369 protein-coding genes, 1 tRNA gene, 22 pseudogenes, 1 riboswitch and 1 other annotated feature (1 of these 394 cut by a window edge) are annotated in these 461373 nt (G+C 66.3%); of the genes and pseudogenes, 244 read left to right on the top strand and 148 right to left on the bottom strand.

Annotation, left to right across the window (positions count from 1 at the left end):
• Window positions 1-3, top strand: the end of a protein-coding gene (locus FZ025_RS20405; protein WP_046979609.1) for a rhomboid family intramembrane serine protease. The gene continues 654 nt to the left of window position 1, outside the view; the window shows 3 of its 657 coding nt (coding positions 655-657); its start codon lies off the left edge, out of view; the stop codon is at window positions 1-3.
• A 61-nt stretch (window positions 4-64) separates the two neighbouring features.
• Here FZ025_RS20405 and FZ025_RS20400 read toward each other — a convergent pair whose 3' ends face one another.
• Window positions 65-217, bottom strand: a complete 153-nt coding sequence (locus FZ025_RS20400; RefSeq protein WP_158185612.1) for a hypothetical protein — start codon at window positions 215-217, stop codon at window positions 65-67.
• 17 nt (window positions 218-234) lie between these two features.
• Window positions 235-489 carry a hypothetical protein gene (locus tag FZ025_RS20395; protein ID WP_146093574.1) on the bottom strand — a complete coding sequence of 85 codons (255 nt, stop codon included), beginning with the start codon at window positions 487-489 and terminating at the stop codon, window positions 235-237.
• On the opposite strand from FZ025_RS20395, the gene FZ025_RS20390 reads away from it, so the two are divergent.
• From FZ025_RS20390 to FZ025_RS20310, 17 genes are all read left to right on the top strand, one after another.
• Entirely contained in the window at window positions 488-4216 is a 3729-nt protein-coding gene (locus FZ025_RS20390) for an IPT/TIG domain-containing protein (protein WP_104558709.1), read from the top strand. The two genes, FZ025_RS20395 and FZ025_RS20390, sit on opposite strands and share 2 nt — an antisense overlap.
• A 184-nt stretch (window positions 4217-4400) precedes the next feature.
• Window positions 4401-5945, top strand: coding sequence for a hypothetical protein (locus tag FZ025_RS20385; RefSeq protein ID WP_104558710.1), 1545 nt, complete (start codon window positions 4401-4403; stop codon window positions 5943-5945).
• Between the two features lie 112 nt (window positions 5946-6057).
• The gene (locus tag FZ025_RS20380) at window positions 6058-12483 is read left to right on the top strand and encodes a carboxypeptidase regulatory-like domain-containing protein (RefSeq protein WP_146093575.1); all 6426 of its coding nucleotides are present in this window, start codon (window positions 6058-6060) and stop codon (window positions 12481-12483) included.
• Window positions 12480-17081 carry an RHS repeat-associated core domain-containing protein gene (locus FZ025_RS20375; protein ID WP_104558712.1) on the top strand — a complete coding sequence of 1534 codons (4602 nt, stop codon included), beginning with the start codon at window positions 12480-12482 and terminating at the stop codon, window positions 17079-17081. The genes FZ025_RS20380 and FZ025_RS20375 overlap by 4 nt, the downstream gene beginning before the upstream one ends.
• Before the next feature lie 189 nt (window positions 17082-17270).
• Complete coding sequence (locus tag FZ025_RS20370) at window positions 17271-17576, top strand: hypothetical protein (protein WP_146093577.1); 306 nt, start codon at window positions 17271-17273, stop codon at window positions 17574-17576.
• A gap of 280 nt (window positions 17577-17856) precedes the next feature.
• A complete protein-coding gene (locus FZ025_RS20365; protein WP_158185611.1) occupies window positions 17857-21669 on the top strand; it encodes a fibronectin type III domain-containing protein in 3813 nt (1270 codons plus the stop codon).
• Complete coding sequence (gspG, locus tag FZ025_RS20360) at window positions 21669-22103, top strand: type II secretion system major pseudopilin GspG (RefSeq protein ID WP_046981112.1); 435 nt, start codon at window positions 21669-21671, stop codon at window positions 22101-22103. Before FZ025_RS20365 ends, gspG begins: the two co-directional genes overlap by 1 nt.
• Window positions 22012-23286 (top strand): type II secretion system F family protein, encoded by a 1275-nt coding sequence (locus FZ025_RS20355; RefSeq protein WP_158185610.1) that lies wholly within the window; start codon window positions 22012-22014, stop codon window positions 23284-23286. The genes gspG and FZ025_RS20355 overlap by 92 nt, the downstream gene beginning before the upstream one ends.
• Before the next feature lie 34 nt (window positions 23287-23320).
• Window positions 23321-25048, top strand: a complete 1728-nt coding sequence (locus FZ025_RS20350) for a GspE/PulE family protein (RefSeq protein ID WP_104558715.1) — start codon at window positions 23321-23323, stop codon at window positions 25046-25048.
• A 4-nt stretch (window positions 25049-25052) separates the two neighbouring features.
• Window positions 25053-25730, top strand: a complete 678-nt coding sequence (locus FZ025_RS20345) for a hypothetical protein (RefSeq protein WP_146093584.1) — start codon at window positions 25053-25055, stop codon at window positions 25728-25730.
• Complete coding sequence (locus tag FZ025_RS20340; RefSeq protein WP_046981115.1) at window positions 25727-26233, top strand: hypothetical protein; 507 nt, start codon at window positions 25727-25729, stop codon at window positions 26231-26233. Before FZ025_RS20345 ends, FZ025_RS20340 begins: the two co-directional genes overlap by 4 nt.
• Window positions 26224-26763 carry a hypothetical protein gene (locus FZ025_RS20335; RefSeq protein WP_146093586.1) on the top strand — a complete coding sequence of 180 codons (540 nt, stop codon included), beginning with the start codon at window positions 26224-26226 and terminating at the stop codon, window positions 26761-26763. The genes FZ025_RS20340 and FZ025_RS20335 overlap by 10 nt, the downstream gene beginning before the upstream one ends.
• The gene (locus tag FZ025_RS20330) at window positions 26760-27254 is read left to right on the top strand and encodes a hypothetical protein (RefSeq protein WP_046981117.1); all 495 of its coding nucleotides are present in this window, start codon (window positions 26760-26762) and stop codon (window positions 27252-27254) included. The genes FZ025_RS20335 and FZ025_RS20330 overlap by 4 nt, the downstream gene beginning before the upstream one ends.
• 13 nt (window positions 27255-27267) lie before the next feature.
• Window positions 27268-29562, top strand: coding sequence for a secretin N-terminal domain-containing protein (locus FZ025_RS20325; protein ID WP_158185609.1), 2295 nt, complete (start codon window positions 27268-27270; stop codon window positions 29560-29562).
• Window positions 29559-30044 (top strand): type II secretion system protein, encoded by a 486-nt coding sequence (locus FZ025_RS20320; protein WP_046981708.1) that lies wholly within the window; start codon window positions 29559-29561, stop codon window positions 30042-30044. The genes FZ025_RS20325 and FZ025_RS20320 overlap by 4 nt, the downstream gene beginning before the upstream one ends.
• Before the next feature lie 13 nt (window positions 30045-30057).
• The gene (locus FZ025_RS20315; RefSeq protein ID WP_244292419.1) at window positions 30058-30423 is read left to right on the top strand and encodes a type II secretion system protein; all 366 of its coding nucleotides are present in this window, start codon (window positions 30058-30060) and stop codon (window positions 30421-30423) included.
• Window positions 30420-30935, top strand: a complete 516-nt coding sequence (locus FZ025_RS20310; RefSeq protein WP_046981710.1) for a type II secretion system protein — start codon at window positions 30420-30422, stop codon at window positions 30933-30935. Before FZ025_RS20315 ends, FZ025_RS20310 begins: the two co-directional genes overlap by 4 nt.
• 5 nt (window positions 30936-30940) lie before the next feature.
• On the opposite strand, the gene FZ025_RS20305 is transcribed toward FZ025_RS20310, so the two are convergent.
• Complete coding sequence (locus FZ025_RS20305) at window positions 30941-31711, bottom strand: rhodanese-like domain-containing protein (RefSeq protein ID WP_046981711.1); 771 nt, start codon at window positions 31709-31711, stop codon at window positions 30941-30943.
• 360 nt (window positions 31712-32071) lie between these two features.
• On the opposite strand from FZ025_RS20305, the gene FZ025_RS20300 reads away from it, so the two are divergent.
• From FZ025_RS20300 to FZ025_RS20280, 5 genes are all read left to right on the top strand, one after another.
• Window positions 32072-32491: a GIY-YIG nuclease family protein gene (locus tag FZ025_RS20300; protein ID WP_146093587.1), complete on the top strand. Its 420-nt coding sequence runs from the start codon at window positions 32072-32074 to the stop codon at window positions 32489-32491.
• Between the two features lie 333 nt (window positions 32492-32824).
• On the top strand, window positions 32825-34957 hold the full coding sequence (locus FZ025_RS20295) for a type I secretion system permease/ATPase (RefSeq protein ID WP_208803838.1): 2133 nt from the start codon (window positions 32825-32827) through the stop codon (window positions 34955-34957).
• On the top strand, window positions 34954-36378 hold the full coding sequence (locus tag FZ025_RS20290; protein ID WP_046978430.1) for an HlyD family type I secretion periplasmic adaptor subunit: 1425 nt from the start codon (window positions 34954-34956) through the stop codon (window positions 36376-36378). The genes FZ025_RS20295 and FZ025_RS20290 overlap by 4 nt, the downstream gene beginning before the upstream one ends.
• Before the next feature lie 168 nt (window positions 36379-36546).
• A complete protein-coding gene (locus FZ025_RS20285) occupies window positions 36547-37050 on the top strand; it encodes a hypothetical protein (protein WP_146093643.1) in 504 nt (167 codons plus the stop codon).
• Between the two features lie 12 nt (window positions 37051-37062).
• Entirely contained in the window at window positions 37063-44661 is a 7599-nt protein-coding gene (locus tag FZ025_RS20280) for a calcium-binding protein (protein WP_244292418.1), read from the top strand.
• Here FZ025_RS20280 and FZ025_RS20275 read toward each other — a convergent pair.
• Entirely contained in the window at window positions 44544-45560 is a 1017-nt protein-coding gene (locus tag FZ025_RS20275) for an IS30 family transposase (protein WP_158185607.1), read from the bottom strand. The two genes, FZ025_RS20280 and FZ025_RS20275, sit on opposite strands and share 118 nt — an antisense overlap.
• Window positions 45561-46297: 737 nt before the next feature.
• Between FZ025_RS20275 and FZ025_RS20270 the strand changes: the two genes are divergently transcribed.
• On the top strand, window positions 46298-47671 hold the full coding sequence (locus FZ025_RS20270) for an FRG domain-containing protein (RefSeq protein WP_046979351.1): 1374 nt from the start codon (window positions 46298-46300) through the stop codon (window positions 47669-47671).
• Between the two features lie 332 nt (window positions 47672-48003).
• On the opposite strand, the gene FZ025_RS20265 is transcribed toward FZ025_RS20270, so the two are convergent.
• The 3 genes from FZ025_RS20265 to FZ025_RS20255 all read right to left on the bottom strand — a co-directional run bounded on the left by FZ025_RS20265 (window position 48004) and on the right by FZ025_RS20255 (window position 53150).
• The gene (locus tag FZ025_RS20265) at window positions 48004-49938 is read right to left on the bottom strand and encodes a UvrD-helicase domain-containing protein (protein ID WP_046979350.1); all 1935 of its coding nucleotides are present in this window, start codon (window positions 49936-49938) and stop codon (window positions 48004-48006) included.
• Entirely contained in the window at window positions 49935-51974 is a 2040-nt protein-coding gene (locus FZ025_RS20260) for an ATP-dependent nuclease (RefSeq protein WP_046979349.1), read from the bottom strand. The genes FZ025_RS20265 and FZ025_RS20260 overlap by 4 nt, the downstream gene beginning before the upstream one ends.
• Before the next feature lie 87 nt (window positions 51975-52061).
• Entirely contained in the window at window positions 52062-53150 is a 1089-nt protein-coding gene (locus tag FZ025_RS20255) for a site-specific integrase (RefSeq protein WP_046979348.1), read from the bottom strand.
• Between the two features lie 103 nt (window positions 53151-53253).
• On the opposite strand from FZ025_RS20255, the gene FZ025_RS20250 reads away from it, so the two are divergent.
• The 7 genes from FZ025_RS20250 to FZ025_RS20225 all read left to right on the top strand — a co-directional run bounded on the left by FZ025_RS20250 (window position 53254) and on the right by FZ025_RS20225 (window position 57571).
• Window positions 53254-54201 carry a DNA-binding protein gene (locus FZ025_RS20250; protein ID WP_046979347.1) on the top strand — a complete coding sequence of 316 codons (948 nt, stop codon included), beginning with the start codon at window positions 53254-53256 and terminating at the stop codon, window positions 54199-54201.
• Window positions 54198-54395, top strand: a complete 198-nt coding sequence (locus tag FZ025_RS20245) for a hypothetical protein (protein ID WP_146093633.1) — start codon at window positions 54198-54200, stop codon at window positions 54393-54395. The genes FZ025_RS20250 and FZ025_RS20245 overlap by 4 nt, the downstream gene beginning before the upstream one ends.
• Before the next feature lie 401 nt (window positions 54396-54796).
• Window positions 54797-55066 carry a CopG family ribbon-helix-helix protein gene (locus FZ025_RS20240; protein WP_146093632.1) on the top strand — a complete coding sequence of 90 codons (270 nt, stop codon included), beginning with the start codon at window positions 54797-54799 and terminating at the stop codon, window positions 55064-55066.
• A gap of 587 nt (window positions 55067-55653) precedes the next feature.
• Window positions 55654-56217: a transglutaminase family protein gene (locus tag FZ025_RS20235; protein ID WP_244292417.1), complete on the top strand. Its 564-nt coding sequence runs from the start codon at window positions 55654-55656 to the stop codon at window positions 56215-56217.
• Between the two features lie 25 nt (window positions 56218-56242).
• Window positions 56243-56485, top strand: a complete 243-nt coding sequence (locus FZ025_RS22600; protein WP_244292416.1) for a hypothetical protein — start codon at window positions 56243-56245, stop codon at window positions 56483-56485.
• A complete protein-coding gene (locus tag FZ025_RS20230) occupies window positions 56485-57174 on the top strand; it encodes an RHS repeat-associated core domain-containing protein (protein WP_146093631.1) in 690 nt (229 codons plus the stop codon). Before FZ025_RS22600 ends, FZ025_RS20230 begins: the two co-directional genes overlap by 1 nt.
• Window positions 57155-57571 (top strand): hypothetical protein, encoded by a 417-nt coding sequence (locus FZ025_RS20225; protein ID WP_146093630.1) that lies wholly within the window; start codon window positions 57155-57157, stop codon window positions 57569-57571. Before FZ025_RS20230 ends, FZ025_RS20225 begins: the two co-directional genes overlap by 20 nt.
• Before the next feature lie 176 nt (window positions 57572-57747).
• Here the strand turns inward: FZ025_RS20225 and FZ025_RS22755 are convergent, their stop codons facing one another.
• The 6 genes from FZ025_RS22755 to FZ025_RS20195 all read right to left on the bottom strand — a co-directional run bounded on the left by FZ025_RS22755 (window position 57748) and on the right by FZ025_RS20195 (window position 73040).
• The gene (locus tag FZ025_RS22755; RefSeq protein ID WP_158185606.1) at window positions 57748-67455 is read right to left on the bottom strand and encodes a calcium-binding protein; all 9708 of its coding nucleotides are present in this window, start codon (window positions 67453-67455) and stop codon (window positions 57748-57750) included.
• A gap of 469 nt (window positions 67456-67924) precedes the next feature.
• The gene (locus tag FZ025_RS20215; RefSeq protein ID WP_146093629.1) at window positions 67925-68266 is read right to left on the bottom strand and encodes a hypothetical protein; all 342 of its coding nucleotides are present in this window, start codon (window positions 68264-68266) and stop codon (window positions 67925-67927) included.
• A 2-nt stretch (window positions 68267-68268) separates the two neighbouring features.
• Complete coding sequence (locus FZ025_RS20210; protein ID WP_146093628.1) at window positions 68269-68793, bottom strand: hypothetical protein; 525 nt, start codon at window positions 68791-68793, stop codon at window positions 68269-68271.
• 199 nt (window positions 68794-68992) lie between these two features.
• Window positions 68993-69490 carry a hypothetical protein gene (locus FZ025_RS20205; RefSeq protein ID WP_146093627.1) on the bottom strand — a complete coding sequence of 166 codons (498 nt, stop codon included), beginning with the start codon at window positions 69488-69490 and terminating at the stop codon, window positions 68993-68995.
• On the bottom strand, window positions 69487-70905 hold the full coding sequence (locus tag FZ025_RS20200) for an HlyD family type I secretion periplasmic adaptor subunit (protein WP_158185605.1): 1419 nt from the start codon (window positions 70903-70905) through the stop codon (window positions 69487-69489). Before FZ025_RS20200 ends, FZ025_RS20205 begins: the two co-directional genes overlap by 4 nt.
• Window positions 70902-73040, bottom strand: coding sequence for a type I secretion system permease/ATPase (locus FZ025_RS20195; protein WP_208803837.1), 2139 nt, complete (start codon window positions 73038-73040; stop codon window positions 70902-70904). Before FZ025_RS20195 ends, FZ025_RS20200 begins: the two co-directional genes overlap by 4 nt.
• Before the next feature lie 807 nt (window positions 73041-73847).
• Here FZ025_RS20195 and FZ025_RS20190 point away from each other — a divergent pair.
• From FZ025_RS20190 to FZ025_RS20170, 5 genes are all read left to right on the top strand, one after another.
• Window positions 73848-73997, top strand: a complete 150-nt coding sequence (locus tag FZ025_RS20190; protein WP_158185603.1) for a hypothetical protein — start codon at window positions 73848-73850, stop codon at window positions 73995-73997.
• Between the two features lie 117 nt (window positions 73998-74114).
• A tRNA-Ile gene (locus tag FZ025_RS20185) sits at window positions 74115-74207 on the top strand.
• A 91-nt stretch (window positions 74208-74298) separates the two neighbouring features.
• On the top strand, window positions 74299-74496 hold the full coding sequence (locus FZ025_RS20180) for a hypothetical protein (protein ID WP_046981271.1): 198 nt from the start codon (window positions 74299-74301) through the stop codon (window positions 74494-74496).
• 115 nt (window positions 74497-74611) lie between these two features.
• Window positions 74612-74938, top strand: coding sequence for a hypothetical protein (locus tag FZ025_RS20175; RefSeq protein ID WP_046981270.1), 327 nt, complete (start codon window positions 74612-74614; stop codon window positions 74936-74938).
• A 10-nt stretch (window positions 74939-74948) separates the two neighbouring features.
• Window positions 74949-75245, top strand: coding sequence for a 3'-5' exoribonuclease (locus FZ025_RS20170; protein ID WP_146093665.1), 297 nt, complete (start codon window positions 74949-74951; stop codon window positions 75243-75245).
• Between the two features lie 13 nt (window positions 75246-75258).
• On the opposite strand, the gene FZ025_RS20165 is transcribed toward FZ025_RS20170, so the two are convergent.
• Window positions 75259-76361, bottom strand: a protein-coding gene (locus FZ025_RS20165; protein WP_104559073.1) for an IS3 family transposase whose coding sequence is annotated in 2 segments (ribosomal slippage) — window positions 75259-76103 and window positions 76103-76361 — 1104 coding nt in all. Because the reading frame shifts where the segments join, the coding sequence is not laid out codon by codon here.
• A gap of 264 nt (window positions 76362-76625) precedes the next feature.
• On the opposite strand from FZ025_RS20165, the gene FZ025_RS20160 reads away from it, so the two are divergent.
• The 5 genes from FZ025_RS20160 (at window position 76626) to FZ025_RS20140 (ending at window position 82992) form a co-directional block, all read left to right on the top strand.
• The gene (locus FZ025_RS20160; RefSeq protein WP_046981574.1) at window positions 76626-77192 is read left to right on the top strand and encodes a 3'-5' exoribonuclease; all 567 of its coding nucleotides are present in this window, start codon (window positions 76626-76628) and stop codon (window positions 77190-77192) included.
• 839 nt (window positions 77193-78031) lie between these two features.
• The gene (locus FZ025_RS20155) at window positions 78032-78784 is read left to right on the top strand and encodes a hypothetical protein (RefSeq protein WP_046981573.1); all 753 of its coding nucleotides are present in this window, start codon (window positions 78032-78034) and stop codon (window positions 78782-78784) included.
• On the top strand, window positions 78781-80640 hold the full coding sequence (locus tag FZ025_RS20150; protein ID WP_053057398.1) for a hypothetical protein: 1860 nt from the start codon (window positions 78781-78783) through the stop codon (window positions 80638-80640). The genes FZ025_RS20155 and FZ025_RS20150 overlap by 4 nt, the downstream gene beginning before the upstream one ends.
• A 13-nt stretch (window positions 80641-80653) precedes the next feature.
• Entirely contained in the window at window positions 80654-81640 is a 987-nt protein-coding gene (locus FZ025_RS20145) for an ATP-binding protein (RefSeq protein ID WP_046981572.1), read from the top strand.
• Entirely contained in the window at window positions 81637-82992 is a 1356-nt protein-coding gene (locus tag FZ025_RS20140; RefSeq protein WP_146093650.1) for a hypothetical protein, read from the top strand. The genes FZ025_RS20145 and FZ025_RS20140 overlap by 4 nt, the downstream gene beginning before the upstream one ends.
• 248 nt (window positions 82993-83240) lie before the next feature.
• Here the strand turns inward: FZ025_RS20140 and relB are convergent, their stop codons facing one another.
• Together relB and FZ025_RS21925 are read right to left on the bottom strand one after the other, a co-directional pair.
• A complete protein-coding gene (relB, locus tag FZ025_RS20135) occupies window positions 83241-83456 on the bottom strand; it encodes a type II toxin-antitoxin system RelB family antitoxin (RefSeq protein WP_046979013.1) in 216 nt (71 codons plus the stop codon).
• Between the two features lie 14 nt (window positions 83457-83470).
• Window positions 83471-83674, bottom strand: a complete 204-nt coding sequence (locus tag FZ025_RS21925; RefSeq protein ID WP_167523861.1) for a hypothetical protein — start codon at window positions 83672-83674, stop codon at window positions 83471-83473.
• Between the two features lie 133 nt (window positions 83675-83807).
• Between FZ025_RS21925 and FZ025_RS20130 the strand changes: the two genes are divergently transcribed.
• Complete coding sequence (locus FZ025_RS20130) at window positions 83808-84377, top strand: protein kinase family protein (RefSeq protein WP_244292415.1); 570 nt, start codon at window positions 83808-83810, stop codon at window positions 84375-84377.
• Here the strand turns inward: FZ025_RS20130 and FZ025_RS20125 are convergent.
• Window positions 84341-84973 carry a DUF6988 family protein gene (locus FZ025_RS20125; protein WP_046979011.1) on the bottom strand — a complete coding sequence of 211 codons (633 nt, stop codon included), beginning with the start codon at window positions 84971-84973 and terminating at the stop codon, window positions 84341-84343. The genes FZ025_RS20130 and FZ025_RS20125 overlap by 37 nt on opposite strands.
• 232 nt (window positions 84974-85205) lie before the next feature.
• Window positions 85206-85496 (bottom strand): LA2681 family HEPN domain-containing protein, encoded by a 291-nt coding sequence (locus FZ025_RS22965; RefSeq protein WP_158185622.1) that lies wholly within the window; start codon window positions 85494-85496, stop codon window positions 85206-85208.
• On the opposite strand from FZ025_RS22965, the pseudogene FZ025_RS20115 reads away from it, so the two are divergent.
• Window positions 85487-86191, top strand: a pseudogene (locus FZ025_RS20115) (IS30 family transposase); the annotation flags it as partial. The gene FZ025_RS22965 and the pseudogene FZ025_RS20115 sit on opposite strands and share 10 nt — an antisense overlap.
• Before the next feature lie 253 nt (window positions 86192-86444).
• Here the strand turns inward: FZ025_RS20115 and FZ025_RS20110 are convergent.
• Window positions 86445-86846, bottom strand: coding sequence for an Arm DNA-binding domain-containing protein (locus tag FZ025_RS20110; protein ID WP_046980310.1), 402 nt, complete (start codon window positions 86844-86846; stop codon window positions 86445-86447).
• A 165-nt stretch (window positions 86847-87011) separates the two neighbouring features.
• The gene (locus tag FZ025_RS20105; protein ID WP_208803709.1) at window positions 87012-87794 is read right to left on the bottom strand and encodes a restriction endonuclease; all 783 of its coding nucleotides are present in this window, start codon (window positions 87792-87794) and stop codon (window positions 87012-87014) included.
• A 7-nt stretch (window positions 87795-87801) separates the two neighbouring features.
• On the opposite strand from FZ025_RS20105, the gene FZ025_RS20100 reads away from it, so the two are divergent.
• From FZ025_RS20100 to radC, 5 genes are all read left to right on the top strand, one after another.
• Entirely contained in the window at window positions 87802-88605 is an 804-nt protein-coding gene (locus FZ025_RS20100) for a tyrosine-type recombinase/integrase (protein ID WP_425478449.1), read from the top strand.
• Window positions 88606-88744: 139 nt separating this feature from the next.
• Complete coding sequence (locus FZ025_RS20095; RefSeq protein WP_046980301.1) at window positions 88745-89128, top strand: type II toxin-antitoxin system RelE/ParE family toxin; 384 nt, start codon at window positions 88745-88747, stop codon at window positions 89126-89128.
• Window positions 89112-89414, top strand: a complete 303-nt coding sequence (locus tag FZ025_RS20090; RefSeq protein WP_046980302.1) for a helix-turn-helix domain-containing protein — start codon at window positions 89112-89114, stop codon at window positions 89412-89414. The genes FZ025_RS20095 and FZ025_RS20090 overlap by 17 nt, the downstream gene beginning before the upstream one ends.
• A 492-nt stretch (window positions 89415-89906) precedes the next feature.
• Entirely contained in the window at window positions 89907-90815 is a 909-nt protein-coding gene (locus FZ025_RS20085; RefSeq protein WP_046980303.1) for a proline dehydrogenase family protein, read from the top strand.
• Window positions 90816-91235: 420 nt separating this feature from the next.
• A complete protein-coding gene (gene radC / locus FZ025_RS20080) occupies window positions 91236-91745 on the top strand; it encodes a RadC family protein (RefSeq protein ID WP_046980304.1) in 510 nt (169 codons plus the stop codon).
• A 41-nt stretch (window positions 91746-91786) separates the two neighbouring features.
• Here radC and FZ025_RS20075 read toward each other — a convergent pair whose 3' ends face one another.
• Window positions 91787-92710, bottom strand: coding sequence for a LysR family transcriptional regulator (locus FZ025_RS20075; protein WP_046980305.1), 924 nt, complete (start codon window positions 92708-92710; stop codon window positions 91787-91789).
• A 66-nt stretch (window positions 92711-92776) separates the two neighbouring features.
• On the opposite strand from FZ025_RS20075, the gene FZ025_RS20070 reads away from it, so the two are divergent.
• Complete coding sequence (locus FZ025_RS20070) at window positions 92777-93394, top strand: LysE family translocator (protein WP_046980306.1); 618 nt, start codon at window positions 92777-92779, stop codon at window positions 93392-93394.
• A gap of 93 nt (window positions 93395-93487) precedes the next feature.
• On the opposite strand, the gene FZ025_RS20065 is transcribed toward FZ025_RS20070, so the two are convergent.
• Window positions 93488-94135, bottom strand: a complete 648-nt coding sequence (locus FZ025_RS20065; RefSeq protein WP_046980307.1) for a LysE family translocator — start codon at window positions 94133-94135, stop codon at window positions 93488-93490.
• A gap of 88 nt (window positions 94136-94223) precedes the next feature.
• Window positions 94224-95084 carry an AraC family transcriptional regulator gene (locus FZ025_RS20060; RefSeq protein WP_244292414.1) on the bottom strand — a complete coding sequence of 287 codons (861 nt, stop codon included), beginning with the start codon at window positions 95082-95084 and terminating at the stop codon, window positions 94224-94226.
• A 604-nt stretch (window positions 95085-95688) separates the two neighbouring features.
• Between FZ025_RS20060 and FZ025_RS20055 the strand changes: the two genes are divergently transcribed.
• The 3 genes from FZ025_RS20055 to FZ025_RS22805 all read left to right on the top strand — a co-directional run bounded on the left by FZ025_RS20055 (window position 95689) and on the right by FZ025_RS22805 (window position 99137).
• Complete coding sequence (locus FZ025_RS20055) at window positions 95689-96516, top strand: DUF932 domain-containing protein (RefSeq protein ID WP_046980308.1); 828 nt, start codon at window positions 95689-95691, stop codon at window positions 96514-96516.
• 80 nt (window positions 96517-96596) lie between these two features.
• Window positions 96597-98666 carry a ParB/RepB/Spo0J family partition protein gene (locus FZ025_RS20050; RefSeq protein WP_046980309.1) on the top strand — a complete coding sequence of 690 codons (2070 nt, stop codon included), beginning with the start codon at window positions 96597-96599 and terminating at the stop codon, window positions 98664-98666.
• A gap of 60 nt (window positions 98667-98726) precedes the next feature.
• Window positions 98727-99137 (top strand): hypothetical protein, encoded by a 411-nt coding sequence (locus FZ025_RS22805; RefSeq protein WP_343126188.1) that lies wholly within the window; start codon window positions 98727-98729, stop codon window positions 99135-99137.
• 274 nt (window positions 99138-99411) lie between these two features.
• Here FZ025_RS22805 and FZ025_RS20045 read toward each other — a convergent pair whose 3' ends face one another.
• Entirely contained in the window at window positions 99412-100623 is a 1212-nt protein-coding gene (locus tag FZ025_RS20045) for an MFS transporter (RefSeq protein ID WP_104559012.1), read from the bottom strand.
• A gap of 51 nt (window positions 100624-100674) precedes the next feature.
• Window positions 100675-101232, bottom strand: a complete 558-nt coding sequence (locus tag FZ025_RS20040; RefSeq protein WP_104559011.1) for a TetR/AcrR family transcriptional regulator — start codon at window positions 101230-101232, stop codon at window positions 100675-100677.
• A 612-nt stretch (window positions 101233-101844) separates the two neighbouring features.
• Here FZ025_RS20040 and FZ025_RS20035 point away from each other — a divergent pair.
• Window positions 101845-102081, top strand: a pseudogene (locus tag FZ025_RS20035) (DUF736 domain-containing protein); the annotation flags it as partial.
• Window positions 102082-102129: 48 nt separating this feature from the next.
• Here FZ025_RS20035 and FZ025_RS22570 read toward each other — a convergent pair.
• On the bottom strand, window positions 102130-102363 hold the full coding sequence (locus tag FZ025_RS22570; protein WP_244292413.1) for a helix-turn-helix domain-containing protein: 234 nt from the start codon (window positions 102361-102363) through the stop codon (window positions 102130-102132).
• Here FZ025_RS22570 and parA point away from each other — a divergent pair.
• The 6 genes from parA to FZ025_RS20000 all read left to right on the top strand — a co-directional run bounded on the left by parA (window position 102344) and on the right by FZ025_RS20000 (window position 109770).
• On the top strand, window positions 102344-102982 hold the full coding sequence (parA, locus tag FZ025_RS20025; protein WP_104559014.1) for a ParA family partition ATPase: 639 nt from the start codon (window positions 102344-102346) through the stop codon (window positions 102980-102982). The two genes, FZ025_RS22570 and parA, sit on opposite strands and share 20 nt — an antisense overlap.
• On the top strand, window positions 102979-103248 hold the full coding sequence (locus FZ025_RS20020) for a chromosome partitioning protein ParB (protein WP_104559015.1): 270 nt from the start codon (window positions 102979-102981) through the stop codon (window positions 103246-103248). The genes parA and FZ025_RS20020 overlap by 4 nt, the downstream gene beginning before the upstream one ends.
• The gene (locus tag FZ025_RS20015) at window positions 103245-103802 is read left to right on the top strand and encodes a DUF2840 domain-containing protein (protein WP_104559010.1); all 558 of its coding nucleotides are present in this window, start codon (window positions 103245-103247) and stop codon (window positions 103800-103802) included. Before FZ025_RS20020 ends, FZ025_RS20015 begins: the two co-directional genes overlap by 4 nt.
• Window positions 103799-104386 carry a S26 family signal peptidase gene (locus tag FZ025_RS20010; RefSeq protein ID WP_104559009.1) on the top strand — a complete coding sequence of 196 codons (588 nt, stop codon included), beginning with the start codon at window positions 103799-103801 and terminating at the stop codon, window positions 104384-104386. Before FZ025_RS20015 ends, FZ025_RS20010 begins: the two co-directional genes overlap by 4 nt.
• Window positions 104387-104834: 448 nt before the next feature.
• Window positions 104835-106829, top strand: coding sequence for a relaxase/mobilization nuclease and DUF3363 domain-containing protein (locus FZ025_RS20005; protein WP_104559007.1), 1995 nt, complete (start codon window positions 104835-104837; stop codon window positions 106827-106829).
• Between the two features lie 103 nt (window positions 106830-106932).
• Window positions 106933-109770, top strand: coding sequence for an AAA domain-containing protein (locus tag FZ025_RS20000; RefSeq protein ID WP_244292412.1), 2838 nt, complete (start codon window positions 106933-106935; stop codon window positions 109768-109770).
• Here FZ025_RS20000 and FZ025_RS19995 read toward each other — a convergent pair whose 3' ends face one another.
• Window positions 109771-110595 carry a LysR family transcriptional regulator gene (locus FZ025_RS19995; protein ID WP_244292553.1) on the bottom strand — a complete coding sequence of 275 codons (825 nt, stop codon included), beginning with the start codon at window positions 110593-110595 and terminating at the stop codon, window positions 109771-109773.
• A gap of 109 nt (window positions 110596-110704) precedes the next feature.
• Between FZ025_RS19995 and FZ025_RS19990 the strand changes: the two genes are divergently transcribed.
• The 3 genes from FZ025_RS19990 to FZ025_RS22960 all read left to right on the top strand — a co-directional run bounded on the left by FZ025_RS19990 (window position 110705) and on the right by FZ025_RS22960 (window position 113318).
• Window positions 110705-111721 (top strand): IS30 family transposase, encoded by a 1017-nt coding sequence (locus FZ025_RS19990; RefSeq protein ID WP_158185520.1) that lies wholly within the window; start codon window positions 110705-110707, stop codon window positions 111719-111721.
• A gap of 156 nt (window positions 111722-111877) precedes the next feature.
• Entirely contained in the window at window positions 111878-113083 is a 1206-nt protein-coding gene (locus FZ025_RS19985; protein ID WP_208803707.1) for an MFS transporter, read from the top strand.
• A 55-nt stretch (window positions 113084-113138) separates the two neighbouring features.
• Window positions 113139-113318, top strand: coding sequence for an SMP-30/gluconolactonase/LRE family protein (locus tag FZ025_RS22960; RefSeq protein ID WP_425509715.1), 180 nt, complete (start codon window positions 113139-113141; stop codon window positions 113316-113318).
• A 73-nt stretch (window positions 113319-113391) separates the two neighbouring features.
• Here FZ025_RS22960 and FZ025_RS19975 read toward each other — a convergent pair whose 3' ends face one another.
• Window positions 113392-114117, bottom strand: coding sequence for an ArsR/SmtB family transcription factor (locus tag FZ025_RS19975; protein WP_208803705.1), 726 nt, complete (start codon window positions 114115-114117; stop codon window positions 113392-113394).
• A 117-nt stretch (window positions 114118-114234) separates the two neighbouring features.
• Here FZ025_RS19975 and FZ025_RS19970 point away from each other — a divergent pair, with 117 nt between their 5' ends.
• Together FZ025_RS19970 and FZ025_RS19965 are read left to right on the top strand one after the other, a co-directional pair.
• Window positions 114235-114666 carry a nuclear transport factor 2 family protein gene (locus FZ025_RS19970; protein WP_244292411.1) on the top strand — a complete coding sequence of 144 codons (432 nt, stop codon included), beginning with the start codon at window positions 114235-114237 and terminating at the stop codon, window positions 114664-114666.
• Window positions 114663-116021, top strand: a complete 1359-nt coding sequence (locus FZ025_RS19965; protein ID WP_208803704.1) for an MFS transporter — start codon at window positions 114663-114665, stop codon at window positions 116019-116021. Before FZ025_RS19970 ends, FZ025_RS19965 begins: the two co-directional genes overlap by 4 nt.
• A gap of 120 nt (window positions 116022-116141) precedes the next feature.
• Here the strand turns inward: FZ025_RS19965 and FZ025_RS19960 are convergent, their stop codons facing one another.
• The gene (locus tag FZ025_RS19960) at window positions 116142-116783 is read right to left on the bottom strand and encodes a TetR/AcrR family transcriptional regulator (RefSeq protein WP_046980430.1); all 642 of its coding nucleotides are present in this window, start codon (window positions 116781-116783) and stop codon (window positions 116142-116144) included.
• A 116-nt stretch (window positions 116784-116899) separates the two neighbouring features.
• Between FZ025_RS19960 and FZ025_RS19955 the strand changes: the two genes are divergently transcribed.
• Complete coding sequence (locus FZ025_RS19955; protein ID WP_341873196.1) at window positions 116900-118426, top strand: MFS transporter; 1527 nt, start codon at window positions 116900-116902, stop codon at window positions 118424-118426.
• A gap of 27 nt (window positions 118427-118453) precedes the next feature.
• Window positions 118454-118614: pseudogene (locus tag FZ025_RS19950) on the top strand (LysR family transcriptional regulator); the annotation flags it as partial.
• Window positions 118615-118756: 142 nt separating this feature from the next.
• On the opposite strand, the gene FZ025_RS19945 reads toward FZ025_RS19950, so the two are convergent.
• The gene (locus tag FZ025_RS19945) at window positions 118757-119695 is read right to left on the bottom strand and encodes a helix-turn-helix transcriptional regulator (RefSeq protein ID WP_046980429.1); all 939 of its coding nucleotides are present in this window, start codon (window positions 119693-119695) and stop codon (window positions 118757-118759) included.
• A 499-nt stretch (window positions 119696-120194) separates the two neighbouring features.
• Between FZ025_RS19945 and FZ025_RS19940 the strand changes: the two genes are divergently transcribed.
• The 3 genes from FZ025_RS19940 to FZ025_RS19930 are packed head-to-tail and all read left to right on the top strand — an operon-like array spanning window position 120195 to window position 122934.
• Window positions 120195-120668 carry a hypothetical protein gene (locus tag FZ025_RS19940; protein WP_146093617.1) on the top strand — a complete coding sequence of 158 codons (474 nt, stop codon included), beginning with the start codon at window positions 120195-120197 and terminating at the stop codon, window positions 120666-120668.
• The gene (locus FZ025_RS19935) at window positions 120668-121714 is read left to right on the top strand and encodes an MDR family NADP-dependent oxidoreductase (RefSeq protein ID WP_046980428.1); all 1047 of its coding nucleotides are present in this window, start codon (window positions 120668-120670) and stop codon (window positions 121712-121714) included. Before FZ025_RS19940 ends, FZ025_RS19935 begins: the two co-directional genes overlap by 1 nt.
• A complete protein-coding gene (locus tag FZ025_RS19930) occupies window positions 121711-122934 on the top strand; it encodes an MFS transporter (protein WP_046980427.1) in 1224 nt (407 codons plus the stop codon). The genes FZ025_RS19935 and FZ025_RS19930 overlap by 4 nt, the downstream gene beginning before the upstream one ends.
• A gap of 216 nt (window positions 122935-123150) precedes the next feature.
• Here FZ025_RS19930 and FZ025_RS19925 read toward each other — a convergent pair whose 3' ends face one another.
• Window positions 123151-124221 carry a LysR family transcriptional regulator gene (locus FZ025_RS19925; RefSeq protein WP_244292410.1) on the bottom strand — a complete coding sequence of 357 codons (1071 nt, stop codon included), beginning with the start codon at window positions 124219-124221 and terminating at the stop codon, window positions 123151-123153.
• Here FZ025_RS19925 and FZ025_RS19920 point away from each other — a divergent pair.
• Both FZ025_RS19920 and FZ025_RS19915 read left to right on the top strand, forming a co-directional pair.
• Complete coding sequence (locus tag FZ025_RS19920; protein ID WP_104558943.1) at window positions 124205-125239, top strand: zinc-dependent alcohol dehydrogenase family protein; 1035 nt, start codon at window positions 124205-124207, stop codon at window positions 125237-125239. The two genes, FZ025_RS19925 and FZ025_RS19920, sit on opposite strands and share 17 nt — an antisense overlap.
• Before the next feature lie 198 nt (window positions 125240-125437).
• Window positions 125438-125902, top strand: coding sequence for an AAA family ATPase (locus FZ025_RS19915; RefSeq protein ID WP_104558962.1), 465 nt, complete (start codon window positions 125438-125440; stop codon window positions 125900-125902).
• Between the two features lie 159 nt (window positions 125903-126061).
• On the opposite strand, the gene FZ025_RS19910 is transcribed toward FZ025_RS19915, so the two are convergent.
• Window positions 126062-126493: a nuclear transport factor 2 family protein gene (locus FZ025_RS19910; protein WP_104558944.1), complete on the bottom strand. Its 432-nt coding sequence runs from the start codon at window positions 126491-126493 to the stop codon at window positions 126062-126064.
• 144 nt (window positions 126494-126637) lie between these two features.
• On the opposite strand from FZ025_RS19910, the pseudogene FZ025_RS19905 reads away from it, so the two are divergent.
• Window positions 126638-126811, top strand: a pseudogene (locus FZ025_RS19905) (IS1595 family transposase); the annotation flags it as partial.
• A gap of 52 nt (window positions 126812-126863) precedes the next feature.
• Here the strand turns inward: FZ025_RS19905 and FZ025_RS19900 are convergent.
• The 4 genes from FZ025_RS19900 to FZ025_RS19885 form a co-directional block, all read right to left on the bottom strand.
• The gene (locus FZ025_RS19900; RefSeq protein WP_208803703.1) at window positions 126864-128057 is read right to left on the bottom strand and encodes an MFS transporter; all 1194 of its coding nucleotides are present in this window, start codon (window positions 128055-128057) and stop codon (window positions 126864-126866) included.
• Between the two features lie 209 nt (window positions 128058-128266).
• Window positions 128267-129766: a TonB-dependent siderophore receptor gene (locus FZ025_RS19895; protein ID WP_158185602.1), complete on the bottom strand. Its 1500-nt coding sequence runs from the start codon at window positions 129764-129766 to the stop codon at window positions 128267-128269.
• On the bottom strand, window positions 129756-130259 hold the full coding sequence (locus tag FZ025_RS19890) for a TonB-dependent receptor plug domain-containing protein (protein WP_158185601.1): 504 nt from the start codon (window positions 130257-130259) through the stop codon (window positions 129756-129758). Before FZ025_RS19890 ends, FZ025_RS19895 begins: the two co-directional genes overlap by 11 nt.
• A gap of 35 nt (window positions 130260-130294) precedes the next feature.
• Window positions 130295-130828 carry an ester cyclase gene (locus tag FZ025_RS19885; protein WP_104558948.1) on the bottom strand — a complete coding sequence of 178 codons (534 nt, stop codon included), beginning with the start codon at window positions 130826-130828 and terminating at the stop codon, window positions 130295-130297.
• A 238-nt stretch (window positions 130829-131066) separates the two neighbouring features.
• On the opposite strand from FZ025_RS19885, the gene FZ025_RS19880 reads away from it, so the two are divergent.
• The 7 genes and pseudogenes from FZ025_RS19880 to FZ025_RS22750 form a co-directional block, all read left to right on the top strand.
• Window positions 131067-131999, top strand: coding sequence for a LysR family transcriptional regulator (locus tag FZ025_RS19880; RefSeq protein ID WP_104558949.1), 933 nt, complete (start codon window positions 131067-131069; stop codon window positions 131997-131999).
• 215 nt (window positions 132000-132214) lie between these two features.
• The gene (locus FZ025_RS19875; protein WP_208803701.1) at window positions 132215-134251 is read left to right on the top strand and encodes an FUSC family protein; all 2037 of its coding nucleotides are present in this window, start codon (window positions 132215-132217) and stop codon (window positions 134249-134251) included.
• Window positions 134241-134435: a DUF1656 domain-containing protein gene (locus FZ025_RS19870; protein ID WP_104558950.1), complete on the top strand. Its 195-nt coding sequence runs from the start codon at window positions 134241-134243 to the stop codon at window positions 134433-134435. Before FZ025_RS19875 ends, FZ025_RS19870 begins: the two co-directional genes overlap by 11 nt.
• Window positions 134436-134445: 10 nt before the next feature.
• Window positions 134446-135282: an HlyD family secretion protein gene (locus tag FZ025_RS19865; protein ID WP_208803700.1), complete on the top strand. Its 837-nt coding sequence runs from the start codon at window positions 134446-134448 to the stop codon at window positions 135280-135282.
• Between the two features lie 40 nt (window positions 135283-135322).
• The gene (locus FZ025_RS19860) at window positions 135323-136291 is read left to right on the top strand and encodes a TolC family protein (RefSeq protein WP_244292409.1); all 969 of its coding nucleotides are present in this window, start codon (window positions 135323-135325) and stop codon (window positions 136289-136291) included.
• A gap of 34 nt (window positions 136292-136325) precedes the next feature.
• Complete coding sequence (locus FZ025_RS19855) at window positions 136326-136730, top strand: hypothetical protein (RefSeq protein WP_046981984.1); 405 nt, start codon at window positions 136326-136328, stop codon at window positions 136728-136730.
• A gap of 30 nt (window positions 136731-136760) precedes the next feature.
• Window positions 136761-136985: pseudogene (locus FZ025_RS22750) on the top strand (LysR family transcriptional regulator); the annotation flags it as partial.
• Here the strand turns inward: FZ025_RS22750 and FZ025_RS19845 are convergent.
• The gene (locus tag FZ025_RS19845; protein WP_046978376.1) at window positions 136979-137782 is read right to left on the bottom strand and encodes a helix-turn-helix transcriptional regulator; all 804 of its coding nucleotides are present in this window, start codon (window positions 137780-137782) and stop codon (window positions 136979-136981) included. The pseudogene FZ025_RS22750 and the gene FZ025_RS19845 overlap by 7 nt on opposite strands.
• Window positions 137783-137880: 98 nt before the next feature.
• Between FZ025_RS19845 and FZ025_RS19840 the strand changes: the two genes are divergently transcribed.
• The 17 genes and pseudogenes from FZ025_RS19840 to FZ025_RS19765 all read left to right on the top strand — a co-directional run bounded on the left by FZ025_RS19840 (window position 137881) and on the right by FZ025_RS19765 (window position 153117).
• Window positions 137881-138966, top strand: a complete 1086-nt coding sequence (locus FZ025_RS19840; RefSeq protein ID WP_208803698.1) for an MFS transporter — start codon at window positions 137881-137883, stop codon at window positions 138964-138966.
• Window positions 138867-139334, top strand: a complete 468-nt coding sequence (locus FZ025_RS22055) for an MFS transporter (RefSeq protein WP_208803696.1) — start codon at window positions 138867-138869, stop codon at window positions 139332-139334. Before FZ025_RS19840 ends, FZ025_RS22055 begins: the two co-directional genes overlap by 100 nt.
• 15 nt (window positions 139335-139349) lie before the next feature.
• Window positions 139350-140290 (top strand): annotated as a pseudogene (locus FZ025_RS19835) (LysR family transcriptional regulator).
• Entirely contained in the window at window positions 140287-140553 is a 267-nt protein-coding gene (locus FZ025_RS19830) for an EexN family lipoprotein (RefSeq protein ID WP_386269205.1), read from the top strand. Before FZ025_RS19835 ends, FZ025_RS19830 begins: the two are co-directional and overlap by 4 nt.
• A gap of 235 nt (window positions 140554-140788) precedes the next feature.
• Window positions 140789-142785 (top strand): annotated as a pseudogene (locus FZ025_RS19825) (conjugal transfer protein TraG).
• Window positions 142782-143246: a ribbon-helix-helix protein, CopG family gene (locus FZ025_RS19820; protein WP_104558954.1), complete on the top strand. Its 465-nt coding sequence runs from the start codon at window positions 142782-142784 to the stop codon at window positions 143244-143246. Before FZ025_RS19825 ends, FZ025_RS19820 begins: the two are co-directional and overlap by 4 nt.
• Window positions 143247-143314: 68 nt before the next feature.
• Window positions 143315-144313 (top strand): P-type conjugative transfer ATPase TrbB, encoded by a 999-nt coding sequence (gene trbB, locus FZ025_RS19815; protein WP_425478444.1) that lies wholly within the window; start codon window positions 143315-143317, stop codon window positions 144311-144313.
• Complete coding sequence (locus tag FZ025_RS19810; protein WP_046982101.1) at window positions 144310-144687, top strand: TrbC/VirB2 family type IV secretion system protein; 378 nt, start codon at window positions 144310-144312, stop codon at window positions 144685-144687. Before trbB ends, FZ025_RS19810 begins: the two co-directional genes overlap by 4 nt.
• On the top strand, window positions 144684-144953 hold the full coding sequence (locus FZ025_RS19805; RefSeq protein ID WP_023081460.1) for a VirB3 family type IV secretion system protein: 270 nt from the start codon (window positions 144684-144686) through the stop codon (window positions 144951-144953). Before FZ025_RS19810 ends, FZ025_RS19805 begins: the two co-directional genes overlap by 4 nt.
• A gap of 10 nt (window positions 144954-144963) precedes the next feature.
• Complete coding sequence (gene trbE, locus FZ025_RS19800) at window positions 144964-147414, top strand: conjugal transfer protein TrbE (RefSeq protein WP_046982102.1); 2451 nt, start codon at window positions 144964-144966, stop codon at window positions 147412-147414.
• Window positions 147411-148148, top strand: a complete 738-nt coding sequence (gene trbJ, locus FZ025_RS19795) for a P-type conjugative transfer protein TrbJ (RefSeq protein WP_104558956.1) — start codon at window positions 147411-147413, stop codon at window positions 148146-148148. The genes trbE and trbJ overlap by 4 nt, the downstream gene beginning before the upstream one ends.
• Before the next feature lie 11 nt (window positions 148149-148159).
• The gene (locus FZ025_RS19790) at window positions 148160-148462 is read left to right on the top strand and encodes a hypothetical protein (RefSeq protein WP_104558957.1); all 303 of its coding nucleotides are present in this window, start codon (window positions 148160-148162) and stop codon (window positions 148460-148462) included.
• On the top strand, window positions 148459-149841 hold the full coding sequence (gene trbL, locus FZ025_RS19785; RefSeq protein ID WP_046982105.1) for a P-type conjugative transfer protein TrbL: 1383 nt from the start codon (window positions 148459-148461) through the stop codon (window positions 149839-149841). Before FZ025_RS19790 ends, trbL begins: the two co-directional genes overlap by 4 nt.
• A gap of 24 nt (window positions 149842-149865) precedes the next feature.
• Entirely contained in the window at window positions 149866-150570 is a 705-nt protein-coding gene (gene trbF / locus FZ025_RS19780; protein ID WP_046982106.1) for a conjugal transfer protein TrbF, read from the top strand.
• Window positions 150567-151559, top strand: coding sequence for a P-type conjugative transfer protein TrbG (gene trbG / locus FZ025_RS19775; RefSeq protein WP_104558958.1), 993 nt, complete (start codon window positions 150567-150569; stop codon window positions 151557-151559). Before trbF ends, trbG begins: the two co-directional genes overlap by 4 nt.
• A gap of 2 nt (window positions 151560-151561) precedes the next feature.
• Window positions 151562-152845: a TraB/TrbI/VirB10 family type IV secretion system protein gene (locus FZ025_RS19770; RefSeq protein ID WP_046981073.1), complete on the top strand. Its 1284-nt coding sequence runs from the start codon at window positions 151562-151564 to the stop codon at window positions 152843-152845.
• Window positions 152842-153117: a DUF2274 domain-containing protein gene (locus tag FZ025_RS19765; protein WP_046981072.1), complete on the top strand. Its 276-nt coding sequence runs from the start codon at window positions 152842-152844 to the stop codon at window positions 153115-153117. Before FZ025_RS19770 ends, FZ025_RS19765 begins: the two co-directional genes overlap by 4 nt.
• Here FZ025_RS19765 and FZ025_RS19760 read toward each other — a convergent pair.
• Window positions 153092-153991, bottom strand: a complete 900-nt coding sequence (locus FZ025_RS19760) for a LysR substrate-binding domain-containing protein (protein WP_046981071.1) — start codon at window positions 153989-153991, stop codon at window positions 153092-153094. The genes FZ025_RS19765 and FZ025_RS19760 overlap by 26 nt on opposite strands.
• 103 nt (window positions 153992-154094) lie before the next feature.
• Between FZ025_RS19760 and FZ025_RS19755 the strand changes: the two genes are divergently transcribed.
• Window positions 154095-154985, top strand: a complete 891-nt coding sequence (locus FZ025_RS19755; RefSeq protein ID WP_046981070.1) for an alpha/beta fold hydrolase — start codon at window positions 154095-154097, stop codon at window positions 154983-154985.
• A gap of 245 nt (window positions 154986-155230) precedes the next feature.
• Here the strand turns inward: FZ025_RS19755 and FZ025_RS19750 are convergent.
• A protein-coding gene (locus FZ025_RS19750) for an IS3 family transposase (protein WP_208803672.1) occupies window positions 155231-156372 on the bottom strand; the annotation gives its coding sequence in 2 pieces (ribosomal slippage) (window positions 155231-156102 and window positions 156102-156372; 1143 coding nt in all).
• A 206-nt stretch (window positions 156373-156578) separates the two neighbouring features.
• Here FZ025_RS19750 and FZ025_RS19745 point away from each other — a divergent pair.
• Window positions 156579-157148: a hypothetical protein gene (locus tag FZ025_RS19745; RefSeq protein WP_053057148.1), complete on the top strand. Its 570-nt coding sequence runs from the start codon at window positions 156579-156581 to the stop codon at window positions 157146-157148.
• 315 nt (window positions 157149-157463) lie between these two features.
• On the opposite strand, the gene FZ025_RS19740 is transcribed toward FZ025_RS19745, so the two are convergent.
• The 10 genes and pseudogenes from FZ025_RS19740 to FZ025_RS22555 all read right to left on the bottom strand — a co-directional run.
• Window positions 157464-158639, bottom strand: coding sequence for a DUF3322 domain-containing protein (locus FZ025_RS19740; protein ID WP_046977967.1), 1176 nt, complete (start codon window positions 158637-158639; stop codon window positions 157464-157466).
• Window positions 158636-162040, bottom strand: coding sequence for an ATP-binding protein (locus FZ025_RS19735; RefSeq protein WP_104558993.1), 3405 nt, complete (start codon window positions 162038-162040; stop codon window positions 158636-158638). The genes FZ025_RS19740 and FZ025_RS19735 overlap by 4 nt, the downstream gene beginning before the upstream one ends.
• Complete coding sequence (locus FZ025_RS19730) at window positions 162027-162671, bottom strand: DUF4194 domain-containing protein (RefSeq protein ID WP_046977966.1); 645 nt, start codon at window positions 162669-162671, stop codon at window positions 162027-162029. The genes FZ025_RS19735 and FZ025_RS19730 overlap by 14 nt, the downstream gene beginning before the upstream one ends.
• The gene (locus tag FZ025_RS19725; protein ID WP_046977965.1) at window positions 162668-164128 is read right to left on the bottom strand and encodes a DUF3375 domain-containing protein; all 1461 of its coding nucleotides are present in this window, start codon (window positions 164126-164128) and stop codon (window positions 162668-162670) included. The genes FZ025_RS19730 and FZ025_RS19725 overlap by 4 nt, the downstream gene beginning before the upstream one ends.
• A gap of 155 nt (window positions 164129-164283) precedes the next feature.
• Window positions 164284-173280, bottom strand: a complete 8997-nt coding sequence (locus tag FZ025_RS19720) for a calcium-binding protein (RefSeq protein WP_146093620.1) — start codon at window positions 173278-173280, stop codon at window positions 164284-164286.
• Window positions 173281-173310: 30 nt separating this feature from the next.
• Entirely contained in the window at window positions 173311-173961 is a 651-nt protein-coding gene (locus FZ025_RS19715) for a hypothetical protein (RefSeq protein WP_146093621.1), read from the bottom strand.
• Window positions 173962-174053: 92 nt separating this feature from the next.
• Entirely contained in the window at window positions 174054-177644 is a 3591-nt protein-coding gene (locus FZ025_RS22745; protein WP_104558995.1) for a type I secretion system permease/ATPase, read from the bottom strand.
• A gap of 265 nt (window positions 177645-177909) precedes the next feature.
• A pseudogene (locus tag FZ025_RS19705) lies at window positions 177910-180490 on the bottom strand (Tn3 family transposase).
• Window positions 180491-180727: 237 nt separating this feature from the next.
• A pseudogene (locus FZ025_RS19700) lies at window positions 180728-181737 on the bottom strand (YopJ family acetyltransferase).
• A 179-nt stretch (window positions 181738-181916) separates the two neighbouring features.
• A pseudogene (locus FZ025_RS22555) lies at window positions 181917-182649 on the bottom strand (DNA-binding protein); the annotation flags it as partial.
• Between the two features lie 29 nt (window positions 182650-182678).
• Here FZ025_RS22555 and FZ025_RS19685 point away from each other — a divergent pair.
• Window positions 182679-183629: pseudogene (locus tag FZ025_RS19685) on the top strand (site-specific integrase); the annotation flags it as partial.
• A gap of 27 nt (window positions 183630-183656) precedes the next feature.
• Window positions 183657-184958 (top strand): annotated as a pseudogene (locus tag FZ025_RS19680) (DUF4158 domain-containing protein); the annotation flags it as partial.
• Window positions 184959-185552: 594 nt separating this feature from the next.
• On the opposite strand, the gene FZ025_RS19675 reads toward FZ025_RS19680, so the two are convergent.
• Window positions 185553-186152, bottom strand: coding sequence for a hypothetical protein (locus FZ025_RS19675; protein WP_046981741.1), 600 nt, complete (start codon window positions 186150-186152; stop codon window positions 185553-185555).
• A gap of 153 nt (window positions 186153-186305) precedes the next feature.
• Window positions 186306-187619 carry an HlyD family type I secretion periplasmic adaptor subunit gene (locus FZ025_RS19670; RefSeq protein ID WP_158185600.1) on the bottom strand — a complete coding sequence of 438 codons (1314 nt, stop codon included), beginning with the start codon at window positions 187617-187619 and terminating at the stop codon, window positions 186306-186308.
• Window positions 187620-187881: 262 nt separating this feature from the next.
• Here FZ025_RS19670 and xopAH point away from each other — a divergent pair, with 262 nt between their 5' ends.
• Window positions 187882-188952 carry a XopAH/AvrB family type III secretion system effector gene (xopAH, locus tag FZ025_RS19665; protein WP_244292408.1) on the top strand — a complete coding sequence of 357 codons (1071 nt, stop codon included), beginning with the start codon at window positions 187882-187884 and terminating at the stop codon, window positions 188950-188952.
• A gap of 654 nt (window positions 188953-189606) precedes the next feature.
• Window positions 189607-191265 (top strand): annotated as a pseudogene (locus FZ025_RS19660) (Tn3 family transposase); the annotation flags it as partial.
• A gap of 44 nt (window positions 191266-191309) precedes the next feature.
• Here the strand turns inward: FZ025_RS19660 and tnpA are convergent.
• The 4 genes and pseudogenes from tnpA to FZ025_RS19640 form a co-directional block, all read right to left on the bottom strand.
• Window positions 191310-191522: pseudogene (gene tnpA / locus FZ025_RS19655) on the bottom strand (IS200/IS605 family transposase); the annotation flags it as partial.
• A gap of 156 nt (window positions 191523-191678) precedes the next feature.
• Entirely contained in the window at window positions 191679-192386 is a 708-nt protein-coding gene (locus FZ025_RS19650; RefSeq protein ID WP_046980680.1) for a TraX family protein, read from the bottom strand.
• Window positions 192387-192613: 227 nt separating this feature from the next.
• On the bottom strand, window positions 192614-194326 hold the full coding sequence (locus FZ025_RS19645; RefSeq protein WP_046980679.1) for an ATP-binding cassette domain-containing protein: 1713 nt from the start codon (window positions 194324-194326) through the stop codon (window positions 192614-192616).
• Between the two features lie 156 nt (window positions 194327-194482).
• Entirely contained in the window at window positions 194483-195541 is a 1059-nt protein-coding gene (locus FZ025_RS19640) for a phosphoenolpyruvate carboxykinase (ATP) (RefSeq protein ID WP_104558587.1), read from the bottom strand.
• 224 nt (window positions 195542-195765) lie between these two features.
• Between FZ025_RS19640 and FZ025_RS19635 the strand changes: the two genes are divergently transcribed.
• Together FZ025_RS19635 and FZ025_RS19630 are read left to right on the top strand one after the other, a co-directional pair.
• Window positions 195766-197262 (top strand): B12-binding domain-containing radical SAM protein, encoded by a 1497-nt coding sequence (locus tag FZ025_RS19635; RefSeq protein WP_046980678.1) that lies wholly within the window; start codon window positions 195766-195768, stop codon window positions 197260-197262.
• Complete coding sequence (locus FZ025_RS19630; RefSeq protein ID WP_104558556.1) at window positions 197259-198548, top strand: nucleotidyltransferase family protein; 1290 nt, start codon at window positions 197259-197261, stop codon at window positions 198546-198548. The genes FZ025_RS19635 and FZ025_RS19630 overlap by 4 nt, the downstream gene beginning before the upstream one ends.
• A gap of 81 nt (window positions 198549-198629) precedes the next feature.
• On the opposite strand, the gene FZ025_RS19625 is transcribed toward FZ025_RS19630, so the two are convergent.
• The 15 genes from FZ025_RS19625 to FZ025_RS19555 all read right to left on the bottom strand — a co-directional run bounded on the left by FZ025_RS19625 (window position 198630) and on the right by FZ025_RS19555 (window position 213651).
• Window positions 198630-199736, bottom strand: coding sequence for a glycosyltransferase family 4 protein (locus tag FZ025_RS19625; RefSeq protein ID WP_104558557.1), 1107 nt, complete (start codon window positions 199734-199736; stop codon window positions 198630-198632).
• Window positions 199733-200857, bottom strand: a complete 1125-nt coding sequence (locus tag FZ025_RS19620; RefSeq protein ID WP_046981569.1) for a glycosyltransferase family 4 protein — start codon at window positions 200855-200857, stop codon at window positions 199733-199735. The genes FZ025_RS19625 and FZ025_RS19620 overlap by 4 nt, the downstream gene beginning before the upstream one ends.
• 26 nt (window positions 200858-200883) lie before the next feature.
• Window positions 200884-202395: a B12-binding domain-containing radical SAM protein gene (locus FZ025_RS19615; protein ID WP_046981564.1), complete on the bottom strand. Its 1512-nt coding sequence runs from the start codon at window positions 202393-202395 to the stop codon at window positions 200884-200886.
• Window positions 202396-202418: 23 nt separating this feature from the next.
• Window positions 202419-203117, bottom strand: coding sequence for a class I SAM-dependent methyltransferase (locus FZ025_RS19610; RefSeq protein WP_046981565.1), 699 nt, complete (start codon window positions 203115-203117; stop codon window positions 202419-202421).
• Window positions 203114-204343: an amidohydrolase family protein gene (locus FZ025_RS19605; RefSeq protein WP_104558558.1), complete on the bottom strand. Its 1230-nt coding sequence runs from the start codon at window positions 204341-204343 to the stop codon at window positions 203114-203116. The genes FZ025_RS19610 and FZ025_RS19605 overlap by 4 nt, the downstream gene beginning before the upstream one ends.
• Window positions 204344-204346: 3 nt before the next feature.
• The gene (locus FZ025_RS19600) at window positions 204347-205195 is read right to left on the bottom strand and encodes a class I SAM-dependent methyltransferase (RefSeq protein ID WP_046981570.1); all 849 of its coding nucleotides are present in this window, start codon (window positions 205193-205195) and stop codon (window positions 204347-204349) included.
• Between the two features lie 145 nt (window positions 205196-205340).
• On the bottom strand, window positions 205341-206198 hold the full coding sequence (locus FZ025_RS19595) for a Wzz/FepE/Etk N-terminal domain-containing protein (RefSeq protein ID WP_046981567.1): 858 nt from the start codon (window positions 206196-206198) through the stop codon (window positions 205341-205343).
• On the bottom strand, window positions 206195-207376 hold the full coding sequence (locus FZ025_RS19590) for a hypothetical protein (protein WP_104558559.1): 1182 nt from the start codon (window positions 207374-207376) through the stop codon (window positions 206195-206197). The genes FZ025_RS19595 and FZ025_RS19590 overlap by 4 nt, the downstream gene beginning before the upstream one ends.
• Window positions 207373-208314, bottom strand: coding sequence for a glycosyltransferase family 2 protein (locus tag FZ025_RS19585; RefSeq protein WP_046977783.1), 942 nt, complete (start codon window positions 208312-208314; stop codon window positions 207373-207375). Before FZ025_RS19585 ends, FZ025_RS19590 begins: the two co-directional genes overlap by 4 nt.
• A complete protein-coding gene (locus FZ025_RS19580) occupies window positions 208314-209567 on the bottom strand; it encodes an O-antigen translocase (protein ID WP_046977784.1) in 1254 nt (417 codons plus the stop codon). The genes FZ025_RS19585 and FZ025_RS19580 overlap by 1 nt, the downstream gene beginning before the upstream one ends.
• On the bottom strand, window positions 209564-210679 hold the full coding sequence (locus tag FZ025_RS19575) for a DegT/DnrJ/EryC1/StrS family aminotransferase (RefSeq protein ID WP_046977785.1): 1116 nt from the start codon (window positions 210677-210679) through the stop codon (window positions 209564-209566). Before FZ025_RS19575 ends, FZ025_RS19580 begins: the two co-directional genes overlap by 4 nt.
• Window positions 210676-211611, bottom strand: coding sequence for a GNAT family N-acetyltransferase (locus tag FZ025_RS19570; protein WP_046977786.1), 936 nt, complete (start codon window positions 211609-211611; stop codon window positions 210676-210678). The genes FZ025_RS19575 and FZ025_RS19570 overlap by 4 nt, the downstream gene beginning before the upstream one ends.
• Window positions 211598-212557 (bottom strand): glycoside hydrolase family protein, encoded by a 960-nt coding sequence (locus FZ025_RS19565; protein WP_046977787.1) that lies wholly within the window; start codon window positions 212555-212557, stop codon window positions 211598-211600. Before FZ025_RS19565 ends, FZ025_RS19570 begins: the two co-directional genes overlap by 14 nt.
• Before the next feature lie 7 nt (window positions 212558-212564).
• Window positions 212565-213230: an acetyltransferase gene (locus tag FZ025_RS19560; protein ID WP_046977788.1), complete on the bottom strand. Its 666-nt coding sequence runs from the start codon at window positions 213228-213230 to the stop codon at window positions 212565-212567.
• Window positions 213231-213234: 4 nt separating this feature from the next.
• The gene (locus FZ025_RS19555) at window positions 213235-213651 is read right to left on the bottom strand and encodes a sugar 3,4-ketoisomerase (RefSeq protein WP_046977789.1); all 417 of its coding nucleotides are present in this window, start codon (window positions 213649-213651) and stop codon (window positions 213235-213237) included.
• A gap of 348 nt (window positions 213652-213999) precedes the next feature.
• Here FZ025_RS19555 and FZ025_RS19550 point away from each other — a divergent pair, with 348 nt between their 5' ends.
• From FZ025_RS19550 to FZ025_RS19470, 17 genes are all read left to right on the top strand, one after another.
• The gene (locus tag FZ025_RS19550) at window positions 214000-214509 is read left to right on the top strand and encodes a cytochrome b (protein ID WP_046977801.1); all 510 of its coding nucleotides are present in this window, start codon (window positions 214000-214002) and stop codon (window positions 214507-214509) included.
• A 59-nt stretch (window positions 214510-214568) separates the two neighbouring features.
• Window positions 214569-215930, top strand: coding sequence for a cytochrome C (locus FZ025_RS19545; RefSeq protein ID WP_104558560.1), 1362 nt, complete (start codon window positions 214569-214571; stop codon window positions 215928-215930).
• 29 nt (window positions 215931-215959) lie between these two features.
• On the top strand, window positions 215960-216358 hold the full coding sequence (locus FZ025_RS19540; RefSeq protein ID WP_046977791.1) for a c-type cytochrome: 399 nt from the start codon (window positions 215960-215962) through the stop codon (window positions 216356-216358).
• A 280-nt stretch (window positions 216359-216638) separates the two neighbouring features.
• A complete protein-coding gene (locus tag FZ025_RS19535) occupies window positions 216639-217400 on the top strand; it encodes a TorF family putative porin (RefSeq protein ID WP_244292407.1) in 762 nt (253 codons plus the stop codon).
• 64 nt (window positions 217401-217464) lie between these two features.
• Entirely contained in the window at window positions 217465-218049 is a 585-nt protein-coding gene (locus FZ025_RS19530) for an RNA polymerase sigma factor (protein ID WP_046977792.1), read from the top strand.
• Entirely contained in the window at window positions 218046-218690 is a 645-nt protein-coding gene (locus FZ025_RS19525) for a hypothetical protein (protein ID WP_046977793.1), read from the top strand. Before FZ025_RS19530 ends, FZ025_RS19525 begins: the two co-directional genes overlap by 4 nt.
• Entirely contained in the window at window positions 218687-220018 is a 1332-nt protein-coding gene (locus FZ025_RS19520; RefSeq protein WP_046977794.1) for a S8 family serine peptidase, read from the top strand. The genes FZ025_RS19525 and FZ025_RS19520 overlap by 4 nt, the downstream gene beginning before the upstream one ends.
• 11 nt (window positions 220019-220029) lie before the next feature.
• Complete coding sequence (locus tag FZ025_RS19515; RefSeq protein WP_046977795.1) at window positions 220030-220830, top strand: heme ABC transporter permease; 801 nt, start codon at window positions 220030-220032, stop codon at window positions 220828-220830.
• Entirely contained in the window at window positions 220827-221042 is a 216-nt protein-coding gene (ccmD, locus tag FZ025_RS19510; RefSeq protein WP_046977796.1) for a heme exporter protein CcmD, read from the top strand. Before FZ025_RS19515 ends, ccmD begins: the two co-directional genes overlap by 4 nt.
• Window positions 221026-221502, top strand: coding sequence for a cytochrome c maturation protein CcmE (gene ccmE / locus FZ025_RS19505; RefSeq protein ID WP_046977797.1), 477 nt, complete (start codon window positions 221026-221028; stop codon window positions 221500-221502). Before ccmD ends, ccmE begins: the two co-directional genes overlap by 17 nt.
• A 58-nt stretch (window positions 221503-221560) precedes the next feature.
• Window positions 221561-223543, top strand: coding sequence for a heme lyase CcmF/NrfE family subunit (locus tag FZ025_RS19500; RefSeq protein ID WP_046977803.1), 1983 nt, complete (start codon window positions 221561-221563; stop codon window positions 223541-223543).
• Complete coding sequence (locus tag FZ025_RS19495) at window positions 223540-224082, top strand: DsbE family thiol:disulfide interchange protein (RefSeq protein WP_046977798.1); 543 nt, start codon at window positions 223540-223542, stop codon at window positions 224080-224082. Before FZ025_RS19500 ends, FZ025_RS19495 begins: the two co-directional genes overlap by 4 nt.
• A complete protein-coding gene (locus FZ025_RS19490) occupies window positions 224079-224570 on the top strand; it encodes a cytochrome c-type biogenesis protein (RefSeq protein WP_046977799.1) in 492 nt (163 codons plus the stop codon). Before FZ025_RS19495 ends, FZ025_RS19490 begins: the two co-directional genes overlap by 4 nt.
• A complete protein-coding gene (locus FZ025_RS19485) occupies window positions 224564-225235 on the top strand; it encodes a tetratricopeptide repeat protein (RefSeq protein WP_104558561.1) in 672 nt (223 codons plus the stop codon). The genes FZ025_RS19490 and FZ025_RS19485 overlap by 7 nt, the downstream gene beginning before the upstream one ends.
• Window positions 225236-225491: 256 nt before the next feature.
• Window positions 225492-225839, top strand: coding sequence for a DUF3649 domain-containing protein (locus FZ025_RS19480; RefSeq protein WP_104558562.1), 348 nt, complete (start codon window positions 225492-225494; stop codon window positions 225837-225839).
• Complete coding sequence (locus tag FZ025_RS19475; protein WP_046981988.1) at window positions 225836-227458, top strand: PepSY-associated TM helix domain-containing protein; 1623 nt, start codon at window positions 225836-225838, stop codon at window positions 227456-227458. Before FZ025_RS19480 ends, FZ025_RS19475 begins: the two co-directional genes overlap by 4 nt.
• The gene (locus FZ025_RS19470) at window positions 227455-227787 is read left to right on the top strand and encodes a DUF3325 domain-containing protein (protein WP_104558563.1); all 333 of its coding nucleotides are present in this window, start codon (window positions 227455-227457) and stop codon (window positions 227785-227787) included. Before FZ025_RS19475 ends, FZ025_RS19470 begins: the two co-directional genes overlap by 4 nt.
• Before the next feature lie 27 nt (window positions 227788-227814).
• Here FZ025_RS19470 and crcB read toward each other — a convergent pair whose 3' ends face one another.
• Both crcB and FZ025_RS19460 read right to left on the bottom strand, forming a co-directional pair.
• Window positions 227815-228234, bottom strand: a complete 420-nt coding sequence (gene crcB, locus FZ025_RS19465; protein WP_104558564.1) for a fluoride efflux transporter CrcB — start codon at window positions 228232-228234, stop codon at window positions 227815-227817.
• Window positions 228235-228345: 111 nt separating this feature from the next.
• A riboswitch (Fluoride riboswitch) is annotated at window positions 228346-228416 on the bottom strand.
• Between the two features lies 1 nt (window position 228417).
• Complete coding sequence (locus tag FZ025_RS19460) at window positions 228418-229728, bottom strand: replication-associated recombination protein A (RefSeq protein WP_244292549.1); 1311 nt, start codon at window positions 229726-229728, stop codon at window positions 228418-228420.
• A gap of 350 nt (window positions 229729-230078) precedes the next feature.
• Here FZ025_RS19460 and xopZ point away from each other — a divergent pair, with 350 nt between their 5' ends.
• The gene (gene xopZ, locus FZ025_RS19450) at window positions 230079-234224 is read left to right on the top strand and encodes a XopZ family type III secretion system effector (RefSeq protein WP_208803694.1); all 4146 of its coding nucleotides are present in this window, start codon (window positions 230079-230081) and stop codon (window positions 234222-234224) included.
• A gap of 73 nt (window positions 234225-234297) precedes the next feature.
• Here the strand turns inward: xopZ and lolA are convergent, their stop codons facing one another.
• From lolA to FZ025_RS19435, 3 genes are all read right to left on the bottom strand, one after another.
• On the bottom strand, window positions 234298-234924 hold the full coding sequence (lolA, locus tag FZ025_RS19445; RefSeq protein ID WP_046980194.1) for an outer membrane lipoprotein periplasmic chaperone LolA: 627 nt from the start codon (window positions 234922-234924) through the stop codon (window positions 234298-234300).
• 73 nt (window positions 234925-234997) lie between these two features.
• Window positions 234998-236890, bottom strand: coding sequence for a DUF3857 domain-containing transglutaminase family protein (locus tag FZ025_RS19440; RefSeq protein WP_208803693.1), 1893 nt, complete (start codon window positions 236888-236890; stop codon window positions 234998-235000).
• Window positions 236891-237042: 152 nt separating this feature from the next.
• Window positions 237043-239415: a DNA translocase FtsK gene (locus FZ025_RS19435; protein WP_104558565.1), complete on the bottom strand. Its 2373-nt coding sequence runs from the start codon at window positions 239413-239415 to the stop codon at window positions 237043-237045.
• A 305-nt stretch (window positions 239416-239720) separates the two neighbouring features.
• Here FZ025_RS19435 and trxB point away from each other — a divergent pair, with 305 nt between their 5' ends.
• The 4 genes from trxB to infA all read left to right on the top strand — a co-directional run bounded on the left by trxB (window position 239721) and on the right by infA (window position 242995).
• Window positions 239721-240689, top strand: a complete 969-nt coding sequence (gene trxB, locus FZ025_RS19430) for a thioredoxin-disulfide reductase (RefSeq protein WP_046979853.1) — start codon at window positions 239721-239723, stop codon at window positions 240687-240689.
• 105 nt (window positions 240690-240794) lie between these two features.
• Complete coding sequence (locus FZ025_RS19425; protein WP_046979854.1) at window positions 240795-241916, top strand: GNAT family N-acetyltransferase; 1122 nt, start codon at window positions 240795-240797, stop codon at window positions 241914-241916.
• Window positions 241917-241944: 28 nt separating this feature from the next.
• On the top strand, window positions 241945-242682 hold the full coding sequence (gene aat, locus FZ025_RS19420; protein ID WP_046979855.1) for a leucyl/phenylalanyl-tRNA--protein transferase: 738 nt from the start codon (window positions 241945-241947) through the stop codon (window positions 242680-242682).
• Between the two features lie 94 nt (window positions 242683-242776).
• Window positions 242777-242995, top strand: coding sequence for a translation initiation factor IF-1 (gene infA, locus FZ025_RS19415; RefSeq protein WP_004425677.1), 219 nt, complete (start codon window positions 242777-242779; stop codon window positions 242993-242995).
• Window positions 242996-243124: 129 nt separating this feature from the next.
• Here the strand turns inward: infA and clpA are convergent, their stop codons facing one another.
• Window positions 243125-245407 carry an ATP-dependent Clp protease ATP-binding subunit ClpA gene (gene clpA, locus FZ025_RS19410; RefSeq protein WP_046979856.1) on the bottom strand — a complete coding sequence of 761 codons (2283 nt, stop codon included), beginning with the start codon at window positions 245405-245407 and terminating at the stop codon, window positions 243125-243127.
• A 124-nt stretch (window positions 245408-245531) separates the two neighbouring features.
• Window positions 245532-245852 carry an ATP-dependent Clp protease adapter ClpS gene (gene clpS, locus FZ025_RS19405; protein ID WP_046979857.1) on the bottom strand — a complete coding sequence of 107 codons (321 nt, stop codon included), beginning with the start codon at window positions 245850-245852 and terminating at the stop codon, window positions 245532-245534.
• A gap of 76 nt (window positions 245853-245928) precedes the next feature.
• Here clpS and FZ025_RS19400 point away from each other — a divergent pair, with 76 nt between their 5' ends.
• The 6 genes from FZ025_RS19400 to FZ025_RS19375 all read left to right on the top strand — a co-directional run bounded on the left by FZ025_RS19400 (window position 245929) and on the right by FZ025_RS19375 (window position 250471).
• Window positions 245929-246432, top strand: a complete 504-nt coding sequence (locus FZ025_RS19400) for a hypothetical protein (RefSeq protein ID WP_046979858.1) — start codon at window positions 245929-245931, stop codon at window positions 246430-246432.
• Window positions 246432-246890 carry an NUDIX hydrolase gene (locus FZ025_RS19395; protein ID WP_046979859.1) on the top strand — a complete coding sequence of 153 codons (459 nt, stop codon included), beginning with the start codon at window positions 246432-246434 and terminating at the stop codon, window positions 246888-246890. The genes FZ025_RS19400 and FZ025_RS19395 overlap by 1 nt, the downstream gene beginning before the upstream one ends.
• Window positions 246887-248077: a tRNA 2-thiouridine(34) synthase MnmA gene (mnmA, locus tag FZ025_RS19390; protein ID WP_046979860.1), complete on the top strand. Its 1191-nt coding sequence runs from the start codon at window positions 246887-246889 to the stop codon at window positions 248075-248077. Before FZ025_RS19395 ends, mnmA begins: the two co-directional genes overlap by 4 nt.
• Window positions 248074-248688, top strand: coding sequence for a high frequency lysogenization protein HflD (hflD, locus tag FZ025_RS19385; RefSeq protein ID WP_046979861.1), 615 nt, complete (start codon window positions 248074-248076; stop codon window positions 248686-248688). The genes mnmA and hflD overlap by 4 nt, the downstream gene beginning before the upstream one ends.
• 130 nt (window positions 248689-248818) lie before the next feature.
• Complete coding sequence (locus FZ025_RS19380) at window positions 248819-250009, top strand: methyl-accepting chemotaxis protein (RefSeq protein WP_046979862.1); 1191 nt, start codon at window positions 248819-248821, stop codon at window positions 250007-250009.
• 126 nt (window positions 250010-250135) lie between these two features.
• Complete coding sequence (locus FZ025_RS19375; RefSeq protein ID WP_046979863.1) at window positions 250136-250471, top strand: hypothetical protein; 336 nt, start codon at window positions 250136-250138, stop codon at window positions 250469-250471.
• Between the two features lie 189 nt (window positions 250472-250660).
• Here the strand turns inward: FZ025_RS19375 and FZ025_RS19370 are convergent, their stop codons facing one another.
• The 3 genes from FZ025_RS19370 to FZ025_RS19360 all read right to left on the bottom strand — a co-directional run bounded on the left by FZ025_RS19370 (window position 250661) and on the right by FZ025_RS19360 (window position 257142).
• Complete coding sequence (locus FZ025_RS19370) at window positions 250661-251980, bottom strand: ABC transporter ATP-binding protein (RefSeq protein ID WP_046979864.1); 1320 nt, start codon at window positions 251978-251980, stop codon at window positions 250661-250663.
• Window positions 251981-252001: 21 nt separating this feature from the next.
• Window positions 252002-253756, bottom strand: a complete 1755-nt coding sequence (locus tag FZ025_RS19365) for an ABC transporter permease (protein WP_046979865.1) — start codon at window positions 253754-253756, stop codon at window positions 252002-252004.
• Between the two features lie 596 nt (window positions 253757-254352).
• Window positions 254353-257142: a sensor domain-containing protein gene (locus FZ025_RS19360; protein WP_104558566.1), complete on the bottom strand. Its 2790-nt coding sequence runs from the start codon at window positions 257140-257142 to the stop codon at window positions 254353-254355.
• 174 nt (window positions 257143-257316) lie between these two features.
• On the opposite strand from FZ025_RS19360, the gene FZ025_RS19355 reads away from it, so the two are divergent.
• Entirely contained in the window at window positions 257317-259416 is a 2100-nt protein-coding gene (locus FZ025_RS19355; protein ID WP_244292405.1) for a PAS domain-containing sensor histidine kinase, read from the top strand.
• 4 nt (window positions 259417-259420) lie between these two features.
• Window positions 259421-261145: an EAL domain-containing protein gene (locus FZ025_RS19350; protein WP_046979867.1), complete on the top strand. Its 1725-nt coding sequence runs from the start codon at window positions 259421-259423 to the stop codon at window positions 261143-261145.
• A gap of 164 nt (window positions 261146-261309) precedes the next feature.
• Here the strand turns inward: FZ025_RS19350 and FZ025_RS19345 are convergent, their stop codons facing one another.
• From FZ025_RS19345 to flgA, 4 genes are all read right to left on the bottom strand, one after another.
• Window positions 261310-262539, bottom strand: coding sequence for an ATP-binding protein (locus FZ025_RS19345; protein ID WP_046979868.1), 1230 nt, complete (start codon window positions 262537-262539; stop codon window positions 261310-261312).
• A 125-nt stretch (window positions 262540-262664) separates the two neighbouring features.
• A complete protein-coding gene (locus FZ025_RS19340) occupies window positions 262665-263009 on the bottom strand; it encodes a flagella protein (RefSeq protein WP_046979869.1) in 345 nt (114 codons plus the stop codon).
• Window positions 263006-263323 (bottom strand): flagellar biosynthesis anti-sigma factor FlgM, encoded by a 318-nt coding sequence (gene flgM, locus FZ025_RS19335; protein ID WP_046979870.1) that lies wholly within the window; start codon window positions 263321-263323, stop codon window positions 263006-263008. The genes FZ025_RS19340 and flgM overlap by 4 nt, the downstream gene beginning before the upstream one ends.
• 66 nt (window positions 263324-263389) lie before the next feature.
• Window positions 263390-264034 carry a flagellar basal body P-ring formation chaperone FlgA gene (gene flgA / locus FZ025_RS19330; protein WP_046979871.1) on the bottom strand — a complete coding sequence of 215 codons (645 nt, stop codon included), beginning with the start codon at window positions 264032-264034 and terminating at the stop codon, window positions 263390-263392.
• 115 nt (window positions 264035-264149) lie between these two features.
• Between flgA and FZ025_RS19325 the strand changes: the two genes are divergently transcribed.
• The 75 genes and pseudogenes from FZ025_RS19325 (at window position 264150) to FZ025_RS18955 (ending at window position 347859) form a co-directional block, all read left to right on the top strand.
• Window positions 264150-265094: a chemotaxis protein gene (locus tag FZ025_RS19325; RefSeq protein WP_046979883.1), complete on the top strand. Its 945-nt coding sequence runs from the start codon at window positions 264150-264152 to the stop codon at window positions 265092-265094.
• A 152-nt stretch (window positions 265095-265246) separates the two neighbouring features.
• Window positions 265247-265648, top strand: a complete 402-nt coding sequence (gene flgB, locus FZ025_RS19320) for a flagellar basal body rod protein FlgB (protein ID WP_046979872.1) — start codon at window positions 265247-265249, stop codon at window positions 265646-265648.
• A gap of 2 nt (window positions 265649-265650) precedes the next feature.
• Window positions 265651-266058 carry a flagellar basal body rod protein FlgC gene (gene flgC / locus FZ025_RS19315; RefSeq protein WP_046979873.1) on the top strand — a complete coding sequence of 136 codons (408 nt, stop codon included), beginning with the start codon at window positions 265651-265653 and terminating at the stop codon, window positions 266056-266058.
• Window positions 266059-266096: 38 nt separating this feature from the next.
• Window positions 266097-266771 (top strand): flagellar hook capping FlgD N-terminal domain-containing protein, encoded by a 675-nt coding sequence (locus tag FZ025_RS19310; protein ID WP_046979874.1) that lies wholly within the window; start codon window positions 266097-266099, stop codon window positions 266769-266771.
• A gap of 25 nt (window positions 266772-266796) precedes the next feature.
• Window positions 266797-268020 (top strand): flagellar hook protein FlgE, encoded by a 1224-nt coding sequence (gene flgE / locus FZ025_RS19305; RefSeq protein WP_046979875.1) that lies wholly within the window; start codon window positions 266797-266799, stop codon window positions 268018-268020.
• A 106-nt stretch (window positions 268021-268126) separates the two neighbouring features.
• Window positions 268127-268882 (top strand): flagellar basal body rod protein FlgF, encoded by a 756-nt coding sequence (locus FZ025_RS19300; protein ID WP_046979876.1) that lies wholly within the window; start codon window positions 268127-268129, stop codon window positions 268880-268882.
• 117 nt (window positions 268883-268999) lie between these two features.
• Entirely contained in the window at window positions 269000-269785 is a 786-nt protein-coding gene (flgG, locus tag FZ025_RS19295; protein ID WP_046979877.1) for a flagellar basal-body rod protein FlgG, read from the top strand.
• 26 nt (window positions 269786-269811) lie between these two features.
• Window positions 269812-270513, top strand: coding sequence for a flagellar basal body L-ring protein FlgH (gene flgH / locus FZ025_RS19290; RefSeq protein ID WP_046979878.1), 702 nt, complete (start codon window positions 269812-269814; stop codon window positions 270511-270513).
• 8 nt (window positions 270514-270521) lie between these two features.
• Window positions 270522-271640 (top strand): flagellar basal body P-ring protein FlgI, encoded by a 1119-nt coding sequence (locus tag FZ025_RS19285; protein WP_046979879.1) that lies wholly within the window; start codon window positions 270522-270524, stop codon window positions 271638-271640.
• 1 nt (window position 271641) lies between these two features.
• Complete coding sequence (gene flgJ, locus FZ025_RS19280) at window positions 271642-272862, top strand: flagellar assembly peptidoglycan hydrolase FlgJ (protein WP_046979880.1); 1221 nt, start codon at window positions 271642-271644, stop codon at window positions 272860-272862.
• 11 nt (window positions 272863-272873) lie between these two features.
• Complete coding sequence (gene flgK, locus FZ025_RS19275) at window positions 272874-274748, top strand: flagellar hook-associated protein FlgK (protein WP_046979881.1); 1875 nt, start codon at window positions 272874-272876, stop codon at window positions 274746-274748.
• The gene (flgL, locus tag FZ025_RS19270) at window positions 274745-275953 is read left to right on the top strand and encodes a flagellar hook-associated protein FlgL (protein WP_104558568.1); all 1209 of its coding nucleotides are present in this window, start codon (window positions 274745-274747) and stop codon (window positions 275951-275953) included. The genes flgK and flgL overlap by 4 nt, the downstream gene beginning before the upstream one ends.
• A 333-nt stretch (window positions 275954-276286) precedes the next feature.
• Window positions 276287-277471, top strand: a complete 1185-nt coding sequence (locus FZ025_RS19265; protein ID WP_046981771.1) for a flagellin — start codon at window positions 276287-276289, stop codon at window positions 277469-277471.
• Window positions 277472-277671: 200 nt separating this feature from the next.
• Window positions 277672-279003 carry a flagellar filament capping protein FliD gene (fliD, locus tag FZ025_RS19260; RefSeq protein ID WP_046981772.1) on the top strand — a complete coding sequence of 444 codons (1332 nt, stop codon included), beginning with the start codon at window positions 277672-277674 and terminating at the stop codon, window positions 279001-279003.
• 169 nt (window positions 279004-279172) lie between these two features.
• On the top strand, window positions 279173-279592 hold the full coding sequence (gene fliS, locus FZ025_RS19255; protein ID WP_046981773.1) for a flagellar export chaperone FliS: 420 nt from the start codon (window positions 279173-279175) through the stop codon (window positions 279590-279592).
• Window positions 279589-279891, top strand: a complete 303-nt coding sequence (locus FZ025_RS19250; protein WP_046981774.1) for a hypothetical protein — start codon at window positions 279589-279591, stop codon at window positions 279889-279891. The genes fliS and FZ025_RS19250 overlap by 4 nt, the downstream gene beginning before the upstream one ends.
• On the top strand, window positions 279888-280466 hold the full coding sequence (locus tag FZ025_RS19245) for a PilZ domain-containing protein (RefSeq protein ID WP_046981775.1): 579 nt from the start codon (window positions 279888-279890) through the stop codon (window positions 280464-280466). Before FZ025_RS19250 ends, FZ025_RS19245 begins: the two co-directional genes overlap by 4 nt.
• Before the next feature lie 93 nt (window positions 280467-280559).
• Window positions 280560-281192 carry a response regulator gene (locus tag FZ025_RS19240; protein WP_046981776.1) on the top strand — a complete coding sequence of 211 codons (633 nt, stop codon included), beginning with the start codon at window positions 280560-280562 and terminating at the stop codon, window positions 281190-281192.
• A 272-nt stretch (window positions 281193-281464) separates the two neighbouring features.
• On the top strand, window positions 281465-282862 hold the full coding sequence (gene rpoN / locus FZ025_RS19235; RefSeq protein WP_046981777.1) for an RNA polymerase factor sigma-54: 1398 nt from the start codon (window positions 281465-281467) through the stop codon (window positions 282860-282862).
• Between the two features lie 13 nt (window positions 282863-282875).
• On the top strand, window positions 282876-283259 hold the full coding sequence (locus tag FZ025_RS19230) for a response regulator (protein WP_010341669.1): 384 nt from the start codon (window positions 282876-282878) through the stop codon (window positions 283257-283259).
• Window positions 283256-284746, top strand: coding sequence for a sigma-54 dependent transcriptional regulator (locus FZ025_RS19225; protein WP_046981778.1), 1491 nt, complete (start codon window positions 283256-283258; stop codon window positions 284744-284746). The genes FZ025_RS19230 and FZ025_RS19225 overlap by 4 nt, the downstream gene beginning before the upstream one ends.
• Window positions 284747-285052: 306 nt before the next feature.
• Complete coding sequence (locus FZ025_RS19220) at window positions 285053-286234, top strand: DegT/DnrJ/EryC1/StrS family aminotransferase (RefSeq protein ID WP_046981779.1); 1182 nt, start codon at window positions 285053-285055, stop codon at window positions 286232-286234.
• Window positions 286231-286455, top strand: a complete 225-nt coding sequence (locus FZ025_RS19215) for an acyl carrier protein (RefSeq protein ID WP_046981780.1) — start codon at window positions 286231-286233, stop codon at window positions 286453-286455. Before FZ025_RS19220 ends, FZ025_RS19215 begins: the two co-directional genes overlap by 4 nt.
• A gap of 1 nt (window position 286456) precedes the next feature.
• Window positions 286457-287497, top strand: a complete 1041-nt coding sequence (locus tag FZ025_RS19210) for a ketoacyl-ACP synthase III (protein ID WP_046981781.1) — start codon at window positions 286457-286459, stop codon at window positions 287495-287497.
• 2 nt (window positions 287498-287499) lie between these two features.
• Window positions 287500-288255: an SDR family NAD(P)-dependent oxidoreductase gene (locus FZ025_RS19205; protein WP_046981782.1), complete on the top strand. Its 756-nt coding sequence runs from the start codon at window positions 287500-287502 to the stop codon at window positions 288253-288255.
• Window positions 288252-289031, top strand: coding sequence for an SDR family NAD(P)-dependent oxidoreductase (locus FZ025_RS19200; RefSeq protein WP_046981783.1), 780 nt, complete (start codon window positions 288252-288254; stop codon window positions 289029-289031). Before FZ025_RS19205 ends, FZ025_RS19200 begins: the two co-directional genes overlap by 4 nt.
• Complete coding sequence (locus FZ025_RS19195; RefSeq protein WP_104558570.1) at window positions 289028-289675, top strand: acetyltransferase; 648 nt, start codon at window positions 289028-289030, stop codon at window positions 289673-289675. Before FZ025_RS19200 ends, FZ025_RS19195 begins: the two co-directional genes overlap by 4 nt.
• A gap of 13 nt (window positions 289676-289688) precedes the next feature.
• Window positions 289689-290828, top strand: coding sequence for an aromatic ring-hydroxylating oxygenase subunit alpha (locus tag FZ025_RS19190; RefSeq protein ID WP_104558571.1), 1140 nt, complete (start codon window positions 289689-289691; stop codon window positions 290826-290828).
• Window positions 290825-291454, top strand: coding sequence for an LbetaH domain-containing protein (locus FZ025_RS19185; protein ID WP_046981200.1), 630 nt, complete (start codon window positions 290825-290827; stop codon window positions 291452-291454). Before FZ025_RS19190 ends, FZ025_RS19185 begins: the two co-directional genes overlap by 4 nt.
• Window positions 291451-292572 carry an FkbM family methyltransferase gene (locus FZ025_RS19180; RefSeq protein WP_046981199.1) on the top strand — a complete coding sequence of 374 codons (1122 nt, stop codon included), beginning with the start codon at window positions 291451-291453 and terminating at the stop codon, window positions 292570-292572. Before FZ025_RS19185 ends, FZ025_RS19180 begins: the two co-directional genes overlap by 4 nt.
• Before the next feature lie 270 nt (window positions 292573-292842).
• Window positions 292843-296364, top strand: coding sequence for a glycosyltransferase (locus FZ025_RS19175; RefSeq protein ID WP_046981198.1), 3522 nt, complete (start codon window positions 292843-292845; stop codon window positions 296362-296364).
• 348 nt (window positions 296365-296712) lie between these two features.
• A complete protein-coding gene (gene fliE, locus FZ025_RS19170) occupies window positions 296713-297075 on the top strand; it encodes a flagellar hook-basal body complex protein FliE (RefSeq protein WP_046981197.1) in 363 nt (120 codons plus the stop codon).
• Window positions 297076-297086: 11 nt separating this feature from the next.
• Window positions 297087-298799, top strand: a complete 1713-nt coding sequence (fliF, locus tag FZ025_RS19165; RefSeq protein WP_046981196.1) for a flagellar basal-body MS-ring/collar protein FliF — start codon at window positions 297087-297089, stop codon at window positions 298797-298799.
• 10 nt (window positions 298800-298809) lie between these two features.
• On the top strand, window positions 298810-299799 hold the full coding sequence (gene fliG / locus FZ025_RS19160; protein WP_046981195.1) for a flagellar motor switch protein FliG: 990 nt from the start codon (window positions 298810-298812) through the stop codon (window positions 299797-299799).
• A complete protein-coding gene (locus FZ025_RS19155) occupies window positions 299796-300416 on the top strand; it encodes a FliH/SctL family protein (protein WP_046981194.1) in 621 nt (206 codons plus the stop codon). The genes fliG and FZ025_RS19155 overlap by 4 nt, the downstream gene beginning before the upstream one ends.
• A complete protein-coding gene (locus tag FZ025_RS19150; RefSeq protein WP_046981193.1) occupies window positions 300413-301789 on the top strand; it encodes a FliI/YscN family ATPase in 1377 nt (458 codons plus the stop codon). The genes FZ025_RS19155 and FZ025_RS19150 overlap by 4 nt, the downstream gene beginning before the upstream one ends.
• A 3-nt stretch (window positions 301790-301792) precedes the next feature.
• A complete protein-coding gene (gene fliJ, locus FZ025_RS19145) occupies window positions 301793-302260 on the top strand; it encodes a flagellar export protein FliJ (protein WP_046981192.1) in 468 nt (155 codons plus the stop codon).
• On the top strand, window positions 302257-303582 hold the full coding sequence (locus FZ025_RS19140; protein WP_104558572.1) for a flagellar hook-length control protein FliK: 1326 nt from the start codon (window positions 302257-302259) through the stop codon (window positions 303580-303582). The genes fliJ and FZ025_RS19140 overlap by 4 nt, the downstream gene beginning before the upstream one ends.
• Before the next feature lie 226 nt (window positions 303583-303808).
• Window positions 303809-304345: a flagellar basal body-associated FliL family protein gene (locus FZ025_RS19135; protein WP_046979385.1), complete on the top strand. Its 537-nt coding sequence runs from the start codon at window positions 303809-303811 to the stop codon at window positions 304343-304345.
• Window positions 304346-304357: 12 nt separating this feature from the next.
• Entirely contained in the window at window positions 304358-305365 is a 1008-nt protein-coding gene (gene fliM / locus FZ025_RS19130; RefSeq protein WP_104558573.1) for a flagellar motor switch protein FliM, read from the top strand.
• Window positions 305362-305700, top strand: a complete 339-nt coding sequence (gene fliN, locus FZ025_RS19125) for a flagellar motor switch protein FliN (RefSeq protein ID WP_046979387.1) — start codon at window positions 305362-305364, stop codon at window positions 305698-305700. The genes fliM and fliN overlap by 4 nt, the downstream gene beginning before the upstream one ends.
• On the top strand, window positions 305697-306113 hold the full coding sequence (gene fliO / locus FZ025_RS19120; protein WP_046979388.1) for a flagellar biosynthetic protein FliO: 417 nt from the start codon (window positions 305697-305699) through the stop codon (window positions 306111-306113). Before fliN ends, fliO begins: the two co-directional genes overlap by 4 nt.
• 2 nt (window positions 306114-306115) lie before the next feature.
• The gene (gene fliP, locus FZ025_RS19115; RefSeq protein ID WP_046979389.1) at window positions 306116-306928 is read left to right on the top strand and encodes a flagellar type III secretion system pore protein FliP; all 813 of its coding nucleotides are present in this window, start codon (window positions 306116-306118) and stop codon (window positions 306926-306928) included.
• A gap of 4 nt (window positions 306929-306932) precedes the next feature.
• Entirely contained in the window at window positions 306933-307202 is a 270-nt protein-coding gene (locus tag FZ025_RS19110; RefSeq protein ID WP_046979390.1) for a flagellar biosynthetic protein FliQ, read from the top strand.
• A gap of 16 nt (window positions 307203-307218) precedes the next feature.
• The gene (gene fliR, locus FZ025_RS19105; protein WP_046979391.1) at window positions 307219-308010 is read left to right on the top strand and encodes a flagellar biosynthetic protein FliR; all 792 of its coding nucleotides are present in this window, start codon (window positions 307219-307221) and stop codon (window positions 308008-308010) included.
• A gap of 183 nt (window positions 308011-308193) precedes the next feature.
• Window positions 308194-309324, top strand: a complete 1131-nt coding sequence (gene flhB / locus FZ025_RS19100) for a flagellar biosynthesis protein FlhB (protein ID WP_046979392.1) — start codon at window positions 308194-308196, stop codon at window positions 309322-309324.
• Window positions 309321-311405: a flagellar biosynthesis protein FlhA gene (flhA, locus tag FZ025_RS19095; RefSeq protein ID WP_046979393.1), complete on the top strand. Its 2085-nt coding sequence runs from the start codon at window positions 309321-309323 to the stop codon at window positions 311403-311405. Before flhB ends, flhA begins: the two co-directional genes overlap by 4 nt.
• A 170-nt stretch (window positions 311406-311575) precedes the next feature.
• Window positions 311576-313228: a flagellar biosynthesis GTPase FlhF gene (gene flhF / locus FZ025_RS19090; RefSeq protein ID WP_104558574.1), complete on the top strand. Its 1653-nt coding sequence runs from the start codon at window positions 311576-311578 to the stop codon at window positions 313226-313228.
• On the top strand, window positions 313215-314099 hold the full coding sequence (locus tag FZ025_RS19085; RefSeq protein ID WP_046981702.1) for a MinD/ParA family ATP-binding protein: 885 nt from the start codon (window positions 313215-313217) through the stop codon (window positions 314097-314099). Before flhF ends, FZ025_RS19085 begins: the two co-directional genes overlap by 14 nt.
• Window positions 314096-314845: an RNA polymerase sigma factor FliA gene (locus FZ025_RS19080; RefSeq protein ID WP_046981701.1), complete on the top strand. Its 750-nt coding sequence runs from the start codon at window positions 314096-314098 to the stop codon at window positions 314843-314845. The genes FZ025_RS19085 and FZ025_RS19080 overlap by 4 nt, the downstream gene beginning before the upstream one ends.
• 18 nt (window positions 314846-314863) lie before the next feature.
• A complete protein-coding gene (cheY, locus tag FZ025_RS19075) occupies window positions 314864-315256 on the top strand; it encodes a chemotaxis response regulator CheY (RefSeq protein WP_046981700.1) in 393 nt (130 codons plus the stop codon).
• Window positions 315256-315864 carry a protein phosphatase CheZ gene (locus FZ025_RS19070; protein ID WP_104558575.1) on the top strand — a complete coding sequence of 203 codons (609 nt, stop codon included), beginning with the start codon at window positions 315256-315258 and terminating at the stop codon, window positions 315862-315864. Before cheY ends, FZ025_RS19070 begins: the two co-directional genes overlap by 1 nt.
• Before the next feature lie 4 nt (window positions 315865-315868).
• On the top strand, window positions 315869-317599 hold the full coding sequence (locus FZ025_RS19065; protein WP_104558576.1) for a chemotaxis protein CheA: 1731 nt from the start codon (window positions 315869-315871) through the stop codon (window positions 317597-317599).
• 169 nt (window positions 317600-317768) lie between these two features.
• Complete coding sequence (locus FZ025_RS19060) at window positions 317769-318509, top strand: flagellar motor protein (RefSeq protein WP_104558577.1); 741 nt, start codon at window positions 317769-317771, stop codon at window positions 318507-318509.
• A 10-nt stretch (window positions 318510-318519) separates the two neighbouring features.
• Entirely contained in the window at window positions 318520-319524 is a 1005-nt protein-coding gene (gene motD, locus FZ025_RS19055; protein WP_046981548.1) for a flagellar motor protein MotD, read from the top strand.
• Entirely contained in the window at window positions 319524-320306 is a 783-nt protein-coding gene (locus tag FZ025_RS19050) for a ParA family protein (RefSeq protein ID WP_046981549.1), read from the top strand. The genes motD and FZ025_RS19050 overlap by 1 nt, the downstream gene beginning before the upstream one ends.
• Window positions 320303-321445, top strand: a complete 1143-nt coding sequence (locus tag FZ025_RS19045; RefSeq protein WP_104558578.1) for a chemotaxis protein CheW — start codon at window positions 320303-320305, stop codon at window positions 321443-321445. The genes FZ025_RS19050 and FZ025_RS19045 overlap by 4 nt, the downstream gene beginning before the upstream one ends.
• Window positions 321446-321741: 296 nt before the next feature.
• Window positions 321742-322050, top strand: a complete 309-nt coding sequence (locus FZ025_RS19040) for an STAS domain-containing protein (RefSeq protein WP_046978373.1) — start codon at window positions 321742-321744, stop codon at window positions 322048-322050.
• The gene (locus tag FZ025_RS19035) at window positions 322047-322412 is read left to right on the top strand and encodes a response regulator (protein WP_003470902.1); all 366 of its coding nucleotides are present in this window, start codon (window positions 322047-322049) and stop codon (window positions 322410-322412) included. Before FZ025_RS19040 ends, FZ025_RS19035 begins: the two co-directional genes overlap by 4 nt.
• Before the next feature lie 33 nt (window positions 322413-322445).
• Window positions 322446-324446, top strand: coding sequence for a chemotaxis protein CheA (locus tag FZ025_RS19030; RefSeq protein ID WP_104558579.1), 2001 nt, complete (start codon window positions 322446-322448; stop codon window positions 324444-324446).
• 355 nt (window positions 324447-324801) lie between these two features.
• Window positions 324802-327066 carry a methyl-accepting chemotaxis protein gene (locus FZ025_RS19025; protein ID WP_104558580.1) on the top strand — a complete coding sequence of 755 codons (2265 nt, stop codon included), beginning with the start codon at window positions 324802-324804 and terminating at the stop codon, window positions 327064-327066.
• A gap of 338 nt (window positions 327067-327404) precedes the next feature.
• Window positions 327405-327575 (top strand): annotated as a pseudogene (locus FZ025_RS19020) (transporter); the annotation flags it as partial.
• A gap of 426 nt (window positions 327576-328001) precedes the next feature.
• Window positions 328002-330137 (top strand): annotated as a pseudogene (locus FZ025_RS19015) (methyl-accepting chemotaxis protein); the annotation flags it as partial.
• 149 nt (window positions 330138-330286) lie between these two features.
• Window positions 330287-330772 (top strand): hypothetical protein, encoded by a 486-nt coding sequence (locus tag FZ025_RS19010; protein ID WP_244292404.1) that lies wholly within the window; start codon window positions 330287-330289, stop codon window positions 330770-330772.
• 12 nt (window positions 330773-330784) lie between these two features.
• A complete protein-coding gene (locus FZ025_RS19005; RefSeq protein WP_104558581.1) occupies window positions 330785-332992 on the top strand; it encodes a methyl-accepting chemotaxis protein in 2208 nt (735 codons plus the stop codon).
• A 69-nt stretch (window positions 332993-333061) separates the two neighbouring features.
• Complete coding sequence (locus tag FZ025_RS19000) at window positions 333062-333844, top strand: flagellar brake protein (protein ID WP_046980954.1); 783 nt, start codon at window positions 333062-333064, stop codon at window positions 333842-333844.
• Window positions 333845-333965: 121 nt separating this feature from the next.
• Window positions 333966-334457 carry a chemotaxis protein CheW gene (locus FZ025_RS18995; RefSeq protein WP_046980953.1) on the top strand — a complete coding sequence of 164 codons (492 nt, stop codon included), beginning with the start codon at window positions 333966-333968 and terminating at the stop codon, window positions 334455-334457.
• 181 nt (window positions 334458-334638) lie between these two features.
• The gene (locus tag FZ025_RS18990; RefSeq protein WP_046980952.1) at window positions 334639-335019 is read left to right on the top strand and encodes a hypothetical protein; all 381 of its coding nucleotides are present in this window, start codon (window positions 334639-334641) and stop codon (window positions 335017-335019) included.
• Between the two features lie 102 nt (window positions 335020-335121).
• Entirely contained in the window at window positions 335122-337497 is a 2376-nt protein-coding gene (locus FZ025_RS18985; RefSeq protein ID WP_046980951.1) for a methyl-accepting chemotaxis protein, read from the top strand.
• 192 nt (window positions 337498-337689) lie between these two features.
• Complete coding sequence (locus FZ025_RS18980; RefSeq protein ID WP_104558582.1) at window positions 337690-339945, top strand: methyl-accepting chemotaxis protein; 2256 nt, start codon at window positions 337690-337692, stop codon at window positions 339943-339945.
• A gap of 172 nt (window positions 339946-340117) precedes the next feature.
• Complete coding sequence (locus tag FZ025_RS18975) at window positions 340118-342379, top strand: methyl-accepting chemotaxis protein (RefSeq protein WP_104558583.1); 2262 nt, start codon at window positions 340118-340120, stop codon at window positions 342377-342379.
• A gap of 94 nt (window positions 342380-342473) precedes the next feature.
• Window positions 342474-343340, top strand: a complete 867-nt coding sequence (locus tag FZ025_RS18970; protein ID WP_046978142.1) for a CheR family methyltransferase — start codon at window positions 342474-342476, stop codon at window positions 343338-343340.
• Window positions 343337-343939 carry a chemoreceptor glutamine deamidase CheD gene (cheD, locus tag FZ025_RS18965; protein WP_046978141.1) on the top strand — a complete coding sequence of 201 codons (603 nt, stop codon included), beginning with the start codon at window positions 343337-343339 and terminating at the stop codon, window positions 343937-343939. Before FZ025_RS18970 ends, cheD begins: the two co-directional genes overlap by 4 nt.
• On the top strand, window positions 343936-345009 hold the full coding sequence (locus FZ025_RS18960) for a protein-glutamate methylesterase/protein-glutamine glutaminase (RefSeq protein ID WP_046978140.1): 1074 nt from the start codon (window positions 343936-343938) through the stop codon (window positions 345007-345009). Before cheD ends, FZ025_RS18960 begins: the two co-directional genes overlap by 4 nt.
• 201 nt (window positions 345010-345210) lie before the next feature.
• Window positions 345211-347859: a sensor domain-containing protein gene (locus FZ025_RS18955; protein WP_104558584.1), complete on the top strand. Its 2649-nt coding sequence runs from the start codon at window positions 345211-345213 to the stop codon at window positions 347857-347859.
• 155 nt (window positions 347860-348014) lie between these two features.
• Here the strand turns inward: FZ025_RS18955 and acnB are convergent, their stop codons facing one another.
• Genes acnB through FZ025_RS18940 form a run of 3 tightly spaced genes read right to left on the bottom strand, consistent with a single transcriptional unit; the run spans window position 348015 to window position 351320 of the window.
• Window positions 348015-350606 (bottom strand): bifunctional aconitate hydratase 2/2-methylisocitrate dehydratase, encoded by a 2592-nt coding sequence (gene acnB, locus FZ025_RS18950; RefSeq protein ID WP_046978139.1) that lies wholly within the window; start codon window positions 350604-350606, stop codon window positions 348015-348017.
• Between the two features lie 52 nt (window positions 350607-350658).
• Window positions 350659-351066 carry a type II toxin-antitoxin system VapC family toxin gene (locus tag FZ025_RS18945; RefSeq protein WP_046978138.1) on the bottom strand — a complete coding sequence of 136 codons (408 nt, stop codon included), beginning with the start codon at window positions 351064-351066 and terminating at the stop codon, window positions 350659-350661.
• The gene (locus FZ025_RS18940; RefSeq protein WP_046978137.1) at window positions 351063-351320 is read right to left on the bottom strand and encodes an AbrB/MazE/SpoVT family DNA-binding domain-containing protein; all 258 of its coding nucleotides are present in this window, start codon (window positions 351318-351320) and stop codon (window positions 351063-351065) included. The genes FZ025_RS18945 and FZ025_RS18940 overlap by 4 nt, the downstream gene beginning before the upstream one ends.
• Before the next feature lie 148 nt (window positions 351321-351468).
• On the opposite strand from FZ025_RS18940, the gene acnA reads away from it, so the two are divergent.
• Entirely contained in the window at window positions 351469-354237 is a 2769-nt protein-coding gene (gene acnA / locus FZ025_RS18935; RefSeq protein WP_104558585.1) for an aconitate hydratase AcnA, read from the top strand.
• Window positions 354238-354429: 192 nt separating this feature from the next.
• Here acnA and FZ025_RS18930 read toward each other — a convergent pair whose 3' ends face one another.
• Complete coding sequence (locus FZ025_RS18930; RefSeq protein WP_046979560.1) at window positions 354430-354831, bottom strand: hypothetical protein; 402 nt, start codon at window positions 354829-354831, stop codon at window positions 354430-354432.
• Between the two features lie 144 nt (window positions 354832-354975).
• Here FZ025_RS18930 and rpfB point away from each other — a divergent pair, with 144 nt between their 5' ends.
• From rpfB to FZ025_RS18915, 3 genes and pseudogenes are all read left to right on the top strand, one after another.
• Window positions 354976-356661, top strand: a complete 1686-nt coding sequence (gene rpfB, locus FZ025_RS18925) for a fatty acyl-CoA ligase RpfB (RefSeq protein ID WP_046979559.1) — start codon at window positions 354976-354978, stop codon at window positions 356659-356661.
• A gap of 65 nt (window positions 356662-356726) precedes the next feature.
• Window positions 356727-357481 (top strand): annotated as a pseudogene (locus tag FZ025_RS18920) (IS5 family transposase).
• Between the two features lie 261 nt (window positions 357482-357742).
• Complete coding sequence (locus FZ025_RS18915) at window positions 357743-358618, top strand: crotonase/enoyl-CoA hydratase family protein (RefSeq protein WP_046980810.1); 876 nt, start codon at window positions 357743-357745, stop codon at window positions 358616-358618.
• Window positions 358619-358668: 50 nt separating this feature from the next.
• Here FZ025_RS18915 and FZ025_RS18910 read toward each other — a convergent pair whose 3' ends face one another.
• The 18 genes and pseudogenes from FZ025_RS18910 to FZ025_RS18825 all read right to left on the bottom strand — a co-directional run bounded on the left by FZ025_RS18910 (window position 358669) and on the right by FZ025_RS18825 (window position 381954).
• Window positions 358669-360828 carry an ATP-binding protein gene (locus FZ025_RS18910; protein ID WP_046980811.1) on the bottom strand — a complete coding sequence of 720 codons (2160 nt, stop codon included), beginning with the start codon at window positions 360826-360828 and terminating at the stop codon, window positions 358669-358671.
• Window positions 360825-361967, bottom strand: coding sequence for a cyclic di-GMP phosphodiesterase response regulator RpfG (rpfG, locus tag FZ025_RS18905; RefSeq protein ID WP_046980812.1), 1143 nt, complete (start codon window positions 361965-361967; stop codon window positions 360825-360827). The genes FZ025_RS18910 and rpfG overlap by 4 nt, the downstream gene beginning before the upstream one ends.
• Before the next feature lie 154 nt (window positions 361968-362121).
• A complete protein-coding gene (lysS, locus tag FZ025_RS18900; protein WP_104558971.1) occupies window positions 362122-363639 on the bottom strand; it encodes a lysine--tRNA ligase in 1518 nt (505 codons plus the stop codon).
• Window positions 363640-363735: 96 nt separating this feature from the next.
• Window positions 363736-364861, bottom strand: a protein-coding gene (gene prfB / locus FZ025_RS18895) for a peptide chain release factor 2 (RefSeq protein ID WP_104558972.1) whose coding sequence is annotated in 2 segments (ribosomal slippage) — window positions 363736-364785 and window positions 364787-364861 — 1125 coding nt in all. Because the reading frame shifts where the segments join, the coding sequence is not laid out codon by codon here.
• Window positions 364862-364963: 102 nt separating this feature from the next.
• Entirely contained in the window at window positions 364964-365860 is an 897-nt protein-coding gene (locus FZ025_RS18890) for a LytTR family DNA-binding domain-containing protein (RefSeq protein ID WP_046980438.1), read from the bottom strand.
• A 51-nt stretch (window positions 365861-365911) separates the two neighbouring features.
• Window positions 365912-368836, bottom strand: coding sequence for a VIT domain-containing protein (locus tag FZ025_RS18885; RefSeq protein ID WP_104558973.1), 2925 nt, complete (start codon window positions 368834-368836; stop codon window positions 365912-365914).
• Between the two features lie 451 nt (window positions 368837-369287).
• Window positions 369288-371018 (bottom strand): single-stranded-DNA-specific exonuclease RecJ, encoded by a 1731-nt coding sequence (gene recJ / locus FZ025_RS18880; protein ID WP_046980442.1) that lies wholly within the window; start codon window positions 371016-371018, stop codon window positions 369288-369290.
• Window positions 371015-371935 (bottom strand): phosphoglycerate mutase, encoded by a 921-nt coding sequence (locus FZ025_RS18875; RefSeq protein WP_046980439.1) that lies wholly within the window; start codon window positions 371933-371935, stop codon window positions 371015-371017. The genes recJ and FZ025_RS18875 overlap by 4 nt, the downstream gene beginning before the upstream one ends.
• A gap of 4 nt (window positions 371936-371939) precedes the next feature.
• Window positions 371940-372404, bottom strand: coding sequence for a transcription elongation factor GreA (greA, locus tag FZ025_RS18870; RefSeq protein ID WP_170874001.1), 465 nt, complete (start codon window positions 372402-372404; stop codon window positions 371940-371942).
• 8 nt (window positions 372405-372412) lie between these two features.
• On the bottom strand, window positions 372413-375655 hold the full coding sequence (gene carB / locus FZ025_RS18865; protein ID WP_104558975.1) for a carbamoyl-phosphate synthase large subunit: 3243 nt from the start codon (window positions 375653-375655) through the stop codon (window positions 372413-372415).
• Window positions 375656-375663: 8 nt separating this feature from the next.
• Window positions 375664-376107 (bottom strand): DUF6973 domain-containing protein, encoded by a 444-nt coding sequence (locus tag FZ025_RS18860; RefSeq protein ID WP_104558976.1) that lies wholly within the window; start codon window positions 376105-376107, stop codon window positions 375664-375666.
• The gene (gene carA, locus FZ025_RS18855) at window positions 376107-377231 is read right to left on the bottom strand and encodes a glutamine-hydrolyzing carbamoyl-phosphate synthase small subunit (RefSeq protein ID WP_104558977.1); all 1125 of its coding nucleotides are present in this window, start codon (window positions 377229-377231) and stop codon (window positions 376107-376109) included. Before carA ends, FZ025_RS18860 begins: the two co-directional genes overlap by 1 nt.
• Before the next feature lie 161 nt (window positions 377232-377392).
• Window positions 377393-378109: a 4-hydroxy-tetrahydrodipicolinate reductase gene (dapB, locus tag FZ025_RS18850; protein ID WP_104558983.1), complete on the bottom strand. Its 717-nt coding sequence runs from the start codon at window positions 378107-378109 to the stop codon at window positions 377393-377395.
• 355 nt (window positions 378110-378464) lie between these two features.
• Window positions 378465-378932, bottom strand: a pseudogene (locus tag FZ025_RS18845) (aminotransferase class I/II-fold pyridoxal phosphate-dependent enzyme); the annotation flags it as partial.
• A 56-nt stretch (window positions 378933-378988) separates the two neighbouring features.
• On the bottom strand, window positions 378989-379489 hold the full coding sequence (locus FZ025_RS22545) for a nuclear transport factor 2 family protein (protein ID WP_146093619.1): 501 nt from the start codon (window positions 379487-379489) through the stop codon (window positions 378989-378991).
• Window positions 379490-379599: 110 nt separating this feature from the next.
• A complete protein-coding gene (locus FZ025_RS18835; RefSeq protein WP_104558979.1) occupies window positions 379600-379845 on the bottom strand; it encodes a DUF6587 family protein in 246 nt (81 codons plus the stop codon).
• Between the two features lies 1 nt (window position 379846).
• Window positions 379847-381706, bottom strand: coding sequence for a ferrous iron transporter B (gene feoB / locus FZ025_RS18830; RefSeq protein WP_104558980.1), 1860 nt, complete (start codon window positions 381704-381706; stop codon window positions 379847-379849).
• Window positions 381703-381954, bottom strand: a complete 252-nt coding sequence (locus tag FZ025_RS18825; RefSeq protein ID WP_104558981.1) for a FeoA family protein — start codon at window positions 381952-381954, stop codon at window positions 381703-381705. Before FZ025_RS18825 ends, feoB begins: the two co-directional genes overlap by 4 nt.
• A 124-nt stretch (window positions 381955-382078) precedes the next feature.
• On the opposite strand from FZ025_RS18825, the gene FZ025_RS18820 reads away from it, so the two are divergent.
• The 5 genes from FZ025_RS18820 to FZ025_RS18800 all read left to right on the top strand — a co-directional run bounded on the left by FZ025_RS18820 (window position 382079) and on the right by FZ025_RS18800 (window position 385862).
• Window positions 382079-382867: an enoyl-CoA hydratase-related protein gene (locus tag FZ025_RS18820; protein ID WP_046979379.1), complete on the top strand. Its 789-nt coding sequence runs from the start codon at window positions 382079-382081 to the stop codon at window positions 382865-382867.
• 154 nt (window positions 382868-383021) lie between these two features.
• The gene (locus FZ025_RS18815) at window positions 383022-383915 is read left to right on the top strand and encodes a hydroxymethylglutaryl-CoA lyase (protein ID WP_046979378.1); all 894 of its coding nucleotides are present in this window, start codon (window positions 383022-383024) and stop codon (window positions 383913-383915) included.
• Between the two features lie 142 nt (window positions 383916-384057).
• Complete coding sequence (locus FZ025_RS18810) at window positions 384058-384828, top strand: SDR family oxidoreductase (protein ID WP_046979377.1); 771 nt, start codon at window positions 384058-384060, stop codon at window positions 384826-384828.
• 115 nt (window positions 384829-384943) lie between these two features.
• Window positions 384944-385510 (top strand): elongation factor P-like protein YeiP, encoded by a 567-nt coding sequence (gene yeiP, locus FZ025_RS18805; protein ID WP_046979376.1) that lies wholly within the window; start codon window positions 384944-384946, stop codon window positions 385508-385510.
• Window positions 385511-385514: 4 nt separating this feature from the next.
• Complete coding sequence (locus FZ025_RS18800; RefSeq protein WP_046979375.1) at window positions 385515-385862, top strand: hypothetical protein; 348 nt, start codon at window positions 385515-385517, stop codon at window positions 385860-385862.
• Between the two features lie 397 nt (window positions 385863-386259).
• Here the strand turns inward: FZ025_RS18800 and FZ025_RS18795 are convergent, their stop codons facing one another.
• The 3 genes from FZ025_RS18795 to FZ025_RS18785 form a co-directional block, all read right to left on the bottom strand.
• The gene (locus FZ025_RS18795; protein WP_104558982.1) at window positions 386260-388227 is read right to left on the bottom strand and encodes an Lnb N-terminal periplasmic domain-containing protein; all 1968 of its coding nucleotides are present in this window, start codon (window positions 388225-388227) and stop codon (window positions 386260-386262) included.
• On the bottom strand, window positions 388227-388544 hold the full coding sequence (locus FZ025_RS18790; protein WP_046980614.1) for a DUF2388 domain-containing protein: 318 nt from the start codon (window positions 388542-388544) through the stop codon (window positions 388227-388229). Before FZ025_RS18790 ends, FZ025_RS18795 begins: the two co-directional genes overlap by 1 nt.
• Window positions 388545-388673: 129 nt before the next feature.
• Complete coding sequence (locus tag FZ025_RS18785) at window positions 388674-390062, bottom strand: FAD-binding oxidoreductase (RefSeq protein WP_046980615.1); 1389 nt, start codon at window positions 390060-390062, stop codon at window positions 388674-388676.
• 288 nt (window positions 390063-390350) lie between these two features.
• Here FZ025_RS18785 and serA point away from each other — a divergent pair, with 288 nt between their 5' ends.
• Window positions 390351-391592, top strand: coding sequence for a phosphoglycerate dehydrogenase (gene serA / locus FZ025_RS18780; protein ID WP_046980616.1), 1242 nt, complete (start codon window positions 390351-390353; stop codon window positions 391590-391592).
• Between the two features lie 116 nt (window positions 391593-391708).
• Here the strand turns inward: serA and FZ025_RS18775 are convergent, their stop codons facing one another.
• Window positions 391709-392572 carry a LysR family transcriptional regulator gene (locus tag FZ025_RS18775; protein WP_046980617.1) on the bottom strand — a complete coding sequence of 288 codons (864 nt, stop codon included), beginning with the start codon at window positions 392570-392572 and terminating at the stop codon, window positions 391709-391711.
• Between the two features lie 215 nt (window positions 392573-392787).
• On the opposite strand from FZ025_RS18775, the gene FZ025_RS18770 reads away from it, so the two are divergent.
• The 7 genes from FZ025_RS18770 (at window position 392788) to FZ025_RS18735 (ending at window position 398807) form a co-directional block, all read left to right on the top strand.
• Window positions 392788-394563, top strand: a complete 1776-nt coding sequence (locus FZ025_RS18770; RefSeq protein WP_208803691.1) for an amidohydrolase — start codon at window positions 392788-392790, stop codon at window positions 394561-394563.
• Window positions 394564-394693: 130 nt separating this feature from the next.
• Window positions 394694-395734 (top strand): Atu2307/SP_0267 family LLM class monooxygenase, encoded by a 1041-nt coding sequence (locus tag FZ025_RS18765; protein WP_046980619.1) that lies wholly within the window; start codon window positions 394694-394696, stop codon window positions 395732-395734.
• Window positions 395735-395766: 32 nt separating this feature from the next.
• Complete coding sequence (locus FZ025_RS18760) at window positions 395767-396633, top strand: SDR family NAD(P)-dependent oxidoreductase (RefSeq protein ID WP_046980620.1); 867 nt, start codon at window positions 395767-395769, stop codon at window positions 396631-396633.
• Window positions 396634-396664: 31 nt separating this feature from the next.
• Window positions 396665-397312, top strand: coding sequence for a hydrolase (locus FZ025_RS18755; protein ID WP_046980621.1), 648 nt, complete (start codon window positions 396665-396667; stop codon window positions 397310-397312).
• 95 nt (window positions 397313-397407) lie between these two features.
• The gene (locus FZ025_RS18750; protein WP_046980622.1) at window positions 397408-398238 is read left to right on the top strand and encodes an alpha/beta fold hydrolase; all 831 of its coding nucleotides are present in this window, start codon (window positions 397408-397410) and stop codon (window positions 398236-398238) included.
• A 105-nt stretch (window positions 398239-398343) separates the two neighbouring features.
• Complete coding sequence (locus FZ025_RS18740) at window positions 398344-398541, top strand: hypothetical protein (RefSeq protein ID WP_046980623.1); 198 nt, start codon at window positions 398344-398346, stop codon at window positions 398539-398541.
• A gap of 29 nt (window positions 398542-398570) precedes the next feature.
• Window positions 398571-398807: a hypothetical protein gene (locus tag FZ025_RS18735; protein ID WP_208803690.1), complete on the top strand. Its 237-nt coding sequence runs from the start codon at window positions 398571-398573 to the stop codon at window positions 398805-398807.
• Here the strand turns inward: FZ025_RS18735 and FZ025_RS18730 are convergent.
• Together FZ025_RS18730 and FZ025_RS18725 are read right to left on the bottom strand one after the other, a co-directional pair.
• Window positions 398774-399145 (bottom strand): LysR substrate-binding domain-containing protein, encoded by a 372-nt coding sequence (locus FZ025_RS18730; RefSeq protein ID WP_053057325.1) that lies wholly within the window; start codon window positions 399143-399145, stop codon window positions 398774-398776. The genes FZ025_RS18735 and FZ025_RS18730 overlap by 34 nt on opposite strands.
• A gap of 5 nt (window positions 399146-399150) precedes the next feature.
• A pseudogene (locus FZ025_RS18725) lies at window positions 399151-399366 on the bottom strand (transposase); the annotation flags it as partial.
• A 220-nt stretch (window positions 399367-399586) separates the two neighbouring features.
• On the opposite strand from FZ025_RS18725, the gene FZ025_RS22540 reads away from it, so the two are divergent.
• Window positions 399587-400240, top strand: a complete 654-nt coding sequence (locus tag FZ025_RS22540) for a transglutaminase family protein (protein WP_146093653.1) — start codon at window positions 399587-399589, stop codon at window positions 400238-400240.
• Here the strand turns inward: FZ025_RS22540 and FZ025_RS18715 are convergent.
• Window positions 400209-401210, bottom strand: a pseudogene (locus FZ025_RS18715) (tyrosine-type recombinase/integrase); the annotation flags it as partial. The gene FZ025_RS22540 and the pseudogene FZ025_RS18715 overlap by 32 nt on opposite strands.
• Before the next feature lie 135 nt (window positions 401211-401345).
• On the opposite strand from FZ025_RS18715, the gene FZ025_RS18710 reads away from it, so the two are divergent.
• The gene (locus FZ025_RS18710) at window positions 401346-401630 is read left to right on the top strand and encodes a hypothetical protein (protein ID WP_146093652.1); all 285 of its coding nucleotides are present in this window, start codon (window positions 401346-401348) and stop codon (window positions 401628-401630) included.
• 27 nt (window positions 401631-401657) lie between these two features.
• On the opposite strand, the gene FZ025_RS18705 is transcribed toward FZ025_RS18710, so the two are convergent.
• The 10 genes and pseudogenes from FZ025_RS18705 to folD all read right to left on the bottom strand — a co-directional run bounded on the left by FZ025_RS18705 (window position 401658) and on the right by folD (window position 414829).
• The gene (locus tag FZ025_RS18705; RefSeq protein WP_046981810.1) at window positions 401658-402536 is read right to left on the bottom strand and encodes a HEPN domain-containing protein; all 879 of its coding nucleotides are present in this window, start codon (window positions 402534-402536) and stop codon (window positions 401658-401660) included.
• The gene (locus tag FZ025_RS18700; protein ID WP_146093651.1) at window positions 402517-406959 is read right to left on the bottom strand and encodes an NACHT domain-containing protein; all 4443 of its coding nucleotides are present in this window, start codon (window positions 406957-406959) and stop codon (window positions 402517-402519) included. The genes FZ025_RS18705 and FZ025_RS18700 overlap by 20 nt, the downstream gene beginning before the upstream one ends.
• Window positions 406956-407123 (bottom strand): hypothetical protein, encoded by a 168-nt coding sequence (locus tag FZ025_RS18695; protein WP_158185597.1) that lies wholly within the window; start codon window positions 407121-407123, stop codon window positions 406956-406958. The genes FZ025_RS18700 and FZ025_RS18695 overlap by 4 nt, the downstream gene beginning before the upstream one ends.
• A gap of 26 nt (window positions 407124-407149) precedes the next feature.
• Window positions 407150-407563: a holo-ACP synthase gene (gene acpS / locus FZ025_RS18690; RefSeq protein WP_046981811.1), complete on the bottom strand. Its 414-nt coding sequence runs from the start codon at window positions 407561-407563 to the stop codon at window positions 407150-407152.
• 65 nt (window positions 407564-407628) lie between these two features.
• Window positions 407629-408877: pseudogene (locus tag FZ025_RS18685) on the bottom strand (IS3 family transposase).
• Window positions 408483-408599, bottom strand: a sequence feature (AL1L pseudoknot). (Overlaps the previous pseudogene by 117 nt.)
• Before the next feature lie 112 nt (window positions 408878-408989).
• Window positions 408990-409364 (bottom strand): annotated as a pseudogene (locus tag FZ025_RS22535) (ParB/RepB/Spo0J family partition protein); the annotation flags it as partial.
• A gap of 177 nt (window positions 409365-409541) precedes the next feature.
• Window positions 409542-410474: a tyrosine-type recombinase/integrase gene (locus FZ025_RS18675; RefSeq protein ID WP_208803689.1), complete on the bottom strand. Its 933-nt coding sequence runs from the start codon at window positions 410472-410474 to the stop codon at window positions 409542-409544.
• A gap of 235 nt (window positions 410475-410709) precedes the next feature.
• On the bottom strand, window positions 410710-412275 hold the full coding sequence (gene guaA, locus FZ025_RS18670) for a glutamine-hydrolyzing GMP synthase (RefSeq protein WP_046980892.1): 1566 nt from the start codon (window positions 412273-412275) through the stop codon (window positions 410710-410712).
• A gap of 101 nt (window positions 412276-412376) precedes the next feature.
• Window positions 412377-413834, bottom strand: coding sequence for an IMP dehydrogenase (guaB, locus tag FZ025_RS18665; RefSeq protein ID WP_046980893.1), 1458 nt, complete (start codon window positions 413832-413834; stop codon window positions 412377-412379).
• A 104-nt stretch (window positions 413835-413938) separates the two neighbouring features.
• Window positions 413939-414829: a bifunctional methylenetetrahydrofolate dehydrogenase/methenyltetrahydrofolate cyclohydrolase FolD gene (gene folD, locus FZ025_RS18660; RefSeq protein WP_046980894.1), complete on the bottom strand. Its 891-nt coding sequence runs from the start codon at window positions 414827-414829 to the stop codon at window positions 413939-413941.
• 51 nt (window positions 414830-414880) lie between these two features.
• Here folD and FZ025_RS18655 point away from each other — a divergent pair, with 51 nt between their 5' ends.
• Window positions 414881-415177, top strand: coding sequence for a DUF1244 domain-containing protein (locus FZ025_RS18655; protein ID WP_046980895.1), 297 nt, complete (start codon window positions 414881-414883; stop codon window positions 415175-415177).
• A 9-nt stretch (window positions 415178-415186) separates the two neighbouring features.
• A complete protein-coding gene (locus FZ025_RS18650; RefSeq protein ID WP_046980896.1) occupies window positions 415187-415960 on the top strand; it encodes an alpha/beta hydrolase in 774 nt (257 codons plus the stop codon).
• 137 nt (window positions 415961-416097) lie between these two features.
• Here the strand turns inward: FZ025_RS18650 and FZ025_RS18645 are convergent, their stop codons facing one another.
• The 11 genes from FZ025_RS18645 to ndk all read right to left on the bottom strand — a co-directional run bounded on the left by FZ025_RS18645 (window position 416098) and on the right by ndk (window position 428086).
• Entirely contained in the window at window positions 416098-417945 is a 1848-nt protein-coding gene (locus FZ025_RS18645) for a monovalent cation:proton antiporter-2 (CPA2) family protein (protein ID WP_104558697.1), read from the bottom strand.
• A 314-nt stretch (window positions 417946-418259) separates the two neighbouring features.
• Window positions 418260-419399: a molybdopterin-synthase adenylyltransferase MoeB gene (gene moeB / locus FZ025_RS18640; RefSeq protein WP_104558696.1), complete on the bottom strand. Its 1140-nt coding sequence runs from the start codon at window positions 419397-419399 to the stop codon at window positions 418260-418262.
• A 62-nt stretch (window positions 419400-419461) separates the two neighbouring features.
• Window positions 419462-420679: a molybdopterin molybdotransferase MoeA gene (locus FZ025_RS18635; RefSeq protein ID WP_104558695.1), complete on the bottom strand. Its 1218-nt coding sequence runs from the start codon at window positions 420677-420679 to the stop codon at window positions 419462-419464.
• Entirely contained in the window at window positions 420676-421281 is a 606-nt protein-coding gene (gene mobA, locus FZ025_RS18630) for a molybdenum cofactor guanylyltransferase (RefSeq protein ID WP_104558694.1), read from the bottom strand. Before mobA ends, FZ025_RS18635 begins: the two co-directional genes overlap by 4 nt.
• Window positions 421282-421288: 7 nt before the next feature.
• Window positions 421289-422686 (bottom strand): ribosome biogenesis GTPase Der, encoded by a 1398-nt coding sequence (gene der / locus FZ025_RS18625; protein ID WP_046980372.1) that lies wholly within the window; start codon window positions 422684-422686, stop codon window positions 421289-421291.
• A gap of 15 nt (window positions 422687-422701) precedes the next feature.
• The gene (bamB, locus tag FZ025_RS18620) at window positions 422702-424060 is read right to left on the bottom strand and encodes an outer membrane protein assembly factor BamB (RefSeq protein ID WP_104558699.1); all 1359 of its coding nucleotides are present in this window, start codon (window positions 424058-424060) and stop codon (window positions 422702-422704) included.
• Window positions 424057-424695 carry a YfgM family protein gene (locus FZ025_RS18615; protein WP_046978904.1) on the bottom strand — a complete coding sequence of 213 codons (639 nt, stop codon included), beginning with the start codon at window positions 424693-424695 and terminating at the stop codon, window positions 424057-424059. The genes bamB and FZ025_RS18615 overlap by 4 nt, the downstream gene beginning before the upstream one ends.
• A 64-nt stretch (window positions 424696-424759) precedes the next feature.
• A complete protein-coding gene (locus tag FZ025_RS18610; RefSeq protein ID WP_046978905.1) occupies window positions 424760-425644 on the bottom strand; it encodes a helix-turn-helix domain-containing protein in 885 nt (294 codons plus the stop codon).
• Window positions 425641-426459 (bottom strand): tetratricopeptide repeat protein, encoded by an 819-nt coding sequence (locus FZ025_RS18605; RefSeq protein WP_046978906.1) that lies wholly within the window; start codon window positions 426457-426459, stop codon window positions 425641-425643. Before FZ025_RS18605 ends, FZ025_RS18610 begins: the two co-directional genes overlap by 4 nt.
• Entirely contained in the window at window positions 426446-427651 is a 1206-nt protein-coding gene (gene rlmN / locus FZ025_RS18600) for a dual-specificity RNA methyltransferase RlmN (RefSeq protein ID WP_386269116.1), read from the bottom strand. Before rlmN ends, FZ025_RS18605 begins: the two co-directional genes overlap by 14 nt.
• Window positions 427652-427660: 9 nt before the next feature.
• The gene (gene ndk, locus FZ025_RS18595) at window positions 427661-428086 is read right to left on the bottom strand and encodes a nucleoside-diphosphate kinase (RefSeq protein ID WP_046978908.1); all 426 of its coding nucleotides are present in this window, start codon (window positions 428084-428086) and stop codon (window positions 427661-427663) included.
• Window positions 428087-428308: 222 nt separating this feature from the next.
• Between ndk and FZ025_RS18590 the strand changes: the two genes are divergently transcribed.
• From FZ025_RS18590 to FZ025_RS18580, 3 genes are all read left to right on the top strand, one after another.
• The gene (locus FZ025_RS18590) at window positions 428309-428941 is read left to right on the top strand and encodes a TetR/AcrR family transcriptional regulator (protein WP_046978909.1); all 633 of its coding nucleotides are present in this window, start codon (window positions 428309-428311) and stop codon (window positions 428939-428941) included.
• A gap of 74 nt (window positions 428942-429015) precedes the next feature.
• Complete coding sequence (locus FZ025_RS18585) at window positions 429016-431436, top strand: 3-hydroxyacyl-CoA dehydrogenase/enoyl-CoA hydratase family protein (protein ID WP_046978910.1); 2421 nt, start codon at window positions 429016-429018, stop codon at window positions 431434-431436.
• Window positions 431437-431590: 154 nt separating this feature from the next.
• Complete coding sequence (locus FZ025_RS18580) at window positions 431591-432796, top strand: acetyl-CoA C-acyltransferase (RefSeq protein ID WP_046978911.1); 1206 nt, start codon at window positions 431591-431593, stop codon at window positions 432794-432796.
• Window positions 432797-432921: 125 nt separating this feature from the next.
• Here FZ025_RS18580 and galU read toward each other — a convergent pair whose 3' ends face one another.
• The 8 genes from galU to cmk form a co-directional block, all read right to left on the bottom strand.
• A complete protein-coding gene (gene galU / locus FZ025_RS18575; protein WP_046978912.1) occupies window positions 432922-433818 on the bottom strand; it encodes a UTP--glucose-1-phosphate uridylyltransferase GalU in 897 nt (298 codons plus the stop codon).
• Window positions 433818-435728: a polysaccharide biosynthesis protein gene (locus FZ025_RS18570; protein ID WP_046978913.1), complete on the bottom strand. Its 1911-nt coding sequence runs from the start codon at window positions 435726-435728 to the stop codon at window positions 433818-433820. The genes galU and FZ025_RS18570 overlap by 1 nt, the downstream gene beginning before the upstream one ends.
• 17 nt (window positions 435729-435745) lie before the next feature.
• Window positions 435746-436717, bottom strand: coding sequence for an MraY family glycosyltransferase (locus tag FZ025_RS18565; RefSeq protein ID WP_046978914.1), 972 nt, complete (start codon window positions 436715-436717; stop codon window positions 435746-435748).
• Window positions 436718-437899, bottom strand: coding sequence for a lipopolysaccharide assembly protein LapB (gene lapB / locus FZ025_RS18560; RefSeq protein WP_046978915.1), 1182 nt, complete (start codon window positions 437897-437899; stop codon window positions 436718-436720).
• 6 nt (window positions 437900-437905) lie between these two features.
• Window positions 437906-438202 (bottom strand): LapA family protein, encoded by a 297-nt coding sequence (locus FZ025_RS18555; RefSeq protein ID WP_046978916.1) that lies wholly within the window; start codon window positions 438200-438202, stop codon window positions 437906-437908.
• Between the two features lie 91 nt (window positions 438203-438293).
• Window positions 438294-438599, bottom strand: coding sequence for an integration host factor subunit beta (locus FZ025_RS18550; RefSeq protein WP_003468670.1), 306 nt, complete (start codon window positions 438597-438599; stop codon window positions 438294-438296).
• 79 nt (window positions 438600-438678) lie between these two features.
• Window positions 438679-440358, bottom strand: coding sequence for a 30S ribosomal protein S1 (gene rpsA / locus FZ025_RS18545; RefSeq protein ID WP_104558693.1), 1680 nt, complete (start codon window positions 440356-440358; stop codon window positions 438679-438681).
• A gap of 240 nt (window positions 440359-440598) precedes the next feature.
• Entirely contained in the window at window positions 440599-441267 is a 669-nt protein-coding gene (gene cmk / locus FZ025_RS18540) for a (d)CMP kinase (protein WP_046981011.1), read from the bottom strand.
• 172 nt (window positions 441268-441439) lie between these two features.
• Between cmk and ykgO the strand changes: the two genes are divergently transcribed.
• The 5 genes from ykgO to FZ025_RS18515 all read left to right on the top strand — a co-directional run bounded on the left by ykgO (window position 441440) and on the right by FZ025_RS18515 (window position 445824).
• Window positions 441440-441565, top strand: coding sequence for a type B 50S ribosomal protein L36 (ykgO, locus tag FZ025_RS18535; RefSeq protein WP_005913193.1), 126 nt, complete (start codon window positions 441440-441442; stop codon window positions 441563-441565).
• Window positions 441566-441693: 128 nt separating this feature from the next.
• Window positions 441694-442023 (top strand): hypothetical protein, encoded by a 330-nt coding sequence (locus FZ025_RS18530; protein WP_046981012.1) that lies wholly within the window; start codon window positions 441694-441696, stop codon window positions 442021-442023.
• A 188-nt stretch (window positions 442024-442211) separates the two neighbouring features.
• On the top strand, window positions 442212-443249 hold the full coding sequence (locus tag FZ025_RS18525; RefSeq protein ID WP_046981013.1) for an agmatine deiminase family protein: 1038 nt from the start codon (window positions 442212-442214) through the stop codon (window positions 443247-443249).
• Window positions 443250-443563: 314 nt separating this feature from the next.
• Window positions 443564-444466: a carbon-nitrogen hydrolase gene (locus tag FZ025_RS18520; protein WP_046981018.1), complete on the top strand. Its 903-nt coding sequence runs from the start codon at window positions 443564-443566 to the stop codon at window positions 444464-444466.
• A 62-nt stretch (window positions 444467-444528) separates the two neighbouring features.
• The gene (locus tag FZ025_RS18515; protein WP_046981014.1) at window positions 444529-445824 is read left to right on the top strand and encodes a TraB/GumN family protein; all 1296 of its coding nucleotides are present in this window, start codon (window positions 444529-444531) and stop codon (window positions 445822-445824) included.
• Between the two features lie 130 nt (window positions 445825-445954).
• Here FZ025_RS18515 and FZ025_RS18510 read toward each other — a convergent pair whose 3' ends face one another.
• Genes FZ025_RS18510 through FZ025_RS18500 form a run of 3 tightly spaced genes read right to left on the bottom strand, consistent with a single transcriptional unit; the run spans window position 445955 to window position 453674 of the window.
• Window positions 445955-449041 (bottom strand): efflux RND transporter permease subunit, encoded by a 3087-nt coding sequence (locus FZ025_RS18510; protein WP_046981015.1) that lies wholly within the window; start codon window positions 449039-449041, stop codon window positions 445955-445957.
• Window positions 449038-452550, bottom strand: a complete 3513-nt coding sequence (locus FZ025_RS18505; RefSeq protein ID WP_167523890.1) for an efflux RND transporter permease subunit — start codon at window positions 452548-452550, stop codon at window positions 449038-449040. The genes FZ025_RS18510 and FZ025_RS18505 overlap by 4 nt, the downstream gene beginning before the upstream one ends.
• Window positions 452550-453674, bottom strand: coding sequence for an efflux RND transporter periplasmic adaptor subunit (locus FZ025_RS18500; RefSeq protein WP_104558692.1), 1125 nt, complete (start codon window positions 453672-453674; stop codon window positions 452550-452552). The genes FZ025_RS18505 and FZ025_RS18500 overlap by 1 nt, the downstream gene beginning before the upstream one ends.
• Window positions 453675-453892: 218 nt before the next feature.
• On the opposite strand from FZ025_RS18500, the gene FZ025_RS18495 reads away from it, so the two are divergent.
• Both FZ025_RS18495 and FZ025_RS18490 read left to right on the top strand, forming a co-directional pair.
• Window positions 453893-454270, top strand: a complete 378-nt coding sequence (locus FZ025_RS18495) for a c-type cytochrome (protein WP_158185596.1) — start codon at window positions 453893-453895, stop codon at window positions 454268-454270.
• A gap of 7 nt (window positions 454271-454277) precedes the next feature.
• Window positions 454278-454739 (top strand): c-type cytochrome, encoded by a 462-nt coding sequence (locus FZ025_RS18490; RefSeq protein ID WP_104558690.1) that lies wholly within the window; start codon window positions 454278-454280, stop codon window positions 454737-454739.
• Window positions 454740-454862: 123 nt separating this feature from the next.
• On the opposite strand, the gene FZ025_RS18485 is transcribed toward FZ025_RS18490, so the two are convergent.
• Complete coding sequence (locus FZ025_RS18485) at window positions 454863-456542, bottom strand: transmembrane repetitive protein (RefSeq protein ID WP_104558689.1); 1680 nt, start codon at window positions 456540-456542, stop codon at window positions 454863-454865.
• A 16-nt stretch (window positions 456543-456558) separates the two neighbouring features.
• Window positions 456559-457155 (bottom strand): NfuA family Fe-S biogenesis protein, encoded by a 597-nt coding sequence (locus FZ025_RS18480; RefSeq protein WP_003468698.1) that lies wholly within the window; start codon window positions 457153-457155, stop codon window positions 456559-456561.
• 91 nt (window positions 457156-457246) lie between these two features.
• Here FZ025_RS18480 and FZ025_RS18475 point away from each other — a divergent pair, with 91 nt between their 5' ends.
• The 4 genes from FZ025_RS18475 (at window position 457247) to FZ025_RS18460 (ending at window position 460233) form a co-directional block, all read left to right on the top strand.
• Entirely contained in the window at window positions 457247-457588 is a 342-nt protein-coding gene (locus FZ025_RS18475) for a 4a-hydroxytetrahydrobiopterin dehydratase (RefSeq protein ID WP_046979477.1), read from the top strand.
• A gap of 5 nt (window positions 457589-457593) precedes the next feature.
• The gene (locus FZ025_RS18470; RefSeq protein WP_244292402.1) at window positions 457594-458037 is read left to right on the top strand and encodes an energy transducer TonB; all 444 of its coding nucleotides are present in this window, start codon (window positions 457594-457596) and stop codon (window positions 458035-458037) included.
• A gap of 77 nt (window positions 458038-458114) precedes the next feature.
• The gene (locus tag FZ025_RS22955) at window positions 458115-458321 is read left to right on the top strand and encodes a hypothetical protein (RefSeq protein ID WP_046979476.1); all 207 of its coding nucleotides are present in this window, start codon (window positions 458115-458117) and stop codon (window positions 458319-458321) included.
• A 130-nt stretch (window positions 458322-458451) separates the two neighbouring features.
• Window positions 458452-460233, top strand: coding sequence for a DUF3300 domain-containing protein (locus tag FZ025_RS18460; RefSeq protein WP_104558688.1), 1782 nt, complete (start codon window positions 458452-458454; stop codon window positions 460231-460233).
• A gap of 49 nt (window positions 460234-460282) precedes the next feature.
• Here FZ025_RS18460 and FZ025_RS18455 read toward each other — a convergent pair whose 3' ends face one another.
• Window positions 460283-461275 carry an RluA family pseudouridine synthase gene (locus FZ025_RS18455; RefSeq protein WP_046978831.1) on the bottom strand — a complete coding sequence of 331 codons (993 nt, stop codon included), beginning with the start codon at window positions 461273-461275 and terminating at the stop codon, window positions 460283-460285.
• Window positions 461276-461373: the final 98 nt, after the last annotated feature.

Raw genomic sequence — 461373 nt, 5'->3', positions numbered from 1 at the left:
TGAGGATTGGCGGGGGAGGACGGTCGCGGCCGGCTTCACCCACGCCATCGCGAGAGCCGCGCGCTCAGCGCGGGCGGATCAGCCGATCGTGTCGCACCTGGCGGATCGGCGTGGCGGGGAAGTTGTCGCTGGCGTATTGGCTGCCGCGGTCGGAATGGAACAACCCGCCGGCAGCGACCGGCGAGGTCGACCATGCGTTGGTCGTCGGCAGTTGCACTGCAGCAATTTTTTTGTTTATCCTGTAGGCAGGATTCGCCGCGGCGACGTGGCGATACGGAAGTAAAACGGAATTTGCCAGGGGGCAATGGGATGGATTTTCAGGGGAAGGGCGCGCAACGCGTCTTGGCTGGTCATGGCGTTTGCCTGACGCAGCGGATTGAATCGGATCAGCAGTATCTGCCGCACCTGTACCAGGCCGGGTTGTGCGGGCGCGTAGTTGCGCGCATCGCCATATCCAGCCGCTAAGCGCAAGCTCTCCAAGCCTGACATGTTGCTCTCTCACGAGCCGGCAGGGTGTGCCTGCGCATCCGAAGCGAAAACCAACGCCTTCGCGAGCATTGCCGCGAATCTCGCTTCGCGTGCGCGGCATTGGGGCAGGGCCTGCCTATCCCTTTTGCTGTTTGCCTGCCTGTCCGGCATCCATGCACAAGCGTTCGCTGACACAGCCGTAACCGGTGCCCTAAAGTCCGATGCGCATTGGACACGCGATGCGGGTCCGTATGTGGTGTCCGGCCATCTGCTGCTGCAGGAAGGCGCCTTGCTGACCATCGACGCCGGTACCGAGGTCTTCATGCAGGCGGGGGCGCGCGTAAGCATCGAGCGCGGCGGCATTCACGCCAATGGCACGCTGGACGCGCCGATCCGGGTGCGCTCGGCCAAGAGCCGGAATGGCGCCGCCGCCGCGCCCGGCGACTACGGTCCCTGGACCTTCACCGCCGGCACCAGTGCCGACACCAGGCTGGACCATGTGCGTTTCGAGCATGGCCAAGGTCTGGCCGTGCTGGGTGCTGCGCCGGTTTTCAACTACGTGGAGGTTCGTTCTGCACAGGGTGCAGCGATCAGCATCGACCTGGCGGCCTCTCCGAGTGGCGTCGGCAACCATGCCGAAGGCAATACGTTGAACGCAATCGCGGTGCCGGCGGGCGACATCGTCGACAACGTCAGCTGGGGGCTGCGCGGGATTCCATACTTGGTGCAGTCCGGCACTGTGTCTGTTGGGCGCTCACCTGCGATCGCAACGGTGACGCCCAGGACCGTGGAGCGCGGGCAGACCGTTTCGCTGTCGGTCGACGGTACGCGCCTGGAAGGCCTGAGCATGGTCGGCACCGACAACAGCGGTGTCGTGTTGACCCCGATCGGCACCTCCAGCTCTACCCGCGCGAGCCTGCAGGCCAAGGTCGCAGCGGATGCTCGGCTTGGCGCCGCAACGTTGCGCATGACGGTGGATGCCGGCGAGCTGACGCTTCCTGCGGCCTTCGACGTGGCGCAGCCGACGCCTGTGGTCACGGCCGTTGCTCCGGACAAGGTGTTTGCCGGCAGCGGTGTCAGCGAACTCACCGTGACCGGCCGGAATTTCGTCGCGGAGTCGGAAGTATTGGTCAACGCCGCCAGCATTCCGACCCGTCAGGTCAGTGCGACGGAGCTGAAGGCCGAGCTGCCGCAGCAGGATCAAGCGGGTACGCTCAAGCTGCAGGTCCGCATTCCCGACGGTGTTGTGCACGGCCAATACCTGACGTCCAATGCCGTGAACCTGACGGTCGAGCAGCCTGTGCCACCGTCAATCAGCTTCGAACCGACGCCTATCGCAGTACCGCCGGACAACAAGCCCCACCAGGTTACTTTGCGCCTGTCGCGTGCCGACAATCGCGACCACACCCTCAACCTGAGCATTTCCGATCCGCTCAAGGCGACCGTCAGCCCGTCCTCGCTCACCATTGCCGCCGGCCAGACCGTTGCGCGCTTGACGGTCACGCCGCTGGCGCAGGGCTCGGTGGCGCTGCGCACGCAATCGTCCACGCTGGGCGACGCCTCGGTGCCGATGTTCATCACCCAGGATTTCAGCGGCATCAATACCAGCCATGCGCTGCCGGTAGGCGTGTTCGTCGAGGGCGATCCTGTGGCGGGCGAACGCTACGAGGGCGTCGTCCACGGTGTAGTCGGCGTCGGTGTCGGCAGTGTGCTGACCGGCCTGTCTCCGTCCGGCTGGGCCGCCGGCGCAACGCAGCGGGTCGGCGTGTCGGGGGTGGCAATTGCGGCGGGCGTGCAGATCACCGTCGTGCCGGAAACCGGCATCTCGGTCTCTGCCGCCCAGGTCGCCGCCGATGGTCGCCTCGCCGAGGTAGACGTGCAGATCGCGACTGATGTGGCGGCCGGACCACGGCGTTTGGTCGTGCGCGATGCCAGCGGTTCGCTGCTGACCTTCGCCGACGCGGCGCAGGCCGCAGTCTACGTCGGTGCAGGGCTGCCGCAGATCGACTCGATCACGCCCATGGTGGTGCTGCGCGACTCGACGACGTCCGCCACCGTGCGCGGCCGCAATCTACAGAACGTGCGGCTGGAACTGTCGCCGGCCGACGGGCTTGTGCTCGATGCGATGCCGGTGATCAGCGCCGACGGCACCGAGTTGACTGCTGGCGTACACGTGGCTGCCAATGCCGCGCTCGGTGATCGAGTCCTGCGTGCGAGCAATGCAGTGGGCACGAGTTCGCCGGCCGCCAGCAGCGCGAACACGCTCAGAATCGTATCGGGCTTCGAGGCGACCTATCGTTGGGAGGCGCCGTTGGTCGGTGTGACGGTGGGCGAGCCCGAACCTGTGATTCAGGAGATCACGCCGGTGCCGACGCAATCGGTAGGCGTGGTCGTCGGTGCCAGCATCACCGCGGTCAGCCCGCGCGCGGCCATTGTCGGACACGCTGTGAGTGTGACGGTGCGTGGCCAGGGCCTGCAGGCGGTGACGTCGGTGGCGATGGTGCCGGCCGACGGTCTGACGCTCGGGGCGCTTTCCGTCAACACCGAGGGTACCGAACTCGTCTTCGACGTGGAGGTCGCGGCGGATGCAGCGGCCAACCTGCGTCGCTTGGTGCTGGGCACCGCCACCGGTCCGATGACGTTCGCCGATGTCAACGACGGGGCATTCCGTGTGAGCAAGCCGGTCCCTGAAGTCGACTCGGTCAGCCCTTACCTGCTGCTACGCGGCGGTGCGGCGCAGACGGTCATCGTGCGCGGTCGCTACCTGGACAATGCATCGGACGTGCGCGTGTCGCCAGCCGACGGCGTAACGGTGATCCGTCCGTTGACTGCGAATGCCGATGGCACCGAATTGACCCTGTCGTTGCAGGCGACTGCCAGCGCCGCCACCGGCCTGCGCACGCTGCTGGTGACCACGCCAGCGGGCGACTCCGTCGGCGCGGCCAGCGCGCACAATACCGTCCGCGTGGTCGCCGAGCTCGGTGGCAACGTCCCGGATCTGCCAGCGCCGTTGGTTGGCGTCTTGGTGGGCGAAGCAGAAAGCGTCGCTTACGAGGGGGCACTGGTTGCACCACTGGTCGGCGTGAGCGTGGAGGAGCCGCCGCCGCCGGTGGAAACCGTGGAGACGCAGGCAGGCGGTGAGGCGGTGGGCGTGCTGGTAGGCGCAATGGCGTCGGGACAATCCGTGGATGGTTGGTTGCAGGGCGCCAGCGGGACCTTGCAGGTGTCCGGCGTCAATCTGCAGGGCGTGCAGTCTGTGCAAGCCACGCCGGCGAATGGATTGCTGTTCGATACACCAAGCATCAATGCCGATGGCAGCGAGTTAAGCGTGGGCATCACCGTCGCCCAGGACGCGACGCTGGGCGCGCGACGGCTGCGCCTGGTGACCGCCGACGGACAGGTGGTATGGATGCCACCGCTGGCTGCGGCCTTCGGCATCGGTCATCTACCCAGCATCGATTCGATCACCCCGATCGTGCTCAACGCAGGCGACACGGTCGAGATGACGGTGCGCGGCAAGGATCTTTTGTCCGTCACTGGCGTCAAGTTGACACCGGCGGCAGGTATCCGGCTGCTGGGCGCTCCTGCCTGGTCGCAGGACGCGTCGAGCGAAATTCTCAAGTTCAGCTTGATGCTCGACTCCGATGCGGCAACCGGTAGCCGGGTTCTGCAGTTGGTCGTGCCGGGCGGCAGCAGCTCGGCAACGCCTTCGCCAGTCAACACCTTCAACGTGGTGCCAGCGCAATGAGACAGGCCAATGGGTCCTCACACGGAAAAGGCGAGGCGCGCGGCGATCGATCTACCGCCGCGCGCACCACGGGACCACCGTGGCAAGCCCGATACGGCGCCACTCTCGGCTATGCGGAACGATCCGCACTGCGACCGAACGACAACAGCACAGTGAACGTGCACATCCGCTCAGGGAATCCCATATGAACCATCATTTCCGCCATGTCCCGCGCCCGGTCCTGGTCGCCGCGCTGCTGGCCCTGTTGCCCGTTGCGAGCGCGCAGGCATTCAACAGCGGCAGCACCGGCGCCGACGGTGTGCTCAACCCCACCGTGAACACCGAGGTCGAGTTGCCGGCATCGGGCATCCTCAACTACACGACGGTCAACATCCCGGCCGGCGTTACGGTGAAGTTCAAGCGCAATACGACCAACACGCCCGTCTACCTGCTGGCGAGCAGCGACGTAACGATTGCGGGCACCATCGACGTGACCGGCCAGGACGCCAAGGCGACCGGCACCTATGGTGACGGCGCGCAAGGCGACGACGGCATTCCGGGTGAAGCCGGCCCTGGTGGTTGGGCAGGGGGCCGCGGGGGCCGCGACGATGCGCAGCAACGTGCGGCGATCATTCGAGGTGGGTCTGGCTTGGGGCCGGGTGGCGGGCCGGGCGGTGTGGAGGGTGCCGATGGCTGCACTGCGGCCACTGGCTATTGGAAGTATGTTGGCATGGGCGGCGCTTATGCCAGCAATGCTGTAAAGACCTACGGACGCAATTGCTACAATCCAGGCGTTCCGTTTACCACCGGCTACGGCTCGGCTTTGTTGCAGCCGCTGGTTGGCGGCTCTGGGGGTGGTGGTGGCCGCGGCGGTACGAACTATCCGGGCAGTGGTGGCGGCGCCGGCGGCGGGGCGATCCTTATCGCTGCTTCGGGTACGCTGCGCATCACCGGCAAGATTGATGCACAAGGCGGTGATGGCGGCGGTCTGCTCGGTACCGGTGCCGGCGGGCAGGGTGCTGGCGGCTCGGGCGGTGCCATTCGTCTGGTCGCCAGTACTGTCACCGGCAACGGCGCGCTCTCGGCTGCGGGCGGCTGCATCAATTACAACAATGCTCGCCGACAGCGCTGTGGTTCCACTGGTTACAGCGATGAGTTCGGTGGCTCCGAAGGCCGCATTCGTGTCGAAGGCGAGTCGATCACCTTCACCGGGACATCGACGCCGGCCTACGTGCGCGGCGATGTCGGCCCGGTGTTCATCGCCAACTCGCCGTCGCTGCGCATCTCCTCGGTTGCCGGGAAAGCGGTGCCTGCCGCACCGACCGGTATCAACGACGTCACGCTGCCTGCGACCACGACCGAGGCGGTCGTGGTGCAGTTCGAGAGCATCAATGTGCCGGTCGGCAATACCATCAAGCTGCGCCTGGTACCGGCTTACGGCGCCACGAGCGAAGTGGTCACCCCAGCCATCGCGGGCAGCACCGCCGCAGGCACCACTGAAGTCTCGGTGACCCTGCCGCAAGGTCCCAGCACGCTGCAGGCGACCACCACCTATACCGTCGTCGTCGCGTCGTTGGGGGACGAGGCGCTGGGTGAGCGCCTGAAACGGCTGGCCGATAACCAGACCGTGGAAACGGTCGAAGTGACCGTTGCCCTGGAAGGCGGCGCACGCGCCAAGCTGCTGACCCGCAGTGGGCAGGCGTTCGATCTTCCCTACGAAGCCTTGAGCGCGATCGGCTTCCGCAGCTGATCGCCCGCGGATCAGGACTTAGCCACGACGCAGCCATGGACGTGCGTTCACGATGAGCCAGCACCGACTCCCTCTTGATCTTCGGCCCAAGTCCCGTCGCGCACGACAGTGCGTGACGGCAACGCTCGCGCTCGTGCTGGCGTTGGCGCCGTCGTGGATCGGTGCGGCCGAGTTGACCATCGCCGAGGGTGTGGTCGTGAAGTTCGGCCAGGGCGCGCAGTTGGATGTGCGCGACAAACTGGCCGCCGGCCACGGCGTGGCGCTGACCAGCGATCGCGATGACAGTCTTGGAGGGGCGCTCACCGAGATCGGTGGGACGCCAGCGGCTGGCCAGTGGCAGGGCTTGCGCCTTGAAAAGTCCAGTGCCGCCTATGGCGCGGCAGCCATCGATGATCTGCTGGTGCGTTACGCAGGCGGCGGCGACCAAGGCGCCTCGGTGGTATTGCGTGGCGTGGCGCCGCGCTTGAGCGGCTTGCGCGTCGAAGACGGCATGGTTGGCCTGCGCCTGCAGCAAGCGGCGTCGCCGACCATCAGCGCGTCCAGCTTTCTACGCAACCAGACCGGCCTAGAGGCAGTCGATGGCAGCCAGCCGGTGATCGGTGGCAGCCAGTTCGTGGGCAACGCGCAGGCCGCGGTACTGAACCGTACGCCGGCTAGTGCGATCAATGCCAAGGGCAACTGGTGGGGCCATGCGAGCGGCCCGAAGGATCCGGCCGCCAATCCGGGAGGACAGGGCGATAGCGTGTCCGCCGGCGTGGACTACGCCAACTTCCTGGCTGCAGCGCCGCTGCTGTCGCCGAGCGTAAGGCTTACGTCGCCCGCAGCGTACTTCGAGAGCCATCGTATCGCCCTTGCGCTGTCGTGCATCAATGCCGTCGAGTACAGGCTGGCCGAGAGCGAGGCGTTCGCTAACGTTGCGTTCAAGCCGCTCAGCAGCGGCCGTGGCGATGTCGAATTGGATCTCTCCGCCGGCGATGGCCGCAAGGCGGTCTATGCGCAGTTCCGCGATGCGCGCGGCTTGGTGGTCACGGCGACCCTGGCCGGCGGCGCGCTCGTAGACAGCGAAGCCCCGCGCGTGGCGATCACCAACCCGGCCGACGGCAGCCTGATCCGCGATCCGATCACGATCGAGGCCGAGGCCAGCGACCAGGCGGGTGTGAAGCAAGTGCAGTTCTTCCAGGGTGCCGAGTTGCTCGCTACACGCACTGCCGCACCGTATCGCCACGACTGGCAGACGGACGCAGTCGCGGACGGACAGTACGCGCTGAAGGCGGTCGCCACCGATATCGCCGGCCGCGTCAGCAGCCATAGCGTCAATGTCGCGGTATCGCATACCGCGCCGGTGCCGGATACCGAGGGGCCGGTACTCACCGAACTCACGGTCGATGGTGTCGCCCTGGCTGATGGTTTCCGCCTCAATGCATCCTCGACGCTTGCCCTCCGCGCCAGCGACCGCAGCGCGATCTCGCGCATCGAGATCCTGCTCGATGGCACGGTGGCCGCCAATGCCACCGGCAACGGTAGCTATAGCGCCGCGCTCAACCTGTCAGCCCTCGCCGCCGGCACCCACGTGTTGGCCGTGCGCGCTTTCGACTCGCTCGGCAACCAGAGCCAGCAGCAGTACACCATCGAGCTGGTGCATCCGGCGCCGTCGGCGCCAACGATCCAGCAGCCGACCGACGGCAGCGTGACGCGGCAGACCACCGTGACCGTCAGCGGCCAAGCGCTCGCAGGTAGCGATGTGCTGGTCCGCGTCGATGATGTCGAAGCCGCCCAGACCGCCGCTGGGACCGACGGCCGCTTCAGCGCCACCGTCACCCTGGCTTCCGGTAGCCATCGCCTGAGCGCCGTTGCGCGCAATACGTACGGCACCAGTGCGCCGTCGGCCACCGTCACCGTGCAGGTCGACACCAGCGTACCGAGTGCGCCATCCGGCCTGGTCGCCAATCTGGTGAATGGCAAGGTGCGGCTGCAGTGGCTGGCGTCCACCGACCCGAAGACCACGGGGCACGATGTGTACCGCGCCAGCGCCGACTTCGAGGACATCAGCCAGGCGCAGCGCGTCGCACGGCTGGGCAATACGGCCTCGCAGTACGAGGACAGCCCGCAGCAGGACGGCCGTCTCATCTACCGCGTGGTGGCGATCAATGCCGCCGGCGTCTCAAGCCTGCCCAGTAGCCCGGCCAGCGTCATGGTCGATCGCGGCGCGCCGTATGCGGTCGCCATTCAGTACCAGTCCAGAGGAGGCGCTTACGACTCGTCTCGCAAGCTGTTCGGTCGTGGCACCGTCGATGTCGTGGTGCAGGTCAGCGAGCCCTTGCAGGGCACGCCCTACCTGAGTCTCGTGCCGGAGGGTGGGTTGCCGATCCCGATCGACCTGGTGAAGCAGGACGACACTCACTACACAGGCAGCTTCGCCTTGACCGCCAGCGCTGGCGCCGGCACTGCCAACGTGTTGTTCTCTGCGCGCGATGCTGCGGGCAATCGCGGCGACCAAGTGCAGTCCGGGGCCACGCTCGCCATCGATACCCGCTCGCCCGTGGTCAGCGCGATCACCCTGGATCCGGTCGCGCCGATCGACGCTGGACACCAGCGCCAGGTCAGCGTGCGCTTCGCTTTCGACGAGGATCTCGCCGATGGCACGGCACCGACGGCTCAGTACCGCCTGTCCAGCACCGGTCGCAATGCGGTGCCGTTGACACTGCAGCGGCAGTCGGCGCGGCAGTGGATGGCCAGCTTCGAGCTGCCGGCGGATGCCGGCGCCAGTGCGGCCGAGACACTGAGTTTCGAGGTCGTCGCCGCCGACGCGCTTGGCAACAGTGGCTCGCAGATCGACGCGCTGAACCGTTTCCAGATCTACCAGGGTGAGCTGCCAGCACTGGATGTGCCGGTGGGGCTGCGGGCCACCGCTCAGTCCGGCGGCAAGGTGACCTTGGAATGGCAAGCGGTCGATGGCGCCACCACCTACCAGGTGTATCGCCAGGCTCCGGGCGAGAGCGAGCGCACCGCGCTGGCGCGCAGCACGACCACCGGGTACCTCGACAGCACGCCGCGCGATGGCCGTTATCGCTATGCGGTGGCGTCGGTGCGCTTGCATAACGGCAGCGAGGCGGCCAGCGCGCAGTCGGCGGTGGCCGAGGCGGACAGCAGCCGAACCGCGCCGGGCGCACCGCAAAACCTGCAGCTCAGCCTGACCAGCCAGGGCGTACTCGCCACGTGGCAACCACCTATCGGGACCGCGCCGGCGGCCTACCGTCTGTACCGTGCGGCGACGTCCAGCATCGCCAGCGTGGACGGCCTGACCCCGATCAAGCAAGGCATCCATCAGACCCAGGCGGTCGATGCGGCGCCTTCGCAATCGGAGCACGCCTATGTGGTGACTGCCGTGGACGCGGCGGGCAACGAGTCGGCGATCTCCAACTCGGCCTATCTCAACTTCAGCCTATTGCCGGTGCGTACCCTGGAAGCGACCCAGCACGGCGACGCGCTGCCGCTGCTGCGCTGGACTGCCGCCGGCAGCGGCGCGGTGGGCTACTACGTGTACGTCGGTGAGGGCGATGCGCGCCTGAAGCTGACGTCTACGCCGATCCAGGCGCTGCAGTGGACCGATAGCGGCTTCACCAGCGGCTCGCGTTACTACACCGTCGAAGCCGTGGACGAAAACGGGCAACGCCAGGCGCGTAGCCTGCGCCTGCCCAAGCTCACCACCCAGGTGGTGAGCGGCCTGCCACTCAAGCGCAATGTCATGAACCGTCTGGGCTTGCAGGTCAGCAACCTGTCGTCCGAGGCATTGGCCTCGGCGCAAGTGATCGTCGCCGTCGGCACGCGCCGCTTCGTGTCCGAGCGCTTCGTATTGGCGGGCAATGCAACGCAGGTCGTGCCTGTCATCGTCGGCGGTTACCCCGACATCCCGGCCAGCGCAACGCTGAGCCTGGACGTGGAGGACATCCCACACGAAGGCGAGTTGGTGCGCGTGGGGACCGATCGCCAGGTCAACGCGGTGGACAGCACGCTCGTGGTCGGCCTGGAGACCGAGCGTTTTGTACGTGGGGCCACCGGCAAGGTACGCCTGACCGTGGAGAACACCTCCGACGTGCAGATCGAATTGCTGACCGCCCGCAACAACGGCCGCTCGGCTTCCAGCGAATTGCGCCTGAAGTTGCTCGACAACGATGGCAACCTGCTGGCGAGCAACGCCTACCAACAGGCCACCGGTGTCGGTGTGATCACCCTGGCCAATGGCGACACGGTGGCGCGCATCGCGCCCGGGCAGCGCTATGTGTCCGATGCGTTCGAGATGGCCGTGCCCAGCGCCAGCCCCGACCAGGTGAAGCTACGCCTGGACGTCGACGCGTTGCGCTACAACAGCGGCGAAGAAAACGAAGTGCGCATTCCCGGCATGGGCAGTGAGCGCTCGCTGGTGCTGGCCAACACGCCTTACTACGGCGAAATAGCGGCGGTGACGCCGGCGGTCTCCTTTGGCCAACAGGACCTGAGCGTGACCGGCCGGGCGCTGGACCGCGATAGCGGGCAACCCGTGCCGAACGCGCCGCTGCGCATTGCCATCAATCAGGAGGGCTTTGAGCGCCTGGCCGACGTCACCAGCGATCCACAGGGTGCCTTCCGCTATGTGTTCAAGCCGACCGTGACCGACTCGGGCACCTACCAGGTTGGCGCGATTCACCCCGACATGACCGACCGCCCGCAGCAGGCGCAGTTCACCATCAATCGCGTCAATGTCAGCCCGGCGAGCTTCAAGGTCAGCGTCCCGCGCAACTATGCCTATCGCATGGAGTTCCGGGCCGCGACCGGTCTGGGCGCGCAAGCCAGCAACGTGCGCATCGCCTATCTGCCGCAATACCAGTCCAGCGGTGTACCGGTGGCGGGCATTCGTGTCGAGCCAGGCGCGCCGCTGCAGATCGCCTCGCGGCAAAACCTGGCGCTGACCGCGTCGATCTCCGGCGACAACAGTGCACCTGCGAGTGGCCGGGTGTTCCTGGCCGTGCTCGCCGACGGCGCCAGCGAGCCGCTGGCCTTGATCCCCGTTGATTTCACCCTGACCGAGGCGGTGCCAGCGCTGTTCGCCACGCCGAATTATGTCGAGACCGGCCTGGCCCAAGGCCAGGGCACGATCGAGCGGCTTGAGCTGGAGAACAAGGGCTTCGTGGCCATGACGGGGGTGACCCTCGCACTGGTCAATCCGGATGGTTCTCCCGCACCTAGTTGGGTATCGCTGGTATCCGGACAGTCGCTGGGCACGCTGGAGATCGGCCAGAAGCAAAGCGTGGACCTCAACATCGCACCGACCACAGCGGTGGCCGAAGGCGTCCACGAGTTCCGGGTGCGCGTGGCCGGCAGCAACCTGCCGCAGCAGGACGTCAACGTCTTCGTGTCGGTGACCCAATCCGGCCAGGGCAGCGTGCTGTTGAAGGCCGCGGATATCTACACGGCCACCCGAGACAAGCAGGGCAACCTGATCCCGGGTCTGGCAGGTGCGCGCATCAAGCTGCAGAACGAGGCAGTCATCAGCCAGACCTACGAGATGGCTACCGACGCATTCGGTGAGGCGTTCTTCCAGAACCTGCCAGCCGGCAGCTACCGCTATAGGGCCAGCGCACCCAACCACCAGGAGGCCGCCGGCCGCTTCGTGATCAAGCCGGGCCTGACAGTCAACCAGCCGGTGTTTCTTGAGTACACCCTGATTACGGTCGAATGGGACGTGCGCGAAATTTCCATTGAGGATCGCTACGAGATCACCCTCAATGCGACCTTCGAGACCGACGTGCCAGCGCCAGTGGTGGTAATCCAGCCAACCAGCATCAACCTGCCGAAGATGATGGCAGGCGAGGTGTTCCAGGGCGAGCTGGTCGTCACCAACTACGGCTTGGTCCGTGCCGATGACGTGGTCGCTCATCTGCCCGGGGACGACGACCACTTCAAGTTCGAGTTCCTCGCCCAGCCTCCCGTCTCGCTGGAAGCCAAGCAGCGCGTGCGCCTGCCGTACCGGGTGATTGCCCTGCGCAGCTACGGGGGCAGCGCGGAGGCTGCAGCTTCGGCCTCCATCAGTGCGGTGGCAGCCGACGGAGCAGCGGCCACTAGTGGAAGTGAAGTGACTTCCGGCAACGGCGGAACAAGCCAGAGTGCCGGCTCCACCGGGGTAGGCACGGCATCCGCCGCGGCGGCGACTGCCAGCGCGGCAGGCACGGCGACGACCTCCAGCACCAGCGGCACGTCGGGTTGCTACACCTATAGCAACCAATACCGAATGACCTGCAAGTACACCTGCGCCAACGGCACGGAAAGCACCTCGTGCGGCTCAGGCGCCAACTGGTTCTACGTGGAGAGCTCCAGCTGCCCGGTCGGCGGGAGCCCGATCGGCGGCGGTGGCGGTGGTGGCGTAGGCGGAGGAGGCTGGGGCGGTTCGGGCGGACCTGACTATACCGGTTTGCCTGGCGTTCCCATCTGCGCAAAGGGCAGTGGAGATTGCTATGAACCGGGTAACAAGCAGTCTGGCGGCGGCAAGGAGGGTGGGCGATGAGCGGCACTGGATTGCGCGGAATGATCTTTGGCAACCGGAGCGCATCTTCGCTCCTCGTGACATTTCTGGTGCTTGTCGGATTACTGTTGGCACCCGGCGTCGGCCACGCCCAGGCAACGTATTCACTGGGAAGCAGCGGCACCATGGGATTGGGCAGTCCGAATGGCGAGTTCACGGTCGCCCAGGACGACTTGGTCGTGAAGGTGCCGAGTGGATACGCCCGCATCAACCGCGACTATGACGGGCAGCAGTGGGTGTTCAACCGGCAGTGGTCCGGCCTGGGCGACCCCTCCTTCTACCGTTCGAGCTATGCCTCGATCGGCGCGTTCTATTCGTGCACGATCGTCGATGGGATCAGCAGTTGCGACAGTACTGCAGTGGCGGGCCAGTCCGTGGCCTCGCTCCAGCCGATCGTCCAAGGCGTCAGGGTACTGAACGACCCCGGCTTCGGCCGCGACGCCGATGGTCATCCACGATTGCAAAGCAGCATCGAGTCCGTCGCCCGCAAAGGCGTAGGATTCAACCGCAGTACGGATGGCAGTTCCTATGTCAGCAGCAAGTACCCGCGCTTCTTGGTGCGGCCGCAGCAGGTACCGATGCTGCCAGCCAGTGCCGGCCCGGATGCACATCCGGTCAGCGGAAAGCCGGGACAGGGAGGAGTAGCGACCACGCTGGTCGAGGGCTATCGCTGGACCGACCGCAGTGGAGAGTGGATCGAGTACGATCAGTACGGCCGGATCACCAGTTACGGCGACCGCAATGACGTTCGCGTGTGGTTCCAATACGGCAGCCACGGCCAGATCGAGCGGATGCTGGACGACAACGGCCGCACGGTGTTCACGCTCCTGTACAAGGATGGCGGCCAGTTCATCACAGAGGCGCGCGACCACACCGGCACAAGCCTGCGCCGGGTGCAGTATCACTACACCGACAACGGGTACATGGACCGCGTCGTCGATGCGCGCGGTGGCGAGACCCGGTTCGAATACGGCAGATCGACGGGGGCGATGCCGCCGGGGGGCGGCGGCCTGCCGTCGTCGGATAATCCGGTCTACTCGATCACCAAGGTGACCGATGCCGAAGGCCGCGTGCTCAAGGTCGAGTATGGCCCCACCGAGCGGATCTCAAGTATCACGGCGCCGGATGCCGGCAAGACCGAGATCGAGTACGGTTACGACAAACTGAAGAAAGAATTCAGCACCACGATCAAGTACCCGCGAACCAATTCCGGTCAGAAGATCGAGACAAGCCACTACGACGCCGAAGGACGAATGGTCTATCGGGACGTCAACGGCAAGGTCCTGCTGAGCGCACAAGGCGGGGCCCGCACCATGGCCTACACCGACGCGCGTGGCGCCACGGTCACGGTCAATCGCGACAATTTCGACCAGGTCACCAGCAAGACGAACTCGGATGGCAGCACCGTCCGCTACACCTATGGCAGCGGATCGCTGGACCTGAAAGAGGCCGTGGACGAGGCAGGCGTGAGCAGCCTGATGAGCTACGACAGCCGCGGCAATCTCACCAAGCTCCAGGCTGCAGCAGGCAAGCCGGAAGAACAGGTGACCGAGTACACGGTCAATGCACGGGGTGAACCGCAGACCATCGTCCGCAAAGGCGGGGCGAAACCCAATGGAGGTGCCGATCCTGACGTGGAAATCGGATTGACCTACGATGCCAGCGGCAACGTCACAGAGCTGGTCGATGGCGAAGGAAAGGTCTGGAAGTACGTGTACGACCCACTGGGGAACCTTGCCAGTGCGCTTGATCCCCTGAACCACGAAACGCTTTATACCTACGATGCACATGGCAACCGTCTTACCGCGACCGACTCAAACGGTCTGGTAACCCGCTTTTCCTATGACGCGACGGATCGTCTTTTGACCGCCACCGATCCGCGTGGTCAGGTCTACCGCATGACCTATGACGCGGCGGGGCGCCCCACTGGCATAATTGACCCCACTGGCGCCACCTCTACCCGGGATTACGACGCAGCGGGACGCCCGGTGCGTACCGTCGACCCGGTGAACCAGCAGGTTCAGTTCGTCTACGACGCGATGGATCGCCTCAGCCAGGTCATCGATGGCAATGGCGATGCCACCAGCGCCATGTATACCGACGTTGATGGCACCGACCACGGTTCCGATCTGGTCAGCAAGGTGCAATATCCCACCTTTCAGCAACTGCTGCGCTATAACAGCAGGCAGGGCGTGACACAGATGGCGGAGGTGGTGGATGGCACGACCCGGAGCACTCAGCTAGGCTACGATCCACGAGGTCTGACTACGTCCAGTATCGACGCTTATGGCAAAAGCCAGTCGACGCAGTACGACGCGCTGGGTAGGCTAACCACCGGTACCGATGAGTTGGGCCACTCGATAGCATTGTCCTACGATCACCGTGGCAACCTGATCCAGGCGACCGATGAGCTGGGTCATGCGACACGCCTGGAGTACGACCGCCGCGACAAGCTGGTCAAGGAAACCAATGCGGTCGGCGAATCCACGACCTACACCTATGACGACGCGGGCCGGCTGCAGGGCATCCAGCGGCCCAATGGCACGCGGCTGGCTTTTCAGTTCGACGCCGGCGGACGCCTGACCGAGCGTCGTTCATACCGGGCAGACGGTAGCCTGGAATTGACCGACAGCTTCACTTGGGATGGAGGCAATCGCCTGACCGGCTGGAGCACGGGGACGGCAAGCAGTACGTCCACATACGATGAAGCCAACCGATTGCTCAACGAGACGGTTACCGTCGATGGGGTGGCGTTGACTCGCAGCTACGCGTATTACGCCAATGGCCAGGTCAAGACCTATACCGGGCCGGATGGCGTGGCGCTGGCGTATGCCTATGATGGCAACGGTGCACTGGCCAGCGTGGATATCCCCGGCGAAGGTTCCATGAGTGTCGTGGAGCGGACGTGGAGCGAAGCGCGCAAAGTGATACTGCCTGGGGGGACGGTGCAGCAGATCGACCGCAACGGGCTACTGGATCCTACCCGGCTGCAGGTCAAACGCCCCAATCAGACCATGGCGTTCGACCAGGAAAGCCGGTACGGCCTGCGCGGGGAAGTTCTCAGTCGCACCACTCAGGGGCTGGACGTCGACTACACCTACGACGATGCCTTGCGCCTGATCAAGGCCGATCCCTCCAGCGGTGCGACCGAGACCTTCAGCCTGGATGCCGCGGGAAACCGGGTGAGCGACAACGTGGTGACCAGTTCTTGGCAATACGACGAAGCCAACCGCTTGCTCCGGCGTGGCACGGTCACCTATCAATACGACGCGGCTGGAAACCTGATCCTCAAGACCGATACCGCAGTGGCTGAGCCGAGGCGGACGACGCACTACGCGTACGACGCCTATAACCGACTGATCGAAGTACGCGATGGTGCCGACCAGGCAGTCGCGCGCTATGCTTATGACCCCTTCGGGTATCGTCTGAGCAAGGAGGTCACCGCTGCAGGAGCCGCGAATACCGGTGCGAGCCAGGGCAAGCGCCTGTTCCTGCAAGGGGAAGAGGGCCTGTTGGCCGAAGTCGATGCTGCTGGAACGGTGATCCAGAGCTATGGCTGGGATCCCGAGGGTACCTACAGCACCTCGCCGCTGTTCCTACACAATGGTCAAGGCTATTTCTACTACCACAACGACCCGCTGGGCCAGCCGCGGATGCTGACGAACAAGGATGGCGCGGTGGTTTGGGAAGCGAGCCGGGTCAGCGCCTTCGGCTCGGTGTCGGTGGCTCCTGGGTATACGGTGGAGCAGCCGTGGCGGCTGCCGGGGCAATATTACGATGCCGAAACCGGCCTGCACTACAACCTGCATCGGTACTACGACGCAGAAGGCGGCAGGTATGTCACGGCTGATCCAGCCGGATTGACAGGAGGGCTGAATGCCTATGTCTATGGTGAAGCGCGTCCTACCGCATTGATTGATCCATATGGCCTGTGGACCGAGCGTCCCGATACGGGGAATTGGCTCGCCGACCATACATTCGGATACATCTATCAACTGACGGATGGCGCGGATGTACCAGGTTGGCTGGCGAATGGCGGTGCAGGATTTGGTGATGCGGTTACTACGATTCCATTCACTGATATCAGCCTTACAAGAAAATTCAGAGAGTGGCAGGACATTGGATCTATTAACTACTGCTCGGATGCTTACAGGAACGGGGGATACCTGGGCGATGCAGCCACACTCGCAGCTGGCGGGCTGGGAGGAGCTAAAGCCCTCCCTAAACTTGCCAAGAGACTTTCAAATTCAACAAAGGGTAACATTGGTGAGTGGCTATCTTATTTCAACAATAGATTGAAGGGCAGTACATTGGTTGATGAGCAAGTGAAACTTACTGGATTTAAAACTGTATTTGATAGCGTCTGGAGGGATTTTCGTGGAGCCACCTACTATGTGGAGTCTAAATTCGGTAAATCGGGCTTAACGAAACCGCAGAGGGAGGCGCAAAAAATACTTGGTGAAAAGTATCGGGTTGAACGATGGGATTACCCATTTATTGAGAAGGTTGGCGGTGGAGCTGGTGCAGCGGGAGGGGCAGCAGCCGCAGCAGCACGCGATGATGCATGCGGCTGTAATTAATGGCGAGAATGGTGATAAATAATGTCTAGTCGAGCGCAGGTTGTAGACCACTTAGGGAAGGAGCTATGTCCGTTTTTTTTGAATATTGGATGGTCGCATGAGCCCTTGTCAGTGCGCCAAAATGGAGTTGCAGTAGCGCATTCTTTCCCATTTGGAAATTTTGTGCGAAAAATGCAAGAGGGACGCCACTTGCTTGAAGTCCAGTTGCACAAGACGGCGCCAAGGTTTGTATTGAATTTCGGGGTTGTTCCTGATGCCGGCATTGATCTCCCTTGGGGCAGATTTTCCAAGGAGGAGGCGACTGTGGCGTCACTTCCTGAAGCCGTTCGCATGTATCGAAATGCATCGATGAAGAGGTGGTTTGGTCCGGGGGTATTTAGAGGAAACATGGATCATGAAATTAAACTGGTGAAGATTTTGTATCCGCAGGTGGAGAGGTGGTTCGAAGTTAGGGAGAAAGGAAGGAATCTAGTTGATTTCTCCTTCGTTGCGTAAATTTAAAGATGATTTATTTTCCATGGATGTTGTGGTAGCGGCTCATGTTAATTAAATTTCTGTAAAGTATTTGGATGCAAGTAATTTTGGAAATTTGGTCTACGTGAACGGCAAGGCCAAGGCGAATCCCAGGCCGGAAGAAGTCGAAGCGGAATATCTGGTGGCAGGACGGGGATAGGACGAGCAGCAAACTGGCATGAATTTTTGGGGCAAGTGACGCGATACAGGGGTATAGGGAATGGTCAGGGGAATGGAAAAATACGCCAAGGCTGGCATCGCAGTGCTTTGCCTTTTCATCGGCTTCGTTGCGCCATCACTGGCGCAGGAGTCGGTGTGCGCGCGGGTCAAGATCGAGATCAAGCAGGAGCTGACCCTCGAGCGCCAGGCCTTCGATGCGGAGATGCGCATCACCAACTCGCTGCCGGCCACCGCGCTGACGCAGGTGGAGGTGCAGGTACGCGTCACCGACGAGAACGGAACGCCGGCCACGGTCACCACCGATCCCAACGACCTGACCGCGCAGTTCTTCATCCGTCAGACCCACGACGACACCGCCGGTGACGGCCAGGTCAAGGCGAACTCGACCGCCGTGCTCAACTGGTTGTTGATTCCGGCGCCGGGATCGGCCGGCAACACGCCGGCCGGCAAGCGCTATCTGGTCGGCGCCACGCTGCGCTACATGTACGGTAACGAGTTGCAGGAGATGCAACTCAATCCCGATGCCATCACCGTCAAGCCGATGCCGTCGCTGGCGCTGGACTATTTTCTTACTCGCGACGTCGTCGCCGATGATCCGATGACCACCGAGATCGAGGCGCCGGAGCCGTACACGCTTGGCGTGCGTGTCAAGAACTCCGGCCTGGCCGAGGCCAAAGCACTGAAGATCGACTCGGCGCAGCCGAAAATCGTCGAGAACAACCAGGGACTGGCGGTCAATTTCATGCTGCTTGGCAGCTACGTGCAAGACGCACCGGTAGCCAACACGCTGCTGATCGACTTCGGCGACATCGCGCCCAGCAGTGCCAAGATGGGCCGTTGGCTGATGGAGAGCAATCTCGCTGGAAAATTCGTCGAATTCAATGCGACCTTTACCCATTCTGATGAACTTGGCGGTGCGCTGACCTCGCTGCTGGAATCAACCAATGCGCACTTGCTGGTGCGCGACGTGCGCGTGGACCTGCCCGGACGCGACCTGGTGCGCGACTTCCTGGCGGTAGAGGGCACCAGTCAGTACAAGCTGTATGAATCCAGTGGCGTGGACAGCGCGGTGACCGATCGCTCCGCCGAGGCGCAGTTGACTGCCACCTCCGCCGGTTACCAGTTGGCTTTGCCTGCCACGCAAGGCTTCTTCTACATACGCAAGCCCGATCCCCATCAGGGGCAGATGGCGTTGGGCACGGTGATGCGTGCCGATGCCAAGTCGATGGCGGCCGAGAACGTGTGGTTGTCCAAGACCAAGAACGCTGACACCAAGGCCTGGGAATATTGGTTCAACGTGTTCGATGCCAATTCGCCGGGAGGCTATCAAGTCGCCTTCCAGCCGATCACAGCGGTACCGGCGCCGCCGGTCCTGCAGTTCATCCCGGATCGTGTGGTCAAGGAAGGCGAGCAGGTGTCGTTCCTGGTCGAGGCCTCCAGCCCGATGGGCCGCAAGGTGTCCATCAGCGCCAGCCCGCTACCGGACGGAGCCGCGCTGCAGGATCAGGGCGATGGCACCGCTGTCTTCGACTGGACCCCGGCAGTGGGCCAGGCCGGAAGTTATGTCATCGCGTACAAGGCTTCTGACGGCAGCCTGGCCAGTACGCGCTCGGCCAAGATCCGGGTCGATTCCAAGGTGGCGCCGGAAGGTCCGGCAACGCCTCGCATCGTCGCGCCGCTGGCAAGTGCTCAGGTGCGGAGCCAGCGTCCTTGGCTGCAGGTGCAGACCGGGGAAGACAGCGGCGATCCGACCGCTTCGGTCACCTTCGAGATCTACGCCGACGCGGCGATGACCCGGATGTTGGCGCAGGGCTCGGCGACGCGCAACGCCACTGCCGGCCAGGCAACGCAGTGGCAGCCGCCGGCCGATCTGGATGACAACACCCGCTACTACTGGCGCGCGCGTGCCGTCGGTGGCGGCCTGAACAGCGCCTGGGTCAGCGCAGCGTTCTTCGTCAACCTGTTCAATGACGCGCCTGGCGGCTTCAACCTGCGTTCGCCGGCGTCTGGTGCGACGGTGGCCACGCAGATTCCGCTGTTGTCGGCAAGCAATGCGGTGGATGTGGATGGCGACGCGGTGCGCTATGCGTATGAGGTCTACAAAGACAGCGCGTTGAGCCAGCTGCACGAAAGCGTGGCGGACCTGCCTGCGGGCGAGCAGGGGTACACCGAGTGGCAGATGTCGGTACCGCTGGACAATGGCGCCAGCTACTACTGGCGCGCCGTGGCGACCGATGCGCACGGTGCCCGCACCGTCACGCCTGCGCGGCTATTCAAGGTGGACACCGCTGCGCCGGTGCCGGACGCGCCGACCATTGCGTCGCCGCTGTCAGGGGCGTACGTCAACACCGCCGGAAAGGCGACGCTGCAGGTTCGCAACGGTGCCGCGCCCGCCGATGCGGTGGTGAGCTACGTGTTCGAAATCGACGCCGTGGCGACCTTCAACTCTTCTGCCAAGCAGATCTCGCCGTCGCTGGCGGCCGGCGCCGGTGGCCAGACCAGTTGGACGGCGACCAATCTGGTCGAGAACACGCGCTACTACTGGCGCGCGCAGGCGGCGATCAGCCAGGTGTCCAGCCAATGGGTACAGGGTCAGTTCGTGCTGGATGCACAGAACGATGCGCCATCGGTACCGGTGCTCGAGCATCCGGGCGACGGCGCCTGGATCACCAGTGCCTATCCGACTTTCTCCGTCTATCCGTCGCAGGATCCGGAAGAGGAAGCCATCAGCTACGCGTTCGAGCTGTACAGCGATGGGGCATTGACAGCGCGGGTGGCCGCAGGTGCCGGCGCAGGCCGCACTTGGCAGCCCAGCGGTGCCTTGGAGGACGCGCGCCAGTATTTCTGGCGTGCGCGGGCGCAGGACGCGCGTGGCGCGGCCAGCAACTGGAGTGCCGCGGCGGGGTTCACCGTCAACACCGGCCACTACACCGCGCCGACCATTGCGGTCACTGGCCCGGCCACACTGATCGATGCCAGTGCCCGCCAGGCCACCATCGAGTGGACGGGCGCCAGTCCCAACGGCGCGCCGCGCGTTGCTCTGTACTACGACAGCACGGGCCAAGGTTATGCCGGAACTCGCATCGTGGAAGGCCTGGTCCAAGACAGTGGTACGCACGGCGGCCGTTATGTGTGGAACATGACAGGGCTGGCCGCAGGGCCGTACTCCGTGTATGCGGTGATCTACGACGACCGCGGCTCGTCGCAGGCCTATGCGCCGGGCATGCTGGTCATTCCCGCCGAGCCGCGTCTGGGCCAGGTGATCATCAAGCCGGTAAGCGATGGCCGGGTGCTGGAGAACAAGAACGCGGCGGTCGCCGAGGTGGCGTTGTCGCGCGCGCCCACCAGCCCGGTGACGGTGTCGCTGTCCTCCGGCAACGTCGCGCAAGGCACGGTGTCGCCGCACGAGTTTGTGTTCACTCCCGACGATTGGCGGTCGGGCCGTCGCGCCTGGCTGGCGGCAGTGCGCGACCGGATCGCTGACGGCGACCAGCCGGTCGACGTGACCATCGGCAATGCCAGCAGCCTGGATCCCCAGTTCATGGGAAGTACCGGCGGTGTGGTCAGGGCCGTTGCGGTGGACGATGGCGAGCACACGGACACCTCCGGACTGTCGGTGTCGGCCTACCAGCTCACGGGCAAAAGCTACGACGCGTCGACCAAGCGCTGGACCTATCGCTACCGCGTGACCATGAGCAATCGTGGGCCGAAGGTGAATACGGTCATTGCCAAGATCGTCTCGGCACCGGATTTCAAGCTCGTCGCCTACAACTTGAGTTTCGGGGCGATCGACCGCGACGAATCGGTGCTGAGCGAGGAAGAGATCGTATTGACCTCGGCCACCGACCTGGGCGAGCAGACACCGCAATTGACTTGGACACTGAAGGCTTACTGATGAAGACTCTCGTTCTGCCCGCGCGCCGCGGCGTGCATGGCTTCACCCTGATGGAACTGCTTGTGGTGGTGGTGATCATCGGCTTGCTGGTGGCGTTGGTGGCGCCGCGCTATTTCCAGCAGATCGGCAAGTCCGAGCGCACCGCGGCGGCAAACCAGATCGATGCCTTGCGCAAGGCAACCGATTCGTACCGCATGGACATGGGGCGCTTCCCACGGGCGGAGGAAGGCCTGGCCGCACTCGTGCAGCGACCGGAAGGCGATGCGCGCTGGAACGGCCCATATATGCAGAAGGCGGTGCCGCTGGATCCATGGGGCAATGCCTATCTCTACCGGATTCCCGGTGCCGGCACCGACTACGACATCGTCTCGCTGGGCAAGGACGGCCGCGCGGGCGGCGAGGGCGAGGACGCGGACATCGGAGCGGGGGGCTGAAACGGTGAAACACCGTGTACAGGTCGCGCTCGGCGCGCAGTCGCGCTGGCTGGAGGTCGAGGCCGACAGCATCGAGGCCGCACATGCGCAGGCTGCCCGGAGCGGCGTGCGCGTGCTGCGCGTGGTGCCGGTGGGCCAGGCCGCAGCACCGGAACGCGTGCGTTTCTCGCCCGGGATTTTCCTGGAGGAGGCGGTGACCCTGCTGCGCGCTGGCCTGAATATCGTCGAGGTGATCGAGACCTTGCACCGCAAGGAGGCCGATCCCGGCTTCCGCGAGGTGCTCGCGCGGATACTGACCAAACTGCGTCAGGGCGCGAGTTTCTCCGTGGCGATGGCCGCAGAGTCCAGCCTGTTCCCGCCGGTGCTGGTCGCCGGTGTGGCGGCGAGCGAGACTGCAGGTGGCCTGGCGGAGACGCTTGAGCGCTATCTGGAATACGACGTGCGCATCGGCCAGATCCGCCGCAAGGTCACAGCCAGCGCAATCTATCCATTGCTGCTGCTGGTCGTCGGTGGCGGCGTGATCCTGTTCCTGATCGGCTATGTGGTGCCGAAGTTCGCCACGATCCTGAACGATTCCGCGCGTCCGGTCGGCATGGGCACGCGTGTGTTGCTGTGGTGCGGGACGACGCTGCAGACCCATCCCTGGATCGTCGCCACGCTGTTGGCCGGTGCGGCCGCTGGCGTGGCCTGGCTGGTGACCCAGCGCAGCGGCCGGGAACTGTTGCTGCGCGCGGTTGCGCGCATCCCCGTGCTCGCCGGCATCCTGCTCAACCTGGGGCTGTCGCGCTTCTACCGCACGCTTGCGCTGCTGTTGCACAGCGGCATTCCGCTGGTACCGGCATTGGAGATGGTACGCGGCGTGCTTGGGCCGGTGCAGGCCGACGAGGTCGGGCAGGCCTTGTCACGGTTGCGGAGCGGGCAGATGTTCAGCGAGTCGCTGGCTGGCACCAGCATGGTGCCGCCGATCGCCGAGAGCCTGTTGCGCGTTGGCGAGCGCAGCGGCGCCCTGGCCGGCATGAGCGACAAGCTGGCCAGCTTCCTGGATCTGGAACTGGACCGTCGGGTGGAGACGTTCTCCCGACTGTTCGAGCCGTTGTTGATGACCGGGATCGGTCTGGTCATCGGCGCGATCGTGGTGTTGATGTATGCACCGATCTTCGACCTGGTAGGCAGCGTGGGCTGAGGAGATGGCGGTGGCAGTCGAAGGAGAAGTGGCAATGGGGATGGATGTGGGACAGGAAGGGGAGGTTGTCGCGCTGGCGCCGGTCGCACCACGCCTGGCTCCCGAAGAGATCCGGCAGGCGCGCTTGCAGGCGTTGGCTGGCGAGGCATCGTCGTGGCTGGAACAGTTGCAGGTGCAGCGTGGGCTGGACGACGCAACGTTCCTGCAGGCGCTGTCCGCGCAGTCCGGACTGGAGGCGATGCGCGGCCAGGCGTTATTCGCCGCCATTCCCGACTTCGACGTATTGAGCTACGTCGAATGCAGCAGGCGCCAATGCGTCCCGGTGCGAGCGGGCGTCGACGGAACGTTGACGCTGGTTCTCGCCGATCCGTATTCGGAGGAGATCGCGCAGTGGGCGCGTGTGCAGCTGAGCGACGCCTACGAGGCAAGGCTGGCGCACGTAAGCGACATCCAGGCGCTGCTGGCGGGGGCCGAGCAGGCGGTGCGCGCCACCGAGCAGCAACTCGGCGAGCAGCTCGAGGACACAGACGGCAGCGAAGGTGAAATCGTCTCGCTGGAGGCGATCGAGGCCGACTCCAGCCCAGTGATCCGCACGGTCAGTTCCATTCTCTACGATGCGCTCAAGCAGCGCGCCTCGGACATCCACCTCAAGTCCAACCCGGGTGGGATGAGCGTGAAGTTCCGCCTCGACGGCGTGCTGGTCGGCGTGTCCGAGATCCGCGGCGGCGACATGGCGCAGCGCCTGATCTCGCGCATCAAGGTCATGTCGATGCTCGACATCGCCGAGCGCCGCGTGCCGCAGGACGGCCGCTTTCGCGTCCGCAGCAAGGCCGGCCAGGTCGACTTCCGTGTGTCGATCATGCCCAGCATCCATGGCGAAGACGCGGTACTGCGACTGCTCGACCGCAGTTCGCTGACGGGCGGCCAGGAGAAGGTTCTGCGCTTGACCGACCTCTCGTTGGAAACCACGGCGATGACCACGCTGCGGCGACTGGTGGCCCAGCCCTACGGCATGATCCTGGTCACCGGACCCACCGGCTCGGGCAAGACCACCACGCTGTACGCGGCGCTGCAGGAAATCAACCACGGCCACGAGAACATCATCACCATCGAGGACCCGGTGGAATACCAGCTCGCCGGCGTGCTGCAGATCCCGGTCAACGAAAAGAAGGGCCTGAGCTTCGCCCGCGGCCTGCGCTCGATCCTGCGCCACGACCCGGACAAGATCATGGTCGGCGAGGTGCGCGACGAGGAGACGGCGCAGATCTCGGTGCAGGCCGCGCTGACGGGCCACCTCGTCCTCACGACCATCCACGCCAACAGCATCTTCGACGTGGTCGGGCGGTTGCTGCACATGGGCGTGGATGCCTACAGCCTGTCTTCTGCAGTGGTCGGCATCTGGGCGCAACGCCTGTTGCGCCTGAATTGCCCGCAATGCGTGCGTCCCTACCAGCCCGACGCCGACCAGCTCGCCGTGTCCAACCTGAGTGCCGACGACCTGCACGGCCATGTGCTGCAGGCGGGTGCAGGTTGCTCGCACTGCCGCGGTAGCGGCTACAAGGGCCGTCAGGTCGTGGCCGAGTACATGACCATGAACGATCGCCTGCGCGATTTGGTGGCGACCAAGGCGCCAGTCAGCGCTTTACGCCAGGAAGCGGCGCGGCAGGGCAGCCAGAACCTGCGCGAAGCCGCCGTGGCGCTGTTCCTGGCCGGCCGCACCACGCTGGCCGAAGTCAACCGCGTGACCTTTGCCGATGCCTGATCCGATGAAACAGCCCACTCTCTATCTCGACGCCATGCAATGGCAGGCGACCGATGCGCAAGGCCATTGGCTGGCGGGGCGCCGTGGCGAATCTGTCGAACTTCCCCTGGATCAACCAGCGGTCTGGCTGGAAACCCTGGGACAGCGCCGGCGCTCCATCAGGGGGGTCCTGTCGGCCGCCTGTGTGCCCGGCCTCAGCCTGCCCTGGAGCGCCAGTGTGCCCCTGGCCAGCGATGTCCGACGCCGTGTGCGCGAGGCCTGGCTGGCGCGGGGCGTGACGGCGAGCAGCCACGACATCCGCATCCACTGGCCGGACTACGGCATGCCGCTGGTGTCGCTTGCGTATCCGACCGCGTTGTTGCGCGGCTTGGCCGCGCAACTGGCACCGCACCGCCTGGGCAGTGTCGAGTGCGGCGTGTTCGCCGCAGCCGATCGCCACCTGGCCGGTTCGCGGGCTGCACGCGAGTTGCTGCTGGTCGCAGAGCGCGACGGCTATTCCGCACTGCATATCCAGGCGGGGCAATTGATCGGTGCCGAGCGTCTGCCGCCAGACGGCCTGGGCCTGGATGCGCTGCCGGTCTGGCTCAAGCGCAAAGCGATGGAATATCCAGGCAACGGCGACATACAGTGGCTGGCAGGCGACACGCCGGATGCTCCGAGCATGCGCGAGGTCCTGGCATGAAGACCGCGGGACTGCATGACCTGGCATGGCGGTCGCGCCCGCGCTGGCGCGCATGGGCGCTGCTGGCGGCCTGCGCGCTGGCGGCTGGGGGCGTGCTGGGCTGGGCGCAGCATCGGGTCGATCAGCGGCTGCAGTTGCTGGTCGATCGTCGTCCGGCGCCGGCATCGGCTCCCTCCATGCCGACTGCGGCAGCCGATCCATTGGCCGGCATCGACAAGGCCGGCCTGGAGCGCGTCGAGGGCGAGTTGCGCATGCTCAATCGCGATTGGCCAGGCCTGCTGGCGGCAATCGTGCCGCAGGATCGGCACACCCGCTTGTTGTCGCTGGACGTCAACCCGGCCAGTGGCAACGTGATCGTCACCGGCCGAGCTCCCGGCCATGCCGCAGTCAGCACCTACGTTATGGAACTGAACAACAGCAGCCTGATCCAGGAAGTGCGCCTGCTGCGCATTGAAGGCCTGGGTGGCGGCACGGTGTTCGAGGTCAGCGCGCAATGGCGATAGACGTTTCTTCGCTGGTGTGGCGCATGCAGCGCCCATTCCTGCGCCACGGCAGGCTGGCGTGGGCCACGCTCGCGATCGGGTTGCTTGTCGCCGCGCAGAGCGTGCAATTGGGCGCGTCGGCGCTGCGCCTGTCGCGCCGGGCCGCGGAACCGGCGGTGGTGGCCGCCGTGCAGCGCATGCCGCCTCCGGCGGTGGCCACGTTGCCGCTGCCGCGTTACCCGCAGCGATTCGAGTTGACGCGTGAGGCGATCGCCGCGGCTGCCGGAGACGCCGCGACGCCACTGAAGATCAGCTTCGGCTACCAGGCGCTTCCCGAGGCGCGGCTGGTGCGGCAGACCGCGACCTTTGCCACGCAGTCGCGCTGGAGCGAACTTGGACCGTTGCTGGATCGGCTGCAGGACGTGCATCGCGCCGCCTACATCGCGCGCCTGCGCCTGTCGCGCGAACAGGCGGACCAACCCGAGATCGAGGCCGAAGTGCAACTGGCGATCGCCTATCTCGATGCGCCCGCGGCATCGGAGGCGCCATGAAGTTCTCCAAGCGCCACCGCCTTTACGCCGCGGCGATCGGTGGCTTGCTGCTGGCGCTATGGCTGCGCCCGGCACCGGAGGCGCCGGCGACCGTACTCGCTGCGGCACCCCATGCAGCGCATCGCTCATCGTCGTTCACGCAGGCAGTCGGCATCGCGGCCCTATCCGCCGTCGCCGGTCGCGAAGGCCGCATGCCGGCAGGTTTGTTCGCGGTCGACGCGCCACCACCACCACAGACGCATCCCGTCGAACTGCCGCCGGTCGGCCCACCGCCGGTGCCGGAACTGCGTCTGCTCGGCTGGGTGTTGTCCGACAAGGTGCCCTGGGTCTCGGTGACCGTCGGCAACGCGGGGTATGCCTTGCAGCCCGGCGAACAGGCCGAATCGCTGTATCGCTATGACGGGGTGCAGGAAGGCACCGCGCTGTTCACCTACCTCCCCGACGGCACTCGCCGCCAGTATCCGGTCAGTGATGTCCAGATTTCAGAATAGGAATGCCTTTCGAATGTCCTGTGCAATTTCCCGGTTCGTGTGTCGTCCCCTGGTGCTGTGCCTGGCGCTGGGCATGCTTGCCGGCTGCGCCTCGCAACGGCAGTACCGGTCAGGCGACCAGGCCTTCGAGGAGGGGCAGTACGTCGAGGCTTTGGCGTATTACCGTGCTGCGTCCAGTGCCGCACCGGACAATATCCGCTACCGCCAGCAATACCTGCGCAGGCGGGGCGAGGCGATGGTCGCACTGACCGCGCAAGCCGATGGATACCTGGCCGCCGGCGATTTGGCCAAGGCCGAAAGCGCCTACCAGCAGGCCTTGCAGATCGATCCAAACAATACCTATCTGCGCGACCGCCAGCGCGCCTTGAACATGCGTCGGCAGCACGATACGCAGGTGTCGCGTATCGACGAACTGATCGCCGCCGGCAAGCTCGCCGAGGCCGAGCGGCTGGTTGCGCTGGTGCTGGCCGAGGACCCGCGCAACGCCCGTGCGCTCAACTCGCGCGAGCGCATCGATGCGGCGAACTTCCAGCACAAGGTCGACGACGGCATCGAAGGCCGCTTCCGCAAGCCGGTGACGCTGGAGTTCAAGGACGTGCCGGCGAAGGTGATCTTCGAGGTGCTGGCGAAAGCATCGGGTATGAACTTCGTCTACGACCCGGAAGTGCGGCCGGACCTGAAGGCATCGGTCAGCCTGCGCGACACGCCGCTGGACGAGGCGATCCGCATGATCTGCCTCTCCACCCAACTGGAGACACGCGTACTGAACGCCAACTCCATCCTGATCTACCCGAGTACCCCGCAGAAGATCAGCGACTACCGACCGCTGAGCATCCGCAGCTTCTTCCTCTCCAATGGCAACGCCAAGACGGTAGCCGAAAGCCTGAAGGCCATCCTCAAGACCGAGAGCATCGTCGTTGACGAGAAGCTCAACATGCTGATCATCCGCGACAGCGCCGAGGCCATCGCATTGGCGGAGAAGCTGGTGGCCCTGCACGACATCGGCGATCCGGAGGTGATGCTCGACGTGGAGATCCTGGAGGTGAAGCGCACCGCCGTGGTCGACGCCGGCCTCAACCTGCCCAAGGAGATCGGGGTCTCGATCAAGGGTGCCGATCAATCGGCGGACTGGACGAACGTCGACCAGTTGCGAGCCCTGAACTCCGGCAGCGTGCTGGCCAACATCCCCAACGGCGGGCTGAAGATCGGCGAGGACCGCTCGAACGCGAAGCTTCTTGCCAACCCGAAGATTCGCGTGCAGAGCCGGCAGAAGGCCAAAGTACTCATTGGCGACAAGGTGCCTGTCATCACCTCGACCTCGACCTCCACCGGCTTCGTATCCGAAACTGTCAACTACGTCGATGTCGGCCTCAAGCTTGAGGTTGAGCCGAGCGTCTACGCCTCGGACGACGTGGCCATCAAGATCAACCTGGAAGTCAGCAATCTGGTGCGCGAGATCATCAGCCAGTCCGGCACGCTGTCTTACCAGATCGGTACCCGCAACGCCGAGACCACACTGCGTCTGCGCGACGGCGAGACGCAGATCCTGGCAGGCCTCATCAACAAGGAAGATCGCAAGACCGCCAGCGGACTGCCATGGCTGTCGCGTTTTCCGGTCCTGGATCGGTTGTTCGGCAATACGAAGTCCGACAAGCAGGACACCGAGATCGTACTATCGATCACTCCCCATCTGATCCGCGGGATCGGCCCGTCGGCGATTGGCCAGCTACAGTTCGAAAGCGGCACGGCGACCCGTCTGGGCGGCATGGCGGACATGCGCACCAGTGAGCCTGCTCCCAAAACGAGCGATGAAAAGAGCGGCGTTGCGCCACCGCCGCCGGTGATTGCGCCAGTAGTCACGCCAGTTCCCGATACGGCCCCAGCGCAGCCGGAACCGGTCGCCGAAGCGAGTGCGGCGATGGGCTGGCAAGTTCCTGCCGAGGTGAGGACGGGCGAACAGTTCACGGCGGTGCTCAACCTGTCGTCCAGCCAGCCCATCGATCAGGTGCCGTTGCTGCTGGGCTTCGATCCGCAAGTGCTGCAGGTGGTCAGCGTGGAGGAGGGCGGCTTCATGAACCAGGGGGGCGGACAGAGCAGCCTGTCCAAGGAGGTCAACCTCAGCGACGGCCGCATCGTGGCGACGCTGGTCCGGCAGGGCAGCGCCATCGCCGGTCAGGGCGCGCTGCTGCGGGTGAACTTCAAGGCGATGGCGCCGGCCGCCCGTACCGAGTTGCAGATCCTGTCGGCCCAGGTGCATCCGGCACATGCGCAGGTGCGTGCCGCCAACGCGGCGATGAGCGTGAAATGATGCGTGCGTATCGCCCCGCGCGTGGTTTCAGCTTCATCGAGCTGATCGCCAGCCTGGCGATCATGGGCGTACTGCTGCTGGCAGCCGTGCCAGTGGCGCAGACGGCGATGAAGCGCCGTCAGGAACTGGAACTGCGCCAGGCGCTGGCCGAGATCCGCGCTGGTATCGATCGCTACAAGCGGGCCGCCGATGCCGGACGCGTGACATTGGAGAGCGGTGCCTCTGGATATCCGCCAGATCTGCAAGTCCTGGTGGATGGCGTGGAGGACATCGCCAGCCCCAGCCGGGCCAAACTGTATTTCCTTCGGCGTATTCCTGCCGATCCCTTCTATCCTGGCAATGCCGACGATCCTGCCCAGACTTGGGGTTTGCGCAGCTACGCCAGCCCGCCGGACGACCCGCAGGAGGGCGAGGACGTCTTCGATATCCACAGCCTCTCCGCGGAGCGCGGCTTGAATGAGGTGCCTTATGCGCAGTGGTGAGCGACCAGCGCGCATGCGCGGCTTCAGCCTGATCGAACTCATCGTCGTCGTGGCGATCATTGCCGTACTGCTGGTGATCGCCTTGCCGCGATACGAGGCCTCGCTTGATCGTGCCCGCGACGTCGCCCTGCAGACCAGCCTGAAGACGATGCGCGAGAGCATCGATCGCTTCCGCGAAGACAAGGATCGCTATCCGCACTCGCTGCAGGAACTGGTCGACCAGCACTACCTGCGCAGCGTGCCGGTGGATCCGGTCACCGGCCTGGCCACGACCTGGCAGTTGGAAGAGGCGCAAGCGCAGCGCAGTTCCGGCATTGCCGGCGTGCGCAGCGGGGCGGAGGGCACGGCACAGGATGGTCGGCCCTATTCGGATCTATGAAACCGCGCGTCCACGGCTACGCCTATCTCTACCTGTTGTTCGCGATCGCGTTGCTCGCGATCGCGGTGACCGGCATCGCATCGCTGGATCTGCTGGCGCGCCGGCAGGCCGAAGAACGCGAACTATTGCGCATCGGGCACGAGTTGCGCACGGCCCTGTTTGCGTATCGGCAAGCTCATCCATCGCGGCAGTTTCCGCTGGAACTGAAGGACCTGCTCGAAGACCGCCGTGGAGGCGCCTTGCGCCGTCATCTGCGTCGACGCTATGTGGATCCGGTGACGCGTCAGGCCGAATGGGGCGTGATCCGCCAGGCCGGACAGATCATCGGGGTGCGTTCGCTGTCGGAACGCATGCCTATGAAGATCGCCAACTTCGAACCGGAGGACGCCGGATTCGAGGGCGCACAGACCTATGCCGAATGGAGGTTCCTCGCCATCGAGCCTGTAGCTGCTCCGACGGTTCCCACTCAGAACGCCGCTGGCTCGCCGTCGGCGCTTACAACGCAACCGTAGCGCGATCACAGTGCGCTGCAGGTCGGACTGTCGCCGGGCCCCATCTCCCGCTTGCGATCCTGCGCCAGCAAGTTCTGCAGCAGTGATTGCAGCTGCTCGGGCCCGCCGATCCAGTACAGCGTGGTGGGACCTCCACGCCGTTGCGCCAACCGTGCCGAGACCTCGGCGGTATTCGTCGCCAATACCAATTCCTGGGTTGCTGTACGGGCTGGCCGCGCCGGTAGGTCGGCCAGAATACGCTTGAAGCCTGGCGCCAACGCGACTACGGGCGACTGGCCGGCCAGTAGCGCAGAAGAAACCTCGACGTCGTCCAGCCGGCTGGCATCCATTGCACGCGCATCGCGATGGAATTGCGTCCACGCCGCGATGCCGCCCTCCAGCACGCGAACATTGTTTAGCCCGAAGCGTTGCAGGCGCCCGCAAAGGAGGGCGCCATCCTGGGACAATCGGCCGCCATCGTAGACGACCATGCGCGTGGGACGCCGGTTAAGCAACTGCGTGAGCTGCTGGTTGGTTGCGCCAGTGATATGGAAAGCGGCAAAGTCCTGCCGGGAACGTAGATCGACGAGCGGCAAACCAGGCTTCAACTGGGCAGGGGAGATCAAGCACGTCTGCGCCTGCGCGCCAACCGTCACTGCACTGCTGGTACCACCAGATTCCCGTGGCTTGTGGCAGGTCGGCGCCTCGCGTTGGGCGGGCTGAGGCACCTGCGCGTGCGCTATCGGCGTGGCCAGCCATAGCGAGACAACCAGCATCAGCGAAATCACACGTTTCATGTCTAGGTTCAGCCAGGAAATTTCATATCAATAATAGCCTGGCATTGATGAGATCACCTCATTGAGGACAGCAGTTGACCGCCTCATGCTTGCACGGGAACGCCCCCAGCCCCGTTGGGTAAGCAGCGCAGCGCGCTACGCATGCTGCTCTGCCATGTCGATGCTGCAGATCTGGATGCAATCGCCCCGAAGATGGCCTGCTGAGCAAGCAGGCGCTGCGCACCAGCAGCATTGGTTCAAGCCTGCCTTCGGCTAGATTCTACTGCGGCTAGAACGGTTGAGAAACATGCCGGAAAACAGCGCCAGCAGGTCCAAGGACGACATATCGTATGATCTGGTTACATTGAAACGGACTTCAACATGAAAGACCTTCTTACTTCAACGATCAGATCTTCGCCGATTACCATCTACGTGCTAGCGCTGGAGAACGGTTGCTACTACGTCGGACAATCATGCAAGTTTATCGAGCGAATTGCTGCTCACTTCCAAGGAAAGGGATCATCGTGGACAAAGCGAAATCCACCCATTGCTGTGCTATGCGCCAAGACTGTTAGAACGTGCGACTGGAAGGTGGCTGAAAGATTTGAGAACAGGCTCACTCTTTTCATGATGTCTAAGCACGGTTGGAAGAACGTGCGCGGCGGCTTCTGGTCCAACGTTTGCGAGCGATCGACTAGTGGCGGGCTAATGCATCACCGCAAGGCGCATATTCTCCATCAACCGTTGAATCAGGAAGCGTTATCGAGGGCAGGCTGGCCCAAGCAAACAGGCGCCGATTAGGGGGCGTTATCGGGAGTAGAGAGGACTGCTCGGATAGGAGGCTGGCGTGGTCGCATAGCCTCAATTAAGGCGACCGCTAAAGCGGTGACACCATCGGTTGAAAGAGTCAGGAAGTGGAAGGGGGATCCCGCGATCGAGTCGACGGTGCGTCTCACGCCATTGCCATTTATTGCATCGATTGACATGAATATGGTTTGCGTGATCTGATCTTTCTGGGATACAGGTCCGCTTTGGCCGCAGCAAGAGCCAGAACGAATGGGGATGACGCTTCAAGGATTGGGGGAGTCCGTCATGGCCGAAGGAAGGCCGAGTCTTGCTGTTGTCGAGCTGCCGATGGAGGGGGAGGCAGCGCCCTTGCCTGAAGACCTTGGCTTGGCCGGATTGGGGCTGTTGGCACAGTTCCACGGCATCGCCGCCGATGCCGGGCAGCTGGCGCACCAGCATGGCCGAGCAGGCGAGCCGTTCGACGAGAGCACGTTGCTTCTGGCTGCCAAGCAACTCGGCCTGAAGGCCAAGTTTTCGGACATCGCTGCCGATCGCCTGGACAAGGTGGCGTTGCCGGCCCTGGCCTGGCAGCCAGATGGCGAGCATTTCATCGTCGCCAAGCTTGGGGATCAGAAGGTGTTGATCCAGAACCTGAGGCTACGCCGGCCGCAGGTGCTCACGCGCGAACAGTTCGATCAGCACTATGCGGGCCGGCTGCTGTCGGTGGCTTCCCGGGCTTCGGTGCTGGGCGAGCTGGCCAGGTTCGATTTCCGCTGGTTTGTCCCGGCAGTGGTGAAGTACCGGCGCATCCTGCTGGAAATCTTCGTCGTCTCGCTGTTCATCCAGCTGTTCGCGCTGGTCACACCGCTGTTCTTCCAGGTCGTGATGGACAAGGTGCTGGTCCACCACGGCATGACCACGCTGGAGGTCATCGCGGCCGGCTTGCTGGTCATCGCCGTGTTCGACGTGACCCTCAACGGCCTGCGCACCTATGTGTTCTCGCATACCACCAGCAAGATCGACGTGGAACTGGGCGCGCGGTTGTTCCGGCACATCCTCAACCTGCCGCTGGCCTATTTCGAGTCGCGCCGGGTCGGCCAGACCATCGCCCGCGTGCGCGAGTTGGAGAACATTCGCAGCTTCCTGACCGGGCAGGCGCTGACCTCCGTGCTGGACCTGCTGTTTACCGGGGTGTTCCTGGCGGTGATGTTCTACTACAGCGCTTGGCTCACCCTGATCGTGGTGCTGTCCCTGCCGGTCTACGCGCTGTGGTCGGCCGCCATCACCCCGGTGCTGCGCAAGCGGCTGGACGAGAAGTTCGCCCGCGGCGCGGAGAACCAGTCGTTCCTGGTCGAGACGGTCAGCGGCATCGGCACGGTCAAGGCCACCGCAGTGGATCCGCGCATGGCACGGACCTGGGACACCCAACTGGCCGGTTACGTCGGCGCCGGGTTCCGGGTCACGCGGCTGGCCAACATCGGCCAGCAGGGCGTGCAACTGGTGCAGAAGCTGGTCGGGGTCGGCGTCCTCTTCTTCGGGGCCAAGCTGGTCATCGACGGCAAGCTCTCGGTCGGCCAGCTGATCGCGTTCAACATGCTCTCCGGACAGGTGTCCGCGCCGATCGTGCGCCTGGCCCAGCTGTGGCAGGATTTCCAGCAGGTCGGGATCTCGGTCGAGCGGCTGGGCGACATTCTCAATACCCGCACGGAAGTGCCCGGCAGCCGCATGGTGCTGCCGCCGATCCAGGGCAGGGTGACGTTCGACCAACTCACGTTCCGCTATCGCCCCGACACAGCTGACGTGCTGTCAGGCATCGACCTTGATATCGCGCCGGGCGAGGTCATCGGCATCGTCGGCCGCTCCGGTTCGGGCAAGAGCACCCTGACCAAGCTGGTGCAGCGACTGTATGTGCCGCAGGGTGGGCGGGTACTGGTCGATGGCCACGACCTGGCCTTGGCCGACCCGGCGTGGCTGCGCCGGCAACTGGGCGTGGTGCTACAGGAGAACTTCCTGTTCAACCACAGCATCCGCGAGAACATCGCGCTCGGCGACCCCGGCATGCCGCTGGAGCGGGTGATCCAGGCCGCGCAGCTGGCCGGCGCCCACGAGTTCATCCTGCAACTGCCCGAAGGCTACGACACCAAGGTCGGCGACAACGGCGCCGGCCTGTCCGGCGGACAGCACCAGCGCATCGCCATCGCAAGGGCATTGGTGACCAAGCCGCGCATCCTGATCTTCGACGAAGCCACCAGCGCGCTGGACTATGAGTCGGAGCATGCGGTGATGCAGAACATGCGCGAGATCTGCAAGGGCCGCACCGTGCTGATCATTGCTCATCGCCTGTCCACGGTGCGCATGGCGAACCGGATCGTCGTCGTCGACAAGGGGCGGATTGTCGAGACCGGTAAGCATGAGGAATTGGTCGACCGTCCGGGCGGGCAGTACGCCCACCTGTACAAGCTGCAGCAGGGAATCGCATGAAGCACCTTTGGGAAGCAGCGAAGGAGTTCCTGGGTCGCTACCGGCAGGCGTTCGGTGCGGCATGGAAGATCCGCCAGCAGCTGGACCCACCCAAACGAACCGAAGACGAACTGGCATTCCTGCCCGCCCAACTGGAACTGATCGAAAGCCCGGTCTCGCCGACGGCGCGATGGACGGCCCGGATCATCATGGCCCTGTTCGTGGTGGCCCTGCTATGGGCGGTCATCGGCAAGCTGGACATCGTCGCTGTCGCCCCGGGCAAGACCGTGGTCGGCAGCCGCACCAAGGTGATCCAGCCAGCCGAAACCGCAGTGGTCCGCCAGATCCTGGTGCGGGACGGCCAAGTGGTGAAGCAAGGCGACCTGCTGGTGGAACTGGATGCCACCGCCACGGGGGCTGAGTATCAACAGGCCGATGAGTCCCTGATTAGCGGAAAACTGGCAGAGCTACGTTATGGCGCCATGGTGCAGGCGCTGGAATCCAGTGTGCTGTCACAGACACCTCCAGTGTCGCCTGGTCTGACGGAGGACCAGGTAAAAGCGACATGGCAGTTGACCAGCAGCGAGTTCGCAAGTTTCCAGGCCCAGCAGCAACGGCTGGAGACCACGATCGAGCAACAGCAGGCCCAGGCGCAGACTGTACTCAGTCAGATCGATCCGCTGCAACGCAGCCTGGACATCGCCCGCGAAAGAGTGGCGGACATGGAACGTCTGCTTGGCAGCCAGTACGTCAGCAAGCACGAATATTTGGCGCGCAAACAGGAGATGGTCGAAATGGAACGCCTGCTGGCAGTCCAACGCGCCAGCGTGGTCGAGTCTCAATCGGCCATCGCTGGGGCAAGAGAGGAGTTGCGGGTGCTGGTCGCGGACACACGGCAAAAGACTTATGACGGATTACGGCAGGCGCGGGAGCAGATCGGGCAGTACGCTCCGCAGGTAGTGAAGACGGAGCAGCGCAACCAGCTGATGCAACTCCGCGCGCCGGTCGACGGCACGGTGCAACAACTGGCCATCCATACGGTTGGCGGCGTGGTCACGCCGGCGCAGGAGTTGATGCTGGTGGTACCCAGTGAAGAATTGCTGGAAGTCGAAGCCACCGTTCTCAACAAGGATATCGGCTTCGTGCGGCCGGGGCAGCTGGCGACGGTGAAGGTGGAGAGCTTCCCCTACACCCGCTACGGCTACTTGACCGGCATCGTCGAAACGGTGTCGCACGACGCGGCCCAGGACGAAAACATGGGCTTGATCTTCCCGGCGCGGGTGAAGCTGAGCCAGGCACACCTGGTGATTGACGGCGTGCGCGTGGCGCTGACGCCGGGCATGAGCCTGAGCGTGGAGATCAAGACCGGCAAGCGGCGCGTGATCGACTACCTACTCAGCCCGTTGCAACAGCACGGTGCGGAAGCCCTTAGAGAACGATGATATGGAATGGGTCGCACCCGGCACAAACAATCTCGCACTGATGCCCATCCGCAATCTGCACGCATCACGTATTCGTCAATTATCTCATCCTGATGATTGTGTGCTTGCTTCCGAGGAAGATGGAAGGTGCCCTTCAACGCCGAATCAAAAAGCGAACGGTAGGCTTATATGAGAAAGACTGCACCGCATGGATGTAGCGCACGTCGATCCATCATCGCCGCAGCGCTGGGCGTAGGGATTGCTGCAAATGCTTGCACTGGAGGCGAAGGGAATATGTTCCGGCATCCGATACCTGGAAACGGTCAGCTTGAAGGGGAGTTGAGAATCCATCAAAAGGATACTTATTCCATCGCCATCGAGGCGATTATCGCCCCATCCATTCCAAACGCGAGGCAACACGCATGGAATTACCTTGAGACACCAAATGCCTCGGTGCCTCTGCATATTGAGATTTCCATTCATAAGGACGATGGAACTCTGGTTTTCAGCGGGGACGCTGTGGATCCAAAGCTGAGTTCTTGGAATGCCAAGAAGCTGTACCTCGAAGTCGCACGCGTTCAGCTCATGTCAGGTCACTATCGAGTCCGTTCGACCCAAACCGGAAAGGACTTAAGTCAGCAGCCTAGCTTCAAATCCAACCTCGTCATCACGCCGGCTTACGAAGGAAAATAGGGGGATTTGCCAATGCCAACCGTCACCGTACACATCGCCAATGGTGGTGCACCGCTCGCCAATGGAGACCAATCCGCCGCCGGCCACATGTGGTATGAAATTAGCGATGGGATAACAACCGAAAGTTATGGCTTCGCTCCAGATAATGGTATGCCTTATGGACAGGGTTCAGTTCATACTGACGATACGGCTAACTATCAGGAAGTGGCGCATTATCAGTCCTTTGAGATTTCGCAAAGCCAGTTTGAGGCCCTCCAGAGCTTCGGGCAGGATCCGACCTCCTATGGATTCTCGGAATACTACCAGTGGAACAGTAACAGCTGCATCGACTTCACTTGGAAAGCATTGGAGCAAGCTGGACTCAATCCATCGGGCTTCGAAGGGCATATTTTCCCCAAAGACAACATCCACGACGTCGAACGGATCAAGCCACCTAAGCGCCCCGGGAGCTGGTATGACCAGTTCCTCGAGGACCTCCGCGATCGGTATGACGGGGTCCAGGACCGTACCTATCGCATCGTCCGCTACGATCCGCTCGCGCTGGACCTCGATGGCGATGGGTTGATCTCGACCATCGCGGAAAACAACTATGCCGGTGCGCTGTTTGACCACGATGGCGACGGCATCCGCACTGCGACAGGGTGGGTGGGCTCGAGCGACGGTCTGCTGGTACGTGATCTGGACGGAGATGGCCTGATCACCAGCGGTTCCGAACTGTTCGGAGACCGGACACAGCGCAGCGATGGAAGTCTTGCCGAACATGGATTTGCAGCACTTGCGGATCTGGATGAGGACAGCGATGGCGTGGTAGACGCCTCGGACAGCGGGTTTGGCACGTTGCGGGTCTGGCAGGATCTAGACGGCGACGGAATCACTGACGCGGGTGAACTTAGGACACTGGCCGAACTCGGCATCGTTAACATAGCGACGGGCTTCACCACGCCGAGCAATGGCGAGGTCTCCGGCGGAAGCTTGATGGGGACTGGAACATTTTCAAGAGTGGCCGAGGGCGGCGTGATCGTGCAGGGAGTCGTTGGTGATTTCAACTTCGACCACGACGGGACTCGCTCGGACTACCTGGACGACGTTGAGGTGCCGGCTGATTTCGCCGACCTGCCTGACATGGAGGGGGTTGGCCTTCTGCGCGATCTTCGCCAAGCAGCCACGTTGTCCGAGTCGCTGGAGACCTCGTTGCGGGCACTCGGTTCGGCCGGGACGCGCGCAGCCCAACTCGCGCTGATAGATGACGTGCTCCTTGAATGGGCCAAGACCAGCCCGGCGTGGCAGGACCTACCCATCCTGCTCCATTCGGGTGGCGGTGTAGAGGATCCCTCATCCGAAAATATTGTCCGCTTGCGTCCCGGCGAAGTGATTATGTGGCCGGATCCTGTCGAACTCGATGCCGCCGACAAGCTCGTTATCCGCACGGTTGAAGCGATCCTGGGTCTTTCCTCAACGCAGGATATCTGGTGGGGCGATCAAAACTTGGCTCAGTACCGCGATATCCATGCGCGGATTCTCGATGCCATGTACGCCGAATTGGTGGTCCAGACGCGCCTGGAGCCGTACCTGGAGACGGTTTCGCTCCAGTGGTCAACAACCGAGCAGCGCGTGATCTGGGATTTCTCGCAGATCGATGCGCTGCTGACGCAGCGCTACGCGACCGATCCGCTCAATGCGACGATCGATCTGGCGGAGCTGTTGAAGTACCAGGGGCAGGAATTGGCGGCGATGGGCTATCGCAGCGGATTCGACCTGCTGCAGTCGTGGGCTTCCGCCGGAGCTGCGGATCCCTCCTTGATCAGCGCGCTGCAGGAAATCGGCGTCATCCTCACGTCCTCAACATCAGGTTACGAAAGCGCAGCGGGAGGTGCAGGGAACGACATCCTTCTCGGCACGAATCAGACGGATGGCGATACGCTGCGTGGCGGCGACGGCGAAGACTTGGTACATGCGGGTGCCGGCAACGATTCGATATACGGCGATGCCGGTAACGACACAATCCTGGCCGGCGCCGGCGATGACTACGTTGCCGGTGGTGCTGGCAACGACCTGGTGCTTGGCGAGGATGGACGCGACTCGCTGCGGGGCGACGCCGGCGACGACATCCTGGATGGCGGCGCCGGCAACGACGCGATCTACGGCGGCGAGGGGAACGACCGAATCTACGGCGGACGCGGCGACGACTTCCTCTCCGGCGATGCCGGCAACGACCTGTATGTGTTTCGGCGTGGTGACGGTCACGATATCATCAGTAACTACGATACTACGGCGGGCCGGCAGGACACGCTCCTGTTGGAAGACCTGCTACCCGGCGCCATCAAGATTTGGCGTAGCGGCAACTACCTTTGCATCTCGATCGTGGGGACTGACGACCGCATCGACATCCAGGAATTCTTCAGGGATGACGGCACGAGCGCATACCGTGTTGACAGGATCCAGTTCGCGGATGGCACGATCTGGGACGTGGAAGAGATCAAGACCCGGGTCCTGTCTGCGACAGAAGGCGACGACGACCTGTATGGATACGAGACCGATGACGTCATTTCCGGTGGCGATCATAGCGACTGGCTGTCCGGGCGCGGCGGCAACGATACGTTGTCGGGCGGAGACGGGAATGACAGTCTCCAGGGCGACGATGGCGACGACGTGCTCCACGGCGACGCCGGCAACGACAGCCTTGTGGGCGGTACCGGTGCGGACCAGCTCTTCGGCGGGATAGATAACGATCGACTCGATGGTGGGGAAGGTAACGACCAACTCACAGGCGGGGCCGGTGACGATCAGCTCGATGGCGGCAGGGGCAACGACGTCTATCTCTTCGCCAGCGGATTCGGAAGCGACGTCATCTCCAACTTCGACAGCGCCGCGAACCGGCTGGACATCGTGGAGTTTTCCGCCGATATCGACGTATCGCAGGTTACCGTACGTCGCGATGGCAACGACCTGTTGCTGACGGTCGCCGGTACCGATCAGCTGCGTGTGGTTTCCTACTTCGTCGACGATGGTAGCGGAGCCTACCGCATCGACGAATTCCGCTTCGCTTCCGGCACGGTCTGGCAGGTGGGCGATGTGCTCGCGATGGCGCAGGTCGGCACTGATGGCGATGATGTTCTGCGCGGATACGCCGGTAACGACGTGATCTCGGGAGGTATGGGCGACGACGACATTCATGGCGCAGCGGGCGACGACGTCCTCAACGGCGGCGCGGGAATGGACCTGATCGACGGCGGCGCCGGCGATGACGAGGTTCATGGGGGCGACGGCAGCGACACGCTTTTCGGCGGCGATGGCGCAGATCTTGTCACCGGCGGCGCGGACATGGACGCGTTGTCCGGTGGCGACGGCAACGATCGTCTGGAGGGTGGTGGTGACCGCGATTGGCTCCATGGTGGTGCAGGCGACGACGAACTGTTCGGTGGAGAGGGTGATGACGAACTGATTGGCGCAGCGGGCGCAGATCACCTGACAGGTGGCCAGGGCGACGATCGTCTCGAAGGTGGTGAAGGCGACGATCACTACTACTTCAATCGCGGGGACGGGCGCGACGACATCCGCGACGCGCAAGGACTCACAACGATCCAACTTGCCGACCTGACGTTGGCAGAGATGGTATTCCGCCGCAATGGCACGAGCCTAAGCATTCGCTTTGGAACTAGTGCTGACGACGAACTTGTCCTGGATGACTTCTTCGATCCCCAGTCCGGCTTGGCCCTCCTCGGCTTGCGATTGGTTGCTGACGGTGGCGCGCCCTGGGATCTGTCGATGTTGGATCTGGACGCAGAAGTCATGAGGGGCACGTCCGTCGCCGACGTGATTTACGGCAACTCCCTCGGCAACGTGATCGACGGTCTTGATGGCGCGGATACAATCTACGCGGAGGGGGGCGATGACACTCTCCACGGCGGGCTGGGCGATGACGCGCTGCACGGACAGGATGGGGCTGACCAGCTGTTCGGCGACGAGGGCAATGATCTTCTGTCCGGTGGTGCAGGCAACGACAGCTTGACCGGCGGCGGCGGGCACGATCATCTGGACGGCGGCGCAGGCGCCGACTACATGGCGGGCGGTACCGGCGACGATCTCTATGACGTTGACGGTGCGGACGATGTCGTCGTGGAGGCCACTGGGGCCGGGGTCGACACGATCCGCAGCCAGGTGAGCTACGCACTGCCCGAGCATGTCGAGACGCTGGAGTTGGTCGGCAGCGCCGACATAGATGCCACCGGCAACGATCAGGCCAATGAACTGCGAGGGAACTCGGGCGACAACATCCTCGACGGGCGCGACGGAGATGACCTGCTGCTTGGCGGCCAGGGTAGCGACACACTGTGGGGTGGACAGGGCAACGACCATCTTGACGGCGGTGCGGGTGTGGATCGGATGAATGGCGGCGCTGGAGACGATCTCTACTTCGTGGACGATTCCGCGGACGTCATTTCCGAGTTGGCCGGCCAAGGCGTGGATACCGTTCACGCCACCAGCGATTACGCTCTGTCGGCAAACGTGGAACAACTGGTCCTGGTCGAAGGCAGCGGTGCCTACGAAGGCTCCGGCAATACGCTGGACAACGCACTGACCGGCAACAGCAATGACAACCGTCTGGATGGCGGAGCCGGGGCCGACACCCTCGCCGGTGGCTTGGGCAATGACACCTACGTGGTCGATCAGGTTGGGGATGTCGTCGTTGAGGATGCAGATGAAGGCGTCGATACGGTCGAATCCAGCATCGGCTATACGCTGGGCGCGACCCTGGAGAACCTGACCCTGCTGGGCGATGCCGACCTCGACGCGACCGGCAACGATGGCGACAACGTGATCCACGGCAACGCCGGCAACAACCAGATCGTCGGTGGTGCCGGCGCCGATACCCTGTACGGCGGCACGGGCGACGACTTCTACGTGGCCGTGTCCGCCTCCGACAGCGTGCACGAGTACGCGGGCGAGGGCATCGATACCGTCGAGCGTGTGTTCGAGACCAACCTGGTCCTGGAAAGCAACGTCGAGAACCTGATCCTGGGCGCCGGCATCACCACCGGTAACGGCAATGGGCTGGACAACACGATCACCGGCAACGCCGGCGACAATAGCCTGGGCGGTTGGGATGGCGACGATACGTTGCACGGGCGGGAGGGCGACGACAACCTGTTCGGCGTGAACGGCAACGACACACTGTACGGTGGCGCGGGCAACGACTACCTCGACGGCGGCACCGGGGTGGACTATCTCGAAGGCGGGGCCGGCAACGACGTCTACATCACCGACGACAGCGACGATGTCGTGGTCGAAGCGGCGGGCGAAGGCACGGACCAAGTCCAGACCACGGCCTCCTACGCCCTGTCGGCGAACATCGAGAACCTGTTCCTGACCGGCAGTGCGGCCATCAATGGCACCGGCAACGACTTGGACAACTACATTGCCGGCAATGGTGCCGCCAACGTGATCGATGGCGCCGGTGGCGATGACACGATCGTGGCCGGTGATGGCGACGATACCCTGATCGGTGGCACGGGCGACGACAAGTATGTCTTCGACGCCAGTTCTGGAAGCGACGTCATTGACAACAGCGACGGCGGCTTCGACGGGGTGTTCTTCACCAACGGCATCACCCGCGAACGCCTGTCGTTCGACCGCGACGGCGACGACCTGCTGATCTTCGTCGACGCTGTATCAACGCCCTCGGTGCGGGTGCTGAACCACTTCCTCGGTGGCGATGCCGCGATCGACTACGTGCAGCCGGACGGTGGCTACTACCTGACCACGGCCGAGATCAACCAGATCGTGGCAGGGAGCAGCACCGGCGGCGAGTATGACCAGGTCATCGAAGGCACCGCCGCCAGCGAGCAACTGGTGGGCAGTTCGGGCAAGGACCTGATCAAGGGCCTGGCCGGCAACGACCAATTGTTCGGCATGGGCGGAAACGACACTCTGCAGGGCGGCGACGGCGACGACTACCTGTCCGGCGGCAATGGCAGCGGCTCCGCTTCGGGCGACGACCGCCTGGAAGGCGGCGCCGGTGCGGACACACTGGTAGGCGAGGAGGGGGTCAACACTCTGATCGGTGGCGCCGGCGACGACAACTACGTCTACGGCGGCGGCCAGGACACGATCGACAACACCGGCGGTGGTACCGATGGCGTGTTCTTCAACAACGGGATCACTGCCAGTGATCTGACCTTCTACCAGGATGCCGATGATCTGGTCATTACCGTGGCCGGCAACGCCAGCGGGTTCGTGCGCGTGACCGGACACTTCCTCGGTGGCGATCTGGCGCTTGACTTTGTCCAGCCCGCCAGCGGAAGCATGTTGAACACGGCTGCGATCAATGCCCTGGCCCAGTCAGGCTATCCGGGTGGTGGGGAGACAGGCGTGGGCGATCCCGATCCGGGTGATGGTGATCCTGGCACTGGTGGCAACGAAGGTAACGACGCGGACTACTCGAATGTCGTCACCGGCACGGCGAGCGGCGAGCAGTTGCTGGGGAGTTCGGGGCGGGATCTGATCCATGGCCTGGGCGGCGATGACACCGTGTTCGGATTTGGTGGTGACGACAAGCTCGATGGCGGCGACGGCAACGACTACTTGTCCGGCGGAAACGGCAGCTTCAGCGGCTCGGGCAACGACATCCTGATGGGTGGGGCGGGCGATGACCAACTGGTCGGCGAGGATGGTGACGATGTGCTGTTCGGCGGTGCGGGCAACGATACGTACTTCTATGCCGAAGGCTCGGGTGCAGACACGGTCGACAACACGGGGGGGGGTACCGATTGGCTGTACTTCTCCGATGTCGACAGCAGCCGCCTGAGCTACCACCAGGACGGCGACGATCTGGTGGTGCTGGTCGATGGCGATATGTCACAAGGCTTCCGAGTGCTCAACCACTTCCTGGGAGGCGAGGCGTCCATTGCTTATGTCCAGCCATCGAGTGGAAATGCACTGTCGGCGGCACAGATCGCCAATCAGCTGACCCCGTTGCCCAGCAGTCTCGTTGGCAGTGCATCGCTGGTGCAGACGTTGAGTGCGTCAGTGCAGCAGATCGAAACAAGCGAAACGTCGTCGGAGTCGATTACCGATACGGGCACGGACGCGCAACTCGCCACGGTCTCGCCCAAGGTTGCTCTGTTGGTGCAGGACCAGGTGCTTGAAACATCGATGGGCGGCAAGGCAGACGTGGCAACGCCACCAGCGCAGAAGGCACGCAAGTTGCCAGCGAAGTTCCTGGGCGAGTCCGCAGATGCTTGGGATGAAATTGATCTATGGAGCCAAGAGTATGGTTGGCGAGTGCCGCTGAGTCGTTCCGTACTGGAGGATCGCGCGGACCTGATGCGTCAAGAAAGCATCGGCCTGAGTGGTACGGCCCTACAGGACCAGGTGCACTCCCCTGATCTGGATCAGTTGATCTCGGCGATGGCTGGATTCCGTGGAGTCGAGGTTGAGGCGACGGCCCTTATGGTGCATGAACGTCATCAGAGTCTGCAGCTGACAGGGCGGTCTCAAGAATCAAGTGCAACACGTGATTTGAAGGCGAGGATTTCCTTCTCCATGGCCGCTGCCGGCGTGGCCCAGCCTAATGTCTGGCGAGGACGCCCATTCATCAGCTTGGCGACGTGATTGAGGTACTCCTGGCTCGCTTGCGACAAGTCCACGCCCTTGGGCAGGAACTGGCGCAGCAGGCCATTGGTGTTCTCGTTGCTGCCCCGCTGCCACGGCGCATACGGATCGGCGAACCACACGTCGATGTTCAACCCTCGCATCAGCTCCTCGTAACAGGTCAGTTCCGTTCCGCGGTCGTAGGTCAGGCTCTCGCGCAGGAAGGCCGGCAGCTTCTTCATCTGGCGAGTGAAGCCTTCCAGCGCGGCGTCCGCGGTGCAGCCATCCATCCTGCACAGCACCACGAAGCGTGTCTTGCGCTCGACCAGCGTGCCCACGCAGGACCGGTTGAACGCGCCCTTGATCAGGTCGCCCTCCCAATGCCCCGGCAGCAGGCGCTGTTCCACCGCTTCGGGCCGATGCACGATGCGCAGCTCCTCCGGTACCCAGGTGCGCGCCGCTGCTGTGGTGCGCCTGCGGCCTCGCGTGGGCTTGCTCTGGCGCAATGCATCGACCAGGGCCTGCTTCAGGCCGCCGCGCGGATGCGCGTAGATGGCCGCGTAGATCGTCTCGTGACTGACCCGCTGGCTGGCGTCGTCTGGATGCATGTCCCGCAGTGTGGCCGCGATCTGCTGCGGCGACCAGCGATCGAACACAAGACGGTCGTGGACGAACTCGAACAGCACCGCGCCCGCGATCAGCTTGCGTGCTCGTACGCTGCGCGATCGCCGCGATCGATACACCAGGGCTGCCGCATGCGCCGAGTACACGCCGCTGTCCAGACGCCGGATCTCGCGGCTCAGCGTCGATGCGCTACGCCCCAGGCGGCGACCGATCCCACGAAGACTCGTTCCCCGATCGCGTTCGACCTGAAGCACCGCGCGTTCCTCACTACTCAGATGACTGTACTGTCTTCCCATCGCAACACCCTACGCTCTGTGAGGTGTTGCACTTGGAAGTTGAGTCTGCCCAGCATCGGCCATCTGATCCAGTTGCATGGTGGACAGAGCCCCTGCCCGATGACGGGCAGGGGCTTTCTATTTCGGCCCCACCTTCTGCAAGCCGCGCGTCAGATCATTGCGTAAGATGTAGCGGGGGCACGTACTTTATCTCGCCGGTAGCGGCCAAGGACTCCAGCACTGCGGGCGCTGGTCTCCACGCCATTTCGAACACGTCAATGACCATGTCTTCGCAGGTGTGCCCCTCGAGCAAGTGTGGCCGGGGTGGGTGCAGCGGTAGTCCAAAGTTTTGGAAGCAGTCGCTACGTCAATGCCCACCATCTTCTCGCGCGACAGCGAGCTCCCCCTACTGACCCGTGCCACTAATTGCCGATTCGGAAGATTTATCGAGGGTACGGAAAATTGAGGTCCGCGACGAAGATACATTGCAAACTATTCCCGCGAGCCTACGCGCCCACGCGCAGCACTTAGGCTTGCGCTAAACGAGTCCGTCAGCCAACTCTCTGAGGGGACTGGTTTAATGCAAGCAATTCGTACGCGGAGGCAGCGGTCATCTCGTTGGACGAACTGAACTGTCCGTTTCCGACGCATAGCGAAGCTTGTTCAGTAACGCTACCGGATGCCGGAATTGCAACTGTAAGCTACTAACGAAGCCGGGGACTACCGAGCCGCCGAACTACCGAGGAAAAAAGGACCGTATGGATAAGTGGCGCTGCGAGACAAGCAAAGAGCTTGAGATGACTATAGGTCGGTATGGGCCGGGCGTTCTCTATAGGGGGCAAAACCAGCACTACGCTGGCACAGACGGTCAGCCTTCGTTATCGACTTCGTTCCAGCGTCAGGGCTGCGTGCCCGATCTGATGATTAAATGGACCTATTACGCAAAGAGGGCTCTGCAACATCTAGTGCGCGGTTGGAAGGAAACCGACGATGCAGCCACAAACCAAGCGATCCTTCAGCACTATGGATTTCGCTCATTCTTCCTTGACGCTTCTGGCAATCCGCACGTTGCCGCTTGGTTCGCAAGCAATAGGTTCGAGTCGAAAATCGCGGTGAACATGGTTGAAGACTGTTTCGAAGACCCTGTGTGGCTGCGCACACTCAATGCTAGGTTTGTACCCGCGGAAGACGTAGGGCATCTCTACCTGATAAGCCAAAAGGCGCTCCGTCAATGCGGAATTCAGGCAGTCCACTTATCAGAAATAGCCACCAATGAGGGAGCCCCGCGATATGTTCGACAGGACACCTACATGGTTGGCCCCTTAATTCAGAGTGGCCTGCATGTTGATTGCGTACTTGCTCATATAACTGCGCCAGCTGAAGTATTGCGCGAATTCGCGGGGGAGTGCAACGCTGAATGGTTATTCCCTGAGCCATCGGATGACCCAGTGTATGCTGAGCTGCTCGCGATGCCTTGGGAGAAGATGCTACATGTTCCGGATGATGGCCTCGAAGCATTTAGGCGATCGCTAGAGCTTCCAGAGTATTCGTACCATCTCCAGAAGCACATGCCGCCTAGAAGTGCCATGTATCGCCCGTTTTGGACGAGAGATCTTCCGCCTCCTTCAAATTGTCAAACCTCGGCCCATATACAGATGGCCCAAGTCCTCTGTGGCAGTACCCTATACCACGGAGTCAGCGCGCCTCGCTTCATCCTTTCGGAGCTAAATAAGCTGCTTAAAAGCTACGACGAGATATCCATCGAGCTTGATGGCCTGGTTTATCACGGGATGGGCACTCATTACGGGAAGGGCGTGGGAATCGTAAATATGCCTGGAGACATTGTCTGCGTTTTTGAATATGGCGTTGATCATCCCGGACTACGCATCATGGAGATCGGGCGCTTCTACGGATTGCACTATCGGATCAACGCCGAGGGGAGCTGGGAGCGGGTTTTGCACGAGGAAGACTGTGCGTGCGGCTCCGATCACACGGAAAATTTCAGGTTACTTGGCAGAGTGGATCTTGCATTGAAGGATGGGTGGATAAAATGCGTCGAACCCGGCCTTTACGTGCAAAAAGATGTTGATCCAACCTCTGATCCGAGAGCTACTTGGGGCGAGCCCTACTAACAAGTTCGCGCGAATGTCGACGAATAGGGATCAGAACTGGTTATCACGGGCAGGGCGACCGCCTTCTCCCGACCTACAACAGCCGGAGGGGTCCACTGCGATCTCTTTTCACGACGACGACATGGCCAGCGTTGCCCACGTCCGTGCAAACCTTCTCGCCAGCAATCAGAGTGAGTTTGTTTTTGTCGCTCATCTTGATCCTGGGCGGCGACATCAATCAGCGCGGCTCGCGCGGGCGGACGCTTTGGCAGTTTACTTGGCACGGCGTCGTGGCGCGTAGCTCGATTGCAAGCACTCTTGCCAGATTCACTGTGCTGTAGATGATCGCATCATCAGCCCAAGCTCTCGACCCGCCACCCGTTGCCGATGAGAATTTTTTGGTCTTCCGTGTTGAGGCGCTCACTGTTGATCGCGAGGCATAGAAAACGCGTGGGTCGGGAAAACCCGACGTAGGCATAACGCATCTGGGCGGGGAGGGTCTTGAGCGGCTTGCCCTTGACCGTCTTGCGCCCGGTCTGACGCGCGATGGCTTCGACAACATCGAATCGCTTTGAGTAGCGTCCGATTGACTCAAGATAGAGCGTTGCGAGCTGCGTCTCGCCCTTGGTGTTGCCCACGGTATCGACGGTGACATTGACAAAGCGCCCGTTCGCTTCGACGGCACCGGTCCGCAGCTGGCTCTTTGAGACTGGTGCCTCATCATCACCCGTTGGATCGGCAAACACAGGCAGAACCGCGAAGGCCTCGAGCGTGATTCCCGACATCAGAGGAGCGAGCGCCTGGTAGAGCCGTCGAATGGTCTCGATACGCGTGATGTCGGTGGACCCCGAGTCTTTGTCCATTACCACATCCCGCATGGCACGTCGCAGGGGACGGAGGTCGAGGTCCTGTTCCCTCAGGGCGCGGAAAAGACGCCAGGGCTCGCGGACGTCGTCTGCTATGGGTGCTTTGGCTTCGCGCAGCGCAAGAAGCACAATGCGCCGCATGCGTTCGGAGCGGTCACCAAGTTCGACCTGCAGACGCCCCATGCCTGCGTCTTCGGCCAGAAGGCGCCAGGCGTTTGTCCCCTTGGGCGCCGCCGTCTTCGGGTTTATGGCGAGCGGCGGCCAGAAGTCCCCGACGTGACGTCCGGGCATCTCTTTCGACTCGCCGCTCCGGCGCGCGCATATGGCACGGATGTGCCCCCCGTTTGCGATGGTCTCGTCGTCAAAGGCATCAAGAACCAGCTCACCGAAATGGGGAATGACACGCTCCAGGGTTTGCTCTGTGTAGACCAGCAATGTCGGAGGCGCGGCCACATCCGGCCCCTTTCCTACCACCGGCGAGCCTTTCTCTCGGACGCTCGAGACAATGGCGGCGATGGTCGGGCCAAAGCGCCGGCTCGTGCTCATGGGCAGCTGGGGGTCTTCCGGAAACGGAGCCCCGTCTTCATCCTCATCTTCGTCGTCGCTGAAGAAGATGCGCTGGTTGATATCACCAAAGCGCTGAACAACGGCACCCCTGTCGAACGCCTTGGTCAGCAAAGCGGTCTGACTGGGTGAGGTGTCTTGCATCTCGTCAATCATCACCAACGGAAAGCGTCTCGCAAGAAGCGATGCGAGCCTTGGCGTGACAGCGAGGGCGCGCTCGGCGAACGCAAACATGTCGATGTGGCGAAAGATGCCTTCGATTGCGAGGTCTCTCTTGACCTTGCGAAGATGCTTCCCTGATGCACTGCCGGATGAGGGAAAGTTCTTGCCGGAGACAATCTCAAGGTCGGCCCCGGAAAAGCGCATCTGCCCGATGAGTTCGTTGTTGCCGGATTGATAATCCGCCCAAGCCCTTGTCGTCCCGTTCGCGCGGGCGCGGCTCCGTGCCCGCTTGGCAAACACCTCATCATCGATGACATCGACAGTGCCGCCGTCGCTGCGCAGCCGGGGCAGGGCGAGGAAGTGGTTCACAAAGCCATGGATGGTGCCAATGAAGTGCGGGTAGGCGAGCAGGCGGACGCCTTCGGACGTGCCCGCAAGGCGATGACGAATTTCGTTCGCTGCCGTGTTGGTGTGGCTGATGACACAGATGCCCTGTCGGTCTGAAGCCCACTTGCGGCTGAGCAGGTAAAGCTTGGCTGCGAGAATCGTCGTCTTGCCGCTGCCGGGCGCGGCCTGGACGTCGACCTTGCCGTTGGCCAGAAGCACCGTCCGGCACTCGGGATCGGTGAAGTCGAGTTTTGGAAACGCAACGGTGAGGCATTCGAGGTCCTCTTCTGCAATCAGCGGAATGGTCATGCAGCGCTCCCAGGCATGAGGTGGCCGATGGCGCGCTGCAGATAAGGCGGGAGGGACTTGAGCAAGGCATCGCCCTCTCCGTATCGGCCGCTCTCAAGAAGTGCTGCAGCGTACTGGGCTGCGACCGCTTTCGAGCCCTGTTTCTTGTACAGAGGTTTGTAGATTTCGCTCGCCAGTGCTGCCGGTGCGAGGCATTGTGACTTGAGCTTCTCCCAGGCTGTCTTGCGGGCCGCCTTGACCGCGTCGACGTTTTCGGCCGGAAGAAATCCTTCGTGTTTCTTGGCGGCCACCGCAAGGCCAATGGCCATGTGCATCAGTTCGCTGCAACCCGAATACGCGAGGTCATACTCCAGCGTCCAGTGTTCGGACACACACACGATGGTTTTGCCGCCAGCGGCACGGTTTTCCTTGGTCTCGCGACGGGCTTTGAGATCGTCTTGCGTGTAGTCGGAAAAAAAACGCTTCTTCGGCTTTTTCTTCTTTTTCCCGTTCTCGTCCACGCGCCCAGCGTCGCTGTCGTTCGCCTCGCAGTCTTCGCCGTCTTCGCCGTCTTCGTCGGGCGCTTCGTTGCCGCCAACGCCCGCATTCCCGGTGCCTTTTACCGGAACATAGCCCTTGGCTTCGTTTGGCACGACATCGAAGTCGGTGATGCAGGCAACCGGAACTGGGACTTCGATATCGTCCTTTCGCTGGAGGATGCGGGCGTAGTGGTACAGCCCCACGTCGCCTACGTTGACGACGGACACGCCATGCTTGGCGAGGTCAAAGCCACATGCCTTGGCAAGGGCGGGCAGCAGCAACGCTTCGCCGGGACCCTCCACGATGGCCACACCACGCGCAAAGAAGAGGTTGGCGCGGGTTGATTCGAGAAAGCGGCGAAGATAAGCGTAGTCGGATGGCTCGAGCCTCGTGCTTGCCTCGTCCAGCCGGAACGTTCGGCCCTTGACCACCAGGGTCATGGCCTGGACCGGCGCGCCAGCTACAAGTGAGGGACTGTGGGTGGTCATCACCACCTGCAAGGCGCTGTTCGCATCACTCGCTGTGTCCGACAGGAGCGCCATCACGCGGTCCTGGAGCTGGGGATGGAGGTGCGCCTCTGGCTCTTCGATAAGAAGAAGGGCGAGCTCTTCGCTGCCTTTGAGCAACACCAGTTCGGTCGCCATGAACAGCACGTTGTTGTAGCCGAGTCCACGCGGACAACGCGCGTCAGCGTCGACGCCGTCGGCGGGCTCGAGTGTCAGCTCGAACCGCTCAAGGATAGGATTGAGGGCAAGTTCGGTGGCAAGCCGGATGCGGGCGGCGAGGGTGTCGCCGGCAAACGCGAACTTGTCGAGATAGTGCGTGTTGATGCTTTCCTCGACCGCCCTGATGACCTCGTGCTTGCCCATGTGGTGCTGGGCGTGGGCCATGAGTCCCACCAGGGTCGTCGGCAATTCTCCGGTTTTTCCCCTGTCAAAGTCATTGTGCTTCTGGTCCTGCGTGTCGGGGTGCGCCGCGAGGATTTGGGACAGGCGTGAAGCGCGCCCCGGGCGCAACTCGTTTTCCGCATCACGCAATGGACGAAGGTAGGTGGTCCGCACCATCTCCCGGGCAGCCGCACCGAGCTCCGGGCCGGTACCGTCTGCGCCGCAGCGCACCTCGGTTTCGATGCGCGCGCGACGCTTTGGCGGATTGCCGGCTACCCATCTGGCGTGGAGGGTCAGGTACAGCGTGCTCGTGCCGTCCTCCTCATAGGTCAGCCATTCGAGGAGGGCTGACTCCTGGCCCTCATCCAGCCCCTTGAGGGTTGCCGAAATCGCCAGTTCGGTGGCGCGCGAGACACCGGAAACATGGAAGTCCTGTTCTTGCAGTCGGGTCGCTTCGAAGCTCGTGGTCCAGAGCACATGGCGGATGGCGTCAACAATGGCGCTCTTCCCGGCGTCGTTTTCGCCCACCAGGATGTTGAGTGTGGGTCTGAGTGTCCAGTCGAGTTTCGGCGCAGTCTTGCCGTCACCGAAGATGCGAAAATTGACGGCTTTGATTGAGTGCAGGTGCACAGCTTGCCCCTTTAGTGTGCGGATGCGCCGAGGATAGCGTGGCTGTCGGAGCGTGCGTCAACTGTGTCCCAACCTCTGCCTGATCTTCTAGAGATCCTCCAAAAGACGCGCAGCAGGATTATGCGCGGCGCTACCGGTTTGGAAGTAGCCCACGACACTCGACACCGCCCTGTGCTCGGTCATCTGCATGATTGCCGGCAGCGGCACGCCCTGGCGGCTGGCTTCGGTCACGAACCCTGACCGCAGGCTGTGGCTACCGAAGTCGCCTTCCAACCCTGCCAACCGAGCGCGACGCTGGACGATTTCTGCGACCGCGGCCGGGGAGAGGGCAGGGCCGACGCGTGTCTTCCACAGCCGTCGAAAAATTGCCCCATCAGTAATCCTTCCCGCCTCCAACCACTCCTCGAGCGCCAACGCGGCGCGGTCGAGGACTGGCTTGTCTGGCGTTGAGGAGGCGGTAACGCCAGCCTGCTGCGTCTTGCTGTGCTCCAGGCGATAGATGTAGCCCTTGTCTCCGATACGGCGCAGGTCGCGCATATCGGCGGCAGCGACCTCGCTGCGCCGGCGCCCGCCGCTGGAGAAAGCAAAGCAGAGCAGGGCGCGGTCCCGGATACCTTCAAGGGTGTCGTCGCAGGTCGCCAGCATGGCCTCCAGCTCGTGCAAAGTGATCGCGGTCTTCTTGCGGGGACGCTCGCCGCGCTTGACCGCGGCCCGGCCGGCGCGGGAGAGAACAGTGCGCACGGCAGGCTGTTCGCAGGGATTGGGAAGGTGTTTGAGACGGTGCGCCGTCGAAAGGACAGCAACGCGGTGGCGTACGGTGGACAGAGTCCAGGCGCCGGGCTTGGCCTTCAGTCCGGAGGCGACCAGGACCTGGTCCACAACCGGCGGCAGCTCCCAGGTCAGTTCGCCCTCGGCTGATCGCCGAACCACATGATCGACCACGAACTGCAGAACCGTGGCTTCAGGAACCGGCAGCGCCATTTCAATCCCGTAGCGCGCTGCATGCCAGCCGGCCCAGTAGCGCAGGGCACTGGTGTAGCTGCGAGTAGTGTTCTTGGCCGCCGCTTCGGCCAGCAGTTCGCGCACTGCGTCCGCCGCTTGTTGGGCCAGCTGTTCGGGCAGAACGAGGCTGAATACGGTTTGCGCGGAGATCGGAAGTGCGGAATTATCATTCATAGTATGTAATGTATGCTATGACTTGTACACTATATCCACGATAATCATCACTTATCGCGAGTACGGAATCAACAGAGTAGGGCGCCGCAGTAGGAGGTCTTCCATGGCTAGAGGCATTACCGAATCAGACGTTCACGCCGCTGCTGATGCGCTGGTGGCCGGCGGCGAACGGCCGACCGTCGAGCGCGTCCGTGCACACATGGGAACAGGCTCGCCCAACACCGTGGTGCGCTTGCTTGAGACCTGGTGGCAAGGACTGGGCGACCGGCTGGATGCTGATCGAAGTGCACGCTTGGCCGTGGCGGATGTCCCAGTAGAGGTGGCTGAGCTCACTGGGAAGTGGTGGATGTTGGCCCTTAGCCAAGCACGGACGTTAGTGACCAAGGAGCTTTCGGGCGAGCATGCCGCCCTCGTTGAGGCACGTCAGTTGCTCGATCAAGACCGCGAGGCGTCGGCCGCGGAGACCGCTACGATCCGGGCGAAAATCGATGCTTCGAGAGCAGCGGAGCAACTCGCTTTGGCCCGTTCCAAGGAGCTTGAGCGCTTGGTAGAGCAACTTCAGCGCCAAATTATCGAGGTCACCAGTCAACGGGATGCGGCCACGGACCGGGTTAACGTGCTTGATAAGGCTCGCGAGAGTCAGTCCAGGGTGATGGAAATCCAGGTTGAAGCGGCTCGCTCCGAGCGAGACCGCATGGCAGAACACGTTCGGGCAACTGAAGATCGAGCGCACGCAGAGATTGATCGCGCCAGACAGGAAGCAAAGGATCTGCAGGCTCAAATTACCAGCCTGACGAAGCAGCGAAGTGCGTTCGAGCAGAGTCAAGCCGAAAAGCATGAGAAGGCGCTCAACGACCTAGCTGATGCCAGGCGGGCACTTGCCACTCATCAGGCAAGAGCGGATGCGTTAGAGAATCAGCTGACCAAGGCGATGGACCTGCCGGATGCACTCAAGCGCGCCTTGGAACAATCCTTCGCCAGGCCCGCGAAGCGATCACGTGCGACTCGAACACCTCAAAAAGCCAAAGCGGCACAGGAGGCTGGCGAATGACCCGTGATGTAGGGCCCGCCAAGTCAGAAATGAATCCTGTGGATCACTGGCGCGAAGTCGAGCGTGCCGCCCGCGACGAACTTCGCCGCCGGGCCGATGCGGCCTTTGAAGAGATTGTTGCAATCTTGAAGCAGCATGCGAATAGCCTGGATGTCGCACAGAAGGCCCGGATTCGGTCTTTGCTCAAGCGTTGAGGTTCACCAGCGCTATTTCCACGGACGATAGTGCGATTCCCCAACGACAAGCACCCTTAACTGCGGTAAACGAGCATTGGAAGTGCGTTGTTGAACCATCCACGAGTGCGCTGCCCAACAGGCGGAAGCTGCCGAGCTAGCGAGAAAGAAAGCTTTGGAGGCTCTCCAGGAGACCGCTTTGCAACGGGCACGAGCAGAGGTGGAGGCCCAACTGGCCAGACTTTAGGACCTCCCGTCGGCCTTGAAAACTGCTTTGCAAGAGCACAGTATGAAAACTGGCAAGCCGGCACGTCCTCGTCGCCGCGCTGGCCGGGACCGGAGCTAGCACCAAGGCATGAACCATATGTGCGAGCGCGACTGAGAAGCCGTCTTGGCGGAGAGCTTCAGCGAACACTTCAATCATGCGCATACATGCCATTACCGCGAACATCCCTGATGAACTCTATCGACGGCTGGGCGAAACCATCCAAATGGAGCCCGGAGCCTCGATTTCGGGGGTCATCGAACAGGCACTTGAGGGATATCTGGCTCAGCGCGCATGGCGCCATCAGCGAACCCTGACCGCCCTGGAACAAGCGGCAGGCGGCTGCCTGCTAGACGACCAGGAAATGGATCGGTGGATGACGGCCAACTTCGGATCAGATCCGGGCAAAGCGGAGCCTGGTGCATAGGTTCGCCTCCGATCTGCGTGAAGTTGGGGAAACTGGGGATACCAAAGTGCGTACGTTGCAGACTGGGGTATCTTCAGTGCGGGCACTGAGGAGGGTTAGCGCTGGTGCTGAGGACAGAAGGATACGGTCAACACATGCCGGGCGTGGGCCTCGGCGCAGGGATTCGGGCAGGGTTGGCCGGCATTCCAGCACGGTGGCCGCCGGTCGATGTTGTAGCTGTCGCTCATGCTGTGAGTTCCGTTTCGCAAGGGGAGCGCCTGGGCAAGCAAGACTTGATCCACAGCCAGATCCAGCGCGCCCGGACCCGTAGCGCATTTCGCATAATGTATATTATGTTAAACGCACTGCGGTACTAAAGGAGGGTCGGCAGGGATTCGCACAAAAAACAGCCGAAAATTGACTAACACGCTGATAATTAAGTGGTTTACCCCGGTTATCCTTGGTGCCCACACCCACATGGCCTGTCGGCCGGGAAGCAGATCGCGAGCGTCTCGCAGGGCATAACGGCGTGTCATTGCAGGGCGGTGGGAAGCAGGCAACATCCCCCGGCACCGTCCGCAGATCCCTGCTAGCATTCATACGACCATATGGTCGACCCCAAGGTTGACATGCCAGGAACGCTTCGCCAACTCGATCAATGGGAAGCCAAAGTGCGGGCCCGCATTCCTCCGGACGCCTCCAACAAGGTGAAGGTCGATCTCCTGATATCGACCCTCTATAAGCCGGGGCCTTGGAACGACTACCGGTCGTTTGGCTACGACTTCACAGATCCGTTTGGCAAAGATCTTCACAATTCGCTGCTGTCCACCTACCTGGAAAGGCGCAAGGGGCAATGCATGGTTATGCCGATAGCCATTGTCCTGCTCGGGCAAAAGCTCGGGCTGCCAATGACATTGACGACAGCCCCCTACCACCTGATCGCAAAATATGGTGATGAGGAACAAGGCGCGTGGACAAATTTGGATGCCACCAGCGGTCTCTTCCATCCTGATAGTGGCTATGAGCAAGCCTTGAAGATTTCGCCAGAGGCGATCAGGAGCGAAACCTTCCAGAGAGTCCGTGGCGGTGTTTGCCACTGCGATGTTGGCGCCTTACTACCTGCAAAGGAACCAGCCTATTCGGGCGATCCAGGTCATCGATTTGGTTCTTGAGGCCAATCCCAAAGATGTGTTTGCGATGACGCTCAAAGCCAACGCCTACATCATGCTGGTAGACCAGCGTTTCAGAAGAAAATATTCCGTGGCCGCACAAATTCCGCCGGCCGAGCAAGCGGAATTCCTGGCCTATAACCGTCAAATCGTTGAGTGGCGATCGAAGGCCGAAGCGCTTGGATGGCGGGAATGGACGAAGGCAGATTGGGACAACTACCTGGAACGCTTCGCACAACAGAAATCGGTTAGCCAACAAGGGGGCAAGTGATGCGTATGCAATTTGCAAAAACCAGCACGGGACTGGCGCTATGGTTGATGTTTGTTTTCGCTGCACACGCCTCCAATGATCCGGTTGGGGCCAATCCGAATACCGGGGCGAACTTCAACCGTTATTCCTACGCCAACAACAATCCCTATCGCTACACGGATCCTGATGGCCGGGAAATCCGAGCTGTTAATCCTGGGGAACAAGTCCGCATCGAAAGGATGGTTAACTCGGTGGTTGTAGGCGTCTACAAATTCGACAAGAGTGGCTCGCTGCAGCAAGTTCAAAGCACAGGCGATACATCACGCTTTTCGCAGCATTACTCTGATCGTCTCAATCAAGCGATCTCTAGTGACAAGACGATCAACGTCCAGATCGCCGATACCTATAAGAATGCGGTTACCGGCGAGAATATTCAGGTACAGGGCGGTTTAACCCAGGCACTTGGGAACGGCCTTTCGGATCAGAACGTTGTAGTCACAGGTCAGAGCTATACTGGGGACATGCAGACTTCGACCGGTGCACCTTTGACGCAGACGCCAAGTACCATCCTCATGCACGAGATGGTGGGCCATGCCATTCCCGGTGCAGTTGGCTCTGAAACGGGCAATGCTGTCAGCAACGAGAACAATGTAAGGATTCAGCTCCCCGATGCTGACCTGAGGATGCGGGATGAAAGTCACATTGAATAGTTGGCTGCCGGTCCTTCTGCTGTCTTTGCTTGCATCAGTTGGCAATGCTTGTGCGGTGGAAAGGACCCGTTCCTCCATGGAGCAACGGGTCCAAAGCGCCGAATTGGTGGTCGTAACCGACGACATTGAGTTGCTGCCGCATACGAGTCAGGAGTTCGACAAGTTCTTCCGGGTCAAGGCCCGGGTGGCAAGCGTTCTAAAAGGGCAGGCGGCAATCGGTGATCGCATTGAAATGGTGGTGGACAACACCATCGCGGAACGCCGGAATGACTGCTGTGTGCCGGGCAATGTCTATGTCTTGTTTCTGCGCGAACAAGGCGGAAAGTACCATTTCGTCGGCAGCCAGCCGGGGGCGATCCTAGTTGAACTTCAAGGGCGCAAAGTCCCCGCGCCATAGCCAAATCAGAGGGGGCGGAGATAAAGTCCTCTGCTGGCCACCTCGTCAGAGAGCACTAACGAAGCCATGTGAGCACAGACTCCCCAAGGCTTGCGAATTTCACTGCACGGGCCAGGAGAAATCAGTACACGCAAGCCGGAGGAGGAGCTCTCCCCTCCGGCTCCCATGACCTCAACTCACACTTGCACTGCGAACGCCGGGTTCTGCCTGAATTCGTAAGGATGCTGCGCCATGATCATCGCCTCCTGCGACTGGAAACCGGCCATTGCGTGGATCAGGCCATCCAACTCCAGGGCGGCGGCGGAGTGGCTTACCGGCAGTTGGTCGTCGATGGCGAACTGAGGCCCATCCAATTCCCAATAACGGGTGATCCCCCCATGACGATCCATCAGCCTGTGCGTCCTCCACGAATCGACGTGATCAGGCCTTGAAATTGGCCCGCCGACGAAGGACGCAGGAAGCTCGACGTCATCATCGATGTTTGCGCCTCTCGTTGGTTCCCCCACGTCGCTGGCCGGATTCCGTTCGCCTAGCGTGGTAGCTTCGGGCACCGCCATCTTGGACACGACCTGGAACGCCGCCTGCGGCAGGCCTTCGTCCAGCGCGACGGAATCGGTCGATGCCACCGGCAAGGATGTAAGGCCAACACTGCTGATGGAACTCGTTTCCACGGCCAGGAATGCCGCTGCACTGCTGCCCTGCGGCAGTGCCGTCAACAACGCCGGAATGTTCGAGGCCGGGATCGCATTGCCATTGCTCGGCTGGACATAGCTGATCGCATGTTCGCCGCCCAGGAAGTGGTCCAGCACGCGAATCTGCTGTCCCGCATCGCCGTCAACGCGGACGATCAGGTCATCACCATCCTGATGGAAGCTCAGGCGCGTGCTACTGACATCAGTGAAGTAGAGCCAGTCGGTGCCGCCACCGGTGTTATCCACCGTGTCGCTGCCCGAGCCGGACGCGTAGTAGTAGAAGTCGTCTCCTGCCCCGCCGATCAGCATGTCGTTGCCGTCCTCGCCGACCAGCGTGTCATTTCCCGCTCCGCCGATCAGGATGTCGTTGCCCGACCCGCTGAAGGAACCGTTACCGCCGGAGATGTAGTCGTCGCCGTCGCCACCGTCCAGCTTGTCGTCGCCACCGAAACCGAACAGTTCGTCCGCACCGCCCAGGCCTCGGATCAGATCGCGGCCGGAACTGCCGAGCAGTTGCTCGCCATTCGCCGTGCCGGTGACGACATTTGGGTAATCCGCATCGTTTCCTTCGTTGCCGCCGCCAGGATTGCCGGTACCGGGGTCGCCCTCGCCCGGATCGGGATCGCCGCCGCCGGGCTCTCCACTGCCCGGATAGCCCGTCTGGACCAAAGCATTGATCGCCGCCGTGTTCAGCATGTTGTCGCTGGCCGGCTGGACGAAGTCCAGCGCCAGGTCGCCGCCGAGGAAGTGGCCGGTGACACGCACGAAGCCGCTGGCATTGCCGGCCACGGCGATGACCAGGTCGTCGCCATCGCGATAGAACGCCAGGTCGCTGGCGGCGATTCCATTGTTGAAGAACACGCCATCGGTACCGCCACCGGTATTGTCGATCGTGTCCTGGTCGCCGCCGTAGACGTAGTTGTCGTTGCCGGCGCCACCGATCAGGGTGTTGACGCCATCCTCGCCCACCAGCGTGTCCGCACCGGCCCCGCCTTCCAGGCGATCATCGCCCGAACCGGAGCCGCTGCCATTGCCGCCAGACAGGTAGTCGTCGCCCTCGCCCCCCTGCAGGGTGTCGTCGCCGCTCATGCCGAACAGTTGGTCGTCGCCCGCCAGGCCCTTGATCAGGTCCTTGCCCGAACTGCCCACCAGTTGCTCGCCGGCCGCGGTGCCTTCGATGACCTGGTCATACTCGCCGCCGGTGCTGCCTCCTGCCACGATCTGGTTGATCTCAGCAGTAGTGAGGTAATAGCCGCCATCCGGCTGCACGTAGTCGATCGCCGCATCGCCACCGAGGAAATGGTTCAGCACGCGAACCGATGGCACCACACTGGCATCGACAAAGATCAGCAGGTCATCGCCGTCGCGGCTGAAGGACAGTCGCTCACGGGTAATGCCATTGGTGAAGAAGATGCCGTCGAAGCCGCCATCGGCATTGTCGACGACATCGCTGCCCGAACTGGCGTCGAAGACGTATTTGTCGTCCCCAGCGCCACCGACCAGGGTATCGTCACCACCGCCACCGACGATCGTGTCGTTGCCGCCACCGCCGTGGATCGTGTTGGCGGCCCCATTGCCGGCGATGTAGTTGTCCCAGTCGTTGCCGGCACCATTGATCGCAGCGCTGCCGGTCAGGAACAGGTCCTCGATGTTCGCCGACAGCGCGTACGACGCCGAGGCCTGGACCTGGTCCGTTCCCTCGCCCACAGCTTCGACCACGACGTCGTCGCTGTGGTCGAGGATGTAGTTGTCGTTGCCCACACCGCCTTCCATGTAGTCGATGCCAGCGCCCCCGTCGAGATAATCGTCGCCGGTACCGCCATACAGCGCATCGGTCCCGTTTCCACCGAACAGCGCATCGTCTCCATCCAGCCCATGCAACACATCGTCCCCGTCCAGGCCAGCGAGGGTATTGTCGCCGGCGTTGCCGGTGATCGTGTTGTCCAGGCCATTGCCGTTGCCGGTGGTGATCCCCGCACCCAGGATCAGGTTCTCGACATTGTTCTCCAGGACCAGGTTGGTCTCGAACACGCGCTCGACGGTGTCGGTGCCCTCGTCGGCGTACTCGTACACGCGGTCGGAGGCCGACACCGCCACGTAGTCGTCGTCACCGGCGCCACCGTACAGCGTATCGGCGCCGGCGCCGCCCTCGATGCGGTTGTTGCCGGCATTGCCGCGGATCATGTTGTCGTCGGTGTTGCCGGTGGCATCCAGGTTGGCCGTACCCAGCAGGGTCAGGTTCTCCAGCGTCGCGCCCAGCGTGTAGCTGATGCTCGATTCCACCGTATCGGTGCCTTCGCTGGCGTTCTCGACCACGACGTCGTCCACGTTGTTGGCTACGTAGGTGTCGTTGCCCAGGCCGCCGATCAGGGTGTCGGCACCGGCGCCGCCGTCCAGGCGGTTGTCGTTGCCGTTGCCGGTCAGCACGTTGTCCAGCGCATTGCCGATGCCCTCGTAGGCACTGCTGCCCTGCACCAGGGTCAGGTGCTCGACGTTCGCCGACAGGGCATAGCTGTAGGCCGTCGACTGCACCACGTCGATGCCCTCGTCCGCCAGTTCGACGATGACGTCGCCGGACTCGTCCACCTGGTAGAGGTCGTCCCCGGCGCCACCCATCAGTTGGTCGACGCCCGCGCCACCGTCCAGCACGTCGTTGCCGACACCGCCGAGCAGCACGTCGGCACCACTGCCGCCGTGTAGCTGATCGTTGCCGGTGCCGCCGTCCAACGTGTCGTCGCCATCGTTGCCGAAGAGCACGTCGTCGCCCGCCAGTCCCTGCAGGCGGTTGTTGCCGCTGTTGCCGGTGAGCGTGTTGTCCAGCGCGTTGCCGGTGCCGTCGATGTCGGCGGTTCCGGTCAGTTCGACACGCTCGACGTTCTCGGGCAGCACATAGCTGATGCTGGTCCTGACCAGATCGTTACCTGCCTCGGCGGCCTCGGTCACGACATCGCCCACATCGTCGACCACGTAGGTGTCGTCACCGCTACCACCGGCCAACTGGTCGGCCCCCGTACCGCCATCGAGCAGGTCGTTACCCTCTCCGCCCGTCAGCACGTCGCCGCCGGCCTGGCCGTACAGCGCGTCATTGCCTGCGCCGCCGTCCAGAGTGTCCGCACCGGCACCGCCGCGGAGCGTATCGTTACCGGCCAGGCCTTCGATCGCGTTGTCCAGCGTGTTGCCATCGATCACGTCGTCCAGCGACGTGCCCAGCAGGGCCGCCGCATCCACCGCGGCGGCATCCAGCGACCAAGGAGTTCCATCGCCGGTGTCAATGACCACGCCACGCAGGGCCAGCTGGGTGCTTGTATCGAAGAAGTTGACCAACCGGATCTGGTCGGTCGAAGACCCGATGAAACGCAGTACCAGTGCCGTACCGTCACGGCGCAAGTAGACCTGCCCAAGCGGCAGACCCGACAGGTGAATCGTGCTCAGGCCCTGGGTGTCGTTGATCGTGTCCTGCCCATCGCCAGCGGCGAAGTGGTAATGGTCGTCGCCCTCGCCGCCTTCCACCTGATCGTTGCCCAATCCGCCGGTCAGGTGGTCATTGCCGGCCCCGCCGCGCAAAATGTCGTTGTCGATACCGCCATCGAGCACATCGTCGTCGGCATCGCCGTTGAGTGTGTCGGTGCCGACACCGCCCGTTACCGTGTCGTCATCGTTCCCGCCATAGAGGGTGTCGTTGCCATCCTGACCATGTAGGGTGTCGTTGCCGGCATTGCCGTACAGGATGTCGTCGCCGGCGCCTCCGGAGATGGCGTCGTCACTGGCGTAGCCCTGGAGCGTGTCCGCCCCCGTGGTCGGCAGCAGCACCAGCGCCTTGACCGCCTCCACGTCCCAGGCCGTCTCGTCGGCGAAACGGATCAGGTCGAGTTGGTAATTCCCGGCCGCATCGCCGATGAAGTAGTTGGAGACGGTCACCCGATCGTCGCTGCCGGCGAAGGTCAGCACCAGATCGTTGTTGGACCGCCGTGCGGTCACCTCCGCCGACAGGATGCCCTCGCCCAGCTGCAGCACGTCGACACGCCCGGCACTGGTGTCGTAGTTGGTGATAACGTCCTGGCCATCGCCTGCGTTGAAGAGATAGGTATCCGAACCGGCGCCGCCATTGAGGCTGTCGTTGCCCAGACCACCTTGGAGGACGTCGTCGCCCGCATCGCCATTGAGCGAATCGTTCCCTTCGCCACCTACCAGCGTATCGTGCCCGGCCCCGCCATAAAGTACATCGCTGCCGGACTCGCCCTGCAGCACGTCATCGCCCGAATTGCCATAGATCGTGTCATTGCCATCGCCACCGGCAAGGACATCGTCCGATGCATAGCCCTGCAAGATATCGTTGCCGCTGGTCGGCACCAGTACCAAGGCCTTGACTGTCGCCACATCCCACACCGTCTCGTCGGCGAAGCGGATCTGGTCGAGCTGGTAGTTCCCGGCGGCATCGCCGGCGAAGTAGTTGGAGACGATCACCCGATCGTCGCTGCCGGCGAAGGCCAGCACCAGATCGTTGTTGGACCGCCGTGCGGTCACGTCCGTCGACAGGATGCCCTCACCCAGCTGCAGCACGTCGACACGCCCGGTACTGGTGTCGTAATTGCTGATGACGTCCTGGCCATCGCCCGCGTTGAAGAGATAGGTATCCGAACCGGCACCGCCGTTGAGGCTGTCGTTGCCAAGCCCACCCTGGAGGACGTCGTCACCCGCATCGCCATTGAGCGAATCGTTCCCTTCGCCGCCCACCAGCGTATCGTGCCCGGCTCCTCCGTAAAGTACATCGTTGCCGGACTCGCCCTGCAGCAGGTCGTCGCCCGCATTGCCATAGATTGTGTCGTTGCCATTGCCGCCAGCAATGGTGTCGTTTGATGCATAGCCCTGCAGCGTATCGTCCCCACTAGTCGGCGCCAGCACGAGCGCCTTGACAGCATTAACGTCCCAGACCGTACCCAGCGAGCCGGCGAACCGGATCTCATCGAGCTGGTAAGCGCCCGCCGCATCTCCGTTGAAGTAGTTGGAAATCGTCACCCGATCATCGGTGCCGTTGATCGCCAGCACCAGGTTGTCATTGACGCGGCGAACGGTGACATCGGCCGGGACGACATTCTGTCCGAACAACAGCACATCGGTTCGGCCGTTGCTGGTGTCGTAGTTGTTGATCGTGTCCTGACCATCCCCCAAGTCAAACAGGTAGGTGTCGGAACCGGCGCCGCCATCGAGTGTATCGTTGCCCGAATCGCCCGCCAGGACGTCATTGCCGCCGTAGCCGTAAAGGGTGTCGTTTCCACCCGCGCCGGTCAGGTTGTCGTTTGTGGCGTAGCCGTAGAGCGTATCGGCACCTTCCGTCGGCACTTGGACCAGGGCCTTGACCGTCTCGATGTTCCAGACCGTCTCGTCCGCAAATCGGATCTCATCAAGCCGGTAGTAACCGGCCGCATCCTGATCGAAGTAGTTGGAGACCGTGATTCGGTCATCGGTTCCGTTGATGGTCAGCACCAGATGCGCGCCGCTGCGACGGATAGTGACGTCACTTGCCGCAATGCCGGCACCAAACTCGATCGCGTCAACACGATTAGCGGACGTATCGTAGTTGTTGATGATGTCCTGGCCATCACCAGGGTTGACCACATACACATCCGAACCGGCTCCGCCCGTCAACAGATCGTTGCCGGCCCCGCCAACGAGACGATCATTCCCCCCGTACCCATACAGCGTATCGGCCCCATCCAATCCCGAAAGATTGTCGTCCGTCTCATAGCCGTAGAGCGCATCGTCGCCTGCGGTAGGCACTTGGACCAGATCTTTGACCGTCTGGACATCCCAGGTCGTACCGTTCGCGAACCGAATTTCATCCAGGCGGTAGTGCCCAGCAGCGTCCGATTCGAAATAGTTGGTCACCGTGATCTTGTCGGTGCTGCCGGCGAACGTCAGGATCAGGTTGTTACCCGAGCGACGTGCCGTCACGTCCGCGGGGGCAATGCCTTCGCCTAACTCGAGCGCGTCAACTCTTCCGCTGCTGTTATCGTAGTTGTCGATGGTGTCCTGGCCATCCCCGGCATTGAACCGATAGATGTCCGAGCCGGCTCCGCCCGACAGGAAGTCGTTGCCCGCCCCACCTTCCAACACATCGTTGCCGCCATACCCATAGATCGCGTCGTCACCTGCCAGGCCCGACAGATTGTCATTGCTCGCATAGCCATAGAGGTTGTCGTTGTCCTCGGTGGGGATCTGGACCAACGACTTGACGGTTGCGACATTCCAGGCCGATCCATCGGCGAACCGGATCTCGTCCAGGCGATAGTACCCGGCAGCGTCCGATTCGAAATAGTTGGTGATGGTGATCCTGTCAGTGCTGCCGGCGAAACTCAGCACCAGGTTCGTACCTGAGCGCCGGGCCGTCACGTCCGCGGGGGCAATGCCCTCGCCCAGCTGCAGCACATCGAACCGACCTGCGCTGTTGTCGTAGTTGTCGATGGTGTCCTGGCCATCGCCGGCATTGAAGAGATAGGTGTCGGACCCAGTGCCCCCGGACAAGCTGTCGTTGCCGAGACCACCCTCCAGAACATCGTCGTCACCGTAGCCGTAAATCGCGTCATTGCCCACGAGCCCCGTCAGCGTGTCGCTGCCGGCGTACCCATACAGGTTGTCGTTGCCTTCCGTTGGGATCTGCACCAGCGGCTTGAGGACGTCGACCGTCCAGATCGTGCCGTCCGCGAAGCGGATCTGATCCAGCTGGTACCCGCCCGCGCCATCGGCCGTAAAGTAGTTGTTGACCGTGATCCGATCGGTCGTTCCATTGATGGACAGGATCAGGTTGTTGTTGAGGCGCGTCGCGGTCAAGCCATCCGGGGTGATACCTTCACCCAACACAAGAACGTCGAATCTGCCTGCACTGACGTCGTAGTTGTTGATCGTATCTTGACCATCGCCCAGTTCGTAGATGTAGATGTCCGAACCGTCGCCACCAGTCAGGTTGTCGTTACCCACTCCACCGATAAGGCGATCGTCGCCCGCTCCGCCGTTGAGCGTATCGTTCCCGGACCCTCCAAGAAGAATATCCCGCCCGTTATCGCCAGCGAGCGTATCGTTGCCGGCATTGCCCACCAGCAGATCACCGCCAGCACCGCCGCGCAGGGTATTGCCGTTCCCGTCGCCCCACAGCACATCATTCCCGCTGGTGCCGGTCAGGCTTCCTGTTGCCAGGTCAATCCCCGCGAACGACAGTGCGTCCAGTCCCTCGGGAGTTGTCGTGGCATCCGCGACCCAGGTCGCAAGGAACTCGGCACCATTCCAGCCTGCCGAAGTGAGGAACGTTCCTGCGTAGCGATAGAGATCGACCAGATCCTGGAAAGCCTCGCCCAGGTTGCTCTGCCGCTTGTCGCTCAGCATGGAATTAAGCCCCGTGAGGTCGAATAGCAGTTGGCCATCCACCAACTGCATATTCAGACTGCCCATATAGGCATCTAGCCGAGTGTCCAGCACCAGTCTTGCGTAGATGGATTCCTTAAGCTCAGCATAGGCTTCCAGCAACGTACTGATCTGCTCCGGCTGGAGCACGATACTCATTACCTGTTCCGTGCTGCTGTCCGCGTGGGTTATTGTCTTCCAGACGTAGGTGTTGCCGCCGGTCGATACACGGTCGTTCTGGAAACTGACCAGACTGGAGCCGTTGAACTGCTCCAGGATGGCGATGATGGGGGCCAGTTCGGCGTGCTGCTGCTGTTTCCATGCTTCGACTGCCGCTTCGCCTTGGGCGGTCACGGATGCAGGCACCGCGCCATGGTAGTAGATGGTGCGCGTCACCGTACCCGTGGTCTCCAGAACCTCCTCGCTGCTCTGCATGGTAGAGGTGCCTGCCCACAGCGAGACGATCGTATCGAGTTCGTCCCGCATGGAGTTGCGCGAAATCCCAGGCCCCAATGCCTGAACTGCTGATAGGAGATTCGTCGACAAGCTTGCCGCTTCCGCCAGATCACGGACAGCGCCACTTCCCTTGAGTCCGGGAAGCCGCCCGGCCTCGTCTGTCACCGTCACAGGGTCCAGCGACCCGGTGAAATCGCTGAAGAAATGGTTCATTGCCAGCAGGAGATCGCCTGCCAAACCAGTGGTGCCATCTGTGCGGGTGAACGTTCCCCGATTGTCGACCACATTGCCATTACCAAGGTCGAGGTCTGCCGTCGTTGCTGGGGTCAGATTGATGGAAGCGATACCCAACTGGTCCAAAGTAAACAACTCTCCCGCCTGGGAGATGCCGTCCTGGTTCAGGTCGCGCCATACACGGACGTTGTCGAATTCGGCATCCTCGGCGTCGAACACGCCGTCTTCATTACTGTCAAGATCTGCTAGTGCGGCAAAACCTGAGGTAGCCTTGCTGCCATCAGACAAGGCAGTATCGGCACCGAATAACTCGCCACCGTTGTCTATCAATCCGTTGCCATTGCGATCTAATACCAGCAGACCGTCGTCAGAGGCAATCCAGCCGGTGCCGCTCCTGACACCGTCACCGTCATGATCGAAGAGAATAGTTCCCGTCGCAGCAACGGTCTCGATGCCGTCCCCATCCAGATCCAGCACGAGCGGATCCCTGCGCGCAATGAATTTTTTGGCGTCATTAAAGAAGTCCTTGATCGATTCCCACGTATCCTCCACCAATTCCTTACTGGTCGCGATATACTCTTTGACCTTATCGATTACGTCCTTATAAGGCTGCGGCAAGAGATCGTACATATCCTGCCAAGTTACCTCACTTGTTGGGTCACCCGGCGAACTCTTGAACAAATCGTATATGTAGTCAAAAACCCCTTGGCCATACGGACTTCCGTTCCAGTCCATGCCCTGCGGCATCGAAACACCTGCCGCTTGGAACCCATCCCTGACCCAGGTCGTACAGTTCTCGCCGGTCCCAAGAGGAATCGTTCCGGCAGTAACTTCATAACTTGGAGGATTCAAAGTCGTACTTTGAATATGCGTCATGAAATCATTGTACTGTTGCTGTGTTAGCTCCACTTGATAGGTAGCAGCAGTGTATTCATGCCCCTGAGTTACATAGACAGCTCCTGGACCGAACGTCTGACCTGATGTGGCCGGAGCGAATCCATATTCGGTGGTTGTCCCATCAGGATTACTTATGAATATGAATGTGTGCGGAATCTTGTCCGCACCGCCAAGATCAACGCGGACTTCCACTGTCGCATAGTTGCTCATTTGTTTATCCTCAATGTTTGGTCTGGGTCAGCTGATTGATTTCCATTTACCAATTCGCTCTTTTGGTTCGAGTAAAAGCTCAGGACTATGGGGACACCTCCAGTGATGGAAGTTCCCGACATGGATACAAACTTCAGAACTTCAGAACGAGCTGTTCGATCTGTCACTCCATACATGTTCAGGTTTACCTGATTTCCGTGCTCACCAAGGAGGACAAATTTTTCTTTGCAGTCCTGCGAGCCATTGCATTTTCCTTCCCGTTGCAACTCTGCGTGTATGGCGACGGATAGTTTGTCTCCTTGATCTCGGAATTTCTCTCCGCAAGATGAGAGAAGAGCTATGCAGGCAAGTCCCCCCAAGATGCGTAGAAACTTAGCGGCCGGGTCTGTGTAACATTTAATTTTATTATTCATTTCAATGTATATGTCTACTTAGGTGGTCTATTCTGTTCTAACAATCAGACACAAACTTATAGAAATAGAAGCTGCACTTTCACAAGAGGCATCATCGCTCCCGCATTGTCTGCAATGGAGCTATAATGATCCGCCAAGTTCTGAAATGTCTGAGAGAACGAAAGATCAGGGTTCGCAGCGAATCTTTGAGCGTTAAGTTCAGCGTAATACGAGTTTGCACGAATTCCTGATTCAAGACCTGCTATCTCTGCCTCAAATGGCGCTCTTCCAGCAGCTATCGCGGCGTCATAGGAATTGTGATAAGCCTCAGAGAATCCATTGACAAAGTTGTTTGCTGCATCTGCCAGAGTACCTACCCATTGTTGAATCTGACTCGGCGTGAGAGCTTCGTTAGTCATGTTCAAATATCCTTGGTTGATTGAATCCATATGTTTGGCAGGCAAACAAGAAGAGCCCATGCCATAATTGCGGCGACATAGACAAAAAATGCTCCCCCAATGAATAGCCCAAGTGCACTGCCTGAGAATGCTCGATAGGCCGCCAATGATTGACCCACTGCACTATCACCAAGTATCAGCAACAATACCGGGGCCAATGCCAACAGCGGGCAAAACACAAAGGAAAAGATTGTTAATATAATTCGCGACACAATTGTATGCTTCGGATATTTATACCCTGAGAGCCTGCGGAATATAACAACGCAAATAATTGGAAGCGCAAGCACATACATTTCAAAAATGTATATCCAAGCCCGCGCAACCCCATGATCTCTGAACCCAAATAAATTATCATCCATTACATATCTTGCAATGAGATCCGAGGTCAGAACCCCCATTGCACTCAGATAAAGTGAGAGCTTGAATGCACCAGAAACTGATCTCCATTTCTCATTCAGCTCATACTGATTACCATTCAAATGGCGCATACAGGCCTCCAGACCAGAGTAAGACGTTCAGCAGTTTATCTGTTGGCTCGCCATTAGCTGCCCCCTAATTTAATATATGTTGTTACCCATATCGATAAACACACAATACAGCCATAAGACAAGAGCGCCAGCAACATCTGGGTAAAAGCAAAGACCGCGGGACTTTTGGATATAAATATTCCAGCTCCACTCATGATGGCTAGATCGACAGGACCATACAGCATAGATCATCACCCTTGCTCTCGTCACTCGACCCTTGGTTATCCCAGTAATGGGTCAACCCACTCAGATCACTGGGCAGAAGTGTCAACCTATTAGAACCATTCATTCTTCGAATATAGTCATCACTCGAACACAAGGTCACTTCTGGGCTTATTAATATTGAGATCTTGTTGCCGTGGCCAAGCCGTTCAAATTCCGCCTTGGTCGACTTCCCATACGGCCTTATTCCTGGAATCACCCCGGTGATCGATATGGCGCCCGCCTCCGTGAACTCTTTTTTGGGATGCGGCCACCTGTTTCTTCTCTTCAGGGAATCAACATAGTGGTAGCCGAGCGGCACTTCGTACTTCTTGCCCGCAAGCACGTACCTAACCGGCTCATCCAGATCAACTTCCTTCATGGGCGCGCAGCCAACCGACAGCGACAGCATCGCCGCGAGCGGAATTCCTATACAGGCAGCACCCATCCCACTCATCGTTCCCTCAGCGCCTCGCCGCCATGCTGCTTCAGCGGACTCAACAGGTAATCGATCACCCGGCGCTTCCCGGTCTTGATCTCCGCGCTCAGCGTCATGCCGGCGCTCATGCTCACCACCACACCATCGATTGCCAGCGTGCTGCCGTCCAGGCGGATCCGCGCGGGGAACACCAGGCCCTGGTTCTCGTCCTGCGCCGCGTCGTGCGAGACGCTGACGACCTTGCCGGTCAGATAGCCGTAGCGGGTGTATGGGAAGCTCTCGATTTTCACCGTGACCGGCTGGCCCGGCCGCACGAAGCCGATGTCCTTGTTGAGCACGGTCGCCTCGACCTCCAGCGCTTCCTGCGGCACCACCGCCAGCAACTGCTGCGCCGGAGTGACCACGCCGCCCACTGTATGCACAGCCAGCTGCTGCACAGTGCCATCCACCGGTGCACGCAGGGTCATCAACCGGTCCCGCTGGCCAGCCTTGGCCAGCTCGGGAGTGCCTTGCGCAATCTTTTGCTCGGCTTCGCGAAGTTGGTCCAGGGTCTGCTGGCGAAAGTCGGCGACCAGCACGCGCAGCTCTTCCTCGGCAGCGCTCAATGCCGAGCCGATTTCCTGCAGGCGGTTGCGCTGGGTCGCCAGGTCGCGCTCGGCGGCGAGGCGCTCCTGCTCGCGCACCAAGTACTCATGCCGCCCCACATACTTGCCTTCGACCAAGCGTCCATAGTCATCAGCGCGCATCTTGGAGATACGCGCCGACTCGGCCAGCGGCTCGATCACGTCGCGCGTAGTCCGCAGTTCCGCCCGACGCTGGGCGATTGCGGCCAGAAGATTGTGGCGCTTGGCCTGGAGCGCATCGAAATGACTGGTAGCCAAGGCCTGCTCGGCGACGAAGCGCTCGGCCGGCACATCCGGCGCTGGAGGCAGGCGTGGCGTCACTCCACGATCGATGGCTGTGGCCAGTGAGCTCAGGCGCAGCGCGGCCAGCCGCGCCTCGGTCAGCGCCTCGCCGGCCTGGGCGAGCTCGGCACCGGTGGTCGTGGCATCCAGCTCGATCAACGACTCACCCGACTTCACCTGTTGGCCGTCGCGCACCAGAATGCGGCGCACGACGGCGGTCTCGGCGGGCTGGATGACCTTGGTGCGTGAGTCGACCACCATCTTGCCAGGCGCCACCGCCACGATGTCCAGCTTGCCAAACACTGCCCACAGCAGGGCCACGCAGAACAAGGCGATGATGATCCGGATCGTCCAGCGCGCCGTCGGCGAGGTGGGCGATTCGACCAGTTCCAGCTGCGCCGGCAAGAACGCCAGTTCGTCTTCGGTGCGTTGGGGCGGATCCAGCTGGTCGCGGATGTTCCAGGCTGCGACGAAGGCCTGCCGGTAGCGGCCGCCGAACTCCTTGACGGCTTCGATAAGGTGCTTCATGCCATCCCCTGCTGCAGCGCGTACAGGTGGGCGTACTGGCCACTGGGTCCGTCCACCAGCTCGGCATGGGTGCCGGATTCGACGATGCGCCCCTTCTCGACCACGACGATGCGGTTGGCCATGCGTACCGTGGACAGGCGATGGGCGATGATCAGGACCGTACGGCCCTTGCAGATCTCGCGCATGTTCTGCATCACTGCGTACTCGGACTCATAGTCCAGCGCGCTGGTAGCTTCATCGAAGATCAGGATGCGCGGGTTGGTCACCAATGCCCTCGCGATGGCGATGCGCTGGCGCTGCCCGCCGGACAGGCCAGTGCCGTTGTCGCCGACCTGGGTGTCGTAGCCCTCGGGCAATTGCAGGATGAACTCATGCGCGCCAGCCAGTTGCGCCGCCTGGATGACCCGCTCCAGCGGCATGCCGGGATCGCTAAGCGCAATGTTTTCGCGGATGCTGCGATTGAAGAGGAAATTTTCCTGCAGCACCACGCCCAGTTGCCGGCGCAACCAGGCTGGATCGGCCAGCGTCAGGTCGTGGCCGTCGATCAGCACCCGGCCGCGCTCGGGCACGTACAGCCGCTGCACCAGCTTGGTCAGGGTGCTCTTGCCCGAACCGGAACGGCCGACGATGCCGATCACCTCGCCCTGGGCGATATCCAGGTCGATGCTGGCAAGGACTTCGGCCGCATCGGGGCGATAGCGGAACGTGACCTTCTCGAACGTCACGCGGCCCCGGATGTCCGGCAGGGCCATACGGCTGCCGGGCACCTCGGTACGGGTATTGAGGATGTCGCCCAGCCGCTCGACCGAGATCCCGACCTGCTGGAAGTCCTGCCACAACTGGGCCAAGCGCACAATCGGCGCGGCCACCTGCCCGGACAGCATGTTGAATGCAATTAACTGGCCAACCGAAAGCTTGCCGTCGATGACCAGCTTGGCTCCGAAGAACAGGACGCCGACGCCAACCAGCTTCTGCACCAATTGCACGCTTTGCTGGCCGATGTTGGCCAGGCGGGTGACGCGGAAGCTGGCGCCGACATAGCCGGCCAACTGGTTGTCCCAGGTGCGGGCCATGCGTGGATCGACCGCGGTGGCCTTGACCGTGCCGATGCCGCTGACGGTCTCGACCAGGAAGGATTGGTTTTCCGCGCCGCGAGCGAACTTGTCGTCCAGGCGCTTGCGCAGGATCGGGGTGATGCCAGCCGAGATCAGCGCATAGACCGGCAGCGACAGCATCACGATCAGGGTCAGCCAGCCGCTGTAGTAGAACATCACCGCCAGGAACACCCCGGTGAACAGCAGATCCAGCACCGAGGTCAACGCCTGCCCGGTCAGGAACGTGCGGATGTTCTCCAGTTCGCGCACGCGGGCAATGGTCTCGCCGACCCGGCGCGATTCAAAGTAGGCCAGCGGCAGGTTGAGGATGTGCCGGAACAGCCGCGCGCCCAGTTCCACGTCGATCTTGCTGGTGGTATGCGAGAACACATAGGTGCGCAGGCCGTTGAGGGTCACGTCGAACACGGCGATGGCCAGCAAGCCGGCCGCGATGACCTCCAGCGTGGTCATGCCGTGGTGGACCAGCACCTTGTCCATGACGACCTGGAAGAACAGCGGTGTGACCAGCGCGAACAGCTGGATGAACAGCGAGACGACGAAGACTTCCAGCAGGATGCGCCGGTACTTCACCACTGCCGGGACAAACCAGCGGAAATCGAACCTGGCCAGCTCGCCCAGCACCGAAGCCCGGGAAGCGACCAACAGCAGCCAGCCCGCATAGTGCTGATCGAACTGATCGCGCGTGAGCACCTGCGGCCGGCGTAGCCTCAGGTCCTGGATCAACACCTTCTGATCCCCAAGCTTGGCGACGATGAAATGCTCGCCATCTGGCTGCCAGGCCAGGGCCGGCAATGCCACCTTGTCCAGGCGATCGGCAGCGATATCCGAAAACTTGGCCTTCAGGCCGAGTTGCTTGGCAGCCAGAAGCAACGTGCTCTCGTCGAACGGCTCGCCTGCTCGGCCATGCTGGTGCGCCAGCTGCCCGGCATCGGCGGCGATGCCGTGGAACTGTGCCAACAGCCCCAATCCGGCCAAGCCAAGGTCTTCGTCTTCAGGCAAGGGCGCTGCCTCCCCCTCCATCGGCAGCTCGACAACAGCAAGACTCGGCCTTCCTTCGGCCATGACGGACTCCCCCAATCCTTGAAGCGTCATCCCCATTCGTTCTGGCTCTTGCTGCGGCCAAAGCGGACCTGTATCCCAGAAAGATCAGATCACGCAAACCATATTCATGTCAATCGATGCAATAAATGGCAATGGCGTGAGACGCACCGTCGACTCGATCGCGGGATCCCCCTTCCACTTCCTGACTCTTTCAACCGATGGTGTCACCGCTTTAGCGGTCGCCTTAATTGAGGCTATGCGACCACGCCAGCCTCCTATCCGAGCAGTCCTCTCTACTCCCGATAACGCCGCCTAATCACGAGCAACATGCGCAATCACCTCTACCGCGCCGCAGCACGGCCGTGGCTTTGAGTATCTGGTTGAGCTCAACAGGGTTGCATGGGAACCCCATCTTCCGCCGGCTCTCCCCGCGGGGGAGCAAGCTTTAAGGGGGATTGGGGCGTGCCCAACTATGTCAACAAGCGTGGCTGCCAGCGCTTGCTGTTAGCTTGTTGAGCCATGTCATGGCCATGACCCCGAGCATCGAAGCGTTGGTACGGTCATGGGCTATTTCCAAGCCGGGAACCTACTGACCAGTCCCGCCTCTACCTTGGAGGCTGCCTGAGGCCCCAAAAATTGGGGCCGTCGTGTAAGGACTAGCGCCCGGATCTCAGCAGACGCCAGGAGCGTGCGGACAAAGCGTCAAAGTCGACCCCTGAGTTGCGTCAGGTCAGGGCCGAAATGGGCCTAGCCGCCAAAGCCCACCATCAGGCAGTGCATGCCCTCATGCGCGACATCCTGTCTGACGACTTCCCCCGTGACCTGCGAATCGCCGATCTGCGCAGCGCCTTGCGCATCGTCAGAACCGAACGTGTTCCGCTGCCCAAGGCCGCCCTGCTAAGCGCCGGGACGCTGCGCTTCTTCGTGACCCGCTGAGAGTACAACGCCCCATAAAATGGGGCTTACGGCCGAATGGATCGTGCTATGGTGAAATCATGACCTTCCTGCGTCTGCCCCGCTTCCGAATACCGGCGTGATCGCCTGATCGATCACGCCCCTGTAGCTCAATGGGTAGAGCAGCGGATTTATATCCCGTCAGCGCCAGATAAGCGGCAAGTGCCGGTTCGAGCCCGGCCAGGGGCACCATGCCTCGCGTGAGTAGGACTCGCCATAGAAACCGCATCGCCTCCCCAGAGACATTGACTACGGACTGATCATCGCGATCTATGGCCGTGAGATGGCCGCCGACCAAGTGTCGCCTGAGATCCTTGATCTCCTGCAGATCGTTGCTCCAGATGGCGTCATCGCGCTGTCTGATATCCCGACAGGCCATCGCGAGGCGTTTTGGCTCTTTTCGGCCACGATCATTTGCTTTCCTCACAACGGCCGCAACTCTACCGCCGGTGATGACTGGCATGGGCCGAGGAAGGATTGACGCCGGACGACGTGCCTCACGAAACCAAGGGCACCTGGTACCGCAATCGTGTGCTGCGTCGATCTACGTAGCCGAACGCTGTTCACGGTCTTTCACCCTTAAGGGGAGTCTATCCATGACAGATCCAAATTCGCCTTTGCGGTTTGAGCTTGAAATCGGGCCGATCCCGGAAGAGGTTATCGACATGCGCCTGAAGCTGCAGGAGACCAGCTTACATCTGCGCTGGCATGCCGAGAAGCAAATGGTGCCCGGGGCCGATCATCTTCGTCTCCGGAGCGACCAGTTGGCGCGCGTTTCCATGGGCCACACGCACGTCATGAAAGCCGCCGAGACGCTCATCATTGATGGCGCTACACAAGAAGGTTTTGAGATCCTGAAAGGCGCAGTAACCCGTGCCAAGAGGCTGGAGCAATTTCTCGCTGAACGAGACCGCTGGTGGTAGCGAAAGGCTCGTGAGATTTTTCCTCGACACCGAGTGGGCCGACCTTACTGGCTCCGAACTGGTGAGCATTGCACTTATCAGCGAGGACGGCGCGCATCGCTTCTATGCCGAGCGCGATCCGCTGCCGGCGACGCCCACTGACTTTGTACGGCACATGATCTACCCGCTTCTGCAGGGCGATCCGGCCTCGATGTCCGAGATGGCCATGACTACCGGCCTGCATACCTTCTTGGGGGCCGCTACAGCGCCCCTCGTGCTGGCCGACCATCAGAATGACTTCAGGCTACTCGACGTCCCCCCGCCCTGAGTAGCAGCCAGGTTTAGAGTCCGGGGGTAATGCTATCGGTGTTGGCAAGATGTTGGGCATAGGCAGCCGGTGTCATGCCGCCGATTGCGTTCTTGGGTCGGTCCTCGTTGTATTCGCGTCGCCAGCGTTCGATCTCGGTGCGCGCGTGCAGCAACGTCGGGAACCAGTGCTCGTTGAGGCATTCGTCGCGTAGCCGGCCGTTGAACGATTCAACGTAGGCGTTCTGGTTCGGCTTGCCGGGCTGGATGAGCCGTAGCTGCACACCATGGGCATGCGCCCAGGCGACCATCGCCCTGCCGCAAAACTCCTTGCCGTTGTCAGTGCGGATCACCTTCGGCAAACCGCGACTGTGTGCCAACCGATCCAGCACGCGCGTCACGCCGTGCCCGGAGATCGCGCGCTCCACGTCGATGGCGACCGCTTCGTGGGTTGCGTCGTCCACGATCACCAGGCACTTGAGCACTCGAGCTTCGGCGGTGCGGTCGAACACGAAGTCCATCGACCACACCTGGTTAGCCTGCGATGGCCGCAGCAGCGGTTGACGCTCGCCCACCGGTACCTTCTTGCGCTTGCGGCGGCGCACTTGCAGCTGCTGCTCGCGGTACAACCGCTCCACCCGCTTGTAGTTCACGATGCGTCCTTCCTGTCGCAGTTTGAGATAGATCATCCCCACGCCATAACGGCGATGGCGATGCGCCAACGCAAGAATGCGCGCGCGCAGCTCAACGTTGCGGTCTTCGCGCGGGCAGTAGCGCAGCGCACTGGCGCTCATGCCGATCGCTGCCAAGGCGCGGCGCTCGCTGGCACCGCACCCGATCCACTCGCGCACCAGCGCACGACGCGCCGGTGCGCTCACCACTTTTTTCGCAGCGCATCCTTGATCAGGTCGTTCTCGAACACCTGCTCGGCCAGCAACTTCTTCAGCCGCGCGTTCTCGGCCTCCAGGTCCTTGAGCCGTTTGGCATCGGGCACGCTCATCCCGCCGAACTTGCTGCGCCATAGGTAGTACGAGGCCTCACTAAAGCCATGGCGCCGGCATAGGTCCTTGATCGCCACGCCCGCTTCGGCCTCACGCAGGAAGCCAATGATCTGTTCTTCGGAAAAACGCTTCTTCACGTCCAATCTCCTTGGGGTAGGGAATTGGACTCCAAACTGGGGCGCTACTCAAAGTTGGGGGGACGTCGTACTCACCCGGGCTACATCAGGGATTTCCTGCCCAGCCTGGACACCAATCCATGTGACGATCAGTGATGTGCTCGACCACCGAGAGCTGTATTTCCGACGGAACCCTGAAGCGCGAGCTCGCCGGCATCATGCGATGGTCGACGCTCAGGCTTTACGCTGGGCCTATTTGTACGTGGTTGAGGGGGTGGATTCTCAATGACTATACGATTCTTCCTTGACACCGAATGGGCTGATGTTCTGGGTGCTGACCTGGTGAGCATCGGCCTGATCAGCGAAGACGGCGTCCGCCGGTTTTATGCCGAGCGAGATCCGCTGCCGGCGGTGGCGACCGACTTTGTGCGCGCGACCGTCTACCCGCTCCTGCAGGGCGGATCAGCCTCGATGTCTGACATGGCCATGACGACGGGCTTGCGCGCCTTCCTGGGCGCTGATACGGCGCCTTTTGTACTGGCCGACTATCACCATGACCTGGCGCTGCTGCGCTACGTTCTGGCCGGCTTTGATTTGCCGGATGACCAAGCGCAGGCCTGCGGGCCGACCCCTCAGCCCGTCATGACAGTGATGCTAAAGAAAGGACTAACCGGGCAGCTGGTCGAGGACTGGTTTCAAGCACATCCAGAGCAAAGCGCCCGCCGGCACCACGCGTTGGTCGATGCTCAAGCGCTACGCATGGCCTGGCTGGTGGCAACCCGCCGCCTCGAGCCACCGGAGTGGGCGACTTCAGTCCAGCGACTCGGACTTCATAAGAATGAATACCCGTAGGCTACGATCCCATAACATCGAATGTAGCCCCCAAAAAAAAATGGAATTTAGGGCGCCATGGTAAAAAATATAATTTAATACAAATTGAGTGACGTACCGGCAGTGTGCGCTTAAATAACGTAGCCGCTCAAAATGATGATCTGTCCGCGCCAAATTTAGGCCCTGACTCAAGCCATGTGCATCACATCACGTCATGTCACATCACGTGATGTGGTTTTTACCGCGCATGAAATGCAAAGAAAAGTGTGGCATAACGACGCAAGCTCGCTAGCGTTTAAAGTTGCGGCCAGTTATTCGATGCTCTCAAAAAGCAGCGCCGCTTGAGTGGCATCAGCTAGTGACCTCGTTCCTCAAAATCGCGAGGGTGGATAAGGCCAATCCACCTTTGAATTTGGCCCATGGCTCCCGACCAGCAGTCCCTCCTAGGAAATCTTAAAACGGCCAGACATCGGAAAAGAACACGCCCGGCTGCAACCGGGCGCGGGGTCTTGCATCGAGATCACACTCGGACATTACCCAATTTTCGCAGACCTGTACACCCCTTTCTTAACGAAAGAACGGGTGCGCTGAAGAACTGCCTGGAGATCGTAATGTCTAAGAAAAAGATTACCAAGCTCGTGAGATACGTCGTCTATTCAATGTCGATCACAGCCACGAATGCGCCCAGTGGAGACGTTGTGCACCGAGTTAAGGCTCAACACGATCGAACGTCGCCAAAGCCAGAGCGGCCAGCCTTAGCCTTATACGATGGATATGCGTTGCTTAGCGAGCAAGAGCGGCGAATAGCCAGCCTATTTGTATATGTCGAAGCATTTAGCTGATCCGGCCCAGGAGGCTGCATGTCTTGGATCCCCGAGAACGGGGCGGCACGGGCCGCCCCGCAAATGAGTGCTGCGCCTGTCGATCTGGCCACGCCCTTACACAACGCATACCAGCGTCACTTCACCGCGAGAGAGTTGACCGGCCCCGAGCGCAAGCGCCTGGATGTCTTTAGCTTTCGCAGCTGTAAGGAGAATCGGCAAGTCGATGTCATAGGCCCATTCCAGTTGGGATTTCGTCTTCAATTGGAGTTCGATCCCACGATTACCGCCATCACGGAACGGCCGCGCTGCCTGGAAGTTGGCGGAAAGCAGGTCGAGCTTTCGTTTTGGTGGCGGCATCGCACAGGGCGTGAGCACTATGCGCTGCTGGTGCCCGACGGCGACACACTGCCCGGCTCAGATGGACGTCGACGACCGCGACAAGTCGAGCGTCTGCGTCTGGCCGCCCAGGATGCGGGCGTCGACCTGCGCCTGGTGACGGAAGAAGAGGTTCGCAACCTCGAGCATCGCACTGAGCTCGCCTTTCAGTTGCTGGCCTGGGTGCAATCCGCACCGTGGCTCAAGGCTGACCTGGTGCTGCGTCATGAAGTGGCTACCACGGTGGGTCGCTACGCCCGCTGCAGGATTGATCAGCTTGAGCAAGAGCTTGCTGTCTTCCCCCGTACTCACCTCTATGTCGTGGTGGCCGAACTGATCTATCTCGGCATATTAGGGACCGATGCCACGCGACGACTAACTAGGCGCTCGCTGATCTGGAGTGTGGTCCGATGAGCGTGAAGCTGACCCAAGTCGATGTGGAGGCGATTCTCGCCTGTCCTAAGCCCCAAGAAGCTGCTTTTAGTAAAGAGGACTGGACCGAAGTAGATAACCGCATACGCGCACTGGATAGCATCCTGGCGGGCGCCACAATGTTGTCGGTGGCCAAGAACCACTGCATTGATCGCAAGACGCTCAAGCGAATGGTGGAGAACGCGGTGCAACGCTCGATTCAGGAAGAGCGCATCGGATACGCCGTATGTATCCCGCAAAAACGCTTCGCCCCCCGCGCTCCGCTGGTAGCGGTGATGCCGCAGAAGGCGCACGCCTTCGCTTTTGAGATGGTGCTGCTAGCTATACCGGAGCTGGACCGCATGGTCAAAGCGTACAGAGGCGCTCTGCCAACGAGGCAACGTCGTAGTCCCGCCTTCGACCGCCTGTACAACGCAATGGCCAAAATCCTCCGTGAAAAGGGATACGCTGAAGCGTATCCGCTGAACACCGTCGATAGTGGACGTAGGGCGTTGCAGGTGTTCCTGCAGCGTTTGCGCAAAACGACCGAGGCCGAGCAAGCCGCCGAGCAACCGGAGTTGCCCAGCATTACTCGCATTGAGCACTTGTTCCCCCTGCAGCCTTTTGACCGAATCGAGTTTGACGAGCACCTCATTGACATCGACAGCTGGGTTGCCCTGCCTTTGGCCGATGGGACCTACCGCTTGGAAAGGGTCAGGCAACTGTGGATTCTGGTCATCGTAGATGTGGGCAGTGGCGCCATCCTGGCGTGGTCGCTGGTTGTCGGACGTAAGTACCACCGGCTAGACGTGCTGGAATTGTTTGCCAAGGCCCTACGACCTTGGTCGCCCCGAGACCTGGTGGTTCCAGATATGCGCTACTCGCCGCGTGCATGGATGCCTTCGTGTTATCTGGAAGACGGCTTGGTGCCTCGAAGTCTGATGGCTGCGCTGGATAACGACAGTAGCCATTTGGCGAAGATGACCTTGGACAACCTCGTCGATTACCACCTGGGAATCCTGCATTTCGGGCGGTCCGGCATGGGCCAGGGGCGCGCCTATATCGAGGCAACCTTTAGAATCCTGGAGAACGAGCTCCTGCGCTACATCGCCGGCGGCTTCATGCCTGAGACCTCTCAGGGTGCGCGCTATGCAACTTCCACGCTTCAAGGTGATCGCTACCCGATCATCGTGGAGTTCATGGAAGACTTAATCGACACCTACTTCACTGCTCACAACGTCACCAGCCGCAGCACACGCGAACCGCGTTCACCAAAGGATCTGATCGATGGCTATCTGGCTTCCGGCGCCCTGCTGTGGCGCTGTCCAGATAGCGAAGAGCATGCCCGCCGACTGACGGTCAAGCGCATGACGGTGACCATCAAAGGCTCCAAGCAGAGCAAGGTGCCTCCCTTGGTCTATCAGGACTACGCCCGCTACCGTTCACCCGTGGTGAATGGTCAATGGGGACTGATCGGTAACACCTACGCGGCCACGTACGAAGATCCTAATGATATCCGCGGGCTGACGCTGTGGGACGACGACGGCAAACGCGTCATGACGTTGCACGCCATGACGCCCTACAGCCAGGTTCCCCATTCGTTGGCTACGCGCATCCGGGCCGCGGTCTGGAATCGAAATCCTGAGGCACGGGCAGACGGCGACATTGAGCATCCCGACAACATCTTGGCGTACCACGCTGCAGTTCGTTTGGCCGCAGCCAGGATGAAGGGTTGGGCCTCGGGCTTGATCATCAGCGGGGAAGTGCCGTGTGTTCCGATCGCTCGACCGGCCGTCCGAGATGCACCCGCGCCTTTGGCCGGGATTCGACCGCCCCCCGGGCAGTTCCAGCTGCGTTGAGTCGAGGATCGCCATGACTTTAGAACTCCACCCGCTCAAGCGGAAGCGACGTCCTTCAATTATCACCCGCCCTAATGAGCGTCTAACGATGGATGTAGGCACGACCTTAATGTATGGCCGCCCCAGCATGCGTGTCAAAGGCGCAGGCCGCGCCGGTAAAACCACCTCAGTTAACACGTTACAGCGATTGCATACCTGGCGTCCTTACAACATCGGGTTCCTGCGGATGATCGCTGGCAATCCCGATCGACATACCGAGACCAATCTGCTGCGTGAGATGTCGCTCGGAATTGGGCTGCAAGGCTCGCGAAACGCAAATGCCCAGGATTCATTGGCGCGCATCATCCGGGCCGTCGAGGAAGAAGCTGGTCGGGCCAATGCCGATCTGGTGATCTTCATTGTGGACTCTGCTGAACTGCTCACGCTTGATGACTACGAGCATCTTGCCAAGGTGCAGAATCATTTCGATGACGACTTGCGCCTGTTCTTTCTGTTCGTATGTCAGGACGATAACAAAACCGCCGGGGTCGACGCCCTGGAGATTTTGGCCCCGCCACACATCTATGGTCGCTTCTTTGTAGATCGCCATGACTTCACTGGCTTGCTCTGGGAGGTGCCCGAGCTCGAACGCCATGAACAAAGTGCTTGTGATGTTGCGCTGGCGTTTCGCGAATATGACGAAGGGCTTCGGTGGCCCGAAGTCGACTCGCCATCAGCCACCGAAACCTTCGCGCCTACTGCCTACAGCAGGGGCTGGCGCCTTGAGCATGAAGTGGATGCCATCCGCCAAGAGATAAAACTGCTGTGTACGAGCGCGGAATTGGCTGTGCCACAGGATTGGCTCATGGCGTCATTCGAGGTATTCGTCTACCACGTGCTCGTGCACGTGGCGGGCAATCGGCCAGACTTCGAAAAATTAACGAAGGAAGATATTAACGAAGCGCTGAGGGCCTCGGCTTTCGTCTCCTTTGAGCGTGCGCGCCAGAAGGTCCGCAAATGAGCCAGGTCGCGAAGCTCGGCTTGCGTCTGGTGGGAGACCGTTTTGGCCTAGTGCCCGCGCAGTCCGCTTTCGGCTGCCTCGTTCGGCTGGCGCGTCTGAATCAACTCGGATCATCGGATTACCGGAGCTTCTTCGCGCTCTACGTGCGCAGACAGGATGACTTGCATCATGCCCTGGTTACCTCACAACGCCGCCGTCAGGCCATGGCGGAGGCGTTGAAGATTGAGTTGCCGACGGCATGGGATCCCGCGGTCTGGAAGCCTTATCGGGAGCATCAGGTGACTGGCGCGGCCACCACGCCGTTTCGGTATTGCCTAGCCTGCATTCGGGTGGGCTATCACTGCCATGTGCATCAGTTGCCTTGGATAACCCACTGCCCTTGGCATGGGGTCCTTCTGAGAACAAACTGCTCAAAGTGTGGTGGCTCCCTGGCCATGACTACCGGGGCCGGCCGGAAGCTCCTCACTTGTGGCTGCGGCGCGGACTTACTCAACGAATCGGCGGCCGCCCGTCTTAATTGCCCCATGCCTGGGGCTGATCAATACATCGATGACTACCTTACGTGGGCTCAGACTCAGCGAAACTGTCAGGTATTGGTGGGCGCGCCACCCTTGGCACCTGATTTCGAAGCGCTGGGCCGCCTGATAGAGCTACCCGTCAAGCTGCGCTGGCCGAGCATGGTACGCCTGCCGGAACAAGCGTCGAGCCGGGCCTACCGGCGCGGACTAAGCTCTGACCAGATGGATCCACAGGAGGATGCCCGGCGGCTGATGGGTTTGAGGGACTCCATCCCCCGGATGCTGCACCTGCCGGAATTCCTGGTCCCCACTTGCAAAGCGGTCGTACGAGAGATCGCGCTGACCCTACCCCAAGGGAGCCTCAGCCCCAGGGAACAAGCCCTGTTCTTAGGGAGCCCATCTCAACCTTTCGGTCCGCCATCTGGCCGCGAAGGGTCAGCGGTATTGCGTTCCTTGCCGCCCTTGCCGATTGGCAGCCAGAGATTCCTCAACCTTCAGTCCGTGCATCCCGTATGCGCCAGGTTCCTCGTGCATCTAGAGGACTGCTTCTTCATGGCCCATGAGGAGTTGCCGTCCAATCTTCATCCGCTCGCCCACGGGCTGCTTCGTCGCGTTCAGTGCGACGTCTTGGGGCGACACTATTCGGAGGGCTTACGGGCGATCTTGGCCCGATATGTCCCTGAGCTGTACAGCGGTTGCAAGAAAAGGCTCCGGTTGAGCGCTCCATTGGCATTGGTGAGGTTTGATGCCGTTCCCGTAGTCCGCATGGCTTTCGCGCCCATGAGTGCCTATGAGGACGCTAACGACTTGTCAGCGGCGGCGGGCTCGAGATAGGACCTAAGGCGTGTGGAATTTGGCCAAACTCGGCTGCGCCGGGTTGGATTGTGCGGAGACTTGAGTGCGGCGCGTGGACACTGGGGCGATCAGAGTGCATTGCTTTGAAAACTGGGGAGATGAGAGTGCGGAGGGATAAGCGGCCACAAAGGGCAACTGCGCTCCCTGGCCCATATCAATCAAGCACTTGCCGATGCGCAACTACGGTGTGTGCAACAAGCGCTGACGCCCTGGTAGTACACCCTTATTCAATCAGGCAGATCAGCCAGGTAGTCCGTCCGCTTCTGTCGCTTCGCGGCGGCTTCGATCGCAGCGTGTGCGTGCGCCATCACTTGGTCGTGCGAAATCGTCGGCCGCGTGTCGGCCACGGCGCGCTCGATCTTCGCCCTGAACCACCGGTCGTAGTTCTCGGCGGCTTCGGTGGACTCAAATTCGGAAACACGAGGATCGAGCTTGATCGGCATGGTGTACCCAGACCTTAGTAGAAGTCACTGCGGCTTTGTTGGTAGCTCTCGAAGGCGTGCTCGATCTCAGTATCAGTGGGATCTTGGTAGATTGAGCCAGTGGGCTTTTGCAATCGTTGAGCGACACGGTACCACCCCCGAAAATCTTCAAAGAAAAAGACGAAGCCCGACTTGGCAACAATGTCCTCCGGAGAAAACAGGGGTTCGATTGAAAGCATGCGTTGGGATCTAGACGCCCTACGCAAGCACGTTGAACAAATGTTTGGCCAAGGGCAGCGACGGATCGCGGCCAACTGCATCCGATCCGTGATCGATCGACGCTCTTTCAGTCGCCTCCACTACCACGAAGCCATGCGCACCATCGCTTCCAAGATCGACGGCAGGCCTGACTACGAGGTCATGGCTGCCATGCTTGGAGCCTACGACAAGGACACTGGTTCCTTCGAGGATGCCAGGTTCACAGCCTACGCCAACATCATGGCCTGCGTGCACAACATGAGAGCGGTCTCAGACAACTTGGTGCACCTGGTCTACTTCGCCACTGGCATGAACCTGGACAAAGCCACCCGTGTTGAAGAAAGGCGAATTAGCTGGAATAAGATCAAAGACAAGTTGGGAGCGCAGGAGGTCCGCAACGATCTTGATGCCCTGCACAGCCATGCGGATTTCAAGTATCTGGTCGCGCTGGACAACCACTGCAAGCATCGCGGGATCGTCGATATCGGCTTTTCCGTCAGCGCTGTCGAGGATACTTATGGAATGCGGATCAATGCCTTCTCCTATGAAGGCGCCGAGTACCCTCAACGATGGGTCAGGCCTCTTCTCGCTTTGGAATACCACCGCCAGGAAACTCAGATCATGCTCACTGGTAACCACCTGAACGACTACGTCGCAGGTCTTTGCCACCCGAACATGTCATAGACCTGGCCATGCAGCTCATTGGCCTTGACTTGATCCTTCGCCAAGGCAATGACGCCTTGAAGTGCTAGGTAGCCGTGGACGTCGGCAATCCTCAACCCATCGGCCACTACCTCAGGCGGATAGCTAGGCCTTACCTCTCCATCCTTGAAGCGCCACTGCATATGGAGGATGCCGCCATGCGTGAAGCCATGCAGATTGCGCCGCATCTGCTCTGTGTCTTTCACCATGGACGATTCAAAGAACTGGATCTTGTCCAGGTCTCGCTGCATGCCATCCAGGTTGCGTGTAAATCGGTGTTCCAAGATGAGATCTAGGTGTTTGTCCTTTGCACAGTGGTGCAGCCATGCACCCCATGTCCAGGCTTCGACACATGGCCGCAGCAGCGCCAGAGCTGAGCCCCACATGTCCTCTTCGACAAGCTCGATGATGGCTCCATGGTGATCCATGGCCAGTTGGTAGGAGCTGGCGGACATGATGATGCGAGGCGTGTGATCAGCTTTCACGCTATTGGAGCTGTTGTAAAGCCAAGCATCGATGCGCTTGGAGCGGGCCAGCTGCTCGACAAGGCCCTCGACGAGTGAGTCGGAATCCTTCATCTAGGAATAGATCTCCCCCACTCGTCAACGTCGCCCCGCTGCGCCTGGATATGCTGGCCCAGTTCCGGGAACGCCTCCATGATTAGGCGATCATAATCGAGAAAAGAGGAATGCGCTTCGCAAGGCCTGCCTGCCCTATCGCAAGCCATTAAGGTCCAAGTGAGGAATGGCAGAACGTCCGGAATTGCTTGAGAATGGCGATTCATGACTACGAGGCTCGATACCTCTACGATCATCGCTTCCACTCATCTCGCCAGACGTCAAGCGGCATCGGCGCGCTTAACCCGCTGCGGCCTTTGGAGCGCCTGCGCTCCTCCTGATGCATAGCCAATGAGAGGTAGATCAGTGCCGATCTAGCTAACTGCAGCAGTCGCAATGTTTTCTGTTCCAAATCGGATCGTGTAATACCATAGGCCAGCGTATCTCGAAATCGGCCGTCAACATCAGATACGGGAAGAAGTAATTCGTGGACTTTTACGTACTTGTGCTCTAGGTGATTGCGAAGCTCCGCACATGCATCCAGACGACGCCAGCCAGCGGGTCAGTCACGAGACGATCTACGCGGCCATCTACGCGCATCCGCGCGGCGGCCTGAAGCAGGCCCTGGTCGATGCATTGCGCCAGAGCAAGCCCACGCGAGGCCGCAGGCGCACCACAGCAGCGGCGCGCACCTGGGTACCGGAGGAGCTGCGCATCGTGCATCGGCCCGAAGCGGTGGAACAGCGCCTGCTGCCGGGGCATTGGGAGGGCGACCTGATCAAGGGCGCGTTCAACCGGTCCTGCGTGGGCACGCTGGTCGAGCGCAAGACACGCTTCGTGGTGCTGTGCAGGATGGATGGCTGCACCGCGGACGCCGCGCTGGAAGGCTTCACTCGCCAGATGAAGAAGCTGCCGGCCTTCCTGCGCGAGAGCCTGACCTACGACCGCGGAACGGAACTGACCTGTTACGAGGAGCTGATGCGACGGTTGAACATCGACGTGTGGTTCGCCGATCCGTATGCGCCGTGGCAGCGGGGCAGCAACGAGAACACCAATGGCCTGCTGCGCCAGTTCCTGCCCAAGGGCGTGGACTTGTCGCAAGCGAGCCAGGAGTACCTCAATCACGTCGCCAAGCTGATGAATGGGCGTCCTCGCCAGACATTAGGCTGGGCCATGCCGGCAGCGGCCATGGAGAAGGAAATCCTCGCCTTCAAATCACGTGTTGCACTTGATTCTTGAGACCGCCCTGACATCTAGCCCCCCTGAAACGTCACCGCGCCTTGCTTGTCAGGAAAGCACTGGACAACCACCTTGCTTCCAATCCTATCCTGATCAGGCTGTCTATGTTTGCGACGCCTGTTGGCGCGCTTTCCACTGGTAGGTGTGCCCGTAGAGGTCCCGGCCCGCCGGCTCGGTAACCTTGGCCAACCAAGATACACTGCAACCAGTGTCTCGAGAGTGTCCGCTTGATGAGCGAGCCGGAGTGGAAGCGTTACCAGCAAGCCACGGCCGAGCACTTCTGGTAGCCGATCTGCGTGCTGGGCTTGTTGCGCTGCTTGGAGTGATCCTCCATGAACTTCTTGCACAATTCCGCGACCGTAGGGGCAGATCGGGCCGCTGCCTTGTCGGCGGCCGGGTCGCCGCCTCGGCGCACTTGGGCCAGCCATTCCTGCGCCAGCGAACGGGCCTGTTCAACGGTCAATTCCCCGTATAGGCCCAAGGCAGGCTTGCGGCGTTCCCCGGCGTTCGTCCGGTACTGGAGCATGAACACCTTGCGGCCCGCTGGTGTAATCTTGCACAAGAAGCCAGGCACCAGGGTATCCCTGAGTTCGACGGCCTGCGCCTGGGGTTGTGCCGTATCGACTGCGGACTTGGTGAGCTTGATTTTCGCCATGATGACTCCTCGGAAAGACCCGATTCCCAAGAGCCTCATAGGGGCCACCAGCAGGGAAGTCAGGTCAGGTTTCGGAAAGCACCGGCATATGTTGAACTCGCCTAAGTTATTGATAAACCTGCTGTATCGGGCTTCGGCGTAGTCCAGCAAAGTTCGGTGCTGGAGTCATGGTGAAATGAAAAATTGGCTGGTCTTGTTGCTGGCGAAGTAGACCGTCTTCTGGTCTGGCGAGACTGCCATCTCGCCTTCGCCCCCACCGGGCACCGGGATGCGCTTGATGATCGCTTGGGTAGCGAGATCAATAACAACCACGACCTCGGAGAACACCTGGCCAAGGAAGAGGCGGCCGTCCGCGAGTACCAAGTTGCCGGGTGGATGCGTTCGAATCACGCGGGTGCCGTCACGCGGCGAAAACGCCTCGTACTTGTCGAGCTCAAAGGTACGCGTAATGACTTTTCTCGCCGGGTCGACCAATGAAATGCTGACGTCTCGCCAGTTGGCCGTGATTAGAGTGTCTTCAACCAGGAGCAGTTCGTGCGGCGAGTGCTGTGGAAACCGGTAGAGCGGAATTGGATCGGAGGCGCTGACCAGCGCCAGCGGGGCCTCGGACGTGGCCGCCAACGCAGTGCGCTCGAACTCTTGCAAGGAGGTCACCAAGGTGATGTTCGTACCGCGGGCAGCATCCTGCGCCCCGGACTGGAAGCCCATTTCGCTAACGATGATGCCGCGGTCCGCGCCAACGTCCTCGAGGATGCTCTTGAGGGCGAGCACCTTTTCCTTGGTCACTCGTGACTTCCATAACTTGCACTCGATGATCCATGTGCAAAGGATGCCTGCGCGGAGAAAGGTGGCGTGGACGTCGACCGCGTGAGTCGCCCGCAGGCCCGCAACCGGCAGATCCTCTTGCGCGTTGCAACCCAGCCGACGGAATACGATCGACAACAACATCATCCCGATGCTGGGCCGCATGAAGGTTCAGGACGTGAAGCGCCCGGACGTGGCGACGATGATGAAGAAGATGGCCCACAAGCCGGCCGACGCGAACCGCACGTTCAGCGTGATGCGCAAGATGTTCAACTTGGCCGAAGTGTGGGGCTACCGGCCCGACGGCACCAACCCGTGTCGCCACGTCCCGATGTATCCCAATGGCAAGGCCACCCACCTCATCAGCGACGAGGAAATGGGCAAGCTGTTCCGGTATCTCGACTATCTGGAAACCGACGGGCTGGGTCTGGATCATGCCGTCCTGCCACTGGCGATCCGGTTGCAATTCGAGTTCGCCGGTCGGCGCTCCGAGATTGTCACGCTCCAATGGGATTGGGTTGATCTGGAGAACCGGCGCGTGGTGTGGCCCGATAGCAAGACCGGCGGCATGTCCAAGCCATTGAGCGAGGAAGCCTATCGGCTGCTGTCCACCGCGCCCCGCCAAGACGGATGCCCGTATGTGTTCCCATCACCGAACCATCCGGGGCAGCACATGACCACAGGCGAGTATTACGGCGGCTGGACGCGCATCCTCAAGCGCGCCGACGTGTCCCACGTTGGCACGCACGGTATCCGCCACCGCTCGGCGACCGACATTGCCAACTCGGGCATCCCGGTCAAGGTCGGCATGGCGCTGACGGCGCACAAGACCGTGGCGATGTTCATGCGCTACGTCCACACCGAGGACAAGCCGGTGCGCGAAGCGGCTGAACTGGTGGCAAACCGGCGCAAGACGATCACAGGCGTATCTCGCGCTGCGGAGGCTGCGGCGTGACCGGCAATCATGCTCCCGCCTTGCCAGCCCCGATTGTCGTGTCGCTGTCACGACAATCGGGTGAGCCGCCCCTCGCTGGGCGGCCTCACCACGTCATCTTGAAAAGTGTACCCACTACGGGTATAGTTTGGAGGTCAATATGACGCGCATCCTCAAGCGCAAGGACTTTGCGCGGTGGCAGTCGGACGAGAAGCTGCCCGATGCCGCCTTGTGCAAAGCGGTTCTGGAGATGGAAAGCGGTCTGGTCGACGCGGACTTGGGCGGCTCCCTCTACAAGAAGCGGGTGGCCCGCCCCGGCAGCGGCAAGAGCGGTGGCTACCGCACACTGCTGTCGGCCAAGATTAGTAGCCGTTATGTGTTCCTGCATGGGTTCCCCAAGAGCGACAAGGCAAACATCACGCAGGACGAGAAGAAGGCGCTGCAATTCGCCGGCAAGGTGTTCCTGGAACTGTCCGCCGAAGCCTTGGCGAAGGCATTGCAGTCAGGTGTTCTAGTGGAGGTGCATTGTGAGCAAGATCATTGAATCGCTGCGCGGCGACCTGGCCGCACTCGTTGAGGCTGGCGCGATCGGCAAGGTGACGATGCGCGAGTTCGACGCCATCTGCCCGCCGCCGGTGCGGGAGTTCGGCGCGTCCGACATCAAGCGCCTGCGCGAAGCCTTGAAGTTCAGCCAGCCGGTGTTCGCGCTGCACCTGCATACCTCGGCGTCCACCGTGCGCAAGTGGGAGCAAGGTGAAACCCATCCCACCGGCCCGGCACTCAAGCTGCTCAACGTCATCGCCGACAAGGGTTTGCAGGCCATCATCTGATGCCTGCATGGACGGCGACGAGACCGTCCAGATTCTCGTATCACTGATACGACAATTCGGCGTAGCTATTCCCCCATCACCAGCATCCGTGTGTCCCGGCGTTCCGCCGTCGGGTTCGCGGGCTGCGCCCCTGCTTATGCAAGATGAAAACAAAGGCTATCCAGTCGGCTCTGAGTAAAGCCCTGTACCATGAGCTTGTGAGACCCGAACCCACCGAGTTCTGTTGCTAGGCGGAGTGCGATTAGGGATACCTTGCAAAAACCATATTTCAGCAAGTACCCAGAGAAGAACGCATGCACCGCGCTGCCTGGCCTCCATTGATGAACTGAACGTGCGCAGCGAGAGCTGCCGCTACGCCCTTGGCGCACGCGGTGGCAACGCTGCCCTTGCTGGCCCCACATGCGCGGGCCGGCTGCTTTGCTTCGCCCGTCGATCTCCGATGATTGGTCTCGGAGGGGTGGAAGCTGCCTGTTCTTCATCTTGGATACCCATATGCATCTTCTCAATACGCTGGTGGCGCGCGCCATCCCTTTGATTCCTCGCGCACTGATCCAGAAAATCTCCCGTCGCTACATTGCAGGCGATACCCTCGCCGAAGCCCTCGCTCGCGTGCAGCAGCTCAACGCGCAAGGCTTCTGCGTGACGCTCGATGTTTTGGGCGAGACGGTCTCGACCCTGCAGCAAGCCAAGGCCACAGCCGACGACTACATCGAAGTGCTGGACGCAATTCAGGATCACGGATTGCAAGCCAACATTTCGATCAAGCCTTCCGCGCTCGGCTTGTTGCTCGATGCGCAGCAGTGTGAACAACTCGCGCAAGGGATTCTTGATCGCGCGGATCTCCACCAGAATTCCATTTGCATGGACATGGAGGATGTCAGTTGCACGCAAAAGGAAATCGAGCTGTTCGCGCGCTTGAAAGCGCGCAAGGGCAACATCGGCCTGGCGTTGCAGGCGTACTTGCAGCGGACTTACCTGGACATTGAGCCACTGGTGCGTGAAGCCAGCCCTTTGCGTATTTGCAAGGGCATCTATGTAGAAGATCTGTCGCACCTCGTGCCCGATGCCTGGAGCAACCGCCGCGCCATCAACGAGCACTTCCTGAAACACGTTGGGCGCTGCTTCGATACGGGCAGCTTCGTTGGCATTGCCACACACGACGCCGCACTGATCGAGAACATCGTTGAGTTAGTCCGCCGCGATGGCATCGACCGAACCAAGTTTGAATTCCAGATGCTGTTGGGTGTGTGCGAGCCACTGCGCGACAAATTGCTGGGGATGGGGTTCAACGTGCGTATCTACGTGCCATTTGGCAAGGACTGGTACGGTTACAGCACGCGCAGACTGAAGGAGAATCCCGGCATTGCTGGACACATAGCGAAAGCCCTGATCGGCTTCTGACGCTTGGCGGGGCGCACTGCCGTTGCGCTTGAGGCGTCGGCGATACGGTGGTGCGCCAGCAGGCGCTTGTTCTCTATTCCCGTCAACGTAAAGAGGGCGTGTCGGCACCCTGTGCCGTCAGGCTCTCGGGCCTTGCCCCGTACCTCGTGCCGAGTCACTGCCATTCGGCTTCGATCCTTCACGCACTCCGGCCCTTGTGGGCCTGCGCGCTGCGCTTGCCCAAAGGCGGGTGTGTGCAGTGGATGGGGCGTAGGCGGTCTTGCTGTTCCCTTCACCGTACCACGGCGTTCTCGCCGTCAAAGGCGGCGCGTGCCGTGCGCGCTTGCGTCCTGGCGGCCGTCTTCGACCTTGTGACTGCTTGCGCTGCGCCGTGCCGGACACGGTTCCGGGCAATTCCGCCCGAGCAACCGGAGCACGATCATGTCGCAACTATCCTTTTCCTCGTTCGATTCCTCCCTCATGGTGCGCGATGCCCAGGGGCGCTACCTGCCGGCGTCGGCCGACGACATTCTGGAAGCCGCACGCCAGGTCATCGACCAGAAGATGCAGCGCGGTACTGAATTCACTTCGCCGGTAGCGGTCAAGGACTATCTGGGCACCAAGCTGGCCGGCTTCGAGCATGAGGTCTTCGCCGTGCTGTTCATGGACACGCGCCATCGGCTGATCGAGTACCGGGAGATGTTCCGCGGCACGATCGACGGCGCATCGGTGTATCCGCGCGAAGTGGTCAAGGAAGCCCTGCGGCTCAATGCGGCAGTGGTAATCGTCAGTCACAACCATCCGAGCGGGAACCCGGAGCCGAGCGCGGCTGACCGGGCGTTGACCGGACGGCTCAAGCAGGCGCTGGAGCTGGTGGACGTGCGCGTGCTCGATCACGTCATCGTCGCTGGCGGCGACACCACATCGTTTGCCGAGCGTGGCCTGCTTTGAGCGAAGGGGCTTCGGCCCCTTTTTGCTGCGCTCGATTTCGGCTATGCCATTGTCCGTAGCCATGCCAGCAAATCGGCCTGCGGGCTATCCGGCCGCAAGGGCTGTGGCGACAACAGGCAGTAGCGCGAGCCGTCCTCCACGAAACCCAGCGGCGCGGCCAGCACGCCGCTGTCCAGATCGTCGCGCACCAGATGCCACGGGCCGACCGCCACGCCCAGGCCAGCCACGGCCGCCTGCAAGCTGAAATAGAAGTGGTCGAAGGTCTGCCCCTTCGCATTGGGTGCGGGCTGGCCTGCGGCCGTTGCCCATTCCGGCCACGCGCCCGGCCGCGTGCGCGTGTGCAGGCGCGGTGCGCCAGCTTTGAGCGCGGCGCCGGCCTTCTTCGTGGTGAACCAGGCCGCCGCCTTGTCGGGGCGGCAAACCGGGCCGACCTGTTCCGCGAACAAGGGTTCGGCGTGGTAGCCCTCGGGCCAGGGGAAATCGTCGCGGCGGATGGCCAGGTCGATGCCGCTGGCGAAGGAGAACGGCCCACCACCGGCGACCAGGTGAACGTCGATCCCCGGATGCCGGGCCTGGAAGTCCGGCCAGCGCGGGATCAGCCAGCGCATCAGCAGCGTCGGCTCGCACGACAGCACCCAGCGCCGCCCCTGGCGGGCGCTGGCGCGCAACTCGCCGACGGCTTGCCGCATCAGATCCAACCCATTGCCCACGGCCCGCGCCAGCGTGCGGCCGGCATCGGTCAGGAACACGCGCCGGCTGCGCCGCTCGAACAGCGCCAAGCCCAGTTCGTCTTCGAGCAGGCGCACGGCGCGGCTGACCGCGCCGTGGGTCAGGTGCAGCTCCTCGGCGGCCCGGCTGAAATTCTCCAACCGGGCTGCCGCCTCGAAGCAGCGCAGGGCCAGCAGCGAAGGCAGGCGTGAATCGCTCGATGGTGATTCCAGCTCACCATTCCTGTCAGAAAACATCGTTATTCACCGGGGGATGGTGTCGGTAGTATCTCGCTAATTCGTTGTTTTTCGACAGGATACGCCATGACCGAACTGATAGCTGTCATCACAATCACCTTGCTGGCCGTCATCAGCCCTGGGCCGGACTTTGCGATGGTCACGCGCAACAGCCTGATGCTCTCGCGCCGTGCCGGCGTGCTGACGGCCTTGGGCATCGGCCTGGGCGTGCTGGTGCATGTCACCTACACACTCGTGGGCGTGGGCTTGCTGATCCAGCAGTCGCTATGGCTGTTCAACGCCATCAAATTGATCGGTGCCGTCTATCTGGTCTATCTCGGGGTAAAGATGCTGCGGGCCAAGCCCAACGGCGCGCTGGCCGGCAGCGCCGTCGCGCCGCTGTCGGATGCGGCGGCCTTGCGTACTGGCTTCCTGACCAATGCGCTGAACCCCAAGACCACGGTGTTCATCGTCAGCCTGTTCATGCAGGTGGTGCGGCCTGAAACGCCACTGGCTGTGCAGATCGGCTATGGCGCTTTCATCTCGGTTGCGCATATGGCCTGGTTCGGCCTCGTGGCGCTGTGCTTCTCGGCCGGAGCCGTGCGCGACCGGCTGCTGGCCGTGCGCCACTGGATCGACCGCGCCTTCGGCGGGCTGCTGGTCGGCTTCGGTGTCTTGCTGGCGGTGGCGCGCGGAGCGCGCTGACCGCACAGGCATCGCGCCGCCTTGCGACGTCTCGCCCCTGGGGGGGGGGGCGCTGCCTCGGAAATCCGAGACAGCGTTTCGGAAATCCATTCCCTATCGCGTGCTTCCCAGGAGGACGAGGACAGCCACCGCCAGCAGAATCAGCATGGTACCGGAAATGCGCTCCAGCCACGGCAGTGCCTGCGAGAAGCGCCGCAGGATGGCCTGATTGCCGATCATGACCGCGACCAGCAGATCCCACAGCAGCACGACGCTGAACATCCAGGTGCCGTAGATCGCCTTCCAGCCCGTGCTGGCGTGTGGCCCGGTCAACATCGCGGCCAGACTGGCGTAGAACAGCGCATTCTTGGGGTTGAGGATGCCCGACAGGAAGCCCATGCCGGCGGCGCGGCGCCACGCGCCGAAGCGAAGGCTGGATCGTGCGACGTGCCTGTCCGTGGCCGACACATTTGCCAGGTCGCTGGTGCCGGCATGGCGAATGAACAGCACGCCGAGATAGAGCAAGTAGATGCAGCCAGCCAGTTGAAGGATCACGAACCAGGCGCTGCCTGGCTTCAGGGCAGCAGTGCCGGCAAAGGCGGCCACGATGAACACGCCGTTGGCGACGGCGATTCCCAGGCAGGCGCCGCTGGCGACCCGCCAGCCGGCGGACAGCGACGTACGGGCGACCAGGAAGAAGTCGGGGCCGGGAGAAAGCAGCGCCAGGAAATGCGCTGCGGCAATCATCAGGAACGGCTGCATTCAGGACACACTCGTAGTTTTTCTACGCAGTGTGCCGGCCGCAGCGCCTTCCGTATTGAAGGAAATTGCAGCCGCGTCGCCTCCGGCGTCAGGCGCGGAAGCGGCCGGGCGTCACACCGGCATGCGCCTTGAATACCCGCTGGAAATGAGCCTGATCGACGAAGCCGAGATGCTGGGCCACGTCTGCAAGGCTGTCACCACTGCGTATCCAATCCCTGGCGAGATTGACGCGCTGGTTGAGTTGCCAGGCGTGCGGCGTCATGCCGGTGACGGTGCGGAACGCCCGGATCACCTGATAGCGGCTCATGCCTGCCAGGTCTGCTAACTTGTCCAATGTGGTACTGGCGGTGGGCGAAGCACACAGATAGTCCAGGGCGGGCCGAATCCGCTCCGCCAGGTTCGATGGCGCGGCCGGCTCTTTGATGGAGAGCCCCCGTTCGGTGTCGTAGTCCCCGACAAACTCGATCAGCGCGGCTTCCTTCTCGATCAGGTCGCCTTCCTTGAACAGCAGCACGTTGAGTCGGCAGAAGTGCGCATAGACCGCCGGGTCGGTCACGATGCGCACCGGCTCGTCGTCCATCGCGTCGGTTCGGGCGTACTCCCGCCGAACAGCCTGGAGCCACGCGGCGTCCAGGTGCAGCATCTGGTAGCTCCAGGCGGTATTGGGTGCCGGGTTGCACGCATGGACACGCGCTGCGGGTACGAAGACGAGCGTGCCAGGGGACAGGAGAACCGGGCCATTGGCGGCGCCGGTGAAAACGCTGGTGCCGCCATCGACGGCACCAATGGAAAAGGTCGGGTGATGGTGGGGCTTGTAGCAGGCCCGGCTCTGGCAGGCGCGGCGGCTCTCGACGAAAGGCAGGGCCGGATCGCGCCAGAATGCCTGGGTATCGCTGCGCTGGCCTGCACAGTTCGGACGGCTAGTCATCGTTTCGAGATCGGCGTCCATACAGCCCCCGCAAATTGTTGTTCTGAAAGGTGCGGTGTCTCGGAAACAGACCCCCCTGGGTCACTGGCAATTTTAGCTTCCGGGCCTGGAACAAGCATCCATTAGCGTCCCCGGCCAAGAAACATGGCCGGTCGCGCTGTCGTGCGTGGCATCGAGCCTCGCTACGCGAGTCTCGCCCCTGACGGGCTTCCATCGTTCCCTCGCTCCGCTCGGCTGACGCCTCCGGCCCGGATTCCTCGATCCGGGCCTGCGCGCTTCGCTTGCGTGCGGTCGGCACAAAGGGATGGCCGTTGCCTGTCCAGCCGTCTTCCCTGAACTCATCACCTTCTTCGCGACTGTAGCCCGCGGCCATGTGCCGTCAAGGCGCGCAGGGCCGTGTCCTCGGCTGCGCCTGCGGGCCGCACCAACCCTGCGCTTGTCTCCTTGACAGCTCCCGTCCGCGCGCTCCTGACCGTCGCGGGCGATGAACTCAGGAAAGACGGTGGCAACAGGGCCAACCGGGTTCCTCGTGCCGACCGCACCGAACAGCCGAAAGGCTGGGCTCCGAATCTAGGAATCCGGTGTGCGGTTTGAACAGCAAACCCTTTTTGTCAGGAGAAAGACCATGCAACTCGCATCCCGATTCGCTTCCCGTTCGCCATCGCTGCGCAGCGACTACCCGCTGTCCGATGACCAGATTCACCGCGTGGCCCCGTCCATCTTCGCGGACGCGCCGCATGAGAGCCGTTCGCAGCGGTACGCCTACATCCCCACTGCCGCCGTACTGGCCGAGCTTCGCAAGGAAGGTTTTCAGCCCTTCATGGCGTGCCAAACCCGCGTGCGCGATGAATGCAAGCGCGAGCACACCAAACACATGTTGCGCCTGCGCCATGCCAGCCAGATCAACGGCGCGGAAGCCAATGAAATTGTGCTGCTGAACTCGCATGACGGCACCAGCAGCTATCAGATGTTGGCCGGGATGTTCCGGTTCGTTTGCAGCAATGGCCTTGTGTGCGGCGACACCGTGGCCGATGTGCGCGTGCCGCATAAAGGCGACGTGGCCGGTTCCGTCATCGAAGGCGCTTACGAAGTCTTGAGCGGCTTCGACCGGGTGAAGGAATCCCGCGATGCCATGCGTGCCATTACCTTGGACGATGGCGAATCCGAAGTGTTCGCCCGCGCCGCGCTGTCCCTCAAGTACGACGACCCGAACAAGCCCGCACCCGTCACGGAAACGCAAATCCTGATGCCACGCCGGTTCGATGACCGCCGCCCGGACTTGTGGAGCGTGTTCAACCGCACGCAGGAGAACCTGACTCAAGGCGGCCTGCGCGGGCGCAGCGCCAACGGACGCCGCCAGCAAACCCGCCCGGTGCAGGGCATCGACCAAAACATCCGACTGAATCGCGCGCTCTGGCTGCTGGCCGATGGCATGCGCCAGTTGAAAGCCTGAATCCCCATGCGGCAGGGGTAGGCAGCAACCCTTGTCGCTTTCTTCGCTGCTGCATCCCTGAACCGATAGGAGTTATCACCATGAACGCCAATACCCAAGTTTCCCAAATCGAAACCCGCGCGATCCAAGCCCCTGCGCTAAAGGCCGCCGACCCGACCAAGAACCTGATTCTGGTTCCGCTGTCGCGACTGGTGTCGCGTCCCACTGGCCGCAACGTGCGCAAGACCCCGCGCATGTCGATTCCCGAACTCGCCGCCAGCATCCAGGGTGTCGGCTTGCTGCAAAACCTCATCGTGATTGCCGCCGCCGATGGCGAGCATTACGAAGTCGCCGCCGGTGGCCGTCGCCTTGCGGCCCTCAAGCTGCTGGCGAAGAAGCACCGTATCAGCAAGGAATGGGACGTGCCTTGCCTGTTGGTGGCCGATGGCACCGCCCGCACGGCCAGCCTCACCGAGAACGTGCAGCGCGAAGCCATGCACCCCGCCGACCAGTTCGAGGCATTCGCTGCGCTGGTGACCGAAGGTAGGCCCATCGAGGACATAGCCGCCGATTTCAGCGTGTCCCCGTTGGTGGTGCAGCGCCGCTTGAAACTCGCCAACGTGTCGCCGCGCCTGCTGGCCGACTATCGCGCCGAGGTCGTGAGCCTTGACCAGTTGATGGCCCTTGCCATCACCGACGACCACGCCGCGCAGGAAGGCGCGTTCTACGATGCGCCCACATGGCAGCGCAGCCCACACAACTTGCGCGACCGCCTGACCGAACGCGAAATCGATGCCTACCGGCATCCGCTGGTGCGCTTCGTCGGGCTGGACACCTACGACGCCGCAGGCGGCGGCATCCGCCGCGACCTGTTCGCGGAAGGCGATGCGGGCGTGTATCTGACCGATGCCGCGCTGCTGGAACGGCTGGCGCAAGACAAGCTGGCAGGCATCGCCGCCGAGGTGAAGGCCGAGGGATGGGCATGGGTGGATGCCACGCCGAGCGTGACCCATGCCGACCTGCACGCCTTTCAACGCGCCCCGAGGGAACGCCGCGAACCGAACAAGCGTGAAGCCGCACGCATCGAGAAGCTGCAAACCAAGCTGCACGAACTGGCCGAGGCCGTGGAGGCCGCGCTGGACGCCGACGACGAGGAAAAGGCCGATGCCTTGCAGGAGGACGGCGAACGCCTGGGCGAGCAGTTGCAGGCGCTGGAAGATGGCTTGCAGGACTACGCCGGGAGCGTGAAGGCCGCAGCCGGTGCCATCGTCACCCTTGACCACAGCGGCGAAGCCGTGATTCATCGCGGCCTGCTGCGCGAAGCGGAAGCCAAGGCGCTGCGCACGCTGGAACGCTTGCGGCAGGGTTTCGGCAGCGAAGGCGAAGCCGGGAACGACGACGAAGGCGAGGACGCCGCGCAGCCCAAGGCCGCGAGCCTGTCCGACCGGCTCGCGCAGAGATTGAGCGCCCACCGCACCGCCGCGCTGCAAATCGAAGTCGCCCGGCATCCACAGGTGGCGCTGGCCGCGCTGGTGCATGGCATGGTGCAGACCGTCTTGCAGCAAAGCCACGACGGGCACGACCTGCCACTGGGCGTGAGCCTGAAAGTGCAAGACCGGCTGGATGGCATGGCCCCGGACGTGTCGGAATCGCCCACCGCCGTAGCGCTGCGCGAACCGCAACAGGTCGCAGGCGAAGCCTTGCCGGAGGACAGCGCCGAACTGTTCGCCGTGTTGCTGGCGAAGTCGCAAGATGAACTGGTGCGGTTGCTGTCCGTGTGCGTGGCTTCCACGGTTGACGTGGTCACGCCCCGCGCCACGACGCACCAACCGGGCGCGGAACTGGCGCAGGCCGTGGGACTGGACATGGCGGCATGGTGGAAGCCGACCGCCGAGGGCTATTTCCGCCACATCGCCAAGCCGATGATTCTGGAAGCTGTGGGCGAGTTCGCGCCGTCGCACGTCACCCGGCTGGCGAAATTGAAGAAAGGCGACATTGCCAGCGAAGCCGAACGGCTGGCCGATGGCACCGGCCGGATGCCTGCCGTCTTCCAGGCCGACGCTCCGCAGCAGGACGCGCAGGACGTGGCGGCGGATGAAGAAGCCGAAGCGCCAGAGGACGCCGCCGCCGTGGCGGATGAGCAGCCGCAGGCCGAGGCATTGGCCGCGTGACCCTGCACCGCAGATAGCGCCCTGGTTCCGGCCGGGGCGCTTCGTTTCGAGGATTCCACCATGATCCATAACACCACGCATGGCGGCGACCTATGCCCCGACACGGTGCGCGCCCGCCGCTGGCATGGCGATGGCGACGTGCTCGGCTACCGTCCGCTTCGCGGCTGGACGGCCCGCGCCTTGCCCGCATGCCGTGCGGTGGATCATCGAGACGAAGGAATACCCCCAATTCGCGCCAGCCCCAGACCGTTCCGCCTGGGACTGGTGGTCAAAAATCCGGGCGCGGCGGTGGCCGCGCCCGGTGTCAAAGCCCAAAGCAAGATCACCCCGTTGCCGCCTTCGATCAGGCGGCAACGGGGTGACTTGAAAAACCATCAAAGCAATCGCGTGCCGGGCGGCACCGATTGGTCAGGCACGCACAACGCGACTTCTCCCTGCTCATTGTGGAAACCCGTAACCACTCGGACATGATCGGCCCGATCTGCTTGGGCGGAAAATTGGCCACCGCCACGACCAACTTGCCCTGCAAGGAATCGGGCGTGTAGAGCCGGGTGATCTGCGCGCTCGATTTCCTCTGTCAACCTCCGGCCCGAAATCCACCAGCAGCTTGTAGGCCGGCTTGCGTGCTTCGGGGAACGGTTCGGCCTGGATGATGGGGCCCACACGCAACTCTGCTTTCATTTTCATGAAGTCGTTCCATTCAATCGTCGCCATCGAACTACTGTCGCGTTGTGGTTCGCCTGGATCATTCCGAGCGTTCTTCCGTCATCCAATACACCAAGGCCGCCACGGGCAGCGCAATACCGAAGGCAGATGCCCATGCCCAGCCGCCGCTCGCATAGGCCCAGGCGCCTAGCGCCGAGCCGAGCGCGCCGCCCAGGAAGAACGTGGTCATGTACAGGCCGTTGAGCCGGGCGCGCACTTCCGCACCCAGCGCGAAAATGGCGCGCTGCCCCAGGGTCATGTTGGCCGCCACCCCGAAGTCCAGCACGATGGCCGCCAGCACCAGCCAGCCAAGCGACCATGACGAGCCGGGCGCGCCAAGATGGGTCAACAGGAAGCCCGATGCCACCGCCAGCATGGCCGCTGCCGTGGCCGGACGGCTCCAGCCCCGGTCCGCCACGCGGCCCGCGATAGGCGCGGCGATGGCGCCCGCCACACCGGCGAGCGCGAACAAGGCGATGCCGCCTTGCGAGAGGCCATAGGTAGGCCCGGCCAGCAGCAGCGGCGTGGTCGTCCAGAACAGGCTGAAAGCGCCGAACAAGGCGGCATGGTAAAGCGCACGGCGACGCAGTACCGGCGTCGTGCGCGCCAAGCCGGCCATCGACGCCAGCAGTTCGCCGTAGCGCAGATTTCCGGCGGGTGCACGCTGCGGCAGCTTCCAGCTCAACACACCGGCCAGCAATACCATCCCCACGGCGGACGCGAAGAACACCAGATGCCAGGAGGCAAGCTGGGTGATGAAGCTCGATACCGGGCGGGCCAGCATGATGCCCAGCATCAAGCCGCTCATCACGTTGCCCACCACGCGACCGCGAACAGCGACCGGAGCCATGTGCGCGGCATAGGGCACCAGCACTTGCACTGCGACGGTTCCTATGCCGATGCCCAGCGCCGACAGCAGGAATGGCAGTGGCTGTGTGGACAACCCTGCGCCTAGCAGCGACAGCGCGGCAATCAGCAGCAATGTCAGCGTCAGCTTCCGGTTCTCGATCAAGTCGCCCAGCGGCACGATCAGCAGCAGACCCAGGCCGTAGCCGATTTGTGTCAGCGTAACGATCAACCCCGTCGCCTTGGCGGACAGGCCAAGCGCCGAACCGATGGGCCCCGCCAGCGGCTGCGCATAGTAGATGTTGGCGGCGATCAGGCCGCAGGCCACGGCCAGCAGCGAAGTCAGCCAAGGGGATATGGCTGATGTTTCCGCCGTGGCGGTCGTTGAAGAAGCAGGTGTTGTCATAAAAACTCTCAAATAAAGGGAATGTTTATTTCCTAAATCGGCAAAAAAATATCAATCCAGTAACTTCAACGCGGCATCGGCCACGGCCTGCATGTCCTTCTTGCTCCGGCCCGCCTTGCCGATGACGCGCATACCTTGCAGCACGCAGAGCATCAGCCGGGCCGTCGCCTGGCTGTCGAGCGTCGTGGGGATCGAACCATCGTCTTGCCCTTGCCGTATCAGTTTGCCCAGCATGGTTTCGCTTCTTCCCAGCGAGCCGGTGACGCGCCGCGCGATCTCCTCATCGAAGGTCGCCAGTTCGCTTGCGCCACTGACCACCAAGCACCCCAACTGTCCTTGTGCGCCGCAGGACGAGGCGGCGAAGAAATCGAGGGCATTGCGCAACCGCTCGCGGCCATCGCGGCCGCGCTGGATCGCCTCGCTCAACTGCGCATCACGCATTGCCTTGTAGTGGTCGAACGCAGCAAGGAACACCGCGCGTTTGTCCTTGAACGCCTTGTAGATGCTGCCCGACGCCAAGCCCATCGCCGAGGTCAGGTCGGCAACGGAGGTCGCGTGATATCCACGTTCACAGAACACCCGAACGGCCTTGTCCAGAGCTTCATCCATGTCGAACTCGCGTGGTCGGCCCCGGGTGCGGGCAGCGGTGTTGGATGACGGATGAGGTGTAGGCATGATGCAGTACGCCAATATTAGGGAATGAATAATTCCTAATTTAACATGAAGAAGCTTACTGTCAATGGTGATTGGTGCGTGTCGGCACCGTGTGCCGCCGCAATGGCCGGGGCGTGGGACTGCTACGCCGTGGCTTGCTGCGACAGGTTGCACGAAAGCGTGCCGTCCTCGACGCTGGCGGTTCAGCGCAACCACGTCACGAAGGACGGTTCACGGACACGCCGCCCGGCCGCGCTATGGAGCTACCACACCACGCCTCAAGCCCGCCGTCCAAGGCTGCGGCAGGGGCGCTTCCGCTCGGTCATTGGGGCATTGACCTGGCCCGCGTCAGGGCGCAAGCCGGTGCAGCCGTCATGCGGGGATGCCGAGTCGGCCATCTCTCCTTGGCGGGACGGACGGCCCCTGCGTCCTTGTCTCGTTGTGAATCCTGGCGTTGGCGCGGCTGCGCCTTGGGCTTCATGGCCGCAACCTTCCAACGAAAACAATTCCCCCTGCGCTGCGCGCATTCCTCGCGGGACAAATTCTTTTCGTTTCCAGGTTCTCCACGTCAAGCTGGTTCCCAACGACAAGGGCGACACCGAGAACGCCCCTGACTTCCGCATTCAGGCGGCTGGACACGACTTCGGCGCGGGATGGCGGAAAGTCAGCGAAGCCGGACGCCCCTATGTGTCCGTGTCCCTCGACGATCCTTCGTTCCCGGCGACGGTCTATGCCCGCCTGATCGAAGGCGAGGACGGCACGCACGACCTGATCTGGTCACGCAACAAGCCCAAGTCGGCCTGACGGTCGCAGCGCCCCGCCCGTTGCGGTGGGGCGATTTCATTCCAGCGGCTATGCCTCGGCAGCTTGAAGTCGGCTTTCCGCCTCGGCCATCAATACCGCGGTACTGCATTCCAGCGCACCGGCGATCTTGAAGATCACCGCCAGGGTCGGTGCATGTTCGCCGCGCTCGATCTTGCCCTGCCGAAAGGCAAAAACAGCCCCAAAACCAACCCCGTTCGGCAAGGCAAAGCCACGATGGCACTCCAGTTTGGAGGGCCGCGCCATGATCGTCGCGTTGCTCAACCAGAAAGGCGGCGTCGGCAAGACCACGCTCGCCACGCACATCGCCGGCGAACTGGCGATGCGCGGTCTGCACGTGATCCTGCTGGCTGCCGACCCGCAGGGTTCCTCGCTGGACTGGACGCAGCGCAGAAGCCAGCAAGGCTTGCCCCGGCTGTTCAGTGCCGTGGGCCTGGCCCGCGAAACGCTGCATCAGGAAGCGCCGGAGCTGGCCCGCCGCGCCGATCACATCATCATCGACGGCCCGCCGCGCATCGCCGCCTTGGCGCGTTCCGCGCTGCTGGCGGCCGAGCGCGTGCTGATTCCCGTGCAGCCCAGCCCCTACGACGTGTGGGCCAGCGCCGAGATGGTGGCGCTCATTCGTGAGGCGCAGGTGTTCCGGCCTGCACTGCGCGCGGCCTTCGTCATCAACCGCCGCGTCAGCACCACGGTGATCGGCCGGGAGGCGCGGCAGTCGCTGGCCGAACAGCCGCTGCCGGCACTGCGCTCGGAAGTGCATCAGCGCATCGTGTTCGCCGACAGCGTGGCCGCTGGCCGGCTCGCACGCGAGACAGCGCCCGACAGCGCCGCCGCACGCGAGATCGCCGCACTGGTGGACGAACTGCTGCGGTGGCCGACATGACCGCGAAGCCACTACGCAGCAAGCGCGTCGGCATCGGCGCACGTCCGCCCGCGAATCCGCACGCCGAGGCGTGGATTCGCCAGGGCGATGCCGATGCGCTCAACAAGGGCGACCTCTACACCGCACGCCTGACCCTCGACGTGACGCCCGCGCTGCGCGCACGCATCAAGATCGCCGCCTTCGGCCAGGGCGTGACCGTGGCCGAACTGCTGCGCGGGCTGCTGGAGCGGGAGTTTCCCGAGACCCGCACGGAGAACACGCCATGAACGCATCCGCTGCACCCGCCGCGAACACGGCCACGGCTGCCGCATCGCCTCCAACTGCGCCGTCGCTCGCGGTACTCGCCGGCCAGGCCGGCAACGTGCCACTGACCCGCGTATCGCTGGCCTACATCGAACCGCGCTTCAAGCTCTACCTGCGCTTCGGCGAACCGGCGCGCACGCTCCAGCTCGACCGCTGGCGGCGCTGCGCGGTGTTCCTGCCGCGTGCAATGTTCTGCCGCATCCGCTGGCAGGCCAACGACTACGGCACGATCCGCTGGCAGCTCATGGTGATGCAGGCTGGCACGCCACTGGATGCCTTGCAGCGTATCCCCGGCGTGCGGCCCGGTGCGCGCCTGCTGCTGCACGCCGAGGGCGACGCCAGCGTGCGCACCGGGCTGGAACGCATCGACGCCATCGAGGCGCTGGGCATCGCCCCGTCTGCCGTCTCGCCTGCGTACTGGCGCACGCTGGGCAACCGTCTCGCGGCGCGCCTGCCGCTGCCCGAATACACCGCCGAGCGGCACGCCGCCTGGCTTGCTGGGAAGGCGCTGCCATGATGACCGTTTCCACTTCGTCCGCCTCGTCGCGTCCTCGCTCGCGCCTGCGCGCTCGCATCGTGCTGGTGGGCCTGACCGCCTGCGGCCTCGCTGCGCTGGCCTGGGCGGCTTTCGTGTCGCCGCTGCCGCGCCTGACGTACAACCCATCCGACAGCGTGGCGGTCGGCTGGTATCGCATCGAACCGTTCAGCCATCGGTCCGCCTCGCAGCCACGTCCGTTGTCCGTGGGCAGCATCGTGCTCGCCCCACTGCCGACCGAAGCTGCCACATTCGCTGCGCAGCGCGGCTACCTGCCGACGCGTGTTCCGCTGCTCAAGCGAGTGGGCGCCGTGTCACCGCAGGAGGTGTGCATCGCTGGCGGTGTCGTTCGCATCGACGGCGTGCCTGCGGCCACCGTGCTGCCAGCCGACCGGCTGGGCGGCCCTCTGCCATCCTGGCAGCGGTGCCGCCGCCTCGAATCTGGCGAACTGTTCCTGTTGAGCATGACCAACCCGGCGTCGTTCGACAGCCGCTACTTCGGACCGATTGCTGCATCCACCGTAATCGGTGTTGCGCATCCGGTCTGGCTGGAAACACGCCCATGATGGGCGCCGATTCGCTGCACGATCTCGTGCATCTCATCGTGCCATCGGGTATGGCGTTCCGCTGGTCATCACCATGTCGTCGCGCGTGCAGTGCGTGCGCATTCGCGCCGCACTTCGCGCAACATCCGGCACCGCCATCCCACGTGCAGGCGCCTTGCCTCGAACGCGCCCGGCCTACGGCCGTGGACGCGTTCGCCGGCGGGCTGGCTGTGGGCAGCGCAGCACCGCCGGGACGCCAAGGCCCGGAGCGACAGCGAAGGGCAAAGGCGGAAGGCAAGACAAAAGGACGCGGCACCTGGCCGCCCGCAAAGCCTGTCTGCACATGGGGGTGGCGCAGCACGCAGCGGCTTTGCCACCGTGCCGCGTGGGGCGCGAGGCACGCGCCAATGCAGGCATGTCCACGTGCTTCGCACGCCCGGACACGCCATAGCTTGCAGGGAGCGCGGCCATGACAGACCACCGCGACGACGACTTTCGCCTGCGCCCCAGTGCCCCGAAGAACCGGGGCAAGGGTCAGGGCCAGAGCTTCGTTTCCAAGGTGCTCAAGCAGGCTGGCAAGGCCAGCGGCGGCAAGTCTTCGATGCGCTATTCCGCAGCCGGCGGCAGCGGCACACGCGCCGGCCAGCGTCCCGGCTCGCGGCTTGGGCGCGGCCACACGGCGGCGCGGTTCGCGGGTGCGAAGCTGACGCCCCTGTCGCGGCGCGTGACCATCAAGACGCTGCTGGTCAACCAACGCAACGCCAGCCCGCAGTCGCTAGCGAAACATCTGCGCTACATCGAGCGCGACGGCGCGGGCCGCGACGGCGAGCCAGGGCAGGCCTACGGGCCGCAGACCGACGAAGCCGACCTCGATGCCTTCAAGGAACGCTGCGCCGATGACCGGCACCATTTCCGCTTCATCGTTTCCCCGGAGGACGGGGCCGAACTGGATGACCTGCGCACCTACACCCGGCACTTGATGGGCCGCATGGAAGCCGACCTGGGCACGCGGCTGGATTGGGTGGCGGTCGATCACTGGAACACCGACAACCCGCACACCCACCTGATCGTGCGCGGAAGCGACGACATGGGCAAAGACCTCATCATCGCGGGCGACTACATCGCCCACGGCTTCCGGCATCGGGCCGCCGAACTGGCGGCCGAATGGCTGGGACCGCGTACCGAACTGGAGATCCAGCAAACCTTGCAGCGCGAGGTGGAGCGAGAGCGGTGGACGAGCCTCGACCGCACGCTGCAACGCGAGGCCAGCGACGACGGCCGGGTGCAGATCGAGCGCTTCAACGAACCCCGGCTGCAACGCCAGCGCCTGCTGCTGATCGGTCGCCTGCAGCGCTTGCAACGCCTGGGCTTGGCCGACGAGACGCAGCCCGGCACCTGGGCCGTCCATGCGGATGCCGAGAAGACCTTGCGCGCCCTGGGCGAGCGTGGCGACATTATTCGCACCATGCAGCGGGCCATGCGCGGCCAGCAGCGCGAGTTGGCGGTGTTCGAGCCGGGCGACGATGGCCGCAGCATCGTCGGCCGAGTGGTCGCCAAGGGATTGGCCGACGAGCTGCGCGATCGCGGCTATCTGGTCATCGACGGCGTGGATGGCAAGGCCCACTACGTTGCGCTGAACGCCCGCGACGACCCGGCGAACTATCCCGCAGGCTCGGTGGTGGAGGTACGCGGTTCCGCCGAGGTACGGGCGGCCGACAAGAACATCGCCTCGCTGGCGAGCGATGGCCTGTACCGCACCGATCATCACTTGGCGATCGAGCAAGACCGGGCCAAGGCCGGACGCGACCCGCAGGAGGTTGTCGCCGCCCACGTCCGCCGGCTGGAAGCCCTGCGCCGGGCTGGCATCGTGGAGCGCATGGCCGAGGGGCTATGGAAGGTGCCGGACGACCTGACCGAGCATGGCCGCCAGTACGACGCACAACGGCTGGGCGGTGTGGCGGTAGAGCTGAAATCCCATCTGCCCATCGAGCGGCAGGCCCGCGTGATCGGCGCCACCTGGCTGGATCAGCAGTTGATCGGTGGGGGCAAGGGACTGGGCGAGCTGGGCTTCGGCAGTGAGGTCAAGGACGCGCTGCAACAGCGAGCCGAATTCTTGACCGAACAAGGGCTGGCCGAGAAGCACGGCCAGCGTGTGATCCTCGCCCGCAACCTGCTGGGCACGCTGCGCAACCGGGAACTGACGCAGGCGGCGAAGGACATTGCCGTCGAAACCGGCCTGGAGCATCGCCCCGTGACCGACGGGCAGCGCGTGGCTGGCATTTACCGGCACTCGGTCATGCTCGCCAGCGGGCGCTACGCCGTGCTCGATGACGGCATAGGATTCAGCTTGGTGCCGTGGCGGCCAGTCATCGAACAACGGCTAGGGCAGCAGATGGCCGCAACGGTACGCGGCGGCGCTGTGTCCTGGGAGATCGGGCGGCAGCGCGGGCTTGCCATCGGATAGTCGTCGTGCCGAGCTTCAAGCCAGATGCTGCATCTCCCGCACGGGCCAAAGTTGAACAGCACTCCGTCTTCAAGTAATAGCCAAAGAACCGGCAGATGGACAGATGCATGAGCCGGCTATCGGCCCTGCACGCAATGATGGCAAGATGATCCCTATTGGAGGAATAACGGCATTCGATATTCGGCATGAGCGCGAAGACGAATGCCGTGCGCATACGAATAAGGGATATATGGTTTCGATTCAGATGGGGGACGAGGACAGAACCGCGCAGATCAGCGACTGGGCGATTTACTGGAGCGACAAGTACGAAGCTCTGCAACTGACGTGCTATTTCCCCTCCAAGAAAAGCTATACGCGTCCACTCAGCGACTGCCGTGTTTCCCCCACCCGCGAACTGGACGAGAGTCTGTTGACCAAGCCCGGCAGCATGATCGTCACGCCCATCGCCAAGGCGACGATCTACGCCGAGCGGTATGCCGTCGTGCATTATCCGGGCGGCGGCAAACCCTACGTCTTCAAGATGGACGGTATCGGCTTTGCCGCGCCGACGGCGATGAAAGAGGCGCCAGTCTTCCACTATTTCACGGCCGTGGCCAATGCCCGGCAGGAGCGTGCGGAGTCGAAGACCGACCGCGACATCACCGCCAATGTGGTGCGCCAGCTAGCAAGGCTGCCCGCCAGTGCCGACACCGCCTTGCAGGCCTACTGCACGGGGCGCAACGGCGCGCTGGCGCCGGGCCAGGGGCTGATCTATCCGTTCGGGCTGAACGAGAGCCAGCTTATAGCGGTGGAGCAAGCGTTCCGTGCGCAGGTCAGCGTGATCGAGGGGCCGCCAGGGACCGGCAAGACCCAGACCATCCTCAACATCCTTGCCAATATCCTGCTGCGCGGGCAGACGGTGGCGGTGCTGTCCAACAACAATGCGGCGGTAGAAAACGTCTACGAGAAGCTGGAGAAATGCGGCCTGGGCCACCTGATCGCCAAACTCGGCAACCAGCACAACCGCCAGGACTTCTTCACTGACCTGCCGACTTGGCCATCGAGCGAGCCCGAGCCCGCACCAACTCTGGACGAGATTCAAGCCTTGCTGGCCCGCTTGAAGCAGCACTTGCACCATCACAATCGGGCGGCGCAACTGCAGGTCGAACTCGACGAGCTGATCGTCGAGCGGCGCTACCTGCAGCGGTGGCAGGCAGACAGCGGCGTGCAGGCCGCCGCTTCGCTGGACAAGTACGGACTGTCGCCGCGCAAGACCGCAGACCTGATGGCCTACCTAGCCCATCTGGGCGAGCAGCGCATCAGTCTCAAAGACCGCATCGAGCTGCTGTTCAACTTCAGGATTTTCCGTGCCAAGCCATTCGCCGAGGGCGAGGCGCGGTTGACCGCGTTCCATGACTTGCAGATGCACTACTACGACAAGGCACTTCGGGGCAAGGAAGCGGAGTTGCAAGCGTGCCGCGAATCTCTCACGCGTGGAAATTTCACGGCCTTGCTGGATGAATTGAAGACCGCATCGATGCACCATCTGAAGCAGCACCTGCAAGGGCTACCTCGGCCATCGGACAGCTTCGATGCCAAGACGTACCAACAACAGTTCGACGCCTTCGTGAATCGCTTCCCGATCCTAGGCAGCGGCACGCACTCCATCGTCAATTCGATCGCGCCGGGGGCGATCCTCGACTACGTGATCATCGACGAGGCCTCGTTGCAGGACATCGTGCCGGGCATTCTGGCGCTGGGCTGCGCGAAGAACCTGATCGTCGTCGGCGACAACCGCCAGCTGGCGCACATTCCTGTCGTGCTGGGCCTGCAGGCGCCCGCCGAGGCCTACGATTGCGAGCGCTACAGCCTGCTGGATTCGTGCATCGGCGTGTTCAAGGAGGCGCTGCCCAGGACCCTGCTGAAAGAGCATTACCGCTGCCATCCCAGGATCATCCAGTTCTGCAACCAGCAGTTCTACGACAACGCGCTGGTGCCCATGACCGAGGACAAGGGTGAAGCGCCGCTGCGCCTGGTGGTGACCGCCAAGGGCAACCACACCCGCCAGAACACCAACTTGCGGGAGCTGGACTCCCTGCTCAAGCTGCTTGACGACGAGGGCGAACCGGTCGGGCTGGACGGCGACGGGCGCGGGTTCATCGCGCCGTTTCGGGCACAAGTCAACCTTTCCAGCAGGCGCCTGCCGGCGGATTTCGTCAAGGACACCGTGCACAAGTTCCAGGGCCGGGAGTGCGACGAGATCGTCTTCTCCACCGTGCTGGACAAGAAACGCTACAGCCAGGAGCGCAAACGCCTGGATTTCGTCGATGACCCGCGCATGATCAACGTGGCGGTGTCGCGGGCCAAGCACCGCTTCACCTTGGTGACGGGCGACGAGGTGTTCACCGGCAACAACGGTCACATCGCGGCCTTGATGCGCTACGTCACCTATTACGCGCAGGACGAGCAGATCGTGCGTGCGCCCGTGGTGTCGGCCTTCGACCTGCTGTACCGCGAGTATGACCAGTCCCTGGCGCGCTTGAACGCCCGCTTGCAGTCTGAGGATTCACGCTACAGATCCGAGCAGATCGCGGCGCAACTGCTGCGCGAGGCGCTGTCCGATCCATCGTGCCAGGCGTTGATGTGTCACGACCAGGTCAAGCTGGATCAGGTCGCATCACCGAGCAACCCGGCTTTGACGCAACGCGAGCGGGCCTTCATGGCGCGTGCCAGTTGCGATTTCGTGATCTATTTCAAGGTCGGCAAGACCCCGCTGGGGGTGATCGAAGTCGATGGTGGCTCCCACGACCGTCCCGATCAGGCGGCGCGAGACGCGTTGAAGAACAGTATCTTGACGAAAAGCGACATTCTCATCCTGCGTCTGCGCACCATCGAGAGTCGCATCGAAGAGAGAATCGCCGAGTTCGTTGCCCAGTGGACTAGCCCAGCGCTCGGAACGTGATCAGGCGAGATCCTGCGCGACTCGTTCGGCCAGAAAATCGAGCAGTACCCTAACCCGGGCTGGCACATGACGGCCGGGGCCGACGAACACCGCATGGATTTCTTCCACGGCGCCGCAGTCGTGCTTTTCCAGCAATGGCGCCAGCCGGCCAGCAGCAAGATCGGCTCTAACGTGGTAACGCGCCAGCCGCGCCACGCCGACCCCGGCCAGCGCCATCTGGCGCATGCTCTCGCCATCGCCCAAGCGCAGGTCGCCCGATGGTGCGATGGCGATGCGCGTGCCGTCACCGCCGATGAAGGGCCATGCATCGACATGCCGGGCGTAGTTGAAGCCCAGGCGCCGATGTTGGTGCAGATCTTCAGGCCGCTCGGGCGTGCCGGCGCGCCGCAGGTAGTCTGGCGAGGCGACCACCACCAGGCCGCTGGCGCCAAGCCGGCGCTGGGTCAGGCGTGAATCGGGCAGCGGCCCGGTGCGGATCGCCACATCGCTGCGATCGTCCAGCAAATCGACCACGATATCGCTCAGCGTCACGTCCAGTTGAACGTCCGGGAAGCGTTCCAGGAACTCCGACAAGTGCGGCAGCAGGTAGTGGACGCCGAAGGCCACATGGCTGTTGATCCGCACGCGCCCGCGCGGCGATCCCACCTGTGCGGCCTCGTGCTCGGCGCAGTCGATGTCGATGTCGTCGAGGATGCGCAGGCCGCGTTCATGGAAGGCGCTGCCTTCGGGCGTGAGTTGCAGCTTGCGCGTGGTGCGATGCAGCAGCTTCGTTCCCAGACGCGTTTCCAACCGATGGATGAGCTTGCTGACGGCCGAGGCCGTCATGCCCAGCGATTTGGCGGCTGCGGTGAAGCTTTCGGCGGCGACCACCGCGATGAACACTTGGCAGACTCAACTTCCAAGTGCAACACCTCACAGAGCGTAGGGTGTTGCGATGGGAAGACAGTACAGTCATCTGAGTAGTGAGGAACGCGCGGTGCTTCAGGTCGAACGCGATCGGGGAACGAGTCTTCGTGGGATCGGTCGCCGCCTGGGGCGTAGCGCATCGACGCTGAGCCGCGAGATCCGGCGTCTGGACAGCGGCGTGTACTCGGCGCATGCGGCAGCCCTGGTGTATCGATCGCGGCGATCGCGCAGCGTACGAGCACGCAGGCTGATCGCGGGCGCGGTGCTGTTCGAGTTCGTCCACGACCGTCTTGTGTTCGATCGCTGGTCGCCGCAGCAGATCGCGGCCACACTGCGGGACATGCATCCAGACGACGCCAGCCAGCGGGTCAGTCACGAGACGATCTACGCGGCCATCTACGCGCATCCGCGCGGCGGCCTGAAGCAGGCCCTGGTCGATGCATTGCGCCAGAGCAAGCCCACGCGAGGCCGCAGGCGCACCACAGCAGCGGCGCGCACCTGGGTACCGGAGGAGCTGCGCATCGTGCATCGGCCCGAAGCGGTGGAACAGCGCCTGCTGCCGGGGCATTGGGAGGGCGACCTGATCAAGGGCGCGTTCAACCGGTCCTGCGTGGGCACGCTGGTCGAGCGCAAGACACGCTTCGTGGTGCTGTGCAGGATGGATGGCTGCACCGCGGACGCCGCGCTGGAAGGCTTCACTCGCCAGATGAAGAAGCTGCCGGCCTTCCTGCGCGAGAGCCTGACCTACGACCGCGGAACGGAACTGACCTGTTACGAGGAGCTGATGCGAGGGTTGAACATCGACGTGTGGTTCGCCGATCCGTATGCGCCGTGGCAGCGGGGCAGCAACGAGAACACCAATGGCCTGCTGCGCCAGTTCCTGCCCAAGGGCGTGGACTTGTCGCAAGCGAGCCAGGAGTACCTCAATCACGTCGCCAAGCTGATGAATGGGCGTCCTCGCCAGACATTAGGCTGGGCCACGCCGGCAGCGGCCATGGAGAAGGAAATCCTCGCCTTCAAATCACGTGTTGCACTTGATTCTTGAGACCGCCCTTCCATCTCGAAGGCGCGGTTGATGTTTTGGCGCGACATTCAATGAATCCATTTCAATGGTGAATTGAACGGAAGCATCTATTTCATCATAACTACTCCCTCTACGCTTCGGAACGCTCGATCCATTCATCTATTTCCGGAGTTCTTGATGGCTGTTTCCACCCGGCGCGGCACCTTGCCCGCCTTGCTGTCCTTGATGGTCGGTGGTTTTGCCATCGGCACCACCGAATACGCGAGCGTCGGCGTGCTGCCGCAGATTGCCGCTGATTTCGGCGTCAACCTGGCGCGCGCCGGGCTGGTCGTCAGCGGTTACGCGCTGGGCGTCAGCTTCGGATCGCCGATCCTCGCGGCGCTGACGGGACGCCTATCGCGCAAAACGCTGATGCTCGCGGTCATGGTGTTGTTCGTCATCGCCAATGCCGCCGCCGCGTTGACCACGAGCTATGAGTTCCTCATCGCCGCACGTGTCGTCTCCGCCCTGCCGCACGGCATCTTCTTCGGCGTTGGTGCTGCGATCGCCGCAAGTTTCGTTTCGGAAGACCGGCGGGCCTCGGCGGTGGCGATCGTGTTCGGCGGCCTGACCATCGCGGTCGCGGCCGGTGTGCCGATTGCGACCGTCATCGGTCAGCGTCTGGGCTGGCCGATGGCCTACTGGTTCGTCGCGGCCACCGGTCTGGTGTCGCTGCTGGCGATGGCGGCGACTTTGCCGCGCAAGATCGACATCGCGCCGGCCGGCAGCCTCATCGAACAGGTCGAGGTGCTGGGCAGCGGGCGGTTGCTGATCGCGTTCGGCATGAACTTCTGTGCCTGGGGCGGCACCTTCGTCGCCTTCGCCTATCTGCCCAGCATCCTGGCCGACATCACCGGCTTCGGTCCGAACGGCGTGGCGTGGATGCTGGCCCTTTATGGTGTCTCGGTGATCGTCGGCAATTTCCTTGGCGGGCGCGTCTCCGACAAGAAGCTTGTGCCGGCGCTGGCGCTGATGCTCGGCGCGCAGGCGGCGGTGCTGCTGATCTTCACCTTCACCGCGTCGTCCATGCTCGGTTCGATCCTGACGCTCGGCGTGCTCGGCGCGCTCATGTTCTGCAACGTGCCGGGGCTGGCGCTGTACGTCGTGCAGCTTGCCCAGCGCCATCGGCCCGGCAACGTGGACATCGCCTCAACCATCAATGTGTCGGCCGCCAATGCCGGCATCGCGCTGGGCGCCTTCATCGGCGGCCTGGTGGCGGATTCCCGGTTGGGGCTGGGCGCCACGCCGTGGGTCGGCGCGATCATGGTCGGTGTGGGCCTGCTACTGACCTTGTGGAGCGGCTGGCTCGACCGGAGGGATCCATCAGTTGGAGCTGCGTTCTAGGCCGGGATGCCTGCTGCGCTACGACCGAGACGGGCGCTTGAGCGCTCGCCTCGCCATGCCCGTACCCCGTCCCACCAGTTGCTGCTTCGGCGGGGATGATTTGGATACGTTGTTCATCACCACTGCACGATTTGCCATGACGCCCGCGGAACTAGATGCCTACCCGGACGCTGGGGATCTGTATGCCATTCGCCCCGACGTCGCTGGTATTCCACGTCACTTATTTAAAGAGTAAATGCCGTGTCGCTAAATCAAGATCGTGCCGAATCGGATTGAATATGTGTGCTGTTGGACCAAGAGACGGCGTATCACGACCGAACATGCGTTACCGAACCCGCATCAATGTCGAGTTGTTTCTTTAGTTCAGCCCAGCCCTTCGGCGTGACGCGAACGCCACGCGACGTCGATGAGCGCCGCAGCCATCCCTTGGAACACATCAGGCGCATGAATTGCACCCCCAATGGACCGGCCAGATGATGTTCGCGTTCGGTCCAGTCCAGACATTGTCGGGCCAGGCCGCGCCGGTTCGGTTTGAGCTCGGCGAGCTCCAGACCCATAGCGCTAAACCACGTGACGCCAGCCGGCATCACGCTGAACTGTTTGTCCGCAGCCTCGATGATAAAACCATGCGCTTGCAGGCCATGCGTAATGGCAACACCAAGCCGGCCCGCTAGATGGTCATAACAGCAACGTGCAAATTGAAGGTCTCGCGACGCTTGGCTCACAGGAGTTCGATGCACAGTTTCCACCGGGCTGATCGACGCGAGAGTTTCGAGCGCGAGTGCAACATGCGCGTCTGCCAGCCGGTAGTAACGGTGCCGCCCTTGGGTTTCGAGCGCAAGTAACCCCCCAGCCAAGAGCTTGCTCAAATGGGAGCTTGCCGTCTGCGCGGTAACGCCAGCAATACGAGCCAGTTCGCCGGCAGGCAGCGCACACCCCCCAACCAGGCTCATCAGCATGGCCGCGCGTGCCGCATCGGAAATCAGGAACGCGGTGGAAGCGATTTTCGGTTGAGGTCCCATAACATTGATCATCCATTGGATGACTCCACGATATCACCGCTCCCGACTTCATGCTTCGACTCGTGTCGAATCATCGGGCATCACATCCAAGCTAGGCTCCGTTCTTTCTGGTCAAGCCGGGAGCCGATGATGCCCAAGAACACCGATGCCGAAATTCGCCACATCCATGAACAGTGGCACGAAACAATTCGTGGCCGCGATCTCGATGGCCTGATGGCGCTCTATGCCGACGATGCCACTCTGGAAACCCCGTTGATCCTCGCAACCTTGAAAGACAGAACGGAGGGCATCCTGAAGGGCAAGGCCGAAATCAGGCTGTTCTTCGAGGCCGGATTCCGCAAACTCCAACACGATCTGGGCCGTTGGTATCGAACGGGGACGTTCTTCTCCGATGGTAGACAGCTGACCTGGGAGTATCCGCGCGACACGCCGCAGGGAGATCAGGTCGATCTTGTCGAAGTGATGGATATCGCGAACGGGCTCATTGCGCATCACCGGGTTTATTGGGGATGGGTCGGCTTCAAGGTGCTCATTGCCGCATTGAACAAGCCGGTCCCGTGAACGTGGTCGATCGTGCAAGCAACGGAGTCATACAGCGCCGGATTCTGGCGGCGGCAAGCGTCAGCTATATCGTGGTTCTACTGGACACGTCGATCGTCAACGTTGCGCTGGAGCGCCTCTCGGTCTCGCTGGGCACCCAGGTCGAGGGTCTGCAGTGGGTGCTAAACGCGTACACCCTGGCATTCGCCAGCCTCTTGTTGACCGGCGGGACGCTGGGCGACCGATGGGGCGCGCGGAATGTCTATCTGATCGGCCTTGCGCTGTTCACCCTTGCCTCGGTGGGCTGCGGCTTGGCGACCGATCTGCCGAGTCTGGTTATTGCGCGCGTCTTTCAAGGGGCCGGGGCGGCAATGCTGGTGCCGTGCTCGCTCAAACTGATCAATCATGCTTACCCGGATCCAGAGCAACGGACGCGCGCCATCGGTATTTGGGTCGGCGGCGGCGGCATTGCCATGGCGGCTGGTCCTTTGGTCGGCGGCGTGTTGATTCATCTATTCGACTGGCGAAGCATCTTCTTTGTGAATGTGCCCGTCGGGCTGCTCGGCATAGGGATGACTTGGCGCATCGCGCGCGACGAGAGGCCGGCGCAAAGCCGCCGCTTTGATCCCGCAGGTCAAGCGGCGGCCATCGTTGCGCTGGGCGGGCTCGTCAGTGTGCTGATCGAAGGACGAACGCTGGGCTGGAGTTCGCCTCGGATCATCGCGGGCATCGCCGTCACTCTGGTGGCGTGGGTAACGTTTATCGTGGTGGAGGCTCGACACACGCAACCGATGCTGCCGTTGTCTTTGTTCAAAGACGGCACCTTCACCAGATCGACTTGCGTTTCCATGGCATCCGCTTTCGTGTTCTACGGCTTGTTTTTCGTCACCAGTCTGTACTACCAACACGCCAGAGGCTATTCGCCGCTGTCGGTCGGGCTCGCGTTCCTGCCGATGACAGCGATGGTGGCGGTGGGGAGCTTCGTTGCCAATCGGGTGGTCAGGAGATGCGGCACGCGCTGGTCGATGTGTGCGGCCTTCAGTTTCTATGCCATCGGCGCGTTGGGCATGCTGCCGGCCGGCGCGACCTCGCCATACTGGTGGGCTGTCGTTCCGATGCTGGCCGTCGGGCTGGCCTCCGGCTTCATCTCGCCGGCGGCGACTGCACCGGCCATGGGCACCGTCGAGAAGGATCGCGCAGGCGTGGCCGCTGCGGTACTCAATTCGGCACGCCAGACAGGTGCCGCGCTGGGGGTCGCCATCTTCGGCACGCTGATCGCCGAGATGCGTACGTTCGAGGCCGGCATGCATGTCGTGTTGTGCGTATCCGTCGGCGTATCGATCCTTGCCGCTATGGCGTGGTTCACCTCGCCGTAGACGCTGAGTGAATCTGGGTCTGCCAGCCACGAAACATGACGGAGGCGGCGCATCAACAATGCAGTGCCATCAAGCAGGCCATGAACGTCGTCGTGCCCCAGCTCACTGCGTGCAATCAGATCACGTAGCGGGCTTCTGAGGAAGCGTCAGCATCCGCAAACAGGCTTCGGAAACGCGCCGCGCGAAGGGCGCGCAGTCTTTCGTCTTTGCGGCGATGACGTCATCTGTCGCCCCATGAACACCGGAATAAATCAGCAGCGCCACGATGCGTGGCTCTTCGGGTGCCCAGATACCAGCCGACCTACCTCCTTCGATAATCTCCAACAACTGGTCCAGGATGGCATTCTTGGCTTGGTTGGAACGGTCGTGATGGTGGTGGTTGGTATACACAATATCGTGCGTGCGGTAGGTCTTGACGTAAGTCTCGACATTGGCATGAATCCACGCCAGAAGCCGCCCAGTCCAGTCGTCTGAGGCACAGCCTTCCATCGCTTCTTCTAAACTGGCAAGAAACTGCTCGGTGTATCGCTTGCCCAGCGCGTCGAGCATGTCGCTCTTGGACGAGAAGTAGTGATAGAAGGTGCCCTTGGCAACCTGCGCTGCCTCGACGATTTCGCTGATTGTCGTCGCGTCCACGCCTTGCGCGAGGAACAGCTTTTCCGCGGCGGCCATCAACTCGTCAAGCCGGACTTCCGCAGGTTTCGTCCGGGGGCGAGCAGGCATTTTCGCGGGCAATTCCACTCTGGAAGATCGCACTTTCATCGTGTCATTTCCTGGACTTTGGCAACTTTTGTCAGTTTAAAGGACTGTTCGCCCACACAGGCCGTCAACCCCTTCTATCCATTGACCAGCGGTCGGTCAATGGATAGATTGGGGACATGGACCTCGATGACCCTTCTCTCCAGCGTACTGTCATGCAGCTCGGCCGTCGCCGCGCTGCACTGGCGGCAGCGTACCTGGGCACGTTCCTCGCCACGCTCGACATCAGCATCGTCAACGTCGCGCTGCCAACCCTGCAGACGGCACTGCATACGGACATCGCAGGCCTTCAATGGGTCGTCAGCGCATATGCAATCTGCCTCTCAGCGTTCATGCTTTCAGCCGGTCCCGTGGGAGACCGATACGGGCACAAGCGTGCGTGGATGGTGGGGGTCGTTCTGTTTACCGCTGGCTCCGCGCTATGCGCCATGGCCCACTCCCTGGACGTGCTGCTTGCAGGTCGGGCAGTACAAGGCGTAGCGGGCGCATTACTGATCCCAGGAGCGCTCCCCATCCTTACCCACGCATTCCCCGATCCCAAGGAGCGCGCCCAGGTGATCGGCGGTTGGTCGGCATTCAGCGCCTTGGCGCTGATTCTTGGTCCGTTGCTCGGTGGCGTGCTGCTTCACGTCGCGGGATGGCAGGCGATTTTTCTCATCAATCTTCCCCTGGGCCTTGCTGCCGTCGGACTTGGCTTGTGGGGAATCACGGAACGCAGGCATCCGGACCATGCTGCGTTGGACCCCGTTGGGCAAATACTCAGCGTAGTTTGCCTGGGCGCACTGACCTATGGGCTGATTGCTGCCGGCGAACATGGGTTCAATGCAGTCGCAACCTGGGTTGCCTTGACGCTGTCGCTGATCGCCTTGGTTGTTTTTGCGATTGTCGAGAGGCGCGTACGGCGACCGCTGTTGCCACTTGCTCTCTTCCGGGAGCGCGCTTTCGTGATCGCGAACTTCGCGTCATTCATGCTCGGTTTTTCGTACTACAGCAGCCTGTTTTTCTTCTCGATCTTTCTGCAGCAAATCCAGGGCTGGTCCCCCATGGAGACCGGGTGGCGAATGATGCCGCAGTTCGTCCTCACAGGCTGCATGTCCATCATGTTTGGGCGTTTGAGCGCTGCTTTTCCAATCCGGCGATTGATGGTCGCTGGTTACGGCCTGATCGCGCTTTCGATGTCGACCATGGTCGTCTTCACCGCGCAAACGTCATATTGGATCGTCGGATTGCTCTTCGGCTTGCTGGGAATTGGCGCCGGACTGGCCGTTCCCGCCACGGGCATGGTCGTTATGAATGCCGCTCCGGCTGAACGCTCGGGGACCGCTTCCGCGACGATGAATGCCTTGCGACAAACCGGAATGACCATCGGCATCGCCTTTCTTGGAACGCTCATGAGCAACCGAGCGATTCACGTACTCTCGGATGCGGCGCGTGACCAGGGCCTCACCGACGCGATACCCATTGCACGCCAGGCCGTTACTCACCATGTGCTCCCCAGCGCCCTCCCCCAGTTGTCGAAGCTCTACCTAACTGCAATGGAAAGCGGTTTCCATGCAGCAATGCTATTCGCCGGGCTGGGTTGCGCCATAGCCATGATTCTTCTGCTCACCGTTCGGTCAACGCTGGATATCGTTTTGGAAAAATAGCCATGCGATGTTGAACGGATGGGATGAATGGACCTTCGACACCTGCGTTGCTTCTTGGCCGTAGCCGAAGAACTCCATTTCGCCCGTGCCGCCGAACGACTGCTCGTCGACCAGTCCCCCTGTCGCGCACGATCAAGGAGTTGGAAAAAGATCTGGATGCACCTTTGTTATCTAGCACGTCATCCTCGCCCGGAACCTGCTGGGCACGCTACGCAATCAGGGGGTCGCATAGGCCGCCAATGATCGAGCAACGGATAGGGCACCGGTTTGCTGCAGTGGTACGTAGTAGCGGGGTGTCATGGGAGTTTGGGCGGCAACGAAGGGCATTGCTCAACTAGTTGACTTGGTTACGGATTTCGGTGTCCTGCCGTAGTACCGCTCGAAGGCCGCGCTGAAGCTCGACAGGTGCTGGTAGCCGACCTTGTAGGCCACCGTGGACACGTACAAGCCGGTCTCCAGTAGTTCCCAGGCCTTTTGCATGCGGATGTCGGTCAGCATGCGATGCGGGCTGGTGCCGAACAGTTCGCGGAAGCCTTGCTTGAGCTTGAATTCGTTGGTGCCGACCCTGGTGCAGAGGTAGGCGATGGTCAGCGGGTGGTCGTACTGGCTCATCATGATGTCACGCGCGGCCAACATCTTGTCCTGGTCGCTCGCGCGCACCTTGTCCATCACGGCCCGTTGCTTGGCGAACGGACGGGTCTGTTCGGACAGCAGGCCCAGCGCGACGATCTGCAGGTCCAGCAGGCTGCCGTCGTGCCGACGGAGATGGTCGAATGAGTCGGTCAGCCGCTGGGTGAGGCCGCCGAACTTCCCGAAAAACAGCGACTGAACGGATTGCTCATTGTTCACGCCATCGAGCACACCTTCCAGTCCATACCGATGCAGCAAAGGCTCCTCGGCGATCAGTCGCAATTGCCGAACCACTTGATCGGCGGGGACACGTCGCTTGCCCTGAGTGCCCGCGAACGCGGCAATGGTGCTGTACCCGGAAATGAAGTCGAAACGCCTTCCGTCCGCCCCGATCGTGCTTGCGCATCCTTCGAGCGCAAGGGTGATGGTCAGAGCGCGGCCACTCCGATCCGATGCCCGAGTCTCCAGCAGATCATGTCGAGAATCGTATTGGGCGTAGCTCAGCGTCAAGCCGTCGTCGAACTTCAGCTGATCGATGAAGCAGTTCCCCACGTCCTCGGTAAGCGTTGAACGCCACCACGGAGACCGGTCGAGGGGCCTGGGTGGAGAAATGTCATCCGCCGTCAAACGGTAATTCATGGTGGCTCCTTCGGTTCGGTTCGCCGTTGCTCGGTCTCGCGCCCACCAGAACTCCAAACAAGGAATCCAGCTTGACTAAACATTTAATGATACTTATTTGCATCTAAAAAGTACAGTGACTGAGGAATAAATCGACCACGCCTTCGCCCCTGGATATCTGAATGAAACACCAACATTCCGCGTTGCAACACGCAATTTTTTATCGGCCTATCGTCTCTTTGTTCCGAGTCGGCATTCGCGGGCGAGACACCGTCAGACGCATCGGCGATACAGCTTCCTGTAGTGACCGTAACCGCCGAGAAGGTCGATCACGGTGCAATTTCCGATGCGCAAACTTGGTTTTCAAAACGTTGCAGCCGCTATGAATCCGGAAAGCCAAACAGCGAATCCATTTTGACTAAGCATTTCAAAATATCCATTTGCGCTTGAGTCTAAGATTATTTCCAGAGCGATTCACTGCCCGCCCTTCAAGCCTCGCGCAACTCACTATTTCTCCGGCATGGCCTTTAAAAACATGATGCACAACGACCTTTCCTGCTCGCCTCTCGTTTTATCAATCTCCAGCGGCAATCCCAGTTTGGACGATTTGCACCGCCACGCTGCCGCGTGGAACGAATGGCTGAATCGTGGCGAACGCTTCGCTGCTTTCCGGATATTCAAGGACGAGGGCGCTTATGTACATCCACCTGGTGGCGCCAGGGAACGAAAGGAATGGTTCAGCGCCAATGGTGAGCGCTTCAAAAGGCATGTGATCGGAATGGCCACGGTAGCGCCTGCGGCTGTGGTGAACAGGACCAACAAGATGAGCGCCGAGCGACTGTACGGCGTGCCGACGCAATCCTTCATCGACACAGCAGATGCCGTCGATTGGCTGTTGGCTCATCTGCGCGAAACATTCGCCGAACTGAATGAAACAGCCATCAAATTGCGCGCGCCAGACCTGGCTTCGCGCGCTATTGCGGAGGTCCACTGATGACGAACGACAAATATAAATCCCGGGAAGTCAGACTGCTCGGGTACCGATCAGGCGCGTTGAAGGCCGAGCACTTTGAGATCGTCGAGACCGTTGTGCCAACCCCTGGTCCCGGACAAGTGGTGGTGCGCAACCGATGGTTTCGCGTTTCCATTTCAACCAGGTTGATGGCCGAAGCCGGCGCCGAGTCGGTCAAGGGCATTCCGTTTCCGCCGCTACTGCCTGGCGACACGCTTGCCGATGGTGCGATTGGCGAAGTGGTCCAGACAGCGCCCGGTTGCGACCTGGCCGTCGGTAGCTTGGTGCTGCATCCGCTCGGTTGGCGCGAATACGCGCTTGTGAGGACCGAGCAATGCAAGCCGATCCATGGATCGAGCGTTGACCCTGTGGTCTGGCTCGGACATGGCTGGACTGCCTATGCCGCATTGGTCGGTGCGATTCAGGTGCGCTCGGGCGATACGGTATTTGTCACCAGCGGTGCAGGCGCCATCGGATCTATGGCTGGACAGATCGCGCGTTTGTTGGGGGCAACACGGATCATCGGTAGCACCAGCGGTGCGGAGAAGGCGCGCTGGATGCGGGACGCGTTGGGTTATGACGCGGTCATCACCCGAGACGGCGGGCCGATCCGTGCGCAACTGGCCGAAGCGGCCCCCGAGGGCATCGACGTCATCGTGGACATGGTCGGCGGTGATCAACTGGCATCAGCGCTGGAAATCACCCGCCATGAGGCACGGTGCGTATTGCTGGGCGCGGTATCGGCGGAGTTAAACCCGCATAGCGCCACCTTGAAAGCGCCGGTCGAACTGGACACTTTTCAACTCATTTTGCGTGGCGTAACGATGCGCGGCTTCAGCGCGGACGAACAGGCACCAGAGTTGTTCGACGCGTGGATAAACGAATTCGCCGCGTGGCAGGAATCAGGCCGCATCCACCTACCCCACACCACCCACAAGGGCCTGGATGCAGCGCCACTCGCCCTGGAGCAAGCCTGTGCCGGTCGCCTCAGAGGCGTCGTGCTGGTCGAACTGCCGGAGGCATCATGAACAATCGGAGCGCAGCATCTGACGGCGCGCGCGCTCAAGGCGTCCTGTCAGCGCGAGCCGACCCGCTGCCATGGCTGCTGTGGATCGGCTTCATCCTGGTGTCGGTGAACCTACGCCTGATTTTCGCCACGGTCGGGCCATTGCTCAAGGACCTGGAACTCGGCTTCACGCCAACGCTGTTGGTGACGACCCTGCCTTTGGTGTTTCTGGGCATCTTCTCCATTCCCGGCGTCAGGTTGCGGCAGCGGTTCGGTGAGGAGCGGGCGCTGTTTGCCGCGTTGGCGGTACTGGTCGTGGGATGTGGCATCCGCTGGTTCGGTCAGGCGGGACTGATTCTGGGAACCGTCCTCGGAAGTGCAGGAATCGCCGTGATGAACGTCATCATGCCGGCGTTGGCCCGCAAACGCTTCGGGCCGCAGCGCATGGGCATGGTCATGGGCATCTATGCGCTGATGCTGGGCGTCGGCGCCGTGCTCGGCGCCAGCGTTTCGTTCCCCTTGTTCCACCTGATGGGCTCGGACAAAGCATCGGCCTTCCAGTCACTCGGCCTGTGGGCACTTCCCGCTTTGCTGGCCCTGGTGTTCTGGCTGCCGCAACTGCGCTACGCGCCCGACATGGGCGGGGTGGCTCGCGGGAATGACCCGCCGCCGATCAACGTGTACCGCAACGGCACGGCCTGGTCGATCACCCTATTTTTTGGACTGCAGGTGCTCAACCTGTATGTATTCCTGCCGTGGATGCCCACGATCCTCACGGATCGCGGGACCACATCTGCCACTGCGGCACTGGTCTTCTCGACCTCGCAGATGAGCCTGATGGTTGCGAGTTTCGTGACGCCGCTGATGGCGCACCGCACCAATGACCAGCGGCCTCATATCGCCATGACGGTGCTGCTGTGTCTGGCTGGGACATTGGGGCTGATGTATGCGCCCATTGAAACGGCGATGCTATGGGCGTTGCTGCTGGGGTTCGGGCAAGGAGCTGGGTTATCGCTCGGTACGTTCTTGTTCGTCGCCAAAAGTGCCAGCATTGACACGGCCACACGTATTTCGGCGATGGCTCAAACCGTTGGTTATCTGATCGCGGCGATTGGTCCATTGCTGGTCGGTGCGATTCATCAGCGGACAGGCGAATGGAATATACCCATCCAAGTCGTTGCAGGCATTCTGGTGGTCCAGTTGGTTGTGTCGCTGCCTGCTGGTCGAAGCATCAAAGTGTAGGTGGCTGGCGGGATGGAGTTGCGCCATCTTCGATCCGAGCCGACCTGGTGCGCCCCACTGAGGGGCGCTATCCCGGCGCGTCATTCCCTGCTGGCTCATGCGCGCATTCCCTTGGGCGAGGTGTTGCGCTATCCGCTGGTGATGGGCGACCCGCAGGTCCGCGAGGGCTACAGCCATCTGAGCAAATCGCGATGGGACAGACTCCCTGTTGTCGATTCAGGCCAGGTCCCTGTCCCAAGGCGCCACGGGCGTGAATGCCCGAATAAGCTCATCGACTGTCGCCCTGATCTTGGGGGCCAGATCACGTGTGGCGGGCCAAAGCGCATGGATCGGAGAACCCTCAACCCCTTGGGGTGCCAGAGCCGTTTGCAGCGCGCTGTCCCTCAATTGATCTGCCACCAGCCAAGTAGGGAACTGCGCAAGGCCCAAGCCATCGAGCACCGCGGCGCGCAACGCGTCCCCGTCGCTGATGGTGTGGCGCCCCCTGATCTTGACGTCCACGGAGCGCCCCTCGCTGTCCAGCAGCTTCCACGGGAACACGTGGCCGCCTTGTCCAAAGGTGATGCAGTCGTGATTGGCAAGATCGTCGATGGATGTTGGAACGCCATGCTCCACGAAGTAGGCTGGCGAGCCGCAGGTGACGGTTCTTTGGTGCCCCAGGTAGCGCGCCGACAGCGAGGCGCTGTTGCCGGGATCTCCCAACCGCACCACCAGATCGATGTTCTCTTCCAGCAGATCCACCGCACGGTCCGCAAACGCCACGTCCAGCGTGAGCTTCGGGTGCTGCCGGGCGAGGTTGCACAGCACGGGCATGACCCATTGCCTTCCGAAGGTCACCGGCAGGCTGATGCGCAGGGTTCCCGACACCTCTCTGCGGCGCGAGGCGGCGCGCGATTCGGCCTCGTCCAACTCGGCAAGCACGCGCAGGCAGCTTTGATGGAAATCCGCCCCTTCCGCCGTCAGCGCGAGCCGACGTGTGGTCCGGTCGAGCAGGCGCACGCCCAAGCGTTGCTCCAGGGTCGCGACACTCTTGCCAACCGCTGACTTGGAAAGGCCAATCCTCGTGGCCGCCGCCGTAAAGCTGCCTGCTTCCACCGCCTGCACGAACACGGTGATGCCTTGCAGGCGCGATGCCCTGTAGGTCGTCATGCCGGCCCCTATTGAGGAATTAAAGTGGCCAGTGTATGCGTAGTTATGCGCAACCTTCCCGTATTTATCGTCAATAGACTGGGCGTTCTGATTTTTTGCGAAGCGCGAAGGAGTCCCGAACATGACGATCGAATCCATGAAGGTCTGGCAACTGCCGACCTTCGGGCTGAAAAACCTGGAACTGGCGCAGCGGCCTGTGCCGCGCCCTGGCCCCAACGAAGTGCTGGTCAAAGTCGGGGCGGTGTCGCTGAACTACCGCGACAAACTGGTCATCAACGGTGAGCTGTTGCCGGAACTACCACCGATGCCCTTCGTCCCGGTTTCCGACATGGCCGGGGAAGTGGTCGAACGCGGGTCGCAGGTCAGTCGCTTCAAGGTGGGCGACCGTGTCATGGGGAATTTCTGGACGCAATGGCTCGATGGCGAGCCGCCGCGGGCGATGCTCAGGCACGGCTTGTCGCTGGGCGGTCCGCTGCCGGGCATGCTGGCCGAGTACGTCGCGCTTGCCGAGGAAGTGGCGGTGGCGGCGCCGTCGTCCTTGTCGGATGCAGAAGCCTCCACGTTGCCCGTCGCAGCTCTGACGGCCTGGTTCGCGCTGGTGGAAGCGGGAGCCCTTCGGCGAGGGCAAACGGTGCTGGTCCAGGGCACGGGCGGCGTATCCTTGTTCGGCCTGCAGTTCGCGCAAGCGCTGGGCGCGCGCGTGATCGTGACCTCACGTAGCGAGGACAAGTTGGCCCGTGCAAAAACGCTTGGTGCCTGGGCCGGCATCAACACCACCCAGGTTCCTGCTTGGGCGCAAGCGGTGATCGAACTGACCGATGGCGATGGCGTCGATCAGGTGCTGGAACTGGTGGGCGGCGACAACCTACGCCAATCCGTCGAAGCGCTGGCGGGTTCGGGGCACATCCTGCAGATCGGCTTCATGGACGATACCGAGATCCGCATGCCGGCCATTCCGCTGATGCTCCGGCGCGCGACCTTGCGAGGCGTGTCCGTGGGACACCGGCGTGCATTCGAGGAGATGAATCAGGCCATCGACCGGCACGGCATCAAGCCGATGATCGACCAGGTGTTTTCGTTCGCCGAAGCCCATGCAGCGTTTGCGCGCCTGGAACAAGGTCCTTTTGGGAAGCTGGTCATCAAGGTTGGGGCGTAGAGCCCGCCTTTATCGAGGAAGAAGGCGGCGCGCGCGACCTGATCTGGTCGCACGGCGCGCGGCGCGCGGCAAGCCGGCGCTTTGGCCTGTTCGCAGATCTGGGCGCAATGAGGCGATCATGGGCTGATTAATCGGCCCTTGGGGCCGGTGATCGCCCATGGCTCGCCGATGGAAGGACAATCAGCCAAGTTGACCCTCATGCTTATCAATCCGGACCTCTTTCTCGAAACCTCGACAGGTCGCGTCATCACGCCTGCACGCAATGCCTGGGCTTGGCATCAGTGCTTTACGCTACTTTCGCAGGCACTGGCAGATGCAGGCTCAAGCAGCACGCTGCATGTCCTTGTCGGCGCTCAAGGGTCAGGGAAAAGTACGTGGGCTCGCTCATGCATTCGCGAGGACCCAAACGCAGTCTTTTTCGACGCCATCCTCGTGAAGCGCTCCGAGCGCGCGCCCATTCTTGCCGAAGCCCATAGACAGGGCGTCCAAGCAGTGGCGGTTTGGTTCCACACGCCGCTGGCAATTTGCTTGCAGCGCAACGCTTCCCGGTCGCCGGATGAGTTCGCCAACGAGCAAGGTTTGCGAAATGTCTTCGCGGCCGTCGAGCCAACCATCGAGCAGGAAGGTTTCGCCAGCATCCTGCATGTCGGTCGTCCTGCCTGATCCGGCGGATTTCGCCGGGCTTGTGCCGGCTGCGGCAGCCATATGCCCATGGGGTTGCGTGACAGCACGGCTCTCGTCAAGGCATGTACGCCTGGCGCATACGCTCCAACGCCCGGGATGCAGGTCACCCGGTGGGTTTTGCTTCAGACGTTCCCGAAATCAACGGTCACCTTCGCCGAAATCGGCCGCCGCAATCCCGTCGCCGGGTTCGTAGGGGGCGGTAGGCGTTCCTTGGTGGAAGCTCATCTGCCAGCCCAGGGACGAGTGTTCCCAGACCGACGAGCGCCGGGCAAATCCGTCAAGGTTTCCGTCCGGCAATCGACGCGCTGAGCGGTAAGTGAGCAAAACGACACATTCACCGAGGCGTCTCAGCTCGAAGCGATCCGCGACAACGACTGCATGTTGCGCCTCTGCAGGCAACCGCAACATGATGTCTACCTTCGTATAAAACGCCCCCGAAAGGCCAAACTCTCGGAAGTCGTCATGTAAGAGAGCATCGAGCCTTCCGGCGTCGCTACGCGCCGCTGGCTTGTGCAGTTCAACCTCAAGGGACTGCAGCACTTGAAGAAGTGATGTGTCAGCGGTTTGCATACTGGTACCGGGCGGGCACAGCGCACGTCATGATTGGCAACTATAGCGAGCCGCAGGTGGCCATTCGGTTGAGTGAGTCCGTAACGTGCCAAGCGGACCCCTGATTAGCCCTGACCTTCAGCCAGCAGTCGCAGGATCTGCGCTTATCCCGCCATCGCGCAAGGCAACTACGCAAGACGTTATCTGGCCGAGGCGGCCTACCGTTTCAATCGCCGATTCTGCCTGCGCGAGATGCTGCCACGACTCGCCACGGCGATGATGCGATGCAAACCCTGTCCAGAGCCGGTTCTGCGTGCGGCGAGCAATTTCCACAGCTGAGAGTCAGGGCTAATCAGGAGCGGACCGGCTTTCAGTCGATCTGGAATCCAACTTATTCAATAGCTGGATCGAGTCTATCGACTGTATCGGGCGCTGGCCATAACGCGACGCCGACGAGCAGCAGCGCCACAAGCAAATACGGTACACCCGTACCAAACCCATAAAGCAATGTGCCCACCAGCGGTCCGAGCACGATGCCCAGCCCCTGGGCTGCGCCCACGGAACCTGCTGCTGCACCTTGTTCGTGGCTTTGCACAGCATTCGCCGCCAGCGCTGCAAATGCGGGGAAGACAAAGCCCATGCCTGCCGCTGCAACGAAGAAGCAGATCGCCAACAGCACAGGCGTTCCAATCATTGCCGTAGCACCAAATCCGACGGCGGATACGACGGCACCCGTGCGGATCAATCGCAGTGGTGACCAGTCGAGCTTGCGCACCACCAACTGTGAAGCAATCAGGCCGACGCCCACGCTGGTCAGTGCGATGCCCGCCGCACGGGCGGCCGCGCCAGAGGCCAATTGCAACCGGTCGATCGCAAAAAATCCCACGGTGATCTGCGCGACCGCCACACAGAACATGGCGATGAATCCCACGACCATCGGGCGACGCAAGCGCTTATCCCCCAAACCCAAGGCAGTGGTCTGTGTCGGCGCATGGTGCTCCTGCCGAGGGAGCGCTTTCCAGAGTACCAGCCAAGCGATGGCAGGGAGTATTGCCATCGCGTAGAGCGGGAGGCTCAGGCCGTACTGCGCCAATGCGGCAGCCAGGGCGGGGCCCAACACCATGCCTACGGCATTGGCTGCGCCCAGCGAGGCCATGGCAGCCGCTCGCTCGCCTGCGGGGACAAAGTCCGCCACGAGCGCTTGCCCCGTTGAGGGAATGGCCGCGTAGAACGCGCCGATGGCACCGCGCGTCACCAGCAGACCCACGAACACCAGCGTGGCAGCAGGCAGGACTTGCATCGACGCCACCAACACCGCACACATCATCCAATACGACAGAGCAAAGCCGCCCACGCCGATCAATAAGACCGTACGGCGGCCACGCCGGTCGCTTGCCGCGCCCCAGGGCCGCGAAAGCAACATCCACAGAACCCCGCCGACGGTCACCGCAGCGCCCGCTTGCCATGCGGCCAGATGCAACTGCCGCGCGATGGGCCCCACGATAGCGACGAAGGCCATCATGGTCATGGTGCACGCCATGTTGGCGACGAGCAGCGGCTTGAGTGTGAAGGCCCCAGAGGGCATCGGCTCATCCCCGGGGTTGGGTGCAATTGAATGGTCCATACGACCCCTATATGATAATGATCATCACTTATATTAAGCTATTTGTACCAAGCATGCCATCTCAAAGTGATGACATCTCGCAAGAGCAGCACAACAGCCCGTCATCACCCGTAACGACGCTAGGCATGGACTCTGCAGGCCGCACATCACAAGCTCGCCAGTAGGTCGTGTCACTGCAACTTGTAGTTGAATGCCACCATGACGCTTCTCGGCTCGCCGTACAGACGAGCTGTCGTCCTTGGAATCTGACTACTCATGCGACTGCCATCTCCATTGGAGGCCGTGAAGTGAGATACGCCTGCGTATAAATTCCATCCGCTCGCTAATTCGCCTTGCAAGTCAAAATCAACCCCCTTCGACTTGGTTCCACTGGCTGCGTAGTAGGCTTGTGTCCCATCGGGCAGAAGGTGTCCGGCATCAATTTGCGCGACGTTGTCGAGTTTTGCTTCGAACAGTGCGATCGACGCGTTGAGCTTGCCGTTCAGATATTCGCCTTTGATACCCACTTCGGTGTTTTTTCCCGATGTTGGCGCGAGCACGTCGCCATTCTTGTCGCGCGACGTCTGCGGGTTGAATATTTCCGTATAGCTGGCGTAAGCAGAGTATGTGTCGTTGATGTCATACACCAGTCCGACGTAAGGGATGAACTTTGCCGTTTTCTTGTAATGGAACGCCTTCGCCCCCGTCTCTTGATCCACCTCGTAGTTGCTGAATCGGCCACCCACGATCAACTTGATAGGATCGGCCAGAGAGAACCGTGCAGCACTGTAGACCCCGCTTTGTTTGACGCGCGTTTGGGTCAAGGCATACCGGGCGGAGTCGAAATCAGGTTCAGGATAACTTCCGCTCCAGTTATAGAAATTTCCAATGGGCGTGTGTGGGAAGAGGAAGCCGGTTTCACGATCGTCCGATGTATGTTTCGAGGTCATCGCTCCAACAACCAACTCGTGCTGTCGACCAAAGAGCTGGAACGGACCGGATGCCATGACATCGGCGCTGTCTTGCCGTGTATCGAGAATCCCGCGGGTGGTGACCGGAATCAACCCTTGTCCCGTCACCTGATTTGGATACCCCAGCCCAGACAGGAATCTGGAGTCAGCGTTTGCCCGCTTCTGACTCAACTCGGTTCGCAGTTTCCAGCCGTTATCGAATCTCTGCTCCAGATCGACAAAGGCGGTCTTCACCGTACTGTCCCAGGTACTCCAGTCTGCCGCCAGGTTGGTCGAACGCGGCCAATGGGCGGGCGAGCCATTGCTGTAGAAAAGCGGCTGACCACCCCAGGGCATCCCGTTGGGATCGGCGTGTGAATATTGATAGCCGATGGAAAGTGTTGTGCTGGAAGTAAGGTCAGTGTCGATGATGCCGTAAAGCGATTGGCGCTTGATCTTGTAATGGTCCAGGAAGGAACGCGAATCCTGGTCAACGGCCACGATGCGACCACGAATACGTCCGTCACCCGTCAGCGGTGTAGAGACATCAAAAACACCACGGTAGTTGTCCCAGGAACCCGCGCTCACGGATGCCGAGGCAGAAAAGTCCTGCGTGGGCCGCTTACGGATCAGGTTGATCGATGCAGACGGATTCCCCGCGCCGCTGAGTAATCCAGTTGCACCACGAACAATTTCAACACGGTCATAGAACGCAGAGTCTTGAATGCCCTCACCGGGCACGAAGGTATTGGGCAGAGCAGATGTGGGGATACCAGTCGTACTGGAAGTTCGTGATCTCGAATCCACGAGCGTAGAACGACACCCGGCCTCCGTCGCCGTCCAAAGAATAGGACGAGATGCCTGTGCTGTTGCGCAGCACGTCCGTGATGGAGTTCATCTGTTGGTCGTCCATGCGCTGCCGGGTGACGACGCTCACCGCTTGGGGCGTATCGCGCAGGGACATCGGCAGTCCGGTAGCGGCCGTGGTTTGATCGGTGGTGTAGGAATGGGTGCCTTCGGTGGTGGGGGTTACGGCAGTCCCGGTGACCGTAACCACCGGCAGCATGATCGAAGGCGTGCCTGTGGTGCCCTGCTCATCGGCGCGCTGTTGCGCCAGTGCCGGCATCGGTGCTGACAACGCCATCGCCAATGCTGCGGCGAGCGGGGAATAGCGGAGTGGATGAGACGTGGCCGAATACCTGGCGCGGCCGCGGCGGATCAAAGAGTCAGTCATGCACATGTCCTTGCAAGTAAGTGATCGGAACGCGGTCAGGGCGCCAACTGTTTTTGCATGGACAGTCCGTTGTAGTAGTCCGCGAGATAAACGATGCGGCCGTGTTCGACGCGAGCGAAGCTGGCACCCCGCAATCGCACCGGCCGCGTAAGCGATGGATGAGCGGTTTCGGCCAGGAGGCGGGCATTGCCGGTCACCTCCCACTCGAAGGCAACGCCGTCATCCGTGATGACGGGTTCGCCCACGATCTGCCAGCGCAGGTCGGGCATCAGGCGAAGCAAGCGGTCCTGCAGTCCCGCAATAACGTCGGGGCCTTGGCTCTCCATTCCGACGCTGGTGTTGAAATACGTGACGCTGGGCGCGAGTACCCGGTTGGCTGCCGCGACATCGTGGGCGTTCCAGGCGGCGAGGTAGCGCTGTACTACTTGCCATGCGTGCGCTGTTGCGGCATCGGAGTCCGCGTAGGCCAGGGGGGCAGCAGATAGCAGCGCAACCAGCCCTAACGCAGCGCTACAAGCACGCAACATCCGCCAGCGGCGTGCGCGGACTCGTACGGTCTGTTGATTCATCAGGACTCCCCTTAAGCGTGTGGAAGGGAGGCATGCCACACAGTCGTTGCCGGGGCTGAATCCTCACTGCCACATGCCCTCAAATAAAAACGAGACTTATTATCAAATTGATCGCAGATATGGGTAAATGCCGTCATCTGCACCTCATGGATGCATCGAACGCAATGGTGAATGGCTTCTATCCAACGCACGGGTATCAAGCTAGGATTCCATTTCATGCATGGATAAGAGGCGCGCAATGGATCACCCTGACCTGAACCTGCTGTTCGCGCTGGACGTTCTGCTGGAAGAAGGCAGCGTGGTCGGCGCTGCCAAGCGGATGAATCTGAGCCCGCCTGCGATGAGCCGTACGCTGAGCCGTATCCGTGACACGCTGGGCGATCCGGTGTTCGTGCAGGCCGGACGCAAGCTCGTTCCGACCCCGCGGGCACTGGCCTTGCGCGAACAGGTGCGGATGGCAGTCGAACAGGCAACACAGGTGCTGACGCCCAGCGCCGAAGTCGATCTCAAGACGCTGGAGCGCCGCTTCAATGTGCGTGCCAACGACGTTTTCGCGGGCATGCACTCCGGCCGCCTGCTGGAAGCGATGGCCACCGAGATGCCGCGCGCCATGCTGCGCTTCTCGCCTGAAGATGACGACGTGGACGACGAGGCGCTGCGTAGCGGCCGCATCGATCTGTTCATCAGCGCTTCGCGCAAGCTCGGACCAGAAATCCGCGTGCAGCCGTTGTTCACGACCACCTTTGTCGGTGTTGCCCGTGAGCGCCATCCGATCTTCGAGGGCGACATGACGCCGGAGCGACTCTCGCGCTGGGGGCACATCGGTGTATCTCGCCGTGGCAAGTCCGTCGGCCCCATCGACACCGCACTGGAAGCACAGGGCCTGCGTCGGCATGTCGCGCTGGTCGTCTCCACACCCTATGCGGCCTTGTTCGCCTTGCAAGATTCCGATCTGCTGTTGCCGCTGCCGGAACACCTCGCGCGCGGTGCGCTGGCTGCCGGGCTACGCATCCGTCTGTTCGACCTGCCGGTGCCTTTGGAAACCGTGCTGCTGACCCAGGCGTGGCATCCGCGCTTCCAGAGTGACGCCTCACACCAGTGGCTACGGCGCACGATCAGGCGGCTATGCAATCACGGTGAAGCTGCAAACGCCAAACATGCAGGGGCATAGTTTTCCTTGCGCCTTCAACCAGTGCGTCGCACGCAATCGTCGATTCGAATGATGTCACTTTTCTGAATGCATGGCCCGACCTACAGTGATGCGAAACATCACCTCGCAAAGGGTCCAACGTGCGTTCCGCGACCGTACCACCAGCACCTTCGAATGCCTCTGATGGGGCCGCTAGGTTGCGTGACAGGCTGGGCCGCGTACTAGCGCGACTGGACTTGAGCACGCCGCGCGCCACCTATGTGATGCGCTCGATCCTGGCCGCCTGGCTGGCGTTGGTCGTGGCCTACCTGCTGGAACTGGAGACACCGTATTCGGCCGCCTCCACCGTGCTGCTGGTCATCCACCCGATCCAGGGGGCAATCATCGGCAAGGGCACCTGGCGGGTACTCGGTACGCTGCTCGGCATGGGCGTAGCCATCGTGCTGATGAGCGCGTTCGCACAGATGCCTTGGTTATTTTTGTTGGGCTTTGGCCTCTGGCTCGGACTGTGCGTTGCCGGCATGACGCTGCTGCGCCACTTCCGAGCCTCCGGGGCCGTGGTGGCGGGCTACACCGTGGGCCTGGCAACATTCGGCGCACTTCAACATCCGCAAATGACCTTCGACCATGTGATCGGCCGCGGTTCAACCGTGATGGTCGGCGTGGTGTGCCTGGGATTGGTGTCGGCTTTGTTCAGCACCCGCGGGGTGCGCGGCAGGCTCGACGCCTTGCTCAGCAAGCTGGCTGCGGCCACGGCGGACGTTCTGGCAACCCAGCATGAGGCCCTTGGCGGTGATTCATCCGCCGCATCATCTACGCGAGTCACCCCGGCGCGACGCGGCCTCATCGCCGAAATCTATGGGGTGGACGACCTGCTGGCGCTTGGCAAGGCGGAATCAACCGACCTGGCGCAACGGGCGGTAGCCGTGCGACATGCGATGGCGTCGCTCTTTGCCGCACTGGTGGGCGGTATGCCTCCGCTGCCGCCCACCAGCGCCAGCGCGCAAGCGCTACGCACCTTGCAGCCGACGCTGGAGCAGGCATGGCGCGAGTCGCGTGAAGCCCTTGTACGCGGGCCAGGCGGCATCGAACAGGCAATACAGGCGATGCGCCAGGCGCGTGAACGTCTGGTTACGGCCCTCCATGTAACAGTGTTGGATGCGCTGTCTGAGCAGGCATCGCTGCTTATCACTGGCGACCGGCTGATCGAGCAGATCGACGACTACCTGGCCGCGCTGGACGGTATTGCCGCATTGCATGGCCCACGTCCACGCGCCACACCTCCTGCAGTGCAGTTTTACCGCGATACGACTGCCGCAATACAGAACGGACTGCGCGCCATGTTGACCTTGGTGCTGGCCGGTGCGTTCTGGATCGTGACCGGCTGGCCGCATGGCGACATGATGCTGCTGGTGCTGGCGCCGTACTGCGCGCTGCTGGCCACCGCAGGCAATCCTGCTGCCGGCGCGGTCGAGTTCGTCAAGGGGACGATGGTCGCCGTGCCTATGGCATTTTTCTGTGCCTTCGGCGTGCTGCCGCATATTGAGGGCCTGCCGCTGCTGTTGGTCGTGCTGGGTCTGTTCTGGCTGCCCGGTATCTACGCGACCAGCATCCCGCAACACGGGTTGGCGGGCTTGGCCTACCTGGTCGGATTCAACACGCTGACCGCTGCAGCCAATCCGATGCACAGCGATTTCAGCCTGTTCCTGAACTGGTCGGTGGCCTGGGTACTGGCGACGTTTTTTACGCTGTTGGGCTTTCGCCTGCTGCTGCCGCGCGATCTTGCGCGGGACATTGCTCGCCTGCGCCGTCGCATCCGTGACGAGGCGCTGGCCGTATTGCAAGGCAAACGCGTAGATCGCCGCCACTGGCAATGGCGGCAACACCATCGCATGGCGCAACTCGGCGCCTTGCTCAAATCGCAACCCACCGTCATGGATCACGCCATGGGTGACGCATTGGCCAGCTTGCACCTGGGGCGCGAGCTGCTGCGTTTGCGGCACTGGCTACGGTATGCACCTCCCACGTCTGCGCTGAAGCGGTCCGTGGCCATCGCGCTGCAACGCATGGCGTACCGCGCGAGCGATCCGCTGATGGCCGCGCGTCATGCGCGCCACGCCGCGCGCACGATGAACCGTGTGCATGCCGACGACCTTGCCGGGGCGGCGGACCGGCAACGTCTGGCCGCCGCCCTGATCGATATCGCCGAGTTGTTCGAAGGCCATACCGGCTATTTCTCCACGCTACCGAATAGGCGTTCCCATGCTCAGTGAAGTCGCTGTGGCAGGCATCTACCTGCCGCCTTTTTTTGTCTATGCATGCATCGCCGTACCACTGTTCCTGGGGCTGCGCTTCCTGCTGGCGCGCAGCGGCCTGTTGCGCTGGGTCTGGCATCCCGCGCTGTTCGAGTTTGCCATTTCACTCTGCCTGGTTTCGGGACTGATCCTCTATGTTTAACGCTGCTTCCTTGTTGAAACCGGCCGCGAAGGCGACCTTGACCGTGCTGGCGGTCGTCGCTGCGGCAATGCTCGTGACTGCGCTCTGGCGCGCCTATGTGCTTGCCCCCTGGACGCGCGACGGCCGGGTGAGTGCGCAGGTCGTGCGTGTTGCCCCCGAAGTCTCGGGCACCGTGATCGAGGTGACCGTTACCGATGACCAGTATGTGAAGCGCGGCGACGTGCTGTATCGCGTCGACCCCCAGCGTTTCCAGTTCGCTGTGGCACAGGCCGAGGCACAGTTGGCAGCGGCGAGCGCGGCACTGGGCCAGAAGACTGAAGATGCCAGGCGCCGCCGGGGAATGGATGACCTGGTGCCGAGCGAAGACATTCAGCGGGCAAACCAGTCTGTCGCCATCGCGCTGGCCGAACAGCGCCGCGCGCGAGTCGCGCTGGACGTGGCGCGATGGGACCTTGAGCGCACGACCCTCCATGCGCCCGTGGATGGCTACGTCACGCACCTGCGCTTGCGCCAGGGCGACTATGCGGTGACCGGCCGGCCCAACATCGCACTGCTGGATGCGCACAGCTTCTGGATCACCGGCTACTTCGAAGAAACCAAGCTGCACGGCATCCACCCCGGTGCGTCGGCGCAGGTTCGGCTGATGGGCTTCGATGCGCCGGTCCGTGGACATGTTGCCAGCATCGGGCGGGGCATCACCGATACCAACGAGCAGTCCGATGCGCAGGGCCTGCCGAGTGTGGAACCGAGTTTCAGTTGGGTGCGCCTGGCTCAGCGTATCCCGGTGCGGATCGAGATCGACCAGGTTCCCGCCAGCATCGTCTTGATCGGCAGACGCCGGCATTGATGCGCTGGCCGCCGACCGTCGTGCCTTGCAGGTGAGTTTGTTGGCTGAACTCGCTGCCGACTACGCCGAACTGCGTACGGCACAAGCGCGCCTGTCCATCGCCCGCGACAACATCGGCACGTTGCGTACAGGCGAACAACTGGCCGAGCGGGCACAGCAACGCGGCCTGGGCACGTCGGCGGAAGTCGCGCAGGCGCGCGCCGAGCGCGAAGTTGCGCAAGCGCAGCCTCCTCTGTTGGAAGCTGACATTGCGCGCCTGAGCCATGCCATCGGCGTGCTGGCTGGGGGCTTTCCAGGCGACTGGCGCGCCACGCTCGCCGAGCCTTCGCCGACCCTGCCCGTGGCGCCGGCGCTGCCGCTGGCACTGCCCTCGGAGGTGATCCGCCAGCGCCCCGACCTGCAAGCGGATGAACGGCGCTTGGCCGCTGCCACCGCGCAGATCGGCGCTGCAGAAGCTGCACGCTTCCCGCGTTTCAGCATTCCCTTGAGCTTCGGTACCACCGCCAGCCTGCTGCACGACCTGTTCTCCGGCGCGAGCCTGGCATGGTCCGCTGGTGTGCAGGCAAGCCAGACCCTCTATGACGGCGGCCGCGCGCGAGCCGGCGTCACGGCCGCGCAGGCAGGCGCCGAGGCGGTGCGATTGGCCTATGAGCGCGACGTGCGACTGGCCCTGCGCGACGTGGAGGACGCCTTGACCGCGCTGAACAGCGAGCGTCAGCGGCAGAGGTCCCTGGCCGCTGCGGTCGATGACAGCCAGCAGGCACTCGATCGCACGACCCGCCTCTATCGCAAAGGTCTGAGCGGCTACCTGCCGGTGCTTACCGCCCAGCGCGTCGCCAACCAGGCCCGCGACGCGCTGGCGCTCAGCCAGTGGGGCGAAGTGCGCGGTGCCATCGCGCTCTACAAGTCGCTGGGCGCTGGCTGGCAGGACGAGTCCATCGCCCAGAATGCAGTCAGCGCTGGCCCGCCCGAGCAGAGCCCAGCGTCCGAAACAGCCGCTGGCTTATGAGCACAGCCCCAATTTTCTCTCAAGGAGTATCAGCATGAGCCTCGATCCCAGCACGTTCACCATTCACGACATCCGTGAGTTTCCGTTCATCGTTTTCAACCAGGCAGCCGCACAGCCCGGTTACGCGAAACAGTGGGAGGCCGAGATGGTTGCTCTCCTGGGCAATGGCCAGCCCTTCGTGGTGGTGTACGACCAACTCCGCACCGATGAAACCCACGAGGACCGCAAGCACCGTGGCATATGGCTCAAACATAACAAGGAGCCGTTGGGCCGAGTCTGCAAGGCACTCATCAGTATCGAGCCGGACGAGGAACGGCGAGCCCAGGTCAAGGCCATGTCCGAGATTGCCGTCAAAGCCTTCGGCATCCCGCACGAAGTCGCCGCCACACGGGAAGACGCCTTGCGCATTGCGCGTCGGCTGACAGGCGATGACACCTGAAAAGATCACTGGCGTGCAGGAGGCCTTGCCATGGAACTGCGCCACCTGCGATGCCTTCTTGCCGTGGCCGAAAAACTTCACTTTGCGCGTGCCACCGAACGGTTGCATACCGACCAGTCACCTCTGTCGCGCACGATCCAGGAGGAAGATCTGTGTGCGGCCTTGTTCGCGCGTGCCACGCGTAGCACCCGACTGATCCGGGCCGGTGCGCTGTTGCTCGAACATGTGCCACGCGTGTTAGGCCTCGATCAAGCTTCCTGCGTCGTTTGATCCTGTGCGCTGGCATACACCACCAGCCGCAGGTGCCGGTCTTCGTCAACCGTCAGCGAGGTGTGTTCGAACGGCTCGGCGTGGCCGTCGATCATCAGCTTGCGCACGCCGTTGCAGGGCGCCTGAACGTCGTGCTTGCGCCACCATGTCTTGAACTGCGGCGACACCCGTTCCAGCTCGTCCACCAGTTCGTGAATGTCGGCTTCCTGCGTGGCGCGGGCAAAGTCGCGGCGGAAGCTCGACAGCATCAGCGGGGCTTGTTCTTCCCAGGCGTCCACGCGCTCATGCAGCAGCGGGTCGGTGAACAACAGCCACAGCAGGTTGCGCCGCTCGGGCGCGTGCTTGCCGAACCCGAACAGCGCATCGGCCGGCGCATTGAAGCCCAGCACGTCCCAGCGCAGATTGAGCACGAAGGCCGGATGCGGCAGGTCGTGCATCAGGCGCCGCACCAGCGGCGGCAGCACGCACCAGGTCTTGCCCGGCTCGGCGGGCGGGCGTTCGTGGGCCAGCAGGAACAGGTGGCGGCGCTCGGCGGCGTCCAGTTTCAGCACGCGTGCCAGGTTGTCCAGAAAGGCGGCCGACACGCCGATGTCGCGTCCCTGTTCCAGCCAGGTGTACCAGGTCAGGCCGACGCCGGCGAGCGCGGCGACTTCCTCGCGCCGCAGTCCCGGTGTGCTCCGCCGTCCACCGCTGGGCAAGCCCACGTCGGCGGGCGTCAACCGTTCGCGGCGTGCCAGCAGGAAGTCCGCCAGATCGGAGCGGGTTCGTTCCAGGGTGCGCATCGCTTATCCCGTTGTTTCAAGTAATAGCATAAACAGTTTAATTGTAATTGCTTAACAAGGATTTGAGAATCATCGCGTCGTTACCCTGGAGACGCAAGATGACCTCGAATTCCTGCCTTGCGACGCCGCCGTTGCGCGCCGTCAGCGACCCGCCCTGGCTCGGCTTGTCCGTGCTGCTGTTGGCCGGTTTCGTCACGATCTTCGACCTGTTCGTGGTCAATGTCGCCATCCCCAGCATGCAGGCCGGGCTGGGCGCCAGCTTCGCGCAGATCGGCTTCATCGTGGCCGGCTACGAGTTGGCCTTCGGCGTGCTGCTGATCACCGGCGGACGGCTGGGCGACCTGTTCGGGCGCCGCAGGCTGTTCGTCGTCGGCATGGCGGGCTTCACGCTGGCCTCGGCCTTGTGCGGGCTGGCGCCCAGCGCCGGCTTCCTGATCGGTGCGCGGGTGTTGCAAGGGTTGGCGGCGGCCTTGCTGTTCCCGCAGGTCTATGCCTCCATCCGTGTCAACTTCGGCGGCGACGACAGCCGCCGCGCCTTCGGCCTGCTGGGGATGACGCTAGGCCTGGCCGCCATTGCCGGGCAAGTGCTGGGCGGATGGCTGGTGCATGCCGACCTGTTCGGGCTGGGCTGGCGCAGCATCTTTCTCATCAACGTGCCCATTGGCCTGTTCGCCGTCGTGGCAGCACGTTACATCCCCGAATCCCGCGCACCGCAGCGCCCGGCCCTGGACTGGACGGGCGTGGCGCTGGTCAGCGCCGGGCTGGCGCTGCTGCTGGTGCCGTTGATCGAGGGGCCGGGCCAAGGCTGGCCGGCCTGGAGCTTCTGGTCGCTGGGCGTGGCGGTGGTGCTGCTGGCGCTGTTCCATCGGCAGCAGGAGCAGCGGCGCATGGCGGGCGAATTGCCGCTGGTGGACATGCGCCTGCTGGCGCAGCGACGTTTCGCGCTGGGCGCGTTGCTGGTGCTGCTGGTCTATTCCACGTCCAGTTCGTTTTTCCTGTGCTTTGCCTTGCTGGTGCAGACCGGGCTGGGGCTTGACCCCTTCGTGGCGGGCAGCATCTTCGCGCCGTGCAGTGTGTGGGCTTCGTGCTGGTATCGCTGGCCGCGCCGCGGCTGGTGGCGCGCTGGGGTACGCGCGCCATCATCGCCGGTGCGCTGGTCTATGCGGTTTCCATCGGGCTGTTGATCGCGCAGGTGCGGATGGCAGGCGCGGAGCTGGTGCCCATGCGGTTGATTCCCGCCCTGGTTGTGGTCGGCGCGGGCCAGGGCTTGATCATGACGCCACTGCTGAATCTGGTGCTGGGCTTTGTCGATCAAGCGCAGGCGGGCATGGCCTCGGGCGTGATTTCGACCGTGCAGCAGGTTGGCGCGGCGCTGGGGGTGGCCGCGGTCGGCATCCTGTTCGGCGCCGCACTTGCGGGCAATGACGCGGCGGCGCAAGCGGACCAATACGCCTCGGCCTTCGTGGCGGGGATGCTCTACAACCTGGGTGCGGCCCTGCTGGTCTGCGTGCTGTTGCTGATGCTGGCAAAAGCGCAGCGGTCGGCAGGCTAACAAGGAACGGGCGTGATGGAATTCCGGCATCTACGTTGTTTCCTCGCCGTTGCTGAAGAACTGCACTTCGCTCGTGCGGCGGAGAAGCTACACATTGAGCAATCGCCGCGTCGCGCGCCATCAAGGAACTGGAAGAAGAACTGGGCGTGGTGCTGTTCGCACGAACGACCCGAAGCACGCGCCTGACCCGTGCGGGCAAGCTGTTCTTTGAGCATGTGCCGCGTGTCTTCTCGGCCTTGCAACAGGCCCGCGACAGCGTGAAGGCGGCGGCCAACGGCTTCCACAGTCAATTGCGCATTGCCCTGTCCGATGGCATCACGCCGTCGCGGCTGCCGGCCTTGTTGGCACTGTGTCGGCAGGAAGAACCCGAGGTTGAAATCCGCTTCTTCGAGGTGCCGCTGTCGCAACAGATCAAAGGGCTGCACGGCGACCTGTACGACGTGGGCTTTGCCCGCGCCGATGAGGTCGGCGATGGCCTCATTGCCGAGCCGGTATGGAGCGACCCGCTGATGGTGGCCGTGCCGGCACGGCATCCCCTGCTGGTCCACAAGCGCATTCCGTTGGAAGAACTGCTGCGCTATCCCCTGGTGCTGTGCGATCCGCAGGCGTGCGAGGGCCATGCCCGGCAGGTGGATCGTGTGCTGCGCCGTGTGGACATGGAGCCGCTGGTGGCCGAACGGGTAGCGTCCTGCGACCTGATGATGGCGCTGGTCTCCGCAGGCTTCGCCCTGGGATTGACAGGCGAGGCGCACATCACGGCCAGCCGAGAGCAAGGCGTTGTCGCACGCCCTTTGGCCGGCCGGCAACCACTGCTGACGACCTACCTGCTGCGCCCAGGAGGCGAGCCTTCGGAAACGCTGGCTCGTTTCATCGACCGTGTGCAGGCCATCGAATCACCCGAAGGCAGCAGGCCCACGCCGGGCCTTGATGCCGACTCCCTGGAGGAACCCGCATGATAAAGAACTCCATTCCGCTCCTGCTGGCCGTGGCACTGACCGCCTGCGGCCAATCGGAAACGCCCAAGCAGGCCGATGTGCCGACGGTAGAAGAACTGGCCACCGACCCGGCACGGTTGAAGGAACTGCGCCAACAGTGCAAGACCGATCGCGCAAGGCTTGGCGACATGCTGTGCAACCGAGTCGCCGAGGCTACGCGCAAGCGGTTCTACGGCGATGGCAAGACCCCATACACACCGCCGAAGGAGCCGCCCAAGTTCTGATCGCGGTCGATTCAACAACATATTCCGTTTTCTCGCCATACACGCCGCAATGCGCCTGCGCTTGCGGCGTTTTTCTTTGGCTCGACGCTGCGCGAATTCTTCCTTTTTTCTAGACCTTTCTCCCGATAACGGTCTTTGACCGGCACCGACCCAGCACCGATTCTCGCGTCATGCGGCACGTCCTTGTGCCGCGTGTGAACGAGGAATCAGCGCAGAGGAAATCGGAGGCCAGTCAATGCAAGCTCAGGGCGTGTTGTTCGGGCAGATCGCGGTTGTTTTCAGCATCGTGATCGCCGGTGTGTGGAGTGCAACGCAATGGACAGCCGCCGCACTGGCCTACCAGCTACGCCTTGGTTCGCCCTTGTTCGATTTCTTCGGCACGCCGGTCTATCCCCCTGGCGGTTGTTCGAGTGGTGGTTCTTCTTCGATGCCTATGCGCCGCATGTCTTCGGCACGGGCGGCGCGATTGCCGGCGGCAGCGGCCTGGTCGCCGCGGTGGTCGCCATCGCCATGTCGGTATGGCGATCGCGGCAGGCCAAGCGGTTCACGACCTACGGTTCCGCGCGTTGGGCCGATGCCCGCGACATCCGCAAGGCCGGGCTGACCCATCCGGCCGGTGTCTTTCTTGGCTTGCATGAAAGCCAGTACCTGCGGCACGAAGGCCCGGAACACGTCCTGACCTTTGCGCCGACGCGCTCGGGCAAAGGCGTCGGCCTGGTGGTGCCCACACTGTTGTCCTGGGCCGCGTCCGTCGTCGTCCACGACATCAAGGGCGAGAACTGGCAGATCACCGCCGGCTGGCGTTCGCGCTTCTCGCATTGCCTGCTGTTCAACCCGACCGATGCAAAGTCGGCTGCCTACAACCCACTGTTGGAAGTCCGGCGCGGCGCGCATGAAGTGCGCGACGTGCAGAACATTGCCGACATCCTGGTCGATCCAGAAGGCGCGCTGGAGCGCCGCAACCATTGGGAGAAGACCAGCCATGCGCTGCTGGTCGGCGCCATCCTGCATGTGCTCTATGCGGGCGAAGACAAGACCTTGCGCGGCGTCGCCAACTTCCTCAGCGATCCTGCGTGCCCATTCGAGCTGACGCTGCATCGGATGATGACGACGAAGCACCTGGGCGATGCACCGCACCCGGTTGTCGCGTCCGCCGCGCGTGAAGTGCTCAACAAGTCGGACAACGAGCGGTCGGGCGTGCTCTCCACCGCGATGAGCTTCCTGGGCTTGTACCGCGACCCCACTGTGGCCGAGGTGACGTCGCGCTGCGACTGGCGTATCGCCGACCTGATCGCGTCCGCATCACCTGTGTCGCTGTATCTGGTGGTGCCGCCTTCGGACATCAGCCGCACCAAGCCTCTCATCCGGCTGATCTTGAACCAGATCGGGCGACGGCTCACCGAATCGCTCGACGGCAGCGATGGCATCGAGCGCCGCCACAAGCTGCTGCTGATGCTCGATGAGTTCCCGGCGCTGGGCCGGCTCGACTTCTTTGAGACGGCGCTCGCCTTCATGGCCGGCTACGGCATCCGCAGTTTCCTCATCGCGCAGTCGCTCAACCAGATCGACAAAGCCTACGGCCAGAACCATTCGATTCTGGACAACTGCCATGTCCGGGTGACGTTCGCCACCAACGACGAACGCACCGCCAAGCGCATTTCGGAAACGCTGGGCACCGCCACCGAACTGCGCGCGCAGCGCAATTACGCCGGCCACCGCCTGGCCCCCTGGCTGGGCCATCTCATGGTGTCGCGCCAGGAGATGGCGCGCCCGCTGCTGACGCCAGGCGAAGTGATGCAGCTTCCGCCCGACGAGGCGGTGGTGATGGTCTCCGGCCACCCGCCCATCAAGGCACGCAAGCTGCGCTACTACGAAGACGAGAACTTCACGCGGCGCGTGCTGCCGCCGCCCACGCTGGCGGCAGGCCGCTATGCCGACGCACCGGCCGCCCGCCCCGATGACTGGAGTGGCTTGGCGATTCCTACCGTGCCCGCCGCGCCAGCCACGGCATCCGCCGATGACCTTGGCGACGGCGATGACGGCGGCCCGCGCCAGCAACCCGAACTATCCGAAGCCGTCGCCTATAGCCCTGAACCGGAATACCCGGCCAGCGACCTGACGCTGCTCGATGACGACGACTTGCCGCTTCCCCTCCCAAGCCAGCTCGACCCGGCCATGCAGCGCACGGCCCGGCTGGCTTCCCTCGACCCCAACGACGGAATCGACTTATGAGCCAATATCGCCTCAACCTATTCATCCAGCAGGAGCATGCCAAGCGCCTCGATGAACTGGCCGCCAAGAAAGACGTGTCCAAGTCATCCATCGTTGCGGCGGCGCTGGCGTCCTGGCTGTCGCCGGACGCTGGCGACCAGCGCGAAGCCGCCATTGCCAAGCGGCTGGATCGCCTGTCGCGGCAGGCCGAACGGCTGGAGCGTGACCAGAACATCCAGATCGAAACGCTGGCGTTGTTTGTCCGCTATTTCCTGACCGTCAGCACGCCCATTCCCGAGGCGCACCAGGAAGCCGCCCGCGCCCAGGGGAAAGCACGCTTCGAGCAGTTCGTCGAACAGCTCGGCCGCCACCTGCTGCGCGGCCGCAGCCTCGTACGCGACGTGGTGGAAGAACTGCACCCGGACACCGCACGAATGGATGATGCGGCGGCACTGGCTGAAGCCCAGGAGCGTGCCTCATGAGCGCCGTTCCGCAGATGCCGCCCGAACCGCGTTCGTCGGCCGCGACTTCGCTCGATCGCCGCATCCAGATGCTGCGCACCGCTATGGGGCCGCTGATTGCCTCGGCACTGGAAGATCCAGATGTGGTTGAAATCATGCTCAACCCCGACCGCACCCTCTGGGTGGATCGGCTGTCGTCGGGCCGCGCGCCGCTGGGCGTGGAACTGCCCGAGGCCGATGGTGAACGCATCATCCGCCTGGTCGCCGCGCACGTCGGCGCGGAAGTGCATCGCGGCCAGCCGCTGCTGTCGGCCGAGTTGCCCGAATCTGGCGAACGCTTCGAGGGCATCTTGCCGCCGGCCGCGCCTGGACCGGCATTCGCGCTGCGCAAGCGTGCCGTGGGCGTGATTCCGTTGGATCGGTACGTCGCCGACGCAGTGCTGACGGCAGAGCAGGCCGAGTTCCTGCGCCGCGCCGTGCGCGAGCGGCAGAACGTCCTGATCGCCGGCGCCACCAGCAGTGGCAAGACCACGCTGGCGAATGCACTGCTGGCCGAGATCGCCGCCAGCGGCGACCGCGTGCTGGTGCTCGAAGACACCATCGAGCTGCAATGCGCAGCGCGTGACCATGTACCGCTGCGCACCCGCGCCGGCGTCGTGACCATGACCGAGCTGGTGCGCGCCACGATGCGCCTGCGTCCCGACCGCGTGATTGTCGGCGAGGTGCGCGGCGGCGAAGCCCTGGACTTGGTGAAGGTGTGGGGCACCGGCCATCCCGGCGGCATCGCCACGATCCACGCCGGCTCCGCGCTGGGCGCGCTGCTGCGGCTGGAGCAACTGATTCTCGAAGTCGCTGTGAACCCACCGCGTGCGCTGATCGCCGATGCAGTCAACGTCGTGATCCATATCGCCGGCCGTGGCCGCAAGCGCCATGTCGAGAGCATTGTCCGCGTCGTCGGTTTCGACGGTGCGGGCTATCGCCTGGCGGATGCGCTGGAAACACCGTTTCCCGAGCTGCCGCCAGTTCCTTTTGCAGCCGATGGCGCTGCGCTTTTCCCGTCCCCTGACCAACCTGGAGAACTGCCATGACGCACGTCCATGCTTTCCGCTTTTCCGTAAATCCTCTTTTCAACTTCGCACGGCTGCGCAGCCTGGCCCGCCCTGCGGGGCAAGGGCTGCTGCTGGCCGCGCTGCTGCTGTTCCTGGCCGGCACGGCCCAGGCCGCCGGTTCTTCGATGCCGTGGGAAGGGCCGCTGCAATCCATTCTGGAGTCGATCCAGGGGCCGGTTGCACGCATCGTCGCGGTCATCATCATCATTGCCACGGGCCTGGCCTTGGCCTTCGGCGACACGTCGGGCGGCTTTCGCAAGCTGATCCAGATCGTGTTCGGGTTGAGCATCGCGTTCGCCGCGTCCTCGTTCTTCCTGTCGTTCTTCAGCTTCTCCGGCGGGGCCGTCGTATGAGTACCGCGACCGATCTCCCAGGCTTTGAAGTGCCGCTGCATCGCTCGTTGACCGAGCCGATCCTGCTGGGCGGCGCGCCGCGCACCGTGGCGATCGCCAACGGCACGCTGGCCGCCGCCGTCGGGCTGGGCCTGCAACTGTGGATTCCCGGCGTGGTGCTCTGGATCGTCGGCCACTCGCTGGCGGTCTGGGGCGCGCGCGTCGATCCGCAGTTCATGCAGGTCTTCGCGCGGCACATCAAGCACAAGCCGCTGCTGGACGTGTGAGGGGGATGCCATGCTGAACCTTGCCGAATACCGCCAGCGGCCCGCGCTGCTAGCCGACTGGCTGCCCTGGGCCGGGCTGATCGCGCCGGGCGTGGTGCTGAACAAGGATGGCTCGTTCCAGCGCACGGCGCGCTTTCGTGGGCCGGACTTGGACAGCGCCACGCAAGGCGAGCTGATCGCCGCATCAGCGCGGCTCAACAACGCGCTGCGCCGGCTGGGTTCTGGCTGGGCCTTGTTCATCGAGGCAGAGCGCCAATCCGCCGCCGACTATCCGCATTCCGACTTCCCCGAACCGTTGTCCTGGCTCGTCGATGAAGAACGCCGTGCCGCGTTCGAGGAATCGGGCCATCACTTCGAGAGCGCCTATCACCTGACGGTGGCTTTCCTACCGCCGGAGGAATCCCGCGCCCGCGCCGCGAAACTGCTCTACGAGAACGCGCCCGGCGACGGCGTGGACTGGCGCGGCCGGCTCGATGCCTTCGTGGCGGAAACCGATCGCGTGTTCGACCTGCTCGATGGCGTGATGCCGGAAATCGCCTGGCTCGATGACGCCGAGACGCTGACCTACCTGCACGCCTCGGTTTCGACGCGGCGCTACCGCGTGGGCGTACCCGAAGTGCCGTTCCACATCGACGCGCTGCTGGCCGACTCCGCGCTGGTCGGCGGCCTTGCGCCGACGCTGGGCGACCAGCACCTGCGCGTGGTGTCGGTGCGGGGCTTTCCGACTTCCACCTGGCCGGGCCTGCTGGACGACCTCAACCGCCTGGGCTTCGCCTACCGCTGGAGCACGCGCTTTCTCTGCCTGGACAAAGCCGAAGCGGAAAAGGAACTCGCCCGCCTGCGCCGCCAGTGGTTCGCCAAGCGCAAGAACGTCATCGCGCTGCTGCGAGAGACGATCTTCCAGCAGGAAAGCCCGCTGGTCGATACCGACGCCAACAACAAGGCAGCGGACGCGGACGCTGCCATGCAGGAACTGGGCGGCGATCAAGTCGCCTTCGGCCACTTCACTGCCTCGGTGACGGTGCTCGATGCCGACCCGGCCGCGGCCGACGAGAAGCTGCGCATGGTGGAGCGCGTCATCCAGGGCCGGGGCTTCATGACCATTCCCGAAACCCTCAACGCCGTGGATGCGTGGCTGTCCTCGATCCCCGGCAACGCTTACGCCAACGTGCGCCAGCCCATCGTCTCGACGCTGAACCTGGCGCACATGATGCCCCTGTCCGCCGTATGGACCGGGCCGGAGAAGAACGACCACCTGGACGGGCCGCCGCTGATCGTCACCCGCACCGATGGCGCCACGCCGTTCCGGCTGGTGACGCACATCGGCGACGTAGGGCATACGCTGGTCGCCGGCCCGACCGGCATGGGCAAGTCGGTCTTGCTCGCCATCCTGGCGATGCAGTTCCGCCGCTACTTCGGCTCGCAGATCTTCGCCTTCGACATGGGCCGCTCCATGCGCGCCACCGTCCTCGGCCTGGGCGGCGAGCACTACGACCTGGGTGCCGATGGTGGTATTGCCTTCCAGCCGCTCGCGCGTATCGACCGGGAAAGCTATCGCGCCTGGGCGGCGGAATGGGTGGAAGGCCGGCTGCTGCATGAAGGCGTGGCCGTCGGCCCCGACGAGAAGGCGGTCATCTGGTCGGCGCTGGGCAGTTTGGCCGGTGCTCCGGTCGAGCAGCGCACGTTGACCGGGTTCTCGGTACTGCTGCAATCGAACGCGCTACGGCAGGCACTCGCACCCTATGTGCTCGGTGGCGTGCACGGCAAGCTGCTGGACGCGGACACCGATCGTCTCGGCTTCGGTGACGTGCAGGGCTTCGAGATGGAAGAACTGATGCACAGCCCCGCCGCCGTGCAAGCGGTGCTGCGCTATCTGTTCGCCCGCTTCGATGAGCGTTTCGACGGCGCACCCACGCTGCTGATTCTGGATGAGGCGTGGCTGTTCCTCGATGAGCCGTCTTTCGCGGCACGCATCCGCCAGTGGCTCAAGACGCTGCGCAAGAAAAACGTGTCCGTGATCTTTGCCACGCAATCGCTGGCCGACATCAAGGATTCGACCATCGCGCCAGCCATCATCGAGAGCTGCGCCAGTCGGATTTTCCTGCCGAACCCACAGGCCACCGAGCCGCAGATTCGCACGATCTACGAGGGCTTCGGCCTCAACAGCCGGCAAATCGAAATCGTCGCCACCGCGCAGCCCAAGCGCGACTACTACTACCAATCGCGCCTCGGCAATCGCCTGTTCGACCTTGATCTGGGGCCGGCCGCGCTCGCGTTCGCGGGCGCTTCCACTCCACAAGATCAGCGCGACATTGACCGCGTACTGACGCAGGCCGGCGCTCCCGGCTTCGCCGGCGCGTGGTTGCGCCATCGCGGCCTCGATTGGGCCGCCGACCTGCTGCCGTCCTCGCCGGCGGCGGCTTCTTTCCTCGCTTCTCAACCGCTGGAGGTTTCGCTATGAAGACCCGTGTGCTTTCCGTATCCCTGGCCGCCGTGCTGTCCGTGTCGCTGCTGGCCGTGCAGCCCGCATCGGCGATTACGTTCATCGACCCCGCCAACCTTGTGCAGAACACGCTGACCGCCATCCGCACGATGGAGCAGATCAACAACCAGATCAATCAACTGCAAAACGAGGCGCAGATGTTGATCAACCAGGCCCGCAATCTGACGAGCCTCGATTTCAACATCGTCAACCGCCTGCGCTCCACGCTCGCCACCACCGAACGCCTGATCGCCGAGGCGCAGGGACTGGCCTACGACGTGCAGAGCATGGATGCCACGTTCGCCCGTCTGTACCCGGAGCAGTACGCCGCGACCATCAGCGGCGACCGCATGGCGCAAGACGCCCGCGAACGCTGGAAGAACACGCTCGATGGTTTGCATACCGCGATGCGGATGCAGGCGCAGGTGTCGCAGAACCTGGCCCAGGACGAAAGCGCACTGGCCGATCTGGTCAGCCAGAGCCAATCGGCCACCGGCGCTTTGCAGGCGCAGCAGGCGACCAACCAGCTTCTTGCCTTGCAGGCCAAGCAGTCCATCCAGTCCCAGCAGCTCCAGATCACCCAAGACCGCGCCGCGTCGCTGGAAATGGCGCGACAGGCGGCGGCCACCGAGCGTGCCCGCGAAGTGCGGCGGCGCTTCCTCGGCAGCGGCACGCCGTACACGCCGCAGTCCATCAATTTCTACAACAACTGACGGAGGCGGCCATGCGATGCGCTTCTGTCTTGTCGGTTTTGCTGCTGGCCCTGCTGCTGACCGCTTGCGGCCAGCAGTCGGCCGAAAGCCTGGCCGATGCCTTGGCCGCAGATCCCGTGCGGCTCAAGGCGTTGCGCGCGCAGTGCGCGGCCGACCGGCAGGCCGTGGGCGAAGACGACTGCCGCGCTGCCGCCGACGCCTTCCGGCGGCGCTTCTTCTCCGGCCAGGCCGGGCCGGACGAATACCGGACGCTGGCCGAGCTGCCGCCGATTCCGGCGAGTTTCGATGAACCCATTGGAAGGGACACGCCATGAACGACGTGACCATCATCGACCGCTTCCTCGATACGTTCTCGCGCTACATCGACTCCGGGTTCGGCTTGCTGCAAGGCGAAGTGGCGTTCCTGACAGCCACGCTGATCGTCATCGACATGACCATCGCTGGCCTGTATTGGGCCATGAGCCACGCCACCGGCCAGGGCGAGGACGTGATCGCCAAGCTGCTGCGCAAAGTGCTCTACGTCGGTGCCTTCGCCTACATCATCGGCAACTTCAACTGGCTGGCCGGCATCGTCTTCCGCTCGTTTGCCGGGCTGGGCCTGACGGCCACCGGCTCGACCATGACGATGGAGAACTTCCCGCAACCGGGGCGGCTGGCCAAGACCGGCATCGACGCGGGCGCACCGATTCTGGAGCAGATCGGCAACATGGCGGGCTTCCCCGAAGTCTTCGTGAACATCGACCCCATCGTGGTGATGTTCCTCGCCTGGCTCACCGTCATCCTGTGTTTCTTCGTGCTGGCGATCCAGCTTTTCATCACGCTGATCGAGTTCAAGCTGACCACGCTGGCCGGCTTCGTGCTGGTGCCGTTCGCCTTGTGGAACAAGACCTCGTTTCTCGCCGAAAAGGTGCTCGGCAACGTGGTGTCGTCGGGCATCAAGGTCTTGGTGCTGGCCGTCATCGTCGGCATCGGCTCGGGCCTGTTCGCCGAGTTCCAGGTTCACCCCGCCGAACCCTCCATCGACCACGCCCTTGTCGTGATGCTGGCCTCGCTCGCGCTGCTGGCGCTGGGCATCTATGGACCGGGCATCGCCACCGGCTTGGTGTCCGGTGCGCCGCAGCTCGGCGCAGGCGCCATGGCGGGTGCCGCCATTGGTGCCGCCGGCACGGCCGTTGCCATCGGTGCCGCCGCGACCGGCGTGGGCGGTGCGGTCGCGGCCGGGGCACGCATGGCACCGGCAGCCGCGAAGCTGGCCGGCGCCGGTGCGCGTGCCGCCACCTCGGCGGCTGGTAGCGCACGCTCGGCGTTCCAGGCCGGTTCCGCTGCTGCGGGCGGCGGCGCCAAGGGCGCAATGGCCGGCTTGAGCAATGTCGCCAAGACCGGCGCGCAGGCTGCCGGGCGCAGCGCCGCATCTGGCGCGTCCGGCGCTGCGCAGAAGATGACCGGCGCTTTCCGCGCTGGATGGAACGGCACAGAGGCCGGCGGCGGCGCTGCGTCCGGTGCGGCTGGCTCCGACCAGGCGGCCGCAGACAGCGCCGCCGGCTCGCAGAAGCAAGAGCAGCCCGCATGGGCCAAGCGGATGCACCGCCGCCAGCAGATCACCCATGCCGCGACCACTGCCGCACACACGTTGCGCGGCGGCGATGGCGGCGGCTCCGGGCAAGGCCCGAGCTTGCGCGGCTCCGACGACTAAAGCGATTCACAAGGAGAACTGACCATGCGATTCAAACGACCGCAGGTGCGCTATGCCGATACGCCGCAGCCTGCCACTCCGTATCAAGCGGCCGCCCTGGTGTGGGACGAGCGTATCGGCTCATCGCGCGTACAGGCGAAGAACTGGCGGCTGATGGCCTTCGGCTGCCTCACGCTCGCGCTGCTGATGGCCGGTGGTTTGGTGTGGCGCTCGGCACAGTCCATCGCGACGCCCTACGTCATCGAAGTCGATCAATCCGGACAGGTGCGCACCGTAGGTGAGGCCGCCACGCCGTATCGACCTGCCGATGCGCAGATCGCGCATCACCTGGCGCGCTTCGTGACGCTGGTGCGCTCGCTGTCCATCGACCCCATCGTGGTGCGGCAGAACTGGCTCGATGCCTACGACTACACCACCGACAAGGGCGCGGCCGTGCTCAACGACTACGCGAGCAAGAACGATCCATTCGCTCGTGTCGGCCGCGAGTCGGTGACGGTGCAGATCACCAGCGTCACGCGCGCCAGCGATGCCTCGTTCAACGTCCGTTGGACGGAGCAGCGGTTCGTCAATGGCGCACCCGCTGGCACCGAACGCTGGAACGCCGTGCTTTCCACCGTCCTGCAAACCCCGCGTACCGAACAGCGCCTGCGCAAGAACCCGCTGGGGATCTACGTCAACGGCCTGTCGTGGAGTCGCGAACTGGATTCTTCCGAAGGAGCCAAGCCATGAACCTGCCTTTCCGCTTTTACGCTTTCGTGCTGATGTTCGCGGCCCTGTCGGGTTGCGCCTCGCAGGGCAAGCCGCCGCCGACCATCTCGCTCGATGAGCCGGTGCAGGCGCAGCCGTTGCCCGAACCGCCCAAGCCGGTTGAAGTCGTCGCCGTGCCCAAGCCGCTGGCGCTGCCAGCGCAGTTGAAGCCGCTGCCGGAGCTGGACGAGGCAGCGCCCGTGCCGGAGCCGACCGACGAGAAGGTGCGCGTCTCGCGCGCCAATGCCGAGGCGCGTATCGCGCCGACCCGCGAGGGCTACGTCAATGCGATCCAAGTGTGGCCGTACAGCGACGGCGCGCTGTATCAGGTCTATGCCGCGCCGGGGCGCGTCACCGTGGTTTCGCTTCAGCCCGGCGAGGAACTTGTCACCGTCGCCGCTGGCGATACCGTGCGCTGGATCGTGGGCGACACGTCCAGCGGCAGCGGCGAGGCGCTGCGCGTCAATGTGCTGGTCAAGCCCACCCGCTCGGGCCTGAAAACCAATCTGGTCATCACCACCAGCCGCCGGACATACCTGCTGGAACTGACCTCGACCGAGAAGGCATGGATGGCCTCGGTGTCATGGGACTACCCGAAAGACCGGATGTCGGCCTTGCAGCGCCAGTCGCAGGCCGCACAGACAGCCGCGCCGGTCGATACCGGCTTGGCGCTGGAGAAGATCCGCTTCCGCTACGCGATCAGCGGCAGCAATCCGCCGTGGAAGCCGCAGCAGGCCTTCGACGATGGCGAGAAGGTCTATATCCAGTTTCCGCCTGGCATCGCCCAAGGCGAACTGCCTCCGCTGTTCGTCATCGGCGCGCAGGGTGACGGCCAGCTCGTCAACTACCGTTTCCGTTCGCCGTACTACATCGTGGATCGCCTCTTTGGTGCGGCCGAACTGCGCCTGGGCGGTGATGGCGGCGACGTGGTGCGAATCGAGCGCACCGACGGCGTGGCGCGGAGGAACTGACCATGAGCCAGGACGACACTCCCGACCTCGCCGCGCCGCAGGCGGCGGGCAAGATCGCGCCCGAAGCGGTGGCGCTGCGCGGCCAGCCGCGCCCGGTCACGCGCCTGAACCGGCGCACGCTGGCCATCCTCACCGGCGGCCTGTCGGTCGCCGTACTCGGCGCGCTGATGTGGTCGCTGCAACCGCAGCGGCGCGGGGCCAACGAGCAGACCGAGCTTTACAACGTCGATCGCGTCTCCAAGTCCGAAGGGCTGGATGCGCTGCCGGCGGACTACTCCAAACTGCCGCCGGCCTTGCCGCCCACGGTGCCCGAGCTGGGGCCGCCGCTGCCGGGTGATCTTGGCCCGGCCATCGTCAAGTCGCAGCAGCCGGTGACGGCCGCCTATGCGGCCCCTGGCCACGACCCGAACGATGCGCTGCGCAAGGAAGCCGAAGCGGCCGCGGGTTCATCGGTGTTCTTCCGCTCTGGCACGCAGAAGGCCGCACCGGTTGCGCAGTCGCAGGCCGCCGCCGCGCCGGGCTTCGCCGCCAATGCGGCGTTCGACCCGATGGCGGCCGGGCCGGCCTCCGCGGCGGCGCAGCCCGCCGACCCGACAGCGGTACAGAACCGGCAAGACCAGAAAGAGGCATTCCAGAAAGCCGGAACCACGGAAACCCGTAATTCCGGCAACCTGACCCTGCCGGCTTCGCCATATCAGGTGATGGCCGGTACGGTCATCGCCGGTGCGCTGGTGACGGGCATCAAGTCGGATTTGCCGGGCGATGTGATCGCCACGGTGACGGAGCCGGTCTATGACACGGCTACCGGGCGTTTTTTGCTGACCCCGCAGGGTTCGCGCATTCTGGGCCGCTACAACAGCCAGGTCAGCTACGGGCAGAGCCGCGTGCAGGTGGTGTGGAACCGGATCATCCTGCCCGACACGTCTTCGCTCACGCTCGACAACCTGGTCGGAGCCGACCCGGCCGGCTATGCCGGGCTGGAAGACGGCGTGGACTACCACTGGGGCCGCATCTTCGCCGGCGCGGCGCTGACCACGCTGCTGGGCGTCGGCGCCGAGCTGGCCGCGCCCGAGAACCGCCAGGACGGCGACCGCATCATCATCGCCGGGCGCGACAGCGCGCAGGACAGCATCAACCAGGTCGGCCAGGAGCTGACCCGGCGCAACATGAACATCCAGCCGACGCTGACCGAGCGGCCGGGCCTACCGGTTCGCGTCATCGCCAACCGCGACTTGGTACTGCGGCCCTATCAGCCATTGTTCTTCAACAAGGGGACTTCGCGATGACGACGCGCAAGCTGCGGCTCGGGCCGCTACCGAAAACGGAATCCACGAAGCTGACCTTCGCCTGCCCGGCCAGCCTGAAAGCCGACCTCGACCACTACGCCGCGCTGCACGCGCAGGCGTATGGCGAGGCCGTTGATGCGGCCACGCTGATTCCGCACATGCTCGAAGCCTTCATGGCGGCAGACAGAGGTTTCCGGCGCGGGACGGCCGCGCAACAGCGACCCGCGAAAGCCGTCTCGGCGTCTATCAGTCCCGAAGCCCGCGCGCAGTGAACCGGCTCTGGCCGGCGCGCCGGGCGGCCTCGATCAGTGCCGCGCTGACCGGGCTGTCCTTGCCGGCAAAAGCGTAGAAGCGCGCCTCCGGCAGTTCGGGCAGGCCGTCTTCGCTGCCCAGCACGCGCAAGCCTTCGCTGCGCTGGCTGTCGGCGATGACCGTGATGGCAAAGCCCGCGCGCGCCGCCGACAGGCACCCAGCCATGCTGCTGCTCTCGAAGACGATGCGCCAAGTGCGATCCGTCTGGCCCAGCGCCGTGACGGCCGACTCGCGGTACACGCACGGCTCGGGGAAGACGGCCAGCGGCAGCGGTTCTTCTGTTGGCAAAGGTTGATCGGCCGCAAAGACCCAGACCAGGGGTTCTTCCCACAGCAAAGTGCCGCCGCCCTCGACGCGGCTGCATTGCTTGCCAAACACGAGATCCAGCCGGCCACGCTCCTGCTGGCGCAGCAGATCGGCGGTGATGCCGACCTTCAGTTCAACCGTGGCTTCGGGGTTGCCCTGCCGGAAGCGTTGCAGCACCTGGGGCAGCCAGGCACCGGCAAAGTCTTCCGAGGCACCGATACGCAGCCGTCCGCGCAGCGGTGTGCCCCGCAGCTTGGCGCGGGCCTCGCGTTCCAGATCGAGGATGTTGCGGCCGTAGGCATACAAGGTCTCGCCCGCCTGTGTCAGTTCCAGGCGGCGTGTGGTGCGTGCCAGCAGGCTGGCGCCTGCGATCTGCTCCAACCGGCGCATATGTCCGCTGACCGCCGAAGGCGTCAGCGCCAGCCGCTCGGCGGCGGTGGCGAAGCTGCCGCTGTCCACGATTTCGAGGAAGGTGCGCAGCAGCACCGTCTCCAGCGGTGGACCATCGGCGATAGGGGATATGTTCATGCTGGAATTCAACGCGAAAAATCATCAATGAAGAATGATTATTCTCCAATCGAATGGAGTCGTCCAGCTACGCTGGTGCATCTTCATGACGAGAGACAAGCCCATGCACAACTACCACTTCGCTTCTACCGAACGGCTCGACATCGCCTATCTCGAATGGAACCCGCAGGGAGCGCGAACCGCCATCCTGTTGCACGGTTGGCCGGATAGCCCCGAATGCTGGAAGGCCGTGGCGCCCGTTCTGGCCGATGCCGGCTACCGGGTGCTGGCGCCGGCGTTGCGCGGCTTCGCGCCGACCCGGTTCCGGGAGGCCGCCACGCCGCGCAGCGGCCAGCTGTTCGCGTTGGGCCGCGATCTGCTCGACTTCATTGACGCGCTGGGCCTGGAGCGTCCGGCACTGATCGGCCACGACTGGGGCGCGCGGGCCGCGGCCAATGCCTGCGGCCTGCGTGACGGCGTGGCCTCGCATCTGGTGATGCTCTCGGTCGGCTATGGCACCAACGACCCGAACCAGCCACTAGCGCTGCCGCAGGCGCGCAACTACTGGTATCACTGGTACATGGCCACACCGCGCGGCGCGCGCGTGGTGCGGGAGGAACGCGAGGCGTTTGCTCGCACGATGTGGGACACCTGGGCGCCGGAAGGCTGGTATGAGCAGGCCGACTTCGCTGAAGCGGCTCGCGCATTCCAGGGCGAGGACTGGGCCGAGATCGTGCTGCACTCCTACCGCCACCGCTGGGGTTTCGCCGAGGGTGATCCCGCCCATGCGGAGGACGAAGCGCGTCTGCATCCGGCGCCGGTGCTGTCGGTGCCGACGCTGGTGCTGCATGGAGGTGCCGACACCTGCAATCACCCCGACAGTTCCAAAGGCAGGGAGACATTCTTCAAGGGCTGCTACGAACGGCTGGTGCTCGATGATGTCGGGCACTTCCCGCAGCGCGAATCGCCCCAGGCCGTTGCAGATGCCGTCCTGCAGTTCTGCCAACTGAAGTAGGTGGCAAACCCTTGAACGCGCAGCCCAACGCTGCGCGTTCTTCGTTCTGGAGAGGGTGAAAAGGGATGGGCTACGATGGCCACGCAAGCTCGCCGTCCCTTGACAATCATCACCGCTACAGCGCGACCCGGCTTGCTTTCCCAAGGCTCTTATGTGACTCCCAGCCCACAACGCCGTCTCCCATACAGGTGGCGCGAAACAGAGCTGTCGTGGTCAAGTTTTGGTGGACACGGAGATAGGGGATTTCAGGTGGTGGCTTTCTCGTAGTCGGCAGGCGATCGATAGCCGAGGGTGGAGTGCAGCCGGTGGGTGTTGTAGAAGGCGACGATGTAATGGGCGATGTCGGCAACGGCCTCGGCGGGGTTGGCGTAGCGGCGCTGCCAGACCCGCTCCATTTTCAGGTTCAGGAAGAACCGCTCCATCACCGCGTTGTCCCAGCAGTTGCCCCGGCGGCTCATGCTGGCGAGCAGACCGTGGCGTGCCAGTAGGTCGCGGTGGGCCTGGCTGGCGTATTGGCTTCCACGGTCGGTATGCACGATCAGCCCCGGCTTGGGCTGGCGCAGGGCGATGGCCATCTGCAAGGCGGTGCAGACCAGCTCGGCAGGCATGTTCGGGGCCATCGCCCAGCCGACCACCTTGCGTGAGTACAGGTCCAGCACCGCGGCCAGGTACAGCCAGCCGCGCTCGGTGCGGATGTAGGTGATGTCGGCCACCCAGGCCTGGTCGGGGGCTTCCGGGTTGAAGCGCCGATCCAGAAGGTTGTCGGCTACCGGCATCTCGTGCCGGCTGTCGGTGGTATGGACGAACTTGCGCTTCCAGCGCGCCTTCAGCCCCTGCTGCTTCATCAGGCGGCGGACCCGATAGCGACCGGCGGGCAGGCCCTGGGCCTTCAGGGCGGCGCACAGCCGGCGGCTGCCGTAGTTGCCGCCGCTAGCCTGGAAGGCCGATTGCAAGGGCGCCGTGAGGGCGCAGGCCCTCGGCGCTGACCGCCGCCGAGCGGCATACACCCCAGAACGGCTCACGCCCACAAGCCGGCACAACCGGGTGGTGTCGGCCTTCTCCTGCCACTGATGGATCATCTGCTGGATCACTTCAGTTCCCGGGCGAAGAAGGCCGATGCTTTTTTTAGGATCGACACATCCTCGCCTAGCCGCTGGTTCTCACGCTCCAGTTGGCGGATGCGTTGCTGCTCGGGGGTCAGCGGCCTGCCTTGTCCCGGCTGGCCAGCCTGCTCGGCCTCGGACTGGGACAACCACCGGCGCACCGCGCTATCGACCAGGTCCAGGTCGCGGCACACCTGGCCCACACTCAGGCCTTGGTCTTGGATCATCTGCACCACCTGTAGCTTGAAGGCGGTGTCGAAAGTTCTACGGCTACGGGGCGTCATGTCGTTCAAAGTCCTCGTTGGAGACGATCATCCCCTATCGAGGTGTCCACGAGAATTAGACCAGGACAAGCTAACCTCTTGCCCTGGATAGGGTTTCAAGCCTCGCGTGATTTGCACGAAAGGCTTGACACCGGACATTTTCCATTATCGACAGTGCCACCTACGCGTTCGAGGCGGTGCCCTACCCACAGGGCGGGCGCGGCTGTATGTCCCTACTGCGGCATCCAACCAAACCGCTGCTCTACATCGGCATATCGCGCGGTGGACGCATCGCGGGGCGAGCCTACCCTCATGCGAACTGCTACGTCGCGACATACGACCTCGCGCGACGGGACTACATCAGTACGGCGCAACTGGCCGAGGTCACCAATGGCCAGACCGACGACGCGACACCGGCGTGCCTGACCTACGACGCCGTCTACGAACGGGTGTACGTAGGCATGTTCCAGTCGCGTCGTGGGATCTGTGTCTTGGATCCGGACACGGGCGCGTGGCGCCGGGACGTGCGGTTTGAACGCACCTCGAACAACACAACGCCATTTCCCTGGGTGGACCCGCTGCGCCAAGTGATTGCTGGCTCGTTGTTGCTCAGCGTGAGCCGCAACAACCGCGAACTGGTCAGCTTAGATCGCGAATCCCTAGAGCCCAAGGCCTCCGTCTATCTGGGCGAAGGACGCAGCTGTCCTGGTGATCTGATCGTGTGGCGGGACTTCGCGGTGGTCAGCAATCCCGCGCTACAGGGATTGCACTTCGTCCCGCTCAGTATGCTGGCCTGAATCTCGGTACTTGCGCAGCATGCCCGGAGTGCCAATTGCCTGAACTTAGATGGATCGCTGCAAACCCACGTGGTCCCTGAAGCTCTGCAAGATCCTTGTCGGTGTCATCCGTCTCTACGTCCGCTTTGGGTCGGAAGTTGCCCTTCTCTACCCCCGATAAATCTTCCTAATCCCCTACCCCACTAACGCCTGCTCTCGGCCAAAAGTGGATATTCGTCAGGGGCTCAATTGCCGATTCGGCAGCAGGTGAGAAGAACCATAGCTAGTGAACTTCTACGCACAGTATTAGACAAGCGGTTTTGGCCTCGTGTCGTTTCAACATAGCGCCTCCAGTGCTCTATGCACGCGGTCGAAACCGATGAACTCCTGCTCCAGCCGCAGATTGTCGCGAATGCGTTGATCGCGCAGATCGTCGTACAGGCTGTACTCCTCATCGCGCAGCCGCGGCAAGTCGCGTGTCAGTTGATGTTCCTCTCGACCCCAGAACGGCTCGCATGCCATCAGCGTAGCCCGGTCCATCAGAAAACCCTGCACTTCAGGAAGGCGGGCGCGCAGCTGATCAAGGATGGCAAAGCCGTGGGTATCGATGTCGCCCCAGTAGTACAGCTGGCCTTGCCGGAGCCAGTCGTTTCCGTCCAACGTATCGAAACCATAGCCGGCGCCGAACAGCACCAGGCTTCCCGTCACTGCAGGAAAGGCCAGGAAGTTGGTTTCGTTCTCGGTGATGAACACGCGCGTGAGGTTGCAGCGCAGGGCGCGGAAGCTGCCCACGTCTAGGGTGACATCTCCTCCAGTCACACCAGGCAGCAGCGAAAGCGCCGGGTCGAGGACCCGAAAGCGCACGCGCTCGGGCTTAGCAGCGAAACCGTACCGGCGGTTGAATCCGCCGACACCACTAGCCGCGGTGTCGATGGCACTTTCCGGAAGGACGGCATCGAGCAGCTCGCTCAGCACGCCGAGATGGCGCTCGATGAACTTGCTGTGCACACCGGGAATATCGACCTGCCGCAGGTAGAGGCCGGGACGCGGGTGCGCCTGCATCCAATCGACGACGTCCAGCAAGCGTGGCCAGTACGCACCTAGGGCCAACGCCCGCAACGGCCATTTATGCAGCCAGCCGAGTAAACTGGGCTGACGGTCGCGGGTCTGCTGGACCTGCGCATCGAAGGTGGCAACCTCATTCCTGCGGTCGATCAACGCGAGCGCATCGTCCAACGTATCGACCCAGGCTTCGTTGGGAAGAGTGGTATTGCCGCGCACGCGGTGGCGGAACTGGCGCGTCTCGATGCGAATGTGCGGCAGTGCCTGCAGCTCGGCAACCCAGACCCGCACGTCGTCAAAACGATCGACCAGGTCGGCCGAGGTGGGACCGCGCAACCTCAACCGCATCGGGAACGGTGATTTGCCGCCGGCCAGGAGGGCCAGCAGCGTGCCGCTGTCCCAAGCCTTGCCAACCTGTGCGACCAGGTCTACCGGCCGTGTCCAGCTCATCCAGCGACCCGCGCCTTCTCGGCACGGTATTCGGCGATGGAGAGGTTGCGCAGCTTCGAAGCCCGTCCGGCTTCGTTGTGGACGAAGCCGACACTGGACACGAATGGCTCGATCACGTGGATCTTCTGAAGCGGGGTGACGATCAGCAGCTGGAGGTTGAGCTTGGCGAACAGGGTCAAGCCGTACTGTGCTGACTCATCGGAACCACGACCGAAAGCCTCGTCGATCACCACGAAGCGGAAGGTGCGCGAACGCGCCTCACCCCATTCCAGTCCGAACTGATAGGCCAGGCTGGCGGCGAGGATGGTGTAGGCCAGCTTCTCCTTCTGGCCGCCGGATTTGCCGCCGGAGTCGGAGTAGTGCTCGTGCTCGGTGTCGTCCTCGTGCCAGCGCTCGCTGGCACCAAACAGGAACCAGTTGCGCACGTCGGTAACTTTGGTGGTCCAGCGCCGGTCCTGCTCCGAAAGGCCCTCGCGTCCGCGGAAGCGATCGATGATGGCCTTGACCTGCAGGAACTTGGCCTCCGAGTACTGGGCATCCTGGCTGGTGCCCACCACGTCGTCGGTGCAGCTGCGCAGGTCGGACTGGAAGTCGCGGATATCAGCGTCCTGGCTGGACTGCGGCTCCAGCAGTATGTAGCGCCCCGGATTGTAGTCGATCTGGACTAGCGAGCCGTTGATGCGGTCGATGCGGTCCTTGATGGTCTCCCGCTCGCGAGACAGCTGCGACTGGAAGTTGGCGATCTCGCGGATGGTGTTCTCGTTGAGCAATTCCTTGAATCGCGCCTCGAAGCGCGGCAGGTCGTCGGCCTGCATGGCTTGGAGCATCTTGCCGTATTCACCGAGGGCTTCGATGCTGGCGTCGAACTCGGCGGTGTCCAATGGGTACTCGCGTCGGAAATCGCCCATAGCGTTGACGATCTTCTCGCGCAGCCGGACGATCCGCTTGTCCTCGGCGTCGAGCTTGTCCTGCAGCCACCGGCGGAAGTCACTCTCGCGGTTGTCGCACGATTCCACGCTGAGCTGGTGTTCGCCTAGCGCGGCATCCCGCAGTTCGGCCAGCGCTTGGAAGCGTGCGGCGTGCATAGCGCCGTCGGGGGCGTCCAGAATCTGCCTGATTTGCTGCTGCAGGTCCTGCGCATCGGCCTGCTTCTGCACCACTCCGCCCAACTTGCCTTCGTGGTCGCTCCGTTCGCGTTCGTCCTTTGCAATCTGTGCCTGCAGCGCCTCCAGTTGTTCGCTGAGCCGTTGCAACTGGTCCGAGGACTGTGCCAGTTCCTGCTTTTCGTCCTCAAGGCGGGCCAGTTCCGTGGCCAGGCCTCGCCAGTCGAGTTCCCGCCAGTCGTCGTACACCTCCAGCTTGCCCAGCGTCGTCTGGCGCGCTTTCAGGTCTTCCTGCTTCTTCTGCAGGCTGGTGAGCTTGCTGGCGACTTCTGCCACCGTGCGCTCGAGCTCTGCGCGCTCCTCTTCTAGGGTTCGGATCTTGTCGGCGTTGCTCCAGCCCAACACATAGCGAGCGCGATCGCCGAGGCGATGCCGGTCGTCCTTCTCGTGTCGTTCGCCCGGCATCTTCACCTGTCCGGTGCGGGTGACGGCGCGGACTTCCCGCCGGAACTGCTCGGGTGTCTCGCAGCAGGCGATATCGAACCGCCGGTGCAACTCCTGCTCCAGCCAGTCGTAGAAGCGCGTCTCCTGATGGATCTCCAGCTTGCGGACCAGCGCATGCGGATGTGGCGAGGGCAGGTCACCCTGTTTGCGCTCCCGTACCCGGTAGTACACCAGGCGACCGCGCAGATGGGTGCGATCGACCCAGTCGGCCACGCGCGCGTAGTGCGCGTCGGGCACCAGCAGTGACAGACCGAAGCCACGCAGCAGGCGCTCGGCCGCGCCTTCCCATGCCTGCTCCTCCTCCCGCACCCGGATTAGCTCGCCGGCGAAGGGCAGCGCTTCCTCATCCAGATCCAGCGCGGCGCACAGGATGCGCCGAAGCTTGATCTGATCGTCCGGCAAATTTGAGCGGCGCTGCCTGAGACTGTCGATCTCTTCGGTCAGGCGTGCGTGTGCTTCACGGCCGTCGCGTACCTGTACTGCCAGTTCGGTACGGTCGTTGTCCAGATCCGCTTCCTGGTTGCGAGCGGACTCGATCCACCCGCCCAGTTGCTGGCGCTGTGCCTGGAACTCACCGGCATCGGTGGCGGGCGGCTGTTTAATCTCGCGCAGGAGCGCGGTGTATTGCTCTGCGCGCTGGCGACGGCGGGTGAGGTCCTCGCCGGTTTTCCGGATCTGCTTATCCAGATGTTCGAGCCGGTCACCACCGTTGTCATGAATCGCCCGTCGGAGTTCGACTTCGTCCGTTCGGCGGAGGCTGAGGCCTTCTTCCAGCCGTTGCAGTTGGGCGGCGTGCCTTGCATGGTCTTGGGACAGCAGGGCCAGGCGGCGTTCGAGCAGGTCGTACTTGAGCCCAGCGAAGTACGCGTGAAGCGCATCCCGATTGGCGCGCAGGTCTTCGGTTTCGGCCAGCAGGCCGTTCAGACGCTCGCCGTCACTCACCAGCGGGGTCAGTAGCTCCACCTGCCGCTTGGCCTTGAGCACCGCCTCATGGGCACGGTTGAGGTCGTCGAAATGGCCGATCAGCGCCTGGATACGTGCTCCGACGTCGGAAGGCTCAAGCATGTGCCCGCGCACAAAATCGGTTAAGTTGCCGACCGATTTCATCGACACGGTCTGGTGGAACAATTCCAGCGCCTGCTCGTTGTCGATGCCGAAGCGGCGCTTGAACCATGCGCCGTAGGGCGGAAAGTTGTCCTCGACCTCGGCGCCCAGGCCGCGCAGCTTGCGCCGCAGCTTGGCGATCTCGCTGCCGAAGCCGGAGAAGTCGTGGGCGATCGACAAGTCCCGCTCGGCGCCGACAAAGAACCGCGCCGGCTGTCCCACGCCGTCCTTCATCCAGAAGACCTGCGCCAGGGTGACGCTCTGGTTGTAGCCGGCGTTGTGGAACACGCCGAGGATGACCGAGTAGCTGTTGTGGTCGCGCAGTGCCACCGGCTTGGCGGCGCCGGTGATCTCGCTACGCTCGGACTTGTAGTGGCCGAGCACGTAGGAGCGCAGCGAGCGTTCCTTGCTATCGGCACCCGCCGCCTTGTTGTATGCGATGCGCTGCGCCGGTACGAGCAGGGTGGTCACCGCATCGACCAGCGTGGACTTGCCGGAGCCGATGTCGCCGGTCAGTAGCGTGTTGCGCCCGTCCAGCGTCAGCGTCCATACGCGTTGATCGAATGTGCCCCAATTGAATACTTCCAGACGCTGAAGTCGGAAACCGGCCAGGGAGCCCTCGGTGTGCTCGGCTTCGCTTGGCGCGGGATGCGCAACGTCGTCGTACGCTAGCTCTTCAACCCGGTTCATCCTCGATCCCCCCTATTTGCGCCCGATACGCGGCCAGGCGCGCATCGAAGTCCGCCAGCCACTGCGCATCCACGAATGCCTTGAGGATGCGGCGTACCTCATACAACGCAGGTTGCGAGCCAACCTGTCCCGCGGCTGGCTTCATGCGGCGCAGGAAGCCAAGCTCTACGATCTTGCCCAGATGGGCTTCGAGCTGGTCGAGTACCCGCGCCTCGTTGCTCGAGGGGGGCAGGAACACCCGCACCATCTCGACGATGTCCTCGAGCGTGAGCACGAGCCGGGTATCGCCGCCACTGGCGTCGGCTTCGGCCAATTTGCGGCGCAGCAAGGCGAGCAGCAGGCTGACGGGAAACGACAGCTGCCGGCGCGCCACCAGTCTTGGAGTCGGGTCGGCAACGCCATCATCGGCCTCGGGCGCACGCCGCGACCGCAAGAAGGCGTAGCCCTCGGCTTCGTCCAGAATCAGCTCCAGCCCCAGCACGGAGAGGTAGTCGCGTACCTGCGACTGCAATCCGAGCAAGCTGCCCCATAGCTGCGGATCGGATTCCTGGTAGAGCACACCCTTGAGCAGCTTCACCGCCAGCACGGGCAAACCGTCTACGGCAGGCGAGGCGGACGGGTTGTCCATCATGCGGCCCCCAGGAAGATCACCCGCGGCAAGCGGGCCTGGCGATGGTAGGGGTTGCCCCCGGCATCTAGACCTTCCCAGTCCACCGGATCGTACGCGTGCTCGTCGACTGTGCTCCGAAAGCCATCGTCGGCCAGTTGCAAATAGGCGACCAGCTCGGCCAGCCCTTGCTGCATTGGCTGCATCCGAACCAGTTCGGCCAGCGTGATCTGGCTGCGCCCGTGCAATGCGTGGCGGATGTGGCGGACCAGCCGGGCCTTGTCGACGAAGACCTGCGCATACAGCGCGGCATCGTCCACGTCGGTGCCGTCGGCTTCCAGCACCACGTCCACGATCTTGGGTTGCAGGGCGGCCGTGTACAGCGGCCGCTCCATCGGCAGTTCAACTGAGGCAGCGGTGCCGTCGATGTGCATGGTCACGTCGGCAGGCGGTGCGTCGCGCAGTGCCAGGGCATGGGCTTCGATCGAATGCAGCAGGTCCATGATGCGGCGATTCTCCAGCCAGGCTTGGTCGTCGAGAAAGCGGCGCAGCTGACGGCTGAGTTCGGCCACGGTGCGCTGTGTGTGTTCGCCGGCTTCCAGCCAGTCGTAGTGCACGCGCCGCAACCGCATGTCCGGTTGCTGCTCGTTCACCGCCGGCAAGGTCAGAACCCGTTCTAGCAGCTCGGACAGCTCTTCCTGTCGGCGGCTGGACATGAGGAAGTCCCAGAACGCACGGAAGCTGCGACCCTGGTCGGACTCGGCGATGGCATCGCGTTCGCCCATGACATCTTCCAGCAGCGCCCCCTTGCCGCCTTCCCAGAGCGCGATGCGCTCGCGGACCCGCCGGTCGAGCTGGCGGAAGTTGTGCTCGACTTCGCGGAAATCGCCGAGCAGCTCGCGCGCCAGCTGCAGGAACTGCTGGAAGCGATCGCGCACCGCCGTATCGTCCAGCAGTGGTGGAGATCCACCCAGAACCTGGCTGATCTCAGCGTCGATCTCGGCGCGCCGCCGCTGCAGTTCCGCTACCCGCGCCGCCGGATCGGTCTGGGTGCCCTCGCTGATCTGGCGCAGCAATTCGAACAGGGTCAGCAGGCGCGATTCGGTAGCGACGAAGCCGCGTTCGCCCAATGTGCTGAGCCAGAGGATCGCCTTTTCGGCCGCGGGGGTCAGGTCGAACTGCGGTTCGTCGGAATCAGGCCCGTAGAACTTGCGCAGCCAGCCCTTGTCATTGGCCGCCCAGTCGTCGAGATACTGCAGGGCCGTCCTTGGGAACGCGTCGTTGCCCAGCTGCTCACGTAGACCGAACAGCTCATCCTCGAGGGCTTCCACCAGGTCGCCCTGGGCAACATTGCGTACATTCGGTGCCACGAAGGCCCGATACAGGAAGCTAGCTACCAGCGCCGCGTGGTCGGCGCGCAATAGCCGCCATGCCGGATGGTGCTGGCGGAGCATATCCATGCTGGCGTAATCGAAGCGCATAGGACGGATCGTAACCAATCGAGGCTCACAGGATGAGACTGCCGATCCATACCCAACCGAATGGGTGGGACTCCATGTGATCACACTTAACTCAAACTTCGGCTCTTAGCCAGTGGTCCACTTTAGATCGGCAATCAGCCGCCCCATCCGCCGCCTCAGAGTTCCAGCTGACGCACGTGCAAGCTATCGCTGCGACGGCGGTCCCGCCAGTTCTGAATCGCGCCGATAGCAACCAGCGGCTCATCAAGCGCCATGTCATTCGCCGCCGACAGTCCTCCCTGGCTGGAGAAGCTGGCCAGGCTCTCCACGAGTTGCTGCAGTTCGGTCTGCGCAGCCGGGATATCGGCCGCGGGCGCCGCCGGTGCAGCTTGCGGGGCAGACGGGCCTGGCTCGGCCCGGCCTGCTACGGGAGCCGTAGAGGTGACAACCACCTCCAGCGGGCGGCCGGCGATCGGCACCGACAAGGTTTCAGCCAACACAGGCGCCTTCACGACCGGCGCATCGATGGCAAATGCTTCGATCGCCAGTGCCAGGTGCGCCGCCTCGTCGATCCCCATGGGCTGCAGTTCCACGGCATCCAAGGCCATCGGCGCGGCAGTCCGGCTGGCAGCCCCCATCGGCGTCAGCTGCCCGGCAATCGTCGCTGCCGAGATCGCATAGCCACCGTCGCCCGGCTGTACGTAGGCGATGGCGTGCTCGCCACCGAGGAAGTGGTCCAGTACGCGAATCTGCTGGCTGGCATCGCCATCCACACGTACGACCAGGTCATCGCCGTCGCGGTGATAGGTCAGTTGGGTACGGGCGATACCGTCAAAATACAGCCAATCGGTCCCGCCTCCCGTGTTGTCGACCGTATCGGCACCGGAGCCGGCGGCGTAGAAGTAGGTGTCGTCACCGACGCCACCGAACAACACGTCATCGCCATCCTCGCCGACCAACTGGTCGTTGCCAGCGCCGCCGATCAGGATGTCGGTGCCCGAGCCACTGAAGCTGCCGTTGCCGCCGGAGAGATAGTCATCGCCATCGCCGCCGTCGAGCTTGTCGTCGGCGCCCATCCCAAACAGCGTGTCGGCGCCGCCCAGGCCCTTGATCAGATCACGGCCACTGGTGCCCACGATCTGCTCGCCCGCTGCGGTGCCGGTCTCGACCGAAGGATAGTCCGCGTCGTTGCCAGTGCCCGGCGTGCCGCCGCCCGGATCGCCGCCGCCATTGTTGGTCACCAACGCATTGATCGCCGCGGTATTGAGCGCTGATCCGCTTGCCGGCTGCAGGAAATCCAGGGCCATGTCACCGCCCAGGAAGTGGCCGGTAACGGTGACGCGCTGGCTGGCATTGCCATTGACGGTAATGACCAGGTCATCCCCGCTGCGGGTAAAGCCCAACTGGGCGGCGGTGATGCCGTTCTGGAAGAACAGCCAGTCTGTACCACCGCCGGTGTTGTCGATGACGTCAATGCCGCCCCCATAGACGTACTGGTCATCGCCTGCACCGCCGATCAGGGTATTGCTGCCGTCCTCGCCGCGCAGCGTGTCGTTGCCTGCCCCACCCTCCAGGGTATCGTTGCCGGAGCTGGTGCCGCTGCCGTTCCCGCCGGAGAGGTAGTCGTTGCCCTCGCCGCCGCGCAGGGTGTCATCCCCGCCCATGCCAAACAGGGTATCGGCACCGGCCAGTCCCTCGACGAGGTCCTTGCCAGTACCTCCCACCAGTTGCTCGCCCGCCGCGGTGCCCTGGATGACCTGGTCGAACTGCCCGCCGGTCCCGTCACCGGCCACGATCTGGTTGATCTCGGCCGTGGTGAGGTAAAAGCCGCCATCGGGCTGCACGTAGTCGATCGCCGCGTTGCCGCCGAGGAAGTGGTTGAGCACGCGCACCGAAGGCGTGCTGGCCGCGTCCACGAAGATCAGCAGATCGTCGCCGTCGCGCCCGAAGGTCAGGCGCTCGCGGGTGATGCCATTGCTGAAGAACACCCCGTCGAAGCCGCCATCGCTGTTGTCGATGACATCACTGCCGGAACTGGCGTCGAACACGTACTTGTCGTCGCCAGTGCCGCCATACAGGGTGTCGTTGCCGCCGCCGGCCACGATGGTATCGCTGCCACCGCCCCCCTGGACCACATTGGCGGCGCTGTTGCCGGCGATGTAGTTGTCAAGGTCGTTGCCGGCGCCATCGATGGCGTCGGTGCCCATCAGGAACAGATTCTCGATGTTGGCCGAGAGCACGTAGGAAGCGGTGGTCTGGACCTGGTCGGCACCGGCGGCAGCGGCTTCGAGGACGATATCGGCGCTGTTGTCGGTGACGTAGATGTCGTTGCCGCCGCCACCCACCAGCTGGTCCACCTCTTCACCGCCATCCAGGTAGTCCGCGCCGTTGCCGCCGTGGAGGATGTCGGTGCCGGTGCCGCCGAACAGGTTGTCATCGCCATCCAGCCCATACAGCAGATCGGCACCGTCCCAGCCGCCCAGCGTGTTGTTGCCGGCATTGCCGGTCAGGGTGTTGTCGAGCTCGTTGCCGTTGCCGGTGGTGATGCCGGCGGCCAGGATCAGGTTCTCGGCATTGGCCGAGAGCACCAGGTTGGTTTCGTAGCGGCGCTCGACGGTGTCGATGCCCTCCCCGGCATATTCGTAGATCCAGTCCTGGTTGCTGTCGTTGATGAAGTAGTCGTCACCCTCGCCGCCATAGAGGTCGTCGCCGCCCAGACCGCCATCGAGGCGATTGGCGCCGGCGTTGCCCACCAGCACGTTGTCGCCGTCGTTGCCGGTGCCGTCGAGGTTGGCATTGCCGGTGAGGAGGAGGTTCTCGAGGGGGGCGCCCAGCGTGTAGTCCACGCTGGACTGGACGGTGTCTACGCCCTCGCCATCGAGCTCCGTTACCTGGTCGCCGGCACTGTCCACCACATAGACGTCGTCGCCGGCGCCACCGGCGAGGTAGTCGTCACCGCCGGCACCATCGAGCACATTGTCATCCGTGTTGCCAATCAACGCGTTGTTGTCCGCCGAGCCGACGGCCGTGCGTGCGCCGCTGCCTTCCACCAGCTCGATGCGCTCGATGCCCGAGGACAGGGTGTACTCGTACGCGGTCGAGTGGACGACTTCCAAGCCCTGCCCCGCCAGTTCCACGATGATGTCGCTGGCGTCATCCACCTCGTAGGTGTCGTCCCCGTCGCCCCCTTCCATCCGGTCGGCGCCCGCCCCGCCGTCCAGCAGGTCGTTGCCGTCGTTGCCTTCCAGGAAGTCGTTGCCATATCCTCCCGACAGCACGTCATTGCCGGCCAACCCCCGCACGTGGTTGTCGCCGGTGTTGCCCACCAGCGTGTTGTCCGTGTCGTTGCCAGTCCCATCGAGTGCGGCATCGCCCACCAGGACCAGGGTCTCGACATTCTGCGCGAGCGTGTAGTCGACACTGGCTTGGAGGGTGTCCGATCCCGATGTGCCGATCTCGCTGACGATGTCTGCAACATCGTCCACGAAATACGTGTCATCGCCGTCGCCGCCTTGCATCAGGTCGGCGCCGGTGCCGCCATCGAGCAGATCGCTGCCGGCACCGCCCTTCAGCACGTCATTGCCGGATTCACCGTACAGCAGGTCGTCTCCTTCGCCACCGTCGAGTTCGTCGGCTCCGCCCCCCGCGCGTACGGTGTCGTTGCCGGCAAGCGCGGCGATGACGTTGTCCAGCGTGTTGCCGAGGATCACGTCGTCCATCGCGGTGCCAGCCAGCGACGCCTGGTTCAGTGCGTCCGCGTCCAGCAACCGCTGCTGGCCGTTGCCCAGGTCCACGGTCAGCGGGAACCTGGCCAGTTGCGTGGTTGGATCGAAGAAATCCTCCAGGCGGATCCGGTCGTCCGGCGAGTTGAGGAAATACACCGCCAACGCGGTGTCCTCGCGCCGGAAGTAGACCTGATCGAGCGGCAGCCCGGACAAGTAAATCGTATTGAGACCGTCGTTGTCGCGGATGCTGTCTCGTCCATCGCCCGCACTGAAATGGTAGGCGTCATTGCCCGCGCCACCCTGCAGCTGGTCGTCGCTCAGCCCGCCTGTCAGGTGGTCGTTGCCGGCGCCGCCCCGCAGGATGTCTTCCCCTTGGCCACCGTCGAGTACATCGTCGGCGGACTCGCCATCCAGCGTGTCCTTGCCGTCACTGCCCAACAAAGTGTCGCTGCCCTCGCCGCCGAACAAGGTGTCATCACCCGCTTCACCCTGCAGCAGGTCGGCGCCGCCGCGTCCATCGAGAAGATCGTTGCCGCCGCCGCCGGCCAGGACATCGGCGGTCTCATAGCCACGCAGTACGTCGTCCCCCTCCGTGGGTGCGAGCACCAAGGCGCGGATCGTGGCCTGATCCCAGACCGGCGCATCGGTGGCGGCGAAGCGGATCTCGTCGATCTGGTAGCCGCTCGTCCCGTCGGACAGGAAATGGTTCGTGATCGTCACCCGGTCGCTCGTACCTGAGATGGCAAGCACCAGGTCATCGTTGATACGGCGTGCGGTTACATCGGCGGGCGCAATGCCGGCGCCGAACTGCAGCGCGTCCAGCCGGCCCTGGCTGGAATCGTAATTACTGACCGTGTCCTGGCCGCCGCCCAGATCGAACCGGTAGGTGTCCGAGCCGCCGCCACCGACCAGCACGTCGTTACCGCTGCCACCCGCGAGTACGTCGTTGCCGGCTCCGCCGTCCAGATGGTCATTGCCGGCATCGCCTTGCAGGGTGTCCGCCCCCTCATTGCCGTACAGCGTGTCGTTTCCGCCCGCACCGGACAGCGCATCGTCGCCCGCATACCCGGACAGGCTATCGGCGTCCGCCGTCGGCACCAGCACCAGGGCCTTGATCGTGTCGACATTCCATACCGTGGCCGCTGCATCCGCGAAGCGGACCTCGTCCAGCCGATAGGCACCGGTGCCATCACCAATGAAGAAGTTGCTGACGGACACCTGGTCCGAGACGCCGGCGATCGATAGCACCAGGTTGTTACCGACACGCCGGGCGGTGACCGACGCGGGATCGATGCCAGGTCCAAAAGACAGCGCATCGAGCCGCCCCGACGCTGCGTCGTAGTTCTCAATCGTGTCCTGCCCGTCGCCGAGCTGAAACACGTAGAGGTCGTTGCCAGCGCCGCCGGAAAGGACGTCATTGCCCACGCCGCCGATCAGGACATCATCGCCGCTCTTGCCCGACAGGGCATCGTTGCCGGCCGCGCCGGCCAGGCTATCGGCGCTGTCGTAGCCGGTCAGGATGTCGTCGCCCGCCGTGGCCGCCAGCACCATCGCCTTGATCGCCGCCACATGCCAGATCGTGTTGGCGGCGTCGGCGAAGCGGATCTCGTCGAGCCGGCTGGCCCCGGCCGCGTCGCCGTCGAAGTAGTTGGTGACGGTGATCCGGTCATCGGTGCCGGCAATCGTGAGCACCAGGCTGTTGCCGCTGCGGCGTGCGGTCACAACTGAAGGGTCCACGCCGGCGCCGAACGACAGCACATCCATTCGCGACTGGCCCGCGTCGTAATTGTTGATCGTGTCCTGTCCATCGCCCAGCGCGAAGACATAGACATCGTTGCCCCCGCCACCGCTGAGGCTGTCATTGCCGAGCCCGCCAGTCAGGACGTCGTCGCCGGTGCCGCCTTCCAGGCCGTCATTGCCGTCCCCGCCCTCGACGACGTCGTTGCCGCCGCCGCCGCCCAGCGTATCGTTGCCCCCCCGCCCCCGGATGATGTCGTCGCCGCCGTAGCCGGCGATATCGTCGTTGCCGCCCAGGCCATCGAGCGTTTCGCCGAGGGTCGTCCCATACAACCCATCATCGCCCTCGGTGGCCTGCTGCACGACGGCGGCCAGGATCTGCGCCTGGCTCCAGGTCGTGCCATCCTCGAACCGGAACTGTTCGATCACGCCCTCGCGCAGGGCGCCCTCGGTGCCCTCGTAGACGTTGTTGATGCGGATTTCGCCGGTCACGCCGCCGCTGTTGACGTGGATGATGATGCTGGAGATATCGCGGCTCAGCGACAAATCGCCGGGGACGATGCCGCCCATGAAGTAGATCTGGTCGGTACCGGCGCTGTCGAAGATGCGGTCGTTGCCATCGCCGGGCCGGTACACGTAGATGTCGTCCCCGCCCTGCCCGTACAGCGCATCGTCGCCCTTGCCGCCGTTCACGGCATCCTTGCCGCCGCCACCGTAGAGCACATCGGCCTGGTCGGTGCCGGTGACGGCGGACAGCACGTCCAGCAGCGGTGCAATCGCCGGACGCGCGATCGTCAGCTCCACGTAGGCCGCGTCAAGCTGGCCCCGTAGCGTGGGCGAATAGGCCGACAAGGCGGTCGAGAGCACCACCAGGTCGATGACGGCAGTTGTCTGTCCGCCATCCTGCGCGGCGATCATGTATGCCTTGAAGGCGTTCCAGTCGATCATTGCGTGGGTGTAGCCCGAGGCGAAGCCGCCCAGGAAGATGCCGCTGCCGGCGTAGTCGGCCTGCGCCCGCAACTGCGCGTCCACGTACTGGCGGAACTTGTTGAACTCCGAGGTCAGCAGGTTGCCGGCCTCCTGGCGCGGAATCGGGTCGTTGGGGGTGTACTGGTTGGTATACGGGCGCGCGGACAGCAATTCGACGACCGCGAGTTCGCGTGCATCGACATTTCCGCCACGGCTTGTCGGGACGATGTCGCTCACGCCCGCCCAGCGGAAGATCAGGCTCTTCAGCAGGCCATTGCGGGCTGTCTCCGATGGCTCGGCGAGGTACGCATCGAGCATCGCGACCAAGCCCGGGTCCGTGGCCAGCGCCTGGCGGAGATCGATCAGGTTGCCAAACGCCTTGGCATCAGGCGATTGGAGTACGTCCAGCAGCGCGCCGGGCGATACCTCGACCTGATTGATGCGCTCGGAAGGATCGGTGGTGTACCAGACATCGGACATCGCGGCATTGCCGCCGTCGATCCGGACCGCCGAGCCGACCTGCTGGTGCGCCTGACCATTGGCATCCACCAGCGAGGAGGCGCTCCACGCAGTGCGGAAGCCGGCGATCCCCGCATCGGCGATGGACAAGAGTTCGCCAGCATCGGTGACGCCATTGCCGTTGGCATCACGCCAGATGCGCAGGCTGGCGAAGGCGGCGTCATTGGCATCCACTACGCCGTCATGGTTGTCGTCCAGCTCCCCCAACGCCACGAAGCCGTTGGCGGCCAACGATCCATCGCTCAGCCGGGTATTGCTGCCGAACAGCTCGCGGCCGTTGTCGATCACGCCATTGCCATTTAGGTCGCGCACCAACAAGCCATCACTAGCACCGACCCAGGCGGTCGATTCGGCCAGGCCGTTGCCGTCGTGGTCGAAATAGCGCCGGCTGCTGTAGGCCACGGTGCTGACGCCATTGCCGTCGAGATCGATGGTCAGCGGCGAGGCGCGGGTCTCCGCCGGCCCCATGTCCGGCTTGTCCTCGTCATCCGGCTCGGTGGTGAGGAAGATGCCCAGGTCACCGTTTTCGAATTCCTCGATGGTCAGGCCGCCGTTGATGGTCAACGTGGTCCCATCCAGCACGTAGGTGTCGCCCCGGCCGTTGTACGTGTTCTCCGGATCGGCCTCCTTGCGCGTGCCACCGGTCAACTGGAAATTGCCGCGGTACACCGCACCGCGGCCATCGGTATCCATGAGGGTGTCGAGGTTGTCGACTTTGTACAGGTCAAAGCCGTCGCCGCCATGCAGGATGTCGGCGTCGTCGCCACCGTTGATCAGATCGTTGCCGGCCGAACCGTAGAGCTTGTCGTTGCCCCATCCGCCATACAGCTCGTTCTTGCTGGCGTCGGTGTCGCCTTCGTCGGTTCCCGCGTACAGGGTGTCGCCGTCGTCGCCGCCATAGATCAAGTCTGCGCCTGTCCCACCGCGAAGGGTATCGTCGCCGTCAAGGCCGAATAGGGAATCATCCCCGGCGCCGCTGGATATCTGGTCCGATGACAGGCCGCCCAGCACGAGGTCGGCCCTGGCATCGGCGCTGGCATCCAGCTGCAGGCCGGCATCCCCCGACTGAACCGAGATTCTTTCGAAGTCCTTGGGCTTGGCGTCAGGCGCCACCTCGTCATACAGCCAATCCTTCACTTCGCTGATAAGACGATCCCGACCACGCCCATCAGCGCCGGAGGCGATTTTGAACAGGTCCATCCTGAAACCGCCGGTCTCCACCCCGACAAGCATCGACGAGGCACCATCGCTGGTGTAGCGGTAGTACTCGGTCAGCGCCGCCAGCAGGCCAGCATTGAGCGCATCGTCTTCTGCGGTCCCGGTGTTTCCCAGGCGAAGGAGGTCCTCGCCGAGCGCGCCCAGCACACCTGTGCTGCTCCCCCCTTGCGCTTCGAGCAGCTGGCTGTTGAGCATCCACGCGATAAAGTCGACCTCATTGCTCGTGGTCGGGTTCTTCGCGTACAGCGACGTGTCGAAGAATGCCGCCAACGCCTGTTCCTGCTTGACCAGGCCGGCTTTGAAAGTCGACGAAATCAACGTCGCATTGAGCAGATTCATCGAATGAAGATCCGTCGGCAGGACGCCTGACGGGTCACCGACCGATATCGCGGTCTCGCTTCCTGAAATGCTGGTCCCGGGGAACCTCAGTGCATTCAGGAATTCGCCTTCCAGATAATAGCTCGCAACGTTGTTCTCACGCTCGGCAAAGCGGTCGACGTAATCGTCGACGTATGCATTCAGGCTGTCCGACGAGTACCCTTTTTCGGCCAAATAGTTCTTTAGCGCCTTGAGGTAGTCGATGTTCTCGGCGACCAGCTCGAAAGGTGCCTGGTCGAACGTGGTCGCGTTGAGGTCGAACAGCACAGCAATGACGGAGGCGATCCCGCCTCCAAGCGAGTGGCCGGTGAGGGTGATCGTGGCACCAGCGTTGGCGCTATCGGCCATTACCTGCATCAACAGAAGCGCCGCCTGCATCGACTGGACGGAGGCGAACCCGACGCCAGATGTCAGATCCTCCAGGACGTCTTCGCTCATGTCATTGGTGCCGGCGAACGAGATCACGATCTCATTCCCCTTCTTGTACACGCCGGCCGAGAATCCAGTCGCCGGATCATCCGGCAACCAACTCACTTCAACCCACCCGTTGGTCAATACAGTTCTGTTTTCCGGAGTCCGGTTGTACACGCGCGCGGAAAGCTGGGCGTACTCGCTTACAGAAGCCATTGTGGATTCTCCTTATCCGATGCTGGATGATTAGCAACCGTTCCATTTGGAAGCAATTTTCTTCAGTCGTTCCGAGGTGTTTCGTTCCCTTGCGAGCTTGTCCTTGATCGTCACCCGCGCATGCTCGCCATCCGCGTCGGGCCCTGTCAGTAGATTGCTTTCCCTCCCGATCAACCTCGATTCCAAGGGAACCCTGGCCCAGGCGCGGCCTTCCCTGGACTGGAACTCGATGTACGGAAGTCCCGGCTTGCCGAGCTCGTACCAGGTGGAACAGAAATAGAAGCTGGTGACTAGCGACCAGGTCCCCGTAGCCGGTTCGTAGTCCAGCAAGAGGGGTACGAATGCATCACGCCATACCGGGGGCGGCTTCGTGCCGCCTGGACCGATGCGCAAGGACATCTGGGTTTGATTCCATCCACCCGGGCCGCCGATCTCGTACTTCTTCTCCCCCGTGGCGGTCCGATCGACGATGAGCGTGCTGCCGTCCGCAAGCCGCACTTCTTCAGACCATTCGAGGTTTACCTTGCTGCAGGCCGCCAAGAGCACAAGCGCCGAGATCATCAGGCATGTCCTTGCAGAGCGCCCCAACGATGTCGATTCCCATGTCGTGGTATTGCGCATCGTGTTGGCAAGCCAGCGCAAGCAGCGAGAGAAGCTGGAGAGGAATGTGGTTGATTTCATGCGCGTTCCATTCATTACGGTCCTAGATGCGGAAATCCCCGCTACTTAGAGTTCGTGCCACCGCTGCTCTTCGAATCTGACAACGCAGCAGGTTATCGCTCCCGCAATCCTTCACCCACATGCTGTCGCAGCGGACTAAGCAAGTAATCAATCACCCGCCGCTTCCCCGTCTTGATCTCCGCACTTAACGTCATGCCCGCACTCATGCTCACCACCACGCCATCGATATCCAGGCTGCTGCCGTCCAGGCGGATGCGCGCAGGGAACACCAACCCCAAGTCCTCATCCTGCGCAGCGTCATGCGAAACACTCACCACCTTGCCGGTGAGATAGCCATAGCGCGTATACGGAAAACTCTCGATCTTCACCGTCACCACCTGGCCCGGCCGCACGAAGCCGATGTCCTTGTTCAGTACGGTAGCCTCCACCTCCAGCGCCTCCTGCGGCACCACCGCCAGCAGCTCCTGCGCCGGCGTGACCACGCCACCTACCGTATGCACCGCCAGCTGCTGGACCGTGCCGTCCACTGGCGCACGCAGGGTCATCAAGCGATCGCGCTGGCCCGCCTTGGCCAGCTCCGGCGTACCCTGCGCGACCTTCTGCTCGGCCTCGCGCAGCTCGTCGAGGGTCTGTCGACGGAAGTCGGTCACCAGGACTCGCAGTTCTTCCTCGGCAGCGATGAGCGCCGACTCGATCTCGCGCATCCGATTGCGCTGGGTCGCCAGGTCGCGCTCGGCCGCAATGCGTTCCTGCTCACGCAGCAGGTACTCATGACGCCCAACGTACTTGCCTTCGACCAGCCTGCCGTAATCCTCTGCGCGACCCTTGGAGATGCGCGCCGACTCGGCAAGCGGCTCGATCGCATCGCGCGTGGTCTGCAGCTCGGCACGGCGCTGGGCGATGGTCGCCTGCAGGTTATGCCGCTTGGCCTGCAGTGCCTCGAATTGACTGCTGGCCAGCGCTTGCTCGGCAGCCAGACGCCCTGCGGGAACATCCGCTGCGGGCGCCAGGTGCGGGGTGACGCCACTACCGATGGACGCAGCCAGGGCAGCAAGGCGCAGCGCCGCTACGCGCGCTTCGGTCAGCGCCTCGCCGGCCTGTGCCAGTTCAGCACCGGTGGTCGTGGCGTCCAGCTCGATCAGCGGCTCGCCGGCCTTCACCTTCTGTCCGTGGCGCACCAGGATCCGCCGCACTACGGCAGTGTCCGCCGGCTGGATCACCTTGGTGCGCGAATCCACCACCATCTTGCCCGGCGCCACCGCGACGATATCCAGCTTGCCCAGGCACGCCCACAGCAGCGCCACGCAGAAGAACGCGACGATGATCCGCATCGTCCAGCGCACGGTGGGCGAAGTCGGCGTCTCGATCAGTTCCAGGTGTGCGGGCAGGAAGGCCAGCTCATCCGCTTGGCGGCGCGGCGGGTCGAGTTCGTGCCGCACCTGCCAGGCCGCGCGGAATACCTTTCCGTAGCGCTGCAGGAAATCTTTGCAGCCGTCGATCAGGTGCCTCATGCCACCACCCCCCCCCTGCAGCCGGTGCAGCCGCGCGTAATGGCCATCGGGCCGGTCGACCAGTTCAGCGTGGGTCCCGGTCTCAACGATGCTGCCCTTCTCCACCACCACGATCCGGTTGGCCTGGCGCACGGTGGAAAGGCGATGGGCAATGATCAGCACCGTGCGGCCCTTGCAGATGGCACGCATGTTGGACATCACCGCATGCTCGGACTCGTAGTCCAGCGCGCTGGTGGCCTCGTCCAGGATCAGGATGCGCGGATCGGTGATCAGTGCCCGCGCGATCGCCACGCGCTGGCGCTGGCCGCCGGACAAGCCGGTGCCATGTTCGCCGACTGAGGTGTCGTAGCCTTCGGGCAATTCGGAGATGAACTCATGGGCCCCGGCCAGCTTGGCCGCGTGGATCACCCGCTCCAGCGGCGTGCCGGGATCGGCCAGCGCGATGTTCTCGCGGATGCTGCGGTTGAACAGGAAGTTCTCCTGCAACACCACCCCCAACTGCCGGCGCAGCCAGGCCGGGTCGGCCAGGGCCAGGTCGTGGCCATCGATCAGCACTCGCCCGCGCTCGGGGGTATACAGCCGCTGGACCAGCTTGGTCAGCGTGCTCTTGCCCGAGCCCGAGCGGCCCACGATACCGATGACCTCGCCCGGCTTGATCTCCAGCTCAATGCCAGCCAGCACCTCTGGCGCTTCGGGCCGGTAGCGGAAGTGCACGCGCTCGAAGCTCACCCGGCCCTGGATCGGCGGTAGCGCCACGCGGCTGCCGGTCACTTCGGTGCGGGTGTTGAGGATATCGCCCAGCCGCTCGACCGAAATGCCGACCTGCTGGAAGTCCTGCCATAGCTGGGCCAGGCGGATGATCGGCGCGGCCACTTGCCCGGACAGCATGTTGAAGGCGATCAGCTGGCCCAGCGAGAGCTTGCCTTCGATGACCAGCTTGGCGCCGAAGAACAGGATCGCCACGCCCACCAGCTTCTGTACCAGCTGCACGCTCTGCTGGCCGACCGTGGCCACCCGGGTGACCCCGAAACCGGCACTGACATAGCCGGCCAACTGGTTGTCCCAGGTGCGCGTCGCCCGCGGATCCACCGCCATCGCCTTGACCGTGCCGATACCGCTGATGGTCTCCACCAGGAAGGACTGGTTGTCGGCGCCACGGGCAAACTTGTCCTGCAGGCGCTTGCGCAATACCGGGGTGATCGCCGCCGAGATCAACGCATAGGCCGGCAGCGAAAGCACCACGATCAGGGTCAGCCCGCCGCTGTACCAGAACATCACTGCCAGGAATACCCCGGTGAACAGCAAGTCCAGCACCGAGGTGAGCGCCTGCCCGGTGAGGAAGCTGCGGATGTTCTCCAGCTCGCGTACGCGCGCAATCGTGTCGCCGACGCGGCGCGATTCGAAGTACGCCAGCGGCAGCGCCAGCACGTGGCGGAACAGCCGCGCCCCCAGCTCGACGTCGATCTTGCTACTGGTATGCGCGAATACATAGGTACGCAGGCCCGTCAGCACCACCTCGAACAGCGCCATGCAGACCAGGCCAATGGCGATCACGTCCAGCGTGGTCAGGCCGTTGTGCACCAGCACCTTATCCATCACCACCTGGAAGAACAGCGGGGTGACCAGCGCGAACAACTGGATGAACAGCGAGACCACGAAGACTTCCAGCAGCATGCGCCGGTACTTGATGACCGCCGGGACGAACCAGGTGAAGTCGAAGCGCGCGAGCTGGCCGAGCACCGAGGCGCGCGAGGCGACCTGCATGAGCCGGCCGCCGTAGCGCTGTTCCAGTTCGGCCAGGCTCAACTGCCGCGGGCGACGTTCGGCCAGGTCATGCACGAGCGCCTGCTCGCCCTGGATGCGCGCGATCAGGAAGGCTTGGCCATCGCGGTCCCAGGCAAGCGCGGGCAGGTTCGCCATCGGCAATCGCGATGCCGGCAGCGCGGATACCCTGGCTTTCAGGCCTACCTTGCGGGCGGCCAGCAACAGCGTGGCCTCGTCAAAGGACTCGCCGTTGCGGCCGAATTCGTGTGCTAGCTGCGCGGCATCGGCGGCAACGCCGTGGTACTGCGCCAGCAGCACCAGTCCGCGAAGTCCAAGATCAGTCGCGCCGGACGAGGATGACTCCTCCGGCGCACTCACGATTGCGAGTGCGGCGTTCCCCTGTTGCATAACGTCCCTGCTATGCGGGCCCCGGTGGAGCCATGTGCGTTCAGCATCGTCAGCATTGTCCTCCGTTGTCAATACTTGGGCGCGAAGTGGGATATTTCGCTCACTTTCATCTCAACATAACAACCTTGCAGAGGCACAGCTCCGGCTCACGGAACGGCAGACTCAACTTCCAAGTGCAACCCCTTTCGAGGGTCGGCAGGGATTCGTACAAAAAACAGCCAAAAGTTGGCTAACACACTGATAATTAATCAGTTTCTAAAGGCGTCTAGCTCTTTGATCGTTCAAGAATTCGTCTGGAGAAATCGATCGGGGCCACCTCGCGCTTCAGATCCAGGGTGTAGTCCCCGAACCGGTTGATGTGGCTCGTTCGATACGGCGACAAGCCGGCCAGCACTTCCGGACTGATGTGGGTGCCATCGTCGCGCAGTTCCGCCAGTACTCGCGTCATCTGTTCCACGTTATGCAAAATGACCAGGTTGGCCACCAACTGGTTGTAGCGCACGATTTTGCGCTGCTCGTGCTGGACGTTCTCGGCGATGATGCCCTCCCCGCCGAAGAACGCCCATTTGACGAAACCGTTGAACTCTTCGCTCTTGTTGGTGGCGGCATGGATGGTTTTGCGGACTTCGACATCATCGATGTAACGCAGCAAAAAGAGCGTGCGCACTGCTTTGCCCAGCTCACGAAACGCCCAGTACAGTTTGTTCTTGCGGCTGTAGGTGCCGAGCCGGCGCAGGATCGTGGAGGCCGTGATCTTGCCGAGCTTGATCGAAATGGCAACCCGCAGCATGTCATGCAGATGCGTCTGGATCAGCTTCCAATCGATGCTCTCGCCAAACAGCGCCTGGATATTCTCGTACGTGCGCCCCGGCTCGGGCCGGGAGAACACCAGATCCTTGATGTTGCGGATACGTGGCATCAAGTTGATGCCCAGCAGGTGTGCCAACCCAAAGACCGGGAAGCTCTGCGCTTGGGTGTCGCCATGGATCGTATCGGGCTGGATGTCGGATTGGTTGGCCAGCAGCCCATCGAGAATGTAGACCGCCTCGTGCACCCCGCACGGGATGAAGTGACTGAACAAGGCGATGTATTTATCGGACACGTGGTAGTAGCCGATGCCGCCATAGCCGCCGTAGCGGATGTGGTATTCCGATAACAAGTTCTGCTCGTAGACACTCCACTTGGTGCCATCGGCCGAGGCACTTTTGCCACTGCCCCAGTAACTGGGCAGCTCGAACTTGTTGTACAGGTTGATCACCTCGACGATCGCCCTATCCAGTGTTTCATCGGTGACGTATTTCAGGTTCAACCAGGCGATCTGACGTCGGCTGAAGCCTTTGACCGAACGCGCCGTTTGGGTGGGTCCCAGATTACAGCCATAGCAGAACAGCGTGGTAATGACCCGCCGCAGCAGCTCATCTACGCGGGCATCGGTGCCGGCGATGGGCCGGAAATGCACGTGCAGATCAAGCCAGCGTGTCGTATCGACCAGGATTTCGACGATGCTGGTGGACGGCAAGCGCTCGGTAATGGCGCTATCCACGGCCGCGATGGCCTGAGTGACCTCGGCGCGCTGCAAGCGTTTGAGCACCAGGCGCCCATCGACCACGCTTGCGTGCAGGTTGTCCGGAAACCGTGCATCCACGGCATCGGCCGTGCGGGTTAGCTCGGCGCGCATTCCCTGCACGAAGTCCAAAGCTTCCGTGGCGATGCCCGAAACCTCGCCATAAGCATCCAGCTCCTGCGCGAAGGTGGCTTCATCGACCAATTGCTCGCGGTAATCGTCATAGCGCTCACCGTGCGGAATGTACAGGTCACCGGATTTGAGTTCGTCCTTGACCTGCGCCAGTACCGCCAGCTCAAAATACTTGCGGTGGATCCACCCAGGACGGGCGGAGACCAGCGTTTTGGGAATGACGTGCTTGCGCCAGACGGCCGATAGCCAAGTTCTGGAGCAGACGGATAAACAGATCGGCGGCATCATCGAGCGTCTTGCGGTACTGCGAGCGGATGAAGATCGCCGCAAGCGCGTAACGCTTGGTCGGGACCAGCTCGGCCAATTCGCCGGCATCCAGTGCCCGAGCCATGGCCCGAAACTGTTTGAGCTTGGGGACCGAGACATCGATCGGTGGCAGTTGCTCGGCCAACGTGCGCAGGCGCTGGATGTGCTGCAGGTAGTGGCGCACCTCCTTGTTGGTCGGCCGCTTGGGTTCGCGTTTGAGCGCGTGCCAGCCGCTGTGAGAGCTGCCCGGTGGCGTTAATAGCAGCTCATCAATCAAGGCGCGCATCGTCGGCGTCAAGGCATCGCTGATGCGGCGGTAGTGCGTGTCATGCACCTGTTCGCGAGCGGTGATCGCCAACTGCTCCAGCGTGCTGAATGCCGGCAACTCAAAGCGGTGATGCACCAGCTCTTCGAGCATCACATTCACGATGTCGGGCACGATGTGTTTGGTGTGGGCGGCGGTTTCGGCCACGCCGCTTAGCCAGTGGCGCGCGGCGGGATCGAGTGGTCGGACATTGAGGAAGGCTCGCAGTTCGGACAGGTGGCCACGCTTGGCACCGGAGCTGTCGTAGCTGGCCAATCGCTCGGCAGGCACGCGACGCATGCCCACCGCCTGAGCTACGTGCTGCACGATGCGTTCGGGGATTGCCGCCAGCGGCGTGAAGTAACCCAAGCGCTGGAACAACTTCAGGTGTAGCGGCAACGCCAACCGGGTCGCCGGCCCGGTGGCGATGCGCCGCACACACTGCCACTCGGCCTCGGTGGGCGTGTAGATGTCCTGCAGTTCTTTGGCGGTGGGATCGGGTTTGAGACGCGGATAGGCGGTTTCATGCAACGTCGTCATGCGCGTTTCGGCCTCGCTAGTCCCAGTGGCGGCCACCGACTGGATCGCGCAGCGCGACCGTCAGGAAGCATTGGTGGTTGTCGGCGATGCGGTGCATCTGGTCAAGCAGCATCGCGATCGCACCTCGTGGATTCCTTGAGCGCTTGGCTCCAGTACCGAGCGTCGGCGAAAAGCGCGGCCAAGGCGTCGATGTCCACTCTACGCCGGCTGACCGGGCTGGCTCGGAAAACGCGTCGCTCAACGCGACGGGCCGGGGCACTGCGCCAGCGCATCCCGCAGGTACTTGAGCCTCTCCTGCTCGATGGAGGTGTTGTACGCCCTGCGCATGCCTGCCGCCTCGATCTCCCGGAAATTCTGGGCGAAGCTCTCCTCCAGTGGTTCCCGGATATGCACGGGAAGATCGTCGAAGACGTCCTTCGACGTCGTGTGCTGGAAGAAGCGCGCATCGAGCACGTCGGAGCCGCGCGCGATCGTGACGTTCACGTCATTGATGGTATCGCCCGTCCCGACGATCTTCCCTCCAAAATTCTTCTTGTGGAGATCCACCATCAAGTCACCGGCATCCGCCATCGCCTTCGCATTCGCCAGGGCGAAGATCTTGCAGTTGACGACATCCTTCTGCGTGCCCGTGTTGAGGATGGTCAGCGCCGCGTTCTTGACGCCCTTCAACGCGGCGGTCATGACGGCCAGCGTGTCGGTGCATCCACATACGCTGTCGACCGCCAGGACGGACACCTTGCCACGACCTCCCGACACGTCCACCGCCGCTCACCCCGCCCGGTATTGACTATAGCTTGCCGCAAGGCATCCGGCTCGGATGTCGACGCCTCGAAAACCTTCACATCGAGCTTGGGGTGGATGTGATTCTGGGCCGCCACCATCTGTGGCTGGAGCTTCTGATCGAGTTCGGCCGCCGGATATTGTTTTCCTTGACGCTCGGCGTGCTCCAGCGCTTGAATGAAGTCCTGCAATTGAGCCGCGAGCGTAGGTCCGGACGACGACGAAGGAAGGGACGCTCGCCCTGCCATGGCGCCGGTGCCGGAGGGACGGGCGGATGTCGCCGAGCGGGCCCGCCTCGCTCGGGGAGAGCCGAGTGCCGCCAAGTCATGCAGGCTGGGTGACATGGACGCCTCGGGAGATGAAGGCGTAGAGGGCGTGGTCTGCTCTGTGGCGTGGGTTGGATAATGCTCAGGTGAACCTGCCACGGGTGAACCTGCCACGCTCGGCTTTGAAGCGCATAGACCGATCTTGATCTCCTGCAGTGACTGTAGAAGCAAGTTTGGCGAGTAGTTCTCCGATTCGCGTTGACTTACCGAAGTCATGGCTGGGACGGCGAAGCATTGACGCGGGGGATTCCCGAGCCTTCACCCAACGCCAGATCATTGGCTTCCTGGCGTTGCACCGGCTGAGATGGCCTTTTCGTGAACGCTTGGACATCTTCGGTCCAGCGCGCCTGCAGGCTTTGGTGCTCGGCGGCCGTCAGGCGCAGCGCGTCGAGCTCGCGCTGTTGGACATCTGCCCGCTGCCGTGCCTGCATCAGTTCCCGCTCCAGGCGGGGTATGGCGTTCCAGCCACTGACCATTGTCGTGGTTGAGCTGCATCAGGTCGTCGTTCTTGGCGGTCAAGGCGTCGTTGGCCTGACGCAGTGCGACCTGTAGCTCCTGCACCTGATGTTCGTGCCGTCGCTGCTCCTGCTCGCGCTGGTCCTTGACCGAGGTGCGGTAATGCTCCAGTGCTTCCCAGGCGTGTTCGTGCTTCTGTTCAAGAGAGCGCGCATGGCTTTCATGCTCGGCCAAGCGAACGGTCAGGCCGGAGATCCGCTCCTCCAACTGGGCCAGTTCAACGACGCGGCCGGCCAGGTCCCGCTTGGCCGCTTCGCCCGCCTCGCGTTCGGCCTGCAGTGCTGTCTCGGAGCGCTGCAGCTGCGTCCTGAGCGAACCCGCCTCTTGCCGGGCCTGCTCCAGCGCTTGGGTGCGCTCCTGAAGCTGCGCCTGGAAGCGCTCCTGGGCCTGCGCAACGACCGCTTCGGCCTCGGCGTGCAACCGCTCGGCAAGGCGGGCGACGAGGTCGTGGAGTGCGTCGCTAACGGCCATCTTCGCGCCGGGGCTCTGCCCTTCCTCGTCTTCCAACTCCCTCAGCTCGCATCCGGATCGGTACACCCCGACCCATCTGGCGACTGGGAGAGACGATGATCAGCGTTGCGCGATACTTGGAAGCCGCCACCCGACCTGACACTGAACGCGCTTACGCTGCGGCGATCCGCCATTTCGAGGTCGAGTGGGGCGGCCACCTGCCGGCCACCGCCGACAACGTGGCGCGCTACCTTGCCGCCTACGCCGGCCAGTTGGCGATCAACACGCTAAAACATCGGTTGGTGGCGCTGGCGCAGTGGCACCGGGTGCACGGCTTTGTCGACCCGACCCGGGCGCCGGTGGCGCGCCAAGTGCTCAAGGGCATCCAGACCCTGCACCCGAGCGTCGAAAAACGCGCCACGCCCCTGCAGCTCACCCAGCTGGGCCAGGTGACGACATGGCTGGAAGACGCTGCGGCCGCGGCCCAGTCTCGCGGCGATAGCGCCGCAGAGCTGCGGCATTTGCGCGATCGTGCCTTGCTGCTGCTCGGCTTCTGGCGCGGCTTCCGCGGCGATGAACTCACCCGTCTACAGGTGGACAACCTGCGCCTCGTGCCTGGCGAAGGCATGACCTGCTTCCTGCCGCATAGCAAGGGCGATCGCCAGCACGCCGGCACGACCTACAAGGTCCCGGCGCTGTCGCGATGGTGCCCGGTGGCCGCGACTTCGCGCTGGATCGCGGCGGCCGCGTTGACCGACGGCCCGGTGTTCCGTGCGATCGACCAGTGGGGTGGTGTCGCCGACACCGCCTTGCACCCCAACAGTCTGGTGCCGCTGTTACGGCGCATCTTCGGTGAGGCCGGCTTGGCGTCACCGAACGTCTACAGTGGGCATTCGCTGCGGCGCGGCTTCGCCGGCTGGGCCAACGCCAACGGCTGGGACGTGAAGGCCCTGATGGAATACGTCGGCTGGCGTGACGTGCACTCGGCGATGCGTTACCTCGACGGTGGCGATCCATTCGCCCGGCAGCGCATCGAAGCCAGTCTGACGGAAACGCCCGCGGTGCCAAGGCCTGCAACGACCTGAGGGTGCTGGATGGCGTCGATCGAACGGACTGCATACCCGCAATTCAAGCGAAACCCGGTCGTCCGCGAACTGGTTGCGGCCTACACGCCAACCGACGCTGAGGTGGCCTTCGTTGCCGAGTACACCCGGCAGCCTGCGCACCGCCTGACGCTGACGATCCTGCTCAAGACCTTCCAACGGCTGGGGTACTTCCCCGTGTTGGACGAAGTACCGCCGGCGGTGGTGCGCCATATCCGCGGCGCGCTGAAACTGCGCGTGCAGGTCAAGCCAGCGAATCTTGCCAACGCCTCGCGCTATCGCTACTACCGCCGGATCCGCCAATTCCTGCAGGTCCGGGCCTACAGCGACGGCGGGCTGAAGATTGCGGCACGCGTGGTATACGAAGCCGCCGCGGTGATGGATAACCCGGCGGACCTGATCAACGTGGCCATCGAACAGCTCGTGCGTGATCGCGTCGAGCTGCCGGCGTTCTCCACACTGGATCGCCTGACCCGGCGCATCCGCACGCTGGTCAACGGGCGCTATTTCGCCCAGATCGATGCTCGGCTGACCGTCGACGAAAAGCAGCGCCTTGAAGGCCTCCTGCAGGTCGAAGAGGAGCGCAAGAAGAGCCCGCTGCACGCGATCAAGCGCCTGCCCAAGCGCTCTTCGCTGCAGCATTTCCAGGAGTTGATCGACCATATCGCCGAACTGGGCGAATTGGTCGGCAGCGAGTTGCACCTCGCGGGCATCCCGGAGGTCAAGCGCAAGCACTTCGCCGCCGAGGCGCGAGCATTGGATGCTTCCGAACTGCGCAAGTTTCGGCCCGCCAAGCGCTACGCCGTAGTGGTGTGCTTGATCCACCGGGCGCGGGTCCAGACTCGCGACGATCTCGCGGAGATGTTCATAAAGCGCATGGGGAACATCCACAACCGGGGCCGAGAGGAACTGGAGCGGCTGAGGGCGCGCTATCGCGAGAAGACCGAAGCGATCGTGGCGACGATGTCGGATGTGGTCCGCGTCCTCGACCATCATCCCGGCGACACCGAGGCGGGGTGTGAAATCCGCCGCCTGGTCAACGCCCACGGTGGTGTGCAGCCTTTGCAGGCCGACTGCAACGCTATTGCGGCGCATAGTGGCGACAATCACTTGCCGCTGCTGTGGCCGTTCTACAAAAGTCACCGCGCCACCATCCTGCGGATGGTGCGCATGCTGGACTTGGCCTCGACCACGGAGGACCGCTCGCTGATCGACGCGATCGAGCTGATCCTGACGCAGGAACGAACCCGCGGCGATTGGCTGGAGGAAGCGGTCGATCTGGCGTTTACCACCTCCCAACCCTTTTCGACGAATTCGGCGATCGTGTCATACACCGTCTCGGCAAGTATTTCTGAAGCCTCAACGAAGCCGATGTCATCAAATACATCGGAAGGAACAATTCTGGCCTCATCCATGCCTAGCGCCTGGGGCCAATCGTAATCCCCACTAGTTATCGTTCCGACCGATTGAGTAAAAACACCATCAAAAGCCGTAGTGGCAGGAAGACCGACATTTTCAACATAACTCCGATAGCTTCTTTCAATCCGAGCTGACTTGGGCCAGTCGGGAGTGCTCTCCAGCACCAGCAGATAGTTATTAAGGTGTGCCGATGCAACACTATCGAAATACTGGTCGTAGGCTGATTCGCCGGCCGTATTTTCCCAATGCTGACGAACCATCTCATTCATGAACTCGCCGTAGAAATCGGAGGGCTCACCTGTGACATTGGCCGCGTCGTCAGCGTACGTATCCCCCCACTCCGCTAATTGCCGCCAAGCATCCGCATAGCTTCCTTGCTGTTGAAGCGACCTCAATGTATCTAATTGTCCTTGACTCAGATTGTGAGCTGCCATGACTCCATCTCCGCAGATTCGTTAATTGATGTAATTACTTGACCCTGAATTCCTCGATTCTTTTATCGACATCCCGATCAATCTCTCGCCATGACATAAGGTGATACATTGCGAATGTGTACTCAATCTGCAGGCCGTCATCACTTATCTTTGTCACGCTGCACGAAGGTGATGAAGCATCCATCCGCGGACACTGCAGCATGAAGTACTCACTTTCACCCTCTTTGATGTAGACATCTGAGCCTTTTCTTTCATCACTTCCCCCCTGGTTATCCAAGAAGTGGGTCAAGCCTTCCAGATCGCTTGAAAGCAGTCGCAATCTATTCGTGCTTTTCATGCGCCCAAGATACTCATCCATCGGATATACCGATGCTTTAGGGCTTATCAATATGTCGATCTTGTTCCCATGGCCGAGTCTCTCAAATTCTGCCCTCGTAGATTCCTCATATGGATTTACCCCTGGAATCAATCCGGTGATTGAGATGGCTCCCACCTCAGTGGATTCATCTTTCGGATTCGGCCACCTGTTTTTTCTCTTCAAGAAATCAACGTAGTGGTAGCCAAGCGGCACTTCATACTTCTTCCCAGCAAGCGTGTACTTGACGGGCTCATTCAGATCAATTTCCGCGCTCATGTTTCCTCCGCAACTGGGAAGGAAAATAGCCAGAAAGACGGCGCACTGCCGCCAATTGCCTATTACCCTTAAAGATGAGAAATTCACCAATACCTCCAATTTGACGTATACAAATAAAATATCGGTGCCAGCATATAAATGTTAGCAGCATGTTCATCTTTCTCGCATCCCCTCCCCCATGTGCTGCCGCAACGGGCTCAACAGATAATCGATCACCCGCCGCTTCCCGGTCTTGATCTCCGCGCTCAGCGTCATGCCGGCGCTCATGCTCATCACCACGCCATCGATCGCCAGCGTGCTGCCGTCCCGACGGATTCGCGCCGGGAACACCAGGCCCAGATTCTCGTTCTGCGCCGCATCGTGGGAGACGCTGACGACCTTGCCGATCAGGTCGCCGTAGCGGGTGTACGGGAAGCTCTCGACCTTCACCGTCACGTGCTGACCTGGACGCACGAAACCGATGTCCTTGTTGAGCACGGTCGCCTCGACCTCCAGCGCCTCCTGCGGCACCACCGCCAGCAGTTGCTGCGCGGGAGTGACCACGCCGCCCACCGTATGCACGGCCAGCTGCTGGACGGTACCGTCCACCGGGGCACGCAGGGTCATCAGCCGGTCGCGCTGGCCGGCCTTGGCCAGTTCCGGGGTGGACTGGGCGATCTGCTGTTCGGCCTTGCGCAGCTCGTCGAGGGTCTGCTGGCGAAAGTCGGCGACCAGCACGCGCAGCTCTTCCTCGGCAGCGCTCAATGCCGAGCCGATTTCCTGCAGGCGGTTGCGCTGGGTCGCCAGGTCGCGCTCGGCGGCGAGGCGCTCCTGCTCGCGCACCAAGTACTCATGCCGCCCCACATACTTGCCTTCGACCAAGCGTCCATAGTCATCAGCGCGCATCTTGGAGATACGCGCCGACTCGGCCAGCGGCTCGATCACGTCGCGCGTAGTCCGCAGTTCCGCCCGACGCTGGGCGATTGCGGCCAGAAGATTGTGGCGCTTGGCCTGGAGCGCATCGAAATGACTGGTAGCCAAGGCCTGCTCGGCGACGAAGCGCTCGGCCGGCACATCCGGCGCTGGAGGCAGGCGTGGCGTCACTCCACGATCGATGGCTGTGGCCAGTGAGCTCAGGCGCAGCGCGGCCAGCCGCGCCGCGCCCAGCGCCTCGCCGGCCTGGGCGAGCTCGGCACCGGTGGTCGTGGCATCCAGCTCGATCAACGGCTCACCCGACTTCACCTGTTGGCCGTCGCGCACCAGAATGCGGCGCACGACCGCGGTCTCGGCGGGCTGGATGACCTTGGTGCGTGAGTCGACCACCATCTTGCCAGGCGCCACCGCCACAGATGTCCAGCTTGCCAAACACTGCCAGCAGGGCCTCCGCGTCAATGCCTTCGTCGTCCCAGCCAGGACTTCGGTGAGGCGAAGCGAAACGGAGCGCTCCCCGCTAAACTTGCTTCTACAGTCACTGCAGGAGATCGACATGGGTCTATGCGCTTCAAAGCCGAGCGTGGCAGGGTCACCTGAGCATTATGCAACCCACGCTACAGGGTCGCCCTCGCCGTCCGAATCACCGCTGTCATCGCATAGGGACTCGTCTTCCTCCTCGACCAGTGCACTGCGCGACGCTTTACCTTCCCCGCCGCGTCGCGCGGCTTCTCCCGAACCGCAGGGCTCACCCAATTGGCAAGGGGCAGGATGGTCCGGCCATGAAGGTTTTAGCGACTGGTCAGAATACCAGGACAACTTGCATGACTCAGCCCATCAGTGGCAAGGCGTATCTACCGGTGAGTACCCGGCCGCTCCTGCCGATATGTGGTCTCGGCCCGCCTGGAACCCTTATGCCACCTTTGACACTGGCACAGCTTCTTCGCACTCTCAAGCAGTCCAAGGAACTGCCACAAACTATCTGCGCGGTCCAGCGAAGTATTCCAAGCTTAGCTCAGAAGAACAAAGCTTAGTTGGTGCGGCGCGCTGGCCAGACGATGCACCTGGGCTTAACATTTCTAACAAAAGCAATACGCAAGACAATAAGCGATATTGCAAAAGCTTATATAAAACATCGCGCATTGCTGGTGGCTCCATAGCTTCTGGCAAGATTAATAGTTTTAATGATCTTTGGCAAAAAGCAACACAATGGCGCTTATCTAGAATCCCTTCCGGTGACGCATCAAAAGGCGACTTCGCTGCGGCGCGCATGCCCAATACCAGATTCGTTACTTCTTTGAGGCGACCATATCACTCAGTGATAGAGCGTGTTAGAAATCATCCTGATGCGGAAACAGAACTATACGAAGGAGAATATTTCAACGGAATTGAAGTCAAGGTGTATCGGCAGTATGGAGCGATTTCAGGGGAAACTATCCCAATGACGACAGTCAGTGCGGCTGTGGATGATAATGCCATTAGTGCGGGGCTGCGCAACCTTCCGAAGGATAAACGCCAGCAGGTAAGAGAGAGTATGGCAGCTTCACATCCTAACATGATCACTCACACTGACGCAGAATATGTTCAAACTATAAAAGATCATCTAGAGTCTCTGTACTTACAAGCGATTGATCCCTCGCTTGAGAAGCATGAGGCCTTGGAGTTAATAGCGCGACTGCACTGGTGGGCAGCAAGTGCAGCGCCAGATAAGCGCGGCAGTGCTGCGAAAGCCGAATTCGCGGCAAGATCAATCGCCTCAGCTCATGGTATCGAAATGCCCCCATTCAGACATGGAATAGTTCCCGATATCGAGGCAATGCTTAGATCTGAGAGCCAATTTCTTTCTGATTATCCTAATTTTTTGAGCGCCCCCCATTTTGAGGATCGGTAGGGATTCGTAAAAAAAACAGCCAAATCTTGCCCGACACCTGAAAAGTGAGGAGTTATCACTCTGCTTTTCCGGCCCGTCGCACGATATCCGCACGCTGTCTGGCTCTATGCGCACTGCCCATCGCCAGCGCCGCAAAGCCTGAACGGGCTGGTAGAGGATTGGCAAGAATCCGTGAAAATCCTTTTCTGACGGTGATTTAGCTCATTTTTTGCTTTTTGCACGAATCCCTGCTGATCCTCATGCTGGTCGCGGCGTGGGGCAAGTAGGCATTGGTCGTAGGCGTGAGCCCCGTTCCTCCTGGGGACGTCGGCCACGGCCAGGCCAGAATGACTCACAGAATCCGCAGGGTGTGTAATAGACGGATGCCACCGGCTTCACAAGAGCGAGCACTAGCCGATTGCCTGCATCCCGCGGCTTGGGATGACCCGCATGGTCAAGACCCGCTACATGGGGCTGCGGCGTTCCGTCTATTACCCACCCGTTTGCCGACCGGCCTCGCACACTCGCCGCAAGACAGTTGCAGCGTGCCGAACCTCGAAAGGGACGAGGTAGTGGATGAGCCGGTGGAAGCGCCGTTTTATCTGGCAACTTCATGTTTTCACAAAAGAAATCGGATTTTGCGAGTCATTTTTACACGTATGTCGGCTGAACGCCAAGTACGTCCTGCCCAAGACGCTCGTGGCCGAGGCGCCCGGCTTCATCCAGCGCAAGTATTTCGAGCTGGCGGTGCTGGCGCAGGTCAAGGACGAGCTGAAATCCGGCGACCTTTATATCCCGCACGGAGAGCGATACGATGATTATCGTGAGCAGCTCGTCGACGAGGCCACATTCGCCGACGAACTCGAGGCGTACGGTGAAGTCTCGGGCATCGCGACCGACGCGGCGACGTTCGTGCAGGGCCTGCGTGCCGAGCTGACTGCCCTGGCTGACACCGTGGACGCGCGATTTGCCGACAACCTGCACGCCAGCATGGTCGATGGGCGTCTGATCCTCAAGCGCCTGCAGCGCGCCGAGGTGACCCAGGCGATCACCGCGGTCGACGGCCTTATCACCGAGCGGTTGCCGCCGACCAGCATCGTCGATGTGCTCCTCGACACCACCCGCTGGCTGGATCTGCACGTGCATTTCAGGCCGATCGCCGGCACCGATGCGCGCGTCGACGAGTTGCTGCGGCGGGTGATCACCACGCTATTCTGCTATGGCTGCAATCTCGGACCCACCCAGACCGCGCGTTCGGTCAAGGGCTTTAGCCGGCGCCAGATCGCGTGGTTGAACCTCAAGTACGTCACCGAGGACACGCTCGACCGGGCGATCATCGATGTCATCAACCTGTACAACAAGTTCAAGTTGCCAGGCTATTGGGGCAGCGGCAAGAGCGCGTCGGTCGACGGCACCAAGTGGAGCGTCTACGAGCAGAACCTGCTCTCGGAGTACCACATCCGCTACGGCGGTTACGGCGGCATCGGCTATTACCATGTCTCCGATCGCTACATTGCACTGTTTAGCCACTTCATCTCGTGCGGCGTGCACGAGGCGATCTACATCCTCGACGGGTTGCTCGCCAACCGCTCGGACATCCAGCCCGACACCGTGCACGGCGACACCCAGGCCCAGAGCTTCCCCGTGTTCGGACTGGCGCACCTACTCGGCATCAAGCTCATGCCACGGATCCGCAACATCAAGGACCTGGTGTTCTCGAGGCCCGAGCCTGGCCGGTCCTACCAGAACATCCAGGCGCTGTTCGGCGACAGCATCGACTGGGCCCTGATCGAGACGCACCTGCACGACATGCTGCGGGTGGCGATCTCGATAAAACTCGGCAAGATCACGGCCTCCACGATCCTGCGCCGTCTCGGCACCTACAGTCGCAAGAACAAGCTCTACTGGGCGTTCCGCGAACTGGGCAAGGTGGTGCGCACGTTGTTCCTGCTGAACTACATCGACGATGTCGAGGTGCGCCGGACCATCCACGCTGCCACCAACAAGAGCGAGGAATTCAATGGCTTCGTGAAGTGGGCGTTCTTCGGCGTGGAAGGGATCATCGCCGAGAACGTCCAGCATGAACAGCGCAAGATCGTTCGCTACAACCAACTCGTGGCCAACCTCGTCATCCTGCACAACGTCGAGCAGATGACCAGCGTGCTGACCCAGTTGCGGGCGGAGGGGCGTGATGTCAGCCCCGAGGTCCTGTCCGGTCTGTCGCCGTACCGTACCAGCCACATCAACCGTTTCGGCGACTACACTCTCGATCTCAAACGCGAGGTGGCGCCGATCGACTTCTCGCGGAGAATCCATGCTGCCACAATGGTTTAGGCCCGATTCGGCTGTTTTTTACACGAATCCCTGCCGACCCTCTACTTCGGCGGAATCCTCAACAGCATATGCACGTGATCGGGCATCAGATGTCCTTCCTCGACTCGGCTCTCCTTCTGCTCGGCCAACCGCCGGAACACTTCTCCAAGATGCTTCCTCAGACCAACGTACAGCGTCTTACGGCGACACTTCGGAATGAACACCACGTGGTACAGGTACTCCCACCTCGTGTGACTTAAACTCTCAAATTCATCCATCTCGGTTTCTCCGTCTCGTGTGCTTGGCGGCTCACGTTTCGGAGTCTCCGGGATGGACTCCCGGATATGTCAAACTTCTACTGCCTCCCCGGCAGAGCCGGGGGAACTCTCAGGTTGGTTTAGATATTCCATGGGGAACCCTTCTAAAAAAGGACATCAAGCAGCATGCACGGCCATCGTTCGCGACAACATCGCCAGCAGCGCCAGATGCCCCACGTAGTAGAGGTAGAACGCCCAGCGCGTCCGTGAAATGGGGAAATCGCGGTTCGCCAGCAGCGCCGCCACTGGCAGTGCCAGCAAGGCCCAGCCGTTGCCGTTCCACCCGCACAGTGGCGCGAACGACGCTGCGAGCACCACGATGCGCACAGCGCGATGTTCGCTCCAGTTGCGAACGCTGTTGCGCGCCGCGGTCTGGTGCGGGGCGTGTGGCACCGCGCGTAAACGGAACAGCCACCAGGCGGCCAGCACCAGGACCAGTCCGGTCCAGTTGTAGTCAATCAGTGGCGGCGCCGCCAGCACGCACATGCCGAGCAGGGTCCATTGCCGTTGCTGGATGCTCCAAATGACAGCGGCCGCCAGGGCGAAGCTGAGCAGCACGTTGAACGGCAACCAGTAGCCGAACGCCAGTGCATACGCCGGCTGGGCCAGGGTTCCCCACAGCAGCAGCCTGCGCACGGACTTGAGTACGTCGGCGCCCGGCTGGGCCAGGTTGTAGGCCAGGACCAGGGCGAACAGCGGGAAGGCGATGCGGCCGAGCTCGGACACGACCGGGATGTAGCCGTCGTCGAGGACTTTCGCCACGTGATCGCCGGTCATCAGGATCAAGGCGATCCATTTCAACAACTCGCGGGCACTGCTGGTCATCGTGTCGTTCAGAACGCCGCTCCTGACCGCCTGTGTGTCTCCCCTGCCTCGGCCTTGCATCAGCGCCGCGGCAGCGCTGTGCTCTGCGGATGGCGGTGGCTCGGCGCGCAACACGCGCGGCGCGGTCGAGGCCATGGACGTTAGTCTGTTCCGGGTACGGCAGCAACACGCGCGGCTATTTTTCGCGTCGCGGCGTGCTGTCGCGGCGCGCGCCGGATGCGCGTCGGTCAGTGCGTCCGCTGCACCATCGCGATTGGCGCGGATGGCGGGCGCGCGAGGTGCAGGCAGCGATCCGCCACAGCGGACAGGCTGGTCCGGTGCGACACGACGACCAGCGCGGTGCGCGGCAGGCGCTGCCGCAGCGTCGACAGCACCTGCTTCTCCGAGACCGCGTCGAGCGCGCTGGTGGCTTCGTCGAGCAAGGCGATCCGCGGCTGCCTGAGGATCACCTGCGCCAGCAGCAGGCGCTGCAGTTCGCCGCCGGAGAGTTTGGCGGCGGCGCTGTTCAAGGTGGTGTCCAGGCCCTGCGCGCGGTCGTGCAGGCGTGCGGCCAGGCCGACGTCGCGCAGCGCCTGCCACATCGCCGCTGCGCTCGCGCCCGGCTCGGCCCAGGCGAGGCAGTCGCGCACCGTGTGCTGCCACGGACGCACGCTCTGGCCGACATAGGCGCCGTGCCGGACCAGGGCGCGGTATGCGGCGAAATCGAGCGCGCGCCCATCGCACTGCGCCGCGAAGACGCGTGGTTCGACCATGCCGGCGAGCACGTCCATCAGGCTGCTTTTGCCGGCACCGGAGTGTCCGCAGATCAAGGTCATGCTGCCGGGCGCCAGGATCAGTTCGCCGATCGCGACCGCGGCCAGCGGCGGCGCTAGGCCGATCCTGTGGATTCGCAGCGGACCGTGCATGGGCGCGGTCGCGTGCGGCGTTGCCGGCATCGCCCGCGCGGTCCCCAGGCCGACATAGTGTTGCCATAGCTCCAGCGCCGGTGCGGCCGAGCGCAGTTGCTGGAAGCTCTGCCGGGTCGAGACCAGATACGGTAGCAGCCGCCCGAGCAACAGGCCTACGGTGATCAGCGCGCCACGGTCGATGCCGTGCCACAGGCCGGCCAGCAGCATGATCGCGGCAATGGCGGCGACGGCGCTGAGTTCGAGCAGCAGCCGGCCCGAGGCGACCAGTGCCTGCTGCTGCCAGTAGCCATGGCTGAGCCGGCTGCAGATCGCGTCGTAGCCGCGTTTCTCCAGGTCTTCGCGTTCGAACGAGCGCACATGGCGCAGGCGTCGCGGGAAATCCTCGCTGAGCCAGAACAGCCGGGTCATGTCGGCGACATATTGCTGGCTCACCCGCGCCTGTTCGTGGCCGGAGATGCGGAACGCCAGCACCGCCAACCCCAGCAGCGGCGGCAGCGCCAGCACCAGGGGCGGCGACACCAGGAAGGCGATGCCCAGGCTGACGCCGGCGGTGATGGCGGCCACCAGCAACTGCAGCAAGGCGCTGAAGCCCTGGACGATGATCTCGATGTTGTAGGTGAGCACGTTGGCGATTTCCGCCGAACTGGCGTCGGCGAGCGCCGGCAGCGGCGCGTCGAGCAGGCGCGCGTGCACCTGGCGGCGCAGGCGCACCGCATGGCCGCTGGCAAGGTCAGCGGCCAGCCGCGCGCCCGCCCAGCGCAGCAGGGCGAAGCCGGCGCTGGCGACGAAGAAGATCGCCGCCTGGGCGAGGACGCCGTCGGGCAGCGCCAGCACGTGCCCGCCGAGCGTCAGTGCATGCCCGGGTTGCACCAGCGGCACCAGGGCGACGGTGGCGACGGCGCCGGCCAGCGCGGAGGCCAACGACAGGACGACGTACAGACAGATGCGCATCCGCTCTCCACGATCCAGGGTGGCGATGAAGGTGCGCAGCAGCGGCGGCGCCGGGTCGGGCGCGGTGGTGCGTGCGGTCATCGGTGGCGGCCTGGGGACGGCGCCCGTTCGCCGATCCGCGTGATGGGCTGCGACGCGCCTGCATGCCGCGCCAGTGCGAGCATGGCGCCGTGGCTGCCCTCGCCTGCGCGTGGCGCCTCTCTTCTCATGGCCGCCATGCGGTCCTCGCCGCCGCGCTCATCGCAGCAACTGCAGCACGGCGTCGACCGAGGCATCCGGATCCGCGCCGCGCTGCAGTTCGTGGACGCCCAGCTGTTGCAGTTGCCGCGCGAACAGCGACCATCCCGGTTGCGCGGCGGCATACGGCTGGTCGGCGGTCAAACGCTGGAGCGCCTCGTGTTCGGCGATGGGCTGCAACAGTCGCTGCGGATCGGCGGCGGCAGTGGCGGAGACGAACACCGCACCGGCAAGCTGCAATGGTGCGGACGCAAGGCACGCGCGGCCGTTGCGGATATCGACTTCGTGCTTGACCGCGCCGCTGCGGCGCCGGATCGTCGGTGCGGCGGCGATCCAGGCGCGGGTCGGCGCGTCGAGCAGCCGCAGCAGATCCTGCCGCAGGTGCAGGAAGTTGCCGATGCCGGTGGCGAGCATGCGCTGCGGCTCGACGAACAGCGCATCCTCGGCGAGGAACTCCAGGCCGCGCAGCAGGCTGTGCAGGGCCAGCGTGGACTTGCCCGCACCGCTGGCGCCGAGCAGCAGCACGCCGCGCCCGCCGGCGCCGACACAGGCGCCGTGCAGCGGCACCAGGCGCATCGCGCGCGCCGCCAGCACGAACACCGCGAACTCGATCAGTTCGTAGCGCACATGGTAGGAATGGGCGAGCATGTCCTCCGACACCACCAGCAGCGCCCTGCCCTGGTCCGGCATCAGCACCATGTAGTTGTCGGCGTCGATGACCCCGCACAGCACGCCGGCGCCGGAATGGGTCTGCACCGGCGGCGGCTCCAGCGCGAACACATAGGGTGCGTCGTGGCGCGCGACCAGGTTCAGTTCGATGCGAAAATCGGCGGCCTCGGGCAACTGGTGCGGCGGCACCCCGCCGAATGCCGCCTCGACCAACTGCAGCAAGGCCTCGCTGTTGCTTTCGAACTGGAAGCGGGCGCCCAGCAACTGCTTGCTGAGGACATGGTCGCGCCGCAGCTGGTCATGGAACGGATCGGCGGCAACGCTGGCATGCGTTGCGGTGGTGCTGGCCACAGGCTCCCAGCGTTGCGTGCGCACGGTCGAGAGTTGCATCGGGGATGGGTCCGTGGGGTCGATGCGCGTGAGTGCGTGCAGCGGCAGCAAAGGTTGCGCGGCAGCAGCCGCGCTGCGCCGGTGGCCGCGGGCGACGATGCGCCGGCGCATCGCGCACAACCAAAGAAGGCGCCGGCGGCACTTACGGCACGGCCACCTGTGCGCGGCCACTGCTGCATGCGCCGCGGCATCCGTTGCCGGCGCCGAACGAGACCCTTCCGCCGATGCCAAAGATCCAGGTCAGCCACTCCTATTTCCTGCGCTACGACCCCAAGCAATGGGAACGCGGCAAGCCGTATCCGCCGCTGGCCACGCTGCAGGTGGCCACGCTGCTGCGCCGGCACGGGCACGAGGTGGCGCTGTTCGACGCGATGCTGGCCGATGGCGTGGAGGACTACCAGACCTCGTTGCGCGCGGCGCAGCCGGACCTGGTGGTGTTCTACGAGGACAACTTCAATTTCCTGACCAAGATGTGCCTGACCCGGATGCGCGAAGCCGCCTGCCGGATGATCGCCGAGGCGCGTGCCGGCGGTAGCCGGGTGATCGTGGCCGGCTCCGACGCGTCCGACCATCCCGAGGTGTTTCTCGCTGCCGGCGCGCACGCGGTACTGATCGGCGAAGGCATCGCCGCGCTGCTGGAACTGGTCGAGCGGCTGCAGCAAACGCCCGACATCGACGCCGCGGCCTGGGTGGCGGACGTGGCCGATATCGCCACCGCCGCGCTGCCGCAGCTCAAGCGCGCGCAGATCGGCGCACGGCCGCCGGATCCGCGGCTGTCCGGCCTGGCCGCCTGGGATCTGGTCGATATCGAGCGTTACCGGCGCCTGTGGTTGCAGCGGCACGGCTATTTCAGCCTGAACATGGCGGCTTCGCGCGGCTGCCCGTTCCGCTGCAACTGGTGCGCCAAGCCGATCTGGGGCAACCACTACAAGCGCCGCAGCGCGCCGGAAGTGGCCGCGGAAATGATCCACCTCAAGCGCACCTTCGCCCCGGATCACATCTGGATGGCCGACGACATCTTCGGCTTCCACATCGAGTGGGTGGAAGAATTCGCCGCGGTGCTGGCCGCGGCCGATGGCTCGATCCCGTTCACCATCCAGACCCGCGCCGATCTCGGCAGTGAGCGCATGGCGGCCGCGCTGGCCCGCGCCGGTTGCGCGGAAGCGTGGATCGGCGCGGAAAGCGGCAGCCAGCGCATCCTCGACAAGATGACCAAGGGCACCGCGGTGGAGGACGTGATCGCCGCCCGCCAGCGCCTGGGCGCGCACGGTATCCGCGTCGGTTTCTTCCTGCAGCTCGGCTACCTGGACGAGCAACTGGACGACATCCTCGCCACCCGTGCGCTGGTGGCGACGGCGCGCCCGGACGACATCGGCGTCAGCGTGTCGTATCCGCTGCCGGGCACCAAGTTCTACCAGCAGGTGAAGAACCAGCTCGGTCGCAAGACCCATTGGCAGGACAGCGATGACCTGGCGATGATGTTCCATGGCGCCTACGACTCGGAGTTCTACCGGCGGGTGCGCGATCTGCTGCATCGGCAGGTGGACCTGCAGCGCAGCGAGGCCACGCGCGCGCCGCACGACTACGCGCAGGACTGGGCCGCACTGGACGCGCAATGGGAGGCGCTGATCGCCAGCGAAGGCCAACACCGGACCGCTGCCGCCATGCCGGCCGCAGCCACTGCCTCCGGCCACCGCATCCCGCTGCTGCAACGCCAATGAGCGCGCATGCGACGCCGCAAGCGCATGCGCCCTCCTCCGCCGATCCTTTTATCGATCCGCTTGCCGAGCGTGCGACGCAGCCTGCGTTGAAGCAGGTCGGCAGCGGCTTGCGGCTGGCGACCGAAACCCTGGCGCGCGAGCTGGCGCGGCCGGGCAATGCGATGCCGCAATGGAACCGGCTGCAATGGCGGCTGGCGGCGGCGGCGACCGCCGCGCATGGCATCGCGCCGTTGCTGAGCCGGCTGTCGGTGTGGCCCGATCGCGACTGGAGCGCGTTCCTGGCCGAGCAGCGCGAGCACGTCGCCCACCGCTATCGGCGCATCGCCGCGCTGCTCGAGCGGATCGATACGCTGGCGCAGGCCGCCGGCGTGGCGATCGTGCCGCTGAAGGGCGCGGCCTTGCACGCACAAGGCCTGTACCTGCCTGGCGACCGGCCGATGGCCGACATCGACCTGCTGGTGCGCGGCGAAGACGCCGCGCAGGTGGGTACGTTGCTTCAGGAACTCGGCTACGTGGCCGAGTTCGCGCAGTGGAAGCACCAGACCTTCCGCCCTGCCGAAGCGCAGCCGGTCGCCGGCCTGGGCGAGCATCGCGATACGCCGATCAACATCGAGCTGCACCTGCGCATCCAGGAGCGGTTGCCGCAGGCCACGGTCGACATCAGCGAGCGGATATTCCCGCGCCACAGCCGCCCGGGACTGAATCCGTACCCCTCCAACGGCGCGCTGATGAGCCATCTGCTGCTGCACGCGGCCGGCGGCATCTGCAGCCGCAGCCTGCGGCTGATGCATCTGCACGACATCTCGCTGCTGGCCACACGGATGACCGCCAAGGATTGGCAGGTACTGTGCGACGACGCCGATGGCGCGCCGTGGTGGGCGTTGCCGCCGCTGCAGCTGGTGCTGCGTTACTACCGCACGGCGATTCCGCAGGCGGTGTTGGCACGGTTGCGCGCGCAGTGCCCGCCGCTGCTGCGGCTGGTCTCCAGCCGACTCGACCTGACTCGCGCCTCGTGCTCGCAGCTATGGTTGCCGGCGTTGCCCGGCATCGAATGGGCGCGCTCGCTCGGCGAGGTCGTGCGTTATCTGCGGCAACGGCTGCAACCCTCGCAGGAAAGCCGGCAGGAGCGCACCGACATGATCCGCACCCAGCTGTGGTTGCAGGGCCAATCCTGGGTCGCGCTGTCGCAGCGGCGGCGCGTGCTGCTGCGCCTGCTGCGGCCGGTACCGCGCATGGATACGCTGTATGCGGTGCGCAGTGCCTTGCAGGGATATGCGCCGCGCTAGGTAGGAGCGGCTTCAGCCGCGACAGACGCTATCGGTAATGCCTGTCGCGGCTGAAGCCGCTCCTACGTTGGATACGTTTGCTCACGCGCTCTGCGGACACAGCCGCCGGTACAGCGTGTTGAAACTGCGCACGGTATGGTCGGCATCCTCGCGCACCGCGCGGCATTGCGCGGACCAGGCCAGGCGCAGGCGCAGTTCGTCGTCGGCGAGGACCTGGCGCAAGGCTTCGGCCAGGCCGGCCCAGTCGCCGACCGGCACCGCCAGCGCCGCCGACGGCGCCCATTCCAGCAGGTGCCCTACCCCGGTGCCGACGGTGGGCACGCCGGCCACCGCCGCTTCCAGCAACACCATCGGCCCGGCTTCGTGCAGCGACGACAGCACCAGCAGATCGGCGGCCTCCACCAGCGGGCGCAGTTCGCGCTGGGTCTTGAAACCGAGGAAGCGCACCTGCTGCGACAGCCCGAGCTGCGCGACCAGGCGCTGCATTTCGCCGTCGAGCGTGTCCACGCCGACGATGTCGATGCGGAACGCCACCCCGGCACGCGCCAGCGCCGCCAGTGCGCGCAGCAGTGTCGGCTGGTCCTTGACCCGGTTGAGGCTGGCCACGTGCAGCAAGCGGGCGATGCCGCCATCGCGCCGGCGCGGCTCGCGCTGCGGCCAGGCGCGCAGGTCCACGCCCAGCGGCACGCGTTCGGCGGCGATGCCCAGCGCCCGCACCGCATCGACGATCGGCGTACTCGCCGCGGTGACCGCGTTCGCCAGCCGAAGTACCAGCGCCTCGCGCAGCCGCCCCTGCCATTTGCGCCGCCCGCCGTAGCCGATGGCATGCAGCGCGACCAGTTCGCCGCCGGCGATGTGCACCAGGCTCGGCCGCCGCAGCAGGCGCGCGGCGGCCACCGCGATCAGGCTGCAATGGCCGGAGAAGATCGATTGCACCAGGTCGAACGGCGCCTGCCGATGCTCGGCGCGGATCGCGGCGACCGCGCGCAGGCGGGTGCGGCCATCGCCGATGTTGTGGATGCGCGCGCCGAGCAACTCCCAGCACGCCGGCGCAGGCTCCTGGTGCAGCACGAACACATGCACCTCGTGGCTGCGCGCCAGGCGTTCGATCAGGGTCAGCAGCACCGGGATCACCCGGTATTCGCCGCTGCGATCGACCCCGCCGGGCACCACCAGCGCCAGCTTCATGCGTCGTTCCGTGCGGGTTGCTCCAGCAGCTGCGCATAGGCGCGCGACCAGCGCCGGCCCACCGCGGCGAACGACAGCTGCGCATCGAAATGGGCGCGGACCTGCGCCGGCGACGGCCGTTCGGCGGCGGCATGCACCAGCGCCTCGGCGAGCAGGCCGGCATCGCCGCACGGCCACAGTTCGCCGACGCGGCCGCAGTCGGTGAGCGCGCGGAACGCCGGAATGTCGGTCAGCACCGGCAACGTGCCGCAGGCGAAGGCTTCCAGCGCCGCGTAGCCGCAGCTCTCGGCAAGGCTGCCCGACACGAACAGATCCGCCGCGCGCATCAGCGTCTGCACCTGCGCATGCTCGACCTTGCCGAGCAGATGCACGCGCCCACGCAGACGCGGATCCTGCTGCACGCGGTGCTGCACCGCCTCCAGCAACGGCGCGCTGCCGAACGCGCAGAACAGCTGCAGTCCGGGCAGCCGCGCGGCGGCGCGGGCCACGCCGTCGAGCACGGTCAGCGGATCCTTGCCGGCGCTCAGATGGCCGACCCAGAGCACGCAGGGCGCGCCGTGCAAGCCGCTATCGCGCCGTGCCTGGGCGCGATCGCCGGGGGTGAAGCGGCAGCTGGATTCGGGGATCGCGAACAAGCGGGTGGACGGTGCGAACAGCCCGGCATGCACGAACGCGCGTGCCAGATCGAGCGAGGTGAAGGCGATGCCCGCTGCGGCGGCGTACCACTGCCGCCACTGCGAGCGGCGCCACCAGCGTGGCGGGCGGTTGGCATGGTCCTGCAGCAGGATCGGTACCTGCGGCAACTGCCGCGCCATCGCGCAGGCCTCGCGCGCGAACTCCAGGCCGTGCACGTGGACCACGTCGGCGCCGAGCGCGTGCACGATGCCGGCGATGCGCCGCGCGCGGCTGCTGGTGCCGGCGTTGCCGGGGTCGGCGAAGTGGTACTCCACGCCGTTGCGCAGCAGTTGCTCCGATGCGGCGGCGGCCTGGATCACCGACACGCGGGTGCCGGTGCCGCCCACCGCTTCGGAGATGTCGGCCAACGTCGGCCAGTGCGCGAACACCTGCGCCGGCGCCAATTCCGGCGGTACCGGGACGAAATTGATCTGCACCACGTGCATGGGTTTGCCGCCAGGATGCGCCACGCCTAGATTCCGGAGACCTGCGGCCGGCGCAGGCGCACCAGCCAATTGGCGAAGTTCAGTTCCCACGGGCGGTCGTAGCGCCGGTAACGGTAGCGCCACGCCGCCATCGCACTGAGGCCGCGCTTGGCCCAGCGCGGCGAGCGCAGGTCCTGCGCGGTGGGATAGCGGCAACCCAGGACGGTGACGAAGTCGCGGATGCGCTGGCGCAGCGCATCGTCGAGCCAGGGCGCATCGGCGTGGCAGGCGTAGTCCACCCATTGCGGCTGGGTCCACTCCTCCGGCGTGCGCGGGAACACCACCGGCGCGCCGTGCAGGTCGCGCAGCGGCATCGATGCGCGCTTGCCGCGATCCTTCTCGTGACGGCTGGCTTCCGGCAGCGGCGTGTACACGTAGACGATGATTTCCGACTGCGGATTGATCTGCTTGAGTTCGCGGATGAACTCGAAGGTCTGCTCGGTCTCGTGCACGGTGTCCTGCGGCGGCGCGACCATGAACGACAGTTCCGGGATCACCCCGTTGCGCCGGCACAGCTCGGCCACCTGCAGGGTCTGGTCCGGGCGCGTGCCCTTGCGGATTTCCTTCAGCATCGCCCCGCTCGGCGATTCGGCACCGATGTAGGCCATGCGCAGCCGGCTCTTGCGTACCAGCGTCCAGGTGCTCTCGGACAGGTTGAGCAGCGCGTCGGCGCGCGCATAGCACCACCACGGCATCTCCAGCTTGGCCATGACCTCCAGTAGCGGGATCATCTCCGCCTCGCGGTCGAAGAAGTTGTGGTCGAAGAACTGGATCGAATCGGCGCCCAGTTCCTCTTTCAGATAGCGCAGCTCGCGCTCCAGCCGCGCCGCGGTGGGCAGCGCGGTGGCGCCGCCGAACATCGCCGCCACCCCGCAGAAGGTGCAGCGGAAACGGCAGCCGAGTGCGGCCTGGTGCGAGGCGGTGCGGCGGCCGAGGAAGCTGCGGCCGAGATAGCGGCGCGGGTCGCCGAGCTTTGCGTACGGCAGCGCCGGCGCCGCCTCGCCGCGGCCGAAACCGCGATTGCGGTTGTGTACGATCGCGCCGTCCTGTTTCCACGACAGCCCGTCGATCTGCGCCAAGTCGGGACCCTCGCCGCGCAACGCCGCGACCAGTTCCGGCAGCGTGTCCTCGCCCTGCGCGCGGATCGCATAGTCCACATACGGCGCGCTCAGCGCGGTGTCGGTGTACAGCGTCGGGAAATAGCCGCCCCAGACGATCGGCATGGCCGGGAAGCGTTCGCGGATCGCGGTGGACAGCGCGATCGACGGCGCGATCTGTGGCCCGCCCATGACGCTGATGCCAACCGCGTCGTAGCGCTGTTCCTGCAACGCCTGCAAGGCGCTGTCGATGAAACCGCGGTCGACGTTGCCGTCGATGATGCGGCTGTCGCCGCTGCGGTCCAGCGCCGCGGCCAGGTTCAGCAGCGCCAGCGGAAAGCGGGCGTTGCCGCGCGAGGTGATGGTCGGATTGACCAGCAGCGTGTTCGGTCTGGAAGGCATGGAAGGAGATCGCAAGGCAAGGTTCACGGCAGGCGCCGCAGCCGCAACACCAGCGCCACCGGAACCTGCAGCGCGGCAGGATCGAAGTGCGCGCCGGCGGGAATGTCGGCAGGATCGAGCATCGGTTCGTGCACCGCTTCGATCGCCAGCCCGAGCGCGGCGCAGGCCGCATGCCAGTGGCTGTAGAGGTGCTGGGTATGGCGCACCGCGTAGCGCTGGCCGTCCGCCTTGAAATCGCGCTTCCAGCCCAGCGCGTGGCCGATCGGGTGCACGTCGCTGCACAGCAGGCTGCCGCCCGGGCGGGTGGCGCGGCGCAGTTCGGCCAGCGCCGGCAGCAACTGCGGCAGATGCCCGACGACCAGGGCACAGATGCTCAGGTCGGCGCTGGCATCGGCCACCGGCAGTGCATCCAGGCTGCCTTCGCACAACGTGTAGCGATTGCCGGCGCCGGCCGCATCCAGTTCGCGCGCGGCGCGGCTGAGCATCTGCGGCGACAGGTCCACGCCGGTGGCGTGCGCGGCGTGGCGCTCCAGCGCATGCAGCAGATAGCGTCCGCTGCCGCAGCCGGCATCGAGCACGCGCTGGCCGTGCAGCGCGGGCGGCAGCAGCGCCAGCATGGCGCGCTGCTCGGCCTGCATCACCGGGTTGTGCGCGTGCGCCGGATAGCTCGCCGCCCACAGCGCATACGCCTCGAACGGGTCCAGGATCGGCACGGCGCTCATGCGCGGCGTACCTGCAGGGCGGACGGCTCGGTCGTGCGAAGCGCATCGCCTTGCAGCTCCAGCCCAGGTTCGAGCGCGAGCAACGCCGGGTCGGCCAGTTCCGCGGCCAGCAGCTTCGGCACGCCGTCCAGCGTTACCGGCACCGCCGCCACGCCGGTGGCCTCGAACCAGTCGGCGAAATCGGGATCGGCAATGCGCGGGCGTCCGTCGCGCACCACCGCGCGCAGTGCGCTGCGCGCCAGCCCGACCAGGCTATGCGCCGGATCGCCGCCGCGGTCGCCGACGAGCAGCAGATCCGCGGCGCTGCCGACAGCGAGACTGCCGCGTCCGGGCAGGCGCAGGATGCGCGCCGCGGCGGTGGTCGCCAGTGCCAGCGCCTGCCCGGCATCCAGTCCGTTGTCGGCGGCCACCTGCAATTCCTCGAGCAGGTCGCGCGCGCCGCTCAGGCGCGAATCGCTGCCCAGCGCCAGGCGCCCGCCGGCGTACAGCCGGCGCGGGTCCAGCGTGCGCCCCAGCAGCGTCAGGTTGCTCGACGGGCACCACACCACGGCGGCGCCGCAGGCGAGCACGCGCTCGATATCGGCCGCGCTCAGGCCCACGCCGTGGATCAGCACGCTGTTGCCGGCCAGGCAACCGCGCCGGTCCAGTTCGGCCAGTTCGCCGGCGGCGAGCGCATCGGTGCCCTCGGCCAGGTGGATCATCCACGGGCGGTCGGCGGCGGTCGCGGCGAAGCTCTGCGCCAGCGGCGGGCCGTAGTCGGGACCGTGCAAGGCGTAGCTCCAGCCGAACTCGCGCAGCAGCGCGACCGGGAAGTCCGCCGCGTCCAGTTCGGCGTGCCACGGATCGTGCTGGGCGACGCAGGTGACGCCGGCGAGCAGGTTCTTCAGCGCGCCGTGGCGCAGGCGCAGCGCTTTGGGCAGTTGCAACGCGGCGACGACGGCGGGGTCGCGGAAATGCGCGGCGAACGCCTCGATCCAGGCATAGCTGTTGGCGAACGGCGCGGTCTGCGGCAGCGGCGGCACCGCATTGACCTGCAGGTGCTCGTGCGCATTGATCAGCCCCGGAAACACCAGGTGCCCGTGCAGCGCGACCGGGTACGCCGCAGTGGCCGGCGCGGCGGCGATGCATGCGCCGCGCAACGCCAATGGCGCGCGCAGCGCGCCCGCCGGGGTGGCGATGCGCGCGCCGTACAGAGACGTTTCGACGGCAGCGGAAGGCGTGCGCATCGGTCAGCGCTTGCGCATCACGATCAGGAAGTGATCGCCCATGTCGCGCAGCAGCGGCCAGCCGCCGATGCGATCGTCCAGCCGGCCCAGGCGCTCGCCCCAGCGCGGGTGGCGGCGGTAGTGCTCCACCAGATATGGCGGCGGCAGGCACAGGCTGAGCGCGCGATAGGATTCCAGTTCGAAATGCGCGGAGAAGGCGCGGTAGAACTCGCGCGGCAGGTAGTACCAGGTCCAGATCGTGTGCCCGTTCATGCCCACCGCGGTGACCCCGCGCGCGCCGCGCACCGCGGCGCGGCGCAAGCGTCCGCGCAGCGCGTAGTGGCCCACTTCCCACGGGCACAGGCGCCCGATCACCGAAAACACCAGGCGCCCGTCGCGGCGCAGCAGGCGCGCGCATTCGGCGGCGACCGCGGGCAGGTCCGGCGCGCAGTTCAGCGGGCCGAAGTTGGAATACATGCCGTCGAACTCGCCGTCGATGCGATCCAGTTGCTGGATGCCGACGTGCGCCGCGCTGAGCCGCCCCTGCAGCGCCGGGTCCTGCGCCCGCTGCCGGGTGCGCGCCACCATCTGCGGCGACCAGTCGGTGGCCAGCACCCGATAGCCGCGCTGCGCGAACTCGTGGGCGTCCAGGCCGGTGCCGCAGCCCAGGTCGATCAGCCGCGCGCCGACCGGCACCTGCACCGCCACCGTGTCCCACAGGGTGGTGCGCATGCGCTGGATCAGCTCGTTGTTGCCGCGCGGGCCGTCGTAGTCGGCGGCGACGCTATCGAAGGCGCGCTGGGTCTCCAGCAGCAGCGCCGGATCGATCGTCGCCGCGCGCGCAGCGGCGCCGGGCTTGCCATTCGCAGTCACATCCACTCTCCACTCTCCACTCGCCTGCCGTCGTCGTCGGGAATTGCCGTGCCGGCCGCAAGCGCGGATCGCACGGTATGCCAGTGAGTGCGGGTGGCGGGCGGTTTGGTTGAATCGCCGTGAGCGGCGTCGTGCGTATTGGCGCTTATGCGCCGCTGCCGGCCGGCTGAGGCTGCGGCATGCGTGTGGCTTGCCGACGCCGCAGCGCGCTGCGTACGATCGCGGCGAACACGCCGAGACCGCCGCCCAGCATCAGCGCCACCGCCAGCACCAGCACCGGATTGGGAAACGCGGGACGTTCGGGCACGTACGCCGCCCACGGTGCGGAGGTGTCGTAGGTGTAGCGCGCGCCGAGCCGGGCGAGCAGATCGTCGCGCTCGGACTTCAGCCCGCGGATGGTCGCGTTCTTTTCCGACAGCAGCATGTTGCCGAGCAATTGCTGCTCGACGCTGCCCTTGCCTTCGCCCTGCTGTTGCAGCAGGCGCGCGCGCTCGGCCTGGGTCGCGGCGAGTTCGCTGCCGATGTCCTGCAGGCGTTCGCACGCCTGCTGCATCGGCACGGCCTGGATGCGCCGATGCAGCGCCTGCAGCTGCGCCGTGGTCGCCGCGGCCAGGGCGCGCGCCTGCTGCGCCGAATCGGCGCGCACGCTCAGCTGGATCAGGTTGGCGTACGGATCCGGGTCCAGTTTGAGGCTGCTGCGGTATAGCGCGGCCTGGCGACCGTTCAACGGCAGGCCCAGGCTGCGCAGCACCTGGTCCTGGAACAGCCGGGTCTTGATCCGCTCGATCACGCGCTGGAACGGCTCCAGCTTGGGATCGCGCCCGGACGGGGTCGGGCCGAATTCGCCGACCTGCACCCACGCGGTGGCCTGCCACTGGCGCGTGGCGACATGCAGGAAGGCGAACGCCAGCGCCAGCGCGGCGAGCAGCGGCAGCACGCACCATCTCCACTCGCGCCGCAGGATCCGCCACAGGTCGATCAGGTAGATTTCGTCTTCTTTCATGGCAGTGTGGGTCTCGGGGAAGAGGATGGCGGCAGCGGCAGCGCCTGCCCCGCCCTGCCCGCCGGCTCGCGGCGGTTCGGCAACAGCGCGCTGCAGGCGTGCAGGACCAGGCACAGCGCGATGAAGCCGGCGTTGGTCCAGGTGAAGGCCTGCGGCGCGAACGGCGACATCAGGCAGGCATAGGCGATGCGCAGGAACACCAGCAGGTTGAACAGGGACACGTTGTTGCCGAGCAGGCGCACGCTCCACAGCAGCGCCGCGTACAGCGCCAGGATCGCGGCCAATGCGGCGCCGGCGCCGCCGGCCAACAGGAACGGGAAGAATTCGGTGCCGACGTTGATGTTCGGCGCATCCAGCGGAATGCCGGTGCCGGCGGTGGCGATCGAGCCGCTCAGCGGCACCAGCTGGTTGACCAGGAAGCTGGCGTTGACGTAGTCCTTGGCCAGCATCGCGCCGAAGTTGTACGGGCCGGCGCCAATGTACAGCAGCAGCCACTTGATGCCTTGCGGCGCGGCGCGGTACAGCGCGCCGAACGGCAGCGTCACCGAATCCAGCGACCCCGAACGCAGCGTGCCCAGCAGCGAGAACGCCGCGGCGCCGGCGACCAGCAACGCCACGATGGCCTTCCACGGCAGCGGCCGCGCCGGATCGCGGCGCAGCAGCAGGAGCAGCGCGAAGCTGAACAACGCGGCGAAGATGCGGTTGCGGTCGATCACCAGCACCGGGAACACGAAGCCGGCGAGGATCATGGCGGTGCGCAGCGCCTTGTCGCGCACGCACAGCAGCGCGATCGGCGGCAGGATCCAGCACATGTTGGACAGGTGCCGCACGTGCGAATGCAGCGGGGTCAGGTCGGCATACGCGGAAGGATTGGTGAACAGCGGAATCGGGAACAGCGCCAGGTCCAGCACGCAGAACACGCCGACCAGCGCGGCCAGGCACAGCGCGACGAAGGCCTCGCGGGTGCCGGCATAGCGGCGCGCGCGAAACGCGGCCAGCGACGGCAGGCGGATGCCGTGCAGCGCATCCAGCAACAGCGTCGTTGCGGCCGCAGCGGCCAGCAAGGCGATGCCGGCGGCATAGCCGGGCGGCAGATCGAAGCTGAGCAGGGTCAGCGCGCAACTGAACAGCAGCGGCAGGCCGAAATAGCTCGACGGCAGGCGCAGCAGGCGTTTCATGCGCGCTCCGCCAGCGACGCCGGCGCCGCTGGCTGGATCCGCGCCAGCAGCGACAGCCAGGCATGCGCCAGCAGGTGGCAGCCCAGCGCCGCCGGCTGCCGCCGCAGGAACGCGATCTTGGCCGCGATGTAGTGCGCCTGCGCATGCAGCAGCGTGCGGCACGGCGCATCGAACAGCGCCGCGCGGCGCAGCGCCACCTGCCGCGACTCGGCCAGGTTTGCGAGGCGGCTGGGCAGGTGCCGGGTCCTGCTGGCGTTGGCGCCGTGCAGCCGGTAGGCGCAGACGCCGACGTCGATGAAGCCGAGCGCATCGCGCGCGACCAGGCGCAGGAAGAAGTCCCAGTCCTCGATGTGCAGCGCTTCGTCCCAGGCCACGCGCGCCTGCAGCGCACTGCGCCGGACCAGGGCCACCGCCCCGCTCACCGCCCAGTGCCGGATCACCGCGCGGCGGATGCCGGCGTCGCTCAGGTACAGGCGTTTGTCCACGCCGTGCAGGTCGCGCATGCTGCTCTGGTGCAGCAGGCACCCGTCCGCATCGACCACCACCGCATCGCCGATCACCGCCGCCTTGCCCGGCGCGGCGCGCAGATAGGCGACCTGCGCGGCCAACCCGCCCGGCAGCAGGTAGTCGTCGCTGGCGCCCAGGCGCAGGAACTCGCCGCTGGCCATCGCCACCAGGTGGTTCAAGGTGGCGGCGATGCCGCGGTTCTCGCGCGGCCAGAACCGCACCGGGATGCGCTGTCCATGCAGGGCGATCCACTCGGCGATGCGCGCGGCGGTGGCGTCGCTGGAGCCGTCGTCGACGATCACCAGCTCCTTGTTCGGATACGGATCCTCCAGCACGCTGTCCAGACAGCGCTGCACGAAGCGTTCGTGGTTGAACGCCGGCACCAGCACCGACACCAGCGGCATGTCGCCGCGCAGTTCGCGTTCGTCCATCAGCGCAACCCTCGCAGATAGCGCCGCACCACCACGACGTTGAACGCCAGGTACAGCGCATAGTTGACCGCGAATGCGTATGCCGCCCCGATCAGGCCCATGCGCGCGGTGAACAGATAGACCAGCCCCAGGTAGCTGGCGGCGAATACGCATTCGGACACCACGAACAGCCGCGTCATCGCCTTGGCCAGCATCAGGTAGGACAGCACGAACGCGGCGATCTTGATCACGTCGCCGACCAGCTGCGGCGCGTACAGCGGCGCGGCGGCGGCGAAGTCGTTCGCGAACAGCAGCCGCGTGATCCAGTCGCGGCACAGATAGATCGTCGCGGCCAATGCGATCACCGCCGGCAACACGTAGCGGTAGGCGGTGCGCAATTCCAGCAGCAGCCCGGCGCGGTCGCGCAGCGCCGCCAGCTTCGGCAGGTAGTAGACGTTGATCGCCGTGGTGAAGAACAGCAGATAGGCCTCGGAGACCTTGCTCACCGCCTGCCAGTAGCCGACCTGCTGCCAGCCGAAGGTCGCGGCCAGATGGTCGCGCACGCCGATGTTGACCAGCAGCGGCAGCAGCGCCGAGGTCAGCGTCATCACCGAGAACGCGGCCAGGCGCCGGGTCATTTCCGCATCGAAGCGGATGCGCAGCATGTCGCGGCGAAAGTACGGGCTGCGCCGCAGCGCCGGCAGGCCGGCGCACAGCCACAGCACCTGTCCGGCGACCAGCGCCAGCAGTGCGCCGTACAGCTGCAGCCAGCGCGACAGCCACAGCACCACCAGCACGCTGAGCACCGAGCCGGCGACCTGGATGAAGGCCAGCCGGCGCACGTCCATGAAGCCGTTGACCACGGCCAGGATGTAGTTGACCAGGGCGATGCCGAGCTGGGCCACGGCCAGCACGCAGATCAGGCTCTGGTAGTGCGGATCGCCGAGCAGGCGCTGCGCGATCTGGCGGCTGAACAACAGCGCGACCAACCCCATCACGCAGGCCGCGCAGCATGCATAGCCCAGCGCCGCACCGAGCAGCCGCGCCAGTTTCTGCGCATCGTCGCGGTACTCGGCCACGTACTTGACGATGCCCGCGCCGATGCCGCCGCCGGCCAGTACCGCCAGCAACGACATCAGGCTGGTGAACTGGCCGAGCCGGGCCACGCCGGCCGGCCCGGCATACACCGCGACCAGCTTCAGCACCAGCAACGCGGCCAGCAGCTTGGCCGCGGTGGCCGCGCCGCTGTACAGGCCGCTGCGCAGCACGTTCATGCCTCGGTGGCCTCGAACGCCAGGCAGGCTTCGATCACCCGCTCCACCGCGGCCGCATCCAGGGTCGGCCCGATCGGCAGGCTCAGCACTTCATTGTGCAACTGCTCGCACAGCGGCAGGCTGCGTCCGCTCAGTGCGGCATAGGCGGGCTGCCGGTGCGGCGGCAGCGGATAGTGCACCAGGCAGTGGATGCCGCTGGCCAGCAGATGGCGTTGCAGCGCCTCGCGCCGGGCGCAGCGCAGCACGAACAGATGCCAGGCGTGCCGCGCCTCGTCGACCACCTGCGGCAGCTGGATCTGCGGATGCACGATGCCTGCGCGGTAGCGCCGCGCCACATCGCGGCGCCGGGCGATGTCGGCATCCAGGTAGTGCAGCTTGACCCGCAGCAGCGCCGCCTGCATTTCGTCCAGGCGCGAGTTCACGCCTTGCACCAGGTGCCGGTACTTGATGTCCGACCCGTAGTTGCGCAGCATCCGGATCTGTGCGGCCAGCGCGGCGTCGTCGGTCGCCACCGCACCGCCATCGCCGAGCGCACCCAGATTTTTTCCGGGGAAGAAACTGAAGCCGGCGGCGTCGCCGAAACTGCCGGCGTGGCGCCCGTGCAGGCGCGCGCCATGCGCTTGCGCGGCATCCTCGATCAACAGCAGGCCGTACTGCCGCGCCAGCGCCTGCAGCGCGGCCATGTCCGCCAGTTGCCCGTACAGGTGCACGGCCATGATCGCCCGCGTGCGCGGGCCGATCGCGCGCTCCACGCTGGCCGGGTCCAGATTGAAGCTGAGCGGGTCCGGCTCCACCGGCACCGGCTGCAGCCGGTTCTCGCTGATCGCCAGGAAACTGGCGATGAAGGTGTTGCCCGGCACGATCACCTCGTCGCCGTCGCGCAGCCGGCCCAGTTCGCGGTAGCCGCGCAGGATCAGGCTCAGCGCGTCCATGCCGTTGCCCACGCCGATCGCATGCCCGGTGCCGCAATAGCCGGCGAACTCGCGCTCGAACGCTTCGAGCTCCTCGCCCAGCACGTACCAGCCCGAATCGATCACCCGCGCCGCGGCGGCCTTCAGCTCATCGGCGTAGCGGGCGTTGATCGCGCGCAGGTCCAGGAACGGCACGCTCATCGCAGATCCCAGGCGTAGAAATCGTGGACCACCGCGCGCGCGCCGAAGCGCTCCTTCTGCGTGACCAGGCCGTCGTTGAGCACCTGGCCCTGCTGCTCGGTGGAAATGCCGAGGCTGAAGTAGTCGCGCTGCGCGTAGCGTTCTTCGATCAGCTCGGCCAGCAGCAGGCTCAGCGCGTCCACGCGCCGGCCCTGCTCGGAGCAGGCCAGGTACTGGGTGTGCACCACGCGGCCGAAGTCGTACAGCAGCGTGCCGGCCAGCAACGTCTCGCCGTCGCGCACTTCGTACAACGCCAGTTGTTCCGGGAAGCGCCCGCACAACAGGCGCAGTTCCTGCAGGCTGTGGGTGGGCGTGGCGCCGTGGCGTTGCAGCACCTCGCTCAGCAGCGCATGCAACTGCGCCGGATCGTTGCTGCGCTGCACGTGCAGGCCGGCCTTGCGCGCCTTGCCGATCGAGCGCCGCCGTTCGGCGGCGAAGCGCAGGGGCTCGCGCAAGGCGATGGCCGAGGACAGGTCGCGGCGTTGCAGCCGCGCACCGAGCCGATGCAGCGCGTACAGATCCTCGTCCGCCGGCGCCGCATGGAACAGGTGAGGCACCGCCTTGTACAGCAGATCGTGCACGCCGCGGGCGCGGTAGTGCGCGGCGATCTGCTCGAACACCGCCAGCGTCGCCGCCGCGCGCAGATCGTGCGCGGACAGCAAGCCGGCATAGCTGAGTCCGGCATGGCTGACCACACGCGTGTCCTCGATGTTGGCCGGGAACACCGCTACCGGCGCACCGCCGCGTTCGACCAGCAGCGAGGCATCGACGAAACGCTCGGCGTGGTAGTCCATGTAGCCGCGCCGGTGCAGCAGGTTGCCGTTCCTGGACTGCGCGATCAGCGCGTCCCAGGCGGGCGCATCGGCGGCGGTGTAGGGCCTAACCGAAAACATCGCCGTTCCACGCGCCCGTGCGATCGGCAAGCGGCGCCACCGCAACGCCGAAACCGTCGCGGCCCATGTCGTTGCCGTTGTAGAACATCAGCAGGCGGTCGCGGTGCCGGATCAGCGCCGGATAGCACAGCGTGCGCGCGTCCCAGCCGCTGGGCGAAAGGTCCAGGCCGAAGGCGGCGTCGCACCGCTGCCAGTGGCGGCCGTCGGCGCTGCGCGCCACCCCGGGGAAATACGCGCCATCGCGGTTGCCGCGAGTGAAGTACATCAGATAGCCACCCTGGTGGCGGTACACGCGCGGTCGGCCGATGCGGTATTCGCTGCCCTGCGGTTGCAGGCACGGCGTGTCCTGGCGCGGGATCGCCTGCAGGTCGCCGGTCTCGGCGTATCGGATGTGGTAACGCGGAAACGGGGTGCCGTCGATCCGCTCCCAGTCGTCGCCGACCGCGTACCACAGCCGCCAGCGGCCGTTTTCGTAGCGCGCCGAATGCACCGCGGCGATGGTGCTGCGCCCGGGGGCGCGGTCCAGCAGCGGCGTGTCCTGGCGCCGCTGGAACGTTTCGCCGCCGTCGGTGGACACCGCCAACCCGGTGAAGGCCAGGAACTTGGCCTTGGCCACGTGCTGGAAGCCCACGTAGAACATGTACAGGCCATCCGGCGCGGCGACCACGTCGCCGAGGATCATGCCGTTGTCGTCGAAGCAGCCGTCGCGGCCGATGTCGAGCACCGGCACGGCGCTGACCCGCACCACCCGGGTCGGATCGTCGCCACGCACGTCGACGTAGCCGATGCGGCTGACCCCGGCGCCGTCGCGGAAACCGGCGTAGACGCGGATCAGCTCGGCGTCCAGGCGATGCGGCGTCGGCGTCAGCGCCGAATGCCGCATCCAGCCGCCGACCCCGTCGCGTGCGCTCGCGAACACCAGGCCGCGTTTGCTCCAGTCGAACATGGGCGTCTCAGAGGGTCACGTCGAAGCTGGACTTGCCCGCCACCGCCCGCGCCGGGGAACCGACGTAGACCCGGCCCGGCTCGGTGTCGCGGGTGACCAGCGCGCCGGCGCCGATCACGTTGTCCGCGGCGACCTTGACCCCGTCGCTGAAAGTGGCATTGACCCCGATGAAACTGCCCTGGCCGATCTCGCAGTAACCGGAAATCACCGCATGCGAGGCGACGAACACGTGGTCGTGGATCACCGTGCGGTGGCCGATGTGGTTGCCGCTCCACAGGATGCAGTTGTCGCCGATGCGGGTGAACGGCTGCACCACATTGCCTTCGAACACGAAGCAGTTCTCGCCCAGCTGCGCGTTGCGCCAGACGAAGGCGCGCGAACTGACGTAGCTGGCCAGGCGATAGCCGCGGCGCTTGGCGTCGAGGAAGAAACGCGTGCGCAGGCGATTGAGGCCGCTGGCGGGAATCGCCACGAACGCCTCGACCTCGGCCGGCGGGTACAGCCGCTCCAGCGCTTCGTACGCCACCACCGGCCGCTCGGCCAGCGTCGGCGCGGCGATGTAGGCGCGCTCGGCGCTGAAGGCCAGCACCTCGTAGTCGCTGTCGTGGCTGAAGTACTCGCAGGCGATCTGCGCCAGTTCGCCCGCACCGATGATGACCAGCGGTTTCGCCATGGCCCTACGCCTCCTGCCTGCGTTCGCCTGCGGCTTCGCGCAGGAACTCGTCGTAGTCGAGGATGTAGTCGGCCGGATCGTAGGCCTGGTCGGCCAGCACCATCAGCACGCAGTCGGCGCTGAAATCGTACAGGTCGCGCCACACCATGCTGCCGAGCAGCAGGCCCTGGCAGGGATCGTCAAGCACCATCTGCACCGGTCCGCTGCCGTCGTCGAGCAGGAACGACACAGAACCATGCAGGGCCACCGCCAACTGATTCAGATGGCGGTGCGCGTGCTGGCCGCGGTGCACGCCGTGCTTGGTGGCGAACAGGTAATAAACGCGACGGATGTCGAAGGGCACGTCGCGTTGCTGCTCCAGGGCCACGAGCAGACCGCGCTCGTCGCCGTGCGTACGCAACTGGATTCGTTCGATTGCCATGAGTGTGCCCGACACGGACTCCGACGCGGAGTTACCAGGCTGAGTGCCGCCGGTCTGCGGAAAGGTTGCGCCACGCCGCACACAGCGCCGATCCGGCGTCCGCCGCCACGTCGACGCAACCTTTTGCCGCGCGCCCGGCACCCATCTGCGACCACCACTGCGCCGGCCGCCGCGCTGCCGCTGGTGGCACAGCACGACGCCGCGAACGGCAGCGCGCATTCCGTCGCCACCACCTGGACACAGCACGCCACCATGACTTCCTCCACGCAGGCCGACGACGGCACCCCTTCCTCCGAAGCGTCCATGCACCCGCCGCGCACCTCCACCGCCACGGCGCTGCCGCGGCCGATGGTGGTCCTGCACTGGCTCACCGTGCTGTGCCTGGTGCTGGCGGCCGGCCTGATCCTTGCGCGCGAAGAGGTCGAAGGCCGCGCCGTGCGCCAGTGGCTGCTGGAGGGACATCGGCATTTCGGCCTGTTCGTGCTCGGCCTGTTCTTCCTGCGCGTGGCGCTGCGCCTGCGCCTGCGCAAACGCCACGACCCCGATGCCGCCTCGCCGCTGCTGCGGGCGCTGGCCGGGCTCACCCACGTGGTCATGTACGCGCTGCTGCTGACCCTGCCGGTGCTGGGCTGGGCGCTGAGCCAGTCCATGGGCAAGCCGGTGCACCTGTTCGCCGCCACGCTGCCGGAGCTGGTCGCGCCCGATCCGGATCTGGCCGACACACTCGGCGCCTGGCACGTGTATGCCGCCTGGGCGCTGCTCGGCCTGATCCTGCTGCATATCGGTGCCGCGCTATGGCACCACTGCGTGCGCCGCGACGACACGCTGCGGCGAATGCTGCGCTTCCGCCGCGGCTGAGCCGCGCCTCCACCCTTCCCTGGTGCGCCGCCGCGCCGACCCGTTCAAGGACCACCCGCATGCAGACCGCCCCGTCTTCTCTTTCCTTCTTCCGCGCCGGCACGCTGCGTGGCGCCGAGCAGGTCCTGCTGTGGTCCACGCTCGGCTCGCTGTTGCTGCTGATCAGCCCACGCGCCGCGGCGGTGCCGGCGTTCGCGCGGCAGACCGGCTCCTCCTGCGCGGACTGCCACCCCGTCGCCTACGGCCCGGCGCTGACCCCGTACGGCATGCGCTTCAAGCTCAACGGCTACACCGACAGCGACGGCAACGGGACCAAGATCCCGGCCTCGGCGCAGCTCACCGGCACCCGCAGCGTGCCGGTGCGCGGCAAGACCAACAACCAGCTCAGCGAGGCCGACCTGTACCTGGCCGGCCGGGTCAGCGACAACGTCGGCGGCTATATCAAGGTCTCCAGCACCAATAACGGCAAGGACAAGTTCACCACCAAGCTGGACAACGTGGACCTGCGCTTCGTCGCCAAGACCTTCAAGCTCGGCGGCAAGGACGCGCTGCTCGGGGTGAGCGTCAACAACAATCCGGGCAGCCAGGACCCGATCGGGGTGCTGCCCAATGCTTCCGGCCTGGGTCCGGCCTCGGCCTACGCCAGCTCCACCACGCTGCTCAACCAGTCCTCGCTGTCCAACCGGGTGATCGGCACCAGCGTCTACGGCGTGTACGACCGCAACTGGTACGGCGAGATCGGCACCTACAACGCGCTGCCGGTCTCCACCCAGGACGACCTCGGCTACGCGGTCGGCGGCGATCCGGGCAAGCTCAGCGACACCGGCTACCTGCGCCTGAGCTACATGAAGGACCTGAAGAAGCAGTTCTTCTCCGCCGGCGTGGTCGCGCTGAGCACGCGCCGCCAGCTGCCGCGCAGCAGCGGCCCGCGCGACGACTTCACCGACCTGGGCTACGACCTGAACTACCAGTTCCTCGGCACCCGCGAGCACATCCTCAAGCTCGGCTATCTCAACATCTACGAACGCCGCCGCTACGGCAGCGCGCTGATCGACCCGGCCGATCCCAGCGTGGCCGGGCTGCGCCGCGGCAGCATCCGCGACCAGTCGATCAACCTCAGCTACACCTACAAGCAAAGCTACGGCCTGCTGCTGGCGCACTTCATCAATACCGGCTCGGACGACGCGTTCCGCTACAGCCCGTACGGCACGCCGGACACCACCAGCAACCTGATCAGCGCCTCCTGGGCGCCGTTCGGCAAGGACGATTCGTTCACCTCGATCGCCAACCTGCGCCTGTCCGCCACCTGGTTCCGTTTCAGCAAGTTCAACGGCACCACCGGCAACGTGTTCGGCGCGCTGCCGGTGACCCGCCCGCACGACCTGAACCAGTTCTCGCTGGCGCTGAGCCTCGCCTTCTGAGTATCCCTTTCCCCCACGCACGGATCGTCATGAAACCAGCCAATGCATTTCCCCTGTGGTGCACCCTGATGGCCAGCCTGCTGCCGCTCGGCGCCGCGCTCGCGCCCGCCGCGCAGGCCGGCGGCGGCCTGCCCGGCGCCAGCGTGTTCGCCACCGAATGCGCCGAATGCCATAGCGCGGCGCCGGGCAAGAACAAGAAGGGCCCGAGCCTGTTCGGCGTGGTCGGACGCAGCGCCGGTAGCGTGCCGGACTACCGCTACTCGGATGCGATGAAGAAGACCCAGTGGACCTGGAGCGACGACAAGTTGCGCAGCTACCTGGCCCAGCCCGCGTCCAAGGGCGTGCCCGGCGCCAACATGAAGTACGACGGGCTCGACGACGGCAAGCAACTGGAAGACCTGATCGCCTATCTGCATTCCCTGCATTGAAGTGCGCTGCATGGAAGTCGGTCCCCGCTCGTGTCCTATTCGAAACTGAACCGAGTGTCCGCCGCCCGGCGTCGACTGTGCCGCAGCCAGCCGGCAATGCCGATAATGCCGACCCGCCCGGGGGGCGAGCGGTCTGGCATTGCCGCCGCCTGGCCCCGAGCGTTCCCCGCGATCCGACCAGCGAGCATCGAGCGCCCGTGCACAACCGCCCTTCCGCCGCCGGCGCCTTGTCCGCGACCGTCATGCCTGCGACCGCTGCGAGCGGCCGCCGCCGCCATGCGTGCGCCGGCTGACCGGCGTGGCCGCGGCTGACCTCGCGCCGCCTGCCGCGCACCCCAGGTCCAGGCGCCTGCGCCTGCGGCGCGGCACGCTGGCGCTGGCGTCGGCGCTGTGCCTGCCGGGCACGGCGCTGGCCGCCCATGCCGGCGGCGCGGTCGGGCTCAGTTCGCAATTGGTCGATCGTGGCATCGCCGTGACCTCGGATACCCCGTCCCTGCAGCTCGCCGGCTACTGGCTGCCCGTGCCGGGCTGGTCGCTGAGCGCGTCGGCCAGTTCGGCCTTGAACGCGCCGGGCCGGGTGCTGCTGGCCACGGTCGAACTGTCGCGCGGCTGGACCCTGTCCGACAGCTGGCAGATGCAGATCGGGGTGGTGCGCTACAGCTATCCCGGCAACCGCAGCAACCGCCTGTTCAACCGCGACGAGGCCAGCATCGGCTGGTCGTACCGGGACCGGCTGAGCGTGTCGGTGGCCGCGTTCGAGCTGCCCGGCAGCTACCGCGGGCGCTGGTACGGCGCCGCCGACCTCACCGTCCACCAGCCGCTGCCGGCGCAGCTGTCGCTGTCGGCCGGGATCGGCATCAGCCAGGCCCCATCGGCCCTGTACGGGCTGGACCACTACCGCTACGGCCACGCCGGGCTGATGTGGAACGCCGGCGCCTGGAGCGTGGAGGTCGACCGCGTGTTCAGCGACGCGCGCAGCATCTACGCCAGGCGCGGCAACGGGATCTGGCCGTGGGTGGCCACGCTGTCGCGCGCCTTCTGATCCGCACGCAACCTTTCCGTGCCGACCCGGCACATACCGGTGCCCGATGCCAAGCCTGCCCTCCATGAACGACACCGATCCACTCGGCGATGCCACCGACCGCATGCTGCTCCGGCGCATGGCCGGCGGCGATCGCGATGCGCTGGCCACCCTGTACCGCAACTACCATGGGCGCCTGTGCCGGTTCCTGTCGCGGCTGACCCGGCGCCCGGACATCATCGAGGAGGCGATCAACGACTGCTTCTGGATCGCCTGGCAGAAAGCCGGCGATTTCCGCGGCGACTCGCAGGTCTCCACCTGGATCATGGGCATCGCCTACCGCTGCGGGCTCAAGGCGATCCGCCACCACAGCGACGCGGCGATCGAGGATGGGGTGAGCGCCGAAGATCGCTTCGCCACCACCGACCCGGACGAGGACCGCGAACTGCGCGACTGGCTGGGCAAGGGCCTGGAGCGGCTGTCGGCCGACCAGCGCCTGGTGGTCGAACTGGTCTACGGCCTGGGCCACAAGCTGGAAGAAGTCGCGGCGATCATGCAGTGCCCGGTGGGCACCATCAAGGCGCGGCTGTTCCATGCCCGGGTCAAGCTGCGCAACGTGCTGCCGGGATTGGCCGGCGGCGCTTCCCCTCTGACGGAGAGCGTGTCATGAAGACAGGCTTCAACGAGCCGGGCAACGAATGCTCGCACGCCTGGGAACTGATGCCGTGGGTGCTGCAGGCCAGCGCCACGGAAGAACAACACGAGTGGCTGATCGCGCATCTGGCCAAGTGCAGCTTCTGCAGCGCCGAGTTCGCGCAGCAGAGCCGGCTGCGCATGGCGATGTCGCTGCCCAGCGACGTGCCGGTGGATGCCGAGGCCGGGCTGCAGCGCCTGCTCGGCCGCCTCGACGCGCCCGAGCCGCAACGCCTGCCGGCGCGCGTGCGCTCCAGCTGGACCACGCGGGCGCTGGTCGCCGCGGCGCTGGTGCAGGCGGTCGGGCTGGGCGTGCTCGGGGTCCGGCTGGCCGCCAACGACCAGGGCCAGGGCACCGGCTACCGCACCCTCAGCGAGACCGCGCAGCCGCTGGCGAGCGACGCGATCCGCGTGGTGCCGGACGCGCGCATGACCCTGGCCGACTGGGACGCCGTGCTGCGCAAGCTGCAACTGCGCGTGGTCGGCGGCCCCAACGGCGCCGGCGCCTACACCGTGGTGCCGGTCCAAGCCGGTTCGCCGGCACAGCCGCAGCGCAGCGTGCAACAGCTGCGTGCGACGCCCGGCATCCGCCTGGCGGAGCCGATTTCCGCACCATGAACCTGCGTCGCGCCTGCCTGCTCATCGCCTGCCTCGCCCTCGGCGCCTGCGCCCATGGCGGGCGCAGTGCCGCCGACGCGCCCGTGGTGCCCGCAGCGACGCCTGCGAAGACGCCGACCCTGGACGCCTCGCCGGCCTTGGACAGCCAGCGCCAGATCGTGCTCGCGGTGGCCAACCCGATGGCCGCGCCGGGCCGGCATGCCGGCTCCAACCTGATCGGCTACGCCTCTTCCAAGTATTACGGTGCCGGCACCCAGGCGGCGGCGACGCTGGACGCGCTGACCCAGCGCTACGGCCTGCGCCAGGTGACCGGTTGGCCGATCAAGCCGCTGGGCGTGTACTGCGTGGTGCTGGAGCCGGCGCCGGGCGTGGAGCGCGACGCGCTGCTCGCGGCCCTGGCCAAGGACGAACGCGTCGCCCTGTCGCAGCCGCTGCAGGAATTCGCCACCTACGCCGACCCGGCGCCGCCGGCCAAGCCTGCGCAGCCGCTGCGCTACAACGATCCCTACGTGGACATGCAACGCGGCTTCGCGGCGACCAACGCGGCCACCGCGCAGCTGTTGAGCCAGGGCCAGGGCGTGGGCGTGGCCATCGTCGATACCGGCGTGGACACCGCCCACCCGGACCTGCAGGGCCGGCTGCGCGAGGTGCGCGACCTGGTCGGCGCCGACCCCACCGCGTTCAATCGCGATCACCACGGTACCGAAGTGGCCGGGATCATCGCCGCCGGCAGCAACAACCATCTCGGCATCGTCGGCATGGCGCCCAAGGCCATGCTCGACGTGTACAAGGCCTGCTGGTATCCGCAGCGCGCCGGTGCCGGCGCCGGCTGCAATTCCTTCACCCTGGCCAAGGCCCTGGTCGCGATCGGCGACACCCGCACGCGCATCATCAATCTGAGCCTGGGCGGCCCGGCCGATCCGTTGCTGCGCAAGCTGCTCGAGCAGTTGCTGCGGCAAGGCCGCATCGTGGTCGCGGCGATGCCGCCGGACGGCCGCCTGGACGGCTTTCCCGACGCCACCCCGGGAGTGATCGTGGTGCGCAGCAGTAGCGCGACCCCGTCGCCGCCGGGCGTGCTCAGCGCGCCGGGCGAGGACATCCTCACCACCCAGCCCAACGGCGGCTACGACTTCACCTCCGGCTCGTCGATGGCCACCGCCCACGTCAGCGGCGTGGTCGCGCTGCTGCTGGCGCTGGCGCCGCAGCTGGACGCGCGCAGCGTGCACGCGCTGCTGCAGCGGACCAGCCGGCAACGCGACGGCCTGCTGCAGGTCGATGCCGCCGCCGCGGTGCAGGCCCTGCCCCGCGCCGCCGCCACGGCGCGCTGAGCGTCGCGGCCATGGCCAAGTGGATTCCGCAATGGCTGCATCGGCTCGCCTCGCCGCCGACCTTCTACCGCGTCGCCGGCACGATCCGGCCGTGGGCGCTGGGCGCGGCGCTGCTGCTCGGCGCGGTGGCGTTCTACGGCGGGCTGGTGCTGGCGCCGCCGGACTACCAGCAGCACGACGCCTACCGGATCATTTTCATCCACGTGCCCAGCGCGTGGATGAGCCTGTTCGTCTATGTCGCGATGGGCGTGGCCGGCGGCGTCGCCCTGGTCTGGCGGCTGAAAGTCGCCGAAGTGGCGTGCATGGCCTCCGCCTCGATCGGCGCGGCGTTCACCTTCATCACCCTGTGCACCGGTTCGCTGTGGGGCAAGCCGATGTGGGGCACCTGGTGGACCTGGGACGCGCGGCTGACCTCGGAACTGGTGCTGCTGTTCCTGTACCTGGGCGTGATCGGCCTGTACCGCGCGATCGAGGATCCGCGCCAGGGCGCGCGCGCCGCCGCGCTGCTGGCGCTGGTCGGGCTGATCAACCTGCCGATCGTGCATTTCTCCGTGGTCTGGTGGAACACCTTGCACCAGGGCTCCACGGTACGTGTACTCGGCCCGTCGAAGATGCCGCTGGCGATGCTGTGGCCGCTGCTGACCGCGGTGCTGGCAAGCAAGTGCTATTACCTGGCCAGCCTGCTCGGGCGCATGCGCAGCGACCTGCTGGCGCTGGAACGCGGCAAGGGCTGGGTGCGGGCGATCGCGCTGGCCGCACACGCGCCGGCACCGCTGCCGGAACCCCGCGCGGCGGTGGAGCATGCGGCATGAGCGGCTTCTGGGCGATGGGCGGCTACGCCGCCTACGTGTGGACAGCCTATGCGCTGTTCCTGCTGGTGCTGCTGCTGGACACGCTGCTGCCACGCTGGCGACAGCAGCGCCTGCTCGCGCAGACGCGCGCGCAGTTGCTGCGCGAACAGGCGCGGCGCCAGCGCGGCGCATCTTCCCGCTTGCCCGGTCCCGCCAATGAATCCCACGCGTAAACGCCGCCTGCTGGTCGTGCTGCTGGTGCTGGGCGCCGCCGCGCTCGCCACCGGCCTGTTCGTGCTGGCCCTGCAGCACAACATCAGCTATCTGTTCACGCCGAGCCAGGTGCAGGCCGGCCAGGCCGACGGCTACCGCGTGTTCCGCCTCGGCGGCATGGTCAAGGCCGGCTCGATCCGGCGCAGCGCCGATGCGCTGCGGGTGGACTTCACCGTGATCGACACCTCCGGCGCCACCGCGGTCGCCTACACCGGGATCCTGCCTGACCTGTTCCGCGACAACCAGGCGGTGATCGCCACCGGCTCGCTGCACGGCGCCGGCTTCGTCGCCACCGAAGTGCTGGCCAAGCACGACGAGACCTACATGCCGCAGGAACTGAAGGACGCGATGGCGCAGGCCCATGAGGGCCGCACCGCGGCGGCGGTTTCCGCGTCGGCCGCCCCGTCCGCGACGCCATGAAGCCGATGCCGACCTGCCGCACCGCGCTGCGCTGGCCGCACTCGGCCGCCCTGCCGCGATGACCGCAGAACTGGCCCAGCTCGCGCTGATCCTGGCCTTGCTGCTGGCGCTGGCGCAGGGCGTGCTGCCGCTGCTCGGCGCCTGGCGCGGCGATAGCGCATTGATGGCGGTGGCGCGGCCGGCCGCCTGCGCGCAGGCGCTGTTCGCCTGGCTGGCCTTCGCCCTGCTCGCCTATGCGCTGCTGCGCCTGGATTTCTCGGTGCGCTACGTGGCCGCCAACGCCAACCTGGCGCAGCCCTGGTATTACCGGCTGGCCGCGGTATGGGGCGCGCACGAAGGCTCGCTGCTGCTGTGGATCGCCATCCTCAATCTGTGGACGCTGCTGCTGGCGCGCAGCAGCCGGCAGCTACCGGAGGCGTTCGCCGCGCGCGTGATCGGCGTGCTCGGCCTGGTCGCCGCCGGGTTCCTGGCCTTCGTGCTGTTCACCTCCAATCCGTTCGCGCGGCTGTCGCCGATGCCGCTGGACGGCAACGAACTCAACCCGGTGCTGCAGGACCCGGGCATGGTGTTCCACCCGCCGGTGCTCTACACCGGCTACGTCGGCTTCTCGGTCGCCTTCGCCTTCGCCATCGCCGCCCTGCTCGGCGGCGAACAGCAGCAGGCCTGGGTACGCTGGGCGCGGCCGTGGACCAACGTCGCCTGGAGCTTCCTGACCGCCGGCATCGTCGCCGGCAGCTGGTGGGCGTATGCCGAACTGGGCTGGGGCGGCTGGTGGTTCTGGGATCCGGTGGAGAACGCCAGCTTCATGCCGTGGCTGGTCGGCGCGGCGTTGATCCACACCCAGGCGGTCACCGAAAAACGCGGCGCGCTGGGCGCCTGGACCCTGCTGCTGTCGATCCTCGCGTTCTCACTGTCGCTGCTGGGCACCTTCCTGGTGCGCTCGGGCGTGCTGACCTCGGTACACGCCTTCGCCGCCGACCCGCGCCGCGGCCTGTACATCCTCGGCTTCCTGATCGTGGCGGTCGGCGGCGCGCTGCTGCTGTACGCGCTGCGCGCGCCGCGGCTGGCCGCCGGCAAGCCGTTCGCGGCGCTGTCGCGGGAAACCGCGATCCTGGTCGGCAACCTGATGCTGACCGTGGCCGCGGCGATGGTGCTGCTGGGCACGCTGTTCCCGTTGCTCGGCGATGCGCTGAAGCTGGGCAAGGTCTCGGTCGGCCCGCCCTACTTCGGCCTGCTGTTCCCGCTGCTGATGCTGCCGGTGGTGCTGCTGCTGCCGTTCGGCCCGTATCTGCGCTGGGGCCGGACCGAACCCGGCGCGCTGCAGGCAGTGGCCGTGCGCGCCGTGCTGGCCGCACTGGCCTGCGCGCTGGTCGCCTTCGTGCTGACCGACGGCTCGGCACGCGCGGTGGCCGGCGTCGCCGCGGCGGCCTGGATCGGCGTCGGCACCGCGCTGTATGCCTGCAAGCGCTTGCGCGAGGCGCCGCGCGGGCGCCGCTTCCCGGCGGAACTGGCCGGCATGCTGCTGGCCCATGCCGGCGTGGCGGTGTTCGTGGCCGGCGTGCTGCTGTCGCAAAGCCTGTCGATCGAGCGCGACGTGCGCCTGGCGCCCGGGCAAAGCGAGCAGCTCGGCGGCTACGCCTTCCGCTTCGACGGCGTGCGCATGATCGACGGGCCCAACTGGAAGGCCGAGCAAGGCACGCTGACGGTGAGCCGCGACGGTGCGGCGGTGGCGGTGCTGCATCCGCAGAAGCGCCTGTATTCCAGCGAGCGGATCCAGACCGAGGCGGCGATCGATGCCGGCGTCACGCGCGACCTGTACGTCGCGCTGGGCGAGCCGATGGACGACCAGCACATCGAGAACGCCTGGACCCTGCGCCTGTACTACAAGCCGTTCATCCGCTGGATCTGGCTGGGCGGCCTGCTGATGATGCTCGGCGGTTTCGTCAGCGCCTGCGCACGGCGCTTGCGTGCGCCGCATGCGCTCGCGCATGGCGCGCAGCTTGCCGCAGCCGCCACCCCAGCATCGGCGGTGTCGCCATGAGCCGGCTGCTGCCATTGTTCGGCTTCCTGCTGTTGGCCGCGCTGTTCGGCTTCGGCATCTACTGGAGCCGCGCGCACGACCCGCGCGAGCTGCCCTCGCCGCTGATCGGCAAGCCGGCGCCGGCGTTCTCGCTGCCGCGCCTGGACCACCCCGCGCAGCACGCCGGCAGCGCCGACCTGCGCGGCCGCCCCTACCTGCTCAACGTGTTCGGCAGCTGGTGCCTGGCCTGTGGCGAGGAGCATCCGGTGCTGCTGGCGCACGCCCACGACCTCGACGTGGCGCTGGTCGGCTACGCCTACAAGGACGACCCGCGCGACGCGCGCTCCTGGCTGGAGAAGCACGGCAATCCGTACGCACTGGTCGTGGTCGATCAGGACGGACAGCGCGCGATCGACTTCGGCGTCTACGGCGCCCCGGAAACCTTCCTGATCGATGCCCAGGGCGTGATCCGCTACAAGCATGTCGGCGCGCTGACCCCCGCGCTGATCGCCGACGAACTGCGCCCGGCCATCGCCGCGCTGGGCGCAGCGCCGCGATGAGCCGGCCGTCTCCACGAACGCGGCGTAGCCGGCGACGAAGCATGCCGTGGCAACTGTTGCTGTTGCTGTTGCTCGCCCATGCGCTGCCGGCGGCGGCGCAGGCGGTGGATCCGCTGCCGTTCCAGGATCGGCAACAGGAGCTGCGCTTCCAGCACCTGACCGCGCAGTTGCGCTGCCTGGTCTGCCAGAACGAGAGCCTGGCCGACTCCAACGCCACGCTGGCGCGCGACCTGCGCCACCAGGTGTTCGCGCAGTTGCAGGCCGGCCGCAGCGACGCGCAGATCAAGCAGTACATGGTCGATCGCTATTCCCGGTTCGTGCTCTACGACCCGCCGCTGGCGCCCGGCACCTGGCTGCTGTGGTTCGGCCCGTTGCTGTTTTTGCTCGGCGGCGCGGCGATGGTGGCGGCCACGCTGCGGCAGCGGCGCCGGGCCGGGTTGCCGGCGCAGGCGGTGCGGGAAGAACCGGAGCCGGAAGAACCATGGTGACGGCCGGCTTCTGCATCGCCGCCACGCTGATGCTCGGCACCGCGCTGGGCGCCTTGCTGTGGCCGCTGCTGCGCCGGCATCCGGGCGCAGGCACGCTGCGCCTTGCCGCCGCAGCGCTGCTGGCCGTGGCGCTGCCGCTGGCGAGCGCCGGCCTGTATCTGCTGGTTGGCGACCCGGCCGCGCTCGCCGGCGTGCCCGTGCAAGCCGCGCCGGCGCCCGCCGTAGACGCGGCGCCACCGGCACTGCAGCAGTGGATGGACCAGGCCGTGGCCGCCGCGCAGGAGAAACGTCCTGTCGAAGCGCGCGATGCCTACGCGCAGGCGCTGCGGATCGATCCGGACAACAGCGAGGCGATGCTCGGCTGGGTCGAGGCGGACATGGCCCAGCAACCCGATTTCGCCGTCGGCGCGGCCGCGCACGGCATGCTCGCGCGCGTGCTCGCGCAGCAGCCGGACAACCAGCGCGCGCTGTGGATGCTGGGCATTGGCGAATTCCAGCGGCGGCATTACGGCAACGCCGCGGCGCACTGGCGGCGCCTGCGCAGCCTGCTGCCCGACGCTTCCCCGCTGCGCGAGGCGGTGGCGCAGAAGATCGCCGCCGCCGAGGCGATGGCCGCGGCGCCCGCCCCTGGCAACCCCGCCCCCAGCAACGCGGCGACGCGCTGAAGCCGGCCCGACCGATCGCGACCGCCGCGAGTCGCCGCCATTCGCCGCGGATCGGTCGCCGGCTTCGGTCCGTACGCGCGGACCGTTCGCTCGCTGCCGCCGCTGCGCGGCGGCGCAGCCCGCGCATCGCGGCCATGCCTGCGCGTTGCGCAGGTAAGATAGGAATGCGTATCATTAACGCAATCGGCATTCCCTGCCGCCGCCACGCTCCCGCCTAGCCCGATGCCAAGCCGGTGCCTTTCCCCAACAGGCTCCCATGCATCCAGTCTCGCCAACGCCCCTGCACGATCCACACGCGCCGAGCACGCCCGCTGCGCCGCGGCGTCCGCTGCCGCCCTGGCTGGGCGTGCTGTCGCGGACCTTGGCGGCGATCTTCGGTGGCTATGCGCTGGCCGCGGCGACCTCCGCGCTGCTGCCGCTGCTGTGGCCGTCGCTGCGCGCGCAGGCGGTGCTGAGCGGCATGATGCTGGGCATCCTGGCCTGCGCCTGCACTGCGTTGTGGGCCTTCGCCACGCGTAGCGCGGCGCGCGCCTGGCTCGGCATCGTCGCGCTGCTGGCGCCGATGGCCCTGGCCATCGCCTGGCTGCAGCAGCACGCGCCATGAAGCAGGGCTTCCGCCAATCGATGGCCTGGCTGCATACCTGGACCGGCCTGCTGGTCGGCTGGGTGCTGCTGCTGATCTTCATGGCCGGCACCGCCAGCTATTTCCGCAACGAGATCAGTCGCTGGATGCGCCCGGAGCTGCCGCGCGCGCCGCTGGGCACGGACACCGTCGCCGCGCGCGCGGTCGCGCTGCTGGAGCGCGATGCGCCGCAGTCGCCGCAGTGGACGGTGTCGCTGCCGGGCGCGCGCTCGCCGTTCACCCAGCTGTTCTGGCGCAATCCGCCGCCGGCCGACGGCAGCCCCCAGAGCCGCAAGCAGATGTTCGGCGACGCGCTGCTGGACCCGCTCAGCGGCGAGGCCAGCACGGCGCGCGACACCCGCGGCGGCGATTTCTTCTATCGCCTGCACTTCGACCTGCACTACATCCCGGTCATGTGGGCGCGCTACATCGTCGGCTTCTGCGCGATGTTCATGCTGGTGGCGATCATCAGCGGGGTCATCACCCACAAGAAGATCTTCAAGGACTTCTTCACCTTCCGCCCGGCCAAGGGCCAGCGCTCGTGGCTGGACTTCCACAACGTCAGCGCGGTGCTGGCCCTGCCCTACCACGCCATGATCACCTACACCGGGCTGGTCACGCTGATGCTGATGTACCTGCCGTGGGGCATCAAGCTCGCCTATCCGGATGCCGAGGCGGCGTTCTATGCCGAAGCGTTCCAGCAGCCGGAAAACACCCGCGAAGCCAGCGGCCAGCCGGGCCGGCGCCTGCCGATCGCGCGCCTGCTGGACGTGGCGCGCGCCGAATGGGGTGCGCAGGCGCCGATCGCCGGATTTTCGCTGTACAACCCGGGCGACGCCGCGGCGGTGATCGAGATCCGCCAGGGCGAGGGCCAGCGCCTGGCCTACGACCCGCCGTCGCTGCTGCTGGACGCCGGCAGCGGGCAGGTCCTGGCGCGCAGCGGCAACCCCGGCGCGGCCGCGCAGACCCGCAGCACGCTGTACGGCCTGCACCTGGCGCACTTCGCCGGCGATGGACTGCGCTGGCTGTTCTTCGGCTCCGGCCTGCTCGGCTGCCTGATGGTGGCCAGCGGAGTGATCCTGTGGGCGGTCAAGGAGCGGCCCAAGCATGCCAAGGCCGGCCGGATCGGCTTCGGCCTGCGCCTGGTCGATGCGCTGAACATCGGCACGGTGGCCGGATTGCCGATCGCCTTCGCCGCCTATTTCTGGGGCAACCGGCTGATCCCGGTGCACGTGGCCGAGCGCCCGGACCAGGAAGCGGCCGCGTTCTTCCTGGCCTGGGCGGCGGCGCTGCTGGCCGCCTTCGTCTGGCCCAGGCGCGTGATGTGGGCCTGGCAGCTGTACCTGGGCGCCGCACTGTTCGCGCTGCTGCCGGTGCTCAATGCGTTGACCAGCGAGGCGCATCTGGGCAACAGCATCCCGGCCGGCGATTGGGCGTTGGCCGGGGTGGACCTGGTCTGCTTCGGGCTGGGCTGTGCGCTGGCGCTGGCCGCGCGGCGCATGCAGCGCTGGCAGCCGTCGCTGTCGGCGGCCGAACGCCGCGCCCGCGAACGCGCGGCGGCGGCGCAGCCCGTCTCGGACACGGGGCTGGAGGTGCAATGAGCCTGCTCGGGCTGGGCCTGGCCTTCTCCGGCTTCGTCGCGCTGTGCCTGGCGATGGAGAAGCACCAGATGGAGTTGTACGCCGCGCGCCGCGCCGCGCCGGCGCGGATGCGCCAGCTGCGCATCGGCGGCTGGCTGCTGCTGTGCGCGGCGTTCGCCTGTTGCGTGAGCGCGCTGGGCTGGAGCATCGGCCCGGTGCTGTGGCTGGGCACGCTCAGTGCCAGCGCCGCGCTGCTGACCTACGGCCTGCTGCCGTACCGGCCGCGCGTCATCGTGCCGCTGGCGCTGGCGGCGCCGCCCTTGGGTCTGGCCGCCGCCCTGCTGTCCTGAGGCCTGGGAGCGCCGCGGCGGCGAGGATCAGCTGGCCGCGCTGGCCGCCGGCGGGCGCAATTCCATGGCCACGCGGGCGCCGGCGAACACCAGCAGCAATCCCGCTGCCAGGGTGATCGCCAGGTAGATCGGCACCATGCCGCCACGCCCGCCGCGCAGGAACACCAGGCTCTCCATCATCAGCGAGGAAAACGTGGTCAGCCCGCCGATCAGGCCCACGATCAGCAGCGCCCGCCAATACGGCGCGCTGGCGCCCCTGCCTTCGATCCAGACCATCAGGAAACCGCCGACGAAGGCGCCGACCAGATTCACCGTCAGCGTGCCCCACGGGAAACCGGCACCGTAGCGCTGCAGCAAGGCGCTGCCGACGGCGAAGCGCAAGCCGGAGCCGACCGCGCCGCCGGCCATCGCCAGCAGCAACTGCTGCCACCACAGGGCGAAGTTCATGCGCGGCTCCGGGACGCGGCGGTGCGGCGGGGTGGAAAAACGAAAACGAGGTGCGGCATCGTGGTCTCCAGATCGGGCGATGCCGGGGCGCAGGCCTGCCGCCCCGGCGGGGGTTGGGCAGGCATCATCAGCGCGCAGGGACTGCGGGCGGTTCGAGGAGGAATGCCATCTCCTTGATGCCGATTATGAGCGCGTTGGCTTGGCCTTGTCAGCCCGCGCCTGCGCGCGCGCGGCGCGCAGCCGGTCGAGCTTGTCCTTGAGCTTGATCTCCAGGCCGCGCTCCACCGGCCGGTAGTACACGCGCTCGCCCATCGCATCCGGAAACCCGGTCTGGTCCAGGGCGATGCCGCCCTCGGCGTCGTGGTCGTACTGGTAGTGCGCGCCATAGCCGAGGGTCTTCATCAGCTTGGTCGGCGCGTTGCGCAGATGCAGCGGCACGTCCTGGGTGCCGCTCTCGCGCACTTCGGCCTTGGCCTGGTTGAAGGCGGCGTAGCCGGCGTTGGACTTGGCGGTGCTGGCCAGGTACAGCACCAGTTGCGCGAAGGCCAGTTCGCCCTCCGGGCTGCCCAGCCGCTCGTAGATGTCCCAGGCTTCCAGCGCCATCTGCTGCGCGCGCGGATCGGCCAGGCCGATGTCCTCGATCGCCATGCGGGTCAGGCGCCGCGCCAGGTAGGACGGATCGCAGCCGCCGTCGAGCATGCGCGTCAGCCAGTACAGCGCCGCATCCGGATTGGAGCTGCGCACCGACTTGTGCAGCGCCGAGATCTGGTCGTAGAACTGCTCGCCGCCCTTGTCGAAGCGGCGGGTGCGCTCGGCCAGCACCTGCAGCAGGGTCTGCGGAGTGATCTCGCCGGCCTCGCCCTGGGCCAGCTCCGCGGCGATCTCCAGCAGGGTCAGCGCACGCCGCACGTCGCCGTCGGCTGCGCTGGCGATCTCCAGCAGCGCCGCGTCCGACACCTGGATTGCCTCGCCGCCGAGGCCGCGCTCGCTGTCGTGCAGCGCCCGCTGCAAGGCCTCGACGATGTCCTGCGGCGACACCGATTCCAGCACGTGCACGCGGCAGCGCGACAACAGCGCCGAGTTCAGCTCGAACGAGGGGTTCTCGGTGGTGGCGCCAACGAACAGGATGGTGCCGCGCTCGATGTGCGGCAGGAACGCGTCCTGCTGCGCCTTGTTGAAGCGGTGCACCTCGTCGACGAACAGCACCGTGCGGCGTCCGTCGGCGAAGCGCTGCGCGGCCTCGGCCAGCACCAGCCGCACTTCCGGCAGGCCGGACAGCACTGCCGAGATCGCCTTGAACTCGGCCTCGGCGTAGTGCGCCAGCAGCAGCGCCAGGGTGGTCTTGCCGCAGCCCGGCGGCCCCCACAGGATCATCGAATGCACGCGCCCGGACTCGACCGCGCGGCGCAGCGCGCTGGCCGGCGCCAGCAGGCGCTTCTGCCCGACCATCTCGTCGAGCGTGCGCGGGCGCATGCGCTCGGCCAGCGGCCGCATCGCATCGCGATCGACGCTCAACAGGTCGGGGGTATCGGCGAGGAGTCTGCGCTTGGCCACCTGCCTATTCTATCGCCGGCGTGCGTGCGAGGTGCGGCGCTCACTCCGATCGGCGCGGACGCTCGTGAGCGGTTCGCGCAGCGGCCAACCGCGCTGCCGCAGCGCCGGCGGACGTTCCGTTTTCAACACGCCACTTCGCCGGCCGGCGTTCGCGATCGACCGGGGCATGGGACCTTCTCAGTCCACGCGGGCGGAAGCCCGGAGGCCACGGCTCGCCACATCGATCGAATGCGAAGGCGCTACTCCCCAGGGCAGATCGAACGTGAAATTCCATTGCGCGAATCATTCCTATGCCTATTTTTCCACTGCGGCCATATGGTTTTTCCGCCTGCCTACCGGGCATGGCCGAAACCGTCTCGCATCCATCCGCGCCCTCGGCACGGCGGCAGACGCACAACAAGCTGGCAACTCCCGATCCAGCCGCGTTCGAAGCCGACCTGATCGCGGCGCAAGACGCTCCCCTGACCTGGTCGGCCGCACTGTTGGAAAAGGCGGCGCAGAACAAGGCGGTTCCATTCACGCCGGTAGGCGCGGACAAGCGGCGGTCGTTGACCCTCCCCTGGCGCAAGGCAGGGGCGATCCTGGGACTGGACAGCGGAACGCCGCTGCCGCATCGCGAACTGCTTCGCTATGCGTCCTCCGCCGGCTCTGCCAACAACGCGGACCGCGCCGCCGCCGTGCGCCAGCCCGACGCTACCGCGCAACAGCCCGCTGCCGCGCCGGATCTGAATGCAGCGTTGCTGTCCCGCCTGGAGCACGCCAATGGACGCCTCGCGACCGGCATTGCCCGGCGCCATACCGACGAACTGAAATACGCGCATACACAGACGTTGCAGGCGGCGCGCGAGCGGTTGGCGTTGCTGGCGCGCCGAGCCGGCAACCTTGGCGACCGCATCGCCCAGCTCAGCCAGCAGCGTGCCGAATTGGTCCGGCAGATGCAGCGATGCGATGCGCAAGCGGACGCGGTTTCCGCCGCGCTGCTGGAACTGGAGCCGAACCTCGCGGCCGCGCGCGACGCACTGGCAGCCGCGAACAGTCGCGGCCAGCCGCTGCGATCCGCGGCGCCGGCCGGATCGCCGGCGGCGGCAGCGAATGCGGATACCGGCATCGCCCAGGCGCGTGCGGCGCTCGCCCGGCTCGAAGACGAACTCGGCCGCGCGCGAAGCAATGGCAACGCACTTGCCAAGGCCGTCTTCTTCGGCCGCGGTAGCGCGCAGGCCGAGGCGCTGGCGCAAAAGCTCACGGATGCCAATGCCGAGCTGGAAGCGCTGCAACGCGCGCATGCGCAGGCACAGGCGCATCTGCACGCCCTGCAACGCTGCCCGCCAGGCGCGCCCGGCGCTGCAACCGTCTCTGCGTCGGCATCGGCTGTGTTCGGCCCGCCAGGCGCGCAGACGGAAACCCTGCGCACCCGGCTGTTGCAGCACGAACGCATGCAGACCCTGCAACGCGGCCACGGCGAGCGTTGCCAGCGGCAGAAGCGGCGGCTGCAGGACGAATTGCAGCGCGTGGACGCGCAATTGGACCAAGCGCGGCAGTCGTCGAAGGTCAATACGAGCGAACTTTGGCAGCAGGACCGGACCGTGCATGCGCTCGAGGAAGCGCAAGGCCGGATGCAACAGGCCGTGGTCCAGGTGGATCAGGACCTGTCCAGTACCGAAGCGCAGCACGATGCGATGCAGGCCGCATTCGCCAACATCCCCGCCGATGCCACCGAACGCCTGCTCGATGCCCTGCCAGGCTTCCGTGCCGAGACGCGGTGCGCGGCCGGCGAACAGACCTTGCGCACCTGGGCCGCCGCTGTGCAGGCGCGTGCCGATGCGTTCGGCAGCGAAGCGTTGTCGCCGGTCGACGCAATCGGGATCGGCTTGCAGGCGCTGTCGATCGCCGCCAAGGGCGACGTCGCGCAGGCCGCGCAGGCCCTGCGCGAGCTGCGCGCGATCGGTTTGCGCGAACTGGTGCCGGCGCCAGCGGCCGATACGCCGCCGGCGTTGAGCGCGGTCGCCGCCGCCTGCGTCGGATTGCTGGCCGGCGTGCCGCGCGGCATGCAGGTGCTGTCGCAGATGCTGGGGGCCGCGCCAACGCCGCCGTCCAAGGAACAGCTGGAGGCCGCGCAGATCTATCTGCGCGCCGACCAGCTGCGTGCGAATACGGCAGCAGCGCAGGGCGCCCAACGCGCCTGGCTGGGCGCGGCCCAGGCCGGGGCGCAGCATGCCCTGCATGGCGCATCGCCGACGCACGGCTTGCAGGCAGCCACGCAGATGCAACGCAGCGCTTTCCACGCATTGCGCAACGGCTATGAGAGCGCTGCCGCCGGATCGCCCTATGCGCAAGTCAACGCCTGCCTGCAGATGTTCGCGCAATGGGCACGTGCCGGCAGCGCGACCGCACACCGAAGCCAACTCAACCCGTTGCATGCGCTGGAACTGGGAACGCGGGTGGCCGCCGCCGAAGCGCTGCCCACCGCATCGCGGCGCGCCGGCGAGGAACTGCGCAAGGCCGCGGCGCACCTGACCGGCTGGCTGAGCGCGCGACGCCATGCCCAGCGTGCGGCCGGGCAGAGGCCGGCAGCGCAGGAGCTGGCCATGCAGGCGCTTGCGGAATATGTGCGCTGGAGTCCGTCCGAACAGGACCTGACGCAGCTCGCATTCACCCCCAGACTGCTGCGCGAAATCGAGCGGCGCGGCCTGGACCTGCAGCGCCGCGCCGCGCGTTCCTCGCCCACGGACCCGGCTGGACCCGCGGCATCGTGCCATCCCGCGGTCGAGGCCGCCTGGACCGCATTGCGCGCCGGCGGCATGCGGCTGCCGGAAACGATGCGCCTGCTCCAGCGCGGCCTGCTCGACTGCCGCGAGCAGGCCGCCACAAGCGCCGGCGAGGACGCGATGGAATCCGCCGAACGCCACCGTTTCCATCAGGTTGTCGCCAGCGCCAGCCGCCTGCTGCACGATGGCGACAGCTCCCGCGTCCGATCGCCTGGCGCCTTGTTCGATTCCCTGCGCGACCTGCTGGGAAATCTGGCATGGCGCGACAAGCTGCGCATCACCGAACAACGCGTGCTCGGCCTCAACGCATCGCCGCTGTCCGCCGCGCTGGCGGTGATCCCCGCCGGGCTTGGCCTGAAGCTGGTGCTGGGCGGACAAGCGAGCGCAGAGGCTTCGGTAGAAATCTACATGGGGCGCACCGGCCTGTCGCTGCAGATCGGGCGACAGGCGTCGCGCCAGGTGCAGGCCGGGGCGGGAATCAGCGCCGGTTTGCTGCTGCCGGGCACCGAAGCCGCGCCGGTGGGCCTCGGCGCAGCGGCCGAATGGCGCTTGAAGATGGAGTCGAGTATCGAGAATGGCGTGCAGATCCGCGTGCCACGGCGCGGCAAAGGCCAGGAACTGGAGCAGCGCGCGCAATTCCTGGCCATGTTCGAGCATCTGCTGCGCCTGGCCGGCGAGGCCGGCAGCGACGGCGCGCCGCTTGCGCAACGCGACCTGCTGGGAGAATTGCTGGCGCAGCATCCCACCATCACCGTCGGTGTGATCGCCGGTGCCCAGCGGCAGTCGTCGAGCACCGAATCCAGCATCGCCGCCACCGCCGGCGTGCGCGTGGGGGAGATGGACGGTAGACCGCGGCGCGCGACGCTCGGCGCGTCGCTGGGAGTCAAGGCGCGCCGCGAAACCGCCAGCTCGCAGACGCCGATCGCCGGCTACATGAAAATGCTGCTGAAGGATTCGACGGCGCAGTCCAGGGTCGACATGGGCGCGCGCGCTTCGGCCAGCGTGGTGGCCCGGCAGTGGCATCGCCCCGGCGCTGCGGATGGCCTGCCCACGCCGGTCGCGCGGCTGTCGACGGGCACGCTCGAGGCCGGTTTCAGCAAGGAACTGCATTCGGCCGGCAGCACCACGTTTTCCACGCTGTGGATGTTCAACAACGAAATCGATCCGGTACGCACGGACAGCGGTTTCGAGTTCCAGAGCTTCGCCCAGTTCGAACGCGACGTGCGGCGCAACTGGGCGCTATGGACCAATTACGGCATCGCCAAGCTGCAGGGCAAGGTCGACGAACAGCGCCTTTACCTGGTGGCCGAGCGCCAGCTCGAAGACTTCATGGACAGAGTTCGCGTGCATATGAGCGACAACCGCTTCGCCTCGCTGATCGTGGACTGGGCGCTGCAGGCCGAGGCCGCACCGCGCCTGGATGCGCTGCGCGCGCAGAGCCAGCTGTTGCGGATGGCCGGGCGCGAGGCGGAGGCGGCGCAGGCCGACCGCGCCTTCGACGCGCTGCTGAGCCAGCCGGCGGTGTGGGAACCCACCATGCTGATCCTGCGCGAGAAGGGCAAGCGCCAGCGCGAGCGCGGCATCGACTTCTTCGTCAAACGGCAGACCAACCAGTTGGCCGAGGCGATGCGCACGGTCGGCCAATGGACGCCTTACGAACCGGTCCCGTAAAACCGCCGACACGCCGCCGCGCAGACCTGCCCCCGCTTGAGCCTGCCCCGATCGGGCAGGCCCGGCCGGCGCCTCAGCGGTCGCCGACCACGTCCACGTCCTTGTCCGGCACGTAGCGGAAGGTGCCCGCGGCGAAGGCCGGGTTGCGCTTCCAGCCGCTGAAGCTGATCTCGGTGCGCTGGCCGACCGCATCGATCACGTCCATCCGCGCCAGGCCGCCGCCATCGAAACCGAGCTTGGCGATCTGGAAGCTGGCCTCGGTGTCCACCTTCGGCGTCATCGACAGCCACTGCAGGCCATCGCGCGCCACCGCTTCCTCGCTGACGTCGTACTGGCGGTCCAGCTTGCCCGGGTCGATCAGCGCGGTCAGCGGGCTGTTCTGTTCCTCGGCGCCCTGGGTGCGCACCGTGGCCTGTTTCAGGTCCGGATCGTAGATCCAGACCTTGCCGCCGTCGGCGACGATCAGCTGCGTGTAGGGCGTACGGTATTCCCAGCGGAACAGGCGCGGCGCCGACAGCGCGACGCGGCCGCTGGCGGTTTCCTTCAGCGCGCCCTTGCCGTCGTAGACCTTCTGCGCGAACAGGCCGTCCAGGCCCTTGAGCCCGCGGGTGAAGGTGTTCAAGTCGTCGCGCGCGCCGGCGAAGGCGCTGCCGGCCAGCAAGGCGGTGGCAAGGACGGTAGAGCGAAGTATGCGAAGCATGCGCAGGGAGTTCCGGATGGCGTGTGGAAAGTGTGCCGCGAACGAGCTGAATAGGCGATCAGACGCGGCGCGCTCAGTGCTCGGTCTGCATGCGGCCGAGGTCGCCGTACAGGATCTGCCCGCGGAAGCCGCGCCGCACCTGCTGGTACAGCTCGCGGAACGCGGCGTAGTCCTGCGGCTGGCACAGCGCCTCCGGGCCATGCACCGCGCGCCGGTGCAGCGTATGCGTGGCGACCACGGTCTGCCCGTCGCGCACCCAGGTCGCGGCGTAGTCGCCGGCGGCGTTGCGGAAACGGCTGTCGGCGGGGATCGCGATGATCGGCACGCTGTCCGGGAAGGTCAGCCGGTAGCTCTCGCGGCGCGCGTTGTCGTTGCAGTAGAACGGGGTCAGGTTGCGCTCGGCCGAGGTGGTCGCATACACCCCGCGCACCGAATCGGCGCCGGGCATCTGCGGCAGGGTCATGCCGCCGACCACGCCGAAGTCGACGTAGTCGCTGGCGCGGAACCGATAGGCGTAGCCGAACGGCCGGCTCAGGTCCTGCGGCGCGCCCTGCAGCTCCAGCTCGCCGCTGCCGTCGAAGCCGGACGCGGCCAGGATCGATTCCTCGATGCGGGTGCGGTTCTGCGTATTGAGCTGCACGAACATGGTGCGCAGGCCGATCTCGCCGATCTGGCCGCTGTCCAGCCTGGTCGTGCCGCGCAGGCTGCCGTCGGCGGCGAAGCGGTAGTCGGCCTCGGCCTGGTACAGGTTCACCCGCGCGTCGTTGGGCGGGGTCCGCGCCACGGCGCCGTCCACGGTGTGCAGCACCGGCACGCCGAGATCGCCGGCCGGCAGCTGGCCGAAGCGCGCATAGGGATTGGTCGAGTCCACGTACAGCTTGAACTCGGGCAGATAGGTGATGGCGTGGTTGAAGCGGCCGAGCACCGGCACCTCGGGCAGGGTCGGCCCGCCTTCGGCGCCGATCAGCACCGGCGTGCTGGCGATGCCCTTGGCCGCCAGTAGCGCCTCCAGCACCACGCTGTGGTCCTTGCAGTCGCCGTAGTGGTTGTCGAGGATGCTGTCGGCGCTGTTCGGCTCCAGCCCGCCGTTGCCCAGGTACACCGCCACGTAGCGGATGTTGCGCGCCACCCACTCGTACAGCGCCGCGGCCTGCGCGCGGCGCCCGCCGATGCCGGCGGTGATCTGCTCGGCGCGCGCGCGCACCTTCGGCGTGACCTGCGCGGCGACGCCGCTGCTGCGCTGGTAGGCCTGGCCCATCTGCGACCAGCGGCGGAAGCTGCTGGCCATGATGGTGGGGCTGAATTCCCAGGTCGCCGCCGCCCAGTTCTGGCTCTTCATCGGCTCGCGGCGCTGGTAGCGCCATTCCCAGCGCGCCTGATCGCCGTCGATCTTCGGCTTGTTGCCACCGTCCACGCCGCGCGTGTACAGGTGCATCGGCATGCGCCGCGGCGCGACCAGGGTCACCGTGGCGTCGTCGTACTGGGAGAACACGCTGAAGGTCTCCCACAGGCTGAAGTAGCCGGGGAAGTACGGCACGGTCTGGGTGCGGCGCACCCGGTACACCAGCCGCGTGCCCGGCATCAGATTGGGGAACACCACCACCTTGACCTTGCGGTCGGCGTACATCGCCGCCGAGGCGCTGGAATAGCTTTCCTGGGTGTAGATCTTGTCGGCCGGCACGTCGTGGCGCAGCCCGTCCGGGGTGATCGCGTAGGCGGCCAGCACCTCCAGCGTCTCCAGCTTCTCGCTGTAGCTCAGCCGCACCTGGCTGAACTTGTCCACGCCGGCCTTGGTCCTCAGCAGTAGTTCGTACTCGTCGGTCTCCACGCTGCTGGCGTCGTCGCGCACCTCGTAGTCGGCGCGGTAGCGCACGTAGCTGTAGTTGTTGGCGACCTCGGGCGTGGCCGCGGTCGGGCGGGCCGCCGCGGCGGCTGGCGGCTGCGCGGCGGCAGCGGACCCGGCCATGGCCAGGACGGCGCACAGCAGCAGGCGCAGGGTGCAGGCGGTTCGGGGCGTCGGCGACGGCAGCGAGCGGGAACGGCCGCCAGCATCGCATGCCCCGCTGCGCAGGACGCGCGCGATGGCCGGGAACCGGGATGCGGGCCGCGTCGCGCGCCTCACTTCGGCGGCGGCGGCGCCAGCACGCTGCGGTCGCCGTTGTGCTCGGGCGGGCTGACCACGCCGGCCGCCTCCATCGCTTCGATCAGCCGCGCGGCGCGGTTGTAGCCGATCTTCAGCCGCCGCTGCACGCCGGAGATCGACGCGCGGCGGGTCTCGGTGACGATGCGCAAGGCCTCGTCATACAACGGATCGGATTCGTCCCCGCCGCCGCCGCCGCTCTCCGGCAGGCCGGTGGCGCCGACCACGGTGCCGTCGCCCATGGTCTGCACTTCGTCGAGCACGCCCTCGATGTAGTCGGCCTGGCCGCTGGCCTTCAAGTGCTCGACCACGCGGTGCACTTCCTCGTCGCTGACGAAGGCGCCGTGCACGCGGTCGGGCATCGCCGTGCCCGGCGGCAGGTACAGCATGTCGCCGTGGCCGAGCAGGGTTTCGGCACCGGACTGGTCGAGGATGGTGCGCGAGTCGATCTTGGAACTGACCTGGAACGCGATGCGGGTCGGGATGTTGGCCTTGATCAGGCCGGTGATCACGTCCACCGACGGGCGCTGGGTGGCCAGGATCAGGTGGATGCCGGCCGCACGCGCCTTCTGCGCCAGGCGCGCGATCAGTTCTTCGACCTTCTTGCCGACGATCATCATCATGTCGGCGAATTCGTCGATGAAGATGACGATGAACGGCAGCGTGTCCAGCGGCCGCGGCGCCTCGGCCAGGTCCGCTGCATTTGGATTGAATGCCGGCTTGAACAACGGGTCCATCATCGGCTGCCCGGCGTCCTGCGCGTCCTTGACCTTCTTGTTGAAGCCGGCCAGGTTGCGCACCCCGACCGTGCTCATCAGCTTGTAGCGGCGTTCCATCTCCGCCACGCACCAGCGCAGGCCGTTGGCGGCCTCCTTCATGTCGGTGACCACCGGCGCCAGCAGGTGCGGAATGCCCTGGTAGACGCTCAGTTCGAGCATCTTCGGGTCGATCATCAGCATCCGCAGTTCCTTGGCCGAGGCCTTGTACAGCAGGCTCAGCACCATCGCGTTGACCGCCACCGACTTGCCCGAGCCGGTGGTGCCGGCGACCAGCAGGTGCGGCATGCGCGCCAGGTCGGCCACGGTCGGGCGGCCGGCGATGTCCTTGCCCAGCGCCAGGGTCAGCGGGCTGGGCGACTTGTCGTATTCCTTGGAGCGCAGCAGCTCGCTGAGGTAGATCATCTCGCGGCTGACGTTGGGGATCTCCAGGCCGACCACCGACTTGCCCGGGATCACGTCGACCACGCGCACCGACTTCACCGACAGCCCGCGCGCGATGTCCTTGTCCAGCGAGCTGATCTGGCTGACCTTGATGCCCGGCGCCGGCTCGATCTCGAAGCGGGTGATGACCGGCCCCGGATACGCGCCGACCACCTGCGCCTCGATGCGGAAGTCCTTGAGCTTGAACTCGATCTGCCGCGACAGGGTCTCCAGGGTTTCCTCGGAGTAGCCCTTGACCTGCGGCTTGGGATCGTCGAGCAGGGCCAGCGGCGGCACCCCGGACTGGTCGCCGCCGGCGCCGTGGAACAACGGGATCTGCTGCTCGCGCTTGGCCCGCTCGCTCTTCTCCACCACCGGCGCCGGCGGCGGCTCGATCCTGACCGGCTCGCGCCTGGCGCGCTGCACCGCATCGACCTTGCGCACTTCCTCGCGTTCTTCGCGCAGGGCGCGGGTCTGCTGCCATTCGTTGGCCTGCTGGCTGCCGCGCCGCGCCAGCGTCGGCAGGGTCATCACCGCCCGGCCGATGCGCTCCATCAGCGCGAACCACGACAAGCCGGTGGCCAGGGTGATCGACACCAGCAGCAGCACCAGCACGAACAGGTTGGCGCCCAGCGCGCCGAAGCCGGCGCTCAGCGAGCTGCCGACCAGCTTGCCGAGGATGCCGCCGGCGCCGGCCACGTCGCCGCCGAACAGGCGCAGGTGCAGCAGCCCGGTGCCGGCGATCAGGAAACCGACGATGCCGACCAGGCGCAGCGCCGGGCCCAGGTCGGCCGCGCCGTCGCCATCGCTGTCCATGCCGAACAGCGCGATCCAGGACACCGCGCCGATCACCAGCGGCAGCAGGAACGCCACGTAGCCGAACAGCTGCAGCAGCACGTCGGCGATCCAGGCGCCGAACTTGCCGCCCATGTTGTGCACCGGCGCGATCACGCTGCCGGTATGCGACCAGCCCGGATCGGTTGCCGAATAGGTGGCCAGGCTGGCCAGCAGATACAGCAATAGCGGCGCGATCGCGATCAGCGCCAGGTCGCGCCACAGCTTCTGCCGGCGCGGATTGGCCGCGGCGGCCTGCTTGCGTGCGGCCGCATTGGCGCCCTGGGATTTGCCGCGTTCCGGAACCTGCTTCGCCACGCTATGACCAGACCTTAGAAATACACCGTTAGTGATTGATAATAAACGAATCGGCCTGGCATTTCAGTAGTCGGCGCCGGATCGACAGGCGACGCCCGAATCGTCCAGCGCCCTCTCCCGCGGCGCCGCGGCGCCGCGCGGCGGCATGGACACGCGGCGTGCGCAAGGCGGCGCACTGCCGCAGGCCGCAGCGTTCTCACCACGCGGCTTGATTCATCCCAGGCCGGCCGCCACTCTATGCGACTACGCCGGAGGCCGCGCAATGCCGCGAATCCGCCGCCATTTCCACCTTTTCGCGAGTATACATGAGCCCCCCTGCCCCCCCTTCCGCCAAGCATTCCCGCCTGCTGATCCTGGGTTCCGGCCCGGCCGGCTGGACCGCCGCGGTGTACGCCGCGCGCGCCAATCTCAAGCCGCTGGTGATCACCGGCCTGCAGCAGGGCGGGCAGCTGATGACCACCACCGAGGTCGACAACTGGCCGGGCGACGCCCATGGCCTGCAGGGTCCGGACCTGATGGCGCGGATGCAGGCGCATGCCGAGCGCTTCGAGACCGAGGTGATCTTCGACCACATCCACACCGCCGACCTGTCGCAGCGTCCGTTCAAGCTCAGCGGCGACAGCGCCGAGTACACCTGCGACGCGCTGGTCATCGCCACCGGCGCCACCGCCAAGTACCTGGGCATCCCCTCGGAAGAAGCGTTCAAGGGCCGCGGCGTGTCCGCCTGCGCCACCTGCGACGGCTTCTTCTACAAGGACCAGGACGTGGTCGTGGTCGGCGGCGGCAACACCGCGGTGGAAGAAGCGCTGTACCTGTCCAACATCGCCCGCAAGGTCTATCTGGTGCACCGCCGCGACACCTTGCGCGCCGAGAAGATCATGCAGGACAAGCTGTTCGCCAAGGTCGCCGCCGGCAAGATCGAGACCGTCTGGCACCACGCTATCGACGAGGTGCTGGGCAACGAGGCCGGCGTCACCGGGGTGCGGGTCACGTCGACCCAGGACGGCGGCACCCGCGAGATCGCCGCCCACGGCTTCTTCGTCGCCATCGGCCACCACCCGAACACGCAGCTGTTCGACGGCCAGCTGGCGATGAACAACGGCTACCTGGAGATCCGCTCCGGGCTGGGCGGCGCGGCCACCGAGACCTCGGTCGCCGGCGTGTTCGCTGCCGGCGACGTCGCCGACCAGCACTACCGTCAGGCGATCACCTCGGCCGGCTTCGGCTGCATGGCCGCACTGGATGCCGAGCGCTATCTGGACAAGGGTGCCTGAGCCGGCGCCGCGGCCAGCCAACCGACGCCGGCGGGCAACTACGCTGGCCACGGTCGCCCTGCCGCCCGCGTTCGCGGTGCCGTCCCAACCCGGGACGGCGCCGCGATGAGCCAGGTGCGCTGGCTGCACCGGCTCGACGAGGTCGCCGCCGCCGACTGGGACGCCCTGCACGACGGCCGCAACCCGTTCGTCGCGCATGCGTTCCTGGCCGGCCTGGAACGGCATGGCTGCCTGCGCCCGGACTGGGGCTGGAATCCGCGGCACCTGACGCTGTGGGACGGCGACACGCTGGTCGCCGCCGCGCCGGGCTACCTGAAGACCAACTCGCACGGCGAGTTCGTGTTCGACCATGCCTGGGCGCATGCCTATGCGCGCTACGGCCAGGACTACTTCCCGAAATGGCTGTGCGCGGTGCCGTACTCGCCGGTGACCGGGCCGCGCCTGCTCGCGCGCGACACCGCCGGGCGCCAGGCGCTGCTGGCGGCGATGCAGGCGCTGACCGCGGCCAGCGGGCTGTCCTCGGCGCACGTGAACTTCCATGACGCCGACGAGGACGCCGCCTTCGGCGAGGACTGGCTGGCGCGCAGCGACGTGCAATACCAATGGCACAACGACGCCGGCTGGGCCGACTTCGACGCCTACCTGGCGGCGATGGACCACAAGCGGCGCAAGAACATCCGCCAGGAGCGGGCCAAGGTGCAGCGCGCCGGCATCGGCTTCCGCGTCGTGCACGGCGACGAAGCCAGCGCGGCCGACCTGCAGGCGATGTACGGCTTCTACCTGCGCACCTTCGACGACTACGGCAACTCGCCGGCGCTGACCGCGGAGTTCTTCTCGCATCTTGCGCGAGAAATGCCTCGCAACTTTCTGATATTTATGGCGACGCTCGAAGACCAGCCGATCGCCGGCGCACTCTGCCTGCGCGGCGGCGATACCTTGTACGGCCGCTACTGGGGCGGCGAGACCCTGCCCGGCCTGCATTTCGAGACCTGCTATTACCAGGGCATCGAGTACTGCCTGCGCGAAGGCCTGAGCCGTTTCGAACCCGGCGCGCAGGGCGAGCACAAGATCGCCCGCGGCTTCCTGCCGCGGCTGGTGCGCAGCCGCCACTGGATCGCCGACCCGGGCTTCCGCGCGCCGTTGGCCGACTGGTGCGCGGAGGAACGCGCGGCGGTACGCCAGCGCGCGGCGACGCTGCTGCGGCACTCGCCGTTCCGCCAGGACTGAGCGCGGCCCGATCGGCTACGCTGCGCCGATGCGCCGCCTCCCCGCCCTGCTTCCCGCCGATCCGGCCGCGCCGTTCCCGCCGGCGGCGAGCGCGCTGCGCGAACCGGACGGCCTGCTCGCGGTCGGCGGCGACCTGACCTCGACGCGCCTGCTCAACGCCTACGCGCACGGCATCTTCCCGTGGTATTCGCACGGCGATCCGATCCTGTGGTGGAGTCCGGACCCGCGCACCGTGTTCCGCAGCGACGGGGTGCGGCTGTCCTCGCGCTTGCGCCGTTCGCTGCGCCGCTCGCCGTGGCGGGTGCGTGCCGATACCGCGTTCGCGCGGGTGATCGAGGCCTGCGCGCAGGCCCCGCGGCGCGGCCAGGACGGCACCTGGATCAGCGCCGAGATGAGCGCCGCCTACGTCGCCCTGCACCGCGCCGGACACGCGCACTCGGTGGAGGTGTTCGACGGCGAGGAGCTGGTCGGCGGCATCTATGGGGTGGCGCGCGGGCGCATGTTCTTCGGCGAGAGCATGTTCAGCGCGCGCAGCGGCGGCTCCAAGGTGGCGCTGGCGGCGCTGGCCTGGCGCCTGCACGCCTGGGGCTGGCCGCTGATCGATGCGCAGGTCGAGAACGACCACCTGCTCAGCCTCGGCGCGGAGCGCTGGCCGCGTGCCGCGTTCCTCGAGGCGATCGCCGCGCTGGTGGCCGATGCCACGCCTGCCGGCCCGTGGACGCCGCGTTTCGGCGAACTGGCGGCCGCGGAACTGGCCCGCTGCTGAGCGGCATTAACGCAAACTTTGCATGCTGCGGCCGAGACGAGTAAAATCCCCGCTCTTAAGGCCTTTGGCCGCACGCGAAATCGCACAGGATTACATGTCGAAAGACGACTCCATCGAATTCGAAGGCACCGTCAGCGAGACGTTGCCCAATACCACCTTCCGGGTCAAGCTGGAAAACGGGCACGAGATCATCGCCCACATCTCCGGCCGCATGCGCAAGAACTACATCCGCATCCTGACCGGCGACCGGGTGAAGGTCGAGATGACCCCGTACGATCTGACCAAGGGTCGCATCACCTACCGCATGAAGTGACCGCCCCGCAGCGGTTGTGAGAAAGGCGGCCATCGGCCGCCTTTTCGTCTTCATCATCGGTGACATCGCAAGGCGACTGCAGGTACTGCAGCCGCGTTTTGGCGTGCCTGGCGTTGCGCTAGCGCAGCCTCACGCGACGGTCGCCGGCAACAGGCGTTCCGGCTCGGCCTGGCTCTCCACCACCAGTTCGCCGTCGCGCACGTCGATGGTGACGCGGCCGCCGCCGACCAGCTTGCCGAACAGCAGCTCGTCCGCCAGCGGGCGCTTGACCTTGTCCTGGATCACCCGCGCCATCGGCCGCGCGCCCATCAGCGGGTCGAAGCCGTGCTGGGCCAGCCAGTCGCGCGCGGTCGGCGTGGCCGACAGCGACACGTGCTTCTCCTGCAGCAGCATCTCCAGCTCGATGATGAACTTGTCGACCACGCGCAGGATGTGGCTGAACGCCAGCGGCTGGAACTGCACCACCGCATCCAGGCGGTTGCGGAATTCCGGAGTGAAGCTGCGGCGGATGGTCTCCATCGCATCGCTGGAATGGTCCTGCTTGGTGAAGCCGATCGAGCGCCGCGAGGCCTGGGTGGCACCGGCATTGGTGGTCATCACCAGGATCACGTTCTTGAAGTTGGCCTCGCGCCCGTTGGTGTCGGTCAGCACGCCGCGGTCCATGACCTGCAGCAGGATGTTGAAGATGTCCGGATGCGCCTTCTCGACCTCGTCCAGCAGCAGCACGCAGTGCGGGGTCTTGACGATCTTCTCGGTCAGCAGACCGCCCTGGTCGAAGCCGACATAGCCTGGAGGCGCGCCGATCAGGCGGCTGATCGAATGCGACTCCATGTACTCGGACATGTCGAAGCGCACCAGCTCGATGCCCAGCTGCAGCGCCAGCTGCTTGGTCACCTCGGTCTTGCCGACGCCGGTGGGACCGGAGAACAGGAAGTTGCCGATCGGCTTCTCCGGATTGGCCAGGCCCGAGCGCGCCAGCTTGATCGACGAGGCCAGCGTCTCGATCGCCGGATCCTGGCCGAAGATCACCATCTTCAGGTTGCGCTCCAGGTGCTGCAGCACGTCCTTGTCGGTGGCGCTGACCTGCTTGGCCGGGATCCGCGCCATCTTGGCGACGATGGTCTCGATTTCCTCGATGTCGATCAGCTCCTTGCGCACGCCTCGCGGCAGCAGCCGCTGGCGCGCGCCGGCCTCGTCCATCACGTCGATCGCCTTGTCCGGCAGCAGGCGGTCGCCGATGTGCTTGACCGACAGGTCCACCGCCGCCTGCAGCGCGTCGTCGGCGTAGGTCACGCCGTGGTGCGCCTCGTACTTGGGCTTCAGGCCCTGCAGGATTTCGAAGGTCTCACCGACGGTCGGCTCGACGATGTCGATCTTCTGGAAGCGCCGTGCCAGCGCGCGGTCCTTCTCGAAGATGCCGCGGTATTCCTGGAAGGTGGTCGAGCCGATGCAGCGCAGATCGCCCGAGGCCAGCGCCGGCTTGATCAGGTTGGAGGCGTCCATGGTGCCGCCCGACGCCGAGCCGGCGCCGATGATGGTGTGGATCTCGTCGATGAACAGCACCGCGTTGGGCACCTTCTTCAGCGAGGTCAGCACGCCCTTGAGGCGCTTTTCGAAATCGCCGCGGTACTTGGTGCCGGCGACCAGCGCGCCCAGGTCCAGCGAGTAGATGACCGCGTCGGCCAGCACCTCGGGCACGCTGCCCTCGACGATGCGCTTGGCCAGGCCTTCGGCGATCGCGGTCTTGCCGACGCCGGCCTCGCCCACGTACAGCGGATTGTTCTTGCGCCGGCGGCACAACACCTGAATGGTGCGCTCGATCTCGTCGGCGCGGCCGACCAGCGGATCGATGCGGCCGTTGCGCGCCTGCTCGTTCAGATTGCTGGCGTATTCGGCCAGCGCGTCGCCCTTGGACTCGCCCTCGCCGGACTCGCCCTTGGCTTCGCCGTCGGACGGCGCCGGAGTTTCGCCCTCCTCGCCCAGCTTGGCGATGCCGTGCGACAGGTAGTTGACGATGTCGAGCCGGGTGACGTCTTGCTGATTCAGGAAATACACCGCATGCGAGTCTTTTTCGCCGAAGATCGCGACCAGCACGTTGGCGCCGGTGACCTCCTTCTTGCCCGAGGACTGCACGTGGTAGACCGCGCGCTGCAGCACCCGCTGGAAGCCCAGGGTGGGTTGTGTATCGCGGCCGTCGTCCTCGGCCAGGCGCGACACCGAGGCTTCGATCGCCTGCTCCAATTCACCGCGCAGGCGCTCGGCATCGGCGCCGCAGGCCTTCAGCACCGCCTGCGCCGAGGGATTGTCGAGCAATGCCAACAACAGGTGTTCGACCGTCATGAACTCATGGCGGGCTTCCCGGGCGCGCTTGTAGCACTGGCCGATGGTTTGCTCGAGATCTTTGCTGAACATGGTTCACTCCGACGTCTGTTGCCAACAATATGCGGCTGCAGTTGCGAATTTCCACAACCCTATCGGATCGATGTGTTCAGACCGCGTTAGTCCGGAGCAAACCGGCGACCGACGCCTACCAATATCAGGCTTTTTCCATCGTGCACAACAGGGGATGCTGGTTCATCCTGGAGAACTCGTTCACCTGAGCCACCTTGGATTCAGCAACCTCGCGGGTATAGACCCCGCAGACGCCGCGGCCGCGGGTATGCACATGCAGCATCACCTGCGTGGCCTTCTCCAGGTCCAGCGAGAAAAACTGCTGCAACACGGTCACCACGAAGTCCATCGGGGTGTAATCGTCGTTCAGCAACAGCACTTGGTACATCGGCGGGCGGGCGACTTCGGGCTTGCCGGTCTCCACCATTACGCCGTGGTCGTGGTCTGAAGAATTCTTGCGAGGCATGCGCCGATTATATACGGCGGCTGTCGGCCCGGATTGGACGATCGCCGGTCCTGCCCGCACAATTCCCCCTCTTTCGATGGCGCAACGCATGCATTCGACGAATTTCCGCACGGCCGCCCTGCTCGCCGCGCTGCTGGCCGGCGTCGCCGCGCCGGCCGCCGCCGCGCCGGACCAGGCACTGGGCAAGCGCCTGCAGGCAATGGGCTACGACGTCCAGGCCGATGCCGACGGCGACTACCAACTGCTGTTCGGACTGCGCGAGCAGGGCCGCGAGCGCCAGCAGCTGATCTACGTGCGCTCGCCGGTGGAGCGCTTCGGCAGCTACCGGATCCGCGAGATCTGGTCGCCGGCCTACCAGGCCAAGGGCGACACCCTGCCCGCCGCGGTCGCCAACCGCCTGCTGGAAGACGCACAGGCCGACATCCTCGGCGGCTGGGTGCGCCAGGGCGGCACCGCGGTGTTCGTGGTCAAGCTCGCCGCCGATGCCGACGACACCGCCTTGCGCGAGGCGCTGGAAGCGGCGGCGCGCGGCGCCGACGCGATGGACGCCGAACTCAACGCCGGCAAGGACGCGTTCTGATGGCGCTGGCGCCCGGCCCCTGGCAGCCCGACGTGACCGTGGCCACGGTGGTGGTGCGCGAGGGCCGCCTGCTGCAGGTGGAGGAATCCATCGCCGGCACGCTGGTGCTGAACCAGCCGGCCGGACACCTGGAGCCGGACGAGAGCCTGCTGCAGGCGGCGCTGCGCGAGACGCTGGAGGAGACCGGCTGGCAGGTGCGGCTGACCGCGTTCATCGGCGCCTACCAGTGGAAGGCCGACAACGGCCGCCACTACCTGCGCTTCGCCTTCGCCGCCGAGCCGCTCGCGCACGACCCGCAGCGGCCGCTGGACGAGGGCATCGTGCGCGCGCTGTGGATGACCCCGGCCGAGCTGCAGGCCGCTGCGCCGCGCTGGCGCAGCCCGCTGGTATGGCAGGTGGTTGCCGATTTCCTGGCCGGCAAGCGCTATCCGCTGGACCTGGTGCGGCAGCTGGCATGAGTGGCGCGCGGATCATGGTCGGCGTGTCCGGCGGGGTCGATTCGTCGGTGGCGGCCTGGCAGCTGGTGCAGCAGGGCGCGGACGTGGCCGGGCTGTTCATGCAGAACTGGGCCGACGACGGCAGTGGCGATGCGCAGGACAGCGCGAGTGTCGCTGAAGGCAGGAAGCCGAAAGCGACCGGCTGCCGCGCCGAGGACGACCGCCGCGACGCGGTGGCGGTGTGCGGCCTGCTCGGCATGCCGTTCCACTTCCGCGATTTCTCGCAGGAATACTGGCAAGGGGTGTTCGCCCACTTCCTGGCCGAGTACGCCGCCGGGCGCACGCCCAACCCGGACGTGCTGTGCAACCGCGAGGTCAAGTTCAAGCATTTCCTGGACGCGGCGCGCGCCCTCGGCGCCGAGCGCATCGCCACCGGCCATTACGCCCGGGTGGCCTTCGCCGACGGCCACTGGCGGCTGCTGCGCGGGCTGGACCGCAACAAGGACCAGAGCTATTTCCTGCACCAGCTGGGCCAGGCGCAGCTGGCCGCGACCCTGTTCCCGGTCGGCGAGCTGCCCAAGGAGCAGGTGCGGCGCATCGCCCGCGAGGCCGGCCTGCCGACCCATGCGAAAAAGGATTCCACCGGCATCTGCTTCATCGGCGAGCGCGACTTCCGCGCGTTCCTCGGCCGCTACCTGCCGGCCCGGCGCGGCGAGATCCGCGACCCGCACGAGCAGGTGGTGGCCGAACATCCGGGGGTGTTCTACTTCACCCTGGGCCAGCGCGAGGGCCTGAACATCGGCGGCGTGCGCGGCCGCGCGGCGGCGCCGTGGTACGTGGTCGGCAAGGACGTGGCGCGCAACGTGCTGTACGTGGACCAGGATCGCGACAGCCCCCATCTGATGTCCACGCAACTGCACTCCGAAGCCGCGCACTGGATCTCCGGATCGGCGCCGGCGCGGCGCTTCGACTGCACCGCGCAGACCCGCTACCGCCAGGCCGACGAGCCGTGCACGGTCGAGGTGGCCGACGACGGCACCCTGGCGGTGCGCTTCGCCCGCCCGCAGCGTGCCGTCACCCCCGGCCAGTCGCTGGTGCTGTACCAGGGCGAGGACTGCCTGGGCGGCGCCGTGATCGCCACCACCGATGCCCCGCTGCAACGCCGCCTGGCGCAGCGCACCGCTTCACAAGAGGAAACCACCCGATGACCGATTCCATGGACGCGCGCGTGCTGGCGCTGGCCGGCGTCGCCCAGGCCCTGCAGCAGGTGCGGCGCATCGCCGAGACCGGGCAGTCCGAGGCGTCGCTGGTGCGGACCCTGCTCGACAGCGTGTTCCGCACCGATGCCGACACCCCCGAGGCGGTCTACGGCCGGGTCGGCGACGTCGCGCCCGGGCTGCGCCTGCTGCACAACTATTTCCGCAACCAGGGCCAGGACGAGGTGCTGCCGCGGCTGGCGCTGGCAGTGCTGCAGCTGGAGCGGCGCTTCGTGCGCGACACCCAGACCAGCGCCAAGGTCACCGCCGGCATCGCCCGGATCGCGCCGCTGCTGGCCGAACACGCCGACAGCGCGCACCCGGAGGTGATCGGCGCGCTGGGCCAGCTGTATGCCGACACCATCAGCCAGCTGCGCCCGCGGGTGATGGTGCAGGGCAACCCGCACTACCTGGGCCAGGCCGGGGTGGTGGCGGAGATCCGCGCGCTGCTGCTGGCGGCGGTGCGCTCGGCGGTGCTGTGGCGGCAGATGGGCGGCAGCCTGTGGGATTTCCTGCTGGCCAAGCGGCGCATGCTCGAGGCGGTGGACCGCGCATTGCGCTGAGCGCGGGCGCCGCATCCGGCTTCTCGATGCAGGGCACGTTTCGCCACGCGGACGCGATCGGCGCCACAGCGCGGCTAAAGACCGAGGGGGTACGGCCGATACAGCAATCGTGAATCTGCCGAGAACGTCCATGTACTCACGCCTCCTGATCCGTCTGGCCGCCCCGCTCGCCCTGACGCTGCTGTTCCCCATCGCCGCCGGTTTCGACTGGCCGGCCCCGGTCCGTTGGGCCATCCTCACCACGATGACGCTGAGCTGGCTGGGCTTCGCCGCCTGGACAGCCTACAGCCAGAGCCGGCGCTCGCCGGAGCAGTCCAAGATCATGCGCGAGCAGGATCAGCTGCTGTCGGAGCTGCGCAACTTCGTCGGCAACGAGATCGACGGCTCGCGCAGCGAGATCGAACGGGCCCGCGAACTGATCCGCCAGGCGGTCAGCGGCCTGGGCGGCAGCTTCGAGGCGATGAACCGCAAGTCGCGGCAGCAGAGCGTGGCGCTGGCGCGGATCGTGGACCGCGCCGGCGACGACGGCGGTGCCGGGGTGGACGTGGCCCGCTTCGCCCAGCATGCCAGCCAGCGCATGGAGCAATTGGTCGAGGCGCTGGAACAGGTCAGCGGCCAGAGCAGCGCCACGGTGCACTACATCGACGACATGTCGCAGCACCTGGATGGCATCTTCGCGCTGCTGGAGGACGTCAAGTCGATCGCCGACCAGACCAATCTGCTGGCGCTGAACGCGGCGATCGAAGCGGCGCGTGCCGGCGAGGCGGGCCGCGGCTTCGCGGTGGTCGCCGACGAGGTGCGCAACCTGTCCGAGCGCTCGACCACCTTCAACGAGCAGATCCGCAAGCTGGCGCACAGCTCCAAGGACGCCATCGCCAAGGTCCGCGAGACGGTCTCGCACATGGCCTCGCGCGACATGGACCGCTCCCGCGAGGCGCGCGCCGAGGCCGCCTCGATGCTGGACAACGTGGCGGCGATCAACAATTCGCTGGGCGAAGGCATGCGCGAGATCTCCGAGTGCGGCCGCGCCATCGACAGCAGCGTCGCCGAAGCGGTGCGCGCCCTGCAGTTCGAGGACATCGCGACCCAGGCCCTGGGGGGGGTGCACACCCACCTGGACCGCCTGACCGCGATCAACCGCGAGGCCGTGGGCCTGCAGGAACTGCTGCACCGCAATGGCGGCGTGTTCGACAGCGAACTGGTCGATGCGCTGCAACGGGTCGGCAACCGCCTGCGCGAGATGCGCGTGGAATGGGAGCGTCCGCCGCACAAGCCGGTGGCGCAGCAGAGCATGGGCGCCGGCACCGTCGAACTGTTCTGACCGGCGTCATGTTCCCTGCCGCATCATGAAACGACACGTCCCCGGCCCCGGCCGGGGCGTGTCGTCTCTGCCTTCCCCTGCCCGTCCGAGCCGATGCCTCTCCAATCCCTGTCCCGAGTCGAGGCCATGTCCTGCGACGATCTGAGCGCCGCGCCCGCTGCCCTGCCCGTTACCGCGCAGCCGGCGCGGGGCGTGGCAGCGGGCGGCGGCGCCCTGCCCCGCGCGGCGCGGCGCCAGCCGGGCAGCACGCTGCGGCAGCTGGAAATGCTGGCGCAGGACGAGTTGCGGCAGATGCTCGGCGGGCGCGGGCGCGGGCGCGGGCACATGGCGCAGGGCGGCGGCATCGCCGACCTGGTCTGGGCCGGGCTGGCCTGGGACATGGGCTTGAACGGGACAGCCATCTCCGCCGCCGGCACGCCGAGTCCGTTGTCTGGCTACGCGGCGCTTGCCGATAACGACTGAATCGATCTGCGCGGCCGCTGCCGTCCGCGCCTGCCGCACTCTGCCGCGAGCGCATCGCGACATCGCCAAGACCGCTGGTCTGCTGGCTCCTCGACATGCCTCTACCTCGGCACGGCGAAGCGTTGTGGGAGCGACTTCAGTCGCTTCCACAGTACTGCGTCAACCGCAAACATCTGCACTGACAACGCGCTAGCTGGGATTCTCCAGCGAGAACAGGTCCGCCTGCTTGTCGTAGGCGAAGTATTCGGCGTAGCGCGCCCAGCTGGTCACCGCCTGCACGGTTTCCGCCGCATAGTCTTCGGACATGTGGTCTTCCAGCTCGTCGCGGAAACGCCGCGCTGGCGCATGGTGGGTCGGGCGTTCGTCGAGCACGCGGCGGATGTGCGCGGCCAGCGGCACGTAGGTGGCCAGGTGCTGGGCGAACATCTGCTTGCGCGCGTCGGTGCCAAGTTCGGCGAAACGCTGCCCGGCCGGGGTCAGCTGCAGGTCGCCCTGCTCGAACACGGCGAAGCGCAGCAGCTGCAGGGTCTCGGCGATCGGGAACAGTTCGTCCACCTCCAGCTGCAGGCCGGCGGCCAGCGGCGGCAGGTCGGCGCGGCCGTGATACGGCTCGGCCGCCACCGCCTCGACCAGGCCGGCCAGCAGGTTGCTCGACACCCGCGGCAGCACCATCGCGATGCCGCTGCCGGGGAACACGCCTTCGCGCGCCTGCGGCCGCTGCGGGCTGGCGGTCATGCGTGCGTAGATGTCGTCGACCAGGGCGCGGAACGCCGGCGCCAGGCGGTTGCGCGGCTGCGGCAAGGTGACCTGGATCTCGCCGATCACCCGGCCCGGATTGGCGCCGAAGATCACGATGCGGTCGCACATCAGCACCGCTTCCTCGATGTTGTGGGTGACCATCAGGATCGATTCGATCGGCATGCGCCCTTCCGACCACAGGTCGAGCAGGTCGGTGCGCAGGGTCTCGGCGGTCAGCACGTCCAGCGCCGAGAACGGCTCGTCCATCAGCAGCAGTTTCGGCCGCACCACCAGCGCGCGGGCCAGGCCGACGCGCTGGCGCATGCCGCCGGACAGTTCCTTCGGATAGGCGCCTTCGTAGCCGTCCAGGCCGATCAGGTCGATCGCCGCCAGCGCGCGCCGGCGGCGTTCGTCGGCGGCCACGCCGCGCGCTTCCAGGCCGACCTCCACGTTCTGCAGCACGGTCAGCCACGGGAACAGGGCGAAGCTCTGGAACACCATGGCAATGTCGTCGATCGCCTGGGTCGGCGTAGCGTCGCGGAACACGATGCTGCCGGCGCTGGGCTGCAGCAGCCCGGCGATGGCGCGCAGCAGGGTGGACTTGCCGGAGCCGGAGCGTCCGAGCAGGCCGACGATCTGGCCCGAATGCAGGGTCAGGTCGACATCGTCCAGCACCACCAGCGGCGTCGCCCCGCCCTTGTCGTAGCTCTTGCGCACGCCGTGCACGCGGACCAGCGGGGCGCGCTCGGGCGCGCTTGCGGAAAAGGTCATGGTCGAAATCTCCAAGGGTGGTCAGTCGAAGCGCAGGCGGCGTTCGGCGAAGGCGTACAGGCGCCGCCACACCGCACGGTTGAAGACGGTCACGAATAGCGACATCACCGCGACCCCGAGCAGCACCCGCGCGCCGTCGCCGGCGGCGGTGGCGCGGGCGATGTAGGAACCGAGCCCGTAGGCCTGCACCTGGGTGTCGCCCCAGCTGGCCAGTTCGGCGACGATGCTGGCGTTCCAGGAGCCGCCGGAGGCGGTCAGCGCGCCGGTGACGTAGTACGGGAAGATGCCCGGCAGGATCACCCGCCGCCACCAGGTCCACGAACGCAGCTGGTAGACTGTGGCCGCCTCGCGCAGGTCGGTGGGAAACGCGCTGGCGCCGGCGATCACGTTGAACAGGATGTACCACTGCGTGCCCAGGATCATCAGCGGCGACAGCCAGATGTTCGGATTGGCGCCGGTGGCGACGATCGCCAGCACCGCGAACGGGAACAGCACGTTGGCCGGGAACGCGGCCAGGAACTGCGCCAGCGGCTGCACCCGCTGCGCCACCTTCGGGCGCAGCCCGATCCACACCCCGATCGGCACCCACACCACGCTGGCCAGCGCGATCAGCACCACCACCCGCAGCAGCGTGGCCAGGCCGCCGCCGAACGCCTCGGCCAGGTCGTGCAGTCCCAGGTGCCGGCGGCCGTAGTCGAACGCGAACCAGGCCGCGGCCAGCGCGGCGATCGCCAGCGCCACGCTCCACAGCCGGTCGCCCCAGAGGTTGGCGCTGCCATCCTGTGCAGGCGCCGCTGCCGGGCGCAAGCGCCGCGGCGCCCAGCGCCACAGCAGCGTGCGCTGCCAGATCCAGGCCAGCGGCGCGACCAGGCGCTTGGCCAGGCGGGTGCGCCGCAGCAGGTCGTAGAGCCACGACTGCGGCCTGTCCTGCGCGGCGGTGAGTTCGGCGCGGAACTTGTCCGACCAGGCGACGATGGGACGGAACAGCAACTGGTCGTACAGCACGATCAGCACGCCCATCGCCAGCACCGCCCAGCCGACCGCGGCGAAGTTGCGCTGCGCGATCGCCAACGCCAGGTAGGAGCCGATGCCGGGCAGTTCCAGGGTGTGGTCGCCGACCGTGATCGCCTCGGAGGCGACCACGAAGAACCAGCCGCCGGACATCGACATCATCATGTTCCAGATCAACGCCGGCGTCGCATACGGCGCTTCCAGCCGCCAGAAGCGCTGCCACGACGACAGGCCGAAACCGCGCGTGACCTCGTCCAGGTCGCGCGGCACGTTGCGCAGCGACTGGTAGAACGAGTACGCCATGTTCCAGGCCTGGCTGGTGAAGATGGCGAAGATCGAGGCCAGCTCGGCGCCGATCTGGCGGCCGGGAAACAGGCCCAGGAAGAAGGTCACGGTGAAGGTCAGGAAACCCAGCACCGGCACCGACTGCAGGATGTCCAGCGCCGGCACGATCAGCCGCTCGGCGCGGCGGCTCTTGGCCGCCAGGGTCGCCACGGCGAAGGTGAACACCAGCGAGGCGGCCATCGCCGCGAACATGCGCAAGGTGGTGCGCAGGCCGTATTCGGGCAATTGGCGCAGATCCAGCGAGACTGCGGCGGTGCCTGCCGGCGGCAGCGGCGCGCGCATGTCGGCGGCGCCGTGCAACAGCAGCACGCCCAGCGCCAGCAGCAGCGCGAACACCGCCAGATCATGGAAATTCGGCAGCACGCCGGGGCGTGCGGCGACATGGCCGGGCGCGTTGCGGTCGCGGGGGAATAGCACCATGGGAAGGTTCCGGCAGGACGGCGGCGCCAGGTGCGCCGCACGGGTGGTAGGGAATCACGGGAACACGCGTGGGACGACCGCTCAGTGTGGCAAGCGAATATTCCAGCCAGGCGTCAGCCGCTACTGCGCCAGTGTCGCGCTGCGCGGTCCGGCCGACAGACCGATGCCGGCCGCGGCGGCGGCGATCGCGCGGTGCGGCAGCATGCGCCGCTGCGCAACATGGACTGGCCGCGGCATGCGCGCGGGCAACCGGCAACGCCTACGAGATGCATGGCGACAACGACGACAGACGCATGGGCGGCTCCGGATGCGGAAACGCCAGGGGCTACGCTCGAAGGTCCTCGCGGATCGGGCTTGCGTACTGCGGGGAATTTCTTGCCAGCGCGGATGCGGCGGTGGCGAACGGTCCCGTCCTGAGCGGACGCGACCCATCCGGGACGAACCCAGACCTTGGCGGTCCTGTCAGCTCGACAGCTGCAGCGTCGGTCTAGGATGACTGTCCAAGGAAGTGGCCTCTGGCCGGGTGCGATGGGCGCGAAGTATAGCCAGCAACCGCGGCACCGCAACAGCGCCGCGCGGGCCTCTGCGCCGCGCGTTCACTGACCAGCAAGCACCAGCCGCGGCTGCGTCGCCGGCAGCTCGGTCTGGCGCGCGCGCAGCCAGGCCGCCAATTCGCGCGGTGGCAGCGGCCGCGAGTGCAGATAGCCCTGGATCTCGTCGCAGCCCTGCTCGCGCAGCAGCGCCTCTTCCTGCGCCGTCTCCACGCCCTCGGCCACCACCTGCATGCCCAGCGCGTGGCCCAGCTGCACGATCGCCTGGGTGACCTTGGCGGTGCCGCTGTCGTTGAGCATGTCCTGCACGAAGCTGCGGTCGATCTTCAGTCGCTGCACCGGGAAGCGGTTGAGGTAATGCAGGTTGGAGAAGCCGGTGCCGAAGTCGTCCACCGCCAGCAGCACACCCTCCTGCTCGAACAGTTCGAAGCAGCGGCGCAGCGATTCGGTGTCGCGGATCAGCGCCGATTCGGTCAGCTCCAGCTCCAGCCGCTTCGGCGACCAGCCGTTGCGCTGGCACAGTTCCAGCACCCGCTCGGCGAAGCCGCGGTCGCGCAGCTGCATCGCCGACACGTTCACCGACACGCGGTCGAAGCTCAGCCCCGCCGCATCCCAGGCCGCGGCCTGGCGGCAGGCCTCGTTGATCACCCAGTCGCCCAGGCGCACGATCTCGCCGCATTCCTCGGCGATGGGAATGAACTCGGCCGGATTGCAGTGGCCATGGCCGGGGCGATGCCAGCGCAGCAGCGCCTCGACCGCCGGGGCGCGTTCGCCGGCCGCGTGCACCAGCGGCTGGTACACCAGCGAGAACTCCTCGCGATCCAGCGCGCCGTGCAGCGCATGCTCGATCTCCAGGCGCCGCTGTGCGCGCAGCAGCACGTCCTGACTGTAGTAGTGGCAGGTGTTGCGGCCGGATTCCTTGGCCGCGTACATCGCCGCATCGGCGGCGCGCAGCAGGCTGTCGAAATCGCGGCGCCCCTCCTCCATCAAGGCGATGCCGATGCTGGCGCCGATCTTGATCACGTTCTCGCCGTTGTGCAGCGGCTCGGCCAGCGCCGCGATCAGCTTGCGCGCCACATGCCCGGCATCGCCGGGTTCGGCCAGGTCGCGCAGCACCACCAGGAACTCGTCGCCGCTGAAGCGCCCGAACAGGTCGCTGGTGCGCAGCTGCTGGTGCATGCGCGTGGCCGCGAGCTTCAGTAGCGCATCGCCGGTGGTATGGCCGAAGGAATCGTTGATGCTCTTGAACCCGTCCAGGTCCACGAACAGCATCGCCAGCGTGCTGCCGCGCTCCACCGCGTCGTGCATCGCGGCTTCCGCCTGCTCGCGCAGCAGCTGCCGGTTCGGCAGCCCGGTCAGCAGGTCGTAGTGGGCCAGCAGCTCGATGCGCTCGCTGGCCTCGCGTTCGCGGCTGATGTCGCGGAACAGCACCACGAAGCGCGGCGGCAGGCCGTCGCGGTCGTCCAGTTCGATCAGCACCTGCACCCACACCCGCTGCCCGGAGGGCCGGTGGAAGCACAGGTCCAGCTGCTCGGGCAGCCCGCCCTGGGCGATCCGCGCCAGCGCCGCTTCGAACGCGTCGCGCGAATCCTGGGTGTACAGCGCCAGCGCCTGGTCCAGGTCGATGTTTTCCTTGCGCAGGCCGTGGATGCGGTAGCACTCCTCGGTCCATTGCATGCGCCGGGTGCCGACCTCGATCTCGCAGCCGCCGATCTTGCCCAGCGCAGAGACGCGGTTGAGCAGTTCGGTGCGCCAGCGGATCAGCGCGTCGGTCTGGCGCTGCTCGGTGATGTTCTGCACCTGGCCGAGCACGCGCTGGGTGCGGCCATCGGCTTCCAGCTGCGGTTGCGCCCACACCCGCAGGTGCAGCGGCGCTTCGCTGCCGCGCCCCAGCTCGACCTCGAAATTGGCCTGCTTGCCGTCGCGCTGCATGCGCCGCCAGGTGGCGAGCACCTGCGCCGCCGACTCGCGGCTGAGCAGGCGCAGCAAGCCGCGGCTGCTCGGCACCTGCTCCTCGGCCAGGCCGGTCACGCGCAGGAATTCGCGCGACCACCAGATCCGGTTGTGCAGCGGATCCCACGACCAGCTGCCCATGCGGGTCATGCGCTGCGCCTCGCGCAGCAGGGTCTGCTGGTCGCGCAGGCGCTGCTCGAGCAGCTTTTGTTCGTGGATGTCGGTATGCGTGCCGACCATGCGCAGCGGGCTGCCGTCGGCGGTGCGCGCCACGATACGGCCGCGATCCAGGATCCAGCGCCACTGGCCGTCCTGCTGGCGCAGCCTGAATTCGCATACGTAGGTCGCGCTGCGGCCCTCGAAATGGGCGTGGATCGCCTCCTGCAGGCGGGTCTGGTCGTCGCTGTGGACCAACGGCAGCAGTGCGTTGAACCCGTAGTCCAGCGCCTCGCCCTGGTAGCCGAGCATCTGCTTCCAGCGCTCGGAACGGAAGATCCTGTCGCTGGGAATGTCCCAGTCCCACAGGCCGTGTTCGGCGCTGTCCAGGGCGATCTCCCAGCGCGTGGCGCCGTCGCTGCCGACCGGCTCGGGCACGCTCAAGGTATACGCCAGCAGCCCGCCGGCTTCGTCGCGCACCGCGCGCAGCCAGCCGTCCAGGCGCCGCCCGGCGGTGCCGGGCAGCGCGCAGGCGAGCATGCTCTCGCCGCCGAGCAGGCGCTCGCGCACGTCGCGCATCAGCTCGGCGTAGGCTTCCACGGTACGTGGCAGCTCCAGCGCCTGCGCGGCCCGGTTCGCGGCCAGCGGCCGCCCTTCGGCGTCCAACAGGACCACGGCCGAGGTGAGCGGATGCTGCAGCAAGCTTGCGATGACGCCTTGATCCACGCCGAGGTGCTCCGTTTCTACCGCGCTGATGCCGGCGGACGAAGGTGATAACGGCACCCGGCGGCATTAATTGAGCGCCCGGCCGGCCGGGGCCGGTCGGCGCCGCTGGGCCGCGGCGGCCGCTTGCCGCTAAGATGGCAGTGGACGAATACCGCCGCACCAGGCTGTCGGGGCATGCAACCACAACGCGATCTTTCCCCGACCTCCGCCTCCTCGGGCATGCGCCTGGCGCAACGGCTGGATCGGGGGATCTGGCGGACCGCGCTGCTGTACCTGCTGGCAGGCCTGGCATGGTCGCTGGGCAGCGACCTGCTGCTGGCGCGATTCGTAGACGATACCCACACCCTGGCCGTGCTGCAGCTGGTCAACGATGCCGGGTTCCTGCTGCTGACCGCCATCGCCCTGTACTGCCTGCTGCGTCCGCTGGTGCGCGGCGCGGTGCAGGTGCACGCGCAGCTGGCGCTGTCCGAGGCCGGCTACCGGCAAATGTTCCAGGCCAATCCCAGCCCGATGCTGGTCTACGACCCGGAAACGCTGCAGGTGGTGGACGTCAACCCGGCCGCGGTCGCCTTCTTCGGCTGGCCGCACGACAGCTTCATCGGGCTGGAGCTGGGCCGGCTGTGGCCGCCGAGCGCGGCCGAGCGCATGGGCGAAGTGATCCAGGCGATCCGCGCCGCGCCGTCCAAGGTCTGCGTGGTGGCCGAACCGCTGCGCCTGCGCGACGGCAGCCTGCGCATGGCCGAGGCGCGCAGCACCGGCCTGGACTACCGCGGCCGCAACGCGCGGCTGGTGGTGATCAGCGACCGCAGCGCCGAGCACGAGGCGCAGCAGCGCCGCGACCAGGCGCTGCTGCGGCTGGAGGAGGCGCAGGCGATCGCCCGCCTCGGCTCCTGGCAACTGGACCCGGCCAGCGGCCTGGGCCGCTATTCCGACCAGATCTACCGGATGCTCGGCCGGCGCGTGCCGGAGCCGCCGCGCCGGCATCGCCTGGAAGAACTGCTGGTGCCCGCCGACCTGGCCTCGCAGGCGCGCATCCAGCGCATGCTCGAGGACCTGTGCGGCGCCGCACCGGTGCAGTTGGACATGCTGTTGCCGGTGCTGGCCGCCGACGGCCAGGCGCGCATGCTGCATCTGCGCGCCGAATCGGCCAGCGACGACGCCGGCGCGGCCTGCGTGCGCGGCACCCTGCAGGACGTGACCGAGCACGAACGCTCGCGGCGCCTGCTGCACGAGCGCGAGGAACAGTTCCGCGAACTGGTGCGGGTGCTGCCCGACGGGGTCGCGATCCTGCACCAGGAACACATGCTGTACGCCAACGCGGCCTGCGCCGGGCAGTTCGGCTACGAAGGCGAGAACCTGCTCGGCGAGCCGCTGCTTGGCCTGGTCTGCCCCAGCGATCTGCAGCGGGTGCGCGAGCGGATGCGCGCTGCCGGCGACAAGGGCGAGCGCGGCGCTACCGCGCGCATGCGCCGCCGCGACGGTTCGCTGTTCCACGCCGGGCTGTCGTTCGGCAAGGTCCGCTACAGCGGCCGCGACTGCCAGCTGCTGATCGTGCGCGACCTCAGCGAGCCCGAGCGCATGCGCGACGCGCTGGCGCTGAGCAACCGCGAGCTGCAGGCGATGGCGCGGCGGCTGTTCTCGCTGCAGGAAGACGAGCGCCGCGCGATCTCGCGCGACCTGCACGACGACATCGGCCAGGCGATCACCGCGATGAAGCTGTCGGCGCACGCGGCGCTGGACGAAGCCGACGCCGAGCGCCGCCGCGAGGATCTGAACGAGATCGTGCAGCTGGCCGACAGCAGCATCACCAAGCTGCGCAACCTGGCCACCCTGCTGCGCCCGCCGCAACTGGACGCGCTGGGCCTGGAGGCGGCGCTGCGCTGGCAGGCCGGCATGCTGTTCCGCGCCTCGCCGGTGCGCCTGCAGCTGGACATCGCCGCCCTGCCCGCGCGGCCCAGCGGCGAGGTCGAGCAGGCCTGCTTCCGCATCGCCCAGGAGAGCCTGACCAACGTGCTGCGCCACGCCTGCGCCGGCGAAGTGCGCCTGGCGCTGAGCGACGAGCAGCACCGGCTGCTGCGCCTGGAGGTGGTCGACGACGGCGACGGCTTCGATCCGGCCGGACCGTGCGGGCTGGGCCTGATCGTGATGCGCGAGCGCGCGCAGAGCGCAGGCGGTACCCTGCAGATCGACACCGCGCCCGGCGCCGGCACGCGGGTGACGCTGTGTCTGCCCTACACGACGGCGGCGACGCCAACGCCCCCACCTGGACCCTGAAACGATGTGGAATCCCGCCGTCCCCGTGCCGCTAGACGACGAACTCCCGTCGCGCCTGGGCGCAGGCCACCCGGCGCTGACCGGCATGATCGCCGAGGCGCTGGCCGGCGGGCCGGGGGTGATGCTGCTGCACATCGACATCGACCACTTCGCCTCGATCAACGAAAACATGAGCGCGGAAGTCGGCGACCATGCGCTGGCGCTGCTGGCGCAGCGGCTGCAGGCGCACCTGCGCGGGCGCGGCCTGCTATGGCGCCACGGCAGCGACGAGCTGGTCATGGCGGTGCCGCGCACCGCCGACGTGCCGCCGCCGGAGGCCTTCGCCGAGGAGATCCGGCAGCAGATCGAATTGCCGCTGTCGGTGCTGCCGTACACCTTGTTCATGACCGGCAAGATCGGCGTGAGTCTGTGCCCGGAACACTCCACGCGCCTGTCCACGCTGCTCGACTTCGCCGAGGACGCGGTCTACCAGGCCGCGCGCGAGGGCGGCAACATGGTGCGCCTGTACGCGGCCGACGGCCCGCCCAGCGCGCACAGCGAGAGCATCATCTCGCGGCAGATCGTCGATGCGATCCCCAACGGCGAGCTGCGCCTGCGCTACCAGCCGATGGTCAGCGCCCGCGACGGCCGCGTGGTCGGCATGGAATCGCTGCTGCGCTGGCAGTCGCCGACGCTGGGCATCCTGGTGCCGGAGCGGTTCATGCGCACCGCCGAGCGGCTGGGCGTGATCGTGCAGATCGGCACCTGGGTGATGGAGGGCGCGCTGCACCAGGCGCGGCTGTGGCGCGACCAGGGCTTCGACGACTTCACCATCGCGGTCAACGTCTCCACCCTGCAGCTGCTGCGCCCGACCTTCTTCAACGAAGTGATGTCGGCGCTGCAGGCGGCCGGCGTGCCGCCGCAGATGATGGTGCTGGAGATCAACGAAAGCGCGCTGACCAACAACGTCAACTTCGTCCACGAGACCCTGGCCAACCTGTGCCGCGAAGGCATCAGCCTGAGCCTGGACAACTTCGGCACCGGCGATTCCAGCCTCAGCGCGCTGGTGCGCTATCCGGTGGACAAGCTGAAGATCGACCGCAGCTTCATCAAGAGCGCGCCGGCCGGCAACCGCGAGGCGGCGATCGCCCGCGCCATCATCGCCATGGGCCACCAGCTGGGCATGGTGGTGATCGCCAACGGCGTGGAGTCGCAGGCGCAGCTGGGCTTCCTGCGCCGCAACGACTGCGACATCTTCCAGGGCTACCTGTTCGGCGAGCCGATGTCGGCCGAGGCCGCGGGCATGGCGCTGCGGCGCCGCTACCTGCGCCCGGAGTCGTTCACCGAGACCCGCCCGGACCGCACCCTGCTGCTGCTCGACGACGAGGAGAACGTGCTGCGCTCGCTGGTGCGCCTGTTCCGCCGCGACAGCTACCGGATCCTGGCCGCCGGCAACGTGCGCGACGCCTTCGACCTGCTCGCCACCAACGACGTGCAGGTGATCCTGTCCGACCAGCGCATGTCCGACATGAGCGGCACCGAGTTCCTGGGCCGGGTCAAGATGCTCTACCCCGACACCATCCGCCTGGTGCTGTCCGGCTACACCGACCTGGCCACGGTCACCGACGCGATCAACCGCGGCGCGATCTACCGCTTCCTGACCAAGCCGTGGAACGACGACGAACTGCGCGAGCACATCCGCCAGGCGTTCCGCACGCATGACGAGCGGCGGCGCGATGCTGGGCCCTGACGGGCTGGGAATGGGGAACTGGGAATCGGGAATGGGAAAAGCCGCATCTGCGGCTTTTCATTGATGCAACGTTAGATCGTTAATACGGCATCGGATGCGCAGCAGGCCAACAGCGACCGCGCACCCGCTTTTCCCATTCCCGATTCCCCATTCCCCATTTCCAGCTACTTAGGCTGCCTAACCGGAATCACGATCCGGAAGCTGGAGCCTTCGCCGACGGTGCTGGTCACGTCGATGCGGCCGTGGTGCTTGTTGATGATGCCGTAGGAGATCGACAGGCCCAGGCCGGTGCCGCTGCCGACCGGCTTGGTGGTGAAGAACGGGTCGAAGATGCGCTGCAGCAGGTCCGCCGGGATGCCGGCGCCGGAGTCCTTGAATTCGATCCAGACCTCCTCGCCGTCCTGGCCGGTGCTGACCACGATGGTGCCGCGCTCGCCGATCGCCTGGCCGGCGTTGAGCAGCAGGTTCATGTACACCTGGTTGAGCTCGGATGGCAGACACTCGACCAGCGGCAGGTTGCCGTAGCGGCGGTCCAGGGTGACCTTGTACTTGAGCTCGTTCCAGATGATGTTGATGGTGGATTCGAGCCCGGAATGCAGGTCCACCAGCTTCCACGATTCCTCGCGGCCGGAGTACGAGAAGTCCTTGAGGTCGCGCACGATGCGCGTCACCCGCTCGATGCCTTCGCGCGATTCGGCCATCAGCTGCGGCAGGTCGCGGCTGATGAAGTCGATGTCGAAGCGGTTGCGGATGTCGTCGATCTCCGGGATCAGCGCCTTCGGATCCGGCGCGCGCAGGGCGCGCTCGTAGGCTTCGATCAGGGTGAACAGGCTGCGCAGGTATTCCTGCAGGCTGCCCAGGTTGGAATGCACGTAGCCGATCGGGTTGTTGATCTCGTGTGCGACGCCGGCGGCGAGCTGGCCGATGGAAGCCATCTTCTCCGACTGCAGCAGTTTTTCCTGCGCGCCGTTGAGGCGCAGATAAGCCTGGCGCAGCTCGGCATGGCGCTGCTGCAGTTCCTGTTCGTAGTCCTGCTGGCCTTCGATGCCCTGGATCAGCACCAGGAAGTGACCGTCATCGCCGTCGGCATGGAAATACAGGTGCACCAGCACCACGTGTTGTTCGGTCGGCAGGCTGCCGCTCCAGCGGCCGCTGCTGCGCGCCTGCGACAGCGCATCGGCGGGCAGCCATTGCGCCAGGCGTTCGCCCAGGGCGTGGTCGCCGCCGGTCTCGGTATTGCCCAGGTGGGCGCGTGCGGCACTGTTGGCCAGCAGCAGGCGGCCATCGGCGCGGAACAGCACCAGGCCTTCGTCGATCGACTCGCTCAGCGCGAGCAGGCTTTTGCGCGAAGGCAACGGCACCGTATCGGTGTAATCGGGATCGGCGAAATTCACGAAAGGCAGCAGGTAACGGGCGGACGCTCAATATACGCCGATGCCATCGCCAGGTGCGTGGACACCGGCACCTGGGGCCGCCACGCGGCGTCGGAACCTGTGGACGCCATCGGCGTCCACAGGTCTCAGGCGATCGCCAGCGGGCGGCTCATGCGCAAGGTGCTGGACTGGCCGTTGGCATCGTAGGACGCCGCGCTTTCGCTGCGGCCAAGATGCCGCAGCGCCCAATTCACTTCGCGCCGCCGCCGCGACAGCAGCGCGCCGTTGGCACGGTTGGCATCGGCCAGTTCGCGCAGCCGCGATTCGGCCTCGGCCCCGGCCGGCACGTCGGCCTCCAGCGCATGCAGCGCGGCCAGCTTGTCGCTGGTCGCCCGCATCAGCCCTTCCACGTTGTGATCCAACAATGCCTGCCGTTCGCCGGCGAGGGCGTCGCTGAGCTGCTGCAAGGGATTGGTCGCGGAGGTGTTCATGCGCTGAGCTGCTGATCCATATCGAGCATGCGGCTGGCAACGACGTCCGGATTGATCGTGTAGCTGCCGCTCTGCAGCGAGCCGCGCACCGACTCGACCCGCTTGCTGTCCACCGCCGGCGCGGCCGACAGTTGGCGCTGCAGGGTCTGCAGGCCGGACGCTTCGCCGGTCAGGCGCAGGCTGTCGGTAGCGGCCGTGGCGTCCACCGCACGGGTCTGTCCATCCTCGGACGCGCCGGAGGCGGCCTTGGTGCTGACGGCCGTGGTACGGAGCGTGGCCTGGCTCGGCAAGCTCCCTTCGATTTTCTGGCTCATGACGGAAATCCTGTTACGGGTTCGGTGTAGGTAACGGCGTTGGCCCGGGGAACTTTAGGCCGGATCTCAACGCGTCACAAAAACGTCGCCATTTTGTGACACGGTCCCCTGAACGACGCGGCGAGACGACAGGTTTTCGACGCTCACCCGCTCGTTCTCGCCACCATCGCTCAGTGCGCGCCCAGCCATGCGCACTTCCAGCGCGCCGTTGCGCGCCACCAGCGCCACATTGTCGCCGCGTCGCACCAGCCGCTGCGCGACCAGATCACTGGCCGACAACAGCGTGCCTGCCGGCAGCGTGCGCCGCACCACCCGGCCGATCGCTGTGGCCGGATCGGTCATTGCCGCACCGACGATCCGCGCCGCGTCGCGCTTCTCGATCACCATATCGGCGGCGTCCACGGTTTCTCCAGCGGCCAGGCCGCGGCCCAGCACCAGCACATTCTGTAGACGCCGCACCTTGACCGGTACGAACAGGCGCCAGCCGGCCTCGCGCGGGCAGCTCACCTCCACCGTGGTGGTGCCGGTGGGTTGCGCCTGCAGCGGCGCCGGGCACAGCGGCACGCGCACCGACGGGTCCAGCGTCGCCTCGGCGTCGGCGTCGGCACCGAGGGTGGACAACGCCGCGGCGCGGATCGAGTCCACCGATTGGAATTCCGCGGCCCAGGCCGGCGTCGCCGCCAGCAGGACCACTAACAGGATCAGGCGCATGGCCGTCTCTCTATGGAGGTGTCGGCAGTGCCATGCAAAGCCTGTGCCGCGATTCGCGCGCCGGTTCCGCCAGCGCGGCCTCAAGTTCCGCCGCGAAGGCGCCGATATGAATCCCATGTCTCATGACCTGCTCAATCGAATCGACCAGCGCACCCGCTTGGCGGGCCACAACCGGCTTGCCCTGCTGCTGTTCCGGCTGGGCGGCCGTCAGCTTTTTGGCGTGAACGTCTTCAAGGTGCAGGAAGTGCTGCGCCGTCCTGGGCTGTTCCAGGTGCCGGGGCTGCCATTGCAATTCTCCGGCGTCGCCGATGTCCGCGGCCGTTCGGTGCCGGTGCTCGATCTGGGCCTGGCGATCGGCCATCCGGAGCGCGAGACGCAGGCCGACAAGGCGCCCGGCTACCTGGTGGTCACCGAGTTCAACCGCTCGGTGCAGGGCTTCCTGGTCAGCGGCGTGGAGCGCATCGTCAACATCGCGGTGGAAGACATCCACCCGCCGCCGGAACTGGGCGCCGAATCCAGCTACCTGACCGCGGTGACCCGCTTCCAGGGCGAACTGATCCAGGTCATCGACGTGGAAAGCGTGCTCGCCGACATCGCCCAGACCCGCACCGAGGCGCTGATCGACCCGTCGCTGGCGCTCACCGGCTCGCAGCTGCAGGTGCTGGTGGTGGACGACTCGCGCGTGGCGCGGCAGCAGATCCGCAGCGTGCTCGACCAGCTCGGGGTCGGCGCCACCCTGCTGTCCGACGGCCGCCAGGCCCTGGACCATCTCTTGCAGATCCACGCCGGCGGCGAGAATCCGGCCGACCGCTACGCGATGGTGATCTCCGACATCGAGATGCCGGCGATGGACGGCTATACGCTGACGACGGAAATCCGGCGCCATCCCGGCCTGGCCGGCCTGTACGTGCTGCTGCACACCTCGCTGTCGGGCGTGTTCAACAACGCCATGGTCGAACGCGTCGGCGCCAACGCCTTCGTCGCCAAGTACAGCCCGCACGAGCTGGCCGACTATGTGCTGGCGCGGCTGCGGGTGGTCGCCGCGGCCCAGGCCGCCTAGCGTTCCGCGGCGTCCCGGGGTGCCGCCGGGCGCCCAGCAGTACGCCTTTGGCCGCACTGGCGAAGGCCGTCCCTCCACGCCGCGCGGCGCGCACACCCCGGTTTTGGCACAGGCCTTGCCTGTCTCCCTGCAACGAACCGCGGGAGCGCGCCATGCCCAATCTGATTTCATCCTATCTCGGTGTCCACGGCGACGCCCTGCCGCTGCGCGAGCAACGGATGAAGCTGATCGCCAGCAACCTCAGCAATGTCGACACGCCCGGCTACAAGGCGCAGGACCTGGATTTCGACGCGGCGATGCGCGCCGCGCAGGGCCAGCGCGACGGCAGCCAGATGCAGGTCACCGACAGCCGCCACATCGCGGTCGGCGGCAGCAGCGGACTGAATCCGTTCCAGGTCACCCGCGAGGCCAGCCAGCCCAGCCTCGACGGCAACACCGTCGATGCGGACACCGAACGCGCCGCCTACGGCCGCGCCGCGCTGGAGTACCGCGCCTCGCTGAGCTTCGTTGAATCCAAGGTGCGCAGCATGCTCACCGCGATCACAGGCCAATAAGCATGAGCAATCTGCCGATCTTCGATGTCGCCGGTTCCGCGCTGCAGGCGCAGTCGGTGCGCCTGAGCACCATCGCCAGCAACCTGGCCAACGCCGATTCGGTGGCCGGGTCGGCCGCCGCGGCCTACAAGCCGATCGAGCCGATCTTCCAGGCGGTGCGCAACCCGCACGACAGCAGCCTGACCGCGGTCAACGTCAAGGAAATCACCCAGAGCAAGGATCCACCGATCAAGCGCTACGAGCCCGGCCATCCGCTCGCCGATAGCGACGGCTACATCTACTCGCCGGATGTGGACCCGGTGTCGCAGATGGTCAACCTGATCTCCGCCTCGCGCAATTACCAGGCAGGCGTGGAAGTCCTCAACACCGCCAAGGAACTGGCGTTGGCCACCTTGTCCATGGGCCGCTAAGCCCTCCCTCCCGCCGCCTTACAGCCTAGGACGTACTGATGAGCACCGTTTCCAGCGACATCTATTCCAGCCTCGGATTGACCGCCTCCAGCGCCGGCACGACCACCACCAACACGTCGTCGTCGCTGAGCCAGGCCGATTTCCTGAAGCTGATGACCGAGCAGCTGCAGCACCAGGACCCGCTCAAACCGATGGACAACAGCCAGATGGTCTCGCAGATGGCGCAGCTGTCCACCGTGGAGGGCATCGGCGACCTCAACAAGACCGTGACCGCGCTGTCCGATTCGATGAGTACCGACCAGATCCTGCGCGGCGCCCAGCTGATCGGGCACCAGGTGCTGGTGCCGTCGGCGACGCTGCCGCTGGGCAGCGAAGGCGGCGCCAGCGGCGTGGTCGCCGCGCCCGGCGCGGGCATCGTCAACCTCACCGTCAGCGACGCCAACGGCAACGCGGTCAAGCAGATCAGCGTCAGCGCCAGCAAGGCCGGCGAAGTCAATTTCAACTGGGACGGCACCAACAGCGCCGGTATCCGCATGGCGGCCGGCACCTACAGCATCACCGCCACGCAGACCGACAGCAACGGCACCAACAGCACCCTGTCCACCTACGTCCAGGCGCCGGTCGAGAGCGCCACCATCGGCTCGGACGGCATCTACCTCGACCTGACCGGGCTGGGCACCGCCCCGCTCGCCAACGTGCTCCGCGTCAGCTGAGCCGGCCAATCCACAGGAGTCCATCATGGGTTTCAATACTTCGCTGTCCGGTATCAAAGCGGCCAACTCCGACCTCAACGTCACCGCCAACAACATCGCCAACGTCAACACCACCGGTTTCAAGGAGTCGCGCGCCGAATTCGCCGACCTGTTCTCGGCCACCGGCTACGGCCTGGCGCGCAATGCGGTCGGCGCCGGCGTACGGGTCAGCAACGTCGCCCAGCAGTTCTCGCAGGGCAACGTCGATCCGACCGGACGCAACCTGGACCTGGCGATCTCCGGCGACGGCTTCTTCACCCTGACCAACAACGGCGCCAAGGTCTACTCGCGCGCCGGCAACTTCCAGACCGATGCCAACGGCTATGTGGTCAATCCGCAAGGCGCCAAGCTGCAGGTGTTCCCGCCGGCGGCCAACGGCAACGGCTTCGCGGTCGGCACCCTGACCGACCTGCAGCTGCTGACCACCGACAGCTCGCCCAAGCAGAGCGAAACGGTGAACCTGATGTTCACCCTGCCCGGCAATGCCGGCACGCCGACCGTGGCCACCTTCGATCCGGCCGACGCCAACAGCTACAACCATTCCACCGGCGGCATCACCGTCTACGATTCGCTGGGCGTCAGCCACACCCAGACCTCGTATTTCGTCAAGACCGGCAACGCCAACGAATGGCAGGCGCACAACTACGTCGACGGCACCGCGGTCGGCACCCCGAGCACCCTGCAGTTCGACGGCAACGGCGCGCTGACCAGTCCCGCCGACGGCAAGATCGCACTGAGCACGTTCACCCCCAGCACCGGCGCCGGCACCCTCAATCTGACCCTGGACGTGAGCGGTTCGACCCAGTACGGCGAGGCGTTCGCGCTGCGCGACGCGCGCCAGGACGGCTACGCCAGCGGCAAGCTCAACTCGATCAGCATCGACGCCAACGGCGTGGTCTACGCGCGCTATTCCAACAACGCCGACAAGGCGCTGGGCCAGGTGGCGATGACCAACTTCGTCAACCCGCAGGGGCTGAGCTCGCTCGGCGACAACGTGTGGGCGGAAAGCTCGGCCTCGGGCAATGCGCGCACCGGTGCGCCGTCGACCTCGGACTTCGGCAGCGTTCAGTCCGGCGCGCTCGAAGCCTCGACCGTCGACCTCACCGAACAGCTGGTCAACATGATCGTCGCGCAGCGCAACTTCCAGGCCAACTCGCAGATGATCTCGACCCAGGATCAGATCACCCAGACCATCATCAATATCCGTTGAGGCCCGCCGGGAATCGGGAACGGGGAATCGGGAATCGTAAACGCGGTTCCCGGCGCCGAATTTCCGCTTTCCTCCATTCCCGATTCTCCATTCCCGGTTCCCGTCCATGGACAAAGCACTCTACGTCGCCATGACCGGCGCCCGCGCTTCGCTGCAGGCGCAGGGCACGGTCTCGCACAACCTGGCCAACGTCGATACCGCCGGTTTCAAGGCGGCGCTGGCCAATACCGAGGCATTTCGCATCCAGGGTGCCGGCTATCCGTCGCGGATCGATGCGCTGCACATCGACCAGGGCTTCAACCGCGACGTCGGCGCGCAGCAGGTCACCGGCAATGCGCTGGACGTCTCGCTCAGCGCCGACAATTGGCTGGCAGTGCAGGCCAGCGACGGCAAGGAGGCGTACACGCGCGGCGGCGAACTGGCGTTGACCCCGAACGGCCAGCTGGTCACCTCCAGCGGCCGCGCGGTGCTCGACGACCAGGGCAATCCGATGGCGATCCCGCCGCACCAGGCACTGGAGATCGGCGGCGACGGCTCGGTGTCGATCGTGCCGCTGGGCGAAGGCGCGCAGGCGATGACCGTGGTCGGCAAGATGAAGGTGGTGCAGGCCCCGGCCGAGCGCCTGGAACGCCGCCCCGACGGGCTGATGCGCAACATCAGCGACGATCCGACCCAGGCCTTCGCCCTGGCCACCGGCAGCGCGGTCCACACCGGCGCGCTGGAGGGCAGCAACGTCGATGCCGCCGGCGCGCTGGTGCAGATGATCCAGCTGCAGCGCCAGTTCGAGATGCAGGTGAAGGTGATCAAGCACGGCGACGAGAACGCGCAGTCGGCCAACACCCTGCTGCGCCTGAACGGCTAAGTCCGCCGCGGGCACCGCGCCGCTGCCGACGAAAAGCCGGCGCATTTGTGGCACGGCACATGCATCAGTCTCCCTGCCCCTCGCGGATCTCGGGGCCACCATCAGAGGAATCGGGTCATGAATCAGGCTTTGTGGGTCGCCAAGACCGGACTGGATGCGCAGCAGACGCGCATGTCGGTCGTGTCCAACAACCTGGCCAATACCAATACCACCGGCTTCAAGCGCGACCGCGCCAGCTTCGAAGATCTGCTGTACCAGCAGGTGCGCCAGCCTGGCGGCGCGACCTCGGCGCAGACGCAGTTGCCGTCCGGCCTGCAGCTGGGCACCGGCGTGCGCGTGGTGTCCACCTCGAAGGACTTCGAGCAGGGCAATCCGCAGCAGACCGGGCGCGCGCTGGACGTGATGGTCAACGGCCGCGGCTTCTTCGAAGTGCAGATGCCCGACGGCACCTCGGCCTACACCCGCGATGGCAGCTTCCAGATCAATTCGCAGGGCGAACTGGTCACCAACAGCGGCTATGCGGTGCAGCCCGGCATCCAGATCCCGGAAGGCGCGCAGTCGCTGACCATCGGCACCGATGGCACGGTCAGCGTGCAGGTCGCCGGCACCGCGGCTGCGCTGGAGATCGGTTCGTTGACGCTGAGCGATTTCATCAATCCCTCGGGCCTGCAGGGCAAGGGCGAGAACCTGTACGCGGAAACCGCCGCCTCCGGCCCGGCGCAGAACGGCACCCCCGGCCTCAATGGCCTCGGTACCACCGTGCAGGCCTCGCTGGAAGGCAGCAACGTCAACGTGGTCGAAGAGCTGGTCAGCATGATCGAGACCCAGCGCGCCTACGAGATGAACGCCAAGGCGATCTCCACCACCGATTCGATGCTCGGCTATCTGAACAACAACGTCTGATCCCGACACTTCTTCTGGAAACCGCCATGTCGCGTCTGTCCTCCTTCTCTCTCACCGCTGCGCTGGTCCTGCCCGTGCTGCTCGGCGGCTGCGCCGGCCTGGGCATCGCCGCCGGCGACGTGCGCCCGTATGCGCCGCTGGCGCCGATCGTGCCGGTGGTGGCGCAGGCGGCGGCGCCCGGCGCCGGCGCGATCTATGCCGCAGGCCCGAGCCTGTCGCTGTATTCGGACCGGCGCGCGCGCGAGGTCGGCGACCTGCTGACCATCACCCTGGTCGAAAGCACCACCGCCAGCTCCACCGCCAACACCAGCATCACCAAGAAGGACGCGGTGACGATGGCCACGCCGACCCTGCTCGGCGCGCCGCTGACCGTCAACGGCGTCAACGTGCTCGAAAATAGCACCAGCGGCGACCGCAGCTTCGCCGGCAAGGGCAACACCGCGCAGAGCAACACCATGCAGGGCAGCATCACCGTGACCGTGATGCAGCGCCTGCCCAACGGCAACCTGGTGATCCAGGGGCAGAAGAACCTGCGCCTGAACCAGGGCGACGAGCTGGTGCAGGTGCAAGGCATCGTGCGCGCCGCCGACATCGCGACGGACAACACCATTTCTTCCAGCAAGGTCGCCGACGCGCGCATCGCCTACGGCGGCCGCGGCGCCGTCGCCCAATCCAACGCGATGGGCTGGCTGAGCCGCTTCTTCAACTCGCGCATCTCGCCGTACTGAGGCCCGCCATGAACCTTCCGTCCCTGCCCTTCCGCCTGCTCGCCGCGTTCGCGCTGTGCGCCGGCCTGGTCGCCCCGGCCGCCGCCGAACGCATCAAGGACCTGGCCCAGGTCGGCGGCGTGCGCGGCAACGCGCTGGTCGGCTACGGCCTGGTGGTCGGCCTGGACGGCAGCGGCGACCGCACCAGCCAGGCGCCTTTCACCGTGCAGAGCCTGAAGAACATGCTCGGCGAGCTGGGCGTCAACGTCCCGTCGAACGTCAACCCGCAGCTGAAGAACGTGGCCGCGGTGGCGATCCATGCCGAACTGCCGCCGTTCGCCAAGCCCGGCCAGCCGATCGACATCACCGTGTCCTCGATCGGCAACGCCGTGTCGCTGCGCGGCGGCTCGCTGCTGATGGCGCCGCTGAAGGGCGCCGACGGCCAGATCTACGCGATCGCCCAGGGCAGCCTGATCGTCGGCGGCTTCGGCGCGCAGGGCAAGGATGGCTCGCGGATCTCGGTGAACGTGCCCAGCGTCGGCCGTATCCCCAACGGCGCCACGGTGGAGCGTGCGCTACCGGACGTGTTCGGCAGTAGCGGCGAGATCACCCTGAACCTGCACCAGAACGATTTCACCACGGTGTCGCGGATGGTCGCGGCGCTGGAAAACACCTTCGGTCCCGGCAGTGCGCACGCCGTCGACGGCGGCACCGTGGCGGTGCGCTCGCCCACCGATCCGGGCGCGCGCATCGGCCTGCTGGCGCGGATCGAGAACGTGGAACTGTCGCCGGGTGCGGCGCCGGCCAAGGTGGTGGTCAACGCCCGCACCGGCACCGTGGTGATCGGCGCGCAGGTGCGGGTCAGCCCGGCGGCGATCTCGCACGGCTCGCTGACCGTCACCATCAGCGAAGGCACCCAGGTCAGCCAGCCCAACGCGCTGAGCAACGGCCAGACCGTGGCCGCGCCGAAATCGACCATCACCGCCACCAACGAAGGCAGCCGCATGTTCAAGTTCGAGGGCGGCACCTCGCTGGACCAGATCGTGCGCGCGGTCAACGAAGTCGGCGCCGCGCCGGGCGATTTGATCGCGATCCTGGAAGCACTGAAGCAGGCCGGCGCGCTGAGCGCGGAGCTGGAGGTGATCTGACATGCGCATCTCGGCCTCTGCCATCGAGCTGAACGCGACCACCCAGAACGATCCGGCCCGGATCGACAAGGTGTCGCGCCAGCTGGAAGGACAGTTCGCGAACCTGCTGGTGAAGAGCATGCGCGACGCCAGCTTCGGCGATTCCCTGTTCCCGGGCGAGAACCAGACCTTCCGCGACATGTACGACCAGCAGATGGCCAAGGCGCTGACCGAGGGCAAGGGGCTGGGCCTGGCGGCGATGATCGCCAAGCAGCTGGGCGGCGGCAAGAGCGCCGACGCGCCGCCAACCAATACCGCGATCGGCGCGGCGCAGGCGGCCAAGGCGTACTCGCTGGTGTCCGGCCAGAGCGGCGCCGCCGGCAGCAGCGCCGGCGCCTCCGCCCCGGCCGATGCCGGCGCCGCGGCCGGCACCGGCGCCGCTGCCTGGAGCGGCCTGGACGCAGCGGATGCGCCGCAGCAGCAGGTCGCGCGCGTGCTCGACCTGATTGCCGGCCGCGAAACCAGCGCGATGCACGAGGCGATCGGCAGCAATCCTGCCGACGGCAGCGCCACGCTGGCCTGGACCGGCGCCGACGACCGCTGGTCGGATCTGGCGGCGACGGCGGCCAACGACGGCGCCGGCATCGATGCCAGCGCCACCGCCGCCGCCAACGCCGCCGCGGCCAGCCTCGGCGAACGCACCCCGGAAGGCTTCGTCGCGCAGATCTGGACCCACGCGCAGAAAGCGGCCAGGGAACTGGGCGTGGATGCGCGGGCGCTGGTCGCGCAGGCCGCGCTGGAGACCGGCTGGGGACGCCGCGGCATTTCCCGCGGCGACGGCGCCAGTTCCAACAACCTGTTCGGGATCAAGGCCACCGGCTGGAGCGGCGAGCGCGTCAGCACCGGCACCCACGAGTATGTCGATGGGGTCAAGCAATCGCAGACCGCCGATTTCCGCGCCTACGCCTCGCCGGCCGAGAGCTTCGCCGACTACGTGCGCCTATTGAAGACCAATCCGCGCTACCAGCAGGCGCTGAATGCCGGTACCGACATCCGCGGGTTCGCCCAGGGCCTGCAGCGCGCCGGCTATGCCACCGATCCGTCCTACGCCGCCAAGATCGCCGCGATCGCCGGCGGGCCGACCATCGGCCGTGCCGTCGCCGCGATCGGCAACGCCGCCGCCAGCGGCATCGAGCGCGCGTTCGCCAGCACCTCCGATCCATCCAACAGCGCCCTGCGCTGAGGTAGCCGCCCATGTCCGTCCTTTCCACCGGCACCAGCGCCCTCATCGCCTTCCAGCGCGCCCTGGCGACGGTGAGCCACAACGTCGCCAACATCAATACCGACGGCTACAGCCGGCAGCGCGTGTCGTTCGCGACCACCACGCCGACCCAGTACGGCTCGGACTACATCGGCAATGGCACCGAGATCACCGACATCTCCCGCGTCGCCGACCAGTTGGCGACCTCGCGGCTGCTGGACAGCACCGGCGAACTGGCACGGCTCAAGCAGCTGTCGAGCCTGTCCGACCGCGTCGACGGGCTGTTCTCCGACACCGCCACCAACATCTCCGGGCAGTGGTCGAACTTCTTCGACGCCACCACCGGGCTGTCGTCCAACGCCTCGGCCACCGCCACCCGGCAGAGCGTGCTGGACAACGGCAACGCGCTGGTGACCCGCTTCAAGCAGCTCAACGGGCAGATGGATTCGCTCGGCAACGAAGTCAACAACGGCCTGCTCTCGGCCACCACGGAAGCCAACCGCCTGGCCGGCGAGATCGCCAAGATCAACGGCCAGATCGGCGGCGACGCCAGCGCGGCCGCGCCGGACCTGCTCGACCGGCGCGATGCGCTGATCACCCAGCTGGTGGGCTACACCGGCGGCAGCGCGGTGCAGCAGGACGGCGGCGCGATCAACGTCTACACCGCCGGCGGCCAGGCGCTGGTGGTCGGCACCACCGCCTCCACCCTGACCACGGTCACCGATCCCTACCAGCCCGGGCGCCTGCAGGTCGCGCTGAAGGCGCAAGGCACCACCATCACCCTGGGCAGCAGCGCGCTGGGCGGGCAGATCGGCGGCCTGCTCGAGTTCCGCAGCAGCGTGCTGGACCCGACCAAGGCCGAACTGGGCCGCATCGCCACCGGCCTGGCGGTCACCTACAACCAGCAGCACAAGGCCGGCGTGGACCTGTACGGCAACCTCGGCGGCGACTTCTTCTCGCTGTCCGCGCCCAACGTCAACGCCAACGCCGCCAACACCGGCAGCGCCAGCTTCACTGCCAGCGTCAGCGACCTGAGCAAGCTCGACGGGCAGAACCTGCTGCTGAAGTTCGACGGCAGCAGCTGGACCGCCAGCCGCGCCGACACCGGCGCCAGCGTGGCCATGACCGGTACCGGCAGCAGCACCGATCCGTTCGTGGTCAACGGGGTGACCCTGCAGCTGTCCGGCAGCGCCGCCGCCGGCGACAAGTTCCTGCTGCAGCCCACCGCCAACGCGGTCACCAACCTGGCGGTGGCGATCACCGACCCCTCGCGCATCGCCGCGGCCACGCCGATCACCGCCAGCGCCGACCTGGACAACCTGGGCACCGGCAAGGTCAGCAACGTGCGCGCCACCGACGCCGGCAACGCCAATTTGCTGACGCCCGCCAGCATCGCCTTCATCGACGCCAACCAGTACACCATCGACGGCGCCGGCCCGTTCACCTACACCGCAGGGCAGACCATCAGCGCCAACGGCTGGAGCATGACCCTGGACGGCGCGCCGGTCGCCGGCGACACCTTCGCGGTCAAACCCACCGGCGCCGGCTCCAGCAACAACGGCAACGCCCTGACCCTGTCCAACCTGGACGACGGCAAGGCGTTCAACGGCGGCACCATCACCCTCAATGGCGCGGTGTCCGGACTTACCACCTCGATCGGCTCGGCGGCGCGACAGGCGACCTACTCGGCCGACGCGCAGGACGTGATCCACACCAGCGCGCAGGACGCGCGCGATTCGGTTTCCGGGGTCAACCTCGATGAAGAGGCCTCGGACATGCTGCGCCTGCAGCAGGCCTACCAGGCCGCCTCGCAGTTGATCTCCACCGCCGACACGATGTTCCAGTCCATTCTGAGTGCGATCCGATGAGCAGCAACCGCATCTCCACCGGCATGATGTTCAGCCAGTCGGTCAACAACATGCTGGGCAAGCAGGCCAAGATCTCGCACCTGGAGCAGCAGCTGGCGACCGGCCAGCGCCTGGTCACCGCCGCCGACGATCCGGTCGCCTCCGGCACCGCGGTCAACCTGGACCGCGCGGTGGCCGAACTGGAGCGTTTCGGCCAGAACGCCAACAACGTGCAGAACCGCCTGGGCCTGCAGGAGAACGCGCTGTCGCAGGCCGGTGACCTGATGGCGCGGGTCAACGAATTGACCGTGGAAGCGAACAGTTCGGCGTTGACCACCGACGACCGCAAGGCGATCGCCTCCGAACTCAAGTCGCTGCACGCCAGCCTGCTCAGCCTGTCCAACAGCACCGACGGCAGCGGCCGCTACCTGTTCGCCGGCGCCGCCGACGACTCCGCGCCGTTCGCGGTGGTCGACGGCAGCGTGGTCTACAGCGGCGACCAGACCCAGCGCAGCGTGGAGGTGGCGGCCGATACGCAGGTCGCCGACGCCCTGCCCGGCAGCGAGATCTTCATGCGCATCCGCACCGGCGACGGCAGCGTCGATGCGCACGCGGCCGGCACCAATACCGGCACCGGACTGCTGCTGGACTTCAGCCGCGATGCCAGTTCCGCAGCCTGGAACGGCGGCAGCTACAGCGTCGCCTTCACCGCTACCGACACCTATGAAGTGCGCGACGGCACCGGCACCGTGGTCAAGACCGGCACCTACACCGCCGGCGAGGACATCAGCTTCGACGGACTGAAGATGCGCCTGGATGGCGCGCCGGCGGCCGGCGACAGCTTCCAGATCGGCGCCTCGACCAACAAGGACGTGTTCTCCAGCATCACCGACCTGGTCAACGCGCTGAGTACCGACCCGCTCACCGCCTCCGACAAGGCCGCGCTGCAGAACACCCTGCAGTCCTCGATGCGCGACGTCAGCCAGGCCTCGGCGAAGATGATCGATGCGCGTGCGGCCGGCGGCGCGCAGTTGGCCGCGCTCGACAACGCCGCCGAGCTGCGCGAATCCAACGAAGTGACGCTGAAGACCACCCTGTCCTCGCTGCGCGACCTGGACTACGCCGATGCGATCGGCCAGTACCAGCTGGAACAGGCCGCGCTCAAGTCGGCGCAAACCATCTTCACCCAGATGCAGTCGATGTCGCTGTTCAACATGATCCGCTGAATCCCGAGTCCACTCTATAAGCGAAGGCCCGGAGCGCGGCGACGCCTGCGGGCCTTTGCCGTTATACAGCGTTCGTCATCGCCACCGGCGCTTGGGAGGTTCCTGCCGGGGGCGCTCAAGTTTGGCAAAGCGCGGCCGAAACAAACTCTTCGCCGCGAGTGCCACAGGCTCACGGTTCGCCGCATCGCGATATTTTCCGCAGCGAATCGCTAAAGGTTATTGACATCTCGCCGTTATTTATCTCAGCAGCGGCAACGGCCAATTGATGGCCCCCCTGCGGAGGCTCCAGGCACCGATGGGTTGCCGGATAAATCGCTTAGAGGAGATATCAAAATGGCACAGGTAATCAACACCAACGTAATGTCGCTGAACGCTCAGCGCAACCTCAACAGCACCAGCGCGAGCATGGCCACGACGATTCAACGTCTGTCCTCGGGCCTGCGCATCAACAGCGCGAAGGACGACGCCGCCGGTCTGGCGATCTCCGAGCGCTTCACCACCCAGATCCGCGGCCTGGACGTCGCCTCGCGCAACGCCAACGACGGCATCTCGCTGGCGCAGACCGCGGAAGGCTCGATGGTCGAAATCGGCAACAACCTGCAGCGTATCCGCGAGCTGTCGGTGCAGTCGGCCAACGCCACCAACTCCGCCACCGACCGCGAGGCGCTGAACTCGGAAGTCAAGCAGCTGACCGCCGAAATCGACCGCGTCGCCAACCAGACCAGCTTCAACGGCACCAAGCTGCTGGACGGCTCGTTCTCCGGCGCGCTGTTCCAGGTCGGCGCCGATGCCGGCCAGACCATCGGCATCAACAGCATCGTCGACGCCAACGTCGATTCGCTGGGCAAGGCCGGTTTCGCCGCCACCCAGACCGGTTCGGCCGCCCTGGCGTCCGGCACCGCGACCGCCAGCGGCAGCTTCTCCGGCATGTCGGTCAACGGCGTCAGCATCGCCTCGGTCGCGGTCGCGGTCGGCGACGTCGACGCGGACGTCTCCAAGAAGATCGCCGCCGCGATCAACGACAAGCTGGACCAGACCGGCGTCTACGCCTCGATCGACAGCACCACCGGCGCGCTGAAGCTGGAATCGCTGAAGGCCGGCAAGGACTTCTCCTTCACCGCAGGCTCGGCCACCGGCGCCACCGGCATCACCTTCAGCAACGCCGGCATCGCCACCTCGGCCACCGCCGTCGCCGGCACCACCAGCACGCTGCAGGACCTGGACATCTCCACCTTCTCCGGTGCGCAGAAGGCGCTGGAAATCGTCGACAAGGCGCTGACCGCGGTCAACTCCTCGCGCGCCGACATGGGTGCGGTGCAGAACCGCTTCACCTCCACCATCGCCAACCTGAGCTCCACCTCGGAGAACCTGTCGGCCTCGCGCAGCCGCATCCGCGACACCGACTACGCCAAGGAAACCGCCGAGCTGACCCGCACGCAGATCCTGCAGCAGGCTGGTACCGCGATGCTGGCACAGGCCAAGTCGGTCCCGCAGAACGTGCTGAGCCTGCTGCAGTAACGGCCAGCTCGCCACCGGCGCGATCCGAAGCCCCTCCGCAAGGAGGGGCTTTTTTGCGTCTGGCCGCCCGCAGGCACGGGATTTGCATCGCCGTCGGGGCATTGCCGACATGCGCACGCCCTCAAGAACCGGCGTGCCTCGCCGATACCCCTATCAACCGCTGGCCGTCTCCGTGCCCGCTCTCGTAAGGAACCCTCCCCATGGCTACTTCATCGCTGTCTGCCGTCGGCTCAGGTCTGGACGTCGCCTCACTTGTCAAACAGTTGGTCGCCGCAGAACGCGCGCCGCAGGAAAACCGGATCAATGCCGACGGCACCGCATCCAGCGCCAAACTTTCGGCGCTGAGCACGATCAAGGGCGCGCTGTCCAATCTGCAGACGGCGATGAACGCGATCGCCGGCAGCGCCGACAAGAGCGCGGTCAAGGCCACCGTCGCCGACGGCGCCGGCTACACCGCCAGCGTCACCGAGAGCGCCACCGCCGGCAACTACAGCGTGGAGGTGGTGAAACTGGCCGAACGGCAGAAGCTGACCTCGGCCGCCTATGCCGACGATGCGGTGGTCGGCGACGGCACCTTGAGCATCGGCTATGGCGACAAGACGCTCAACGTCACCGTGGCCGAAGGCAGCAAGCTCAGCGACGTCGCCGCGGCGATCAACAAGGCCGCCAATGGCAGCGGCGTGACCGCCAGCGTGGTCAGCGCCGACGACGGCGATCACCTGGTGCTCAATGCAGTGGATTCCGGCACCAAGGGCGCGCTGACCATCACCAGTTCCGGCGGCAACGGCGGACTCGACGCGTTGACCTACAGCAGCGGCAGCAGCGGCGGCCTGACCCAGACCGTGGCCGCGGCCGACGCGATCGTGCGCGTGGACGGTTTCGAGCGGACTTCCAGCAGCAATGCGATCGCCGACCTCGTCCCCGGCGTCACCTTGAACCTGACCAAGGCCGCGGAAGGCACCAAGTACAGCCTGACCATCGCCAACGACAGCACCGGCCTGAAGGCGAACCTCACCGCGTTCGTGACCGCCTACAACACCGCCAACACCTTGCTGAAATCCTCCAGCGCCTACGACGCCACCAACAAGAAGGCCTCGGCGCTGACCGGCGACTCGATGGTGCGCGGGCTGCAGCAATCGCTGCGCAAGCAGGTCAGCGACAACGTCAGCGAACTCAAGGCGCTGGGCGTGACCATCGACAAGGACGGGGTGATGAGCTTCGACGGCGCCAAGTTCGACAGCGCCCTGGCCAGCGATCCGGCCTCGGCCAAGGCGATGTTCGGCACCGACGGCAGCTTCACCGCGGGCATGAGCACGTTGCTGGACAGCAACCTGGACACCACCGACGGCACCATCACCCAGCGCACCGCCTCGCTCAACAAGCACATCACCGACCTCACCGACCAGCTCAGCGACCTGGACAAGCGGATGGAGACGCTGACCACCCAATACACCGCCAGGTTCACTGCGATGGACACGATCGTCGCGAAGATGCAGTCGATCAGCGAAAGCCTCACCAAGCAGTTCTCGTAGCGGCGACGGCATCGGCGCGAAAGACGCTGCCGGCGCTCAAGTCCAGGCGGGCAGCGGCCGCTATCTTTAGCATCGACAGTCATTCCGGACTGGCAGCACGTCACCTCGCCACGGCGCCTTCGCCGTCCGGCACGGCAGCGCGGCACCAGGCCACCCGAGGGAGTTTTCCATGCACGGTTCCAGTCGCCAATACGCCGAGCAATATCGCAAGATGAGCGTGTCCACCAGCATCACCGATGCCGACCCGCACAAGCTGGTGGCCCTGCTGTTCGCCGGCGCCTGCCAGCGCATCCGCCAGGCCCAGGCCTGCCTGGCGCAGGGCGACCAGGCGCGCAAGGGCAAGGCGATCGGCGAGGCCTGCGCCATCGTCGGCCACCTCAACGGCTCGCTGGACCACGAGGCCGGCGGCGAAATCGCCAACAACCTCTCGGCACTGTACGACTACGTGATGCACCGGCTCACCGAAGCCAACCTGCACAACGACGACAGCGCACTGGTCGAATCGCTGGAACTGCTCAGCGAGATCGATGCGGCGTGGAACGCCATTCCTGCCCAGCAGCGCGAACTCGCCGCGGCCGCCGCCCTATGATCGCCGTCAGCATCGAATCGCTGCACGCCGAACTGCAGCAGCTGCAGCAGGTGCTGCACGGCGACGACCACGCGCTGGCCGAGCGCATGGTCGCCGAGCACGACCAGCATCTGCGCGAATACCTGCAGCAGGCCGGCACCGACGTCTCGCGCGAGGGCATCGGTTCGCTGCTGAAGCTGCAGCAAGCGGTGATCGCGCAGATGCTCAAGGCGCGCGACGAAGCCGGCGACTGGCTGCGCGCCAACCGCCTGTCCAACAATGCCGCGCGCGCCTATTCGCAGGCCGGATCGCTGAGATGAACAGCGCCTCCGACGGCGTCGTGCACCATCCTGCCGAAGCCGAGCTGTTCCACGACACCCTCAGCTGCGAACTGGCGCTGCCGGCCGACTTCAGGCTCGGCAACAGCATCGGCCGCTTCGGCGCCGGCGAAGCCCTGTTGCGCGGCCTGGCCCAGGTCGAGGACCTGCGCAGCGAGGACGGCAGCGAGGAGCGCAGCGAGCAGCCGCTGCAGCTGCAGCGCATGGACGCCAAGCTCGACCTGATGCTGGTACTGCTCGGGCGCCTGGCCCGGCAGCACGAGGAGGCCTTGCCGCTGCGTCCACTGCGCTGGTCGCGTCGCGGCCTAAGACTGGAGTTGGGATCACGCTCGGGCGCGGTCCCGGGCGCGGCCGGCCTGTTGCGCCTGCAGCCCTCCGACTGGCTGCCGGACCACCTCGAACTGCCGGTGCAGGTCGTGGCCGAAGCCGCCGCCGGCAGCGGTTTCTATCTTTGGCTACGATTCGAGACACAGCCGCCAGGCCTGGAAGAAGCCCTGGAACGGCACCTGTTTCGCCTGCACCGGCGGCAGATCGCCGATAGCCGGCGCGCGCGCTGAGCCGGCGTCGGCCGCGCCCCGAGCCGACTCAAGGTTGGCGGCGGCGGCGCGCTCGGCTAAGGTGCGGGACTGGAGCAAAGAGATCTTCCCACTGTGCGAGTCATCATCGTCGACGATCACACCCTGGTCCGTGCCGGCCTGAGCCGGCTGTTGCAGACGTTCGCGGACATCGACGTGGTCGCCGAGGCGAGCAACGCGCAGCAGGCAGTGGACCTGGCCAGCCTGCACCGCCCCGACCTGGTGCTGATGGACCTGTCGCTGCCCGGGCGCAGCGGCCTGGACGCGCTGACCGACGTGCTGCAGACCTCGCCCAAGACCCGCGTGGTGATGATGTCCATGCACGACGATCCGGTGCACGTGCGCGATGCGCTGGACCGCGGCGCCACCGGCTTCGTGGTCAAGGACGCGGCGCCGCTGGAGCTGGAGCTGGCGCTGCGCGCGGCCAGCATCAACCAGATGTTCCTGAGTCCGCAGATCTCCTCCAAGATGATTGCGCCGATGCTCGGCCGCGAACGCCCGGTCGGCATCGCCGCGCTGTCGCCGCGGCAGCGCGAGATCCTGCGCCAGATCGGCCGCGGCCAGAGCAACAAGGAAATCGCCTCGGACCTGGGGATCAGCGTCAAGACCGTGGAGACCCACCGCGCACGGATGATGGAATCGCTGGGCTGCCGCCGCGCCAACGATCTGGTCCTGCTGGCCGCGCGCCACCAGAACGAACTGACCTGAGCGCGGGCGGGAACGGGTTCCCGTCGCCCCGCATTGGCATGCGGCTTGCCTTAACCGGTCAGCTGCCGCCGTGAAACCGGCGAAGCCCGCCAGCATTGGCTCTGCCGCGCCGATCGACCGGCGCACCCTACATCAACGTAGGGATTTTCCCTACATACCGTCGGGAATTTGACTACAGCGCTCAGGAACGTCCTGATTCTGTTACCGTCAGGTGGCAAGCACTATGCATTCCACGGGCGCCGGAGGCTTGGCGCCAAACCGAGGAAGTTCGCATGAAGCCGACCGTCTCCGCCCAGCTAGGCCAGCAACTCCACCTGACTCCGCAACTGCTGCAGTCGATCCGGCTACTGCAACTGGACGGGCTGCAACTGGAACTGGAAATCCGGCGCGCGCTGGAAACCAACCCGCTACTGGAACTGGAAGAGCCGGAAGGCGTGCTCGAGCCGGTGGTCGACCACGACAACGCGCTGGAAACCGCCGCGTTCGACGAACTGCCCGAATCCTCGATGTGGGACATCCCCGCCGCCGGCTGGAGCGAGGGCGAAGACGACCGCATGCAGCGCATCGCCGCCGGCGAGTCCACCGATCCGCAACTGCGCGTGCTGCAGCGCCTGGCGCTGGAACTGGACGAATCGGAACTGGAAGTGGCCGCGTTCTGGCTGGAGCACAGCGACGATGCCGGCTATCTCGACGGCGCGCTGGACACGCTGACCCTGCTCGCCTGCGCACGTTTCGACCGCACCGCGGCGCAGGTGGAAGCGGTGCGCCAGCGGCTGCTGCGCGGCGATCCCGCCGGCCTGGCCGCATGCGATCTGCGCGAATGCCTGAGCGTGCAGCTGGCCGCCCTGCCCGGCCGCGTCGCCGGCCGCCATCTGGCCGCGCGCCTCCTCGCCGGCGACCTGAACCTGCTCGCCAGCCACGATTACCCGCTGCTGGCGCGCCAGCTCGATGCCGAGGCCGACGACGTGCGCGAGGCGGTGCGGCTGATCCTGTCGCTGCAGCCGCGTCCCGGCGACAGCCTGCTGCCGGAGAACCTGGGCCACGTGATTCCCGACGTGGTCGCCTGGCACAGCGACGGCACCTGGCGGGTGGCGCTGAACCCGGCCACCACCCACCGCGTCACCGTCAATCCGATGCACGAGCGCGCCCTGGCCGAGGCCGGCGAGGCGGCGGCGCCGCTGCGCGAAATGCTGCAGGAGGCGCGCTGGCTGACCCGCGGCCTGTCGATGCGCTACGAGACCCTGCTGCGCACCACCCGCGCCATCGTCGAGCGCCAGGCCGCGTTCCTGGTCAAGGGCGAGGAAGCGATGGCACCGCTGACCCTGAAGGACGTGGCCGACGCGATCGGCATGCACGAATCCACCGTGTCGCGCATCACCACCGGCAAATACCTGCAGACGCCGCGTGGTACCTTCGAACTGAAGCATTTCTTCGCCGTGCGCCTGGAAGGCGCCGCGGTCTCGGGCCAGGCGGTGCGCGCAATGGTGCGGCGCCTGATCGAATCCGAGCCCGCGGGGCGACCGCTGGCCGACGAGGCGATCGCCGGGCTGCTGTCGCGACAGGGCGTGAACGTGGCCAGGCGCACCGTGGCCAAGTACCGTGAACAACTGGATATCGCTCCCGCTCGCGAACGCCGTCGCGCCAGGCCGCTGCTGGCCCGCGCGGGCTAAGGAAACAAGGCATATGAACAAACTGTCCGTGCTTCTGGTCGACGACCACGAAGGTTTCATCAACGCCGCGATGCGCCACTTCCGCAAGCTCGACTGGATGGAAGTGATCGGCAGCGCCGCCAACGGCCTGGAGGCGATCGAGCGCTCCGAATCGCTGCGCCCGCAGGTGGTGCTGATGGACCTGGCCATGCCGGAGATGGGCGGGCTGCAGGCCACTCGCCTGATCAAGACCCAGGACCAGGCCCCGTACATCGTGATCGCCAGCCATTTCGACGATGCCGAGCACCGCGAGCACGCCATGCGCGCCGGCGCCGACAACTTCGTCAGCAAGCTGTCCTACATCCAGGAAGTGATGCCGATCCTGGAGGGCTTACGCACAGAGGGAGTACCGGCATGAGCGAATCGCGGATCCTGGTGATCGACGACGACGCGGTACGCGCCGAACGCACGGTGAGCCTGCTCGAATTCATGGACCTCAACCCGCGCTGGGTGACCGAGGTGGCCGACGTCAATCCCGGCCGCCACCGGCAGAGCGAGTGGATGGCGATCCTGGTCGGCGGGCTCGACGACCAGGCCCAGGCCGACGCGTTCTTCGGCTGGGTCGCGCGCAGTCCGCTGCCACCGCCGGTGCTGCTGCTCAACGGCGAGGCGCAGGCGTTCGCGCAGCGCCACGGCCTGCACGAGGCCAATGTGTGGCAACTGGAAGCACCGCTGCGCCACGCGCAGCTGGAGACCCTGCTGCGCCGCGCCAGCCTCAAGCGCCTGGATGCCGAGCACCAGGCCGGCGCGGTGCAGGACAGCGGCCCGACCGGCAACAGTGCCGCGGTGGTGCGGCTGCGGCGGCTGATCGACCAGGTCGCCGCCTTCGATACCACCGTGCTGGTGCTGGGCGAGTCCGGCACCGGCAAGGAAGTGGTCGCCCGCGCGATCCACCAGCAATCGCCGCGCCGCGATGGCCCGTTCGTGGCGATCAATTGCGGTGCGATCCCGCCGGATCTGCTGGAAAGCGAACTGTTCGGCCATGAGAAAGGCTCTTTCACCGGCGCGCTGTCCGCGCGCAAGGGCCGCTTCGAGATGGCCGAGGGCGGCACCCTGCTGCTCGACGAGATCGGCGACATGAGCCTGCCGATGCAGGTCAAGCTGCTGCGCGTGCTGCAGGAGCGCAGCTTCGAGCGGGTCGGCGGCAACGTCACCATCCGCTGCAACGTGCGCGTGATCGCCGCCACCCACCGCAATCTGGAAGAGCGCATCGCCGGCAACCAGTTCCGCGAGGACCTGTTCTACCGGCTCAACGTGTTTCCGATCGAGATGCCGGCGCTGCGCGAGCGCAGCGACGACCTGCCGGCGCTGGTCAACACCATCGCCGCGCAGCTGGCGCGCACCGGGCGCGGCGAAGTGCGCTTCTCTGAAGAGGCGCTGCAGGCGCTGCGCGGCTACGACTGGCCGGGCAACGTGCGCGAGCTGACCAACCTGGTCGAACGCCTGGCGGTGCTGCATCCCAGCGGCCTGGTGCGGGTGCAGGACCTGCCGGCGCGCTACCGCGGCGACTTCGCCTCCTCGATCGACGTGTCGGCGCCGCCGGCGCCGATCGCCGCGCCGGATCCGCGCCGGGTGCCCAACGTGGTCGACCTGCACGTCGGCCCCAAGGCGTTCTCCGATCCGCTCGAAGCGGCAGCGCAGAGCGCATCGACGCTGCCGGAAAGCGGCCTGGACCTGCGCGGGCACATGGCCAACATCGAACTGGCGCTGATCAACGAAGCGCTGGAGCGCACCCAGGGCGTGGTCGCGCACGCGGCGCAGCTGCTGGGCCTGCGCCGCACCACGCTGGTGGAGAAACTGCGCAAGTACGGCATCGACCGCGACCAGACCGAACTGGCCAGCTGAGACCGCGGCCGCTTCGGCGTCACCGCGTCCTCGCGCGTTTGCTGCGCTACGGAACGACCGCGGTTCGAAACTGAAGTACCCTCACCCCTCGCATCGCATGGCGACCTGGACGCGCGTCCGGCCGGCCGGATGCGGCTGCGTCGCGGACGATGGGGACCGCGGCGCACGCCCCCGCTTCCTCGCAACCAAGCGCAGAAGGAGTGGACACGTCCTGTTGGCATATGGCTTGCTTTCAGAACGATAGAGCCCCCGTCGCAACGATCCGCGCCGTGGATTCTCCACACGCACCCACCGCCGCAGGCCATCATGCCCATCCCCGTCACCAGTCCGCTGCTGCCCCCCCTGGACGAGTTCGTGCCGTACCTGGAGAAGATCTGGAGCAGCCGCATCCTGACCAACGGCGGCGACATGCATCGGGCGCTGGAACAGGCGCTGGCGGAGTACCTGGGCGTCGGCCATCTGGCGCTGTTGACCAACGGCACGCTGGCCCTGCTCACCGCGCTGCAGGCGCTGCGCGTCACCGGCGAGGTGATCACCACGCCCTACTCGTTCGTCGCCACCGCGCACTCGCTGCTGTGGAAAGGGATCAAGCCGGTGTTCGTCGACATCGACCCGGTCACGCTGAACCTGGACCCGCAGAAGATCGAGGCCGCGATCACCCCGCAGACCACCGCGATCATGCCGGTGCACTGCTACGGCACGCCGTGCGACACCGCGGCGATCGAGCGCATCGCCGACACCTACAACCTCAAGGTCATCTACGACGCCGCGCACGCCTTCGGGGTCAAGGACGACGGCGGCTCGATCCTGCGCCACGGCGACCTCAGCGTGCTCAGCTTCCACGCCACCAAGGTGTTCAACACCTTCGAAGGCGGCGCCATCGTCTGCCCCGACGAAAAGACCTACCAGCGCATCAGCCGGCTGAAGAACTTCGGCTTCGTCGACGAGACCACGGTGGTGGCCACCGGCATCAACGGCAAGATGAGCGAAGTGAACGCGGCCTTCGGCCTGCTGCAACTGCAGCACATCGATCGTGCGCTGGCGCAACGCCGCGAGATCGACACCGCCTACCGGCAGCGCCTGGCGCAGGTCGCCGGTGTGCGTTGCCTGGCGCCGCGCTCGCCGGCGCTGTCCAACTACGCCTCGTTCCCGATTCTGATCGAGGACGAGTTCCCGTTGAGCCGCGACGGCCTGCATCAGCTGCTGCGCGAACACGAGATCCTGGTGCGCCGCTACTTCTATCCGCTGATCAGCGATTTCCCGATGTACCGCGGCCTGCCCTCGGCCGCGCCGGCTGGCTTGCCGGTCGCGCGGCAGATGGCCGAACGGGTGCTGTGCCTGCCGATCTATCCTGGCTTGAGCGCCGGCGACGTGGAAACCATCGCCAACCTGATCGTCGGCGCCGGCACGGCCGCGCCTGCCGCCGCAAAAAACGGTCGCCCTGCCGCGACCGTTTCCTCCTCCGCCCACCCTGTGGAACAAGAATGAGCCAAGCAACGTTTATCGAGAATTTCCTGTCGGCGACCGATTTCCAGACTCCGGTCGAGGTGACGACGGACACCGTACTGCGCGAGCTTCCCGAATGGGATTCGCTGGCCGCGCTGGGCGTGATCGTGATGTTCGACATGGAATACGGCAAGACCATCACCGGCGAGCACCTGGCCGCCGCCGTCAGCGTGGGCGACCTCTACCAGCTGACCGAGGCGTAGCATGCCGACCTCCACGCTGCACAACGTGCGTTTTGCCGGCATGGCGACCTGCGTGCCCAAGCGCATCGTCTCCAACCTGACCGATTGCCGGCCGCAGATCCGTTCCGAGCGCGAGCGGCTGGTGCGCAACATCGGCATCGAGACCCGGCGCATGGCGCAGGAGTGGCAGTGCTTTTCCGATTTGGCGTTCGATGCCGCGCAGGGCTTGATCGAACGGCTGCAATGGCAGCGCGAGGAGATCGATGCGCTGATCGTGGTCACCCAGTCGCCGGACTATCCGATCCCGGCGACCGCGATCATCCTGCAGGACCGGCTGGGCCTGTCGCATGCCACCGTCGCCTTCGACGTCAACCTGGGCTGCTCGGCCTATCCGTTCGGCATCAACCTGCTGGGCTCGATGATCGCCGCCGGCGGGGTCAAGAAGGGCCTGCTGCTGGTGGGCGACCGCAGCGCCAACCTGGAGGATCCGATCTTCTCCGATTCCGGCACCGCCACCGCGCTGGAATTCAGCGCCGATGCCGCGCCGATGCACTTCGACCTCAACAGCGACGGCAGCGGTTACAAGGCGATCATCCTGCCGGTGGGCGGCCAGCGCGAGCCGGTCGGCATCCAGCACCTGATGCCGTTCCGCGCCGACGAGAACGATTACTGGCACCGCGGCGTGGACCTGCAGCTGGACGGCGTGGCGGTGCTGAGCTTCTCCACCCAGCGGGTGCCGCCGGCGGTGCAGAAACTGCTCGACTACAGCGGCGTGTCCAAGGACGCGATCGACTACTTCGTGTTCCACCAGGCCAACCGGATGATCAACGAGACCATCCGCAAGAAGCTCGGTCTGCCGGTGGAGAAAGTGCCTTCGACCCTGCGCGATTTCGGCAACACCAGCGGCGCCTCGCTGCCGTTGACCATGACCGCACGCATCAACAAGGAACTGGAATCGGGACGCAAGCGCGTGCTGCTGTGCGGTTTCGGCATCGGCCTGTCGTGGGGCAGCTGCCTGGTGGACATCGAGGGTGCGGTGTTTCCCGACCTGATCGAGTCGTGACGATGGCGGCTTCCACTGAGGCGTTCAGCCTGATGGACAAGGTCGTGCTGGTGACCGGGGCCTCTTCGGGCATCGGTGCGGCCACCGCCAGGCTGTGCGCGCGCCTGGGCGCCAGGCTGGTGCTCACCGGCCGCGATGCCGCGCGCCTGGATGCCGTGTTGCAGACGCTCGAAGGCGATGGCCATGTCAGCGTGATCGGCGACCTGACCGACGCGCAGACCCGGCAGCAGTTGCTCGATGCTGCCGACGGCTACCACGGCCTGGTGTCCTGCGCCGGGGTCGCCGCCCTGGTGCCGTTCCGCATGGCCGCCGAGAAGCATCTGCAGCAGATGCTGGCGGTCAACTATCTGGCGCCGATCAGCCTGACTCAGCAGCTGCTGTTCAAGCGGCGCCTGCGCGACAACGCCTCGCTGGTGTTCATGTCCGCGTTGTCGGCGCGCGCGGCACCGCAAGCGGCGGCCGGCTACGCCGCCTCCAAAGCGGCGCTGGAAGCGGCGGTGCGTACCCTGGCGCTGGAGCAGGCCAGGCATGGCATCCGCGCCAACTGCATCGCGCCGGGCTATGTGGATACGCCGATGCTGGAAAAACTGGGCACGGCGACGGACATGGACGACAAGATCGGCCTGACCCCGCTGGGCCGCATCGATCCGCACGACATCGCCAAGGGCGCCGTGTATCTGCTCTCCGCCGCGAGCCGCTGGATCACCCGCAGCACCTTGACCATCGATGGCGGCATCTCCCTGCCGATACGCTTATGACCGAGCACGCAGCCGCATCCTCTTTCGATATCGCGTCGGCGCTGTTGCGCGACATGTTCGGCCTGCAAGGCAAGACGGTGCTGGTGACCGGTGCGTCCAAGGGCATCGGCCAAGCCGTCGCGCAGACCTGCGCCGCAGCGGGCGCCGGTGTGCTCCTCGCTGGACGCGACGCCGTGCGCCTGGAGGCGGTGCTCGCATCGCTGGACGGCGATGGGCACCGGTTGTTCGTCGGCGACCTCAGCGATTCGACCACCTTGCAGCGCCTGGCGGTGGAAAGCGGCCCGGTCGATGGCCTGGTGCACAGCGCCGGCATCCGCGGCCTGGCGCCAATGAAGCTGGTCGGCGAGAGCTTCCTCAAGGAGGTGCTGGACATCAACTACGTCGCGCCGGTGATGCTGACCAGGCACCTGCTCGCACGCCAATCCATCCGTGCCGGCGGCTCGATCGTCTTCATCTCGTCCATTGCCGCATTGACCGGCACGGTCGGCGTCGGCCCCTATGCCGGCTCCAAGGCGGCGTTGATCGGCACGCTGCGGCCGCTGGCGCTGGAGCTGGCGCGGCGCAACATCCGCGCCAACGCGCTGTGCCCCGGCCTGGTCGAGACCACGCTGATCACCGAGGACAAGAGCTGGTTCGAGGAAAGCCGCAAACGCTATCCGCTCGGGGTCGGGCAACCGGACGATGTCGCCCTGGCCTGCCTGTACTTTCTTTCCAACGCCAGCGACAAGGTCACCGGACAGGCGTTCAGCATGGACGGCGGCGTGGAATTCGCATGAGCAGCCTCTCGTTCTGGCATGTGCTGATCGTCGGCGCCGGCGGCTTCGGCAAGGGCGTGGCCGCGATGGCCTGTCACGACGATCCGGGGTTCGGAACGAAGTGGGACATCAAGGGCTTCCTCGACGATCGCGCCGAACTGGGGAATACCACGCGCTGGCCGATCGTCGGCGATCCGCATACCTACCAGCCGGTCGAAGGCGACCTGTTCGTCTGCGCGCTGGGCGATCCGGCCACGCGCCGTCGCTACACCCGCGCGCTGCTGGAGAAAGGTGCGGACTTCATGGTGCTGCGCCCGCGCCTGCGCGAAGCCTCGGCCACGCCGATCGGGCGCGGCAGCCTGTTCGAAGTCGGCGTCTCGATCGGCGCGGACAGCCGCATCGGCGAATTCGTCGTCATCCTGTCCACCACCATCATCGGTCACGACGTGACGATCGGCGACTACGTGCAGATCGGCAATTTCGTCTTCATCGGCGGCGGCGTCCGCGTCGGCAGCGATGTGCTCATCCACCCGCATTCCACCCTGATCCCCGGGATCACCGTCGGTGATGGCGCGGTGATCGGCGCCGGCAGCGTGGTAGTCAGGGACGTCCCGCCCAACGTCACCGTGGCCGGCAATCCCGCACGCACCATCTTCAGCAAGTAGCAGGACCTGCACCATGACCCGCCACGCACTCGATGCCGAGCACTACATCAGCGAGCACAGCCTGCGCCTGGAGCAGGCGCGGCTGTTCGGCAAGCTGTGGAATTTCGTCGGCTTTTCCTCGATGGTGCGCGAACGCAACCAGTTCTTCGCGCGCCAGGTGGCCGGCGTGCCGGTGTTGGTGCAACGCACCGACGCGGGTATTCGCGCCTTCCTCAACCAGTGCCCGCACCGCCAGTCGGCGATCCAGATCGAGCGCCAAGGCAAGCGCCCGCTGGTCTGCCCCTACCACGCCTGGTCGTTCGGCGCGGAAGGCGAGTTGCGCGGGCTGCCCAATTCCGGGCTGTACCAGTTCAGTGCGGAAGAGAAAGCCGGCATCTGCCTGACACAGTTCCGTCTGGAACAGATCGGCCAGTTGCTGTTCGTGAACTTCTCGGACGATCCGCTGCCGCTGCAGGAGCAGTTCTCGCCCGAGTTTCTGGAGGATATCCGCGCAGCGTCGATGCACCTGGATTCGCAGATCATCTACAGCTGCCACCGCGTGCGCTACAACTGGAAGTTGAACATGGAGAACGTGAAGGACTACAACCATGTCCCGTTCGTCCATCCCAAGACGTTCAGCCCGCTGATGGCGGACGCGCCCAAGCCGTCCGGCAACGTGGAGCGACCGGCGGACGTTCCCTCCGAGGTGCAGCAGCTTCTGCAGGTGCCCGCCCACCCTGCCCTGAGCGAACTGAGCTTCTCGGTCAAGGGAGCGATCACGCCGCAGGTGAATTGGTTCCGCGATCTTTGCGAAGCGTATGGCGAAGATTCGGCCTACTACAACTGGTTCATTTATCCAAACGTGAACTTCTGCAGCGTCCGCGGCGATTACTTCCTGCTGCAGCAGTACGATCCGGTGTCCGCGCACGAAACCGACTACCACCTGTGGGTGATGACCGCGCGGCGAAAGAGCGAGCGCACCGATTTCACCGCACTGTTGAGCAATCTGATCCGCGGCGAGCGCATCGTCATCGCCGAGGACACCGTGTTGCTGGAACGCATGCAGGCCGGCTTCGGCGCGCATTCGCCGCGATTCATGCACGGCGACTACGAAACGCAGCTGGTGCGGCAGCACCTGTGGTATCGCGCCAACGTGCTGGGAGAGCTGGCATGACGTCGCTCGTATTGCTGGGCGAAGGCGCTGCGCTGGAGCAGGCGCAGCGTACCGCGCAGGACTGCGGGCTTGTGCATACGCGTCTGGCGCTGACGTCGGCCGACCACTACAACTTCGATCTTGGCGAACTGCTGGCGCGCTACGTTGCCAGCAACACCGAGGTGTTCGTCGCGCTCGACGAACGCGCGGTCAACCATGCGCGGCACAAGTTGCTGGCCGACGTGCGCCTGGCCGGCTATCGCACGATCAATCTGGTCTCGCCGCATGCCCACGTCGATACCGACGTGCGTCTGATGGGCAATGTCTATGTCGGCCCCGGCTGCAACCTGGCCGGCGGCAGCAGCATCGGTCCCGGCAGCTGGCTGGAACGGCAAGTGATCATCGAGCGCAACGTGCGTCTTGGCGCCTGCGTCACCCTGCAGGCCGGCGTCCTGCTCGGCCACGACGTGGAGATCGGACAAGGCAGCACCCTGGGCAGCGGCTGCGTCGCGCCAGCCGAAGCCAGAATCGGCCGCCATTGCGAGTGGCTGTTGCCGAGCATGCTTCCGCCGGTCCTGCCGGACCGCTCTTTTCATGACGCCTTGATGCCCCAAGGCGCACGCATTCTCAACGGCGGACGAGCATGACCCAGACCAATCGAAGCGATGCGGACCTGCTGGAAGCCTGCATGCAGGTGGACAGCATCGTGTTTCTGGCACCGAGTTCCTACCTCGGGGATTTCGTCGCGCCGCTCGTCGGCCAATTGCGGCAACGCTCCGCAACGCTGCGCCTGATCGCGGCGGACGACTACCTCCATGCCAATCGCGACAAGGCCCCGGACTTCGACGAGATCCGCACCGTCGCCGCCCACTTCTCAAGCCCGCAGCAGCCGAATTCGATTGCGGTGAACTGCTCCTTCTTGCTGTCGACGTGGCTGTACTTCGATCACCTGGCGCGTGCGCTGCCAGGCAGAGTAGTCGATCTGCCAGAACTGCTCTATGCCCTGGACAGGCCGTGGATCTATCAGACGGGAAAGCTCATGCGCGCGCAGACGCAAGAGCACGCGGCCGATTTCGCCGCATTGAGATCGCGTCTGCAAGACGAGCTCAGCCGCACCACCCTGGACGCGATCCTGCGCCTGCGCATGACCGGCAACCGGGCGGAGTTGCTGGACGTGATCTGTCCGATGGAACAGGAATACTTCTCCATGTATTCCTCCAGCAACACCCCGATCGTACTGCACGACCACGAGCACTACGTCGACATCGGCGCCTACGATGGCGACACGGTCGGCAAGTTCATGACCGCGGCACGCCACCGCTACGCATCGATCCACGCCTACGAACCGGACCCGCGCAACTTCGCCGCCCTGCAACGCCGCCTGCAGTCCACCTCCGGCCCAATTTTCCTTCACAACGAAGCCGTGTCCGATTCCAACCAGCCCTTGTCGTTCCTGGCCAGCGGCACCATGGGCAGCCGGGTCGAGGCCAACGGCGATATCCAGGTGCCCAGCGTGCGCCTGGACGAGGTGCTGGAGCAGGTCACGCTGCTGAAGATGGACGTGGAAGGTTTCGAGCCGCAGGTCTTGCGCGGCGCGGCCGAGCTGATCGGCCGCTGCCGGCCGCGCATGGCGATCACCTGCTACCACCATGCACTGGACCTGCTGGACATCGTCGCCGTGCTCGATGCGATCTATCCGGGGGCCAAATTCCGGCTGCGCCACTACTCGATGTATTTCTACGACACCATCCTCTACGTGGAGTGAGGCCGCAGGGCACGCGGCCGCCGTTGGCCGCGGCCGCTCCAATGGCCGTCCGCGCAGACTTCCGCCCTGCCCGCCAACGCGGCGTCGCCTCCGCCCGCGGTTGGCGGGCCGGGCTTGGCTCTGCGTCGCCGAGTGCCGCAGCGCGCAGCACCCGACCCGCCACGGCACATAGTTTGCATCGGTGACGGATCGGCAGCACCGACGCCGGCGTCCGTTCATGGCGGAAACCGGGGCCGGGGCTTCCCTCCTTTTTCGAGACGGTCAATCCCCATGAGTGGCAACGCCCTGGTCAGCATCGTCATGCCGGCCTACAAGTTCCGGTACGTCGAGCGGGCGCTGGACAGCGTGCTCGGCCAGACCTATCCGGCGCTGGAACTGGTGATCTGCGACGACAATCCCGATGGCGCGATCGCCGCGGCGGTCGAGCGCAAGCGCGCAAGCGCGAGCTTCCCGATCCGCTACGAACGCAACCCCAGCCGCCTGGGCGAGCTCGGCAGCACCATCAAGGGCATCGGCCTGGCGCAGGGCGAATACGTCAAATTCCTGCACGACGACGACGTGCTGGAACCGGATTGCATCGCCGCGCTGGTGCGGGCCATGCAGCTCGGCCCCGATGTGGTGCTGGCCTCCTCGCGCCGGCAGCGCATCGACAGCGACGATGCGCCGTTGCCGGACATCCCCGCCACCAGCTTTCCCTTCGCCGGCGACGTGCTGCTCGACGGCCCCGAACTGCTGTCCTTCCTCGCCGACCACACCATCAACTTCATCGGCGAACCCAGCTGCGTGCTGTGCCGGCGCCAGGATCTGCTGGAGATCGGCGACCAGCTGATGATGCTCGATGGCCGGGTGATCCACTGGGTCGGCGACCTGGCCCTGTACGCCAAGCTGCTGCACCGCGGCAACCTGGCCCTGCTGGCCAGGCCGCTGACCCGCTTCCGGGTGTCGCAGGACCAGTACAGCCAGGCCGGCCGCGACCAGCCGGGGATCGGCGACCAGGGCCACGACGATTTCCGCCGCGGCGTGCGCGCGATGGGCTGGTACCGCGGCGACGGCGACGTGCGCATGGTCCGCGTGGCCGCGCTGGGCGGCGACGACGCCGAACCGGTCGATCTGCTGCAGGCGATCCAGGCCGCGTATGCGCGCGGCCGCGCACAGCTGGCGCTGCGCGACTGGCAGGCGCAGCGGCAGCTGCCGCCGGCCAAGCGTGCCCTGTATGACGCGCGCCTGGCGGAGCTGGGCGGCGGCGCGCGGATCGCGGTGCTGCTGGATGCGCGCAGCGCGGACCCGGCCGCGCTGCAGGCGAGCCTGCACAGCCTGCTGCTGGACGGCGCCGCCTTCGCCACGCTGAGCGTGGCCGTGCTCGGCGCCGCGGCGGCCACGCCGTGGCCGGATCCGCGGGTCCGGCATCTGCCGCTGGCGCCGGCCGAGGCGGCGGCGGATCTCAACTTCGCGCTGGCCAAACTGACGCATGCGGACTGGTTCCTGTGCGCCGGCGCCGGCACCCGTTTCTGCGCAGGCGGGCTGCTGCGGCTGCTGCTGGAACTGGCCCAGCATCCGCACTGCAGCGCGCTGTATGCCGACGAATGGCTGGCGCTGGACGACCAGACTCTGGCGCCGGTGCTGCGTCCGGATCCGGACCTGGACCTGCTGCTGGGCAACCCGCTGGCGACCGCCGGCCACTGGGTGTTCCGCCGCGCGCTGGTGCAGGAGCTGGGCGGCTTCGATCCCGATCATGACGGCGCGCTGGAACTGGAGCTGATCCTGCGCCTGTTCCAGCGCGATGCCGGCGCCGGCATCGCGCATCTGCCCGAGCCGCTGCTGATCGCGCCGCCGGTCGACGCCGCCGCTGGCGCCGACCCGCGCCAGCGCGCCGTCGCCAGCCACCTGCGCGCGCGCGGCTACGCGGCCGCCCAGGTCCATGCGCTGCCAGGCGGGCTGCAGCGCATCGACTACGGCCACGCTCAGCAGCCGCCGGTCTCGATCATGGTGATCGCCGAGGACAACCTGCCGGCGCTGCAGCGCCTCGTGGTCGGCCTGCTCGAGCACACCACCTACCCCGCCTACGAATTGCTGCTGGTCGACAACGCCAGCAGCTCGCCAGCGGTCGGCGAATGGCTGCAGGCGGTGGCCGAACTGGGCAACGGCCGCATCCGCGTGTTCGCGCTGGAGCAGCGCGTGACCCAGACCGAGGCGCGCAACCTGGCCGCGACCCAGGCGCGCGGCGACTACCTGCTGTTTCTGGACGCCGACAGCGCCGTGGTCCAGGGTCGCTGGCTGCACGAACTGATGAACCACGCGCAGCGTCCGGAGGTCGGCATCGTCGGCGCCAAGGGCGTGTCCGCGGATGGCACCATCACCCACGCCGGGCTGCTGCCCGGGCTACTGCCCGGCGCCGGCCATGCCTTCGCCGGCGAGCCGATGGCGCAGGCCGGCTACATGGGCCGGCGGCAGGTGGCGCACCGCTACAGCGCGGTGTCCGAGCGCTGCATGCTGGTGCGGCGCGCCTTGTTCGAGCAGCTGTCCGGGTTCGATGCGGCCGGCTTCGCCGACGGCGGCGCCGACGTGGACCTGTGCCTGCGCGCCGCGGCGCTGGGCGAATGGACCATCTGGACGCCGGAGGCGCTGCTGCTGCAGCCCGCCGCGCCACCGCGGCCGCAAAGCGCGGACGATGCCCTGCTGCAACGCTGGCTGCCGGTCATGGCGCACGATCCGGCGTACTCGCCGAGCCTGGGCCTGGAGCAGCCGGGCGGTTTCAAGCTGGGCGAATCCGAGTTCTCCTGGCAGCCGCTGTCGTGGAAGCCGCTGCCGCGGATCCTGGCCCATCCCGGCGACGCGTTCGGCAGCGGCCACTACCGGGTGATCCAGCCGTTCCAGGCGCTGGCCGAGGCCGGGCAGATCGATGGCGTCTACTACGCGCGCCTGCTCGACCCGGTGGAGATGCAGCGCGTCGCCCCGGATGCGGTGCTGGTGCAGCGCCGGGTCGGCGATGCGGAACTGGCGAAGATGGAGCGCATGCGCCGCTTCTCCGCCGCATTCAAGGTCTACGAACTGGACGACTACCTGCCCAACCTGCCGCTGAAGAGCGCGCATCGCGAGCAGATGCCCAAGGACGTGCTGCGCTCGCTGCGCCGGGCTGCGGCGCTGGTGGACCGGGTGGTGGTGTCCACCCCGACCCTGGCCGAGGCCCTCGCCGGCCTGCATGCGGACATCCGCGTGATCCACAACCGGCTGGATCCGCGCATGTGGGGCGAGCTGGCCATGACGGCCGCAACCGGCAGCGGCGGCAAGCCGCGGGTCGGCTGGGCCGGCGGCGCCAGCCACACCGGCGACCTGGAACTGATCGCCGACGTGGTGCAGGCGCTGGCCGGCGAGGTGCACTGGGTGTTCATGGGCATGTGCCCGCCGCGGCTGCGCCCGCACGTGGCCGAAGTGCACCCGGGGGTGGACTTCGAGCGCTATCCGCAGGCGCTGGCCGCGCTGCGCCTGGACCTGGCGCTGGCGCCGCTGGAAGACAACCTGTTCAACCGCTGCAAGAGCAATCTGCGCCTGCTCGAATACGGCGCCTGCGGCTACCCGGTGATCGCCAGCGACCTGCCGCCGTACCAGGGCGGGCTGCCGGCGACCCTGGTCAAGAACCGGTTCCGCGACTGGGTCAACGCGATCCGCCTGCACCTGGCCGATGCCGCGGCCAGCGCCGCAGCCGGCGCCGCGCTGCACGCGGCGGTGCGCCGCGACTGGATGTTGCAAGGCGCCAACCTGCAGGCCTGGCGCGCCGCGTGGCTACCGGACTGAGCCGCCCGGCCGACGCGGCCGGCATCCTCGCTCGGACCTAACCCGCAGCCGCCCGGCACCGGCACCGGGTGCAACGCGTCAATCGGCCGACACCGACGGCCGCGACCCTCTGCCGCGCCGCGCCGGGAAGCCGACGCCGGCGCCGCCGAGCCCTCGCACGGCACGCGCCTCCCTTCTCCCCCCGGGAGAAGGTGCCCCGAAGGGGCGGATGAGGGTACGGGCGAAGCTTCGTGTCATTCGATGCGCCCTGCGTTCGCCCGTCCTTCTGCGTCGCGATCGGCGCCCGCCGGTTTTCGGCACACCGCTTGCATCCATCCCCGGTAGCCGCCCCGGCATGGACATCCCCATATGAGCGACTCCATCAGTTCCATCCTCTCGCAGATCCGCAGCTACCAGAGCCAGGTCGGCCAGGCCGCGCCTGCGCAGGTGGCCGATGCGGCGCGCAGCAATGCGATCGAGGGCCTGACCGGGACCCAGGGCACGCAGGGCCCGAGCTTCAGCGAGACCCTGCGCAGCGCGATCAGCGGCGTCAACGAAACCCAGCAGAAGGCCGGCGATCTGGCCAAGGCCTTCGAAATGGGCGACCCCAACGCCGGCCTGGCCAAGGTGATGATGGCCGCGCAACAGTCCCAGGTGGCGTTCCGCGCCACCGTGGAAGTCCGCAACCGACTCGTCCAGGCGTACCAGGACGTGATGAACATGCCGCTGTAAGGTAGACGACGATGGCCCTTGCGCTCAGCAAAGACACCCTCAACGGCGAAAAGGCAGGCGCCTGGTTCGATCGCCTGCAGAGCCTGCAGATCACCCGCCGCATCGGCTTGATGGCGATGATCGCGGTGGCCGTGGCCGCGGGCCTGTTCGTGTTTTTCTGGTCGCAGAAGCCCGCCTACACCCCGCTGTACACCGGCCTGGACGAAAAAGGCACGGCCGAGGCCACCGACCTGCTGCGCACCGCGCAGATCCCGTTCAAGCTCGACCATGCCACCGGCGCGATCACCGTGCCGGAGGACAAGCTCTACGACGCGCGGCTGAAGCTGGCCGGCTCCGGCCTGACCGACAGCGGCAACATGGGCTTCGAGGTCATGGAGAAGGACCCGGGCTTCGGCGTCAGCCAGTTTGTCGAGAACGCGCGCTACCAGCACGCGCTGGAGACCGAACTGGCGCGCACCATCGCCAGCCTGCGCCCGGTGCGCGAGGCGCGGGTGCACCTGGCCATTCCCAAGCCCAGCGCGTTCACCCGCCAGCGCGAGGTGGCCAGCGCCTCGGTGGTGCTGGAACTGCGCGGCGGCACCACCCTGGAACGCAACCAGGTCGATGCGATCGTCAACATGGTCGCCTCCAGCATCCCCGACCTGACCCCGCAGCGGGTCACCGTGGTCGACCAGAGCGGGCGCATGCTGACCATCGCCGACCCGAACAGCGACGCGGCCCTGAACGCGGCCCAGTTCGAGCAGGTGCGGCGCCAGGAAAGCTCCTACAACCAGCGCATCCGCGAGCTGCTGGAGCCGATGACCGGCCCCGGCCGGGTCAATCCGGAGGTCAGCGTGGACATGGATTTCTCGGTCACCGAGGAAGCGCGCGAGCTATACAACGGCGAGCCGCCGAAGCTGCGCAGCGAGCAGGTCAGCGACAGCAGCAGCGCCGCGAGCGGCCCGCAGGGCGTGCCCGGCGCGACCAGCAATTCGCCGCCCGGCGCGGCCGCGCCGGGACAGCCCGGCGCCGCCGGCACCCCGGGCGCCACCCCGGCCAACACCCAGCAGGCGGCCGCCGCGACCCCGACCGAAAGCTCCAAGAGCGCCACCCGCAACTACGAGCTGGACCGCACCCTGCAGCACACCCGGCAGCCGCCGGGCCGGATCAAGCGGGTGTCGGTGGCGGTGCTGGTCGACCATGTGCCGCGGCCGGGCGCCAAGGGCAAGATGGTCGAGCAGGCGCTCAGCGCCGCCGAGCTGACCCGCATCGAAGGCCTGGTCAAGCAGGCGGTCGGCTTCAACGCCGAGCGCGGCGACACCGTCTCGGTGATGAATGCCCCGTTCGTGCGCGAAGCGCCGGAAGCGGCGGACAAGCCGGGTTGGTGGGAAGATCCGCGGGTGATGAACGGCTTGCGCCTGCTGCTCGGCGCGGCGGTGGTGCTGGCCCTGCTGTTCGGCGTGCTGCGCCCGGCGCTGCGCCAGATCGCCGGCCCGGCGCCGGCCAGGAGCAAGACCAAGGACAAGTCCGAACCGCACAGCGCCAACGTGTCGATGCTCAACGACGAGGACCCGCTGCTGCCGTCGATGGCCGAGGATACCGCCAGCATCGGCAGCGGCAGCCGTGCCGCGATCGCCCTGCCCGACGCCTACGAGGAGCGTCTGCGCCTGGCGCGCGAAGCGGTCAAGCAGGATTCCAAGCGTGTCGCGCAAGTCGTGAAGGGATGGGTGGCCAGTGAAGCCTGATGCAGCTGCGATGAACGGGACCCAGCGCGCCGCGGTGCTGCTGCTGTCGCTCGGCGAAAGCGATGCGGCCGAAGTGCTCAAGCACATGGACCCCAAGGAGGTGCAGAAGATCGGCATCGCCATGGCCACCATGAGCGGCATCTCGCGCGACCAGGTCGAGAAGGTCATGGACGAGTTCAACAACGAACTCGGCAGCAAGACCTCGCTGGGCGTGGGCGCCGACGACTACATCCGCAACGTGCTGGTGCAGGCGCTGGGCGCGGACAAGGCCGGCAACCTGATCGACCGCATCCTGCTCGGCCGCAACACCACCGGCCTGGACACGCTGAAGTGGATGGACCCGCGCGCGGTCGCCGACCTGGTGCGCAACGAGCACCCGCAGATCATCGCCATCGTCATGGCGCACCTGGACAGCGACCAGGCCGCCGAGGCGCTGAAGATCCTGCCCGAGCGCGTGCGCGCCGACGTGCTGATGCGCATCGCCACCCTCGACGGCATCCCGCCGAACGCGCTGAACGAACTCAACGAGATCATGGAGCGGCAGTTCGCCGGCAACCAAAACCTGAAGTCGTCCAACGTCGGCGGGGTCAAGGTCGCCGCCAACATCCTCAACTTCATGGACAGCGGCCAGGACCAGGGCGTGCTGGCGGCGATCAGCAAGATCGACGCCGAACTCAGCATCCGCATCCAGGACCTGATGTTCGTGTTCGACAACCTGGTCGAGCTGGAAGACCGCGCGCTGCAGACTCTGCTGCGCGAAGTCAGCGGCGATCGCCTCGGCCTGGCCCTGCGCGGCGCCGACATCAAGGTGCGCGAGAAGATCACCAAGAACATGTCGCAGCGCGCCGCCGAGATCCTGCTCGAGGACATGGAGGCGCGCGGTCCGGTGCGCCTGGCCGACGTGGAAGGCGCGCAGAAGGAAATCCTGACGATCGTGCGGCGGCTGGCCGATGAGGGCGTGATCAGCCTCGGCGGCACCGGCGCGGAGGCGATGGTATGAGCGGCAACGTGGTGCGCTGGCTGGCGCCCGAACTCGATGCGGCCCCGCTGCCGGTGCAGCAGGACGAGGAGCAGCTGCCCGAAGAACCGGTGCTGCGCCCGCCGACCCTGGAAGACATCCAGGCGATCGAGGCGGCCGCACAGCACGAAGGCTTCGAGCGCGGCCACAGCGAGGGCCTGGCCCAGGGCCAGGCCGAGATCCGCCGCCTGACCGCGCAGATCGAAGGCATCCTGGACAATTTCTCGCGGCCGCTGGCGCGACTGGAGAACGAAGTGGTCGGCGCGCTCGGCGAACTGGCCGTGCGCATCGCCGGCAGCCTGGTCGGACGCGCCTACGAGGCCGATCCGGCGCTGCTGGCGGACCTGGTCGGCGAGGCGCTGGACGCGGTCGGCGGCGCGCGCCGCGAGGTCGAGGTGCGCCTGCACCCGGACGACATCGCCGCGCTGACCCCGCTGCTGGCGTTGATGGCCGACGGCACCCGGCTGGTGCCGGACCTGACCCTGAGCCGCGGCGACCTGCGCGTGCATGCCGAAGCGGTGCGCATCGACGGCACCCTGGAAGCGCGCCTGCGCGCGGCGCTGGAGACGGTGATGCGCAAGTCCGGAGCGGGCCTGTGAGCGCGCTGTCCGGCACCCATCCGGGCGACTGGCTGGACGCGCGCAATCTGCGCCTGGCCTCGCGCCTGGGCAGGCTCGGGCTCGACGCCGCCGCCGGCCGCGGCCTGATCCGCGAAGGCATCCTGCGCCGCGCGGTCGGGCTGACCCTGGAAGCGGTCGGCTGCGAGGCGCCGATGGGCGCCACCTGCAGGGTCGAGGTCGACGGCGGCTGGGTCGATGCCGAGGTGGTCGGCTTCTCCGGCGAGCGCACCTCGCTGATGCCCAGCGCCGAAACCCACGGCCTGCTGCCCAACGCACGGGTGGTGCCGGTGCGCCGCCGCGGCGGCGTGGAAGTGGGCGAAGGCCTGCTCGGCCGGGTCATCGACTCGGACGGCGTGCCGCTGGACGGCAAGGGCGCGATCCGCGCCGAAGGCTCGGTCGGCATGGCCGGCGTGTCGATCAACCCGCTGGCGCGCGAGCCGATCACCACCCCGCTGGACGTGGGCGTGCGCGCGATCAACGCACTGCTGCCGATCGGCCGCGGCCAGCGCGTGGGCCTGTTCGCCGGCTCCGGCGTCGGCAAGTCCACCCTGCTCGGGATGATGACCCGCTACACCGCCGCCGACGTGATCGTGGTCGGGCTGATCGGCGAACGCGGCCGCGAAGTGCGCGATTTCGTCGAAACCACGCTGGGCGAGGAAGGCCTGCGCCGCGCGGTGGTGGTGGCCGCGCCGGCCGACCGCCCGCCGCTGGCGCGCCTGCACGGCGCCTACCGCGCCACCGCGATCGCCGAATGGTTCCGCGACCAGGGCCTGAACGTGCTGCTGCTGATGGACTCGCTGACCCGCTTCGCCCAGGCGCAGCGCGAGATCGGCCTGTCGGTGGGCGAGCCGCCGACCACCCGCGGCTACCCGCCGTCGGTGTTCGCCAAGCTGCCGGCGCTGGTCGAGCGCGCCGGCAACGGCGCCAAGGGCCGCGGCTCGATCACCGCCTTCTACACCGTGCTGACCGAAGGCGACGATCCGCAGGACCCGATCGCCGACGCCGCCCGCGCCATCCTCGACGGCCACATCCTGCTGTCGCGGCGCGTCGCCGACAGCGGCCTGTATCCGGCCATCGACGTGGAATCCTCGGTCAGCCGCGTGGTCCAGGACATCGCCGACGAGCCGTGGCGGCTGCGCATCCGCGCGCTGAAGCGGCTGGTCTCGGCGTACTCGTCCAACCGCGACCTGATCACCATCGGCGCCTACCAGCGCGGTAACGATGCGGCCGTGGACGAAGCGCTGGAGCGCTGGCCGGAGATCATGGAATTCCTCGGACAGGATGTCGCCAAGGCCGCAGATCTACCCCACAGCCAGGCCGCCCTGAAGCGGCTGGTCGAACGTGAGAACTAAGCCATGATGCAATCACAGCGTCTCGATCCCCTGCTCCGCCGCGCCCAGCAGCACGAGGACGAGGTCGCCCGCGACCTGGCCGAGCGCCAGCGCGCGCTGGCGACCCACGAGTCGCGGCTGGAAGAACTGCGCTGCTACGCCGAGGAATACGCCAACAGCCAGATGGCCGCGACCAGCCTGGCGCAACTGGCCAACCGCCGCGCGTTCCTGGACCGCCTGGAGAGCGCGGTGCAGCAGCAGTGCCAGACCGTGGACCGCAACCGCGAGAAGGTGGAGATGGAACGCAGCCGCTTGCTGCTGGCCAGCCGCGACAAGCAGGTATTGGAGCAGCTGGCGGCCAGCTACCGCGCCCAGGAACGCAAGGTCGACGACCGCCGCAGCCAGCGCGAGATGGACGACCTCGGCGCGCGCCGGGTGCGCCTGGCGGTGGCCGCGGCCGACAGCGACAACGACAACGGGGACAGCCGATGAGCAACCCACTTTCCGCGCTGGGCGGCAGCGCCCGCACCGGCCGGCTCGGCGGCGGCGCCGACACGCAGGACCAGGACCGCGGCGACGGCCAGGACTTCGCCAAACTGCTCGGCAACGACGACACCCAGCGCGCCGCACCCAAGCCGGCGCCGCGGCCGAACCCCAACAAACCGCAGCAGGCGGCGACCGACAAGGACGCGACCGACAAGGACGCGGCAGCCAAGCGCCCGCAGAGCGAGCAAGACAACGCCAGCGAGCCGGCGCGCAGCGCGCAGGCCGGCAACCAGGCCGCACGCGACAACCAGAAGAGCAGCGACGAGTCCAAAGCCCCGGCCAAAGCGCCGGCCAAGAGCGCCAAGGCCGACCCCAAGCAGGGCGAGGACAGCGAGCAAGACGCCGGCTGGCCGCCGGCCGGCCTGGCCGGCATCGGCCTGAGTCTGTTGCCGGCGCTCGGCGCGGCGCTGCCCGCGGCCAGCACCGGTCCGCTGGGCGCGGCCGGCTTGGCGATCGGCGTCGCCGGTGCCGCCGCCCAGGGCGTGGCCGCGCTGCTCGGCGGCGACACCCTGGCGGCCGCGGCCGGCACCGACAGCGCTGGCGCCGGTGCGGCTGCGAGCGCCGCCGCGCCGACCGCGGCCGGCGCCGGCGCCAGCGCCAGCGCCCCCGGCGGCTTCGGCGGCATGCTGGCGCAGGTCGCCGGGGCCGCGGCGCAGGCGGCCAGCGGCGGCGACGCCGCGGCACCGGTCGCCGCGCTGGCCGCGCTGGCGAGCGCCGCGGACAAGAGCAGCGACAGCGGCAGCGACGTCGCCAGCACCGCCGCCGATCCGGTCAACCTGCTGGCGCCGGCCGGGATCCATGCGCCGTCGCGCAGCGTGGACGGCGCCGCGCCGTTCACCGGCTCGCCGACCCCCACGCCGAACCTGCACGGCGACAACTTCGACGACGAACTGGGTTCGCGCATGAGCTGGCTGGCGGACCAGAAGATCGGCCACGCGCACATCAAGCTCAGTCCTGCCGAGCTGGGCCCGGTCGAAGTGCGCCTGCACCTGAGCGGCGACCAGGTCAACGCCAGCTTCAGCAGCGCCCAGCCGGAAGTGCGCCAGGCGCTGGAGAACAGCCTGCCGCGGCTGCGCGACATGCTCGGCCAGCACGGCTTCCAGCTCGGCCAGGCGGACGTGGGCCAGCAGCAGCAACACGCGTCCCAGAACAACACCCCGCACGGCGCCACGGCGGGCGCCGGCGATGCCGGCGAGGACCTGCTGGGCAGCGTCGGGATTCCGGCAGCGGTGCTGCGCCAGCGCGGCCTGCTCGACGCCTACGCGTAGGCTGGGAGCGCCGCCGCGGCTGCGCAGGCGCGCACCGCATCTTGTGGGAGGGGCTTCAGCCCCGACGGGCTTCGCCGGTGAAGCCCGTCGGGGCTGAAGCCCCTCCCACAAACGGCCGCGGCAGCGGCATCGAACGCCACCGTCAAATATCCGGCAAGCCCCCCATGCCGTTTCGGCACACCGATTGCATCCTTAGGGGCAGAGTCCCCCTTCAAGGAGCCAATCCGTGGCAGCAGCAGCCGACAAATCGAAGAAATCCGCCGACGCCAAGGACGCCAAAGAGGCCCCGCAGGGCGGCAAGTCGAAGAAGAAGCTGCTGATCGTCGTCGCCGCGGCGGTGCTGGTGCTGGGCGGCGGCGGCGCCGGCGCCTGGTTCTTCCTGAAGAAGCCAGACCCCGCGCACGCCAAGGCCGCGGCCAAGACCGCCGAGCTGCCCAAGCCGGCGCAGTACTTCGCAATGGATCCGGCGTTCGTGGTCAACCTCAACGGCAGCCCGGACGACGGCCCGCACTACCTGCAGATGGAAGTGCAGCTGATGACCCGCGACCCGGAAGAACTGAAGCTGATCAGCGAGAACGCCCCGGCGATCCGCGCGCACCTGCTGATGCTGTTCTCGCAGGTGCAGGCGCAGGACATCGCCGACCTCGCCGGACGCAAGAAACTGCAGGCCGCGGCGCTGGCCGACGCGCAGAAGCTGATGAGCGCCGAGACCGGCAAGAAGTGCGTGGAAGACCTGCTGTTCACCAGCTTCGTGACCCAGTAAGGCGCCGCCGCGATGACCGACCTGCTTTCCCAAGACGAGATCGATGCGCTGCTGCATGGCGTCGATGCCGGCGCGGTGGACACCGGACCGGCGCCGCCGGCGCCGGGCGAAGCCCGCCAGTACGACTTCTCCAGCCAGGACCGGATCATCCGCGGGCGCATGCCGACCCTGGAGATGGTCAACGAGCGCTTCGCGCGGCTGTGGCGGATCGGCCTGTTCAACCTGATCCGGCGCTCGGCCGACCTGTCGGTGCGCGGCATCGACCTGATCAAGTTCAACGACTACATGCACTCGCTGTACGTGCCGAGCAACCTGAACCTGATCAAGTTCAAGCCGCTGCGCGGCACCGGCCTGATCGTGTTCGAGCCGACCCTGGTGTTCACCGTGGTCGACAACTTCTTCGGCGGCGACGGCCGCTACCCCACCCGCATCGAAGGCCGCGAATTCACCCCGACCGAGATGCGGGTGATCCAGCTGATGCTCAAGCAGACCTTCGCCGACCTGCACGAGGCCTGGGCGCCGGTGATGGAAGTGGAGTTCGAGTACCTCAATTCCGAGGTCAACCCGCACTTCGCCAACATCGTCACCCCGCGCGAGTACGTGGTGGTCAGCCGCTTCCACGTGGAGCTGGAAGGCGGCGGCGGCGAGATCCACATCACCCTGCCGTATTCGATGCTGGAGCCGATCCGCGAGCTGCTCGATGCCGGCATCCAGAGCGACCGCGTGGACCGCGACGAGAGCTGGAACATCATGCTGCGCGAGCAGCTCAACACCGCCGAGGTCACCATCTCCAGCGTGCTGGCGCAGAAGCAGATGACCTTGCGCGAGCTGACCCGGCTGAAGATCGGCGACGTGCTGCCGATCGAGCTGCCCAAGCACGTGCCGCTGTGCGTGGAGAACATCCCGGTGTTCACCGGCGAGTTCGGCATCTCGCGCGGCCAGAACGCGGTGAAGATCACTTCGACTCAACCCCCGGGCGCGCTGCGCCGCCGCCCCGCCCTTCAGGAAGACGCGTCATGAGCCAGAACGAAATCCCCGAGCCGGTCCCGGCCCAGTTCGACAGCCTGCAGCCGGAGGCCGGCAGCGACGGCAACGAGCTGAATCTGGACATGATCCTGGACGTGCCGGTGACCCTGTCGCTGGAAGTCGGGCGCAACCGCATTCCGATCCGCAACCTGCTGCAGCTCAACCAGGGTTCGGTGGTGGAACTGGAGCGCGGCGCCGGCGAGCCGCTGGACGTGTACGTCAACGGCACCCTGATCGCGCACGGCGAGGTGGTGACGATCAACGACCGCTTCGGTGTGCGCCTGACCGACGTGGTCAGCCCCAGCGAACGCATCCGGAGACTGCGGTGAGCCTATTGCTCGCCGCCGCCACCCAGGCGGCCAGGTCCGCTTCGGGCGTCGGCAGCGCCGCGCCCTCGCCGCCCAGTCTGCTCGGTGCGGTGTTCGCCCTGTTGCTGGTGCTGGGGCTGATCCTGGCCATGGCCTGGGTGCTCAAGCGCCTGCCCGGCAGCGGCTTCCGCCCGGCCGAAGGCCTGCGCGTGGTGGCCAGCCTGGCGGTCGGCGCCAAGGAGCGCGTGGTGGTGGTCGAGGTCAACGGCGAGCAGCTGCTGCTGGGCGTGTCGGCGGGCGGGGTTCGCAGCTTGCATCACCTGCCCGAGCCGCTGCCGCAAGCGCCGCCGTCGTCGCTGCCGGACCTCAGGCAGCTCAGGCACCTCCCCGATTTCGCCCAGTTGCTGGCACAGAAGCTGCGCAAGGACAAATGACCATGTTGCCTCGTTGGAACCGCTCTGCGCGCGGCCTGCGCCTGCTGCTGATCCTGCTGACGCTGAGCCTGCTGCCGGCCTTGGGCTGGGCCCAGGCCGCGCCCGCGGCGCCGGCCGCGCCGCGCGCCGCGCCGACCCTGCCCTCGCTGCCGGACGTGAACGTCGGCAAGGTCGGCGCGCAGCCGGTGAGCCTGCCGCTGCAGACCCTGCTGCTGATGACCGCGATCACCCTGCTGCCGTCGATGCTGCTGGTGCTGACCGCGTTCACCCGCATCACCATCGTGCTCGGCCTGCTGCGCCAGGCGATGGGCACCGGACAGACCCCGTCCAACCAGGTGCTGATGGGCCTGGCGCTGTTCCTGACCGCGCTGGTGATGATGCCGGTGTGGGAAAAGGCCTGGGGCCAGGGCATGAGTCCCTACCTCAACGGCCAGCTCGACTTCCAGACCGCCTGGACCCTGACCACCCAGCCGCTGCGCGCGTTCATGCTGGCGCAGGTGCGCGAGGCCGATCTGATGACCTTCGCCGGCATGGCCGGCAACGGCACCTACAGCGGCCCCGACGCGATCCCGTTCCCGGTGCTGGTGGCCTCGTTCGTGACCTCGGAGCTGAAGACCGCGTTCGAGATCGGCTTCCTGATCTTCATCCCGTTCGTGATCATCGACCTGGTGGTGGCCAGCGTGCTGATGTCGATGGGCATGATGATGATGTCGCCGATGCTGATCTCGGCGCCGTTCAAGATCCTGCTGTTCGTGCTGGTCGACGGCTGGGTGCTCACCGTCGGCACCCTCGCCGCCAGCTTCAACGGCGTCTGAGCCGATGAGTCCCGAACTGGCCCTGACCGAATTGCGCGGCGGCCTGATCACCGTGCTGTGGGTGGCCGGCCCGCTGCTGCTGTCGATGCTGGTGGTGGGCGTGGTGATCGGCGTGTTCCAGGCCGCCACCCAGCTCAACGAACCGACCATCGCCTTCATCGCCAAGGTCATCGCCCTGACCGCGATGCTGTTCGCCACCGGCAGCATGCTGCTGGCGCACCTGGTCGAGTACACCACCATGCTGTTCCAGCGCATCCCGCATCTGATCGGCTAGCCGGGTTCCGACGCCGATGGATTCCGCCACGCAAATGGTCATCGATGGCCAGCAGGCCTTCGCGATGGTCGGGGCGATCCTGTGGACCATGCTGCGCATCGGCGCGATGCTGATGGCGATGCCGCTGCTCGGCGCCCGCGCGGTGCCGGCGCGGGTCCGGGTGATGCTGGCGGCGACGCTGGCGATGGCGCTGGCGCCGCTGCTGCCGCCGGTGCCGGACTGGAACGGCTTCGATGCCGCGGTGGTGCTGAGCGTGGCGCGCGAACTGGCGGTCGGTGCGAGCATGGGCTTCATGCTGCGGCTGATCTTCGAAGCCGGCGCGCTGGCCGGCGAACTGGTCTCGCAGAGCACCGGCCTGAGCTTCGCGCAGATGGCCGATCCGCTGCGCGGGGTCACCTCCGGAGTGATCGGGCAATGGTTCTACCTGGCCTTCGGCCTGCTGTTCTTCACCGCCAACGGCCATCTGGCGGTGGTGGCGCTGCTGGTGGACAGCTACAAGGCGCTGCCGATCGGCAACGCGCTACCGGACACGCGGGCGATGGCCGCGGTGGCGCCGGATTTCTTCATGAGCATGATGCGCGGCGCGGTGACCCTGGCGCTGCCGGTGATGGTGGCGATGCTGGCGGTGAACCTGGCGTTCGGCGCGCTGGCCAAGGCCGCGCCGGCGCTGAACCCGATCCAGCTCGGCCTGCCGGTGGCGGTGGTGCTGGGCCTGGCGCTGCTGGCGGTGCTGGTCGGCGAGATGGGGCCGCCGGTACAGCGCCTGTTCGATGCCGCCTTCGACGCCGCCCGGCAGGTCGCCGCCTAGAATCCGTTGGCGCAAGCGCTGCCGGGCCTTGAGCGATTCAAGCCTTGCGTGGCTGCATCGCTCGTGTTTCCAAGGGCGTTGTGCCGGTGCAGCGCCCACTGCCGCGCAGCGGCTCCCGGCGGCGAACGGTACGGTCCTTGCAGGAAGCTGGGTTGAATCCCCTGCCCGGCGCGCCTCACCGTCATGTCCGAAAACGAAGAAGGCACCGAAAAAACCGAACAACCGACCGAAAAACGCCTGCGCGAGGCGCGCGAGCAGGGCAACATCCCGCATTCGCGCGAGCTGGCGACGGCGGCGGTGTTCAGCGCCGGCATCTTCGCCTTGATGGGCATGTCCGGCTCGCTGGCGGCCGGCGCGGTGACCTGGATGAAGGGCGCGCTGCGCCCGGATCCGGGCCTGTACGGCAACCCGGGCGCGCTGTTCGGCCACTTCGGCGAACTGCTGCTGGGGCTGCTGTGGGTGACCCTGCCGCTGGTCGGCATCTGCGTGGCGGCCGGCTTCGTCGCGCCGATCCTGATGGGCAGCCTGCGCTTCTCCGGGGCGGCGCTGATCCCCAAGCTCGAGCGGCTCAACCCGATGGCCGGGCTGACCCGGCTGTACGGCCCGGAAAGCCTGGCCGAACTGTTCAAGTCGATGCTGCGCATGGGCTTCGTCGGCGGCGCCGCCGCCCTGTGCATCTCCCACAACGTGGACGGCCTGCGCAGCCTGATGCGGCAACCGCTGGAAACGGCCATCGGCGACGGCCTGGGCTTCACCCTGCGCCTGCTGCTGTACACCGCCGGCGCGCTGGCGCTGCTGGCCGCGATCGACGCGCCGTACCAGAAGTGGAACTACACCCGCAAACTGAAGATGACCCGCGACGAAGTGCGCCGGGAAATGAAGGAGAGCGAGGGCAGCCCGGAGGTCAAGGGCCGCATCCGGCAGATGCAGATGCAGCTGTCGCAGCGGCGGATGATGGAGGCGGTGCCCAGCGCCGACGTGGTGGTGGTCAACCCCACCCACTACGCGGTGGCGCTGAAATACGAGAGCGGGCGCATGCGCGCCCCGACCGTGGTCGCCAAGGGCGTGGACGAACTGGCCTTCCGCATCCGCGAGCTCGGCGAACAGCACCGCGTCGCAGTGGTGTCTGCGCCACCGTTGGCACGCGCCTTGTATCGGGAAGGGCAACTCGGCAAGGAGATTCCCGTGAGACTGTATTCGGCGGTGGCCCAGATCCTCTCCTACGTGTACCAGCTGCGCGCCTGGCGCAGCGGGCCGCTGCCGCCGCTGCCGCCGCTGGAGGTCGATGAATTCGCCCCGGGGAGCACGCCATGAGCCAGCCCGCCGCGCAAATGAACACGCGCAAGATGATGGACATGATCAAGCACGGCCTCGGCGCGCCGGTGATCGTGGTGGCGATGCTGGCGATGGTGGTGGTGCCGCTGGCCGCGCCGGTGCTGGATGCCCTGTTCACCTTCAACATCGCGATCTCGCTGATGGTGTTGCTGGCGGTGGTCTACGTGAAGCGGCCGCTGGAGTTCAGCATCTTCCCGATCGTGCTGCTGATGACCACGATGCTGCGCCTGGCGCTGAACGTGGCCTCCACCCGCGTGATCCTGATCAACGGCCAGGACGGCCACGGCGCCGCCGGCAAGGTGATCGAGGCGTTCGGCGAGTTCGTGATCGGCGGCAACTACGCTGTCGGCATCGTGGTGTTCGCGATCCTGACCATCATCAACTTCGTGGTCATCACCAAGGGCGCCGGACGCGTGTCGGAAGTGACCGCGCGCTTCATCCTCGACGCCATGCCCGGCAAGCAGATGGCGATCGACGCCGACCTCAACGCCGGCCTGCTGACCCGCGAGGAAGCCAAGGCCCGGCGCGAGGAGGTTCGCGAGGAAGCCGACTTCTACGGCTCGATGGACGGCGCCAGCAAGTTCATCCGCGGCGACGCCATCGCCGGCATCCTGATCCTGTTCATCAACCTCATCGGCGGCATGGCGGTCGGCGTGCTGCAGCACGGCATGCCGGTCGGCCAGGCCGCGTCCACCTATACGCTGCTGTCGATCGGCGACGGCCTGGTCGCGCAGTTGCCGGCGCTGCTGGTGTCCTCGGCGGTGGCGATGCTGGTCACCCGCGCCTCGCGCTCGCAGGACATGGGCGCCTCGATGATGGGCCAGGTGTTCGGCCAGCACAAAGCGCTGGCGGTGGCCGCGGCGATCCTGGGCCTGGTCGGCCTGGTCCCGGGCATGCCCAACGTCGCTTTCTTGACGCTGGCGCTGATCCTGGGCCTGCTGGCCTGGAAGATGTGGAAGCGCAGCCTGCTGTTGGAAGAGGCCAAGCCGGATCCGGCGCAGCAGGCCGCCGCCGCCGGCGCGCAGGCCAATGCCGAGCTGGGCTGGGACGAACTGCGCCCGATCGACCCGCTGGGCCTGGAGGTCGGCTACCGGCTGATCCCGCTGGTGGACAAGGCCCAGGGCGGCGAACTGATGGCGCGGATCAAGGGCGTGCGCCGCAAGCTGACCCAGGACATCGGTTTCCTGGTGCCGCCGGTGCACATCCGCGACAACCTGGAACTGCCGGCCAACGCCTACCGCCTGCTGGTGCACGGGGTACCGGTGGCCACCGCCGACATCCATCCCGACCGCGAGCTGGCGCTGGACCCGGGCGGCGCGCTGGGCAAGATCGACGGCATTGCCGGCAAGGACCCCGCGTTCGGCCTGGACGCGATCTGGATCCAGCCGCACCAGCGCGCCCAGGCCGAGACCATGGGCTACACCGTGGTCGATCCGGCCACGGTGATCGCCACCCACCTGTCGCACCTGATCCGCGAGCACGCCCCGGAACTGCTCGGCCACGAGGAAGTGCAGCAGCTGCTGGCCACGCTGGCCAAGAGCGCGCCGAAGCTGGTCGAGGACCTCACCCCCAAGGCGCTGCCGCTGTCGGTGGTGGTGCGCGTGCTGCAGAACCTGCTGATCGAGAAGATCCCGGTGCGGCAGCTGCGCAAGATCGTCGAGGCGCTGGTCGAGCACGCCCCGCAGAGTCAGGAACCCGGCGTGTTGACCGCCGCGGTGCGCAATGCGCTGGGCCGCTTCATCGTCCAGGAAATCGCCGGGATGTCCGCCGAATTGCCGGTGTTCACCCTGGCCCCGCAATTGGAACGTGTCTTGCAGGACTCTACCCAGGGCAACGGTGCCGCGCTGGAACCCGGTCTGGCCGAGCGACTGCACCAGAGCCTGGCCGAATGCGTCAGCAAGCAGGAAGCGCGCAACGAACCGGCGGTGGTGCTGGTCCCGGCGCAAGTCCGCGCCGCGCTGGCCAGGCTGGTCCGCCACAGCGTCCCCTCGCTGTCGGTGCTGTCCTACAGCGAGGTTCCGGAAGACAAGCGGCTGAAGCTGGTCGGGACGATCAGCTGAGGTGACGGGAATCGGGAACAGGGAATGGGGAATCGCAACATCGCCCCTGCAGCGGAGAGAGCAATGAGCAAGATCGCCACAACCAAGACACGACATCGCAGCCCGCCAGGCAACGGCGCAAGCATCGCATCCATTCCCCATTCCCGATTCACTATTCCCGGCGTTCACCCATGAAGATCAAACGCTTCGTAGCCCCCGACATGCGCACCGCGTTCCGCATGGTGCGCGACGAGCACGGCCCGGATGCGGTGATCCTGTCCAACCGGCGCACCGACGAGGGCATCGAGATCGTCGCCGCCAGCAACTACGACGAAGCCCTGGTGCAGCAGGCGCTGGACGCGGTGCGTCCGGAAGAAGCGGCGCCGCGGCGGCCGGTGTCGGCCGCCAATCCGGCGCCGCGCGCGGCCAAGGCCGGCGCCATGGGCAACCCGGCGATGGCGATGATGGCCGCGATCAGCCAGCGCCGCTCCCCGGCCGCGGCCATGGCGACCACCGCGAGCATGGCGCAGGCCGCGCCGGTGCGGGCGCTGACCCAGCCCGCCGCGATCGCCGCCTCGGCGATGCCCGCCGGCACCGCGCCCGCGCCGACCCGTCCGCCCGCCGCGCCGCAGGCCCCTGCCCCGGCTCCCGCCGCCGCCGCCCCCTTCGCCGAATTCCGCATTCCCGAGGACGTGTTCCGCAACGCGCCGCTCAGCGTGCCGCTGCCCAGTCCGTTCGCCGCTCCGGCCGCCGCGGCCAGTGCCGCCGCGAGCGCCTCCGCCGTGCCGACCTGGCTCCAGGACATCGCCGCGGTGTCGTTGACCCCGGCCGCCGCGCCCAGCGCGCCCAGCGCCGAGCCGGTCGCCGCTGCCGCCAGCGCCGGGATCCCGGCGCTGCCGACCCCGGCACCGCTGGCGAGCTTCCCGGCCACGCAGAACGACGAACAATTGACTCAGCTGCGCGACGAACTGGCGCTGATGCGGCAGATGATCGAGCGCGAGATGAACCGGCTCACCGACGAACGCCTGCGCGGCTCGCCGGTGCGCGCGCAGGCGCTGGAGCTGATGGACGACTACGGCTTCGACAGCGGCCTCACCCGCGACGTGGTCATGCAGATCCCCGCCGACCTGGAGCTGCACCGCGGCCGCGGGCTGATGCTGGGGCTGCTGTCCAAACACCTGCCGATCGCCCCGCTGGACCCGATCGAGGAAGGCGGCGTGATCGCCCTGATCGGCCCCACCGGCGCCGGCAAGACCACCACCATCGCCAAGCTGGCCTCGCGCTTCCTGCAACGCCACGCCGCCCGCGACGTGGCCCTGGTCACCACCGACACCATCCGCGTCGGCGGCCGCGAACAGCTGCACAGCTACGGCCGCCAGCTCGGCATCGCCGTGCACGAGGCTGACAGCGACGCCGCCCTGCAGCAGCTGCTGGAGCGCCTGCGCGACTACAAGCTGGTGCTGATCGACACCGCCGGCATGGGCCAGCGCGACCGCGCCCTGGCCGCGCAGCTGCACTGGCTGCGCGCCTCGCGAGTGGTCCGGTCCTTGCTAGTACTCCCTGCCAACGCGCATTTCTCCGACCTGGACGAGGTGGTGCGCCGGTTCGCCGGCGCCGATCCGCAGGGGGTGATCTTGACCAAGCTGGATGAAACCGGGCGGTTTGGCAGTGCCCTGTCGGTGGTCGCGGACCACCGGCTTCCCCTCACCTGGGTGACCGATGGTCAGCGCGTGCCGGACGACCTGCACCGCGCCAACGCCGCCAGCCTGGTATTGCGCCTTGAAGATTTGCGGCGCGCTGCCGATAAGCCCTGTACTCCGGAGCAGAACCATGCCGTCGCGTGATTACGCCAATCTGACCAATGCCTTCCCCCTGTCGGCAACGCGCAGCGAACCGCTGGGCCCGGTGCGCACGATCGCCGTGACCGGCGGCAAGGGCGGCGTGGGCAAGACCAACATCTCGGTCAACCTGTCGATGGCGCTGGCCGACATGGGCAAGCGCACCCTGCTGCTGGACGCCGACCTGGGCCTGGCCAATGTCGACGTGCTGCTCGGGCTGACCCCCAAGTTCACCCTGGCCGACCTGGTCGCCGGGCGCTGCACCCTGGAAGAGGTGCTGATCGACATGCCCAACGGGCTGATGGTGGTGCCCGCCGCCTCCGGCCGCCGGCACATGGCCGAGCTGCCGGCGGCGCAGCACGTCGGCCTGGTCAACGTGTTCTCCGAGCTGCAGCGCGAGCTGGACATCATGGTCATCGACACCGCCGCCGGCATCACCGACAGCGTGCTGACCTTCTGCCAGGCCGCGCAGGACGCGGTGGTGGTGGTCTGCGACGAGCCGGCCTCGATCACCGACGCCTACGCGCTGATCAAGGTGCTGTCGCGCGAACGCGGCGTGGACCGGGTGCAGATCGTGGCCAACATGGTCCGCGACCTCAACGAAGGCCGCCTGCTGTACGACAAGCTGAGCCGGGTGTGCGAGAAGTTCCTCGGCGACGTGTCGCTGAACTACCTGGGCTGCGTGCCGCAGGACGACTGGCTGCGCCTGGCGGTGCAGCGCCAGCAGCCGGTGGTCAAGGCCTACCCGTCCAGCCCGTCGGCGCAGGCGATCGCCGAGATCGCCCGCCGCACCTCGCGCTGGCAGGCGCCGACGGTGCCGCGCGGCAACGTCGAGTTCTTCGTCGAACGGATCATCCAGCGGGGGGTCGCCGCATGAACGCCGCCGCCCACTACCGCGCCGTGCAGCGCAACAGTTCCAACGACTACATCGCCCAGCATGCGGACCTGGTGCGGCGCATCGCCCACCACCTGGCGGCGCGGCTGCCGGCCAGCGTCGAGATCGACGACCTGATCCAGGCCGGCATGATCGGCTTGATCGAGGCCTCGCGCAGCTACGACGCCGACCAGGGCGCCTCGTTCGAGACCTACGCCTCGATCCGCATCCGCGGCTCGATGATCGACGAGATCCGCCGCGGCGACTGGGTGCCGCGCTCGGTGCACCGCCGCGCCCGCGACGCCGCCGCGGCGATCCGCAAGATCGAGCAGCGCACCGGCCGCGCCGCCGCCGCCAACGAAGTGGCCGCGGCGATGGACATGCCGCTTCCCGAATACCTGCGCTTGATGGAAGATGCCGCGCGCGGCCAGGTGCTGAGCCTGGAGTCGCGGGTCGAGGACCACGGCGAGCTGGACACCATCGCCAAGGGCGGGCCCAATCCGCAGCAGATGCTGGAGCGCAGCGAGTTCGGCCGCGAACTGGGCAAGGCGATCGCACAGCTGCCCGAGCGCGAGCAGCTGGTGCTGTCGCTGTACTACGAACAGGAATTGAACCTGAAGGAAATCGGCGCGGTGCTCGGTGTCAGCGAGTCGCGCGTCTGCCAGATCCACGGCCAGGCCACGGTACGCTTGCGCGGGCGCTTGAAAGCGTTCGAAGCGGCCGACGCCGGCCTGGAAGACGAAGAATAAGACCCAAGGGAGTTAGCGGTGAACAAGAACATGCGGATTTTGATCGTGGACGATTTCTCGACGATGCGGCGCATCGTCAAGAATCTGCTCGGCGATCTGGGCTTCACCAACACTGCAGAGGCCGAAGACGGCAACAGTGCGCTGGCCGCGCTGCGCTCGGCACCGTTCGAGTTCGTGGTCACCGACTGGAACATGCCCGGCATGACCGGCATCGACCTGCTGCGCAACATCCGCGCCGACGACAAGCTCAAGCACCTGCCGGTGCTGATGGTGACCGCCGAGGCCAAGCGCGAGCAGATCATCGAGGCGGCCCAGGCCGGCGTGAACGGCTACATCATCAAGCCGTTCACCGCGCAGACGCTGCAGGAGAAGCTGGGCAAGATCTTCGAACGCATGGGAGCGACCGCCTGATGCAAGCCAGCGCCGAACGCAGCGCCCTGATCGAACGCCTGCAAGGTGCGCTGGACGCACTGGAAAAAGGCGACGAAGCCGCCTGGCGCAAGGAAATCGACACGCTCGCTGCCTGGCGCACGCGGCCGATGATGCAGGGCCTGAGCCGGCTGGCGCGCGACCTGGGCCAGGCGCTCGGCGAACTGCCTACCGTCCCCACCGAAGCCGGCGAGCTGGACGATGCCTGCTCGCGCCTGGACCACGTGGTGGCGATGACCGAACAGGCCAGCCACCGCACCCTGGACCTGGCCGAGGAATGCCGCGCGCTGGCCGAACAGCTGCGTGCCGGCGGGCTGACCGGCGACCAGGGCGAGATCCTCGACAAGATCCGCCACAACCTCACCGAGATGGCCCTGGCGCAGAGCTTCCAGGACCTGACCGGGCAGATCATCCGCCGCGTCGCCGGGATCGTGCGCCGCGTGCACGAAGGCTTCGGCGCGCTCGGCCTGCCGCCGAAGGAGGAAAAGAAGCCCGACGGCAGCCTGGCCGGCCCGGCGCTGGCCGGACTGGACCGCCACGGCGTGTCGCAGAACGACGCCGACGACCTGCTGTCCGGACTGGGGTTGTAGTCTGATGAGCGCCGTCCCCGACGACATCGCTGCCGACTTCATCATCGAGGCCCAGGAAATCCTGGACCGGCTCGGCGAGCAATTGGTGTCGCTGGAGCAGGCGCCCGAGGACAGCGACCAGCTCAACGCGGTATTCCGCGGCTTCCACACGCTCAAGGGCGGCGCCGGGTTCCTGGCGATCAACGCCATGGTCGAACTGTGCCACGCCGCCGAGGACACCCTGGGCCAGGCCCGCGCCGGCCAGGCCACGCTGCAGGCGCGGCACTTCGACGCCGCGCAGCAGTCGCTGGACTACCTGCAGTCGATGCTCGACGCGTTCGGCAGCGGCAGCGAACCGCCGCGCGCGCCGCCGCAGCTGATCGCGCAGTTCGCGACCAGCGGCGAGGAAACAGCGGTGGTGCCGGGACTCGGAAAGAGCACGGCGCCTGCAGCGTCCCAATCCGCTGATCCCGAGATGATCAGCGACGACGAATTCGAAGCACTGCTGGACAACCTGCACGGCGCTGCCCCGCCCAGCGCCAAGCCGCAGCTTTCCCCAGTCCCGATCCCGGCCGCGCCGAAGGCCGCGGCGGCGCCCACCAAGGCCGCCGAACCCGAACACACCGTGCGCGTGGACACCAAGCGCCTGGACGCGATCGTCAATCTGATCGGTGAACTGGTGCTGTCGCGCAACCGGCTCAAGACCCTGCGCGTGCGCCTGCGCGACGAAGAACTGGACCGCGCGGTCAGCAGCCTGGACATCGCCACCGCGCGCCTGCAATCGGCGGTGATGCGCACCCGCATGCAGCCGGTCGGCAAGGTGTTCTCGCGCTTCCCGAAAGTGGCGCGCGACGTCGCCCGCTCCTTGAACAAGGAAGTGGAGCTGGAACTGATCGGCGCCGACACCGAACTGGACCGCAACCTGGTCGAGGCGCTGGCCGATCCACTGGTGCACCTGGTGCGCAACGCGATCGACCACGGCGTCGAAGCGCCGGCGCTGCGCGAGGCGTCGGGCAAGCCGCGCAGCGGCCATGTGCGCCTGTCGGCGCAGCAGGAAGGCGACTACGTCAGCATCGAGGTGCAGGACGACGGCGCCGGCATCGACCCGGAGCGGCTGCGCGCCAAGGCGCGCGAGAAGGGCCTGATCGATCCGGAAGCCGCCGCGCGCCTGACCACCGAGGAATGCCTGCACCTGGTGTTCCTGCCCGGCTTCTCGACCAAGTCCGAAGTCACCGACATCTCCGGCCGCGGCGTCGGCATGGACGTGGTGCAGTCGCGCATCCGCGAACTCAGCGGGCAGATCCAGATCCAGTCCGAACTGGGCCGCGGCAGCCGCTTCCTGATCCGCGTGCCGCTGACCCTGGCGATCCTGCCGACCCTGCTGGTGCAGGCCGGCGACACCGTTTATGCGCTGCCGCTGGCGCGCGTGGTCGAGGTGCTGCATGCGCCGCGCCGCTCGCTGGGCTGGTTCGACGGCCGCGCCGTGCTCGACCGGCAATCGCACACCTTGCCGCTGGTGGACCTGCGCCAGTGGTTGAACATCGAGGCGCCGCAGCTGCCGCTGCTGACCGTGGTGGTGGTGCAGGCCGGCGAATCGCGCATGGGCCTGGTCGTGGACCAGGTCCGCGGCCGCGAGGAAGTGGTGATCAAGCCGCTGCCGCGTGCGCTGCGCGGCCTGCCCGGCTACGCCGGCGCGACCCTGATCGGCGACGGCCGGCTGGCGCTGATCCTGGATGTGGATGGGTTGAAGAGCTGATAGAGCCGGGATTGGGGATTGGGGATTGGGGATTCGGGATTGGGGAGATGCCGCGCACTCGCCGATCCGCAGCTCGCAGCCGACGGCTGGCCGCCTCGAATCCCCAATCCCGAATCTCCAATCCCGGCCGCCCCATCAAGTCCCTCCCCTCGCGGCCGATAGTTCCTGCATGGACAAACTCAGTCTCATTGGCTTGCTGCTGGCGATCGCCTCGCTGGTCGGCGGCAGCATCCTCAAGGGCGCCGGCGTTTCGGCGCTGTGGTCGCCGGCCGCGTTCGTGATCGTGATCGTTGGCACCATCGCCGCGATCCTGGTGCATACCCCGCCGGCGGTGTTCAAGCGCGCGTTCCAGATCGCCAAGTGGATCCTGCGTCCGCCGGCCAGCGATCGCCAGGCCCTGCTGCTGCAGATCATGGAGTGGAGCAACATCGCCCGCCGCCAGGGCCTGCTCGGCCTGGAGAACCAGGTGCAGCAGCAGAACGACCCGTTCGTGCGCAAGGGCCTGCAGATGCTGGTCGACGGGGTGGAGCCGGAATCGATCCGGCACATGCTGGAGATCGACCTGGACGGCCAGGAACACTGCGACCTGGCCGCGGCCAAGGTGTTCGAAGGCATGGGCATCTATGCGCCGACGCTGGGCATCATCGGCGCGGTGCTGGGGCTGATCGCGGTGATGAAGAACCTCGCCGACCCGAGCAAGCTCGGCCACGGCATCGCCGCCGCGTTCACCGCCACCATCTACGGCATCGCCTCGGCCAACCTGCTGTTCCTGCCGATGGCCAGCAAGCTCAAGAGCGTGATCAAGCACAGCAGCGGCGAGCGCGAAATGATCATCGAGGGGCTCATCGCCATCGCCCAGGGCGAGAACCCGCGCAACATCGAATCGAAGCTGGCCGGCTTCTTGCATTGACCCCACGACCATGGCCCGCAAGCGTCAGCACGAAGATCACGTCAACCATGAGGCATGGGCCATCCCCTATGCCGATCTGATGACGTTGCTGCTCGCCTTCTTCGTGGTGATGTACGCGCTGTCCACGGTCAACGAGGCCAAGTACCGGGTCATGGCCGACGCGATGAGCACCGCTTTCGGCGGCGCGCCGCGGACGATGAGCCCGGTGCAGGTCGGCGAACGCCTGATGCAGGGCCAGGGCGGCGCGCGTCCGACCCCGATCAAGTCCAGCCCGGCGCTGTCCCTGCCCGACCCGAACCGGCTGCCCTCGGCCTCGCCGCTGCGCGCGCCCGGCGCGCTGCGCGACGAGGAGCAGCTGCGCCGCGCGCAGCGCCAGCTCGACGGCATCGCCGACCGGCTCGGCGCCGCGCTGGCGCCGCTGATCCAGAAGCAGCTGATCACCGTGCGCCATGCCGGGCTGTGGATCGAAGTGGAGATCAACAGCGACATCCTGTTCGGCTCCGGCTCCGCGTCGCTGGACCAGAGCGCCCGCTCCACCCTGGCGCAGCTGGCGCAGGTGCTGGTGCCGGTGCCCAACGGCGTGCGCGTGGAGGGCTATACCGACAACAGCCCGATCGCCACCGTGCAGTTCCCGTCCAACTGGGAGCTGTCGGCGGCGCGCGCGGCCAGCGTGGTGCATCTGTTCGCCGACCAGGGCCTGCAGCCGTCGCGGCTGTCGATGATCGGCTACGGCGAGTTCCGCCCGCGTGCCGACAACGGCAGCCAGGCCGGCCGCAACGCCAACCGCCGCGTGGTGCTGGTGATCCTGGCCGATGCCGGCGGCGCCGATCGCGCTGGCGCCGATCGCGGCCGCGACGCGGCGCCCGTCGCCGCGGCCGGCACCCCGTCGCCGCAAGACCGATTGACCGATACCGCCGGCGCAGCGCCGGCGAGCCCGCTACATTTCGCCGCGGCGGCTGCCGGCAATGCCGGCCAGCCCCGCGCGGTACCTGCCGCCATTGAAGGAGTGAACTGATGCGCATCTGGGCGATTGCCAACCAGAAGGGTGGCGTGGGCAAGACCACGACCACGCTGGCGCTGGGCCGTGGCTTGGCCATGCTCGGCCACCGCGTGCTGATGCTGGATCTCGATCCGCACGCCTCGTTGACCCGTGCCTTCGAGGTGCCGCAGGATCCGCCGCCGAGCGGCGTGCTCGACCTGTTCGCCACGCCGCCGGGCGACCTGACCGCGCTGGCCCGCGACAGCGCCATCGAGCGCCTGAGCTATGTCTGCGGGCAGACCGCGCTGGCCACGCTGGAGCGGCGCAGCGCCAACCAGCCCGGGCTGGGCCTGGCCCTGCAGCAGGCCATGGCGCGTCACGCCGGCCAGCACGACTACATCCTGCTCGACTGCCCGCCGACCCTGGGCCTGCTGATGATCAACGCGCTGGCCGCGGCCGATCGGGTGATCATCCCGACCCAGGCCGAGCCGCTGGCGCTGCACGGCCTGGCCAGCATGGTCCGTACCGTGGACATGGTCGAGCGCTCGCGCCGCCGTCCGCTGCCCACCTCGATCCTGCCGACCCTGTACGACAAGCGCACCCGCGCCGGCAACGACACCCTGCGGCAGATGCAGGACAGCTACGGCGAGCGGGTCTGGGAAGACGCGATCCCGGTCGATACCAAGATCTGCAACGTCAAGGCGTTGACCGTCGCCGGCGTCCCCGGCGACTACCCCGGCCGCGGCCTGGCCGCCTACCGGCGCGCGCTGGAATGGCTGATCGCCAGCGATGCCACGCCGCTGGAGCAGGCCGCATGAACGCCCCCGGGGTCATCGACGACTATCTGGAAGGCCTGCTGCACGAGGCGATCGCCGAGGAGCGGGACGCCGAACGCCAGGCGACGCGCGCGGCGGCCAGCGCCGCAGCGGCGCCGGAACCGGCGCGCGCCGTCGCCGCGCCCGCCCCGGCCGGCCCCACCGCGGCAGAGATCGCCGCCGCGGTGCTGGCCGAAGCCGATTCCGACCCGGCCCTGGCCGGGATCATGTCGCAGCAGGCCCCGGCGCCCAAGCCGGCCGGCCCGACCCCGCAAGAGATCGCCGCCGCGGTGCTGGCCGAAGCCGATTCCGATCCGGCCCTGGCCGGGATCATGTCGCAGCAGGCCCTGGCGCCCAAGCCGGCCGGCCCGACTCCGCAAGAGATCGCCGCCGCGGTGCTGGCCGAAGCCGATTCCGACCCGGCCCTGGCCGGGATCATGTCGCAGCAGGCCCCATCCGATGCCGAGCGCCAGGCCGATCTGGAGGTGGTCGCGGCGATGGAGATGCAGCGCGCCGCCGCGCCGCCGCGCGACCTGGCCGCCGAAGACGATGCGGCGGCAGCACGTGCGACCAAGCGTCCGCCGATGGCGGTGCCGCCGGAACGCCGCGTCGAGGCCGAGCGCACGCAGGCCGCGGGCGCGCGGCTACCGCCCAACCTGCAGGCGTTCATGGCCCCGAGCGTGCCCCACGAAGCCTCCCCGCACCAGCGCCGCGCGCCGGACCGCAGCACCCGCTGGCTGCGCCTGCGCTGCGGCGAACAGGCCTATGCGCTGGAACTGCTGAAGGTGCAGGAAGTGGTGCTGCCGGTGCCGTTGCTGGCGCTGCGCGGCACCCCGACGGCGATGCTGGGGATCATGAACCTGCGTGGCCAGGTGGTGCCGGTGATCGACCTGGGCATCCACCTGGGCGCCGCACCGATCGAGATGGACATGCTGACCCGGGTGGTGGTGCTGGAAGAGAACGGCGAGACCCTGGGCCTGCGCGTGTCCGCGGTCGAGGACGTGGCCAGCCTCACCGACCAGCAGATCGAGCCGCCGGACAACGCCCGCATCTGCCGCATCTCCAATCACCTGTTCCGCGGCGTGGCGCGGCTGGGGCCGCAGCCGATGATCCTGCTCGACGCCGAGCAGCTGCTGCACTGAGGCCATGCGGAGGGTCCCGCTGCGCCTGAACGCTTGCGGGTCGAGCAGCAAGAAGCAAAGCAGGCTCGTTGAGGTAAGCGAGCGTGCCACGCAGCAGTCTTCCGCGCGCCCGGCCAAGCCTGGCGCGTCCCTGTCGCGGCAACGACCGGCCCCGGCCCGGCGCCGCGCCGCGCCAGCGGCGATGCCCGGCATCACCGCCCGGCAACTGCCAACCCTGCCGCACTTTCCCGATGCGCCGCTAAAGCTTCCCGCGCATTGGCCGTTATCTGCCCTAGAACCATTCGTGCGGAGCAATGATGAGCACAGTCACCCTGGGCGAGGATCTCGGCATCGAGACCAGTGCCGACCTGAAACAACGGCTGACCCCGTTGCTGGCGTCGGACGACGAGCTGCAGCTGGACGCCGGCGAGGTCCGCCGCATCCATACCGCCTCCGTGCAGGTGCTGTGCGCATTCGTCGATGCACGTCGCCAGGACGGCAAACGCACGGTGTTCGCGGCCTGCAACGACACGTTCCGCGATGCGGCACGCCTGCTGGGGGTCAGCGCATCGCTGGGCCTTCCTGCACCCCCTGACAACCTGAAATCTGTGGAGAACGCGGCATGAGCGCACGTATCTTGGTGGTGGACGATTCGGCGTCGATGCGCCAGATGGTCTCCTTTGCCCTGACCTCGGCCGGGTTCGCGGTGGAGGAAGCCGAAGACGGCCAGGTCGCGCTCGGCCGCGCCCAGGGCCAGCGCTTCAACGCGGTGGTCACCGACGTCAACATGCCGAACATGGACGGCATCTCGCTGATCCGCGCGCTGCGCCAGCTGCCGGACTACAAGTTCACGCCGATGCTGATGCTGACCACCGAGTCGGCGGCGGACAAGAAGTCCGAAGGCAAGGCGGCCGGCGCCACCGGCTGGCTGGTCAAGCCGTTCAACCCGGAACAGCTGATCGCCACCGTCCAGAAAGTCCTGGGCTGATTCCCTCTCCACCCTTCTCCGGATTCCCCGCCCATGAGCATGGACCTGCAACGTTTCCACGCCACCTTCTTCGAGGAAAGCCGTGAAGGGCTGGACGCGATGGAAGCCGGATTGCTGTCGCTGGAAGAAGGCAACCGCGACCCCGAAACGATCAACTCGGTGTTCCGCGCCGCGCACTCGATCAAGGGCGGCGCCGCCACCTTCGGCTTCGAGGCGATGGCCGGCCTGACCCACGTGCTGGAGACGCTGCTCGACGAGCTGCGCTCGGGCAAGCGCGAGGTGGAAGCACACGCGATCGACGCGATCCTCGGCTCGGTGGACGTGCTGCGCGCGCTGCTGCGCGAAGCCGAGCACGGCACCCCGGCCGATCCGGTCGCGGTCGAGGCCGTGCACGAGCGCCTGCAGCAGGCGCTCAACGGCACTGCCGCCGCCGCGCCCGCCGCGACCCCGGCCGCCAACCAGCCGGCCGAACCGGAAGCCTGGCAGATCGGCTTCACCCCGGCGCCGTCGCTGTTCATGAGCGGCAACGACCCGCTGCGCATCATCCGCGAACTCGAACACCTCGGCCCGCTGCAGGTCGCCTGCCGCACCGCGCGCCTGCCCGGCTTCAACGACCTCGACCCGCTCGAGGCCTATCTGGCCTGGGACCTGGGCCTGGTCGGCAAGATCCCGCGCAGCGCGATCGAAGACACCTTCGCCTGGGTGATCGACGATTGCGAACTGGACATCCGCGCGGTGCCGCCGCCGAGCCTGGCCAGCGCGCCCGCCCCCACCCTGGCGCAGCCGCCGACCAGCGCCACCGCCGCGCCGGCCGCCGCCGTGGCCGCCAATGCGCCGGCCGGCAACGCCGCCGCCGCGCACGAAGCGGAAAGCTCGATCCGGGTCAGCGTCGACAAGGTCGATGCGCTGATCAACCTGGTCGGCGAACTGGTCATCACCCAGGCCATGCTCAAGCAGGTCTCCGGCGACCTCGACCCGGCCCACGCCGAACGCCTGTTCGCCGGCCTGGACCTGCTCGAACGCAATACCCGCGACCTGCAGGAAGCGGTGATCGGCGTGCGCATGCTGCCGGTGGACGCGGTATTCCGCCGCTTCCCGCGCCTGGTCCGCGACCTGTCCAGCCGCCTCGGCAAGCAGGTGCGGCTGCGCACCATCGGCGAAGGCACCGAGCTGGACAAGGGCCTGATCGAGAAGATCGCCGATCCGCTGGTGCACCTGGTGCGCAATTCGATCGACCACGGCCTGGAAATGCCGGAAGCGCGCCGCGCCGCCGGCAAGGACGAGACCGGCACCATCACCCTGGCCGCCTCGCACCAGGGCGGGCACATCGTCATCGAAGTCAGCGACGACGGCGCCGGCCTCAACCGCGAGCGGATCCTGGCCAAGGCCGCCGAGCGCGGCCTGAGCGTGGCGGACAACCCGACCGATGCGCAGGTGTGGGACCTGATCTTCGCCCCCGGCTTCTCCACCGCCGACGCGGTCACCGACCTGTCCGGGCGCGGCGTGGGCATGGACGTGGTCCGCCGCAACATCCAGGGCCTGGGCGGCGAAGTGCAGCTGGAAAGCAATGCCGGCCGCGGCACGCGCGTGCTGATCCGGCTGCCGCTGACCCTGGCGATCCTGGACGGCATGACCGTGTCGGTCGCCAGCGAGACCCTGATCCTGCCGCTGGCCTACGTGCTCGAAGCGCTGCAGCCGCAGCCCGACGACATCCGCAGCATGGCCGGCGAAGGCCGCGTGCTGCGGGTCCGCGGCGAATACCTGCCGATCCTGTCGCTCAGCGATTGCTACGGCTACGGCCGCACCGAGCGCAGCGAGCCGCTGGTGGTGGTGGTCGAGGCCGACGGCCAGAAGATCGCGCTGGAAGTGGACGAACTGGTCGGCCAGCAGCAGGTGGTGGTCAAGAACATCGAGAACAACTACCGGCGCATCGGCGGCATTTCCGGGGCGACCATCCTCGGCGACGGCCGCGTCGCGCTGATCGTGGACATCGGCGGCCTGGTGCGTTCGCTGCGGGTGCCGCGGGCGGCCTGATCGCCTCACCCCCGCTGCTGGCCGCGCGGCCAGCAGCAGAAAACCCGAGCCCCGGCGGCGGATGCCGGGGCTTGGGTCTTTTGCGGCGCGTCCGTGCGGGGTTCCGTGCCAGAAGCCCGCGGCCAGCAGCCCGCGGAAAAAGAACCGCACCGCAGTTGCCGCGACCCGGTCCCGGACATGGACGCGCCGCCCTGCCGTTTTGCGGGTGATGCCCGAAACCTATCGCTCGGATTAAAGCTCTCGCTGGAGTGGCCGCTAACAAGTAGACAAAATTTGCGTCGCATCACATTTATACAACAAAGCCATTGCGCTTTTCTGTCACTTGCAAACAGCAAACTTCGAGGAGTCCACCGCCATGACCGCCTTCCTGCAGCGCTACAGCGTCGGCCACCGCTTGTCCGCCGCGTTCGGCCTCCTGATCCTGATCTCCGGCATCCTGGTCGCCGCCGGATGGGTCGCGATGGCCGGCGCACGCGAGCAACTGGATGGCATCGTCCACTCCAACATCCGCAAGATCAATCTGTCCCACGGCATGCTGGATGCGAATGCGTCCATCCTGTTTGCGCTGGGCGGTTATGCGACGCAAGGCGGCGGCAGCGATGCCGAAAAAACCCTGGCGCTGATCCAGGCCGAACGCACGCACTACGACCAGCAGCGCGACCAGCTGTTCGCGCTGCCGATCGACGCGGCCGGCAAACGCCTGCGTGGCGAGATCCAGCACTTGCAGGACCAGGCAAGACCGCTGAATGATGCGGTGATCGACGCCGTCAAGGCAGGCGACCATGCCCGGGCGCAGACGCTGTTCCATGAAAAATCGGCGCCGGTGATGCTGGCGTGGCAGGCCAAGATACGCGCCAACGTGGCGCTGCAGAACGCGCTCAGCAAGCAAGCCTATGCCGCCGCGGTGCGGCATACCGATCGTGGCCGCGCGATACTGGTCGGCGGTGGCATCGTCGCGGTGCTGGCGAGCAGCCTGCTGGCCTGGCTGATCATCCGCAGCCTGACCCAGCCGCTGCGCCGCGCCATCCGCGCCGCCGAGGCGATCGCCGAAGGACGCCTGGACAACGACGTCGACACCCAGGCCCGCGACGAACCCGGCCGCCTGTTGAATGCGATGTGCCGGATGCAGACGCAGTTGCAGCGGTTCTCCGGCGAGATGGCGCTGATGATCCAACTGCATGCGGGCCAGAACATCTCCCACCACATGCCCGAGGACTTCCCCGGCGTGTACGGCGAACTGAGCAAGGGCGTCAACACGGTGATCTTCGAACACCTGAGCTCGATCGGCGATGCGGTGAAGATCCTCGCCGAATACGCCAACGGCGACCTGCGCCGCGACGCGCGGCGCCTGCCCGGCAGCCGCGCCATGCTGCACCAGACCATGGACACGGCCAAGGCCAGCCTGCTGGCGATCAACACCGAGATCAAGCGCCTGGCCGCCGCCGCGGCCGCCGGCGACTTCAGCGCGCGCGGCGACGCCGAGCACTTCCAGCACGATTTCCGGCTGATGGTGCAGGGCCTCAACGCGATGATGCAGGCCAGCGACGTCAACCTGGGCAAGCTCTCCACGCTGCTGCAGGCCATCGCCGCCGGCGACCTGAACGCGCGCATGCATGGCGAGTTCCACGGCGTGTTCGCCAGCATGCGCGATGACGCCAACGCCACCGCCGAGCAGCTGGCCTGCATCGTCGGCCGCATCCAGACCGCCTCGCTCAGCATCAACGCCGCCGCTGGCGAGATCGCTGCCGGCAACGACGACCTGTCGCGGCGCACCGAGCAGCAGGCGGCCAGCCTGGAAGAAACCGCCGCCTCGATGGAGGAGCTGACCTCCACGGTCAAGCAGAATGCCGAGCATGCGCGCCAGGCCAACCAGCTCGCGGTCGGCGCGGCCGCGGTCGCCTCGCAGGGCGGCGAGGTGGTCGGCCAGGTGGTGACCACGATGAGCGGCATCGAAACCTCCTCCAGGAAGATCGCCGACATCATCTCGGTGATCGACGGCATCGCCTTCCAGACCAACATCCTCGCTTTGAATGCGGCGGTGGAAGCGGCGCGTGCCGGCGAACAGGGCCGCGGCTTCGCGGTGGTCGCCAGCGAGGTGCGCACGCTGGCGCAGCGCTCGGCCAACGCCGCCAAGGAGATCAAGGGCCTGATCGACGACTCGGTGACCCGCGTCGCCGAGGGTTCGGCGCTGGTCGATCGCGCCGGCCAGACCATGGCCGAGATCGTGTCCTCGGTGCAGCGCGTGACCGACATCATGGGCGAGATCTCCGCGGCCTCGCAGGAGCAGTACGCCGGTATCGAACAGGTCAACCAGACCGTGACCCAGATGGACGAGGCAACCCAGCAGAACGCCGCCCTGGTCGAGGAAGCCAGCGCTGCGGCGCGCGCGATGGAAGAACAGGCCGGCCAGCTCACCCAGGCGGTGGCGGTGTTCAAGCTCGACAACGCGGCGGTAGCCTCCACCACGCTGGCAGCCGCGGCCAGGCCCGGCGTCGCGCTCGCCACGCCCGCTGCGAAGGCGAACCCCAGGCGCCCGCCGGCCAAGCGCGGCAAGCTGTCCATGCGCGCGCTGCCAGGCAACCCGACCAGCGCCAACGAAGCGCAGTGGCACGAGTTCTGAGCCGCTAGCCGCTGCTCCGGCGCGCTCCCGCCCTGCCGCGGGCACGCGCCGGCCGGCATGCGCAGCACCGCAGGCTGCGCATGCGCACATGACATTGCGCACAGCATGTTGCGGCATCACAACCGCGACCGGGCGGCCGCCGCCGTCCTTTCGACGGCCGCAGCAGGCCAACGGCCGGACAGGCTTCAGAAAATGCGGACCGGGCCGCTAGCGTTGGGGACAGCGTGCTGGCTGCGTCATGGGACGCGCCAGCAGGTGGAAACAGACCTTGCGACCAGTCGGCGGACAACGCGGCCATGCATGGGTGCCTGCAAGTTGACCGTTCACGGGAAATCGTTATGAAGCCTATCGTTCTTGCCAGCTGCCTGACCTTGTTCGGCATCGCCAGCCTCGCGCGCGCCGAACAAGCGCCGATCGCCACCGATCGCCCCGACTTCGTCGAATCCAGCCTGACCGTCGGCGACCGCCGGCTGCAGGTGGAGACCCGCAGCGATGCGGTTTCGGTGTTCAGGCTCGAACAGAACGGTCCCCGCAAGGCGACCACGTCGGCCACCGCTCCTGCGCTTTCCGCGGTTGCGCCACGCAATGGCGCCGGTTCGGGATCCTCGCGCCACGGCCCTTCGCAAGCGCGCACGCATGCCATCGCCAAGGCGATCGATGGCCGATGGCAAGCCTCCTGAGCCTAAGCAAAGAGAGCACCGAAGGTCGGGATCGCCTGCATCCGAGGTGTCACGCAGCAACGCAGCATTCGTGCCGATGGTGAAGGCGACGGCACCGAACCTGCACGGCAATACAGCGGCATCGTCGAATTATTGTTCCATTTATCTACCGCCGCAGCTCGCCGCTCCAGGTTTCTTTTTCGTCATCGTCCCCATGCGGGGATGTTGCCAACCGAAACGTGACAGCCAACCTTCGGCAAACCCAAGAGGTCCGCCATGAATTCGTTCCTGCAACGCCACAACGTCGGGCGCCGCCTCGGCGGCGCCTTCGGCCTTCTGATCCTGCTCTCGGGCCTGCTGGTCGCGGCCGGGCTGATCGCCATGTCCAGTGCCCGCAAGCAACTCGACGACATCGTCGATGTGAACGTGGAGAAGATGCGCATCAGCAATCGCATGCTCGATGCCAACGCGTCCATCCTGATCGCACTCGGCACCTATGCGATGGTGACATCGGAGCAACTCAACGCCGAGGCCATCGCCACGATCAAGCAGCAGCGGCAACGCTACAGCGATCTGCGCAAAGAACTCGACGGCCTGCCGGCCTCGGCGGCTGGGCTGAAGCTGCGCACAGAAATCGATCGGCGCCGGGAAGCCGCTCGCGGCTTGAACGACCAGGTGATGGCGCTGGCCGGCGCCAATCGCAATGCCGAAGCGCAAGCGTTGCTGAGCGAGAAGTCGCGCCCCGCCACCCTGGCATGGCAGGACTCGATCCGCGAGAACGTGACCCTGCAGGAGCAGCAGACCAAGTCCGCCTACGCCACTGCGGTCCAAGCAATGAATCGCGGCAAGCTGCTGCTGACCATCGGTGGCATTGCGGTGCTGGTGGTCAGCAGCCTGCTGGCCTGGGCGATCACCCGCAGCCTGACCCAGCCGCTGCACCGCGCCATCCGCGCCGCCGAGGCGATCGCCGACGGCCGCCTGGACAACGACGTCGGCACCCAGGCCCGCGACGAACCCGGCCGCCTGCTCAACGCGATGGACAGGATGCAGACGCAGCTGCAGCGCTTCTCCAGCGAGACCGCACTGATGATCGAGCTGCACGCGGACAAGGACATGACCCACCGCATGCCGCAGGACTTCCCCGGCGTGTACGGCGAGCTGAGCAAGGGCATCAACACCATGATGTTCGAGCACCTGGACGCGATCGTCGATGCGATCGCGGTCCTCAACGAATACGCCAACGGCGACCTGCGCCGCGACGCACGGCGCCTGCCCGGCAGCCGCGCGGTGCTGCACGCATCGATGGACGCGGCCAAGGCCAGCCTGCTGGCGATCAACACCGAGATCAAGCGCCTGGCCGCCGCGGCCGCCGCCGGCGACTTCAGCGCGCGCGGCGACGCGGAGCACTTCCAGCACGATTTCCAGGCGATGGTGCAGGGCCTCAACGCGATGATGGAAGTCAGCGACCGCAACCTCGGCAAGCTCTCCGCGCTGCTGCAGGCCATCGCCGCCGGCGACCTGAGCGCACGCATGCACGGCGAGTTCCATGGCGTGTTCGCCAGCATGCGCGACGACGCCAACGCCACCACCGAGCAGTTGACCGGCATCGTCGGCCGCATCCAGACCGCCGCGGTCAGCATCAACGCCGCCGCCAGCGAGATCGCCACCGGCAACGACGACCTGTCGCGGCGCACCGAGCAGCAGGCCGCCAGCCTGGAAGAAACCGCCGCCTCGATGGAGGAGCTGACCTCCACGGTCAAGCAGAATGCCGAGCACGCGCGCCAGGCCAACCAGCTGGCGGTCGGCGCCGCCGCGGTCGCCTCGCAGGGCGGCGAGGTGGTCGGCCAGGTGGTGGCCACGATGAGCGGCATCGAAGCCTCGTCCAAGCGCATCGCCGACATCATCTCGGTGATCGACGGCATCGCCTTCCAGACCAACATCCTGGCGCTCAACGCCGCGGTGGAAGCGGCGCGTGCCGGCGAACAGGGCCGCGGCTTCGCCGTGGTCGCCAGCGAGGTGCGCACGCTGGCGCAGCGCTCGGCCGGCGCCGCCAAGGAGATCAAGGGCCTGATCGACGCGTCGGTGTCGCAGGTCGCTACCGGTTCGGCGCTGGTGCGCCAGGCCGGCCAGACCATGGCCGAGATCGTGTCCTCGGTGCAGCGCGTGACCGACATCATGGGCGAGATCTCCGCCGCCTCGCAGGAGCAGTACGCCGGCATCGAGCAGGTCAACCAGACCGTGACCCAGATGGACGAGACCACCCAGCAGAACGCCGCGCTGGTCGAAGAGGCCACCGCCGCGGCGCGCGCGATGGAGGAACAGGCCGGGCAGCTCACCGACGCCGTGGCGGTGTTCAGGCTCGACACTCGCAACGCCGCCGGCAAGAAGGCGTCCATCGTGCAGCCGCCATCGCGCAGCGTCCCGCGACATGCGCTGAGCGGCGTCTGATCCGGGCCGGCCGCCGATGGCGAACTCGCTCGCCCGCAACGCCCCGCCCGGTGCCGTCGATCGGAAGGAGCAGAGCCGGCGAGCGCAGCGCCTTGCGCATCGGCCCGATGCCAATGCGCGCTGCCTCCACCGGTGCGTCGAGCCGCTTGCGGCGGCCGTCGCCGCTGCCGCTCGGCCTGCTGTTGCTGGCGGTGTGGGCCGCGTGGTCGACGGCCAGCCTGGCCTTCCTGGCCGCACCACCGGCCAGCGCCAGCGCCGATGCCATCCGTGCGCAGTTGCAGGCATTCGCGCCCTCCGCCGCAGCGCGCGGCCAGGCCGTGGCGTTCCAGTTGCGCGTGGCCGGATGCGGCTGCAAGCCTGGCGGCCGGGGGTCCACGCTGCCAGGCCTGCGCAGCGTCGATCTGCGCCAGCGGTCGGCGCCGGCGGCACTGCCCTACGCGCTGATCGTCTTCGCTGCCGACGATCGCCTGGTCTATGCCGGGCCTGCACAGATCGAAGCCTGCGGCAATGCGATTCCCGCCGCGGCGCTGATCCCGCGCCTGCTCGCGGCCGGCAATGCCTCGCCGCTGATCCTTCCCACCCACTGTGCATGCCCATAAGGAACCACCTGCATGAGCGCGTCGAACACTCCGAGCAGCGTCCTCGTCGGCAACGAACGCTACGTCTATCTGCAGAAGCTGGCGGCGGACGCCGACCGGCTGTTCCTGGCGGTGGCCGCATTCGCCGGCATGGTCGGCCTCGCCGCCGCCTGGCGCCAGGGCGTGTGGACGCCGTGGCTGGCGGTGACCCTGCCGACCCTGGCGATCATCGCCGTGCAGGTGAAACTGTATCCCGGCACGCTGCTGAGCCGCTGCACCGTCGCGCTGGGCTTGATGGTGCTGGCCGCCGTGCTGATCCAGCAGGCCGGCGGCATGACCGAAATCCACTTCGGCGTGATCGTGCTGATCGCATTGCTGCTGTACTACCGCGACTGGCGGCCGATCCTGGTCGCGGCCGCGGCCATCGCCGTCCATCACCTTCTGTTCTTCTGGCTGCAGCATCGCGGCCTGCCGCTGCAGGCGTTCGCGGCCGACGCAGGGATCGGCATCCTGGCCATGCACGCCGGCTATGTCGTGGTCGAGGCCGGCATCCTGATGGCGATGGCCGTGCAGATGCGCAAGCAACTGCTGGACGTGGGCCATGAGCCGCGCGAGCTGGCGCTGCTGGCGCGCGCCATCGCCCGCCAGCAACCGCTGCCGGCCTCGATCCGCGACCTGACCCTGCCGGAAGGCTCGATCGCGCATACCCTGGTGGTGGCCAGCGAGCAGCTGCTGAGCGGCCGCGAACAGGAGGCGCAGGTGCAGCGCGAGAGCCTGCGCATCCGCACCGCATTGGAGAACGTCACCGCCAACGTGATGATCGCCGACGCCGAGCGCAACATCGTCTACGTCAACAAGCCGCTGGCGCGCATGCTGTCGGCCGCACAGGACGACCTGCGCCGCGAGCTTCCCGGCTTCGATGCGAACGCCCTGTTGGGACGCAGCATCGATGTGTTCCACAAGCGCCCCGAGCACCAGGCCAAGCTGCTGGCAGCGCTGCAGCACACGCACACCGCGCAGATCCGGGTGGGCGGACGCAGCATGCGCCTGATCATCAATCCGGTGGTCGGCGACGCGTCCGAGCGCCAGGGCTTCGTCGTGGAGTGGGCCGATCGTACCGACGAGATCCAGGTGGAAGAGGAAGTGACCCAGATCGTGCGCGCCGCCGCCGCCGGCGACCTCGACAGCCGCATCGGCCTGGACGGCAAGCACGGCTTCTTCCTGCTGCTGGCGCAGCAGCTCAACACGCTGCTGGACAACAACGCCGACGGCCTGGCGCGCATTTCCCGGCTGCTGTCGGCGTTGTCGCAGGGCGACCTCAGCGTGCGCATGGACGGCGATCTGCATGGCGTGTTCGCGCGTATCCGCGACGACGCCAACGCCACCGCGGTGCAACTGGCGACGATCGTGCGCCAGATCCAGGGCGCATCGGACTCGATCAACAGCGCGGCCGGCGAGATCGCCGCCGGCAACGACGACCTGTCGCGGCGCACCGAGCAGCAGGCCGCCAGCCTGGAAGAAACCGCCGCCTCGCTGGAGGAACTGACCTCCACGGTCAAGCAGAACGCCGAGCACGCGCGCCAGGCCAACCAGCTCGCGGTCGGCGCCGCCGCGGTCGCCTCGCAGGGTGGCGAGGTGGTCGGCCAGGTGGTGGCCACGATGAGCGGCATCGAAACCTCGTCCAAGCGCATCGCCGACATCATCTCGGTGATCGACGGCATCGCCTTCCAGACCAACATCCTGGCGCTCAACGCCGCGGTGGAAGCCGCGCGCGCCGGCGAACAGGGCCGCGGCTTCGCCGTGGTCGCCAGCGAGGTGCGCACGCTGGCCCAGCGTTCGGCCAATGCCGCCAAGGAGATCAAGGGCTTGATCGACGAGTCGGTCGGCCGCGTCGCCGCCGGTTCGGCGCTGGTCGATCGCGCCGGACGGACCATGCAGGAGATCGTGTCCTCGGTGCAGCGCGTCACCGACATCATGGGCGAGATCTCCGCCGCCTCGCAGGAGCAGTCGGCCGGCATCGAGCAGGTCAACCGCACCGTGACCCAGATGGACGAGGCGACCCAGCAGAACGCCGCGCTGGTCGAGCAAGCCACCGCCAGTGCGCGCTCGATGGAAAGCCAGGCCGGTGAGCTGGCGCAGGCGGTGGCCTCGTTCACGCTGGTGCAGCGTCCGCCGGCCGGCGCCGCGGGCAACGTCGCCACCTTGCATCCAGGCTACAAAAAAGCCGAACACGGCCGATAGGATCGTGGGACGGGCGGAATGCGCCGCCCCGCCCCGCCCCGCCCCAACCATCATCCCTGTTGCCCACCCATGGCCGAAGGCACTCCCCGCGACTTCCCCGAACCGTCTGCGCACGAGGCGACGGAACAGGACGACCGCTTCCTGCTGACCAACCCGCGCCAGATCCGGCAGCTGCTGCGGTCGCTGATCAACCAGCGCTCGCAGATCAGCGCGCATGTGGGCGGCCGCGACCAGTCGTTCTCGACCGCGCTGCTGGAGCTGGGCCAGGACAGCCTGCTGCTGGACCTGAGCGCCAACGAAGCCAACAACCGCTCCGCCGAGCAGGCCGAGTACCTGTTGTGTTTCGCGCAGCTGGACAAGGTCCGCCTGCGCTTCCGCATCGCCGGCCTGGAACGGGTCGCGCATGGCGACGCGCCCGGCTTCCGCGCGCCGCTGCCCGATTCGCTGTACTACCTGCAGCGCCGCGAGCACTTCCGCTTGGAGACGCCGATCACCGAATCGCCGATGTGCGTGCTGCGGCTGGACGATGCCAGCCCGCCCACCGAGCTGGTGCTGCGGGTCCTCGACCTCAGCGGCGGCGGCCTGGCGGTGGCGCTGCTGCCCGGCCAGCCGCTGCCGGAGAACCGGCAAAGCTACCCGGGCTGCGTGCTGCAGCTGCCCGACGCCGATGCCATCCGGCTGACCCTGCAGGTCTGCAACATGTATCCGCACAAGCTGGCCAACGGCCAGGATGCGCTGCGGGTGGGGCTGCGCTTCGCCGACCTGCCGCGCGGCGCCGACGCGGCGATCCAGCGCTACATCTTCCGCATCGAGCGCCAGCGCAGCGCGCGCAAGAGCGGCGTGCTGTCGTGAGGCCGGCCGCGGCGATCGCCAGGCCGCTAAAGTTCTGCGCCCGCACGCCGATCTAGTGCATGAGCCGCGCTTTCCCTTTCCCGCCATCCCTCCGCAATCCCGTGCGCACCAGGAGCACACGATGAACGACAAGAACACCTCCGCCTCCGGTGCCACCGGCGGCGAATTCCTCAGCTTCACCCTCGGCGAAGAGCATTACGGCGTCGATATCCTGAAGGTGCAGGAGATCCGCGGCTACGACTCGGTCACCCGGGTCCCGGACGCCCCGGAATACATCAAGGGCGTGATCAACCTGCGCGGCACCATCGTGCCGGTGATCGACCTGCGCCTGAAGCTGCGCCTGAAGGAAGCGCGCTACGACGCCTTCACCGTGATGATCGTGCTCAACGTCGAGGACCGCGTGGTCGGCATCGTCGTGGACAGCGTCTCCGACGTGATCCCGTTGAACGCCGAGCAGATCCGGCCGACGCCCGAATTCGGCGCCGCGGTGGACACCCGCTTCATCTCCGGCATCGGCACCCAGGACGACAAGATGCTGATCCTGCTGGACATCGAGACCCTGCTCGACAGCGCCGACCTGAGCCCGCACGCGCACGTCGACGAAGCCGCCTGAGCGGCTCGCGGCGCCGCGCCGCACGCACTCCCGACCCGCCGCTTATCGGCGGGTTTTTTTCGGAAATGCGAACTGCTTATCACTTGTGCCGGTTAAGTTTGCGGCTACCACGCCGATAGCTGATAGGTGGCCCGATCCAGTTGCGGCCGACCCATTCGCCCCCCGTCACGGAGTTTCCCCCATGAAACCGAACTTCCCCCTGCTGCTGGTCCTGCTGCTTGCCGCCAGCCCGAGCGCCTTCGCCCAGTCGCAGCAGATGATCCCGCCGGAGATGGCAGCCCGCTTCGTCGGCAAGGACGGCATGGTCTGCGGCAAGGTCGAGAAGGCCAAGTACGCGCAGAACTCCGAAGGCGAGCCGACCTTCCTGTACATGGGCGGCATGTTTCCGCGCCACACCTTCTCCGCGCGCATCGCCGGCGCCGACCGCGGCAAGTTCGGCTTCCCCCCGGAGACCCTGGAAGGCAAGGACGTGTGCGTGATCGGCAAGATCGAACGCGACAGCTCGCGTGCCGAGATCCAGGTCAGCGCGCCGTCCAGCCTGAAGCTGGCCACGATCAAGTAAGACCAAGCGTCGCCGTGCCGGAGCCTGCGCGCTTCCGGCGTGGCGGCGCTTTTGTTTTTCCGGTGCTTCGCCGCCGTTGCCGAACCAAGGGGAAATGCGATCATGCAGTGGATAAAGAATCTGAAACTGATGCCGAAGCTGATGCTGGCGTTCGGCCTGGTATTGGCACTGATGCTGATTCAGGGACTGGCCGCGCATTCGGGCCTGAATTCCCTCGATGAAGTGACCAATACCCTCTCCAACCGGACCATTCCCAGCGTCCACGCCGGCGGCGAGATCCGCGGCATCCTGGGCGAGTACCGCAGCGCGGCCTATCAGAGCCTGATCCGCAGCAGCGATGCGATCAAGAAAGACGCCGAGACGCGCAAGCTTGCGCTGAACAAGCAGATGGACGAGATCATCGCCAGGTATCCGTCGATGATCAGCACCGTCCAGGAACGGAAAATCTACGAGCGCACCGTCGCCGACTGGAAGAAGGCGCTGGCCTCCTACAAGTCGGTCGACGAGATGGTGCAGCTGGACCTGCAGGACGATGCGATCGACACCTTCACCGGCGAGACCCGGACCCTGCACAACAAGGTCGTGGATGACACGATCGCGTTGATCGCGCAGAACAACCTGCAGGCCGGAGCCGCCGCAAAAGCCGCGACCAGCACCTACACCAAGGCCTCGGCCACGCTGGTGGTGTGCCTGTTGATCGGCATCGGCGGCGCGGTCGGCCTGGCCTGGCTGTTCGGACGCATGCTGGCCAACAACGTGCGCAGCGCGGTCAAGATCGCCAACGATGTCGCCAGCGGCAAGCTCGATGGGCGCATCGACGCCAACGGCAAGGACGAGATCGGCGAGTTGATGCAGGCGCTCAAGCGCATGCAGCAGGACCTGCGCGAGCGTACCGAGCGCGACGCGGCGGTGGCGGCCGAAAACCTGCGCATCCGCACCGCGCTGGACAATTCCTCCACCGGCATGTACATCGCCGACCTGGAACACACCATCGTCTACGCGAACCCGTCGATGCAGGGCATCGTCGACAGGTACGCCGAGCAGATCCACAACGTCGCCCCGGCGTTCGACTCGCGCATGCCGCTGGTCGGTTCCTCGCTGTCGGTGCTGGAATACGGCAATCAGATCGATACCCGGATCGCGGCCATGATCGAGACGCAAGGCCTCGCCGAGCGCGAGATGGCCTACGGCCATGTCCGCATCGCCCAGATCCTCTCCAGCATCCGCGACGCGCACGGCAGCCATGTCGGCTTCGTCTGCGAATCGCGCGATCGCACCCTCGAGGCCCAGGTCGAAGCGGAAGTGGCCAAGATCGTGCAGGCCGCCGCCGCCGGCGACCTGTCCGGACGCGTGGCCACCGACGGCAAGCAGGGCTTCTTCCTGCAGCTGGCGCAGCAGCTCAACGGCCTGCTGCAGGCCAACGGCGACAGCATCGGCGACGTCTCCAAGCTGCTGACCGCGCTGTCGCAGGGCGACCTGACCGCGCGCATGCATGGCGAATTCGATGGCGTGTTCGCGACCATGCGCGACGATGCCAACGCCACCGCCGAGCAGCTGGCCGGCATCGTCGGCCGCATCCAGACCGCCGCGGTCAGCATCAACGCCGCCGCCGGCGAGATCGCTGCCGGCAACGACGACCTGTCGCGACGCACCGAGCAGCAGGCGGCGAACCTGGAAGAGACCGCTGCCTCGATGGAGGAACTGACCTCCACCGTGCGCCAGAACGCCGAGCACGCGCGCCAGGCCAACCAGCTCGCGGTCGGCGCCGCGTCGGTCGCCTCGCAAGGCGGCGACGTGGTCGGCCAGGTGGTGACCACGATGAGCGGCATCGAGACCTCCTCCAAGAAGATCGCCGACATCATCTCGGTGATCGACGGCATCGCCTTCCAGACCAACATCCTGGCGCTCAACGCCGCGGTGGAAGCCGCGCGCGCCGGCGAACAGGGCCGCGGCTTCGCCGTGGTCGCCAGCGAGGTGCGCACGCTGGCGCAGCGCTCGGCCGGCGCCGCCAAGGAGATCAAGGGCTTGATCGACGCGTCGGTGTCGCAGGTCGCTACCGGTTCGGCGCTGGTGCGCCAGGCCGGCCAGACCATGACCGAGATCGTGTCCTCGGTGCAGCGCGTGACCGACATCATGGGCGAGATCGCGGCCGCCTCGCAGGAGCAGTCGGCCGGCATCGAGCAGGTCAACCAGACCGTCACCCAGATGGACGAGACCACCCAGCAGAACGCCGCGCTGGTCGAGGAAGCCACCGCCGCGGCGCGCGCGATGGAAGAACAGGCCGGGCAGCTGACCGAGGCCGTGTCGATCTTCCGCGTGGAGCGGTCGCAGGCCGATGCGCCGATCGCGGCGCAGGTACATCGGATCCGCCCGGTGGCGAAGAAGCCGGTCGCGGTGGCACCGAGCAAGCCGGCTCCGGCCGCGCGCGCCAAGAAGTCCGAACCGGCCCTGGCCGACTCGGACTGGCAGGAGTTCTGACCCAGCGCCACCCGGCTGCCGTTGTTCCCGGATCCCCGGCCCCGCGCCGGGGATTTTTTTGCCGCTGGCTGGGCCGTGGCGTGTCCGATGGCGCGGTCCAGGCCGTACGCGTTCAGGGCCGCAACGGCGCATGACTCAACTTTGCTATCGCTGCGCCGCTATGACTTTCGAGATCACTCGAAGGCTTCCACCATGTCGCACACGTCGCTTCTCGCACGCCTGTCGGACCTGCCGCTGCGCCGCAAGTTTGTCTTGCAGACCCTGCTGCTGGGTGGCGGCATCATCCTGCTGGCGATCATCGCCGCACGCATGCAATACGTGGACATCCGCAACACCCGCGAGCAGGCGCTGAAGAGCCAGATCGAACTGGCGCTGGGCGTGGTGCACGCCTATGCCGCCAAGGCCGATGCCGGGCAGATGCCGCTGGCCGAGGCGCAGCGCACCGCGCTGGCCACGCTGGAGTCGATGCGCGCCCGCGGCGGCGTGGACTATTTCTACGTGCACGACATGCATCCGGCCATGCTGATGCACCCGACCCGCCACGACCTGGTCGGCAAGGACATCGGCAGCGTGCTGAGCGCCGACGGCAAGCCGATCTTCCGCCAGTTCGCCGCGGCGGCCGCGGCCGGCGGCGGCTATGTGGACTATCTGTGGCCCAGGCCCGGCAACGACAAGCCGGTCGAGAAGGTGTCCTACAACGCCCCGTTCAAACCCTGGAACTGGGTCATCGGCACCGGCGTGTACATGGACGACGTGCAGGCGCAGGCGCTGCTGTTCACCGGCGTGATGACCCTCGCCGGCGGCATCCTGATGCTGATCACCTTCGGCATCAACTGGCTGATCGGCAGCTCGGTGCTGGTGCCGGTCGCGCGCACCCTGCAGGCGATCCGCGCGGTGTCGCGCGGCGACCTGAGCGTGCGCATCGACAACTCCGGCCGCGACGAGACCGGGCAGATGCTGCGCGCCACCGGCGAGATGATCCAGATGCTGAAGCGCTTCTCCAGCGAGACCGAGAAAATGGCCGAGCTGCATGCCGGAGAGGACGTTTCCCATCACATGCCGGAAGATTTTCCCGGGGTATACGGCGAGCTGGCGAAGCGCATCAACACCATGCTCTTCGAACACCTGGACTCGATCGGCGATGCGATGCAGGTCCTGGCAGAATACGCCAATGGCGACCTGCGCCGCGATGCCAGGCGCCTGCCCGGCAGCCGCGCCATCCTGCACCAGATCATGGACGCGGCCAAGGCCAGCCTGCTGGCGATCAACACCGAGATCAAGCGCATGGCCGCCGCCGCGGCCGCCGGCGACTTCAGCGCGCGCGGCGACGCGGAGCACTTCCAGCACGATTTCCGGCTGATGGTGCAGGGCCTCAACGCGATGATGCAGGCCAGCGACGTCAACCTGGGCAAGCTCTCCACGCTGCTGCAGGCCATCGCCGCCGGCGACCTGAGCGCGCGCATGCACGGCGAGTTCCACGGCGTGTTCGCCAGCATGCGCGACGACGCCAATGCCACCGCCGACCAACTCGCCGACGTCGTCGGCCGCATCCAGGCCGTCGCGCTCAGCATCAACACCACCACCACCGAAATCGCCACCGGCAACGACGACCTGTCGCGGCGCACCGAGCAGCAGGCGGCCAGCCTGGAGGAGACCGCCGCCTCGATGGAAGAACTGACCTCCACGGTCAAGCAGAATGCCGAGCATGCGCGCCAGGCCAACCAGCTCGCGGTCGGCGCCGCCGCGGTCGCCTCGCAGGGCGGCGAGGTGGTCGGCCAGGTGGTGGCCACGATGAGCGGCATCGAAACCTCCTCCAGGAAGATCGCCGACATCATCTCGGTGATCGACGGCATCGCCTTCCAGACCAATATCCTCGCTTTGAATGCGGCGGTGGAGGCGGCGCGTGCCGGCGAACAGGGCCGCGGCTTCGCGGTGGTCGCCAGCGAGGTGCGCACGCTGGCGCAGCGCTCGGCCAACGCCGCCAAGGAGATCAAGGGCCTGATCGACGACTCGGTCACCCGTGTCGCCGAGGGTTCGGCGCTGGTCGATCGCGCCGGCCAGACCATGCAGGAGATCGTGTCCTCGGTGCAGCGCGTGACCGACATCATGGGCGAGATCTCCGCGGCCTCGCAGGAACAGTCGTCGGGCATCGAACAGATCAACCAGACCGTGACCCAGATGGACGAAGCCACCCAGCAGAACGCTGCCCTGGTCGAGGAAGCCAGCGCATCGGCGCGGGCGCTGGAGGAAGAGGCGCGCCGGCTGAGCGAGGCCGCCGCGGTGTTCCGGCTCGGCGCTGCAGACAGCCCCGCTGCGACCGCGCCCGTCCGCGCCGCGGCCAAAGCCCCCGCCCGCACGCTGTCGCGTGCGGCCGCGGCCAAACCGGCGCCACGCCAGACGGCGGGCAAGCGCGCGGCAGTGGCCGAAGCGGACTGGGCGGAGTTCTGAGCGCAGCGCCGCAAGCAGGCCAAGCAACCGGACCTGCATCACAGTTGCAGCGCTGCTGCGCGTGGGCGATCTCAAGCGGAACGCCGCAGCGTCGATATCGGATTACCGACGTGTGAACGCAGCCCTCCACTGCGCCTCGTCATCGCCGCCGCTTCGGGAGCATGAAACGTCAATGAACTTCTTCAAACAACTGAAAATCCGCGACAAGCTGATCTTCGCATTCGTCCTGACCACGCTGCTGACCGCGATCCTGGGCGCGTTCACCTATTCGCGCACCACCCTGGCGATGGCCGAACTCAAGCGCATCGAACTGGATTGGGTGCCGGCCACGCAGGCGCTGGCCGAAGCCCGCGCGCAGCTCGGCGAGTTCCGTACCTACGAACTGGCGCAGATTGCGCGTGCCGACGACCCGGAAGCGATGGCCGACTATTTCAAGCGCATGCAGAAGGTGCGCACGGAAGTGGCGAAGAACCAGGTGATCATCGAACGGGTGATGCTGCAGAAGACGCAGCGGCAAATGTATGCCGGGGCCAAGGAAAAACTGGACGCCTACCTGCACGCCAACAGCTTGATGGGCGATGCGCTGCGCGCGGGCGACATCGCCGGCGCGCAGACCATCTCCGACAAGCAGTCGCGGCCGCTGCGGCGCGAGCTGTTCGAACGGATCGTGACGCTGACCGACTACAACGTGGCGCAGCTGAACCAGGAAATGGACACCATCAACGCGCAGCTCTCGCGCACCAAACTGCTGATCCTGAGTCTGCTCGCGCTGGCCATCGCGGCCGCCTCCAGCGTCGGCTGGCTGATCGCGCGCGGCATCGCACGGCAGCTCGATGCGGCACGCAAGCTGTCGCAGGCCATCGCCCGCGGCGAGCTGGACAGCACGGTGCGCACGCGCTCCGGCGACGAGATCGGCCAGCTGATGGGCGACATGCTGGACATGCGCAGCCGCATCCGCGCGGTGATCGACGCGCAGAACCTGATGGCACAGCGCCACGACCAGGGCACGATCAGCTATCGCATGGACGCGACCGCCTTCCCCGGCGACTACGGGCACATGGTCAAGGCCACCAATGATCTGGTCGCTTCGCACGTGGCGGTGAAGACGCGCCTGGTGCAGATCATCCAGCGCTATGCGGTCGGCGACCTGTCCGAGAACATGGAGCGCCTGCCCGGCGAGAAAGCGGTGCTGACCGAGGCGATGGATACCGCCAAGGCCAACCTGATGGCGATGAGCGCGCAGGTCAAGCAGCTGGCCGAAGCCGCCGCGGCCGGCGACTTCAGCGCGCGCGGCGACGCCGAACGTTTCCAGTACGACTTCCGCACGATGGTGCAGAACCTCAACGCGATGATGCAGGTCAGCGACCTGACCCTGGGCGAGCTGTCGCAGCTGCTGCAGGCCATCGCTGCCGGCGACCTGAGCGCGCGCATGCACGGCCAGTTCCATGGCGTGTTCGCCAGCATGCGCGACGACGCCAACGCCACCGCCGAGCAGCTGGCCGGCATGGTCGGCCGCATCCAGCACGCGGCGGCCAGCATCAACGTCGCCTCCTCGGAGATCGCCGCCGGCAACGACGACTTGTCGCGGCGCACCGAGCAGCAGGCGGCCAGCCTGGAGGAGACCGCCGCCTCGATGGAAGAACTGACCTCCACGGTCAAGCAGAATGCCGAGCATGCGCGCCAGGCCAACCAGCTCGCGGTCGGCGCGGCCGCGGTCGCCTCGCAGGGCGGCGAGGTGGTCGGCCAGGTGGTGGCCACGATGAGCGGCATCGAGACCTCCTCCAGGAAGATCGCCGACATCATTTCGGTGATCGACAGCATCGCCTTCCAGACCAACATCCTGGCGCTCAACGCCGCGGTGGAGGCCGCGCGGGCCGGCGAACAGGGCCGCGGCTTCGCCGTGGTCGCCAGCGAGGTGCGCACGCTGGCGCAGCGCTCGGCCGGCGCCGCCAAGGAAATCAAGAGCCTGATCGACACCTCGGTCAGCCAGGTCGGCGACGGTTCGACGCTGGTCCGCCAGGCCGGCCGGACCATGGCCGAGATCGTGTCCTCGGTGCAGCGCGTGACCGACATCATGGGCGAGATCTCCGCCGCCTCGCAGGAGCAGTCGCTGGGCATCGAGCAGGTCAACCAGACCATCACCCAAATGGACGAGGCGACCCAGCAGAATGCCGCCCTGGTCGAGAAAGCCACCGCCGCCGCGCGCACGCTGCAGACCCAGGCCGGCCAGCTCAGCGCCGCCATCGCCGAGTTCAAGCTGGACCCGCACGCCAGCACACCGGCGGCGCACGCCGCGCCTGGCGCAGCACCCGTCCCGCGTGCCCAGGCCAAGGCACGGCCGGCGGCGACCGCCGCGCGGCCGCCTGCGCGCATCCGCAGCATGGGCGGCAGCGCGCGCGCGGCCGCCGCCGAAGACCAGTGGCAGGAGTTCTGACTGCAGCGGCGGCGGCGCAGGCCGCGCCTTGTTCCGGCGTCAATTTCGCTCGGCGCCGGCCGATAAACCGATAGACCGATCACCGCTGCGAGCCATGGCCACTCCAACGTCTTCCCTGCCCCATCCCGGTTCCGACAACCGCGACTTCGAATTCGGCGATCGCGATTTCAAGCGGGTCTGCGACCTGATCTACCAGAAGGCAGGCATCGCCCTGGCCCCGGCCAAGCGCGACATGGTCTACGGCCGCCTGTCGCGGCGCCTGCGCACGCTGGGCCTGCGCTCGTTCCGCGACTACCTGGACTGGCTGGAGCGCGACGGCGGCGACGAGTGGGAAGCGTTCACCAATGCGCTGACCACCAACCTGACCTCGTTCTTCCGCGAGCCGCACCACTTCGAACGCCTGCGCGAGGAGCTGCACAAGCACGCCGCCTCGGCGCCGCTGAAGATCTGGTCGTGCGCCGCCTCCACCGGCGAGGAGCCCTACTCGCTGGCGATCACCGCCTGCGAGGCGTTCGGCACGCTGACCCCGCCGGTGCGGATCCTGGCCACCGACGTGGACACGCAGGTGCTGGCGACCGCCGCGCGCGGCGTGTACGCGGTCGATCGCATCGCCAGCCTGGACCCGGCGCTGAAGCGCAAGTACTTCCAGCGCGGCAGCGGCGCCAACGAGGGCCAGTGCCGGGTGCTGCCGGCGCTGCGCGAGCTGCTCGAGTTCCGCCAGTTGAACCTGCTGGAACCGCGCTACGAGGTCAGCGGCCCGTACCTGGCGCTGTTCTGCCGCAACGTGATGATTTATTTCGACAAGCCGACCCAACGTGGCATCCTGTCGCGGCTGATCCCGCACCTGGACGACCAAGGCATGCTCTACACCGGCCATTCGGAGAACTACCTGCATGCGGCCGACCTGATCCAGCCCTGCGGCCGCACCCTGTACCGTCGCGCCGCCAAGGCACGCGCATGAGCGCCGCCGCCATGGTCGCCGACCAGGTGATGCGCTACCACGACACCCGCTTCCAGACGATCGCGGCCAAGCTGCTGCCGACCCAATACCTGGTGGTGGACGACGACACCGCGCTGACCACCATCCTCGGCTCCTGCGTGGCCGCCTGCATCCGCGACCCGCTGCTGAAGATCGGCGGCATGAACCACTTCATGCTGCCCGACGGACAGGCCGGCGACGGCGCACCGGCGCGCTACGGCAGCTATGCGATGGAAGTGCTGATCAACGACCTGCTCAAGCGCGGCGCCAGCCGCGGCCGCCTGGAAGCCAAGGTGTTCGGCGGCGGCAACGTGCTCAGGGGCTTCACCAGCAATCCGGTCGGCACCCGCAATGCCGAGTTCGTGCTGCAGTATCTGAAGGCCGAACACATCCCGGTGCTGGCCGAGGACCTGCGCGGCATCCATCCGCGCAAGATCTGGTTCTTCCCCGCCAGCGGCCGCGTGGTCGTGCAGCGCCTGCCGCATGCGCACGAGGAAGCCGAAGTCGCCGCCGCCGAATCGGCGGTGCGTGCCCGCCTTGCCAAAGCGCCGGTCACCGGCGCCGTGGAGTTGTTCGAATGACCTCAGAAATCCCCTGTCGCGTGCTGATCGTCGACGATTCCGCAGTCGTGCGGCAGATGTTGACCGAGATCCTGTCGCGCGCGCCCGGCATCGAAGTCGTCGGCTCGGCCGCCGACCCGATCCTGGCCCGCGAGAAGATCAAGCGGCTCAATCCGGACGTGATCACCCTGGACGTGGAAATGCCGCGCATGGACGGCCTGGCATTCCTGGAAAACCTGATGCGGCTGCGGCCCACGCCGGTGGTGATGATCTCCTCGCTGACCGAGCGCGGCGCCGACACCACGCTGCAGGCGCTGGCGCTGGGCGCGGTCGATTTCATCTCCAAGCCCAAGCTCGACGTGGCGCGCGGCCTGGAGGAGTACGCCGAGGAAATCATCGGCAAGGTCAAGGCCGCGGCCACGGCCAAGGTCCGCGCGCTCGACCGCCCGGCCGCGGCGCGGCCAGCCGGCAACGCCGTGGCGCCCAGCGCCGTGTCCACGCTGAAGTTCCGCACCACCGACCGGCTGATCGCGATCGGCGCCTCCGCCGGCGGCACCGAAGCGCTGCGCGTGGTGCTGGAAGGCATGCCGGCCGATGCGCCGGCGGTGGTCATGACCCAGCACCTGCCCGCCGGCTTCAGCGCCGCCTTCGCCGACCGCCTCAACCGGCACTCGGCGATGGCGGTGCGCGAGGCCAGCGAAGGTGAAGCGATCCTGCCCGGCCACGCCTACCTGCCGCCCGGCGGCAAGCACCTGCAGGTGGTCCGCGACGGTGCGCGCTGGCGCTGCAAGATCGACGACGGCCCGCCGGTCAACCGGCACAAGCCGGCGGTGGACGTGCTGTTCCAGTCGGTGGCGCGCAACGCCGGCGCCAACGCGATCGGCGCGGTACTGACCGGTATGGGCGACGACGGCGCGCGCGGCCTGCTGGAAATGCTGCAGGCCGGCGCCAGCACGCTGGTGCAGGACGAGGCCACCAGCGTAGTCTGGGGCATGCCTGGCACCGCATTCCGGCTGGGCGCCGCCCAGGAAGTGTTGCCGCTGGACAGGATCGCCGAGCGCCTGATCGCGTTGTCCAGCCAGGCCCGCTAGGGATCTGTTCGATGCGATCGGGATAGGTCGTGCCGTGCCTGGGCACGTGTGCGGCAAGCAAGAACGGGGGAACGTATGCCGATAAGCGAGCGAGTGATGATGCCGTCCCATACGCGCCCAGGCACGGCCCGTCGGCTTGCCGTGTGCGGCCCCGGGCACGGCGACGCGGCCTGCCGCAGTCGCGTCGCCGGCCGCTGATCCGTGCCCCGCCAGCGCGTCGGCAAACCGATCGCGCCCAGCGCCGACACTGCGGCCGCGGCGGCGGTGCTGAGCAAGCTGCAAGCGCCCGAACAGGCCCTGCTGAACTGTCTGCAGCAGGCGCCCGACGGCGTGGTGGTGATCGACGCGGACGCGCGCATCCTGGCCTTCAACCAGACCGCCGAAGCGCTGTGGGGGCTGACCCAGGCGCAGGTGCTGGGGCGTCCGCTCGGCGAGCTGGTGCCGGAGGATGCGCGCGCGGCGTTCCTGGCCAGGTGCATGCAGCGCGGCTCGGGTGCGCCCGGCGACAGCCACGAACTGCAGTTGCCCGGCAACGACGGCGTGCAGCGCTGGGTGGCGGTGAGCGCGGCCGCGGTGCCGCAGGAGTCCACGCCGCTGTACGTGGTGTTCGTGCGCGACATCAGCGCCGAACGCGAGCGCGACGCCAAGATGCGGCTGCTGTCGCTGGCGCTGGACCGCAGCGACAACGCCATCGTGGTATGCGACCCGCAGCTGGCCATTCTTTACGTCAATGCCGGGTTCATGCACATGTTCGGCTATGCCGCCGACGAAGTGCGCGGGCGGCTGCCGAGCAGCGTGCTGCCCGGCGTCGGCACCGACATGCAGGCGATCCGGCAGACCCGCGAGCGCGTGGTCGGCGGCCTGGGCCACCAGACCGACCTGCTGGTCTACCGCAAGGACGGCTCGCCGCTGTGGACCACGATCATGGCCAATCCGATCGCCGACGAGGACGGCGGCATCCAGCACTACGTGCTGTCGTTTACCGACATCACCCAGAGCAAGATGCACGAGATCCTGCACAAGAACGTGCTCGACGCGCTGGTCCGCGAACAGCCGCTGGTCGACGTGGCGACCCTGATCTGCAGCGAGGTCGAGCGCATCGCCCCGCAGGTGCTGGCCTCGATCATCAGCGTCGACGGCAACGGGCGGCTGCACCCGCTGGCCTCGCCGAGCCTGCCGACCGCCTTCAACGCGGCAGTCGAATGCATGCGCGTGGGCCCCAGCGCCGGTGCCTGCGGCGCCGCGATCTGGCACGGCAAGCAGGTGCTGGTGCGCGACGCCGCCACCGATCCGCTGTTCGCCGAGCACCAACCGCTGGTGCAGCGACTCGGCCTGGGCAGCTGCGTGGCCAGCCCGATCAAGTCCAGCGGCGGGCGCGTGCTCGGCAGTTTCGCGCTGTATTACCGCGAGGTCTGCGAGCCGCAGGCCTGGCACCTGCGGCTGGTCGAGCTATGCCTGCACCTGTGCGCACTGGCGCTGGAGCGCGAGCAGACCAAGGCACGCGTGCACCAGCTGGCGTTCTACGACTCGCTGACCGGCCTGCCCAACCGGGTGATGTTCAGCGCCCGCGCCGAGCAGGCGCTGGCTGCTGCCGAATACCACGCGTTTCCGGTGGCGATCCTGTTCATCGACATCGACCGCTTCAAGCGCGTCAACGAGACCCAGGGCCATGCCGCCGGCGACGGGCTGCTGCGCGACATCGCCCGGCGCCTGGGCGAAACCTTGAGCGCGACCGACCTGATCGGCCGCCAGGCCGGCGACGAGTTCGTGCTGATGCTGCCGCATTGCAGCGCCGAGCACGCGGCCGGGGTGGCCGAGCGCCTGCTGCTGGCGCTGGCCGAGCCGCTGGTGGTCGGGCACCTGACCCTGCACCCGGGCGCCAGCATCGGCGTGGCGATGTTCCCCGACGATGGCCGCGACATCGAGACGCTGCTGCGCCATGCCGACCTGGCCATGTACCGGGCCAAGCACGAAGCCGGCGGCAGCTTTCGCTTCTTCAGCGCCGACATGAACCGCATGGCGCAGGAACGCGTGGCGCTGGAGACCGCGCTGCGCGAAGCGCTGCGCCGCGACCAGCTGCAACTGCACTATCAGCCGCAACTGCACAGCCAGCCGCCCTATGCGCTGTACGGCGTGGAGGCGCTGCTGCGCTGGCAGCACCCGCAACTGGGCGACATCGCGCCGGCGCGCTTCGTGCCGATGGCCGAGGAATGCGGGCTGATCGACGAGCTCGGGCATTGGGTGCTGCGCCAGGCCTGCCGGCAGATGGCCGATTGGCGCCTGCGCGGGGTGCCGGTGCCGCGCGTGGCGGTCAACCTGTCGGCCAGCAACTTCGCCGATACGCAGCTGCCCGCACGCGTGACGCAGGTGCTGAGCGCGCATGCGCTGGCGCCCAGCGACCTGGCGCTGGAGATGACCGAGAGCGTCATGCTGTCCAACGCGCCGGCGGTGCTGGCCAATCTGCGTCAATTGCAGGCCGGCGGCGTGCGCCTGTCGCTGGACGATTTCGGCACCGGCTATTCCAGCCTCAGCCATCTGCACCAGCTGCCGGTCAACGAACTCAAGCTGGACATGAGCTTCGTGCGCGACCTGGAGCATAGCGAGACCGCACGCGCGCTGATCACCTCGGTCTTGCGCATCGGCGAAAGCCTGCGCCTGCACACCGTCGCCGAGGGCGTCGAAACCGAAGCGCAGCGGGCGTTCCTGGCACAGCTCGGCTGCGACGTGCTGCAGGGTTTCCTGTTCGCACCGGCGTTGCCGGCCATCCAGCTGGAAGGCTGGCTCGGCGCGCGCCAGGCCAACGCAGGTTCTGCAACACCGCCACCGAGCTCCGGCGGCGCGCTGCCGTAGGGCGTGTCCGCCATCCCCGAGCGGATCGCACCACTCCTGCGGGGTGGGCGTCACCTGTCAGGCCGCCAGCGGGCGCCGCGCGGCCAGGCCCACCCACAAAAGAGAAAGCCCGGCATCGGCCGGGCTTCCTGGTTACAGCGTTGCACCACTTCGGCTCAGGCGGCGACCGTCTCGGCCACGTCCTGGTAGTCCTGGATCTGATCGAAGTTCATGTAGCGGTAGATCTGCTCGCCGCTGGTCTTGATCACGCCCACGTCGGCCATGTACTCGTCCTTGGTCGGGATACGGCCCAGGCGCGAGCAGATCGCCGCCAGTTCCGCCGAACCCAGGTACACGTTGGTGTTGCGGCCGAGGCGGTTGGGGAAGTTGCGGGTGGAGGTGGAGAACACCGTGGCGCCCTCGCGCGCCTGCGCCTGGTTGCCCATGCACAGCGAGCAGCCGGGCATTTCCATGCGCGCGCCGGCCGCGCCGAAGGTGCCGTAGTGGCCTTCCTTGGTCAGCTCGGAGGCGTCCATCTTGGTCGGCGGCGCGACCCACAGCCGGGTCGGGATGTCGCGCTTGCCTTCCAGCAGCTTGGCCGCGGCGCGGAAGTGGCCGATGTTGGTCATGCACGAACCGATGAACACTTCGTCGATCGCCGCGCCGGCGACCTCCGACAGCGTCTTGACGTCGTCCGGATCGTTCGGGCAGGCCACGATCGGCTCGTGGATGTCGGCCAGGTCGATCTCGATCACCGCGGCGTACTCGGCATCGGCATCGGGCTGCAGCAGTTGCGGATCGGCCAGCCACTCCTGCATCTTCTTGATCCGCCGCGCCAGCGAACGCGCATCGGCGTAGCCCTCGGCGATCATCCACTTCAGCAGGGTGATGTTGCTGGTCAGGTACTCGATGATCGGCGCCTTGTCCAGGCGCACCGAGCAGCCGGCGGCGGAACGTTCGGCCGAGGCATCGGACAGTTCGAACGCCTGCTCCACCTTCAGGTGCGGCAAGCCTTCGATCTCCAGGATGCGGCCGGAGAAGATGTTCTTCTTGCCCTGCTTGGCCACGGTCAGCAGGCCGTCCTTGATCGCGTACAGCGGGATCGCATTGACCAGATCGCGCAGGGTCACGCCCGGCTGCATCTCGCCCTTGAAGCGCACCAGCACGCTCTCGGGCATGTCCAGCGGCATGACCCCGGTGGCGGCGGCGAACGCGACCAGGCCGGAGCCGGCCGGGAACGAGATGCCGATCGGGAAGCGGGTGTGCGAGTCGCCACCGGTGCCGACCGTGTCGGGCAGCAGCATGCGGTTGAGCCAGCTGTGGATCACGCCGTCGCCCGGCCGCAGCGACACGCCGCCGCGGGTGGAGATGAACTCCGGCAGGGTGTGGTGGGTCTTGACGTCGACCGGCTTCGGATACGCGGCGGTGTGGCAGAACGACTGCATCACCAGGTCGGCGGAAAAGCCCAGGCAGGCCAGGTCCTTCAGCTCGTCGCGGGTCATCGGCCCGGTGGTGTCCTGCGAGCCCACCGAGGTCATCTTCGGCTCGCAATAGGTGCCCGGACGCATGCCCTGGCCTTCCGGCAGACCGCAGGCGCGGCCGACCATCTTCTGCGCCAGCGAGAAGCCCTTGCCGGTATCCGGCGGCACCATCGGCAGGCGGAACAGGTCCGAGGCCGGCAGGCCGAGGAATTCGCGCGCCTTGGCGGTCAGGCCACGGCCGACGATCAGCGGGATGCGGCCGCCGGCGCGTACTTCGTCGAACAGCACATCCGACTTCATCGCGAACTCGGCGATCACCTGCCCGTTCTTCAGCGCCTTGCCATCGTACGGACGCAGTTCGACCACGTCGCCGTGCTCCATCTGCGACACGTCCAGCTCGATCGGCAGCGCGCCTGCGTCTTCCATGGTGTTGTAGAAGATCGGCGCGATCTTCGAGCCCAGGCACACGCCGCCGAAGCGCTTGTTGGGGATGTACGGAATGTCTTCGCCGGTCCACCACAGCACCGAGTTGGTCGCCGACTTGCGCGAGGAACCGGTGCCGACCACGTCGCCGACATAGGCGACCAGGTGGCCCTTGGCCTTCAGGTCGGCGATCGCCTGGATCGGGCCGCGCCTGCCGTCTTCTTCCGGCTCGAACGCGGCGCCGTCGCGGGTGTTCTTCAGCATCGCCAGCGCGTGCAGCGGGATGTCCGGGCGCGTGGTCGCATCCGGCGCCGGCGACAGGTCGTCGGTGTTGGTCTCGCCCGGCACCTTGAACACGCTGACGGTCAGGCTCTGCGGCACTTCCGGCTTGCTGGTGAACCACTCGGCATCGGCCCAGCTCTGCAGCACCGCTTTGGCGTGGGCATTGCCGGCCTCGGCCTTTTCCTGCACGTCGTGGAACGCGTCGAAGATCAGCAGCGTGTGCTTCAGGCCCTCGGCGGCGACCGCGCCCAGTTCGGCATTGTCCAGCAGCTCGATCAGCGGGTGGATGTTGTAGCCGCCGAGCATGGTGCCGAGCAGTTCGGTGGCGCGCTTGGGCGAGATCAGCGTGCACTGCTCGCTGCCGAAGGCGACCGCGGCCAGGTACGAAGCCTTGACCTTGGCCGCGTCGTCGACGCCGGCCGGCACGCGCTGGCTCAGCAGCTCGACCAGGAACTGTTCCTCGCCGGCGGGCGGCTGCTTCAGCAGCTCGACGACCTCGGCGGTCTGCTGCGCGCTCAGCGGCAGCGGCGGGATGCCGAGCGCGGCGCGCTCGGCGACGTGGTGGCGGTAGGCTTCCAACATGCGGGTTCTCCGGGGGAATTCGGTAGGGATGCGCGGTAAACGAATGGCGGCGTCAGGCGGCCGGCCTGGGCACGATGATCTTCAGGCCCTTGAAGTAGTCACGGAAAAAGCCATCGTCGCGGGTGATCAATCCATCGCACTGCAGCAGCGCATGGGCGCCAATCAGGAAATCGGCCACCACCCGCTCGCGCTGGCCGCCGCGGGCACGGAAGCGGCGCTGCATCTCGCCGGCGCGCAGGGCCGACTTGGCCTCCAGCGCATTGAAGCGGATGCTCATGTCTTCCAGCACCGACAGCGCCTCGGCGCCGTCGCGCAGCGCGCTGCACACCTCGGCCAGGACGATGTCGCACACCGCCACCGGGCCGGCGCTCAGGCACTGGCGCAGGCAGGCTTCGGCGGCGTCGGCCTGCGGACCGTCGGCCAGCAGGTCCACCAGCACCGACGAGTCGATCGCAATCATGGCTTGGCGTCGGGTTCGAACGGATCGCCCGGCGCGCGGCCGCGGATCGCGCGCATCGCCTCGTCGGTGCTGGCGAAGCCGTCCAGCTTGAAGCGGCCGCGCGCGCGCGAGATCGCATCGTCCACGCTCTTGCGCAGGATGATGCGGCCGCCGTCCAGCTCCACCTTCAAGATGGTGCCCTTGCTCAGGCCCAGCGCGTCGCGCACGGCCTTGGGCAAGGTGATCTGGCCGCGTTCGGCGACGGTGGCTTCCATGGACAGGCTCCACAAGGTATGCGCAAATTGTACATACTTGAAGATTCATACTCAAGCCCGCATCCAGCACCGGTCACACTGTGCGTACACACTGAATCGGTCAGAATGACCGCAGTCCCTACAGCCGCGATGCCATAGGAGTTCCGTGATGAACGATTCCTTCTCCACCCGTACCTCGCTCGAGGTCAACGGCAACCGCTACGCCTACTACAGCCTGCCCAGGCTCGCCGAGCGCTTCGACATCGGCCGCCTGCCCTACTCGCTGAAGATCCTGCTGGAAAACCTGCTGCGCCACGAAGACGGCGGCGCGACCGTGGGCAAGGAGCACATCGAGGCGGTGGCGACCTGGGACCCGAAGGCCGAGCCGGACACCGAGATCGCGTTCATGCCGGCGCGGGTGGTGCTGCAGGACTTCACCGGCGTGCCGTGCGTGGTCGACCTGGCCGCGATGCGCGATGCGGTGGTCAAGCTCGGCGGGCGCCCGGAGCAGATCAATCCGCTGATCCCCTCGGAACTGGTCATCGACCATTCGGTGCAGGTGGACGTGTTCGGCAAGGCCGACGCGCTCGACCTCAACGGCAAGATCGAATTCCAGCGCAACAAGGAGCGCTACGGCTTCCTGCGCTGGGGCCAGAAGGCGTTCGACAACTTCAAGGTGGTGCCGCCGAACACCGGCATCGTGCACCAGGTCAACCTCGAGCATCTGGCGCGGGTGGTGATGACCGGCGAACGCGACGGCGAGGCGATCGCCTATCCGGACACGGTGTTCGGCACCGACAGCCACACCACCATGATCAACGGCATCGGCGTGCTCGGCTGGGGCGTGGGCGGCATCGAAGCCGAAGCGGCGATGCTCGGCCAGCCCTCCTCGATGCTGATCCCGCAGGTGGTCGGCTTCAAGCTGACCGGCAGGCTGCCCGAAGGCGCCACCGCCACCGACCTGGTGCTGACGGTGACGCAGATGCTGCGCAAGTTCGGTGTGGTCGGCAAGTTCGTCGAGTTCTTCGGCGAGGGCCTGCAGCACCTGCCGCTGGCCGACCGCGCCACCATCGGCAACATGGCGCCGGAGTACGGCGCCACCTGCGGCATCTTCCCGGTCGACGCCGAATCGCTGACCTACCTGCGCCTGTCCGGGCGCAGCGAAGAGCAGATCGCGCTGGTCGAGGCGTATGCGAAGGCGCAGGGCCTGTGGCACGACGCCGACAGCCCGCACGCCGCCTACAGCGCCACGCTGGAGCTGGACATGGCCGAGGTCAAGCCGTCGCTGGCCGGCCCCAAGCGGCCGCAGGACCGGGTGCTGCTGGAAGACATGCAACGCAATTTCCGCGACAGCCTGGTGCCCTTCGCCGAGGCGCGCCACAAGCGCCACAGCGACCTCAAGCAGGAAGACCGGCTCAAGAACGAAGGCGGCGGCGGCACCGCCGTCGGCGCCAAGGCCGCGCAGGCCGAGACCGGCGCCGACAGCGGCGCCGGCTGGCAGCTGCGCGACGGCTCGGTGGTGATCGCCGCGATCACCTCCTGCACCAACACCTCCAATCCGGCGGTGATGCTCGGCGCCGGGCTGCTGGCGCGCAACGCCGTGGCCAAGGGCCTGCAGGCGCAGCCGTGGGTCAAGACCTCGCTCGGGCCGGGCTCGCTGGTGGTCACCGACTACCTGAAGAAGGCCGGGGTCATGGACGACCTGGAACACCTGGGTTTCTACGTGGTCGGCTACGGCTGCACCACCTGCATCGGCAACTCCGGCCCGCTGCCGGACGACGTGTCCGCGGCAATCGCCAGGGACGACCTGGTGGTGGCCTCGGTGCTGTCGGGCAACCGCAACTTCGAAGGCCGCGTGCACCCGGAAGTGAAGATGAACTACCTGGCCTCGCCGCCGCTGGTGGTCGCCTACGCCATCGCCGGCACCACCGACATCGACCTGAGCCGCGACCCGCTGGGCACCGGCAGCGACGGTGAGCCGGTGTACCTGCGCGACATCTGGCCGAGCAACAAGGAAATCGGCGACACCATCGCCGCCACCGTCGGCCCGGAGATGTTCAAGCAGAACTACGCCGACGTGTTCAAGGGCGACAGCCGCTGGGCCGCGATCGCCTCGCCCGACGGCGAGCTGTACGCCTGGGACGACGCCTCCACCTACATCAAGAACCCGCCCTACTTCGACGGCATGACCATGCAGGTCGGCAACATCGACGACGTGCACGGCGCGCGCGTGCTCGGCCTGTTCGGCGACTCGATCACCACCGACCACATCTCCCCGGCCGGCAACATCAAGAAGGACTCGCCGGCGGGCCGCTTCCTGCAGGAACGCGGCGTGCAGCCGGCCGACTTCAACAGCTACGGCAGCCGCCGCGGCAACGACGACGTGATGGTGCGCGGCACCTTCGCCAACATCCGCATCAAGAACCTGATGTTCGGCGGCGAGGAAGGCGGCAACACGCTGTACCGCGCACCCGACGGCGCGCAGCCGCAGAAGCTGGCGATCTACGACGCGGCGCTGAAGTACAAGGCCGACGGCGTGCCGCTGGTGGTGATCGCCGGCAAGGAATACGGCACCGGCTCCTCGCGCGACTGGGCGGCCAAGGGCACCAACCTGCTCGGGGTCAAGGCGGTGATCGCCGAGAGCTTCGAGCGCATCCACCGCTCCAACCTGGTCGGCATGGGCGTGCTGCCGCTGCAGTTCCTGGACAACGAGAACGCGCAGACGCTGGGCCTGGACGGCTCGGAAGTATTCGCCATCACCGGGCTGCAGGATGGCGCCAGCAAGCGCGCCACCGTGGATGCGAAGAAGGCCGACGGCAGCGTCAAGCAGTTCCAGGTCAAGGTGCTGCTGCTGACGCCGAAGGAAGTGGAGTACTTCAAGCACGGCGGCCTGCTGCAGTACGTGCTGCGCCAGCTGGCGGCGCGCAAGGCGGCCTGAGGCCGCGGCGGCACGCGGCGTCCTGCGCGGCGCGCTCGCGCTCGCGCAGGCGCGTATTGCCGTTCGCGGGCGCCGCTTGCGCATCGGCATCGCGTTTCCAAGGACGGGGCTTTCCCGCCAGACCGATAGATTGAAGGCGCCCCGTTTTCCGAACGTGGCCATTGCCTTTGGGCGCTCGCGCGATTTGCGACGCTACGGCGCCACGCTCCATTGCGCATGCCGCAACCGCCAGCGGCCATCCTGCGCGCGCCAGCCGGCGACCACGGCATAGCGCTGCATCCGCTCCGGCACAAGACGGCCATCGCCACCGCTGACCAGCGCATCGAAACGCACCGTGGCGTCGTCGCCCCGCAGCTGGATCGACAGTGGCCCGGTGTTCGCGCCGATCCGGCCATTGGCCAGGAATTGCGCGCACACCAGGTTGTGCAGCGCAGCGCGATCCATCCCCGCCTCGCCCGCGAAATCGTCGGCCACCATGGCCATCGCATCGCGCAGGCGATGTTCCTCCACCGCCTCCTGCATGGCCGCGATATCCTTGCGCAGCCGCTGTTGCGCCGAATCGCGCTGGCAGCCGGGCACGGCCAGCAGCAGCACGCATGCCCATCCCCATGCTCACGCCTGTCGCATCGGATTTCCTCTCGGTTTCGCCTTTCCCATGCGGAACGGTATCCTGCCACTCGCCACGCCGCAGCGTTGCCTCGGCATGCGGCAGCATTCCACACGAGGGGGGAGGAGTACATGAGTCAGGAACGTCCGTGGTTGCAGAGTTATCCGGCCATCATTCCCGCCGAGGTCGATGTCGATGAGTACCGATCCGTCGCCGCGGTGTTCGAAACCTCCGTCGCCAAGTTCGGCGACCGTCCGGCCTACCGCAACTTCGGCAAGACCCTGACCTACCGCGAAGCCGGCGAACTGGCCCGGCACTTCGCCGCCTACCTGCTGGGCGAGTTGCAGCTCAGGAAGGGCGACCGCGTCGCGCTGATGATGCCCAACTGCCTGCAGTACCCGATCGCCACCTTCGGCGTGCTGCTGGCCGGCATGACCGTGGTCAACGTCAATCCGCTGTACACGCCGCGCGAACTGCGCCACCAGCTGATCGATTCCGGCGCCAGCGCGATCGTGGTGATCGACAACTTCGGCAAGACCGTGCAGGAGGTCCTGGCCGACACCCCGCTCAAGCAGGTCATCACCACCGGCCTGGGCGACATGCTCGGCTTCCCGAAGGGCGCGCTGGTCAACTTCGTGCTGAAGTACGTCAAGAAGCTGGTCCCCGACTACGACATCCCCAACGCGGTGCGCTTCCGCGACACGCTCACCTTGGGCCGCCTGCATACCCTGCCGCAGCTGGACATCGAACCCGACGACATCGCCTTCCTGCAATACACCGGCGGCACCACCGGGGTGGCCAAGGGCGCGATGCTGACCCATCGCAACCTGGTCGCGAACATGCTGCAGGCCGGCGCCTGGCTGGCGGCGACCGGCAAGCTGGAGGAAGGCAAGGAAGTCATCATCACCGCGCTGCCGCTGTACCACATCTTCGCGCTGACCGCGAACGGCCTGGTGTTCATGAAGCTCGGCGGCCTCAACCACCTGATCAGCAACCCGCGCGACATGCCCGGCTTCGTCAAGGAACTGAAGAAGACCCGCTTCACCGCCTTCACCGGGGTCAACACGCTGTTCAACGGCCTGCTCAACACGCCCGGCTTCGAGCAGGTGGATTTCTCGGCGCTGAAGTTCACCCTGGGCGGCGGCATGGCGGTGCAGCGCGCCGTGGCCGAACGCTGGAAGCAGGTGACCGGGGTGACCCTGGTCGAGGCCTACGGCCTGACCGAGACCTCGCCGGCCGCCTGCATCAACCCGCTGACGCTGAAGGAGTACAACGGCTCCATCGGCCTGCCGATTCCGTCCACCGACGCCTGCGTCAAGGACGACCAGGGCCAGACCCTGGCGCCCGGCGAGGTCGGCGAGCTGTGCATCAAGGGGCCGCAGGTGATGAAGGGCTACTGGCGCCGTCCCGAGGAAACCACCGGCGCGATCGATGCCGACGGCTGGCTGCACACCGGCGACATGGCGCGGATGGATCCGCAGGGCTTCTTCTACATCGTCGACCGCAAGAAGGACATGATCCTGGTCTCGGGCTTCAACGTGTACCCGAACGAGGTCGAGGACGTGATCGCGATGATGCCCGGCGTGCTGGAAGTGGCCGCGGTCGGGGTGCCGGACGAGAAATCCGGCGAGGCGGTCAAGGTGGTCATCGTCAAGAAGGACCCCAACCTCACCGCCGAGGACGTCAAGGCGCATGCCCGCGCCAACCTGACCGGCTACAAGCACCCGCGCATCGTCGAGTTCCGCAAGGAACTGCCCAAGACCAACGTCGGCAAGATCCTGCGGCGGGAATTGCGCGACAGCCAGCCGCCGGCCTAGGGATTGTCATCAATTGTTCGGATAGGCGATGCTTGTTGCCCCTTTCTTTCCTGCACACCCCTGCAATGGCACGCCGCTACGCCCTGCGAGACGATCAGTGGGATCGCATCCGTGACCTGCTCCCCGGCCGAGCCGGCCATGTGGGTGTGACCGCCAAGGACAACCGGCTGTTTGTCGAAGCCGTGCTCTACCGCTACCGAGCCGGCATCCCCTGGCGGGATCTGCCTGAGCGCTTCGGCGACTTCCGCGTGATCCACCTGCGGCATAGCCGCTGGAGCCGGTCCGGCGTCTGGCAACGCGTGTTCCACGCCCTGTCAGAGGAGGCGGACAATGAGTACGCGATGATCGACAGCACCATCGTCCGGGCGCATCAGCACAGCGCCGGGGCAAAAGGGGGGCGCCGCAGGCCATCGGACGCAGCCGAGGCGGGCTAAGCAGCAAGATCCACGCCGTGGTCGATGCACTGGGCAATCCGGTGGCGTTTCATCTGACCGCAGGCCAGGCGTCGGATCTGGAAGGTGCAGATGCGTTGCTGCCGCAACTGTCGGTCGGCGCCCTGCTCGCTGACCGCGCCTACGATGCCAGGGCACGTGTCATCGAGCCGATGCAGCGGCAGGGGACGCAGATTGTCATCCCCTCCCATCCAACGCGCAAAGTGCAGCGCGACTACGACCGGGTGCTGTACAAGGATCGACACCTGATCGAGAACTTCTTTGCCAAACTCAAGCAGTACCGGGCCATTGCCACCCGATACGACAAGACCGCCGGCAACTTCCTCGGCGCGATTTACTGGATCGCCTCTGTCATCCTGCTTAATTGATGACACGCCCTAGACCGCCGTTGGCGTGAACTCCGGGTCCACACCGCGCGGCGGGCGGAGGCAACACACTGCCCCCTCGACTTCGCGGCCCTGCCGCCAAGACGCGTGGCTCCAGCCAGCCACGCGCGCCGCACAGACGCGAATTTCCGCGTCTGCGGCGCCATCAGCCCTCTGTTTACGTAGGTGTAGCATCGGCTCGCACGCCGCCTCCCGGCGCTGCGCACGCCGTTTCGCTGCCAACCAAAACACCGAGGAAATCCCATGAACGTTGACAAACGCTTCTTCAACCCCAGCTTCCCCACCATCCGCGTCGAGTCGAGCGCCGATGGCAACGCGTATTGGATGTTCATGCACAACGATGCGGCCAATGGCTCCCGCCCGTGCTTCAGGGACGATCTGCTCGACGACATGTGGAGCTTGACCGATGCCATCACCCTGAGCGGCGGCAATGCGCTACAGCGCGGGCAACTGCGGCACTTCGTATTGGCCTCGGATGCGAACGTGTTCAACCTTGGCGGAGACCTGGAACTGTTTACCCAGCTCATCCGCTTGCGGGACAGGGACAGCCTGCTCGCCTACGCCAAGCGTTGCGTGGAAGGTGTGCATACCCTGCATACCGGCCTCGGCGGCGAAGTACGGACCATCGCGTTGCTGCAGGGCGACGCCCTGGGCGGCGGCCTGGAGATGGCGCTGGCATGCCACACCATCGTGGCGGAGGAAGGCGTCGGCATGGGCTTGCCGGAGGTACTGTTTGGGCTGTTTCCAGGCATGGGCGCCTATTCCTTCCTGTGCCAGCGCGTATCGCCGCAATTGGCGGAGAAGATCATTCTGGAAGGAACGGTCTACAGCAGCGAGCAGATGCACGCACTCGGGGTGGTCGACATCCTGGTGCCCAAGGGGGAGGGAAAGGCGGCGGTCGAGGAGCTGATCCGCACCCAGCGGCGCAGCAAGCTGTCCTATCTCGCGATGAACGCAGCGCGCCGCATCTCGCAACAAGTGCCATTGCAGGAACTGATGGCAATCACCGAGGTCTGGGTGGACACGGCGCTTGCGCTCGACGACAAGTCGCTACGCATGATGGACCGATTGGTGCGGGCCCAGACGCGGCGCGCGCAGAACGTCGCCGCGCTCGCATAGAAGACTCAGACCGGAGGGGGGCCCGGCCCGGCCGAATGCCGGGCTTTCCCTCAGCGTAGCTCGTTGCCGTCCTGCTTGCTGCTTTGCAGCCCCCGCTGGTCCAGCACCTCCCTGCCCTCGGTCAAGCTTGCATTGAGCGTCGCAAGGCGTTGCCGCCACTCGCTGCGCATCTGCCAGTCCGCCATGCGCATCAGTTCGCCGCCAAGGCTGGCCATCTTCACCAGTCCCAGGTTGCTCGCCACGCCCTTCACCGCGTGCGCATGTTCGCGCAACCGTTCCCAATTCTCGGACTCGCCCGCCACCTGCATCCCGCCCAGGCAGCCGTCGGCATCGTTGAGGCATTGGGAAATGAATTCCCGCTCGAATCCATCGCCCATGCCCAGGCCGGCCAGCTCGTCGAGTACGGACGAATCCAGGACGCCCTCCGTGGCAAGCCGCGATTGGGGTTCGGGTGGGCGCAGCCTGCCGTCCGTGGCGATATCCGTCAGCGTGTCCAGCAGCCGCGAGGCCACCACCGGCTTGGCCAGGAACGTGTGAGCGCCGGCCTGTTCGCAGCGGTGAATCGATTCCGGCGTGACGTCCGCGCTGAGCACCACGACCGGCGTGCGCGAGCGGCCGGCCTGCATGATCCGCAACTGCTTGAGCATGTCCAGGCCGCTCATCCCCGGCATGTGCAGATCGACGATGATGGCATCGAAGTCGGTCTCGGCAAGCGCATCGAGCACCGCTTCCGCACCACCGAGACAGATCGCGCGATGGCCGGCCTTCTGCAGCAGGCGCTGCAGCACCATGCGGTTCGCCGCATGATCGTCGGCAACCAGGATACGCATACTGCGTACCCGTGCGCGATGGCGCAGGAACGGATCCGTGAATGCGATGATGTTGCCGCTCGGCGACAGCTCTTCTTCGCTTGCGACGTTCGGAGCGGCGGTGGAGAGCGGCGCGGCGGCGGCGGCCTCGAACGGCAGCTCGAACCAGAAGCGGCTGCCCTGCGGAGGACTCTCCTGGTAGCCGATGCTGCCGCCCATCGCTTCGACCAGGCCCTTGGCGATCGTGGTCCCCAGGCCGGTTCCTTCATAGCGCCGGGACAGGCCCGCGTCCGCCTGCTCAAAAGCCTCGAACAGGCGTGGGCGCATGGCCGGCGGCACGCCGATCCCCGTATCGACAATGTCGAAACTCAACCGGAACGGCTCGCCGGATTCGTTGCGCTGTATCCGGACGCGGATATCCACCCGCCCCATGTTGGTGAACTTGATCGCGTTGCCAGCCAGGTTCAACAGGATCTGCCGCAGGTGCCCCGCGTCGCCACGCACATGATCGGGCACATCGGCCGCGACCTCCAGGTGGTAGCCGAGCGCCTTGGCGCGCGCCTGCGGCTGCAGGATCAAGCCGATCTGCGCCAACGTCTCGCGCAACGAGAAATCGTGTTTCTCGGTGTGGATCTTGCCCGCCTCGATGGCGGAAATATCCAGCACCTCTTCCACCAGGGACAGCAGACTGCGCGCGGACGCCTGGATGGTGCCCACGCACTCGCGCTGTTCCGCGTCCAGCTTGGTGGTGGCCAGGACTTCGGTCATGCCGGACAACCCGTTCAACGGGGTCCGGAACTCATGGCTCATGTTGGCAAGGAATCGGCTCTTGGCTTCGCTGGCGCGCCGCGCCTCCGCGGTCGCCTGGGTCAACTGCCGCAGCAACCCCAACAGATACATCGGAATGGCGACCAGACCGGCCCAGAGCCCGGCGCTGAGCGTGACGTTCACGCGCCAGTAGCCATTGAGCAGGACCACGCAGCCGAAACTGATGCAGGCGGAAACCACGGCGCCGATCAGATAGCGGTTCCCGTAGCGCAGGCCATTGCCGACCGTAACCCACATGATGATGACGTAAAGCCAGGCCAGCGGTTCTCCCTGCAGGATCATCGCCACCGTCATCAGGCCATAGTCGGTCACCATGCCGATGACGCGCCGAACGTTCGACTTCCCTGGCCGCGCCAGAATGGCGGCGAACAGCGCCAGGCCGACAACGACGCCGACGCCGCTCATCAGCACCGACGTCAGGTACACGTCGGGCGCGAGCCGACCCAGCTTCTCCGCGATCGTCATGCAGACGATGACGCCCAGGAAGATGCCGACCCGGATCAGCGTCTGCCCGTGTTCGGTGTCCGTGCGCTGTCGCAAGCGGGTCCTGATCCATTCCAGGCGCCGTTTCACAGCGCGACCCCCGGCCGGACCGTGGCCGTCGAAAACTTCTCGCAGATCATGTACAACTGCTCGCAGCCACGGAACAGCGCGTCCACGCAGCGCGGGTCGAACAGGCGGCCGCGTTGCGCGTAGAGATAGGCGAGGGTCGCATCCATGGTCCAGGCTTCCTTGTAGGGACGTGGCGAAATCAGCGCGTCGAAAACGTCGGCGACCGCCACGATCCGCGCCTCCAGCGGGATCGCTTCGCCGACCAGTCCGTCGGGGTAACCGCTGCCATCGTAACGCTCATGGTGGCGCAGCGCGATCAGCGCGCCGACCTGGATGAAGCGGTTCTGGCTGCCGCTGAGCAGTTCGTAGCCGATGCGCGGGTGCATGCGCATCACCGCCATCTCCTCTTCGTTCAGCTTGCCGGGCTTGAGCAGCACCGCATCGGGAATGGCGATCTTGCCCATGTCGTGCAGGCTCGCGGCCATCTCGATGACCCGCACCTCGTCCTCGGACAGGCCCAGCTGCTCGGCGATCAGGCCGGCCACGTGCGCCATCCGTTCCAGATAGGCGCTGGTCCCGGCGTCGCGGTACTCGATCGCCCGCGCCAGCCGCGACAGGGTCTCGCGCTCGCGTTCCTCGACCTCGCGCATGCTCGCCAGCAGGCGCTGCTCCAGCGACATCGCGCGCTGCTTGATGTTCTCGCTCTGCAGCCGCAGCTGCAGCAGGTTGTGGCAGCGCGCGCGCAATTCGCGCGGGCGGATCGGCTTGACCAGGAAGTCGATGACGCCGGCTTCCAGCGCGGCCTGGCGGATCGGCTCGTCGCCGACCACGGTGATCAGGATGATCGGAATGTCGCGGTGCTTGGGCAGGCGCCGCAGCCGCCGCGCGAACTCCAGCCCGTCCATGCCGGGCATGCGGTAGTCGAGCAGCAACAGGTCGACCTTGCCGGCCTCGCACCAGGCCAGTGCGGCCTGCGAGTCGCCGAAGTCGCGCACGGTGAGTTCCGGGGCGATATCCTCGATCACGTGGCGCAGCATCGTGCGCGCGGACGTCTGATCGTCGACGATGACGATGTTCAAGCGATTCTCCGCCCCCTCCGCCAGGTCTGGGCGGTCGCCGCTGGAGGATACTCCGGACGGGCTCATGCTGGCATCTTGCATCTGCGATCCTCTCGCCCACGGGCATCGGGTTGCTGAGACAACAACGGGAAACGCTCCGGCGCCGGCCGCCCCGGCCCAACCGCCTCACTTCCGCTTGCTCGCCGACGCCCGATACGAGAACCCAACGCCAAGGCCACCGCCGCCCCGGCCTAGATTAAGCCTCCGGACGCATGTACGGGAACAGCAGCACATCACGGATCGAACTGCTGCCGGTCAGCAACATGACCAGGCGGTCGATGCCGAGGCCCAGGCCGCCGGTGGGCGGCAGGCCGACCTCCAGCGCGCGGATGTAGTCGGCGTCGAAGTGCATGGCCTCGTCGTCGCCGCCCTCCTTCGCCGCCACCTGGGCCTGGAAGCGGGCGGCCTGGTCTTCCGGATCGTTGAGCTCGGAGAAGCCGTTGGCGATCTCCTTGCCGTTGATGAACAGCTCGAAGCGGTCGGTATAGCCGGGTTCGGTGTCGCTGGAACGGGCCAGCGGCGACACTTCGACCGGGTGGTCGGTGATGAAGGTCGGCTGGATCAGGGTGTGTTCCACGGTCGCCTCGAAGATCTCCAGCAGCAGCTTGCCCCAGCCGTAGGACGGCTTGGTGCGGATCTTCAGCCGCGCGCAGTGGCGCAGCAGCGCGTCGCGGTCGGTGCAGTCGGCGGCGCTGATCTGCGGGTTGTGGTGGCGCACCGCCTCGTCCATGCGCCAGCGGCGGAACGCCGGGGCCAGGTCGATGTCGGCGCCGTCCCAGTGCACCTGGGGGGTGCCGAGCACTTCCTGGGCCACGTCGCGGATCACGTTCTCGGTCAGGTCCATCACCTCGTGGTACGTGGCGTAGGCCTCGTACAGCTCCATCATGGTGAATTCGGGATTGTGCCGGGTGCTGACGCCTTCGTTGCGGAAATTGCGGTTGATCTCGTAGACCCGTTCCAGGCCGCCGACCACCAGCCGCTTCAGGTACAGCTCCGGCGCCACGCGCAGATACAGGTCCAGGTCCAGCGCGTTGTGGTGGGTGGTGAACGGCTTGGCGGTGGCGCCGCCGGGGATGTAATGCATCATCGGCGTCTCCACTTCCAGGAAGCGGCGCGCGTCCAGCCAAGCGCGCATCGCGCGGATGATCTTGGAGCGCTTGACGAACACCTCGCGCGCCTCCGGCGACACGATCAGGTCCACGTAGCGCTGGCGGTAGCGCTGTTCCACGTCGGCCAGGCCATGCCACTTGTCCGGCAGCGGACGCAGCGCCTTGGTCAGCAGCCGCAGCGCGCTCGCCCTGACCGACAGTTCGCCGGTCTTGGTCCGGGTCAGCCCGCCCTCCACGCCGATGATGTCGCCGATGTCCCAGCCCTTGAACGCGTCGTAGGCCGGGCCCAGCGCATTGGCCTGCAGGAACAGCTGGATGCGCCCGGACTCGTCCTGCAGCTGCACGAAGCTGGCCTTGCCCATCACCCGCTTGGCCAGCAGACGCCCGGCCAGGCGCAGGCTGCGGCCTTCGGCCTCCAGCGCCTCGGCGCTCCAGCGTTCGGCATCGGCGAATTCGGCCTGCAGGTCGCCGGCGAAATCGTGGCGGCGGAAATCGTTCGGATAGGCCACGCCCTGCGCGCGCAACGCTCCCAGCTTGGCGCGGCGCTCGGCGATGAGGCCGTTCTCGTCGACGGGAAGGGACGGCGCGGGAGTCTGTTCGGTCATGGAAATGGGTACGCGGAGAAGAAGGGAGAGGATGCAGCGGATGCGGGTGCCGCGCCGCGTGGCCGGTCTCCGCCACGGCGGGCGAAGGCCGGCGGTTCAGGCGTCGCTGCGTTTGGCGCCGACTTCCAGGCCGGACTTGAGGCTGGCCTCGACGAATTCGTCCAGGTCGCCGTCGAGCACCTTCTGCGTGTCGGTGCGCTCGATGCCGGTGCGCAGGTCCTTGATCCGGCTCTGGTCGAGCACGTAGTTGCGGATCTGGCTGCCCCAGCCGATGTCCGACTTGGTCGCCTCGACCGCGTCGCGCTCGGCGTTGCGCTTCTGGATCTCCAGCTCGTACAGCTTGGCGGCGAGCATCTTCATCGCGTTGTCGCGGTTCTGGTGCTGGCTGCGCCCGGTCTGGCAGGCCACGACGATGTTGGTCGGAATGTGGGTGATGCGCACCGCCGACTCGGTCTTGTTGACGTGCTGGCCACCGGCGCCGGAGGAGCGGTAGACATCGGTGCGCAGGTCGGCCGGGTTGATGTCGATGTCGATGTTGTCGTCCACTTCCGGCGACACGAATACCGAGGTGAAGCTGGTATGGCGGCGGTTGTCCGAGTCGAACGGCGACTTGCGCACCAGCCGGTGCACGCCGGTCTCGGTCTTCAGCCAGCCGTAGGCGAAATCGCCTTCCACGCGCAGCGTGGCCGACTTGATCCCGGCCACTTCGCCGCCGGAGACTTCCATCAGCTCGGTCTTCCAGCCGCGCGACTCGCACCAGCGCAGGTACATGCGCAGCAGGATCTCGGCCCAGTCCTGCGCCTCGGTGCCGCCGGCGCCGGCCTGGATGTCGACGAAGGCGTTGCTGGCGTCCATCTGCCCGGAGAACATGCGCTGGAATTCCAGCTTCTCCACGTGCGCCTGGAAGCGATCGACATCGGCGACCACCGCCAGCGCGGTGGCCTCGTCGTCCTCGCTCTCGGCAAGTTCAAGGAACTCCAGCGCCTCGTTCAGCCCGTCGAGCACGCTGGCGATGCCGCCGACGGTCTTCTCCAGGTTGGCGCGTTCGCGGCCCAGGCTCTGGGCGCGCTCGGGGTCGTTCCAGATATCGGGGTTTTCCAGCTCCCGGGTCACTTCCTCCAGGCGCTCTTTCTTGACGTCGTAGTCAAAGAAACCCCCGGAGCGACAGCACCCGATCGGACAGATCGGCGATGCGGTGGCGGATGGGATTGAGTTCGATCATGGCGGCATTCCGGCAAACAGCAAACAAGAGCGCGATTCTAGCAATTCCGGCCGCCGCGCCACAGCGCGAGCGCCGCCGCGCCCGGGCCGAGCAGCGCAGCGATCACTCGGCGAGCGTCGCCTCGCCCTCCCCGGCCGCCGTGCGCAAGGCGGCGCGGTAGCGGCGGCTGCACGGCACATGGCTGCCGTCGCGCAGGTGCACGCGCGCCTCGCCGGCCTCCAGCGGCTCGATCGAGACCACGCAGCCCAGGTTGACCATGTAGCTGCGGTGGATGCGCACGAACACGGCCGGGTCGAGCCTGGCCTCGATCGCGGCCATGGTGCTGCGCAACGGGTAGTCGTGGCCGCGCACGTGCAGGTTGACGTAGTTGCCCGAGGCCTGCAGCCATTCGATGTCGGCGGCGGCGACCAGGAACTCGCGGCCGAGCTTGCGCACCAGGAAGCGCTCCGGGCGTTCCAGCGACTCCACCGGCAGGCCTTCGTCGGGCGCGCCGAGCAAGGCCGCCTCGCCCTGCCAGCGGCGCAGCAGGAAGCGGTACATCTCCACGCACAGCAGCATCGAGGCCAGGCTGCGCACGTCCTTCAGGTATTCGTAGGCCAGTCCCTGCGGCCATGGGCCGAAGTCGTAGTGCTGGCCCTGCAGCCGGTACACCACGCTGCGGATCGCGACCATGCCCAACACATGCAGCACCGACAGCGCGACGCTGCCCAACAGATACGCCGGCAACCGCCGGCGCCAGTTGTCCCAGTGCAGCGGATAGCGCCGGGTCAACAGCACCACGATCGGCACGATCAGCAGGAACACCAGGCCGCTGGACCACTCCCACAGCGCCGGCTCCCACGCCGCGAAGTGCAGTCCGGTGCGGCGGATGTCGATCAGCACGGTAATGCTGTTGGCGCTGCCATTGACCAGGGTCAGCGCGACCCAGAAGCCGATCTCGAAACTGCGGCGCCACGGCAGGAAACGGGCGTAGACGCTGGTGGCGGGCGATGCGGACATGGCGCATTTTAGCGCGCCGGCCACTTAGCAATGGCCGGCGCGCGGACCGCCTCAGCGCACCTCGAACTCGCCGACCAGGATCGTCTCCTTCTGGTCCTTCAACCGCAGCGTCACCTGCTGGTCGCGCTGCGTGGCACTGCCCCAGCCGGTGCTCAGCTGCAGGTGCAAGGTGGTGGCGCCGGTGACCAGCGGCTGGCGATCGCCGAAGAAGTTCGCTTCCACCTTGTACTTGCCCGGCTTGGCCCGGCGCAGCGAGAACTCTTCCGGCCCGTAGCCGCCGGTGAAGTCCTGCGACAGCTGCCCGCCCTGGTAGGTGGAGCGGTGCGCGTAATAGCAGCGCTCGCCGTTGGGATCGGTCACCCACAGGTCCATGTCGCTGTTGTCGCTGTCCCAGTTCAGCACCACGCGCAGGTCCAGCGGCAGGTTGCGCTGCAGGCGCGGGTCGATGAAGCCGGTCTGCAATGGCTGCGGCGACCGCGCCACGATCGCGTTCAATTCGTTCAAGGCGATCAGCGCCACGCCGTCGAAGCGGGGGTCCCAGTCGCGCGCGACCACCTGGTACAGCTGTTCGATCGCGGCCTGCGCGTCGCCGCGCGCGGCGTAGGCCAGGCCCAGGTCGCGGAAGCTCTGCGGCTCCTCCTCGCCCAGCCGCAGCACCTGCTCGAACACCGGCACCGCCAGGTCCGCCCTGCCCGCCTGCAGCAACCGGTAGCCGAGCACGCGCAGCACATGGCGGTTCTCCAGCTGCAGTTCGGCCAGGTTCGACAGCACGCGCAGCGCCAGTTCGCGCTGGCCGCGTTCAAACAGCACGTCGGCCACGTCCAGGTAGAACGCCACGCTGTCGGCGTGCGCGGCGCGCTCGCTCAGGTACAGCGGATAGACCGCCTCCGGCGCGGCGGCGCGCAGGCGCCGGGCGTAGGGCGAATCCGGCTGCCACGGCTGCAATGCCAGGGAAATGGTGGTGGACGCGGGCGCGCCGGCAGGCGCATCGGCGTCCGTCGGTGCCGCAACCGCGGCGCTGACCACCACCGCCTCCAGCTCAGCGGACTCCGCAACCGGCATCGGCGCGGCGGGCGCCGGCGGCGGCGCCATGGCCATCGCCGGTGCGGGCCGGGAAATGTCGTCCCGCCGCTCGCGACGGGCGTCACCCTCGCCGCCTTGCGGCTTGGGCTGCGGCGGCGCGTTCTTCGGGAACGTGCGCTGCCACCAGGCGACGCGCTGGGCGAAATCCTCGGCGACGCGATCGATGCGCTGCTTGCGCTGCTCGCCCTGCTCCTGCTGGCGCTGCGCCTGCGCGCGTGCCACTGCCTCGCGCAGCGCCGGCGGCGGCGCGATGTCGTAGCGCACGTAGTCGTCCACGTTCTCCAGCACCAGCAGCGAGGTGTCGGTGCTGACCAGGCCGAAGCGGCTGGCCAGCTGCTGGCGGCGCGCAGCGTCGCCGAGCGGATCGGCGGCCAGGCGGCGCAGCATGGCCCGCGCCCAGGCGCCGGGCACCAGATCGCCCGGCGCTTCGCTGGCGTCGCGCAACGGAAGGCTCAGGCGGCGCGTGCTGGCGGCGGTGGCGATCTCCAGGTGCAGCGTCGCATCGTCGCCGAGCAGGCGCCCGGCGATGCGCAGATAGCCGTCGTCGGCGTAGCGCGAATCGGCGACCAGATCGGCGACGCCCTCGCCCTGCAACGCCACCAGTTCGCCGCCGCGCTGCAGCAGCCGTTCGCTGGCCTGCTGCACACCCTGCACGCCATGCACCTCGATCAAGCGGCCGCCGCGCGCTTCCGCCGACGCCGCCAGGCGTGCGGCATCGGCATGGGCGCCGGCCGAATCGACCGCATACAGGCGCTGGCCCGGCGCCAGCGCCGGCAAGGCCTGCGCGCCGTAGTTGCCCAGGCCATCGCTGAACAACAGATATTCCTGCACGTCCGCCGCCGGCCGCCAATCGCCCAATGCGCTGGCGCCGTCCGGCTGCAGGCCCTGCAGCGTCGCCTTCAACGCGCTCCAATCGCCAGCGCGCACCTGGAAGCGGCGCGGCGCCTCGGCGCGGTCGCGCAGCACGATCAGATCGACCTGCGCGTTTCCCAGCGCGGCGAAATAGCGCTGCAGCAAGGCCAGTTCCGCAGGAATGTCGCGCTGCCGCGCCGAACCCGATGCATCCCACAGCAGGCCGATGCGCTGCGGCAACGGGCGTGCGCTGTGCAGATCGGCGATCGGCAGCAGCGCCTGGAAGTAGCGTTGGCCGTCGTGGCTGCCGATCGCGACGCGTGGATCGCTGGCCGCGCGCAGCGACAGCGCCAGTTCCCTGGGCAGTTGCGCTGGCGTGCCCGACCACGCCGCCGCGTAGCCGCCGGGCGCCGGTGACAGGCGCAGGCCCGCAGGCAACGCCGCGGTGTCCACCGGCGCGGCCTGCGTGCTCAACTCCAGGCGCAGCGCCTGGGCGCTGGCCGCATACCCCAGCGGCAGCCGCCACTGCCAACCGCCGGCGGTGCGCGGCAGCGACTCGCGATAGACCAGGCGCACGCGGCGGCTGCCGTGTGCGGGAATCGGATAGAGCCGCAGTTGGAACTGGTTGCCGGCGGTCTGCTCGACCAGGCCCGGGTCCACCCCGCGCCGCTCGATCGCCTCGAACACCTGCCGCCCACGCGCCTTCGGCACCGGCACCGCGTCGCGCATCTGTCCGTCGATGTCCAAGGCGAAGCCGCTGATCTGCTGGCCGTCGCGCAACGGGAACGCCAGTTGTCCTTCCAGCACGCGCGCATTGGGGTTGAAGAACAGCAGCTCCACCGTGGTTTCGGCCAGGCCGGCCGCGGCGTGTGCGCTCACCGTTGCCGAGCGCAGCTCGACCGGGCGTTCGCTGCGATCGGTCTTCAGCAGCGGGGCCAGGAGTTGCCGCTGCGGCGCGGTCTGGGCCAAGCCCGGCACGGCGGCGGCCGACAACAGCGAGAACAACAGCCAGCACAGGCCTTTGCGCGCGACGTACGACATGGATCACTCCTTGATGGGACGGTACAGCTTGAACGTCCGGTGTGGCGCTGCGGGGTTATCAAGAATCTTCGCGCGGTGTACTCGGGCCGCTGAGTCTTGCATCGATGCGGCTGCTCCTATTTTCACCCAAGCCGTCTGCGGGCGAGAGGGGCTGGCTGTTCCCTTCTCCCACCGGGAGAAGGTGGCGCGCAGCGCCGGATGAGGGTACGGGCGCAGCGGCGTGCACCCAACTCCGCGAGTCGCTTTCGCTCCGTACCCTCACCCCAACCCCTCTCCCGAGGGGAGAGGGGCTATGCACCTGGCTGTTCCTTCTCCCACCGGGAGAAGGTGCCCCGAAGGGGCGGATGAGGGTACGGGCGCAAGCCTCATACACCCAACTCTGCGAGTCGCTTTCGCGCCGTACCCTCTCCCCAACCCCTCTCCCGAGGGGAGAGGGGACAAGGATCATGGATCAGCCCGACAAGCTCCGGCAGTGCTCCACCACCAACTGCACCGCTTCGCCGCCGCGATAGTCGTCGGCGACCAGGCGGTAGGCGATGTGCACGCGGCGGCCGGGTTCGCTGCCGCGCCAGCCGTTGAAGTGGATCGCGTTCAGCGCGTCGTCGCGGCCGGCGCAGCGCAGGCTCAGCTTGAGGTGGCGCTCCTTCAGCACGCGCCATTGCAGCACCTCGAATTCGCCGTCGAACAGCGGCTCGGGGAAGCCCTGCCCCCACGGCCCGGCCAGGCGCAGCGCCTCGGCGTGGCGGTGGTCCAATTCGTGCGGGTCCAGCGCGCCGTCGCTGAGCAATTCGGCCTGCAGCAACGCCGCGTCCAGGCTGGCCAGCGCATGTTCGCGGAACAGCTGCTCGAACTCGGCCAAGGCCGCGTGGGGCAGGCTCAGCCCCGCGGCCATCGCATGGCCGCCGAACTTGTCCATCAGCCCGGGCCGGCGCGCGTCCACCGCCGCCATCGCATCGCGGATATGGAAGCCGGGAATCGAGCGCGCCGAGCCGCGCAACTGGTCGCTGCCCGGTTCGGCCGGGGCGAAGGCGATCACCGGGCGGTGCAGGCGGTCCTTCATCTTCGAGGCGACCAGGCCGATCACGCCCGGATGCCACTGCGCATCGAACAGGCACACCGCCACCGGCGGCGCATCCGGCGCGGCCAGCAGCGCCTGCGCCACGGTGGCCTCGGCCGCGTCGGTCATCTGCTGCTGCACGGCGCGGCGCTCGCCGTTGATCTGTTCCAGCGTGGCGGCGATCGCGCGCGCCTGCTGCGGGTCCTCGCACAGCAGCAGTTCGATGCCCAGCGCCATGTCCTCGAGGCGGCCGGCGGCGTTGAGCCGCGGCGCCAGCGCGAAGCCGATGTCGCCGGCGCTGAGCCGTGCCGGATCGCGGCCGCTGGCCTCGATCAAGGCGCGCAGGCCGACGCAGCCGTCGCCGCGCTGCAGGCGGCGCAATCCGGCCGACACCAGCGCGCGGTTGTTGGCGTCCAACGGCACCAGGTCGGCGACGGTGCCGACCGCGACCAGGTCCAGCAGCACGCTCAGGTCCGGCGCGAGCGCGGCGAATGCGTCACGCTCGCGCAGGTGCCGGCGCAAGGCCAGCAGCACGTAGAAGATCACCCCGACCCCGGCCAGCATCTTGCTCGGGAACGCGTCGCCGGCCAGGTTCGGATCGACGATCGCGTCGGCCGGCGGCAGCACGCTGCCCGGCAAGTGGTGGTCGGTGACCAGTACCTGCCAGCCCAGCGCCTTGGCCGCGGCGACGCCGGCGTGGCAGGCGATGCCGTGATCGACGGTGACCAGCAGCTCCGGCTGCAGCGGCGCCAGTTCGGCGACCAGCGCCGGCGACAGGCCGTAGCCGTGGACCATGCGGTTCGGCACCGCGTGCAGCACCTGCGCGGCACCGAGCAGGCGCAGTCCGCGCACCGCGACCGCGCAGGCGGTGGCGCCGTCGCAGTCGAAATCGCCGACCACCAGGATGCGCTTGCCGGCAGCAATCGCCGCGGCCAGCAAGGCGACTGCCGCGTCGATGCCGCTGAGCGCGTCCGGCGGCAGCAGCTGCGCCAGTTTCGGCTGCGCCAGGCTGGCGTCGTGCGCGCCGCGCGCGGTGTAGATACGGCGCAGCAGCGGCAGCACGCCGTCCGTCCACGGCCCGCCCTCGGCGGCCGGGCGCCGGGTGATGCGCAGCGGCGGACTCATGCGTCCAGGCGCGCCAGCGGCCGCCGCCAGAAGCGCCAACGCTGCTCGCGCTGGATCCGGAACCGCACGCCGTCCTCGAAATCCAGCAGCAGGTGCTGCAGTTCGCCGAGGCGCAGCGCTTCGAGCAGCGGCTGCATCACCTCGCCGACGAACTGCTCGGGCGCACGCAGCTGGCGCAGGTCGACCAGCGCATCGACGCGCGGCGCTTGTTCGGCGTCGATCCCGGCGGCCTGGGTCAGCGCGCGCAGCAGCGGCTCGCGGCTGCGCACCTGCGCATGCGCGCTGGTCACCGTGGCCGGCAACGCGCCGCCGCCCCAGAACCACAGCGAGTTGATCGCCGGCTGCCCGCGCGCGCCGCGTTCGCGGTTCCACGGATGCTGGTGCAGCAGCACCTGCGCCTCGGTCAGCAGTGCGCGCCAGCGCCGCCCGCCCTCGCCCTGCGGCAGGTGGTCGAACAGATCGGCGCCGAGCACCTGCGCCGGCGCGGCGAACTCGGGCAGCACGCTGCCCGGGTCCAGGCGCAGATACCAGCGGCTGGGCTCCGGCGCGTCCAGCGCCAGGCCGGACTCGGCGAACAGTTCCTGCAGCGACGGCAGCAGCGCGGCCAGGTCGATCGCGTCGATCGCGAGCATGTCGCCGTGCGCCATCAGCCGCGCGCCCTGCATGTCCGGTACCACGTAGGCCGGATCGGCGCGCAGCCATACGCCGTCGCCGGCATCGCCGGCATCCAGTTGCCGGGTCAGCGCCGCCACCGGCCAGTGCCCGGGCGGCAGCGCGAAATGGCGGCGCAGCTGCGCTTCGGAACCTGACTCCAGGCGCTCGCGCTCGGCGCGGCCGAACGCCCGCGCCACCTCGCCGGTCAGCGCCGCAGCGGCCAGGCGCGCGCGCTCCGGCAACAGCAAGGTGGCGACCGCCACGGCGTCAGCCGACGTATTCGACGCTGACGATCTCGTACTCGCGACGCCCGGCCGGCGCGTCGATGCTGACGCTGTCGCCTTCCAGCTTGCCGATCAGCGCACGCGCCAGCGGCGAGGAGATCGCGATCAACCCCAGCTTGATGTCCGCTTCCAGATCGCCGACCAGCTGATAGCGCTTCTCTTCGTCGTTTTCCACGTCGGCCAGGGTCACGGTGGCGCCGAACACCACCTTGCTGCCGACCGCCAGCTTGCTGACGTCGATGATCTCGGCGTGCGACAGCTCGCTCTCCAGCTGCTTGATGCGGCCTTCGATGAAGCTCTGCTGCTCGCGCGCGGCGTGGTACTCGGCGTTTTCCTTCAGATCGCCGTGCGCGCGCGCCTCGGCGATCGCGGCGATGACCTGCGGCCGCTTGACCGACTTCAACTGGTCCAGTTCCTCGCGCAGACGCTGCGCGCCTTGCAGGGTGATCGGGGCTCTCATGCTTCCAGCTCCTTGTGCAGTTCCTGCAGCGCCCAGACCGGACCGGTGCCGCGGAATTCCAATGAATGCACCAGCGCACGCGCGCCGGCGACGGTGGTCGAATAGGTGACGCGCTGCTGCAGGGCTTCGCGCCGGATCGAGAACGAATCGGAGATCGCCGCACGGCCCTCGGTGGTGTTGACGATATACACGATTTCGCCGTTCTTGATCAGATCGACGATATGCGGGCGGCCCTCGGCCACCTTGTTGATCTGGTCGCACTGCAGGCCGTGCTGGCGCAGCCACGCGCAGGTGCCGCTGGTCGCCACCAGGCTGTAGCCGCGCTCGACCAGCGCCTGCGCCACCGGCAGCACGCGGCGCTTGTCCGGGTCGCGCACCGACAGGAACGCCTTGCCCAGCGGCGGCGCCTTGATCCCGCCGGCTTCCTGCGCGCGCGCGAACGCGGCGCCGAAGCTGCGGCCCACGCCCATCACCTCGCCGGTGGAGCGCATCTCCGGGCCGAGGATCGGATCGACACCCTGGAACTTGGCGAACGGGAAGATCGCTTCCTTCACCGAGTAGTAGTCGGGCACGATCTCCTTCAGCGCGCCCTGCTCGGCCAGGGTCTTGCCGGCCATGCAGCGCGCGGCGATCTTGGCCAGCGCCATGCCGGTGGCCTTGGACACGAACGGCACCGTGCGCGAGGCGCGCGGGTTCACTTCCAGCAGGAACACGATGTCGTCGCCGGCCGCGTCCACCTGCACCGCGAACTGGGTGTTCATCAGCCCGACCACGTTCAGGCCCTTGGCCAGCATCACCACCTGGCGGCGCAGTTCGGCCTGGGTCTTGGCCGACAGCGAGTACGGCGGCAGCGAGCACGAGGAGTCGCCCGAATGCACGCCGGCTTCCTCGATGTGCTCCATCACCCCGCCGATCAGCACCTGGCCGTCCTTGTCGGCGATGATGTCCACGTCCACTTCCACCGCATTGTCGAGGAAACGGTCCAGCAGCACCGGCGAATCATTGGAGACCTTGACCGCGTCGCGCACGTAGCGCGCCAGGTCCGATTCGCCGTAGACGATTTCCATCGCGCGGCCGCCGAGCACGTAGCTCGGGCGCACCACCAGCGGATAGCCGATCTCGCGCGCCAGCAGCAGCGCTTCCTCGGCGTTGCGCGCGATGCGGTTCGGCGGCTGCTTCAGGCCCAGCTTGTCGACCAGCTGCTGGAAGCGCTCGCGGTCCTCGGCCAGGTCGATCGAGTCCGGGCTGGTACCGATCACCGGCACGCCGTTGGCTTCCAGCGCGCGCGCCAGCTTCAGCGGGGTCTGCCCGCCGTACTGCACGATCACGCCCTTGGGCCGCTCCAGCTCGACGATCTCCAGCACGTCTTCCAGGGTCAGCGGCTCGAAATACAGGCGGTCGGAGGTGTCGTAGTCGGTGGACACGGTCTCCGGGTTGCAGTTGACCATGATGGTTTCATAGCCATCCTCGCGCAGCGCCAGCGCCGCGTGCACGCAGCAGTAGTCGAACTCGATGCCCTGGCCGATGCGGTTGGGGCCGCCGCCGAGGATCATGATCTTGTCGCGGTCGCTGGGCTTGGCCTCGCACTCGTCCTCGTAGGTCGAATACAGGTAGGCGGTGTCGGTGGCGAATTCGGCCGCGCACGAATCCACCCGCTTGTACACCGGGCGCACCTTGTGCGCGCGGCGCAGCGCGCGCAGCGCCGCCTCGTTGGTGCCGCACAGCTCGGCCAGCCGCGCATCGGAGAAACCGGCGCGCTTGAGCGTGCGCAGGCGCGCGGCGTCCAGCGAGCCCAGGCCGTCGGCGGCCAACTGCTGCTCCTGCGCGATCAGGTCCTCGATCTGGTCCAGGAACCACGGATCGATGAACGACAGCGCATGCACCTGCGCCACGCTCATGCCGGCGCGGAACGCATCGGCGACGTAGAACAGCCGCTCCGGACCGGGCGCCTTCAGCTCGCGCTTGAGCGCGGCCATGTCGTCCTCGCTGCCCAGGTCCAGCCCGGTCGGGTCGAGCCCGATCTTGCCGGTCTCCAGGCCGCGCAGCGCCTTCTGCAGCGATTCGGAGAAGGTGCGGCCCATCGCCATCACCTCGCCCACCGACTTCATCTGCGTGGTCAGCCGCGCATCGGCCTGCGGAAACTTCTCGAACGCGAAGCGCGGGATCTTGGTGACCACGTAGTCGATCGACGGCTCGAACGAGGCCGGAGTCAGGCCGCCGGTGATCTCGTTCTTCAGTTCGTCCAGGGTGTAGCCGACCGCCAGCTTGGCGGCGACCTTGGCGATCGGGAAGCCGGTGGCCTTGGAGGCCAGCGCCGAGGAACGCGACACGCGCGGATTCATCTCGATGACGACGACGCGGCCGGTCTGCGCGTTGATGCCGAACTGCACGTTGGAGCCGCCGGTGTCCACGCCGATCTTGCGCAGCACCGCGATCGAGGCGTCGCGCAGGCGCTGGTATTCCTTGTCGGTCAAGGTCTGCGCCGGGGCCACGGTGATCGAGTCGCCGGTGTGCACGCCCATTGGGTCCAGGTTCTCGATCGAGCACACGATGATGCAGTTGTCCGCGGTGTCGCGGACCACTTCCATCTCGAACTCCTTCCAGCCCAGCACCGACTCTTCGACCAGCACTTCGCTGGTCGGCGACAGTTCCAGCCCGCGGCCGACGATGTCGATCAGCTCCTCGCGGTTGTAGGCGATGCCGCCGCCGCTGCCGCCGAGGGTGAAGCTGGGGCGGATGATGGTCGGGTAGCCGACCCGGGTCTGGATCTCCAGCGCTTCCTCGAGGGTATGCGCCACCGCCGCCTTCGGGCATTCCAGGCCGATCTCGCCCATCGCCACGCGGAACAGCTCGCGGTCCTCGGCCATCATGATCGCTTCGCGCTTGGCGCCGATCAGTTCCACGCCGTACTTTTCCAGCACGCCATGGTCGGCCAGGTCCAGCGCGCAGTTCAGCGCGGTCTGCCCGCCCATCGTCGGCAGCAGCGCATCGGGCTTTTCCTTGGCGATGATCTTCTCGACCGTCTGCCAGTTGATCGGCTCGATGTACACGGCGTCGGCCATGTTCGGGTCGGTCATGATCGTGGCCGGGTTGCTGTTGACCAGCACCACCCGGTAGCCCTCGTCGCGCAGCGCCTTGCACGCCTGCGCGCCGGAGTAGTCGAACTCGCAGGCCTGGCCGATGACGATCGGGCCGGCGCCGATGATGAGGATGGTGTTTAGATCGGTGCGCTTGGGCATGGGGATTCTCAGTAAAGTCGGTCCTGCCACGCCGCGGGGGCGCGCCAGGTGATCTGGTCGGACGATCGGGCGTCGATCGCACCATGGTCGACCGCGGCGCGAACCTCGCGCTGCATCGCGGCCCAGCTGGGAGCGGCGGCGCCGATGCGCGCGCCGATCCGGTTGTTGTGGGCGTCCATCGCCCGGCTCGCGTTGCCGCGGCCGTCGCGCTCCATCACCGCCGTCACCCAGTCCACGCAGCGCGGCGACAAGGTGTAGGCGACGATGGCGCTGGCCAGGCTGTGGCGGTACGCATCGGCCGGGCCGTTGCGCCCGCCGGGCAGGCCGGCGCCGAGCCACTGCGCATAGACCGCGACCAGCACGAACAGTGGGTACGCGGCGAGCGCCAGCAACGCCAATACGCCCCAACGCCAGCGGCGTGGACGCAGCGACGGCGCCAGCGCGGCGCTCATCAGGCGGCGGCCGCCATCAGCGCGGTGAACCGATCGAACAGCGGCGCCACATCGCGCGGGCCCGGCGAGGCTTCCGGGTGGCCCTGGAAGCTGAAGGCCGGCGCGTCGGTCAGTTCGATGCCCTGGTTGGTGCCGTCGAACAGCGAGCGATGGGTCACCCGCACGTTGGCCGGCAGCGACGCTTCGTCCACCGCGAAGCCGTGGTTCTGCGAGGTGATCATCACCCGTCCGCTGTCCAGGTCCTGCACCGGATGGTTGGCGCCGTGGTGGCCGTGGCCCATCTTCAGGGTCTGCGCGCCGGCGGCCAGCGCCAGCAACTGGTGGCCCAGGCAGATGCCGAAGGTAGGGATCTTCCTGGCCACCAGTTCCTTGATCGCGGCGATCGCGTAGTCGCACGGCGCCGGATCGCCCGGGCCGTTGGACAGGAACACGCCGTCCGGCTGCAGCGCCAGCACCTCGGCGGCGGGCGTCTGCGCCGGCACCACGGTGACCTCGCAGCCGCGCTCGGCGAGCATGCGCAGGATGTTGAGCTTCACCCCGTAGTCGTAGGCCACCACCTTGTACTTCGGCGCGGCCTGCGCGAACGCGTTGCTGTCCAGATCGAGCTGGCCGTCGCGCCACGGATACGCCTTGTCGGTGGACACCACCTTGGCCAGGTCCATGCCTTTCAGCCCCGGGAACTTGCGCGCCGCTTGCAGCGCGGTGTCCACGTCCACTTCGCCGGCCATCACCGCGCCGTTCTGCGATCCCTTCTCGCGCAGGATGCGGGTCAGCTTGCGGGTATCGATGCCGGCGATGGCGACCACGCCGCGCTGGATCAGCCAGTCCGGCAGCGACACCTGGCTGCGCCAGCTGCTGGGACGGCGCGGCACGGCGCGCACGATCAGCCCGGCCGACCAGACCTGGGCGGCTTCGTCGTCCTGGTCGGTGCAGCCGGTGTTGCCGATATGCGGGTAGGTCAGGGTGACCAGCTGGCGGGCGTAGGACGGATCGGTGAGGATCTCCTGATAGCCGGTCATCGCGGTGTTGAACACCACTTCGCCGACGGACAGGCCGGCGGCGCCGACGGATTCGCCCTCGAACACGGTGCCGTCTTCAAGGACAAGGATTGCGGGTTGAGTCACGGGGTTCGCCTTGGGGAGAGAGGAACCCTGCCCCACCAACTTGCGGCTGCAAGAAACCGCGAACTCGGCGCTTCTCCGGGTCCGTGGCGATGGGTAACAGGCGAGCGGGAATTGTACCGACGCGGACCTGTCCGCGCCAGACGTTTATATGAAAGCGCCGTTCAGCCGAGCAGGTCGCGCAGCCGGTAAGCCGCGGGCGCGCGGCCCGGCAGACGCGCGGCGGCATGCAGCGCGCCGCGGGCGAAGATGTCGCGGTTGCTGGCGCGATGCACCAGTTCCACCCGCTCGCCGAGCCCGGCGAACTGCACCAGATGCTCGCCGACGATGTCGCCGGCGCGCAGGCTGGCGTAGCGCGGCTGCGCACCGCCGTGCAGCGCGGCCTCGCCCAGGGTCAGCGCGGTGCCGGACGGCGCGTCCTGCTTGTGCACATGGTGCGATTCGACGATGTCGCAGTCCCAGCCCGGCAGCGCCGCGGCGGCGCGTTCCACCAGCTCGTTCAGCACCGCCACGCCGAGGCTGAAGTTGGACGCCCAGATCAGCGGGATGCGCGCCGCCGCGTCGGTCAGCGCCTGCCGCTGCGCCTCGTCCAGGCCGGTGGTGCCCGACACCAGCGCCGCGCTGCGCGCCACGCACAGCGCCAGCACCGGGGCGAAGCCCTGCGGCAGGCTGAAATCCACCGCCGCGTCGAACGCCGGCACACCATTCAGTTCGGTCGCGGCGAAGTACGGCACCCCGTCGACGACGCGCTGCGCCGGCGCACGCCGGATCACCGCGGCCGCCACCTGCAGCGCCGGGTCCTGCGCGGCCAGGCGCAACAGCGCCTGGCCCATGCGGCCGGCCGCACCATGAATCAACACACGCACGGGGGAAGTGGTCATCGCCATCATCGCTACAAGGTAGCGGTTTGTCGCGATGCGCGACAGAGGGAAAAGCAACCGAGCGCAGCCGATGCGGGGCAAACGCGGCGAGCGCCGAGGTTCGGCTGTTGGCTGCTCCGGGTCCCGGGTTTCCGCTCCCGAGTCCCGGCCCCACCCCCAACAATTGCCGCAGCCGGGTTCATGCGCAGGCGCCCGGGTGCCGGATCAGGCCACCGCGCAGCGATTTCGGTCAGCAACAGCTCGCCGAGGATGCGCACGCCGGCGTCGATGCGCGCTTCCGGCACAGTCACGAACGACAGGCGCAAGGTGTTGCGCTGCGGCTCGACCGCGAAGAACGGCGCGCACGGCACGAAAGCAGCGCATCCACCACCAACCCGTCGTCGTCCGAGCGCATCGCCGCGAACGCCGGCTGGAACAGCGAGAACGCCTGCGGCGCGCCGAGGTAGCTCGGCGTCTCCACCAGCACCTTGCTGCCTTCGTCGATGAACACCTTGCCGAGCAGGTCCAGGCCCTGCTGCGAGCCAGTGGTGATCAACACCTGGCTCGGGCGGATCGTGGCGCCGTCGCGGCTCAGGCGCGCGGCCACCCACTCGCGCAGCGGCAGATAGCCTTCGGTCGGGCCGTACTGCAGCGCGGCCTGCGGCGCCTCGCGCAGCACCTTGTCGCAGGCGTGCTGCATGCGCGCCACCGGGAACGTGTCCGGCGACGGCAAGCCGCCAGCGAAGGAGATCACCCCGGGGCGCTCGCTGACCTTGAGGATTTCGCGGATCGCCGAACTGGTCAGCGCCTGCGCACGGCGGGAGAACTGGAAGGAGGTCGTCATGGCCATTAGGCATGGCCGCACTCCACTGTGCGGCGCAGCGCAAGCGACAGCGACGGTCAGCGATAGACCGGACCGACCCAGGTCGTGCCTTCGCTGGCACTGGCATAGGTACGCCAACGTCGACGCACGATGGTGTCGTGGGTCCGCGTGGTGGTCCGCAGGAACGGAGTGGCCAGGGTGGAGCGCGCCTCGACCAGCGCCGAGCGCTGGTCCGGCGCGATCTCGACACTGAGGATGGTGTAGCTGTACTGGTAGAGTTCGCTGCGCCGGCCCGCGGACGCGAGCTGGCTCAACACGCGCGTCGCGTCCTCGCTGGCCGCGCAGACCTGCGCCTTGTCCATGGTCACGTGCTTTTGCTCGGACTCGCGACGTACCAGCATCGATTGGGTGAAGTCTTCGCTGAACATCGCACAAAGCGCTTCGTGATCCAGTGTCTCGAGCGCGCGCTGCTCGCGCAGATAGAGATCGCGCACCTGCGCTTCGTCGATCGATTCGCCGCCAAAACGATACACGCAGGCCGCGACAGCGAGCACCGCAAGCAACACCAATATCCTCATGCCCTACTCCTCCTTGAGCCGCCCCTGCGGCGTGGCGCAGTGTAAACCAGCCAGGCCTGCCCACGCGCGCGCTGCCGCGAACCGGCAATCCAGCACACCGCGAAAGTGCGCTAACGCGGCGTCGGCCCGCAGCTGTCGCAGCCGCCGCAGGCGCCGCCAGCGCCCGTGGCCGCAGGCGCGATCCTGCGGCCCAACGCCTGCAACCAGGACGCGCGGCCCGGCTTGAGCAGGCGCAGGGCGACAGCACCGCGCAGTTTGCGCGCGGTGCCGGGCGCCTGCTTCTTCAGCACCACCCACACGCTGAGCAGCACCGCCAGCGCGATCACCAGGTACTGCAGCAGCAGCGAGGTACTCATCTCAGCCGGCTCCCAGCGCCACCGCGATCTGATAGGTGAGCAGCGAGGCGAAATACGCCAGCGCGAACAGGTACAGCGCGGCGAAGCTCATCTGCTTCCACGAGTTGGTCTCGCGCTTGATCGTGGCCAGGGTGGAAATGCACATCGGCGCGTAGATGTACCAGACCAGCAGCGACAGCGCGGTGGCCAGCGACCAGCCATCGTGGATCAGCGGCGACAGCGCCTGCGCGGCGGCATCGTCGTCGGCCGCCGACAGCGCGTACACCGTCGCCAGCGACGCCACCGCCACTTCGCGCGCGGCCAGGCCGGGGATCAGCGCGATGCAGATCTGCCAGTTGAAGCCCAGCGGCGCGAACACCGTGGTCATCGCATGACCGATGCGGCCGGCGAAGCTGTAGTCGATCGCCGGCAGCGTGGCATTGGCCGGCGCCGCCGGGAACGACAGCAAGAACCACAGCAGGATGGTCAGCGCCAGGATGATGCCGCCGACGCGCTTGAGGAAGATCGCCGCGCGCTCCCACAGGCCCAGCGCCAGGTCGCGCAGGTGCGGCACGCGGTACGACGGCAGCTCCAGCAGCAACGGATGCTCGCCCTTGTCGCGGCGCCATTTCTTCATCGTCCACGACACCGCCAGCGCGCTGGCGATCGCGGCGAAATACAACCCGAACAGCACCAGGCCCTGCTGGTTGAACACGCCCCAGACCTTCTGCTGCGGGATGAACGCGCCGATCAGCAGCGCATACACCGGCAGCCGCGCCGAGCAGGTCATCAGCGGCGCCACCAGGATCGTGGCCAGGCGATCGCGCGGATCCTGGATGCTGCGCGTGGACATGATCCCGGGCACCGCGCAGGCGAAGCTGGACAGCAGCGGGATGAACGAGCGCCCGGACAGCCCGGCCGCGGCCATCATGCGGTCGAGCAGGAACGCCGCGCGCGGCAGGTAGCCGGATTCCTCCAGCGCCAGGATGAAGGCGAACAGGATCAGGATCTGCGGCAGGAAGATCACCACCCCGCCGAGGCCGGCGATGATGCCGTCGACCAGCAGGCTGTTGAGCGGCCCCGCCGGCAGCGTCGCGCCGACCCAGGCGCCGAGCGCCTTGCTGCCGCCGTCGATCAGGTCCATCAGCGGCGCGGCCCAGGCATACACCGCCTGGAAGATCAGGAACATCACCACCGCCAGGGTCAGCAGCCCGGCGACCGGGTGCAGCAGCCAGCGGTCCAGCGCGTCGTCGATGCGCGAGGTACGGCTCGGCATCGACACCGCCGCGGCGAGGATGCGCCGCACCTGCTGGTGGTAGTCGCCCTGCCCTTCGGCCGGCGCCACCGCCGGCGGCAGCGCCGGGGCCAGCGCGTCGAGCCGCTCGACCAGGGCCTTGGCGCCGTTGCGGCGCACCGCCACGGTTTCGATCACCGGCACGCCGAGCGCGTCTTCCAGCGCCTGGCGGTCGATCCGGATGCCGCGGCGCTGCGCGGCGTCGACCATGTTCAGCGCCACCAGCATCGGCTTGCCCAGCTCGCGCAGCTCCAGCGCGAAGCGCAGGTGCAGGCGCAGGTTGGTGGCATCGACCACGCACACCAGCACATCCGGCGCCGGCTCGCCCGGATAGAAGCCGCGGCACAGGTCGCGGGTGATCGCCTCGTCCAGGCTGGCCGGCTGCAGGCTGTAGGCGCCGGGCAGGTCGAGCACCGCGAAGTCGCGCCCGGACGGCGCGCGGAAGCGGCCTTCCTTGCGCTCGACGGTGACCCCGGCGTAGTTGGCCACCTTCTGCTTGCTGCCGGTGAGCTGGTTGAACAGCGCGGTCTTGCCGCAGTTCGGGTTGCCGACCAGGGCCAGGCGCAGCGGGACCAGTTCCGCGCTCACGGCTGCGCCTCGGCGGCGACGCTGACCTGCACCCGCGCCGCTTCGCTGCGGCGCAGCGCGAAACGGGTATAGCCGACCTGCACCAGCAACGGCTCGCCGCCGACCGGACCGCTCGCCAGCACCTGCACCTGCTCGCCGGCGACGAAACCCAGCTCGCGCAAGCGGCGCGCGATGGCGTCGTTGGGCTGGCGGTCGTGCACGGTCTCTACGCTGGCGGTGCTGCGCAGCGGCATATCGGACAACGTCACGGAACGTTCCGTCGATAAGAATGGTTATCAATTGTAGCATCGTCGCAGCGCGTCATGGCGTGGCCGGCGCGGCCCGCTATGATTCCCATATGGCTGCCGTTATCCCTCCGTACGAGAACTGCCGATGAGCGATGCATTGCTGCTGGAGCGCTCAGGCAAGGTCCTGACGCTGCGGCTGAACCGACCCGAGGTGCGCAACGCGTTCGACGCCGCGCTGATCGCGCAGCTGACCGAAGCGCTGCACCAGATCGGCGCCGATCCGACGGTCAAGGTGGTGGTGCTGGCCGGCGCCGGCGCGGCGTTCTCGGCCGGCGCCGACCTGCAATGGATGCGCTCGATGGCGAGCGCCAGCGAGGCGGAGAACCGGGCCGACGCGCTGGCGCTGGCGCGGCTGATGCGCACCCTGGACGAGCTGCCCAAGCCGACCGTGGCGCGGGTGCACGGCGCGGCCTTCGGCGGCGCGGTCGGGCTGGTCGCCTGCTGCGATATCGCCGTGGCCTCCACCGACGCCCGCTTCGGACTCAGCGAGAGCCGCCTGGGCCTGTTGCCGGCGGTGATCTCGCCGTACCTGATCGCTGCGATCGGCGCGCGCCAGGCGCGGCGCTGGTGCGCCAGCGCCGAGGCGTTCGACGCGGCCATCGCCACCCAGATCGGCCTGGTGCACCAGACGGTGGCGCCGACCGCGCTGGACGCGGCGGTGCAGCGCCAGGTGGAACTGCTCGGCCGGGCCGGCCCGCTCGCCGCCGCCGGCGCCAAGGCGCTGGTGCGCCGGGTCGCCGCCGGCGGCGACAGCGCCACGCTGGACCGCGACAACGCCGCACTGATCGCGCGGCTGCGGGTCTCGGCCGAAGGCCAGGAAGGACTGAGCGCGTTCCTGGACAAACGCGACCCGGACTGGATCGGATTCTGGTGAGCGCGCTCGACCACATCGGGCGGCGCTGCACCGACCTGGAACCCAGCCTTGGGTTCCACCGCGCACTGCATGCGACCGCCAATCCACCCGTTCCGCTCCGCAGCGCGCGCCACGCGTCGGCGCCCGCCTGCGCGCCGCGGCGCGGGCGCGGCCGATGAACGACTTCGTCCGCCTGGTGGAAGTGGGACCGCGCGACGGCCTGCAGAACGAGAAGGCCTGGGTCGCCACCGCCGACAAGATCGAACTGATCGCGCAGCTGTCGCGCACCGGCCTGCGCAGCATCGAGGCGACCAGCTTCGTCAGCCCGAAATGGGTGCCGCAGCTGGCCGACGCCGCCGAGGTCTATGCCGGGATCGTGCCGGCGCCCGGCGTGGACTACCCGGTGCTGGTGCCGAACCTGCAGGGCTACGCGCGCGCCGCGGCGGTCGGGGTGCGCGAGGTCGCGGTGTTCACCGCCGCCTCGGAAACCTTCAACCGCACCAACACCAATGCCGGCATCGACGAATCGCTGGCGCGCTTCGCGCCGGTGCTGGCGCGCGCGGCCGCCGACGGGGTCAAGGTGCGCGGCTACGTCTCCACCGTGCTCGGCTGCCCCTACCAGGGCGCGGTGCCGCTGGCCGACGTGGTGCGGGTGGCGCGGCAGCTGCACGCCATGGGCTGCTACGAGATTTCGCTGGGCGACACCATCGGCGTCGGCACCCCGGGCAAGGCGCGGGCGATGCTGCGCGCGGTCGCCGCCGACGTCCCGCTGGCGGCGCTGGCGGTGCATTTCCACGACACCTATGGCCAGGCCCTGGCCAATATCGCCGCATGCCTGGAGGAAGGCGTGCGCGTGATCGATGCGGCGGTGTCCGGCGCCGGCGGCTGCCCGTACGCCAAGGGCGCCAGCGGCAACGTGGCCAGCGAGGACGTGGTCTACCTGCTGCACGGCAGCGGTGTGGCCACCGGCATCGACCTGCAGGCGCTGGCCGCGACCGGACGCTGGCTGGCGCAGAAACTCGGCCGGCCCACCGGCAGCAAGGTCGGCCAGGCGCTGGCGGCGGCGTAACCGCGACCGACCGGCCATGCTCTGCTCGACCACGCCGACCGAGCTGGCAAAGTAGTGAGGCCTTCCCGAGAGACGTTCCTCGGGTCCCCGGTCCCGGCCTCCAGACGGCTAAAATGCACGCTTTCCTGGAAGGAAGCACCCAATGCAGCTTGCCGATATCCGCGCGGTGGTCACCGGCGGCGTGTCCGGGCTCGGCCTGGCGGTCGCGCAGCGCATCGTCGCCGACGGCGGCAAGGTCGCGCTGTTCGATCTCAACGACGACAAGGGCGCGGCCGCGGTCGCCGCGCTCGGCGCCGCGCAGGCGCGCTATTTCCGTACCGACGTCAGCGACGAGGCGCAGGTGGCGGCGCAACTCGGCGCCGCGCGCGACTTCCTCGGCGGGCTCAACGCCGCGATCAACTGCGCCGGCATCCTCGGCGCCGGCCGCGTGCTCGGCAAGGACGCGCCGATGGCGCTGGCCACGTTCCAGGGCACGGTGATGGTCAACCTGGTCGGCAGCTTCAACGTCGCCAAGGCCGCCGCCGACCTGATGCAGCACAACGCGCCGGGCGAGGACGGCGAACGCGGCGCGATCGTCAACACCGCCAGCGTCGCCGCCTACGAAGGCCAGATCGGCCAGGCCGCGTATGCCGCCTCCAAGGGCGGCGTGGTGGCGATGACCCTGCCGCTGGCGCGCGAACTGGCGCGCTTCGGCATCCGCGTCAACACCATCGCCCCGGGCATCTTCTGGACCCCGATGGTGGACGCCATGCCCGAGGCGGTGCAGCAGTCGCTGGCCGCGGCGATCCCGTTCCCGCCGCGGCTGGGCCGTCCGGAGGAATTCGCCGACACGGCGATGTTCCTGCTGCGCAACCGCTATCTCAACGGCGAGGTCATCCGCCTCGACGGCGCGGTTCGCTTGGCGCCTAAATAGCAGGGAATGGGGAATCGGGAATGGGGAATCGCAAAGCGCTCCCCGTCTCCGGATACTCGCTTTCCCGCTTTTGATTTTCCCATTCCCTATTCCCAATTCACGATTCCCAGCACTCATGAAAGCCAGCGAAATCAAGAAAGGCAACGTCGTCGAGTACAACAACGGCGTCTATCAGATCCGCGACATCGAGCGCAGCTCGCCGCAGGGCCGCGGCGGCAACGTGCGCTTCCGCTTCGTGATGTACAGCGTGCCGGGCGGCAACAAGCTCGACGCCAGCTTCGACGGCGATGACGACCTGCGCGAAGTCGAGCTGACCCGCCACCAGGCCACCTTCTCGTACAAGGACGGCGAGGCGTTCGTGTTCCTCGACGACGAGGACTACACCCCGTACACCCTCGATGCCGACGTGATCGGCGCCGACGCCGGCTACATCACCGAGGGCCTGAGCGGCCTCTACGTGCAGGTCATCGACGACCAGCCGGTGGCGGTGCAGTTGCCGCAGAGCGTGACCCTGGAAGTGATCGAAACCCCACCGGAGCTGAAGGGCGGCACCGCGACCAAGCGGCCGAAGCCGGCCAGGCTCAACACCGGGATCGAGATCATGGTGCCGGAGTACATCGGCAACGGCGAACGCGTGCTGGTCAACACCAGCACCGGCGAGTTCGCCGGGCGCGCCGACTGAGCGCATGCGCGCACGCCGCGACATCGCGCTGGCGGTGCTGCTGACCCCGCCGGGCCTGGCCGAGGCCGCCTGCACGATCCCGGCGGAGGTGGATCCCGAGCACCACGCCGGCTTCTGCGCGCTGCCGCAGGAGATCCGGGCGTTCGTCGCGCGCCAGGACGTGTGCACCCACTTCGCCGGCGAGGAGCCCTACGCTGCCGCACGCCGCCGCGAACTGGAAACGGCGATGGCGAAGTACTGCGACGGCAACGAGGCGACCTGGGCCACGCTGCGCGCGAAGTATCGCCAGAACCCGCTGCGCGACGCCTGGCTGGATCGCTACGGCGAAGACGCCGGCCTGGATGTGCCGTAGCGGCGACGGCGCAGCGGCGACAGCGGGACGCGTGTTACTGCGCCCCTGAGGCTTCACCGTGATCCGCTTACGCGATGTTCGATTGCACGAGGCTTCGCCCGTACCCTCATCCGCCCCTGCGGGGCACCTTCCCCCGAGGGGAGAAGGGACTGCGCGCTTTAGCCCCTCTCCCCCCGGGAGAGGGGTTGGGGTGAGGGTAGGGAGCGAAGCGCCTCGTCCAGCCAAGACACCAGCGGCTTCAGTCGCGGCTGAGAGTCGGCTCCCAACGAATGTTCTGGAATGCCCGCAGCTCAATCATGCAGGAGCGACTTCCGTCGTGCGACATCGCCCCCAGGATGGAGACGTCCTGCGGATCCGACGCTTGAGCAATTGCTGCCGCGGTCGAATCGCCTCCGCATCATCGCTTGCCGGCAGGCTGCAGCAATGAAGGCGAAACCAGCTGCAGTCCGCCACTATCGCGATTGAGATCGCGCAAGCGCGTCCCCAGCATCGCCAGGTTCGCGTCGATCTGCTGCAGTTCCGCGCGCAGCAGCGGCGGCAGCAAGGCGTGCAGCCGCGCCTGCAGCGCGGCGCCGTCGCGGCGCAGCGCATCGATCCTTGCCTGGCCCTGCAGCTGCAGCCATGCGCGTTCCCGCGCCTGCGGCAGTCCGTAGCCGGGCTGGCCTTGCAGCAGCGTCGACGGTTGGCTCAACAGGCCCTGCTGCGCCAGCACCGCGCGCACTGCCGCCGCCGCGTCCCTGGTCTCGTCGGCCGCGGCCGCGCCGGTCGCCGCGTTGGCGACGCTGGCACCGGCACCTGCACCGGCACCGACGCCGGAACCGCCAGCCTGCGCCGCAGGCAGATGCGCCCTGGCCAGATAGCGGTGCTTCAACGCGTCGCGGCCGCGCTGCTCCTGGCGCCGGCGCGCGGCGTTCTCCAGCAGCAGCAAGGCGGCGCTGGCGCGCAGGTCGCCGCGCTGCAGCCAGGGCGCGCGCTGTGCCGCCGGCAGGTCCAGCCAGGTTTGCGCGGTGCGCGCCGGTAGCGCCAGCTGCGTGCGTGCGACCGCGAACATCGCCGCGTAGTGCGCGCTCGCCGGTGCGAAGTAATAGCCCTGGCGTGCGGCGGCGTCGGCAGCATCCAGCACCGCGGTGTCGGCGATGCCGGCGCGGGCCAGGCGCCGCAGCAGGCCGGTCGGGCTGATCCCGGCCAGGCGCGCGCCGGCCAGGCGCGGCACGCCGTCGTGCAGCAGCTTGTAGGTTTCCACCGCGCAGTTGTTGCTGAGGAAGTAATAGCGCCCGTCGTAGCTCCAGTGCAGCTGCGCGGCACGCTCCAGCAGCGCCGCGATCTCCTCCGGCGCCAGCCGCAGCGGAATCGACTGCAGGCCGCGCAGCTGCACCTGGGTGTATTCGTCGACCACCTGGCGCAGCGGCAGCACGAACAGCCGCGACGGATACGAACCAAGCAGGCCGCGCAGGTTGGAGATCTGCACGTCGTCGACGAAGGCGCGGAACGACAGCACCTTGTGATAGGCCAGGTCCAGCCGGCACTGCGGACCGGGCGGCCGCCCCGGCGCGCAGATCACCAGCCGCAGCATGCTGTGGCCCCAATGGCTCATCGGCTGTGCGTTGCCCTCGGCCAGCAGGTAGTCCACCGCATAGACCCGCGCCGGATCCAGTTGCAGCAGCGCCGCCTCGTCGGCCAGCGGATCCTGCAGATAGGCCAGTCCGGGCGCGCAGGCGCTCGCCGGCGGCGACCAGGCCAGGCGCTGCGCGAAATACCGCGCCAGCGCCGGGCGCCGGCAGGCGTAGTCCGGATCGAGCAGGAAGTGTTCCAGGTTGACCGCGACGAATTCCGCCGGCGACTCCAGTTCGTACCGGTCCGGGCTGCGCTCGCTGGAGGCGTTGCGGCCCACGCGCAGGCCCAGCCGCATCGGACTGACCTGCCAGCCGGCCAGATCCAGCAGGCGCGGATCCGACGACAGCCGGCCCGCTGCGGAGCGGTCGTAGAAATGCGCCAGTTCATGCAACAGCGCGGCCAGCGCCGGCCGCGTTGACGCGCTAGCGCCGCTCTCGGTGCCGGCGGCGGGCTGCGCCATCCACGCGCGCAGCACCGCCTTGTTCAACAGCAGATGGCGTGCCTGCGCCCTGCCGTGCACCTGCTCAGGCAGGTCGTCGCGCCACTGCAGGGTCAGCGGGAGCGTGAGCGCCGCGGTCCAGGCCGGCGGCAACTTCGGCAGCGTCGCGTCGAGCAGCGCCTGGCTGGCCGCGCGTTCGGGCGCGCTCAAGCCGTCCGCATCGACCCGCAACTGCAAGGCTTGCGCAGGCATTGCGCAAGCCAGCCACAGCAGCGTCAGCCACGCCAGCCGGCGCCGCCGCCGGCGCGCCATCACAGCGCCAGGATGGCCTGCGCCAGTTGCAGGTCGCCGGCCTGCTGCGCCTGCGGGTTGCGCTCGCGCAGCACGCGCAGCGCCGCCTCCAGCTGCGCGCCGCGGATGCGGCCGGCGCTGGCGACGAAACCGGCCGCATCGTCGCGCGCCTGCAGCACCAGCTTGTCGTCGCCGGAGCTGCTGTCCGAGGACGCGGAACTGCCAGCCGAGCCGGCCGAGGACGAGCCGGCGGAACTGCCGGCGAAGCTGGATGCCTGCGCGAACGCCGGGACGGCCAGGATCAACAACAGGGCGTAGCGCACGGTCACTCGGTTCATCGCATCGGTTCCAACGGGATCGGGAAAGAGGAGCGGCCTGTGGCCGCGTCGGCATAGCCTAGCCGGCCACCGCCGCGAGCGCGAGCATCGACGCCGCGCGCATGCCTGCTGCACGGCATGCGCGCGGCGCTAAAGATCGAACAGCTTGCCCGGATTGAGCAGCCCGGCCGGATCGAACACGCGCTTGACCGCGCGCATCAGCGCGATCTCCTCCGCGCTGCGGGTGCTGTCCAGGTACGGCTTCTTGACCAGGCCGATGCCATGTTCGGCGGAGATGCTGCCGCCGTGCTGCGCCAGCACCTGCGCCAGCAGCTTGGTGACCTGCTCGCAGGCAGCGATGAAGTCGGCGTCGGCGCTGGCGTCGGGCTTGAGCACGTTGATGTGCAGGTTGCCGTCGCCGATATGGCCGAACCAGATCACGTCGAACTGCGGATAGGCCGCGCCGAGCAGCGCCTGGGTCTGCGCCAGGAACGCCGGCATCGCCGAGATCCGCACCGACACGTCGTTCTTGTACGGCGTGTAGCGTGCCAGCGCCTCGGTGATGCCTTCGCGCAGGCGCCACAGCTGCGCCGCCTGCGCATCGCTCTGGCTAATCACCCCGTCCAGCACCCAGCCCGGCTCCATGCACGCCTCGAACGCGGCCAGCGCCGCGGCTTCCTGCGCCTCGTCGCCGCTGGCGTACTCGGTGACCACGTAGTACGGGTAGATCGTGTCGAACGGCGCCTGCGCGCCGTGCGCCAAAACATGTTCCAGCGCGCGGTCGGTGAAGAATTCGAACGCCTCCAGCTGCAGGCGGCTGCGGAACGCGGCGAACACCTGCATCAGTACGTCGAACGAAGGCAGCGCCAGCAGCATCACGTTGCTCGGCGGCGGCGGATCGGTCAGCCGCAGCGTGGCCTCCACGACGATGCCGAGCGTGCCCTCCGAGCCGATCAGCAGCTGGCGGAAATCGTAGCCGCTGGAATTCTTGATCAGTCCGCGGTTGAGTTCGAGCAGCTCGCCGCTGCCGGTCACCACGGTGAGTCCGGCGATCCACTCGCGGGTATTGCCGTAGCGGATCACACGGATGCCGCCGGCATTGGTGGCGATGTTGCCGCCGATCGAACAGGAGCCGCGCGCGGCGAAATCCACCGGATACACCAGCCCGTGTTCGCGCGCCGCGTTGTGCACCGCCTCCAGCGGCATGCCGGCCTGCACGGTGAGGGTGCGGTCGACCGCATCGAACGCCAGCGCCTTGTTCATCCGCTCCAGGCTCAGCACCAGCTCGCCGTGCGCGGCCACCGCGCCGCCGGACAGGCCGGTGCGGCCGCCCGAAGGCACCACCGCCACCGCGTGGTCGTTGGCCCAGCGCAGCACCGCCTGCACCTCCTGCACCGTCGCCGGCAATGCGATCGCCAGCGGCGCCGGCGTCCAGCGCCGGGTCCAGTCGCGGCCGTAGTGCTCCAGATCGGCGGGGTCGGTCTTCAGGCGCAGGCCGGGAACAGCGTGCGTAAGGGCATCCAGGCGCGGGTCGGTCATGGGCTCAGAGGTCGGGGCGAAGGCAAGCGTTCAAGCCTGCCAGCGTTGTGCGGCGGCGTCTAGGTGGGCGCGGGACTCGGGACTCGGAAGGGCCGTGGACCTGATGGAGTCGCCTCGCTTCACGCAGGTGAGCTTTGGCCTTGCCGAGTCCCGAGTCCCGAGAACATCGATGCAACTGAAACTTTTCCAGCATTGCGTTCGCGCCGCCCCGGCGTCCTATTGGGACGCACCAAAGCGCGGATGCATCTGGCATAGTGACCGCCCCTTTCGCCTCGCCGCATCGCCGCAATGTCGCCCAAGAAAACCTCGTTTCCGAAGCAGGATATCCGCGTGCTGCTGCTCGAAGGCATCAGCCAGACCGCCATCGACGTGTTCCGCGCCGCCGGCTACTCGCAGATCGAACTGCATGCCAAGTCGTTGCCGGAAGACGAACTGAAGGCGCGCATCGCCGAGGCGCATATCGTCGGCATCCGCTCGCGCACCCAGCTCAGCGCCGAGGTGCTGGCGCAGGCCAAGCGCCTGATCGCGGTCGGCTGCTTCTGCATCGGCACCAACCAGGTGGACCTGGACGCGGCCGAACTGGCCGGCATCCCGGTGTTCAACGCGCCCTATTCCAACACCCGCAGCGTCGCCGAGCTGGTCATCGCCGAGGCGATCCTGCTGCTGCGCGGCATTCCGCAGAAGAACGCACAATGCCACCGCGGCGGCTGGTCGAAATCGGCGGCCGGCAGCCACGAGACCCGCGGCAAGGTGCTGGGCATCGTCGGCTACGGCCATATCGGCACCCAGGTCGGCGTGCTGGCCGAATCGCTGGGCATGCAGGTGATCTTCCACGACATCGAGGCCAAGCTGTCGCTGGGCAACGCGCGCGCGGCGACCGACCTGGACGACTTGCTGGCGCGTTCGGACGTGGTGACCTTGCACGTGCCGGAAACGCCTTCCACCAGGGACATGATCGGCGCGGCGCAGATCGCGCAGATGAAGCCCGGCGCGCACCTGATCAACGCCTCGCGCGGCACCGTGATCGACATCGCCGCGCTGGACGCGGCGCTGCGCTCCGGCCACATCGGCGGCGCGGCGGTGGACGTGTTCCCGGTCGAACCGAAGGGCAACGGCGACGTATTCGAATCGCCGCTGGCCGCGCACGACAACGTGATCCTGACCCCGCACGTGGGCGGCAGCACGCTGGAAGCGCAGGACAACATCGGCGTGGAAGTGGCGGCCAAGCTGGTGCGCTACAGCGACAACGGCAGCACCCTGTCGGCGGTGAACTTCCCCGAAGTCACCCTGCCCGAGCACGCCGAGAGCCTGCGCCTGCTGCACATCCACCGCAACGTGCCGGGCGTGCTGTCGCAGGTCAACGAACTGTTCTCGCGCCACAACGTCAACATCGACGGCCAGTTCCTGCGCACCGACTCCAAGGTCGGCTACGTGGTGATCGACGTCGGCGCCAGCGAGGAACTGGCGGCAGTGCTGAAGGACGAACTCGGTCGGATCGCAGGGACTTTGCGCACGCGGATTCTCTACTGACCGCCCCTTCTCCAACCGGAGCCGGCGGCACCCTACTCCCGTCGGGACCATTCCGCCACAGGTCAGCCCACGCTTGCCAGCGCTGTCGAGCAGCGCCAAGCCATGGATGACACGCCCTAGTCGCAATACTCGATCAGGAGCTCGGTGAGGACCCGTATCTTCCGTGCGGGATGCTGACCTGGCGGTCGGATGACGTATGCGCCTGCCGGAGGTGGTGGATAACGGGTCATGATCGGCACGAGTGCGCCGGAGGCCACATGTTCATGGGTAAGCCCATCGGGCAGGTAAGCGATCCCGAGTCCGGCTGTAGCGGCGGCGACTAAGGCGGTGCCGTTGTCGGCCTTGAAGCGCCCCTGCGGACGCACCGTGATGATCTTGTCGCCATCCATGAGTTGCCAGGCTTCGGTTCCCTGCATGAGGGCCTGATGGGCGACAAGTTCCTCCGGTGTCTCGGGCGACCCATGCGCCTTGATATAGCCCGGACTCGCGACGAGCTTCCCATGGATCGGGCCGATGCGTCTTGCGATCAAGTTGGAGTCCGGAAGATAGCCAACGCGTATCGCACAGTCGTAGCCCTCCGCGATGAGATCGACGAAGCGGTCGGTGTAGCAGGTCTGGATCTGAAGCCGAGGGTGGCGCCGCGCCATTTCGGCGAGTATGTGCGCGAAGTGGGTCGGACCGAATGAAAGCGGCGCAGCAACGCGCAAGCGGCCGATAAGGTCACCGGCGGGCAGGATCGTTTCCCTGGCCACGTCGATCTCGGCGCAGACCCTGGCTGCATAGTCCCGGAACGTGGCCCCGGCTTCTGTAAGAGCAGCCCCGCGGGTGGATCGCGCAAGTAGCTGGACACCCAGTTCCTCTTCAAGCCGGAAGAGACGACGACTGACGATCGACTTGGACACGCCAAGCCGAAGCGCAGCAGACGACACGCCCCCCGCATCAGCAACTTCTACGAATGTCCGTAGCTCTTCGATGTCCAATTCGGCGTTCCCCACTTCGCGACACAGCACGCCACGGAATGCTACTACCGGATCAAACGCGGGAACAGCACACTCTTTTCAGGCGACGTCGCCGCTGGCGCATGTGCCCTGAAAACCAATCCCTCGCCGACCGGGATCGGCGCGGCGTGGCGTGCTTCCAAATCCATTAAATAGGAATGACAGTGAAGTTGATATTACTGATCGGATTAATGGTCGTGAATGGTTTGACCAGCGCTCATGCACAAGACAGGCAAGAGGCGCCAGGCGCCGACCTGATCGTGCACAACGCCAAAATTTTCACCGGCAATCCCGCACAACCCGCGGCGTCCGCCCTGGCCGTCAAAGGCGGTCGCATTTACTCGGTCGGCACGGATGCCGAGGTGCTGGGTTTGAAGAACGCAAACACCCGAATCATCGATTCCGGCGGCCGGCGGCTCATCCCGGGCATCATCGACGCCCACACCCATGTGCTCAACGAGGGCGGCTACAACTACACCCTGCGATGGGACGGCGTTCCAACGCTGCGCCGCGCCCTGGCGATGCTCGGTGAGCAAGCCAAACGAACCCCGGAAGGCCACTGGGTCAAGGTGATTGGCGGCTGGTCTCCGTACCAGTTCGAGGAGAACCGCTTCCCCACCATGGACGAACTCCGCCAGGCCGTCCCCGATCGACCGTTGATCGTGCAGTACGCCTACAACCGCGCCTTCCTGAATCAGCAGGCGATGGATGCCCTCGGCGCGGGCACCGACACGTTCCCCCAGTTGCCGGGCACCGAGTTGGAGAAGGACGCGCAGGGCAGGTACACCGGCGTGGTCCATGGCTACACGTTCACGTTCATCGCCATGGAAACCATGGTCCCCCAGCTCTCGTTCGATGAGGAGGTGAGCTCGCTGGTCCAGACGGTCCACAGCCTCAACCGCGTCGGGATCACGTCCATCGTCGATGCGGGCACGGGCTTCCGCGGCTATCCCAAGGCCGTGCCCACCGTGGACGTCCTCGCCCGCGACAACCGTCTCAACATCCGCATGCCCTTCATGGACATCCAGTTTGGAGAAGGCGCCGACTTCAACGTGGTGGACGCGCAGATCACGGCGATCACGAAGACGGCGCCGATCAGTCCCGGGCACAACCTGCACCCGCACCTGGCCCACGGTCATGCCTACCAGGGCGCTGGCGAGTTGCTGTCGGTGCAGGTGCACGACCACGAGAACTTCGACCGTCCGGCGGTCATCATCCCGCCGGACAAGATGCGCGAACTGGTGGAGCGCGACATCTCCAAGCTGGTCCAGCGGCGGATTCCGTTCCGCGAGCACATCAGCTACGACGAGAACATCACGCCTTTCCTCGATGCGCTCGAAAAGCTCAACGCGAAGATGCCGCTCGACGGTCTGCGCTGGAGCCTCGAACACGCCGAGACCATCAGTCCCGCCAACATCGCCAGGGTCAAGGCGTTGGGCGGCGGCATTGCCCTGGACACCAAGATGGCGCTGCACGGCGACGGCTTCATCAAGACCCACGGCCGCGACAAGGCGCTGCTGACCCCGCGCCTGCGCCAGCTCGTCGACAGCGGCATCCCCCTGGCCATGACCACCGACGCGTTCCGGGCGGCCTCGTTCAATCCGTGGGTCGGCATCAGCTGGATGGTGTCGGGGAAGTCGATCTCCGGAACCGAAGTGCTGGCCAAGGACAACCGCCTGTCACGCGCCGAAGCGCTGGGGCTGTTCACTCGCAAGGCGGCGTGGTTCATGAACACCGAATCCGAGATGGGCATGATCGCCCCCGGCCATCTCGCCGACTTCGCGCTGCTCGACAGGGACTACTTCTCGGTTGCGGAAGCCCAGATCAAATCCATTTCCTCGGTCCTGACCATCATGGATGGCCGCGTGGTGTATGGCGCGGAGAACTACCAATCGCTTTCGCCGGTATTGCCCGAGATCCTGCCCGCCTGGTCGCCGATCAAACACTTCGGCGGCTATTACCAAACCCGGTGAGGATCGGTCCGCACAAGCGATCGATCGCTTCCGGCATGGTGATGTTCGATCCCGATGAGCGTGCTCGTCAGATCCAGCCAAGCGCGGCCTGGTTCGAAACGCGACCCAACCGGAACGCCAAGGACCCATCATGGACATCGGCATCCACAGTTTCGCCGCCGTCTTCCCCGATCCGGCAACCGGTGCGCTTCCCTGCGCGGCTGGTCGGATGGCCGGCGTCCTCGAAGAGATTGAACTCGCGGAGCGTGTGGGACTCGATTTCTTCGGCATCGGCGAGCACCATCGGGCCGAATTCCTCGATTCCACACCTGTGGTCATTCTGGCCGCGGCAGCGGCGCGCACCAGTCGGATCCGACTGACAAGCGCAGTGACGGTCTTGAGCGCGGCCGACCCGGTGCGGGTCTTTCAGGCATTCGCGACCCTCGACCTCATCTCGCGCGGTCGCGCGGAAATCGTCGCCGGGAGAGGGTCTTCCGTGGAGGCCTTTCCGTTGTTCGGCCTTTCCATGCGCGACTATGACGACCTGTTCGCCGAGAAGCTGGAACTGCTGCTGACGCTGGGCGAGACCACCAACCCGACGTGGGAAGGCCGCTTCCGTCCGGCGCTGACCGGCCAGGGCGTTTTCCCGCGACCACATCAGGCGCGGATGCCACTTTGGTTGGGCGTCGGCGGCACACCCGAATCCTTCGAACGTGCCGGCAGGCTTGGCCTGCCACTGATGATCGCGATCATCGGTGGCACCTTCGAGCGGTTCCGTCCGCTGGTCGATCTCTACCGCGAGGCTGGAGCGCGCGCCGGCCATGATCCCGCAACGCTGAAGGTGGCCGTTCATGCGATGGGTTTCGTCGCGGACAGCGATGAAGACGCACGCGATATCTTTTTCCCCGGCTGGGCGCAAATGATCGGGAAATACGCGCGTGAACGCGGCTGGGCGCAGCCGGACCGCGCGCAGTTCGACGACATGGCCGGCCCGGACGGCGCATTCCTGATCGGCAGTCCCGCGACGGTCGCTGCCAGGATGCGGCACGCCAGCGAGGTGCTCGGCGGCGTTTCGCGCATCGCTTTTCAGATGACTTCCGCAGCGTTCAAAACGGCCGCGATGATCCGCTCGATCGAGCTTGTGGGGACGGAGGTCGCACCGATCATCCGGGCGGCTCGGGCAAAATCGTGAGTAGCGTTCCCACCGCTGGAAGGAGACGCGTGATGGTGTCAACCGCTCTCCGATCGGGCCGCTCCGTCGTGGTCACCCACGCCGGCGCCGGTTTGGGTCGCGACGTCGCGCTCGGGCTGGCCGCCAAGGGCTACATCATCTTTGGCACAGCGGTGTCCGCTGCGGAGGTGAGCGATCTCAGGGATGCTTCCGGCGGGCGTGTCAGCCTGACCGTCTGCGACATGACCAAGGCGATGTCCGTACAGGCCTGGGCCGGTGGAGTGACGGACGCACTTGGTAGCGCTGGGCTCCACCTTCTGATCAACAACGCTCGCATCCTTACTCAAGGTCCGGTCGAGCTCCTTCAGCTCGATGCCATCCGGCACGAGTTCGAGTGCAACGTGTTCGGCGCGATCTCGGCGACCAACGCCTTCCTGCCGGCCTTACGAATGGCGCGCGGGCGTATCGTGCAGATCGGTTCGTGGATGGCGAACTTGCCATTGCCCTTCAGCGGGCCATCGGAAGCGTCCCATGCGGCGATCGAGGTGTTCTCCGCGGTCTACCGCGCCGAACTGAAGCCCTTCGGCATCGAGATCGTGGTGGCGTGCATCGGCGATATGACGACGAGTGGTCCGGCCAAGGCGGCGGCGTTGGCCAGGATCGCAGACGCGATGACTTCGGGGCAACGCAAACTCTATGGCAAGACGTTCGGTACCGCCGCAGCCACGCTGAGCACGCTGACGCCGACCGATATCACGTCGGCCGCAGCCGCTGCGCGGGTGGTCGAGATCGCCGAGCAGCATCCCGCGCCAAGCCGCACGGCAGTCGGCCGCACCGCCGAGCGGATGCTACGCGCCGCGCGCGAGAAGCCCGACGCCGAGTTGGATGCACTCCGCCTGAGCCTTGTCGGCTTGAGCTAACTCTCATTTCAACCACGAAGAGGAACTACCCATGGCCAGTGAGACGATCCGGAATCCCCACACCGACCACCTCCTGTCGCCCGAGAATTCGGCGTTGATCATCATCGACTACCAGCCGATTCAGGTCTCCTCGATCCGCTCGATGCCGCGCGACGAACTCGTCTTCAACATCGCGAGCGTCGCCAAGGCCGCGATCAACTTCGGCGTTCCGATCATCCACTCGACAGTCAACGTCGAGACCGGTCGCAACAAGCCGCCGATCCAGGAACTGCGGGACGTGATCGGCCACCTGCCGACCTACGACCGCACCTCGATCAACAGTTGGGAAGACACCGAGTTCAAGGAAGCGGTCAAGGCGCTTGGCCGCCGCAAGCTCATCATGACGGCGCTCTGGACCGAAGCGTGCCTGACCTTCCCCGCGCTTGATGCGATCCAGCAAGGCTACGAAGTCTATGTGCCGGTCGATGCGGTTGGCGGCACCTCGCTCGCCGCGCACGAGGCAGCCCTGCGCCGGATCGAGCAGGCCGGCGCCAAGCTGATCAGCCGCGTCCAGATGTATTGCGAACTCCAGCGCGACTGGGCCCGCGCAGCCACCGTTCCCGGCTTCATGGACGTCTTCGAGAGCTTCGACGGCTTCAACCCCGAGAAAGCAGGCGAAGAAGCGGCAAGAGTTCTATGAACGGCTGACTCTTGGTGATGGCGACGGCTGGAATGAGGCCGTCGCCTAGTAGCGACTACCTCCAATCCAAAACATGCAAGGAACACGAGCAAACCATGGCGATACTGACGACGCAGGATGGCACCCGGATCTTCTACAAGGACTGGGGTCCGCGAGAGGCCCAGCCCATCATGTTCCATCACGGCTGGCCGCTGAGCGCGGACGACTGGGACAACCAGATGCTCTTCTTCCTCGACAAGGGCTACCGCGTCATCGCGCATGACCGACGCGGGCACGGTCGCTCCGATCAGACCGATACGGGGAATGAGATGGACACCTACGCGGCCGATGTCGCGGAGTTGGCCGGGGAACTCGATCTGAAGCGCGCGATCCATGTCGGGCACTCGACAGGCGGCGGCGAAGCGATCCGCTATGTCGCCCGCAGCGAACCCGGCCGCGTGTCCAAGGCCGTGCTGCTCGGCGCGGTGCCTCCGATCATGCTGGCGACCCGGCAATACCCCGGCGGCTTGCCGATGGAGGTGTTCGACGGATTTCGCCATGCGCTCCTCCGCAACCGTGCGCAGTTCTTCCTTGATGTCCCCACCGGCCCCTTCTACGGCTTCAACCGCGAGGGCGCCGACGTCAGCGACGGACTGATCCGTAACTGGTGGCGGCAGGGCATGATGGGCGGCGCGAAGGCCCACTACGACTGCATCACCGCCTTTTCAGAGACGGACTTCACCGAGGACCTGCAGGCCGTTTCCTTGCCGGTCCTCCTGATGCATGGCGAGGACGATCAGGTGGTACCCATCGACGCTTCGGCCCGCCAGGCGATCAAGCTGCTGCCGAATGGCACGCTGAAGACCTATCCAGGTCTGTCGCACGGCATGTTCGCGACACATCCCGACCTCATCAACGCCGATTTGCTGGCGTTCATCGAGGAATGAAGCGCGGCATGACGAAGCCGCTCTACGCACATCTCGACATGGCGGTCGGCGCGACCGCCGAGATGCCGAGCGGCCACAAGGAACGCGCGCTCTATATCGCAACGGGTGCGCGCCGAAATCATCGGAGGCCGCCTGGATTTACCGGTCGAGACGCGTGACCTCGAGCACTTCGGCTGGTTCGCTCACTTTGCCGGCGTCACCATGTCCGCTTCCAGTGCCCGGACGCGCGAGCTGCTCGCGTGGGAGCCTCAAGGTCCGGGCCTCCTCGTCGATCTGGACCAATCCGGTTACTACGCGGGCTGATCGGTCGTGCGCAATTCCGGCGCGTGCCCATGTCTCAAGAACAATCCCGATTCGCGCCGACCCCGATGATGGCGGTACCTACCGTTGCCAATATTCTCCTGATGCTGCTGCCCATCACGCTGGCGATCTTTATCGGATTCCTGACTATCGGGATCCAGATGCCGGTCGTGCCGCTGCATCTGCACGAAATCCTAGGCATGGGCACGCTGGTGATTGGCCAGGCGCAGGGCGCCTATTTCCACGTTCGCTGCAGTTCGGACAGGTGACAGGCAACGGCATCGATGAAGACCCGCGCCTTCGTCGAAAGCGTCTTCCGGTTCGTGTACACGGCGTGCAATTGGACGACATCCGATGCGTGGTGTGGCAGCAATCGCGTCAGTGAGCCGTCCCGGATGGCCGGCGCCGCGAGGAAGTCTGGCAGTCGGCCGATGCCACAGCCGCCGATGAGGATCGGCAACAACGCAGCGACATCAGGGATGACGGTGCGGGGCGGCACGCTTACGTCGAGGTGCTCGCCCTTTGCCGAGGTATAGCGCCAGCGCGCGGGCTGGTTGATGCGTGACAGCAGGCGATGGGCACTCAGCTGCGACGGTTCGTGCGGCATTCCGTGAGAAAATGGATCCGCAGCATCCGCTCCAGCCCCACCGGCGGACGGCCGCCGCTCGCTCGCACCTTCGGATAGAACGGCGCGATGCACGCGCACAGCGGCGCCCACGGCACCACCTGATCCATCTGCGACAGGAACACGTCGCGCCGCGTCGGCTTGCGGTGCACATCGAAGCTGGCATCGTGCTGCAGCGACAGGGTCATCTGGGTTCGAGACATGGCAATCACCGGGGGAGCTGATGACTTGGACCATCAGCAGAATCAGAGGTTCCTTAAGTCGCTGCTGCATAAGAACATTTCCATGTGATAGGTGCTTTGGGGACATTGTCTGCTGGACGAACACATCCGGATCTGGATTAGCGCCTTGGGCACATTGATAGACAGCACGGGGCTCACCGCCTACGATACTGCCGGGGTCTAGGAGCGTAAGGCGTAAGGAATGCGGCGGCTGTCAGCACTCTTGATCGGAACTTTTCTCGCACTCGGCCTGATGGGTGCGAGCTTGGCTGCGCCCGCGATACAGCCTGTTCTGGCGCAAGGCGCCAACCGCCGCTCCCAGCTCGATGCGCTACTCGTCACGCTCTACCAGTCCGGCCCTTGGAACGACAATCGGCCATTCCGCTACGACTTGGACGATCCGCTCGGCAAGAACCGGACGAATAAGCTGCTGGCTACTTACCTCGCCACGCGCAAGGGCAATTGCGTGTCGATGCCCATCTTGCTGACCATCCTCGGCCAGCGGCTGAGGCTGTTCATGACTTTGGCCACGGCGCCGGAACACGTGCTGGTCGAGTTCGTCGACGACGAGAGCCGATGGCTCAACATAGAGGCCACCGCCGGCGGCTTCAAATTTGACAGCAGCTACGAACGGGAAACGGGCATCACGCCCACCGCCATCCAAAACGAAATTTACCTGCGCCCGTTGTCGCCGCACGAAACCGTCGGCGTGATGGCCAGCACGTTGATGGAGCACTACACAGCGAAAAAACAGGGCGATGCGCTGCTTGCCGTGGCCGAGCTGGCGCTGACCGCCAATCCAAAGGACACGGTGGCGATGATCCAGAAAGCCACTTCTCGATCCAATCGCCGTTGAAGCCAACCTCGTTGAGAAGCGTCGAGCCCGTGCGGCGTAGGTCGTGCACCGTGAATGGTTCCAGCGGCAGGCCTGCAGCCTTGGTGCGTTCAGACACGATCTGGGTCACCCGGTTGAGCGTCGCCTTCGACATGCAACGGTCCGCGTCGTAGCGCGACGGCAGGACGAACTTCGATCCCGCCGTGCAGGTGTGGAGTGCGACGAAGATGTCCACGGCCTGGCGCGACAGATAGACGACGTGCGGGTTACGGCCCTTCATCCGCGACTTCGGGATCGTCCAGGTCGCGTTCTCGAAATCGACCTCCGCCCAGGTCGCTTCGATGAGTTCGCCCTTGCGAACCAGCGTCAGCAGAATCAGGCGCAGCGCCAAGCGGATGGTCGGGTACGTGGCCACCGACTCCATCTATCGGTACATCAGGCGGATCTCCAAAGGCGACAACGACCGATCCTTCGGCACGAAGGTCGCGATCGAGGCTGCCCCCACGCCATCGGCCGGGTTGTCCACCTTCTCTCCGTGCAGGATGGCGAAGGCATGGACCTGCTTCACGATGTCGCGGACGTGGACGGCCGTAGCCGGTGCTCCGCGGGCCTTCACCCTGTTGCACAAAGCTCGTAGATCGTCGGCGCTCACCTCGGTGGGCAATCGATTCTTGAACGCCGGCAGGATGTCACGGCGACGATGCTCTTGCGCATCGCACGGGTGCTCTCGGCCATCCTGGTATCGGCCAGCCAGGGGCCGGTCATGTCGCCGAAGGTCTTGGCGGCGGTAAGGCGCCGCTTCTCACGCTGTTTTTCGTGGGCGGGCGACTCGCCCCTGGCGACGGCCCAGGGTGAGCGTCTCCCGGCGGCCATTGAGACGGTAGTCGTAACGGAAAGCGATGCTGCCTGCCGTCGATACCGTCACGTACATGCCGTCACGGTCGGAAACCTTGTACGGCGCGGCCTTCGGCTTGAGGTTGCGTATAGCCACCGATAGTCATCGTGGCGCAAATCTTTTTTCAATGACTTACGAAGACATTTCGATTGCTGGCGATAGTCCCCGAAGGACCCGATTTCACTCCCACTCATCATCAACAGGCCGTCCAAACCCGCATGGTTAAAGGACTTGGCTGTGATCGACATGGGTCTTTACCGTCGCTTTTACCGTCAGAAGCGCAGAGCTTTTGCTGGCGCGGGAGATGGAGCGATTCGTGAGGGAGCGAGGTTTTCGACATCATCATCAACCAGCTACAAGGATACCAAAGTCAACGCATTCGGGCCCGCTCATCTCGAGGACGTGGGGACGATTGACCCTGGTCAACCCGATGTCCATAAGGCGGCGTTTCCTGGCATAGAGCCGGACACCGCGAATGGCGGCTTTTTATGTGCGGAAGCAGCTTCTAGCCAATGATTGCACGTTCTCGCAATGCTGCGATGATCAAGCGCCAAAGAGTGTCCGCTCCAAATGTTCTTTTGATGGCACGGCCCGATCATCGAGGATCTTCCTCAGGACTCGCGCCAGCAGGTTGAATGTCTCTAATAGGTCATCGGTTTCATGCCTGGGCTTGCCATGCGCTGCCGCTGAGCGCTTGTCGTAGAGCTTTGCGACGGCACGCTGCAGCGCATGTCGTGACAGACTCGGCGGTTCAAGGTAGGCGGCGATCAGGGCCGAGACTCGAAACTTCAGTTCGGATGTTGAGGGCGAGAAAAGCGCTTCTAATGCTGCCCAGAGAGAGACCAGGGCGAGTGCTGATTTCTGAACAAACTGGCCCCCGTCGATCGCCTCAACAGCGAGCGCAAATTCGGCGCTTTCCCTTGTAAGCCTCAACGCAACCGGCCAGCGTTCGGCCACCCAGGCGGCCTCGGCGAGCCCTATTTGCTCTGAACCACCATCGAGGGGGAAATAGCGCGGCTGGAACTCGTTCGGCCGGAGCCAGCTCTCGCGCTCTGGCCGATCGGCCATTGTTGAAAATGAGTGGTTTGCGAAGGCTGGCAGCCTCAGAGCCGGATGTACGCCAAGGCGCAACAGCACGCCGATCATGCGGACGACATCCGTCCGAGTGCCATGAGACGGGTCAAGGGTGGCCGGGATCTTGATCTCGGCGTCGATGTCGAACGCAAATCCCCCGCCCAACGACTTCCAAGGACCGGGATGAGGCTGGTCATACTCGGCTGGCTTTTTGAACGCCATGACGAATGGCGCCGTGAGATGCGCATAGGTTCGGCTCAGAACCACGCCATCGCCAAGATCGAAGGAGTCCTCCGCAAGCTCAAGCCCGGACAGGCCGGCGTAGAGGTCAAACGTCGGTTTCGCCACGCGGCCCTCCAAACGTCAGCAGTGGCCATGGTGCCCCGGAGTCAATATCGGGGTGACGCGGCTCGCCAGACGCAACACCATGCCGATCACGTAATTCGTCGATGTGAGCAAGGCACGCCGACGCAAGCCGCGCCTGGTTGCTGGCGGAGGCGCGTGCTATTGCGAATAGGCGCTTTCTAAGCGACGGCGCGGGTGTACTGATCTGTTCGTAGGCACCGACCCAATCTGATGAAGGTCGTTGCTCAACGACGAGGTGCTCAATTGCAGACCTGAGCACTCCATTAAATGCTCTTCCATCAGAGGCATGGCTACTGACGAGAAGCATGATCCCTGCTTCATCGGGCACCTCGGCCACGGCATATTCCAAGATCGCCCTTGTATGCGGCGAGAGGTCCGACACCAACTTCGCGTAGACATCCCCACGAAAATCTGGGTGCGACTGAATGCCGGCGGCGAGCCTGCGGCCGAACGTCCATATATCCGGCGCGCCATGCCTGCCCTTCGCAGCGTCCTGACAAACCAGATTGAGCAGGATTTGCAGTGACGACAACGTGCCGCGCTTCTCCAGCGCGGCAAACCAATCATGGCCCTCTAGGAAGCGTCCATCCTCCTGCGCAAGTCCCAGAAGGATCTGTTCGGCCGTTTCGGACGGCGCAAAGCCAAGCGCTGACAATACCGGCCTGAGGCGCCAAGGCAGGCGTGTCTGTGGGTCCAGACGTGCCAGAACTTCAAGCGTTGCTTCCGGTCGATTCGTGAACGGCAGCAACAAGAGCCAACGATCAATCGCGCCTTGATTCTCCTGCAGCAGCCAAGGTTTTGCCTTTGCGTCTTCGAGCAGAGCGTTGACGCCATCGATGACCAGCGTGGCCTCGATCAGCTCTCCGGCGCTTACAAGAGCCGTGAACAGTCCAAGCTTCGCGCTGTATGGCTGAGCGAGTTTCAGCAGTCGGTCAATGGCGGTCTGCTTATCGCCGTAAGGCATCCGTAAACCGATGGCTGCGAGCTGCAGAGCGTGGGTCTGTACTTCATTGTCCTGTTCCCTCTGAAGGAGTTGATCTACAGCGTCGAAGATCGCCTCCGCGAGCGGGGAGGTTGCCGGATTCACGGAGGCCTCCCGCTCTGTTCGGCGCGCTCGCACGTCCGAAAACTCGGGTGGGCCTCTGAATGGGCCGTCGTTTGTGATTCCTTGCTGCCGTTGCCAGATCGCGCGTAGGGCTTGCGCAGCATCTATGCCGAAGCCACAGTCCAGAAGATAGGACTGTAGTGTTGCAATGGCTTGATCGCTGCCGATAGCGGCAAAGGCCCGCCCATACTGCAGCGTCCATGAATGATGGGCTTCCGATGCACCGTCATGTCTGCCGCGTGCTCTGGCTTCCGCCTGCTCCTGCCGCTGCTGGCGCCATTGCGTCAAGTCACGGGACAGCATGCGCGTGAGCGGCTCCGCCAATTCCGGCGCAGCCAGCCGTTCTATGACCCGGGCAACTTCACCCAAGGCGCGCCGGGCCGTTTTTTCGTCGCCCAGCAGCGTGTCGACCCACTTTCCGACGACAGCGATCACCGCCTTCCGGGAAGCTTCGCCAAGGCCTAACTGCCCTCGATCACCGCTTTCGCCATGTCGCGCGAGTAAGTCCGCGAGATCTTCGATCGACTTCGGATTTGAAGTCGATGCACGACTAAGCACGGCTGTCGCAAACGATTCGACAGGCGTCAATGAGACCAAACCGCGGACGCGATGATATTCGTCGTTTGTTATCGGCGGCGGCGACAAATTGAGTCGCTCGCGCATGACGGGAAGCGCGTCGATCAACTTTCCGGTCGTGTTGGGCCCGAGCAAGCCAGCTGCGCCGTTGGCGAGTTGCCGGTCGATGTCCGGTGCAAGAGCGAGTTCGGCGATGGGGCCGTCATCAATTACGACGCTGGTGTCTTTGAGCAGATTTTCGGCATGGAAGGGAAAAGGCAGTCGACGCTGAAGCCGTCCTATGAGCGCGTTTCTGACTTCGTCCGGGTAGAGCCGGCTTGCTTCCTGGATCGCGTCACCGCCACGACTCTCCTTATCACTAAAGTCGGCCGTCTCGATCAGAGACCAAACCTCTGCTGCTGTGTCCTGGCAGCTGCCTGCACTACGCAAAAGCGCATGCAGCTTTCGTGCAGGGTTTTGCTCCTCTTCGATCAGTTGGCCGAATTCCTGGCGCAAGCGCTCAGCTATCTCCGGCTCAAGAGACTCCTCGCCATACCCTTTGCGTGCCAACGCTTGCCAGACTTCACTGGGGACGTTAGTGAGCAGACGTCGCATCTGGCGGTTTGCTTGGCGGAAATGCAGCGCCTCTGCGACCGCGACCTTTACGTCCGTGTCGCCGTCCGAAAGAGCAATGTTTGTGGCAGTTTCAATCCCCTCAATGCCGCCGTACATCACCAGCTCAGAGAGCACATGCGAACGGTGTATCGGTGCCAGCCGTGCAATGCGTTCCGCCGCGTCGCCGCCCAAGACTGGCGGTCGGAATCGGCCCCCGGCACGCAGGGCCTCAAAATGCACCTGATCGTTGGGGTCCGCGATGAACGACCAGATGGTCTCTGCGAACTCAGAACGACCGGTCTTAATCATGAAGCGCACCGCGCGGTCAATCTCGGTTGGCGTATGCCACTGGGTAGCAAATGCGACGACCCGATCTTTGACGATACTCCACAGCGCTTCCGAGCTGCGGTAGATTGCCTCTGCGGCAAGCATCGGATCGATCGCCAACGCATCGAGAACCAGGTCCGCGGCGCCCGACATGGTGTCTGCACCGCGGCGCGATGCTCTCTCGCACGCGAACAGTACGGCTTCTTCCCAGGCGTATGCGTTGATGATTGCGGTGCGCAGCCGTTGCCGTGCGGGCCCATCGCCGGCGGCAGCGGCCAACATAAGTGTCTCTACCTCGTGCGAAGCGAACCACTCTTGGAACTGCTGATGCTGAAACTCCACGCCGGTCGTGGTGCGCACCAACAGGTGATAGCTCACGAGAGCCGTCAAAACGGCGTCGGGTTGTGGCGCCGAACTGATCTGCCCTTCCGATACGAGTCGACCTGTCACCTTGCTTATCAGGCTCCTGGCCCGGTGGTTTGAGACGCTGACACTGTCCGCCAGCGTCGCGTCTGTGGCAATTGCCGATAGCATCTCGGCGTGGAAGCCAAAGGCAATAGCCTCCAGAGCCTCGCGCTTGTCGGCATTCCGATCGATCTCAGCAACGAAGAGGCGAAGCACTTCCTCCTTGGTGGTTGGAAGACTCGCACCCGGCGTATCGGAAAGCAGCTTTGTTAGATACAGCGGAATTGCCACAAGGTCGCGCAGGCCGCGCGTCCGCCAAGCTTGGTCGAGGATTCCTTCCCCGGCTTCGCCGCGGTACGTGCGGGCGATCAGCAGCTGCTGCGTCTCCGACAGCGGTTCAATCTCAACAACCGGCCCCCAGATTGGAACGTCCAGCGCCTGAACGCGCGTGCTCATGACAATGCCGAGGCTAGGATAGTCACGCTGCATACCTTGAATTTCGGCACGCAGCCGCTTGCGCGAGCCTGAATTCAGCTCGTTCCAACCGTCCATGACGAGGACCAATCGGCCTGCGTCAGCAAGCATTCTCAGATGCTCTTCGCGCTCGCCAACGAACGCTGCTCTTTGGACGACAGACTGCAGGAGCGTATGTGTTTGCGCAGACCATTCACTGAGCGGAATAAACGTGGCGACAAAATGCTCGTTGGAAACGATGCTGTGTGCGACCTGCAGCAGAGTCGTCGTCTTACCTGTCCCCGGCGCGGCGACGACGACGATCTCGTTGAAGGTGCCGATGGCGGTCGCAAGTCCTGTCGCCTGAAATGACGTGACCTGCTGACCTTCGATCAGCCGTAAACCGAGAGGAATTGCGTTGACCGGGGACTTCAATGCCTCGACAAATGCGGCGAGGTCGCGGGTTGCGGCTTGGCGCAGCCGCGCCGTCACGGCAGGAAGGCTCTCCTGCGGTGAAAGGCCTAGTCGCAGTCCCAAGCCGTCCGCGATCTGGTCGGCCGCCTGTTGCGCCGCATTTGCATCGGGTACCTGGAGGGTCAGGATCGCGAGAGCTGACCGCTGTTCGGCCGCTTGTTTCCAACCTTTGAGTTTGTCTACTGTGAAGTGTGCAGGGTCGTCGTCGATTTGCTTTGCGTGCGCCGTGCAGAGCCAGATGCCATTCGACGCGTGGCGCCGGTCTTCGGCTGGTTGCAACGGGTCATAGCGTGGGCCGCCTGGCGCCGCTGCTTTGATATGCGCAGCAACGCCGACGACAACAACCTTGCCATCATCACCAAGTGCCGCCCCAGAGGTCGCGAGCTGACAGTCGGGATTCGAGCAGGCGTGGCCGGCACGGCCAGCGAGCGTGGTCTTCGTTCTTGTCGAAAACTCGTCCCGCGTTGTCACAGTTGAACCATTGCCTGTATTCCCACGCCGCGCGTGGAATTGAGATCGACAGCCGGCTTATCGCTGTTGCTGCGGCCGACGATCAGCGTCGTCCGCTCTTCCAACCCGTTCGCAACCTGCCGTAGAAGCCGGAAATTTCTAATTTCTACATGCTTGATACGCATATGGCTTTGTTCCCCCCATTCCCTGTTTACGAAGCCAGCGCAATAACGCTCGCCATGGCAACCGCGGACGTGTGGCTCGCACTCACCAACCAACGGACGACCCCCTGTTCGTTCGCGATCGCCACCAACCGGCGGTGCAACACGACAGTTGGTGCCCCTGTCCGCTGAGACACCACCTCGACATCCGTAAACGCAATGCCGTCACCCCAGCCTGTACCAAGCGCTTTCAACACAGCCTCCTTGATGGCGAATCGCGAGGCAAGCCTCTCGATCCTGTTGCCTCCTTCATCCGCGGTGGCCAGTTCCCCACATGTGAAGTACCGATCCAAGAAGTCGCCTGCCTGTTTGTTCATCAGGTGGGTGAAATCCGCCATGTCGACGACATCCAAGCCATGGGCCACAACGTTCCCAAGCTTCAAGGGCTGATGTTTGTCAGTCATGCCACGGCCTCCTGTTGTTGTCAGATTGAACCGCCCCGGGTTTCCCGGAGGCCCCTTGGTTTGAGTCACGCCGACATGACGGACTCAGGGGAGTGCGAATAGTAGTTGGCCTCCGCCTCGGTCGGCGGGATATTCCCAATCGGCTCCAGCAATCGGCGGTTGTTGAACCAGTCGACCCAGGTGAGCGTGGCCCACTCGACCTCCTCGCGCGTTCGCCAGGACGACCTGCGATGGATGACCTCGGCCTTGTAGAGGCCGTTGATGGTCTCGGCCAGCGCGTTGTGCCCCGAGGGCAGGCTTCGCGCTCATAGGAGTCCCCCACGCTGCCTACCGAGGGCTCCAGGCCGGCCTCAGCGAGCCGCTCCGTGTAGCGGATCGACACGTACTGAACGCCTCGGTCGCTGTGGTGAATCAGGCGATCCGGGCCGACCGGCTTCCTCGCGTAGAGCGCCTGTTCGAGCGCGTCGAGCACGAAGTCCGTCTGCATCGAGGACGACGCCTTCCAGCCCACGATGCGACGGGCGAAGACGTCGATGACGAAGGCGACGTAAACCCATCCTTGCCACGTCGAGACGTAGGTGAAGTCGCTGACCCACAGCGCGTTCGGCCGATCGGCCTTGAATTGCCGATTCACATGATCGAGCGGACACGGCGCTTTCGGGTCGCTCACCGTCGTTCGCACGGTCTTGCCTCGAATGACGCCCCGCAAACCCTGCCGCTTCATCAGCCGCTGTACGGTGCATCGCGCCACGTCGAACTGCTCGCGTCGCATCTGCCGCCAGACCTTGCGCACACCGTAGACCTTGAAGTTGTCGTCCCACACGCGCTGGACTTCCGGCATCAACGCCTCATCGGTCTTCGCGCGCGCGCAGCGCAACGCGGGATCGGCCAGCCTGGCCGCGTGCGCGTGGTAGGTCGACGGGGAGATCGGCAGCACCCTGCAGATCGGCTCGACCCCGTGGACGACTCGATGCTCATCGATGAACTGCTTCATCGCTTGAAGGGGCGGTCGAGCTCCGCCTGCGCAAAATACGCCGACGCCTTGCGCAGGATCTCGTTGACCTGGCGCAGCTCGCGAACCTCGCGCTCAAGTGCCTTGATGCGCTCCTTCTCGGACGTCGTCATCCCCTCGCGCTTGCCAACGTCGCGCTCGTGCTGCCTCACCCAACCCCGTAGCGTCTCGGCCGTGCAGCCCACCTTGGCCGACACCGACACCATCGCCGCCCATTGCGATTCGTACTCGCATTGGTGCTCCAGGACCATCTTCACCGAACGTTCCCGGATTTCCGGGGAGAACTTGCTTGCTCTGCTCATGGCTCCATCTTCTCAAGAAATGGAGCCTCCGGAATTCCCGGGGCGGTTCAGCTGGCGTGCAGGCGTTCAGCGCAAGCCGCCGTTCCAGCGTCTCCGGCGACCAGCCCAGGACACGGGCGGTCTCGGCCTTGTCGCCGCGGTAGCGCAGCAGCTGCCGTTGTGCAGCCTTGGCTTCCTCACCTGCCGACACGTCGTCGCGGTGGTGGTTCTCAACCAGGGCGATGGCCTCGGCCTCGGCATCGCTGACCTCGCGCACCACGACCGGGATTTCATAGCCGTCGCCGAACACGGTGCCCGCTGCGCGCCAGCGGCGCTCACCGGCGATGATCTCGTAGCGCTCGTCCACACGCGGACGCACGATGATCGGCACGATCACGCCATGCTCCCGGATGCCTTCCTCCAGCTCTGCCATCTTCGCTGGGTCGAAGTAGGTGCGCGGGTTCTTGCCTGGGACGATCTTGCACAGTGGCAAGGCGGTCTGGCTCATGGCGGCCTCCGGCATGTTGGCGATACTTCATGCTCTGGCCGTCGCTCTCGCCATCAAGGGCGCCTAACTGTCCTCTCACGCATGCCTGCAGATAGCCGCCATGAAACTGACTGAGCTCAGCCCAGCACGGTCACTAGGACGTGCCTGCCATTTGAGAGCCATCGGCCGGCCCGATTGTCAGCTTCCGCCCCAATGCGGACTTTGAGGGTCCGGGACAGCTGATTGGGATTGCTGCTGGCTAAGGTACACATTGTGAGGGCGACCGGCCTTCATGCGTTCCTTTGGGATCGTCCACACAGCCTCTTCGAAATTCACCTCATCCCACGTCGCCCTGATGAATTCAGACTTTCGAACAAGAGTCAGAAGCACGAATTTCACTGCCAAACGCAGCGTGGGCATCGTGGCGGTTTGCTCCAGGGCGTTGAAGAATGTGTGCAATTCGGCCGGAGACAGGGCTCTATCCCTTGGCTTGAAAGTGGCAATTGCGCTAGGCCGAATCGCGTCCGCAGGATTGTCGATCTTCAAGCCTCGCGCTTGAACAAATCGGTACACCTGCCCTACGATCTCGCGCGCTTGAACAGCGGGGGCTGCTGCACCTCGTTCCTTGATCTTCTCGCACCTGGCCAACAAGCGGGCGGGCGTGATCTCCTCTAGCTTCAGCCGCCCAAATTCATCCGCTAGATTGCGGGCGTAAACGGACTTTCTCATCGCCCGCGTCGAGTCGGCCAAGTTTACTTCTTCGAAGTACTTCTCAGCCCATTTGCCAAAGGTGAGAGCCTCGGCCGCTTCCACACGCTTGTAGACCTTAGAGCGCGACGGGCTCTCGCCTCGTTCGATAGCCCTACGCGCACGAGCCAGCAGAAGCCTCGCCTCTGCCAGCGACAGGGACAGACCGTAGTCCAAGTCGCTCAGGTCACGAGTACTCCTTGCGCCGATGCTCGGATCGTACCGCCCAATCACCAGGGTCTCACGCCGACCGTTAACCTTGTAGTCGAAGCGAAAGCTGATCAACCCAGTTCGCGTGACAGCAGCGTAGAGGCCCTGTTGGTCCGAGACCTTGTACATCTTGCCCTTGGGCTTGAGGGCCCGCAGTGCCATGTCGGTGAGCATGCGCGATCTCCCGGTACGCGACTACCACCATGATACCGCTCGCGATACCGCAGACAAGGCTTGCGGTATCAACGCCACCCAAAAACTGGCCCAATCCTGGTGCCGTTCGGGATACCGATAAATCGATTGCGCTTCAGTGAGATCAAAAGAGACGGAATGAAACAATAAAACCTTAAAATACAATGTTTTACATCGAACCCTGGGACGAAGCGAGACCGGATGAAATCAACCCGATTCACTCCCACTCGATCGTCGCCGGCGGCTTGCCGGAAATGTCGTAGACCACGCGCGAGACGCCGCGCAGTTCGTTGATGATGCGGTTGGACACGGTGCCGAGGAAGTCGTACGGCAGGTGCGCCCAGTGCGCGGTCATGAAGTCGATGGTCTCCACCGCGCGCAGCGCGATCACCCACTCGTAGGCGCGCGCGTCGCCGACCACGCCCACCGACTTGACCGGCAGGAACACCGCGAACGCCTGGCTGGTCTTGTCGTACAGATCCGCCTTGCGCAGCTCTTCGATGAAGATGGCATCGGCCTTGGCCAGCAGCTCGGCATAGTCGCGCTTCACTTCGCCGAGGATGCGCACGCCCAGGCCGGGACCCGGGAACGGATGGCGGTAGACCATGCTGCGCGGCAGGCCGAGTTCCACGCCCAGGCGCCGCACCTCGTCCTTGAACAGCTCGCGCAGCGGCTCGACCAGGCCCAGCTTCATGTGCTCGGGCAAACCGCCGACGTTGTGGTGGCTCTTGATGACGTGCGCCTTGCCGGTCTTGCTGCCGGCCGACTCGATCACGTCCGGATAGATCGTGCCCTGCGCCAGCCACTTGGCGTTGGCCAGCCTGTTCGACTCTTCGTCGAAGATCTCCACGAACAGGTTGCCGATGATCTTGCGCTTGGCTTCCGGATCGCTGACCCCGGCCAATGCGTCGAAATAGCGGTCGGCGGCGTTGACCCGGATCACCTTGACGCCCATGTGCTCGGCGAACATCGCCATCACCTGGTCGCCTTCCTGCCAGCGCAGCAGGCCGGTATCGACGAACACGCAGGTCAGCTTGGCGCCGATCGCCTTGTGCAGCAGCGCGGCGACCACCGACGAATCCACGCCGCCGGACAGGCCCAGGATCACTTCATCCTCGCCGACCTGGGCGCGCACGCGCGCGATCTGGTCGTCGATGATGTTGGCTGCGGTCCACAAGGCCTCGCAGCCGCAGACGTCGACCACGAAGCGGCGCAGCAGGGTCTGGCCCTGCAGCGTGTGGGTGACTTCCGGATGGAACTGCACGCCGTACCAGCGCTTGGCCTCGTTGGCCATCGCCGCGACCGGGATGCGCTCGGTGACGGCGGTGATGGTGAAGCCCGGCGGCACCTTGGAGACGTGGTCGCCGTGGCTCATCCACACGTTCAGGCGCGCGGCGCCGGGGTGGTCGCTGAGGCCAGAGAACAGCGCGTCGGGCGCGACCACGTCCACTTCGGCATGGCCGAACTCGCGCTGGTCGGCCGCCTCGGTGGCGCCGCCCAGCTGCGTGGCCAGAGTCTGCATGCCGTAGCAGATGCCGAACACCGGCAGGCCGCTGTCGAACACCTCCTGCGGCGCCACCGGCGCACCCGGCAGCGTGGTCGATTCGGGGCCGCCGGACAGGATGATGCCCTTGGCGCCGAAGCCGGCGATGTCGGCCGGATCGTGGTCCCAGGCCCAGATCTCGCAGTAGACCCCCAGCTCGCGGATACGCCGCGCGATCAGCTGCGTGTACTGCGCGCCGAAATCGAGGATCAGGATCTTGTCGCTGTGGATGTTGGTCATGAGCGCCGGGAATCGGGAACGGGGAATCGGGAATGGGCAAAACAGTGCCGGCGCTGGTTCATCGATTCCCGACTCCCGATTCCCCACTCCCCGGATGGGCGTCAGCCCATCCTGTAGTTCGGCGGTTCCTTGGTGATCTGCACGTCGTGCACGTGGCTCTCGCGCTGGCCGGCACCGGTGATGGTGACGAACTGGGGCTTGGTGCGCATTTCCTCGATGGTCGCGCAGCCCACGTAACCCATCGTGGCGCGCAGGCCGCCGATCAGCTGGTGGATGATGCCGCTGAGCGGGCCGCGGTACGGCACGCGGCCTTCGATGCCTTCCGGCACCAGCTTGTCGGCGTCGCTCGCGTCCTGGAAATAGCGGTCCTTGCTGCCCTTCTCCATCGCGCCCAGGCTGCCCATGCCGCGGTAGCTCTTGTAGCTGCGGCCCTGGAACAGTTCGACCTCGCCCGGGGCTTCCTCGGTGCCGGCGAACAGGCCGCCGACCATCACCGTGGAGGCACCGGCGACCAGCGCCTTGCCGATGTCGCCCGAGTAGCGGATGCCGCCGTCGGCGATCAGCGGGATGCGGTCCTGCAGCGCCTCGGCGACCATGTCCACCGCGGTGATCTGCGGCACGCCGACGCCGGCGACCACGCGCGTGGTGCAGATAGAGCCCGGACCCACGCCGACCTTGACCGCGTCGGCGCCGGCGTCCATCAGCGCCAGCGCGGCATCGCCGGTGACGATGTTGCCGCCGATCACCTGCAGCTGCGGGTAGGTCTTCTTGACCCAGGCCACGCGGTCGATCACGCCCTGCGAGTGGCCGTGCGCGGTATCGACGATGACCACGTCCACGCCCGCCGCGGCGAGCAACTCGATGCGCTGCTCGGTGTCGCCGCCAACGCCGACCGCCGCGCCGACCAGCAGGCGCGTGGACGCGTCCTTGGCCGCGTTCGGGTTGTCGGTCTTCTTCTGGATGTCCTTGACCGTGATCAGGCCGCGCAGCTCGAAGCTGTCGTTGACCACCAGGATCTTCTCGATGCGGTTGCGATGCAGCAGCTGCAGCACTTCCTCGTCGCCGGCGCCTTCGCGCACGGTGATCAGGCGCTCCTTCTTGGTCATGATGTGGCGGACCGGATCGTCGAGCTTCTTCTCGAAGCGCATGTCGCGGCTGGTGACGATGCCGACCAGCTCGCTGCCGTCGACCACCGGCACGCCGGAGATATTGCGCGCGCGGGTCAGTTTCAGCACTTCGCCGATGGTCGTGTCCGGGCCGACGGTGAACGGCTCGGTGATCACGCCGGCTTCGAACTTCTTGACCTTGGCCACTTCGGCGGCCTGCTGCGCCGGGGTCAGGTTCTTGTGGATGATGCCGATGCCGCCGAGCTGGGCCATGGCCACCGCGAGGCGGTGCTCGGTCACCGTGTCCATCGCCGCCGACAGGATCGGCAATTTCAGGCGCAGGTCGCGGGTCAGCCGGGTTTCCAGGCTGACGTCCTTCGGCAGGACGATCGAATGGGCGGGGACGAGCGAAACGTCGTCGTAGGTAAGAGCTTCAGCCTGGATGCGCAGCATCGGCGGACCCGAATGTGGGGAAGCGCGGCATTTTAACCCGAAACACGGCGTGAAGCTATTGGAAGCCGGGATTGGGGATTGGGGATTCGCTAAGGCGGAGCGGCTCAGCGGCCCAGGGCCGCGTCCGCCGCTTCGATGGTGTTCTGCATCAGCGTGGCCACGGTCATCGGCCCCACCCCGCCCGGCACCGGGGTGATCCAGCTGGCGCGCTGCGCGGCCGCGTCGAAGCCGACGTCGCCGACCAGGCGGCCGTCGTCGAGGCGGTTGATGCCGACGTCGATCACCACCGCACCGGGCTTGACCCATTCGCCCGGGATCAGGCCGGGACGGCCCACCGCCACCACCAGGATGTCGGCATCGCGCACCCGCGCCTGCAGCACCTCCGGCGGGGTGAACTTGTGGCAGCAAGTCACCGTGCAGCCGGCGATCAGCAATTCCAGCGCCATCGGCCGGCCGACGTGGTTGCTGACCCCGACGATGGTGGCGTTGCGGCCGCGCACCGGCTGGTCGGTATGCCCGAGCAGGGTGACGATGCCACGCGGGGTGCACGGGCGCAGGCCGAATTCGCGCAGCGCCAGGTGGCCGACGTTCTCCGGATGGAAGCCGTCCACGTCCTTGCCCGGGTCGATGCGGTGGATCAGCCGGCTGGCGTCGGGAATGCCCGGCAGCGGCAGCTGCACCAGGATGCCGTGGACCTTGGGATCGGCATTGAGACGGTCGATCAGCGCCAGCAGTTCGGCTTCGCCGGTGCCGGCTGGCAGATCGTAGTCGAACGCCTCGATGCCGACCTTTTCCGCCGCGCGGCGCTTGTTGCGCACGTATACCGTGGACGCCGGATCGGCGCCGACCAGCACCACCGCCAGGCCCGGCCGCGGCTGCCCGGCCGCCAGCCGCGCATCGACCCGCAGCTTGAGCTGGTCGAGCAGTGCGTCGGCGATGCGCCGCCCGTCGAGGATGCGGGCCGGAACGGAGGAGACGGGCGCGGAATCGGTCATCAGGGCGAGCGGGTGTAGAGTCTGGGGACTCCTATTGTCCCCGATTCCGCCATGACCGACACCACCCGCATCGAGGCCGCCGCGTTCCGGCGGCTGCTGCAACACCTCAATCAGGACCGCAGCGACGTGCAGAACATCGATCTGATGATCCTGGCCGGCTTCTGCCGCAACTGCCTGGCCGACTGGTACCGCGAGGCTGCGGCCACCGAAGGGCAGACGCTGAGCAAGGAACAGGCGCGCGAGCGCGTCTACGGCATGCCGTTCACCGACTGGAAGGCGCAGTTCCAGGCCGAGGCCACGCCGGAACAACTGGCAGCCTTCGCCGACGCGCAGCGCCGGCACGGCTAGGCGCTGACGATGCTGCGCCACCTGGGCATCGCCGCGGCCATCGCAGCCGTCGCCTACCTGGTCGTCTGCGCCCTGCTCTACCTGGGCCAGCGCGACCTGCTGTATTTCCCGCAGGCGACGCGGGTGGCGGCGGCGCAGACCGATTTCGTCCTGCAGCGCAGCCCGGCGTTGCGCCTGCGCGGCTGGCAGGTCAACCCGGGCCGCGACAAGGTCCTGCTGTACTTCGGCGGCAACGCCGAGGACCTGCGCCAGGCGCGCGCGCAGCTGGCGCCGCTGCTGCCCGACTACAGCCTGTACCTGCTGGCCTACCGCGGCTATGGCGCCAGCGACGGCACGCCGAACGAGGCGGCGCTGATCGGCGATGCGCTGGCGCTGTACGACCATGTGCGCGCTACGCAGCCGCAATCCGGGATCGCGGTGCTCGGGCGCAGCCTGGGCAGCGGCGTGGCCAGCCAGCTGGCGGCGCGGCGGCCGCTGGCGCGGCTGGTGCTGGTCACCCCGTTCGACAACCTGGCCGCGGCCGCGCAGGCGCATTATCCGTGGGCGCCGGTGCGCCGGCTGCTGCGCGACCGCTACGACTCGGCCAGCGCGCTGCGCGCCTACCGCGGTCCCCTGCTGGTGTTACGCGCCGGGCGCGACCAGGTGGTGCCGGCGGCGAGCACGCAGCGCCTGCTCGATTCCCTGGCGCAGACGCCCACCGTGGTCGCGATGCCGCGCGCCGGACACGACGACATCAGCGCCGATCCGCGCTATGCGCAGGCGTTGCAGGCGTTTTTGCGCTGACGCGGTATCGGCTCGGACATTTACAGCCAGCGCAGTGCTGTGGGAGCGACTTCAGTCGCGACAGAGGCATTACCGGTAAAGCCTGTCGCGACTGAAGACGCTCCCACAATAATCGCTCCCAGGATGTGCAACCGCGGCTAATCGCCGCGGCGCTGGTCAGCGGCCTCCGCCGGCACCGCCTCCGGATTGAGCGTGCGGCTCTCGCGCCGCGGCGGGGTGAACGGGGTCGGCTTGGGCACGGCCGGGGCGATGTTGCCGTACATCAGGCCGCTGCCGGCGCGCACATCGCCGGCGGCGAGCTCCAGATCCAGGCGCTCGGCGTCGCGGCGGCGGATCTCGTGGGCGATGCTCGCGGCCTCGTCTTCGTCCATGCCCAGTTCGACCAGCGCAGCCTGGCCGAACTCCACCGCCGATTCGAAGGTCTCGCGGATCTGGTAGTCCACCCCGGCGGCGATCAGCTGCAGCGAATGCTCGCGGTCGTAGGAGCGCACCAGCAGCTTGGCGTGCGGGAATTCCTGCGTGGCCAGCTCGACGATGCGGTTGGCCGCCTCGCGGTTGTCGATGCACACCGCGATCGCGCGCACGCTATGCGCGCCGGAGGCGTGCAGCACATCCAGGCGGGTGCCGTCGCCGTAGTAGATCTTGAAGCCGAACTCGGCCGCGCTCTGGATCATCTCGATGTCGTTGTCGATGATGGTCACGTCCACGTCGCGCGCCAGCAGCGACTGGCTGGCGACCTGGCCGAAGCGGCCGAAGCCGATGATCAGCACGCTGCCGGTCAGCCCGTCGGCCGCTTCCACGCCGTCCAGCGACGGCGCCTCCACCGGCGCCCAGCGCCGGTACAGCAGCACGAACAGCGGGGTCAGCGCCATCGACAGCACCACGATCGCGGTGAGGTTGGCATTGACCTGCGCATCGATGACCCCGGCCGCGCCCGCGGCGGCGAACAGCACGAACGCGAACTCGCCGCCCTGCGCCATCAGCACGCCGCGGTCCAGCGCCTGCGCGTGGCCGCTGCCGGTGAGCCGCGCGACCAGATAGATGCACGCGGCCTTGGCCGCCATGAAGGCGAGCACGCCGCTGAGGATCAGCGTCCAGTTCGCGGCCACCACCGCCAGGTTCAGGGCCATGCCCACGCCGAGGAAGAACAGCCCGAGCAGGATGCCGCGGAACGGCTCGATGTCGGCTTCGATCTGATGGCGGAAGGTGGACTCGGACAGCAGCACCCCGGCCAGGAACGCGCCCATCGCCATCGACAGCCCACCGAGCTGCATCAGCAATGCCGCGCCCAGCACCACCAGCAATGCCGCCGCGGTCATCACTTCGCGCGCCTTGGCCGCGGCCAGCAGCCGGAACAGCGGGTTCAGCAGCCAGCGCCCGGCCACCAGCAGGCCGACGATCGCCGCCGCGCCGATGCCGATGCCGATCCAGCGCGACGGCGCATCGGCGGCGGCCGGCACCGGCGCCATCCACGCCACCACCGCCAGCAGCGGCACGATCAGCAGATCCTCGAACAGCAGGATCGCGACGATCTTCTGCCCGGCCGGCAATGCGATGTCGCCGCGCTCGCCGAGCAACTGCATCACCACCGCGGTGGAGGTGAGCACGAAGCCGGACGCGGCGATGAAGGCCACCGGCAAGGAGAACCCGAAGCCCAGCCCGACCCCGGTCAGCACCGCGGCGCAGACCGCGATCTGCAGCGTGCCCAGGCCGAAGATCTGCTTGCGCAGGCTCCACAGATGCGAAGGCCGCATCTCCAGCCCGATCACGAACAGGAACATCACCACGCCCAATTCGGCCACGTGCAGGATCGCCTGCGGATCGGCGAACCAACCCAACCCGAACGGCCCGATCGCCAGGCCCGCGGCCAGATAGCCGAGCACCGAGCCCAGGCCCAGGCGGCGGAACACCGGCACCGCCACCACCGCGGCGCCGAGCAACGCCACCACCTTGATCAATTCACTGCTGTCGGCTGCACTGGTCATGCGTCGATTCTACGCACAAGGCCGCGGCGCCCCCATGCACCGGTGTGCGGCATGGCGGGCGGAGCACTGCGGCACATGCATGCAGTGCCGTAGCGCGTGTCGCATCACGGCCATGGAGGTCGCCGCGACGCCAACGACGGCAGCGATCAGAGCAGGCATCGCCCTTCCCTTCTCCCACCGGGACCATGGCCCCATTTTCGGGAGAAGGTGCCCCGCAGGGGCGGATGAGGGTACGGGCGAAGCCTTGCGATCGAACAGCGCGTGGGCTTCGCTCCGTACCCTCACCCCAACCCCTCTCCCGATGGGAGAGGGGCTTATTGCTCCGCGCTGCAGAACCGCGCGTAGTCGATGTAGCCGGGGAACGCCAACCCCGGCGCGCATACCGGGCACTGCGGGTCGGCGGCCAGGCGGGTTTCGCGAAAGCGCATCGCCAGCGCGTCGAAGTACAGCAGGCGACCGCGCAGCGGCTCGCCGATCTCCAGCAGCAGCTTCAACACTTCGTTGGCCTGCAGCAGGCCGACGATGCCCGGCAGCACGCCGAGCACGCCGGCCTCGGCGCAACTGGGCGCGAATTCCGGCGGCGGCGGCTCCGGGAACAGGCAGCGGTAGCACGGCGCCTGCCCGCGCCGGCGGCCGGCGTCGAATACGCTGACCTGGCCCTCGAAACGCTGCACCGCGCCGTAGACCAGCGGCTTGCCCAGCTTCACGCAGGCGTCGTTGAGCAGATAACGCGCCGGGAAATTGTCCGAACCGTCGAGCACCACGTCCACGTCCTGCAGCAGGCGCTCGACATTGGCCGAGCTCACCCGTTCGCGTATCGCCTCGACCTGCACGCCCGGATTCAGTGCGCTCAACGCCGCGGCCGCCGACGCCACCTTGGGCTGCCCGACCCGCGCTTCGGTATGCAGGATCTGCCGCTGCAGGTTGCTGCGATCGACCACATCGTCGTCGGCGATGCGCAGCTGGCCGACCCCGGCCGCGGCCAGGTAGAAGCCCGCCGGCGAACCCAATCCGCCGGCGCCGACCAGCAGCACGCGTGCGGCCTGCAGCCGCCGCTGGCCGTCGATGCCGACTTCGGGCAGGCGCAGGTGGCGCGAATAACGCTCGAAGAAATCCTGCTGCTGCGGCGCCAGCGCCGGCCGCTGCAGCGGCAATCCGTCGCGCTGCCAGCGCGTGGTGCCGCCCAGCACCGAGGCGACCGAGCAATAACCTGCCTGCTGCAGGAACAGCGCCACCTCGTGCGAGCGCTTGCCGCTCTGGCAGATCAGGATCGTCTCGGCATCGGCTGCGCCGAGATGCGCGGCCGGGTCGTCCTGCAACTGCGCGCGGGCCACGCCGAGCGCGCCTTCGGCCATACCGGCGGCGCGCTCGTGCTCCTCGCGCACATCGATCAGCCGCGCGCCTAGGGCGCTGCGCTCGCGGGCCTGCTGCGGGGTCAGTTCTCGAATGCTCATGGACGCATTATCGGCGCAAACCCGCAGCGCGTCCCTCGCGCCGGGACGCGCACGTGCAAGGCTCAGTACGGGAACACCTCGACCACCTCGCCGGCGTCGAAGCGACGCGCGCCCTCGTCCAGGCGCAGCAGCACGTCGCTGTCGGCGGCGCCGCGCAGGCGGTGCGAACCGTCGGCCGGGTTCGGTTCCACCCACAGCTGCCCGTGCGCGTCGCAGCGCATGCGCCCGCGCAGGAACTCCAGGCGGTCGTGGCGCTTGTCCCAGCCCGAGGCCAACCGCGCGCGCCATTGCGGGCGCGGCTCGGCGCGCTGCTGCAGCGCGTCCAGCAGTGGCCGCCCGATCGCCATGAACGTGGCCAGCACCGACACCGGATTGCCCGGCAGGCCCAGGAACAGGGCGCGGTCCAGCTCGCCGAACAGCAACGGCATGCCCGGGCGCATGCGCACCTTCCAGAAATGGATGCGGCCGCGCTCGGCCAGCAGCCGCGGCAGGTAGTCCTTCTCGCCGGCGGAGACGCCGCCGCAGGTCAGCACCACGTCGAACGCCGAGGCCGCATCGCCCAGCATGCTGTCGATCCGCAGCGGATCGTCCGGCAGCGTCGGCCACGCGGTCGGCTCCAGGCCGAGCAGGCGCAGCTGCGCCATCAGCATGTCGCGGTTGCTGTTGTAGATCTGCCCGGGCTTGAGCGGTATGCCCGGCTCGACCAGCTCGTCGCCGGTGGCGAACACCGCCACGGTCGGTCGCGACGCTACCGCCAACTGCGCCACGCCGAGCGCGGCGGCCAGGCCGATCCGCGACGGGGTCAACGCCACGCCCGCTTCGAGCACGCGCTCGCCGGCACGCACGTCCTCGCCGCGCGCACGCACGTGCGCACCGGCGGCCGGCGCGGCCGGCACCTGCACCTGGCCGTCGCGCTCGATGACGTTTTCCTTGATCGCCACCGTATCGGCACCCGCCGGCAGCGGCGCGCCGGTGGTGATGCGCAGGCATTCGCCGACGCCGATCGCCTGCTGCAGGTCCTCGCCGGCGAACTGCTCGCCGGCCAGGCGCAGCAGGCTCGGCGCATCCGGGTTCAGATCGGCATGGCGCAGTGCGAAGCCGTCCATCGCGCTGTTGGCGAACGGCGGCAGGTCGATCGGCGCGTCCAGCGCTTCGAGCAGGATGCGGCCATCGGCGCGCGGCAGCGCCAGGCGTTCGGCCGGCAATGGGCGCGACTGGGCGACGGCGGCGACGATGGCCAGCGCCTCGGAATAGGCAATGCGGGAGGGATAGTCGTTCATGGCGCCGGCAGGATACCCGCTGCGTCCAGATCCTGCGGCGTGTTGAGGTTGCCCAGGACCACCCCGGGCAGGCGCACGCAGGCCATCGCCAACGCTTGCTGCAGGGCGCGCGGCGCGTAGTCTCGGGCCGCCAGCGCCGCGGCCAGCGCAGGACGCACGCGGGCGACGCGGTACAGCGCCACCAGCGGCTGCACGCCGTCGTCGTCTTCGAGGTAGGCGCCATCGCCGGCGCCGGCAGCCTCGATCAGCAGCGTCGGCAGTGCCGGCGGAAGCCGGCACAGGTCCACCGGCAAGGTCAGCAGCCATGGCGTGGCGCAGGCCGCGGCCAGCGCATCCAGGCCGGCGATCGGCCCCAGCGAGCGTTCGGCGCCAGGCGGCGCGACGATCCGATCGGGCAGCGCGTGCAGTCCGACGGCGGCGTAGCGCGGCAGCGCGCGGTTGGCGCTGACCAGCACCGCCGCCACCGATGGCGCCAGCGCCTGCGCCAGGCGCTGCACCAGCGCCTGCCCATCGCGTTGCAGCCAGGCCTTGTCGCGGCCGCCCAGGCGTTGCGCGCGGCCGCCGGCGAGGATGCCCAGCGTGACCTCGCGCCGCGCGTCCATCGCCTGGCTACTTGCCGCGGACGTGTTTCATCAGGCGCCGCTTCTTGGCGACCTGGCGCTCGGTCAGCACGTTCTTCTTGCCTTCGTACGGATTGGCGCCTTCGCGGAACATGAAGCGCACCGGCGTGCCGACCAGCTTGAAGCGCTTGCGGAAGAAGTTCTCCAGATAGCGCTTGTACGACTCCGGCAGCACCTTCAGGCGGGTGCCGTGGACGATGAAGGTCGGTGGATTGCTGCCGCCCGGATGCACGTAGCGCAGCTTGGAGACGTGGCCGCGGATGCTCGGCGGCGGATTGGTCGCGTAGGCCACTTCCAGCGCCTGGTTGACTTCGCTGGTGCTGAATTCGCGCACCGCCGACGCGTGCGCGCTGTGGATCGAACGGAACAGCTCGCGCAGGCCGGAGCCGTGCTTGGCCGAGATCCGCACCGCCTCGGCCCAGGGCACGAAGCCGAGCTTGCGCGACAGCAGCGCCTCGGCCTGTTCGCGCTGGTAGTCGGTCAGCCCGTCCCACTTGTTGACCGCCACCACCAGGGCGCGGCCGGCATCCAGGATCGCGCCGAGCACGCTGGCGTCCTGATCGGTGACGCCTTCGGTGGCGTCGAGCAGCAGCACCGCGACCTCGCATTGCTCGATCGCCTGCAGCGTTTTGAACACGCTGAATTTCTCCACCGCCTCCTCGACCCGGCCGCGACGGCGCAGGCCGGCGGTGTCGATCAGCCGGTACAGGCGGTCGTCGCGCTGCAGGTCGACCGCGATCGAATCGCGGGTGGTCCCCGGCACTTCCGAAGCGATCATCCGCTCTTCGCCCAGCAGCCGATTGACCAGCGTCGACTTGCCCACGTTGGGGCGGCCGACGAAGGCGATGCGCATGCGCCTGGGATCGGTGTCCAGCGTCGCGCCAGCGCCCTCTTCGGGCAGCCGCGCCAGCACTTCCTCGAGCAGGTCGTCGATGCCGTGGCGGTGCGCCGCGGACACCGCGATCGCCTCGCCCAGGCCATAGCGCGCGAATTCGGCGCGCACCTGGTCCTCGTCGGTGCCGTCGATCTTGTTGATCAGCAGCAACGTCGGCCGCGCCAGCTTGCGCAGCCAGGCCAGGATCTCGTCGTCGAGCGAGGACGAACCCTCGCGCCCGTCGACCACGAACAGCACCAGGTCGGCTTCGCCGGCGGCGGAACGCGCCTGGTCGGCGGTGGCGCCGGCCAGGCCTTCTTCCTCGCCGGAAATGCCGCCGGTGTCGACGATCACGAACGGGGTGTCCGGCTCCAGTCGGCACACACCGTAATTGCGATCGCGGGTGACGCCGGGCTGGTCATGGACCAGCGCGTCGCGGCTGCGCGTGAGCGCATTGAACAGCGTGGACTTGCCGACATTCGGCCGTCCAACCAGGGCGACCAGCGGCAGCATCGCGAATTCCTTCCCTTATTGACCCAACCGGAACGCGGTCAGGTCGCCTTTCGTGTTCTGGACCAGCAGGATGCCATCGGCCACCACCGGCTGCGCTACCAGCGCCTTGCGTCCCACCCGCTCGCGTGCGGCGATCTCGCCGTTGTCGAGCTTGAGCCAATGCAGATAGCCCTTGTAGTCGCCGACCACGGCGTAGTCGCCCTGGATCGCCACGCCGGTCAGCGAGCGCCGCGCCAGCGCCGGCTGCGACCAGGTCGCCGCGCCGGTGGCCTTGTCCAGCGCCCACACCGAACCGGCGTTGTCGGCCACCACCACGCTGCTGGAGCTGACGCCCACGCCGCCGGCGCCGCCATGATCGCGGGTCCACAGCGGGCGGCCGCTGGGGCCTTCCAGCGCCAGGGTCTGGTTCTTGAAGCTGGTCGCATACAGGGTGGTGCCGTCCAGCACCGGCGCGCCGTCCACGTCGGACATGCGCTCCAGTTCGGTGCGGCCTTCCGGCACGCCGATGGTCTGCTCCCACAGCACGCGCCCGTCCTGCATCGCCAGCGCCGCCAGGGTGCCGTCGTCGTTGCCGATGAACAGCACGCCCGGGCCGGACACCACCGGCGCGTTGCCGCGCACGGTCAGGGTCGGCAGTTCCTGCACGTGGAACCAGCGCTGCTGCCCGGTGCTCGCATCGAACGCGGTGACGTGGCCGTCGTTGCTGCGCACGAACACCAGGTTCTGCGAGACCACCGGCGCGGCGATCACTTCGTTGGGGACTTTGGCGTGCCACTTCTCGGTGCCGCTGGCGGCGTCGAGCGCGATCACTTCGCCATTCAGGCCGCCCACCACCACCAGCCCCTCGCCCACCCCGGGACCGCCGGCGAAGCGCGGCAGCGGACGGTTCTTCTCCAGCCGCTTGCGCTCCTTGGCCTGCTGCTTCTCGTTGCGCAGGCGCTGCTTGTAGGCGGCGCGCTCGTCCTTGGACAGGCCCTTGCTGGACTCGCCCTCGACCTGGCTCTCCGGCTGCTCCTGCACCTGCGACAAGCGCGCCTTGCGCGCCTTCTTGGCGTCGTATTTCCACAGCGTCTTGCCGGTCTGCAGGTCCAGCGCGTAGACCGAACCGGAGACCGCGGCCACGTACACCTTGCCGTCGGCCACGGCCGGATGCTGGCGCACGCCGATGCGCTGCTCGCCCTTGCCGGCATCGGTGGACCACAGCTTGACGATCTTCACCGAGGGCTTGAAATCGACCAGCTCGGCCGGCTCGGCGGCCTTCTTGGCGGCCGCGTCCTTGCCCGCGAACCAGCCCTTGACCGTGCTGCAACCGGACAGCGCCAGACCCAGCAGCGCGATGGTCGCGATGCGCTTGAACATGACTACCTTCATCAGATCGGCTCCGCAGGATTCGGCACGGTGCCGCCTGCATCCATCAATTTCGTTTCCAGCAGTCGCCGTTGCGGCGCCGCCACGTCCAGGGTCGTCAGCGACTTGGCGTACGCCTCGCGTGCCGCCTCGCGCTTGCCCTGCGCGATCAGCGCATCGCCGCGGATCTCCAGGCTCTGGTTGTCGTCGGCCGAGGCCAGCAGCTTCAGCGCTTCGTCGCTCTTGCCGGTCTGGATCAGCAGCCGCGCCACGCGCTGGTCGATCAACAGCTTCAGCTCGCCCTCGGCCTTGAGCCCGCGCAGTGTGGCCAGGGCCTGGTCGTAGCTGCCGGCATCGGCCTGCGCCTTGGCCAGGCGCAGCGCAGCCAGTTCGGCGTAGATGTTGGCCGGGCCCTGCTGCAGCGCCGCCATGTCCTTGCCCGCCTTGTCCAGTTGCTTGGCCTGGATGCTCTTGAGCACGGCGTCGTAGCGGGAATTGGCCAGCGCAAGGTCGTTGGAATGCTGCCTGGTCCACCACTGCCAGCCAATGATCGCGCCGATGCCCAGGGCAATGCCGCCGATCAGGCCGGCGCCGTTTTTCCTGAGCCAAGTGCGGACGCGTTCGCTTTGTTCGTGCTCGTCGAGCAGGTCGTCGATCGCCATGCGTACTCTCGCCCCGCCGCAACGACGGGACATGGAATGTTGAGATTGAGGAACCGCGCCGCCGTCACTCGGACGCTGGCACCACGGAACCGTCAGAGGATACCGCAAAGCGGGCCACGTTCGCGCGCTTGTACGGGGTCAGATCCACGGTACTACCGGATTGCTGAACCTGGACCGCCGACGCATTGCCGAGCACGATGCGGCCCACTTGACCCGGCGCGTAGTCGCGCTTTTCGCCGGCTTTCAGCAACGCCTTCTCCAGCGGCGTGCCGTCCGGGGCGATGATCTGCACCCAGCTGTCGCCCTGGAACGACAGGCTCAGGCCGGCCTTTTCCGCGGCGCTGGAAGTGCGCTGCGCTTCGCTGGACGCGCGCGGCAGCGGCGTCAGCGAAGCGATGTACGGCGCCGCGCTGGGCACGGTGCGGTTGACCGGCGCGGCGGGCTGCGCATTGCTGCCGCCGGCGCCGGGCGGCGCCGGCGGCGCGGCGTCGCCCGGGGTCGCCGGCACCACGTCCAGCGACGCGGTGCTGGGGCCATCCTCGGCGAAATGGGTGCGGGTGGCGTACCAGACCGGCACCGCCAGTCCGGCGGTGATCACCACGTACACCAGGCGCCGGGTGGCGTTCTCGAGCATGCGCCGCAGCGGCGGCGTATGCGTATGGCTGATCAGCTCCACCGGCTGCACCGGCGCGAGGTGCGCGCTCTCCAGCAGCGGCTCCAGGTCCACCCCGAGCAGGCGCGCGTAGCTGCGCAGCTGGCCGCGCACGAACACCGGCGCGCTGAGGCGCTGCCACTGTTCGGTTTCCAATGCACGGATCACGTGCACCGGCATGCGCAAGCGGCTACCGACCTCGTCGATGCTCAGGCCCGCCGCTTCGCGCGCTTCGCGGAGATGTTGCCCGCAACCTTTGGCGCCGTCGAAAGCGTTCGGATTGGAATCACTGATCACAATGCACTAGCCCCGGGAGTGGTGGTCGCGGCATCGGGAAACTCCTTGCGCAACCGCTGTTGGTAACGGCCGGCGGCAGCCATGTCGCCCAGCCCTTGTTCAATCTGAATAGCAAGTTGTAACACGGATGCAGTGGCCGGTGCAGCCGCCAGACGCCGTTCCGAGAAGGCGCGCGCCTCGAAAAAGCGCGTCTGCGCCGCTTCGTCGCGCGCCATCGCTTCCAGCGCGTAGGCGTTGTCCGGCTGCAGCGCCAGCGCCTTGCGCAGCTCGCGTGCGCCGCGCTCGCGCTGACCTGTCTGCAGCGCGCAACCGCCGGCATTGGCCAAGGCCGATGCCGGCGTGGCGTAGCCCGGCGCCGCCAGGGCGCGATCGAACCACTGCAGCGACTCGGCGGCGGCACCGTTCGCGCACAGCCAGGCGCCGTAGTTGTTCAAGGTCTCGCCGCGGTTCGGCGCCAGTTCGGCCGCCTTGCGGTAATGCTCGCCGGCCGCGGCGGCATCGCCGCGGCGTCCGGCGACCACCGCCAGCAGCGTGTGCGCCTGCACCGAATCCGGCGCCAGCGCCAGGGCCTTGCGCGCATGCTCCTCGGCGCCGGCCAGATCGCCGCCGCTGAGCCGGTTGCCGGCCAACCCCAGCTGATCCTGCAGCGCATAGCGCGCCTTGACCGCGCCGTTGTCGCGAAAGTCGTAGTCCGGCGCCGCGTGCCCGGCGCTGCGCAGCTTGCCCGGCTTGGTGCCGTGCCCGGCGCAGGCCGACAGCGCCAGTAGCGCCGCGACCGACACCGCGATGCACAGGGCGTGCCTAGGCCGCCGCATCCCGGTCCGCCTGCGTCTGCAACTGGCGCTGGAAGTCGGCCTGGCGGCGGGTGCGGTCCAGCACCTGCCCCTTGAGCTGGCCGCAGGCCGCGTCGATGTCGTCGCCGCGCGTGCGCCGCACCATGGTCAGCACCTGCGCATCGAGCAGGATCTTCTGGAACGCGCGGATTTCCGTCTCGCCGGAGCGCTCGTAGCGCGTGCCCGGGAACGGATTGAACGGAATCAGATTGACCTTGCCCGCGTTCGACGTCTGCACCACGTTGTCGAACTGGCGCATCAGCCGCGCCAGCTGCCGCGCGTGTTCGGGCTGGTCGTTGATGCCCTTCATCAGCGTGTATTCGAAGGTCACCGATTCGCGGCGCTTGTTGGCGCGCAGATAGCGCGCGCAGGCGGCCATCAATTCGGCGACCGGGTATTTCCTGTTGAGCGGCACCAGCGTCTCGCGCAGCGCGTCGTCGGCCGCATGCAGCGACACCGCCAGCGACACGTCGCTCTCGCTGGACAGACGGTCGATCATCGGCACCAGGCCGGAGGTGGACAGCGTGACCCGCTTGTTGGCCAGGCCGTAGCCCAGGTCGTCGCGCATCACGCTCATCGCGCGCACGACGTTGTCGAAATTCATCAGCGGCTCGCCCATGCCCATCATCACCACGTTGGTGAGACGGCGCTGCTGATGCGGCACGTTGCCCAGATGCCGCGCCGCGACCCACACCTGGCCGACGATCTCGGCGGTGGACAGGTTGCGGTTGAAGCCCTGGGTGGCGGTGGAGCAGAACGTGCAGTTGAGCGCGCAGCCGACCTGGGAGGACACGCACAGCGTGCCGCGGCCCTTGTCGGGGATGTAGACGGCCTCGATCGCGTTCTTGCCGTCGCTGCCCATCGCCAGCAGCCACTTGTGGGTGCCGTCGCTGGAGGGCTTGTCGAACACGATGTTGGGGACGACGACCTCGGCATGCTGCTGCAGCTTGGCACGCAGCGCCTTGCCGAGGTCGGTCATCTGGTCGAAGTCGGTGACGTAGCGGTGGTGGATCCACTTCATCACCTGGTGGGCGCGGTAGCGCGCTTCGCCGAGGCTCTCGGCGAAGAAGCGCTCCAGGCCCTCGCGATCGAGGTCGAGCAGGTTCTGCTTGGCGGCCGCACCGGTCCGGGTCGGATCGGCGAGCGCCAAGGGAGTGTGGGCGACCTCGTTCACGATGACCTCTTAGCGCGAAACCACTTCGGTGGCGGCGAAGAAGTACGCCACTTCGGTGGCGGCGTTCTCCACCGAATCGGAACCGTGCGCGGCGTTGGCGTCGATCGAATCGGCGAAATCGGCACGGATGGTGCCCGGCGCGGCGTCCTTCGGATTGGTGGCGCCGAGCAGGTCGCGGTGCGCGGCCACGGCGTTCTCGCCTTCCAGCGCCTGGATCATCACCGGGCCGGAGATCATGAACTCGACCAGCGCGTTGAAGAACGGGCGCTCGCGGTGCACGGCATAGAAGCCCTCGGCCTCGCGGCGCGACAGCTGCTTGTACTTGGCGGCCACGACCTTCAGGCCGGCCTTCTCGAAACGGGAATAGATCTCGCCGATGACGTTCTTGGCGACGGCATCGGGCTTGATGATGGACAGGGTGCGCTCCAGCGCCATGGGAAGTTCTCCGTTGGGCGGGCCACTAGACTGGATGGCCCGAGGTTAGCATGAAAAAAACCCGCGTCAAAACGCGGGCTTAGCCAGAATTGCGATGGGCAATTCTATCCAATCGCAGCGGGCTTTGCACGGCCGCCGGCTGGATCGTGCTGCGTCGCAACATGACGCGGCCGGCGGCGAGGCCTAGACTCAAACAATCGTTTGATTGATTCTGGCGGCCGCATGGCAAAGCAAGCGCACTTCTCCACCAAGGACCGCATCCTCAGCGCGGCCGAGGAACTGTTCGCCCTGCACGGCTTTTCCGGGACCTCGCTGCGCCAGGTCACCAGCCAGGCCGACGTCAACATCGCCGCGGTCAACTACCACTTCGGCTCCAAGGAGAACCTGGTCAACGAGGTGTTCCGGCGGCGCATGGACGAGATGACCGCGGCGCGCCTGGCGCAGCTGGAAACCGCGCAGCGCATGCATCCGGGCCAGCTCGGGCCGGTGCTGGCCGCATTCGTGGAGCCGGCGCTGGCGATGGCCCAGGACCGCCAGAGCGGCGGCGCCTTCGTGCGCGTGATCGCCCGCGCCTACGCCGAGAAGAACGACAGCCTGCGCCAGTTCCTGTCCGACCACTACGGCCATGTGCTGCGCGAGTTCGGCAAGGCCATCGCCGCCTGCGTGCCCGAGCTGAGCAAGGAAGAACTGTACTGGCGCCTGGACTTCCTGGCCGGCGCCCTGACCTACGCCATGGCCGACTTCGGCCTGATCAAGCGCCCCGCCGGGGTCAGCGAAGGCGCGCATCGCGCCCACGCCGCGCGCGAACTGATCCGTTTCGCCGAAGCCGGCTTCCTGGCCCGCGCCGCGCCCTGATTTCGCAAAAAACGTTCCCGCAAGAACCGTCCCGCCCACATCCCGCAATCGTTGACCCACAAAGGCTGATCGCTATGTCCAACCCCCTGCTAGTCCGCCGTGCCGCCGTCCTGGGCGCGGGCGTGATGGGCGCGCAGATCGCTGCGCACCTGACCAACGCCGGCGTCGACACCATGCTGTTCGATCTTCCGGCCAAGGACGGCCATCCCGACGGCGTGGTGCTCAAGGCCATCGCCAACTTGACCAAGCTCAGCCCGGCGCCGCTGGCCAGCCCGGCGCTGGCCGAGGCGATCACCCCGGCCAACTACGATTCCGGCCTGGAGCAGCTGCGCGGCTGCGACCTGATCATCGAAGCCATCGCCGAGCGCATGGACTGGAAGCAGGACCTGTACAAGAAGATCGCCCCGTTCGTGGCCGATCACGCGGTGCTGGCCTCCAACACCTCCGGCCTGGGCATCAACGCGCTGTCCGACGTGCTGCCCGAGCAGCTGCGCCACCGCTACTGCGGCGTGCACTTCTTCAACCCGCCGCGCTACATGCACCTGGCCGAGCTGATCCCGGCCAAGGGCACCGACGCGGCGGTGCTGGAAGGCCTGGAAGCGTTCCTGGTCACCACCCTGGGCAAGGGCGTGGTCTACGCCAAGGACACCCCGAACTTCATCGGCAACCGCATCGGCGTGTTCTCGATCCTGTCCACCATCCACCACACCGCGCAGTCCGGCCTCGGCTTCGACGAAGTCGACGCGCTGACCGGGCCGCTGCTCGGGCGGCCGAAGTCGGCCACCTACCGCACCTCCGACGTGGTCGGCCTGGACACCATGGCCCACGTCATCAAGACCATGGCCGACACCCTGCCCGACGATCCGTGGCACCCGTATTTCGCCTCGCCGAAGTGGCTGGAGGCGCTGATCGGCAAGGGTGCGCTCGGGCAGAAGGTCGGCGCCGGCATCTTCCGCAAGGTCGGCAAGGACATCGTGGTGCTGGACCTGCAGAAATTAGAAAGTCCGGCCATGGATGGCCGGGCTGTTGCGGAGGGATCCGCAGATCCCTATCGTCCGGCCGACCGCGGCGCGGCGCCGGAAGTGGTCGAGATCCTGAAGATCAAGAACCCGGCGGAGAAGTTCGCCAGGCTGCGCGAGAGCCAGCACCCGCAGGCGCAGTTCCTGTGGGCCACGTTCCGCGACCTGTTCCACTACAGCGCCTACCACCTGGCCGAGATCGCGCAGACCGCGCGCGACGTGGACCTGGCGATCCGCTGGGGCTATGGCTGGTCGCTGGGTCCGTTCGAGACCTGGCAGGCCGCCGGCTGGAAGCAGGTGGCGCAGTGGATCGCCGACGACATCGTCGCCGGCAAGGCCATGTCCAGCGCGCCGCTGCCGGACTGGGTGTTCGACGGCCGCGACGGCGTGCACGCCGCCGAGGGCAGCTACAGCCCGGCGCGCAACGCCAAGCTGCCGCGCTCGGCGCTGCCGGTGTACCAGCGCCAGCGTTTCCCCGACCCCCTGCTGGGCGAGACCTTCGCCCCGGGCGAGACCGTGTTCGAGAACGACGGCCTGCGCCTGTGGCACGACGGCGACGACATCGCCGTGGTCGGCTTCAAGACCAAGATGAACACCGTCTCCGACCAGGTGCTGGACGGCCTGCAGGAAGCGGTCGGCCGCGCCGAGAAGGACTTCAAGGGCCTGGTGCTCTGGCAGCACAAGGAACCCTTCTCCGCCGGCGCCGACCTGGCCGGCGCGCTGGGCCTGCTGCAGGCCGGCAAGGTCGATGCGTTCGAGGCGATGGTCGCCAACTTCCAGGCCACCAGCCAGCGCATCAAATACTCGCTGGTGCCGGTGGTCGCGGCGGTACGCGGCCTGGCCCTGGGCGGCGGCTGCGAATTCCAGATGCACAGCGCCAGGACCGTGGCCGCGCTGGAGAGCTATATCGGCCTGGTCGAGGCCGGCGTCGGCCTGCTGCCGGCCGGCGGCGGCCTGAAGGAGATCGCGGTGCGCGCGGCGCAGGCGGCCGGTCCCGGCGGCGACGTGTTCGCCGAACTGAAGAAGACCTTCGAGACCGTGGCGATGGCCAAGGTCTCCACCTCGGCGGTCAACGCCAAGGAACTGGGCCTGCTGCGCGGCACCGACAAGGTCGTGTTCAACAGCTACGAGGCGCTGTACATCGCCAAGGCCGAAGCGCGCGCGCTGGCCGCGGGCGGCTACCGCCCGCCGCTGCCGGCGCGGCGCATCCAGGTCGCCGGCGACGTCGGCATCGCCACCTTCAAGATGCTGCTGGTCAACATGCTGGAAGGCCGCTTCATCAGCGAGTACGACTACGAGATCGCCACCCGCATCGCCACCGTGCTGTGCGGCGGCGAAGTCGATCGCGGCGCGCTGGTGGACGAGGAATGGCTGCTCAAGCTCGAGCGCAAGCACTTCGTCGAACTGGCCCAGCAGGAAAAGACCCAGGCGCGGATTGGGCACATGCTCAAGACGGGCAAGCCGCTTAGGAACTGAGAATCGGGAATGGGGAATCGGGAATGGAAAGGCATTCCCGGCTCCTCCTTCTCCCCCTAATTTTCCGCCGGAAATAGGAATGCCGCAGATCGCGCGAATCCGCTCTTACGATTCCCGACTCCCCATTCCCCATTCCCGGCTTTCGGAGAAAGCCATGAGCAAACAGATCCAGGAAGCCTACATCGTCGCCGCCACCCGCACCCCGGTCGGCAAGGCGCCCAAGGGCATGTTCCGCACTACCCGTCCGGACGACATGCTGGCGCACGTGCTGCGCGCGGTGGTCGCGCAGGCGCCGGGCATCGACACCTCGCGCATCGACGATGCGATCATCGGCTGCGCGATGCCCGAGGGCGAGCAAGGCATGAACGTGGCGCGCATCGGCGTGCTGCTGGCCGGCCTGCCGAATTCGGTGGCCGGGCAGACCATCAACCGCTTCTGCTCCTCCGGCATCCAGGCCGTGGCGCTGGCCGCGGACCAGATCCGCCTTGGCAACGCCGACCTGATGCTGGCCGGCGGCACCGAGTCGATGTCGATGGTGCCGATGATGGGCAACAAGGTCGCGCTGTCGCCGAGCGTGTTCGCCGACGACCACGTCGCCATCGCCTACGGCATGGGCATCACCGCCGAGAAGGTGGCCGAGGAATGGAAGGTGTCGCGCGAGGACCAGGACGCGTTCGCGCTCGCCTCGCACCAGAAGGCCATCGCCGCGATCGCCGCCGGCGAGTTCCGCGACGAGATCACCCCGTACGAGATCCTGTCGCACCAGCCCGACCTGGCCGGCAACGTCATCGCGCTGCGCAAGCGCCTGGTCGATACCGACGAAGGCCCGCGCCCGGACAGCTCGATCGCAGGCCTGGCCAAGCTGCGCCCGGTGTTCCGCAACGGTCAGTTCGGCGGCAGCGTCACCGCCGGCAACGCCTCGCAGATGAGCGACGGCGCCGGCGCGGTGCTGCTGGCCTCCGAGCAGGCGATCAAGGACTACGGGTTGACGCCGCTGGCCCGCTTCGTCAGCTTCTCGGTCGCCGGCGTGCGCCCGGAAGTGATGGGCATCGGCCCGATCGCGGCGATCCCGAAGGCGCTCAAGCAGGCAGGGCTGAGCAAGGACCAACTCGACTGGATCGAACTCAACGAAGCCTTCGCCGCGCAGTCGCTGGCGGTGATCCGCGACAGCGGCCTGGATCCGTCCAAGGTCAATCCGCTGGGCGGTGCGATCGCGCTCGGCCATCCGCTCGGCGCCACCGGCGCGATCCGCACCGCCACGCTGGTACACGGCCTGCGCCGCCGCCAGCAGAAGTACGGCATGGTCACCATGTGCATCGGCACCGGCATGGGCGCAGCCGGGATCATCGAAGCGCTCTGAACGGCGCGTTTGGGCAACGAAAAAGGGCAGCCCAGGCTGCCCTTTTTCTTGCACGGCTTTCCTGCTGCCGAACCCCGTACGCAACGCGGCGGACCGCGCGCTCCGGCAGCGTCTGTGCCGCGCGTTTACTTGCCGCCAGCGTCCACGTCGGCCAAGGCACGACGCATCATGTCCTGCGCCGGCTTGCTCAGCTTCTCATGGTCCAGCGCATAGCGGATGGTCGCCTCGATCAGGCCGATGTGGGTGCCGCAGTCGAAGCGGGTGCCCTCGAAACGGTATGCATGCACCGGATCGCTCTGGATCAGCGCGGCGATCGCGTCGGTCAGCTGGATCTCGCCGCCGGCGCCCGGCACGGTCTTTTCCAGCAGATCGAAGATCTTGGAACTGAGCACGTAGCGGCCGACCACCGCCAGGTCGCTCGGCGCATCGGCCGGCTTGGGCTTCTCGACGATCGCGGTGATCGTGCCTTCGCTGCCGTCGAACGCCTCGGTGGCGACGATGCCGTAGCTGCCGGTGCTCTCGTGCGGCACGTCCTGCACCGCGATCACGCTGGCGCCGGAGCGCTCGGCCACGTCGGCCATCTGTGCCAACGCACCCGGGCCGCGGTTCCAGATCAGGTCGTCGGGCAGCAGCACCGCGAACGGCTCGTCGCCGATGATCGGCTTGGCGCACAGCACCGCATGGCCGAGTCCGAGCGCTTCGGCCTGGGTCACGAAGATCGCACGCACCCCGTTGGGCAGCACGTGGCGCACCAGTTCCAGCTGCTCGAGCTTGCCGGCGCGTTCGAGCTTCTGTTCCAGCTCGTAGGCCTTGTCGAAATAGTCCGCAACCGCATGCTTGTAGCGGTTGGTGACGAAAATGAGGGTGTCGCAACCGGCTTCGATCGCCTCGTCCACGGCGTACTGGATCAACGGCCGATCGATGATCGGCAGCATTTCCTTGGGGACCGTCTTGGTGGCGGGAAGGAAGCGGGTACCCAGACCTGCAACCGGGAAAACTGCCTTGCGGATTCTCTTGCTCATCAGAGCCTTCTGGCCTCGCGTGCGGGGAATGGAACGATTCTAGCCGAGCTATCCTGACTGCCCTGCTGTCGCAGCGGCGCGAACTCGGGCATGGTCGTACGCAGCACTTTCTCGATGCCGTCGCTGTCGTACTCGGCCACTGCGGCGCGCAGCTGCTGCAGGCCCTGCAGCACGTTCTCGCGCGAGAAGCTGCGCGCGCCGGCCTCCAGGATCTTCGGATGCGAGGTGGGGCGATAGTTCTCGTCGGAATAGAACAAGGTCTCGTGCAGCTTCTCGCCCGGGCGCAGCCCGGTGTAGACGATGGCAATGTCGCGACCGGGCTGCTTGCCGGCCAGGCGGATCATCTGCTCGGCGAGCAGGCGGATCGGCACCGGCTCGCCCATGTCCAGCGTGTAGATGGCGCCGTGCGATGCCGAGGCGGCGGCCTGCACGATCAGCTGGCAGGCCTCGGGAATGGTCATGAAATAGCGGGTCACCTGCGGATCGGTCACGGTGACCGGGCCGCCCTGGCGGATCTGCTCGCGGAACAGCGGCACCACGCTGCCGGCCGAATCCAGCACATTGCCGAAACGCACGGTGACGAAGCGCGTGCCCACGGTCTGATCGTCCAGCGACTGGCACACCATCTCCGCGTAGCGCTTGGAGGCGCCGAGCACGTTGACCGGATTCACCGCCTTGTCGGTGGAGATGAACACGAAGGTCGACACCTTGGCGGCGACGCAGGCGCGGGCCACGTTCTCGGTGGCCAGCACGTTGTTGCGGACCGCCTCGCGGAACTGCCGCTCCAGCAGCGGCACCTGCTTGTAGGCGGCGGCATGGAACACCGCATCCGGCTCGGCGATGCGCATCGCATGGCGGGTCACCGCTGGATCGCCGCAGTCGCCCAGCACGCACTCGATCTCCAGATCCGGGAAGGTGCGGTGCAGATCGGCGTGGATGGTGATCAGCGCCAGTTCGTCGATCTCCAGCAGCACCACCTTGCGCGCGCCATGGCGCGCGCACTGCCGGCACAGCTCCGAACCGATCGAGCCGCCGGCGCCGGTCACCATCACCGTGCGCCCGGACAACCAGCCCTTGATCAGCTTCCAGTCCGGAGTCACCGGCTTGCGCCCGAGCAGGTCCTCGATCGCGACCTCCTTCAGTTCGCCCGGCAGATAGTGGCCTTCGAGCACGTCGAGCAGGCGCGGCACGGTGCGGAACGGCAGCCCGGTGCTTTCACAGATCGCCACCACCCGCTGCATGCCGGCCGCATCCAGCGACGGGATCGCGATGACCAGCAGCTTGGCCGCGGTTTCCTTGGCGATCGCGCCGGCTTCATCGATCCGGCCCAGGATCGGCAGGCCCTGCAGCTTGGCGCCATGCAGATGGCCGGCATCGTCGACGAAGCCGACCGGATGATAGGCGCCGGAACGGCGCAGGTCGCGCACCAGCGCCTCGGCCGCACGGCCGGCGCCGACGATCAGCACGCGCCGCGCAGTCTCGTCCGAATGCGCGATCTGGTAGTCCTTCCATGCGCGGTACAGCAGCCGCGGCGCGCCGAGCAGCGCCGACAGCGCGAACGGATACACCATCAGCACCGACAGCGGAATGGAATCGAAGCGGCTGTACGCCAGCCCCAGCACGATCGCGACCAGCCCGTAGAAACTGGCCTTGAAGATGTTCAGCAGATCCGGAACGCTGGCGAAGCGCCACAGCCCGCGGTACAGGCCGACCTTCCAGAACACCAGGCCCTGCGCCGCCAGCACGATGGCGGTGTTGAGATTCCACAATGGCAAGGGATGCTCGCCGGGCAGCATCGTATAGCGCGCCGCATGCAGCAGCTGCCAGCAGATCCAGACGATCGCCAGATCGTGGACGACCACGGAGGTCTTGGGGAACAACTCGGTAAAACGGTCGCGGATCGAAAGCATCAGTTATCCATGAGAGTTCAGCGCAATCCCTTGCGCAAAGTCAGCCAAAGCGCACTCGCCGATGCATACCAGGCAAGCGCCAACCCAGCCTGCCCCGCGGTTTGCAGCGTTTCACCGAACCAGGCAATTGTAATGGCGACAATGCTGAACAGGGCATAGGCGAAGGTCACAAGCGTGTGGCTCCTGCCCGTATGTGCCCAACGCTGGTAGAAATGTTGCGCATGCGGTTGCCACCAACGTTCGCCGGCGAGCATGCGCGACAGCAACGTGAAGCCTGCGTCGATGGCGAATGCGGAGATTGGTATCAACAGCAACCATGGCGTGCGCTCGGTCACGACATTGCACAGCGCGAACAACGCGGCGACCAGATACCCCAGCGCCCCGCTGCCGACGTCACCGAGGAAGATACGGGCACGCGGATAGTTGAACGGCAGGAAGCCGGCGCAGGCCACGATCAGCACCCAGCAAGGCCAGCGCAACGGCGCAGGCAGCAAGCAGGCGAACCCCAGCGCCACCAGCATCGCCTGGCTGGTCGCCAGGCCGTTGATGCCGTCCATGAAGTTCCAGATGTTGATCAGCGAGATCGTCGCCAGCCAGGTCAGCGCGGTCAGCCAGGGATCCTGGTACAGCCGGTAGACAAGCCCGGCCAGCAAGGCGGCCGCCAGCGCGTGCACCAGCAGCCGCAGCGCGGCCGACAGCGGGCGGTGGTCGTCCCACCAGCCGATGCCGGCGACCAGCACCAGCCCGGCAGCGAATGCCACGATGGCCATACCCTGCTGCGGCCAGCGTACCGCCGCATACGCACAGGCGGCCAACACCGCGGCCACGATCGCCACGCCGCCGCCGCGCGGCGTCGCCACCGTATGGCTGCGGCGCTCACCAGGCGCGTCCATCAACTTGCGCTTGAGGGCATAGCGGCGCGACAGCCAGGTCCCGGCCGCAGTGAACGCCGCCAGCGCCGCGAGCAGCGCCCAACCTGCCACCGCCACCTACACCACCGCGTAGTTGAGCAACGGCTTGACCGTGCCCCACTCCTTGCAGCTCGGACATTGCCAGTGGTGGGTGCGGGCGCCGAAACCGCAGCGCGTGCAACGGTAGCTGGGATTGCGCACCAGCAACTGGTCGGTGATGTGCTTCAGATCCTGCAGGGTGGCGGTCGAATCCGCGCCCTCGGCCAGGGTCAGGTCGATCAACGCCGATTCGCCGCGGACCGAGGGCCGGTCCTTGAGCTGCCGCCCAAGGTAGGCGCGCGCCGCGGACACGCCTTCCTGCGACTCCATCAGCCGGGTCAGCGCCAGCACCGGGGCGATGCCGCGGTAGTGCTCGGTCATTTCCGACAGGAAGGCGCGCGCGCCGCTGAGATCGTTGCCGCGGCGGCGATAGCAATCCATCAGCGCCGGCATGATCTCCGGCAGGTAGTCCGGATCGTGCCGCGCGGCGCGTTCGAAGGCGCGGATCGCGGCCTCGTCGTTGCCGTCGTCCACGTCGATGCGCCCCTCCAGGATGCCGGCGCGCACCGAGGTGGCGTCGGCCTGGTAGGCGCGCGCGATCGCCGCCCGCGCCAGCTCGGACTTACCAGAGGCGCGGTAGCGGTCGGCCAGTTCGCATTCGAACTGCGCGATCAGCTTGCCCATCGGCTCGCCGGTCACGTCTTCGTAGCGGGTGGCGTTGTCGATCGCCTTTTCCCATTCGCGCTCGGCCTGATAGATGCCGATCAAGTGCTTGAGCGCCTGCGGCGCGCGCTGGTCGATCTGCGCCAGCTCGGTGAACACGGTCTCGGCCCGATCCAGCAGGCCGGACTTCATATAGTCCTCGCCCAGCGCCAGCAAGGCCTGCACGCGCTGCGGATCGCTGAGGTCGGCGCGCTGCACCAGGCCCTGGTGCAGGCGGATCGCCCGATCCACTTCACCGCGGCGGCGGAACAGGTGACCGAGCGCGACCTGGGTCTCGAAGGTTTCCTTGTCCAGCTCGGCGATGTGCAGGAACAGCTCGATCGCCTTGTCCGGCTCTTCGTTGAGCAGGTAGTTCAGGCCGCGGAAATAGGTGCTGGACAGCCGGCTGACCTGCGTGTCGCCATGGCGCTGGCCGCCGCGGCGGCCGATCACCCATCCGCTCAGCGCCGCCAATGGCAGGAACAGGAAGAACCAGAACCACTCGGTCAGGAAGTCCATCGAAGATCAGCGTCCGTCCACAGGCGGGGTATAGGTCGGGACCGGCGCGACGGCCGGTGCGGCAGCGGCCGCGGCCTTGTTGGCGCGGCGCAGCTTGGCGTACAGCGGGATCACCAGCGTGGCCAGCACCAGCGCCGCACCGATCGCCACGCCGGCCAACAGCGAGACGATGATGGCGATGCCGGAGGTGGTGTCGATGCCGGTGAAACCGAAATTGATGACGATCTGCTGCGAATTCAGCGATCCGATGACCAGACCAGCCAACAGGAACACCAGCAATATCAGCAGACGGGCAATTTTCATGAAGCTCTCCAGCGTCGGGAGGCGCTAGATTAGCCGAACCGGCGTGGATTCCGGAAAAGTCCGGGACGCGGCGGCGCAGGCTCTGGGCGTATCAGGGCGTGTCGGACTCGACCGGAACGACGCCGCTGACGCGTTCGCGCAATTCCTTGCCTGGCTTGAAATGCGGCACATGCTTGCCGGGAAGCGCAACGGACTCGCCGGTCTTGGGATTGCGTCCCAGCCGCGGCGGCCGGTAGTGCAGGGAAAAACTGCCGAAACCGCGGATCTCGATGCGGTCGCCGCCGGACAGCGCGCCGCCCATCATCTCCAACAGCGATTTCACCGCCAGATCGACGTCGTCCGCCTTCAGATGCGCCTGCTTGCGCGCCAGGATTTCGATCAATTCGGACTTGGTCATTACGGATTCGTGCAATGGGGGTACTACCCGACACGGCCCGGATCAACCGGGCCGTGCCAGAAACGCCGCGCGTGGCGGATTACTCGGACTTGTTGCCGTTCAACTGCGCACGCAGCAGCGCGCCCAGCTGGGTGGTGCCGCCCGACGCGGACTGGTATTCCTCCAGCACTTCGCGCATTTCGGCATCGTCCTTGGCCTTGATCGACAGCTGCAGGGTGCGGCCCTTGCGGTCCATGCCCACGAACTTGGCTTCGATCTTGTCGCCGACCTTCAGGTGCTGGGTCGCATCGTCGACGCGCTCGTTGGCGATGTCGCGCGCGGCGACGTAGCCCTCGATGCCGTCGGCCAGGTCGATGGTGGCGCCCTTGGCGTCCACTTCACGGACCACGCCCTCGACCTTCGAACCCTTCGGGTTGGCCGCCATGTACTGGCCGAACGGATCCTGCTCCAGCTGCTTGACGCCCAGGCTGATGCGCTCGCGCTCCGGATCCACCGCCAGCACCACCGCCTCCAGCGTGTCGCCCTTCTTGAAGTTGCGCACGATGTCTTCGCCGGTGGTGTTCCAGCTGATGTCCGACAGGTGCACCAGGCCGTCGATGCCGCCGTCCAGGCCGATGAAGATGCCGAAGTCGGTGATCGACTTGATCTGGCCGGACACCTTGTCGTTCTTCTTGTGGGTGGCGGCGAAGGTCTCCCACGGATTGGCGGCGACCTGCTTCATGCCCAGCGAGATGCGGCGACGCTCCTCGTCCACGTCCAGGACCATGACCTCGACCTCGTCGCCGACCTGCACGACCTTGGACGGGTTGACGTTCTTGTTGGTCCAATCCATTTCCGACACGTGCACCAGGCCTTCCACGCCCGGCTCGATCTCGACGAACGCGCCGTAATCGGTGACGTTGGAGACCTTGCCGTACACGCGGCTGTTGGCCGGGTAGCGGCGCGCGATGTTGTCCCACGGATCCTCGCCCAGCTGCTTCAGACCCAGCGAAACGCGGTTGCGCTCGCGGTCGAACTTCAGCACGCGCACGTCCAGCTCGTCGCCGACGTTGACGACTTCGGACGGATGGCGCACGCGCTTCCAGGCCATGTCGGTGATGTGCAGCAGGCCGTCGATGCCGCCCAGGTCCACGAACGCGCCGTAATCGGTCAGGTTCTTGACCACGCCCTTCAGGATCGCGCCTTCCTGCAGCTTGTCCATCAGCTGCTCGCGCTCTTCCGAGTGCTCGCTCTCGACCACCGCACGACGCGAGACCACCACGTTGTTGCGCTTGCGGTCCAGCTTGATGAGCTTGAACTCCAGCTCCTTGCCTTCCAGGTAGGCCGGGTCGCGCACGGGGCGCACATCGACCAGCGAACCCGGCAGGAACGCGCGGACATCCTTGATGTCCACGGTGAAACCACCCTTGACCTTGCCGCTGATGCGGCCGGTGATGGTCTCGTTCTTTTCCAACGCTTCTTCCAGCTCGTCCCACACCATCGCGCGCTTGGCCTTCTCGCGCGACAACACGGTTTCGCCGAAGCCGTTCTCGAGCGAGTCGAGGGCGACCTTGACCAGGTCGCCTTCGGCGACGTCGATCTCGCCAGCGTCGTTACGGAACTGTTCGATCGGCACGATGCCTTCGGACTTCAGGCCGGCGTTGATCACCACCACGTCGCCGCGGACTTCCACGACGACACCGGTGACGATGGAGCCCGGCTTCAGCTTGGCCAGATTGGCTTGGCTGGCTTCGAACAGTTCGGCAAAAGATTCGGTCATTTTGAAATTACTCTAGTGGACACACGGACAGGGCGTTTCTTCTGGAAACGGCGAACTGCCCACCTGGTTAGTCGGCCCAAACCGCGGCCGGGTGTGAAATGGGAAAACCGCAGCGCGACATTGCGCGGCGGAACCTGGGAACGACGGTCTTGCGGCATTGCTGGTGAAGCGCACTGCGGTGCAACTCGGCTGCATCGCGCCGGAGCGGCGCCATGCTGCTGCCCTGCCCCGGCGCGACCCTCAGGCGGGCAGCAATTCCAGGACGCGGCCGACCACTTGCTCGATGTCCATGCCGGTGGTGTCGAGGAGGACGGCATCGTCTGCCGGCCTCAGCGGCGCCACCGAACGTTGGGCATCGCGTGCGTCGCGGGCCATGATCTCGCGCAGCAGGTCGTCGAATATAACGGAAACTCCTTTTCCCTTCAACTGGTTATGCCGGCGCATGGCGCGCTCCTCGGCACTGGCGGTCAGGAACACCTTGTACGCGGCGTCCGGGAAAATCACCGTGCCCATGTCGCGGCCGTCGGCGACCAGCCCCGGCGGGCGCCGGAACGCGCGCTGGCGCTGCTTCAAGGCCGAGCGCACCTCGGGGATCGCGGCGATCGCCGAGGCCACCGCGCCGGTGGTTTCCAGGCGCAGCTCGTCGGTGGCGTCGACCTGGTTGATCCTGACCCGCAGGCTGCCGGCCACGTCCTCGAAGGTCACATGGGTATCGAAGGTGCAGCGCACCAGCGCCGCGGCGTCGGAGATGTCCAGGTTGGCCCAGCTGGCGGCCACCCCGACCGCCCGGTACAAAGCCCCCGAATCCAGGTAATGCCAGCCCAGCTTGCCGGCGACGATGCGGCTGACGGTGCCTTTGCCGGCCCCCGAAGGGCCATCGATGGTCAGGACGGGAGCGGGGTCGTTCATGCGGTTGCTCGGACGGGGGGCGGCGCATTGTAGCCCCGGCATCGGCCGTGCTGGCGCAAGCACTTGAAACCATGAAGAAAACCAGGCTACAATCGCCGGCTTACTGATCCAGCGACGTGGTTTCGCCACGCCGCATCCTTTTCTAATCCACAAGTTTACGCCGAGGTGTGCCATGAAAGTCCTGTCCTCCCTGAAGTCGGCGAAGACCCGTCACCGCGACTGCAAGGTGGTCCGCCGCCGCGGCAAGGTCTTCGTGATCTGCAAGTCGAACCCGCGTTTCAAGGCTCGCCAACGCTGATCCGACGGCGACCCGCCCTGCGGCACCGCGCGCACGGTTGCGGGTCATCGACGAAAGCCGCCTTCGGGCGGTTTTTTGTTGCCGAAATTTGCTGTAATCGCCGTTCGTCCTCTGGGGAGCACACCGTGATGAAGCACCGTCTGTCCGTACTTCCGCTGCTGCTCGTCCTGGGCCTGGCCGGCGCGGCCCACGCCGAGACCCTGCTGGTCGAGCGGGTCAAGCAGGAACCCGTCGCGGCGCTGCCGGCGCGCGGGCTGAGCATGGGCGAGGTCGAGGCGCGCTACGGCGCCCCGCAGCAGAAGCTGGAACCGCGCGGCGGGCAGAAGCGGCAGTGGCCGACGATCAACCGCTGGGTGTATCCAGCCTTCACCGTGTACTTCGAGAAGCACAAGGTGGTCGACGTGGTCGCCAACAAGGCCGATGCCAACGAGGTCGGGCCCAAGCCTGCGATTCGCTAGTGCGAGTCCCTCGCAAGAGCCCGCACATCCATGTGCGGGGATTCAAATATGCGAGTCCCTCACAAGAGCCTGCACATCCATGTGCAGGGATTCAAATATGCGAGTCCCTCACAAGAGCCTGCACATCCATGTGCAGGGACTTAAATAACAGCCTGGCTTCGGCGGGCAGCACGTGAGTAGTGGTTGCAATGACTGATCGCCTTCGCCTTCCCGCGGAATGGGAGCCCCAGTCCGCCATCCTGATCGCCTGGCCGCACGCCGGTACCGACTGGGCCGAGCGCCTGGCCGAGGTCGAGGAGACCTATATCGTGCTGGTCGCGGCGATCGTGCGCTACCAGCGCGTGCTGATCTGCGTCGCCGATGCCGACCTGCAGATCTACGCCGAGGCGCGGCTGCGTTCGGCGCGGGTGGACATGCAGCGCGTGCAGTTCGTCGAGGCCGACTACGACGACACCTGGCTGCGCGATTCCGGCCCGATCACCCTGGCCCGGGCTGGCGGCGGTTTCCAGTTGCTGGACTTCCGCTTCACCGGCTGGGGCGGCAAGTTCCAGGCCAGCCGCGACGACCAATTGGTGAGTGCGCTGGCGGCGCAGCAGCTGTTTGCAGAGAGCGATGTGCGCAGCATCGATTTCGCGCTGGAAGGCGGCGCGATCGACAGCGACGGCGCCGGCACCCTGCTGACCACCTGGCAATGCCTGCACGAACGCCATCCGCAGCGCTCGCGCGAATCGCTGAGCCATGACCTGGCCGACTGGCTGGCGCAACAGCGCGTGCTGTGGCTGGATCACGGCTACCTGGAAGGCGACGACACCGACGCGCACATCGACACCCTCGCCCGCTTCGCCGGCGAGGACGCGATCATCTACCAGGCCTGCGACGACGCCGGCGATTCGCACTACGCCGAACTGCAGGCGATGGGCGCCGAACTGGCCGCGTTGCGCACCGCCGACGGCCGCCCGTACCGGCTGTTCCCGCTGCCGTGGGCGCAGCCGGTGATCGACCACGGGCGGCGCCTGGCCGCGTCCTACGCCAACTTCCTGATCGTCAACGGCGCGGTGCTGATGCCGGCCTATGGCGATGCGGCCGATGCGCAGGCGCAGGCGGTGATGGCGCAGGCGTTCCCGCGGCATGAGATCGTGCCGATCCCGTGCCGCGCGCTGATCTGGCAGAACGGCAGCCTGCACTGCATCACCATGCAGTTGCCCGAGGGCGTGCTGGCGGCCTGAGCCGCGCGTGCCGGGTAAACGGCAAGCAGGAGCGACTGCTGCGGCATCGCCGGGTCGCACCAGCCGCGCAGGAACTGCTACGCGCGCTGCCGCGGGACGTCGGTTCCGAGGCAGCGCTGGCGACAGAAGGCCATGATTCCACTCCTCATGCAGAACCCGGATAACGAACCGGATCCGGCGCGCACGGCGCTTTCGTGTTCCGCTCCGTCCCACTCGAACGCGGCCGCACGGCGCAACGCGGCATTCATCTGCCGGGAACCTGCCGCGGCGCCATCCGCGCTACCATGCGCGCTTTCGTCGACCATCCTTCCGCAATGAGCCGAAACACTCTTTCCGTCGCGCTGATCCAGGAGCGCAACCATGGCGATGCCGCGGCGAATCTGGCGGTCATCGAATCGCGCGTGGCCGAGGCCGCGGCGCAGGGCGCGCAGCTGGTGCTGCTGCAGGAACTGCACAACGGCGCCTATTTCTGCCAGCACGAGTCGGTGGACGAATTCGACCTGGCCGAGCCGATTCCCGGCCCCAGCACCGAGCGCCTGGGCGCGCTGGCCAAGCGCCATGGCGTGGTCCTGGTCGGCTCGCTGTTCGAGCGCCGCGCCGCCGGCCTGTACCACAACACCGCGGTGGTGTTCGAGAAGGACGGCAGCCTGCTCGGCAAGTACCGCAAGATGCATATCCCGGACGATCCGGGCTTCTACGAGAAATTCTATTTCACCCCGGGCGACCTCGGCTTCACCCCGATCCAGACCTCGGTCGGGCGCCTGGGCGTGCTGGTGTGCTGGGACCAGTGGTATCCGGAAGCGGCGCGGCTGATGGCGCTGGCCGGCGCCGAACTGCTGCTGTATCCGACCGCGATCGGCTGGGATCCCAGCGACGCGCAGGCCGAGCAGGAGCGCCAGCGCGACGCCTGGATCCTCAGCCATCGCGGCCATGCCGTCGCCAACGGCGTGCCGGTGCTCAGCTGCAACCGGGTCGGCCACGAGCCCTCGCCGCTGGCCGCCGATCATGTGACCGGCGCGGCCGGCATCCAGTTCTGGGGCAACAGCCATGTGCTCGGCCCGCAGGGCGAGTTCATCGCCGAGGCCGGCGCCGAACCGACCGTGCTGGTCTGCGACGTGGACCTGCAGCGCAGCGAGCAGGTGCGGCGGATCTGGCCGTTCCTGCGCGACCGCCGCATCGACGCCTATGGCGATCTGCTGAAGCGCTATATCGACTGACGCGCTGCACAGGCGGCAAATGCAATGCCTGCTGCACCCCGGCGCCGACGAGGCGCCCTCCGATGAGTGATGGAATGAACGAACTTTCCCAGGCCGGCGACGACGCGTTGTTCGACGGCCAGCCGTACCGCATCGTCGAGCGCGATGGCGTGCGCTACACCCTGCTCGGCACCGCGCATGTCTCGCTGACCAGCGTCGCCGCGGTGGAACGGGCAATCGACAGCGGCCGCTTCGATGCGGTCGCGGTGGAGCTGGACCCGCAACGGCTGCAGGCGCTGACCGATCCGGACGCGCTGACCAAGCTCGACCTGGTGCAGGTGATCCGCAAGGGCCGCGTGGCGCTGTTCGCGGCCAACCTGGCGCTGGCCGCCTACCAGCGGCGCCTGGCCGAGCAGTTGGGCATCGAACCCGGCGCCGAGCTCAAGCGCGCGGTGCTGCTGGCGCGCGAACGGCAGCTGCCGGTGTACCTGATCGACCGCGAGGTCGGGCTGACCTTCAAGCGCGCGTCCGGCCGGCTCGGTTTCTTCGGCAAGCTCAAGCTCGGCAGCAGCCTGCTCGGCGGCCTGTTCGCCTCCGACGAGGTCGGCGAGGCGGAGATCGAGAAGCTCAAGCAGGGCGACATGCTCGAGGCCAGCTTCGGCGACTTCGCCAGCGAGAACCCGGCGCTGTACGACACCATCATCGCCGAGCGCGACCGCTACATGGCCACGCGCCTGCGCGAGGAACGCGCGCAGCGCAGCGCGCCCAGCCAGACCCCGATCGCCGCCCCGGACTACCTCGACGCCGCGCGCGCCGACGGCATCCGCGAGGTGCTGGCGGTGGTCGGCGCCGGCCATCTGGCCGGCCTGGCCAGGCACCTGCAGGACGACCAGGACGATCCGGCGGCATTGCGCAAGGCGCTGGAAGACGTGCCGACCAAGAAAAAGGTGCCGTGGATCACCCTGACCCTGACCGCGCTGGTGCTGGGCGGCGTGGCCTGGGGCTACTGGCGCGGCGGCTTCGCGCTGGGCACCGACCTGCTGCTGCAGTGGGTGCTGTTCACCGGCGGCCTGGCCGGGCTGGGCTGCCTGCTGGCCGGCGGCCATCCGCTGAGCATCATCGCCGGCGCCATCGCCGCGCCGCTGAAGCCGTTCCGCCCCGGCGTGCCCGCCGGTGCGTTCAGCGCGCTGGTCGAGGTGCACATGCGCAAGCCGGCGTACGGCGATTTCCTGGCGCTGCGCGACGACGCGCAGAACCTGCGCGGCTGGTACCGCAACCGCGTCTCGCGGGTGGTGCTGACCTTCCTGCTGACCAACCTTGGCAGCATGCTCGGGGTGTGGCTGGCGGGATTCCGCATCTTCGGCAAGCTGGCCGGTTGAGCGAGGCCTTGCGCCCCGCCCGATCGCACGGCTAGCCAGTGTGGGAGGGGCTTCAGCCCCGACGCTCTATCGGGCTGGAGCCCCTCCCACAAATCTTTCTGCGCGATGCGGCGCGCGCGCGTCGCCTGCGTCAGGACACCACCGGTGCCGGCACGCCGCGGCCGCCGCGGGCGCGGCGCACCAGGTGCGCCACACCGCCGCTGAGGTCGTCGAGGAGCGCGTAGATGGTCGGCAGGAACAGCAGGCTGACCACGGTGGAGAACGCCAGGCCGCCGGCGATCGCGCGCGCCATCGGGTAGTAGGCCGGGCCGTCGCCGAACATCTGCGTGGTGGTCAGCGAGATCGGCACCATCGCCAGGATCGCGGTGCCCATGGTCATCATGATCGGCCGCAAGCGCTCGCGCGAGCCTTCCACCAGCGCCTCGGTGCGGCCCATTCCGCGCCGGCGCAGATTGTTGATGTGCTCGATCATCACGATGCCGTTGTTCACCACCACGCCCATCAGCACCAGGATGCCGATGAAGGCCATGATCCCGAAGTTGGTGCCGGTGATCCAGAACAGCCAGAACACGCCGAAGATCGAGAACAGCACGCCGCTCATGATCGCCGCCGGGAACAGCAGCGATTCGAACACCGCGGCCATCACCACGTAGATCATCAGCAGCGCGATCAGCAGGTTGAACAGCATCTGCTGGCCGGCCTTGTCCTCGTCCTGGCCGTCGGCGCCGTCGAAACTGTAGTGGTAGCCGGCCGGGAAGCTGACGCCTTTCAGCGTGTCCTGCATCGCCTGCTTGGCCTCGGCCGGGGTGACCTTGACCCCGAGATTGGCGGTGATGCTCAGCGTGGTCTGGCGGTTGGTGCGCCCGATCTGGGTCGCCGCCGGCCGCGTCTGCACGTCGACCAGGCTCAGCAGCGGCACGCTGCGCCCGTCCTTGGTGCGCACGTTGAAGCTGTCCAGGTCTTCGGGCGTGGTTTCCTCGGCGCCGGCGAAGCGGACCCACACCGGCACCTCGTTGTCGCCGCGGCGGAACTCGCGCAGCGAGGCGCCGCGCAGCGCCAGGCCGACGAAGCTGGCGACCTGCTCGGCGTTGAAGCCGAACGCCGATGCGCGCTCGCGATCCACGCGCACCGCCAGCTCGGTGGTGCGCTCGCCGGTGTCCACGCGCACGTCGCGCAGTTCCTTGCGCCGCGCCAGCAGCGGCACCACGTCGTCGGCGATGGCGCGCAGCGTCTGCGTGGAATCGCCGACCAGTTGCACCTGCACGCTCTGCGCGCCGCTGCCGCCGCCCTGCCCGTTGTCGTTGCTGCCGACGCTGTAATCGGCCAGCGCCGAGCGCGGCAGTTCCTTGCGGATCTGCTCGATCAGCGCCGGCAGGTCGCGCACTTTTTTCAGATCCAGGGTCAGCGTGGTGCTGCTGCCTTCCACTTCGCTGAACCACGAATACACCTGGGTGACGTGATAGCGCTGGCGGCGCGCGTCGATGAAGCGTTCGAGCTTGGCGACCTCGGTGGACAACTGCTCGCGCGTATACGACCCCTTCCACTGGTAGCCGATGAAGATCTGTTCGCCGCCGTCGCCGCCGAACATGTCCTTCTTGGTCTGCAGCATCGGCACCACGCTGAGCGCGGTGATCAGCGCGATCGCGGCGACGCTGCAGCCGCGATGGGCCAGCGACCAGCGCAGCACGCGGGCGTAGCGGCGCTGCAGGCGCGGGATCAGGCCGCGCTCGGAGCGGACCAGCGCCGGCGTGCGCATGCGCGCGGACAGCATCGGGATCAGGCTCACCGCCACCAGCCACGAGGCCAGCAGCGACACCGAGATGGTGATCGCGATCTGCGCCATGAAGATGCTGATGTTGTTGGTCTCGCCGAACAGGTTCGGCACGAACACGATGCAATGGCACAGGGTGCCGGCCGACAGCGCGATGGCGACGTTGCGGGTGCCGACGATCGAGGCCAGCTGCGGCTGCTCCGGCATGCGCTCGCGTTCCTGGTAGATGCTCTCCACCACCACCACCGCGTTGTCCACCAGCATGCCCACCGCCAGCAGCAGGCCCATCATGGTCAGGATGTTGAGGGTGACGCCGGCGAAATACATGAAGCCCAGGGTGATGGTGAAGCAGATCGGGATCGCCAGGGTCACCATCAGCGTCGACGGCCAATGGCGCAGGAAGAAGAACAGCACGGTCACCGACAGCAGCAGGCCGACCGCGCCGGCCTCGGCCAGTTCGCTCAGCGAGGAGGTCACCGCCTTGCCCTGGTTGTCGATGACCTTGACCTGCACGTCGCTGAGCGCCGGCTGGGTGCGGATCTGTTCGACCTCGGCCAGCACCGCGCGCGACACCTCGACCAGGTTGGCGCTGCGCTCCTTGTAGATATCCAGGCCCACCGCCGGGCGCCCGTCCAGGCGCCGGCCGTAGTTCATCCGGGTCGGCTTCAGGCGGATGTCGGCGATGTCGCCCAGGCGCAGGCCCTTGGTGTCGATGACCAGGTCGCGCAGTTCCTGCAGGTCGCGCAGCTCGCCGACCGGCTGCACCCGCAGGCGCTGGCCCTGGTCGTCGATCTGCCCGGCCGACAGCGAGAAATTGAGCTTGCCCAGGCGCTCGCTGAGATCGTTGAGGCTGAGGTTGTGCGCGCTGAGCCGGTCCGGCGCGATCGCGATCTCCACTTCGTTCGGCGGCGCGCCGGATACTTCCACCTTGGCCACGCCGGGGATGCGTTCCAGGCGCCGCTTGAACTCGCGGTCGAGCATGTCGTAGGCGCCGGTCAGGTCGGCGGCGCCGGCCAGGCGCACCTTCAGCACCGGCTCGTCGCTGCTGGACCACTTGAACACGTGGTAGCGCTGCAGGTCGGTGGGCAGGTCGGCGCGGATCGCGTCGATGCGCTCGCGCGCGTCGGAGGCGGCGATGGCGATGTCGCGATCCCAATCGGAGAACTCGATGAAGATGTTGGCGCCGTCGGCGGTCGCGGTCGAGCGCATGCGCTTGATCCCGGTCATCGTCGCCAGCGCTTCCTCGGTCGGCCGCACCAGGTTGCGCTCGACCTCGTCGGGGGTCGAGCCGGTGTACGGCAACTGCACGAACAGGAACGGCGCGGAGATGTCCGGCAGCGCCTCCAGCGGCAGCCGGAACGCCGCGATCAGGCCGACCACCACCAGCGACACGAAGCACATGATGGTGGTGATCGGGCGGCGGATGCTGAACTCGGCGACGCTCATGCCGGTTCACCCGCGCCGGTGCCGTGGCCGGGTCCTTGCAGGCGCCGCCGCGCGCGCTGACCGCGCTCGGCGTAATAGCCGTCGGCGCGGCGATCCAGGCGGTCGTAGACCACCGGGATCACCACCAGCGTGAGCAGCGTGGACACCAGCAGGCCGCCGATCACGGTGATCGCCATCGGCGCGCGCACTTCGGCGCCCTCGCCCGCCGCCACCGCCAGCGGCAGGAAGCCGAACAGCGTGCACAGCGTGGTCATGATGATCGGACGCAGGCGCGAGCGTGCGCCCTCGATCAGCGCCTCGCGCTTGGCCACGCCCTCCTCGCGCAGCTGGTTGACCTTGTCGATCAGGATGATCGCGTTCTTGGTCACCAGCCCGACCAGCAGGATCAGGCCGATGAACACCACCACCGACACCGGCTTGCCGGTCAGCAGCAGCGCCAGCACCGCACCGACCATCGCCAGCGGGATGGTGAACAAAATCACGAACGGATGCAGCAGCGATTCGAACTGCGAGGCCATCACCAGGTACACCAGGAAGATCGCCAGGCCGAACGCGAACAGCAGCGACTTGGCCGACTGCGCCAGTTCCTCGCCCTGCCCGCCGATGTGCATGCCGACGCCGGCGCCGAGCGGCGCGCGCGCGACCATGTCCTGCACCTCGCGCACCGCGCCGCCCAGGTCGATGTCGCGCAGGTTGGCCGACACGATCGCCACGCGGATCTGGTCGGCGCGGTGGATCTCGCTGGGCCCGGTGGTGGCGACCACGTCGGCGACCGCATCCAGCGTCACCGGCTTGCTGCTGCCGGGATTGACGATCAGCCGGCGGATGCTGTCGACGCTGGCGCGGTCGCTCTGCTGCGCGCGCACCAGCACGTCGATCTTGCGGTCGCGGAAGCTGTAGCGGGTGGCGACGTCGCCGCGCACCTTCTTCACCACCACATCGGCGATCTGCCGCGTGGTCAGGCCCAGCGCACCGGCACGCTCCTGGTCGAAGCGGATCTGGATTTCCGGGAAGCCCTCTTCCACCGTCGATTTCACGTCGGCGTAGTGGCCGTTGCCGCGCAGCATCGCGGTCAGCTTCTGCCCGGCGTGCTGGATGGTCTCCAGGTCCTGCCCGCGCAGCTCGATTTCCAGCGGCGTGGAAAAGCTGAACAGCTCCGGGCGGCTGAAACCGACCTGCACGCCCGGGTGCTTGCGCATCGTCGCGCGCATGCGGTCGCTCTGCTGCGCCTCGAACTGCGCGCTGCCGCCGCCGGCCATGGCGATGGTCAGCTTGCCGATGTTCTCGCCGCTTTCGGTGGGGCTGGCATCGAGCCGGGTGCCGCTGCCGCTGACGCCATACAGCGCCTGCACGCCGGCGTCCTTGCCGTGGGTTTCCTGCAGTTCGCGCACCAGCGCATCGGTCTGCCGCAACGGCGTGCCGGCCGGCAGTTTCACCGTCATCTCGAAGCGGTCCTGCGCCAATTGCGGGATCAGGTCGGCGCCGAGCATCGGCACCACCGCCAAGGTCGCCGCGAACGCCAGCGCGGCCAGGCCCAGCACCTGCCACGGCCGCGCCAACGCGCCCGGCAGCAACCGCAGATAACCGCGTTCGGCGCGCGCATACGGTGCCATCGCCAGGTCGCTGGCCTTGCGCATCGCCGGCGCGATCACCGCCACGCCGCCACGCCACAACCGCACCACCAGCCACGCTGCGGCGAAGAACGCGCCGCGCACCGCCGCGGCGGCGCCGCGCCGGCTCCACGCCACCGGCTTCAGCCAGCCGCGCTGCGGCTGCCATTGCGGCTGCTCGGGTTCGGCCGGGAACGCCAGCGGCGGGCGTCCCTTCAGCGAACTGAGCATCGGGATCAGGGTCATCGACACCACCAGCGAGATCGCGATGGCGATCGCCACGGTCAAGGCCTGGTCGCGGAACAACTGCCCGGCCACGCCCTCGACGAACACCAGCGGCAGGAACACCGCGATCGTGGTCAGGGTCGAGGCGACCACCGCCATGCTCACCTCGCGGGTGCCGGCGATCGCCGCATCGAGAATGCTCAGGCCGCGTTCGCGCGCCTTGGCGATGCTCTCCAGCACCACGATCGAATCGTCCACCACCAGCCCGGTGGCCAGCGCCAGTCCACCCAGCGACATCACGTTCAAGCTCAGCCCGAGCTGGCCCATGAAGAAGAACGTGGCCACGATCGACACCGGCAGCGACAGGCTGATCACGAACGTGCTCCAGCCATCGCGCAGGAACAGGAAGATGATCAGGATCGCCAGCAGGCCGCCGATCACCGCGTCCTTCTTGACGTCGCCGATGGCGTGCTCGATGAAGCGCGACTGGTCTTCCAGCGTGGTCAGTTCCACGTCCGGCGGGATCTGCGTCTGCAGCTGTTCCAGGCGCTTGCGCAGCGCTGCCGCGGTGGACACGGTGTTGGCGTCGCCTTCCTTGTAGATCGCCAGTTCCACCGCTTCCTTGCCGCCCAGGCGGATGATCGCCTCGCGCTCCTTGTAGCCCTGCCGCACCTGCGCCACGTCCTTCAACCGCACCGGCATGCCATTGGCGATGGTGGTGGTGGAACTGGACGAGGCGCTCTGCGCCGCCGAGGCCGCGGCCAGCGCCGCTTCCGAACCGCTCGAGGCGGCGATCGCGTACATCTGCTGCATCGCCGCGTCGGCGGCGCTGCTGCCCGCGCCCTGGGTGGTCAGCAGCAGGTTGCGGATCTCGTCCAGGTCGGCGAACTGGTTGACCGTGCGCACCAGGTAGCGCTGCGCGCCCTGTTCCAGGCGCCCGCCGGAGATGTTGATGTTCTCTTCCTTGAGCCGGGTGATGACGTTATCGATCGGCAGGCTCAGCTGCGCCAGCCGCTGCTGGTCGATATCGACCTGGATCTCGTCTTCCAGTCCGCCGCCGACCTTGACCGCGGCCACGCCGGCCACCGGCTCCAGCTTCTTCTTCAGATCCTCGTCGGCATAGCGGCGCAACTGGGTCAGCGCGCCCACCGCATCGGCGTCGCTGGCCGGGGTCGCCTTGCTCGCCAGCACCAGGCGCATGATCGGTTCGGTGGAGGGATTGAAACGCAGCAGCACCGGCGCCTTGGCTTCCAGCGGCAGTTCCAGCGCCTCCATCTTGTCGCGCACTTCCAGGCTGGCCTGGTCCATGTTGGTGCCCCAGGCGAACTCCAGCACCACGTCGCTCTGCCCGGTGCGCGACACCGACTTGAGCTTGCGCAGGTTCTTGACCACGCCGACCGCTTCCTCGACCGGCTCGGTCACCAGCGTCTCGATCTCCGACGGCGCCGCACCGGTGTACTCGGTGCGCACGGTCAGGGTCGGATAGCTCAGATCGGGCAGCAGGTTGACCTTGAGGCTGTTCAGCGCGATCACGCCGAACAGCAGCAGCGTCACCGTGGCCATCGCGATGGTGACGCGGCGGCGCGTGGCGAATTCGACCAGTCCGCCGCCGCGGATGCCCGCGGGCGAGTGTTCGTGCGGATCGCTGCCGTGATCGGAACCGGCGCTGGTCATCAGTGCGCTCCGACCGCGGTGCCGCCACCGACCGCGGCGACCTCGCGCTGCGGCGCGATCACCTGCACGCGGCTGCCGTCGCGCAAGGCGACCTTGCCGGCGGTGACCACCTGGTCGCCGGGCTGCAGGCCGTCGCGGATCTCCACCCACGGGCCTTCGGAATAGCCCAGCTTGACCGGCACCCGGGTGACCTTGCCGGCGCTGACCCGGAACACCGCCGGCTCGCCGTCGTCGAGCAGCGCCAGGCGCGGCACCACCAGCGCATCGGCGCGCTGGTCGTAGTCGATGCGGATGCGCCCGAACATGCCCGGTTGCAAGGCCTCGGCACCCTCCTCGAAGGCGCACACCACGCGGAACGTGCCGCTGCCCGAATCCACCACCGGCGCGATGCGATCGACCTTACCCAGGTATTGCTTGCCCGGCAGCGCATCGGCCAGCAGCGTCACCGGCTGCCCGGCCTTGAGCGTGGCCAGCTCGCGCTCGGGCACATTGAGCGTGGCTTCCAGGCGCGAGTCGTCGACGATGCGGAAGATCGGCGTGTTGATCTGCACGAAGTTGCCGGTCTTGATCGAGCGCGACGCGATCACCCCGGAGATCGGCGCGACCACCGTCGCATAGGACAGTTCCAGCGAGGCCAGCTGATGCTGCGCGCGCACGTTGGCCAGGTCGTACTTGATCTGGTCGACATCGGCGGCGCTGACCAGTTGCTGGCCGACCAATTGCTCCGAGCGCCGGTAGTTGTTCTCCAGCTTGCGCAGCTGCGCCTCGCTCTGCGCCACCGCCAGCCGCGCGCGGTCCGGGTCCAGCCGCACCAGCGGCTGCCCGGCGCGGACCTGCTGGCCTTCCTCGGCCAGCACCGCCAGCGCCACCCCGGAGGTCTTGGCCACCACCTGCGATTCGGCGCGCGCCTCCAGCGCCGCGGTGCCGCTGTAGCTGGCCGCCACCGCGCGCCGGCTGGCCTTGGCCACCTCGACCGGCACCGCGTCCGGCGCCTTCTCGGCCTCCTTGGCCTTGGCCTGCGCATCGCCGGCCGCCGGCTTGCAGCCGCCGAGCAGGAGGGTGGAGGTGATCAACAGCGCGGCGGCGCAGCTGGCGGTGCGTCGGCGCGTGGAATATCGCGTCATCGTCGTGTCCCTGGTGGATGGCGTGAATGGTGTTGTAGGTAAGTAGATCACCTGATGACGCCCAGGTGAATGAGCCAAAGGTCATGGTGACGCGCTGCGTGTCCGCAGCAAGGATCCGGAGGCCTGTTTCGGAGCCGCGAAAGGCCAGGCTATACTCGGGTCGTTCCGTGTTCCCCCCACGCCGGAACGCCCAGTCCCGTCCTCCGGACCACGAACCCATGCGCACGCAGCCGCTAGCCGCTTGTTTTGCTTTGGCCGTACTCGTTTTTCTCGGGGTCGCCCCGGTAGCGCAGACCGTGCCGGCGCCCGCCCCAGCCGTCGCTCCGGCAGCGTCCGCCCCCGCCGCCGGCAATGCCGGCAACGGCAGGCTGCTGACTTATACCTGCCAGGGCTGTCACGGCGTCACCGGCTACAAGAATGCCTATCCGAGCTACCGCATTCCCAAGATCGGCGGCCAGTCGGCGCAGTACCTGACCCAGGCGCTGACCGAATACCGGCTCGGCAAGCGCAAGCACCCGACCATGCAGGCCCAGGCGGAGAGCTTTTCCGACCAGGATATCGCCGACATCGCCGCTTACCTGACCACCCTCAAGTAGCCATCCCATGCCGAAAGCCGCGCACGCCCTGCGTCCCGCCATCGCCCTGCTTGCTGCCCTGTGCCTGGGGGCGTGTTCGCAATCGCAGGTGGAATCCACCAGCCAGTCCGCCGGCGATCCCGGCCACGCCAGTGGCGAACATGGGTCCGGCTCGTCCGCCGGCCTGCCGAGCGGGCGCATCGCCGCCGGCGAGAAGCTGGCCCACGCCAAGGGCAAGGCCACCGGGCAGAGCTGCATCGACTGCCACGGCGCCGACGGCAACGCGCCGATCGACCCGAGCTATCCCAAGCTCGGCGGCCAATACGGCGACTACGTCGCGCATGCGCTACAGGCCTACCGCGCCGGCGATCGCCAGCATCCGCTGATGACCCCGCAGGCGACGCCGCTCGGCGACCAGGACATCGCCGACCTGGCGGCGTACTTCGGATCGCGCGCCACGCAGCTGCGCGACCTGCACGATCCAAAGTGATCGCGAGTACGGCGCATTGCCGTATACCCGGCAGTGCTGCGCCCAGAGCACTCCCGGTCCAGATGCTGGCACTGGATGGCGTTGCCCCACGTGTAGAAAAACGCTCTGGGGCGGCGTCTTCGCCTACTTCACGCTGCCGTTGTCTTCCTGCAGGCCCGGCTTGAACGGCACCGCCGGCGGCGGTCGCGTGCCGGCGGGCTGGTCGTTGAGATTCGGATCGGTGATGCCGCAGCCGCCGCCCAGCTGCAGGATCGAGACCACGCAGGAAATGCTGCTGGTGGTGCCGGGAATCGGGATGTCGACGGTCTTGATGCCGCGCCGCACCCACTCTTCCAGCAGCGTCGCGTTCGGCAGCCAATACTTGTCGAACGAGGTCGGCTTGTAGTCGTAGGGCGGACGCTTGAGCCACTGGCCGGCATTGGCGATCTGATCGCGCGACCAGCTGTCGGTCTCGGTGCCGGGCGCGCCGCGCGGCGGCGCCTTGCCCTGCTCTTCGCCGCCGGGCACGCGCACGCTGCCATCGGCGTTGAACACGCCATTGCGCTGGCTGGCACCGGCATCGCCGGCGCGGTTGCGCGCCGCGGCACCCCAGTCGTCGCCGCGCTGCGGCGTCGCCCAGCCGCCATCGTGCGCGACCGTGGCCGGGCCGCTGCCGGGCGCGGCCGACTGGCTGCCGGGCGGCGCAGCGCCGCTGCCGGACGGCGTCCGGGTCTCGGCCGTGCCCTGCGCCGCGGCGCTGGACGCGGTCGTGGCCTGCGCCGGAGCCGCAGTCGCGCTTGCGGTGGCGGCCGATGGCTCGGCAGCCGGCGTCGCCGCGGTGGCGGGCGTCGGCAGTTCGATCTGCCGCACCTGCGGCGGCTCCGGCGTGCGCAGCGTCGGTGCGGGATCGCGCGCGCGGATCTGCGGGATCTGCACCTGGACCTGCGGCAGCGGCGCCGGCACTTCGCGCTCGCGCACCTGCAGTTGCGGTTCCGGCGCGCGCGGCACCGGCACTTCGCGCGGACGGATCTGCGCCACCGCGGGAACCTCGGTGACCATCTCGACCTCGCGCTCGGTCACCTGCACGCTGGGCGGCGCGATCGCGCGCGGGGTCAGCGTCGGTTCGCGCACGCTGGGCGGCGGCAGCACGAAATCGCGGCTCGGCTGTTCGGTTTCGGTGACCTGCAGCGGCTGCTCCGGCGGTGGTGATGGCGGGTTGGACTCGGCCTGTGCGGGCGCGGCGCTCGCCGCCGGCGTAGCGGAGGCCGCACGCGCGGCGGCCATGGCGGCCGTCTGCGCGGCGGCAGTCGTGGCGGCCTGTTGCGCCGCACGTGCCGCCGCGGCCTGCTGCGCAGCGGCCGCGGCGTCTTGCGCCGCTGCGCCGCCACCGGTCTCGGCCGGCGTGCCGCGGCCGACGAATTCCACCTGCACGCGCCCGGCCTCGCCCACGTCCGGGCGCGGCGGCAACCAGCGCACGAAGGCGACCCACAGCAGGAACAGCGCGAACAGCAGATGCAAGGCCAGGCTGACCAGCGCCGCGATCCGCCGCCACCAGCGCTGGTCGTACGGTGCCGGATCCCAGTGCTGCCACCACAGCCGGCGGAACGCCTGCCATGGACTCAGTGCGGACAGCCGCGAGGTCGGCGCCGGCACCGCCTGCGGCAGCGCCGCGATCAGCTCACTGGAGACGAACGGGCGCGGCACGGCCGGCTGCGAAGAAATCCAGTGCGCCCAGCCGTACGGCAGGCCGGTGCGGCGATCGCGCAGCAGCTTGCGCGGCGAGCGCGCCAACAGCGCGGCGAGGATGTCGGCGGCGCGCGTCACCGGCGTGGCGGAGGAATCAGGCTGCGGAATCGCGCGGGATATACGGGGCGCTGCCGCTGTCGTGGTCGGTGGCGTCGCGCACGGCGGTGATGCCCGGCACGCGTCCCATCAGCGTCTTCTCGATGCCCTGCTTCAGGGTCACGTCGGCCATGCCGCAGCCGTGGCAGCCGCCGCCGAAGCGCAGCAGCACCACGCCCTCGGCCGACACTTCCTGCACCGCCACGCGGCCGCCGTGCTGGGCCAACTGCGGATTGACCTCGTTCTCGACCACCCAGCGCACCCGCTCGACCAGCGAAGCAGCCTCGCCCGGCGCCTCGCCCTTGATCTTCGGCGCCTTGATCGTCAACTGCTGGCCGGTACCCTGGGTGACGTAGTCGATCTCGGCGCCGTCCAGCCAGCCGACGCTGTCGGCGGCCACATACAAGGTGAAGCCGGCGCAGTCGATCGCCCATTCGTCGCCGGCCAGGTCCGCCGGTTCGGCGAACTCCAGCCGCGCGTCGGCGCGCGCGGTGCCGGGATCGACCGCGCTCAGGCGCACGCCCATGCCGGGCACGGCCTCGCGTTCGAGCAGTTTGCGGAAATGGGTCTGCGCGTTGTCGGAGATCTGGATCATGCGGTTATTCTAGCGCTTCCACGCGAATGGCTCATCGCGAACTTTCCCCATCGGCGGCGCGTTCAGCCGCCCCGCCGCGGAGGCTCCAAGAATGAACGACCTGATCCCGCTCGCACAGGCCCATTGCGCGCCCTGCAAGGGCAGCGACTACAAGCTCACCCAGGCGCGCCTGGCCGAATTGCTGCCGCAGGTGGCCGGCTGGGAGCTGGTCGAGAATGGCATGGCGATCAGCCGCACGTTCCGCTTCCCCGACTACTACCGCACGCTGGCGTTCGTGAACGCGCTGGCCTGGATCGCGCACCGCGAAGACCACCACCCCGACCTGGGCGTGCACTATGACCGCGTGGTGGTGCGCTATTCCACCCACGACGTCGGCGGCCTCAGCGAAAACGACTTCATCTGCGCCGCCAAGGCGTCTGCCCTTCCGGAATGAACCCCATGCCCGTCGTTTCCCAGCGTTGCATTCTCTTCCCGCCGTTCGCCGGCCTCGCTGCCGCGTTGCTGCTCGGCGGCTGCGGCAAGTCCGAACAAGCGCAGACCCAGAGCGTGGCGGCCGCGCCGACCGAGGTCGCCGCGGTGCAGACCCCGCCGCCTGAGTATCCGATCGAACTGGCCTGCGCCGGGCTCGGCGGCAAGGCGGTACTGAGCGTGGTGATCGGCGTGCAGGGCAAGCCCACCGATGTGCAGTTGGTCAGCAGCAGCGGCCAGCCCACGCTCGACGCGTCGGCGCAGCAGCGCGTGCGCGAGTGGATCTTCAAGCCGGCCACGCGCAATGGCCAGGCGGTGCCGCGCACGATCCAGGTGCCGGTCACCTTCAACCCGCCGCAACCGCGGCCGGACCGCTGCTTCGCGCTCGACGCGCAGGCGCACCACTCCGGCTGAGTGCGGCCCGCAAGCCGCTCCCGAACCCACCGCCAGCCGCGGCGGTGCGTGTCGCTGACCGAGCTCCTCGGCAAGTCGTGGCGATCGACCGGCTGGTGCCCAATCCACACAAAAGCCTCAACGCCCAGGACCCGCTGTTGCGCACCGACAACCGCGCCTGCATCAAGCGCATCGGCCTGCTGACCACGTATGCCAAAGGCCACGAGACCGTGTACGGGCTGGTCGCCGGCATGGTTACGCTGGCGCTGAGCCTGGTGCTGTTGCGCCTGTCCACCACGCCCTGAGTCGGCGGCGGCAACCTGTCTGAACGGACGCTGGCGCAACCGTGTTGCGGCGCTTCGCAGAAAGCTTGCAGACATGCAACACAGAGCATCCTGCGCGCATCTTCCGAACGCCATGTCGAAAAGGTGCCGCATGGATATCCGCTCCCTGCCATCAACGAAATTGGCGCTGGCGCTGGTCACCGCCGCGAGCATGCTGGCGCTGAGCGCGTGCCAGCAGCAACCGGCGGCAGCACCGGCCCCGGCCCCGGCCCCGGCCGCAGCGACCGCCGCCGTACCCGCGCCCGCCCCCTACGTGCCGCCCAGCGCCGAGCAGTTGTACAAGCTGGTGGCGCCGATCGCGCTGTTCCCCGACAAGCTGCTGGCGCAGACCTTGGCCGCCTCGGTGTATCCGGACCAGGTCGGCGACGCCCAGGGCTGGCTGCGCAGCAACAGCGGCCTGGCCGCGACCGATCGCCTGAAGGCGGCGGCGGCGCAGCCATGGGATCCCAGCGTCAAGGCGCTGACCGCATTTCCCGACGTGATCGACCAGCTGGCCAGCAACGGCGACTGGACCCGTGCGCTCGGCGATGCCTATGCGCACGACCCCAACGAAGTCCTCGACGCGATCCAGGTCATGCGCGGGCGCGCGCAGGCGCAGGGCCACCTGCGCAGCACGCCACAGCAACGGGTGCAGGTGACGCAACGCACGGTGGTGGAACCGGCCTATGCCGACGAGCGGATCCCGCCGCCGCGCCAGACCATCGTCATCGAACCGGCGCAGCCGGATGTCGTCTATGTGCCGCGCTACGATCCGGACGTGGTCTACGGCGCACCGGTCGACGTCTACCGCGAGTATCGCTACCGCCCGCGGTACTACAGCGAAGGCGATCTGGTCACCGCCGGCATCATCTCCTTCGGCGTCGGTGTGCTGGTCGGCGACGCGCTGGAGCACCGCTACCACGGCCCGATGGGCTGGCTGGAACCGGAACCGGCCTGGCACCCCTGGGGCTGGAACAGCTGGGGCATGAACTGGAACGCCCAGTCCTTGGCGCCGCACTACGTGGTCTACCAGAACCGCGTCTATGCGCCGCGTACCACCATCGTCAACAACATCACCAACAACCGGATCGATGCGCGCAGCTTCGTGCACAACGACAACCGCAGCTTTGCGCAGCAGGCGGCGCTGGCCCCGATGGCGGGCGCCGCTGCGGCCGCGGCGATGGCGCCGCGTTTCGCCCAGAACGCGCATGCGCCCGCCGCGCAGCAATTCGCGACCGCCCCGCCACCGCGCCGCGCGGCCGACTACGCGCAGCTGTCGACGCCGCATTTCAGCGAACGCATGTTGCAGCCGGGTCGCCCGGTCGCGGCGAACGCGCCGCAGCGGCCGCCGGTGCCAGGGTTGGGCGCACCGAATGCAGCGGGCGCCATGCGCGATGCGCGAGCGCAGCTGCCATTGGCGCAAGCGCCGCACGCACCATCGCCGCATGCGCCGACACCCAGGTTCGCGGCCGATCCGCGGCGCGCACTGCCGGTCGCGAACGCCGCCGCGCTGCAGCAGCGGCGCGACATGCTGCAGCTAGCGCACGCCAACGCGCCGCAGCCGGCCGGGAATTTCCAGGCAGCGCACCGGGAAGATCCGCGCGCGCAAGCCAGGTTTACCCAACCCGAGCCGCCACGGCCGGCACCGCATCAGTTCGCCGCATTCAATGCCCAGCAGCAGGCCGCGCATCGAGAGGCGCCGATGCGGGAGTTCCCTGAGCGTGTTCAGGCCATGCCACGCCCCGAACAGCGGCCGCCGATGCAGGAGCAGCGCATGGCCAGGATCGCGCCGCCGCGTCCGCCGGCCGAGCCGCGCCCGGCCACGCGTCCGCCGCAAGCCCACTCCGATCCGCACCACAACCACGACCGCGACCGCGACAAGCACACCGGGTAAGCGTCGTCGGCCGGGCGACCGCACCGCCGTCGCTCGGCTGCGCCGCCGTTCAGCCGCCCAGGCGGTTCAGCGCCTCGGCCAGCTCGTCGGCCAGCGGCGCATTCAATAGATAGGGCGTCTTGCCGCCGTCGAGGCTGAATTCCAGCGAGGCGGCATGCAGGAACAGGCGCTTGAGCCCGATCTGCTCGCGCAGGCGCTTGTTGACCGCCGCATCGCCGTACTTGTCGTCGCCGGCCACCGCATGCCCGAGGTGCTGCGCATGCACCCGGATCTGGTGGGTGCGGCCGGTCTCGATCCGCACCTCGCAATAGGAATGCCCGCCGCGCCGCTCCAGCACCCGGAAATGGCTCAGCGATGCCTTGCCGGCCGCGTTCACCTGCACATGGCGCTCGCCGCCTTGGCGCAGGCCGATGTGCAACGGCGCATCCACGCTCATCACCCCGTCGGGCATGCGCCCGACCAGCAGGGTCAGGTAGCGCTTGCTGATGCCGCGGCCCTCGACCCGGTCGTCCTCGCGCATCAGCGCCTGCATCTCGGTCAGCGCCGAGCGCTTCTTGGCCACGATCAGCAGCCCGGAGGTATCGCGGTCGAGCCGGTGCACCAGTTCCAGGGTCTGGTTCGGGCGCAGGGCGCGCAAGGTCTCGATCGCGCCGAAGCTGATCCCGCTGCCGCCATGGCTGGCCACCCCGGAGGGCTTGTTCAGCGCCAGCAACCGCGCGTCTTCGTAAACGATCGCCGCCTCCAGCCGGGCCATGAACGCGTCCGGCGGCGCGGTCTTCTCGCCCTCCTCGTGCAGCTTCAGCGGCGGGATGCGCACCTCGTCGCCGGCCTCCAGCTTGCGCTCGGGCTTGGTGCGGCCGCCGTTGACCCGGACCTGGCCGCTGCGCATCAGCTTGTAGATCAGGCTGCGCGGGGCGCCCTTGAGCTGGCCGAGCAGGAAATTGTCTACGCGCTGTCCGGCCCTATCTTCCGGGACCTTGAGAATGCGCACCGCGCTGGTCGCGACGTCGCGCGGCTTGGGAGGGATCGGGGGGGAAGTCATCAGGCGGTTTATTCTGTTACACTCGGGGGGCGAGATAAGGGTTTGATTTCGTTGAAAGTTAGCGCAGGGCCAGAAGCCCGGCTTGCGACGATTCCGGC

This window comes from Xanthomonas hyacinthi (genome assembly GCF_009769165.1).
Taxonomy (GTDB): domain Bacteria; phylum Pseudomonadota; class Gammaproteobacteria; order Xanthomonadales; family Xanthomonadaceae; genus Xanthomonas_A; species Xanthomonas_A hyacinthi.
Note: the sequence above shows the minus strand (reverse complement) of the source record. Positions and strands in the feature narration are given on the sequence as shown.

Excerpts from the sequence above, each read along its gene's own strand:
- FZ025_RS19195 (WP_104558570.1), top strand. The coding sequence starts at position 289,028 with ATGAGCAGCCTCTCGTTCTGGCATGTGCTGATCGTCGGCGCCGGCGGC.
- acnB (WP_046978139.1), bottom strand. The coding sequence starts at position 350,606 with ATGTTGGAAGCCTACCGCCACCACGTCGCCGAGCGCGCCGCGCTCGGC.
- FZ025_RS22540 (WP_146093653.1), top strand. The coding sequence starts at position 399,587 with ATGCGGCGGCTGTCAGCACTCTTGATCGGAACTTTTCTCGCACTCGGC.
- FZ025_RS20020 (WP_104559015.1), top strand. The coding sequence starts at position 102,979 with ATGACCGCGAAGCCACTACGCAGCAAGCGCGTCGGCATCGGCGCACGT.
- FZ025_RS19970 (WP_244292411.1), top strand. The coding sequence starts at position 114,235 with ATGCCCAAGAACACCGATGCCGAAATTCGCCACATCCATGAACAGTGG.
- FZ025_RS19490 (WP_046977799.1), top strand. The coding sequence starts at position 224,079 with ATGAGCCGGCCGTCTCCACGAACGCGGCGTAGCCGGCGACGAAGCATG.
- FZ025_RS19550 (WP_046977801.1), top strand. The coding sequence starts at position 214,000 with ATGGTGGTCCTGCACTGGCTCACCGTGCTGTGCCTGGTGCTGGCGGCC.
- fliN (WP_046979387.1), top strand. The coding sequence starts at position 305,362 with ATGAGCCAGAACGAAATCCCCGAGCCGGTCCCGGCCCAGTTCGACAGC.
- FZ025_RS20010 (WP_104559009.1), top strand. The coding sequence starts at position 103,799 with ATGATGACCGTTTCCACTTCGTCCGCCTCGTCGCGTCCTCGCTCGCGC.
- clpA (WP_046979856.1), bottom strand. The coding sequence starts at position 245,407 with ATGTTCAGCAAAGATCTCGAGCAAACCATCGGCCAGTGCTACAAGCGC.
- trbG (WP_104558958.1), top strand. The coding sequence starts at position 150,567 with ATGAACCTGCCTTTCCGCTTTTACGCTTTCGTGCTGATGTTCGCGGCC.
- FZ025_RS20045 (WP_104559012.1), bottom strand. The coding sequence starts at position 100,623 with ATGACAACACCTGCTTCTTCAACGACCGCCACGGCGGAAACATCAGCC.
- FZ025_RS20230 (WP_146093631.1), top strand. The coding sequence starts at position 56,485 with ATGCGTATGCAATTTGCAAAAACCAGCACGGGACTGGCGCTATGGTTG.
- FZ025_RS19810 (WP_046982101.1), top strand. The coding sequence starts at position 144,310 with ATGACGCACGTCCATGCTTTCCGCTTTTCCGTAAATCCTCTTTTCAAC.
- motD (WP_046981548.1), top strand. The coding sequence starts at position 318,520 with ATGGCCCGCAAGCGTCAGCACGAAGATCACGTCAACCATGAGGCATGG.
- trbF (WP_046982106.1), top strand. The coding sequence starts at position 149,866 with ATGCGATTCAAACGACCGCAGGTGCGCTATGCCGATACGCCGCAGCCT.
- FZ025_RS20000 (WP_244292412.1), top strand. The coding sequence starts at position 106,933 with ATGCATGAGCCGGCTATCGGCCCTGCACGCAATGATGGCAAGATGATC.
- FZ025_RS19675 (WP_046981741.1), bottom strand. The coding sequence starts at position 186,152 with ATGAGCGCGGAAATTGATCTGAATGAGCCCGTCAAGTACACGCTTGCT.
- fliM (WP_104558573.1), top strand. The coding sequence starts at position 304,358 with ATGACCGACCTGCTTTCCCAAGACGAGATCGATGCGCTGCTGCATGGC.
- FZ025_RS19855 (WP_046981984.1), top strand. The coding sequence starts at position 136,326 with ATGAGCCTCGATCCCAGCACGTTCACCATTCACGACATCCGTGAGTTT.
- FZ025_RS19005 (WP_104558581.1), top strand. The coding sequence starts at position 330,785 with ATGAGCGCGTCGAACACTCCGAGCAGCGTCCTCGTCGGCAACGAACGC.
- FZ025_RS20085 (WP_046980303.1), top strand. The coding sequence starts at position 89,907 with ATGCATCTTCTCAATACGCTGGTGGCGCGCGCCATCCCTTTGATTCCT.
- fliP (WP_046979389.1), top strand. The coding sequence starts at position 306,116 with ATGTTGCCTCGTTGGAACCGCTCTGCGCGCGGCCTGCGCCTGCTGCTG.
- trxB (WP_046979853.1), top strand. The coding sequence starts at position 239,721 with ATGAGCCCCCCTGCCCCCCCTTCCGCCAAGCATTCCCGCCTGCTGATC.
- FZ025_RS18795 (WP_104558982.1), bottom strand. The coding sequence starts at position 388,227 with ATGGCGCGCCGGCGGCGGCGCCGGCTGGCGTGGCTGACGCTGCTGTGG.
- FZ025_RS22745 (WP_104558995.1), bottom strand. The coding sequence starts at position 177,644 with ATGCAACAGGGGAACGCCGCACTCGCAATCGTGAGTGCGCCGGAGGAG.
- FZ025_RS19920 (WP_104558943.1), top strand. The coding sequence starts at position 124,205 with ATGACGATCGAATCCATGAAGGTCTGGCAACTGCCGACCTTCGGGCTG.
- FZ025_RS19590 (WP_104558559.1), bottom strand. The coding sequence starts at position 207,376 with ATGAAACGCCTGCTGCGCCTGCCGTCGAGCTATTTCGGCCTGCCGCTG.
- FZ025_RS19940 (WP_146093617.1), top strand. The coding sequence starts at position 120,195 with ATGGCCTTTAAAAACATGATGCACAACGACCTTTCCTGCTCGCCTCTC.
- FZ025_RS22755 (WP_158185606.1), bottom strand. The coding sequence starts at position 67,455 with ATGAGCAACTATGCGACAGTGGAAGTCCGCGTTGATCTTGGCGGTGCG.
- FZ025_RS18555 (WP_046978916.1), bottom strand. The coding sequence starts at position 438,202 with ATGAAAATTGCCCGTCTGCTGATATTGCTGGTGTTCCTGTTGGCTGGT.
- FZ025_RS19400 (WP_046979858.1), top strand. The coding sequence starts at position 245,929 with ATGGCGCAACGCATGCATTCGACGAATTTCCGCACGGCCGCCCTGCTC.
- FZ025_RS20330 (WP_046981117.1), top strand. The coding sequence starts at position 26,760 with ATGAAGTTCTCCAAGCGCCACCGCCTTTACGCCGCGGCGATCGGTGGC.
- FZ025_RS19930 (WP_046980427.1), top strand. The coding sequence starts at position 121,711 with ATGAACAATCGGAGCGCAGCATCTGACGGCGCGCGCGCTCAAGGCGTC.
- FZ025_RS19520 (WP_046977794.1), top strand. The coding sequence starts at position 218,687 with ATGAACCTGCGTCGCGCCTGCCTGCTCATCGCCTGCCTCGCCCTCGGC.
- FZ025_RS19805 (WP_023081460.1), top strand. The coding sequence starts at position 144,684 with ATGAGTACCGCGACCGATCTCCCAGGCTTTGAAGTGCCGCTGCATCGC.
- lysS (WP_104558971.1), bottom strand. The coding sequence starts at position 363,639 with ATGACCGAACAGACTCCCGCGCCGTCCCTTCCCGTCGACGAGAACGGC.
- FZ025_RS19615 (WP_046981564.1), bottom strand. The coding sequence starts at position 202,395 with ATGCCTTCCAGACCGAACACGCTGCTGGTCAATCCGACCATCACCTCG.
- FZ025_RS19355 (WP_244292405.1), top strand. The coding sequence starts at position 257,317 with ATGCAACCACAACGCGATCTTTCCCCGACCTCCGCCTCCTCGGGCATG.
- FZ025_RS18730 (WP_053057325.1), bottom strand. The coding sequence starts at position 399,145 with ATGCCGCACGAACCGTCGCAGCTGAGTGCCCATCGCCTGCTGTCACGC.
- FZ025_RS19375 (WP_046979863.1), top strand. The coding sequence starts at position 250,136 with ATGTCCTGCGACGATCTGAGCGCCGCGCCCGCTGCCCTGCCCGTTACC.
- flgK (WP_046979881.1), top strand. The coding sequence starts at position 272,874 with ATGTCCGTCCTTTCCACCGGCACCAGCGCCCTCATCGCCTTCCAGCGC.
- FZ025_RS18760 (WP_046980620.1), top strand. The coding sequence starts at position 395,767 with ATGGTGTCAACCGCTCTCCGATCGGGCCGCTCCGTCGTGGTCACCCAC.
- FZ025_RS20385 (WP_104558710.1), top strand. The coding sequence starts at position 4,401 with ATGAACCATCATTTCCGCCATGTCCCGCGCCCGGTCCTGGTCGCCGCG.
- FZ025_RS19325 (WP_046979883.1), top strand. The coding sequence starts at position 264,150 with ATGTCTCATGACCTGCTCAATCGAATCGACCAGCGCACCCGCTTGGCG.
- dapB (WP_104558983.1), bottom strand. The coding sequence starts at position 378,109 with ATGACCACTTCCCCCGTGCGTGTGTTGATTCATGGTGCGGCCGGCCGC.
- FZ025_RS19190 (WP_104558571.1), top strand. The coding sequence starts at position 289,689 with ATGACCCGCCACGCACTCGATGCCGAGCACTACATCAGCGAGCACAGC.
- FZ025_RS20180 (WP_046981271.1), top strand. The coding sequence starts at position 74,299 with ATGGCCGCCGACCAAGTGTCGCCTGAGATCCTTGATCTCCTGCAGATC.
- FZ025_RS18890 (WP_046980438.1), bottom strand. The coding sequence starts at position 365,860 with ATGTCCGCATCGCCCGCCACCAGCGTCTACGCCCGTTTCCTGCCGTGG.
- FZ025_RS19985 (WP_208803707.1), top strand. The coding sequence starts at position 111,878 with ATGGCTGTTTCCACCCGGCGCGGCACCTTGCCCGCCTTGCTGTCCTTG.
- FZ025_RS18495 (WP_158185596.1), top strand. The coding sequence starts at position 453,893 with ATGCGCACGCAGCCGCTAGCCGCTTGTTTTGCTTTGGCCGTACTCGTT.
- flgG (WP_046979877.1), top strand. The coding sequence starts at position 269,000 with ATGAATCAGGCTTTGTGGGTCGCCAAGACCGGACTGGATGCGCAGCAG.
- FZ025_RS20190 (WP_158185603.1), top strand. The coding sequence starts at position 73,848 with ATGCGCGACATCCTGTCTGACGACTTCCCCCGTGACCTGCGAATCGCC.
- FZ025_RS19765 (WP_046981072.1), top strand. The coding sequence starts at position 152,842 with ATGACGACGCGCAAGCTGCGGCTCGGGCCGCTACCGAAAACGGAATCC.
- FZ025_RS20250 (WP_046979347.1), top strand. The coding sequence starts at position 53,254 with ATGGCTAGAGGCATTACCGAATCAGACGTTCACGCCGCTGCTGATGCG.
- FZ025_RS19925 (WP_244292410.1), bottom strand. The coding sequence starts at position 124,221 with ATGGATTCGATCGTCATGTTCGGGACTCCTTCGCGCTTCGCAAAAAAT.
- FZ025_RS19500 (WP_046977803.1), top strand. The coding sequence starts at position 221,561 with ATGACCGCAGAACTGGCCCAGCTCGCGCTGATCCTGGCCTTGCTGCTG.
- FZ025_RS19890 (WP_158185601.1), bottom strand. The coding sequence starts at position 130,259 with ATGACTGACTCTTTGATCCGCCGCGGCCGCGCCAGGTATTCGGCCACG.
- FZ025_RS20070 (WP_046980306.1), top strand. The coding sequence starts at position 92,777 with ATGACCGAACTGATAGCTGTCATCACAATCACCTTGCTGGCCGTCATC.
- FZ025_RS18915 (WP_046980810.1), top strand. The coding sequence starts at position 357,743 with ATGAACGTTGACAAACGCTTCTTCAACCCCAGCTTCCCCACCATCCGC.
- FZ025_RS20295 (WP_208803838.1), top strand. The coding sequence starts at position 32,825 with ATGGAGGGGGAGGCAGCGCCCTTGCCTGAAGACCTTGGCTTGGCCGGA.
- FZ025_RS18755 (WP_046980621.1), top strand. The coding sequence starts at position 396,665 with ATGGCCAGTGAGACGATCCGGAATCCCCACACCGACCACCTCCTGTCG.
- FZ025_RS19175 (WP_046981198.1), top strand. The coding sequence starts at position 292,843 with ATGAGTGGCAACGCCCTGGTCAGCATCGTCATGCCGGCCTACAAGTTC.
- FZ025_RS20055 (WP_046980308.1), top strand. The coding sequence starts at position 95,689 with ATGCAACTCGCATCCCGATTCGCTTCCCGTTCGCCATCGCTGCGCAGC.
- FZ025_RS20125 (WP_046979011.1), bottom strand. The coding sequence starts at position 84,973 with ATGAAGGATTCCGACTCACTCGTCGAGGGCCTTGTCGAGCAGCTGGCC.
- flgJ (WP_046979880.1), top strand. The coding sequence starts at position 271,642 with ATGCGCATCTCGGCCTCTGCCATCGAGCTGAACGCGACCACCCAGAAC.
- FZ025_RS19960 (WP_046980430.1), bottom strand. The coding sequence starts at position 116,783 with ATGAAAGTGCGATCTTCCAGAGTGGAATTGCCCGCGAAAATGCCTGCT.
- FZ025_RS18980 (WP_104558582.1), top strand. The coding sequence starts at position 337,690 with ATGTCGCACACGTCGCTTCTCGCACGCCTGTCGGACCTGCCGCTGCGC.
- FZ025_RS20280 (WP_244292418.1), top strand. The coding sequence starts at position 37,063 with ATGCCAACCGTCACCGTACACATCGCCAATGGTGGTGCACCGCTCGCC.
- ykgO (WP_005913193.1), top strand. The coding sequence starts at position 441,440 with ATGAAAGTCCTGTCCTCCCTGAAGTCGGCGAAGACCCGTCACCGCGAC.
- ndk (WP_046978908.1), bottom strand. The coding sequence starts at position 428,086 with ATGGCGCTGGAGCGCACCCTGTCCATCATCAAGCCCGATGCCGTCGCC.
- flhA (WP_046979393.1), top strand. The coding sequence starts at position 309,321 with ATGAGCCAGCCCGCCGCGCAAATGAACACGCGCAAGATGATGGACATG.
- rpfB (WP_046979559.1), top strand. The coding sequence starts at position 354,976 with ATGAGTCAGGAACGTCCGTGGTTGCAGAGTTATCCGGCCATCATTCCC.
- FZ025_RS20015 (WP_104559010.1), top strand. The coding sequence starts at position 103,245 with ATGAACGCATCCGCTGCACCCGCCGCGAACACGGCCACGGCTGCCGCA.
- FZ025_RS19620 (WP_046981569.1), bottom strand. The coding sequence starts at position 200,857 with ATGCACGTGGTGCAGATCAATTTCGTCCCGGTACCGCCGGAATTGGCG.
- fliS (WP_046981773.1), top strand. The coding sequence starts at position 279,173 with ATGCACGGTTCCAGTCGCCAATACGCCGAGCAATATCGCAAGATGAGC.
- relB (WP_046979013.1), bottom strand. The coding sequence starts at position 83,456 with ATGCCGATCAAGCTCGATCCTCGTGTTTCCGAATTTGAGTCCACCGAA.
- FZ025_RS19745 (WP_053057148.1), top strand. The coding sequence starts at position 156,579 with ATGTCCCTACTGCGGCATCCAACCAAACCGCTGCTCTACATCGGCATA.
- FZ025_RS18675 (WP_208803689.1), bottom strand. The coding sequence starts at position 410,474 with ATGCTCACCGACATGGCACTGCGGGCCCTCAAGCCCAAGGGCAAGATG.
- mnmA (WP_046979860.1), top strand. The coding sequence starts at position 246,887 with ATGAGTGGCGCGCGGATCATGGTCGGCGTGTCCGGCGGGGTCGATTCG.
- FZ025_RS19570 (WP_046977786.1), bottom strand. The coding sequence starts at position 211,611 with ATGTTTTCGGTTAGGCCCTACACCGCCGCCGATGCGCCCGCCTGGGAC.
- FZ025_RS19030 (WP_104558579.1), top strand. The coding sequence starts at position 322,446 with ATGAGCATGGACCTGCAACGTTTCCACGCCACCTTCTTCGAGGAAAGC.
- FZ025_RS20175 (WP_046981270.1), top strand. The coding sequence starts at position 74,612 with ATGACAGATCCAAATTCGCCTTTGCGGTTTGAGCTTGAAATCGGGCCG.
- FZ025_RS19035 (WP_003470902.1), top strand. The coding sequence starts at position 322,047 with ATGAGCGCACGTATCTTGGTGGTGGACGATTCGGCGTCGATGCGCCAG.
- FZ025_RS19740 (WP_046977967.1), bottom strand. The coding sequence starts at position 158,639 with ATGAGCTGGACACGGCCGGTAGACCTGGTCGCACAGGTTGGCAAGGCT.
- cheD (WP_046978141.1), top strand. The coding sequence starts at position 343,337 with ATGAGCGCCGCCGCCATGGTCGCCGACCAGGTGATGCGCTACCACGAC.
- FZ025_RS20215 (WP_146093629.1), bottom strand. The coding sequence starts at position 68,266 with ATGACTAACGAAGCTCTCACGCCGAGTCAGATTCAACAATGGGTAGGT.
- FZ025_RS22805 (WP_343126188.1), top strand. The coding sequence starts at position 98,727 with ATGATCCATAACACCACGCATGGCGGCGACCTATGCCCCGACACGGTG.
- FZ025_RS18570 (WP_046978913.1), bottom strand. The coding sequence starts at position 435,728 with ATGCTTTCGATCCGCGACCGTTTTACCGAGTTGTTCCCCAAGACCTCC.
- FZ025_RS20040 (WP_104559011.1), bottom strand. The coding sequence starts at position 101,232 with ATGGATGAAGCTCTGGACAAGGCCGTTCGGGTGTTCTGTGAACGTGGA.
- flgC (WP_046979873.1), top strand. The coding sequence starts at position 265,651 with ATGAGCAATCTGCCGATCTTCGATGTCGCCGGTTCCGCGCTGCAGGCG.
- FZ025_RS19845 (WP_046978376.1), bottom strand. The coding sequence starts at position 137,782 with ATGCGCACCCTGGAACGAACCCGCTCCGATCTGGCGGACTTCCTGCTG.
- FZ025_RS19910 (WP_104558944.1), bottom strand. The coding sequence starts at position 126,493 with ATGCAAACCGCTGACACATCACTTCTTCAAGTGCTGCAGTCCCTTGAG.
- FZ025_RS18475 (WP_046979477.1), top strand. The coding sequence starts at position 457,247 with ATGAACGACCTGATCCCGCTCGCACAGGCCCATTGCGCGCCCTGCAAG.
- FZ025_RS20160 (WP_046981574.1), top strand. The coding sequence starts at position 76,626 with ATGACTATACGATTCTTCCTTGACACCGAATGGGCTGATGTTCTGGGT.
- FZ025_RS19530 (WP_046977792.1), top strand. The coding sequence starts at position 217,465 with ATGAACGACACCGATCCACTCGGCGATGCCACCGACCGCATGCTGCTC.
- FZ025_RS19900 (WP_208803703.1), bottom strand. The coding sequence starts at position 128,057 with ATGCCCTCTGGGGCCTTCACACTCAAGCCGCTGCTCGTCGCCAACATG.
- FZ025_RS21925 (WP_167523861.1), bottom strand. The coding sequence starts at position 83,674 with ATGCTTTCAATCGAACCCCTGTTTTCTCCGGAGGACATTGTTGCCAAG.
- FZ025_RS19080 (WP_046981701.1), top strand. The coding sequence starts at position 314,096 with ATGAACGCCGCCGCCCACTACCGCGCCGTGCAGCGCAACAGTTCCAAC.
- FZ025_RS19480 (WP_104558562.1), top strand. The coding sequence starts at position 225,492 with ATGCATCCAGTCTCGCCAACGCCCCTGCACGATCCACACGCGCCGAGC.
- FZ025_RS20145 (WP_046981572.1), top strand. The coding sequence starts at position 80,654 with ATGACTTTAGAACTCCACCCGCTCAAGCGGAAGCGACGTCCTTCAATT.
- FZ025_RS18960 (WP_046978140.1), top strand. The coding sequence starts at position 343,936 with ATGACCTCAGAAATCCCCTGTCGCGTGCTGATCGTCGACGATTCCGCA.
- carB (WP_104558975.1), bottom strand. The coding sequence starts at position 375,655 with ATGCCCAAGCGCACCGATCTAAACACCATCCTCATCATCGGCGCCGGC.
- FZ025_RS19110 (WP_046979390.1), top strand. The coding sequence starts at position 306,933 with ATGAGTCCCGAACTGGCCCTGACCGAATTGCGCGGCGGCCTGATCACC.
- FZ025_RS18835 (WP_104558979.1), bottom strand. The coding sequence starts at position 379,845 with ATGAGTACCTCGCTGCTGCTGCAGTACCTGGTGATCGCGCTGGCGGTG.
- FZ025_RS20195 (WP_208803837.1), bottom strand. The coding sequence starts at position 73,040 with ATGGAGGGGGAGGCAGCGCCCTTGCCTGAAGACGAAGACCTTGGCTTG.
- FZ025_RS18815 (WP_046979378.1), top strand. The coding sequence starts at position 383,022 with ATGAACGACTTCGTCCGCCTGGTGGAAGTGGGACCGCGCGACGGCCTG.
- FZ025_RS19885 (WP_104558948.1), bottom strand. The coding sequence starts at position 130,828 with ATGAATCAACAGACCGTACGAGTCCGCGCACGCCGCTGGCGGATGTTG.
- flgB (WP_046979872.1), top strand. The coding sequence starts at position 265,247 with ATGCCCAATCTGATTTCATCCTATCTCGGTGTCCACGGCGACGCCCTG.
- FZ025_RS19610 (WP_046981565.1), bottom strand. The coding sequence starts at position 203,117 with ATGAGCGCCGTGCCGATCCTGGACCCGTTCGAGGCGTATGCGCTGTGG.
- FZ025_RS18530 (WP_046981012.1), top strand. The coding sequence starts at position 441,694 with ATGAAGCACCGTCTGTCCGTACTTCCGCTGCTGCTCGTCCTGGGCCTG.
- FZ025_RS18635 (WP_104558695.1), bottom strand. The coding sequence starts at position 420,679 with ATGAACGACTATCCCTCCCGCATTGCCTATTCCGAGGCGCTGGCCATC.
- FZ025_RS19515 (WP_046977795.1), top strand. The coding sequence starts at position 220,030 with ATGGCCAAGTGGATTCCGCAATGGCTGCATCGGCTCGCCTCGCCGCCG.
- rpfG (WP_046980812.1), bottom strand. The coding sequence starts at position 361,967 with ATGCAAGATGCCAGCATGAGCCCGTCCGGAGTATCCTCCAGCGGCGAC.
- fliG (WP_046981195.1), top strand. The coding sequence starts at position 298,810 with ATGAACGGGACCCAGCGCGCCGCGGTGCTGCTGCTGTCGCTCGGCGAA.
- FZ025_RS18470 (WP_244292402.1), top strand. The coding sequence starts at position 457,594 with ATGCCCGTCGTTTCCCAGCGTTGCATTCTCTTCCCGCCGTTCGCCGGC.
- FZ025_RS19670 (WP_158185600.1), bottom strand. The coding sequence starts at position 187,619 with ATGTCGATCTCCTGCAGTGACTGTAGAAGCAAGTTTAGCGGGGAGCGC.
- gspG (WP_046981112.1), top strand. The coding sequence starts at position 21,669 with ATGAAGACTCTCGTTCTGCCCGCGCGCCGCGGCGTGCATGGCTTCACC.
- fliF (WP_046981196.1), top strand. The coding sequence starts at position 297,087 with ATGGCCCTTGCGCTCAGCAAAGACACCCTCAACGGCGAAAAGGCAGGC.
- FZ025_RS19790 (WP_104558957.1), top strand. The coding sequence starts at position 148,160 with ATGCGATGCGCTTCTGTCTTGTCGGTTTTGCTGCTGGCCCTGCTGCTG.
- FZ025_RS18590 (WP_046978909.1), top strand. The coding sequence starts at position 428,309 with ATGGCAAAGCAAGCGCACTTCTCCACCAAGGACCGCATCCTCAGCGCG.
- FZ025_RS19470 (WP_104558563.1), top strand. The coding sequence starts at position 227,455 with ATGAGCCTGCTCGGGCTGGGCCTGGCCTTCTCCGGCTTCGTCGCGCTG.
- FZ025_RS19720 (WP_146093620.1), bottom strand. The coding sequence starts at position 173,280 with ATGGCTTCTGTAAGCGAGTACGCCCAGCTTTCCGCGCGCGTGTACAAC.
- trbJ (WP_104558956.1), top strand. The coding sequence starts at position 147,411 with ATGAAGACCCGTGTGCTTTCCGTATCCCTGGCCGCCGTGCTGTCCGTG.
- FZ025_RS20235 (WP_244292417.1), top strand. The coding sequence starts at position 55,654 with ATGGTCGACCCCAAGGTTGACATGCCAGGAACGCTTCGCCAACTCGAT.
- FZ025_RS19340 (WP_046979869.1), bottom strand. The coding sequence starts at position 263,009 with ATGAACACCTCCGCGACCAATCCCTTGCAGCAGCTCAGCGACGCCCTC.
- FZ025_RS20140 (WP_146093650.1), top strand. The coding sequence starts at position 81,637 with ATGAGCCAGGTCGCGAAGCTCGGCTTGCGTCTGGTGGGAGACCGTTTT.
- FZ025_RS19880 (WP_104558949.1), top strand. The coding sequence starts at position 131,067 with ATGGATCACCCTGACCTGAACCTGCTGTTCGCGCTGGACGTTCTGCTG.
- FZ025_RS19560 (WP_046977788.1), bottom strand. The coding sequence starts at position 213,230 with ATGGCGAAACCGCTGGTCATCATCGGTGCGGGCGAACTGGCGCAGATC.
- fliJ (WP_046981192.1), top strand. The coding sequence starts at position 301,793 with ATGATGCAATCACAGCGTCTCGATCCCCTGCTCCGCCGCGCCCAGCAG.
- FZ025_RS18460 (WP_104558688.1), top strand. The coding sequence starts at position 458,452 with ATGGATATCCGCTCCCTGCCATCAACGAAATTGGCGCTGGCGCTGGTC.
- FZ025_RS18505 (WP_167523890.1), bottom strand. The coding sequence starts at position 452,550 with ATGACCAGCGCCGGTTCCGATCACGGCAGCGATCCGCACGAACACTCG.
- FZ025_RS19475 (WP_046981988.1), top strand. The coding sequence starts at position 225,836 with ATGAAGCAGGGCTTCCGCCAATCGATGGCCTGGCTGCATACCTGGACC.
- galU (WP_046978912.1), bottom strand. The coding sequence starts at position 433,818 with ATGAGCAAGAGAATCCGCAAGGCAGTTTTCCCGGTTGCAGGTCTGGGT.
- flhF (WP_104558574.1), top strand. The coding sequence starts at position 311,576 with ATGAAGATCAAACGCTTCGTAGCCCCCGACATGCGCACCGCGTTCCGC.
- FZ025_RS18525 (WP_046981013.1), top strand. The coding sequence starts at position 442,212 with ATGACTGATCGCCTTCGCCTTCCCGCGGAATGGGAGCCCCAGTCCGCC.
- FZ025_RS19265 (WP_046981771.1), top strand. The coding sequence starts at position 276,287 with ATGGCACAGGTAATCAACACCAACGTAATGTCGCTGAACGCTCAGCGC.
- FZ025_RS19525 (WP_046977793.1), top strand. The coding sequence starts at position 218,046 with ATGAAGACAGGCTTCAACGAGCCGGGCAACGAATGCTCGCACGCCTGG.
- FZ025_RS20075 (WP_046980305.1), bottom strand. The coding sequence starts at position 92,710 with ATGTTTTCTGACAGGAATGGTGAGCTGGAATCACCATCGAGCGATTCA.
- FZ025_RS18860 (WP_104558976.1), bottom strand. The coding sequence starts at position 376,107 with ATGAGCGCCGCGCTGGCGCCGTCGCTGCGTCCACGCCGCTGGCGTTGG.
- FZ025_RS19635 (WP_046980678.1), top strand. The coding sequence starts at position 195,766 with ATGCCAAAGATCCAGGTCAGCCACTCCTATTTCCTGCGCTACGACCCC.
- FZ025_RS19935 (WP_046980428.1), top strand. The coding sequence starts at position 120,668 with ATGACGAACGACAAATATAAATCCCGGGAAGTCAGACTGCTCGGGTAC.
- ccmD (WP_046977796.1), top strand. The coding sequence starts at position 220,827 with ATGAGCGGCTTCTGGGCGATGGGCGGCTACGCCGCCTACGTGTGGACA.
- yeiP (WP_046979376.1), top strand. The coding sequence starts at position 384,944 with ATGAAAGCCAGCGAAATCAAGAAAGGCAACGTCGTCGAGTACAACAAC.
- FZ025_RS18785 (WP_046980615.1), bottom strand. The coding sequence starts at position 390,062 with ATGACCGACCCGCGCCTGGATGCCCTTACGCACGCTGTTCCCGGCCTG.
- FZ025_RS18970 (WP_046978142.1), top strand. The coding sequence starts at position 342,474 with ATGGCCACTCCAACGTCTTCCCTGCCCCATCCCGGTTCCGACAACCGC.
- FZ025_RS20340 (WP_046981115.1), top strand. The coding sequence starts at position 25,727 with ATGAAGACCGCGGGACTGCATGACCTGGCATGGCGGTCGCGCCCGCGC.
- FZ025_RS19000 (WP_046980954.1), top strand. The coding sequence starts at position 333,062 with ATGGCCGAAGGCACTCCCCGCGACTTCCCCGAACCGTCTGCGCACGAG.
- hflD (WP_046979861.1), top strand. The coding sequence starts at position 248,074 with ATGACCGATTCCATGGACGCGCGCGTGCTGGCGCTGGCCGGCGTCGCC.
- FZ025_RS20390 (WP_104558709.1), top strand. The coding sequence starts at position 488 with ATGTTGCTCTCTCACGAGCCGGCAGGGTGTGCCTGCGCATCCGAAGCG.
- FZ025_RS18480 (WP_003468698.1), bottom strand. The coding sequence starts at position 457,155 with ATGATCCAGATCTCCGACAACGCGCAGACCCATTTCCGCAAACTGCTC.
- FZ025_RS20300 (WP_146093587.1), top strand. The coding sequence starts at position 32,072 with ATGAAAGACCTTCTTACTTCAACGATCAGATCTTCGCCGATTACCATC.
- FZ025_RS19210 (WP_046981781.1), top strand. The coding sequence starts at position 286,457 with ATGCCGACCTCCACGCTGCACAACGTGCGTTTTGCCGGCATGGCGACC.
- FZ025_RS19045 (WP_104558578.1), top strand. The coding sequence starts at position 320,303 with ATGAACGCCCCCGGGGTCATCGACGACTATCTGGAAGGCCTGCTGCAC.
- FZ025_RS20315 (WP_244292419.1), top strand. The coding sequence starts at position 30,058 with ATGCGCGGCTTCAGCCTGATCGAACTCATCGTCGTCGTGGCGATCATT.
- FZ025_RS19840 (WP_208803698.1), top strand. The coding sequence starts at position 137,881 with ATGACCTCGAATTCCTGCCTTGCGACGCCGCCGTTGCGCGCCGTCAGC.
- FZ025_RS20285 (WP_146093643.1), top strand. The coding sequence starts at position 36,547 with ATGAGAAAGACTGCACCGCATGGATGTAGCGCACGTCGATCCATCATC.
- FZ025_RS18810 (WP_046979377.1), top strand. The coding sequence starts at position 384,058 with ATGCAGCTTGCCGATATCCGCGCGGTGGTCACCGGCGGCGTGTCCGGG.
- FZ025_RS19565 (WP_046977787.1), bottom strand. The coding sequence starts at position 212,557 with ATGTTCGACTGGAGCAAACGCGGCCTGGTGTTCGCGAGCGCACGCGAC.
- folD (WP_046980894.1), bottom strand. The coding sequence starts at position 414,829 with ATGACCGATTCCGCGCCCGTCTCCTCCGTTCCGGCCCGCATCCTCGAC.
- fliD (WP_046981772.1), top strand. The coding sequence starts at position 277,672 with ATGGCTACTTCATCGCTGTCTGCCGTCGGCTCAGGTCTGGACGTCGCC.
- FZ025_RS19830 (WP_386269205.1), top strand. The coding sequence starts at position 140,287 with ATGATAAAGAACTCCATTCCGCTCCTGCTGGCCGTGGCACTGACCGCC.
- FZ025_RS20105 (WP_208803709.1), bottom strand. The coding sequence starts at position 87,794 with ATGTTGTTGTCGATCGTATTCCGTCGGCTGGGTTGCAACGCGCAAGAG.
- FZ025_RS18945 (WP_046978138.1), bottom strand. The coding sequence starts at position 351,066 with ATGATTGCGATCGACTCGTCGGTGCTGGTGGACCTGCTGGCCGACGGT.
- FZ025_RS19955 (WP_341873196.1), top strand. The coding sequence starts at position 116,900 with ATGGACCTCGATGACCCTTCTCTCCAGCGTACTGTCATGCAGCTCGGC.
- FZ025_RS18735 (WP_208803690.1), top strand. The coding sequence starts at position 398,571 with ATGTCTCAAGAACAATCCCGATTCGCGCCGACCCCGATGATGGCGGTA.
- infA (WP_004425677.1), top strand. The coding sequence starts at position 242,777 with ATGTCGAAAGACGACTCCATCGAATTCGAAGGCACCGTCAGCGAGACG.
- guaB (WP_046980893.1), bottom strand. The coding sequence starts at position 413,834 with ATGCTGCGCATCCAGGCTGAAGCTCTTACCTACGACGACGTTTCGCTC.
- FZ025_RS19460 (WP_244292549.1), bottom strand. The coding sequence starts at position 229,728 with ATGCGGCCGCTGGCCGAGCGCATGCGCCCGCGCACGCTCGACGAGATG.
- FZ025_RS20310 (WP_046981710.1), top strand. The coding sequence starts at position 30,420 with ATGAAACCGCGCGTCCACGGCTACGCCTATCTCTACCTGTTGTTCGCG.
- FZ025_RS19975 (WP_208803705.1), bottom strand. The coding sequence starts at position 114,117 with ATGATCAATGTTATGGGACCTCAACCGAAAATCGCTTCCACCGCGTTC.
- FZ025_RS20290 (WP_046978430.1), top strand. The coding sequence starts at position 34,954 with ATGAAGCACCTTTGGGAAGCAGCGAAGGAGTTCCTGGGTCGCTACCGG.
- FZ025_RS18800 (WP_046979375.1), top strand. The coding sequence starts at position 385,515 with ATGCGCGCACGCCGCGACATCGCGCTGGCGGTGCTGCTGACCCCGCCG.
- FZ025_RS18615 (WP_046978904.1), bottom strand. The coding sequence starts at position 424,695 with ATGGCGATCGACGACCTGCTCGACGAGCACGAACAAAGCGAACGCGTC.
- FZ025_RS19085 (WP_046981702.1), top strand. The coding sequence starts at position 313,215 with ATGCCGTCGCGTGATTACGCCAATCTGACCAATGCCTTCCCCCTGTCG.
- FZ025_RS20060 (WP_244292414.1), bottom strand. The coding sequence starts at position 95,084 with ATGGACGCCGATCTCGAAACGATGACTAGCCGTCCGAACTGTGCAGGC.
- aat (WP_046979855.1), top strand. The coding sequence starts at position 241,945 with ATGCGCCGCCTCCCCGCCCTGCTTCCCGCCGATCCGGCCGCGCCGTTC.
- fliR (WP_046979391.1), top strand. The coding sequence starts at position 307,219 with ATGGATTCCGCCACGCAAATGGTCATCGATGGCCAGCAGGCCTTCGCG.
- FZ025_RS19215 (WP_046981780.1), top strand. The coding sequence starts at position 286,231 with ATGAGCCAAGCAACGTTTATCGAGAATTTCCTGTCGGCGACCGATTTC.
- FZ025_RS19230 (WP_010341669.1), top strand. The coding sequence starts at position 282,876 with ATGAACAAACTGTCCGTGCTTCTGGTCGACGACCACGAAGGTTTCATC.
- FZ025_RS19645 (WP_046980679.1), bottom strand. The coding sequence starts at position 194,326 with ATGACCGCACGCACCACCGCGCCCGACCCGGCGCCGCCGCTGCTGCGC.
- FZ025_RS19225 (WP_046981778.1), top strand. The coding sequence starts at position 283,256 with ATGAGCGAATCGCGGATCCTGGTGATCGACGACGACGCGGTACGCGCC.
- FZ025_RS19365 (WP_046979865.1), bottom strand. The coding sequence starts at position 253,756 with ATGGTGCTATTCCCCCGCGACCGCAACGCGCCCGGCCATGTCGCCGCA.
- FZ025_RS19495 (WP_046977798.1), top strand. The coding sequence starts at position 223,540 with ATGAGCCGGCTGCTGCCATTGTTCGGCTTCCTGCTGTTGGCCGCGCTG.
- FZ025_RS20005 (WP_104559007.1), top strand. The coding sequence starts at position 104,835 with ATGACAGACCACCGCGACGACGACTTTCGCCTGCGCCCCAGTGCCCCG.
- FZ025_RS18940 (WP_046978137.1), bottom strand. The coding sequence starts at position 351,320 with ATGGAAGCCACCGTCGCCGAACGCGGCCAGATCACCTTGCCCAAGGCC.
- FZ025_RS20200 (WP_158185605.1), bottom strand. The coding sequence starts at position 70,905 with ATGAAGCACCTTATCGAAGCCGTCAAGGAGTTCGGCGGCCGCTACCGG.
- acnA (WP_104558585.1), top strand. The coding sequence starts at position 351,469 with ATGAACGATTCCTTCTCCACCCGTACCTCGCTCGAGGTCAACGGCAAC.
- FZ025_RS18655 (WP_046980895.1), top strand. The coding sequence starts at position 414,881 with ATGACCGACACCACCCGCATCGAGGCCGCCGCGTTCCGGCGGCTGCTG.
- FZ025_RS18885 (WP_104558973.1), bottom strand. The coding sequence starts at position 368,836 with ATGTCGTACGTCGCGCGCAAAGGCCTGTGCTGGCTGTTGTTCTCGCTG.
- FZ025_RS22545 (WP_146093619.1), bottom strand. The coding sequence starts at position 379,489 with ATGAGGATATTGGTGTTGCTTGCGGTGCTCGCTGTCGCGGCCTGCGTG.
- FZ025_RS19065 (WP_104558576.1), top strand. The coding sequence starts at position 315,869 with ATGAGCGCCGTCCCCGACGACATCGCTGCCGACTTCATCATCGAGGCC.
- FZ025_RS19585 (WP_046977783.1), bottom strand. The coding sequence starts at position 208,314 with ATGGACGAACGCGAACTGCGCGGCGACATGCCGCTGGTGTCGGTGCTG.
- FZ025_RS18650 (WP_046980896.1), top strand. The coding sequence starts at position 415,187 with ATGCTGCGCCACCTGGGCATCGCCGCGGCCATCGCAGCCGTCGCCTAC.
- FZ025_RS20245 (WP_146093633.1), top strand. The coding sequence starts at position 54,198 with ATGACCCGTGATGTAGGGCCCGCCAAGTCAGAAATGAATCCTGTGGAT.
- FZ025_RS19200 (WP_046981783.1), top strand. The coding sequence starts at position 288,252 with ATGACCGAGCACGCAGCCGCATCCTCTTTCGATATCGCGTCGGCGCTG.
- FZ025_RS20255 (WP_046979348.1), bottom strand. The coding sequence starts at position 53,150 with ATGAATGATAATTCCGCACTTCCGATCTCCGCGCAAACCGTATTCAGC.
- FZ025_RS20205 (WP_146093627.1), bottom strand. The coding sequence starts at position 69,490 with ATGAGTGGGATGGGTGCTGCCTGTATAGGAATTCCGCTCGCGGCGATG.
- acpS (WP_046981811.1), bottom strand. The coding sequence starts at position 407,563 with ATGACTGACAAACATCAGCCCTTGAAGCTTGGGAACGTTGTGGCCCAT.
- FZ025_RS18520 (WP_046981018.1), top strand. The coding sequence starts at position 443,564 with ATGAGCCGAAACACTCTTTCCGTCGCGCTGATCCAGGAGCGCAACCAT.
- FZ025_RS19425 (WP_046979854.1), top strand. The coding sequence starts at position 240,795 with ATGAGCCAGGTGCGCTGGCTGCACCGGCTCGACGAGGTCGCCGCCGCC.
- FZ025_RS20065 (WP_046980307.1), bottom strand. The coding sequence starts at position 94,135 with ATGCAGCCGTTCCTGATGATTGCCGCAGCGCATTTCCTGGCGCTGCTT.
- serA (WP_046980616.1), top strand. The coding sequence starts at position 390,351 with ATGTCGCCCAAGAAAACCTCGTTTCCGAAGCAGGATATCCGCGTGCTG.
- FZ025_RS19580 (WP_046977784.1), bottom strand. The coding sequence starts at position 209,567 with ATGAACGTGCTGCGCAGCGGCCTGTACAGCGGCGCGGCCACCGCGGCC.
- FZ025_RS19025 (WP_104558580.1), top strand. The coding sequence starts at position 324,802 with ATGACCGCCTTCCTGCAGCGCTACAGCGTCGGCCACCGCTTGTCCGCC.
- FZ025_RS19250 (WP_046981774.1), top strand. The coding sequence starts at position 279,589 with ATGATCGCCGTCAGCATCGAATCGCTGCACGCCGAACTGCAGCAGCTG.
- parA (WP_104559014.1), top strand. The coding sequence starts at position 102,344 with ATGATCGTCGCGTTGCTCAACCAGAAAGGCGGCGTCGGCAAGACCACG.
- FZ025_RS18550 (WP_003468670.1), bottom strand. The coding sequence starts at position 438,599 with ATGACCAAGTCCGAATTGATCGAAATCCTGGCGCGCAAGCAGGCGCAT.
- FZ025_RS19625 (WP_104558557.1), bottom strand. The coding sequence starts at position 199,736 with ATGAAGCTGGCGCTGGTGGTGCCCGGCGGGGTCGATCGCAGCGGCGAA.
- FZ025_RS19010 (WP_244292404.1), top strand. The coding sequence starts at position 330,287 with ATGCGCGCTGCCTCCACCGGTGCGTCGAGCCGCTTGCGGCGGCCGTCG.
- FZ025_RS18750 (WP_046980622.1), top strand. The coding sequence starts at position 397,408 with ATGGCGATACTGACGACGCAGGATGGCACCCGGATCTTCTACAAGGAC.
- flgA (WP_046979871.1), bottom strand. The coding sequence starts at position 264,034 with ATGCGCCTGATCCTGTTAGTGGTCCTGCTGGCGGCGACGCCGGCCTGG.
- FZ025_RS19555 (WP_046977789.1), bottom strand. The coding sequence starts at position 213,651 with ATGGCAATCGAACGAATCCAGTTGCGTACGCACGGCGACGAGCGCGGT.
- FZ025_RS20100 (WP_425478449.1), top strand. The coding sequence starts at position 87,802 with ATGCTGGGCCGCATGAAGGTTCAGGACGTGAAGCGCCCGGACGTGGCG.
- FZ025_RS19630 (WP_104558556.1), top strand. The coding sequence starts at position 197,259 with ATGAGCGCGCATGCGACGCCGCAAGCGCATGCGCCCTCCTCCGCCGAT.
- FZ025_RS19050 (WP_046981549.1), top strand. The coding sequence starts at position 319,524 with ATGCGCATCTGGGCGATTGCCAACCAGAAGGGTGGCGTGGGCAAGACC.
- FZ025_RS19285 (WP_046979879.1), top strand. The coding sequence starts at position 270,522 with ATGAACCTTCCGTCCCTGCCCTTCCGCCTGCTCGCCGCGTTCGCGCTG.
- FZ025_RS22960 (WP_425509715.1), top strand. The coding sequence starts at position 113,139 with ATGCCCGTACCCCGTCCCACCAGTTGCTGCTTCGGCGGGGATGATTTG.
- FZ025_RS19300 (WP_046979876.1), top strand. The coding sequence starts at position 268,127 with ATGGACAAAGCACTCTACGTCGCCATGACCGGCGCCCGCGCTTCGCTG.
- trbE (WP_046982102.1), top strand. The coding sequence starts at position 144,964 with ATGCTGAACCTTGCCGAATACCGCCAGCGGCCCGCGCTGCTAGCCGAC.
- FZ025_RS19755 (WP_046981070.1), top strand. The coding sequence starts at position 154,095 with ATGCACAACTACCACTTCGCTTCTACCGAACGGCTCGACATCGCCTAT.
- FZ025_RS19220 (WP_046981779.1), top strand. The coding sequence starts at position 285,053 with ATGCCCATCCCCGTCACCAGTCCGCTGCTGCCCCCCCTGGACGAGTTC.
- FZ025_RS19650 (WP_046980680.1), bottom strand. The coding sequence starts at position 192,386 with ATGACCAGCAGTGCCCGCGAGTTGTTGAAATGGATCGCCTTGATCCTG.
- FZ025_RS18585 (WP_046978910.1), top strand. The coding sequence starts at position 429,016 with ATGTCCAACCCCCTGCTAGTCCGCCGTGCCGCCGTCCTGGGCGCGGGC.
- FZ025_RS19915 (WP_104558962.1), top strand. The coding sequence starts at position 125,438 with ATGCTTATCAATCCGGACCTCTTTCTCGAAACCTCGACAGGTCGCGTC.
- FZ025_RS18790 (WP_046980614.1), bottom strand. The coding sequence starts at position 388,544 with ATGAACCGAGTGACCGTGCGCTACGCCCTGTTGTTGATCCTGGCCGTC.
- flgM (WP_046979870.1), bottom strand. The coding sequence starts at position 263,323 with ATGAGCCAGAAAATCGAAGGGAGCTTGCCGAGCCAGGCCACGCTCCGT.
- FZ025_RS20050 (WP_046980309.1), top strand. The coding sequence starts at position 96,597 with ATGAACGCCAATACCCAAGTTTCCCAAATCGAAACCCGCGCGATCCAA.
- FZ025_RS18455 (WP_046978831.1), bottom strand. The coding sequence starts at position 461,275 with ATGACTTCCCCCCCGATCCCTCCCAAGCCGCGCGACGTCGCGACCAGC.
- FZ025_RS19990 (WP_158185520.1), top strand. The coding sequence starts at position 110,705 with ATGGGAAGACAGTACAGTCATCTGAGTAGTGAGGAACGCGCGGTGCTT.
- FZ025_RS19545 (WP_104558560.1), top strand. The coding sequence starts at position 214,569 with ATGCAGACCGCCCCGTCTTCTCTTTCCTTCTTCCGCGCCGGCACGCTG.
- lapB (WP_046978915.1), bottom strand. The coding sequence starts at position 437,899 with ATGGACTTCCTGACCGAGTGGTTCTGGTTCTTCCTGTTCCTGCCATTG.
- FZ025_RS19370 (WP_046979864.1), bottom strand. The coding sequence starts at position 251,980 with ATGACCTTTTCCGCAAGCGCGCCCGAGCGCGCCCCGCTGGTCCGCGTG.
- flhB (WP_046979392.1), top strand. The coding sequence starts at position 308,194 with ATGTCCGAAAACGAAGAAGGCACCGAAAAAACCGAACAACCGACCGAA.
- radC (WP_046980304.1), top strand. The coding sequence starts at position 91,236 with ATGTCGCAACTATCCTTTTCCTCGTTCGATTCCTCCCTCATGGTGCGC.
- cmk (WP_046981011.1), bottom strand. The coding sequence starts at position 441,267 with ATGAACGACCCCGCTCCCGTCCTGACCATCGATGGCCCTTCGGGGGCC.
- FZ025_RS20210 (WP_146093628.1), bottom strand. The coding sequence starts at position 68,793 with ATGCGCCATTTGAATGGTAATCAGTATGAGCTGAATGAGAAATGGAGA.
- FZ025_RS19820 (WP_104558954.1), top strand. The coding sequence starts at position 142,782 with ATGAGCCAATATCGCCTCAACCTATTCATCCAGCAGGAGCATGCCAAG.
- rpsA (WP_104558693.1), bottom strand. The coding sequence starts at position 440,358 with ATGACCGAATCTTTTGCCGAACTGTTCGAAGCCAGCCAAGCCAATCTG.
- FZ025_RS18500 (WP_104558692.1), bottom strand. The coding sequence starts at position 453,674 with ATGACGCGATATTCCACGCGCCGACGCACCGCCAGCTGCGCCGCCGCG.
- FZ025_RS20395 (WP_146093574.1), bottom strand. The coding sequence starts at position 489 with ATGTCAGGCTTGGAGAGCTTGCGCTTAGCGGCTGGATATGGCGATGCG.
- FZ025_RS20270 (WP_046979351.1), top strand. The coding sequence starts at position 46,298 with ATGGATAAGTGGCGCTGCGAGACAAGCAAAGAGCTTGAGATGACTATA.
- FZ025_RS19770 (WP_046981073.1), top strand. The coding sequence starts at position 151,562 with ATGAGCCAGGACGACACTCCCGACCTCGCCGCGCCGCAGGCGGCGGGC.
- crcB (WP_104558564.1), bottom strand. The coding sequence starts at position 228,234 with ATGAACTTCGCCCTGTGGTGGCAGCAGTTGCTGCTGGCGATGGCCGGC.
- fliE (WP_046981197.1), top strand. The coding sequence starts at position 296,713 with ATGAGCGACTCCATCAGTTCCATCCTCTCGCAGATCCGCAGCTACCAG.
- lolA (WP_046980194.1), bottom strand. The coding sequence starts at position 234,924 with ATGCTTCGCATACTTCGCTCTACCGTCCTTGCCACCGCCTTGCTGGCC.
- FZ025_RS18975 (WP_104558583.1), top strand. The coding sequence starts at position 340,118 with ATGAACTTCTTCAAACAACTGAAAATCCGCGACAAGCTGATCTTCGCA.
- FZ025_RS20325 (WP_158185609.1), top strand. The coding sequence starts at position 27,268 with ATGTCCTGTGCAATTTCCCGGTTCGTGTGTCGTCCCCTGGTGCTGTGC.
- FZ025_RS19395 (WP_046979859.1), top strand. The coding sequence starts at position 246,432 with ATGGCGCTGGCGCCCGGCCCCTGGCAGCCCGACGTGACCGTGGCCACG.
- FZ025_RS18515 (WP_046981014.1), top strand. The coding sequence starts at position 444,529 with ATGAGTGATGGAATGAACGAACTTTCCCAGGCCGGCGACGACGCGTTG.
- clpS (WP_046979857.1), bottom strand. The coding sequence starts at position 245,852 with ATGCCTCGCAAGAATTCTTCAGACCACGACCACGGCGTAATGGTGGAG.
- FZ025_RS19140 (WP_104558572.1), top strand. The coding sequence starts at position 302,257 with ATGAGCAACCCACTTTCCGCGCTGGGCGGCAGCGCCCGCACCGGCCGG.
- mobA (WP_104558694.1), bottom strand. The coding sequence starts at position 421,281 with ATGGACGCGCGGCGCGAGGTCACGCTGGGCATCCTCGCCGGCGGCCGC.
- FZ025_RS19070 (WP_104558575.1), top strand. The coding sequence starts at position 315,256 with ATGCAAGCCAGCGCCGAACGCAGCGCCCTGATCGAACGCCTGCAAGGT.
- guaA (WP_046980892.1), bottom strand. The coding sequence starts at position 412,275 with ATGACCAACATCCACAGCGACAAGATCCTGATCCTCGATTTCGGCGCG.
- FZ025_RS20305 (WP_046981711.1), bottom strand. The coding sequence starts at position 31,711 with ATGAAACGTGTGATTTCGCTGATGCTGGTTGTCTCGCTATGGCTGGCC.
- flgH (WP_046979878.1), top strand. The coding sequence starts at position 269,812 with ATGTCGCGTCTGTCCTCCTTCTCTCTCACCGCTGCGCTGGTCCTGCCC.
- trbB (WP_425478444.1), top strand. The coding sequence starts at position 143,315 with ATGCTGCGCACCGCTATGGGGCCGCTGATTGCCTCGGCACTGGAAGAT.
- FZ025_RS18490 (WP_104558690.1), top strand. The coding sequence starts at position 454,278 with ATGCCGAAAGCCGCGCACGCCCTGCGTCCCGCCATCGCCCTGCTTGCT.
- der (WP_046980372.1), bottom strand. The coding sequence starts at position 422,686 with ATGCTGCCGCTGGTCGCCCTGGTTGGACGGCCGAATGTCGGCAAGTCC.
- FZ025_RS20225 (WP_146093630.1), top strand. The coding sequence starts at position 57,155 with ATGAAAGTCACATTGAATAGTTGGCTGCCGGTCCTTCTGCTGTCTTTG.
- FZ025_RS18605 (WP_046978906.1), bottom strand. The coding sequence starts at position 426,459 with ATGCGGCGGCCTAGGCACGCCCTGTGCATCGCGGTGTCGGTCGCGGCG.
- FZ025_RS19995 (WP_244292553.1), bottom strand. The coding sequence starts at position 110,595 with ATGACGGCCTCGGCCGTCAGCAAGCTCATCCATCGGTTGGAAACGCGT.
- FZ025_RS19310 (WP_046979874.1), top strand. The coding sequence starts at position 266,097 with ATGAGCACCGTTTCCAGCGACATCTATTCCAGCCTCGGATTGACCGCC.
- FZ025_RS20335 (WP_146093586.1), top strand. The coding sequence starts at position 26,224 with ATGGCGATAGACGTTTCTTCGCTGGTGTGGCGCATGCAGCGCCCATTC.
- ccmE (WP_046977797.1), top strand. The coding sequence starts at position 221,026 with ATGAATCCCACGCGTAAACGCCGCCTGCTGGTCGTGCTGCTGGTGCTG.
- FZ025_RS19245 (WP_046981775.1), top strand. The coding sequence starts at position 279,888 with ATGAACAGCGCCTCCGACGGCGTCGTGCACCATCCTGCCGAAGCCGAG.
- FZ025_RS18510 (WP_046981015.1), bottom strand. The coding sequence starts at position 449,041 with ATGAGCGTCGCCGAGTTCAGCATCCGCCGCCCGATCACCACCATCATG.
- FZ025_RS19595 (WP_046981567.1), bottom strand. The coding sequence starts at position 206,198 with ATGAAAGAAGACGAAATCTACCTGATCGACCTGTGGCGGATCCTGCGG.
- FZ025_RS18820 (WP_046979379.1), top strand. The coding sequence starts at position 382,079 with ATGAGCGATGCATTGCTGCTGGAGCGCTCAGGCAAGGTCCTGACGCTG.
- FZ025_RS19730 (WP_046977966.1), bottom strand. The coding sequence starts at position 162,671 with ATGATGGACAACCCGTCCGCCTCGCCTGCCGTAGACGGTTTGCCCGTG.
- FZ025_RS19185 (WP_046981200.1), top strand. The coding sequence starts at position 290,825 with ATGACGTCGCTCGTATTGCTGGGCGAAGGCGCTGCGCTGGAGCAGGCG.
- FZ025_RS18985 (WP_046980951.1), top strand. The coding sequence starts at position 335,122 with ATGCAGTGGATAAAGAATCTGAAACTGATGCCGAAGCTGATGCTGGCG.
- trbL (WP_046982105.1), top strand. The coding sequence starts at position 148,459 with ATGAACGACGTGACCATCATCGACCGCTTCCTCGATACGTTCTCGCGC.
- rpoN (WP_046981777.1), top strand. The coding sequence starts at position 281,465 with ATGAAGCCGACCGTCTCCGCCCAGCTAGGCCAGCAACTCCACCTGACT.
- FZ025_RS19605 (WP_104558558.1), bottom strand. The coding sequence starts at position 204,343 with ATGCGCACGCCTTCCGCTGCCGTCGAAACGTCTCTGTACGGCGCGCGC.
- FZ025_RS20095 (WP_046980301.1), top strand. The coding sequence starts at position 88,745 with ATGACGCGCATCCTCAAGCGCAAGGACTTTGCGCGGTGGCAGTCGGAC.
- FZ025_RS19725 (WP_046977965.1), bottom strand. The coding sequence starts at position 164,128 with ATGCGCTTCGATTACGCCAGCATGGATATGCTCCGCCAGCACCATCCG.
- FZ025_RS18695 (WP_158185597.1), bottom strand. The coding sequence starts at position 407,123 with ATGCGTATCAAGCATGTAGAAATTAGAAATTTCCGGCTTCTACGGCAG.
- FZ025_RS18645 (WP_104558697.1), bottom strand. The coding sequence starts at position 417,945 with ATGACCAGTGCAGCCGACAGCAGTGAATTGATCAAGGTGGTGGCGTTG.
- FZ025_RS19870 (WP_104558950.1), top strand. The coding sequence starts at position 134,241 with ATGCTCAGTGAAGTCGCTGTGGCAGGCATCTACCTGCCGCCTTTTTTT.
- xopZ (WP_208803694.1), top strand. The coding sequence starts at position 230,079 with ATGCCTATTTTTCCACTGCGGCCATATGGTTTTTCCGCCTGCCTACCG.
- FZ025_RS19060 (WP_104558577.1), top strand. The coding sequence starts at position 317,769 with ATGGACAAACTCAGTCTCATTGGCTTGCTGCTGGCGATCGCCTCGCTG.
- FZ025_RS18990 (WP_046980952.1), top strand. The coding sequence starts at position 334,639 with ATGAAACCGAACTTCCCCCTGCTGCTGGTCCTGCTGCTTGCCGCCAGC.
- FZ025_RS19380 (WP_046979862.1), top strand. The coding sequence starts at position 248,819 with ATGTACTCACGCCTCCTGATCCGTCTGGCCGCCCCGCTCGCCCTGACG.
- FZ025_RS20240 (WP_146093632.1), top strand. The coding sequence starts at position 54,797 with ATGCGCATACATGCCATTACCGCGAACATCCCTGATGAACTCTATCGA.
- FZ025_RS20150 (WP_053057398.1), top strand. The coding sequence starts at position 78,781 with ATGAGCGTGAAGCTGACCCAAGTCGATGTGGAGGCGATTCTCGCCTGT.
- FZ025_RS19440 (WP_208803693.1), bottom strand. The coding sequence starts at position 236,890 with ATGGCCGGGTCCGCTGCCGCCGCGCAGCCGCCAGCCGCCGCGGCGGCC.
- FZ025_RS19735 (WP_104558993.1), bottom strand. The coding sequence starts at position 162,040 with ATGAACCGGGTTGAAGAGCTAGCGTACGACGACGTTGCGCATCCCGCG.
- FZ025_RS20265 (WP_046979350.1), bottom strand. The coding sequence starts at position 49,938 with ATGACCATTCCGCTGATTGCAGAAGAGGACCTCGAATGCCTCACCGTT.
- FZ025_RS19155 (WP_046981194.1), top strand. The coding sequence starts at position 299,796 with ATGAGCGGCAACGTGGTGCGCTGGCTGGCGCCCGAACTCGATGCGGCC.
- FZ025_RS18765 (WP_046980619.1), top strand. The coding sequence starts at position 394,694 with ATGGACATCGGCATCCACAGTTTCGCCGCCGTCTTCCCCGATCCGGCA.
- FZ025_RS20320 (WP_046981708.1), top strand. The coding sequence starts at position 29,559 with ATGATGCGTGCGTATCGCCCCGCGCGTGGTTTCAGCTTCATCGAGCTG.
- FZ025_RS20375 (WP_104558712.1), top strand. The coding sequence starts at position 12,480 with ATGAGCGGCACTGGATTGCGCGGAATGATCTTTGGCAACCGGAGCGCA.
- FZ025_RS19205 (WP_046981782.1), top strand. The coding sequence starts at position 287,500 with ATGGCGGCTTCCACTGAGGCGTTCAGCCTGATGGACAAGGTCGTGCTG.
- FZ025_RS20110 (WP_046980310.1), bottom strand. The coding sequence starts at position 86,846 with ATGGCGAAAATCAAGCTCACCAAGTCCGCAGTCGATACGGCACAACCC.
- FZ025_RS19180 (WP_046981199.1), top strand. The coding sequence starts at position 291,451 with ATGACCCAGACCAATCGAAGCGATGCGGACCTGCTGGAAGCCTGCATG.
- recJ (WP_046980442.1), bottom strand. The coding sequence starts at position 371,018 with ATGAGTCCGCCGCTGCGCATCACCCGGCGCCCGGCCGCCGAGGGCGGG.
- FZ025_RS19945 (WP_046980429.1), bottom strand. The coding sequence starts at position 119,695 with ATGAATTACCGTTTGACGGCGGATGACATTTCTCCACCCAGGCCCCTC.
- FZ025_RS20350 (WP_104558715.1), top strand. The coding sequence starts at position 23,321 with ATGGGGATGGATGTGGGACAGGAAGGGGAGGTTGTCGCGCTGGCGCCG.
- FZ025_RS19640 (WP_104558587.1), bottom strand. The coding sequence starts at position 195,541 with ATGCAACTCTCGACCGTGCGCACGCAACGCTGGGAGCCTGTGGCCAGC.
- FZ025_RS19540 (WP_046977791.1), top strand. The coding sequence starts at position 215,960 with ATGAAACCAGCCAATGCATTTCCCCTGTGGTGCACCCTGATGGCCAGC.
- FZ025_RS19040 (WP_046978373.1), top strand. The coding sequence starts at position 321,742 with ATGAGCACAGTCACCCTGGGCGAGGATCTCGGCATCGAGACCAGTGCC.
- FZ025_RS20155 (WP_046981573.1), top strand. The coding sequence starts at position 78,032 with ATGTCTTGGATCCCCGAGAACGGGGCGGCACGGGCCGCCCCGCAAATG.
- FZ025_RS18995 (WP_046980953.1), top strand. The coding sequence starts at position 333,966 with ATGAACGACAAGAACACCTCCGCCTCCGGTGCCACCGGCGGCGAATTC.
- FZ025_RS20275 (WP_158185607.1), bottom strand. The coding sequence starts at position 45,560 with ATGGGAAGACAGTACAGTCATCTGAGTAGTGAGGAACGCGCGGTGCTT.
- moeB (WP_104558696.1), bottom strand. The coding sequence starts at position 419,399 with ATGAGCATTCGAGAACTGACCCCGCAGCAGGCCCGCGAGCGCAGCGCC.
- FZ025_RS20345 (WP_146093584.1), top strand. The coding sequence starts at position 25,053 with ATGAAACAGCCCACTCTCTATCTCGACGCCATGCAATGGCAGGCGACC.
- FZ025_RS22600 (WP_244292416.1), top strand. The coding sequence starts at position 56,243 with ATGACGCTCAAAGCCAACGCCTACATCATGCTGGTAGACCAGCGTTTC.
- FZ025_RS19350 (WP_046979867.1), top strand. The coding sequence starts at position 259,421 with ATGTGGAATCCCGCCGTCCCCGTGCCGCTAGACGACGAACTCCCGTCG.
- flgE (WP_046979875.1), top strand. The coding sequence starts at position 266,797 with ATGGGTTTCAATACTTCGCTGTCCGGTATCAAAGCGGCCAACTCCGAC.
- flgL (WP_104558568.1), top strand. The coding sequence starts at position 274,745 with ATGAGCAGCAACCGCATCTCCACCGGCATGATGTTCAGCCAGTCGGTC.
- FZ025_RS19575 (WP_046977785.1), bottom strand. The coding sequence starts at position 210,679 with ATGAGCGTGCCGTTCCTGGACCTGCGCGCGATCAACGCCCGCTACGCC.
- FZ025_RS19760 (WP_046981071.1), bottom strand. The coding sequence starts at position 153,991 with ATGAACATATCCCCTATCGCCGATGGTCCACCGCTGGAGACGGTGCTG.
- FZ025_RS19715 (WP_146093621.1), bottom strand. The coding sequence starts at position 173,961 with ATGAAATCAACCACATTCCTCTCCAGCTTCTCTCGCTGCTTGCGCTGG.
- FZ025_RS20130 (WP_244292415.1), top strand. The coding sequence starts at position 83,808 with ATGCGCACCATCGCTTCCAAGATCGACGGCAGGCCTGACTACGAGGTC.
- FZ025_RS18580 (WP_046978911.1), top strand. The coding sequence starts at position 431,591 with ATGAGCAAACAGATCCAGGAAGCCTACATCGTCGCCGCCACCCGCACC.
- FZ025_RS19485 (WP_104558561.1), top strand. The coding sequence starts at position 224,564 with ATGGTGACGGCCGGCTTCTGCATCGCCGCCACGCTGATGCTCGGCACC.